Origin of the sequence: Duganella fentianensis, from assembly GCF_009857835.1 — a bacterium.
GTDB classification, from domain to species: domain Bacteria; phylum Pseudomonadota; class Gammaproteobacteria; order Burkholderiales; family Burkholderiaceae_D; genus Rugamonas; species Rugamonas fentianensis.
This window is the reverse complement of record NZ_WWCL01000003.1, coordinates 1-461,373: the sequence shown is the minus strand read 5'-3', so window position 1 is coordinate 461,373 and position 461,373 is coordinate 1. Positions and strand designations below refer to the sequence as shown.

Sequence of the window (461,373 nt, the reverse complement as noted above, 5' to 3'; positions counted from 1 at the left end):
GCACCACATGGGGCTGGCGCATCTGCAGCTCAGCCGCATCCTCGATGGTGACGATGCGCTCGGCGGCCGGAATGAAGCCGGACAGCACATTGAGCATGGTGGTCTTGCCGCTGCCGGTGCCGCCCGAGATCAGGATATTCACCTTGGCCTGCCCCAGTGCCTGCAGCACTTCCATCATGGGCGGCGTCAGGCTACGGTAATCGAGCAGATTCTGCACCGTCAGCGGCTGCACGGCAAAGCGGCGGATCGACAGGATAGGGCCATCGATGGCCAGCGGCGGAATGATGGCATTCACGCGCGAGCCGTCGGGCAGGCGCGCATCCACCATGGGGCTGGATTCGTCCACCCGCCGGCCCACGCGCGAGACGATTTTTTCGATGATCTTCATGAGGTGGGCGTTATCGTTGAAAGTGACATCGGTCAGCTCCAGCCGGCCGCCACGTTCCACATACACCCGGCTGCAGGTGTTGACCAGAATATCGGACACGCCGGGATCGGCCAGCAGCGGTTCGAGCGGGCCGAAGCCCAGCATCTCGTGCTGGATATCGAGCACCAGACTATGCCGCTCATGCTGGTTCAGCACAATGCGCTCGTCTTCGATGATGCGCTGGACCAGCAGCGCCAGCTCGTGCTTGAACTGCTCCGCCGTAAGGCGCTTCAGGCGTTCCAGATCGATGCGGTCGAGTATGGTCTGGTGCATACTCTTCTTCAGCTCCTGATACGCGGCAGCGGCCAGTGCCGGTGCATCCGGCGCCGGCTGGCGCGCCTCCTCCGTCACGCTCAGGCGTTCGCGCAAACTCATACTTCCTCCCTCAGGATAGCGCTACGGTTGCAATACCTATTCCGCCTCGTGGCGGCCGAACAGGCGGTCAAACAGGCCTTTGCTTTCCGGTGCGCGGCGCGCCGTCACCAGCTCTACCAGTTCGCCCAGACTGCGTGCCACCGCACTGCTGCGCGAGAGCTGCAGCACCGGTATGCCCTGGTTGACCGAATCGGTGGCGGACAGATAATCATTGGGCACGGTGTGCATCACGTCGGCGCCCAGCGCCTGTTCCAGATCGGTCAGGCGCAGCTTGCCCCCCTTCTCGTAGCGGTTGACGATCAGGCGTATGCGTTCGGCGGCATAGCCGAGCGAGCGGAAAATATCGAGCAGGCGGCGGCCATCGCGGATATCGGGCAGCGCCAGCTGCAGCACGGGATGGATGGCGTCGGCCTGATCGAGCGCGCGCAACGAGATGGCATCGATCTGGCGGCCCACATCGAGCACGATGTAGTCGTAATGCTGGCATGCCACGCGTAGTATGGTGTCCATATGCTCGGGCTTCATGTCTACCGTATGCTGGGGATCGTCGGCCGCAGCCAGCACACCGAAGTTGGAGGCCACGTGCACCAGACAGGATTCCAGAAACGCCCCGTCCATGCGGCTGATCTGGGCGCAGATATCGGACAGCGTCATGGCCGGCTTCTGGTCCGAGACATACAGGGTGGCATCGCCGAACTGGCCATGCAGATCGATCAGCAGCACTTTTTTATCTGCCAGTGCGGCCAGCGCATACGCGAAGTTGGTGGATAAAAAAGTCGCCCCGCTGCCGCCCTTGCAGGAAATGAAGGCCAGCACCTTGCCGTTGCGTAGCTGACCACAGCCCGCGGCCAGCTCGATGCGTCCCAGCGCTTCATGAAACGCGCTATGCACCAGCGGCAGCTGCAGCACTTCGCGGATGCCGGCACGCATGGCGCGGATCAGCAGCTCGGGCGGCGGCTCGCGCGTCAGCAGCAGCACGCTGGTGGCCGGATATAGCTTGCACAGGCGCTCCACCAGCTCCGCTTCACTGGCAGTGACGGCACTGGCATCGACGATGGCCAGTTCCGGTAGTTCTGCCAGTGGCCGCTCTACCGCTTCGCGCAAGCCCTGCCGCGTGGCCACCAGCTGCAGGCCCGGCATGCGCGCCGAACCCTGTGCCGCCACTTCCGCATGGAGCAGACTATCTGCGCTGACCATCAGTGCTTTCATCGCCTATCCTCACTTGTTGTTGGCACTCTGGCCGGACGCCGCCGGGGCCGCATCAGCCCCGGCTTTCTGATAGCGCTCGTAAGCAGCTCTGGCCTTGCGCCCGTCCATGCCGGCAGCCGTATCACTGCTGGAGGCAGCGGGATAGGCCACCTGCAGGGCCAGCGTGGCCCGTGCGCGGCTGCCGAAATGCTGGTCCCAGTCCGGTGTGCTGGTCGAGAGCTGGGTGCTGCAGCCACAGCACAGGGTTGCCAGCAGCAGTGCTGGTACGGGGAGAGAAAAGACAGCCATGGCAGTTATCCATTCAGCGCGGTGGATTGACGGGGGCCGGCAGCGGCGCGGGTGCAGTGGCCGGCGCAGCTTCCAGCCGCCCCTGCAGGTTGAGCTGCACTCGGTCGGGCGCTTGCAGTCCGTCGGTCGGCAGGGCGTAACTGGCAGGCAGGGGCTTGACCAGATGCGGGGTCACGACAAACAGCAATTCGGTGCGATCCTGCTGGAAGTCGGTGCTGCGGAACAGCGTGCCCAGCACGGGCAGATCGCCCAGCACCGGCATGCCGCGCAGGCCGCTGCTCTGGCTGTCGCGTATCAGGCCGCCGATGGCAAAGCTCTGGCCATCGTACAGCTCCACCGTGGTGGCAGCACGGCGCGTCGTAATCAGTGGCAGCAGCGCATTGCCGCTGATGCCGTTGGCGGAGATACCTATGCCTTCGCGCGACAGCTCCGACACTTCCGGCGCCACCCGCAGATTGATGCGCCCGCCGGCCAGCACGGTAGGCGTGAAGCGCAGCCCCACGCCGAACTCCTTTTCTTCCAGCGTCACCTTGTTGTTGTCCTGCCCGACGGGGATGAAGATCTTGCCGCCCGCCAGAAAGCTGCCTTCCTGCCCACTCAGTGCCATCACCGTAGGTTCGGCCAGTATGCGTACCAGACCGTCCTGCTTTTCTGCCGCCAGCGCCACATGGTTGCCTGCCGCGCCGCCTATGCGCAGCAGCCCGCGCAAGGTTCCGCTGAGAAAACTGGACGACAGGGCCGAACTCCAGCTGCCGCCGCCAAAGTTCAGCGTGCTGCCTGCTTCCAGCTTGTCCAGCAGGGACTTGGAGACTTCGGCGATTTTCACTTCCAGCATCACCTGCTGGGGCGCGCGCACGGACAGCAGGTTGATGATGGCAGCACCGGCGGGCGCCGCAGCCGTCGCCACTGCACGGCTGCTGCTACTGCCGCTGCTGCCGCCTGGGCTCGGGCTGTTACTGCTGGCCGCCGCGGTGGCACTGGCCTTGCTGCCGTCCGCTGCCGGTGGCTGGCGCCGCACGAAGGCTGATGCCACTTCCATCACCCGCTCCACCGTGGGTGCATCATCCACCGTGCCGCTGATGACCAGCGTATCGCCCGCTGCACTCACGTGCAGCTCCTTCTGCTCGGGCAGCAGCGTCGCCAGCGCGTTCTGCACGGCGCCCGCATCCAGCCCCACCACCACTTCGATCAGCGTACACAGGCCGCTGCTCCCTTGCACCATCATATTGCTGCTGCCTATCTCCAGCCCCACCACATACAGCGCATCCGGCGCCACCAGCCTGGCATGCAGCACGGCCGGATTGCCGACACTGCGCGCTTCGACGGTTTCCGGCATCTGCATCAGTTTGGCCTTGCCCAGCGCCAGATTCAGACTGACAGGCGCCGCCACCTGACCATTGCAGTGTAGGCGCGTCTCGGCCTTGCCGGCAGCATGCGCCGCTCCGGCCCCCACAGCCAGCACCAGCACAGCAAGATAGGGCAGCAGTTTCATGGCAGCCTCACAGACATTCCTGCACCTGCTGCGTGCCTGCGATCACGTCTATGCAGTGTCGCCGGGGCTGAGCTGACGCTGTTACCGCCCGGGCCTGCGGCACAGGATCGGCCTGCACGGGAGGCGCTTCGATATGCAGCAAGGTGTTTCTGGTTGCGCCCGTGGTGACACCGGGTAGCGGATCGACCTGATTGCGCAGCACCAGCGACAGGCTACCCACACTGCGCGCCAGATCGATGCTCTCGGCCTGGGCCGGCGTAACTTCCAGCGTCACGGCATTCACCACCTTGGGACGGGTTTCATCACGCCCCACTTCCTGCGCCACGGCCAGCACCAGTATGCGTTCCAGCACGATGCGCGAGATGGCATGCTCGCTGCCGCTGGCACTGGCCTGCATATTCACCAGAATATCGACGAAGTTGCCCGGCAGGGCAAAGCCAGCCACCCCCACCACATCATTCACCCGCACCGTGATGGCGCGCTTGCCCGTCGCAATCAGCGCCGACAGGCCGCCCGTGGTACCGGCAGGCGCCAGCTTGGCTTCGTTCAGCGGTTCGTCGCGCAGCACGCTGGTGCGCAGCACCCGTCCGACCAGCGCGGCGCTATCGTGCACCGCGCCGTGCGGCATGCTCTCTGCCGGCCAGTCCAGCGTCTTCAGCAGCTCCGGCGTGAGGCGCTGGCCCAGGCTGATATCGCTGGCCGCCACGACGATATGGTTGGCCGCAGCCGGCGCAGGCCGCAGCAGCCAGCGCGCCGCCAGCAGCACTGCGGCCAGCCCGAATAGCAGGGCCAGCGCCAGCATGATCAGGGCGCGGCGCTTGTTCATATGGCACGCTGACTATCCGGCGCTGCGCCCGCCGTCGCCGGCAGGGACGGATAGTCAGCGAACATACTGATCCACGCCTGATCGAGCGTGGCCACAGTGACGCGCGGCGCTTCGCCGAGAAAGCCGGCAAAGTCGCGGATGCGGCCGACGATTTCGGCCGGATAGCAGGCCAGCAGAGGCAAGCCGCTGCCGCCGTGCAGCTGGTCGACCAGATAGCGCAGTGCCGCATCGTCGAACACCACGCCGCTGTTCACGCAGCGGTGGCGGAACAGCGTGCGGTAGCTGGCAGCATCGAGCGCATCGATGCCGATCTTGTAGCTGAGCCGGCGCAGCGCGGAAGCATCGAACAGGCTGGCCGGCTGCATGCTGGTGACGAACACCAGCTGCAGGCGGCAGCTCACCGTCACCGCACTGGCAGCGCCCACGCTCATGCTGCTGCGCCCCAGCTCCTGCGCCAGCGTCAGGCGGTTCAGCAAATCGCTGGCCGGCATATGCTGGCGGCCCAGATCATCGACGATCAGCAAACCATTATTGGCCTGTAGCTGGGGCGGCGCGCGATAGCAGCCGGCCTGGGTATCGGCCTGCAGTTCCAGCTGCGCGCTGGTGAGCTCTGCATCCAGCGTGAGCACGGGGCGCTGACACAGCACCCAGCGCGGATCGCAACTACGCCGTTCGCCCAGCTGGCGCAGCTGGTAAGGCTGGGGCGCGCGGTGCAGCAAAGCGTCATACACCTGCACGATATCGCTCCCGATCAGCAGCGCGTGGGGCACTGCCACCACACCTTGCAGCAGGCTGCCGAGGCGGCGCGCCAGGGTGGACTTGCCGCTGCCCGAAGGTCCGTGCAGCAGCACCGTGCGGCCGGCATACAGTGCCGCACCCAGCATGCGCTGCTGGGCCGTGGCGAGAAATACATCGCCCAGTTCATTGGCCAGATCTTCCGCGCTGAGCGACAGCATCTGCGCGGCCTGACGCTCCACCAGCGCCGCATAGGCTGCCAGCGGCACAGGCGCCGGTCCCACGTAGGCGCAGCGTTCCAGCCACGCAGTGGCGCGCTGGCGTCCGCTGGCCGTCAGCTGGTACTGCACGTCGAGGTCGGAATCGCCGCGCCATGCCACTTCCAGCACATGCTCGGCCACCAGCAGGTCCAGCACTTCGCGCAGCACATTGAGCGACAGGTGCAGACGGGTGCTCAGCTGGGAGAGCGGAGTTTTGCCGGATAACAGTATCGCTTTGGCGATCAGCTCGGCAATCAGGGCGGCCGGCAAGCCCGCCTCGCGCACGGAGCGCGGCACCGCCGGCCACAGTTCGGCCAGCGCCAGCGCTGGTTCCGATGTGGTTGCCGTAGCAGCAGACGTAGCCAGCGCAGTCATGGTGCACTCTCCTTGTGATTAGGAAACTCAGTCTAGCGAGCCCTGCTTTGCAGACATTGACGCGGAGCAAAGCCGTGTTGCCCGCGGTGCTGGTGCTACAACACTAGCGCTGTGCCAGCAGCACCGTGCTGGCCGTGGCCAGCGCGATGGCCAGGCCATACGGTATGCCGCCCACGCTGGTCACAGCGGGCAAGGGCACGGCCTGCATGGGTACGCCCAGACAGCGCCAGCACACGGGCGCGCACAGGGTCCACACATTGCGCCAGGCCTGACGCCAGCGCCCCGTCCACAGCAGCATCACCAGCGCCAGCATGCCGCCAAACAGTGTGGCCAGCGCGGCCACCTTGAGCGCGGCCAGCGGCCCCAGAAACGCGCCCACCATGGCCAGCAGCTTCACGTCGCCAGCGGCCATGCCGCGTAGCAGATACAGCGGTAGAAAAACAAAAAGGCCGGTGACAGCACCGGCCAGCCACTGCTGGGCGACTGCGCCATGCTGTCCTGCCAGACTGTGCAGGATCAGCGCCAGCAGCAGGCCGCTCAGAATCAGCACATTGGGAATTTTGCGTAGTGTCAAATCCGTCAACGCAGCTTGCGCCACCAGACAGACCAGTATCATTTCTATGGCTGTGAGCATGATCAATTCTCCCTGACTGACTCTCCGGCCCGGCTGCTGCCGGAGAGTGTTTTACGCCCGGCCGGCGGCTTAGGTGTGAATCTTGCTGGCGATATCAGTGAAGGCGTTGGTCAGTGCCGGCCCCAGCAGCCCGAACACGGTGGCGACCAGGCCGACCATGGTGGCGGCAATCAGGCCGTATTCGATGGCGGTAATGCCGTCATCATCGTGGGCAAAAGCTTTTACTGCGGTGATCAGTGCATGCATGATGTGCTCCCGAGAGTAGTGTAGGAAAACCCCTGATGCAGCGGGCCGGCGGTGCCGTTTTTTCCCTGTGCTGCAGCATTGGATTCACTATACAAAAGCTGCCGAAAAGCAAGTTGACGTGACGCAAGTTTTCCGCACGGAATCTTTTGCCGCGACTGATGAAATATATTCATCAGTGCCCCCGAACGGTGCTGGCTTATGTCAAACTGCGCCCTGATCAGCATGGTTATGCTGCTGGGCAGAGCGGTTGTCGGAAAAAAGTTGCACTCGTTTAGAAGAGATGTTTTTTTTCGCACACATGAATTGCTTTGATTACAAAAAGCTATTATCCTGCCTAGCTGTTCTTTGGAAAGGCTCCCCGTTGCTGCTTCACTGTGCGCCTGACTATCAAAGATATGGACTTGATAGGCGCGAAGCTAGCCTGGCTCAACACAAGGTTGTGTGATTACTCTCCAAAGACGACGATGGATTCCCTACTGAAACACATGGTGGACATGACTGGCCACCGCGATCACACGATGCTCGACATTTCGGTGATCTCGGCGGTGCAGGAGCTGGCCAATGCCAGCCAGACCCGCGTGCTCTCGCTGGTCACCATCCGTGGCAAGACCTTTGTGCGTCCCCGCGCCAGCATACGCGCCGGCGAAGTCGCGCACATGGTCGAGAATAACGATCCGCACCAGCCGGGCGAACCGCTGACCAGTCTGGCCCCGCTGGCCCACTGCATCAGCCACCATGAGTCCAGCGCCGACATCGTCAACGACGTAGGTGGCCATACGCTGTGGCTGCCGATCTGGATGGGCGACAAATGCGATACCTGTCTGGAAATCATCAACCCTACGCCTTACACCAGCGATACCATCCACGTGATCGGCGGCATCGTCAGCGTGTACCGCAATTTCCAGAATCTGCTCGATTACAGCGAACGTGATTCGCTCACGGGCCTGCTCAACCGCAAGACTTTCGACGACCAGCTGGCCAAGATGCTGGCGGCCAGCACGGACAGCCATTCCGTCGCCGTGCTCGGCGAACCGGAACGGCGCAGCCCGCGCGATCAGGAAAAGCAGTGGCTGGCCGTGGTCGACGTCGACCACTTCAAGCTGGTCAACGACCGCTTCGGCCACCTGTATGGCGACGAAGTGCTGATTCTGATCGCCAACCTGCTGACCTCCTCGTTCCGCAGCCAGGACCGCGTGTTCCGTTTCGGCGGCGAAGAATTCGTCGTGCTGCTGCGTTCCACCACGCTGGAAAACGCCAAGAAAATCATCGAGCGCTTCCGCATGAGCGTGGCCGCGCATGATTTCCCCCAGGTGGGCAAGGTTACGGTCAGTGTGGGCTTCGTCAGCATCAGCGCGCTCGATGCGCCCGTGATGATCCTCGGCCATGCCGATCAGGCGCTGTACTACGCCAAAAGCCATGGCCGCAACATGGCCTGCCATTACGACGAGCTGGTGCAGGAAGGCTTGCTACAGGCAGTGGCTTCCAACGATACGGCGGAATTCTTCTAAAAAAACAGCCTCGGACGAGGCTGTTTTTGATTCGGCAGGACGCTTCAGTTCAGACTCAGGAAGCGCATCGGATCCACATTCCACTTGCTCGGCGATTCGTGGCCGACGATCTTGTCGCCGCCGCCGAAGCCCAGCCCGCGCGACAGGTCCACCGTCTCCGGTTTGATGTACAGGTTCTGCTTGGTATTGAAGAACACGTTGACCTTGGGTGCCAGCAGATTGGTTTCATGCGGCTCCACCACCACGCCCAGACGGCCCGATTCCAGCATGACCATGGTACCGACGGGGTAGATCCCCACGCAGCGCATGAATTCCTGGGCGTACTGGGGATTGAAGTGGAATTTGCTCCACTCGTAAATCTTGCGCAGCGCAGCCGCTGCCGACATGCCCTTGTGATAGCAGCGATCCGCCGTAATGGCATCGTACACATCGACAATCGCCGCCATCTGGGCCAGCTCGCTGATGCCATCGCCGCCCAGTTTTTCCGGATAGCCGCTGCCATCGCGCCGTTCGTGGTGATGCAGCGTGATGTCGAGCGGGATGGGACCGATTTCCGGCGACTTCAGCAGAATATCGTAGCCATCTTTCGGATGACGCTTGATGATGGCAAATTCTTCGTCCGTCAGCGGGCCCGGCTTGTTGAGGATTTTGTCCGGCACCAGCGCCTTGCCCGTATCATGCAGCAAACCGCCCAGACCGGCCTGATGGGTACGCTCCGCTTCGAAGTTGCGCGAGCGGCAGAACGCCACCAGCAAGGTACAGACGCTGACAGAATGCAAAAAAGTGTAATCGTCTTTGGTCTTAATCCGCAGCAAGCCCACCAGTGCGCCCGGATTACGCAGGATGGATTCAGTGATATTCTCCACCACCGGCGACACCTGATCGAGTTCCACCGCCTTGCCCAGACGCGCGTCCTGCATCACGGTGCGCACCAGCGTCGACGCCTGATGGCGGATCTGCACGGCGCGCTGCATTTCTTCGCCTAGCGACACACGGGTGACGATGGGAGATTTCGTGGCAATTTCGACAATTTCACGCTCGGTGGCAGCCTGCGCCTCGGCCAGCGTGGGCGCGTCCTGTACGTCCAGCCCTTTATCGTTGTCGATGACAACGTCATGAATACCGGCGTTGATGATCTTGCGGATTTCTTCTTCGCTAGTCAGCAGAAAGCGGTTACGCACAAACGGATGGGTCATCCAGTCGCAACTCAGGTCATGGATGTACATGCCTACTTTAAGTTGAGAAGAATCGACTTTCTTTAACATGCGGGACCTGCTGAGAGTGGGGTCTGGACTGCCGGACGGGACGATTTGAGTATAACAAATAGTTGCTTGTCGGGACTAAATTTCCAGATGCTATCATCTGTTTGTACCCTGGGAGACACTATTATCATGGAACTTCGTCAGCTTCGTTACTTTGTTGCAATTGTTGATCACGGCTCTTTGTCCAAGGCAGCCGTGGTTTTGCATATTGCGCAACCGGCGCTGACCCAGCAATTGCGCCAGCTCGAAGACGAACTCGGTGTGCAGCTGCTGCACCGTAGTGCGCAAGGCGTGCTGAGCACCGATGCCGGCAAGGTTTTCTATGAGCACGCACAAGCCATTCTCAAGCAGGTGGCCGATGCCCGCTCCGCCGTTACCCAGTGCAGCGAGCGTCCCAGCGGGGTGGTCACACTGGGCCTGCCGCACAGTATTTCCGGCGCCCTCGCCCTGCCCCTGCTGACGGCGGCACGGGCCCAGTATCCTGAAATCACCCTGCAGCTGACGGAAGAAATCACGGGCAATCTGAGCGAGCAGCTCAAGTCCGGCCGCATCAATCTGGCCGTGCTGTTCGATGATGGCCAGCTGGGCGGCTTTGCCAGCACGGCGCTGGTGGAAGAAGAACTGCGCTTTATCTGCGCCAGCCCGGCACAGGAAGACGGCGCGGATGGCGATAGTGAGCAGTCACTAACATTGGCCGAGGCGGTACAGCACACACTGATCCTGCCCAGCCCCCTGCAGGGCGTGCGCCCCCGTATCGATAGCGTGGCCCATCAGGCCGGCCTGAGCCTGCAGCACGTCATCGAGATCAATTCCATCGCCATCCTCAAGTCCGCCATACTGGCCCATCTGGGCGCCACCATCCTGCCTGCCGCGCCCGTGCTGGACGAGCTGAAACGAGGCAGCATGCGCTCGCGCCGGATCGAACAGCCGACCATTTCGCGCACCGTGGTGCTGTGCGCCTCGCGCAATATCCCTCTCACCAATGCGGCGGAAGCCATCCGCAAACTGGTGCAGCACGTGAGCCAGCAACTGTGTGCCGAGCAGCTCTGGCCGGGCGCGCGCATGCTGCCATAAGTTTTACTTATACCACCATCGTCAAACGCTATTTCCGTATACGTCAACTAGCGCCCATACTCCGCGCCAGAGTGGATAGTCGCGTCGTGCTGCATGTCTGCAGTTCTGACCTAAACTGATCCCAGCGCCGCTAACCATGCGGCTCATGGCCTGTTCCCGGCGTGCCTACCCGGCACCACCCAGAACAGGCGCGATTCTGATACCAAACCGGAGACACGCCATGCCCGATACCACGGCAAACGGCCCAGCAACGTCGCACGACGGCGCCGCCAGCACCCCTAGCCCTTCCACGCCTTCCCGCCTCAGCACGGTCAGCCTCGACGACAAATATACTGCCACCAGTGGCGATATCTTCCTGTCCGGCATACAGGCGCTGGTGCGCCTGCCGATGATGCAGCGTGTGCGCGATCAGGCCGCCGGCCTGAACACGGCCGGCTTCATTTCCGGCTACCGCGGTTCGCCGCTCGGTGGCCTCGATGAAAATCTGTGGAAGGCCAAAGGCCATCTGGAAGCCCACCACGTGCAATTCGTACCGGGCGTGAACGAGGATCTGGCCGCCACCGCCGTATGGGGTTCGCAGCAGGTCGATCTGATCGGCGAAGCCAAGTACGACGGCGTGTTCGCCATGTGGTACGGCAAAGGCCCCGGTGTAGACCGCTGCGGCGACGTGTTCAAGCACATGAACCATGCCGGTACTTCGGCCAAGGGCGGCGTGCTGCTGGTGGCCGGTGACGACCACGGCGCCTATTCGTCTACGCTGCCGCACCAGTCGGACCACCTGTTCTCGGCCTCCATGATCCCTGTGCTGTACCCGTGCAATGTGCAGGAATATCTGGATCTGGGCATACACGGCTGGGCCATGTCGCGCTTCTCCGGCTGTACCGTGGCCTTCAAGGCGCTGGCCGATACGGTGGAATCGTCGGCTTCGGTGGATGCCAACCCGTTCCGCGTCGAAGTGAAAATCCCGCAGGACTTCGTCATGCCCGAAGGTGGCCTGAACGCCCGCCTGTCCAGCATTCCGCTCGGTCAGCAGGCGCGCAATCAGGAAGCCCTGATGCAGGACTACAAAATCTACGCGGCGCTGGCCTATGCGCGCGAGAACAAACTCAATCACACCACCATCACCAGCCCCAACGCCAAACTGGGCATCATCGCCTCCGGCAAATCCTATCTGGACGTGCTGGAAGCGCTGGAAGAACTGGGCATCGATGAAAAACTGGCGGCCGAACTGGGCCTGCGCCTGTTCAAAGTGGCCATGCCGTGGCCGCTGGAGCCGGACAGCGTGCGCGAGTTCGCACAAGGTCTGGACGAGATACTGGTGGTGGAAGAAAAACGCCAGATCGTCGAATACCAGCTCAAGGAACAGCTGTACAACTGGCGCGACGACGTGCGTCCGCGCGTGATCGGCAAGTTCGATGAAAAAGGCGAATGGGTGGCACCGCGCGGCGAATGGCTGCTCACTTCCAAGGCTGACTTCTCGGTGTCGCAAGTGGCACGCGTGATTGCCAGCCGCGTCTCGCGCCTGATCAGCGATCCCGTCACCTGCGACCACATCAAAGCCCGTCTGAGCTTCCTCGATGCCAAGGATGCGGTCCTGAAGAAGGCCATCAACACGCCATTCCGTCCCGCTTTCTATTGCTCCGGCTGCCCGCACAATACTTCGACCAAAGTACCGGAAGGCAGTCTGGCGCTGGCCGGTATCGGCTGCCACGTGATGGCCACCTCGATCTACCCCGAGTTCAACAAGCTGACTACCCACATGGGCGGCGAAGGCGCGCCGTGGATAGGTCAGGCTGCGTTCTCCAAGATTCCCCACGTGTTCCAGAATCTCGGTGACGGCACCTACTTCCACTCCGGTTATCTGGCGATCCGCGCGGCCGTGGCGGCCAAGGTCAACATCACCTACAAGATTCTGTACAACGACGCCGTCGCCATGACGGGTGGCCAGCCGGTCGATGGCACCACCTCGGTACCGATGATCGCCCAGCAGATGGCGGCCGAAGGCGTGAAGCGCATTGCGCTGGTGACGGAAGACCTGAGCCGCTACACCGACCGCAGCGCCCTGCCGAGCATCGTCAGCCTGCACGACCGCAAGGATATGGATGCGGTACAGCGCGAGCTGCGCGAAATCGGCGGCACTTCGGTGCTGATCTACGACCAGACCTGCGCGGCCGAAAAACGCCGTCGTCGCAAAAAAGGCGAATTCCCTGACCCGGCCAAACGCATGGTCATCAACGAAGCCGTGTGCGAAGGCTGCGGCGATTGCGGCATCCAGTCCAACTGCGTTTCCATCCTGCCTAAGGAAACGGAATTCGGCCGCAAGCGCACCATCGACCAGTCGTCCTGCAACAAGGACTACTCCTGCGTGAAAGGCTTCTGCCCGAGCTTCGTCACGGTGGAAGGCGGCAGCCTGAAAAAATCCAGGGCCGGCGTCAGCAAGGACAATAGCGATGACGGCTTTGGCGCACTGCCGGAACCGGCACTGCCGAACTGCGACCAGCCGTACAACATCCTGATCAACGGTATCGGTGGCACCGGTGTGATTACAGTCGGTGCGCTGATGGGCATGGCCGCTCACCTCGAAGGCAAAGGCGCTTCCGTGCTGGACATGACGGGTATGTCGCAGAAAAACGGTTCGGTGACTTCGCACGTGAAAATCGCCCGCAGCCCGGCCCACCTGCGCGCCCAGCGTATCGCTACCGGCGAAGCCGACGTGATCCTCGGCTGCGACATGCTGACCGCCGGCGCTGCCGATGCGGTCTCGAAAATGCGTCCGGGCCGCACGCTGGCCGTGGTCAATCTGCACCAGCAGCCACCGGGCACCTTTGCCCAGAAGCCGGACTGGCAGTATCCGGTGGAAGAAGTGCGCGCCCTGATCGAAGAATCGGTCGGTGCCGGCGCAGCGGACTTCATCGACGCCACCAAACTGGCCACCGCGCTGATGGGCGATTCGATCGCCGCCAACCTGTTCATGCTCGGTTACGCATGGCAGAAAGGCCGCATCCCGCTGGCCGAAGCCTCGCTGCTGCGCGCGATTGAACTCAATGGCGTAGGCATCGCTTCCAACAAGAAGAGCTTCCTGTGGGGCCGCCGTGCCGCCGTCGATCTGGCCAAGGTACAGCGTGTGGCCGCACCGGCCCAGCCAGTGCTGATGCAGATGCCGCAAAGTCTGGACACCATCATCGCCAAGCGCGTGGAATTCCTCACCGCCTACCAGAACGCCGCCTACGCCGCCAGCTACCAGCAACTGGTGGAACAGGTGCGCGCACGCGAAAGCACTCTGGGTCTGGGCAACAAGCTGTCCACCGCTGTCGCCAAGTACGCCTTCAAGCTGATGGCCTACAAGGATGAATACGAAGTGGCGCGTCTGTACACGGATGGCCGCTTTGTCGAACAGCTGCAGCAGCAGTTCGAAGGCAATTTCTCGCTCAAGTTCAATCTGGCGCCGCCGCTGTTCGCCAAGAAGGATGCCAAAGGCCACTTGGTCAAGGCGGAATTCGGCTCGTGGATGTGGCAGGCCATGAAGCTGATGGCCAAGCTGAAAGGCTTGCGCGGCGGGGCCTTCGACCTGTTCGGCCACACGGCAGAACGCAAGATGGAACGTGCGCTGATCGTGGAATACCGCGAACTGGTGCAGCAGCTGCTGGCCGCGCTGTCGCCGGAAAACCACGCACAAGCGGTGGAACTGGCCAGCCTGCCCGAAAAAGTACGCGGTTTCGGCCACGTCAAAGAGCAGGCTGTGGCCACCTTCCGTAGCGAAAAAGCCCGCTTACTGAGCCAACTGGGCCTGCAACGCGCTGCCTAATGCCGCTAAAGCCCCGAAAAGCCCACTAAACACCACTCAAGGGCCGGATCTCGCCATCCGGCCCGGTGCTTTGTGCCTACCGGTCATCACAATTGACGTTTACGTAAAGGGAAACGTAAACGGCATATAATGGCCGAACGACGCAGATCGCCACCAGCATTCAAGGGACATCATGACTGACCTCTCCACACCGAATATGGCTGCCGTACCAGACCAGCCACGCCTGAATAACAAAATCCGCTTCGTCACGGCGGCCTCGCTGTTCGATGGCCACGACGCTTCCATCAACATCATGCGCCGCATCCTGCAGTCGAACGGCGTGGAAGTGGTACACCTCGGTCACAACCGTTCGGTCGACGAAGTTGTCACCGCAGCGCTGGCCGAAGACGTGCAGGGTATCGCCATCTCCAGCTATCAGGGTGGCCACGTCGAATACTTCAAATACATGATCGATCTGCTGCGCCAGCGCGGCGGCGCCCACATCAAAGTGTTCGGCGGCGGCGGCGGCGTGATCGTGCCCGATGAAATCGCCGACCTGCATGCCTATGGCGTGAGCAAAATCTTCAGCCCCGAAGATGGCCAGCGTATGGGTCTGGTGGGCATGATCCAGTGGATGGTGCAGCAGTGCGACATCGACCTGTCCGACTACTCGCCGACCACGCTGGAACCGCTGCGCGCGGGCAGCATCGAAAGCCGCCACCGTCCGCTGGCGCAGCTGATCACGGCACTGGAAAACGACAAGGCCGCACCGGCCCTGCGCGCCGAACTGCTGGCCGCTGCCGAAGGACTGGCCGTGCCGACGCTGGGTATTACAGGCACAGGCGGCGCCGGTAAATCCTCGCTGACGGATGAACTGATACGCCGTATCCGCCTCGATCAGGGCGACGCGCTGAATATCGCCGTGATCTCGATCGACCCGTCGCGCCGCAAATCGGGCGGCGCCCTGCTGGGCGACCGTATCCGCATGAACGCCATCAATCCGTGGGGCGGTCAGGCGCGCGTGTTCATGCGCTCGCTGGCTACCCGTGAAGCGGGCTCGGAAATTTCGCAGGCGCTGCCGGACGTGATCGCCGCCTGCAAAGTGGCCGGCTTTGATCTGGTGATCGTGGAAACCTCCGGCATCGGTCAGGGCGATGCGGCCATCGTGCAGCACGTCGATGTGTCGATATACGTGATGACGCCGGAATTCGGCGCTGCCTCGCAGCTGGAAAAAATCGACATGCTCGATTTCGCCGACTTCATCGCCATCAACAAGTTCGACCGCAAAGGCGCACAGGATGCGCTGCGCGATGTGGCCAAGCAGTACCAGCGCAACCGTGAACTGTGGAGCAAGCGTCCGGATGAAATGCCCGTATTCGGCACGCAGGCATCGCGCTTCAACGATGATGGCGTAACGGCACTGTATCAGGGCCTGCTGCCCAAGCTGGCCGAATTCGGCCTGCAGGCCAAGGCCGGCAAACTGGCAGCTATCGATGTACGCTATTCGAGCGGCAAAAACGTCATCGTGCCGCCAGCGCGTGCGCGCTATCTGGCCGAAATCGCCGACACCGTGCGCGGCTACCACCGCAACACCAGCAAGCAGGTAGCGCTGGCACGCGAGCGCCAGCAACTGAGCGAAGCCAAGCGCATGCTGGCCGCCGCCCACAAGAATGCCGACTTCGACGAGCTGATCGCCGAGCGTGACAGCAGCATGGATGCCGGTGCCAAGAAATTGCTGGCGCAATGGCCCGATCTGCAGGCTGCCTATGCCGGTGACGACTACGTGGTGAAAATCCGCGACAAGGAAATCCGTACCCGTCTGATCCACCACACCCTGTCCGGCAACAAGATCCGCAAAGTGGCGCTGCCACGTTATGAAGATCACGGTGAAATCCTGCGCTTCCTGATGGCGGAGAACGTGCCGGGCTCGTTCCCGTTCACGGCCGGCGTGTTTGCCTTCAAACGCGAAGGCGAAGACCCGACCCGTATGTTTGCGGGCGAAGGCGATGCCTTCCGTACCAACCGCCGCTTCAAACTGGTCTCCACCGGCATGGACGCCAAGCGCCTGTCCACCGCGTTTGACTCGGTCACCCTGTACGGTGCCGATCCGGCCCTGCGTCCCGACATCTACGGCAAGGTAGGTAACTCGGGCGTGTCGATCGCCACGCTGGACGACATGAAAGTGCTATACGACGGCTTCAATCTGTGCAGCCCGAGCACCTCGGTGTCGATGACCATCAACGGTCCGGCGCCAACCATACTGGCGATGTTCATGAACACCGCCATCGACCAGCAAGTAGAAAAATTCAAGGCCGAGAACCAGCGCGATCCGAGTTCCGACGAAGCGGCCAAGATTAAGGCATGGGTGCTGCAGAATGTGCGCGGCACGGTGCAGGCCGACATCCTCAAGGAAGATCAGGGCCAGAACACCTGCATCTTCTCCACCGAGTTCTCGCTCAAAGTCATGGGCGACATACAGGAATACTTCGTCCACCATCAGGTGCGCAATTTCTACTCGGTGTCGATCTCGGGCTATCACATCGCCGAAGCGGGCGCGAATCCGATTTCGCAGCTGGCCTTCACGCTGTCCAACGGCTTCACGTTTGTCGAAGCCTATCTGGCGCGTGGCATGCACATCGACGACTTCGCACCGAATCTGTCGTTCTTCTTCTCCAACGGCATGGACCCCGAGTACACGGTGCTGGGCCGCGTGGCACGCCGCCTGTGGGCCGTGGCCATGCGCGACAAATACGGCGCCAACGACCGTTCGCAGAAGCTCAAGTACCACATCCAGACTTCGGGCCGCTCGCTGCACGCGCAGGAGATCGACTTCAACGATATCCGCACCACACTGCAGGCACTGATCGCCATCTACGACAACTGCAACTCGCTGCACACCAACGCCTACGATGAAGCCATCACCACGCCGACCGACGAATCGGTACGCCGTGCGCTGGCGATCCAGCTGATCATCAACCGCGAATGGGGTCTGGCCAAGAACGAGAACCCGAATCAGGGTTCCTTCATTCTGGAAGAGCTGACCGATCTGGTGGAAGAAGCCGTACTGCAGGAATTCGAGCGCATCGCCGAACGTGGCGGCGTGCTGGGCGCGATGGAGACCGGCTACCAGCGCGGCAAGATTCAGGAAGAGTCCATGCTGTACGAGCACCAGAAGCATGACGGCACGCTGCCTATCATCGGCGTCAACACCTTCCGCAATCCGAAAGCCGGTAGCGAAGCGCCGCAGACCATCGAGCTGGCCCGTTCCACCGACGACGAGAAGCAATCGCAGCTGACCCGTCTGGAGGACTTCCACGCCCGTAACGCCGCTGCTGCGCCGCAGGCACTGGCAGCGCTGCAGCAGGCCGCCATCGACAACGCCAATGTGTTCGACAAGCTGATGGATGCCGTGCGCGTCTGCTCGCTGGGCCAGATCACCACGGCGCTGTTCGAAGTGGGTGGCCAGTACCGCCGCAATATGTAATCGGCCCCTCTGCCAGTACCCGCAAGGGTACTGGCTAGCCTGCCGCTAGCCTCTCTGCGCTGAGCCCGCTTCTTGCCTTTTTCAGGATTCTGTCCTACTCTTGGATTGATCGTATAGCACGCGATTCTGCGTCCATACGCCTGGAAATATTGCCTAGAGGTTAATCGTGCCTTCCGTCTCTTCCGTCAACGCGCTGCAAGCATCGATTGCACAAGCCGAAAGGCAGGTGCAGCAGGATCAGGTGCGCGTGAATCAGGATGCCAGCCGGCTCGAACAGAGCCGCCAGCAGCTGGCCGACGACAAGCAGACGCTCGACGACACCAAACGCCAGAGCGTACAGGCCAGCAATGCGACGCCCGCACGGCCTGCCGCCGCGCCCAACCTGACGCAGGCTATCGAAAAGCCTAGCCGTGCCGAGCAGATACTGCCGGCCGAACTGAGCGCGCAGCCCAAAGCACAGATCAATGCGCAGGGTCAGACCATCGGCAAACTGATCAACGTCACTGCCTGAGCGGCGGCCACGCCGCGTCGGCCCGCCTGCCTCAAACGGGACTGGCGCGCGTCTCGCTGGCGAGCGTGGCAACCGGTACCCCGGAGCCTAGCCCTTCCTGCTGCTTGACGGCTTCCCACCATGCTTCCCCGCGCGCCGGCTGCGCGATATCAAGCCGCTGGCCTATGGGCGGTGTCGCCAGCGCCACAGCGCGCTCGGCCGCCAGCTCCGTAATGCGGTCAAACGGGTCATGCCATGCGTGCAGGGCCAGATCGAAGGTGCCGTTATGGATGGGCAGCATGACCTTGCCGCGCAAATCCAGATGGGCCTGCAGCGATTCGGCCGGCTGCATGTGCACATCGGGCCACTGGGGATCGTAGGCGCCCGTTTCCACCATGGTCAGATCGAACGGGCCGTATTTCTGGCCGATTTCCTTGAAGCCGGAAAAATAGCCGCTGTCGCCGCTGAAGAAGATGCGCAGTTCGCGCTGCTCGATGACAAACGAGGCCCACAGCGTGCGGTTGCGGTCATTCAGGCCGCGGCCAGAGAAGTGCTGGGCCGGGGTGGCCACCAGCCTGACGCCGTCCACATGGGTGGCTTCCCACCAGTCCAGCTGGCGTACTTTGGCCGCGTCGATGCCCCAGGCAATCAGACGCTCGCCCACGCCCAGCGGCGTAATGAAATGCTCGACCTTGGGTGCCAGCTGCAGCACGGCTGCATGGTCCAGATGGTCGTAATGGTCATGCGACAGGATCACGCCCTTGATGGGCGGCAGCTCGTCTATGCCGAGTGGCGGCGCATGGAAGCGCTGCGGCCCCATCCACTGGAATGGCGAAGCGCGCTCGGAAAACACGGGGTCGGTCAGCCAGAAACTGCCGTCCAGCTTGAGCAGCATGGTGGAGTGGCCGAGGCGGAACAGGCTGCGATCCGGAGCAGCCAGCAATTGCTGCTGCGTGATCGCGTGAACGGGGATGGGCTGGCGCGGCACCGTGTTGCGCGGCTTATCGAACAGAAAGCGCAGCATCAGGCCCAGCGTCTTTTTCAGCCCCATCTTGTGCATGGCGACGGGATTGCGGTAGCGCCCCTGATGGCGGCGCGGCTGGCTGGCCGCCGCCCAGCTATCGAAACTGTTGGCAGTGTCTGCGGCAATAACGGATGGATGATTCATATTCGGCAACCCCGTGGCTAGGCCACAGAGCTGTGGCTACCCTGTGTAGACGGGGCTGGCCGCGCCATATTGCATCGTGCGGAGAAAAAATTTACATGCCGCGCGGCTAGGCAAAACTGACCGCGTACACGGGCGGCAGATGGGCGGCGATGGTCTGCCACTGGCCACCGCCATCTTCGGATAGCCAGACCCCGCCCGTGGTCGAGCCCATCAGCAGCACGCGGCCATCGGCGCTCACATCGAGGCCATGGCGGTACACCAGATCGTAGCAGTGCTGCTGCGGCAGGCCGCCACGCCAGGCGGTGAAACTCTGGCCGCCGTCGCTGGTACAGCTCACGGCCAGCGCAGCCTGCGGCGGGATGCGCTGGCTATCAGTACTGGCCGGCACGAACCATGCCGTTTCGCCATCCTGCGGATGCACGGCGGTGACGAAGCCGAAATTCGATACCTGCTGTGGATGCACTTCCTGCCAGTACGCGCCATTGTCGGTCGAGCGCCAGATGCCGTTATGGTGCTGGCACCACAGCTTGTCCGGTTCGGCGGCACAGCGCACGATGCGGTGCGGGTCCTGCACGGCCTGCACGCCGGCCAGCTCGGGTGGCATATAGCTAGCGCGCATGCCTTCGGCACGCATCTGCCAGCTGGCGCCGCCATCGGTGGTCAGCCAGACACCGCCACAGGAGATGCCGACCAGTACGGCATTGCTGTCGCGCGGATCGACACAGATGCTGTGTATGCCGGGCACGTCATAGCCGCCGCCCATCCACTGGGCCCGTTCCGGCACTTGCCACAAGGCTTCTACCAGCTGCCAGCTCTCGCCATAGTCGCCCGAACGGAACAGGCCACCGGGCAAGGTGCCGGCCCACAGCACGCCGGGCTGATCCGGTCCGCCGGCTGCCAGCGACCAGATCTGCAAGACTTTCCAATCGACGGGATCTTCCGACTCGGCCGGTTTGACAGGAAAGGCCGGTACTGCCACTTCCGTCCACTGCGCGCTACCGGCCTTGCGCCGGTGCAGCTTGGGGCCGAAATGGCCCAGATGCAAGGCCGCGTACAGCGTACCGTCGCGCCGGTCGGCCAGCAGCATGGACACGGGATCACCGAGAAAGTGGCGCTCGCCCAGATGCCAGGCTTCGGCCGTGCGGTGCAGTTCGAATAAACCTTTGCGGGTCGCCAGATAGGCGCGATCGGACATATCAGCCTCCTGATAGGGCTTGCAGAATATACACCTGAGATTCTGGTTGCAGGGCATCGTCGAGCCGCTGGCGCTCGCGCGTGCGCTGGCCATCGATGAAGATCACCACATTGGCGCGCAAATGGCCTTGCTCGTCCAGCACATAGCTGCGCAGGCGCGGCTGCTCCGTGAAGGCCTGTTCCAGCGCCGTGCGCAGGTCGCCTGCGTCGCTGGCCACCTGCGGCACCGGCAGAAAACGCGCCAGCTGCTGGGTAAAGATGAGTTGCGCCATGAATGTCGTAATTCCTGTTGCGATCACCGATAGGGGATTCTATGCCGATTCCACTACAATGAAAACGCCACATTCAAGGGAGCGCACCATGTCGATTACCCCGCAGGAATTGCAACAGCTGATGGTGGAGGTGGAACGCGAAGATCCTATCGATTTTGCCGATCTGCCATTCGAGGAAGACGAATTGCGCGCACTCATCGCCAGCCATCTGTGCGACATGGCCGATGCCATGGAAGGCTTCAGCGAGGCTGACCGTCAGCTAACGCTGCTGGCTGTAGCCGCCAAACTGGTGCTGGAAAACATGGTACTCAACATCCAGCTGCTGCGCCGTCATGGTCTGCCCATGACGGAATCGGCCGCAGCCCTGCTGAGCCGCCTGCGCCAAGGGGGACCGGAAGCATCCTGATACAAATAATTACTTTTATTGCATGCAAAAGAAATAATAATGGAGCTCCCGATAAAAATTCAGGAGACTTGCGTGGCAACCGTTAATATCAATCTGGGCAGCAGCACTATCCAGAACGTATTCAATACCCAGGGCAGCCCGGAATCGCTCAATCTGGCGGATCTGGTCGACCCATTTTTCGGCGCGAACTACTTCTTTACCGCCCAGCATCCGCGCTATTTCGGCCGCGGCTATAGCGCAACCGAAGTCCAGCTCGATTATCTGGACGGGGCCAGCAGCAGTTTCACCGGTGTCACGCTGGCCAACCCGACAGCGAATGAAGGCGATGCCACGCTGACCCAGCTGGTGCACAACCTGCCCAACACCTTCCGTCTGAGTGCTAACGGCAAACTCAACTTCCATTACAACAACGACGCGGGTCTGTTCTACGGCACCTCTGCCACCCTGAACGATGCCGAACTGAAGTTCCTGCTGCCGGAAAGCGCAGCGCAATACAACAAGGTTTCGGGCAATGCCACGCTGGGGCTGCACGGTGCAGTGACGGTGCTGCAGTCGGATAACTTCAGCGGCACACTCAATTCCATCACGCTGAGTACGGAAAAAACCATCGCCAGCGCCGCCATCAACGGCAACTTCACCATAGGCGGCAATAGCACCTCGATTGCCTATGAGCGCAGCACCACGGCAGTCACGGGCCAGCTCGACAACGTACTCATCAACTATCGCGATGGCAGCCAGATCAAGTTCGATCAGCTGAATATGGCCGTCGACAGCCACACCGATATCGAGGAAGGCCTGCTGAGCAACGCTGCCAATTTCGGCGGCAACGATACCTTCAATGTCACGCTGGCCAGCCGCCTGGACCACACTTTGCAACTGGCTACCGGCAGCGGTAACGACCGCGTCGTCCTCAAAGGGGGCGCTGAAACACTGGCCGTGAATGCCGGCAGCGGCAATGATGTCATCACCCTGCTCGATCACTTTCACCTGGTCGATGGCGGTAGCGGCAGCGATACCGTGGTGCTGGCCGGCCCGCGCGACAGCTACCAGATCAGCCGGAACGGCAACAGCCTGCTAGTCCAGTCGAAAGCGTTTGCCGGCGGCACCGATACGCTGACCAATGTGGAGCGGCTGATGTTCGATGACGACGCCGTGGCCTACGATATCGCCGGCACAGGCGGCCAGCTCTACCGTCTGTATCAGGCCGCATTCAACCGTGCGCCCGATAAGGGCGGGCTGGGCTTCTGGATGCACCAGATGGACCAAGGTACGTCGCTCGACACCATCGCCAGCTTCTTCACCAGCAGCCCGGAGTTCCAGTCCATGTATGGCAGTAACCTGAGCAATGCTGCGCTGGTCGACAAGCTGTACCAGAATGTGCTGCACCGCGCCGGCGACGCAGGCGGTATCACGTTCTGGAATGACTATCTCGACCATCGGGGCGGCACCCAGGCCAAGACGCTAGCTTATTTCGGCGAAAGTGCGGAGAATCAGGCGGCGCTGGCCAGCGTCATCGGCAACGGCTTCAGCTACACGCCTTACGGCTGAAGCTGGGCAGCGGGAACCACCAGCGTGAGGTCGGTTTCCGCTTCGGCCACGCAGGGCAGGATGTAGCCGTCGCGCTTTTCCTCCTTGCTCAGGCCGGGCCACTCGACGTGGTAGCGCACCTTGCCGCGCGTGCTCAGACACATGCAGGTGCGGCAGGCACCCGTGCGGCAGGAACTGGGCAGGATCACCCCCGACCATTCCGCTGCCTCCAGTATGGTCTCGCCCGCGCGTGCTTCAAATACCCAGTTCTGTCCCGACAAGGTTACCTGTACCGACCTGCTCATACTGCCACTCCGCTCTATCGTTGGAACCGCATGATAGCGCGTTCACAGGCTGGCCGGTCAGGCCAGCATTTTCACTTTGCGGTTTTCCACTGCCGCGTTCCGGGTCCGGTGTTCATCCGCCGCCGTCTGGGTGGCGACTACCACCGAAGTCCGTGCACCACGCACCTCATTGAGTTTGAACACGGCGATGGCTTGCGACACGCAGCGCGTCTGCATGGCCAGATTGCCCGCTGCGGCGGCCGCTTCCTCCACCAGTGCCGCATTGCGCTGGGTGATGTCATCGATCTGGATCACGGCCAGGTTGACCTGCCCGATACCATCGCTCTGTTCCTGGGTCGCATTGGAAATCTCGTCCATCACCTGCGTCACCCGGCTGACCGCTTCTATCACCTGATGCATGGTGGTGCCTGCATTACTGGTCAGCTGTGTACCAGCCTGCACTTTTTCCATTGAAGCATTGATCAACTCCTTGATCTCCTTGGCTGCCCCTGCCGAGCGCTGCGCCAGCGCGCGCACTTCGCTGGCCACCACGGCAAAGCCGCGTCCTTCTTCGCCGGCACGGGCCGCTTCCACTGCCGCATTCAGCGCCAGAATATTAGTCTGGAAGGCGATGCCGTCTATCATGCCTATGATGTCGAGAATCTTGCTAGACGATGCGTTGATGGCATCCATAGTAGCCACCACCTGCGCCACGATATCGCCGCCCTGCGCCGCCACCTGGGCAGCCCGTTCAGCCAGCTGGTTGGCACTGGCCACATTGCTGGCACTCTGCTGCACAGTGGACGTGAGCTGCTCCATGCTGGCCGCCGTCTGCTGCAGGCTGGACGCCTGCGATTCCGTACGGCCCGACAGATCCATATTGCCGTCGGCGATTTCATCGGTCGCCATGGAAATCTGATCGAAGTTGGCACGTACATCGCCGATGATGCTGCGCAGATTCACATTGGTCTGGCGCAGCGCTGCCAGCAGCTGGGCCATTTCATCTTCGCCCTGCACCTTGATGGTGGATGTCAGGTCACCGCCCGCCATCATGCGGGCTGCATGCGTGGCGCGCTTGAGCGGCATGGCCACCTTGAAGTACAGGCTGCGGCCCAGACACAGCATGCCCAGCGCGGCGATCAGAGCCAGCGAGCCCAGCCAGCCCTGCATGGCTGCCAGCCGGCTGCCATCGACGCCGAACAGCAGCCCCGTCAGCACCAGCATGGCGCCGGCCAGCAAGGTCGTAGCGCTGATCAGCTGTTTATCGAGCGACATGCGCACCGCTTCGCGCGCACGGGTCCACCAGAAACTGCGCAAGGCCCGGCCATGCACGATGCGCAGGCGACGCGGATTGCCTTCGCGAATTTCACGATAGAGTTTTTCCGCCGCCACGATCTGGTCACGCTCGGGTTTGGTGCGCACGGACAGATAGCCTACCGGCTTGCCACTTTCTATCACCGGCGTGACATTCGCCAGCACCCAGTAGAAATCGCCATTCTTGCGACGGTTCTTGACGACGCCCGTCCATGGCGTGCCGCTCTGTATGGTCTGCCACATATCGGCAAACGCTTCCGGCGGCATATCGGGGTGGCGCAGAATGTTCTGCGGCGCCCCTATCAGTTCCTGCTCCGTGTAGCCGCTGACCTGGATGAAGTACTGATTAGCGTAGTTAATATTACCTCGCAAGTCAGTGCTGGAGACGATGGTCTTGCCGTCCTCCATCACATATTCGTGCTGAGTTACAGGATGGTTGACCCGCATATCCACGCCCTTTCCGGAGAAAATAGAAGAACCCTGGATTTCAGATTACTGGAACTACGCTAAAAAAATAATCACCAATTGTCTCAGTTCGGGTTAAGCAAAAAAATTTACCGATTGTTGTTATTCTAAACAACAATGTTTCTGTGCTTCTGCCGCAACAAACTCAGTCCGGCTTAAAGTTTTGCCCCAGAGAAACAGGCTTGTTGAGCAAAATCGTCTGCGGATTGCGGCAGATAATCATCAGCACCACGATGGTGGCCAGATACGGCAGCATGGACAGGAACTCGGCCGGAATTGCCAGCCCCATGCCCTGGCCGTGGAACTGCAGCATCGTTACGCCGCCAAACAGATAGGCACCCACCACCACGCCGCGCGGCTTCCAAGTCGCAAACACCACCTGTGCCAGCGCGATCCAGCCCCGTCCTGCCGTCATGCCTTCCACCCACATGGGTGTCAGTGCCAGCGACAGATAGGCGCCACCGAGACCGGCCAGCGCACCGCCGAACAGCACCGTGCCGTAGCGCAGGCCGATCACGGGATAGCCAATGGCGTGAGCAGCCTGGGGCGACTCGCCGACGGCGCGGATCAGCAGGCCCAGCCGGGTACGCGCCAGCATATACGCCACCAGCAGCACCAGCGCCAGCGAGAAATACACCATGGCGTCGAAACGGAACAGCAACGGTCCCACAAAGGGCAGTTGCGACAGCACGGGAAATTCCAGATGCGGCATGGGCGTCACCGTCTGCCCCGCCAGCCCGCGCCCCAGATAGGCCGACAGGCCGATGCCGAACAGCGTCAGCGCCAGCCCCGTGGCCACCTGATTGGTCTGCAGCGTCAGCACCAGAAAACCGAAGATCAGCGCCATCGCCATACCGGCCAGCATGGCCGCCAGCAGGCCCAGGCTCATCTGGCCCGTGCTCAGGGTGACGCCGAAACCCACCACGGCGCCCACCAGCATCATGCCCTCCATGCCCAGATTGAGCACGCCGGAACGCTCGGTCACCAGCTCGCCCATCGAAGCCACCACCAGCGGCGTGGCCGCGCCGGCCGTGCTGGCGAGGAAGGCGATTAATAATTCGGTAGTCATCAGGCTTGCTCTCCGGAGGTAACAGGCAGGCGGCGCATGCGCGGCTTGAAGCGGTAGTGAATAAACAGGTCGGCGGCCAGCAGATAGAACAGCAGCAGGCCCTGGAACATGCCGGTAATGGCAGATGGCACTTGCAGCTCGATCTGCGCCGTCTCGCCACCGATGTAGAGCAGCGACATCAGCAGCGCCGACAGCACCACGCCGAGCGGATGCAAACGCCCCACGTAGGCCACGATGATGGCGGCAAAGCCGTAGCCGGCCGAAACGGAAGGCTGCATCTGCCCCAGCGGGCCGGCCACTTCGCCCACCCCGGCAATGCCGGACAGGGCGCCGCTGACCATGAAGGCCAGCCAGACATTGCGCGGCTCGCTGAAGCCCGCATACAGGGCGGCAGCCGGCGCCATGCCGCTGACCTGCATGCGGTAGCCGGCAAAGCTATGTTTGCAGAAGAACCACGCTCCCAGCGCGGCCAGCAGCGACAGGATGAAAGCTCCGTTTACGCGCAAGCCTTCCACCAGCAGCGGCAAGGTGGCCGAATCGCTGAACATTTTCGACTGGGGGAAGTTGAAGCCGGCCGGATCGCGCATGGGGCCATGCACCAGATAGCTGAGCAGGTGGTAGGACACATACACCAGCATCAGGCTGACCAGAATCTCGTTGGTATTGAAGCGGGTGCGCAGCAGCGCGGGAATGGCGGCCCACAGCATGCCGCCCAGCGCACCGGCCAGCAGCATCAGCGGCAGCACCCACCAGGCTTGCACTTCATCGAAATACAGCGCCACGGCACCGGCAGCAATCGCACCCACGGTCAGCTGGCCATCGGCGCCGATGTTGTTTACGTTGGCGCGGAAGCCCAGCGCCAGCCCCACGCCACACAAAATCAGCGGAGTGGCCTTGAGCAGCAGCTCGCCCACGCCATACAGCGTGGTCCACGGTTTTATGAAGTACACATAGAAGGCATACAGCGGTTCCTGCCCCATCAGGAAGAACAGCACGGAGCCGCTCAGCAGCATGGCCACGGCGGCCAGCAGCGGTGACGCCAGCATCATGCGGCGTGAAGGTTCGGGGCGGCGTTCAAGCCTGGACATGGTGGACTACTCCTTGCTGGGAACTGAAATCGCCGCTCATCCACACGCCGATCTGGTTGATACTGGTGGACGCCGCCGGCACGGCTTCCGATAAACGGCCATCGGCCAGCACGGCGATGCGATCGCTCAGCATGAACAGTTCGTCCAGCTCTTCCGACAGCACCAGCACGGCCACGCCCTGATCGCGCATATCGATGATGGCCTGACGGATCAGCATGGCCGCACCGATATCCACGCCCCACGTGGGCTGGGCAAACACCATCATTTTCGGCGCCAGCGCGATCTCGCGGCCGACGATGAATTTCTGCAGATTGCCGCCGGACAGACTGGTGGCGGCCGACAGCTCGTCGCCGCATTTCACCTTGAAGCGCTCGATGACCTTGCGCGCAAAGTCGCGCACCACGCCGCGCTGGATCACGCCACGGCGCACCATGCCCGTCTGCGCGACAGGCAGATAGCCGGTCAGCAAGGCATTATCGGCCAGCGACATATCGGGCGCGGCACCGCGCCCGAGCCGCTCTTCCGGCACGAAGCCCAGCCCCGCCTGGCGGCGCTGGGCCGCATCAAGCGCGCCCACATCCTCACCGCTGAAGCGGATGGTGCCTTCATCGTAGGCCAGCAAACGTTCGCCCGAGATCACCTTGAGTAGCTCCTGCTGGCCATTGCCGGAAATGCCCGCGATGCCGACGATCTCGCCGCTGCGCAGCTTCAGGCTGATGTCTTTCAGATGCGTGCCGAAGGGATCGGCGCTGCGCACGTTCAGATACTCGAGCGTCAGCAGCTCGGCGCCCGGCTCGCGCGGCGCATGCACGCACACGGGCAGCTCGCGGCCTATCATCAGTTCCGCCAGCGATTTGGCGCTTTCCTGTTTCGGGTTGGCCGTGCCGGACACGCGACCGGCGCGCAGCACGGTGGCCTTGTCGCACAGCGACTGGATTTCATCGAGCTTGTGGCTGATGTACAAAATGCTCACACCTTGCGCGGCCAGCTGGCGCAGCGAATCAAACAGGCTCAGTACCGCATCGGGCGTGAGCACGGAAGTCGGTTCATCCATGATCAGGAGGCGCGGCGACTGCAGCAGGCAGCGCACGATTTCCACCCGCTGGCGTTCACCTACCGACATGCTGTGCACCAGCCGCGCCGGATCGAGCGGCAGGCCATACTGTTCGGCCACGGCGCGTATGCGCGGCGCCAGTTCGGCCGGCGTGACATGGTCATCCAGCGCCAGCGCGATATTCTCCGCCACTGTCAACGTTTCAAATAAAGCAAAATGCTGGAACACCATGCCTATGCCCAGCTTGCGCGCGGCCTGCGGCGAACTGATGTCCACCTGCCGGCCTTCCCACATGATCTGGCCTTCGTCGGGCCGCGTCACGCCATAAATGATCTTCATCAAGGTGCTCTTGCCGGCGCCGTTTTCGCCCAGCACGGCGTGTATCTCGCCCGGCATCACGCTCAGGTTGACGCCGGCGTTGGCCACCACCGACGGGTAAATCTTGGAAATGCCTAGCAATTGCAGGCGCGGCTCGCTCATCGGCGCTTCCTCTTTCGTATACAAAATGAATATCCTTTCAGAGGCAAGTAATGTGCCACAGCTAGCACAGTGCCGCCCCCTTAAATCACCGCCAGTGTGCACCAAATCTGACACTTCACCTCACCATCAGCGTGCAACACGCCCGAAATGAGGACAAAACCCGGCCCTTTCGTACACAATAGCGGCTACCCGAGCACGCCAACGTGTACACAATCCACCTAGCATGGTTCCTGCTTTATCCAGCGTGAGCACACTCTCACGGAGAATTCCACAATGCCATCCACTGGTTCTGCAGACCGCGCCAAACGCGGCACCACGGCAGTCGACATGCGCATCTATCGTGCCGTGATCAATGCCGTCATGAGCCACCGCCTGCCGCCCGGCACCCATCTGGGTGAAGCCGATTTCTGCGAACTGTATCAGGTCAGCCGCACCACGGTGCGCAAGGCGCTGCTGCGACTGGCGCACGAGCACATTATCGAGCTGCGCCCCAACCGCGGCGCCGTGGTGGCGTCGCCCACGCCGGAGCAGGCGCGCGACATTTTCGCCGCGCGCCGCGCCATCGAACGCGAGATCATACCCTTAGTGATACGTAATGCCACAACTGCATCGATCCGCCAGATCCGCAGCGCGCTCGCCGCGGAAGATCAGGCGCGCCGCAGCGGCGACCGCGCCGCGTGGATACGGTTAGGCGGCGAGTTCCATCTGCTGCTGGCCCAGCTGGCCGGCAATCAGGTACTACAGCGCTACATGGCGGAGCTGGTGTCGCGCTGTTCGCTGATTATTGCGCTCTACGAGCCACCCGGCGCCAGCATGTGCCAGAACGACGAGCACGATGATCTGGCCAGCCTGATCGAACAGGGCAAAGTACAGCAGGCCACCGAGTTGATCGAGCATCACCTGCTGGCCATCGAAGCACGCCTGCGGCTGGAAACACAGGAGAAAAAGATCCGCCTGGCCGATGCACTGGCCGGCTGCTAGCGGCAACTGGCATGCAATCTGCAATTGATCTGCCCGCACAGTCCTGCACTAGTTGGCGTACTACTTGCTTTAGAACAGATTAAAAGTAATCAGCCATACCGTATAAATTGTTTTAATTTTAATTGACCTTGAATGGAGTCACACGATGTCGCAATTCGCTCGCCGTACCGCCCTCGCTCTTCTCGTTTGCAGCACCTGCGCCGCCCAGGCGGCTGACTGGAGTGATACCTCCCTCAGCTACCGCTACGGCACCAAGTACGCCGAACCGTTCAACAATCAGGACATCAGCAAGAATATCTTCAATCTGAGCAGCGTCTCCGGTTACAAATACGGCAAGAACTTCTTCAGCATCGACTTCCTGCTGTCGTCGGAAGCCGATCCTTCGTCGGCCGGTGCCAAGGATGGAGCGCACGAAGCCTATGCCGTGTACCGCCACACGCTCGATCTGGGCAAGATCAGCGGCAGCAATCTGGCCTTCGGCCCCGTGCGCGGCGTGGGTGCTACTGCCGGTTTCGACTACAACACCAAAACCGATGCAGGCTACAACTCGAAAAAACGCATGCTGGTAGCCGGTCCTACCCTGATGCTGGACGTACCGGGCTTCCTCGATGTCAGCCTGCTGGCTCTGCGCGAAAGCAATGCACCGTACAACACCTTCAGCCACGTGCAGACCCCGCGCTACACCTACAAAACCCACGCCATGCTGACGGCAGCCTGGGGTATTCCGTTCGAAGTAGTCGGCGTGCCGCTGTCGTTCGAAGGCTATGCCAACTTTATCGGCACCAAGGGCAAGAACGAATTCGGTGGCGACACCGCGCGCGAAACCAATATCGACATGCAGATCATGTACGACATGAGCGCCGCCGTCAGCGCACCGAAGAACACCTTCAAGGTCGGCGTCGAGTACCAGTACTGGAAAAACAAGTTTGGCAATCCGGACACCAACAACCCCGGTGCAACCGCCAAAACCCCGATGGTGCGTGCCGAGTACCATTTCTAATGGCAGCCTGAATTATCTGGCCCGATACACTGCTTAACTTTAAAGGAAACCGAATAATGAAACGTCGCACTCTGCTCGCCCTGACCGCCTGCGCTGCCGCCATCGGCCTGTCCGCTTCCGCCTTTGCCGCCGAACCGCTAAAAATCGGCTTCGTGTACGTCGGCCCGGTGGGCGACGCTGGCTGGACCTATGCCCACGATCAGGGCCGTCTGGCCATGGAAAAGGAACTGGGCGCCAAAGTCAAAACCACCTTCGTCGAAAGCGTGCCGGAAGGCGCGGACGCGGAACGCGTGATCCGCAAGCTGGTCGCCGAAGGCAACAAGCTGATTTTCACCACCTCGTTCGGCTATATGAACCCGACCGAGAAAGTGGCCAAGTCGGCACCGGGCGTGGTGTTCCTGCATGCCACCGGCTTCAAGTCGGGCAAAAACATGGGCACTTATGAAACCCGCTTGTACGAAGGTGCTTACCTGAACGGCGTAATCGCCGGCAAAATGAGCAAGACCAAGACGCTGGGCTTCATCGCTTCCTTCCCTGTGCCTGAAGTGATCCGCAACATCAACGCCTTCACGCTGGGCGCGCAAAGCGTCAATCCGGCCATCAAAACCAAGGTGATCTGGGTCAATTCGTGGTACGACCCGGCCAAAGAACGCCAGGCTGCCGAAACGCTGGTAGCACAGGGCGCCGACATGATGGCGCAGAACACCGACTCGCCAGCCACGCTGCAGGTGGCACAGGAAAAAGGCGTGTACGCCTTCGGCTGGGACTCGGACATGTCCAAGTTCGCGCCTAAGGCCCACCTGACGGCAGCCACCAATAACTGGGGTCCGTACTACACCGAAGCGGCCAAGGCCGTGCTGGCCGGTACCTGGAAAACCAGCGAAGTGCATGGCGGCATGAAGGAAGGCATGGTCAAGATGTCGGGCCTGAACGCCGCCGTACCAGCCGATGCGGCCAAGATCTTCGAAGAGAAGAAAGCGGCCCTGACGGCCGGTACCCTGAGCCCGTTCACTGGTCCTATCAAGGATCAATCGGGCACCGTGCGCTACGCTGCCGGTGTGGTGGTGCCGCTGAAAGACCTGCTGACGATGAACTTCTACGTGCAAGGCGTGGAAGGCTCGATTCCGAAGTAATCGCCCTGCAGGGTTGCCCGATAAATGGATAAATTGGTCCGGCAACCCTGCAAATACAGCAATTCTGCCGAAATGACAGGGTTTCGGCATTTCGATGCGGCAGAGCAACACTGCCGCATCGCAGCACCGTCTTTCGTTGCTTAATTCCTCTGAACGCTGCAAAGTAGTGGCATCAGCCACGCGCCGGGCTCTGAAAAGCGGCGTTCAAAGGGGATACCATGCAAGCGCTTTTCCACGCCGCAGCCGCCACCGTGCTGGCCTGCAGCGCCACCCTGGCACTGGCCCAGCCCATTGCGCCGGCCACCAATCCGGTCAGCCTGACGGAAGTGCTGCCCTACAAAGGCTCGCCCGATAAGGCACTGCTGCAGTACCGTGCCATGCAGCGTCTGAAAAAACGCTTCGATGAAGCCGATACTGACGGCAGTGGCAGCCTGAGCCGAGAAGAGGCCAGCAGAGCCGGTCTGCGCTTCGTCCAGCATAATTTCGAACACATCGACACGCGCCAGCGCGGCGATATCAGCTTCGACGACCTGAAAGCCTACGTCATACAGCGGCGCGAAGAGGCGCGTTCGCGCTAGCCGGACCTCCTGCGCGCAGGCGCATCAGAAATTTCTAGACGACTGGTCTAATTGTGCTATAGTTCAGTCCATGAAAGCCGAATACACCGACGTCCGCCAGCATATCCTCGATCAGGGCAAAGCCATCATCACGCGCAAAGGGTTCGCGGGGGTAGGCCTGAACGAAATCCTGACGGCCGCCGACGTACCCAAGGGCTCGTTCTACCACTACTTCAAATCCAAGGAGCTGTTCGGCGAAGCCATGCTGGCCGATTACGTGCAGCAGTACCGCATCGAAATGGATAGCCTGCTGGGCCAGAGCAGTAAAACGGCAGCACAGGGGCTGATGGATTACTGGGCGAGCTGGTTCAGCGACAGCAGCGAACACAGCGACGGTTGCCGCTGTCTGGTGGTGAAACTCAGCAGCGAAGTGGCCGATATGTCCGAGCCCATGCGCACGGCCCTGCGCGACGGCACCAGCCGCATCATCGAACGCCTGAGCCGCACCATTGAGCAGGGCATGGCCGATGGTTCGCTGGCCCATGTGGCCGATCCGGCCCGCATGGCGCAGACGCTGTACCAGATGTGGCTGGGCGCCGCCATGCTGACCAAATTGCGGCGCGAACCTAGCGCCCTGCAGTCGGCCTGGCTCAGCACCATGGAATTACTGCAATTGCCGCCAGTGCCAGCGCCGTCGCCCGCGGCCAGCTGAAACATGGCAACAGAATCACGCGACGCGAGTGCGCAGGTACTCGCGTTTTTTTGAATCGCACACTAGACGACTGGTCTAATACAAGAGGAAGCTCACATGAAAAACTTCGAATTCCACAACCCCACCCGCATCGTGTTCGGCGCCGAGACCGTAGGCCGGCTCGATCAGCTGATCCCGGCCCAGGCCCGCGTGCTGATTCTGTACGGCGGCGCCAGTGCCGAAAAAACCGGCACGCTGGCCGAAGTTCGGCAGGCGCTGGGTCAGCGCAGCGTGCAGGAATTCGGTGGCATAGAACCCAACCCCAGCTACGAAACGCTAATGCGCGCGGTCCAGCTGGTGCGGGCGGAACAGCTCGACTTTCTGCTGGCCGTGGGTGGCGGCTCCGTCATCGACGGCACGAAATTCGTCGCCGCCGCCGCGCTGTACGACGGCGAACCATGGGAGATTGCCGAACAGGGCGGCGCCAATATCCGGCAAGCCCTGCCGATCGGCACGGTACTCACCCTGCCCGCCACCGGTTCGGAAATGAATAGCGGCGCCGTGGTCACGCGCAAAGCCACGCAGGCCAAGCTGCCCTTCCGCAATGCGCTGCTGTATCCGCGCTTTTCCGTGCTGGACCCGAGCAAGACTTTCACCCTGCCCGCCAAGCAGATCGCCAACGGACTGGTGGACGCCTATGTGCACACCATCGAGCAATACCTGACCTATCCCGTACAGGCCCATGTACAGGACCGCTTTGCCGAAGGTCTGTTGCAGACCCTGATCGAGATCGCCCCGCCAGCCGTCGCTACGCCGGACGATTACGCCACTCGCGCCAATCTGATGTGGACCGCCACACTGGCCCTCAACGGCCTGATCGGCGCCGGCGTGCCGCAGGACTGGGCCACCCACATGATAGGCCACGAACTGACGGCCCTGTACGACATCGACCACGCGCGCACGCTGGCGCTGGTGCTGCCCGCCCTGCTGGACGTACAGCGCGACAGCAAGCGCGCCAAGCTGCTGCAATACGCCGCACGGGTATGGGATATCCGCAGCGGCAGCGAAGACGAGCGCATCACGGCCGCCATCGCCAGCACCCGTCACTTCTTTGAAGGACTAGGCATCCCTACCCGTCTATCGGCCTATGGTCTGGGACCGGACGCCGTGGAAGCCGTGCTGCGCCAGCTACAGGCGCACGGCATGACCGCACTGGGCGAACACCGCGATATCGACCTCGCGCGTAGCCGCCGCATTCTGCAAGCAGCCCTGTAATTGGCAGGCCGCCCTATCAACCCGCACTACTTGTAAAGGAAACGACATGAACATTCTGATGGTACTCACCTCGCACGACCAACTGGGCAACACGGGCAAGAAAACCGGCTTCTGGCTGGAAGAATTCGCCGCGCCCTACTACGCGCTGAAAGCGGCCGGCGCCCACATCACGCTGGCTTCGCCGCTGGGCGGCCAGCCACCGCTGGACCCGAAGAGCGATGCACCAGAATCGCAGACGGAAGCCACCCGCCGCTTCAAAGAAGACCCGCAGGCTCAGGCGCTGCTGGCCAGCACCGCCAGGCTGGCCGACATGCAGGTGGCTGATTTCGACGCCGTGTTCTATCCGGGCGGCCATGGTCCGTTGTGGGATCTGGCCGAAGACCGCGCATCCATCAAGCTGATCGAAGTCATGCTGGCCGCCGGCAAACCGGTAGGCGCCGTGTGCCATGCCCCGGGCGTGCTGCGCCATGTTAAGGCGGCCGATGGCACGCCGCTGGTGCGCGGCAAGAAAGTCACCGGCTTCACCAACACGGAAGAAGACGCCGTGGGCCTGACCGATGTCGTGCCCTTCCTGGTCGAAGACATGCTCAAGCAGCATGGTGCCGACTACTCGAAAATCGGCGACTGGCAATCCTATGTCGTCACGGACGGCCTGCTGGTCACGGGGCAGAATCCGGCATCGTCGGAAGACGCTGCGGTGGCGCTGCTCAAGCTGCTGGCCTAAACTGAGCCGGCTTCAGCAGCCATTCTGATTTAGGGTCATAATCCGGTTCCACGGTCTGCATAACGCAGACCGGCAGCAGCGATCAGCAGCATGCTGCTGATCGCCCCACTCATAGCCCCGATTCCTATGTCCCAGAACAGCACGCCGGCAGCCAAACATCAGGCCTTCGAAGCTTTAAAAATCCCCAGTTTCCCCATCTTTGTCGCCACCTTTGTATTGACCATGATGGCCGATAACGTCGAGCACGTTATCAGCTACTGGGTGGCCTTCGAAAAATTCCAGTCACCCACACTGGGCGGCTTTGCCGTGATCTCGCACTGGCTGCCCTATCTGCTGTTCTCGGTGGGCGTGGGTGCGCTGAATGACCGCTTCGATTCACGCCGCCTGATACAGATAGGCGGTGCGCTGTTTGCGCTGGTTTCGCTGGGCTGGGGCTATTTCTTCATCACCGATAGCCTGACCATACCGGCGGCCATGGTCCTGCTGGCGCTGCACGGGCTGGCCGGTGTGTTCTGGATGACCTCGAGTCAGGTGCTGCTGTACGACATCGTGGGTGTCGACAAGCTGGCCAGTGCTGTGCGCCTGAATTCGACGGCGCGCTATTTCGGCGTGCTGGTGGGACCGGGCGTAGGCAGCCTGATCATGTCGACGCTGGGGCCCTCCAAAGGCATACTGCTGAATGCCGCCCTGTATCTGCCGCTGCTGATCTGGCTGATGAACGCACCGGCGCCACATCGGGGTAAGCGCCTCGAACAATCGGCCGCACGCCGCGTGAACGGTCTGGCCGATATCTGGCAGACCATCGTCGCCGTGAAAAAAGTCCCCACGCTGGGCGTGATGATCCTGCTGTCCGGCGCCGCCTCCTTCTTTGTCGGCAACAGCTATCAGGCCCAGATGCCGGGCTTTGCCAGCGCGCTGGGCGGCATCTCGCCGGGCGTGGCCTATTCCATGCTACTGGCTGCCGATGCGGCCGGTGCCCTGTTTGCCGGCATTACGCTGGAAGCCGGCTTCCGCTTCACACGCGTCACGCCGACAGCGGCCATGGGCTTCGCCATCGCATGGGCCGTGTCGCTGGGCAGCTTCGCCATGACGCACAACTATGTGGTGGCACTGGTCTGCCTGTTTGCGGCAGGCTTCTGCGAACTCTCCTTCAGCAGCATGAACCAGACTATCGTGCAGATGAAAGCGCCGGACGCGATACGCGGCAAGGTACTGGGTCTGTTCGGCATGTCCTCCTCCGGCCTGCGCCTGTTCAGCGGGATTTTCGTCGGCCTGATCGGCAGCAAGGTCGGCATCCACTGGTCCATGCTGGGCGCTACCGTCGTGTTCGTCTGCGTGACGCTAGGCCTGCTCTACCTGAACCGCGAGAACAAAGTCTGAGGCCGGCTGCCCGGATATCAGGTCTGGCCTCTCCTGCGATTTTTGACGCAAGTCAAAATATTGGCGGCGCAAATTGACGGCGGGGATGGAATCTGGCTGGAAGGCAAATAATTCATTTGTGAGGTATCGAATGCTGCGAAGCAGCATCGTATCTCACGGCTACGGCGACAGAATCGGCTGTCAGCAAGGCGGGAGCAGGCAAATATAACTAGCCTCGCATGGCCGTGCACAAGCTCGCTAGCGATACGCTAAGTATTTGAAATTACGGGAATTTTCTGGTGCGGCTGGCGGGGATCGAACCCACGACCCTTGGCTTCGGAGGCCAATACTCTATCCACTGAGCTACAGCCGCGCTGGAGGGGATTTCTGAAGTGAGCCGTAGGATACCGTTTTATTCGTTCTGCGTCCATGGAAAGTGTCGTTTTGCGCGCTAACTCGTTTCCTAGCAGGCATTTTTGAGTCTATAATCGCCGATCAAGTAGAGCCTTTGCTCGGCTGTTGGTTGATCTTTTCACCCCCATCCGACTCTCAAATCAGTCTGTTAAGGAAATCATGAGCGACGCACATAACGAACACGAATCCGCCATCAAAACGCCTAAGCAGCTGGTCGCTGCTGTTATCGGCTTCTTCGCCGTAGTCATCATCGGTATCGTCCTGCTGGTTCAGTATGTCACCACCGACAAGCTGACCGGCCGTGGTTCGAACAGCCAGGAACCGGATGAAATCGCTGCCCGTCTGGCACCGGTTGCCGACAACGGCTTTACGCTGAAAGATGTGAGCGGTCCTAAAGTGCTGCAAACGGGCGAAGCCATCTACACCTCCACTTGCGCAGCCTGCCATGGCAGCGGCGCAGCCGGTGCACCGAAATTCGGCGACGCAGGCGCATGGGGTGCCCGTATTGCTCAAGGTTTCGATACGCTGGTTAAACACGCTAACGAAGGTCTGCGCGCCATGCCAGCCAAAGGCGGCAATCCTGAACTGGCCGACGTGGAAATCGCCCGCGCCGTAGCCTACATGGGCAACGCTGCAGGCGCCAAGTTCAAAGAACCGGAAGCACCAGCTGCTGCCGAAGCCAAATAAGCGCCTTCACCGCGCAGAAAAAAACCGGCCAGATGGCCGGTTTTTTTTCGTCCCCACCCAGCCTTAGCTGCACAGGCCCGGCGCCTTGCGCTCGACGAAATAGCGGTAGGTAAAAGTGCGCATCGGATACTTGGTCAGCGCGATCTCGAACGCGGGCGGCTGCACGTCGTAGCGCTCGGGCAGTTTTTCCTTCACGCGCAGACGCACGCGCCAGATGGTTTCATCACCCGTCGCACCGGCCACCAGCATGTCCGGCACTTTCGGAATCACATCGACGATTTCGGCGCGCGAATTGGTGGCGCGCTGGTAAAAGCTGACCAGCTCGGCCTTGGCCAGCACGGGGCCATGCGGCGCCGTCACCAGAAATTCGCGGCTCAGGAACATGGCGCGTTCACCGCGCGGCACCAGATACACAAAGGTGAACTCGGTGCTGCCATCGGCCTGCACCTGCGGCGAGGTGGTGGAGATGCTCACGCCACGGGGCAGGTTGTAGCGCGAGCCTTCCTGCCAGTCGCGGCATTCGGGCGTCTTCGCCATGTACAGATCGACGGGCGTAAAACTATCGCCGCAACCGGACAGCAGCACAGCAGTTAAAGCAGGTACGACATAACGCAGACGCATGGTTCAGCAACTTCCTTGATGATCAAGCCGCTAGTGTACCGCACAATAAAAAAGGGCAGCATCGCTGCGGCCCTCTTACTCGGCTAGTACCGGCTTACCACATGATCACGCGGTCTTTCGGTGCCAGATACATCTTGTCGCCCGGCTTCACGTCGAAGGCGTCGTAGAAGCCCGGCTGGTTGCGCATGGTGCCATTGGCGCGGAATTTACCCGGCGAATGCGGATCGGTCTTGATCTGCACGATCTGCTGGGCTTCACGCATTTTCATACGCCATACCTGAGCAAAGCCCATGTAGAAGCGCTGGTCACCCGTCAGGCCGTCGATGACCGGAGCTTTCTTGCCTTTCAACGACAGCTTGTAAGCTTTGTAGGCAATCGCCACGCCGCTGTTGTCGGCGATGTTCTCGCCCAGGGTCAGCTCGCCGTTGACGTTATAGCCGGGCAGCGGGCTGAACTGGTTGTACTGCTCGACCAGCATCTTGGTCTTGGCGGCAAAGTTCTTGTGGTCGGCAGCCGTCCACCAGTCACGCAGATTGCCGTCGCCGTCGTACTGGGCGCCCTGGTCGTCGAAGCCGTGGCTGATTTCGTGGCCGATGACGCCGCCGATGGCGCCGTAGTTAACGGCATCATCCGCATCCGCATTGAAGAACGGTGCCTGCAGTATCGATGCAGGGAACACGATTTCGTTCATTTCCGGATTGTAGTAGGCGTTCACGGTCTGTGGCGTCATGCCCCACTCGTCACGGTCGATCGGTTTGCCCAGCTTGTTCAGTTCCTTGTTGTACTCGAACTGGCGCGAACGCAGCATGTTACCGACCAGATCATCCTTGGCGATCACCAGCTTGGAGTAATCGCGCCAGTGGTTAGGGTAGCCGATCTTGGTGGTGAACTTGGCCAGCTTGGCTTGCGCCTGCTTCTTGGTGGTCGGGCTCATCCAGTCCAGCTTGTCGATGCTGGTCTTGTAGGCGGCCAGCAGGTTTTTCACCAGCACTTCCATGCGGGCTTTACGCTCGGCAGGGAAGTATTTCTCGACATACAGCTTGCCCACGGATTCACCCAGTGCGCCTTCGGTGGTCGAGACGGCGCGCTTCCAGCGTGGACGCATTTCCGTGACGCCGCTCAGCACCGTGCCGTAGAAGGCAAAGTTCTCGTCCACGAAGGCTTTGCTCAGGTAAGGCGCGCCAGCGCGCAGCAACTGCCACTGGAAGTAGGATTTCAGCGTGTCGACCGGGGTTGCGGCCAGCAGCGCGGTCATGCCCTTCAGGTAGCTAGGCTGGCCAACGATCACATAATTGACCTTGCCGGCGATGCCGGCAGCGCTCAGGTAAGCGTTCCAGTCGTAACCGGGTGCCACTTCGGCCAGCTTGGCGATGTCGACCTTGTTGTAGGCTTTGACCGGGTCACGCAGTTCCACCTTAGTCCATTGCAGCTTGGCCAGTTCGGTTTCGAACGCGACGATCTGCTTGGCGGTAGCAGCGCTGTTGGCGTCGCCGGCCAGTGCAAGCATCTTGGCTATGTGCTGTTCGTATTTGGCCAGAGCGTCCGCCAGTTTGGCGTCGTCGGCTTTCAGGTAGTAATCACGGTCCGGCAGGCCCAGACCGTCCTGACCCAGATCGACCACGTATTTGGTGGAATCCTTGTTGTCCTGATGGATGCCGAAGCCGAACGGGGCCGACACGCCGATTTCACCCAGATGGGCGATCAGCGCTGGCAGCTGGCTCTTGTCCGAGAAGGCGGCAATCTTGTCCATCTCGCCTTTCAGTGGGCTCAGACCCAGTTGCTCCAGACGGGCTTCATCCATGAAGCTCGCGTACAGGTCACCGATGCGCTGGGCATCGGCACCGGCCGACGGGTTGGCGGCGGCATTTTCAATAATCGCGCGCAGTTGCGGCTGGATGTCATCGCGCAGTTTGGCGAAGCTGCCCCAGCTCGATTTGTCGGCGGGGATTTCCGTGGTCGCCAGCCATTTGCCGTTCAGGTGGGCAAACAGGTCGTCCTGTACACGGACGGCAGGGTCGATGTATTCGACGGCGATACCGGAAGCCAGGGTTTTAGGAGCAACTTTGGCACTGGCCGGAGCAACACTTTTGGTATTGTCGGCAGCACCTGCGAGACCGGCGATCAGGCTCAGGGTCAGGGCACTTACGAGATGACGTTTCACGTTTTATCCTTCTTGATAGGGAAACAAAGAGGCCGATACACAATGATGGGCCGGACTAATTTATAGCACACGGCCCACCCCGGATAAAGGCTTACCACATATTGACGCGTTCTTTCGGCGCCAAATACATTTTATCGCCCGGTTTTACTTCAAAAGCGTTGTAAAAACCGGCTTGATTACGCAGCGTGCCATTGGCGCGGAAGCGGTCCGGCGAGTGCGGATCGGCCTTCAGATAGACGATTTGCTGGGCGTCGCGGGTCTTGCTGCGCCATACCTGGGCAAAGCCCATGTAGAAACGCTGGTCGCCCGTCAGGCCGTCGATCACGGGCGCGGGCTGGCCCTGCAGTGACAACTGGTAAGCTTTGTAGGCGATGGCGGCGCCGGAATTGTCGGCAATATTCTCGCCCAGCGTCAGCTCGCCATTCACGCGGTAGCCGGGCAGCGGGCTAAACGCGTTGTACTGCTTGACCAGCATCTTGCTGCGCGCCGCGAAGTTCTTGTGGTCGGCCGCCGTCCACCAGTCGCGCAGATTGCCGTCGCCATCATACTGGGCGCCCTGATCGTCGAAGCCGTGGCTGATTTCATGGCCGATCACGGCACCGATGGCACCATAGTTGACGGCATCATCCGCATCCGCGTTGAAGAACGGCGGCTGCAGGATCACGGCCGGGAACACGATTTCATTGAGTTCCGGGTTGTAATAGGCGTTCACCGTCTGCGGCGTCATGCCCCACTCGGCGCGATCGATAGGCTTGCCCAGCTTGTTCACTTCCTTGGCATACTCGAAAGCGTGCGAGCGCTGCACATTGCCCACCAGATCATCGGCCTTGACCGTCAGCGCCGAATAGTCGCGCCACTTGTCGGGATAGCCTATCTTCACCATGAACTTGGACAGCTTGTCCTGCGCCTGCTGCTTGGTGGCCGGCCCCATCCAGTCCAGCGTCGTGATGCTTTGCCTGAAGGCGGCCAGCAGGTTCTGCACCAGCGCTTCCATGCGCGCCTTGCGCTCGGCCGGGAAGTACTGCTGCACATACAGCTTGCCCAGACTTTCGCCGAGCGCGCCATCGGTCGCGTTGACGGCGCGCTTCCAGCGCGGCTGCTGTTCTTTCACATCGCTGAGCACCGTGCCATAGAAGGCAAAGTTCTCGCGCGCAAACGGCTGCGACAGATAGGCCGCATGGGCATGGATCACCTGCCAGCGGAAATACGCCTGCCAGGTGGCCAGCGGCGTGGTTTGCAGCAGCCCGTTCACGCCTTTGATAAAACTGGGCTGGCTCACGATCACGTAATCGACCTTGCCGCCTATGCCAGTATCGGCCAGCCAGGTGGTCCAGTCGAAACCGGGCGCCAGCTTGTTCAGCTGGGCCAGCGGCACTTTGTTATAGGCTTTGACAGGATCGCGCAGCGCCACTTTGTCCCACTGCAGCCTGGCCAGCGCCGTTTCCAGCGCAACGATGGCGCGTGCCTCGGCATCGGGCTGGGTGCTGCCGGCCAGCGCCAGCATGCGGCTCACATGCTGCTGGTACTTGGCCAGCGTGTCGGCCATCGTGCGGTCCGACTTTTTCAGATAGTAGTCGCGGTCCGGCAGGCTCAGGCCATCCTGAGCGAGATCGGCCACGTAGCGGGTGGAATCCTTGTTGTCCTGATGGATCAGGAAGCCGAACGGCGCCGTCACACCTAGCCGGTGGTAATGGGCGAACAGGGCAGGCAGCTGAGCCTTGTCACGCAAGGCGGCCACGCGGTCCAGCTCGGGCTGGATGGGGCTCAGACCCAGTTGCTCCAGCCGCGCTTCATCCATATAGCTGGCGTAGAAATCGCCGATGCGCTGGGCATCGCTGCCGGCCTGCTTGCTGCTGTCATTGGCCGCCGCTTCGATCAGGGCGCGCAGCTGCGGCTTGGTGTCGTCATCGAGCTTTTCGAACGAGCCCCAGCTCGACTTATCGGCTGGGATTTCCGTCTGCGCCAGCCAGCGGCCATTCACGTGATTAAAGAAATCATCCTGCGCACGCACACTGGTATCGGCACCGGCACGATCCACACCAGCCAGTTTGGGCTGGGCCTGTACACCAGCCGTGGCCAGCAGCCCCAGCATCAATGCACTCAACAGATAGGTTTTCAAAGCGGGCTCCCGTGATGGACGTGATAGCAAAGGCAGAACAATAACAAAAAGGCCACGGTATGTGTCATACCTTGGCCTTTTTTATTGCGTGGAAACGATTACCAGATATTTACCCGCTGTTCTGGCGCAACATACATCTTGTCACCGGGCTGCACACCGAACGCTTCATAGAAGCCGGCCTGATTGACCAGCGTGCCATTGGCGCGGAACTGGCCCGGCGAATGCGGATCCGTCTTGATCAGCACGATCTGCTGCTTGTCGCGCACCTTGGCGCGCCACACCTGGGCAAAGCCCATGTAGAAGCGCTGGTCGCCCGTCAGGCCGTCGATCACGGGGGCCGGTTTGCCCCCCAGCGACAGCTTGTAAGCCTTGTAGGCGATAGCCAGACCGGAGTTATCGGCGATGTTCTCGCCCAGCGTCAGGGCACCATTGACGTTATAGCCTTTGACAGGGCTGTAGGCGTCGTACTGCTTGACCAGCGCATCCGTCTTCAGCTTGAAGTTGGCGCGATCCTGCTTGCTCCACCAGTCGCGCAGATTGCCGTCACCATCGGACTGGCTGCCCTTGTCGTCGAAGCCGTGGCTGATTTCGTGGCCGATCACGGCACCGATGGCGCCATAGTTGACGGCGTCGTCAGCGCGCGCATCGAAGAACGGCGGCTGCAGAATGGCGGCCGGGAACACGATCTCGTTTTTCGACGGGTTGTAATAGGCGTTCACCGTCTGCGGCGTCATGCCCCACTCTTCGCGGTCGACCGGCTTGCCCAGTTTCTCCACCATGCGCTGGTAGGAGAAGGTCGCCGCGCGCATGGCGTTACCGATCAGGTCATTCTTCTTGATGGCCAGCGCGCTGTAATCGCGCCACTTGTTCGGGTAGCCAATTTTCGGCGTGAACTTGGCCAGCTTGGCCTGCGCTTCCGTCTTGGTTTCAGGGCTCATCCAGTCCAGCGCATCGATGCTGGTCTTGTAGGACGCCAGCAGATTCTGCACCAGCACTTCCATGCGGGCTTTGCGCTCAGGCGGGAAATGCTGCGCCACGTACAGCTTGCCCAGCACTTCACCAAGGCTGCCCTCCACCAGACTGACGGCCGACTTCCAGCGCGGCGGCTTGACGGCCACGCCCGTCAGCGCGGTGCTGAAGAATGCGAAGTGGGCATCGGCGAAATCATGCGACAGATACGGCGATGCACGGCGCAGCAGGGCCCATTCGAAGTAAGCCTTCCACGTGGCCAGTTCGGTTTTCTCCATTACGCTGTTCAGCGCCGTGAGGTAGCTCGGCTGGTTGACGATCACGTAATCGGTCTTGCCGGCCACGCCGGCTGCGGCCAGTGCGCCCTGCCAGTCATAGCCGGGCGACAGCGTGGCCAGTTCCTGCAAGCCCATCTTGTTGTAGCGTTTGACGGGGTCGCGGTTTTCCACCTTGGTCCACTGCACTTCGGCCAGCGCCGTTTCCAGTGCCACGATGGCTTTCGCGCTAGCTTCCGGCTCGCTATGGCCGGCCAGCTTGAGGATGTGGGCAATGTGGGCCTGATACTTGGCCAGCACGCTGGCCATTTCGGCGTCATCTTTTTTCAAGTAGTAGTCGCGATCCGGCAGACCCAGGCCGCTCTGCGAAATACCCACGGCGTACATGGTGGAGGCACGCGCATCCTGGCTCACATAGATGCCGTAAGGCGTGCCGACGCCGATTTCGCTCAGGTGGGCGATCAGGCGCGGGAAGGCTTTCTTGTCCTTGATGCCGCGGATGTGATTGAGTTCGCCGGCCAGCGGTTTCACGCCCAGCGCATCCAGCTGTTTTTCGTCCATATAGCTGGCGTACAGGTCGCCGATCTTCTGCGCATCGCTGCCGGTCTTGTGCTTCTTGTCGGCGTCGGCCGCTTCGATGATGCTGCGCAGCTGCGGCAGCACATCATCACGCAGCTTGGCAAAGGTGCCCCAGCTGGATTTGTCTTCAGGGATCTCGGTGGTCTTCAGCCACGTACCGTTCAGGTACTGGAAGAAGTCATCCTGCGCGCGTACGCTGCGGTCGATGAACTGGGTATCGATGCCGGAAATCGGCGTCGCATCATGGGCGCTGGCAAAAGCAGCCATCAGGCTCAGGGCTAGCGTGCTCAGTACAAAACGTGTTTTCAATTGAGGTCTCCGTTAGAACTTCAGTTCATATTTAACGCTCCAGGCCACATAGGTCTGGTTGCTGGTGTAGGCCGCTTGTGACAGCCCGTTGGTCGTAACGATATTGCTCCCGAGGGCGCTTTCCGCCATCAGATTGTTAGCCGAGATGCGCAGCTGCTGCAGACTGTCGATTTTCCACAGGCCGTAGACATCGAAGGAACGCTTGCGGCTGGTACCGATTTCCTGCGTCAGGCTGCTCTGCACCAGCGTCGGCGCGGTCCAGTTCATATTCGCGCCCAGCGTCAGCGGCAGCGCCTTCATGCGGTAATCCATGCCCAGATTGGCGGTCTGCCTGGGTTGCGCATCCAGATGGTTGTTCGGGCCGGGAATGTCGTCCACGCTGGACCAGAAGCGGCTGTAGTTGGAGCGCAGATCGATGGCCGGGCCCTGCTGCAGCAATTCCTGCAGCTGGAACTTGGCTTCCAGTTCTATGCCCTTGGTGCGGGCATGGCCGATGTTCTGCGGCGTGGAGACCCAGCGTAGCCCGGTCGAGGTCTGTTCCTGCTGCACGACACGGCGGATCAGATTATCGATGTTACGGACAAAGCCCGTTGCGCTGATGATGCCGCTGCGGCCCACATAATGTTCATAGGCCAGATCGAGGCCGGTGGCCAGTTCCGGTTTCAGATTCGGGTTGCCCGTGCGGTCGGGACGGGTGGCGCTATTCAGGCGTGCGATCGATGGCAGCGCAATCAGGTCCTGCACACTGGCCGCCTTGTAGCTACGGGTCAGACTGGCGCGCAGCTGGTCTTTCTCGCGCCCGGGGATGCGGTACACGGCATGCAGCAAGGGGCTGAACACGCTGCTGCTGTTGTTGATATCGCCCGTAGCGCGGCTGCTGGTAGTGCGTATGCCTTCCCAGCGCAGGCCGCCATAGCCCGACCATTGCGAGGAGATATCCCATTCGTCCTGTGCGTACAGGGCCAGACGGCGGCTATCGGCTGTCAGGTTATCGCCCGATTCGGCAAACTGCGGCACGCCGTTCTGGTCCACCGATACCTTGGTTTCGACGCGGTGGCCCAGCTCCACATCCCAGCCGGCGGCCAGACCGTGGTTGCGGCCCAGCGGCGTGGTGTACTTGCCACCGCTATTGAAACTGTGCTCGCGCACGGACGAGGTATCGGTAAAGCTGTCCTGCAGCTTGCCCGCACCGTCGTACTGGGCGCGCTGGGTATCGTTATCGCTGCTGCCATGGCCGAAGCCGAATTTCACGTCGAGTTTGGACGCGCCTTCCAGCTTGTGGATCCAGTTGCCGAAGCCGCGCATGTAGGTGCCCGAGTAATGGGTCTTGCTCAGCGCCGCCACATATTCGGGCGGCTGCTGCAGGGCCGGCGGCACCAGCCCGGTGTTCTGGCCCAGATCGCTGCGCGCATCGCCATGGCTGCGGAAGCTCATGATGAAAGGCTGGAAGTTGAGCGTATCGCCACCGTCGAATTTATACGACAGGCGCGGCGTGAAGTGCACGCCATAGGCCGTACGGCGGCTCTGCTCGAGCACGTTCTGGTCCTTGAGCACCACGCCATCGGCGCGGGTGTCGCGGTTATAGGTCAGGCTGTTATCGTGCGGCAGATTTTCGAACAGCGAAGCGGACAGCAGATAGGTCAGCTGGCCCACCTTGCCGGGCGCCGTCAGCGATACGTTCGGCGCATGGCGGCCCTGCTCTATCGTGTCGGTCAGCTTGAGCTGCTTGTCGCGCTGCTGGTAGCCATCGCGCAGCACGATGTTGATGGTGCCGGCAATCGCTTGCGCGCTATGTTCAGCCACCGGGCCGCGCATGATCTCCACCCGCTCGACCTGATCGGGCGACAGCGATTCCATGGAAAAACCGGCCGGCGGCCGTTCGCCATTCAGCAGCACCTGGGTATAGCCATTGCCCATGCCGCGCATGCGCACATCGCCACCACGGCCGGGACGGCCACCCAGGGTCACGCCGGGCAGGCGCTTGAGCACATCGCCCAGATTGCTGTCGCCATTGCGGTCCAGCTCTTCGCGGCTAAAAATCTGTTTGCCGGCAACGGAGTTGCGGCGCTCATCGAGATCGCTGGCGCGCCCGCCCGTCACATTCACCTGCTGCACGGGCTTGCCGTCCGGGCCCAGCGAGGGCTTGCCGGCGGAGCCGCCCAGTTCGTTTTGCGCGATCGCATTGGACGCGCCCAGCAGTGCCATACAGGCGTAAGGAATCAGTTTGCTCATAGGGCCGCTATTTTACTGGCAGCCCTCAGGACAAGCGCATACAGTCGCAGAATGTTACTTTACGATACACAGCCGCTGGCAGCGGCCATGCCCGGCTGTTGTTTCTGCTGCCATTTCAGCTGCCACCACCGGGCATGGGCAGGTTCAGGCTGCTGCCACCGGGGCCGCTGATACTGGCCCCGCCACCGCCGCGCCGGCCGCCGCCATGGCGCCCTTCGCCGCCTTCTTCGCGGCGCGGGCCAGCACCACCGGCCCCGCCATGCTCGGGCACACGCTGCAGCTGCTCGGCCACCAGTTGCACCACCGTCTGGCGCTGGCTTTCGCTCAGGGCGTCATTGACCGTCAGCCACCATTCGCGCAGCAGCTTTTCCTCGTTCGCGGCCGAGGCCGCTTCTTTTTCCACGGCCCGGGCCAGATCGCGCAGTTCCACATTCGTGCCCTTCAGGCCATCCTGCAAGGCAGCCTGCATCTGCTCGCGGCGGCTCTGGCGTTCGCGCAGCAGGTTGCGTGTCTTGTTCTCCGTCTGCTGCCACAGGATCAGCTGGTTGCTGTTCAGGTTGAGCGACTTTTTCAGCTCGGCAGCCATGGGCAGATAATCCTCGGCCCGCATCTCCATGGCGGGCAAAGCCCAGGCGGGCACCAGCGCAGCGCCCAGCACCAGCGCCGCCATACTGCGGCGCCAGCCCCTCATCATTCTTGCTTGCATAAACACTCCATCAAAAAGCCCGCGGTGCTCGGCAATCGCAAGCGGGGCAAAAAAAAGCCTGCGCTTGGGGCGCAGGCGAAAAACCACTTCAGGGTAGAGAGAAATACGAGTTCAGTGTAGGCCGCGTTTTCGCAGGCGGAAGGGCTTCTTACATTTGCTTACCGACCTTTACGCGATCTATACAAGCTGCGGGTAATTGCAAACTCATCCATCTGCCCAGGCCCTGCTGGTGCGCTGCTTTTGTCAAGCCACACCGTGGTAAATCCGGGTAAAGGTATAAATCATTTCGTGACGGCTAAAACGCTTTCCGGAAATCAGGTTTATACTGAATCCAGCACGTTGCCGCGAATACTCAAGGGCGGCCGCGGCACTCTGCAACATTAGATAGGTGGCAATATGGGCAAGAAACTCAAGAATACTGGCCTGATCGGCCTCGGTGTCGTGGCCGGCATTGCCGTGTCGCTGCAATTCTCGGCCATGGCACAAAAGCCGGTGGAACAGCCGCTGCCGCTGGAAGAATTGCGCCAGCTGGCCGATGTGTACGGTCTGATCAAATCCGACTACGTGGAAAAAGTCGATGACAAGAAACTGCTGACGGAAGCCATTTCCGGCATGGTGGCGTCGCTCGATCCCCATTCCGCCTACCTCGACAAGCGCGCCTACGCCGAGCTGCGCGAAGGCTCGCAGGGCAAGTTTGTCGGCCTCGGCATCGAGATCGGCGAGAACGAAGATGGCTATATCAAAATCGTCGCGCCCATCGAAGATTCGCCAGCCTGGCGTGCCGGCATCAAGCCGGGCGACCTGATCAGCCGGCTCGACAACAGCCCCGTCAAAGGCATGAGTCTGGAAGACTCGATCAAGAAAATGCGCGGCGAACCCCATAGCAAGGTCAGCCTGACGGTGCTGCGCAAGGGCGAGCCGGAGCCGCTGGTATTCCAGCTCACGCGCGAAGAAATCCAGCAGAAAAGCGTGAAGGGCAAAATCGTCGAACCCGGCTACGCCTGGCTGCGCATCGCCCAGTTCCAGGACCCCACAGTGGACGATCTGGCTGCCAAGATCACCGAACTGTACAAGCAGGACCCCAATCTGAAAGGGCTGGTGCTCGATCTGCGCAACGATCCGGGCGGCGTGCTGCAAGGCGCCATCGGCGTGGCGGCGGCCTTCCTGCCCAAAGACGCAGCCATCGTCTCGACCAATGGCCAGCTGTCCGATTCCAAGCAGATTTTCTACGGCCGCCCCGAATACTATGCCGTGCATAACGAGAGCGATGCACTGGCCAGGCTGCCCGCCGCCATCAAGCAGATTCCGCTGGCCGTGCTGGTCAACAGCGGCTCCGCCTCGGCTTCCGAAATCGTCGCCGGCGCGCTGCAGGATTACAAACGGGCCCAGATCATCGGCAGCCAGACTTTCGGCAAGGGCAGCGTGCAGACCATACGCCAGCTCACGGCCGATACGGCCGTCAAGCTGACCACGGCGCGCTACTACACGCCGAACGGCCGTTCCATCCAGGCCAAGGGCATCGCGCCCGATCTGGCGGTAGACGAGTACGCCGATGGCGACGGCCTCAACGCCCTGCGTCCGCGCGAAGCGGATCTGGACAAGCATCTGGTCAATGACCGCGATCAAGAAGGTGTGCGCGCCCGCCACGAAGAACCGGAAGAGCAGCTGCGTCTGGTAACGCAGGAGAAAAAGCGCAAGCCGCTCGAATACGGCAGCAGCGACGACTTCCAGCTGCAGCAGGCGCTCAACCATCTGAAGGGCTTGCCCGTGCAGATGGCCAGACCGGAAACCCGAGTGGTACAGGTAGGCGCCGCTGCAGCCGGCCGCGGCGGCAGCAAATAGGCCGTCCGACGGTACGGCAGAGATGGCGGCGCCTGCGGGGCGCCGCTTTTAATTTCGCCTATCGTGCAGTCATTGTGTAGAATTTGCGTCATTAATGGTGCAAGCCATTGCCTAATTTGAAAGTTTAACTATGAAACAAGCCGTCATCAGCGGTACCGGTCTCTACACCCCAGCCCAGTCCATCTCGAATGAAGAGCTGGTGCAGTGCTTCAACACGTACGCCGAGCAATTCAATGCCGAGCATGCCGCAGCCATTGCCGACGGCAGTGTGAAGGCGCTGGAGCTGTCCAGCGTGGCCTTCATCGAAAAAGCTTCCGGCATCAAGTCGCGCTACGTGATGGAAAAGAGCGGCATCCTCGATCCGCAACGCATGGTCTCGCGCATCGCCGAACGCAGCGACGACGAACTGTCGCTGCAGGCAGAAATCTGCGTAGCTGCGGCCCGTCAGGCGCTGGAACGTGCCAACCGCACGGCAGCCGATATCGACATGGTGCTGGTGGCCTGCTCGAATATGCAGCGCGCCTATCCGGCCATGGCGGTGGAAGTGCAAGGCGCACTCGGTATCGAAGGCTATGGCTTCGACATGAACGTGGCCTGCTCCTCGGCCACCTTCGGCATCCAGCAAGCCGTTGCTGCCGTGCAGAGCGGCCAGGCCCGTGCCGTGCTGGTACTCAATCCGGAAATCACCAGCGGCCACCTGAACTGGCGCGACCGCGACAGCCACTTCATCTTCGGCGATGCCTGCACTGCCATCGTGATCGAAGCGGCCGACACGGCCACCAGCGCGCAGCGCTGGGAAATCGTCGAGAGCAAGCTGAAAACCAGCTTCTCCAACAACATCCGCAACAACTTCGGCTTCCTCAACCGCTTCGACGAAGCCGGCGTGGGCCAGCCGGACAAACTGTTCCGCCAGCAGGGCCGCAAAGTGTTCAAGGATGTCTGCCCGATGGCGGCCGAAATGATCAAGGACACCATCGCCGGCGCCGGTCTGGAAGTGCCGCAGGTAAGCCGCTACTGGCTGCATCAGGCTAACCTGAACATGAACCTGCTGATCAGCCGCATGGTGCTGGGCCGCGACGCCGAACCGGGCGAAGCACCGGTGATTCTGGACACCTACGCCAACACCTCGTCGGCCGGTTCCGTGATCGCCTTCCACAAGCACTCGGACGATATGCAGCCGGGCCAGCTGGGCGTGATCTGCTCCTTCGGCGCCGGTTACTCTATCGGCTGCGTGGTGGTCAAACGCCTCTGATTCTGCGTCCTGCATACTGGCCGGCGCCATGCCGGCCAGCGTTTTCCTGCCTCAGGCCAGCGCCTTACCGAAGCGCATAGCGCCCGGTAGCAGCCCTTCGCGGAAATAGAAGCGCTGCGCCAGCACATTCCCCAGCCCCGTATCCAGCACCAGCCGGGTGCAGCCGGGTGCATCCGGCCTGCTGCGCCAGCACCGTCAGCTGCGACAGCAACAGCGCGCCCCAGCGGCGGCAGCGGTGGGCCGGTGCCGCCACCAGATCATCCACATACAGGAAGCGGCCGTACACCGTGTTCTCCTGCAGACGGTAGCCCGCCAGCGCCACCACCTCGGCGCCATCCCACTTGGCGAGAATGCGGTAATGCTGCTCGCGCTGGCGCAGCATCTGCTCCACAAACGCCTGCTCCGATGCCAGATGCGGCCGCAACTCTTTCATGACCGGATAGCAGGCACGCAGCTCCTGTTCGGTTTCCACGATCTTCATGTCCACTCCTTGCAAAAACCTTATCGTAGGCGGCCGATGGCATAATCCACAGAGCCATGAAATAACATTTGGAATAGACCATGAAATTTCTCGACCTCGATGCCAGCGCCAGCGAGCCGCTCTACCGCCAGATCTACACGCGCCTGCGCAATGCCATCACGGATGGCCTGCTGCAGGCGGGCGACCGGATTCCTGCAGCCCGTGCGCTGGCGCTGGAACTGGGGCTGGCACGGGGCACGGTGGAATCGGCCTATGCCCTGCTGGTAGCGGAAGGCTATGTCGAGGCCCGTGGGCAGGCCGGCACCGTCGTCACCAGCGCACTGGCCCGCCGCACCGCCGTGACGCCGCCACAGCATCCGCTGCCGGCGCACGATAATCTGGGCCATGCCACCAGCTCTACCCTGCCCTTCCAGATGGGCATACCGGCGCTGGACGCCTTTCCGCGCAAGGTATGGGCGCGGCTGGCCGCGCGTGCCGTGCGCGCCACCGGACCGGACGCCATGATCTACCCGCCCTGGGCCGGCCTGCCCGAACTGCGCATTGCCATTGCGGCCTATCTGCAGCTGTCGCGCGGGATCAACTGCACACCGTCGCAGGTATTCGTCACCAGCGGCTACCGCAACAGCATGGAGCTGGTGGCGCGCGCCCTGCTGCAGCCGGACGATCAGGTCTGGGTAGAAGATCCCGGCTATCCGCCCACGGCCGAACTGCTGCGCGCGGCCCACCTGCAGCCGGTCCCCGTGGCCGTCGATGGCGAAGGCCTGATGGTGGCGCATGGCATCGCCAGCGCGCCGCGCGCGCGTGCCGCCATCGTCACGCCGGCCCATCAGAGCCCGCTGTGCGTTGCACTGTCGCTGCCACGCCGGCTAGCCTTGCTGGACTGGGCCGCGCAAGCCGCTGCCTGGGTAGTGGAAGACGATTACGACGGCGAATACCGCTATCAGGGCCGGCCCCTGCCGGCGTTGCAGAGCCTGGACCGCAATGGCCGCGTGCTGTACTCGGGCACCTTCAGCAAAGTGCTGTTCCCGGCCATACGGCTGGCCTATCTGGTGGTGCCACCGGCGCAGGTGCCGCGCTTCGACGAAATCAGCCGCACCTTTGCGGCCGGCGGCGCCACGCTGATGCAGCAGATCGTGGCCGACTTCATGAACGAAGGCCATTTCGCCCGCCATATCCAGCGCATGCGCCGCCTGTACGGCGAGCGCCGCCAGCTGGCCGCCAACGCACTCACCGCCGTACTGGGCAAGCACATGCTGGTCGATCCCCAGCCAGGCGGCATGCATCTGGTGCTGCGCATGAAAGGCCGCCATACCGACCGCACGCTGGCGGCACGCATGCGCGCGCATGGCATGGCGGCACATGCACTGTCCGAGCGCGGCATGCTGCCACACGGCGCCTCGGCGCTGCTGCTGGCCTTCACCAACATCGATACGCCGGCCCGCGCACGGGCACTGGGCCAGCGCATACTCAAACTTATGGACTAGACTGAATCACACTTCTTGGCTCTACTGCACTAGGCCATCAGCCCGCACAATGGTTCCATCGCAACCACCCTAGGAAGGGAATCATCATGAGCAAACGCCTGGAAGTCTTCAAACTGGCACCACAACCCTACCAGCATCTGCTGGCCATCAAGGACTACGTTTCCGCCGCCCTGCCGGCCGAGCTGCTGGAACTGGTCTATCTGCGCGTGTCGCAAATCAATCACTGCGCCTTCTGCATCGACATGCACACGCGCGATCTGCTGAAGCTGGAAGTGGGCTCGGAGAAGATCGCCCTGCTGCCCGTGTGGGATGAAGCGGCGCCCCTGTTCAGCGCAGCGGAACGTGCTGCGCTGGCCTGGGCCGAGAGCGTCACCCGCGTCGAGCAGACCCGCGTGCCGGACGAGGTGTACCAGCACGCAGTGGAGGTGCTGGGCGAACAGACGCTGGCCGATCTCACCGTCGCCGTCACGCTGATGAACGCTTTCAACCGCTTCAGCGTCAGCATGCGCCGTGCACCGGCCGCGCTGGCTGCACTGGCCTGATCCGGCCAGAACCGGCCCTTGCGCCTTCTGCCATGACGCGCTGAAGGCCAATCCGGCCAGTGCTGCCCCGGCAGTGCTCCAGCTTGTGCTACGCTGCGGCTTTCAGCCCGCCTTTCGCCACAGGAGCCGCGCCCGCATGCATCACAACCTCAGCCTGATCACCACCATCGCCGCAGCACTGGGAACCGGGCTGCTGTTCGGCTATATCGCCACCCGCCTCAAGCTGCCGGCACTGGTCGGCTATCTGGCCGCCGGCATCATCATCGGTCCGGCCACACCGGGCTTCGTGGCAGATACGGTGCTGGCAGGCCAGCTGGCCGAAATCGGCGTGATGCTGATGATGTTCGGGGTCGGCCTGCACTTCTCGCTGGACGACCTGTGGGCCGTACGCAAGATCGCCCTGCCCGGTGCCATTCTGCAGATAGGCTTCGCGACGGCCCTCGGCATGGGGCTGGCCCTGTACTGGGGCTGGAGCGTGGGCGGCGGTCTGGTGTTCGGGCTGGCGCTATCCGTGGCCAGCACCGTGGTACTGCTGCGCGCACTGGAAGAACGCAGCATCCTCGATAGCCTGAACGGGCGCATCGCCGTGGGCTGGCTGGTGGTGGAAGATCTGGTGACGGTGCTGGTACTGGTGCTGCTGCCGGCACTGGCCGTGCCGCTCGGCGGCAGCCTGCCCGCCGCAGCCCAGCATGAAGCAGGCGGCAGCCTGTGGACCACGCTGGCCATCACGCTGGGTCAGGTAGCAGCTTTCATCGCCCTGATGCTGGTGGTAGGCCGCAAGCTGTTCCCGTGGATACTCTGGCAGGTCGCGCGCACCGGCTCGCGCGAGCTGTTCACGCTGTGCGTGATCGCCGCCGCCGTGGGCATCGCCTACGGCTCCACCCACTACTTCGGCGTATCGTTCGCGCTGGGCGCCTTCTTTGCCGGCATGGTGCTGCGCGAATCGGCACTGGCCCACCGCGCGGCGGAAGAATCGCTGCCCCTGCGCGACGCCTTTGCCGTGCTGTTCTTCGTCTCGGTGGGCATGCTGTTCGAACCGGCCATCATCATCCAGCAGCCTTTGAAACTGCTGGCCGTGGTGTTCATCATCGTGTTCGGCAAATCCGTTGTGGCCTTCCTGCTGGTGCTGCTACTGCGCTATCCCGCCAAGAGCGCGCTGCTGATTTCGGCCAGTCTGGCGCAGATCGGCGAGTTCTCCTTCATTCTGGCGGCACTGGGCCTGTCGCTGGGACTGATGCCGGCCGAAGGCCAGAGCCTGATCCTGGCCGGCGCCATCATCTCGATTGCGCTCAACCCGCTGGTGTTCCATACCCTGACGCCGCTGGAGCGCCTGCTAGGCCTGAACAGCAAGCTGGCGGCCCGCTTCGAACGCACCACCGACCCGCTGGCCATGCTGCCCATGTCCGTGCCGCAGGAGCAGCTCTCGGGCCACGTGGTACTGGTGGGCTATGGCCGCGTAGGGCGGCGCATCGCCGATGCGCTGGAAGCACAAGGCATCGCCGTGGTGGTGGCGGAGCAGAACCGCGAACTGGTGGATGCACTGCGCCAGCGCGGCATCCACGCCGTGGCCGGCAATGGCGGCGAAACGTCCGTGCTGATACAGGCCCACGTGGCGCGCGCCGCCATGCTGGTGATCGCCACGCCCGACACTTTCGAAGTGCGCGCCATGATAGAAACGGCGCGCACGCTGAACCCGCACATCCAGACCGTGGTGCGCACCCATAGCGACAGCGAAGCGGAGCTGCTGCGCAGCGAGCGGGCTGGCGAAATCTTTATGGGCGAGCAGGAACTGGCCAAGGGCATGAGCGCCCACGTGCTGGCGCAGTTCGCACAGAAACAGCAACGGCCGCACTGAACCAGCTGCGGCCGTTGCGCTGACAGATAGCCAGTAGCCGGCCCGCAGCAGCAATGCTAGCGGGCGGCTACATTCAGAAGCGCGCGGCCAGTTCGGCGCCTTCGCGGATGGCGCGCTTGGCATCGAGTTCCGCTGCCAGCGCAGCGCCACCGATCTTGTGGAAGCGCGGCCAGCCCGGATGGCCTTTGATTTCCGCTTCGCCCGGCATCAGCTCGTTCAGGCTGTCCTGACCGGCGCACACCACCACGTTATCGACCGACAGCAAGCGCTGTTCGCCGCCGACGGTGATATGCAGGCCCTGATCATCGATGCGGTCGTACTGCACGCCGGACAGCATCACCACGCCATTACGCGCCAGCACGGCACGGTGTACCCAGCCAGAGGTCTTGCCCAGCCCTGCACCCGGCTTGGACGTCTTACGCTGCAGCAGATACAGCTGGCGCACCGGTTCCGGCTGTTCGGCCGGAGTCAGGCCACCGGCCGTGTTGCCCTGCAAATCCACGCCCCATTCGCGCGCCCACACATCAAGCGCCAGCGGCAGCGGATGACGGCTGTCATGCAGCAGGTATTCGCCCATATCGAAACCGATCCCGCCCGCGCCGATGATGGCCACGCGCTTGCCCACCGGCGCCTTGTTCTGCAGCACATCCACATACGACAGCACTTTCGGATGGTCTATGCCCTCGATAGGCGGACGACGCACCTTGATGCCGGTGGCCACCACCACTTCATCGTAGCCATCCTGTATCAGCTGTTCGCGGCTGACGCGCACGCCGAGGCGCAGCTTGACGCCGGTGATTGCCAGCTTGCGTTCGAAGTAGCGTATGGTCTCGCGGAACTCTTCCTTGCCCGGCACCTGCATGGCGATGCGGAACTGGCCACCGATCTGTTCATTGCCATCGAATAGCGTCACGTCATGGCCGCATTCGGCCGCCACCGTGGCCGCCGACAGGCCGGCAGGACCGGCGCCCACCACGGCCACGCGGCGCTTCTTCTGCGCCGGCGCATACACCAGTTCCGTTTCGTGACAGGCACGCGGGTTGACCAGGCAGCTGGCACGCTTGTTGGAGAAAGTGTGATCGAGGCAGGCCTGATTACAGCCGATGCAGGTATTGATTTCGTCGGCGCGGCCTTGCGCGGCCTTGTTGACGAAGTCCGCATCGGCGAGGAAGGGACGGGCCATGGAAATCATGTCGGCATCGCCGCGGCGCAGTATGTCTTCCGCTTCGTTCGGCATATTGATGCGGTTCGAGGCCACCACGGGGATAGTCACTTCGCGCCGCAGGCGGCCGGCCAGACCGGCAAAGGCGCCGCGCGGCACCGAAGTCACGATGGTCGGTACGCGCGCTTCGTGCCAGCCGTAGCCGGAATTGAGTATCGTCACGCCGGCATGCTGCAGCGCTTTGGCTACCGTCACCACGTCTTCCCAGGTATTGCCGCCTTCGACCAGATCGAGCAGCGAATGGCGGTACATGATAATGAAGTCAGGGCCCACTTCGGCGCGTATGCGCTTGACGATTTCCACCGGCAGGCGCATGCGGTTTTCGATGCTGCCACCCCAGCGGTCAGTGCGCAGATTGGTGCGCGCACACAGGAACTGGTTGAGCAGATAGCCTTCGCTGCCCATCACTTCCACGCCGTCGTAGCCGGCATCGCGCGCCAGTTTGGCGCAGCGGGCGTAATCACGGATGGTGGTTTCGATACCGGCTTCCGTCAGTGCGCGCGGCTTGAACGGCGAGATCGGCGATTTTTTTTCCGAGGCCGATACCACCAGCGGCTGATAGCCATAACGGCCTGCGTGCAGAATCTGCATCAGGATCTTGCCGCCTTCCTCGTGCACGGCCCTGGTGACGCGGCGGTGATTCAGCACGTCGCCCTTGAAATTGAGCGTGCCGCCGAACGGCAGCAGCCAGCCGGACCGGTTAGGCGAGATACCGCCCGTGACGATCAGCCCCACACCACCACGCGCCCGTTCGCGGTAGAACGCGGCCAGTTTGCCGTAGTGGTAGAAGCGGTCTTCCAGACCGGTGTGCATCGATCCCATCATCACGCGGTTGCGCAATTTGGTGAAGCCGAGATCGAGGGGGGCCAGCAGATGAGGATAATTTGTCATTGTCGTTGTTATATCAGACCTAGGGATCACGGCATTAAAACCCAAATCTCTAGATCCGGGCTTCTAAAGTCCCCCCGCAAGAGGTGGAATAGCCGTGAGCGTGTGCTCGCGCACTTGTATTCTGCACCCCTTTCCCTTACGCTGACACGATGACGCGATTCTTTCTGTTTCTGTTGTTTTCCGTGAGCTGGGCCCCGCTGGTGCAGGCGCAGACGGCGCGCCCGGAACTGCCCAAGCTGGAAGTCTCGGTCAACCGCATCGAAATCGACGGCCAGAAAATGTATGAAGTCGATGCCACCGGCACCGTCTCGGCGCCGCTGCCGCGCGTGTGGAAAACCCTGACCAACTATGAACGCATGGCCGACTTCGTGCCGGATATGGAGTCGTGCAAAGTCCTGTCGCGCAATGGCAATGAAGTGGTGATCGAACAATTCGGCGTGGCCCGCTTCCTGTTCATGACGCGGGCCATCCATCTGATCGTGCGCGCCACCGAACAGCCCATGTCGTCTATCGACATTGCGCTGGTCTCGGGCGATATGAAGCACTACGAATCCCACTGGGAGCTGATCCCCGTGCCGGAAACGGGCGGCACCAAGGTGGTGTACAGCGGCCGCCTGATGCCGAACTTCTATGTGCCCGGCATCCTCGGGGCCAAGATGGTACGCGGCGATATCGAGCGCATGATGGGCGCCGTGCTGGCCCGGCTGGACCGGCGCGACGACGCCCGCTGATATGCGGGCCAGGCCTGAAAATCAGGCCAGATAGGTATCGCGCTTGCGCAGCTCGGCGAAGTTTTCCAGACTGCCAACCTTGATCAGCACCGGATTGAGGCTCAGATTGGCCTGCATGGCGCGCCATGCAAACTGCCATTCCTGCTCCGGCGCTTCGGCCGCCGTCTTGCTGAAGGCTGCGCCCAGCGCCGCGCGCACACCATATTCCACCGCACCATCGATACCCGCCCAGCTGGGCAGGGCGCGCTGCACGGCGCGGTGTACACGCTCGCCGAATTCTTCCGTGTTATGGATGATCAGGCAGCTGTCGGCAGCAAACAGTTCAAACAGCCTGGGCTCCCACACTTGCGAGAAGCTCAGCGTCAGGCAGCTGGCCGCCGGTGTAAGGATGAACTGGCCCTGCGTCAGCGCCAGCTCCAGATCTTCGTGGATGCCGTAGCGGTACAGGGTGGGGGGACGTTGGTAGTCGTGCATAAAAACTCTTACTGGTGAGGTTATTTGAGCGGGCGGCGCACGTGGCGGTGCGACCGCATGGAAGCCGAGGCGATGAAAATCTCGCGCAGCAGATAGCAGAAGCTACCGATCAGCGCCAGCATGGCCACCACGAACATGCCCGCAATATATTTGTCGAGTGCGATATTGGTGATATCGCCCAGGAATAGCATGGCAATCACCAGACAGATCAGCAGCCCGCAGGCAGTCGACAGGGTGATCGAAGAATTGATCAGGTGCGAACGCTGGTAGAGCACGTCCAGTTCGTTCAGGTAGACGTCGCTATAGCCCACATCGAGGCGGTCTTCCAGCACACGCGAGCGGTCGATAATGCGCGCCAGCCGGTTGGTCAGTACCATCAGATTGGTACATACCCCCGTCAGCAGGAAAACCGGCGCAATCGCTAGCTGGATGATATGGCCTACGTCGCCAACTTGTATATTCATGGAAACAATGAGTAGTGAGGTAACGCTAGTGTAACAGCCCGCCAGCACGGCGGGCGGGGCTTCAGTCGAAGCGGCGCTGCCGTTTGAACTGCTCGGTTGCCTGCACCAGCGCCTGCGAAATGCCGTACTCCATGGCGCCATGGCCGGCATCGGCCACCATTTTCAGCACCGAACCGGGCCAGGCCTGATGCAGCTGCCATGCCGTCACGGGCGGGCAGATCACATCGTAGCGGCCCTGCACGATCACTGCCGGCAGATGGGCAATACGGTCGATCTGGCGCAGCAGCTGTTCCTCCGTGAAGAAGCCCAGATTGGCCATGTAATGGGCTTCCAGCCGGCCCACGCCCAGATCGAGCGCATCGGATGACGCTTCGTCCGGCTGCGGCAGCAGGAACACGCGGCGCCCTTCGAAGCGGCTCCAGGCCCGTACGGCAGGCAGGTGCACGTCCGGATCGGGGTCCATGATGCGGGCCAGATAGGCTTGCAGCAGATCGCCGCGCTCGGCTTCGGGTATGTGGGCAATGAATTCCTCATGGATTTCAGGATGGAACCAGCGCGCGCCATGCAGGAACCAGTCCACTTCGCGCTGGGTGCAGAGGAAAATCCCGCGCAGCACGAAGCCGAGGCAGCGTTGCGGATGCGCTTCGCCGTAGGCCAGCGCCAGCGTCGACCCCCAGGAGCCGCCGAACACCAGCCACTGATCAATGCCGGCCTGCACGCGCAGGCGTTCGATATCTTCGATCAGCAACTGGGTGGTGTTGCGGCGGCATTCGCCCAGCGGCAGCGATTTGCCCGCGCCGCGCTGGTCGAACAGGATCACGCGGTACTGTTGCGGATCGAAAAAGCGCCGGTGCTGGGGCGACAGGCCGGCACCGGGGCCGCCGTGCAGGAAAATCACGGGTATGCCGGCAGGATTCCCCACTTCTTCCCAGTAAATCGTGTGCAGTTCATCCACCGCCAGCATGCCGTGGCGGCTAGGCGTGATAGGTGGAAACAGCGGCGAGTTCAATTCAGACATGGCTATCCTCATGGCGGCGATAGCAGATTGTACGAAAAAAACCGGCCGGAAAAAACTACGGGCGCGATGCCGCCGTAAAAGCCGCCTCGCGCCCGCTGTGCAGGAGGCTTGCGCCCCCGGCCTGTCCGTCTTAGGACATGTGCTGGCCGCCGTTGATGGCGATGTTGGCGCCGGTTACGAACGCCGCTTCATCCGACGACAGGTAAGCCACCAGACCGGCCACTTCTTCCGGCTTGCCCAGACGGGCCATAGGAATTTGCGGAATGATCTTGGAGTCGAGCACTTCCTGCGGGATCTCCATCACCATCTTGGTGCCGATGTAGCCCGGCGAAATGGTGTTGACGGTCACGCCTTTGCGCGCCACTTCCAGCGCCAGCGCCTTGGTGAAACCGTGCATACCGGCCTTGGCCGCCGAGTAGTTGGTCTGGCCGAAAGCACCTTTCTGGCCGTTCACGGAAGAGATGTTGATGATGCGGCCCCAGCCACGCTCGACCATGCCGTCGCAGACGGGCTTGGTCATGTTGAAGACGGAATCCAGATTGGTGGCCATGACGGCGTCCCAGTTCGGTTTATCCATTTTCTTGAAAGTCATGTCGCGCGTGATACCGGCGTTGTTCACCAGTACATCGATCGGGCCGATGTCTTTCTCGATGGCGGCTATGCAGGTCTGGGCGGAATCATAATCCGCCACGTCGCACGGGTAGGCGCGGAAGTTGTAGCCCTGGTCACGGGTAGTGGCCAGCCATTGTTCTGCCTTGGTATTGCCGGGGGAATACGTCGTGACGACGGTATAGCCTAGTGCCGACAGTTTGAAACATACGGCTTCACCCAGACCACCCATGCCACCGGTTACTAATGCAACTCTTGCCATTTCTCGTCCCCTCTTAAATTGACACAAAAAATCAACACAGAAAATCCGGGCTGCGGCGTAGGGGCCGCAACCCGGTGATACCGTCCCTGGCTTACGCGCGTTCGATCGCCAGCGCCACGCCCATGCCGCCGCCTATGCACAGCGAGGCCAGACCTTTTTTGGCGTCACGACGCACCATTTCGTGGATCAACGTGACCAGAATACGGGCGCCCGACGCACCAATCGGGTGACCGATGGCGATGGCGCCGCCGTTCACGTTGATCTTGCTGGTATCCCAGCCCATTTCCTTGTTCACGGCCACAGCCTGGGCAGCGAAGGCTTCGTTAATTTCCATCAGATCCAGATCGTCCGGCGTCCAGCCGGCTTTTTTCAGGCACAGCTTGGCAGCCGTGACAGGGCCCATGCCCATGATGGCGGGGTCGATACCGGACGAAGCATAGGCTTTGACCTTGGCCAGGATCGGCAGGCCCAGTTCTTTGGCTTTGCTTTCGGACATCATGATCACGGCGGCCGCGCCATCGTTGAGGCCGGACGCATTACCAGCCGTAACGCTGCCATCCTTGGCGAAGGCCGGACGCAGGCCGGACAGGGCTTCGATGGTGGAGCCCGGTTTGATGTATTCATCGCTATCGAACACGATGCTGCCCTTCTTCTGGACGATTTCCAGCGGCAGGATTTCATCCTTGAATTTGCCGGCTTTCTGCGCGGCTTCCGCTTTCAGCTGCGACTGCAGGGCGAATTCATCCTGCTCGGCGCGCGAAATATCGTATTTCTTGGCCACATTTTCGGCCGTGGTGCCCATGTGGTACTGGTTGTACACGTCCCACAGACCATCGACAATCATGCTGTCGGTCATCTTGAAGTCGCCCATGCGGAAGCCGTCGCGCGAACCGTTCATGATGTGCGGCGAAGCACTCATGTTTTCCTGACCACCGGCGATGACGATCTCGGCATCACCAGCCTTGATGGCCTGCGCAGCCAGATGGGTGGCCTTCAGGCCGCTACCGCACACATGGTTGATGGTGAAAGCCGGCACCGTGTTCGGCAGGCCAGCCTTGATCACGGCCTGACGGGCCGGATTCTGGCCCACGCCGGCCGTCAGCACCTGGCCCAGTATGGCTTCGCTCACCAGATTGCCGTCCAGACCGGTTTTGGCCAGCAGGCCCTTGATGACGTGTGCGCCGAGTTCGGCAGCCGGAGTCTTGGCCAGCGAGCCACCGAATTTACCTACGCCAGTACGGCCAGCGGCCACGATAACTACATCATTCATTTGATTCTCCAATGTGCCGGCAGCAGCCAGCGAGGTTGAGCAACATCATGAGCAAACAACAAGAGCCAAAAACATGAACTTTTATCATACGCCCCGGCGTCACCATCGTGCAGGGTTTCGATGCTGCGGCGCCGCGAGAAATACCGGAATCTGTCTAGCTCTTCTCTAGCAGCAAGCATGCCAAGATAAGCACGTCGTTCATCGTAAGCGCGGGATTACACGCATTCCTTGAGACGCATCAAGCATTCCTGAAATATTTTGAATAATCGCTAACTTTTTGTCACGATAATAATTTGATACCGTCCAGCGAGCTGGCGCACTGTTCGCGTATCACATGGACGAAATCGCGCACATAGGCCTTGTGCTGCTGGGCGGGGGGAACCGACACGAACAGGTCGCTCCACAGGCCGGCTTCGCCGATGGGGCGGGCGATCACGTAGTCGTAATCGACGTAATTCTTGATGGCCCAGTTAGGCAGCGCCGCGATGCCGCGCCGGCTGGCCACCAGCTGCAGCACGGCCACCGTCAGTTCGGCCGTGCGGCGTTCCACCTGTATGCCGGCCGGTTTCAGCACTTCGCGGATCAGGTCTATGCGCTGTTCGGGCACGGGATAGGTGATCAGGGTTTCGCCTTTGAAATCAGCCGCCTGCAGGCGGCGCTGGGCAGCCAGCCGGTGCTTCTGCGCCATCACCACCAGAATTTCGAAGCGGAACAGGGGGAAGGTGGCAAATTCGGCGCCGTAGTTGGAGCCTATCACCAGATCGGCCGCGCCCGTGCGCAGCAGGTCGGCCGGTTCGCTGTGGAAGCCCGACACCAGATCGATTTCCACATCGGGCCAGCGGCGGCGGAATTCATCCATCACCGGCATCAGCCAGTCGAAACAGGTATGGCATTCCAGTACCACGCGCAGCTGGCCCGTATCGCCCTGGGTCAGGCGGGCCACATCGCGCTCGGCCAGTTCGATTTCCGGCAGCAGCAGATCGGCCAGCTGTAACAGCCGGGCGCCCGTGGCCGTGAAGCTGATCGGTACCGATTTGCGCTCAAACAACGGTCCCTCGTAGCGATCTTCCAGCAACTTGATCTGATGTGACAAAGCAGACTGGGTCAGGTTGAGCAGCTGTGCTGCACGGACCAGGCTGCCAGCCGAACGCAGGGCACTCAGGGTGCGTAAGTGTCGAAGTTCTAGCATGGTCTATTAGAAATATTCATGTTAAGCCGCAAAATCTTTCGTTTTTATTATAGACCGGAATGCCGCACACTTTAGCGCACCAATATGAAATGCTTATGACAACATTATGCAAACTACTTTCAATCCTACTGCCACCACTACCATCCTCAGCCACGTACCCGGCTATCCGCGCATGGGCGCCGCACGCGAACTCAAATTTGCCCTCGAGCGCCACTGGCGCGGCGAGATCGACGAAGCGGCCCTGCAGGCCGTGGGCCGCCAGCTGCGCGCGCGCCACTGGGAAGAACAGCGTCTGGCCGGGCTCGATTTCGTCAGCGTGGGCGATTTCGCCTACTACGATCAGGTGGCCAACCACATCCAGCTGCTCGGCTGCGAACCGGCGCGCTACGGCTTCAGCCCCCAGCAGTCCGAACTGAGCCGCTATTTCCGCATGGCGCGCGGCGCCGCCACGGCTCCGGCGCCAGGCCACAGCAGCGGCTGTGGCCACAGCCAGTGCCAGCATGAAGCGCAGGACGGTGCCCCCGCTGCCGATGCGGCACTGGAAATGAGCAAATGGTTCGACACCAACTACCACTATCTGCTGCCCGAATTCAGCGCCGAGACCAGCTTTGCGCTGGCCAGCCGGCGCCTGTTCGAGGAAGTGGAAGAAGCGCAGGCACTGGGCCATCCCGTCAAGGCTGTGCTGCTGGGGCCGCTCAGCTTCCTGTGGCTGGGCAAAGTCCGTGGCACCCAGCCATTCGAGCGGCTGGAACTGCTGGAGCGCCTGCTGCCCGTGTACGGCGCCCTGCTCAGCCGCCTCAAGCAGCAGGGCGTGAGCTGGGTGCAGATCGACGAACCCATCCTCGGTCTGGACCTGCCGCCGGCCTGGCGCAGCGCCTTCGAAACAGCCTACTGGCAGCTCAATCAGGCTGGCGCCCAGCTGCTGCTGGCCACCTATTTCTCGCCGCTGGAAGAAAACCTCAGTCTGGCCTGCCGCCTGCCCGTGGCCGGCCTGCATGTGGACGGCGTGCGCGCGGCCCACGAACTGACCAGCATAGCCGACTGGCTGCCCGTGCATAAAGTGCTGTCGGTCGGCATTGTCGATGGCCGCAACATCTGGCGCTGCGACCTCGATGCAGCGCTGGCCATGCTGCAGCCGCTGCTGGCCAAACGCCAGGGCAAGCTGTGGCTGTCGACCTCCTGCTCGCTGCTGCACGTGCCCTACACGCTGGCCGCCGAACCGCAACTGGACCCGGAAGTACGGCCATGGCTGGCCTTTGCGCATGAAAAACTGGCGGAACTGGCCGTGCTCAAGCAAGCTCTGCAAGGCGCGGCCGATCCGGCCGCGCTGGCAGCATCGCGCACTGCACTGGCCAGCCGCGCCCACAGCCTGCGCCTGCAGCAGCCTGCCTTGCGCGCCCGTCTGGCCGCCCTGCCGGCCGACGCCGACCAGCGTCCGTCGCCGTTTGCCCTGCGCCAGCCGCAGCAGCAGGCCAGACTGCAGCTGCCCGCCTTCCCCACCACCACCATAGGCTCCTTCCCGCAAACGCCGGCCATCCGCGCCGCCCGCGCTGCCTACAAGCGCGGCGAACTCGACAGCGCAACCTATGCGCAACGCATGCGCGCCGAAATCGCCGACGCCGTGCAGCGGCAGGAAGCGCTGGGGCTGGACGTGCTGGTGCACGGCGAAGCGGAACGCAACGATATGGTGGAATATTTCGGCGAACAGCTGGAAGGCTTCCTGTTCAGCAGCCATGGCTGGGTGCAATCCTACGGTTCGCGCTGCGTCAAACCGCCCATTCTGTTCGGCGATGTGCGCCGCCCGCAAGCCATGACGGTGGACTGGACGGTGTACACCCAGAGCCTCACCGACAAGCCCGTGAAAGGCATGCTGACGGGCCCCGTCACCATCCTGCAATGGTCGTTCGTGCGCGAGGACCAGCCGCGCCGCGATACCGCGCTGCAGCTGGCACTGGCCATCCGCGACGAAGTGGCCGACCTGCAGCAGGCCGGCATCGCCATCATCCAGATCGACGAGCCGGCCGTGCGCGAAGGCTTGCCGCTGCGGCGCAGCCGCTGGGACGCCTATCTGGACTGGGCCACCCGCGCCTTCCGCATTGCCGCCAGCGCCGCGGCCGATGCGACCCAGATCCACACCCATATCTGCTATGCGGAGTTCAATGAAATCCTGCCCCAGATCGCTGCCATGGATGCCGATGTGATCACCATCGAAACCAGCCGTTCCGATGCAGAATTGCTACAGGCGCTGCGCCGCTTCCCCTACCCTAACCAGATCGGCCCCGGGGTGTACGACATTCACAGCCCGCGCGTGCCGGCGCAGGCGGAAATGGTGAGCCTGCTGCAGCGGGCGGCCAGCGTGGTGCCACCGGCCAACCTATGGGTGAATCCCGATTGCGGCCTGAAAACCCGCGGCTGGACCGAGACGGAAAGCGCACTGCGCAATATGGTGGCGGCGGCACGCCAGCTGCGCGCCGAGCTGGCGCCGGCCTGATCCGGCCAAATCCGGCCTGTTCAGGCGGCGGCCGCACGGCACGGCCGCGCAACGCGGCCGTCATTACGCGGCTAGCGCCCCAGCCCGCCCGGATCGCCACGATCCGGGCGGATCGCGCTGAAAGCCGCGCATTTGCTGGCCTTGCCCTCCCCAGCGGCCGTTTTCCACAGTAGAATGCTGGAGCCCACGCGGGCTTAACCTCATCACTGTGTCGCCCATGTCCAAGAGCCAGTTTCAAAAGCCCATAGAAATCAAGATTTCCACTGTCGTCGCCGTGTCCGCCATCCTGGCCACCTCCGACCGTCTGGCGCTCGACGCCGCCATGGCCGAAATGACCGGCGGTAGCACCGACTTTTTCGAAGATGATCTGGCCGTGATCGACGTCGGCGCGCTGCCGGCCGGCGGCGCAGACATCGACTGGGGCGGCCTGATCGCCCTGCTGAAGAAATACCGCCTCAACCCCGTCGCCGTGCGCAATGCTGCGCCGGAAATGGGCGGCGCGATTGCCGCCCACGGCCTCAGCCTGGAAACCGCCGCACCCCAGCGCAGCGAAGCGGAAGCGCCTAAAAAAGCGGCAGCTGCACCGGCGCCAGCGCCAGCACCTGCGCCCGCGCCGGCCGCGAGCGAAGCCATCCCCGGCGGCGCCCGCGTGATGATCATCGACACCCCGGTACGGGCTGGCCAGCGCATCTATGCGCGCGGCTGCGATCTGGTGATTACGGCGGTGGTCAACAATGGCGCGGAAATCATTGCCGACGGCAGTATCCACGTCTACAACACTTTGAACGGTCGCGCGCTGGCCGGCGCTTCGGGCAACCCCGACGCACGTATCTTTGCTATGGGCATGGCGCCGGAGTTAGTCTCCATTGCCGGCGTTTACCGCACATTTGAAGACGGTTTCCCCGCTGAATATGCACGCACCCCTGCGCAAATTCGCCTCAACGGCGACCGAATCGATATACTATCTGTCAATTCAGCAACCCGCGCCTAAGCACGCGCTGGCGTATCCACTCTCTGAAAAGGAATTTTTGTGGCGAGAATTATTGTTGTAACGTCCGGCAAGGGCGGTGTCGGTAAAACGACTTCCAGCGCCAGCTTCTCCACCGGTCTGGCCATGCGCGGCCACAAGACTGCCGTGATCGACTTCGACGTCGGTCTGCGTAACCTCGACCTGATCATGGGCTGCGAGCGCCGTGTGGTGTACGACCTGATCAATGTGATCAATAAAGAGGCAACCCTGACCCAGGCCCTGATCAAGGACAAGCATTGCGACAACCTGTTCATCCTGCCGGCGTCGCAAACGCGCGACAAGGATGCACTGTCGGAAGACGGCGTGGAAGCCGTACTGGCCGAACTGATCACCATGGGCTTCGAGTTCATCATCTGCGATTCGCCGGCCGGTATCGAGCACGGCGCGCTGATGGCGCTGACCTTCGCCGACGAAGCCATCATCGTCACCAATCCGGAAGTATCGTCGGTACGCGATTCGGACCGTATTCTGGGCATCATCCAGGCCAAATCGCGCCGCGCCCAGACTGGCGGCGAACCGGTCAAGGAACACCTGCTGATTACCCGCTACTCGCCGAAACGCGTAGAAGCGGACGAAATGCTGTCCTACGAAGATGTGCAGGAAATACTGCGCATACCGTTGATCGGCATCATTCCTGAATCGGAATCGGTCCTGCACGCTTCGAATCAGGGTAATCCGGCCATCCATTTCAAAGGCACTGATGTAGCGGAAGCTTATGAAGACGTGGTGTCGCGCTTCCTCGGCCAGGAATTGCCGTTGCGCTTCACCACCTATGAAAAGCCCGGCCTGCTTCAGCGTATTTTCGGGAGCAAGTAATCATGGCACTGCTTTCCTTCCTGTTCCCGCAAAAACCGAAAACCGCCACGGCGGCCAAGGAGCGGTTGCAGATCATCATCGCCCGCGAGCGCAATGGCCGCGCCGGTCCGGACTTCCTGCCGGCCCTGCATAAAGAGCTGATCGACGTGATTTCCAAGTACACCAAGGTGAACGCGGACGACATCAAGATTTCGCTCGACCGCCAGGGCAATCTGGAAGTTCTGGACGTCAACGTGGTGCTGCCGGACGCTTAAGTCCGCGTTACGCCCGCTAGGGACGGCCGGCACCGGCCGTCACCAGTTGCTGCGCCACCGCCGCACAGGCTTCCACATGCTGGTTGCCGATGTGGCGGAATACGGCAAAGCCTATCCCCGCCGACGCCAGTTGCCCCGCCAGCGGCACCAGTTTGCCGGCCTGTCGCGCCACCAGTTTCACTCCGCTACGCTGCAGCAGCGGCACCAGCAGTTCCCGCGTAATCAGTTTTCCCACCAGCATGCCGCCCACCCCCACCGCCGCTTCATAGGCCAGCATGCGGTATTCCGGCTGCAAGCCTTCGATCTGGGCCGGGGTCAGGCCGAACGCCTGATTGATATCGTCGATCAGGCGGGTGAACAGGTGCAGGTCCGAAACCACGTCCAGTCCCGGCACGGGGATGGCGGCCACGCCGGCCGATAGCAGGGCACGCCGTTTCACCAGCTGGCGGCATTGCTGGCGCAGCTGCGCCACCTTATCCGGCGTGGCACGCGCGAGCGGCCAGGTTTGCTGTTGCTGTGTTGTCATGCTGACTCCAGAGCGCTCGTTGCAGCATCATTCTGTTTCTGATCTACAACTTTCTCATTGAAAACCATCTTTTTCCAGTGTACCTTGTATTCATCGTGGCCGCGCACGCGCTACGGCGATCACTTTCTATCAAGAAAATAGTAATTCCCTGACGAAAAAAATTCACCCAGTTTGACCAGCTTTTTTGCGTATCCCTGTTATATTCCGAGTGACTTACACTTAATTCATTGCAACAGGCAGCCGGATGAGAATCGCCGTACTCGACAATGACCGCAGCCAGTCCGACCTGATCTGTCAGGTGCTGGGCTCGGTCGGCCACACCTGCCACGGCTACCAGAATGCCAAAGACACCCTGCAGCATCTGCGCAAGGATAGTTACGACATGCTGATACTCGACTGGCAGGTGGTGGATCTGGGCGCGGCCGAAGTGCTGCGCCGGGCGCGCGAAAAACTGCCCGATGCCGCCCCCGTGATGTTCCTCACCACCAGCTCGGGCGAAGACGATATCGTGGCCGGCCTCGATGCCGGCGCCGACGATTACATGATCAAACCGCTGCGCCGTGGCGAACTGGTGGCGCGCGTGCAAGCTTTGCTCAGGCGCGCCTATCCGGCCCAGAACGGCGCCGAACAGCTGCAATTCGGCCAGTATCTGTTCGAAACTCGGCCTGGCCGCCTGCTCATGGAAGGCACCGTGCTGGACGTGACGCAAAAGGAATTCGCGCTCGCGCTGTTATTTTTCCGCAACATCGGCCGGCCCCTGTCGCGCGCGTACATCCATGAAGCCGTGTGGGTCAAGGAAAGCGCCGTGCCTTCGCGCACCATGGACACCCACGTTTCCCGCGTGCGCAATAAACTGGCCCTGAAACCGGAAAATGGCTACCGTCTCGTGCCCGTCTACAGCTATGGCTACCGGCTGGAGAAACTGGGCGGCTAGTGCCGCCGGGGGCGCTATGATCAGCTCCTAGCCACTACACGGTATAATGTCCGGTAAATCAACATTCGGATCTGCAATGCAGCTGCTTGCCGTCGGCCTCAACCACCATACCGCCCCTGTCGCCCTGCGCGAACGGCTGGCGTTCGCACCAGACCAGCTTGGTCCTGCCGTGCGTTCGGCCCGTGCGTGGTTCGAGCGGCTGGACCAGCGCGGCAGCGATGAAGCGGCGATTTTGTCCACCTGCAACCGCACCGAACTGTATGCGGCCAGCCATGCGCCCGATCCGCTCGACGCCGGTGCCCAGTTCCTGGCCGACTTCCACAAAGTTAATTACGGCGAACTGCGCCCCCACCTGTACATGCTGCCCCAGCACGATGCCGTGCGCCACACCTTCCGCGTGGCCTCGGGGCTGGACTCCATGGTGCTGGGCGAAACCCAGATTCTGGGCCAAATCAAGGATGCCATCCGCACGGCCGACGAAGCCGGTGGTCTGGGCACCTATCTGCACCAGCTATTCCAGCGCAGCTTCTCGGTCGCCAAGGAAGTGCGCAGCACCACGGAAATCGGCGCCCACAGCGTGTCCATGGCGGCTGCCGCCGTACGCCTGTCGCAGCGCATCTTCGACAAGATTTCGGAACAGAATGTGCTGTTCATCGGCGCCGGCGAAATGATAGAACTGTGCGCCACCCACTTTGCCGCGCAAAATCCGCGCAGCATCACGGTGGCCAACCGTACGCTGGAACGCGGTGAACAGCTGGCCCACCGCTACGGCGGGCAGGCCATCCGTCTGGCCGAGCTGCAGGACAAGCTGCACCTGTACGACATCGTGATTTCCTGCACGGCTTCCTCGCTGCCCCTGATCGGTCTGGGCATGGTGGAACGTGCCATCAAGGCGCGTCGCCACAAGCCCATCTTCATGGTCGATCTGGCCGTGCCGCGCGATATCGAACCGGAAGTGGGCCGTCTCAACGACGCCTTCCTCTACACGGTGGACGATCTGGGCAAGGTGGTGCAGACGGGGCTGGAAAACCGTCAGGCCGCCGTGGCACAGGCCGAAGCCATCATCGAAACCCGCGTGCAATCGTTCATGCACTGGATTGATGACCGTGCGGTCGTGCCAGTGATCCAGAGCCTGCACGAAAACGGCGAAGCCCTGCGCCAGCTGGAACTCGAGCGCGCCCGTCGCATGCTGGCCAAAGGCGAGGATATCGACGCCGTGCTGGAAGCCCTGTCCAAAGGACTCACGGCCAAGTTCATGCACGGCCCGCAGCAGGCGCTGCACCGCGCGCAAGGCGAAGAGCGCGCCCATCTGGCTGCCCTGCTGCCCCAGCTGTTCCGCGGCCGCCGTTAGCGCACCTGCGCGATCGCTGTATTGCACGGCTGCCCGCTGCGGCGGCGCCGCTACTTCACACTGCTACCCCAACTTACGAATTCGCTATGAAACCCTCCATGCTGGCCAAGCTCGATCAACTGGCAAACCGCCTGACCGAGCTCGATGAATTGCTGATGTCCGAAGGCGCCACCAACAATATGGACGCCTATCGCAAGATGACGCGCGAACACGCGGAACTGGGCCCGCTGGTGGCGCTCTACCACGACTACCAGCAGGCACTGGGCGATATCGCCACGGCGCAGGAGATGCTGTCCGATCCCGACATGAAGGAATTCGCCCAGGACGAGATCGATGCGGCCAAAGCCCGTCTGGCCGAGCTGGAACTGGCGCTGCAGAAAATGCTGCTGCCCAAAGATGCGAATGACGAGCGCAACATCTTCCTCGAAATCCGCGCCGGCACGGGCGGCGACGAATCGGCCCTGTTCGCCGGCGACCTGCTGCGCATGTACACCCGCTTTGCCGAACGCAACCGCTGGCAGGTGGAGGTGGTGTCCGAGTCGCCGTCCGATCTGGGCGGCTACCGCGAAGTCATCGTGCGGCTGGTGGGCAACAGCGTATATTCCAAGCTCAAGTTCGAATCGGGCGGCCACCGCGTGCAGCGCGTGCCGGCCACCGAGACCCAGGGCCGCATCCACACTTCAGCCTGCACGGTGGCGGTGATGCCGGAAGCGGACGAAGTGGAAGACGTCAACATCAATCCGGCCGACCTGCGCATCGATACCTTCCGCGCTTCCGGCGCCGGCGGCCAGCACATCAACAAAACCGATTCGGCCGTACGGATTACCCACCTGCCGACCGGCATCGTGGTGGAGTGCCAGGATGACCGTTCGCAGCACAAGAACAAGGCGCAAGCGCTGAAAGTGTTGGCTGCACGCATCAAAGACGTGCAGCTGCGCGAACAGCAATCGAAGGAAGCGGCCACCCGCAAGAGCCTGATCGGTTCGGGCGACCGCAGCGAACGTATCCGCACCTACAACTACCCGCAAGGCCGCATGACGGACCACCGCATCAATCTGACGCTGTACAAGCTTGATTTCATCATGGATGGCGACCTGACCGAACTGACCAATGCACTGGCCGCCGAACATCAGGCCGAACAGCTGGCCGCCCTGGGCGACTGATCACCCAGCCTGCCTGCCGTCTACCTTCATAAGCAAGAAATAAGGCGGAATTGGCAACTCTGTGCGAGAATCATTCATACTATATTTGAACCCTCAACCGGATTTATTTATGAACCCATCGCGTACACCGTTGCTGCTTATTTCCGCCTTCAGTTTCGCCATGCTGGCCGTCGCGCTGATCCTGCAGCACGTACTGGATATGCTGCCCTGCCCGCTGTGCGTGATCCAGCGCTATCTGTTCCTTGCCATCGGCATCGTCACGCTGGTGGGCGCCTACCGCAAGCCGGTGTTCTACACGGGCCTGGGCCTGCTGGGCGCGCTCGGCGGTCTGGGCACGGCTGGCAAGCATCTGTACGTGCTGGCCCATCCGGGCCTGTCCTGTGGCATCGATCCGATGGAAACCGTGCTGAATAAACTGCCGGCTGCCACCTATCTGCCTTTCCTGTTCCGTGCCGACGGCCTGTGCGAAGACGCCACCGCGCCTTTCCTCGGCCTGTCCATCCCGCAGTGGTCCTTCCTCGGCTTTGCCGCCGTCACGCTGGCACTGGGCTGGGTCTTGCTGCGCCGCCGTCACGCATGATACGCAGTACGGACGAGATACGCGCCGGCCTCAGCCTGGCCGCTGCACAGGTTCAGGCGCTGCTCGATCCGCTCGACAACCGCATACTGCTGTGCCACGCGCTGGATGTCAGCCGGGTCAGCCTGATTACCCAGTCCGAGCGCACGCTGAGCGCCGAGGAAGCGGCGCGCTATGGTGCGCTGGTGCAGCGCCGCCTGCGCGGCGAGCCGGTGGCCTACATCGTCGGCCAGCGCGAATTCTTCGGCCTGCCGTTCGAAGTCAGCAGCGCCGTCCTGATCCCCCGTCCCGATACCGAACTGCTGGTAGAACTGGCGCTGGAACGCCTGCCGCCGCAAGGCCGCGTGCTGGACATGGGCACGGGCAGCGGCGCCATTGCCGTGGCCATCGCCCATAGCCGCAAGGATGCGGCCGTGACAGCGCTGGACGTCAGCGCCGAGGCGCTGGAAGTGGCTGGCCGCAATGCAGCGCACAACCATTGCCACATCAATTTTCTGCGCAGCGACTGGTTTGCCGCCCTGGCGCACCAGCCGCGCTACGATCTGATCGTCTCCAACCCGCCGTATATCGCCAGTGGCGACCGCCATCTGGGCGAGGGCGACCTGCGTTTCGAACCGAGCGGCGCCCTGACCGATTTTGCCGATGGTCTGACGGCACTGCGCACCATCATCGCCGGTGCCGCCCAGCACCTGCATGACGGTTGCTGGCTGCTGCTCGAACACGGCTACGACCAGGCCGAGGCCGTACGCGCCTGCCTGACCCAGCACGGCTATCTCGAGGTGCAGAGCTGGCAGGATCTGGCCGGCATAGCCCGCGTCAGCGGCGGCCGGCTGGCCATGCCCGCCCTTTCTGCCTGAGCCGCGCGCATTTGATACACTAGCCAGCGGATTGCGCACGACCCGCGCACTGCCCTGAAATGGGGCGCTTGCCAACACGATTTCGCGTTTTCGGTTAATCTCGCTGCGCATCGCTGATTTGCGATGCAGCCGTCACCCTGCTGCACAAACGAAAGGAAAACCGAGTGTCTCCAACCTTGACTCGCCGTCTGGCCCTGCTGGCCCAGCCTGAGCACCACGCGCTGCTGGGTGGCCTGCGCGGCATCGAACGCGAAACCCTGCGCGTGGACGACCACGGCCATCTGGCCAGCACGCCCCATCCGCTGGCACTGGGCTCGGCCCTGACGCATCCGCAGATCACCACCGATTACGCCGAGACCCTGCTGGAATTCATCACGCCGGCCGAAGCCGACATCGCTAGCACGCTCGCCAAGCTCGATGGCATACACCGCTATGCCTACAGCAAGCTGGGCCAGGAACTGCTGTGGAGCCAGTCCATGCCGGCCACGCTGCCGGCCGAGCAGGACATCGCCATCGCCTGGTATGGCACTTCGAATATGGGCATGCTCAAGCATGTGTACCGGCGCGGCCTGGCGCTGCGCTACGGCAAAGCCATGCAGTGCATCGCCGGCATCCATTACAACTACTCCCTGGACGAAGGCCTGTGGCGTCTGCTGGCCGCCAGCGAACCGGCGGCCCGTCCGCTCACCACCAAGGCTTACCAGTCGGACGCCTATCTGGCCACCATCCGCAATTTCCGCCGCTATAGCTGGCTGCTGATGTATCTGTTCGGTGCTTCGCCGGCACTGCAGACGGGCTTCCTGCGCGGCCGCCCGCACCAGCTGGAAACCCTGTCGGACGACACGCTCTACCTGCCCTATGCCACCAGTTTGCGCATGAGCGATCTCGGTTATCAGAACGATGCCCAGTCCGGCCTCAGCCCGCACGAAAACTGTCTGGACAGCTATGTGGCAGCCCTGACCAAGGCCGTCAACCAGCCCTATGCACCGTATGCAGCGCTGGGCACCAAACGCGATGGCGAGTGGATACAGCTGAGCACCAATGTGCTACAGATCGAAAACGAGTACTACGCCACCATCCGGCCGAAACGCGTGATCCAGACGGGCGAGCGGCCCATCCAGGCACTGTGCTCGCGCGGCGTGCAGTACATCGAAGTGCGCTGCATGGATGTCGATCCTTTTGAACCGATAGGCATCAGCCTGACGGCGGGCCGCTTCCTCGATACCTTCCTGCTGTTCTGCGCGCTCGAGCACAGCGCCGCCATCACGCCGGAAGAAGGCCTGCGCCACACGGCCAACTTTGCCCGCACCGTCAAGGAAGGCCGCCGTCCCGGCCTGCTGCTGGACCGCGGCGATGCCGAAGTCACGCTGCAGGAATGGGGCCAGCAATTGCTGGCGCAGATGGCGCCCGTAGCGGCCCTGCTCGACGCCCGCCATGGCGACAGCGTGCACAGCGCAGCGCTGGCCGAGCAGGCTGCCAAGCTGGCCGATCCTGCCCTCACGCCTTCGGCCAAAGTACTGGCCGCGCTGCGCGAGCATGGCAATTCGTTTGCCGCTTTCGGGCTGGCGCAGAGCCAGCGCCATGCCGAGTATTTCCGCAGCCATGCACCGAACGCAGACGAGTACGCTTACTTCGACCAGCTGGCCACGGCCTCGCTGGACGAACAGGCCGCCATGGAAGCAGCGCCGCGCATCGCCTTCGACGACTATGTGGCGGCCTACCGTGCCAGCAATCTCTGCCACTCCAGCGGCGAATGCGACTAAACTAGGGGCTTGATCACCGCATCGACTGCGCGAGGCCTCTTTGCTCACCTTCTACAACGAACTGCACGCCCAGCACCGCGGCCGCCACGAATTCTTCCGTGGCGAGCTGAAACCCTGCTTCGAGAAACCGGAGCGGGTCGACAGCGTGCTGGCCGAGCTGGGGCGGCGCGGGCTGGGGCGCATCGTCACACCACAGGGGGTGCCGCTGATGTCGCTCGAGCGCGTCCACACGCCGCGCTATCTGCACTTCCTGCGCCACGCCTGGGCCGACTGGCTGGCGCTCGATCCGGCCAATGCCGACAAGGATGCCTTCCCGGCCGTGTGGCCCGTACGCTCGCTGCGCAGCGATATCGAACCCGATAATTTCTGCGCCAAGCTGGGCCTGTATTCCATGGATAGCGGCACGCCGCTGACGGCCGGCACCTGGACGGCGGCCAAGACAGGCGCCGATTGCGCCGTCAATGCGGCCCATGCGCTGCGCCTGGGCGAACGCAGTGCCTTCGTACTGAGCCGCCCGCCCGGCCACCACGCCGGTGCCGATTTCTACGGCGGCTACTGCTTCCTCAACAATGCCGCGCTGGCAGCCCAGCACATGCTCGACGATGGCGCGCGCCGCGTCGCCATCCTCGATCTGGACTACCATCACGGCAATGGCACTCAGAGCATCTTCTACCACCGCAACGATGTGCTGTTCATCTCCATCCACGCTGATCCGCGCTACGAATACCCCTTCTATCTGGGCCATGCCGATGAAAAAGGTGTAGGGGCGGGCCAGGGATGCAATCTGAATCTGCCGCTGCCGGCCGGCAGCAGCGCAGCCAGCTGGTTCAGCGCGCTGGAAACCGCCTGCATCCGTCTGGGTAGCTTCGCGCCCGATGCGCTGGTGGTGTCGCTGGGTGTCGATACTTTTGCCGGCGATCCGCTGTCGCGCTTCGCGTTGCAGAGTGCCGATTACCTGCGCATAGGCGAGCGCCTGGCCTATCTGAACCTGCCCACTGCCTTCATTTTCGAAGGCGGCTACGCCGTCAAGGAACTGGGCACCAATGTGGTCAATGTGCTGGAAGGCTACGAGACGGCGCTATAGCTTGCCTTATTTGCGCTCCATCAATCAACTAGATGGCAGGCGCGGACTGGCCCCGGCAATCTGGGGCTAAACTGCTAGACTGAATTGATCGCGACGAACGGGGAATGTCCATGCTCACCGTCGAACTTCATGACGCAGAAGTCCATCTCACAGAGCTGGTTGAACTGGCTGTCCAAGGCGAGTCCGTCATCATTACCAAAGCGGGCAGACCGCTGGCCAAGATCATCAATCTGATAGAACCTGCCTACACAGGGAAGCGCCGGCTGGGATTTCTTCAAGGCCAGATCGCAGTCCCCGATGACTTTGATGACATGGGTGGCACCCTCATCTCTACCCTATTCGGTCTGCAAAAATGAGGTTGCTGCTGGATACGCACCTATTGTTATGGATAGCCGGCAATCCCGACCGGCTCAGCAAATCCAGCCGCAGACTCATCACTAATCAGGCCAATCGCCTGTTTTACAGCGCTGCCAGCCTATGGGAAATTGCCATCAAACGCAGTCTGGAACGCCCCGACTTTCAGCTTGAACCAGAGCGGCTAAGACAGGGACTACTGGATCATGATTATCAGGAACTTGCGATTACGGGAGCACACGCTATCGCAGTAGAGCACCTGCCTCCGATACACAAAGATCCTTTTGATCGTATCCTGATCGCACAGGCGACTGTCGAACAGCTCACTCTGATCACTTCGGACGCTACGCTGGCCCGCTACCCCGGCCCGATACAAAAAATCTGATCTGCAAAAAAGTTAATTAAATCGCTTGCTATTTAGTTTTGCGCGATGTATATTGTGTCCATGGACGCGAGAAAACGTCCGGAACTGAAAATCAAGTAGCGCACTATACAATCGCAAGCAATTTACTTTCATCTGAAAAGGAAGCCATCATGTCGATCAAACAAGTTCTGTACCGCGCCAATGCCAAATCCACCGGTGGCCGCGAAGGCCGCGCTATCTCCTCGGACGGCGTACTGGATGTGAAACTGACCACCCCGAAAGAACTGGGCGGTGCCGGTGCCGTGGGCACCAACCCGGAACAGCTGTTCGCAGCCGGCTACTCGGCCTGCTTCATCGGCGCACTGAAATTCGTCGGCGGCCGCGACAAGATCGCCGTACCGGCTGATGTGGCTATCGACGCCACCGTCGGCATCGGCGCCATCGAAACGGGCTTCGGCATCGAAGTGGAACTGAAGATCTCGCTGCCGGGTGTAGAACGCGACGTGGCCGAGAAACTGGTAGCCGCTGCCCACATCGTCTGCCCTTACTCGAACGCGACCCGCGGCAACATCGACGTGACCCTGACCATCGTTTAAGCAGGATGGTGACAGCGCAGCAGCGCCCTGCTGCTGCCGCTTCAATCACGCCAGCCTTTGCCCTACAATCAGGCTTTCCCCTCTACAGGAAGCTGCGATGATTGAATGGCAATGGCTGGCGTTTGACGATATTCCCCGCCTCGACTGGTATCAGGTGCTGCTGCAGCGCCAGCAGGTGTTCATCCTCGAACAGACCTGCCTCTATCCCGACATCGATGGCTGCGATCCGCTCTGCCACCATTTGATGGCCTGGCGCGAGATCGCCGGCGTACGTACGCTGGTAGCCTATCTGCGCTGCGTTCCGCCCGGCGTGAAATACGCAGAAATGTCGCTGGGTCGCGTGCTGACTACCCAGGCCGGCCGTGGCAGCGGCATAGGCCACACCTTGCTGGCCAAAGCGATTCCGCTGGCCGAAGCACTGCACCCCGGCCATGGCTTCCGCATCGGTGCCCAGGCCCATCTGGAAAAATTCTATGGCGGCTACGGCTTCCGCAAAGTCACCGAGCCGTATGACGAAGACGGCATCCTGCACATCGACATGGTGCGCTAAAAAAAAGGCAGCCTAGGCTGCCTTTTTTATCGTCCGCGCGACGGCTTACTTCACCGACACCAGCTGGATATCGAAGATCAGCGTGGAGTTAGGCGGAATATTGCCCTGCTGGGTGGAACCATAAGCGAGGCTAGGCGGAATCGTCAGGGTACGGCTACCACCTGCCAGCATGCCGACCAGACCCTGCTCCCAGCCCTGGATCACTTTACCGTTGCCCAGCACGAAGTCGAAGGTGGCACCGCCCACATTCGATTCAATCTTGTTGCCACGCAGATTAGGCTTGGTGCCGTCATACAGGTACAGGGTGTAGTAGACGCTCAGGGTTTTGCCTGAAGCGGCGGCCGTGCCAGTGCCTGTCACCACATCCACGCTGGTGAGCGTGGTTGGGGGCGGCACGACGACCGGGATAATGCCCTTGGTCACATCCACCAGTTCAAAGTCATACACCAGCGGGCTGTTGGCCGGAATGGCCGGATAGGTGATGCCATTGGCTTTCACTTCCGTGCGCGAGTTGACGCCATAAGCCATATTGGCTGGCAGGATGGCCGTGCGCTTGCCGCCTATCTTCATGCCGATGATGGTCTGGTCCCAGCCCGTCACCACAGTGCCCACGCCCAGCGTGAACGGTGCGGCCGGCTTGCCCGTATCAACCGAACTTTCCACTTTGGCGCCTTTGAAATCGGCTTTGGTGGCGTCATACAGATAGCCCACCAGATTGATGGTGACCAGATCGCCAGCGGCTGCCACGGTACCCGTGCCTACCAGCGTTTCCGTTACTTTGTAGGCAGGCTGCACAATAACTGCTGCCACCGGAGTCTTGTCCGTACCGGCACCGCCACACGCGGTCAGGGCTGCTGCGCATACCGCTGCCGCCACAATTTGAAACGTCGATTTCATGATCACCTTCGAGGAGTATTCGTTATTAGCCGTGCGCCGCTGACGGCGCAGCGGCATTACGGAGCAGAAGTGTAGCAGACGGCGCGGCTTGCGCCCCGGCCACTACATTCAGTTACATCTTTTTAACACGCCAGCGGGCTTAAATTTCCACCTGCGTGCCCAGTTCGATCACCCGGTTGGTCGGAATCTGGTAGTAGTCGGCCGCGCCACGGGCATTGCGCGACATCGCCACGAACAGGTGTTCGCGCCACGTGGCCATGCCCGAACCCGGAGTGGAAATCACCGTCTGGCGGGCGATGAAGAAGGAGGTCTCCATCATGTCGAAGGTCATGCCCAGACGTTCGCACTGGGCCAGCGCCTTCGGAATATCAGGTTCGTCCTTGAAGCCGTAGTGCACATTCAGCTGGTAGCACTGGTGGCCCAGTTCCGTGATCTTCACCTGATCATCGGCCGGCACCCAGGGTTCTTCCACCACGTGTACGGTGAAGAACACCACGCGTTCGTGCAGTACCTTGTTGTGCGACAGATTATGCAGCAGCGCATGCGGTACACCATCGCTCTCGCCGCGCAGGAAGATGGCGGTGCCGTACACGCGGGTAGGCGGTGCCACGAACAGCGAGGACAGGAAATCTTCCAGCGGAATCGCGTGTTTCTGCAGATTCTGGAACACCAGCGCGCGACCCCGTTTCCACGTCAGCATGGTGGTGAACAGCACGGCGCCCAGCAGCAGCGGGAACCAGCCACCGTGGAACAGCTTCAGGGTACTGGCCGAGAACAGCAGCACGTCCATGGTCAGGAAGAAGCCGGTGGCAGCCAGACACAGGGTCAGCGGCAGATTCCAGCGATAACGAGTGACGAAGAAAGTCAGCACAGTGGTGGCCAGCATGGTGGCCGTCACGGCAATACCATAGGCTCCGGCCAGCTTGTCGGACGAACCGAAGCCCACCACGGCCAGCAGCACCACGCTCAGCTGCAGCCAGTTCACGGCTGGGATATAGATCTGGCCGATTTCACTAGCCGAAGTGTGCATGATGCGCATGCGCGGCAGCAGACCCAGCGCAATGGCCTGCTTGGTCATGGAGAAGGTGCCGGAAATCGTCGCCTGCGAAGCGATCACGGTAGCCGCAGTGGACAGTATCACCAGCGGATACACGCTCCATGCGCCCAGCTGCTGGAAGAAGGGATTATCCACCGCAGCCGGATTCAGGATCAGCAAAGCGCCCTGCCCCAGATAATTGAGTGCCAGCGCCGGGAACACGATCAGAAACCATGCCGCGCGGATCGGCGACTTGCCGAAGTGGCCCATGTCGGCATATAGCGCTTCCGCCCCCGTAAACGCCAGTACTACGGCGCCCAGCGCCACGAAGGCGATCATGCGGTTTTCAAACATGAAGCGCAGTGCATGGAAGGGATTCAGCGCAGCCAGAATCTGCGGGGCCGCAATGATATTCACCACGCCCATCACCGCCAGCGCGGCAAACCAGACCACCATGATGGGGCCGAACCAGCGGCCGATACCGGCCGTACCCTGATGCTGCAGCGCGTACAGCGATACCAGCACCACGATGGTCAGCGGCACAATGTACTGCTCCAGCCCCGGCGCGGCCACTTCCAGACCTTCGATCGCACTGAGCACGGAAATCGCGGGAGTAATCACGCTATCGCCATAGAACATGGTGGCGCCGAATACGCCCAGCAGCATCAGCGGGTAATTCCAGCGCGGCGCCGCCTTGCTGACGGAGTTGAGCACCAGCGCCATCAGCGCCATGATCCCGCCTTCGCCGCGGTTATCAGCGCGCAGCACCAGCGTGACATATTTGAGGGAAACGATGAAAGTCAGACCCCAGAAAATCAGGGAGATGATGCCCAGCAGATTGGCTTCGTTAAGCGCCAGTCCATGTTCGGGATCGAAAATGGTCTTCAGGGTGTACAGCGGGCTGGTACCGATGTCGCCGTAGACGATGCCCACGGCCGCCAGCGTGAGCGCGGCGAGACTACTTTTCTTGTGATGCTCGGTCAAGATTGCACCTGTTGTTGTTTTGGTGCATTGCACAATAGGCCAACTATTTGCAAAAGGCAAGGAGATTTTCGCATGACGAATGGTTCGAAATTTCGATATCGACAGTGTACGCCGCTGGCCTGCGAGTAGCGAGTTTTAGCGCGTTTTTAGCGCGCCCATGCGCAGATTCCGGGCCGGCCGGCAGCGCCGATGCAGCATTTCAGCGATAATGGCCGACCCGCCACATCCGCGCCCCCCGTCTGTCATGAACACCGGTATCTTATTCGCAACACTGTCCTTCTTCTGCTGGGGCATGTTCCCGCTGTATTTCCACGCGATAAGCGAAGTGCCGCCCATGGAAATCCTGGCGCACCGCATGCTGTGGTCGCTGCTCTTCCTCGCCATCGTGCTGACCGTACGCCAGCAATGGGGCTGGCTGCCGAAAGTGCTGCGCCAGCCGCGCGTGCTGGCCAGTTTCGTCGCCTCAGCCATCCTGCTGTCGGCCAACTGGTTTGTCTATATCTGGGCCGTCAACAACGGCCACATCATCGATGCCAGCCTGGGCTACTTCATCAATCCCCTGATTAATGTGCTGCTGGGCCAGCTGGTACTCAAAGAACAGCTGCGCCGTGGCCAGTGGCTGGCCATCACTGTGGCAGCAGCAGGTGTGGTCTGGCTGACCTGGCAGGCCGGCCAGCTGCCGTGGATTGCCTTAATTTTAGGCATCACCTTCGGCGGCTACGGCCTGCTGCGCAAAACCGCGGCGCTGGCCGCACTGGAAGGGCTGTCGCTGGAAACCATGCTGCTATTCCCGGCCGCGCTGATCTATGTGCTGTGGCTGACCAGCCATGGCAGCAACACCTTCCTCAACACGCCGGCCGACAGCACGCGCTGGCTGCTGGCCGCAGCGGGCCCCATCACGGCGATTCCCCTGCTGCTGTTCGCTGCCGGTGCACGGCGCATCCCCATGGCCGTGCTGGGCCTGCTGCAATATCTGTCGCCCAGCATGCAGGCCCTGCTGGGTGTATGGGTATTCCACGAAGCGTTCCCGCAGCCGCGCCTGATCGGCTTCCTCATCATCTGGGCCGCTTTGCTGCTGTATGTGGCGGAAGGCCTGTGGCAGAGCAAACGCGCTAAATAGTGGGCGGGCGGCAGGATTTATCGTATCCTGTCGTCCTCTCCCGGATTTCATTGCATCCCTCACACTTTATCGAGATTTGAATGGCAAATTACGTCTATACCATGAACCGCGTGGGCAAAATCGTCCCACCCAAGCGCCAGATTCTGAAAGACATCTCGCTGTCCTTCTTCCCGGGCGCGAAAATCGGCGTGCTGGGCCTGAACGGCTCCGGTAAGTCGACCTTGCTGAAAATTATGGCAGGCCTGGATACCGATATTCAGGGCGAAGCCGTGCCTATGCCGGGCCTGAACATCGGCTACCTGCCGCAGGAACCCCAGCTGGATCCCGAGAAAACCGTGCGTCAGGAAGTGGAATCGGGTCTGGGCGAAGTGTTCGAAGCACAGGCCAAGCTGGAAGCCGTGTACGCCGCCTATGCGGAAGAAGATGCCGATTTCGACGCACTGGCCACCGAACAGGCCCGTCTGGAAGCCATCATCTCCACCGCCGATGGCGGCAATCTGAACCTGCAACTGGAAATGGCCGCCGACGCGCTGCGTCTGCCACCATGGGATGCCAAGATCGGCGTGCTGTCGGGCGGTGAAAAGCGCCGCGTGGCGCTGTGCAAACTGCTGCTGTCCAAGCCGGACATGCTGCTGCTCGACGAACCGACCAACCACCTGGATGCGGAATCGGTGGAATGGCTGGAGCAGTTCCTGCTGCGCTTCCCCGGCACCGTGGTCGGCATTACCCACGATCGCTACTTCCTCGACAATGCGGCCGAATGGATCCTCGAACTGGACCGTGGCCATGGCATTCCATGGAAAGGTAACTACTCCTCGTGGCTGGACCAGAAATCCAACCGCCTGAAGCAGGAAGAAGCCAATGAATCGGCACGCCAGAAAGCGCTGGCCAAAGAGCTGGAGTGGTCGCGCCAGAATCCTAAAGCCCGTCAGGCCAAGTCAAAAGCCCGTCTGGCCCGCTTCAACGAACTAAGCGAATACGAATACCAGAAACGTAACGAAACCCAGGAGATCTTCATTCCTGTGGCCGAACGTCTGGGTAACGACGTGATCGAGTTCAAGAACGTATCGAAAGCCTTCGGCGACCGTCTGCTGATGGAAAACGTTTCGTTCACCATTCCGCCCGGCGCCATCGTCGGTATCATCGGCCCTAACGGCGCCGGTAAATCGACGCTGTTCAAGATGATTGCCGGTCTGGATACGCCGGACAGCGGCGAAGTGGCCATCGGCCAGACCGCCCGCATCTCGCTGGTGGACCAGAGCCGCGACAAACTGAGCGACAGCAAGACCGTGTTCGACGACGTTTCCGGTGGCGCCGACATGCTGACCGTGGGCCGCTTCGACATGCCGTCGCGCGCCTATCTGGGCCGCTTCAACTTCAAGGGTTCCGACCAGCAGAAGATCGTCGGCAATCTGTCCGGTGGTGAGCGTGGCCGTCTGCATCTGGCCAAGACCCTGCTCAAAGGCGGCAACGTCCTGCTGCTGGACGAACCGTCCAACGATCTGGACGTGGAAACCCTGCGTGCTCTGGAAGATGCGCTGCTGGAATTCGCCGGCTCCGTGCTGGTGATTTCGCACGATCGCTGGTTCCTTGACCGTATCGCCACCCACATTCTGGCGTTCGAAGGCAACTCGCAAGTCACCTTCTTCGACGGTAACTATCAGGAATACGAAGCCGACAAGAAGAAACGTCTGGGTGAAGAAGGCGCCAAGCCTAAGCGTATCCGCTACAAGCCGCTGACGACCTAAGCCCGCAAGCCGGAAAGAAAAAAGCGCAGCCCCGGGCTGCGCTTTCTCTTTGTAGCAGGGCCGCCTATCCGTGCAGCTGCAGCAGTATATAGGCCGACAGCAAGGCCCAGACCAGCGCCCCAACGCCAAACACCTGGTAGGCCAGTGCTTGCGCCTCAAACTCCTCAGCCAGTTTCAATACTACATACATGCCGTGATATAGCAGGCTGGCTGCCACCATCAGGCCAGCCACCCCCAGCCCCAGCATGCTCCCCAGGTCTGGCAGCAAAAGACCCAGACTGGACAAGCACATGGGAACGGCAATGATGGCCGCCAATAAGAACGTGTCCCGGAAGCTAGCCGCGATCTTGCGTTCCGCAGCGCAGGCCCTGATCAGCCAGCCCATCAGCGGAACCGTCAGCAGTTCGGCCACAAAAAACACCAGCGCAATCTCGTGCCAGGAGACCGCGGCCGAATTTAGCCGCAGTACTGAGCTCGGCTCATGACTGCCGTACAGCAGGACTAATGGCGGCAGTAGCGAACAAGGCAGCACCAGCAGCAGAAAAGTCTTGATGACGGGATGATGGCCGACCACCACTTCATCCCAGCCGGCATGAAACGAAAAAGGCATCTTGCTCAGATTTACCAGATTCATGGTTATGCTCCCAGATAGATTCGGACGGCTACTCAAGGCTTGGCTTGGCTTGGCTTGCCTGATCCGTTGCCGCGACACTTGTATCATCATATGATACAAAATCAGAAAGGCAAGGCCCGTCTGCCGGGCCGCGAAACAAGCGTCAATGCCCTTTACTGCAGGCAATAGTCAACCGGGGGTGGCATGGCAGGGATATCCATTTCCCCCATCATTTCGCGCGCCGAAATTTCTATGCCATAGCTCAGAGCCGTGAGCGGCAAATCATTGGGCGTCAAACCAAAAGGCTCTTCGATCTCGTCGCCGATAGCATCGAGTCCGAAAAAGGTATATGCCACCACCCCCACCACCACGGGCGTCAGCAAGCCTATCGAGTCGACCAGCCCAAATGGCAGCAAATAGCAGTACACATACACGGTACGGTGCAGCAAAACGGAATACGAAAATGGTATGGGCGTGTTCTTGATGCGCTCGCAGCCGCCCAGCGCTTCACTCATCTGGCTCAGGCTACGGTCTATCTCCTGGGCCAGTGGCGCAGCCAGCCAGCCTCTGGCGAGAGCGCGTCCGATATCGCTGCCGATAGCCTGCAATATGGCGGCCGCCGGATGTTGCAGTCGCTGCCAGTACTGGACGCGCTCGGCCGGCAGCAGGCGGGCGATTTCCTCACCCCAGCGTTCCTCACGTAATTGATGCCGCAGTGCATGCGCAAAGGCAATCGCCGCGTAGGCCATGTTTTTGCGCAACTGCGATAATTGCTCCCGCTCCTGCGGGCACTCGCTGCTCGAAACCTGCGGGAAAGCGTAGACCTGACGTAGCAGATTTCGGCTGGCCGTACCGAGGCTGCCCCACAGCCTGCGGCCTTCCCAATAGCGCTCGTAACTCGCGGAATTACGAAAGCCCAGAAAGATCGCCAGCGCCAGCCCCATCAGCGTAAATGGTATGGTGGTGAGCCTGATCTTGACGTGGTAGAGCGAACCATGCATAAGAGTTACCACGATGGCCATGACGATGGTGACGGCCAGCTTGCGCCAGATATTGGGCAAGATCGATCCGCGCAATAGCAGAAAGTACTCTATACCTTGGGGTCTGGGTCGGATAATCATGATCGGGCAAGGTCGGCTGGCAGCCCTGTCAATAACCGCGGCGGCAAGCTTGCGTGACAAGCAGAAAGAAATTAATTATATCATCTTGTGATATATATTTAGGTAACTACTCATCGGGCCGCGGGCAGAAATTATTACGCCCGGCCGGGGCAATCAGCTATGATCGTCGGCTCATCCAATTCGCCCTACGTCCATGTCCTCACCTGCTCCGCAGCCGCCCCTCAGCAAGCACGAATACGAACGGCTGGCCGATTTCCGCTATCGCTTGCGCAGTTTCCTGCGCTTTAGCGAGGAATTGACTCAGGCCCATGGCATCACCCATCTGCAATACCTGCTCATGTTGCAGATTAAGGGCTTTCCGGGCAGAGAATGGGCCACCATTGCAGAACTGGCTGAACGCCTGCAATCACATCATCACGGCGTGGTCGCGCTGGTTTCGCGCTGCGAAAAAGCCGGGCTGCTCGAGCGGCAACCGGGCCGCGACGACAAACGCTGCGTAGAAGTACATCTGAAGGAAAAAGGCGAGCAACTGCTACAGCAGATCGCTCTGCTGCATAAAAATCAGCGCGTGGAACTACAGCAGATGCTGCAGGCCCTGTTCAGCGCATGAGCGCCGGGTGGTAGCGGGATGGATGACTGGGGCCGGCAGAGCGACCGAGGAGAATGAAAAATGCCGCTCAGCCTGAACTGAACGGCATTCCTCTGGATTTACTACTGCAACAACTTAGAAGTTGTAGCGCAGACCGGCCGTGATGGCGCTGTTTTTGCGGCCTACATCAATGTTGCTCTTGCCGTAGTTTTCCCACTCCAGCGAGACTTTCACGTTTTTGTTGACGGCATATTCGGCACCGACGGAACCGTACAGCGCGCTCTTGTTATCGCCACCGCTGACCGATGCGATACCCGTGGTGGTGACGGCATTGTGGTTGCGTGCCACACCGAGTTTACCGAACAGGGAGATCTGTTCGTTCACAGGGAAGCTGCCTTTACCAGCGACATAGTAGGAATACGCATTGGTCTGGATATGGCCAGCACCCGTGCCTACCGTGTAGTCATAACCTTTCTTGCCAAAGTCGGTATAACCGCCTTCGATCGCCCAGGTCTTGTCGATGTTGTAGCCGGCGTAGATCTTGCCGGTGGCTTTGTCACCGCTACGGTCGCTGCTGGTAGTGGTGTTCGGCACATCGAACTTGTAGTGGCTGCCCACGACGCCCAGACCGATATAGCCGGTGCCGGCGTCGTCAGGTGCGGCAAAAGCGGAAGAAGTGGCAAATACAGCAGCGCTAGCGGCTACGGCAAACAGAATTTTTTTCATGATCGTGATCTTTCAGCAAAAATGATGAGGGACTTGCTTGGGATCGCAGTTCTGCGAAGTGCGATGTAGCCACAATAGCACTGCAGGGAGGCGCTGTGCTCGCCGAATCGGTAAGAAGTGTTACACGATGTAAGCCAAATAAAACTTGGCACTAGATGAGATATTCCAAACTTAAAATAGGCTTAAGGTGCGCGCAGAATATTCCTGAAAGTCAGGTTGATGCGCTCGCCGCAGGGTCGGGTCTGCTTGTTGATGCCATGCTGCCAGTGCTGCTGCAAAGTGCCGGCCATCAGCAGCAAAGCACCGTCGCCGAGGTCGAGTTTGACGGTCTGGCCGTTGTGGCGGTGTTTCAGGATGAAGGTGCGCGCCGCCCCGAAGCTGAGCGAAGCGATGGCCGGTTGCGGCCCCAGTTCCGGCTCATCGTCGGCGTGGAAGCCCATGCTGTCGCGTTCATTACGGTAGTAGTTCAGCAGCACGCTGTTGAACTGACGCCCCGTGGCCTGCTCCACGGCCTGTTTCAGTTGCCGTTGCAAAGGGGTGAAAGGCAGCGGATGGAAAGTCCTGCCGGAATAGCGGTAGCTGGCATCGCCATGCCAGGCCATCAGGCGCGGCTGCAGATGCAGCTTGCCCCAGACCTGTATGTGCTCGGCGCGCCACGCGGTTTCCTCGCGCAGGCGCTGCATGGCCTGCTCGGGCGTGATGGCCAGCGGCAGGCGCGGCGTGAACCACAGTTCACCATCGGCAATGGGAAGCTGGCGCAAGCTGGTATCGTCGGCAAATAGGTCCATGAGCGTGATGATAGCCGTTCAGAGCCCGGGCCGCGCGCGTGCACGCCAGCAGAAAAAAATACGGCGAGCCAGAACGGCTCGCCGTATTCTATGTGAGATGCTGGCGTAACTCAGGCGTAGGCTTCTGCCAGGCTCATCACGCGTGGCGTGATGGTGATGCCGATGCCGCTGAACAGCGCGGTAATGGCCGCCATATTGGCTTCCATTTCTTCCGCTTTCCAGCCCTGGAACAGGTCGGTGCCATCTTTCTGGAAATGCAGATCCAGTACCTTGCCACGATCTTTGTGGGTGTAGCCGCCGCTGTAGGTATTCTTGAAGCCCATGGCTGCCAGCGCTGCCAGCACATCGGCCGGCGGATTGTCGGGGTCAGTTGCCATAAACACGCCGAAGGTCTTGCCCGGTGGTTTGGCAGCGATATCCACGTCATAAATTCCTGGCGCTTTTGTCACGGTGGTACTTTTCAGAAATAACATGATCTAACCCCTATCCTCGGCGCGCCGGCTCAAATATTGATTCTGTAAGAAAACATTCCAAGAGACAAGCTTATTGCTAATTACTGGATTTGTCGACTAATCCGGCCACTTATTTGTGAATTCGTACCAATAAAACTGCAAAGTTGTCAGCTAAACTTGTCCGGGACAGTACAGGTCTCAATCACAAATATACCCGCTCAGTACTGATTTGCAAGAAGATCAGGCTGGCAGTGGTAAGTAGGCATCACTCGCCCCCTGCAGCGGCTTTTTTACGCTGCGCCAACGCACTGGTAGGGGCGATCAAAGCCTGATACAGATCACCACTGGGCCCATCCCAGGCGCTGACCGCCTGGAGTTGACGCTCGACAGTTGCCATATCCCCCCTTGCGATAGGCCCGCTCAGGGCCGTGGCCGCACCGAGCCGTAACACATTCGCCATCGATTCGCTGGCCAGCGGCTGCACCAGCTGGCGCGCCACTGCTTCCGGTATGCCGGCCGCCTGATAGGCGCGCAGCGCTGCATCGAGCACCGTCACCAGATAGTTACTGGCAAACACGGCAGCAGCGTGATACACGGTTTTGGCTGCCGCATCGATGGGCACAGGCTGGGCGCCTATGGCTTGCAGCGCCGGCGTGAGCACAGCCAGCGCTGCGGCATCGCCTTCCATGCCGCAATAAGTACCGGCAAAGGCCTGCGCCACGGCCTGCGGGTCGGCAAAGCTGCGGATCGGGTGGACGCTGGCGACGGCGCCACCGGCCGCGCGCACAGCCTGCAGGCGGTCCGAGGCCAGCGCGCCGCTGCAATGGAATACCACGCTGCCGGCCAGCGGCACGGCCTGCGCCAGCGCTTCACTGGCTGGCACGATCTGGTCGTCGCCCACGGCCAGTATGAACACCTGGGCTGGCGCCAGCGCTGCGTAAGTGTCTATCGCGCTGCCGCTACCGATAAACTCCACCGCCTGTGCGGCCGACGCGGCCGAGCGGGTCAGCACCTGCTGCAACTGCCAGCCAGCCTGCGCTACCAGCAGCCGGCCCAGCACGCGGCCCACATGGCCCGCACCTATCAGAGTAAAGGTCGTCATGGCTGCGCTACGGTACGGCTCTAGTTACGGGCGTGCGACAGCTGGAAGCTATCGATGCCTTCGAATACGGCCAGTTCCGCCGACAGCGTGGCCAGCGGCGCGCCACTACGCTTGCTCAGGGCTATCGCCACAAAGCGCCATTCCTGCGTACCGCTCTCGCCGCTGATCATCAGCGAACCGCCAGCGATTTCATAGCCGCGCTGCAGCGCCATGGCACGCAGGGCTTTCTCCTGCGGCATAAAGCCCTGCTTGAAGCGCATGGTGATGGCAATCGCATGGCGCGACGGCAGCCAGGCTTCCACCTTGGTCAGGAAGATCATGGCGCCGGCGCACAGCATGGCCAGCCCCATGGCACCCAGATAGAAGCCTATGCCCACCATCACACCGATCACGGACGAGGCCCAGATCGATGCGGCCGTGGTCAGGCCGCTGATGTTGAAGCCTTCGCGCATGATCACGCCGGCACCGAGGAAGCCGATGCCGGTGACGATGCCCTGCACGATACGGGTAGGGTCGGACACTGCCAGCGTGGCCGTGCCATGGCCGCCGAACCAGTCGGCCGGATAGCCGCCGATCACGGTCAGCGCGGCCGATGCCATGCACACCAGCCCATAGGTACGCATACCGGCCGCGCGGCCATGGTAGGAGCGCTCGTAGCCGACCAGCAGGCCCAGTAGCAGGGCGCCGATCAGATTCATCAGAATCACCGCATTGGTGGCCAGCTCCTTGTGCGACCAGTAGGCAAACAGTATATCGATGGAGGGCATGGGAACCACCTTTCCGTGCGCTTAAGGCGCTTTTTTGACTAATTGTTTTTCGAAGGCGACGTCGAGTTTGCTGACCCGCTTGGGCGCAGCCGGGGCAATGCCGTTCACGAAGGCGACGAAATCGTCGAGTTCCAGCGGCGCGCACAGCGGCGGTTCGCCCGCGCCCTCGCTGAGGAAGTAGTGGCCGCTGCCGGTGCGCGACATGGAATAGCGGTTATTGCCGCTGCGTTTTTTCAGACGGTCCACGGCAGCCGTGGCGCGGGTGGCGCGGCCGCTCATACGGCCTCCGTGCGCTGTTCCAGCCATGCCAGCGCAGGGCCGGACAGCAGCGGCGCCAGACGGGCACGCACGGTAGCGTGGTAGTTATTCAGCCACGCACGCTCGTACTCGCGCAGCAGCGCCAGTTCCACACAGCGCGTATCGATAGGGCATAGCGTCAGCGTCTCGAATTCGAGGAAGTCGCCGAACTCGGTCTGGCCGGCAGGCCGGTTGTGCACCAGATTCTCTATCCGTATGCCCCACTGGCCGGTGCGGTACAGACCCGGTTCGATGGAAGTAATCATGCCCGCTTCCATGGCCGTATGCGGTTCCGGCATGGCCGATGGCGAAATCGACTGCGGCCCTTCGTGCACGTTAAGGAAATAGCCCACGCCGTGGCCTGTGCCATGGCCGAAGTCCAGACCGGCCGCCCACAGCGGTGCACGGGCGATGGCATCGAGCATGGGCGACTTGCAGCCACGCGGGAAGCGCGTGGCCGACAGTGCCATCATCCCTTTCAGCACCAGCGTGAAATCGCGCTGCTGCTGCGCCGTAATCGCCCCCACCGGCACCACCCGCGTGATGTCGGTAGTCCCGCCCAGATACTGGCCGCCCGAATCGATCAGCAGCAGGCCATCGCCTTCGATCACCGCATGGTGCTCAGGCGTGGCGCGGTAATGCATGCTGGCGCCATTGGCGCGGAAGCCGGCAATGGTAGAAAAACTGGGGCTGATAAAACCGGGACGGCGCGCGCGCGCAGCCGTAATTTCACGGTCGATATCGAGTTCCGTCAGCGGCGCACGAGCGCTATCGGCCAGCGTCTGTTCCAGCCAGCAGAAGAATTCGCACAGGGCGGCGCCATCCTGTTCCATGGCAGCGCGCACATGCACCAGATCCGCTTCGCTCTTGCGCGATTTGGCGAAGATAGCGGGGTTGATGGCATCGATCACGTGCACGCGGACCGGTATCCACTGGCGCGTGCCGTAGCTGATGCGGCGCGGATCGATCAGCAGCGTGCTATCGGCCGGCAGTTGGCCGAGCCGCGCGGCCAGCGTGTCGTAGGCCACCACTCTGACGCCATCGGCCGCCAGCGCAGCATTCAGGGCAGCGTCGATTTTGCCGGCCGTGACAAACAGCGTGGCCTGCTCCTGTTCGATCAGGGCATGGGCAAGGAATACGGGGTTGTACGAGATATCGCTGCCGCGCAGGTTGAACAGATAGGCGATATCGTCGAGCGCCGAAATCAGGTGCAAACGTGCGCCTAACTGCTGCATGGCCGCGCGCACCTGAGCCAGTTTGTCGGCACGGCTTTGCGTGGCATACGGCGGCAGGTGTTCGAACACGGGCGCCAGCGGCATGGCGGGGCGCTCCTGCCACACCTGCTGCAGCAGATCGAGCTCGGTACGCAGCGTCACATCTTTGGCCTGCAGGGCCAGTGCCAGCTGGCGACCGATGGCCAGCCCCAGCACATTGCCATCCACCGCCACCGTCTGGCCGGGCTGCATGGTGGCGGCCAGCCAGTCCACATACTGCACGCTGGCGCCCGAGGTCAGCTTCATCAGGCTGATGCCGGTACCGGCCAGCTGCTGCTCGGCCTGAGTCCAGTAGCGAGCATCGGTCCAGATGCCGGCAAACTGCGGCGTGACGATCAGGGTGCCGACCGAGCCGGTAAAACCGGACAGCCATTCGCGCCCCTGCCAGCGGCTGGGCAGATATTCGGACAGGTGGGGATCGGCAGAAGGAACCATCAGCGCATCGATCTGCTGCTGATGCATGGCCTCGCGCAAGCGCGCGATGCGCTCGACGATGGTAGCGGTATGAGTTGTAGGCATGGGTGTTTCGTTATCCGGTGCGCCGCAGCTGCGGCCTTGCTGTCTGCAATCATACCGCGATTGCCCGCCGCTGCGGCAGCCAGACTGCGGCGGCGCACGCCACGCGCGCCACGCGCGCCCGGGCATGCTGACTAAAACGCTGCTGCGTTAGCGTGTCGCCGCGCTGCTGTCGGCCTGATAGCGGCGCAGCCCTTCCAGATCGAGGATGCAGATGCCGCCGTAATCGAGCCGCAGCAGGCCCTGTTTTTCCAGCAGTTGCAGCGCCTGATTGGCGCGCTGGCGCGACGCGCCCGACAGCAGGCCCAGCTCTTCCTGCGAGATCTGGATCAGCTTATCGGGCCCCGGATCCAGCCCCGGAAACAGATGGGAATTGAACATGGAACCGAGGCAGCGCGCCACCCGCGTATCGGGATCGAGCAGGCGGTCGTTTTCCACCATGCCGATAAATTGACCCAGACGCTCATTCAGCTGCATCAGCAAAAAGCGCGTGAACGGCAAACTTGATTCCAGCAGCCAATGAAAAGTGTCTATGGGCATGCGCAAGATGCGGCTATCGCGCAACGCGATGGCATCGTATTTGAGAATTTCGCGTTTTAACAACGATCCTTCGCCAAACCAGCCGCCGGGCGGCACACCGGAAAAGGTCACGCTTTTGCCATTGGCCGAGAAGTTGGTCATCTTCACCATGCCGTCCATGATGCCCAGCCAGTTCTCCACCATCTCGCCCTTGCGGCACACGTAGCCGCCTTTAGGCACAAAGGTTTCAAAGGTATCCGCTTCCACCCGCGCCATCTGTTCGGGCGTGAGCTGCTGCGCCCAGATGGCACTGCGCAAGGCTTGCTGCATGGATATACGCGGTTCGGTCATTGCTGCTTTGCACCATGAAAAGTCGGCCAATTGTCGTCGAAATGACATCTTCTGGCCCGTCATCAGGCTACTATCATCACACAAAAAGGCTGAGGCACAAAAAAAGGCGGCATGACCGACCTGCCCGTTTGCCATACAAGCACATCGCAACAGGAGACACTGGTGCAAGCACAGAACACGACTTTCCCGCGCTGGCTGCAAACCCATGCGCAAACCCGGCCCACCCGCCCCGCCTTTCGCGAGAAATATCTGGGCATCTGGCAAAGCTGGAACTGGGCGCAGGTGCAGGACGAAGTCCGCGCGCTCGCCTGCGGGCTGGCCGCCATCGGCTTCCAGCGCGGCATGAATCTGGCCATCATCGGCGACAACCGCCCCCGCCTCTACTGGTCCATGCTGGCCGCGCAATGTCTGGGCGGCGTGCCCGTGCCGCTGTATCAGGACGCGCCAGCCGCCGACATGGCCTATGTGCTGGAAAACGCCGAGATCCATTACGCCATCGTGGAAGATCAGGAGCAGGTGGACAAGCTGCTGGAACTGAAAAGCGTGTATCCGCACATCGCCCACATCGCCTACGACGATGAACGCGGCATGCGCCATTACCGCCAGCCGGAGCTGACTTCCTTTGCGGCCTTGCAGGCACTGGGCCGCGAGTGGGACCGCCAGCATCCGGGCGCCTTCGACGCCGCCGTACAGCAAGGCCAAGGCAGCGACAACGCCATCATCCTGTACACCTCGGGCACCACCGGCAAACCCAAAGGCGTATGCCAGACCCACGCTGCCCTGATTGCGGCCGGCACGGGCGGCGTAGGCTTCGAAAAGCTCACCGATCAGGAAGACATCCTGTCCTATCTGCCGATGGCATGGGTGGGCGACTGCCTGTTCTCGTTCGCGCAGGCCATGACGGCCGGCTTTACCGTCAACTGTCCCGAATCGGGCGACACGGTAATGACGGATATGCGCGAAATCGGCCCCACCTACTACTTTGCACCGCCGCGCGTATTCGAAAACATGCTGACCACGGTGATGATACGGATGGAAGACGCCGGTGCCATCAAGCGCCAGCTATTCCACCGCTTCATGGCGGTAGCACGCCACGTGGGTGCCGACATCCTCGACGGCAAACCGGTGGCGTTCGGCGACCGCATGGCGTATGCGCTAGGTCAGGTTCTCGTGTATGGCCCGCTGAAAAACGTGCTGGGACTGTCGCGCGTACGCGTCGCCTACACGGCCGGTGCTGCCATCGGCCCCGACCTGTTCCGCTTCTATCGCTCGATAGGCGTCAACCTCAAGCAGTTCTACGGCTCCACCGAAACCTGCGCCTACATCTGCCTGCAGCCCGATGGCCACATCAAGTTCGACAGCGTGGGCCTGCCCGCGCCGGGTGTGGAAGTGAAACTGGCTGACAACGGCGAAGTGCTGGTCAAATCGCCCACGCTGATGGACTGCTACTTCAAGCGCCCTGACGCAACGGCCGAAGCGATCGACGCCAACGGCTACTTCCATACGGGCGATGCCGGTCTGTTCGACAGCGAAGGGCATCTGAAAATCATCGACCGCGCAGCCGATGTGGGCAAGATGAACAGCGGCGCCATGTTCGCGCCCAACTACATCGAGAACAAGCTCAAGTTCTTCCCCTTCATCAAAGAGGCAGTGGCCTTTGGCGACCAGCGCGATCAGGTCTGCGCCTTCATCAACATCGACATGGAAGCCGTGGGCAACTGGGCCGAGCGGCGCAGCATCGCCTATTCCGGCTACACCGATCTGGCCGCGCACCCGCAGGTATATGGCCTGATCCGCGACTGTATCGAACAGGTCAATGCCGATCTGGCGGCCGAGCCTATGATGGGCGACACCCAGATACACCGCTATCTGGTGCTGCACAAGGAACTCGATCCTGACGACGATGAACTGACCCGCACGCGCAAAGTACGGCGCAAATTCATCGCCGAAAAATATGCCGTGCTGATCGCCGCGCTGTATGAAGGCAAGGCATCGCAATACATCGAGACGCAGGTGAAATTCGAAGACGGCCGCACCGGCATGGTGGCCGCCGATCTAAAGATCGACGCCTGCAAAACCTATCCGGCCGTGCAGGCTGCAGCCTGAGCGCCAGCGCGCATGACCAAGGAAGCCATCATGCTGATGAATGAACCCGACAACCGCTTCGAGGCGGCACTGGCAAACGACAGCGGCGGCCGCAAGATCGGCCCCGTGATCCTCGATATGCAGAATATCTCGCTGTCGTTCGGCGGCGTACGTGCGCTGACCGACATTTCCTTCAATGTGAAGCAGCACGAAATCCGCGCCATCATCGGCCCTAACGGCGCCGGTAAAAGCTCGATGCTGAACGTGATCAACGGCGTGTACCGCCCGCAGCAGGGCGAGATCATCTACCGCGGCCAGCACCGCAAGAATATGGACTGCTACGCGGCCGCCAAATCCGGCATCGCCCGTACCTTCCAGAATATCGCGCTGTTCAAAGGCATGACGGTACTCGACAACATCATGACGGGCCGTAACCTCAAGATGAAGTCGAACTTCCTCATGCAGGCGCTGTACTGGGGCCCGGCACGGCGCGAAGAAATCGAACACCGCGTCAAGGCGGAAGAAATCATCGATTTCCTCGAAATTCAGGCCATCCGCAAAACCCCCGTCGGCCGTCTGCCTTACGGCCTGCAGAAACGCGTGGAACTGGGCCGCGCACTGGCGGCCGAACCGGAAATTCTGCTGCTGGACGAACCCATGGCCGGTATGAACGTCGAAGAGAAGCAGGACATGTGCCGCTTCATCCTCGATGTGAACGACCAGTTCGGCACCACCATCGTGCTGATCGAACATGACATGGGCGTGGTGATGGATATCTCCGACCGCGTGGTGGTGCTCGACTACGGCAAGAAGATCGGTGACGGCACACCGGACGAAGTGCGCACCAATCAGGATGTGATCAATGCTTACCTCGGGGTGGCCGAATGAATCTGAATTTTTTCTTTGAAGTGCTGATCGGCGGCCTGCTGTCCGGCGTGATGTATGCGCTGGTGGCGATAGGCTTCGTGCTGATCTACAAGGCTTCCGGCGTGTTCAACTTCGCCCAGGGCGCCATGGTGTTCTTCGCCGCCCTCACCTGCGTGGGCATGGTCGACCAGTTCGGCTTTTCGCTGTGGCTGGCCGTGCCGCTCACCATCGTCGTGATGATCATCCTCGGCATCGCCATCGAACGGATGGTGCTGCGTCCACTGGTCAACCAGCCGGAAATCACCCTGTTCATGGCCACCATCGGGCTGGCCTTCTTCATCGAAGGTCTGGCCCAGCTGGTGTGGGGCGCGCAGGTACACAAGCTGGAACTGCCGATCGAAGACGTGCCGTCCGAATACCTGATGGAGAAGTTCAACATCCTCGTCTCCCAGTTCGACATCATGGCGGCCGGCGTGTGCGCGCTGCTGGTCACTTCACTGGCCCTGCTGTTTTCCCAGACCAAAGTGGGCCGCGCCCTGCGCGCCGTGGCAGACGACCATCAGGCCGCACTGGCCGTCGGCATTCCGCTGCAGCGCATCTGGGCTGTACTGTGGGCCGTGGCCGGTCTGGTGGCACTGGTGGCCGGCATGCTGTGGGGCGCCCGTAACGGCGTGCAGTTCGCCCTCACCTTTGTGGCACTCAAAGCCCTGCCCGTGCTGATCCTTGGCGGCTTTACCTCCATGCCGGGCGCCATCGTCGGCGGCCTGATTATCGGCGCCACGGAAAAAATGGCCGAGGTGTATATCGGCCCGCTGGTGGGCGGCGGCATCGAGGGCTGGTTCCCGTACGTGCTGGCCCTGCTGTTCCTGCTGGTACGGCCGGAAGGCCTGTTCGGCGAAAAAATCATCCGCAGAATCTGACCGGAACAAGGACATCACCATGCTCTACCGTGAAGCAGGACAATTCAAAACCAGCTATCAGGCCGACAGCCAGATCTTCCCCATCCTGCAGGACCGCATTGCGCTGCTGTCGCTGCTGGTGGTGGCCATCGTGGTGGTGCCGCAGCTGGCTTCCGCCTATACGCTGTCTGCCATCCTGATCCCCTTCCTGATCTTTTCGCTGGCGGCGCTGGGCCTGAACATCCTCACCGGCTATGCCGGCCAGCTGTCGCTGGGCACGGCCGCCTTCATGGCGGTCGGCGCGTTCGCCTCGTATAACTTCATCGCCCGCCTACCCGGCCTGCCCATTCTGCTGGCCTTTGTGCTCGGTGGCCTGAGCGCCGCCATGGTGGGCATCGCCTTCGGCCTGCCTTCGTTGCGTATCCGCGGCTTCTATCTGGCCGCTTCCACGCTGGCCACGCAGTTCTTCGTGGTGTGGTGCCTGACCAAGATTCCCTACCTGACCAACTACAGCAGTTCCGGCGTGATCACGGCGCAGAAAATCGTCATCTTCGGCTACAGCTTCGATACGCCGGCCAGCAAATACCTGCTGGTGCTGGCCGTAGTGGCGCTAATGGCGCTACTGGCCAAGAACATGATCCGCTCCAACGTGGGCCGCTCGTGGATGGCCGTACGCGACATGGACGTGGCAGCGGAAGTGATCGGCTTCCGCCTGATGCGCACCAAGCTGCTGGCCTTTGCCGTCAGCTCGTTCTACTGCGGCGTGGCCGGCGCCCTGTATGCCTACGCCTATCTGGGCACGGTGGAGCCGGAAGCCTATAGCCTCGACCTGTCGTTCCGCATCCTGTTCATGGTGATTATCGGCGGCGTGGGTTCGGTGCTGGGTTCCTTCCTCGGCGCTGCCTTCATCGTGCTGCTGCCCGTGTTCCTCAACATCGTGGCGCACAGCTTCGCCCTGCCCACCAGCGTGGCTTCCAATCTGGAGCTGATGGTATTCGGTGCCCTGATTATCTTTTTCCTGATCGTCGAGCCGCATGGCTTGGCGCGCTTGTGGCAAATCGCAAAAGAGAAACTGCGACTGTGGCCTTTCCCGCACTGATCGCGCATAACTTCAAACCAGAGGAGACATCTATGAAACCGAACATGAAGCACATTGCATCCGTAGTTCTCGGCCTGACCCTGGCAGCAGCTGGTAGCGCCTATGCAGACGACCAGTATGTGGCCCTGCCTTCCTACCGCGTCGGCCCCTACGCCGCCGGTGGCTCCGGCTTCTACGGCGGCATCATCGACTACTTCAATCTGGTCAACCTGTCGGGCGGCGTGAACGGCGTGAAGATCAGCTGGGAAGAATGCGAAACCGAATACAACCCGTCGCGCGGGGTGGAATGCTACGAGCGCCTGAAAACCAAGAACGGCGGCGCCACCATGGTGGAACCGCTGTCCACCGGTGTGGCCTATGGCGTGCTCGATCGTCTGGCCACCGACAAGATCCCCATGACCACTATCGGCTACGGCCGTTCCGATGCGGCCAACGGCAAGGTATTCCCGTATGTATTCCCGCTGATTACCAGCTACTGGAATCAGGCAGCCGCCATGATCAAATATCTGGGCGACAAAAACGGCGGCATGGATAAGCTCAAGGGCAAGAAGATCGTCCACCTGTACCACGACTCGGCCTTCGGCAAGGAACCTATGCCGGTGCTGGACGCCCTGTCCAAGCAGTACGGCTTTGAACTGATCAAGATTCCTGTCACGCCACCGGGCACGGAACAGCAATCGCAATGGCTGCAGATCCGTCAGGCCAACCCGGATCACGTGATCCTGTGGGGCTGGGGCGCCATGAATGCCGTCGCCATCAAGACGGCGCAGCGTAACGGCTTCCCGCGCGAGAAAATGCTGGGCGTATGGTGGGCTGGTTCGGAAGAAGATACCGTGCCAACGGGCGACGCGGCCAAAGGCTATAGCGCCATGACCTTCAATACCCCCGGCAACTACCCGCTGATGGACGACATCCACAAGAAGCTGTACGACGCCGGCAAAGGCAATCTGGCTGACCGCAGCCGCATCGGTTCCGTCTATCACATGCGCGGCGTCAGCGCCGCCATCCTGTGGGTGGAAGCCATGCGTACGGCGCAGGAAAAATTCGGCAAGGGCAAACCTGTCACGGGCGAGCAGATGCGCTGGGGTCTGGAGCACCTGAACGTGGACGAAGCCCGCCAGAAAGCCATCGGCGCGCTGGGCATGCTGCCAGTCGTAAAAACCAGCTGCGACGACCACGAAGGTTCGGGCGCCGTGAAAGTCCAGCAATGGGATGGCAAGAAATGGAACGCCATCACGCCGAACTGGATCATCGGCGACAAGGCGCTGACCCGCAAGCTGCTGGAAGAAAGCTCGGCTGCCTATGCGGCCGAGAAGAAAATTACGCCTGCCTGCGCCAAATGATGAACCACGCTGCCAACACTGCTAACGCCGCCGTTACGGCGGCGGCAGCGGCGCCCTATCTGTCCGTGAATAACGTGGAAGTGATCTACGACCACGTGATTCTGGTACTGAAAGGGGTGTCGTTGCAGGTCCCGCAGGGCAAGATCGTGGCCCTGCTGGGCGCCAATGGCGCCGGCAAATCGACCACCCTGAAAACCATCTCCACCCTGCTGCGCGGCGAGCGCGGCGATGTCACCAAGGGCGAAGTGCAGTTCAAGGGTGAACGCATAGACCAGCTCACGCCGAACGAACTGGTGAAACGGGGCCTGTCGCAAGTGATGGAGGGGCGCCACTGCTTCGGCCACCTGAGCATAGAAGAAAACCTGCTGACGGGTGCCTACACGCGCAACGCTTCCCGCGCAGAACTCAAGGAATCGCTGGAGAAGGTGTACCACTACTTCCCGCGCCTGCGCGAGCGGCGTACCAGCCAGGCTGGCTACACCTCGGGCGGCGAGCAGCAGATGTGCGCCATCGGGCGGGCACTGATGGCCAAGCCTTCCATGATATTGCTCGATGAGCCGTCGATGGGGATAGCGCCGCAAATCGTGGAAGAGATCTTCGGCATCGTCAAAGACCTCAACAGCAAGGAGAACGTGTCCTTCCTGCTGGCCGAGCAGAACACCAGCATCGCCCTGCGCTACGCCGATTTCGGCTACATCCTCGAAAACGGCCGGGTGGTAATGGAAGGCGCGGCGGCCGAGCTGTCGGCCAACGAAGACGTCAAGGAATTCTATCTGGGCGTGTCCGGCGCGGGCCGCAAGAGCTTCCGCGACATGAAGTTCTACCGCCGCCGCAAACGCTGGCTGGCTTAGTTCAAAGGATAGTTAGCATGGCCGATCACCTCGAAACGCTCGATCAACTGGAAACCCGCGCACCGGAGCAGCGCGAGCGCGATCTGCTGGCGCGCCTGCCGCAACTGGTGGCGCGCGCCAAGGCCGCCAGCGGCTGGGCGCGCATACTGGAGCACGTCAATCCGGCCGAGATTAGCAGCCGCGCGGCGCTTGCCACCCTGCCCGTTACCCGCAAATCCGAGCTGCATGGCCTGCAGCAGCAGAGCGCCCCGTTTGGCGGCCTGAATACCACGCCGGTGGGCCAGCTATCGCGCGTGTTCATGTCGCCCGGCCCCATCTTCGATCCGGAAGGGCGCGGTGCCGACTGGTGGCGCTTTGCCCGTCCGCTGTTTGCAACCGGTGTGCGCGCCGGCGGCCTGCTGCAGAACTGCTTTGCCTACCACTTCACCCCGGCCGCCTTCATGGTGGAAGGTGGTGCTGCCAAAATCGGCAGCGCCGTGATACCGGCCGGCAGCGGCCAGACGGAAATGCAGGTGCAGGCCATCAGCAGCCTGCGGCCCGATACCTATGTGGGCACGCCCTCCTTCCTCAAGATCATCATCGAAAAGGCCGAGGAAATGGGGGCCGACATCAGCAGCATCAAGCAGGCCATGGTGGGCGCGGAAGCGCTGCCGGAATCGCTGCGCCAGTGGTTTGTGGCGCATGGCGTGCCGCGCGTGCTGCAGATGTATGCCTCGGCCGATATCGGCAACATCGCCTATGAAACCCGCAGCGGCGCGGAGCGCGATGCCGGCATGGTGCTCGACGAAGACATCATTCTGGAAATCGTCCGTCCCGGCAGCGGCGACCCCGTGGCAGCGGGCGAAATCGGCGAAGTGGTGGTCACCGTGTTCAATCCCGACTATCCGCTGATCCGCTTTGCGACGGGCGATCTGTCGGCCGTCATGCCCGATGCGCCGGCCACGGCCTGCGGCCGCACCAACACCCGCATCCGCGGCTGGCTGGGGCGGGCCGACCAGACCACCAAGGTGCGCGCCATGTTCGTCCATCCCTCGCAAGTGCATGCGATCACGCGCCGGCACCCGGAAATCGTCAAGGCGCGGCTGGTGGTATCGGGACAGATGGCGCAGGATGTGATGACTTTGCAGTGCGAAGTGGCTGATCCGGCCAACGCAGGCAGCGCCGCCGCCATCGTCGAAACCATCCGTGACCTGACCAAGTTACGCGGCGAGGTGGAGTTCGTTGCCATCGGCAGCCTGCCCAACGACGGCAAAGTGATCGCCGATATCCGCGATTACAGCTAAAAAACCGCGCGCTGCCTGTAGCGGCGCGCTGTGGCGCAAATCCAACGCCGATACAGGCTTAGGGCAGATCGCGGATAATAGAGCCCCGATTAGCCGTTTTAAAGAAGCCGGAACCTACCATGCAAGATTTTCACCACAACCGCGCCCGCGCGTTGCTGCAGAACGCCGAAGAACTGTTCACCAAAGAGCAGGTGGACAATGCCGTCAAAGCCATGGCCAGCACGCTGAACCAGCGCTACGACCGGCCTGACGCCGAGGCTTTCCCGCTGGTGCTGGGTGTGATGGGTGGCGCCGTGGTCTTCACGGGTAACCTGCTGCCACAGCTGACCTTCCCGCTCGAATTCGATTACATCCACGTCAGCCGCTACGGTGACGAAGATCAAGGCGGGCAAGTGGTGTGGAAAGTGGTGCCGCGCTCGAATGTGGCTGGCCGTACCGTGATCGTGCTGGACGATATTCTGGACGAAGGCGAAACGCTGGCCCACGTCAAACAGCGCCTGCTGGACATGGGCGCGGCGGAAGTGATCCTCGCCGTGTTTGCCGATAAAGCCATCGGCAAGGCCAAACCCGTCAAGGCCGACATCGTCGGCATCACCATCCCTAACCGCTTCGTGGTGGGCTTCGGCATGGATGCCTATGGCTACTGGCGTAACCTGCCCGGCCTGTGGGCGATCCAGACGGAAGCCTGAACGGCGGCGGGCTAGTCCCGCCCGATACAAAACTGCGCCGACCGGCTCCGGTCCGCGCAGTTTTTTTGCGCTTGACGCGCCAGCTTACAGCGCCAGACGGGCGCGCGCTGCGTCGTACTCGGCCTTCAGACGGGCTACCATCTCTGCGGTGGTCGGCACATCGTCCATCAGACCCACACCCTGACCAGCGCCCCAGATATCGCGCCATGCCTTGGCGCTGCCCGAACCGAAGTTCATCGCCGTCTTGTCAGAAGTCGGCAGTGCATCCGGATCGAGGCCGGCTGCGACGATGGACTTCTTCAGGTAGTTACCGTGCACGCCAGTGAACAGGTTGGAATAGATGATGTCGGCCGCCGTCGATTCGACGATGGCGTTGCGGTAGTCTTCGCTGACATTCGATTCCTTGGTGGCCAGCCAGCGCGAGCCGATGTAGGCAAAGTCGGCGCCCATGGCCTGCGCTGCCAGAATCGCATCGCCGGTGGCGATAGAGCCGGACAGGGCGATCGGACCCTTGAAGAATTTGCGCACTTCGCCCACCAGCGCGAACGGCGACAGATTGCCCGCATGGCCGCCCGCACCGGCCGCCACCAGAATCAGGCCATCGACGCCCGCTTCCAGCGCTTTTTCCGCGTGGCGGATAGAGACCACGTCGTGCATCACGATGCCGCCGTAGCTGTGGATAGCGTCCAGCATTTCTTTCGGTGGCGCGCGCAGCGAGGAAATGATGATAGGCACCTGATGCTTGACGCAGACTTCCACGTCATGGGCCAGGCGGTCATTCGACTGGTGCACAATCTGGTTGACGGCGATCGGGCCAACGCGCTTATCGGGATGAGCGGCCTGATACTCGGCCAGCTCTTTTTTCAGATCCGTCAGCCACACATCCAGCAGTTCGGCCGGACGGGCGTTCAGTGCCGGGAAGGAACCGACGATGCCGGCCTTGCACTGGGCCGCCACCAGCGCCGGACCACTGGCGATGAACATCGGGGAAGCTATGACGGGAAGGGAAAGATTCTGCAACGCTGCTGGCAGGGCCATGGCGAACTCGCTCACAAAAGTTAATCGGGGAACAGCGGTCGATTATAGAGCAGAAAATAGTACGATCGTGCAGAAACTAGGGGTGAACCTCTACATTTCGTGATTAAGTAAGTACTCACCCTCGCGGCGAGCTGCACCGGCACGTAATAGCTGATGTACCACCCACTCGCCTAATTCCTGTGGCGTCTGACGCAGATGGTTACGGTTGGCCGCTTCGAAGACGGGCATGGAGAGCAACAGGATGGGCACATCGCTCAGTGCGATGCGCTGGCGTTCCAGCAGCAGGAACTTGAGCAGCACCTTGAGCGCGTTCTGGGCATTGCGCACCGGATCGGCCGAGAGGTAGTCGAGACGGGTGCGGGCGCGCGCCAGCGCACCGGCCACGTCAGTGAATGGCCGGCCATGGCCGGGCACCACCAGCCGCACATCGAGGCTGGCGATCAGATCCAGCGTGGCGGCCGCTTCGGCAAAGCCCGATTCGCCATCGAGTTCGGGGAAGATCACGCCGAAGCCGTTTTCCCACAGCGCATCGGCCGACAGCAGCAAGCGATGTTGCGGGCAGTAGAAAATCACGGAACTGGGGTCGTGGCCAGGCGCGCCCAGCACCTGCCACTCCATGCCGCCCAGTTGCAGCACTTCGCCGCAAGACAGCGTGCTATCGAAACTGAAACGGTCGCAGCGCTGGCCCGTGGCCTTGAAGCTCAGCGCTTCCACATCCCAGCGCCGCACCTTGTCCGCTTCGGCTACAGGAATGGCCGTGTGACTGGCGTAATGGGCTTGCAGGATGGCATTGCCGCCGCAGTGGTCGGAATGCAGGTGGCTATTCAGGATGCGGTCCAGCGGGCGCTCGCCCAGCGCATGGCGCACCAGCGCCAGCGTCTGCTCGGCATGGCTGATATAGCCGGTATCGAACAGGGCCGTGTCGTCCGGCCCCACCAGCAGCACATTATTCGAGGAAAGCCAGCCGCGCTGGAACACCTTGATGCTGTCTGGTAGCTCGTTCATGCCGCGTCCGCAGGCTGGCTGGCGCGACGTTCCGGCAACTTGGCCCAGACGGCGCGTTTGTAATCATCATCGGCCTTGGACCAGGCGATGATCTCTTCGATGGTGCGCATGCAGCCTAGGCAGTACTGGCGGTCCTGATCCATCTTGCACAGGCTGACGCAGGGCGAAGGCACGGGAGCAGCAAGACCGGAGACTACGGCGTTGCTAGCGGGGGGGATGTTAGCAAATTCACTCATGATGCGTATTTTATCGTGATTGTGAATTCATGCTTGCAGCCCAGCCCGACAGTCGGCTTCCGCCCCATAGGAGCCCTTCGCTCCACGGGATGACCGAGCTCTGCCGGCGGGCAGAAAAAGACAGGCCTGGTTGAAGAAAAATAGTTGCGTAGAACGTAATATTTTAAGCATGCCCTTGTACAATTAGCCTTTTGATAAAACGAGCAAACGCATGCGACCTAACTCTGCCGCGATCTGCGCACTGGCGCTGTTCTCTTCAATTGCCATAGCTGCACCGAGTACACCAGTCGAGCGTGGCGACATGCAGCGGGTGTACATGCAGGGTAAACGCAATGCGGTGCAAGACAGCATTAATGACGCGTCAACTCCAGAGCAGCTGCGCGTTGCCGCGACGCGCTTCGAAAGTTTTATCGCGGAACTGGACCAGCCGGGAATGCGCGACCTCGCGAACGGTTCCACGTTCCTGCGTGCGGAGCGTCTGAACAATCTGATCCCGCTGGCCGAGGTCTACTTTCGCCTTGGCCTAAAGGATAAGGCGTTGGATGCGCTGGAGCAAAGCCAGCTGTCGGCCTGGATTCCGATCGAATTCGACAAGGACCCAGCCTACGCGAGCTTGCGCGACGAACCACGGTTTATCGCAATCAACGCCAGGGCACAACAAGGAAAGAGGATTTTCGATGTGCCAGCCCTGACTACCAGCTACAACGAAACCTTGAGCGTCGCAGAGCGGGTCGCTGGGCTTTCCTTGTTCTGGAATGAGGCGCGCCAGAGTTTTGCGCATTTCGACCATGTCCCCAAGCTGGACTGGGATAAAGTCTACCTTGAATATATTCCCAAGGTCATGGCGGCGACCACGACGCGTGAGTATTACGATGTAATGATGCGGCTGGCCCCATTGCTCGAGGACGGCCATACGAATATTTACCCACCTGACGAATTAAGCAAGTTCTTTGCACGCCCGCCGATCCGTACTGCCTTGGTCGAGGAGAAGGTTATGGTGACTCAAGTCGGCAGTCCAACATTAGACCAGCTCGTTAAGGTCGGCGACGAGATCCTGGCAATCGATGGGATACCTGTGAGGACGTATGCACAGGAACGCATTGCTCCCTTTACCAGCAGCTCAACCGTTCAGGATAAATTGGTACGGATGTACAACTATCAGCTATTGGCGGGCGACGCCTCTATGGCAATTAGACTGACACTGGCCGGGGCTGACGGCAAGCCGCGTAATGTGAGCTTGCGGCGAAGTGGATACTCGGACCTGCGCAAAGCGCCTCAGTTCGAATTCAAGATGCTCAAGGGCGAGGTCGCGTACATATCGCTCGACCATTTTGAAAGCGATGCTGGCCCCAAGGCATTTGAACAAGCCCTGCCCAGTATTTTGAAAGCCAAGGCTTTGGTCATCGACGTGAGGAACAACGGTGGCGGCTCAACCGAATTCGGAACTGCGGTTTTGAGACGCCTCACTAATCAGCCCATCCATGGTTCTGCCGCATATGTACGGCTTTACGATCCCGTTGTTCGGGCACAGTATGGCAATGCCGTGGAGTGGCTGCGGCTCGATAGCAATGATGACGAACGCCCACGCAGCGCGCAGATTTTCACCGGGCCCGTGGTCGTCTTGGCCGGACCGCAAAGCTTCTCCGCTGCTGAGGACTTCCTGGTTGCGTTTGACCAGCTCAAACGTGGGCTGATCGTTGGCGAGGCATCAGCCGGCAGTAGTGGGCAGCCACTGAGTTTCACGCTCCCTGGCGGAGGCACAGCGCGCATCTGCGTCAAGCGCGACATGTACCGTGACGGACGCGCCTTTGTGGGAAAGGGAGTCGTGCCGAACATTGAAGCGCGACCTAGTGTAAAGGGAGTACGTAGCGGTGACGATCCGGTGTTGCAGGCCGCGCTCATGGCCTTGGCGGGAGACGAAGGCGAAAGGCCGTAAATATTTGTGAAGAGTAAGGACCGTTGAGCACGATGCTCCCCGACTCGCCAGGGTCTGCTTCTGGCCGACAACAGAAGCAGTGCTTCATTCATCACGCGCCGATTCCCGGCGCGCAGTTTGAAGCCGCTGTATCTCAGCTTGCAAGTCTCGGATTTGTTTTTGCATTGAGTAGGTGACCATACCTACAAAGAAGAAGCACATCGTGAGCCAAATGGCGACATACTTCCAATTGTCGAGCGATGCCGCTCCATTGCCGACATATAGATACACAATAAGCGCACAAAATGCGGCCGGCACCCAATGACGTACTACTTGCTGAGTAGACATACACGCTCCTATATCGTTTGCACCACATTAGTCTGCCGTCGGCCGAACCCAGCCTTTTGTGCAAAAGAATAGCATCTTGCACAACTGGAAAATTCACGCATTCTCACTGCTGGGGCGGTGCTAAATTGGCCGACAGTCGGCCCTCACGCTACCCGCAACGCAGCTCTAATTCCAGCCAGATCGGGCCTGAGTGCCGCTAAGACCAGATCTTGTTTGCACGCGTGCTCAAAATGGGCGCACATCGATATCGGTAAGTTAAGTGCCGCACTCATGCGCGTTAGTGCTTGCTATGCAGCGTTTCAGTCCTATACTACCATCCATATAGATGGTGATTGGATGGAGATCATGGCCAGACAGGAACTCAAGGAACGCACCGCCGAGGCGGAAAAGATCACCATCAACCTCGGCCCCATCGATCTGGGCCAGATCGACCTGCTGGTGCAGGAGGGGTTTTATGCCAATCGTAGCGATCTGATCCGCACTGCCATCCGCAACCAGCTGGGCCAGCATGCCGACGTGGTGAAACAGACGGTAGCACGGAAAAGTCTGGTGCTCGGTATGCAGCATTACTCAAGGGCCGATCTGGAAGCCCTGCAGGCGGCCGGAGAGCGGCTGCACATTCATGTACTGGGTCTGGCCAGCATCGCCAGCGATGTTTCTGTCGAACTGGCACTGGCCACCATTGAATCCATCTTCGTACTGGGCTCGCTGCATGCGAGTGCAGTCCTCAAAACAGCGCTGGCCCCGCGCATACGCTAAAGGGACGTCATGAAACTACCTCTGTTTTCGCAGCTGCGCTCGAGCGCCCAGAAACTGTTCAACCGCAGTACCCGTCAGGCCGTGGAGCAGGCCATGGACACGCTGCGCCAGCACCAGAGCAGCCTGCCCGTGATCGATCTGAGTTCGCTGCTGCAGCCGGCCCCCGTAGCGCGGGTGCCGCGCGATGCCCGCTTCATCGAAGGCAGCTACAGCAACCATGCGGGCAGCCGCCAGTACAAGCTGTATGTGCCGGCCAGCTACCACGGCCAGCCCATGCCGCTGCTGGTGATGCTGCACGGCTGCACGCAGGACCCTGACGATTTTGCCGCCGGCACCCAGATGAACCAGCTGGCCGAGGAAAACCAGTATTTCGTGCTGTATCCGGCACAGAGTCCGGCCGCCAATCAGGCCAAATGCTGGAACTGGTTCAACGCCATCGACCAGCAGCGCGGTCAGGGCGAACCGTCCATCATCGCCGGTATGACGGAGCAGGTGATGGCGGACTATCCCGTGATCGAGGAACAGGTGTATGTGGCGGGTCTGTCTGCGGGCGGCGCCATGGCCGTCATCGTCGGCACGCTGTATCCCGAACTGTTTGCCGCCGTGGGCGTGCATTCGGGCCTGCCCTACGGTTCGGCGCAGGATCTGCCCTCGGCCTTGTCGGCCATGAAGCGGGGCGCCAGCAGCATGGCCGTGGCGTCCTCACCGGCCAGCCAGCCCATCATCGTGTTCCATGGCGACAGCGATACCACCGTCAATCCCCGCAATGGCGAACAGCTGCTGGCCCAGCGCCAGCTGCCCCAGCATGGCAAGGCTGAAATCCGCAGCGGCGGTGTGCCCAATGGCCACCGCTACACCCGCACAACCCACATGGGCAGCAACGGCAAACCGCTGGGCGAGCACTGGCTGGTGCACGGCGCCGGCCATGCATGGTCGGGCGGCAGTGCCAACGGCAGTTATACGGATGGGCGCGGGCCGAATGCCAGCCGCGAAATGCTGCGCTTCTTCCGTACCGTACGCTAACGCTTGAGTTCAGTCGTGCTGCTGCCGGCGGTGGCCGCGCGCTGCTGGGCGGCGATTTCGGCACGCAGGCAGTCCGGGCACCAGCAGCCGGCGGCACCGGCTAGCGGCACCGGCAGCAGCATGGGCAGTGCAGTACACCAGCAGGGCGCTTCCGCCACAGCGGAACTGCCGTCCTGCACGGGCGCAGCGTCGCTGGCACGCCCTGCGCCGTCAGCCATGGCGCAATGGAACTCGGCGCCGCAGCGCGTGCACAGGCTCATTTTCCGTGCTCGTCTGGGAAGCGGCGCATGGCTGTGCGCAGCAGCGCCATCTGGCCGTTGAAGCGGGTGCAGCCATCGCACACCATCAGGTGCAGGCGCAAGCGGGTACGCTCGACAAACGACAGTTCGCGATCCATGCCCTCCGATACCAGCCGGTGCGCTTCGCGGCAGGTCGGTTTCAATCCGGTTTTATCAGGATTCGTCATATTCGGCTCGATTCATTGAGGACTGCGCTGGCCGAACCAGTTCAGGTCCAGACATTCGCGCAGGCGCAAGCGCGCTCGATACAGCAGCACCCACGCATTAGACGACGTAATCGCCAGTTCCTTACAGATTTCTTCCGTTTCCAGTTCCAGCCATTCGCGCATCATGAACACGCGGGCCGTCTGGGCCGGCAGTTTTTCCAGGCACAGCTCGAGCGTGCGGAAGAAATCCTTCTGCTCGAGTGCCGAGTCAGGGTCGCCCCACGATTGCGGCGGCGCGACCGTATGGCCGTTGGCGGTGAACAGCGCATCGATCAGCTCATCATCACCCTGCCCCTCGTCCGTATCGAACTGGCGTTCGCGCGTGGAAGAGCGCAGACAATCGATGATCTTGAACTTGAGGATGCCCGTCACATAGGTGCGCAGCGAGGATGCCCCGGTAAAGCGCTCGGGCTTTTCCAGCACGGCGATCAGGGCATCCTGTACGGCATCCTCGGCCAGCGCCTGATTCCTAATTTGCAACTGTGCAAATCGGACAAGCTGGGGACGCATCTGTTCCAGTTGGCGGTGCAAAGTGTCGGGAGCGCTCATATGGCGGCCAGCGTAGCGGAGGATCTAAGAAAATACAACCGGATAGCCCTATAATGCGTGGTCTACGGTCGCTACAGGCTGTAAAATTGCACAAAATTTTTTTCCGGACTCGCCATGACCCAACTGACCAACCTGAACTTAGGCATGAATGATGACCTGACTGCGGTTTCGCCGCAGATCAAGGCGCAGATTCTGGCTGAGGCCCTGCCCTACATCCGCAATTTCCATGGCAAGACCATCGTGATCAAATACGGTGGCAATGCCATGACGGACGAGCGCCTGAAACACGGCTTCGCGCGCGATGTCATCCTGCTCAAACTGGTGGGCATGAATCCGGTGGTGGTGCACGGCGGCGGTCCGCAGATCGACAACGCGCTGAAAAAAATCGGCAAGCAGGGCACCTTCGTGCAGGGCATGCGTATCACCGACGAAGAAACCATGGAAGTGGTGGAGTGGGTGCTGGGCGGTGAAGTGCAGCAGGACATCGTGATGCTGATCAATCACTACGGCGGTCAGGCCGTGGGTCTGACGGGTAAGGACGGTGGTCTGATCCGCGCCCGCAAAATGGCCATGCCGGACCGCGAGAATCCGGGCGAGTTCCTCGACATCGGCTTCGTGGGCGAAATCGAGGCGATCAATCCGGCAGTGGTGAAAGCCCTGCAGGACGACGCCTTCATTCCTATCATCTCGCCTATCGGTTTCGGTCAGGATGGCCAGGCCTACAACATCAATGCCGACGTGGTAGCGGGCAAGATCGCGGAAATCCTGAAAGCGGAAAAGCTGATCATGATGACCAACATCGCCGGCGTGCAGGATAAGCAGGGCAATCTGGTGACCGACCTGTCGGCCCGCGAGATCGACGAGATGTTCGCCGACGGGACGATTTCGGGCGGCATGCTGCCTAAAATTTCATCGGCACTGGACGCAGCCAAGTCCGGCGTGAACACGGTTCACATCATCGATGGCCGGATTGAACACTCTTTATTGCTGGAAGTCTTGACCGAACAGGCTTTTGGCACTATGATCCGGTCTCACTAAAAATTTGGCGGTGCTGTTAAGCCTCAGTTTTAGCGTACCGCCACATTCAATGCCCTTGTAGCTCAGTGGTAGAGCACTCCCTTGGTAAGGGAGAGGCCACGTGTTCAATCCACGTCAAGGGCACCATCCTGCTGCACCCTCCCCCGCTCTAGAATTTTTATCCGACTGTCCTGTCAGGCATTGTCACGTCCTGCGCTAGTACAGCCGTTCGACCTTCAGGCCGCGCTTGCGCAGCAGTTCCGGCACGCTGTACTGCCCCACCAGATGCAGGATACCGACTGCGGCTACCGCATTATCGGCCTGCTGCATCAGCCGCTGCATGCCGTCGGCCAGCGCCGGATTGCGCCCTTCCAGCAGCACTTTCTGCACGAAGCGCCCGGAATAGCTGTCATCCTGTTCGGCCTTGCTGGCGAGTTCCTCGAGCGCCGCGGCATCGGCATGGCGCCATGCATCGCCGATGGCGCGCGCCTGGCTGGCCTGCTCGCGCGATTCGATACCGGCAATGGCTTCCTGCAAAAAGATTAACTGCTGCGCCCCGCCCATGCTGTCGAACAGCGCCATCTGGCTTTCGGCCGATTCCAGCTCCAGCACTTTCTGCCCGCGCTTGTGCGCCTGCTGGGACAGATAGGCGTCAACCGCCAGCGCCGTGCTGTAGCCCTGATTGGAAAATTCGGAAATCGTCAGCACGCTGGCCAGTAGCCACGGCTTCATGGCCGCCACACTGTTCGCCTCGATGTGATACTCGCGCAGCAGACGCTCCAGCCGCAAGCGCCACGACGCCGACAGCACGGGCGCATTGCCTCCCCTGCCCTGCATGCCGTAACGCTGTACCACTTTGGCCAGCGCCTGCTGATCGCCCAGCGGGTCGATCTCCAGTGCCAGCACGGGCGCCTGTTCCAGCAACTGCGCCAGTTGCGGCTCAAGCGGATAGAAATCGGCGGCACCCACGTGGATGGTGCCGAACAGGTAGAGCGAGCGGCCGGACTGCTCGATCTTGAACAGCGCGCCATGGCGGGTGCCGCTATTTTCAGCATGGGCTGCAACGGGCGAGAGCAGCAGCGCGAGCAAACTGCAGAACATCACTATAATCTGACGCAGCATGACACCCTTTTTCAGCAAATCCGACGTGAACAATTGAAGTGAGCATTATTACCCGCAAAGACACGGTGTGGCTATTCGATCTCGATAACACCCTGCACAACGCCTCGCATGCCATCTTCCCCGCCATCATGGGGCGGATGAACGACTATATCGCCCGCGTACTGGGCGACGGCACCACGCCCGCCACACCGGAGCAGGTGGAAGCCGCACGCACCGGCTACTGGCGCCGCTACGGCGTAACGATGCTGGGACTGGTGAAGCACCATAACGTGGATGCGGCCCATTTTCTGCACGAGACCCATAATCTGGAGCAGCTGCACAGCATGATCCGCGCCGAAACCGGCTTGCGCCAGCTGCTGCGCCGCCTGCCCGGCCGCAAAATCCTGCTGACCAATGCGCCGCACCGCTATTCCACCAAGGTGGTGCGCCATCTGGGCCTGCAGCGCCAGTTCAGCCACCACGTGGCGGTGGAAGCCATGACGGTGCACGGCAAGATGCGCCCCAAGCCATCGCGCCTGCTGCTGCGTAGCCTGCTGCGGCGCCAGCAGCTGCGCCCCGGCCGCTGCGTGCTGGTGGAAGATACGCTGGCCAATCTGCGCACGGCCCACCAGCTAGGCATACGCACGGCATGGGTCACCCAGTACCTGACACTGGGGGATACGGCCGGCATGGCGCACCAGCAAAAACGCTTAATTCGCCCCGCTTACGTCGATGTCAAAGTAAAATCTGTCCGACAGCTGCCGGCCCGCCTGCACCATTTGCGCTAACACCCTGCTAGCAGCCTTACCGATTCGACCACCACCACTGCGAGATCACATGGCAAGCACACCGCCGGGCCAACGCCGCATGCAGATATTGCAAGCACTGGCCGAAATGCTGGAACAGCCCAAGGGCGACCGGATTACCACCGCTGCGCTGGCGCGCAAGCTAGAGTTCTCCGAGGCGGCGCTGTACCGCCATTTCGCCAGCAAGGCGCAGATGTTCGAGGGGCTGATCGAATTTATCGAATCGACCGTGTTCGGCCTGATCAACCGGATTACCGAGCAACAGAACGACGGCCTGCTGCAGGCGCGTGATATGGTGGGCATGCTGCTGAATTTTTCAGCACAGAACCCCGGCATGACGCGCGTGCTGACGGGCGAGGCGCTGGTCAACGAGGACGAACGGCTGCAACTGCGCATGAACCAGTTCTACGACCGCGTGGAACTGGCGCTGAAACAGGCCCTGCGCATCGCCGCCAGCGAAGGCCAGACGCGCGAGGCCGATGTGCCGGCACGCGCCAGCATGCTGGTCAGCTTCGTGATCGGACGCTGGCACCGTTATGCCAAGAGCGGCTTCAAGAATAACCCCACACAGGACGCACCGCTGCAAATTGCCTTGCTGCTGACTTCAGTTTAACCATGGATGTAGATGTATTCGCGCTGCTGGACGACGCCAGCCCGCACAACGCACCGGCCGCCGCTGGTGCGCCGCACCGCTCACGCCTGTACACCGGCCATCTGGCCACGCTGCGCTGCCAGCACATCGGCCAGTGGCCGCAATTGCTGGAACAGATGCAGACGGCGCTCACGCAAGGCGCTTACGCCGTCACCGTCTGCCAGTACGAACTGGGTGAGCAGCTACTGCAACTGGACGGCATCGATGCCACGCCACCTGCAGAACTGGCGCAGATACTGCTGTTCTCGCGCTGCGACCTGCTGGACAGCGCACAGGTCGGCGCATGGCTGGCCGTCCGTAGCAGCACGCCGGAGAGCGCCAGCGCTGCGACCACGCTGGCCGGCATCGCCAACATCCGCCCGAATATCGACCAGCCGGCGTTTAGCGCCGCGCTGGCGCGCATCCACGACTACATCGCGGCAGGCGACACCTATCAGGTCAACTATACCTACCGGCTACGCTTCGACGCCTATGGCAGCATCTATGCGCTGTACGCGCGCCTGCGCGAACGCCAGCCCGTGCCGTATGGGGCGCTGCTGCAACTGGACGATGGCCGTGCCATCCTGTCGCTGTCGCCGGAGCTGTTCGTGCGCCATCAGGATGGCGTGCTGACGGCACGCCCCATGAAAGGCACGGCCCCCGCCAGTGCCGACGACGCCGAAAACCAGCGCCGCGCACAGGCACTGGCCGCCGACAGCAAGAACCGCGCGGAAAATCTGATGATCGTCGATCTGCTGCGCAATGACGTAGCGCGCATCGCCACCACCGGCAGCGTGCAGGTGCCAGCGCTGTTCGATGTGCAGCGCTACAGCAGCGTGCTGCAGATGACCTCCACCATCACCGCGCAACTGCGCGACGATGCCACGCTGGCTGACATCTTTACAGCGCTCTACCCTTGCGGTTCCATCACGGGCGCGCCCAAGCGCCGCACCATGGAAATCATCCGCGAGCTGGAACCGGACCCGCGCGGCATCTACACGGGCGCCATCGGCTGGTTCGATCCGCGCAGCGATGGCAAGGTAGGGGATTTCTGCATGTCCGTTCCCATCCGCACGCTGGCTTTGCAGGCGCCGGATGCCGCGCTCGGTGTACGTCACGGCGAAATGGGCGTGGGCGCGGGCATCGTGTTCGACAGCGACGCAGCCGAGGAATATGCGGAATGCCAGCTCAAAGCCCGCTTCCTGACAGGGCTGCAAAGCCAGTTCGAGATTTTCGAAACGCTGCAGGCCAGCCATGCTGGGGCCGCGCATCAGGCACGCCATCTGGCGCGGCTGGCTGCTTCGGCGCAGTACTTCGGCTATCCATGGGATGAGGCAGCAGCGGCGGCGGCCATCGCGCAGGCCTGTGCCAGCATGGCCGCACAGCAGACCTACCGCCTGCGGCTGGCACTGTCTGCCAGTGGCGATTTCTCCGTCCAGCAGGCTGCCATCACGCCGCTGGCGACGCCCGTCAAGCTGCTGCTGGCGGCAAATGCCACCAGCGCCAGCGAGCTATTCCTGCGCCACAAAACCAGCATCCGCACACGCTACGACGCGGCATGGCGTGCCGCCGAAGCGGCCGGCGGCTTCGATACGCTGTTCTTCAACGAACGGGGCGAGCTGACGGAAGGTGGGCGCAGCAATGTGCTGGTAAAAATCGATGGCCGCTGGCTCACGCCGCCGCTCTCGTCCGGCCTGCTGCCGGGCGTCATGCGCGCCGTGCTGCTGGACGATCCGCAATGGCAGATCGAACAGGCTGTGATCACGCGCGCCATGCTGCAACAGGCCGAAGCCATCATGGTCTGCAACGCCTTGCGCGGCGTGATGCCTGCCGTGCTGGCCAGCTAGCCTCGCTGTGCTGCGTTCGCGCGGCGCAGCCTACCTTGCGGCCTTACAGATCGATCATCATTTCGAAACCGCCGTAGATCATGCGCTTGCCATCGAAGGGCAGATTTGTCGGGTCCATAAAATGCGCCATGCGGGGATCGTTCATGGCCTTATCGTTGATGGCATCGCGCTCGGCCCGCGAGGCATAGACTATCCACGAAAACACCACCGCTTCGCCATCGCGCAAATCTACGCTGAGCGGGAATGACGTCACCTTACCGGGCGGGATATCGTCGCCCACACATTCACGGAACTCCAGCGCGCCGTATTCTTTCCAGATGGCGCCACACTGGCGCGACATATCGAGATAAGCCTCAAGGTTTTCCTTGGGCAGCGGAATCACAAACCCATCGACATAAGCCATGCTGTTCTCCTTCCCCGTCTAGAGTTCCAGAGTAGCCAGTTTGGCGCGCAACCACAAGCGCCGCACGATACGGCCAGACAAGAGCGCCGCGCCACGAAACTGGCTGCGCTAGGCCGCCGCAAAGCGCTTGCGGTAGGCGCCGGGCGAGGTAGCGGCCAGACGGCGGAAATGGTGGCGTAGCGATTCTTCCGAAGCAAAGCCGGTACGTTCGGCGATCTGCGCCAGCGGCACACCGGGCACTTCCAGCATTTCCTTGACCAGCGCCACGCGCTCGCGGATCAGCCATTCCAGCGGCCCCATGCCGGTAGCCTGCTGGAACTGGCGCTGCAGCGTGCGCGGGCTCATGGCCGCCTGCTCGGCCATGCTGGCCACCGTATGCGGCAGGGCCGGATGGCTGCGCAGCCAGTCCATCAGACGCGACAGCCGCCCTGCTTCGCCATGCGCCATGGGACGCGGCAGAAACTGCGCCTGCCCGCCTTCCCGTTGCGGCGCCACCACCAGCCGCTGCGCCACCTGATTGCCCACTTTGGCGCCATAGTCGCGCCGCACCAGATGCAGCAGCATGTCCAGCCCTGCGGCCGAGCCTGCCGCCGTAATCAGCTGGCCGTTATCCACATACAGATCATCAGGCTGCACCTGTATCTGCGGATAGCGCTGCGCCAGCCTGGCCGCATAGCGCCAGTGGGTGGTGGCAGGCAGACCATCGAGCAGCCCCGCCGCTGCCAGCACGAATACGCCGGAACAGATAGAGCACAGACGCGCGCCGCGCTGATGGGCAGCCCGCAACTGTTCCAGCAAAGCCGCTGGCGGCACTTCGTCGGCATCGCGCCAGCCCGGAATCACGATGGTATCGGCCTGCGCCAGCAGCTCCGGCTGGTAGGGCGCCTGCACCATGATGCCGCCCGCAGCACGGATCGGCCCTGCTTCGATGGCGCAGACGGCAAAGTCGTACCAGTCCACCTCCAGTTCGGGGCGTTCCAGTGCAAACAGTTCCACCGTGCAGCCGAATTCGAAGGTGCACAGACGGTCATAGGCGAGAGCCACCACCAGATGTTTTTTCATGGCGTAATCTTAACGCAGATAGTCTGATACGCCACTACTTTGCCGCGCTGGCCGGCGCCACAATGGCAGCATCAACCACCCCACCAGGAGATCGCATGTCCCCAGCTTCGCGCGTCAGCGCCATACCCGCCGCCAGCAGCAACGCCGCCCTCAGCTATTTCGAAGACCAGTTCCGCTATGAAACGGACTGCTGGGATGTGCACGATGCCCTCAGCAATGGCCCGCACGACTTCGTGCTGCTCGATGTACGCGGTACGGAAAAATATCAGGCCGGCCATGTGGCTGGTGCGCTCGATCTGGCCCATGGCAAGATCATCGCCTCCAAGCTGGCGGCCTACCCGCAGGACACCCTGTTCGTGGTGTATTGCGCCGGCCCCCACTGCAATGGCGCAGCGCGCGCCGCCATACGGCTGGCGCAACTGGGCCGGCCTGTGAAAGTGATGCCAGGCGGGATTACCGGCTGGCTCGATGAAGGATTTACGCTGGTCAGCGGCGCCTAGCCTTGCACCGGCCAGGCCGGCCGGCTTACATGGCCAGCGCTTTTTCTACGGCGCTGACCAGTTGTTTATCGGTCGGGGCGACTTTGCTGCCATAGCTATCCACCACATTGCCCTTACGGTCGATCAGGTATTTGTGGAAGTTCCACGCTGGCGCCTTGCCCGTCGCCTTGATCAGATTGACGTACAGCGAATTCGGTTCCTTGCCCGAGACGATGGACTTGGCAAACATGGGGAACTTCACGCCATAGGTGTTGAAGCAGAAGTCGGCGATTTCCTTGCTGCTGCCCGGTTCCTGCTGGCCGAAGTCGTTGGACGGGAAGCCCAGCACCACCAGACCCTTGGCGCTGTATTTCGCATACATGGCTTCCAGCCCTTCGTACTGGCCGGTGAAACCGCAATAGCTGGCCGTATTCACCACCAGCACCACCTTGCCCGCGTACTGGCACAGATCCTGAGGCGAGTCATCCTGCAGGCGCTTGAAAGTCTGCTTCAGTATCGCCGGGCAGCTGGCAGCGGGCACGCTGGCAGCAGGCGCTGCCGCTGTGGCGGTACGGCTGGCCGCCGGCGTCTGCGCCCATGCCGAAGTACTGAGCAGCATGGTCAGAGAAGAAACCAGGCACAACTGGGCAAAGGTCTTGGACATGATGGCTCGCCAAAATATGAAAAAAAATAATTCTATTCCAAAAGTAAACACTTCGCTTTGCTTACCCTTGTTTACGGCCGGCCACCTGCGCACGATTGAGGCACATTAAACCTCCCCTGGTGCCAAACTACACACTGGGTAGCAGAAGCACGAGGGGAACGACTATGGAATGGTGTGCCACATGGCGAAGCTGGCTAGCTGCCCTGCTAGGGCTACTGCTAGGGCTACTGACCGCTGCAAGTGCACTGGCACAGGTGGAGCTACTGCCGCCCATGGCGGCGGGACAGGTCAGCGTATCGGGGCTATCATCGGGCGGCTACATGGCCGTGCAGTTCCAGGTGGCGTTCTCCGCCACCGTGCGCGGCGCGGGCATCATTGCTGGCGGACCATATTTCTGTGCACAGGGCAGCGTCTACACGGCCACCACCCGCTGCAGCTGCACCAGCGACGTGTTCGCCTGCCGCGTGCATCCGGGCGGCACCCGCATTGCCGACCTGATCGTGCTGACCGACTGGTTTGCCGCCGATGGCGCCATCGATCCACCCGAAGAGCTGGCCAGCCACAAGGTGTGGATGCTGTCGGGCAGCGTGGACAGCATCGTGCCGCAACCTGTGATGACCGACCTGTACAACTACTACCGCCACTACATGGCCGCCAGCCAGATCGTCTACCGCCGCATGCTGCCGGCCGAACATGCGCTGCCCACCGACCAGTACGGCAACCCCTGCGCCCATTTAGGCAGCCCCTACATCAACAACTGCACCTATGACGCGGCCGGCCAGTTGCTGCAATGGATCTACGGTCCCCTACTGCCGCGCAACAGCGGCCCACCCGCCGGCCGCGTGATGGCTTTTGTACAAAGCGAGTTCCTGCCCTTCCCCACGCTGCATGGCATGGCCACCGTAGGCTACCTGTACCTGCCGAAAAGCTGCGAAGACAGTGCCGGCGCGGGCTGCCGTCTGCACGTCGCTTTTCATGGCTGCCTGCAGGATATCGACAGCATAGGCACCACCTTCATCGACCATGCCGGCTACAACGCCTGGGCCGACAGCAACCGCCTGATGATCCTCTACCCGCAAGCGTCCGCCATCGCCCCCAATCCGCAAGCGTGCTGGGACTGGTTTGCCTACGACGATGCACGCTACGCGCTCAAATCCGGCCACCAGATGGCGGCCGTCAAACGTATGGTGGACCGGCTGACAGGGGTGCAGCCAGCCGCCAGCGTGAGTCCGTCTAGATGCCGCCCAGACAGATGTATTTGATGACGAGGTAATCATCGAGGCCGTAATGCGAGCCCTCGCGTCCCAGCCCTGACTGCTTGACGCCGCCGAAGGGCGCTATCTCGTTCGAGATCAGCCCCGTGTTGACGCCCACCATGCCGCTCTCCAGCCCTTCCGCCACACGCCAGATGCGACCGATATCGCGCGAATAGAAATAGCTGGCCAGCCCGAACTCGGTGGCGTTGGCCAGCGCCAGCGCTTCCTCGTCCGTCCGGAAGCGGAACAGCGGCGCCAGCGGGCCAAAGGTTTCTTCCGTTGCTACCAGCATGGAGTTATCCACATCGGCAATCACGGTCGGCTCGAAGAAGCCGTGACCGAGCGCGTGGCGCTGGCCACCCAGTAGCACGCGGCCGCCTTTGGCCGTGGCATCGGCCACATGCTGTTCCACTTTCTGCACGGCTTTCTCGTTGATCAGCGGCCCTTGCGTGACGCCGTCTTCCACGCCATTGCCCACTTTGAGCTTGCCGACGGCCGCTACCAGCTTGTCGGCAAACTGCTGGTACACGCCATCCTGCACATAGATGCGGTTGGCGCACACGCAGGTCTGGCCCGCGTTGCGGTATTTGGAAGCCAGCGCGCCTTCTACGGCTGCATCGAGATCGGCATCGTCGAATACGATGAAGGGCGCATTGCCGCCCAGTTCCAGCGACAGCTTCTTGATGGTGGGCGCGCTCTGCGCCATCAGCAAGCGGCCTACGGCAGTGGAGCCGGTAAAGGTCAGCTTGCGCACAATAGGGCTGGCACTGAGCTCGCCGCCTATGGCCACCGGGTCGCCCGTCACCACGCTGAACACGCCGGCCGGCACACCGGCCCGCTCGGCCAGTTCGGCCAGCGCCAGCGCGCAGAACGGCGTGGCTTCGGCCGGTTTCAGCACCATAGTGCAGCCAGCGGCCAGCGCCGGCCCCACTTTGCGGGTAATCATCGCGATGGGGAAATTCCACGGCGTGATGGCCGCGCACACGCCTATCGGCTCCTTGGTCACCAGCAGGCGCCGGTCCGGCCATGGCGATGCCAGTGTTTCGCCTGCGATGCGTTTGGCTTCCTCGGCAAACCATTCGATAAACGAGGCGCCATACGCCACTTCGCCGCGTGCTTCGGCCAGCGGCTTGCCCTGCTCGGCCGTCATCAGCTGCGCCAGATCTTCGGCATTGGCCAGTATCAGATCGTTCCAGCGACGCAGGATGGCTGCGCGCTCCTTGGCAGTTTTCTTGCGCCATGCCGGCCATGCAGCTTGGGCGGCAGCGATCGCGCTGCGGGTTTCGGCTGCGCCCATCAGCGGTACGCTGCCCAGTTGTGCGCCCGTGGCGGGATTGTGCACGGCCAGCGTGGCGCCATTGTCGGCATCACACCATGCGCCGTTCACATAGGCCTGCTGGCGCAGCAGGCTGGTATCGTTGAGTTGCAGCATAGCCTCTCCTGTCAAAGAACTACTATGCCACAGACTGCGGCGCGCTGTTTTACTCCACCGTGAAGGAAGACAGGTCCGGATGGGGCGGCGGATAATGCAGATCCATATGCTCCAGCGTTTCCAGCAGCAGGCTGGCGATCACCAGATTGCGATGGGTCTTGGAGTTAGCCGGCACCACATACCATGGCGCATGGGGCAGATTGGTTTCGCGGATCGCGTCTTCGTAAGCGCGCTGATAGGCTGCCCATTTTTTACGCTGCTCGATATCGGCCGGATTGAATTTCCACTGCTTGTCCGGATCATCGAGCCGCTCCTGCAGGCGCTGGCGCTGTTCCTCTTTCGAGATATGCAGGAAGACCTTGACGATCACCGTCCCCGTCTCGGACAGCATGCGTTCGAAATCGCGGATCTGGGCATAGCGGCGCTGGCATTCTTCCATCTCTATCATGCCCTGCACGCGGGTAATCAGCACGTCTTCGTAATGGCTGCGGTTGAAAATGGCGATCTCGCCTTTCACCGGCACCTGCTGGTGCACGCGCCACAAATAATCGTGCGCCAGCTCGTTATCGGTGGGCGACTTGAAGGCCACCGCGCGCACGCCCATAGGATTGACGCGGCTGAACATGGCGCGCACCGTGCCATCCTTGCCGGCCGTATCCATGCCCTGCAACACCAGCAGCACTTTCTTGTTGTGCTGGGCGTAGAGCTTGTCCTGCAAGGCCGAAATGCGGTCTATCAGCTCGCCCGTGCGCTTGATGTCGAGCGCCTTGGCTTTGGCCTTGGTCAGCCCGGGATTGGCCGTGCGGCTGGAAAATACCGCCCTGCCTGCGTCAGCTTCACGCAGTTTCAGGCGGGACGAGGCGCGAAAGCGCTGGCGGGCATTATGGGTCATGCAGCTAGCATACCACTGGCAGCGAGCTGTGCCGCACGGCAGCCCCACCATGCCGCCTCCTCGAACACGGAAAAGCCCGACAGATCGGCATGGGCGAACAGGATGCGGCCCTCGTGCTCGCGCAGCGCACGCACACCGGCATTGCTGCGGAAATGCGGCAACGGCGCTGCCATCGCATGGCCACGCAGAGTGATATCGACGCGCTCCACACAGGATACGAACTCGCTGCCGTAGGCCGTATGCAGATCGGCGCTGGCCAGCGCCAGCAGTTCATCGGGCCTGGCTGCCAGCAGCCATTTGCGCGCGCTGACAGGGTCGCGGTCGGACAGCGCCACATAGGCGCTGAACACGGTTTTTTCCGGTGGCCGTACGCGGATATCCTGATGGGTGGACACCACATAACCGAGGCCCGGTTCGCTGTACACCACGTTATCCCAGCACAGCGGCTGGTCCGGCAGTTCGTGCGGGAAGCGCTTGAGCAGAAAGTTCGCCACCAGCCACGGCGCATACGCAGGGCTATGTTTGGCCGGATCGAAACCGTAGGCGGCGATGTTCTCCACCACGCGCGCCGCGACATACAGCGGCATGGCGCAGATGGCTTTGCGCGCCCGCACCAGATAGCTGTGCGGCTGGCCATCCTTGAGCGTAAAGCACAGCGCTTCGATGCCCTTAGCCGTTTCCTTCAGCGATACCACGGTGCCGCCGCGGCGCTGTATGCCGGATGCCCGTTCCAGTCCGCTGGCCAGCGGCTGCAGACCGCCCGGCCACGTCAGCCACGCACCATTGCCTGCATTGGCGGCCTGCCCCCAGCGGCTGCAGTAGTAGTGCAGCCCAGCCCATGCCGACACCTGATCGTAGCGGGTGCCGTAATCATCACGGCAGCAGTAGTTGAGATACCAGTGCAGCGTGGGTGCCGTGTAGCCGTTCTGGGTCAGCCAGTCTTTCAGGGTGATCTGATCGAGCGCCTGCCACTGCGGGTCTTCTGACGACAGCACGGTGGGAAATACGAACACGCGCCGGCCATCATTGCCACGGGTCTGGCGCAGCCGTGCCACCTCGGCGAAAAAGCGCGCGTGCTGCTCACGTTCCCATTGCGGCACGCCTTCGGTAGGAATAAAGCCTTCCTGCCAGTGGCCGTCTTTGAGCAAGCGTTCTTCCGGCGCATGCAGGATGTAGCGCTCGTCGTAAGTGGGCTGCTCGGCATACGCATCCTTCTGGATGATGCCCAGATCGGCCAGTATATCGCGCACATGCACGGACTCCGGTGAAGGCAGCGGCAGATAGTGGGCGCCGGTAGGATAGGCATATTCGCCGAACGCGCCGCCGGCCGCATTGCCATACGGTTGCGGGCCATCGATCATCAGCATGTCGCGCACACCGAGCTTGTTGAGCTTCCACGCCGCCGTCAGGCCGGCCACGCCGGAGCCGAGGATGGCTACGCCCGTCTCTATCACTTCGGATGGCGGCGGCACGGCGCGGCGGTCGCGCAGATAGTGGCCTTCGTCACGTCCCGGATAGTGCACGGTAGGCGTGACTTCGCGCCAGCGCAGAAAACCGGCCACGCTGCCTGCGGCCAGCGCACCGGAAGCGCCAGCCCACAGCAGAAACGAACGACGCAGCATCAGCGTATCACCCTGCGCCAGTCCTGCTCGAATTCATGCACGAGAGACTGGGTGTTCAGGCGATTCGGCGCCATCGGCAGGCGCTGCATATCGGGCGGGAAGCTGAACATTTCGCGCGTCGTGTCGGCATTCAGATAGCGCATCGGCAGGCGGTAGCTGGTGGGCGCCCTGTAGTCGGCCTGCGGCGTGGCGAGGATGAAGCCCCATTCGCCGAACGAGGGCACATAGGCGTGGTAGGGATAGGTTTTCAGCCCCACTTCGCGCAGCGTGGCGTCGATGGTCCAGTAGGCATGCGGCGCAAAGAACGGCGAAGTCGATTGCACCACCATCAGGCCGTTGGCTGCCAGATGCTTTTTCACCATGCCGTAGAACGGCACGGAATACAGCTTGCCCAGTGCGAAGCTGGACGGATCGGGGAAATCGACGATCACGGCATCAAACATATCATCGTGCTGTTCCAGCCAGATCGCCGCATCGGCATTAATCACCCGCACGCGCTGGTCGCTGAACGAGCCGTGATTGAGCTTGACCAGTTCTTCGCGCTTGCTGAAAGCGCCCGTCATGGCCGGATCGAGATCGACCAGCGTCACGTGCTCGATCTGTGGATAACGCAGGATTTCGCGCAACGCGAGGCCGTCGCCGCCACCCAGCACCAGCACCCGTTTGGCCCATGGCAGCGGCTGCAGTACCGGATGCACCAGCGCTTCGTGATAGCGGTATTCATCGCGCGAGGAAAACTGCAGATTGCCGTTGATGTACAGGCGCAGATCATCCTTCCAGTGGGTGATCACCAGCCGCTGGTAGGGCGTGGTGGTGGCATATACGATTTCATCGCCGAACAGGCCATGCTCGCCCCAGTAGGTCAGCTTGTCGGCAAAGGCAAAACCGAACACCAGCACGCACAGCACACTGGCCGCGCGCAGCATACGCCCTGCCACATTCTGCAGCTCTGTGCGGAACACGGTAATTGTCCACAGGGCCACGCCGACATTGAGCATGCCGAACAAGAAACCCGTACGCACCAGCCCCAGATACGGCGCCAGCACCAGCGGGAACAGCAGCGATACGGCCAGCGCACCCAGATAATCGAAAGTCAGCACACGGCTGACCAGTTCATTGAACGCCGTCTGGCGCGCATTCAGCGCACGCATCACCAGCGGCACTTCCATGCCGACGAAAGCGCCGACCAGAAACACCATCACATACAGCAGCGTGCGGAACGGCGCGGCCATCCACGAGAAGGTCAGAAACAGCAGTGCGGCCGACAGGCCACCGACCAGTCCCACCGCCAGTTCGATATCGACGAAGCGGGCCAGCACATCTTCATCGCGCACATATTTGGACAGGTGGGCACCTACACCCATAGCAAACAGATAGCAACCGATGATGGTGGAGAACTGCAGGATAGAATCACCCAGCAGGTAGCTCGACAGCGCGCCGGCGATCAGTTCATAGGCCAGACCACAGGAAGCCACCACAAAAACGGACAGGATCAGAATCTTTTTGTTCATTCGTCGATTTTGCACTATTATCAAGTCAACCACTTTAACTGAAGGTGTGCCGTGCCCGCCATCCTAAATTATCTGATCCACCTGTTACTGGCCGCCGTGCTACTGGCGGTGTTCTTCAAAGCCTACACTTCCTGGACTCCGTTTGACGAAGTACTGCTGATCCGGCAGGGCAATCTGGCGGCAGCCCTGTCACTGGGCGGCGCGCTGATCGGCTTTTCCATCACCATCGGTTCGGCCCTCGTGCACACGGCCGACTACCGCGAATTCGTCATGTGGGCCGCCGGTGCCATGGTGGTCCAGATGCTGGCCTATGCCGTCACCACGCGGCTGCTGAACATGGCCAAAGACCAGATCGAGGGCAACAACGCAGCTTTTGGCGGCCTGCTGGGCGCCATTTCCATTTCCATCGGCGTCATCAACGGCGCCTGCATTTCCTAACAACGCGAGGACCATTATGGGCATCGGTAGCTTTATCAAGAAGCAGTTTATCGACGTAATTCAGTGGAACGAAAGTGCCGACGGCGTACTGGCGTGGCGCTTCCCCATGCAGGATCAGGAAATCCAGAATGGCGGCGTGCTGATCGTGCGCGAATCGCAGATGGCCGTCTTCGTCAACGAAGGCCAGATCGCCGACGTGTTCGGCCCCGGCACCCACAAGCTGAGCACCCAGACCCTGCCCCTGCTGACCAACCTGATGAACTGGGACAAGCTGTTCGAATCGCCGTTCAAATCGGATGTGTACTTCTTCAGCACGCGCGTGCAGACGGCGCGCAAATGGGGCACGCCGCAACCGATCACCATCCGCGACAAGGATTTCGACATGGTGCGCGTGCGCGCCTTCGGCATGTATTCCTACCGCGTGACGGACCCGCGCCTGTTCTTCAAGGAGATCAGCGGTACGCGCGAGCTGTACACGCGCGACGAGGTGGAAGAACAGCTGCGCGGCATCCTGATGGCCAGCATGGCCGGTTCGCTGGGCAGCTCGCAAGTGCCCTTCCTCGACATGGCCGCCAACCAGATGCTGATGGCGCAGCAGATCAAGGGTGATCTGGGCACGGCCTTCGCGCGCTACGGCATCGGCCTCGATGAATTCAACGTGGCCAGCGTGAGCCTGCCGGAAGAACTGCAATCGGCACTGGACGAACGGATTTCGGCCGGTATGAAAGGCGGCATGAGCGCCGACAAGATGACCGGTTATACCCGCTACCAGACCGCCAACGCGATTCCGCTGGCCGCCCAGAACGAAGGTGGCGTGGCTGGCCTCGGCATGGGCCTCGGTGCCGGCGTCTCGCTCGGTCAGGTGATGGGTCAGGCGCTGGGTGGTGCCATCGCGCCGGCAGCAGCAGCGCCGGCCACTGCAGCGGCCGAAGACAGCATCGAAGCGCGGCTGGAAAAACTCAAAGGCCTGCTCGACAAAGGCCTGATTTCGGCGACCGACTACGACAGCAGCAAAGCCGAACTGCTGAAAAAACTCATAGGTTAAGCGGGGCGCCAGCAACTACATGCAAACCGTTTCCTGTCCTAGCTGCGGTGCGGAAGTCCATTTCCGCTCGCATGCTTCGGTCATGGCTGTCTGCGAATACTGCAGCACCAGCGTACTGAAAGATGCCGATGCCGTGCGCGATCTCGGCAAGATGTCGTCCGTACTGGAGGACTACTCGCCTATCCAGATCGGCACCAGCGGCGTGCTGGGCCAGCGCCCGTTCACGGTAGTGGGCCGGCTGCAGCTACGCTACGACGCGGGGTTGTGGAACGAGTGGTATCTGCTGTTCGATGACGGCACCACCTCCTGGCTGGGCGATTCCTCCGGCCTGTACACCATCACCGCCGAGTACCGCGGCACGGCGGCGCTGCCACCGTTTGACGCACTACATCCGGGCTATACCTACGATCTGAATGGCGCGCCCTACACGGCGGCCGAAATCCGCGTGGCCGACTGCGTGGGTGGTCAGGGCGAGCTGCCGTTCAAGGTAGGCGATGGCTATCAGGCACGCGTGGCCGACTTCCGCCGCGGCAGCGAATTCATCACGCTCGATTACTCGGATGGTCCGCAGCCCGTAATCTACACGGGGCTGGCCGTCACGCTCGACAGCCTGCAATGCCAGCTACTGCGCGACGACGAGGCGATCCAGCGCGCAGCGGGACGTTATCGGGGCAAACTCAGTGCGCTCGACTGCCCTGCCTGCGGCACGCAGATCAAATACCTGCCCGGCGTGACCACCACGCTGGTGTGCCAGTCCTGCCACAGCCAGATCGATGCGGCCAGCCCCAAAGCGGCCGTGCTGGCGGCCGGCGAGCGGCTGGCCAGCGTACCGATGAGCATAGAACTGGGTGCCACGGCACGCATCAACAATCAGGATTTCACCATCATCGGCATGATGCGCCGCGCCGACGATGAAGGCACGCAGTGGAACGAGTATCTGCTGTACGGCACGCGCGCCGGTTTCTCGTGGCTGGTCGAAACGGATGAAGGCTGGTCCGGCGCCAATGTGCTGTCCGAATGGCCACTCAGCTACCAGCCCGGTGCACCGGGCGTGGTGGTGGAGCGCACCCAGTACAGCAAGCTGTATGACTACGGCTCGGTGGTCACTTTTGCCGCCGGCGCCTTCAACTGGCGCGTGGCCGTCGGCGACCGTACCCAGGTATCGGAATACAGCGCCGGCCAGCTCAGACTGGCCAGCGAAACCACCGCGCAGGAAATGACGTGGTCACGCTCAGCCCCGGTTGCGACCGACCAGCTGGCGGCCTGGTTTGGCAGCCAGTTCAAAGGCGCACCTCGCCGCGGAACAGCGACAGCGGCGGGCAGCGGGCGCGATGCGCGCTATCACCGCAGGCTGGCCCAGCGCGTCATCTGGGTGATGCTGGCTTTTAATGCGATCCCCTTGCTGATCAATTTTTCTTCCACCTGGTTCCTCAGCCTGATAGGCGCGGCGGCAATCTACCTACCTGCCTGGTTCCTCGATAACGGGGAGTCGTCATGAGCAAATATCTGCTGTATGCCATCGTGGTGGCGTTCGTGACATCGGCCAGCAGCTGGATCAGTTTTGGCAGTGGCAGCAGTGCCGGCCATGGCTATCGCGGTAGCACCTGGAGTTCGCACACAGGCGGCGGGGGCGGCAGCTATGGCGGCGGTTCCGGCGGAGGCGGCCACAAATGAAGCGCGTCGCTTTGCCCGAACTGGCCCCTGCGGCCATCCATCAGCCGGCCGGCCTGCATCTGCTGGCTGACCTGAGCGGCATAGCACCCCAGCGCCTGAGCGATTGCGCTACGCTGGAAAGCCTGCTGCGCCAGGCCGCGCTGGCAGCCGGTGCCCATGTGCTGTTCAGCCATTTCCACGGCTTCGGTACGGGGCTGGGCGTCACGGGTGTGGTGCTGCTGGCCGAGTCCCACATCACCATCCATACCTGGCCGGAAAATGGCTACGCCGCCGCCGATATTTTCATGTGCGGCACGGCGCAACCGGAGCTGGCGCTAGCCGTGATCGAACAGGCGCTGGCACCAGCCAGCCGCCAGATCAGCATCATCGAACGACGCGCCCAGCCGTCCGGTCACTAGCCCGAATACGGCCTAGTGGCGCACGCCCAGCGACACCACCGTGCTGCTCAGATCTATGCCGCGCACTTCCACGCTGCCGAAGCTGCCGCCGCTATTGCCGCGTACGTGGACATTGTTGAAGCTGAGCGCACCGATGGAAGTGGGCATCTGCAAAGTCAGCGAGCCATCGGCCTGAATGGCGGCGCTGGCATTGCGCGCATCGTAGACGACATTACGTACGCTGCTCTCCGCTTCCAGAAAACCCAGCACGGGATTGACCAGCTTGGCCATATCGCCTATGACGGCGACGCCGTTCACGCTGGCCGGCTGGCTGATCTGCGCCACCAGATCGGCGCTCAGGCCCTGCGCGGAACTGCCGCGCATTTCGCTTTCGCTCAGTTGCTGCAAGGCTGCAGCAGGCGCACTGGCCGGCGTTTGCGGCGCGACGGGTGCAGCCAAGGCCGTCAGCGGCGACAGTAAAGCGACAGCCATGGCGGCAGCAGCGCGCATGTTGTGCTGGCTATGCAGCAGCTCGTCGAGATGCTGGTGGGTAATCACATCCCACTCGGTAAAGATTTCACCGAGGCGGCGCCCGGTCTCTTCCTGATGGGCGATGGCCCGGTCCAGCTGTTCCTGCGTAATCAGCCCCCGTTTGACCAGCAACTGGCCAAACCTCGATCGATGATGAAATTCGTGCAGCCATGCCATGCTCGTTCTCCGCTCAATGTCAGCAATATCAGCATCTAAGATAGCATTAAAACAAGGCCGTACTAGCCGTCCAGAGTGGAGGCATTCATCTAGAAACCGGCCTGCTGCGGAGGGGCGCGAGGTGGCGACGGATTGATCTGGCGCACTGGCCGGTGCCGCAAGCGCTGCGGCGGGACGAAAAAAAAGGCAGCCGAGGCTGCCTTTTTGCTGTGCTGCTTGCGTTGCTTAGTGCTTGGCGCGCAGTTTGGCGATGGCGGCCAGTTGGCCGATCGCTGCTGCCAGTTCCGCCTGCGCTTTCGCGTAGTCGATGCCGGCAGTGTTGTTTGCCAGCGATTCTTCGGCACGTTTCTTGGCCGCTGCCGCTTTGGCTTCGTCCAGATCCTTGCCGCGAATCGCGGTATCCGCCAGCACCGTCACGGCGTTCGGTTGCACTTCCAGCAGACCGCCGGCGACGAAGACGAACTCTTCTTCAGCCTGGCCTGGGATCTGGATGCGCACTGCGCCCGGACGGATGCGGGTGATCAGCGGCGTGTGCTTGGGATAAATCCCCAGCTCGCCCTGTTCGCCCGGCAACGCGACGAATTCGGCTTCGCCCGAGTAGATCAACTCCTCGGCGGAAACCACGTCCACGTGTATAGTGTTTGCCATGTCTATCCTGTCGGTTGTGATGCGGTTCCGCGTACGGAACCGCTCAGCAATAGCTCAATGATTAGTTGAGTTTCTTGGCTTTTTCGATGGCTTCATCGATCGTGCCAACCATGTAGAACGCTTGTTCTGGCAGGTGATCGAGTTCGCCCGATGCGATCATCTTGAAGCCTTTGATCGTATCTTTCAGCGAAACGTATTTACCTGGCGAACCGGTAAACACTTCAGCAACGTGGAATGGCTGCGACAGGAAACGCTGCATCTTACGTGCACGCGCTACCAGCAGTTTGTCTTCCGGTGCCAGTTCGTCCATACCCAGAATCGCGATAATGTCGCGCAGTTCTTTGTAGCGCTGCAGGGTACCCTGAACAGCACGGGCGGTGTCGTAGTGTTCCTGACCAACCACCAGCGGATCCAGCTGACGCGAGGTCGAATCCAGTGGGTCCACGGCAGGGTAGATACCCAGCGAGGCGATGTCACGCGACAGAACCACGGTCGAATCCAAGTGACCGAAGGTGGTCGCTGGCGATGGGTCGGTCAAGTCATCCGCTGGAACGTACACGGCCTGGATCGAGGTAATCGAACCGGTTTTGGTCGAGGTAATACGCTCTTGCAGACGGCCCATTTCTTCGGCCAGGGTAGGCTGGTAACCCACTGCGGAAGGCATACGGCCCAGCAGTGCGGATACTTCGGTACCGGCCAGGGTGAAGCGGTAGATGTTGTCCACGAAGAACAGAACGTCTTTACCTTCGTCACGGAACGATTCCGCGATGGTCAGACCGGTCAGCGCAACGCGCAGACGGTTACCAGGTGGTTCATTCATCTGACCGTACACCATCGCTACTTTCGAGTTGGCTGGGTTTTCCAGGTCAACTACTTTAGCGTCGGCCATCTCGTGGTAGAAGTCGTTACCTTCACGGGTACGCTCACCCACACCGGCGAACACGGACAGACCCGAGTGCGCTTTAGCGATGTTGTTGATCAGTTCCATCATGTTCACGGTCTTACCTACACCTGCACCGCCGAACAGACCCACTTTACCGCCTTTAGCGAATGGGCAAACCAGGTCAATAACTTTGATACCGGTTTCCAGCAGATCCTGCGATGGCGACAGTTCGTCGTATGCAGGCGGGGTACGGTGGATCGAAGCGATCTGGTCGTGAGCAACTGGACCGCACTCGTCGATCGGGTTACCCAGCACGTCCATAATACGGCCCAGGGTAGCTTTACCTACTGGAACCATGATTGGTTTGCCGGTGTTCTGGATCTGCATGCCGCGACGCAGACCGTCCGACGAACCCAGAGCAATGGTACGGACCACGCCGTCGCCCAGCTGTTGTTGTACTTCCAGGGTCAGGTCGGAGCCTGCCATTTTCAAGGCATCGAATACCTTGGGCATCGCGTCGCGTGGAAACTCAACGTCCACCACAGCGCCGATACACTGAACGATTTTGCCATCAGCCATGTTCGTTCCTTCTATATTGAATGTTTTGTTTAAACCGCTGCCGCACCGGCGACGATTTCAGAGAGTTCTTTGGTAATCGCAGCTTGACGAGTCTTGTTGTAGATCAGCTTCAGTTCGCCGATCACATTACCGGCGTTATCACTTGCCGCCTTCATCGCCACCATCCGCGCCGATTGTTCCGACGCCAGATTTTCCGCAACCGACTGGTACACCAGCGCTTCTACATAGCGCTCCAGCAGTTCATTGATCACGCTGGCCGCATCAGGCTCGTAGATGTAATCCCAGTTGTGATTACCTGCATCTGCCTGTTTCTTGGCCGCTGGCAGTGGCAGCAATTGCTCCACAACCGGCTCTTGTTTCATCGTGTTAATGAACTTGGTGTAGCACAGATAGACTGCGTCGATTTCGCCGTTCTCGAACTTTTCCAACATGACCTTGACAGGTCCGATCAGTTTGTCCAGATGCGGGGTATCGCCGATCTGCGTTACTTGCGCAACGACAGGAACGCCTACGCGATTCAAAAAACCCAAACCTTTGTTACCGATAGCTACCGCAGCAATCTTGTTGCCAGCCGTTTCCAGCTCACGGGTCTTCGCCGTCACCATACGCAGCACGTTGGTGTTCATACCGCCGCACAGACCTTTATCGGTCGTCACAACGATGAAGCCAACAGCCTTGGCCGATTCCTTCTGCTCTTCAGCCAGGAACGGGTGGGTGAATTCCGGATTTGCGGTGGCCAGATTAGCGGCGATATTCCGAATCTTCTCACTGTAGGGACGGGCGGCGCGCATACGATCCTGCGCTTTGCGCATTTTCGATGCGGCGACCATTTCCATCGCCTTGGTGATCTTCTTCGTATTTTCTACGCTCTTGATCTTGCCTCGTATCTCTTTGCCTACTGCCATGAGTCCTTACTCCTTCTGCGCTGAGGGCGATCCCGCAGGATCGCCTTGCCGCTTAAAATGCGCCGGATTTTTTGAAGTCAGCAATGGCAGCCGACAGCGCAGCTTCGCCGTCTTTGTCCAGTTGCTTGGTTTCTTCAATCTTCGCCAGCAGCGCAGCTTGTTTGGTCTTCAGGTAGCTGTGCAGGCCAGCTTCGAAGGACAGCACTTGTTTCACTGCTACGTCATCGAGGTAACCCTTGTTGACAGCGAACAGCGAAGCAGCCATCAGCGAGATCGACAGTGGCGAGTACTGAGCCTGCTTCAGCAGTTCGGTCACGCGCGCACCACGGTCCAGCTGTTTGCGGGTCGATTCGTCCAGATCGGAAGCGAACTGCGCGAACGCAGCCAGTTCACGGTACTGTGCCAGGTCGGTACGGATACCGCCGGACAGGTTTTTGATAACCTTGGTCTGCGCTGCACCACCCACACGCGATACGGAAATACCGGCGTTAATTGCAGGACGGATACCAGCGTTGAACAGCGAGGTTTCCAGGAAGATCTGACCGTCGGTAATCGAAATCACGTTGGTAGGCACGAAGGCCGACACGTCACCCGCCTGGGTTTCGATGATAGGCAGTGCGGTCAGCGAACCGGTTTTACCTTTGACTGCGCCGCCGGTGAAGGCTTCGACGTAGTCAGCGTTCACGCGAGCAGCACGCTCCAGCAGACGCGAGTGCAGGTAGAACACGTCACCTGGGTAAGCTTCGCGGCCTGGTGGACGACGCAGCAGCAGGGAGATCTGACGGTAAGCCACAGCTTGTTTCGACAGGTCATCGTAGACGATCAGTGCATCTTCGCCACGGTCGCGGAAGTATTCGCCCATGGTGCAGCCCGAGTAGGCCGAGATGTACTGCATAGCAGCCGATTCAGCAGCCGAAGCAGCCACCACAATGGTGTACTCCAGCGCGCCGTGCTGTTCCAGCGAACGCACGATGTTCTTGATGGTCGAAGCTTTCTGACCGATCGCGACGTAGATACAGGTCATGCCCTGACCTTTTTGGTTGATGATGGCATCAACGGCTACGGCGGATTTACCGGTCTGACGGTCACCAATGATCAGCTCACGCTGGCCACGACCGATAGGTACCATCGCATCGATCGATTTCAGGCCGGTCTGCATAGGCTGCGACACGGATTCACGGGCGATAACGCCCGGAGCGATTTTTTCGATCGGCGAGGTCAGTTTGGCATCGACAGCGCCTTTGCCGTCGATAGGCTGGCCCAGAGCGTTGACCACACGGCCACGCAGTTCAGGACCAACTGGCACTTCCAGAATACGGCCGGTGCATTTCACCGTGTCGCCTTCGGAGATGTGCTCGTAAGCACCCAGAATCACGGCGCCGACGGAGTCACGCTCCAGATTCATTGCCAGACCGAAGGTGTTACCTGGGAATTCCAGCATTTCGCCCTGCATTACTTCGGACAGACCGTGAATGCGGACGATACCGTCAGCAACGGAAATCACCGTGCCTTGGTTACGTACTTCAGCGCCACCATCAAGGCCTTGAATACGGCTCTTGATCAGCTCGCTGATTTCAGATGGGTTGAGTTGCATACTAACTCCTAAAAGTGTTTCTCTCAGCTTACGCGAGATGAAGAATCTGTTCTAAGCGACGCTTACGCCACCAGCGCAACACGCATTTGCTGCAGCTTGGCGCGTACCGAAGTGTCCAGCACTTCATCGCCGACGACCACACGCACACCACCGATCAGGGCCGGATCCACGGTAACTACCGGGTTCAGCTTGCGGCTGAATTTCTTTTCCAGCGTGGCGACCAGTTCGGTCACCTGAGCCGAGCTCAGATCGAATGCGCTAGTGATTTCCGCATCAGCTGCACCTTCCACGGCGTTTTTCAGCGCCTGGAACTGGCTGCCGATTTCCGGCAGCAGACTGACGCGGCCGTTTTCGACCAGCATGCTCAGGAAGTTTTTGGCTTCCTGATTCAATGGCGATTTCACCAGTGCCGTAATGGCGGCGCTCACATCGCTAGCCGAAGCTTTCGGATTGCGGGCGAATGCTTGTACCTCGGGGTGGGCACCGATCTGGGCCAGTTCGGCGACCAGTTCGGACCACGCCGCGAGGGTGAACGATTCCTTACCTGCTTGGGCTACGCGGAACAGAGCTTCCGCGTAGGGACGGGCGACGGTTGCGTTTTCTGCCATGATTACAGCTCGACAGACAGGCGCGACAACAGATCAGCGTGAGCCGATGCATTGACTTCGCGCTTGAGGATTTGCTCGGCGCCCTTCACAGCCAGGTCAGCCACCTGAGCGCGCAGCGCTTCACGCGCCTTGGCCAGTTGCTGATCGGCGTCGGCTTTAGCTTGCGCAATGATGCGGTCTGCTTCGGCTTGTGCATTAGCTTTGATTTCTTCTGCGACCAGTTGCGCACGCTTTTCAGCGTCTGCAACGCGTTGCGAAGCTTCTTCGCGCGCACCGGCCAGCGCTTCGCCGGCACGTTTTTCAGCCATGACCATCGCAGCCTGGCCTTGGTCGGCCGCAGCCAGACCATCAGCGATACGCTTGGCACGCTCATCCAACGCTGCATTCAGCGAAGGAAATACGAACTTCATCGAGACCCAGACCAGCACCGCGAAGGTGATCATCTGCCCGAGAAGAGACATATTGATGTCCATACCTTTGCTCCTAACTAAAAGTTTCTCCTAGAAGGGAGCGAATTACTTACCAGCAGCGGCGATGATAGCGGCCAGGAATGGGTTGCTGAAGGTGTACAGCAGAGCAACACCAACGCCGATCATCGAGATCGCGTCCAGCAGACCAGCGATAACGAACAGTTTGGTTTGCAGTTGTGGCATCAGTTCAGGCTGACGTGCCGAAGCTTCCAGGAATTTGCCGCCCAGAATTGCGAAACCGAGAGCGGTACCGATAGCGGCCAGGCCGATGATGATAGCTGCGGCCAGAACGGTCATGCCTTGTACTTGTGCGATCAGAGCTTGCATTTATTTCTCCTAAGATTTTAAAAAAGACTACAGATACTAAGAAAGTGAAAACAGATTTTTAAACTTAATGTTTCTCAACCGCGAGGCTCAGATACACCACAGTCAGCGCCATAAACACAAACGCTTGCAGGGTCACCACCAGGATGTGGAAGATAACCCATGGACCACCGAGCAGCCACTGCGCCCACCATGGCAACAGAGCGATCAGGATGAACAGCAGTTCGCCGGCGTACATATTGCCGAATAACCGCAGCGACAGCGACAGTGGCTTAGCCAGCAACTCGATCATCTGGAAGATGAAGTTGACCGGTGCCAGAACCACAGCCATGAAGCCATGTGCGTGGAATGGTGCGGTGAACAGCTCTTTACCCCAGCCGCCGAGACCTTTGGCTTTGATCGAGAAACCAATAATGCACAGCATGACGCCGAACGACATGCCGAAGGTGTGGTTGACGTCGGCGGTAGGCACAACGCGCAGCTTGTGGACGCCGAAATTGCTCAGCAGCTGAGGCAGCAGGTCGACTGGCAGGAAGTCCATGGCGTTCATCAGCCAGACCCAGCAGAAGATGGTGATGGCCAGCGGGGCGATCACGGCGCTCTTGGCGTGGAATGCGGAATTGACCACTTCATTGACCAGATCCATCACGGCTTCTACGAAGTTCTGCAGCTTGCCCGGTACGCCGGCGGTGGCGCGACGCGCTGCCAGGTAGAACACACCGAGGAAAATAAAGCCCAGAATGGCCGAAACCCAGAACGTGTCCAGGTTGAAAGTACCGTCAGCAGACTTGAGGTGGCTCAGGTGGTGCTGGATGTATTCGATGGAAGTCGGCGCGTGGTGCGCTCCCTCAACAGCATTTTCTGTGGTCATAATAGTATTAGATTTTGGTGATTAAACTGCGAGCAGTGAGAACCAGTATGCCAAGGTTGCCACCGCGAAACCTAAGATCAGCCATAACCATGCGGCCGACTGAAACAACACTAGCGCGACGATGAACAGCACTACTGTTGTAAAAATTTTCATTACTTCGGCCCGTACATGCGACCGGAACACTACTTTGGGATCGTTTGATCCGCGCGTGACGAAAATCGCGTACATCAGACTACCGATGACTGCGACTGCTCCGCCATACGCGGCCGACCATGCTTTGTTGGGTCCGGCCCAGATCCATGCCAATAAGGCAAATGCGGTGACGATCACCAACTGCAGGGCCACAACCTTGAATATCGGTCTGGAATCACTCGTCACATCTCTCAATTTGACTAGCTCCCAAGCCGCCGATAAACCACAAAGACACGGGATTATATGTGTCTTTAATGTAGTGCGTCAAACTTTGCTGCACCGCAGCAGAGCATTTGGTGCACGAAAGCGACGCTTTTAAAACCATTTCGGACCGCTTTGCACCAAGTTGGAACCAGATAGCTTGCAGACCAATTTATGTTCAAAATGACAATAAAGTGGTCCGCAGGAAAAATCAGGCACGCAAGCGGGCCAGCACGCCTTCCAGGATGTCGAGGTCGGCAAAGTCGATGATCATCTGACCACGGCCTTTGCTACCCATCTTGAATACCACCGGCGTGGCCAGCGTATCGGACAGTTCTTCTTCGAGACGGACGATGTCGCCCGACTTTTCTTTCTGGCGTGCCTCGGCCGGTGCGGCCTTCTGCTCTTCCAGCGTCTTGTTAACCAGTTTTTCCGTTTCGCGTACCGACAGTCGCTTGGCGATGACCAGATTGGCCAGCGTGATCTGGGTAGCGCCATCGACGGCCAGCAGTGCACGCGCATGGCCCATATCGATATCGCCGGCCATCAGCATGGTCTGCACGGCCGACGCCAGATTCATCAGACGCAGCAGATTCGATACTGCACTGCGAGAACGGCCCACCGCGTTGGCAGCCTGTTCATGGGTGAAGGCGAAGTCCGTAATCAGACGGTGGATACCTTGCGCCTCTTCCAGCGGATTGAGATCTTCGCGCTGCATGTTTTCGATCAGCGCCATAGCGGCGGCGGCCTGATCGTCCACATCACGTACCAGCACCGGCAGTTCTTCCAGACCTGCTAACTGGGCGGCGCGGAAACGGCGCTCGCCGGCGATGATTTCATATTTGGTATTGCCGCTCTTCTTGTCCGTGCCAACGGGACGTACCAGGATCGGCTGCATGATGCCCTGCGTCTTGATGGACGCAGCCAGTTCCTGCAAACCACCCTCGTCCATGCGGGTACGAGGTTGATATTTACCAGCCTGCATCTGCGCGACGGGCAAGGTGGACGGGGTATTCGCATCCGCCGTGTTCAGATCGCCATTTCCGCCCAACAGGGCGTCCAGGCCGCGACCGAGGCCTTTCATTTTTTTGGTTGCCATGAGATTGCCTTACATTTTCTTGATGCGTTTGACCATCTCGGCGCCGAAAGCGATATAGGCCTGCGCACCTTTCGAGCTCGGGTCGAAAGTCACGCCCGGCACGCCGTAGGACGGCGCTTCAGCCAGACGTACATTACGCGGGATGATGGTTTTGAAAACCTTGTCACCGAAGTGCTGCTCGAGCTGGGCCGAGACTTGCTGCGACAGCGTCATGCGCGGATCGAACATCACGCGCAGCAGACCGATGATCTTCAGGTCGGGGTTGAGATTGGCGTGCACTTTCTTGATGGTGTTGACCAGATCGGACAGCCCTTCCAGTGCATAGTATTCGCACTGCATGGGTATGATCACACCGTGTGCTGCGCACAGGCCGTTCAGGGTCAGCATGGACAGCGCCGGCGGGCAGTCGATCAGCACGAAGTCGTATTCCTTGTCGACCACGGCCAGTGCATCCTTGAGGCGGCGCTCGCGGTTATCCAGTTCCACCATCTCGACTTCGGCACCAGCCAGTTCGCGGTTCGAAGGCAGCACATCGAAGTGGCCCGGCTCGGAACGCTGACGCGCCGTAGCGACATCGGAGGTGCCCAGCATGACTTCATAAGTGGATGCCGACAGGCCGGCCTTGTTAATGCCGGCGCCCATCGTTGCATTGCCTTGCGGGTCCAGATCCACCAGCAGCACGCGCTGGTTCAGCTTGGCCAGGCCGGCGGCCAGATTCACCGTGGTGGTGGTCTTGCCGACGCCGCCCTTTTGATTCGCTACGCAAAAAATTTTCGCCATGTATTTCTTCTTGTTACTCTCGTGGTGTTTTAAAAAATCGCCACTAATTATTTATACTATTAAAACGGTATAAACGATTTATATTATTTATACTTAATAAACTATATAAACCGTTTATACCGTATAGATTGTTTATTCCGCTTCAGCCTGTATGAATACCAGATGGCGCTCTGCGTCCAGCCCCGGTACCGCCAGAGGCTGTAGTTTCTGCACTTTCCATGGCGCTGGCAGTCGCTCGCGCTCGTCCTCCGGTGCCGTGCCTTTCAGGGCGATGAACTGGCCGCCCTCCTGCAGCAGATGGCCCGACCAGTTGACGAAGTCCGACAGGTCGGCAAAGGCACGCGAAGTAATCACATCGAACTTGGTCTTCACTTCCAGCTGCTGCACCTGCTTGGTGTACACCGTGACATTGCTCAGTTCCAGCTCGGCTTTCACCTGATTCAGGAAAGCCGTCTTCTTGTGCACCGTGTCGATCATCGCTACCTTCATATCGGGCCGGCTGATGGCCAGCACCATGCCGGGCAGACCGCCACCGGCACCCACATCGAGCACATTCTGCGCGCCGGCAAACGCCGGCACGGCGGCCAGCGAATCGAGCACGTGCAGCGTTACCATCTGCATGGGATCACGCACCGACGTCAGGTTGTACACCGAATTCCACTTGTTCAGCAGGGCCAGATAATCGAGCAGTTTGGCTACCTGTGCCTCGTCCAGATTCAGCTCCAGCGCGGTAATGCCCTGCTGTAAAACGTCCGCTATTGCAGCGCGGTCAAACACCTTCATTGAACAGCCTCATCCTTCTTTGCATCGGCTTCGGCGATGAAACCGCCATAGCCCGTCTTCTTCAAATGCACCAGCAACAGCGAGATCGCGGCCGGCGTTACGCCGGAAATACGCGATGCCTGACCCAGCGTTTCAGGGCGCTGGGCATGCAGTTTCTGGCGTACTTCCACCGACAGCGCAGTGATGTCCAGATAGCTGAAACCTTCCGGCAGCTTGAGGTTTTCGTAGTGCTCGTGGCGCTCTACTTCGCGCAACTGACGGTCGATATAGCCCGAATATTTGAGCTGGATTTCCACCTGTTCGCGCACGGCTTCATCCGTCACACCGGGGCCGGCCAGTTCGCGGCCATCCACACCGGACAGGCTCATCAGCTTATCGTAGTCCACACCGGGGCGGCGCAGCAGGTCGGCCAGCGAGTATTCACGCTCGATGGCTTGACCAATCACACGTTCCGATTCGGCCGCTGCGAGGATGCGCGGGTTGACCCACGTGGAGCGCAGACGCTCGAGTTCGCGCGCCACGGCTTCGCGTTTTTCCTCGAAAGCCTGCCACTGCACATCGCCCACACAACCGAGTTGGCGGCCGATTTCCGTCAGGCGCATGTCGGCATTGTCTTCGCGCAGACTCAGGCGGTACTCGGCCCGGCTGGTGAACATGCGGTACGGTTCCTGCACACCCTGCGTCACCAGATCGTCGACCAGCACGCCCAGATAGGCTTCAGAACGGGCTGGCGTCCACGCTTCGCGGCCTTGCGTCTGCAGCGCGGCATTGATGCCGGCCAGCATACCCTGCGCTGCCGCTTCTTCGTAACCCGTGGTGCCGTTGATCTGGCCAGCGAAATACAGACCGTTGATGGCCTTGGTTTCTAGCGACGCTTTGAGGCCGCGCGGGTCGAAATAATCGTATTCGATGGCATAGCCGGGACGCAGTATGTGGGCGTTTTCCATGCCCTTCATCGAGCGCACCAGTTCGATCTGCACGTCGAATGGCAGGCTGGTAGAGATGCCGTTCGGGTAGAACTCGTTGGTGGTCAGGCCTTCCGGTTCCAGGAATATCTGGTGCGATTCCTTGGCCGAGAAGCGGTGGATTTTGTCTTCGATGGACGGGCAGTAACGCGGACCCACGCCTTCGATCACGCCCGTGTACATGGGGCTGCGATCGAGACCGGCACGGATGATGTCGTGCGTGCGGGTGTTGGTATGCGTCACCCAGCAAGGCATTTGCTGCGGGTGCATAGCGGCGTTGCCCATCACGGAGAACACTGGCACGGGATCGAGATCACCGGGCTGTTCCGTCATGGCAGCGAAGTCGATGCTGCGGCCATCGATACGCGGCGGCGTACCCGTTTTCAGACGACCTTGGGGCAGCTTGAGTTCCTTCAGACGGGCCGACAGCGAGATGGCTGGCGGGTCGCCGGCACGGCCTGCGGAATAGTTCTGCAGGCCCACGTGAATCTTCCCGTCGAGGAACGTACCAGCCGTCAGCACTACGGCCGGCGCGAGGAATTTCAGACCGATCTGGGTGACGGCGCCGACTACGCGGTCGCCCTCCACCATCAGGTCGTCCACAGCCTGCTGGAACAGCCACAGATTAGGCTGGTTTTCCAGCCGCGAACGGATGGCCTGTTTGTACAGAATACGGTCGGCCTGCGCGCGGGTAGCGCGAACGGCAGGGCCTTTGGAAGAGTTCAGAATACGGAACTGGATGCCCGATTCATCGGTTGCGATGGCCATAGCACCGCCCATGGCGTCGACTTCTTTGACCAGATGGCCCTTGCCGATACCGCCGATGGACGGGTTGCACGACATCTGGCCCAGCGTCTCGATATTGTGCGTGAGCAGCAAAGTCTTCTGTCCCATGCGGGCAGAAGCGAGCGCAGCCTCGGTACCGGCGTGACCACCGCCGACCACGATGACGTCGAATTGAGTAGGAAATAACATGTTGGAATGCTTTAAAGCGTGGGGATCAAGGTCAGATTATAGAGTCTTTTTGCAGCTGCGACTTTTTTAAGCACAAATTTTTCTGCGTTTGTTCCACGTGAAACAATGAAAAAGGGCACAGGATGGTGGTCCTGTGCCCTCACTTTGATACCTATATTGTTTCACGTGGAACAGTCAGGTGTTCCCGCTACCACCTCAGCCAGGCATCGTAGCCCGTTTTCAGGATCAGCAAGCACACTACGATCAGGAACAGTTGCCGGACAAAACCACTGCCATGTTTCATTGCCAGCCGCGAACCGATGAAGGCACCGGCTATCTGGCAGACCGCCATCATCAGACCTAACTGCCAGATCAGATGGCCGCTGTAACCGAACCAGATCAGGGCGGCAAAGTTGCAGGCCACATTGACCACCTTGGCCACGGCCGACGCGCCAAGGAAATCGAAGCCGAAGATGCGTACGAACAGGAACACCAGAAAGCTGCCAGTACCGGGACCGAAGAAGCCATCGTAAAAGCCGATGCCGGAACCGACCAGCAGCGCCAGCGTCTGTTCCTTCGTCCCGCTGTGCACGGGTGCATGGACCGAACCGAAATCCTTGCGGGCGAAGGTATAGGCCGCGACGGCAACCAGCACGATGGGCAGCAGCAGGCGCATGAACTCGGCCGACACCTGCGTCACCGTGTAGGCGCCGAGGAAGGCAAACACCAGCGCTGCGATCGCGGCCGGTGCCGCCACCGACCACGCGATCGCTACCCGCCGTGCATAGCTGACCGCCGCGACGCTGGTACCGAAAATACTGGCCAGCTTGTTGGTCCCGATCAGCGTGGCCGGCGCCATATTGGGGAACACCGAAAACATGGTGGGCAACTGTATTAGCCCGCCGCCACCCACCACTGCATCCACCAGACCGGCACTGAATGCCGCCACGCCCAACAACAGATAATCAACCATAAGAACCTTCAGCTATCCTGCACTACCCCGTCTGGGCGAAGGCTACATTGTACGGAAGAAATTTCACCGCGTTCATGCCGATCACGCATACATGGAGTAAGCTAGAACGGTCTGCCAAAACTCAGCTAAACGAGGAAATCCCATGCCCGAATTCCCCCCGTTTGCCTTCAGCACCGTCGCCCACATCGTTGCCGAACCGGGTGCTGCAGCCAACCTAGGTGCCCATCTACGCCAGCACTTCCCACACGCCCGCCGTGCCCTGTTCATCACGGATGCCGGCTTTCTCCGTACCGGTCTGGTACAAGCGCCCGTGGCCAGCGTCAAGGCAGCAGGTCTGGCCTGCGAGATCTATTCGGAAGTGATCGCCGACCCGCCGGAGCAGACCATCCTCGATGCGCTGGAAGTGGCGCGGGTGGCTGGCAGCGATATCATCATCGGCATAGGCGGCGGCAGTTCCATGGATGTGGCCAAGCTGATCGCCGTGCTGGCCAATAGCGATCAGGCACTCAGTGCCATCTACGGCATAGGCAATGTGGCCGGCCACCGGCTACCGCTGGTGCAGATTCCCACCACGGCCGGCACGGGTTCGGAAGTCACCAACATCGCCATCGTAACGACGGGTGCTACCACAAAAATGGGCATCGTCGCGCCGCAACTCTATGCCGATCTTGCATTGCTCGATGCCGAGCTGACGCTGGGCCTGCCACCCGCCGTGACGGCGGCGACAGGCATCGATGCCATGGTGCACGCCATCGAGGCCTACACCACACGCCATAAAAAAAATCCGCTGTCGGACATGCTGGCGAAACAGGCGCTTAGCCTGCTGTCAGCCAATCTGCTGCATGTCTGCGAACACGGGCGAGATCTGGTGGCCCGTCAGGCCATGCTGCTGGGTGCCATGCTGGCGGGGCAGGCCTTCTCGAATGCACCGGTGGCCGCTGTCCATGCGCTAGCCTATCCCATAGGCGGCAACTTCCATGTGCCGCACGGCCTGTCCAATTCACTCGTGCTACCCCATGTGCTGCGCTTCAATATGCCGGTCGCCATGCCGCTATATGCCGAACTGGCCGAGGTGGTGGTGCCACAGGCCAGCGGCAGTACGGAAGCGCTGGCTGAAGCGCTGGTGGTTGCAATGGAGCAACTAGCGGCTTCTGCCGGCATCGAACGGCGGCTACAGCAGGTAGGCATAACGGAACAGGATCTGGACAAACTGGCCGACGACGCCATGCTGCAGACCAGGCTGCTGGGAAATAATCTGCGCCATGTCGGACATGCCGATGCGCGTGCCATCTACGCCGCAGCACTGTGAGCCTGCACCCAGGCCTGCCGGCAACTGCACGCTAGCTCAATCCGGCACCGTCACGGTATTGCCGCTGACGATGATGGCGTCCATCAGCGGCGGCGCCGTGGCCAGCGCCGGTACATTCAGCAACGTAACGGGCGTCGTGTTATCGCTACGTACCAGCGTGCGCACTACCTGCGAAGGCGGCAGTGCCCGCGCCGGATTACGCAGATGAGCCAGCATGGCATCGAGCGCACGGAACAGATACACGTGCAGCGGCACGATATTGGCAGGCAGCGCATTGCTAAAGGAATCGAAGTGGTTGGCATTGAGTACTTCGACATAGCGTAGCTGGCTGCTCGCCCCTTCCACCGACGCGTTCAACCCCAGATAGGCGCGCGAAGCAAAGTTCACGGGGATCAGCGTATCGCTGCGCCCATGCACGATGATGGCCGGCTTGCCATGCAGGTTGCCGCTCGCCTGCACCTCGGCCATGCCGGCCTTGACCCGTGCGCTCTGTGCGGCCAGTGCAGGGCTGAGCGCCGCACCGCTGACAGGGTCTACCCCCGTCGCCAGTGCGCGCAGACACAGAAAACCATCAAGCGACTGGTCGGCCAGATTGCTGCTGGCCGAAACACCGAACTGATAGGCCCGGGCACCGCCTACAGCATCCTCGTAGACCACATTGCCGACGATGCCGTTCTGGCTGGCGAAACTGCTGGCGCGCTGGGCGGCTGTCAGGGCGGCCGGAATCCCGCTGGCATCGGTCGCCGCGAAGGAAAATCCGCACAGCTTGTCCGTCACGGAAAACTTGCCATAAGCATAAGCGTAAGTGACAGCCACCAGCACATTGGTGCCCGCGTGGGCCGATTGCAGGGGATCGGAATCAGCTAGCCAGCCATAGGCTTTCAGACGTGCTCTGGCATCGGCCTGCTGCGCCGCCAGATCGGCACCGGCCAGCAAGCCTTTCGCTACCAGCGCCGTACACCGTCCGGGCGCCGCCGGCAAGGCGGCTATGCAGGGCTGATACAGCGCCGCATAAGTGGAATAATCAAACAGCGCCTTGCCATAACCGCTCACGGCAGCAGTGCCCTGCCGCACCGTGTAAGTGCCGCTGCTAGCTGGCTGCACTTGCGGCTCGCTGACCGCCACGCCGCTGATCAAGCCCTTGCTATCCTGTTCGGCCGCCCGCAAGGCTGCTCCGCCGCCATTGGATATGCTGGAGGCTATCGTGATGGTGTTGTTCGGAGAAAAGCGCTGCAGGTGGTGCTGGCCATCGCGCGCCAGCATGCCGTACTTTTCGTTGAGCACATAGAAAGCAAATTCCACTGCCTGCAGCGTCATCCTGCCCCAGTCCTTTTCCGGATTCTGCTGCGAGTGAGCATGCTTGAACGCTATGCGCGCAGGGAAAGCCGCAGCGTAGGCAGCACGCCCCGCATCATCGAGCGCCGGTGCAAAACTGGCGGCCTTGCCTGCCGACAGGCGTGTCGCCCGCACCCCGTTCTGCAGGTTCACGCTATCGTCATCGAAGGTGTACAGCCCCGTGCCGCTGCCCTTGTCGCTGTATGCCACGGCACAGCGATTCTTCAGCCCCCACTCGCCTGCGCTGCCGATGGCACCATACACGCCACGCGAACCGCTGGAGGTAGCCGTCACGATGCAGGGCTGGGCCGGATCGAAACTGGCAGGCACTTGCACCATCAGCGTGACGTTCTGCTGGCCACTGCCGTCATCGGCGTAGGCCAGATACTCCGTTCCGGCCACCAGCCCCTGGCCGCTGCCTGCTATCCCGGCCGCATCCACATTCGGGCCGTACAGCGTGCCATAGCCGCTATTGGCGGCGATATCGAGCACGGCACGGTAATTGGCATAGATGGCGTTACGACGCAGCTCAGAGGCCGTAGGACGCGCCGGATCGGCATAGGCAGGGGTAGGCCCTGCCAGCCCACTGGCGCCCAGCCCGGCGGTCAGCAAATCGTCGCTCAGGCCATCGTAGCTGGTGGTGGTGATCGTGCCGAGAAAAGCGGGCGCCAGATTCAGCGTTTCAGGCTCGTCATCATGAAGATGATATGAACCGCAGCCAGCCAGCGCACAGCCGGCCAGCGCCAGCCCCAGTATCCTGATCGACATATCTACCCCGGCAGAAAAAAGGTGGAATGCCAATGTACGCCGGACGAAAAAAAAGCGCCGGACTGTTCGTCCGGCGCCTGTGCTGCATCAAGCCTGAAGCCTTATGCAGCTTTCCTATGCAGCTTTCTTGTTATTGCCATTCGGCAGGCGGGCGATGATTTCGCCCACTATGCCGCGGCGGAACAGCAGCACGCAGGCAATGAAGATCAGGCCCGTCACCATGCTGACCGCTTCACCGAGCGTGTTAAACCATTCGATGCCGCTGCGGCTGGCCAGCGCGATGCCCAGATCGCCCAGCTTGTTTTCCAGCGCGATGATGATGATGGCGCCTAGCACAGGACCGGCCAGCGTGCCCATGCCCCCTACCAGCGTCATCAGAATCACCAGACCCGACATACTCCAGTGCACATCGGTCAGCGTTTCAAAACCCTGCACCAGCATATTCGACGCACCGGCCAGCCCGGCCAGCGCAGCGGACAGCACAAACGCCAGCAGCTTGTAGCGGTCCACGTCATAGCCCAGCGAAATGGCACGCGGCTCGTTTTCCTTGATGGCTTTCAGCACCTGCCCGAACGGCGAATGGATGGTGCGCACGATCAGCATAAACGCGAGTATGCACACGGCCAGCACGAAGAAGTACAGCGCCACATCGTTGCCCAGATCGATAGAGCCGAACAGCTTGCCACGTGGTACGCCCTGCAGCCCATCTTCGCCGCCCGTGAACTCACCGGCGCGCAGTGCACCGAAGTACACCATCTGCGCCAGCGCCAGCGTGATCATGGAGAAGTAGATGCCCTGCCGGCGGATTGCCAGCGCGCCCATCACCAGACCGATCAGCGCGCCAGCGGCGACACCGGCCAGCAAGCCCAGCTCGACGGGCCAGCCCCAGACTTTCATGGCATTGCCCGCCACATAGCCGGCGGCGCCGAAGAAGGCCGCGTGACCAAACGACAGCAAGCCCGTATAGCCGATCAGCAGATTGAAGGCGCAGGCAAACAGCGAGAAGCACAGCAGCTTGGCCAGAAACACGGGATAGCCGATAAACGGCGCCAGCAGCGCCACCAGTAGTGCGAGGGTATAAGCAATTTTCTTATGCATAGTCGGCCTCTTATTTTTCTTTACCGAACAGGCCGGCAGGACGGATCAGCAGCACGATCACCATCACCAGAAATACCACGGTCGAAGAAAACTCGGGATAGAACACTTTGGTCAGGCCTTCGATCACGCCCAGCCCCAGCCCCGTCAGGATGGAGCCGATAATCGAGCCCATGCCGCCGATCACCACCACGGCGAACACCACGATAATCAGGTTCTGCCCCATCAACGGCTGCACCTGGATCACGGGCGCGGCCAGCACGCCGGCGAAACCGGCCAGTGCCACGCCAAAGCCATAGGTCAGGGTGACCATCAGCGGCACATTGATGCCGAACGCTTCCACCAGCTTGGGGTTTTCCGTACCGGCGCGCAGATAGGCGCCCAGCTTGGTTTTTTCGATCACAAACCAGGTACCGAGACAGACGGCCAGCGACGCCAGCACCACCCAGGCGCGGTAATTCGGCAGCATCATGAAGCCGAGGTCGGTCGCTCCCGCCAGTGCTTCCGGCACTTCGAAACGCTGGCCCGAAACGCCGTAGAACGAGCGGAATACGCCTTCCAGCAGCAAGGTAATGCCGAAGGTCAGCAGCAGGCCATACAGGTGGTCAAGCTTGTACAGCCAGCGCAGCATGGTCTTTTCGATGACGACGCCGAACACGCCCACGATCAGCGGTGCCAGCACCAGCATCACCCAGTAATTGAGGCCGAAATACGCCATGCCCATCCACGCCAGAAACGCGCCCATCATGTACAGCGCGCCGTGGGAAAAGTTAATCACGTTCAGCAGGCCGAAAATCACGGCCAGACCGAGCGACAGCATTGCGTAGAACGAGCCATTGACGAGCCCCAGTAGTAACTGGCTCAGCATCGCAGGCAAAGGAACGCCGAAGATTTCCATGAGATCACAATATAAAGATCGCCCGCCCGGACGGGCAGGCGTGAAGCAGGGAAACGGCCGGAGACGCTCCGGCCTGTGCACAACTCAGCTTATTTCCACAGTGAGCATTTGGTTTCCGCCTTGGTGGCGTAAGCCTGATCACCCGGTATGGTGGCCACCACTTTGTAGTAGTCCCATGGGTACTTCGATTCCGACTGCTTCTTCACTTCCATCAGATACATATCGTGCACCATGCGGCCGTCCGGACGGATCACGCCGTTCTTGGCGAACATGTCGTTGATCTTGTTGGCTTTCAGGTAGGCCATGACTTTTTCCGTATCATCCGTGCCGACAGCTTTCACGGCTTTCAGGTAGTTGCTGGCGGCCGAGTAGTCGGCAGCCTGCAGCATCGAAGGCTCTTTCTTCATCTTCTCGAAATAGCGTTTCGACCAGGCGCGGGTTTCGGCATTCGCATCCCAGTACCAGCCGTCAGTCAGATACATGCCCTGGGTCATGTTCAGGCCCAGCGAGTGGATATCGTTGATGAAGATCAGCAGACCGGCCAGCTTCATTTTCTTGGTGATGCCGAATTCGTTGGCGGCCTTGATGGAGTTGATGGCATCGCCACCGGCATTGGCCAGCCCCAGTATCTGCGCGCCCGAGGACTGGGCCTGCAGCAGGAAGGACGAGAAGTCGGAAGCCGACAGCGGGTGCTTGACGGCGCCCAGCACTTTACCGCCCGAGGACTTGACCACCTCCGAAGTATCTTTTTCCAGCGACGCACCGAAGGCATAGTCAGCCGTCAGGAAATACCAGTTCTTGCCGCCCTGCTTCACAATCGCACCGCCCGTACCGCGTGCCAGCGCGATGGTGTCGTAGGCGTAGTGGATGGTGTAAGGCGTGCATTCCTCATTGGTCAGACGGGCCGAACCGGCACCGATGGAAATGAAGACTTTTTTCTTCTCGGCGGCCACTTTGGCCATGGCCAGATTGGCGCCCGAGTTGGTGCCACCAACCAGCATGTCCACGCCCTGCTGGTCGAACCATTCGCGTGCTTTGGAGGCGGCAATATCAGCCTTGTTCTGGTGGTCGGCGGAAATGAACTCGACTTTTTTACCGGCAATGACGACACCTGCATCGGCTATCGCCATCTTGATGGCTTCGGCGCCACCGGCACCGTCGATATCGGCATACAGACCGGACATGTCGGTAATCAGACCGATCTTGATGGTGTCGCCCGATACCTGGGCCTGCGCGGCAAAGGACAGGCCGAAAGTGCAGGCAGCAGTCGCTGCAAGGGTGATGGCTTTGAGTTTCATGGTGTCTCCGTCTCTAAAAAAGGTGTGCTTGCTTATTGTTTTACACAGACCAGAACCTGCTTCACTTACTTAATTTGCTAAATTGACCTAGACGCCCAGTAGCTCGGTCAGTACCGGCATCTTCGCGCTCAATTCCGATGCAACAAAAGTCTCGACTATCTGACCGTGTTCCATCACGTAGAACCGGTCCGCCAGCGGTGCGGCAAACCGGAAATTCTGTTCCACCATGACGATGGTGTAGCCCTTGGCTTTGAGGGTGGTAATCATGCGCGCCAGCCCTTGTACGATGACGGGTGCCAGCCCTTCCGAAATCTCGTCGAGCAGCAGCAAGCGTGCGCCCGTACGCAGGATGCGCGCCACCGCCAGCATCTGCTGTTCGCCACCGGACAGCCGGGTGCCCTGGCTATGTTTGCGCTCGGCCAGATTGGGAAACATGGCGTAGATCTCGTCCACCGACATGCCTTTTTCGCCCGTCGCCAGTTGCGGCGGTAGCAGCAGGTTTTCTTCCGTCGACAGCGAGGAAAAGATGCCCCGTTCCTCGGGGCAGTAGCCCACGCCCAGATGGGCGATCTTGTGGGTAGGCAGGCCCAGCGCCTCTACACCGTTGATCTTGATGGAACCCGTGCGGGCCCCCGTCAGACCCATGATGGCGCGCAGCGTGGTGGTACGGCCGGCGCCATTGCGGCCCAGCAGCGTAACCACTTCACCGGGCTGCACCACCAGATTCACATCGTGCAGAATATGCGATTCGCCATACCAGGTATGAAGCTTGGAAATTTCCAGTGCGGCCGTCATCAGTGCGCTCCTTCCAGCACTGTGGCTTCCGTGCCCATATAGGCTTCCATCACCTGCGCATTGCTTGAGACTTCCGCGTAACTGCCTTCGGCCAGCATGGCGCCCCGCTGCAACACTGAAATTTTGTCGCAGATACCGGACACCACTTTCATATTGTGTTCCACCATCAAAATGGTGCGCCCGGCCGACACCTTCTTGATCAGCTCCGTCACGCGGTGCACATCTTCGTGGCCCATGCCCTGGGTCGGTTCATCGAGCAGCATCAGTTCCGGTTCCATCGCCAGGGTGGTGGCAATTTCGAGTGCACGCTTGCGGCCGTAGGGCATATCCACCGTAATGGTGTCGGCGAACTCGCTCAGATCTACATCGGCCAGCAACTGCATGGCACGGTCGTTGAGCGCATTCAGGGAACGTTCGCTCTGCCAGAAATTGAAACTGTTGCCGAGCTGGCGCTGCAGGCCGATGCGGACATTCTGCAACACCGTCAGGTGGGGGAAAACGGCTGAAATCTGGAAAGAACGGATCACGCCCATGCGGGCGATCTGGGCCGGTTTGGCGGCCGTGATGTCCTTGCCGTTGAAAAGTATCTGGCCCGAAGTGGGTACCAGAAACTTAGTCAGCAGATTGAAGCACGTGGTTTTACCGGCCCCGTTGGGGCCGATCAGCGCGTGGATGTGGCCGCGCTGTACTTTCAGGTTTACATCATTGACCGCAGTGAATCCTTTGAATTCCTTGGTCAGATGCTTGGTCTCCAGAATAAAGCCAGACATCCTGTCTCCTAGTAATTTTTTCTCAAACTACTTATTTTTTTCGATCATACACAGTAACAAATTGGCTAACAATACAGTATAACTACGGTTAACTTTTGATCTAACCCTAGCGTACGCAACGATTCATTTCCGTCCCGAAATGATCAACTCTGCTGCTTTCTCGGCAATCATCACGGTAGGAGAATTGGTATTGCCCGAGGTAATAAAGGGCATGATGGAGGCATCGGCCACCCGCAAATTCTGTACCCCGATTACACGCAAGCTGCTATCGACTACCGCCATCGGGTCATCGCGCCGTCCCATTTTGCAGGTGCCCACCGGATGGAAAATGGTCGTGCCGATGTTACCGGCGGCGTGGGCTAGCTCCTGTTCCGTCTGGTATGCCACCCCGGGTTTGTATTCTTCCGGCGTGTACTGCTGCATGGCGGGTGCGGCCACGATGCGGCGCGTCAGTGCCAGTGCATCGGCCGCCACTTTGCGGTCTTCCGGCGTGCTCAGATACATGGGCGCGATTTTCGGTGCGGCATAGCTATCGGCGCTGGCGATACGCACATGGCCGCGGGCCGTCGGGCGCAGATTGCACACGCTGGCCGTAAAGGCAGGGAAAGCGTGCAGCGGATCGCCGAACTTTTCCAGCGACAAGGGCTGCACGTGGTATTGCAGATTCGGCGTAGCCTGGCCGAGATCGGAACGGGCAAACGCGCCTAGCTGGGAAGGCGCCATCGACATCGGCCCGCTCTGGAACAGCGCATATTCGAGGCCGATGCGGAACTTGCCCCACGCTGTCGCCGCCATGGTGTTGAGCGTGCGGGCCTTGCCACCGAGTTTGAATATCATGCGCAGCTGCAGATGGTCCTGCAGATTTTCGCCGACCCCCGGTAAATCGAGCTGCGGCTTGATCTCCAGCTGACGCAGCATGGCCGCCGCACCGATGCCGGAACACTGGAGTATCTGCGGCGAACCGATGGCGCCGGCCGCCAGCACGGTTTCCTGCGCCGCCTGAGCACTGTAGCGGCTGCCACTCGAGGTAAAGATCACACCGCGGCACACCGCTCCCCTCGCCTCATTTTCTATCTGCAGCCGTTCCACGTGACACCCGGTCATGATGGTCAGATTCGGCCGCTGCATGGCCGGTTTGAGGAAAGCCTTGGCAGTATTCCAGCGTATGCCGCGTCGCTGATTAACCTCGAAATAGCCGCAACCGGCATTGTCGCCGCGATTGAAATCATCAACCTTGGCAATGCCCGTCTGCTCCGCCGCGTCACGGAAAGCATCGAGCACCTGCCACGACAAACGTTGTTTTTCCACTCGCCACAAGCCACCGGCACCGTGCAGTTCGGACGCGCCACCGTGGTAATCCTCGCTCTTCTTGAACAGTTCCAGCACGGACGACCAGCGCCAGCTAGCGTCATCGGCCAGCTCGGCCCAACGCTCATAATCTTCGCGCTGGCCACGCATGTAGATCATGCCGTTGATGGAAGAGCAGCCGCCCAGTACTTTACCGCGCGGATACAGCAAGCTGCGTCCGTTCAGGCCGGCATCAGCTTCCGTACGGTAGCGCCAGTCTGTGCGAGGATTGTCGATACAGTGCAGATAACCGACGGGAATATGAATCCACAGATAATCGTCCTTGCCACCCGCTTCCAGCAACAGCACGCGCTTGCTACTGTCAGCGCTCAGCCGGTTGGCCAGCACACAGCCGGCAGAACCGGCACCGATGATGATGTAATCGTACGTACCTGCAGAATCCAAAGCGTCTCCTTCCAGCATCGTATTTTTTGTATTCCCGTCAGGCGGCAGCGATCTCCGCCAGTAAAGCGCTGATTAATTGTGCAGCGGGCAGGCTACGGATGCGGGCTACCCCAGTGCCGCACCAGAGCGACATCCATTCCGTCTCGCCCCGTCGGGCCGCCTCGGCACGGATCGCGCCCGTCAGCGCATTCTGGATAGGGTAAGGCGGCACCTGCTGTTCATGCGGCGCCATCACCTGCATGAATCGGTTGTCCAGACCGCGCGCATAGCGGCCGGAAAAACTGCGGGTCAAACGGGTAGGATGATCACCTGCATCAAGCAGGCGCTGCTTGTAAATCGCCGGTATGGCCGATTCGCTACAGGCCAGAAACGCCGTACCCATCTGCACCGCCTGGGCGCCGGCCCGCAAGGCCCGCTTAATGTCGGCGCCCGTCATAAAGCCGCCGGCAGCAATCACAGGAATGTTGAGTGCAGCTACCACCTCAGGCAACAACTGGTCTATGCCCTGCCGGGCATCCTCTTGCCGGCCGATGAAAGTGCCGCGATGGCCGCCCGCTTCGATGCCGGAAGCGATCACCGCATCGGCGCCGCGTTCCTGCCAGGCCAGAGCCTCAGCCACATGGGTAATAGTACCTACTACCAATATGCCGGCATCATGCAGCCTTCTGATCTGTTCTTCGCTCAAAATCCCGAAAGTAAAGCTGGCGACAGCAGGCCGCAAAGCCAGCAGAGTTTCGAACTGGGCAGCGAAATCTTCACACCATTTGGCCGGCGCAGGCAGTTCCGTCCAGCCCAGCGCCGACCAGACCGGCCGTAAATATTCAATACCCTGCGCCACCTGCGCTGGATCAGGTTGCGGTGTTTCCAGCACAAAAAAATTCAGACAGAACGGCCTATCCGTCAGTGCACGGATCTGTTCTGTCTGAATACGGATAGCGTCGGGACTCAGTAATGAACAGGCCAGACTGCCCAATGCCCCCGCATTCGACACAGCGGCCACCTGAGCAGGCGTATTACAGCCGCCCGCAGTAGGGCCTTGCACTATGGGATGGGGAAAAACTGTTGCGAGCTTCATCAGATTTCTCACTTTTTAGGCGAAATCTTCTGTGGATAAGTGTTTGGATATCCACAGGCACCGAATGTGAGTAAACAAAACTATTGGGAATAGGCTTTTTCTTATCCCAAAACAGTTCTCTGCTCATACACGGCTTGCTCGCCTGCTTATGCAGCTCGTAAACAGCTGATTTTAATCCGAAATGAAGACTTATCCACAGAATAGTGTCTACGTTAACAACTACTACTATTTTTTATGTATACATCTTTAAAGTAAACCATAACCGCAAAAGCCGCAGGCGACACTACCCAAAAGCGAAAAAATTCCATGACTACGAAATAGGAATTCGGTATAAATAGCGTTAGCCTCATTTCGTAAAGCAACAAAGCCTTTGCCGGAGATGACTTGCCTGAATTGCGCAACAATCAACGGTCGTCCGGCTATTTGAAATTCCGGCGACGCTTGCTGACTGGCCTTTTTTTGATGGCAATACTGGCTATCGCCGTCGTCATTTCCCAATTCCGCACCAGCTACAATGAACGCGAACACGCCGTTCGCAGCCAGACCGAACACTACGCCAAAGCGATGGAAGCCCATGTGCTGTATTCCATCCAGTCGGTCGACCTCTCTTTGCTCAGTTTTTCCAGTGCCATCAAGGTACTGACGCGCCAGCAAAGTCGTTCGAGCGCCACCATGTCGGAATTACTGTCTTCCCATAACGCCAATTTCAGAGGTGACTACACCATTATTTTTCTGGATAACCACGGCAACAGCATCGCTTCATCCGATGGCAGCAAACTGGCGCACATGCAATACCAGGACAAGGACTTTTTCAAAGTCCATCTTGATAGCAATATGCGCGGTCGCCTTTACATTGGTGAACCGATACTGACGCCAGTCAAGAAAATCCCCATGCTGTTCCTTAGCCGGCGAGTGGAAAACGACAAAGGAGAGTTTCTGGGTGTGATAGTCGCTCCCGTGAATATCGAACGCTTTGTGACGGTGTTTGAAAATTCGCGTTTTGATACGGACATCGTGATCGCCCTGATCCACGGCCAAGGCAAAATCATCGTACGCGTACCCAATTTCATCTCGTCCTTCGGACGCAACCTGTCGCCTAGCCGATTGTTCGAATCTTTGCAGCGCAGCAGTACGGGAACCTATCGCGATGTCAGTACCATTGATGGCTTGCAGCGGGTCTATAGTTATCGGGCACTGGACGATATGCCGCTGATTATCGTAGTGGGAAGTAATGACGCGGAAGCTAACCGCATACTGCAACAGAACTATCTGATCGCCGGTGCCGGATTGACGGTTCTTTTGCTGCTGATGATAGGCGCCGGACATTTTTCTCTGCGTACCTACCGCCGGCAGGAAGAACGCGAACAGCGCTACCGCGCACTGTATGTTGCCAGCAGCGAAATGGAGAAAAAACTTCGTGCCAACGAAGAATCCATGCGCCTGGCTGCCCTGCTATTTCAGAACAGCAGCGAAGCCATGATGGTGACGGATGTGGAAGGCAAGATTCTGACAGTAAATCCGGCCTTTTCTCTGTTGTACGGTTATCTGGAAAAAGACCTGATCGACCATCGCGGCTATGAACTGGCTGCTGGCCAGCAAGAACAGAGCGTGTTCGATCGCATGTATGAATCCATACTCGAGCATGGCGAATGGGAAGGCGAAATCTGGCAACAGCATAAGGATGGCGATACTTTCCTTGTTTCCATGCGGGTCAACACTGTGTTTGATGAAGTGGGTAATCCCATCCGGCATGTGGCGTTGTTGAGAGATATCACCAAGAAAAAGGCGTCGGAAGAACTGATCTGGCGCCAGGCCAATTTCGATGCGCTGACTAGCCTGTCGAACCGGCGTATGTTTCATGAGCATTTGCGCCAGGAAATGAAGAAAACCGAGCGCTCGAAATTACCGATGGCGCTGGTATTCCTCGATGTGGACCATTTCAAACAGGTCAATGACACGCTGGGCCACGATCAGGGCGATCTGCTGCTCAAAAAAGTCGCACAGCGTCTGACTGCCTGTGTACGTGGCACCGATATCGTTTCCCGGCTGGGCGGCGATGAATTCACCATTATCCTCAGCGAGTTGCGCAACGCCAGCGATGTAGCGCGGATTGCCCAGGAAATTCTGCGCCAGATGAGCACGCCGTTTGAACTGGATGAACAGACGGCCCATGTTTCCAGCAGCATAGGCATCACGCTTTATCCCGAAGATGGCAAGGATGCTGAAACTTTAATCAAAAATGCCGATCAGGCAATGTATATCGCCAAACAGGAAGGCCGTAACCGCTTCCACTATTTCGCGCCCTATATGCAGGAAGCTACGCAGGTCAGGATGGAACTGATCAGTGAATTGCGCGCAACAGTGGCACGCAACGAACTGCGCCTATTGTTCCAGCCTATCGTCGATCTGCAAACGGGAAAAATCTGCAAAGCGGAAGCGCTGGTGCGTTGGGAACATCCGGAACGGGGCCTGCTCAATCCGGCAGAATTCATCAGCATTGCCGAAAGTAGCGGCATGATCGTCGAAATCGGCGACTGGGTTTTCCAGCAGACGGCCCGCGAGCTGCAGCGCCTGCGCCAGTCAGGCCATGAAAATTTCCAGATCGGCGTCAATAAATCAGCCTGGCAATTCCGTGAAAACGGCAGCAACTACCAGAGCTGGCTGGAGCTCTTGCGTGAACTGGAGGTTCCAGCGGAAAACATCATCATCGAAGTGACGGAAAACCTGCTGCTCGATAGCACCTATCAGGTAGCCCAGCGGCTGGTCGCATTCCAGCAAGCCCATATGCAGATTTCTCTCGATGATTTTGGTACTGGCTATTGCTCGGTAGCCTTCCTTAAACGTTTCAACGTCGATTACATCAAACTGGACCGGACACTGATCACGGATATTAGCCCTGAGCGGTCCGGCCATGCATTGTGGGAAGCCATTATCGTGATGGCGCACAAGCTCGATATCAAAGTCATCGCGGAAGGCATAGAAACACCGGAACAACTGGCGATGTTGCAGCAGGCAGGTTGCGATCTGGGTCAGGGATATCTGTTTTCCCGCCCCATTTCAGGCGCTGAACTGGAAGAAAAGCTAAAAGACGGCTAGGCGTCTGTGAATAACTCGCTGAATATCCACAGGACGAGTTGTGAGTAAGGACAAAGTTTTCCAAACGGCCGCATTTTATACAGAATTGCTCCTGAAATGGTACAGCGCTTATGCAGATCCTTATCTTTCGCGTAAACAAATGATTTGTAAACGTATACAAGACTTATCCACAGCTACTTATACGTTTACTACTACTACTATTTTTATATAAAACTTTTGTAAACTACTAAACCGCGAAAACGCGAACTATGCGTGAAATCTGGAGCCCTGCTTGCTATCTGAATAGCCACTGACGCATAAGAAACGCCTTAAAATGCACCGTTTTAAGCACTCGTCTGTGGAAAAATCGTGATTCATCCACAGACCTCAGGGAAAAAAGTATGCGTTTAGGCATCATCAGTGCGTTGGCGGAAGAACAGCATGGCTTGATAGAAGCCATGGAGAGCTCCTACAAGCGTTTTCACGGCATGCGCGAGTACACAGCCGGAAAACTGTGGGAAATCGACGCTGTGTGCGTTTTATCGCGTATAGGCAAGGTTGCTGCGGCCATGACAGCTGCCATCCTTGTGGAAAAGTTCGAAGTTACCCACATCATCTTTACCGGGGTGGCCGGTAGCGGGGATAAAAACGTCCATGTGGGCGATATCGTCGTGGCGGAAGATCTGATCCAGCATGACTTCGATGCCAGCCCATTGTTTCCCCGTTTTGAAATCCCTCTGACCGGACTGACCCGGTTTGCCAGCGACCGCGCCCTGACGGAGCGATTAGCCGCTGCAGCGGAGAAAACCGGACGGGTGCATCGCGGCCTGATTGCCAGTGGTGATCAATTTATCGGCAAACGTCAGCAGATCGTCGCCTTGAAAGAGGCTATACCCGATATTCTGGCAGTGGAAATGGAAGGCGCCGCTGTGGCCCAGGTATGTTTCGAGCTGGGTATCCCGTTTGCCGTGATCCGCACCATATCCGATAACGCCAATGATGATGCAGCCGTCGATTTCATGCGTTTTGTAAAAACCGTCGCTTCGCGCTACGCCTACGACATCATCGAAAACTTCTGCAAAGCGAAAGCTTAAAAAAAAGGCCGGAATTTCTTCCGGCCTTAAGACAGCAACAGGTAATCGGTATATACAGCGCTAGGCTTATGCGTCCAGCGTCATCAGGCTGGCATTGCCGCCCGCCGCAGTGGTGTTGACGCACAGGGCACGCTCGGCCAGCAGACGCCACAGCGGGATGGCATCGTTGGCATTGGTGTCGATCACGCCTACCAGCGCGCCCTCACGGGCAGCCAGGCGGCTGCGCAGGCTGGCCGTCAGGGCCGATTCCACCAGGGCGATCTGGAACTCGGCATCGAAGTGATCGAGCTGGGCAATCACCTGTATCCGGTCTTTGATAGCCGCAGGCAGATCATTCGGCAGAGCTTGCGCCGTTTCCGTGCTCATCAGCGCGATATTGCCGGTTGCCAGCGTGGCGGCCAGCTGGTTGAGCAGCACAGGCTGGCTGCTAGCGGCACAGGCGATCGCACCACGGGCCACCAGTGCCAGCGTGTTGCGCTCACCCGTAGGCCCCGGCAACAGCGTCAGCTGGCCCAGTTGCGTCTGGCGGCCATAGGCTTCCGCCAGTTGGGCCAGATGGTCGTGGCCATGGGTGCTGGCCCAGGCTTTGAGCGTATCAAGCGCAGGCGAATCACTGACGGCGCTGGCATGGCTGGAAACGGCATCGCGTTGCAGACGTTTCAGGTAGAGCGGGCCGCCGGCTTTCGGGCCCGTGCCCGATTTGCCTTCGCCACCGAAGGGCTGAACACCGACGACGGCGCCTACAATATTACGGTTCACGTAGATATTGCCCACATGCGCGCGGCTGGTAATGTAGTCGATGGTTTCATCGATGCGCGAATGCACGCCCAGCGTCAGGCCGAAGCCGCTGCCGTTGATCTGGTCGACCAGCTTGGGCAGATCGGCGCGCTTGTAGCGGATTACGTGCAGTACGGGACCGAACACTTCCTGCGTGAGTTCTTCCAGCGAGCGGATTTCCAGCACCGTAGGCGGCACGAAGGTACCGGCCGACGTGACGTGGGCAGGCAGATCAAGCGAGAAGTAGTTGAGTGCCGTGGCTTTCAGCTTGTTGATGTGGGAAAGCAGATTCTGCTGGGCTTCCGCATCGATTACCGGGCCAATGTCGGTTACCAGACGATCGGGGCTGCCCACCTTCAGCTCCTGCATAGCGCCTTTCAGCATTTTGATGGTCTTGTCGGCGATATCTTCCTGCAGGAACAGTACACGCAGTGCCGAGCAGCGCTGGCCGGCGCTATCGAAAGCGGACGAAATTGCATCCTGCACCACCTGCTCGGGCAGGGCCGAGGAATCCACGATCATGGCGTTCTGGCCACCTGTTTCAGCGATTAGCGGAATGTCGATGTTTTCGCTGATGGCACGCTTGGCCAGCGTGCGGTTGATCAGCTGGGCCACTTCGGTTGAGCCGGTGAAGATTACGCCTTTGATGCGGCTATCGGCCGTCAGGGCGGCACCGACCACTTCACCGCGGCCGGGCAGGAATTGCAGTGCGGCGCGCGGAACGCCGGCTTCGTGCAGCAGTTCTACGGCACGGTGGGCAATCAGCGGGGTCTGTTCGGCCGGTTTGGCCAGTACCACATTGCCGGCAGCCAGCGAGGCGGCAACCTGACCGGTGAAAATCGCCAGCGGGAAGTTCCACGGGCTGATACAGGTGACGGGGCCGAGCGCCAGCGTATTCGTGCCGCCGCGCACTTCGCTGGCGTAGTAGCGCAGGAAGTCGACTGCTTCGCGCAGTTCGGCAATGGCGTTCGGCAGCGATTTGCCTGCTTCGCGGATGGCCAGTGTCATCAGCTCCATGGCATTGGTTTCGAATAGTTCGGCGGCGCGTTCCAGTGCAGCAGCGCGGATGGCCGGTTCCGTAACCTGCCAGTCCATGGCGAACTGGCTGGCGCTGGCCAGCGCCGTTTCCACATCGGCAGCGCTGGCTTCTACCAGCTGACCCACTACATCGCTGCGCTGGGCCGGGTTGGTCACGTTCTGTACCGGCTGGCCGGCGCTGACACCGCCGGCCAGCAGCGGCGTGGCGTACCAGCTGCGTGGTTCGGCCAGTTCGGCGGCAACACGGCGCAGCACATTCTCATTGGCCAGATCGAAGCCGGACGAGTTTTTACGTTCTGCGCCAAACATATCGAGTGGCAGCGGAATGCCGCGGTGTGGCTGGCCACCCTGCTCGCGTGCCAGCGCAACAGGATCCTTGATCAGCGATTCGACGGGAATTGCTTCATCGACGATCTGGTTGACGAAGGACGAGTTGGCGCCATTTTCCAGCAGGCGGCGTACCAGATAGGCCAGCAGCGTTTCATGGGTGCCGACCGGCGCATAGATGCGGCAGGCTTTATCCAGATTGTCCTTGCCCACCACCTGGTCGTACAGCGATTCTCCCATGCCGTGCAGGCACTGGAATTCGTAGTCGGTCACGCCGTCGCGCTTGGCCCAGGTGTAGATGGTCGACAGGGTCTGCGCATTATGGGTGGCGAACTGCGGATAGATCACGCTGGTCGCGCCCAGCAGTTTTTGTGCGCATACCAGATACGACACGTCGGTGTAGACCTTGCGCGTGTAGACGGGATAGCCGCTCATGCCATCGACCTGGGCACGTTTGATTTCCGCATCCCAGTAAGCGCCTTTGACCAGACGCACCATGAATTTGCGGCCGCTGCGTTTGGCCAGATCGATCAGGTAATCGATCACGAACGGGCAGCGTTTCTGGTAAGCCTGCACCACGAAGCCTATGCCTTCGAAACCGGCCAGTGCCGGATCATGCGCCAGCGCTTCCATCAGGTCGAGCGAGAGTTCCAGACGGTCGGCTTCTTCCGCATCGATGTTCAGACCGATGTTGTACTGTTTGGCCAGCAGCACCAGCGCGCGCACGCGTGGCAGCAGTTCTTCCATGACGCGCTGGCGCTGGGCCCGGCTGTAACGGGGATGCAGCGCCGACAGTTTGACGGAAATGCCGGGGCCGTTCTTGATGCCGCGCCCATTCGAGGCTTTGCCGATGGCGTGGATAGCAGTTTCGTAGGAAGCGTAATAATTTTTCGCGTCCGCTTCCGTCAGCGCCGCTTCACCCAGCATGTCGTAGGAATAGCGGTAGCCGCGTGCTTCATTGGTCTGGCCGTTCTTGATGGCTTCATCGATGGTCTGGCCCGTCACGAACTGGTTGCCCAGCATGCGCATGGCCAGATCTACACCTTTGCGGATCAGCGGTTCGCCGCCCTTGGAAATCAGCTTGGTCAGGGCCGAGCCCAGACCATTTTCACTGCTGGTGCTGACCAGTTTGCCCGTGATCAGCAGACCCCAGGTGGCGGCATTTACGAACAGCGAGGGCGATTCGCCCAGATGCTTGCGCCAGTCACCTTTGCTGATCTTGTCGGCGATCAACCGATCGGCCGTGGCATTGTCGGGAATACGCAACAGTGCTTCGGCCAGACACATCAGTGCCACACCTTCCTCGGAAGACAGAGAAAACTCGTGCATCAGGGCGTCCACACCGGAGGCGCGGGTGCGCTGGGCGCGCACCGAGCTGACCAGTTTATGGGCCAGTTGCTGCGACTGTTTCAGGGTGGCATCGTCATTGTTGCTTATCTGTTCCAGCAGCCATTGCACGGCGCTGACTTCATCGCGCCGGTAGGCGGCGGTTACAGCGGCACGCAGGGGAATCGGATCGCGCAGGATCTCGTCCTGTAGCGCGGAGAACGGGGTAAAACGGGGGCTGATGGCAGCGGACATGGAATAACTTTCAGTAAGAAATTTTGGCGCCGTACATTAGAAAAAACGCTCGACCGGCGGGTGCTGGCGAGCGTGTTTCGAAGTGAACTGCTGATGATTCGATTGTAAAGCGATTTCTTCTGGATTAATTCTGGTAATACAAGGGGCTAGCAATAGATTGTTTTTAGTGAGACAATTTAACCAAATAATATTAATTTTGGAGTCCCCGGAAATGCTAGACAAGATCAGTAAAAAAATCTTGATGGAATTGCAGAGCGATGGCCGCATCAGCAACGTAGAACTGGCTGCGCGGGTGAACTTGTCACCAGCAGCCTGCCTGGAACGTGTGCGCAAACTGCACGAATCCGGCTACATCATGGGTTACACGGCCCAGCTCAATCCCCAGTTACTGGACGTTTCCTTGCTCGTTTTCATAGAGGTAGTGCTCGATCGCACTACGCCCGAAGTCTTCGATGCCTTCAAACATAGCGTTCAGCTGATACCAGAAGTATTAGAATGCCACATGGTTGCTGGCGGTTTCGATTACTTGGTTAAAGCCCGCGTCAAGGACATGGCAGCGTACCGTGAATTCCTTGGTAAAACCCTGCTCCAGAAAGGCGTACGTGAAACCCACACTTACGCCGTTATGGAAGAGGTGAAGAATACCACCAAGTTGCCCATAAAATAGCAGCAGAGAACGAAATTTACTCCGTTCTCCCGCTGCACACCGTAACGGGGGAGATAGATGAAGCTTTTACAGCAGCCTTGGCTGTTCAGGGGACTTGGTCTGGGCGCGGCAACGCTGCTCGGAGTGGTGATTGCTCTTGTTGCGGGCTGGCTTGCAGATAGCCAGCTATCCCTGCTGGCCACAGCAGGGTTGAGCTTCCCTGCTGCACTAGCTGCTGCACTGCTGATTTACTGGCAGGAAACGCGCCGCCGTAGCGAGGACGGGGTGCGCAGCTTTGCCCGCGTGGTGGGCGATGAAATCGACGCCATCATGATAGGCGCAGCGGAAACCTCCTTCTTTGTCGATTCCGTCAAAGCCAAAGTGGCGCTCGATGTTGGCACCAGCGCCGATATCGCCGACCGCGCTACGGAAAATCTCGAAGCGTCCAGCCTGATTGCCGCCAATGCCGAACAAGCAGCCCGCATTGCGGCGCAAGTCAAAGGCGAGACGGTGGCTGGCCGCAATGAAGCTGATCTGGGGCTGCAGCGCATCAAGGCGGCACGCTCGGAAGCCCAGACCGCGGCGGCCATGATGGCCAGCCTGCAGACCAATGCCCGTAAAATCTACAGTTTTACTGAAGCCATCAGCGAAATCTCCGCCCGTACCAATCTGCTGGCGCTGAATGCCGCGATCGAAGCGGCGCGCGCCGGTGAACAGGGCCGGGGATTTGCCGTGGTTGCTAACGAAGTACGCCAGCTGGCTTTCCGGACCAAGGAAGCCACGGATGAAATCAGCGCCATGGTGCGCGAAATTAACCAGCAGGCCGAGCAGGCTGCCGGCGGCATGACTACGCTGGCCCAGAGCGTGAACGTGGCGGCCGGCAATGTGGAAACAGTGCATGGATTGCTGGGCAATATAGAACAGTCGTCCGGTGTCTCGGAGCAGCAGATAGGCCAGATTGCCCATGCTGCGCGCGAGCATGTGGATACCAGTGAAATCATTGCACAAGGCGTTAGCAGCATCCGCGACAGCCTGCACTCGACCGAGCAGCAGCTGCCCCGTGCGGCCGGCTCGGCGCAGGCTCTGGCCGAACGGGCCGAAGTGATTACCCGCGCGCTCAGCAGCTCGGCCATCGAAAGCTCGCATGATCCGATCCGGCTAGCTGCCCAGCAGGCTGCGCGCGATGTGGGGCGCCTGTTCGAATCGGCTATCTCCAGTGGCCAGATCACGCAGGAAGCCCTGTTCGACCGCCACTACACGCCGATACCGAATACCAATCCGCCCAAGCATAAAACCCGTTTCGACGACTTTACCGACCGGGTACTGCCACCTCTGCAGGAGGCCGTGCTGGAAGCCATGCCGCAGCTGGCGTATGCGGGGGCGGTGGATAACAACGGGTATTTCCCCACTCATAACCGCAAATTCTCGCAGCCGCTGACGGGCAATTACGAGATCGATATGGTGAATAACCGTACCAAGCGTATCTTCAGCGACCGTACCGGCAAGCGTTGCGGCAGCAGCACCCAGCCCTTTTTGCTACAGACCTACAAGCGCGATACGGGTGAAGTGATGCACGACCTGTCCGTGCCTATCTATGTGAATGGCCGCCACTGGGGCGGTTTCCGCGTGGGCTACCGTTCCAGCCACAGCTAGCACGCTGTGGCGGCCGGCGCTTAATAAGTATCGCTACGCGGCGCCGAACCGGGCGCCGTACGCTGGGCCACGCTGTTCATGCCTTCCAGATGACGGCGCAGCCATTTGTGGGCCGGACTGCGGGCATCGCGCTCGTGCCACAGCATGTCGAGGTGGACGGCCGGCAGCTGGAACGGCAATTCCTTGGAAATCAGCGCATCCGTCATGCCCGTCGAGGCAATCAGGTGGCGCGGCAGCACGGTAATCAGGTCGGAATTGGCCACCACCCGTCCGGCCGTGAAGAACTGGTTCACCGTCAGCAGAATGCGGCGTTCGCGCTGGATCTGCGCCAGCGCTTCATCCACCAGACCGTGGGCGCGGCCGGAGAAGCTCACCAGCAAATGGTTGGCGGCGCAATAGTTGTCCAGCGTCAGATCGACTTTCGACAGCGGGTGGTCACGCCGCATCACGCACACATAATGGCCTGAATACAGCCGTTCGTGGCGGATAGGCGAACCCGTTTCATACGACAGCTGGGCGGCCACGCCGGGGAAGAAACCCACTGCCAGATCGATGTCGCCGCGCAACAGCATGGGGCGCGGTTCACGCGTGGTCAGCGGCACCATGCGCACATTCACGCCCGGCGCTTCATTTTCGATCGAGCGCATCAGGGCCGGCAGCCAGAAAGCCGCGGTGGCATCGGCCATGGCCATACGGAAGGTGGCGTGGGCAGCCGAAACATCGAAGGTTTCCGGTGCCACTGCCGCTTCCAGACTGGCCAGCGCGCTGCGCACGGATGGCCACAGCGATTCGGCGCGCGGCGTGGGCTTCACGCCATAGGCGGTGCGGATCAGTAATTCGTCGCCCAGACTTTCACGCAGGCGCTTGATGGCGTTGGAGACGGCAGGTTGCGTCATGGCCAGATGGCCGGCCGCGCGGGTCAGGTTTTGCTCGGTCATCACGGCGTCAAAGACGCGTAACAGGTTCAAGTCTAGCGTCAGGAAGCTCATGGCAGCTCAGTCGTGGCTCAGGTCGTGAAATGGTGAAGAAATATCATTTTTTATCAATGATACGGCATTCCATTCACCAAATGAATAATTGTTATCGGGGAAGTAAATTGGATACTTATGTTGCACTGCACTATAGTACCGTCTGATTCTAAATGCCTTGTAACCACATGTCTACCCTGATTTCCGCTGTACAAAATATCTCGCTGGTGAGCGCGGGCGAGCTGGCGCTGGCCAGCGGTGCCGTGTGCGCCCTGCTGCTGCTGTTCAAACCTCTGCTGATGGGGCTGGGCCGTGCCGCCATGTTGCTGGTGCGCCCGAAACTGAGCAAGGAAGAACAGCTGCAGCGCCGCCAGATGCGCGACGCCATGCTGCTCAAGCGTATGCTGAATTCCATCGAAGGTGAACCCAGCCACGTAGCTGAACTGCGCGCGATCGCTTCGCGCGTGTAAGCGGTATCGTTCTATCTCACCGGCCAGAGCGTCCGTTCTGGCCAGCCAAAACAAGTTAGGGTGCGAGCCCCTAAGTAGGTACTTACTTTCCGCCTAACAGTGCTGGCTTCAGGTCGCTATCGACCGGATGTTCACCCAGCCAGATGCGCAGGACGGCGTTGTAGAATGCCACGTCGGGCATCAGTTCACCGATTTTCTTCCCGTTCAGGTAGCACTGGGTGCCCTCGCCCGGAGTCCAGTCCAGCGTCAGCTGGTCGCCTTTTTTCAGGCCCGGAATCTGGGCAAATACTTCGCCGAACTTCATGGTCTGCGGCAGGATGCGGGTGCGCTCGTTCTTGTCGGTGTTGTTGTTCAGACCGTCCATGAACGCTTTGCCGAAATCTTCCGAGCTGACTTCGCGCAGCATGGTGATGGCAACGCGGCGCGGGCCGCTGGTGGCCAGCACGTCGGCGACGCTGCTTTTCTTTTCCGTCAGGTAGAGACCGGCCGCATAGACTTTGAAGATGACTTTGGTGCGCACGCCGGCGCCATTGAGTTTGAGTTCGCTGCCTGCGACTTTGATGCTGTCGTCAAACTTGACGCCCGCCACCTCGACCGCGGCCAGCGCGGGCAGGCAGAAGCTGCCGGCCAGCATGGTGGCGGCAATGAGGCTTTTCAGGATATTTCTGCGTTTCATAAAGGGTCTCCGAAAGGTAGGGGCCGGCGCACAGGACGGGCAGGACTCGATCGGAATATACCACCGCTAGAGTGGCATCACGCAGGGAAAAGTGCGCGCGGCCCTGTTTGGCCGCTGCGGCACGGTGGTCTGGCCTGTCAGGCCTTGGCGGCCTGCAGGCGTTCGAACTTGGCTTGCAGTTCTTCTTTGCTTTCCCGCATGGCAGGGTTGAAGGGGATGCAGCTGACGGGACACACTTGCTGGCACTGGGGCTCGTCGAAGTGACCCACGCATTCGGTGCATTTATCAGGGTGGATCTGGTAAATCTCGGCGCCCATGAAAATCGCATCGTTCGGGCACTCGGGCTCGCAAACGTCGCAATTGATACAGTCGTCGGTAATCATTAAGGCCATGCTAGTACTCGCTGCTTACTGGTCACGGGTGGCGGCAATTTTCTTTTGCAGCCAGCGGTCGACCGAAGGGAAAACAAATTTGGAGACGTCGCCACCGAGCACGGCAATTTCGCGCACGATGGTGCCGGAGATAAATTGATACTGGTCCGACGGGGTCAGGAACATGGTTTCGACATCGGGCAGCAGGTAGCGGTTCATGCCCGCCATCTGGAACTCGTATTCGAAGTCGGACACGGCGCGCAGGCCCCGTACGATCACGCGCGCATCATGTTCGCGCACGAAATCTTTCAGCAGGCCGGAAAAGCCCTGCACTTTCACATTCGGATAATGGCCCAGCACTTCGTTGGCGATGGTCAGGCGTTCTTCCAGCGTAAAGAAGGGCTTTTTGCTCTGGCTATCGGCCACCCCGACCACCAGCGTGTCGAACAGACCCGATGCGCGACGCACCAGATCCTCGTGACCACGGGTCAGCGGATCAAAAGTTCCCGGATAAACAGCTACGACCATGTCGGCTCCTTGCAGTGCACCAATTTAGAACGCGCCATTATGCCTGAAAAATGCCGTCTGCCTACATTTGGGGCAGTTCGGCGGCCGGTTTATGGCGGGCGCCGTCCTTAAACCTTGCGTTTTAGTAAATGGAAATGCACCATGCCCGCTTTATCGGCGCGGATAACTTCCCAGCCGGCCATCCATTCCGGTGTGGCGTCGTCGGCAAATTCCAGCGCTATGCCCGATTCAGCATACACCAGTCCATCCTGTTCCAGCAGTTTGCTGCACAGCGGCAGAGCGCGTTCGATGAAGCTCTGCTGGTAAGGCGGATCTAGGAAAATCAGATCATAGCGCTGGCCGCGGCTGGCGGCCGACTGGGCCACAGCCAGTGCATCGCCCCGCATGATCTGGACATTCTCGGCCTTGAGTTTCTGCTTGATGGCTTCCAGCTGCTGTATCACCGGGACGACGGTATCGACCATGGTGACGCTCTGGGCGCCGCGGCTGGCCGCTTCGAAGCCCAGCGCCCCGCTGCCGGCAAACAGATCGAGTACCTGTGCGTTGCTCCAATTGGCATCGCGCTGGTGGTTGATCCAGTTGAACACGGTTTCGCGCACGCGGTCCGGGGTCGGACGCAGGCCGGAAGCACTGAGTACGGGCAGGGGCGTGCGTTTCCAGCTACCGCCGATGATGCGTACCTGATGGCTATGCTGCGGGCCATGGACGGGGACTTTGGCTGGTTTGGCGGGCTTGCTGGCGGGCTTTCTAGGCATGATGCAGGTGCTTGCGCTGGTGATACGCAGGTGATTGTTTGTCAGGCGCGACTATAACATACGGGGCCTCAGGGACTGCCGCTCTGGCCTTCCTGCGCCAGCAGCCGCAGGTCGTGTATCCAGCCCTGGATCTTGTGGCTGGCATGGGTTTTCTGCGCCGGTGTGGCGAGCTGGATCACGTTGAATACCATTTGCGCCGTGGCTTCTTCGTAATCGTCGAATTCGGGCGCGCGGGCGCCGCTCTCCATGTGCTGGAAGGTGGTATTGATCTGCTGGCGCAGCCATTCCATGGTGGTGTCGCGGTCGGGCTTTTCTTTCTGGACTTTACGGGCCAGCGCCACGATTTCCTGCTGGCGCCGTATGCGGTCTTCCAGTATCAGAGCATTGATCAGCGGACGCTGATCGGAGTAGCGGCGGATTTGTGCTTCCTGGGCCCGGCTGAAGTCGCCAAACCACAGCTCGAACTGGTCCAGCGCCTGCTGGTAGCGCACTTTCTGCTGGGTTTCGGTGTCGCCCTTCATGTACTTCTGCCGGTATTCGGTATTGTTGGCGGCGAATTTTTTCTCCAGCGCCGTGATCTGTTCCGGCCGCAGCGAGCGCAGCAGGTCGGCCAGCTGCGGCACCACATGCAGCATCAGCACGCGGCTGCGCTGGCGCACTTCGCCCCAGCTGGCGCGCAGCCGCGCCGTATCGGTGGGATTATTCAGGTGCTGCTGCTGGCTGCTTTGCAGTAGCAGCGCGTAATCCTGCAACTGGGTACTGCGGTGCCACTGGAATAGCTGATCGATATCCTTTTTGACCCAGCTTTTCTGTTCGCGGTCCAGATCGACGTAGCCATCCAGCCACCAGTAGATCAGGGTATCGCCGTGGTTGTAGGCCAGCCGCAGCGAGCTGCAGGCGCCCAGCGCCAGCAGCAGCAGTAATCCACAGGCGTAACGCCAGAGTGCTCGGGAAGCAGGAAAGGCCATGTTAAACTTTCGTATTGATTAACTCTTCTTGAACTGGCACCTATGAACGTAGTGATACTTGCAGCAGGCATGGGCAAGCGCATGCAGTCCGCTTTGCCGAAAGTTTTGCATCCGCTGGCAGGCAAGCCGCTGTTGTCGCATGTACTCGATACGGCGCGCACCCTCGCGGCCAGCCGATTATGCGTGATTTACGGTCACGGTGGCGCAGCCGTACTGGAAATGCTGGCCAGGCAGCCGGAAAAAGTCGCGACGGCGCTGCAGGAGCCGCAGCTGGGTACAGGCCATGCAGTGATGCAAGCCCTGCCCGAGCTCGATGATCAAGCCCCTACCCTGATCCTGTATGGCGACGTGCCGCTGACCACGGCAGCTTCGCTGCAGCGCCTGATCGATGTGGCTGGCCACGACAAGCTGGGGATACTGACGGTGGTGCAGGACGATCCGTTTGGTCTGGGCCGTATCGTGCGCGAAAACGGCGAAATCAAACGCATCGTCGAGCAGAAAGATGCGACCGAAGCCGAACGTGCCATCAAGGAAATCAACAGCGGCATCATGGTGGTGCCGACGCTCCGCCTCAAGCAATGGCTGGGCGCACTGAAGAATAACAATGCGCAGGGCGAGTACTACCTGACCGATATCGTCGCCATGGCGGTGGCCGATGGCGTACCCGTGGTGGCGGCCCAGCCGTCGGCCCAGTGGGAAGTGGCCGGCGTGAACAGCAAGGTGCAACTGGCCGAGCTCGAGCGCATTCATCAGGGCAATATCGCCCTGCGCTTGCTGGAACAGGGCGTGACGCTGATGGATCCGGCCCGGATCGACGTTCGTGGCGAGCTGGTCTGTGGTCGTGACGTGGTGATCGATGTCGGTTGCGTATTCGAAGGCACGGTGGAACTGGCTGACGGCGTGCAGGTGGGCGCGCACAGCGTGCTGGTCAATGCCCGCATCGAAGCGGGAGCCCAGATCAAGCCTTTCTGTCATATCGAAGAAGCCGTGGTGGGCCCGGTTTCCATCATCGGCCCGTATGCGCGTCTGCGTCCCGGCACGGTGCTGGCGGAAGACGTCCACGTGGGTAACTTCGTCGAAATCAAAAATGGCCAGGTGGCCGCACATAGCAAGGCCAACCATCTGGCCTATATCGGTGATGCCACCGTGGGCTCGCGGGTGAATATCGGCGCCGGCACGATTACCTGCAATTACGATGGCGCCAATAAGTTCCGTACCGTGATCGAGGACGATGCGTTCATCGGCAGCGACAGCCAGCTGATCGCGCCCGTAACGGTGGGTAAAGGCGCTACGCTGGGGGCCGGCACCACCTTGAGCAAGGATGCGCCGGCAGGCAAGCTGACCATTTCCCGTCCACGCCAGGTGACGATAGAGAACTGGAGCCGTCCAGTGAAGAAGCCGAAATAGGCACTCATGTGCGTCTAGCCAGGCCGGGATCAGTCCCGGCCTTTTTTTTTGGGGCGGGCGGATCACGCATTGTGGATAAGCGTGTGGAGAAGCCTGCGTATATCAGGTGATTAGCTGACGGATAAGCACGGGATAAAGTGTGGACAAGTAAAGCGCTTGGAAACTGTAAGGGTTTCCGCAACACGGATTCAGGCGCTTTTCCAGCTTTTGTGGATAAGGCTGTTGAAAACACTGTGAGTTAAACAGGATAAGTTTTTCCTGTGGATAAGGCTGGGTATAAGCCTCTGTATAGCATGCGGATAAGCGGTGGGAAAGATGGGAAAACTCTCCCCGCCTATCGTTGCCTGTGTATAAACCTGTGCGTAAGCACGGGTATAAGCATGGGATAGGCGGGGGATAAACTGTCAGAGCAGAATGCGGGTCTCGAATTTGCTGCGCAGCGTAGAAAAATACGCTTTGACATTGCGTACATTGCGGTGGGCAGTGAACAGGCGATGCGCTAGCGCATGGTAGGCCGGCATATCGCTGACTTGCACGATCAGCACGAAATCCGGCCCCGGGGCCACGCGGTAGCACTGCAGGACTGCGCTTTCATCGGCAACATGGGCTTCGAATTCGCTCATGCGTTCAGCGGCCTGATTATCCAGCGAAATTTCGACGATGGCTGTCAGGCTGGGCCCCACCTTCTCCGGCGCGATGATGGCCACCTGTCGCTGGATCAAGCCGCTTTCCGTCAATTGCTTCACGCGCCGCAAACAGGTCGGGGCAGAAACGTGGACGGCTTGCGCCAGCTCGGCGTTGGTTTGCGACGCGTCAATCTGAAGCGCGTTCAATATGCGACGATCTATCTCATCCATAAATTTTTTCCATCAAAATGAAAGAATATTTCACGTGTATTGCTTGGTGAAATAATATTCCACAATATACATGAAATAGAAAGCATATTTCATAACGGCTGAACTAGCATGACGATTCCTTTTCCTAGTCGAGGTTTTCTATGTGCGGCATCGTCGGCGCAGTTGCGCAACGTAACATCACCCCTATCCTGATCGAAGGCCTGAAGCGCCTGGAATACCGCGGCTATGACTCTTGCGGCGTGGCCCTGCATCTGGATGGCCAGCTGCAGCGTTCGCGCAGCACCTCGCGCGTGGCCGATCTGGAAAAGCAGATCGACGAAGCCGGCATGCACGGCTTCACCGGCATCGCCCACACCCGCTGGGCGACTCATGGTGCGCCAGCCTCGCACAATGCGCACCCGCACTTCTCGCCAAGCACGGAACAGGCCCGCATTGCACTGGTCCACAACGGCATTATCGAAAACCACGATGAACTGCGCGCGGAACTGGTCGCACTGGGCTATGTATTCCAGAGCCAGACCGATACGGAAGTGATTGCCCACCTGGTCGACCACATGTACAACGGCGACCTGTTCGATACCGTGCAGCAAGCCGTCAAGCGTCTGCATGGCGCTTACGCCATTGCCGTGTTTGCCCGCGAAGAACCGCACCGCGTAGTGGCTGCCCGTCAGGGTTCGCCGCTGATCGTCGGTCTGGGCCAAGGCGAGAATTTTGTCGCATCGGATGCCATGGCGCTGGCCGGCACCACCGACCAGATCATCTATCTGGAAGAAGGCGATGTGGTCGACCTGCAGCTGGGCCGCATCTGGGTCGTCGATAGCGCCGGCAAACCGGTCGAGCGCGAAGTGAAAACCGTGCATGCCCATACGGGCGCGGCCGAGCTGGGCCCCTACCGCCACTACATGCAGAAAGAAATCTTCGAGCAGCCGCGCGTGATCGGCGATACGCTGGAGGGCGTAACGGGCATCATGCCCGAGCTGTTTGGCGACGGTGCCTACAATGTCTTCAAACAGATAGACCGCGTGCTGATCCTCGCTTGCGGCACCAGCTATTACTCCGGTCTGACGGCCAAGTACTGGATAGAATCGGTTGCCAAGATACCCGTCAATGTGGAAATCGCCAGCGAATACCGTTACCGCGACAGCGTGCCGCACCCGAATACGCTGGTGGTGACGATTTCGCAAAGTGGCGAAACGGCTGATACCCTGGCCGCGCTGAAACATGCCCGCAGTCTGGGCATGGAACATACTCTGACCATCTGCAACGTGGCCACCAGCGCCATGGTGCGTGAATGCAAACTGGCTTACATTACCCGCGCCGGTGTCGAAGTGGGCGTGGCTTCTACCAAGGCGTTTACCACCCAGCTGGCTGCGCTGTTCCTGCTGACGCTGTCGCTGGCGCAAGTCAATGGCCTGCTCAGCGATGCCGACGAGGCTGCCCACCTGAAAGCCATGCGCCACCTGCCTGTCGCCATTTCCTCGGTGCTGGCGCTGGAGCCGCAGATCATGGCATGGGCAGAAGATTTCGCCCGTAAAGAGAATGCCCTGTTCCTCGGCCGCGGCATGCACTACCCGATCGCGCTGGAAGGTGCGCTCAAGCTGAAAGAGATTTCCTACATCCACGCAGAAGCCTATCCGGCTGGTGAACTGAAGCACGGCCCGCTGGCACTGGTTACGGAAGAAATGCCGGTGGTGACCATTGCGCCTAACGACACCCTGATCGAGAAGCTCAAATCGAATATGCAGGAAGTGCGTGCCCGTGGCGGCCAGCTGTATGTGTTTGCCGACGTGGATTCGCGTATCACTTCGGGTGAGGGCCTGCATGTGATCCGTCTGCCGGAACACTATGGCCTGCTGTCGCCTATCCTGCACGTGGTATCGCTGCAGTTGCTGGCCTACCATGCCGCGCTGGCGCGTGGCACGGACGTGGACAAGCCACGTAATCTGGCCAAATCCGTCACGGTGGAATAAGCCCGTTGCGGATGTGGGGTGCAGCCGCCCTTCGACGGGGCGGCTGATACGCTAGCCATTGCGCATACGCAAGAACGCAAAGTCTTGCCTGCCTAAAATCTCTCCTGATAGCAACTTCGGTAGCGGCGACCGGTACCGGCAAGGGGAGCGGGATATGCGCATAATCGGACCCGGAGCAGGCCCTGGCCTGCACGCTTATCAGCGTGGCGCGGTGGTCGTGCTGTTCGTCGCCGTGCTGATGGTACTGGTGGGAATAGCGGGACTGGCGCTGGAGGCGGGGCAGCTGTTCAACCGGCGTGCCGAGGTCCAGAGCCTGACGGAAGCGCTGGCGCTGGCGGCGGCGCGGCAGCTCAATGGCAGTAGCAGCGGCGTCAGTGCGGCACTGGCGGCGGCCAGTGAAAGGTTGAGCAGTAGCGACGGGGTGCGTTACCAGTATGGCCGCACTCAGGCCAGCTGGAATGCGGCGGCCCTCAGCTTTGCCGCCACCGCCCATGGGCCATGGCTGGATGCGTCCGCGGCCGCCAGTGCCCCTCAGGGCCTGGCTTACGTAAAAGTCGATCCATTCCAGCTTGATACGGCCCTGACCGAGTTTCCTACCGTTTTTCTGCGCGCGCTTTCGGCCACACTGGCACTGGTGCCGGTGGGAGCACCTAGCGTCGCCGGTCCGGCCTCCATCAATGTACTGCCCATGGGCATATGCGCCATGTCGCCCCAGAGCGCGGCAGCACGGGGCACGGAGCTGGTGCAATATGGCTTCCGCCGAGGCATCAGCTATGATCTGATGAAGCTCGATCCGGCCGATACGGACGGCGCCGGAGTGCACTATCTGATCGATCCTATCGCCGCGCCCGGCAGCAATGGTATGCCGGACGACTTTGCACTCGATACCATCAAACCCTTCGTCTGCAGCGGTACGCTGGCCATGGCCCGCGTAACAGGCGGCACGCTGACCGTGCAGGGGCCGTTTCCCCTGGCTGCGCTATATGCCCAGCTCAATTCGCGTTTCGGGCAATATACGGCGCCCTGCAATGCCACGACCGCCCCGCCCGACGCGAACATCAAAGCCTATAGCGTCAGCACATTCTTCAACACTGCGGCGTCATGGATGAACGTCAGCGTCCCGGCCCTCAGCGCGCAGGCAGCGGTGAGCTATCCCGCTACTCCGTCGGGCAGCAGCGAAGCACTGTGGACGTATGCTGATCCCGCCACGCTGCCAGCGAATACGGGGCCGGATAAATATGGCCCGCTGTGGAGCTATGCCCGGGCCGTGCCGTTCAGCGCCTATGTGCCGGGCGAAGCGGAGCCGGCCAGCGGCTATACCCCGTTTACGGCAAGTCAGGCGAACTGGGCGTTGCTGTATCCGGTGAATAGTGGCGGCGGCGCGCCCGGCCTGAAGACGGCGGCCTACCCTTCCGGTACGACGGCAACGCCCTATCAGGCCACCAGCGGCAATTTTTTTGCCCCGCCTTCAGCCAGCTCCACTGGTCTGCGCGGCCGGCGCATACTGAATGTGGCTTTGCTGCGCTGTCCTATACCTGCAACGGGGATTAGCGCCGCAACCGTGCTGGCGGTAGGGAAATTCTTCATGACGGTACCGGCCGATAGCAGCCATTTGTATGCCGAATTTGCCGGCATAGCCGCCGAACAGACGCTGGGCGGCATGCTGGAGATACTGCAATGAGCTGGCGTCGTCCCGCACCTGCTCAGCGTGGTATCGCGACGCTGGAAATGGTCTTGATCCTGCCTCTGATGCTGCTGTTTCTGGCGGGGATGGTGTACTTTGGCCGCTATTTTACGTATTACAGTGCTGCACACAAGGCAGCCCATGATGCCGCACGCTATCTGTCCACCGTGTCGCGGCGAGAAATGCGTATGCAGGTGACGGGCTATGCGCAAGTGCCAGCCCTATTATTGGCACAGAATATAGCCCAGCAGGAGACAGCAGGCTTGCATCCCGGGCCGGCGGTGATAGCGGTGGTAGTTGATTGTCTGCCGTTTAGCTGTACTGGTCTGGCTTTGCCGGACAAGGTCAGGGTCATGGTGCAGATGCGGGTGGCGGATGAGTTGTTTGCCCCGTTTAGCGCGGCATTTCTGGGCGAAGAACCGTTGCTGCTGCAGGCATATGTAACGATGTTGTACGTGGGGCAGTAAATGCGGTACCGGTCACAGAGCCAGCAGTACCAGCACGGCACACTGGCAGTGGAATTTGCGCTGGTGCTGGGCGTATTCCTGCTGCTGCTGTTTGGTTTGCTGGCGGTCGCTCAGGGCCTGTATGCATTCAACACGGTGCAGGAAGTGAGCCGGCGCGCCGCTGCGGCGGCCGCAAAAACGGATTTCAACGACGCCGCCGCGCTCCAGCAAATCCGCCAGAATGCCGTGTTCCGTAGCAGCCCCGGTGTTCTGGGATTTGCTGCGCCGATCAGCGATGCCCATGTACGCATCGATTACCTGAGTATTTCCCGAGCGGCAGACGGCGCGCTCAGCCTGCTGCCCATGGCTTTGCTGCCTGCATCGCCGGCGGCCAATCGCGTGGCCTGCATGGCCGATCCCTACAGTACGCAGTGTGTGCAGTTTGTGCGCGTGCGCCTGTGCGATGTGGCGGATACGGAGTCCTGTCAGCCCGTCGCGCTCGATAGTATTTTTCCGTGGGTGCAGCTGAACATAATGCTGACCACGGCGACCACCATCGTCAAGGCAGACGGACTAGGCTACATGGCTTCGCCACTCTAGGGCGTAGGGCCGGGGCAAATTTTCTCGCGCTGCGCGGGTCGTGCTACATCTTGCTATCATCGTGTCTATCGGGCTCTGCCTAGTCACTCTGAAAGCAGCGGATGGATATCAATAAATTTTCCCCTGAGTTTTTCAATCAACTGGGACAGGCTACGCTGCCCGGTCATCTGGGCATAACCATTACCGGCGTGAGCGAAGGTGTAGTGGTGGGCCAGTTCCAGGTAGCCCAGCAGCATCTGGCGCCCAATGGTTTTCTGCATGCGGGCAGTGTGGTCACGCTGGCCGATACCGTCTGCGGCTATGCCTGCGTGGCGCATTTGCCGGCCGGGGCAGAGAATTTCACCACCATAGAACTCAAGTCCAACCATCTGGGTACGGCGCGTGATGGTGTGGTGGTGGCGACGGCCAAAGTGGTACATCTGGGCCGCACCACGCAGGTGTGGGATGCCACCGTGGTGAATCAGGCGACAGGCAAAACCATGGCGCTGTTCCGCTGCACGCAGATGATACTGTATCCAAAATAAGCCAGAGGCCAGCTATGCGATCACTGTCCCGTTGTAGCGGGCTGAGCCTGCTGCTGGCTAGCGCGCTGACGACTACGCTGGCTCTGGCCCAGCCTGCCGCCGCAGACGATAGCCTGTACCGTGCGCTCGGTGGCCAGCAGGGGATCCGGCAGGTGGTCGACACCTTTTTGCCGCTGGTACTGGCAGATGGCCGCATCAAGGACAACTTCGCGGATTTCGATCTCGACCAGCTGAACCTGCGCCTGCAGGAACAATTCTGCGAACTCAGCGGCGGCCCCTGCCGCTACACGGGCAAATATCGCGACAGAACCATGGACGGGGCGGGCACGGTACGCGATATGAGCAGCGTGCATCAGGATCTGAAAATCAGCGATGCCATGTTCAACGCGCTGGCCGAAGATTTGCTGATCGCCCTGCAGCAGCAAGGTGTGGCGCAAGGTGCAGCGTTTCGTCTGGTGGCCAAGCTGGCGCCCATGCAGCGCGACATCGTCACCGCGCGCGCTGCTTCGGCTACGCCCGACATGGGCAAGCTGCTGGCCACGGGCGGCGTGATACAGGTGGAAGGCGCCGGTGGCGGCGGCATTGTGCCGTGGGCGCTGATCAGCGGCTATGGCACGCGCGATAGCTGGGGCGCCAATGCCCATTACACCTACCTGAGCACGCAGGATTACCAGCTGGCCAGCTACGGCGTGGCCGTGGGCATTGCCGACCGGCTGGAAATTTCGCTGGCCGATCAGCAATTCAAAGGCAGTCTGGCCCCGCTGGATAAGCTCGATATCCGCCAGCAGATAGTCGGTGTCAAAGTGAAGCTGGCTGGTGATGTGGTCTATGATCAGGATAGCGCCATGCCGCAGCTGGCGGCCGGCATCCTGTACAAGCGCCATCAGCGTCTGGACGGGCTAGCTGCGCTCGGCGTAAGCAAGCTGCCGCAGCTGGGCGCCCGCGACGATCATGGCTACGACTACTATCTGGCTGCGACCAGGCTGATGCTGGAGCACAGCCTGCTATTGAATGCCACCCTGCGCGCTACCCGCGCCAACCAGATGGGGCTGCTGGGCTTCGGGGGCGATCAGGGCAACCGCATGCGGCTGATGCCGGAGTTTTCTGTGGCTTATCTGCCCGACCGCAAGCTGGCCATCGGCGCGGAATACCGCCGCAAGCCGCATAACCTCGGCATCGATCATGAAAAAGCGTATTACGATGTGTTTGTGGCCTGGTTCCCCGGCAAAAACCTGTCGCTGACGGCGGCCTATGCCGTGCTGGGGGACATCACCACCTTCAATCCCAAGCGGCAGCGCGGCGCCTATCTGTCGGCGCAAGTCGGTTTCTGAGGTCGGCGCCAGCGCAAAAAAAACGGCCAGCGTAGCGCTGGCCGTGCTGCTCTGCACAGGGCTTAGCCGTGCAGAGATTCTTCCAGCAGCTTGTGCAGGGCAGCGAAATCCGGTTCACCCAGATAGCGCTTGAGGATGGTGCCATCTTTGCCGATCACGAAGGTGGTCGGGGTCATGGCCACGTTGCCGTAGGCGCGGGCGGCCGAGCCATCCGCATCGAGCGCCACCTTGAACGGCAGTGCGCGCGTTTCCGCGTAGTTCAGCACGTAGTTAGGCGGATCGTAGCTCATGGCCACGGCCACGAACTCCAGACCCTGATCCTTGAACTTGTTATAGGTCTCGACCATCTTCGGCATTTCAGCCACGCAGGTGGTGCAGGAAGTGGCCCAGAAATTGACCATCACCACCTTGCCCTTCAGGCTCTCGGGTGCGATCTTCTCGCCCTTGATGCTGACAAAAGCCACCTGCGGTGCGGCAGGACGTTTGTTCAGGCTGACGTAGGTGCCGGCACCGGCCAGCGCCAGTACGACGGCGGCCAGTACGGGCTTGAACCAGCCCTTGGAAGCTAGAGAGGTGGACATGATCAGGAGTTGCTAGCTGGACGAGGCTGGAACGATTTCCATTCTTCTTCGGTGATGTACTCGAAGACTTTCACTACTTTGGCCACGCCGCTCACGCCACGGGCGATATCGGCAGCGATCTGGCCTTCGCGCTGGGTCACACGGCCTTGCAGATACACGTTGCCGCGCTCGGTCACCACCTGGAAGGCGTTGGCCGAAATATCCTTGCGGTCGATCAGGCTGGCTTTGACCTTGGTGGTAATCATGGTGTCGTTCGAGCGCGAGGAGAAGCTCGAGCTGCCGGCCACTTCCAGTTCGTTGATCACCGAAATCACGCCTTCGATGCCGGCCACTTCGCGCTCGGCCTGGGCACGGGTGGCGTCATCGCGCACTTCACCCGTCAGCAGGGCGCGGCGGTTGAAGGAGTTGATGTTGATGTGGCCGGCCGAGCCGATCACGTTACTGAGCTTGATGCCGCCTTTGACTTCGATGGCGCGGTCTTCCGTCTGGGCACCGAAAGTGCGGCGGTCGGTGGCGGCCAGCGTGCCGGAGATGGCACCGCCCGCGACCAGCGCGACGCAACCCGACAGCGAGCTGACCAGACCGGCGCACAGCAGGCTCATGGCCAGCGGCCGGCGTAGGGTTTGCCAGATGGCGGACGACTTACTCATTCACATCTCCTCCGAATAGGGCGACGTCGATGCCGTCGCAAATGCAGTGTATGGTTACCAGATGCACTTCCTGGATGCGTGCCGTACGGTCGGCCGGTACGCAGATGTGCACGTCGGCATCGGTCAGCATTTTGCCGATGGCGCCGCCGCCTTTGCCGGTCAGCGCCACCACGCGCATTTCGCGTTCCAGCGCCGCTTCGATGGCGGCCATCACGTTGGCCGAATTGCCCGAGGTGGACAGTGCCAGCAGGATGTCGCCAGCCTGACCGAAAGCCTGTACCTGCTTCGAGAAGATTTCGCGGTAGCTGTAATCGTTGGCCACCGCCGTCAGGATGGAGGTATCGGTGGTCAGCGCCAGTGCCGGCAGGGGGAAGCGCTCGCGTTCGAAGCGGCCTACCAGTTCGGCAGCGAAGTGCTGGGCATCGGCCGCAGAGCCGCCATTGCCGCAGACGAGAATCTTATTGCCATTCGACAACGCCGAAAACATCAGCTCGATGGCCTGAGCGATATGGGGCGCCAGCACAGTGGCAGACTGGATTTTAATTTCGGCACTTTCGTGGAAGTGCGAGAGGATGCGTTGATTATTCATAGTGTGCTGATTATAGTGCAGGCGTTCAGAACGCCGGACAAGTGCTGAAAAAAATGCTTACATTTCGAGCACGTTTTGCATCCAAGACAAGTTTTCCCCGTCGATAGCGAGCAGATCGAAGCGGCATGGCGGCGGTTCGGCATAGCGTAGCAGAAAGTACTGGGCCGCGCGCAGCAGCCGGCGCTGCTTGGCCGGGGTGACGCTGGCGGCCGCCCCGCCGTAGCGGGCACTGGCGCGCTGGCGTACTTCGACAAATACCAGCGCCGCGCCGTGCTGCATGATCAGATCGAGCTCGCCCAGCTTGCAGCGGAAATTGCGCTCGAGCAGACGCAGCCCCTGCTGCTGCAAGTAGGCCAGCGCCCTGTCCTCGCCTTGCTGGCCCAGCCGCTGTTGCAGGGTGCTGGCCATACGCTGCCTAAGGAATCAGCACCTGCGGCTGGCCGTTGCGGAATTCGGCCGCGGCTTCATGCCGCTCGAAGCGCGCCGGACCATGGCCGAAGTCCACCCTGAGCTGACCCGTCACGCCGTCCAGACGGATCACCCCGTCCGGCTGGCGGCCGATGGCGCGCGCCACGCGGTAGGCGTCGATGCCCAGCGCATACAGCCGCTCCAGATCAGGCCCGATGGCGCTGGCCGGATGGGGATAACTCATCACGGCCGCATGGTCGGGCTGCAGCGACCATGGCAGATCGAGCAGGCGCAGTCCGTTCAGGGCGGGCAGTGCGGTGCCATTATTCAGCGCCGAAGTGCCATACAGGCGTAGCCGTGGCAGCACGGGATCGGCTTGCGCTGCATCGGCATCGGCCAGCACGGCCAGTACGTGGCGGGTCTGTTCGGCGCCCATGGCGGAGAACAGCAGGCCCGGACGTTCGGTCCGCAGGCGGGCATACCATTGCAGGATTTCGGTCTCGCCCAGCTCGCCCTCGGGCGTACCCAGCTCCTCGATATTGGCCACCTTGCCGTCATCCTGCCACTGGTCGGCAAACGCGCTGGCCACGCGGCGCTGCCATGCCGTGGTGGTGCTGACTATGCTGGCGCTGGCCTTCACACCGTCCTGCAGGGCGCGGCGCGCCAGCTGGCGTGCCTCGTCTTCCAGCGACAGGCCCATGGCCAGCATCAGCGGTGGCAGCTGGCTGGCTCTGCTATGCCCTTCCGGATAATTGAGGGCGATGGTGGGTTTGGTCACCAGCACGCTTTCGGCCAGCGTGCCCACCGCCGCGCGCGACAGCGGGCCGATCACCACGTCGTATTGCTGCACGGCGTGGGCATAGCTGTACAACACGTCCTGCGGCACGTCGCTGGTGGCGATGGCGGTGAGGGTGATGTTGTCGGGTTCGCGGTCCCATGCTGCCTGTACGCCATCGCGCACGGCGGCGGCGGCCTGCGCCAGTGCTTCCGTCTGCAGGGGCAGCAGCAGGGCGATGCGCAAGAGCGGGCCTGACTTCGTGCTGGCAGTGGAGGTGCCGCTGTTGTCGGCACTGGTAGCAGCGTCGGCCCACGCGCGCGGTGCCGCATCGTTGCCGGCTGGCGGAGCCGAAATGTAGGATGGATTGGTGCCAGTGCCAGTGCCAGTGCTGGGCGCCGGTGGCGGCAACTGGACGGCGAAGACTTCGGCAGCCTGTGCTTCCGGCTCCGCTTCGGCTGCAGCCGGCGGCGCCGGGATGGCCGCTGGCGCAGGGCTAGCCACCACCGGCGCCGGCACAGCACTTGTATTTGCCTGGCTGGGCGCGCACAATCCACCGGGCGCGTTGCAGAACGGCGTGCTGCAGGCGCTCAGTAGCGCCGCGACGATGCTGAACTGCCACCACTTCATTCTTTTCATCCGACCTCCATGACTGCTCAAGCCACCAGCTCCATTGCCAACCTGCCCGTGATGGGCGAAATGGCACACCAGACCTATCCTAGCGCAACCCTGTACGTGGTGGCGACGCCGATCGGCAATGTGACCGATATTAGTCTGCGCGCGCTACACGTTTTGAGTCTGGTCAATGCTGTGGCCTGCGAAGACACTCGCAACACGGCCCAGCTGATGACGCGCTTCGGCCTGCACCAGCCCTTGATCGCGGCGCACCAGCACAACGAGCGCGAAGTGGCCGAGACGCTGATCGCCCGTCTGCAGGCCGGTGAACGCATCGCGCTGGTGTCCGACGCCGGCACGCCGGCCGTGTCCGATCCCGGTGCGCGCATCGTCGATGCCGTGCGTGCTGCCGGTCTGCGCGTGCTGCCCCTGCCCGGCGCTTCGGCGGCGGTCACGGCGCTGTCGGCCAGTGGTCTGGTGAATGACCAGTTCTATTTTGTCGGCTTTCTGCCCGCCAAAGCCAAGCAGCGCGAGAACTTCCTCACCACGCTGCGTTCCGTCACGGCCACCATGGTGTTCTATGAAGCGCCGCACCGCATCCTTGATTGCGCCAGTGCGCTGGCCGCCGTGTTCGAGCCGGAACGGCAGGTGGTGTTTGCGCGCGAGCTGACCAAGATGTTCGAAGAAATCCACCGCTGTCCGCTGTCCGAGGCCGTCGCGTGGCTGAAGGCGGACGGACATCGCGAAAAAGGCGAGTTCGTCGTGCTGCTGGAAGGCGCGCCTGCGGCGGACGAGGAAAACGATGCCGAGGCCGAGCGCATCCTGAAGATTCTGCTGGCCGAATGTCCCGTCAAGCAGGCGGCCAATCTGGCCGCCCAGATTACGGGGCGCAAAAAAAATGCGCTGTACGAACGCGCCTTGCAACTCAAGGACGAAGCCTGATCAGGCAGGGCTGGTGCTGCATAGCCGGTTCGCGCGGCTATGCCAGCAATACAGATTTTCATAGAGACACTTGACGAGGAGCGCGGTAGCTTGTATTATCTTGCTTCTTCGGAGTGTGGCGCAGCCCGGTAGCGCACCTGGTTTGGGACCAGGGGGTCCAAGGTTCGAATCCTTGTACTCCGACCAAGATTCAAGAAAAAAGACTCAAGAGTTTCGGCTCCTGAGTCTTTTTTTTTATCTGTGCAGTGACTGCGCGGCCCGCAGGCCGCGCGATCTTTCTAGCTGATGCGTTTGGCGGCAATCGCGTTGCCCGCTCGGCTATTGCCTTTACGGCCGAGGAACTGGGCAATGTACTGGCCCGCATCGACCACGATGTCCAGATCGATACCCGTTTCAATACCCAGCCCCTGCATCATGTACAGCACGTCCTCCGTGGCCACGTTGCCGGTGGCGCCCTTGGCGTACGGGCAGCCGCCCAGACCCGTGACGGACGAGTGGAAAATCGCAATGCCCACTTCCAGACTGGCGTAGATGTTGGCCAGCGCCTGACCGTAGGTATCGTGGAAGTGGCCGGACAGGCCATCGATACGGAAGGCGCGGATCGCTGCTTCCATCACCGCCTGCGTCTTGCGCGGCGTAGCCACACCGATGGTGTCGGCAATGTCGATTTCGTCGCAGCCCAGATCGCGCATGCGCCCCACCACATCGGCCACTGCGGACAGCGGCACTTCGCCCTGATACGGGCAGCCGAAAGCGCAGCTGATACTACCGCGTAGGCGCAGACCGTTATCCTTGGCGGCCTTGGCCACGCTTTCGAAACGGGCGATGGATTCGGCGATCGAGCAGTTGATATTTTTTTGCGAGAACGCTTCCGAAGCGGAACCGAAAATCACCACTTCGTCAGCCTTGGCGGCCAGTGCTGCTTCGAAGCCCTGCATGTTCGGCGTCAGCGCGGAATAGATCACGCCGGGGCGGCGTTCGATAGCGGCCATGACTTCGGCGCTGGTGGCCATCTGCGGCACCCACTTGGGCGACACGAAGGACGCCGCTTCGATATTGCGGAAACCGGCGCTGGTGAGGCGGTTGACCAGCTCGATCTTGACGTCGGCCGGTACGTTTTCCTTCTCGTTCTGCAGGCCATCGCGCGGCCCTACTTCGACGATTTTGACCTGCTTGGGCAGGTTGCTATTCGAGTTCATATCAGTACCCCTTGCTACGGTCGACCACACCGGCCACGCTCTGGCCGGCACCGAGTGCGCGTATCTTGTCCGCCATCTGCGCAATGCTTTCGCCTCGCAGCGTCAGCGCGGAAATATGCGGCGTGATGGTAATGCGTGGCTCCTGCCAGAACGGATGCTGCTGCGGCAGCGGTTCGTTGCGGAACACATCCAGCGTGGCAGCGCTGATATGGCCGGACTTGATCAGCGTGAGCAGATCCGGTTCGGCCACGTGAGCACCGCGTGCCACGTTGATCAGGTAGGCGCCAGCGGGCAGCTTGCTCATATTGCTGCGGTCCAGCAGGTTGCTGGTTTCCGGTGTTAGCGGCAGCATGCAGACCAGCACGCGGCTACCGCGCAGGAAGGCGTCCAGACCATCCATGCCGTGGAAGCATTCCACACCATCCATCTGTTTCGGGCCGCGGCTCCAGCCGCGCAGGGGGAAGCCGAAGGTTTTCAGCGCTTCCAGCACGCGGCTACCAAGTACGCCCATGCCCAGCACACCGACGCTGAAATCGGCACGCTCATGCTGCGCCAGCGGCTGCCAGACACCGGCGCGCGACTGCGCTTCGTATTCATCCAGACGGCGGAAGTAGCGCAGCACAGCGTAGCTTACGTATTCGGCCATCTGCGCAGCCATACCCGCGTCTTCCAGCCGGATCACGGGTATGTGGGCAGGGATCTCGTCGTTGTAGCGCATCAGCGCATCGACACCGGCGCCGGTAAGGAAAATCGCCTTGACCTGTGCCAGTTGCGCCAGCATGGCCTGCGGTGGCGACCACACTACGGCGTAGTCGTACGGTCCCTGACTATGTTCCTCGCTCCACACTTCCACCCGTGCTTCCGGCAGATGGCGGGCAAAGTCTTCTATCCATGGCCCCGTGTTGCCGTCCGCGCGATGCAAAAGAATCCGCATACCTACTCCTTAAGCCGTTTTGAATGCCAGCAGCGGTGCGCCGTCGGCTACCTGATCGCCCACACCGTACAGCACTTCTTCCACCACGCCGTCGTGCGGCGCAGCGATGGTGTGTTCCATCTTCATCGCTTCCATGATCACCAGCGCATCGCCCTTCTTCACACTCTGGCCGGCGCTGGCCATTACGGCCACCACCTTGCCCGGCATAGGCGCCGTCAGGCGGCCGCCTTCTGCTTCGCTTTCGCCCGCGTGAGCCATCGGATCATGATAGTGGAGCGGATAGTGGGCGCCGTTGCAGAACACATGCAGCAACTCGCCATCGCGCCGCACGCTGCCATGCACGGCCAGATCACCGAGTTTGATGCTGAAATCGCAGCCCTGCTGCGACATCAGGCTCAGAACTTGCGGCTCGGCCTCGCCCACACCAAACAGCCAGTCGTGCGCGCGGTAGCGCACGCCCACGCAGTAGGGCTGCTCTGCGCTGAATTCGTCGCTGAACGACAGCTTGCGCAGATAAGCCTGATTCATGCGCCAGCCCAGCGCCTGACCCCACGGATCGGCGGCATTGGCGCCCGACTGGGCAGCCGAGACTTCCTTCTCCGCTTCGATCAGCGCCACGGCGGCCAGTGCCAGCACACTGGCTGGTGCTGCTGCCGCAGCAGGGAACAGGCTGGCGTGGTGACGCTCGATCAGCCCCGTATCCAGATCGGCGGTGGAGAAAGCCTGCCCTTCCACCAGACGTTTGAGGAAGGCGATATTGGTAGCCAGACCGACGATCTGGTACTGCGCCAGCGCCTGCGCCATACGGGCCAGCGCCTGTTTGCGGTCGGCACCCCAGACGATCAGCTTGGCGATCATCGGATCGTAGAACGGCGAAATCGCATCGCCGCTACGCACACCGGAATCGACCCGCACAGCAGCCGGCTCGAACGCCGTGCCACCGAGCTCGAAGCTGACGGCGGCTGGGGTCTGCATGTGGCGCAGCGTGCCGATCGACGGCAGGAAGCCCTTCTCGGGATTCTCGGCATAGATACGGGCTTCGATAGCGTGACCGTGGATGGTTAGCTCGTCCTGTTTCTTCGGCAGCGCTTCGCCAGCGGCCACGCGCAACTGCCATTCCACCAGATCGGTGCCGGTGATCATTTCCGTTACCGGATGCTCCACCTGCAGGCGGGTGTTCATTTCCATGAAGTAGAACGAACCATCTTGATTGGCGATGAATTCCACCGTACCAGCGCCCACATAGCCCACTGCCTTGGCGGCTGCCACGGCGGCTTCGCCCATGGCGGCGCGGCGTTCGGCCGTCATGTTCGGCGCTGGCGCTTCTTCTAGTACTTTCTGGTGGCGGCGCTGTACCGAGCAATCGCGCTCGAACAGGTAGATGCAGTTACCGAGCGTGTCGGCAAACACCTGAATTTCGATATGGCGCGGGCGCTGCAGATATTTCTCAGCCAGCACCTTGTCGTCGCCGAAGGAACTGATCGCTTCGCGCTTGCACGAGGCCAGCGCGTCCTTGAACTGCTCCGAGCTTTCGATTACGCGCATGCCTTTGCCGCCGCCGCCAGCGGAAGCTTTCAGCAGCACGGGATAGCCGATGCGGTCAGCCTGCGTGTGCAGGAACTCGGCATCCTGCTGGTCGCCGTGGTAGCCGGGCACCAGCGGCACATTGGCTTTTTCCATCAGCGACTTGGCGGCCGATTTGGAACCCATGGCGCGCATAGCCGAAGCCGGCGGGCCAATGAACACCAGCCCCGCTTCCGCGCAGGCGTCGGCGAATTCCGCGTTCTCGGAGAGGAAACCATAGCCGGGGTGGATGGCCTGGGCACCGGTGGCCCTGGCCACTTCGATGATCTTGTCGGCGCGCAGATAGCTTTCCTTGGCAGCGGCAGGGCCGATCAGCACAGCTTCGTCGCACACGGCGACGTGCTTGGCATTGGCATCCGCTTCGGAATACACGGCGACAGTCTTGATGCCCATGCGGCGCGCAGTAGCGGCCACACGGCAGGCGATTTCACCCCGGTTTGCGATCAGTATTTTTGTGAACATGGTCTCTCTCTTTGCAGCTTATGGCTGGAAGTTTTTTTATTGTGGTGCGATAGACGTCGGTGCGGATAGCGGCTAGCGCTGCTTAGCAGCCGCACTTTTCCTTCGGTGCCGATTCCAGTACCGTGCCGCGGGTTTTCAGGCCCAGTTTGGCCAGCAGCTTGCGGTCGTCGTCGGCTTCCGGATTGTCGGTGGTCAGCAGCTTGTCGCCGTAGAAGATCGAGTTGGCGCCAGCGAGGAAGCACATGGCCTGCACCGCTTCGCCCATCTGGCGGCGGCCTGCGGACAGACGCACGCGCGCTTTCGGCATGGTGATACGGGCTACGGCGATGGTGCGCACGAATTCGAAGGGATCGAGCGGATCGAGGCCGTGCAGCGGCGTGCCTTCGACCTGTACCAGATGGTTGACCGGTACTGATTCCGGATATGGATTCAGGTTGGCCAGCTGGGCGATCAGACCAGCGCGCTGCAAGCGGGTTTCACCCATGCCGACGATGCCGCCACAGCAGACTTTCAGACCGACTTCGCGGATGCGGCCCAGCGTGTCCAGACGGTCCTGATATTCGCGGGTGGAGATGACGTTGTCGTAGAACTCGGGCGCCGTGTCCAGATTGTGGTTGTAGTAATCGAGGCCGGCGTCTTTCAGGCGCTGGGCCTGCTGTTCTTCCAGCATGCCCAGCGTGGCGCAGGTTTCCATGCCCAGCGCTTTCACTTCGCGCACCATTTCTTCGACCTTGTCCATGTCGCGGTCTTTCGGGCTACGCCATGCGGCGCCCATGCAGAAACGGGTGGCACCGTTGTCCTTGGCCTGACGGGCTGCTTCCAGCACGGTGTCGATGTCGAGGATTTTTTTCGCTTCCACGCCCGTGTCGTAGCGCGCCGCCTGCGGGCAGTAGCCGCAATCTTCTTCGCAGCCGCCCGTCTTGATCGACAGCAGGGTAGCCAGTTCCACATCGCCATCGGGGAAGTTGGCACGATGGGTATCCTGAGCGCGCGCCATCAGCTCGGTGAACGGCAGATCGAACAGGGCCATCACTTCGTCCAGTGGCCAGGTGGCTGCTTCCGGCAGCTTGATGGCGGCAGCAGGACGGTGCAGCTCGACGGTCTTAGGTTCTTGCAGGGTGTTCTGGGACATCGTGTTTCCTTCTAGTTTCAGAGTTTGGTGTGAGCTGGCCAGTTGGGCAGCTGCGTAAAATCGAGATGGGCCGCTGCTGCCTGCGCAGTCGGTTCGGCCAGACGGGGCACGCGGCCCAGCAGCGGAGCTTCGATGCGCTGCTGCAGAGCTGCTACGTTTTCATCGGCAAAAGCCATGTCGGCCACGGTTTCATTGGCGACCCAGCCAACCAGCTTGAGCCCGCGCGCGGCGATGGCTTCCACCGTCAGCAGCGCGTGGCTGATGCAGCCTAGGCGCAGACCGACCACCAGTACGACTGGGAGCTCCAGTTGCGCGGCCAGATCGGCTGTATCGAAATCGTCATTCAGCGGCACGCGGAAGCCACCCACGCCTTCCACCACGGTGGCGTCTGAGGCGGCATTGATTTCCACGAATGCGGCCAGGATAGGCACGGCGGTGATGGTCTTGCCTTCCAGCGCGGCGGCGATGTGCGGCGCAGCCGGTTCCTCCAGCAGGAAGGGCGTGGTGATGGACTGCGGTAGGTGCACATTGCCGGCGGCGGCCAGCTGGTCGCAATCGTCGTTATGCCATACGCCGTCGCGCAGTTCCGCACCAGCGGCAATCGGCTTCATGCCGCAGGCGCGCACGCCGCGCTCCACCAGCGCATGCAGCATGGCCGAGGAAATCAGGGTCTTGCCGATTTCCGTATCCGTGCCCGTGACGAAGCAGCTAAAGCGGGGCGGTAGACTAGCAGCAGCGGGCTGGGTCTGGGTTTGCGGTTGGGCGATTAGCGGATCATCGAGACTCATCTCAAGTCCTTTCGAGCGCGTTGAGCGCGACTATCAGTTGTTCTACATCGGCGCTGGTATGGCCTGCACACAGCGTCGCGCGCAGACGCGCCGTACCGGCTGGCACGGTGGGCGGGCGGATCGTGCCCAGCCACAGCCCCTGCTGGTACAGAGCGGCGCCAGCCTGCATGGTTTCAGCATTATCGCCGATCACGATGGGCTGGATGGCGGTGCTGGATGGCATACGCTGCCAGCGCTGCAGTTGCAGGCCGCTATCCAGCTGGGCGATCAGGCTTTGCAGGTGGGCGCGGCGTGCCACGCCTTCATCACCCTCCAGCAGAGCGAGGCTGGTCAGCAGAGCGTGCGCCAGTGCTGGCGGCGTGGCCGTAGTGAAGATGTAGGGACGGGCTTTCTGGATCAGCGTTTCGATCACGGTTTCGTGGGCAGCGACAAAAGCGCCCGAGACGCCGGCAGCTTTGCCCAGCGTGCCCATGTAGACCAGATACGGCGAGCGCAGATCGAAGTGTTCGAGCGCACCGTGGCCGCGCGCACCGAGCGTGCCGAAGCCATGCGCGTCATCCACCACCAGCCATGCGCCGTACTGCTCGCACAGTGCCAGCAATTGCGGCAGCGGAGCCAGATCGCCATCCATGCTGAATACGCTGTCCGTCACCACCACTTTGGTGGCGGCGTTGGAATCAGCCAGCAGTTGCCTGAGCGCGGCCAGATCGGCGTGCGGATAGACTTGCACCCGTTTGCGCGACAGCCGTGCACCGTCGATCAGCGAAGCGTGGTTGAGCGACTCGGAGAAGATGGCAGCGTCGGGATCGGCGACCGTCAGCCCCGTGATGATGGCCAGATTGGCCATGTAGCCGGTGCAGAAAGTCAGCGCGCGTGGCGCTTCCAGATGGTCGCCGACGAAGGCGGCCAGCCGTTCTTCCAGCTGCACATGGGCGCGGCCATGGCCGCTGATCAGATGCGAAGCGCCGCTACCGGCGCCATACAGTTCTACGCCTTCCTGCAAGGCCTGCTTGATGGCCGGATGGTTGGCCAGACTCAGATAGTCGTTGCTGCAGAATGCCAGCAGTTCGCGCCCGTCCACCTGCACGCGCGGGCCGCAGGGCGAGTCCACCGTGCGGCGCTGGCGGATCAGATTATGCTGATCCAGCGTCTGCAGTTGCTGGCTAAGTTGCTGGAGTAGTTGCATGCCTACCCCGCCATGACCTGATTGAACACGGTCAGCGTATTGTTGGCCAGCGTGTCGATTTCTTCGTCGCTCAGTACATACGGCGGCATCATGTAGACGCTGGCGCCGATAGGGCGCATCAGCAGTTCGTGCTCGACGGCGGTGGCAAAGAAGCGGCGCGAGAAATCCGGTGCTGCATCGATGGCATCGAAGGCCCAGATCATGCCGCGCTGGCGGAAGTTACGCACTTTGTCATGCTGGGCCAGTGGCTGCAAGGCCGCGGTCAGGCGCTCCGCCTTGATGCAGTTGGTGCGCAGCACATCGTCTTCTTCGAAAATCTGCAGCGTGGCCAGCGCTGCGCGGCAGGCCAGCGGATTGCCCGTGTACGAGTGCGAATGCAGGAAGCCGCGCGTCACATCGCTGCTGTAGAACGCCTGATAGATTTCGTCGCGCGTGAGTACCAGCGAGAGCGGCAGATAGCCGCCGCTGATGCCTTTTGACAGGCACAGGAAGTCGGGCCAGATGCCTGCCTGCTGGCAGGCGAAGAAAGTGCCGGTGCGGCCGCAGCCAACGGCGATTTCGTCGAGGATCAGGTGCACGGAATAGCGGTCGCACAGTTCGCGCACCAGTTGCAGATACAGCGGATCGTGCATGGCCATGCCGGTCGCGCACTGCACCAGCGGCTCGATGATGATGGCGGCGATGCGATCGCTCTTTTCCATGAACAGGCGCTCCACGTCGGCAGCCGCGCGGCGCGCCACATCGGCAGCCGTTTCGCCTTCTGTGGCCTGACGAGCATCGGGTGACATCACCGTTTGCGAGGCGCGCAGCAGCGGGCCGTAGGCATCCTTGAACAGCGCCACATCGGTGACGGCTAGCGCGCCTATGGTCTCGCCGTGGTAGCTGCCTTTGAGGCAGACGAATTCCTGCTTGGCGCTATGGCCGCGGTTGCGCCACGAATGGAAGCTCATTTTCAGGGCGATTTCCACGGCCGATGCACCATCGCTGGCGTAGAAGCTGTGGCCGAGCACATGGCCAGTCAGCGCCGACAGTTTTTCCGACAGCTCAATCACCGGTTCGTGGGTAAAGCCGGCCAGCATGGCGTGTTCCAGTGTATCGAGCTGCTGCTTGAGCGCCGCGTTGATGCGCGGGTTGGCATGACCAAACAGATTGACCCACCACGAACTGATGGCATCAAGGTAGCGCTTACCCTGATGGTCATACAGCCAGACGCCCTGCCCCCGGCTTACCGGGATCAGGGGAACGGTTTCGTGGTGCTGCATTTGCGTGCAAGGGTGCCATACGCTGCGCAGGCTGCGGGCCACCCAGTCACTCTGTTGATTCAATTCCAAAACGACTCCAGACTCTGTTCTACCGCGTTACAACAGCCACGCGGGTTTGCGCTTCTCGAGGAAGGAGGCCACGCCTTCGCGGCCCTGTTCCGAAGCGCGGATATGGGCAATGCGCTGGGCCGTATCGGCCAGCAGTGCATCGTTGACGGTTTGCCCGCTCACTTCGCGCACCAGCACTTTGGCTTGCTGCACGGCGTGCGGGCTGTTATTCACTAGCGCTTTGACGATCTCGGCTACTTTGTCGTCCAGTGCTTCCACGGCTACCACTTCGTGGGCGAAGCCGAGGCGCAGCGCCTGCGCTGCATCGAAACGCTCGGCCGTGAGGAAGTAGCGGCGTGCCGCCTGTTCGCCCATGGCTTTGATCACATACGGCGCGATGGTGGCAGGGATCAGACCCAGTCGCACTTCGCTCAGGCAGAACTGCACCGGTTCGGCGGCGATGACGATATCGCAGGCCGCTACCAGGCCCATGCCGCCGGCATAGCAGTCGCCCTGCACACGCGCCACTACCGGGTGCGGGCACAGGTAGATAGTGCGCAGCATTTCGGCCAGCTGCAGTGCATCGGCCTGATTTTCGGCGTGCGTATAGCCCGCCATTTTCTTCATCCAGTTCAGGTCTGCACCGGCGCAGAAGGCGGGGCCATTGGCCGCCAGCACGATGGCGCGCAGATCGCTCTGCTCACCCAGTTCGCGGAAAGCGCGGGTAATCTCTGCGATGGTCAGTTCGTTGAACGCGTTGCGCACGTCGGGACGGTCCAGCGTAACGGTGGCAATGTGGCCTGCGCGGCTGATATTGAGGGTGGTGTAAGTCATGGTCAGCCCTCTATTACATCCGGAATACGCCGAATTTGGTATCGGGGATTTCCGCATTCAGTGCTGCGGATAAGCCCAGACCCAGCACCATGCGGGTGTCGGCCGGATCGATCACACCATCATCCCACAGGCGCGCCGTAGCGTAGTAAGGGTGGCCCTGATGTTCGTACTGTTCCTTGATAGGCTGCTTGAAGGCGGCTTCTTCTTCCGCGCTCCAGCTACCGCCTTTGCTCTCGATGCCGTCGCGTTTGACGGTGGCCAGCACGGACGCGGCCTGATCGCCGCCCATGACGGAGATGCGCGCATTCGGCCACATCCACATGAAGCGTGGCGAGAAGGCGCGGCCGCACATGCCGTAGTTACCGGCGCCGAAGCTGCCGCCGATAATCACGGTGAATTTCGGCACAGCGGCAGTGGCCACAGCCGTCACCATCTTGGCGCCATTGCGGGCGATACCTTCGTTTTCGTACTTGCGGCCCACCATGAAGCCGGTGATATTTTGCAGGAACACCAGCGGGATTTTGCGCTGGGCGCATAGTTCGATGAAGTGGGTGCCTTTCAGCGCGGATTCCGAGAACAGAATGCCGTTGTTGGCGATGATGCCGACCTTCATGCCGAAGATGTGGGCAAAGCCGCAGATCAGCGTGGTGCCGTAGCGCGCCTTGAATTCATCGAACTCGCTGCCATCGACGATGCGGGCGATTACTTCGCGCACATCGAAAGGCTTGCGCGTATCGACAGGAATCACGCCATACAGTTCTTCGGTCGGGTATTTTGGCTCTTCGGCCGCACGCAAAGCGCCCTGCTGCGGCTTACTGCGGTTCAGATTCGAGACGATGGTGCGCGCCAGCGACAGCGCATGCAGATCATTCTGCGCCAGATGGTCGGCCACGCCGGACAGACGGGTATGCACATCGCCGCCGCCCAGATCTTCTGCCGTCACCACTTCGCCGGTAGCGGCTTTCACCAGCGGCGGGCCGCCGAGGAAAATCGTGCCCTGCTCCTTGACGATGATGGACTCGTCGCTCATGGCCGGCACGTAAGCGCCACCGGCCGTGCAGGAACCCATCACCACGGCGATCTGCGGTATGCCCTTGGCCGACAGATTGGCCTGATTGTAGAAAATCCGGCCGAAGTGGTCGCGGTCGGGGAACACATCATCCTGATTGGGCAGATTGGCACCGCCCGAATCGACCAGATAGATGCACGGCAGGTTGTTCTGATCGGCGATTTCCTGTGCGCGCAGGTGCTTTTTCACCGTCATCGGGTAGTAGGTGCCGCCTTTGACGGTGGCGTCGTTACAGACGATCACGCATTCCTGCCCCGCCACGCGGCCTATGCCGGTGATGATGCCCGCTGCCGGTGCGGCGTCGTCATACATGCCGTAGGCGGCCATCTGCGACAGTTCGAGGAAGGGCGTGCCGGGATCGAGCAGCATCTGCACGCGGTCGCGCGGCAGCAGCTTGCCGCGTGCCACATGCTTGGCACAGGCTGCGGCACCACCGCCTTCGGCGATGCGCGCCACTTTGGCACGCAAATCGTCCACCACGGCCTGCATGGCGGCGGCGTTGGCCTTGAAGTCCTCACTGCGGGGATTGAGTTTGCTTTCGATCTGCGGCATTGCTTTTCCTTTATGCGCGTGGTCTCCGACGCGTCGTCTGATTTATTCTGGAAAACTACCGTCAACGTAAAACCAGCGCAGTTCGCCTTCAGCCGGCTCGCGCACGAAGTTGCTGATTTCGTGCAGCCGCTGGCCGCGCCCATTCACACGCAAGCGGGCCACAAATTCGACCGTATCGCGGTTTTCATCGTCCTCTGCTTTACGTTGACGTAAACGTAAAGCAGATTTTACCTCAAGTCCCAGCCACTGCAATTTTTCTTCGCTATTGATGATGGGCTCGGTTGGTCGCGTGCTGGCATGCCAGGTTGACAACAGATACGGCTCGTTGCCCTGCACATAGGCCGTATAGCGCGAGCGCATCAGGGTTTCGGCCGTGGGCGGGATGGCGGCGCCGCTCAGATACGGGCCGCAGCAGGTGGCCAGCGTAGAGCCGCCACAGGGGCAGGCAGAGGCGGCGGAGGTCTTTTTGGACATGGCAGCAAGGTCGGGCTGGTGTAACAAGCCAGCATTATCCGTCAAATGGCGGCCCCGCGCCTTGCTGGCTGAACTGGTAGTTGAATAAAAATTGCTAAATTCATGGAGACAGGGTCACACCTTTTCTGTAACGCTATTACACTAGAGGCGTGAGGAGAATTTTTGCATGAGCCAGACCAGTTTCGAATTCAAAGCCGACGCCAACGATAGCTCGCCCCTGTATATGCAGATTGCGCGCAAGTTGAGCGAAGATGTGCACAATGGCCGCTATCAGGTGGATCAGGCGCTGCCGTCCGAGCGCACCCTGTCGGAGTTGCTGAACGTATCGCGCGTGACGGCACGCAAGGCCATCGACCAGCTGGTTGATCAGGGGCTGGTGGTGCGCCGTCGCGGTTCGGGCAACTATATTGCCCCGCGCATCGAGCAGCCGCTGTCCAATCTGACCAGTTTTTCCGAGCAGTTGCAGCAGCGCGGCCACGTGCCGGGCTCGCGCTGGCTCAAGCGTGCCGTGGTCACGCCGACGCCGGAAGAGCAGCTTAGTCTGGGCCTGTCGCCATATTCCAAGGTGGCGCGGCTCGAGCGTCTGCGTCTGGCCGATGATGTGGTGATGGCCTATGAAGTGTCGGTGCTGCCACAGACGGTGCTCAATGATCCGAACGCCGTCGGCGCTTCGCTCTACCAGTATCTGGAAAGCATAGGTCAGGCGCCCGTGCGCGCTTTACAACACATCCGTGCCATGAATGCTTCGGCCGATCTGGCGCGCCAGCTGGGCGTGCCGGAAGGCCAGGCGGTGCTCTACATTACCCGTATCGCCTATCTGGAATCGGGCGAGGCGATGGAGCTGACCCATTCCTACTGTCATAGTGACCACTATGACTTCGTTGCGGAGATGCGCCGCGCCACCTGAGGCCCGGCAGAACGCCACCATGCTCAAGACCGAAACCAACAGCGCCGAACACGCCGAACTCGATCTGTACGGCGTGGACCAGCTGGTGGCGGCTTTGGTGGACGATCATGCGCTGGCCGTGCGGGCCGTGCAGGCAGCGGCGCCGGCTATCAGTGCAGCCGTGAATGCCATGGCACCGCGCATCGCCGCCGGCGGACGCCTGATCTATGTGGGCGCAGGCACTTCCGGCCGGCTCGGCATACTCGATAGCGTTGAACTGTTCCCTACTTTCTCGTGGCCCCATGAAAGGGCTGTGCCCCTGCTGGCCGGCGGACTGGGCGCCATGTTCGATGCGGTCGAAGGGGCGGAAGACAATGACAGCAAAGGCGCTTCCGACCTGCGCCTGATTTATCCCGTGTATAACGATGTGGTGCTGCTGATTGCGGCATCCGGCACCACGCCTTATGTGCTGGGCGCGCTCAGAGCCGCGCGTACGGTAGGCGCGCTGACCATCGGTATCGCGAATAACCCCGATACACCGCTGCTGCGCGATGCCGATGTCGGCATCTGTCTCGATACGGGGCCGGAGGTGATTGCCGGAAGCACGCGGCTGAAAGCGGGTACGGCGCAGAAGATCGTACTGAATACGCTGTCGAGTGCTTTGATGGTGCGCCTGCATAAGGTGTACGGCAATCTGATGGTGGACCTGCATGCCACCAATGCCAAACTGCTAGAGCGGGCGCTGCGCCTGACCATGCGCGTGGCGGGCGCCGACGAGCCTAGTGCGCGGGCCATGCTGGAGCGCAGCCACTATCAGGTAAAGCTAGCCATCGTGGCGCTGCGTAAGGGCGTCGATGTGGAGCAGGCGCAAAGCCTGCTTGAACAGGCCGGTGGCGATATGCGCCGCGCACTGCGCTAGTTCTATTGCATAGCCATCAGGGCGAGATGGCGAATAATTCCAGACGCAGGTCGGTCAGCGTGGCTGGCGCATAGATGGCGATGGCCTGTGCCTTGAGTATGGCGTCATACAGATCACCTCTATGCTCGAGCGAGAAGTAATACGTCTCGGGGCGTACCGGCACTTCCATCGGCACCTGCGGCATGTGCGAGAGCGGCACGCCGGGCAAGGCGCTGCGTACCAGTGCATCGATGTCGTGCGGCGAAGCGATCTTGAGCTGACGCGGTACTTCGGCCACCAGATTCAAGGCGGGCATGCTGGCGTTGACGGCAATGTAGAGCGCGGCCTTGCGCTCGATCAGCGTAGGGTCCAGCGTGGCATGGTGGTAGCGCATGCCCTGATCGCTGATAGAGAGCGGAATGCTGATGTACTTCGACGACACCACAGTGTCGAGCAGATCGCGAATGATGTCGTTGAGCGTGTGGAAGCCGCTGGCTGGTTCCTCGTGGTTGTAGCTGGGCAGATCGGTGATGGTGTATTTGCGCGAGAACGCCATCAGGCCGCCCGCCAAGGCCATCAGGCGTTCGAACAGGCGCTCGGGGTGGCAGTGGCCGCTGCGTGACAGATGCATCAGCGTGGCGCTGGCAGACATGATGGTTTGCAGCATCCAGAATGTTGCCACGTCACTCGAGTGCAGTTCGACCACGTTACCACGCGGCTGGCGCTGCAGGCGTTGCAGCGATTCGCACTTGGCGCTCAGTCTAGCCAGCACGCTGCGCAGCAAATCCTGCATGGCAGCGTCGGCGGCGATGGTGACGCACGGCGGCATGAAGTGTGGATCGAGATCGAAGCTGCCATCAGCACGGCGTTGCAGACGGATCACGGGCAGGCAGTCGTAGCCTTCGCGTACATCGAAATCGGATAGCAGGCGCACGGCCTTGCGCAGATAGCCGATATGGGCCGGCAGGCTGTCAGAAAATAGGTCGGGTGTTTCGCGGCTGTCTAGTGTGTAGCGCGCTTCGTTGCGCGCACTGCCCTCGGTGGCGAGATTGCCACCATGAGCGCGTGTGACGGGCAGCGCAGCGTAGAAGGTAATGCTGTGGGCGTCGGCAGGTAGCTTGCTTAGATCGACGGCTAGCGGTAGCGCATCTGCCAGCGGCGCCTGATAGATTTCGCCGTCTTTGAAGATAAGGCTAAGTGCCTGCGCGTAGAGGGTGTTACTGGTGATGTCGGGTAGCGCCCAGCGCGCGTGCTGCACGCCCCAGTGGTGCGGCTCGATAGTGGCAGCGATGTGCTGCAAGCGCGATTCGTGATAGCGGTCCTGCTGTTGCAGGTGTTGAGCGTCGAGCGTGAGGCCTTCGGTCCACAAAATTTTAAGTGATGCAGGCATGCTAGTCTCCGCGAGGTGGCTGGTACTAGGAATGTTTGTATCCGCGTGGAATACTGTGTCGCATACGCTCATTTGGACAAATGGTGCTTACCAATTTGGTTGACCTTTAAGCGAGCCGGATTTCGGGGTAATGAAGTAGCGCAGTGTCGAAGGCTGGAAGACAGCATTGAGCTCAAGTGGATCATTGCCATATGCCTTCAGCGTTCCTGCAATCACAAAGTCGAGCAGATTTGTTGTACCGCGCTCCACGCGAAGTGCAGTCTTGACATTACTTAGGCGAGGTTCAAAGCGTTTGATGGCTTCTTTCAAGTTGTTGCAGATCACTTTCTGATCTACGTCGCTGGTCAAACACAAGGCGGCAAAATCAGCAAGGCCATAGTTGATGATTGATCTGCGGCTAGCCGGAAACTCTGCGAAATATTCATCAGGCAGAGCGGTTCTGGTATTGAGCAGATCCTCGAGATCGCGGGTGATGGCGGCCTTGTAGGTATCGAGAGAGATTCTGCCATCAGTACGCGCGCTATTTGTTGTAGCCATTAAACGGTCCCACAAACTCGGCGCAAAATTTCGTTCTACCATGCCTGAATTCCGTTAGAAATACCCTCTCAACTGCAGAGTGCTAAGCAAAATTGCTAATGTAAATCAGATCACTCAGGAAGATTGATTATTACCGCCTCAGGTTACAGAGCATTGCGTTACCACAAGCATCAATCAGGCAGAGTTCTAGCCGCTGAATTGACTACTCGCGGATGTGCGGGGTCGGTGATGGGTGGGCTTTGGCCTAACGCCGCGCAGTCAGGAGGACAATGGCGATGCCGCCAAGAATGGCAAGCGAAGCGGCAATCAGACGTAGGGTCAGTACTTCATCTAAAAATAGTATGCCGCCCATAGCAGCAATTACCGGAACGCTCAGTTGCACCGTTGCTGCCGTGCTGGACTTTAAGAACGGCAAGGCGGTGTACCAGATCGCATAGCCAACGCCTGACGCCAGAGCACCCGACAGCACTGCATAGGTATAACCGGCCGGGTCGAATTGGGCATCATTGATGAGCGTCAGGCTCAATGCTAATGCCATGGGGACGGTACGCATAAAATTGCCAGCGCTTACCCTGAGTGGATCTCCGCCACTTTTTCCACGTAACGAATATACGCCCCAGGCGATGCCAGCACCGAGCATTAGCACAGCGCCATACAGGGGCGGCGCTGATAGCCCCGGCAGCAGCAAGCTGATTAAGCCGCCGCCTGCTAAGAATAAGCCAGCCAGTTGAGCTAGCCGAAACTGTTCACCACGCCAGAAAGCATAACCGATCATGGTGGTTTGCACCGCGCCGAACAGTATTAGTGCCCCCGCTGCCGCTGGCAACTGGCGGTAGGAAAATGAGAAGCCAATTGCGTAGGCAAACAGCGCCAGTGCCGAAAGCCAGTTACCTTGGCCTGCTTGCTGGCCATTGCGTAGCCTGACTAGCAGCCACAGCATCAACGCGCCAGAGAGCAGGCGCAGGGTGCTGAAACTGGCGGCATCGATACGGGTATGGGCCAATGCAGCACGGCATAACAGCGAATTGCCGGCAAAGGCGGCCAGGGCCAGCAAGGTCAAAATGACGAGGCGTGCGATTGGCATAGGTGCGGCTCCTAATGAGGCAAGTTAATGAGTATGCGTTGCCGCATGGGATAGCACAATCTTTTTGAGCAGGCCGACCGCCTGCGAGTTAGGTCGCGTGGAATCTTCTTTACATTGTGCAAGGTCAAAATGCCAACGGGCGACAGACAGATAATGTTTAGTCTATGCGCCCCATTTCTTAAAGGCGGCGGAGGAGTGCTGATGGAGGATTTGCTGCCATATTTTGAACGTGAGCTGGTGCAGTTGCGCCAGCTTGGCCGAGAAATGGGTGAGCGCTATCCGGGTATCTGTGGAGGCCTGCAGCTGGGCGGTGATAATTGTCCTGATCCCCATGTCGAGCAGCTCATCCAGTCGGTGGCCCTGCTCTCTGCGCGCATTGCCAAAAAGCTTGATGACAGCTATCCGGAATTTACAGAAGCTTTGTTGCAGATGTTGTTTCCCCATTATTTAAGGCCGTTTCCCTCCTGCTCAATTATTCGTGCCAGCTATCCCGTGCATGGTGCGGCAGGTGCATCCACCGTGCTGACCATTCCGCGTGGTACCGAGATGGACTCTAGTGCAGTTCAAGGCGTGCGTTGCCGCTTCAAGACCGCTTACGAGATTAAGCTCAGCCCTATCAGCCTGAAGGAAGTGCAATTTAATGCACTGGTTCAACCCCCAGCCGGAATGAGCTTACCGCCTGCTTCCAGCGCGTCGCTCAGTATGGTGATTGATGGCAAGTTGCCGGCAGAACTGACGTTGCTGCGGGTGTACATTGATGCGGATCAGTCGCTTAGTGCCAGTCTGCGCGATGCCCTATTCCTGCGTGTGGGGAGTGCGTACATCGAAGTCGACGCCGGACGCTGGATCGCGCTGCCTTCAATACCGCTGGCGCCAGTGGGATTTGCCGACGATGAAGCATTGATGCCCGTCGACGCGCGTTCACAGGTGGCCTACCGCATATTGAGTGAATACTTTGTGTTTCCGGAAAAGTTCAATTTTTTTGATATCGATCTGGCCTCTCTTAAAAGGTATCTGCCAGCTCAAGGCCTGCGCTTCACCTTGCATCTAGTATTGACTGGAATAGTGGCAGACTCACATCAGGCCCGGATGCTGGACACCTTATCTGCGGAGAATCTGCAACCGGGCTGCAGCCCTGTCGTGAATCTCTTCCAGCGGGCTGGACATCCGATCGGGGTGACGCACCATACGGCCGATTATGGCTTGTTAGCCGATGCAACCCGTCCCGAAGCCTTCGAGGTGTATTCCATTGATACCGTTCACATGGTTAGCCGGCGGGATCGCGGCGAGCAGGTAGCCGAACTCCGGCCGTTTTATTCGTTACGGCATGGCGAGAGCGTAAGCGACCATGGACGTTTTTGGGTGCTACGCCATGATGCGACACTGGCGGCGATTAGTCCCGGCCACGAAAAGCGTCTCACTCTAGTGGATGCGGATTTTAATCCGACGGTGGTGGAAAAGACCAGTCTGTCGATTGCTTTAAGTTGCACCAATCGAGACTTACCTAGCCTGCTGCCTGAGCATGGGCGGGATGCGGAACTAACGCCGCTACGTGATGCGACCAGCTATATCGTTCGTCTTTTACGCAAGCCTAGCCGTACCTATAAATTTTCTGCTGGGGATGGTAATCACTGGCGGCTCATTTCACATCTCACCGTCAATCAGCAGGGGCTGGGCAAGGATGGCTTGTCGATCTTGCGTGAAATGCTGGCGCTGCATGACTTGCCACAATCACCGATGTCGCGTCGTCAGATCGCCGGCATTTACGGTCTTGAAAGCGTGGAGACGGTGAACTGGATGCGTACGCAATATGGCGCGTCACTGGTGCACGGTACCGAGGTCCGTATTACGCTGGAGGACGATGCATTTATAGGCACCGGTCTGCTCCTGTTTGTGCAAGTGATCGACCAGTTTCTAGGGCTGTATGCACAGGTGAACAGTTTTATCGAGCTGGTCATTCTGTCCCAGCAAACAGGAAAGGAACTTATCCGATGCAAGCCACGAAGCGGCTATCAAACTTTGGCTTAATCCAAAGCCTGATCAATGAGCCGCAACGCTTCCAGTTCGTGCAGGCATTGCGCATTCTGTTGCGCTGGATGAGACGCCATGGCATATCGCATGAATTAGCATTCGCTGAGATACTGCGTTTTCAAAATAGTCTCTCGCTAAAATTTCCTGCGAGCGAGCTGGCCGCCATTCCTGTTCTACGGATGGCGGCAAAAGCTGATGCCGAGTTATTGGGCATGCTGCAAAGTCGGAATGGTACGCACCTGACGTTGACGCCTACATTTTTTGGCCTGCTCGGCGTGAATGGCACGTTACCTTTGCATAAAACAGAAAGCATCGCCGCAGCAAGACGTTGGGGCGGCGATGCCGTACCACATGCATTCATCGATCTACTATCGCAGCGACTGACGGCACTGTTCTTTCATGCATGCGGAAAATATCGTCTTGAGCATACATTAGACGTCCAAGGTCTAGATGGGCAACTGCCATTGCTGTTGTCGTTGTCCGGCTTGCATTCAGGTGTGGCTAAGGCCGTACCGCGCCCAGCGGATCATGTTGCTGCATATTACACGGCGCTAATACGCACTCGTCCGATATCGTCCAGCACTATATCGCGCATGCTGACGCAGCATTTTGGTGTACCGATCGAGTTGGAACAGTTTGTCGAAGCTTGGGATACGATTCCGCATCACCAACGCAGTAAGCTGGGCAGTAAGGTAAGCAGGCTGGGTTATGGCACTGCGTTAGGTGGAAGATTAATCCGCCAAGACCTTTGTGCGCGGCTGCATATCGGTCCGCTTGGATTGTCGGAGTTCGAACAATTTCTTCCGGGCCGCGCGGCTGCCGTCGCGCTTGGAGGCCTCTTGCAGCTTTTCTACTTACCTAACTTAAAATTCCAGTTACGTTTGCTTTTGCATCCTTCCTGTGTGCAAGCTCTGGCCTTAAACAGCAGGGGCCATGTGGGCCCGCGCTTGGGATGGGATGCATTTCTGCTGGGGCGAAGCGGAAATGTAAGCCGATCATTTATCGATTATTGGCTACCCGATTCTGGTGATGTGATCGCTTGATAGACATCAACGTTGCTGGCGCTGGCACATTTATAGTGCAACATCTGATCTTAAGATATTTGCTTTGATCGCCTAAGTGCGACATCGGCAGCAAACTATACGGCATCAACTAGATCGTAAAATTTCAACAGACATTAACGCCGTTCCGTCAAACCCGTGCCGCTAGTAACAAGTCATTGGGAGGCTGCATGTTGCAAGATATCGTACAGGCGGGTCTGGTGGGGCTGTCAGTATTTGGTGCTGGCTCCCAAAACAATCGCCTTCTAAGGATGGATTTTCCACAAGGCGATGGCCCAGCCAATGGGGTATTGCTGATCAACAAGGTAAAGATGCAGGAAGAGTTATCACGCGATTTCGTGATCGATGTCGAGGTGCTCTCTGACGATGCCCATATCCCGCTTAAAAGAATGATGGGTCGCATGGTGACCATCTCGCTGGTGCGCGAAGATGGTTCGATGCGTTACATGAATGGCTATATTGGTACATTTCGCTTTGTGCGTACCGACGGCGGCTTCGCCTTTTATCAGATGATCCTGCAGCCATGGCTCGCGTTCGCCAAACTGCGTAAAGACAATCTATCCTTCCACCATCGCAGTGTTATCGAGCTCACCGAAGTCACGTTCGCACATTACCATCAGCGGGATTGGCGCACGCACATGAGTCTGGACTACGACGACAGGAAGCTCACTTGTGCCAACCAGCATAACGAGACCGATTACAACCACCTGCACCGACGTTGGGAAGCTGCGGGACTTTACTATTGCTATGAACATAGGTTCGATGGGCATACCCTGATTCTGAGCGATAACTCCACGCAGGCTGAACCGATAGATGCAAGCCAGTTAAGGGGGGCGCCAGATCAGATTTGTTTTCGTGCCGACGCTGGTTCGGACGAGGCAGACGGTATCCGCACATGGCAAGCTATTCGACAGCTCGGTTCTGGCAAAGTCACGCTGGCCAGTTTCAATTACAAAAGCCCCCGAGCACAATGGGTCAGTGGCTATTCCCTCAACCAGCAGGGTGAGGTGGAGGCGTATGAGCTTTACGAAAATACCGGCGCCTATGGCTACCCGAATTTGGATGATGGCGATACATTGGCCCAGCGCCGCATGGAGGAGGCTGATCAAGGTACCCAATATTTCGAAGCCAGTGGCAATGATCGCGCGGCCCAGCCTGGGCGTATTTTTAAGCTTGCCGACCATTTCAGCGCCCACTCGAGGGCACCAGAGCCTGACGGGGATTTCAAACTTGGTATCGGCGAGCGCGACTACCTGATTGTGTCGGTCGAGCATAGTGCGAGCAACAATTATCCCGCTGGCCCAGATGGCAAGTCGGAATACAGCAATAGTTTTGTTTGCATACGTCGCGACATACGCTGGCGGCCTGGGCGTCACTACAATAGTGTCCCTTGCGCGCCTCCCGGTGTGCAGACAGCTATCGTTGTCGGCCCACCCGGCGAAGACATCTATACCGATGCGTTGGGCAGAATTAAATTGCAATTCCACTGGGATCGTTTGGGAGCGTTTGATCAGGCAAGTTCGCCTTGGATACGCGTGATGATGCCGATGGCCGGACCATACTTTGGCCAGATGTGTTTGCCGCGTGTCGGACAGGAGGTGGTGGTTCAGTTCTTGGATGGAAATATCGACCACCCTATTGTTGTTGGCGTCGTTTATAACAGCACCAATATGCCTCCCTGGAACTTGCCTGCACAAGGAGCTTTGGCGGGACTACGCAGCCGCGAACTGTCCAGCGGCGGCAATGGTGGTAGCAATCATCTGATACTTGATGATACTAAGGGAGCGATGCAGGTTCAGCTTAGAAGTGATCATCAGCACAGCCAGCTTTCGCTGGGTAGTATCACCCGTATCGAATCTTCGGAGGGGCGCATGGAAGCCCGTGGTGAAGGGTGGGAGCTAGCCACTAATGCGTGGGGGGTGGCACGTGCCAATCGCGGCATGCTGATTACCACCGAAGCACGGCCTAATGGCGCATCGCATATTAAGGATATGGGTGAGACGCTGCAGAGGCTTAACTCTGCACACAAGCAGCACGACGCGCTGGCCAAGTTGGCGCAGCAATCTGGCGCGCAGGATGGTGCGGGGCAGTCCAGTAGCGTTGCCGCGATCAGATCGCAGAATGACAGTATTCAAGGCGGCACAAGTGCTAAGTCCGACTTCCCTCAACTTGCCATGCCACAGTTGGTGTTGGCTAGTCCGGCGGGCATCGAAACCACGACTCGAGGCAGCACCCATCTTGCCAGTGACCAGCATACTGCGTTGACGACCGGACAAGACTTGTCTATCGCCAATGGCGGTAGTTTGTTTGCAAGTGTCCGGCAGACGTTTCGTCTATTTGTGCACAAGGCTGGTATGCGGTTGGTTGCAGCGGCGGGTGATATTGACCTGAGAGCGTTGTCGAATAGCGTCAACGTACTGGCTAAGCTCAACATCACACAGATGGCTAACCGTATTACCATCAGTGCTAAGGAAGAAGTGGTGATCAATGGTGGCGGTAGTTATGCGAGGTTTAGCGCGCAGGGGATCGAACAGGGCACTAACGGGAATATGGTGATCCATGCGGCCGAGCACGCCTTGCAGGGGCCAAACTGCGCAAGTGTGCCAACACCCGATCCCCGGCTAGTAACCGTGACACCCTTGGAGTCTTTTGATGAACAATTTCGTTTAGTTGCGAATGATGGGAAGACTCCCATTGTCAATCAGCGATATCGAATTTCAGCTTCTGACGGAACTCAATGGGACGGAATTAGCAATGCGGAAGGACTTACCGAGCGAGTTTACACGTCTTCACCAATAGAGATTTCATTAAAATTACTGTCTGATAAGGAGTAATATGGCCGATATAATTATCGCAACAGCTTACACCAACTCAGCACAGGATTCAGAAGTAAAAATATCTATTGGCGACATAATTTGTCATATTGAGATTGAAAAAAATAAATTTTCAGATACTTTACCAGTAATACCTTCTAGTGCTCGAGTGGAGAACGGAAGAATATTATATCATCTAAAGCTAAAGGCTTGCCTGACGAGGATTTCTGATGGAGGAAAAGTAGCAAATTGCTCCCTAAAAATTAGATCTAATAGGAAAGTTGATAATATAATTATTCGTGAAAAAACTAATGGAAATGGAGAATTAAATTTTGTTCTTGAAACGCGTCATTCTGGTGACATTGAACTGGACGTGGATAATCCTGGTGTAACATCAAAAACATTTAAAATTAGTCTAAAAGATGCATGGTACGAAGAGCCATTTTTAATTACTGGCTATAACATTTGTGATGAGAAAGATTTTTCCGGACCTAAAGTTTCAGGCAATGGTCTGGAAGGAAAATATAAAGAAGATTTTCTGTTTGGTGCAAAAGGAGTTCCGATGCAAGGGACGGGAAAATCTGCTGATGGACGTTATATCGCGTTGCTCCAGTTAGTGGGGGGATGGCATCGGAATTCAAGGGGAGCTCCTGATCGTGTTGCATCTCAAGCTAGCACGTCATTTCATTATGTCGATAGTGCTGAAGGGAAGTATGGATCAGTTACGGAAAATCATTCAATTGCGGTTGATATAACAGTAATACCACCCCGCGCTGAAGTGGACATCAGTGGCTTAGGTAGGCGTTTCGCAGATGATACTGGCAGTGCAATTCGCACATATCATCTTGATAATTTTCTTGGGGCGGGAGACGATGTTGTAAAAGCTTGGATGCACGGTGGAGTCAATGGCACTCGGCGTCAAGTAAAATATATAGGTAAAAAAAAATGAAAAAGCTTATGCCTGTCATGCTTATGGTATTTTCATTAAATTGTTTTGCTGACCACGGAAATATTAGAAGAGTTTATATTGATAGATCAAAAAATGTTCATATCATATTTTCGGATGGGTTGGATAGGAAAGTAACTAATAATGGCCATGCTACCGAAGCAACGCTAGCGCCAAATAAGCGCACAGCGGCTTGGCTCGTGCAAAATTCGTGGATCGCTGACGGTGATGTTGCACCGGGTTCTGCCAAAATTGCGATTTATAGAGATGAAAAGCTGCGATATATATCGTGTGAGCCATTCATAAGAGACTATTGGTATTGGATGCAAGGTGAGCAGATAGCAATTGATTGCGGAGGTAGGCATTTTTCCGGAACCCAATCCATATACGATACATCTACTCTATTGATGATTGATTCCTTTGTTCAATCAAATGTTCCAGAAAATCAGCGCCCCATTTGGTCGAAATAGATTTTTATTAAATATGTAGAGGGAAATCACCATTACCACTAATAAAGCAGATCATGCAAAAATTCAAAAATAAAAAAACAGCAGTTATTGATTAAACACTAAAATAATATCGTAATTTTTTGGGAAATAAATTTTTAGAGAAGCTTAATGAAAGGTGTCCAATTAGATCAGATTTCGGATTTAGCAGAGAAAGCCTACCGAATCTGTTGTGACTTTCCCAATTGCCCCAATATTGAATTTATGCTGACGCCCCTGTTCGGGGTTGATGTCTTCGCAATCGCGATATTAATTATTCGATAATATTATTTCTCTGTCAAGAAATAATAAAGGGCAGATACTAATCCGGAATTCCGGCTCTGTACCTGCCCTTTGCACCAGCAGTTCTACGGCGCAGTGGTTTTTATTACTTTTACTGCTTACTCGCTAGCGGCCAGCACATCATGCGCCTGCACGTCGGCGTGGTAGGAGCTGCGCACCATGGCGCCCACGGCGGCGTGCTTGAAGCCCATCTTGTAGGCTTCTGCTTCGAACATCTTGAACACGTCCGGATGCACGTAGCGGCGTACCGGCAGGTGGCTGTTGGATGGTGCCAGATACTGGCCGATGGTCAGCATGTCGATGTTGTGCTCGCGCATGTCGCGCATCACCTGCAGGATTTCATCGTCCGTCTCACCCAGACCGACCATCAGGCCCGATTTGGTTTTCACGTCCGGATAGCGCTCTTTGAACTCCTTCAGCAGCTGCAGCGAGTGCATATAGTCGGAGCCGGGACGAGCTTCCTTGTACAGACGCGGCACGGTTTCCAGATTGTGGTTCATCACGTCCGGCAGGCCGTCGGCGAAGATGGTCAGAGCCTTGTCGAGACGACCGCGGAAGTCCGGTACCAGTACTTCGATCTGGGTTTTCGGCGACAGTTTGCGCGTTTCGCTGATGCAGGAGACGAAGTGGCCGGCACCGCCGTCGCGCAGGTCGTCGCGGTCGACCGAGGTGATCACCACGTAGTTCAGGCGCAGATCGGCAATCGTCTTGGACAGGTTGATAGGCTCGTTCTGGTCCAGCGGATCAGGACGGCCGTGGCCGACGTCGCAGAACGGGCAGCGGCGCGTGCACTTGTCGCCCATGATCATGAAGGTGGCCGTGCCCTTGCCGAAGCATTCGCCGATGTTGGGGCAGCTGGCTTCTTCGCATACGGTCACCAGTTTGTTCTCGCGCAGCACGTCCTTGATTTCGTAGAAGCGCGTCGAGGTGGAGGCCGCTTTGACGCGGATCCAGTCAGGCTTTTTCAGACGCTCGACCTGCTCGACCGGCACGATCTTGATGGGAATGCGCGAAGTTTTGCTTGCGCCTTTTTGCTTTTCGCTCGGGTTATAAGCGGGGGCAACGTTGGTATCGGTCTCAGAGGTCATAAGCTGCGTGCCCTCGCGGGCAAAGTGAAGTTATTCGGTTGCTGCGGGTTGCGTCGGCTGGGCCAGAACGCGGATTAATTCTTCGGCCAGTTGCTGCTGTACATCGGCCAGTTGCGCCGTTACGCCGACGCTGCGCATATCGACCGTTTCCAGTCCGGCATAGCCGCAGGGGTTGATCCAGGAAAACGGAGCCAGGTCCATCGCCACATTCAGCGACAGGCCATGGTAGGTACAGCCGTTGCCACGCACTTTCAGGCCCAGTGCGGCAATTTTGGCGCCTTGTTTCGCGCCATCGGCCATGTAGATGCCGGGCGCGCCTTCAACGCGCATACCGTTGAGATTATACGCCGCCAGCACATTGATGATGGCTTGCTCGATGCGGTAGACAAACTGGCGCGCGTATAGCTTGCCGCCCGGTTTGTTGCGGCGCAGGTCCATCAGCATATAGATCACCACCTGACCGGGGCCATGGTAGGTGACTTCGCCGCCGCGGTCGGTCTGCACCACGGGGATGGCGCTGGCGCCGGCCAGCAGGTGGCCACGGTCGGCGCCCAGCCCCAGCGTAAAGACGGGCGGATGTTCGACGATCCACAGCTCGTCGCGGGTGTCCGGGGTGCGGGCATCCGTGAAGCTGCGCATGGCGGCAAAAGTGCTGTCGTAATCGGCTAGGCCGAGGTGGCGTATCAGTGCCGGCTCGGTGGAAGTTGGAGACGTCATCCCGCCATTATAAATCACGGGGCCATAAAACGCCCCGCAGGGCGCAGCCCGTCTGGCTTTGCGGGCGCTGCCGGCCCATTGCACAAAAAAGCTACAACTTGCGCGAAAAGTGAAAATTATTCACAAGCGTTAACTTGCTGTTTACCTAAGTATACAAGTATATTTTGACGTCTTTTGTTAATTTTATTCACAAAGTTATCCACAGCATGCCAGCCTGATGAGCGACTCCCGCTTGCCCAATTTTTCCGCACTGCGCGCCTTCGAGGCGGCGGCCCGGCACGAGAATTTCTCGCGCGCGGCGGATGAATTGCATCTGACTCATGGCGCCATCAGCCATCAGGTGCGGGCGCTGGAACGGGAACTGGGACTGGCGCTGTTCGAGCGCCATGGCAAGCAGGTGCGGATTACTGCTGCGGGGGCGCAGTACGCGCGCCAGCTGGCCAAGGCCTTTGCCGATATGGCGGCGGCCAGCGCGGCGCTACGCCGCAGCGCCGTACACCAGCGCCTGACCATTGCCGCCGTGCCCGCGTTTGCGGCGCGCTGGCTGGCGCCGCGGCTGGGCGGCTTTATCGAGCGCCATCCGGCCATCAATGTGGTGCTGCAGACAGGCGAGCAATGGCTGGCCGACGGGGTCGATGTGGCGATACGGCGCGCGGACGGCGCCTATTCCGGCTGGCTGGTGGAGCCGTTGATGGTTGAAATGGGAGATCTGGTAGTGAGTCCCCACTACCACGATGGAAGCAAAGGATATCTGATGTTGCTGCCTGCCGTTGCCGAGCAGCGGCCACAGGTGCAGGCGTTCCGTGACTGGTTGCAGGAAGAAGTGACGCTGTCTCAGCGTCTGTCGGCGGCGCAGGCCAGTGACTAGCCCGCGTCCGCCGCAGAATTACATGACGATTTTCACCATAGGGTGGCCGGACAGCTCCGTGTACAGCGCGTCGAGCTGCTCGCGGCTGGTGGCGCGCACCACCACGGTCAGCCCCGTGTAATTGCCTTTGGCCGATGGACGGACTTCCATCTTGCCTTCGTGGAAATCTGCATCGTGCTTCTGTACCACTTGCACGATGGTGGCGGCGAAATCGATATGAGTCGGCCCCATCACCTTGATCGGGAAGTCGCTCGGGTATTCGATGAGGGACTCTGACGGCGGGATCGCTTGCATAGGTATTCCAATCAATAAAAAACTGGCAACACCAACGCGGCGCCGCCAGCCTCTATTGTAGCCAATTCGGCGCCAGCGTCATGGCTGGATCTGATTTCGCTTCTCGCCCCGCTCGCGCCCTTCTTCCTTGCGCCGTTCTTCGCGCTGGTGCTGGCCGCTATCCCTGGGAGCGGCCGCCGGTGCCGGTGCGGGCGGCGGGCTAAATACCGGACGGGCAGGTGCCGCAGCCGGAGCTGGTGCAGGCAGCGGCGCCGGCGCGCTGCGCACCGGCGGCTGCATGGGCGCTGGCTGGGCGCTGCTGGCCGGGCCGGGCTGGACTTGCAGCGAGACCGGGGCATCGCGCCGTTCGTCCGGCTGGCGCGCAGGCCGGCGTCCATCGTCCTGCGGCCGGTTATCACGGTGATAGCTGTCGACGCGGTTGATGCGTTCATTGCGCTGGAAGCTGTCGGCTCTATCGTTGCGCTCGTTGAGGTCCATGCTGCCGCGGTCGTAGCGCCCGCCCCGTTCGCCGGCACTATTCCATGGCTGGGATGGTGCCGGCTGGCTGCCAGGCGGTACGGCTTGTGCGGGCGGTTGTGCGGCGGCTGGCGGGCTGGCCGGCGGGCGTGCCGGGCCCGGTGGCTGGCTGACGCTGGCCGCAGGTACTGGCGTGGCGGCCGGATGGCTGAGGTTGCGGTTGCGGCCATCGTCGCGGTAGTCGGGCCGTTCGCTACGGCCGTCCTGCCCCCGTTCCGGCCAGCGCGTGCGGCCATAGTCGGGGGCGCGGGGGGGCTGGCCTAGCGCCGCTGGGGTGGTCGCCGGGTTGGCGCCGCTGGCCGGTGCAAGGCTGTTGCCGGGCAGGCTGGCGGGCAGCGTCGTTGCGGCGCGCGGTGGCACGGCGTGGGGCTGGTGGCGTTCGAATTGCTCGCGCGGCAGTACGCTCAGGCCGTCCCGGCGCGGAGGCTGGCCGTTGTGCACGGGCAGGGGCGCCAGCGGGCGGCCGTTGTGGTTCCAGCTCAGGCGCTGTTCGCGCTCGGCCGACACGCGGTAGCCGGGCACATAATGGTCGCGCGGCGTCAGCGGATACCAGCCTATGCCGGGCCGGTGTTTGGGGCCGGGGCCGTGGCCATCCACCCAGCCTACCAGTGCCGGCGCCCACACGGGGCGGCCGTGCGGACGGCCCGGCGCCCAGCACCAGCGCCGGTTCACCATGACCCAGCGGCCATAGTGGGACGGCGCATAGCCCCACGGTGCGTTATCGATCCAGGTCCAGCCCCATGCAGTGAGCCAGATCCAGCGGCCGTCACGGTAGGGCGCCCAGTCAGTACTGACATTGCGCGGGGTCCACAGGGGGCCGTATTCCACGCTTTCGCTCCAGCTACCGTTGCGGTCCAGCTCTTCGTAGCCGGTCATGCCGCTCGAGACGAAACGCGTGCTGACGCTGCCCTCGCCGGCCCGTTCGCGCTCCTCGGCCCAGCGGTCGAAGCCGTCCGTCTGCGCCAGCAGGGTGCGCACATCGTTACTATTGATTTCAGCGGCGCGGCCGCTGGCCAGCGTCAGCGTGGCGCCGGCGCCAGTAACGCGGGCGCTGCCGGCCAGCAGGCGGATCTGGCTGGTATCGGCCAGCCGCTCGGCATCGACCCGCAGCAGGCCCGGTTCCAGCAGGGTGATACGGGCCTGCGGCGTAATCAGTTCGAAATTGCGGATCAGCTCGGGATTGCGCAGCCGGATGCTGACGCTGCCGTAATTCAGGCGCAGGCGCAGGATGTCGTCGTCGAGGTCCAGCACTTCCACATCGGAATCGCCATCCACCCGCACAGCGGTGGAACCGGCGCGGATGTCGCTGCGCGCGCCGCTGGCCGTGTGGATATGGTTGCCTGCCGCCACCGGCCAGTTCAGCCCGGCCGGCACGGCTTCATCGTCGCCCGTCAGCGTCACCAGGCCCTGTACGGCAGCGATGCGGCCCACCATGGCGGGCAGATCGTTCTGGGCGAGGACGGGGCCGGCCAGTGCGGCCAGCAGCAAAGTAGTGATGATGCGAGGGGTCATGGCAGCGCTCCTGGGGGATATCGGGATTAAACGCTGCGTCACGAAATCCGCCTACTGCGATTACAAGGCCTTACAAATTGGCACTGGCCTCAGGCGCTGGCGCCACCCCGTTTGACGAAGAACAGCGCCGTGCCGACCGCCATCAGCATGCCGCCGAACACGCGGTTCTGCTTTTTCACGGCATGGGCGTCGCGGAAGAAGCGCTGCATGGACGAGGCCAGAAATGCATAGCTATGCATCACGATCAGGTCGATGCAGCACATGGTCACGGCCAGAATCAGCAGCTGCGGCAGCAGGGGCGCTTCGCGCGTAATGAACTGCGGCAGCACGGCCACCATGAAGATGATGCCCTTGGGGTTGGTGGCATTGGTCAGAAAGCCCGTCAGCAGGCGCTGTTTTACCGAAGGCACGCGCACTTCCGCATGGGCGGCCTCGCCACTGATGCTGACTTTGGCGCGCCACTGGCTCAGGCCCAGATAGATCAGATAGAGCGCGCCCACGGTTTTGACCACATTGAACGCTACTTCCGAGGCCAGCAGCAGCGAGCCGACGCCGGCACCGGCGATGAACAGCACCAGCAGCAGGCCCGCCTGCAGGCCCATGATGGTGACGCTGGCGCGTTTCAGCCCATACGACAGGCCGTGCGACATCGACAGCACGGCGCCCGAGCCGGGCGAGATGGCGATAATCCATGCGGCAACGAAGAAGGTGAACCAGGTAGTGAAACTCATGTCATGTCCGTAGCGTCAGGTGCAGCCGGCGGCCGCGCAGAATAGTCCTATTTTAGCGGGCTGCGCGGGCGCGCGCTTCGGTTAATATGTGGTGACTTGGGCAAGCTTGCATGCTTGACCTCAATTTATTAACGGGATAACAAGGAGCCTCTATGGCCGGAAGCAGTCTGCTGGCGCTGATCGACGATATCGCCAGCATCCTCGACGACGTTGCGCTGATGAGCAAAGTGGCGGCCAAGAAAACCGCCGGGGTGCTGGGCGACGATCTGGCCCTGAACGCGCAGCAGGTGGCGGGCGTGCAGGCCGAGCGCGAATTGCCGGTGGTGTGGGCCGTGGCCGTGGGCTCGCTCAAGAACAAGGCGATTCTGGTGCCGGCCGCGCTGGGCATCAGTGCGCTGGCGCCGTGGGCGATCGGCCCGCTGCTGATGCTGGGCGGCTTGTATCTATGCTTCGAGGGCTGCGAAAAAATTGTGCACTCGCTGCAGCATCCTGCCCATGAAGCACCGGCCGGTACGCTGGCCGCCGTGCTGGCCGAGCCGGAGACGGATCTGGTGGCGCTCGAGCGCGACAAGATCCGCGGCGCCATCCGTACCGATTTCATCCTGTCGGCGGAAATCATCGTGATTGCACTGGGCACGGTGGCCACAGCGCCGTTTGCCCAGCAGGTGACGGTGGTGGTGGGCATTGCGCTGGCCATGACGGTGGGCGTGTACGGCATTGTGGCGGCCATCGTCAAGCTCGATGATGCGGGGCTGTACCTGAGCCGGCGCGCCAGCGCCGTCTGGCAGGCGCTGGGGCGCATGCTGCTGGCCGCAGCGCCCAGGCTGATGAAGCTGCTGTCGGTGCTAGGCACGGTGGCCATGTTCATGGTGGGTGGCGGCATACTGAGCCACGGTATAGCGCCGTTACATCAAGTGATAGAACACACGGCAGCGCAGGCAGCGGCCTGGCCGGTGCCGGCTTCCTGGCTGGCGCCGCTGATACCGGCCAGCCTCGATGCAGTGGCGGGCTTGCTGGCTGGCGCGCTGGCACTGGGGCTGATGACGCTGGTTGGTAAGTTGCGTAAAAGCAACGTAAATTGATTGCCGTCACGTACTCTCAGTTACATTTAGCGGTATAAATTCGCTGTCGCGGCGTTCAGCAGTGTCACTATACTGAAGCCATGCCCCGGCCAGGGGCGGCGGTTTTACTCCCCTTATTTGTCTATGTCAAGAAACAAGCTACTGACGGACGTGGCATACCCGATTATTGTTGGGGCTTAACACAGGCAATCTGGGGAACTTTGATCTAAATCAATCAAAATTCTGGGCAATATCCGTAAACTGACAGGACTATAATTGCGGCAGAGCAATATATCCATCTGGAGAGACAATATGCGCAATAATCAACCGGTAACCAACCGCGAAATAGAAGTACAGGAAGATCAGGCGATCGTATCGAAAACCGATTTGAACGGTAACATCGTCTATGTGAATCCGTATTTCAGCCAGGTGAGCGGTTACAGCGAAGCCGAGTTGATGGGCGCTCCGCAGAATATTGTGCGCCATCCGGACATGCCGGTGGAAGCTTTTGCCGATATGTGGCGCTCCATCCAGTCCGGCACGCCATGGACGGGTATTGTCAAGAACCGCGCCAAGAGCGGCGATTTCTACTGGGTCAAAGCCAACGTCACGCCTATCCGCGAAGCGGGCAAGACCATCGGCTATATGTCGGTGCGCACCAAGGCCGAACGTAGCCAGATCAACCGCGCCGAAGAAGCCTATCGCGCGATCCGTTCGGGCGGCAAACATAATATCCGCATCAAGAACGGCCAGCTGATCCACGGCCGCAGCGGTTCGCCGCTGGCGCGCCTGACCCGTCGCCTGATCCACTCCTCGCTGGCGCTGCGCATCTGGGCGGCCACCAGCCTGGTCAACGTGCTGCTGGCCGGTGTCGGCGCTGCGGCGCTGTTCGGCGGCGGCAGTGGCCATAACTACATCATCTTTGTGGCCACCGTCATCGGCCTGCTGATTAACGTCTTCCTCTGGTACACCCTGCGCGTTTCGGTGCTGCAGCCCTTGGGCCGCGCCGTGCTGGGCGCCCGTGCGATTGCCGCCGGCGACCTGTCGGGCAGCTTCGAAACGGAAGCCACCGATGAAGTGGGCCAGCTGCTGCGTGCCTTGCAGCAGATGAACAGCAACCTGATCGCCACCATCCGTGATGTGCGCACCAACGTGGAAACCATGGCCGTGGCCACGCGCCAGATTGCCGCGGGCAATGCCGACCTGTCGGGCCGTACCGAAGCCCAGGCCGCCAGTCTGGAAGAAACCGCCTCCAGCGTGGAACAGTTCTCCTCGACCGTGAAGCAGAATGCCGACAATTCGGCCCAGGCCAACCAGCTGGCGCTGAACGCCTCCAATGTGGCCGTGCATGGCGGTGAAATCGTCGCCGACGTGATCGCAACCATGGATGAAATCAATACTTCGTCGCACAAAATTGTCGACATCATCGGCCTGATCGAAGGCATCGCCTTCCAGACCAATATCCTGGCACTGAATGCCGCGGTGGAAGCCGCCCGTGCCGGCGAACAGGGCCGCGGCTTTGCCGTGGTGGCCGGTGAGGTGCGCAATCTGGCCCAGCGCAGCGCGACGGCAGCCAAAGACATCAAGAATCTGATCAACGTGTCGGTGGGCAAAGTCAGCGCCGGCATGGAGCAGGTGGGACGTGCTGGCGCCACCATGAAGGAAGTGGTGGCTTCGGTGCAGCAGGTCACTTCGATCATGCAGGAAATCACCGTCGCTTCGCAGGAGCAAAGCATAGGCGTCGATCAGGTGAATGCTGCCATCGCCCACATGGATACTGTCACCCAGCAGAACGCCGCGCTGGTCGAACAGGCTGCTGCCGCTACTGCCAGTCTGGCTATCGAAGCGGGCAACCTGACCCAGGCGGTGAGTCTGTTCAAATTCGGCACTGCGCGCCCATCGCGCGCGGCACTGGCCGTTCATAAACCCCAGCCTATGAAGCGCATAGCAGCCTGATTATGTATAACCACGCAAGTAGCACCGGCTCTGCTTTTCCAGCCGTAGAATTTGATGCCGCCATTATCGGTAAGCTGAGCCAGTCGGGCCCGCGCTATACCTCCTATCCGACGGCGGATCGTTTTCAGAGCGAATTTGGCTATGGCCAGTTCCTCGAAGCCGTGGCCGGCTTGCGCATGCGCCGTAGTACGCGCCCTTTGTCGCTGTACATCCATATTCCGTTCTGCGATACCGTGTGCTACTACTGCGGCTGCAACAAGATCGTTACCAAAGACCATAGCAAGGCTGCCACCTACCTCGATTACCTGAAGCAGGAAATCGATATGCAGGGCCGTTTGTTTGCCGGCATGGGCAAGCTCGAACAGCTGCACTTCGGCGGTGGCACACCAACCTATCTGAGCGACCGCCAGATGGGCGACCTGATGGCCCACCTGCATGCCAGCTTCGAATTCGCCCCGGACCAGCTGGGCGAATATTCGATCGAAATCGATCCCCGCACGGTGAGCGTGGAACGCGTGCATTCGCTGCGCAAACAGGGTTTCAACCGCATCAGTCTGGGCGTGCAGGATTTTGATCCGGACGTGCAGAAAGCCGTCAACCGCATCCAGCCGGAAGCGGAAACCCGCGCCGTGATCGATGCCGCCCGTGACGCCGGCTTCCGTTCCATCAGTATCGACCTGATCTACGGCCTGCCCAAGCAGACCATGACCAGCATGGAGCAGACGCTGGACAAGGTGATCGCTGCCAACCCGGACCGCATCGCCCTGTATAACTACGCCCACCTGCCGCACCTGTTCAAGCCGCAGCGCCGCATCCACGAAGAAGACCTGCCGACCCCGGCCGTCAAGCTCGACCTGCTGGCGCTGTGCATCCGCCGCCTGTGCGCGGCCGGCTATGTCTACATCGGCATGGACCACTTTGCCAAACCGGACGACGAACTGGCGGTAGCCCAGCGTCAGGGCCGGCTGCAGCGCAACTTCCAGGGCTATTCCACGCGTGCCGAATCGGAGCTGATTTCGTGCGGCGTGTCGGCCATCAGCGCCGTCGGCGCTACCTACAGCCAGAATGAAAAGACGCTGGAAGGCTATTACGAAAAACTCGATGAAGGCCGGCTGCCGGTAGTGCGCGGCATCAAGCTGGAAAACGACGACCTGCTGCGCCGCATCCTGATCCAGAAGCTGATGTGCAACTTCGAGCTGTCCATCGCTTCGATCGAGCAATCCTTCCCGATCCGCTTTACCGAGTACTTCGCTACCGAACTGCAGAAGCTCAAAGCCTTCGAGGAAGATGGTCTACTGATCGTGGAACCGGACTGGATCACTGTTACGCCGAAAGGCCGTCTGCTGATCCGTAACATCTGCATGGTGTTCGACCGCTACCTGAGCCAGCCGCGTCTGGGCGAAGCGCAGCCGCTGCGCTACTCCAAGACCATCTGAGCCTGTCATGAACGCATTGCAGCTGCTGCCAGTACTGGTAGTCGGACTGGCCGGCAGCGTGCATTGCATAGGCATGTGCGGCGGCATCGTCGGCGCCCTGTCGGCCTCGGCCGCCAGCCCTGCTAACTCGACCAGCGCGGCCCGCGCCGTGATCCCCATCGCCGTGGCCCAGCCGGCCCGTCCCCTCACCCGCGTACTGGCGTATAACGCTGGCCGCATCAGCAGCTATATGGTGGCGGGCGCCCTCGCGGGCGGTCTGGCCAGCGGGGCGCAAAGCCTGAGCGCGCTGGCCGGTGTGCAGCTGGGCTTCTACTGGCTGGCCAATCTGATGCTGGTGGCCCTGGGCCTGTACCTGATGAACGCGTGGCAGGGGCTGGCGCTGCTGGAACAGGGCGGCCGCGTACTGTGGCAAGCGGCCCAGCCGGTGATAGCTCCTGCAATGAAAGCGCTGATGCCGGCCACCCGCCCCCATCAGGCCTTTATACTGGGCGCCCTGTGGGGCTGGCTGCCTTGTGGTATGGTGTACAGCGTGCTGCTGACGGCCATGCTGAGCGGTTCGGCCAGCAATGGCGCGGCCGTGATGCTGGCGTTCGGGCTGGGGACGCTGCCCATGCTGACGGGGCTGGGGCTGGTGGGGGCGCGCTTGCAGCGCGCTTTGCAGCGCCCGCCCGTGCGGCTGGCCTGCGGCCTGCTGGTGCTGGCTTTCGGCCTGCTGGGCCTGTACCGCGCCGTGGGCGGCTTTACGCCTGACTGGATGACCACCTTATGTCTGACACCTCAACACTGACGCCGCCGCCCGTACTGGGCGCGTCCAGCCCGGCGACCACATCTGCCGCCGCGGCGCAGCCGGCCGGCTGCTATCACTGCGGCCTGCCTATCCCGAGCAATGCCAAAGCCGAATGGAAGGTGCATATCGCCGGTGCCGATCAGGCCATGTGCTGCCCCGGCTGCACGGCCGTGGCCCAGACCATCATGGATCTGGGACAGGAATCGTATTATCTGCAGCGTTCCGAATATGCCGCCACGGCGGAAGGCGCGCAGGTGCTGCCGCCGGAGCTGCAGCTGTACGACAATGCCGACCCGCGCTTCGTCTGCAGCGAGAACCCCGGCGAACGCGAGACCACGCTGGCCGTCGATGGCATCCGTTGCGCCGCCTGCGTCTGGCTGATCGAGCAGCGCCTCAACCAGCTGCCCGGCGTGGCCAGCGCCCAGCTCAATGTGGCCACCGAGCGCCTGTATGTGCGCTGGCGTTCGGACGATTGCCGTCCCGGCGATATTCTGGCGGCCCTGCACACCATAGGCTATGCCGCCTATCCGTATGACGCGGCGCGTCACAGCGAGCAGCAGCAGCAGGCCCAGCGCACGCTGGGACGCCAGCTGTTCGTGGCCGGCCTGTCCATGATGCAGGTGATGATGTATGTAGCACCGGCCTATATGGCGGAAGACGGCACGCTCGATGCCAATATGGAGCAGTTGTTTCGCTGGGCCAGCCTGCTGCTGACGGCGCCGGCGATTTTCTATTCCGCCCTGCCGTTCTGGCGTGGCGCCTGGTCCAGCCTGCGTGCGCGTGCACTGGGCATGGATGTGCCGGTGGCGCTGGGCATCGCGGCAGCCTTCGGCGCCAGCGTGCTGGCCACCTTCCAGGGCGGCGGCGAAGTGTATTACGACTCCGTCACCATGTTCATCTTCCTGCTGCTGTGCAGCCGCTATCTGGAATTGCGCGCACGGCGCAAGGCCGGTGCGGCGCTGGAGCGGCTGCAGCACGGTTTGCCGGCCTCGGCGACAGTGCTGGCCGATTATCCGGCCAGCCAGCAGGGCACGCTGGTCAAGGCGGCCGCGCTGGAAGTCGATCAGGTCATCATGATCAAGCCGGGCGAAGCCGTGGCGGCCGATTGCGTGATTCTGCAAGGCCGTACGGCGCTCGATCTGTCGCTGCTGAGCGGCGAGAGTGCGCCCATCGCCAAACAGGTGGGCGACCAGCTGCCCGGCGGCGCCATCAACGCCAGCAATATGATCATCGCCCGCGTGACCCAGCGGGTGCAGGACAGCACGCTGTCGAATCTGGTCAAGCTGATCGACCGGGCCGGCCGCGACAAGCCGCGCATCGCCCAGTGGGCCGATGATGTGGCCGCATGGTTCGTGCTGGCGCTGCTGCTGTTTGCCGTGGCCACTTTCGGTTTCTGGTTCTGGCTGGATGGCTATAGTGCCACCCGTGCCTGGCCGATCGCCATCGCCGTGCTGGTGGTGTCCTGCCCGTGCGCGCTGTCGCTGGCCACGCCGACGGCACTGGCGGCCGGTACCGACCGCCTGCTGCGTCAGGGTGTGCTGGTCACGGGCGCGCAGACGCTGGAAACCCTGCACCGCGCCAGCCACATCGTCTTCGACAAGACCGGCACCCTGACCTATGGCCGTCCCGTGCTGCAGCAGACCACCACGCTGGGCCTGATGGAGCAAGAGTTCTGCCTGCAGGTAGCGGCCGCGCTCGATGCGGCCAGCGCCCACCCGCTGGCACGCGCCATCGTGCAGGCGGCCAGCGATGCTGGTTCGGATGGGCCGGCTAGCGGTACGCGGGCCGACTGGCACCCGGCGGCCGTGCAGGAAGTGGCGGGACGGGGCGTGGAAGGCGTGCTGCACAACCGCCTGTACCGGCTCGGCAATGCCAGCTTTGTGGCGGAACTGAGCGGCCCCCTGCCCGAGCATGTGGTGGCCGATGGCGCTACCCCCGTGTATCTGGGTGTGCAGGACCAGTGGCTGGCCTGCTTTGCCCTGCATGACGGTATCCGCGCTGAAGCGGCCAGCACCATCGATTACTTCCGCAAAGCCGGCAAGACCGTGGTGCTGCTCAGTGGCGACCATGATGCGCTGGCGCGCAAAGTAGGCGACCAGCTGGGCATCAGCACCACCATAGGCGGCTATCTGCCTGATGAGAAACTGGCATTTGTGAAAAAATTGCAGCAGGGGGGAGCCGTGGTGGCCATGGTGGGCGACGGCATCAATGATGCCGCCGTGCTCAGTGCCGCCGACGTCTCCTTCGCCATGGGCGCCGGCGCGGCGCTGGCGCAAGCCCATGCCGATGCCGTGCTGCTCAGCGGCCGCATCGATTCCGTGGTCGATAGTGCTGTTGTGGCCGGCCGCACCATGGGCGTGATCCGCCAGAACCTGTGGTGGGCTAGCCTGTACAATGGCGTGGCCATCCCTGCAGCCGCGCTGGGCTGGCTCAACCCGTGGCTATCCGGTGTGGGCATGGCGCTCAGCTCGGCCGTGGTGGTAGCGAATGCCTTGCGACTCAGAAAGGGAGCGTGATGGAAGCCTTGTTTCTGCTCATACCGCTGAGCGTACTGCTGGTATTTGTGGCGCTGTGGATCTTCTTCCGCGCCTCGGACAACGGCCAGTTCGAAGATCTGGTCGGTCCCGGCCTGCGCATCTTGCAGGATGATGACAAGCCGCCGCTGGAAGATTCAGCGAAAACTGACTAGTGCAATGCTAGTCTTTGCTGGTGGGCGCTGCCCCCAGCAACGGTCCCGGCCACGCCCGGCGGCCAGCCATGATGGGGACGAAATTCCTCTACACAATGATTCATGAGAGATATTTTGATCTGTATCAAGGTTTTTTAAGTCTCACCTAAGTAACCTTTGACCCACATCATCAAAGCGTTCTTGGGAGAACATCAAGTGGACCTTGCACAGAACTACAACTACAAGATTGTGAAGCAATTCGCAGTCGCCACCGTGGTCTGGGGGATCATCGGCATGCTGGTCGGCGTTATTATCGCCGCCCAATTGGCATGGCCGGCGTTGAACCTGGACATTCCATGGTTAACTTATGGCCGTCTGCGGCCATTGCACACCAACGCGGTGATTTTCGCGTTTGGTATTTGCGGCCTGTTCGCAACTTCGTACTACGTGGTACAGCGTACCTGCCAGGTACGTCTGTTCTCGGACAAGCTGGCTGCCTTCACCTTCTGGGGCTGGCAAGCCGTCATTCTGAGCGCCGTTGTCACTCTGCCACTGGGTCTGACCCGCGGTAAGGAGTACGCCGAGCTGGAATGGCCTATCACCCTGCTGATCGCTGTCGTGTGGATTGCCTACGCGGTCGTGTTCTTCGGCACCATCATTACCCGTAAAGTTAAGCACATCTACGTGGCTAACTGGTTCTTCGCTTCCTTCATTCTGGCAGTGACGATTCTGCACGTGGTCAACGGTGCTTCCATGCCTGCAACCCTGTTCAAGTCCTACTCCGCTTACGCCGGTGTACAGGACGCGATGATCCAGTGGTGGTACGGCCACAATGCGGTGGGCTTCATCCTGACCGCTGGCTACCTGGGTATGGTGTACTACTTCATTCCTAAGCAAGCTGAACGTCCTGTGTACTCGTATCGTCTGTCGATCGTGCACTTCTGGGCGCTGATCTTCACCTACATGTGGGCCGGTCCTCACCACCTGCACTACACCGCACTGCCAGACTGGACCCAGTCGCTCGGTATGGTGTTCTCGCTGATCCTGCTGGCACCATCGTGGGGCGGTATGATCAACGGTATCATGACTCTGTCGGGCGCATGGCACAAACTGCGTACCGATCCTATCCTGAAATTCATGATCGTGTCGCTGTCGTTCTACGGTATCGCCACCTTCGAAGGCCCGATGATGTCGATCAAGACCGTCAACGCGCTGTCGCACTACACCGACTGGAGCATTGCTCACGTTCACGGTGGCGCACTGGGCTGGGTTGGTTTCATCACCATGGGTTCGATCTACTACATCCTGCCACGTATGGCTGGCCAGCAGAAAATGTATAGCACCAAGCTGATCGACCTGCACTTCTGGGTAGCTACCATCGGTATCGTTCTGTACATCGCTGCAATGTGGATTGCCGGTGTGATGCAAGGTCTGATGTGGCGCGCAGTCAATCCAGACGGCACCCTGACCTATACCTTCGTCGAAAGTGTCAAAGCCACCTTCCCGTACTACGTCGTGCGTTTCAGCGGCGGCCTGCTGTACCTGACCGGCATGTGCGTGATGGGCTACAACACCTGGATGACCTTGCGTAACCGCGAGACCGCCGTAGCGCGTATTCCTGCGCTGACCAGCGGCCACGCTTGATATCGGAGCACCTATGAAATTTTCACATGACTGGATTGAAAGAAATCCCTGGCTGCTGATCGCGCTGGTAGTGTTGGTAATCAGCGTTGGCGGCGCCGTAGAAATCTTGCCGCTGTTCTTCCAGAAGTCGACTACCGAACCGGTAGCTGGCCTGAAGCCTTACTCGGCTCTGCGTCTGACCGGCCGCGACATCTATGTACGCGAAGGCTGCTACAACTGCCACTCGCAGATGGTGCGTCCGTTCCGTGCCGAGACCGAGCGTTATGGTCACTATTCGGTAGCTGGCGAGTTCGTCTACGACCGTCCGTTCCAGTGGGGTTCCAAGCGTACCGGTCCTGATCTGGCCCGTGTAGGCGGCCGTTACAGCGATGAATGGCACCGTACCCACCTGAACAACCCACGTGACGTGGTGCCAGAGTCGAACATGCCTAACTACCCATGGCTGGCCAAAACGGCACTGGACCCACAGGGCGTGATTCCGAAAATGCGCGCACTGCAACGTCTGGGCCATCCGTACACCGACGCTGAAATCGCTGCCGGTCCGGAAGAGCTGAAAGACAAAACCGAAGAAGATGCTCTGATCGCCTATCTGCAAGGCCTGGGCACGTTAATTAAGTCGAGGAACTAACATGGCAATCGATTCCCTGTTGGACCGTGCCAGCAGCGTGATGACGGTGATTTCTTTCGTCACGTTTGCCGGAATCCTGTGGTGGGCACTGATCCACAATAAAGAAGCTGATTTCGCTCAAGCGGCACACATGCCGTTCGACGACGAAGATTTGGAGGCGCAACATGGCTGATTTTACTAATAGCTTCTGGGACCTGTACATTGTTGTACTGACCATCCTGGGCATCGTCGGCTGCGCCGTACTGCTGTACTCGCAATCGAAAGTGACTGGCAAGTCCGGTGAAACCACCGGCCACGTCTGGGACGAAGACCTGTCGGAACTGAACACGCCTATGCCGCGCTGGTGGATGTGGATGTTCTACATCACCATCGTGTTCGGTGTCGTGTATCTGGTGCTGTACCCAGGTCTGGGTAGCTTCGCTGGCAAACTGGGCTGGAAATCTTCCGGCCAGTACCAGGCTGAAGTTCAGGCTGCCGACGCTGAGTTCGGCCCACTGTTCGCCCAGTTCCAGAAACAGGACCTGAAGGCCGTGGCAGCGGATCCGAAAGCCCATGCGATCGGTGAGCGTCTGTTCCTGACCTACTGCGCCCAGTGCCACGGTTCGGATGCCCGCGGTAACAAAGGCTTCCCTAACCTGACCGATAAAGACTGGCTGTTCGGCGGTGCGCCGGAAACCATCAAGGAAACCATCCTGCACGGCCGTAATGGCGTGATGCCACCGATGGGTGCTGCAGTGGGTTCCGACAAAGATGTGGAAAATGTCGCACACTACGTGCTGAGCCTGTCCGGTTCGACTGCTGATCCGATCAAAGCCTCGTTCGGCAAAGAGAAGTTCGCCGCCTGTATGGCTTGCCACGGCGCAGACGGCAAGGGTAACCTGGCCATCGGTGCACCAAATCTGACGGATAAAATCTGGCTGTTTGGCGGCAGTGCTGATACCATCATGGAGACCATCCGCAAAGGCCGTAATACCACCATGCCTGCGTTTGCCGAATTCCTTGGCGATGCTAAAGTGCATGTACTGGCAGCCTATGTGTGGAGCCTTTCTAACGACGTTAATCAACCGGCCGCTCCGGCTCAAGAAGTCGCCCCGGCAGCACAATGAATGAACCTGCACCACAAGTAATCAAGATGTACGCGGCTCGCGAGGAAATCTATCCTCGCGAGATCAAGGGTAAATACGTCAGTCTGCGCTGGCTGTTTGTCTGGCTGACGCAGCTGGTGTTCTACTGCACCCCGTGGCTGCAGTGGAATGACCGCCAGGCCGTGCTGTTCGACCTGGGGGCGCGTAAGTTCTACATCTTCGGTATCGTCTTGTGGCCGCAGGACTTCATTTATCTGGCCGCACTGTTAATCATCAGCGCCTACCTGCTATTCCTGGCAACAGCAGTAGCAGGGCGGGTGTGGTGCGGCTTCGCCTGTCCACAGACGGTGTACACCGAAATCTTCCTGTGGATAGAGCGCAAATTCGAAGGCAACCGCAGCGCCCGCATGGCGCTCGACAAGCAACCGCCTTCGTTCAAGAAATTCGCCAAGAAAACCGGCAAGCATCTGACCTGGGCCTTACTGGCGCTGTGGACGGGCTATACCTTTGTTGGCTACTTTACCCCGATTAAAGTACTGGGCAGCGAAGCGTTCACGCTGAGCTTTGGCCCATGGGAATGGTTCTGGGTGGTGTTCTATGCCTTTGCCACCTACGGCAATGCGGGCTGGATGCGCGAGCAGGTGTGCAAATACATGTGCCCTTACGCCCGCTTCCAGAGCTCGATGTTCGACAAGGACACCCTGATCATTTCCTATGATAAGGAGCGTGGCGAACCGCGTGCTCCTATCTCCAAATCGAAACAGCAGACCGGCAACGGTTCCTGCATCGATTGCTCGCTGTGCGTGCAGGTCTGCCCTACCGGCATCGACATCCGCAATGGCCTGCAATATGAATGTATCGGTTGCGCATCCTGTGTGGATGCCTGCAACAGTGTAATGGACAAGATAGGCCAGCCGCGCGGTCTGGTGCGTTACACCACCGAGCATGGTCTGGTGAACAAGTACACTCCGGCCCAGATCCGCGAACGCACCTTCCGTCCGCGCGTGCGCATCTATACGGCAATACTGGGGCTGATCGTCTGTGCTGCGGCCGCTTCGCTGTACCTGCGTACGCCGCTGAAGATGGACGTGATCCGCGACCGTGGTTCGATGGGGCGCGAAGTGGAAGATGGCATGATCGAAAATGTCTACCGTCTGCAGATCATGAATACCTCGGAACGCGGCCATACCTACAAGATCCGCGTCGGCGGGCTGGATACGCTGACCCAGGTAACGGCGGACCAGGTCGTCGTGGCTGCCACCGAAACCAAGGCCTACCCTATCCGTCTGCGCGTGGCGCACGGTGTCGGCAAGCCCGGTTCCAACAAGATCGATGTGGAGCTGACGGCTATCGACGAACCGTCGCTGCATGTGAAAGAACACGCGGTGTTCATCGTCCCGCGCTAAGGAGTTGGTATGACAGTCTCAATGCTGGAGCAGGCGCCGGTGGCGCCCTGGTATAAACACCGCTGGCCATGGTTGCTCATGCTGGGCCCTGCCGTCGCGGTAGTGGTGGGCAGTTATTTCGGCTATCTGGCGTATAGCCAGCAGGATGCGCTGGTGGTGGGCGATTACTACAAAAAAGGTAAGGCCATCAATCAGGACCTGCGGCGCGACCACCGTGCGGCCGAACTGGGGCTGTCGGCCCAGCTGTCGTATGATGCCGCACGCGGCGTACTGGTGGGCCAGCTGACCCGTACCACGGCCCAGACCCAGCCGGAAAAGCTGTTCGTCCATCTGGCCCATGCCACGCTGCCGGAAAAAGACATCAATCTGGTGGTACAGCCCGATGCCAAGGGCGCTTTCGAACTGAATCTGCCCATGCTGGAACAGAGCCGCTGGGTGGTGCTGGTGGAAGGCGAACAGCGCGACTGGCGGCTGGCAGGCAGCTGGAGCTGGCCTAAGCAGCGCGCCGTATCGCTGCAGGCCGATCTGGCCAAGCCGGTCGACGATTGAATTCATGCCGATAAAAAAAAGCGCCCTGCGGGGCGCTTTTTTATTCTGCAGCGAAACGTCTTGCCAGGTGTTTAATTGCAGGAATGGGTACCGGCCGTAATGGCTTTCAGGCGTACCGGATCGAGCAATTCGATTTCACGGTTGCTCACGCGCAGCAGGCCTTCTTTCTTGAACTTGGACAGCAGGCGGCTGATGCTCTCGATGGTCAGGCCCAGATAGTTGCCGATTTCTTCACGCGACATGCGCAGCTGGAAGGTGTGCGGCGAATAGCCACGGGCTTCGTAACGGGATGACAGGTTGACCAGGAAGGCGGCAAAGCGCTGAGTGGCCTGCATATTTCCGAGCAGCAGCATGACGCTCTGTTCACGGGTGATTTCCTGGCTCATCATGCGGTGGAAGTGGCGCAACAGGGCCGGCATATCGGCCAGCAGTTGCTGCAGGCTGCCGAACGGCACTTCGCACACTTCGCTATCTTCCAGCGCCACGGCGGTGCAGTGGTGCAGATCGGTGCTGATGGCATCCATGCCCAGCAGCTCGCCGGCCATCTGGAAACCGGTAATCTGTTCGACGCCGTCGCGGTTGACCTGGTAGGCCTTGAAGTGGCCCAGACGAATCGCGTACAGGTTCTGGAACGGATCGCCGATGCGGAACAGGGTACTGCCGCGCGTGACTTTGCGACGCCGACCGATAATCTGATCCAGACGATCCATATCGTCATTGTCGAGGCCCATAGGCAAGCACAGCTGGTGCATGCTGCACGTCGCGCACTTGGCTTTGAGCACTTCGAGTGGGGTGCCGGTACTAACCAGCGAGTCAAATTCTCGTATCATCCCGCCAGTTTAGACCATTTGTAGTCCTTTTGGGCTATGCCGTAGTTACTATATCGGGTATTCCAGTAAGTATTTTGCTGCAAAAGCCCTTGTGCTGCAGTGCCGCATGGTAAAACTACTGTGGCAGATTCAGCACACTACCGTGTGGCGACGGATTCGTGCTGCGCTGCTCAGAGCGCGGGCCGCTGTATGGTATTGCCAAAAACTAGCTTTAATAGCAAAATTTACCAACCTCCCACGAGGTCCTTCTCAGTTTTCTGCAGGTTCTACGCTCACAGGGAACACATGACCTCATTAGGCATCAAGGCAAAAGTTGCGCTGGCTACCAGCCTGACATCGATCCTGATGGTGGCACTGGTCACGGCGCTGCAGACGCAGCGGCTGCAGGGCGATTTCAGCAAAGTGCTGTTTGCCCAGCAGACGGCGCTGATCAACCGTACTGCCGAAGAGCTGGACGACAAGCTGCTGATGCTGCGCGATATCATTGCCCAGTCGGCCAAGCAGCAACCGCCCGAACTGGCCGGTTCGCCCGAGCGCTTGCGTGCCTACTACCGCGATCGCGCCGTGCTGGCCCTGTTCGACGATATCCTGATCCTCAATCCCGAAGGCCGCATCATTGCCGATCTGCCCGAGCAGGCCGGCCGGGTCGGCATCAATGCTTCCGACCGTGCCTATTTCAAGACCGTGCTGCGCACCCGCATGCCGGTCATTTCCGAGCCCATCATCGGCCGCGCCCAGGGCCAGCCCATCGTGCAGATGGTGGCGCCCGTGCTGAATGCCCGGGGCGAGGTGGTGTGCGTGCTGATCGGCGTGCTGCGCCTGTACAAGGACAATCTGCTAGGGCATCTGCGCAATGCCAAAGTGGGCCGTACCGGTTATTACTTTGCCCTGACGCGTGAAGCCAATCCGCGCTATGTACTGCATCCGGACTCCCGGCGGCTGCTGCAGCCGCGTCAGCCCAATGCCAATCCCGCCACCGCCCGCGCGCTTGAACAGGGCTTCGAAGGCACGCTGGACGGCATCAATAGTAGTGGCCAGCGTACCCTCAACAGCTACAAGGCTTTACGCTCGGTGGACTGGGTGCTGGCCGCTTCATTGCCGGCAGAGGAAGCCTTCGAGCCTTTCCATGGCGCGGTGGAACGTCTGCTGTGGTGGAGCGGGCTGGCGGCCCTGCTGGCGGCATTGCTGATAGGCTGGCTGACCATGCATCTGCTGGCGCCGCTGGTGCGCTTGCGCGATGCCATCGTTGCCCTGCGCGCCGCCCCGGCCGGCTACACCCCGCTACCGGTGGCCGCGGACGATGAAGTGGGCCAGCTCACCAGCGCTTTCAATGCGCTGATGCAGGAGCGGCTGGCGGCCGATGCGCGCCTGCAGAATCTGGTGGAATATGCGCCCAATGCGATTCTGGTAGTCGACGGCAGCGGCCGGATCGAAACCATGAACCGCGAGGCCGAGCGCTGTTTCGTCTACGCCCGTTCGGAAATTCTGGGCCGCCCCCTGACGATGCTGGTGCCGCCACGCCAGCACGAGCTGTTTGACGGCATGCAGCAGCGCTTCTTCAGCCAGGGCGTCAGCGCCGTGCCGGGCAGGATAGGCGGCGAACAGGTGCTGTACGGCTTGCGCCGCGATGGCAGCGAGTTCCCGCTGGAGATCAATCTGAGTGCCGTGCGCACGGATCAGGGCGTGAAGATGCTGGCCATGATCGCCGACATCACCGAGCGCCACCGGCTGCAGCAGGATGTGGAAGCGCGTGCCGTGGAACTCGAGCGCGAGCGCGACCGGGCCGAGGCGGCCAACCGTGCCAAGAGTGATTTCGTGGCCAATATGAGCCATGAAATCCGTACCCCCATGAATGCCGTGCTTGGCATGGTCTACCTGCTCGGCAATACTCCGCTGACGCCGCAGCAGCGCAAGTATCTGAACATGGTGCGCGAGTCGGGCCAGTCGCTGCTGGGCATCCTCAATGATGTGCTGGATTTTTCCAAGATCGAAGCGCGCCATATGGAGCTGTCGCCGGTGGACTTTGCGCTCGACGAAGTGGTGAATGCGCTGGCCACGCTGATGACGCTCAACAGCGGTGCCAAGGCGCTGGAGCTGGCCATCCGCGTCGACCCTGCGATCCCGCGCCAGCTGCATGGCGATGCCCTGCGTCTGCAGCAGATACTGGTGAATCTGGTCGGCAATGCCATCAAGTTCACGGAACAGGGCGAGGTGGCGGTGAATATCGAGCTGATTGCAGCCGATGCGCGCCAGATCCTGCTGCGTTTCGAAGTACGCGATTCCGGCATGGGCATGACGGAAGCCCAGCTGACCCAGCTGTTCAATGCCTTCACCCAGGGCGACCAGAGCATCACGCGGCGCTTCGGTGGCACGGGGCTGGGGCTGGCCATCAGCAAGCGGCTGATCGAACTGATGGGGGGCGAAATTGCCGTGGCCAGCGTGCCGGGTCAGGGTTCGCGCTTCTGGTTCAGTCTGGCGTTCGGTGTGGCCAGCAGTGCGGCCGAAGAGCGCCGCCATCCCGTGCCCGGCCCGTTGTCGGTGCTGGTGGCGGTCGAGCATGACAGCAGCCGCGCCATCGTGCTGGAACTGCTGCGCGGCTATGGCTGGCAAGTGGACGAGGCTGCCACGGATGCGGCGGCCCGCCAGTGCTATGACCGCCGGCTGGGCGTTGGCCAGCACTATGATCTGCTGCTGGTGGACTGGCATCTGCAAGGGGACGACGGGCGCAGCACGGTGCAGGCCTTGCGGGCGCAAGCCGGTGCGGGCGCGCTGCCGCTGGTACTGCTGGCCCATCCTGCGGCCCGGGCCCAGGCCGAGAGTGATGAAAATGCGGTGGTGCTGGTGAAGCCCGTCACGCCGACCAATCTGTACGATGCCGTCCAGCATGCGCTGGCCGCCTATGGCGAACATGGCCAGCGCATTAGCACCGAGGCCAGCATTGCCGGCAGTCTGGCCGGCGTGCACTTCCTGCTGGTGGAAGACAATCTGCTCAACCAGATGGTGGCACGCGGCATCCTCGAACATGCCGGTGCCACGCTGGACGTGGTGGGCGACGGCCGTCAGGCTGTCGAGCGCATGCGGGCTGATGCCGCGACCTACGATATGGTGCTGATGGATATGCAGATGCCGGTGATGGACGGCTATACGGCCACCCGCATCCTGCGCCAGCAACTGGGGCTCAAGCTGCCCATCATCGCCATGACGGCTGGCGTGCTGGGCAACGAGCGCCATCGTGGCGAGGAAGCCGGCATCAGCGATTTCATCCCCAAACCTATCGAAGTGGACGAAATGCTGGCCGTGCTGCAGCGGCATTTGCCGCTGCAGGCCCGGCCTGCCGCCAGCGCAGTGCCGGCGCTACCGGCAGCTGCGGCGGACGATGGTGTGTTCAATATGGATAGCCTGATGCGGGTGATGGGCAAGGATGCGGCCGGACGCGCCATGATGGAGCGCATGGTGCGCGGCGCCATCGATAGCGGCATGGCCCCCGTCGAAGTGGCTGGTGTGGCCCTGCAGGAAGGGCGGCTGCGCGATGCTGCCCATGCCTTCCACGGCCTGCGCGGGGCGGTGGGCGTGCTGGGTGCCAAGCGGCTGGTGCAAGCCACGCTGGATGCGGAGCAGGCCATCAACAGCGATGCCGTCAGCCGCGAAGCGGCCGATCTGGCGCCCTACTTCCAGGCTGTGCGGCAGGAGCTGGCGCAAACCCTGGCCCAGGCCCGCGAGTGGCTGGATGCACAGTCTCAATCGAATTGAGAATAATTCGCATTTACATTTGTATCCTTCCTTGTTACAATCCTGTTACCCCTAGAAATTCACCGGCAGCCAGACGCCTTTAGCACGATTGCAACTCTTGCAGCGCAGCCAGCCACCCACTCCCACGGATGAAGGATGCACATGATTAAGAGTCGTAAGCACGCGCCTGCGCGTTTGGATCAGCGGTTTAACCTCAACTGCACGCTGGCTGCGCTGCTGCTGCCGGCCAGTATGGCGGTGCAGGCCGGTGAAACCACGCCGCCAGCCCAGAAAACGCTGGAAGAAGTCAAAGTCGTGGCCGATGCCATCAACGATTTCAAGGCCGAGCGCGCCAGTTCGCCCAAGTACACGGAAAAGCTGGTCGATACGGCGCAGACGGTTACCGTCATCAAGCGCGAACTGGTGGAGCAGCAAGGCGCGGTGACGCTGACGGAAGCGCTGCGCAATACGCCCGGCGTAGGCGCCTTTTTCCTCGGTGAAAACGGCAGTACCACTACGGGCGATGCCATCTATATGCGCGGCTTCGACGCTTCGGGCAGCATCTTTGTCGATGGCGTGCGCGATGTCGGCTCGATCTCGCGCGACACCTTCAACATCGAACAGATCGACGTGCTGAAAGGCCCGGCCGGTACCGATAGCGGGCGCAGCACGCCGACCGGTTCGGTCAATCTGGTCAGCAAACAGGCGCTGCTGGAAAACGCCAGCAGCGCCGCGCTGACGCTGGGCAGTGGCCAGCAGCGCCGCGCCACGGCTGATCTGAACCGTGTGCTCAATAGCGACACGGGCACGGCCTTCCGCCTGAATCTGCTCGATCAGGATAGCGGCAATCCGGCGCGCGACGTGGTGCGCAACAAGCGCTGGGGTGTGGCGCCGTCGCTGGCCTTCGGCCTGAATGGCCCTACCCGCGTCTACCTCAACTATCTGCACGTACAGCAGGACAATATTCCCGATGGCGGCGTGCTGACCATAGGTCTGCCGGGCTGGACGCCGCCAGCGCCGATAGCCGCCACCGCCACCAAGCCGGCCCAGAGCTTTGCCTTCATGGCCGGTGCCAAGCCGGTTGATCCGTCCAACTTCTACGGTTCCGTGCTGGACTTCGACAAGGTGCGCGCCGACATGCTGACCGCCCGCATCGAGCACGATTTTGCCGGCGGTGCGCGCTTGCAGAACACCACCCGCTATGGCCGCACCAAGCAGGATTATCTGCTGACGTCCTTCATGTCCTCGGGCGCCAATCTGACTGCCAACGTGGCCGGTTCCGATCCGTCCACCTGGGTCATGGCGCGCACCAACCTGACCTATAAGGACCAGCTCAACGAAATCCTCACCAACCAGAGCACGCTCAGCTTCAATCTGGAAGATGGCCTGTTCAAGCATGCGCTGGTGGCAGGGCTGGAGCTGACCAACGAGAAGCAGACCAACTACACCAATGTCAACGGTGCCGTGTCCGTGAACGGTTCCGTGGTGGGCCTGCCGCCGACCAGCATCTACCACCCGAATCCGGACACGCCGATCAGCAAGGCGCAGGTGAATATGGTGCGCAACGGCGCCCGTGGCGATGGTACGACCAACACCCAGGCCGTCTACCTGTTCGATACGGCCAAGCTGGGCGAGCGCTGGATCTTCAATGGCGGCTTGCGGCTGGACCACTACACCACGACCTACAACGGTGTAGCGGTACAGGGCACGGCCACGCCGCAGACCATCCCGGTCGGCACCCTGCTGGCGACCTCGCTCAACAGCAGCGACACTCTGCTCAACGGCAAACTGTCGGCCCTGTACAAGCCGACCGATAACAGCAGCGTGTATGCGCTGGCGGCCACCTCGAAAGCTCCGCCCGGCGGCAATACCTTCACGCTGAGCAGTGCTGCCAGCAGCGCCACGAATCCTAACTACGATCCGCAGGTCACCACCACCTATGAAGTGGGCACCAAGTGGGACCTGCTCAAGCAGAAGCTGTCGCTGTCGGCTGCCGCCTACCGCACCCAGGTACGCAACGAGATCGAAGTCGATCCTACCAATAGCGCGCTGTACTACCAGAGCGGCAAGAAGCGCGTGCAGGGCATAGAGCTGGGTGCGACGGGCGAGCTGATGCGCAACTGGCTGATCAGCGCAGGCTATACCCGCATGGCTTCGGAAGTGGTGTCCGGCAAGGTGGTCACCAATAGCGGCGAGAACCGCCTGAGCTACACGCCCAAGCAAGCCTTCACGGTATGGACCTCCTACACTTTACCGCTAGGCCTGCAGATTGGTGGCGGCGCCCGCTTCGTCGACAAGCTGCTGCGCGGTACCGATGGCGCCGTGGGGACGCCGGCCTATGCCGATGCCTACTGGGTATACGATGCCATGGCCTCCTACCCGCTCAGCAAGAACATCGATCTGCGCCTGAACGTCTACAACCTGGCCGACAAGCAGTATGTGATGGCGATTAACAAGTCGGGCTACCGCTACACTCCGGGCACGCCGCGCTCGGCCAGCCTGACGGCCAACTTCCACTTTTAATTGCAGTCCGGCGTTGCGCTAAGGGCGCAACGCCTTTTTCTTTGCGGAGCAAAATCATGATGTTGCATATCCCCGGTGTACTGAGCCGGGAGCAGGTGGCTTCCATGCGGCGCAGGCTGGATGCCTCCAGCTGGGTGGACGGGCGCACCACCGTGGGCGCGCAGGGGGCGCAGGTGAAGCAGAACCGCCAGCTGGCGGAAGGCTCGCCGCTGGCGCAGGAACTGGGCGCGGAAGTGCTGGCAGCGCTGGCCAATAGTCCGCTGTTCTTTGCCGCGGCGCTGCCGCTGCGTACCTGCCCGCCCCTGTTCAATTGCTATGCCGGTGGCGAGCATTATGGCGACCATGTGGATGGTGCCATGCGCCGCGTGGCCGCCAGCGGCCAGTGGCTGCGTACCGATGTCTCCACTACCCTGTTCCTCAGCGATCCCGATGAATACGATGGCGGCGAACTGACGGTGGTGGATGCCTATGGCGAGCATGAAGTCAAACTGCCGGCCGGTGATCTGATCGTCTACCCGTCCACCAGCATCCACCGCGTGGCGCCCGTCACGCGCGGTGCCCGCATCTGTTCCTTCTTCTGGACCCAGAGCATGGTGCGCGACGATATGCGCCGCTGCATGCTGCTAGAGCTGGACCAGAATATCCAGAGTCTGCGCGCCCGTCTCGGCGACTGCACGGAACTGGTCAACATTACCGGCCACTACCACAACCTGCTGCGCCAGTGGAGCGAGGTCTAAGCGCCGGCGTGATGCGTACGCTGTGTGCGGCGCTCTATCCAGGCGCCGAATGGGCGCAGGCCCAGCATCAGCAGGAATACCAGATTGGCCATGCCGGGCGCCACATAGCTGAGCGGTATGGCCGAGACGGCGATCAGCAGCAGGCCCAGCCCGCGCGCCAGCACGGCCGCATAGCTGGCCGAGGTAAGCTGGTGGCTGCACAGTTCGGGGTGGCGGTAGATGTAGCGCGCCTGCAGCAGCGTGGCCACGCCCAGCAGCACCATCACACCCGAGTACACCAGCTGTCCCGTCAGCGAGGCAAACTGGTTGTTGACGGACGAGGCAAACGGCAGCAGCGAAGCGCCGGACAGGCCCAGCATGGTCAGCCACAGCAAGGGCTGATCGACATGGCGCACAAAGCTGTACAGGCGGTGGTTGGCGATCCAGAAGTTGGCCAGCACAAAGAAGCTGATCACCCACGAAATCATCATGGGCAGCAGCTGCAGCAGCGCGCCGCGCAAGGCTGCTTCACCGGCATGGTGGGCCTGTTCGGGAATGCGCAGTTCGATCACCAGCAATGTCATGGCGACGGCAAAGATGCCATCGACCAGCGCTTCGATGCGGTGCTTGCTCAGTTGCGGCTGGCTGCCGCTGGCTAGTTCGGACATGCTGCTCTTTCAGAGTCGGGGAAGAGCGCACATTCTTGCGGAAAATTACATTAATCGCAATGTTGTGTTGCGTAATATTCCCACTGCCGGCCGACAGCGGGCACCAGCAGGGAAATAACTACGGGACAGCTAGCGTCGCTCAGCAGATTCTGCTGCGTCGCTTGATGTTGCCGGGTTGTTAGTGATGGTCTGGGGCGGATTTTTTTCAAAATGGTCGATTGCTTCGACGGCTTCCTTGAGGCCCAGACCGGTTTGCTGGCGATACAGCCGGAGCGCATCGATGCGTCTGTCCCGCTGAGTAATAAGTGCCGCCACCTCTGGGCTAGGCAGCGGGAAAGCCGGTGCCGTCAAGCCGAAGTGCTGCAGCAGTACATCCAGCTGCTGCTCAAGTTTGCGGCAGCGCTTGTTCATCTCTTGAAGCCGGTGCGACAGGATGAATGCGAACGCGATGGCGAGTACCGCGAGGATGGCGAAGTTAATTTCCATAGCTTTACAGGGTTAGATTGTAGTGAATAAGCAATCATCCATGAGCAGTCGCACACCCGGCGCGTATCAAGCATAGTCTCTTATTGATTCGAGCGCGCAACAAGAACATCGAGCACCTGCATGGTCGCGGCCAGTGCTTCATCACGCTGCAGGTTGGGATTGGCTTGCGCCACCATGCTAGGCTCGGTCACGTACTTGCCGTTGACAACGATGGTCGGTGTGCTGTTCACGCCATATTGTTCCGCCATGCGCGCCAGCGACTTGAGGCGCATGCTCACGCCGAAGGAGTTATAGGCGGAAAGGAACTTCTCCTTGTCGATACCATTGCGCAGCGCCCAGTTGAGGTTTTCTTCATCGCTGCGCAGGCGGCGGTGTTCCTGATGCCACGCCTGCAGCACTTTGCCATACAGCGCATCCTGCAGCTGCAAGGCTTCCAGCGTCGCATACAGGTGCGCTTCGAAATCGCGCATATCGCCACCGGAGAGGTGGATGCGGCGGAAGTTGACCTTGCCCTCATGCTGTTTGGCCCATGCCGTTAGCGGCGCATCCACCGCATAGCAGGCCGGGCAGTGGTACATGAAGAACTCGATGACTTCAACCTTGCCGTCCACCTTCTGGGTAGGCTGCGGCTGGACCAGCGTATGGTATTCCACCCCATTCACGGGGTTGCTCGGCGAGGCAATGGCATGTCCGGCGGCCAGTGCTGCAAGAGTCAGTGTCAGAACGAGACGGCGCATGGGGTCTCCGGTGTTAACAATTGGATATGCAATTTAGCACATCCCGCTATCGGACGACAAACACAGCGCGGCGCGCCAGCTGGCGGGGATAGTGGCACAATAGGCGCGATCTTATCGCGCAGGAGTTTGCCATGTCAGACCGTATCGCCGCGTTTTTTGCCAAAGCCCAGCCATGGCAGCAGGAGTTTGCCCAGTTGCGCAGCCTGCTGGACGAGTGTGGCCTCGAAGAAGGTTTCAAATGGGGCTGGCCCTGCTATATGCAGGACGGTGCCAACATCGTGCTGATGCACGGCTTTAAGGAATACTGCGCGCTGCTGCTGTTCAAGGGCGCACTGCTTGACGATGCCGACGGCCTGCTGGTACAGCAGACGGAAAACGTGCAATCGGCCCGCCAGATCCGCTTCACCAGCGTGGCGCAGATACAGCAGCAGAGCGCGGCGATTGTGCGCTATGTGCGCGCCGCCATGGCGGCGGAAAAAGCCGGCCTGTCCGTGCAACGCAAGTCCACCGCGCAATTTGATATGCCGGAAGAATTCGCCAGCCGTCTGGCGGAACAACCCGAGCTGCAAGCTGCTTTCGAGGCGCTCACGCCGGGGCGCCAGCGCGGCTACCTGCTACACTTCGGCCAGGCCAAGCAGTCGGCCACCCGGGTAGCACGGGTAGAGCGCTGTATCCCCCGCATACTCGAAGGCAAAGGAATGGACGATTGAGCGTCGCACTACGTAATACTCCGGCCTGGGCCTGGGTGCCCACCATCTCGTTCAGCCAGGCCGTGCCCTATGTGGCGGTGATGATGCTGGCCACGGTGATGTACAAGAATCTCGATGTGCCGAATGCGGAACTGGCGTTCTACACGGCATGGCTGTATCTGCCGTGGGTGATCAAGCCGCTGTGGTCGCCGCTGGTGGAATTGTTCGGCACCAAGCGGCGCTGGATAGTCGGGCTGCAGTGGCTGTCCGCCGTGGCACTGGCCAGCGTGGCGTTGAGCCTGCATCTGCCTGATTTCTTCCGCATCAGTCTGGCTTTGCTGTGGCTGCTGGCTTTCAGTTCGGCCACGCACGACATTGCTTCGGACGGCTACTACATGCTGGGCTTGCCCGAGCGCTCGCAGCAGGCCGCGTTCGTCGGCGTGCGCAGTGCCTTCTACAAGCTGGGCATGATCGCCGGTCAGGGCGGGCTGGTGTATCTGGCCGGTGTGCTGATCGAGCGCCACGGCGATGCGGCGCAAGCCTGGGCCGTGGTGTTCGGCCTGCTGGCGCTGCTACTCCTGCTGCTGGGTGCCTATCACCAGTGGGTGCTGCCACGTCCGGCGACTGATCAGCCTTACATGGCCCGCGCCAATGTATGGGCCGGTTTCGTCGAAACCTTCCGCAGCTTTTTCCGCAAGCCCGGCATAGGCGTGACGCTGGGCTTTCTGCTGCTGTACCGGCTAGGCGAAGCGCAGCTGCTGAAAATGGCCGCCCCCTTCCTGCTCGATAGCCGGGCACAGGGCGGGCTGGGTCTGAGCACGGCCACCGTGGGCATCGTCTACGGCACGGTGGGCGTGGCCGCGCTGGTGCTGGGCGGCATCGCTGGCGGGCTGGTGATTGCCCGCTTCGGTCTGAAGCGCAGCCTGTGGCCCATGGTCTGCATTATGCATATTCCCGATCTGGTCTTCGTCTATCTGGCCGTGGCCCAGCCCAGCGATACGCTGCTGATCGCGGCCGGGCTGGCGGTGGAGCAGTTCGGCTACGGTTTCGGCTTTGCCGCCTTCATGCTGTACATGGTGACGGTGGCCGATGGCGAGCATAAAACCGCCCACTATGCGCTGTGCACGGGCTTTATGGCGCTGGGCATGATGTTGCCGGGCATGGTGGCTGGCTGCAGCAGCAGCTCGGCTATCAGCTGTTCTTCCTGTGGGCCTGTATTGCCACTTTGCCTGCCTTCGGTATGACGCTGCTGGTGCGGCGCGCGCTGTAAAACTGGCCGCCGCGCTTCCGCTACAATACGGGGGCTTATTCGATACGGGGAACGGTTTTGGTTTTTAATGCAAAAAAGCGGCTGACTTTATCGGCTGCTGCCGCAGGGGCAATTTCACTGTTGCTGGAGGGCTGTTCCAGCACGCCGGTGGCGCCGTCTGCCGGTCCGGCCGGTGCCAGTGGAGCCCAGCCGCAGCCGCAGTCTCCTGCCGTGTCCGCTGGCGCTGGCCAGCAGTCCGTTGCGCCCGTTGCCGTCGATGCCAGCCAGCCGCCGCCCGCGCCGCGCGAATTCCGTGCCGCATGGGTTTCCACCGTCGCCAATATCGACTGGCCGAGCCGGAATAATCTGGGCATGGCCAGGCAGCAGGCCGAAGCGCTGGCAATACTCGACCGCGCGCAGGCCGTGGGCCTGAATGCCATCGTGCTGCAGGTGCGCCCTAGCGCCGATGCGATCTACCCTTCGCCGCTGGAGCCATGGTCGGAATTCCTCACGGGCCAGCAGGGCCGTGCACCGGCCACGCCGTGGGACCCGCTGCAGTTCTGGATCGAACAGGCCCATGCCCGCGGCATGGAACTGCATGCATGGTTCAACCCCTATCGGGCGCGCCACGCCACGGCCAAGTCGCCGCTGGCTGCCAACCATATCGCCAATACCGATCCGGCCGTGGTGAAATCGTATGGCCGCTATCTGTGGATGGACCCGGGCGAAGCGGCAGCAGCCCAGCGTACGCTGGATGTGGTGCTCGATGTGGTGCGTCGCTACGATGTGGATGGCGTGCATATCGACGATTACTTCTACCCTTATCCGGTCGATGCCAGTGCCAACACGGCGGGGCCGGAAGGCGTGGCGCTCGATGCGGGCGTGGGGGCGAAGCAGGAACTGGAATTCCCCGACCAGCCTTCGTGGCAGCGCTATCTGCTCGACGGCGGCACGCTCGATCGCGCAGGCTGGCGGCGCCAGAATGTGAACCGCCTGATCGAGGCGCTGTATCAGGGCATCCACAAGGAAAAGAGCTGGGTACGATTCGGCATCAGCCCTTTCGGTATCGGCAAGCCTGAACGCCGCCCGCCCGGTATCGCCGGTTTCAGCCAGTACGACAAGCTGTATGCCGACGCGGAACTGTGGCTGGCCAATGGCTGGCTCGATTATCTGGCGCCGCAGCTGTACTGGCCCGTGTCGCAGGCGCCGCAGGCCTTCGATGTGCTGCTCGATTACTGGGTGGCGCAGAATACCCGCGCGCGCCACATCTGGCCCGGTCTGTACACCAGCCGCATAGACCGCAGCAGCAAGGCCTTTGCGCCGGAAGAGATCCTCAAGCAGATCGCCGTCACGCGCAGCCGCGCCAGCGTGGGCGGTCATGTGCATTTCAGCATCGCTGCGCTGATGGAGAACCGCAAAGGCATCAGCGAACAGCTGAAAGCCCAGAGCTACCAGAGTCCTGCGCTGACACCGGCCACGCCGTGGCTGGGGAATACCCTGCCGCCTGCACCGACGGTGGGCACGCGGCGTGAAGCCAACGGGCTGGCGCTGAAGCTGTCGGCTAGCGGTGGCAAGCCGGTGGCGCAATACGCCATCTGGTCGCGCTACGGCAGCGAGTGGCGCTTCAGCGTGGCACCGGCCACGCGCGCACTAGTGCTGCTGGCTGATGATGCAGCGGCTGGTGCGGCGCAGGCGGTGGTGGTCAGCGCGGTGGACCGGCTGGGCAACGAGAGCGAGCGGGTCACCGTTCTGCGCTAAGGCACCCGACCATGCGTGCTTACGGATTAGGCATCGATGCGGGCGGCACGCAGACCCGCTGGGCACTGGCCGCAGCGGATGGGCAGATCGTCGCCGAAGGCGCGGTGGCCGGGCTTTCCGTCAACCAGATGCAGAACGAGGCGGGCCGCAATGCCGTACAGGCTATGCTGCAGCAGCTGGCAGCACAGGTGCTGGACCATGCGCCAGCGCATAGCCGCCCGCAAGGCGTGTGTGCAGGGCTGACCGGCTTCGATGGCGCAGCAGCGCAACCGGCGCAATGGCTGGCCGATGCACTGCAACTACCGCTGGCGGCGGTGCAGCTGCGCAGCGATATCGAAATCGCCTATCTCGATAGTTTTGCTTTGGGCGAGGGCTATCTGGTGTATGCCGGTACCGGCTCCATCGCAGCATGGATAGACCCGCAAGGAGCGCTGCATCGTGCCGGCGGGCGTGGCGTGCTGCTCGACGATGGTGGCGGCGGCTACTGGATCGCACGCGAAGCGCTGCGCCACATCTGGCGGCTGGAAGATGAAGCGCCCGAGAGCTGGCAGCAGTCGGCGCTGGCGCAGGCCATGTTCGAACGCATAGGCGGTAGCGACTGGGCGCTGTCGCGCCAGTTCGTATATGGTCAGGAGCGCGGTGCGCTCGGTGAGCTGGCGCTGGCCGTTGCTGCCAGTGCCGACAGCGATCCCGTTGCGCAGGCCATCCTGCGGCGCGCGGGCGAGGAGCTGGCGCGTATCGGACTGGCGCTGGTGCGCCGCTATGGCGAGCGCCCCATGGTGCTGAGCGGGCGGGCGTCCACCCTGCACCCGCTGATTGCGGCCAGCATGCGCGCGGCGCTGCCGGCCACGCAGGTGCTGCGACAAAAAGCCACACAGGCCCACCACGCAGCAGCCCGCATTGCACTACACTGCCAGAATTGATCGTACGAGAGCAAATATGAGCAAGTTACTTCCGCTGGTGGCGCTGACGGCCGCCGTCTCCCTGCTGTCCGGTTGCGCCACGGTGGCGCCGGCCGGCCCGCGCATCGATAAAAGCCTGACGGCGCGCGGCCAGAGCGAGCGGATCAAGTACATCATCCTGCACTACACGGTGGCCGATCTGCCCCGTTCCATCAAGATCCTTACGCAGCAGGATGTAAGCGCCCACTATCTTCTGACCGACACGGATCAGCCATTCTTCTATGCGCTGGTGGACGAGTCGCGGCAGTCCAACCACGCTGGCCTGAGTAGCTGGAAAATCTACAACCAGCTCAATTCCGCCTCGATAGGCATCGAAATCGTCAATCCCGGTTTTACCGAAACGGCGCAGGGGCGCGTGTACGCACCGTTCAAGCAGGCCCAGATCGACCAGCTGATCCTGCTACTAAAGCAGCTGGTGGCACGCTACAACATCAAGCCGGAGAACATCCTCGGGCACAACGATATTGCGCCCCAGCGCAAGCAGGACCCGGGGCCCATGTTCCCGTGGAAGCAGCTGGCCGATGCGGGATTGCTGGCGTGGCCAGAAGCTAGCCGCGTGGGCGCGCGTCTGCCCCTCTTCACGGAGCAGCTGCCCGATGTGGCGTGGTTCCAGCGCAAACTGGCGCAGGTTGGCTATGCCACGCCGCAGACGGGCGAACTGGATCAGGCCACGCGCAATGTACTGGTGGTGTTCCAGTCCAAGTACCGCCAGTCGCTGTATGACGGCACGCCGGACGCGGAAACGGCCGCACTGCTCGATGTGCTGACCAGCCCTGTGCCGGAACTGCCCGCGCCCGCTGCACCCACGCCAGCACCGGCACCCGTGCCAGCCAGCGCAGCCCTGCCACGCAGCACGTCCAGCCGATAGGGAGCCGCGCCATGACCATCACCAGCGCAAGCACTCTGCCTTGCGAAGCCATCGATGGCCATGCGGCTTTCCGCCACCTCAATAGCATCGAAGGCATTGCGGTCGATCTGCGCTATGCCACGCCGGATAATTTTGTGGGCCGCGACCTGTATAACCCGCTCGATTGCGCCTGGCTGCACAGGGATGCGGCTGCCGCGCTGGAACAGGCGGTGGCATGGCTGGCGCGCCAGCGCCCCGGCTACCGCCTGCTGATACTCGATGCGCTGCGCCCGCAGCGGGTGCAGGAGCAGCTGTGGCAGACCTTGCAGGGTACGGATTTGCTGGGCTATATCGCCGAACCGGTGCGCGGCTCCATCCATTCCTTCGGCATGGCGCTGGACCTAACCATCGTCGATAAGGCAGGACTAGAGCTGGATATGGGCACGGCTTTCGATGATCTGTCCGAGCGCTCGCAGCCAGCGCTGGAGACGGTGATGCTGGAGCGTGGCGAGCTGACGCGCACCCAGTGCAACAACCGCCACCTGCTGCGCAATGCCATGTTGCTGGCCGGTTTTTACGGCATCAACAGCGAGTGGTGGCATTTCGATTGCGGCGACCGCCAGCATGTGCGACGCACCTACACGCGCGTGCTCTAGCGGCTGCGCGGCATCGTCAGAGCACAATCATCAGGGCGCCGAGCGCGCCACCCATTCGATCAGGCCATCGAGGACATTGCGCCCGACGCCACCGGCCACATGCTCGTCATTGAGGAAGGCCACTACCACGCAGGGCTGGTTGGCCGCATCGTAGACATAGCCGGCAATCGCGGTAATGCCGTTCAGCGTGCCCGTCTTGATACGGGCGCGGCGCGTGGCCGGGCTATCCTTGAGGCGTTTGCGCATGGTGCCATCGGTGCCGGCGATGGGCAGCGCAGCAAGGAACTCCGGCATCCATGGGCTGCGTAGGCCGGCCTGCAGCACGGCCGCCATCTGCGCTGGCGTGGCCCGCTCGAGCCGTGACAGGCCGGAACCGTTTTCCAGTACCAGCCCGTCGGCGCTGATGCGCTGCGATTGCAGCCAGCTACGGATGGCCAGATCGGCCCGCATCTGGGTGCTGGCTACGCTGTCGTCGGCCGCTAGCGGCTTGCTGCCCAGCGCTGCATCGGCCTGCAGGCTGCCCAGCATCAGGTAGACGGTGCGGGCGAGGGTATTATCGGAGTGCTTGTTCACATCGCGCAGCATTTCCGGCAGCGAGCGTGACTGGTGTTCGGCCAGCAAACGGCTGTCCGGTGCCAGTCCTGCCGCTTCGGCTTCGCGTACTTCGCCACTCAGGCTGCCGCCCAGCTTGCGCCACTGGGCGCGCAGCAGACGGGCCAGAAAATCGTGGTGGTCGAGCACATCGAGGCTGGTGGAGCGGTTGCAGTTGCGCGGGTAGCGGCCATGCAGAATCACCGTCAGCTGGTCGCCACGGCGGCGTACTTCCGGCGTGCGCCAGTCTTTTTCCCAGCTGGCGCAGGGGGCATCGACCAGTTGCAGATCGGCCTTGACGCTGACCTGCTCCAGCTCCGGCAGCATCACCACCGACAGTTCGCTGGCGCTGGCGCGCAGTTCCACCTGCAGCAGATTGCTGTGGGTGAGTAGCGCATCGGGGATCACGTTGTAGTAGGCCCACGGGAATTCGTCGAACGGCGGCTGGCCCAGATCGGGGCGGGCCGGCTGGAATAGCTGGCGGTCCAGTATCACGTCGCCCTTGATCTTGCGTATGCCCTGATTGCGCAAGGCCTGCAGCAGATGCAGCAGCACGTCTTCATTGAGATCGACATCGGCACCACCGCGCACGATCAGATCGCCTTTGAGTACGCCATGATCGATATCTGCCGTGGTGCGCAGCTCGGTGCGGGCGCGGAAGGCTGGTCCCAGCTGTTCCAGCGCAGCCAGCGTGGTAATCAGCTTCATGGTGGAAGCGGGCTGCATGCTCTGGCTACTGTTATGGTCAATCAGCGTCTGGTTGCCGCGCATGACGACGATGCCTGCCGCCTGCTGCGGAATATTGGCAGTGCTCAGCAAGGTGCTGATAGCGTCGGGCAGGTCGGCTGCCATCGCGCCGCGCGCCAATACGGCAGTGGCAGTGAACAGGGCAGCGAGGATGGTACGGCGTAGCAGCATGGTGCAGGCTCTCTTGCGCTAATCAGTGGAAGAACACATAGGCGACGAAAATCGCCGCGATCACGCCGGCCAGATCGGCGATCAGGCCGCAGGAAATGGCGTAGCGGGTCTTGCGTATGCCCACCGAACCGAAATACAGCGCGACGATGTAGAAGGTGGTATCGGCCGAGCCGTTGAATACGCAGGCCAGCCGGCCGACGAAGGAGTCCACGCCATACTGGCGCATGGTGTCTATCATCATGGCCTTGGCGGCGCTGCCGCTCAGGGGCTTCATCAGCGCGGTCGGCAGGGCCGGCACGAAATCGGCGTTGACGCCTAGCTGGGCGAAGATCCAGCCAAAGCCGTCGATGACGAAGTTGAGCACACCGGCATTGCGGATCACGCTGATCGCCACCAGCATCCCCACCAGATAGGGAATCACGGTGATGGAAGTCTGGATGCCGCCTTTGGCCCCTTCGATGAACGCCTCGTACACATTCACCTTGCGCCGCAAGGCGCCGACGATGAAGCCGACGATCACCAGCAGCAGCACCAGATTGCTGAAGACTTTGGACACCAGTTCGATTTCCTGCTTGCTCAGGTAGTGGGTGAAGTACCACACCACGCCCGCAATGGCGGCCGTCATGCCGCCCAGCCAGCCCATCACCACCGTGTTGAACAGGTTGATGCGCTGGCGGATAGACACCGCGATGATGCCCGTGACGGTGGCCACGTAGGTGGCGATCATGCAGGGGATGAAGATGTCGGACGGATCGGCCGCGCCGAGAATGGAGCGCTGCGCCATGATGGCCAGCGGAATCAACGTCAGGCCCGAGGTATGCAGCACCAGAAACATGATCTGCGCATCGGTCGGTTCGTCCTTGTTGGGGTTGAGCGTTTGCAGGCTTTCCATGGCCTTCAGGCCGAACGGTGTGGCGGCATTGTCGAGGCCTAGCAGATTGGCCGAGAAATTCATCACCATGTGGCCGGTGGCCGGATGCTGCGATGGTACGCCGGGGAAGATGCGCGAGAAGAAAGGCGCAATCAGACGCGCCAGCAGATCGATGGCGCCGGCCTTTTCGCCGATGTTCATAATGCCCAGCCATAGCGTCATCACGCCGGCCAGCGGCAGGGCGATGTCCATCACGCCGGTACGGGCCGAATCGAAGGTGCCGTCAATGATGCGCTTGAAGATTTCCGTGTCGCCGGACAGCAGGAACTGCGCCACGGCGGCTATGAAGCCGATCAGGAAAAAGCCGGACCAGATGTAATTGAGCGACATATCGGCAAAAAAGTGGGAAAGACAGGCCAAGTATAGCGGCTGGGAGTGGATATGCTGGTCAAAAAAGTTATAAGCTGCCGCTTTAGTTCGCGGATGTGGGAAAGCGGGTATGTGGAAACGAGTGGTGGTGGCCGGACTGGCTCTGATAGGCATGCTAGGTGCGCCCGCACAGGCGCAGACACAGGAAAAAGTGCCGGAGAAAGTACTGCATGCGTTTCTCAGCACGGGCGAGACGGGGCTGGACCCGGCCGTGGCGTCCGATATTGCCAGTCTGAGTCTGCTGGAAAACCTGTTCGACCCGCTGCTGCGTTACGACTATCTGGCGCGCCCCGTGCAACTGCAACCGAATACGCTGACGGCCATGCCGGAAGTGACGGATCAGGGGCTGACCTATACCTTCCATCTGCGTCAGGATGTGTATTTCACACCTGATCCTGCCTTCAAGGGGCAGCGGCGGCAGGTGACGGCGCAGGATTATGTGTACAGCCTGAAGCGGCTGTACGATCCCGTGCTGAAGTCGCCGTGGCTGTTTCTGCTCGATGGCAAACTGGCTGGCGATGCAGCGCTCAAGCAGCAGTTCAGCTACGAGCGCGAGATCGCCGGTCTGCAGGCGCTGGACCGCTACACTTTGCGCATCCGCCTGACGGCGCCAGACCCGAATTTCCTGTTCTATCTGGCCACGCCTGCCACGGCGGTGGTGGCGCGCGAAGTGATGCAGGCCTATGGCGCGCAGGCGGGCAATCATCCGGTCGGCACGGGGCCGTTCGTGATGGGGCAGTGGAAGCATAGCGACCGCATTACGCTGCTGGCCAACCGCCAGTTCCGTCCTGTCAGCTATCAGGGCCGGCGCGTGCCGCTGCTGGACCGTATCGAACTACGCATCGTCGAGGAATACCAGTCGCGCGTGCTGGGCTTCCTGAATGGTGAATTCGATTTCCTCGAGCAGCTGCCCGAATCGATGAAGGATATGGTGCTGACGGCCGACGCCCAGCCCACGCTGCAGCCGGCGCTGGCGGCGCGCGGCATCGTGCTGTCGCCCTTCCCCGTGCTGCAGACCTACTACATGTGGATGAACATGGAAGACCCACTGATCGGCGGCTACAGCAAGGACAAGCTGGCGCTGCGGCGTGCCATCGCCATGTCCTACAACAGCGCGGAAGATGTGGCGTTGCTGAAGAAGGGGCTGGCCGTGGCGGCGCAGACGCCGCTGCCGCCGAATGTGCGCGGCTATGATCCGGCCTACCGCAGCCCTGTTCCCTACGATCCGGCGCTGGCGCAGGCGCTGCTGGAACGTTATGGCTACCGCAAGGGCGCGGACGGTTTCCGCAACCAGCCGGACGGCAAGCCGCTGACGCTAGTGATGCATAGCGAAGCATCGACAGTGGGACGGCTGCGTGACGAGTTATGGCGCAAGAATCTGAACGCGATCGGTTTGCGCGTGGTGTTCAAGAGCGACAAGAAAACGGAAATCATCAAGGCTTCGCGGCTCGGGTCCGTGATGATGTTCGAGACTAACTGGGTGGCCGATTTCCCCGATGGCGATAACTTCTACCAGCTGCTGTATGGCGCCAACCGTGGCCGCGCCAACTACGCCCGCTTCGACCTGCCCGCCTACAACCAGCGCTACGAAGAAAGCCGCCAGCTTGGCGATACGCCGCGCCGTACGGCACTGTACCGCGATCTGGCCGACATCCTGCATGCCTATACGCCGTGGGTGCTGCTGACCCATCCCGTCTCGGCCGACCTGCAGCAGCCATGGCTGCTGCACTACCGCCGCCACCCGGTGGAACTGACCAACTGGCGTTATCTGGATATTGCGTCGCATTAGGCCTAGCGAGGATCTGTAGGCTTGGTCGGCTGCTTGTTTGTGATGATGAAGCCTATCGGTCGCTTCGTGGTTTCCTTGGTCGTCATCAGGGCGCGCAAAGTTGTGATGATCGCTTTTAGTTCATCGCGGGTATGGCGCTCGAATGTCTCTTGCCTAAGTGTGAGTAGATCGGCGTAGTTTTCCAGTTCGTTCAGGCGTGCAGCCAGTTCCTTGTGTGAAGTGATGATTTCACGCAAGCGGACAAAGGCACGGACTATGTAAATTCCAACCGCGATGGCTTGTGTGGATGCCAGAACATTTGCGGCCTGCATCGCGCCATGTTCCGTAAAAGCATAGGGCAGTACTTTTGAGAATTTCAAGTGCGCGAGGTGGTCGCAATTTGCGACCACCTCCTGCTTCTCGGTATGGCTAAGCTGCCACATAAAGTCCATCGGAAAACGAGCCCGATTGCGTTTGACCTGTTCGTTAAGGCGTTTGGTTGGCACGCCATAAAGCTTCGCAAGATCAGCATCGAGGATGACTCTTTGCTCCCTGATGATGAGGATGCGATGATCAATATCGGGAACTAGTAACTCCGGTGTGCTCATTTTGTCGGCCTTAAGGGAAAATTTTTCGGTGATGTCCGTCAGGTGTGCATTGCGGGTGATCCTGTCGATATTGATCTGTTCAGGGTGTCGGCTTTTTGAGCTTGAATAAGTGCGAAAGTCTTGGAATTAAAAGAGTAAGCGAGATTTTTTCCAAAAAATAATTTGTGCGGCGCACAAATATTGTGGTATAGTTTGTCTGTGGTTGAGGTTTGCAATGCAGACAGTCCCACGCCCGAGGCTAGCGCCGCGGTTCGCTTGGTGTAAGAGCGCATCGCAGCAAATAGAGAGCGCGGGCTTGTAATTCCGGATACGTTGGTCGATTTACACGCTGGAGGCACCTGGCAGATAGTCCTGGGCGTCCATGCAACCGGTTCACTTTGCAGATAGCACTGGATCCGGCACGATTAAAGCATAGGTAATACATTGGAACGAGCCCGCAGCGATGCGGGCTTTTTTTATTCCGGAATGGTTTTTATCTTCATTTCGATAATATTTGAAATATCGAAATGTAAACGCTATCATGGCGTCATGGATACCAAACAAGCATTGTCGGCGCTCGCTTCGCTGGCGCAGGAACACCGGCTGGCCGTTTTTCGCCTGCTGGTGCAGACGGGGCCGGACGGGCTGGCGGCCAGCAAGATCGGCGAACAGCTGGCGCTGGCGCCCTCGTCGCTCTCCTTCCACCTGAAAGAACTCAGCCATGCTGGCCTGATCGCTGCCCGCCAGCAGGGCCGCTTTCTGATTTACACCGCCGATATCGGTGCCATGAATGGCCTGATCGGCTTCCTCACTGAAAACTGCTGCGGCGGCCAGCCCTGCAGCCCCACTTCTTCCAACTGCCAACCTTGAACGTACTGTTTCTCTGCACGGGTAACTCGTGCCGCTCGCTGATTAGCGAAGCCACTTTCAACCATCTGGCACCGGCCGGCTGGCACGCGATCAGCGCCGGTAGCCAGCCCACCGGCGTGCTTAATGCGCAGGCACTGGCGCTGCTGGCCAGCAAAGGCATTGCGACGGATGGCTATTACAGCAAATCGTGGAACGACCTGCCGTTCACGCCCGATATCGTGATTACCGTGTGTGGCAGCGCTGCCGGCGAAACCTGCCCGGCCTATCTGGGCTCGGTGCTGCGCGCCCACTGGGGCGTGGATGACCCTAGCCATGTGGTGGGCACGCAGGCCGAGATCGATGCCGCGTTCGAGCGCGCCTATCGGCTGCTGCGCGGCCGCATCGAAGCGTTTCTGGCGCTGCCGCTGGATCAGCTAGCGACTGACCGCGCGGCGTTCAAGCAGGCGCTGGACCGTATCGGCCAGCTGGAGGCGCAATAATGCTGGCAGCAAGTCTGATTTTTCTGGTCACGATCACGCTGGTGATCTGGCAGCCGCGCGGGCTGAATATCGGCTGGAGCGCCGTTGCCGGGGCCATCGCGGCACTGCTGGCAGGCGTGATACAGGTCAGCGATATCCCTGTGGTGTGGCACATCATCTGGAACGCCACGGCAACCTTTGTCGCCATCATTATCAGCAGCCTGCTGATGGACAAAGCCGGCTTCTTCGAATGGTCGGCACTGCATGTGGCACGCTGGGGCGGTGGTAGCGTCAAGCGCCTGTTTGTCTTGTTTGTGCTGCTGGGCGCGGCCGTGTCGGCGCTGTTCGCCAATGACGGCGCAGCGCTGATCCTCACGCCCATCGTGATTGCCATGCTGCGCGAGCTGAAATTCTCCGGCAAGGCCACGCTGGCTTTCGTGATGGCCGCCGGCTTCATCGCCGATACAGCCAGCCTGCCGCTGGTGGTATCGAATCTGGTGAATATCGTTTCGGCCGATTATTTCAACGTGAGTTTTGCGCGCTATGCCGCCGTGATGGTGCCGGTGAACTTTGTCGCCATCGCCGCTACGCTGGCTGTGCTGCTGTGGTACTTCGGACGTGATCTGCCCAGCACCTACGATGTGCAGCAGATTAAAGATCCCGCTACAGCCATCCATGACCGCGCCACCTTTGTGACCGGCTGGTGGGTTTCGGTGCTGCTGCTGGTCGGCTTCTTCTGGCTGGAAGACCTGGGTGTGCCGATCAGCCTGACGTCGTCCGTGGGCGCGCTGCTGTTGCTGGTGGTAGCCGGACGCGGACACCGCATTTCTACGCGCGAAGTGCTGCGCCACGCGCCATGGCATATCGTGATCTTCTCGCTGGGTATGTACATGGTGGTGTACGGTCTGCGCAATGCCGGTCTGACGGCCTATCTGACGCAGGCGCTGAATGCCTGTGCTGCGTATGGCGTCTGGGGCGCAGCCATGGGCACGGGCGTGCTGACGGCGCTGCTGTCATCGATCATGAATAATCTGCCGACGGTGCTGATCGGCGCACTGTCGATCGACGCCACCACGGCGCAAGGTGCGGTGCGCGAAGCGATGGTGTACGCAAATGTGATCGGCAGCGATCAGGGGCCGAAGATTACGCCTATCGGCAGTCTGGCCACCTTGCTGTGGCTGCACGTGCTGGCGAATAAGGGTGTGCAGATTTCGTGGGGCTATTACTTCCGCGTGGGGATCTGTCTGACCGTGCCCGTGCTGCTGGTGACGCTTGCCGCGCTGGCGCTACGCCTATCCTGAGAGGACGCTATGGAACTACCGAACATCAATCACGATCTGCTGCCGATACCGACGCTGATGCAACTCGAACCGGTGGGGAATTATGACCATCCACCGCGCTTCCTGCTGTTGTATGGTTCGCTGCGCGAGCGCTCGTTCAGCCGTTTTCTGACGGAAGAAGCGGCGCGCATCCTGCAGCATTTCGGCGGCGAAGTAAAAATCTTTGATCCGACCGAACTGCCTATGGTGGGCAGCGTGGACGAAAGCCATCCCAAGGTGCAGGAGCTGCGTGCGCTGTCACAATGGTCGGAAGGTCAGGTGTGGTGCAGCCCGGAACGGCATGGTGCGATTACGGCCGTGATGAAGAATCAGATCGACTGGATACCGCTGGAACAGGGCGCGCTGCGTCCCACGCAGGGACGCACGCTGGCCGTGATGCAGGTATGCGGTGGTTCGCAGTCGTTCAATGTGGTCAACACCATGCGCCTGCTGGGACGCTGGATGCGCATGTTCACCATCCCTAACCAGTCTTCGGTGCCGATGGCCTACAAGGAGTTCGACGATGCAGGCCGTATGCGCCGCTCGGCCTACTACGAGCGCGTAGTCGATGTGATGGAAGAACTGTTCAAGATGACGCTGCTGATGCGCGGCCGCACCGATTTTCTGACCGACCGCTACAGCGAACGCAACGAGCGGGCGGTCAAGGCCATCAACCGCCAGATCGCTCAGCTCTAGAACGGCGCGCTTACAGGGCGCGCGCGATCAGTAGTTTCTGGATATCGCTGGTGCCCTCATAGATCTGGCACACGCGTACATCGCGGTAGATGCGTTCGACGGGGAAGTCGGACACATAGCCATAGCCGCCATGGATCTGGATCGCATCCGAGCAGACCTTCTCGGCCATCTCGGAAGCGAACAGCTTGGCCATGGCCGCTTCTTTCAGGCAGGGCAGACCCGCATCCTTCATCGAGGCGGCATGCTGGATCAGCTGGCGTGCTGCTTCGATCTGGGTGGCCATATCGGACAGGCGGAACTGCACGGCCTGATGTTCGAAGATAGGCTTGCCGAAGCTTTCGCGCTCGCGCGCATAGCTGAGCGCTGCTTCATAGGCCGCGCGCGCCATGCCCACCGCTTGCGAAGCGATGCCGATACGGCCGCCTTCCAGACCGGACAGGGCGATCTTGTAGCCCTGACCTTCTTCACCAATCAGATTCTCGGCCGGAATGCGGCAGTTCTCGAACAGAATCTGCGCCGTATCGGACGAGTGCTGGCCCATTTTCTGTTCCAGTCCTGCGACGATGTAGCCGGGCGTATTGGTCGGCACCCAGAACGCGCTGATGCCCTTCTTGCCGGCCGCTTTATCCGTGACGGCCATGACGATGGCTACGTCGGCATATTTGCCGCTGGTGATGAACTGCTTGGTACCGTTCAGAACATAGTCATTACCATCGCGCGTAGCAGTGGTGCGCAGCGCGGCAGCATCACTACCCGTATGCGGTTCGGTCAGACAGAAAGCGCCCAGCATGTCGCCCTGCGCCAGTGGCCGCAGCCACTGCTGCTTCTGCTGCTCGTTAGCGTACATCATGGCGATGCTGCACACAGGGCAGTTATTGACGGAGATAATGGTCGAGGTGCCGCCGTCGCCGGCAGCTATCTCTTCCAGCACCAGAGCCAGCGACACATAATCCATCCCCGCACCGCCCAGTGCTTCCGGCACGGCCACACCGAAAGCGCCCAGTGCTGCCAGCTCCTTCAGTTCTTCTTTGGGGAAGTGGTGCTCCTTATCCCAGCGGGCGGCGTTGGGGGCCAGACGTTCCTGCGCAAAGCTGCGCAGGGCGTCACGGATCATTTGATGTTCTTCGCTCAGTATCATGGTGTCTCGTCGTTATTGTATAAATGATTTCGGACTGCTCGGTGTCCTTACCAGCCTATGGTTTTGCCATCGTAGTTAAGGTAGAGCGCACTGGTGGTCGCGGGTAGCGCCGCCAGCGTTGCGCGCATGCCTGCCGCGCTCTGTTGCACCGACAGGTCGGCTTCGGCGCCGCCCATATCCGTGCGTACCCAGCCCGGATGGAAGGCCACGCAAGTGGCGCCCTGCGGGCCGAAAGTGTGCGCCGTGTCGATCAGCACGGAGTTCAGTGCTGCCTTGCTGGCGCGGTATAGCGAACCGCCAGGGTTGTTACGCTCGCTCAGGGAACCCATGCGCGAGGACAGCACGGCCAGCTTGCCCTTTACCGCGCAGACTAGCGGCGCGAGGATGGGCAGCAGCCGCATGGCGGCCAGCACATTGGTGTGCATCACGGCGTCGAAATCCGTCTGCATGGGGAAGCCGTCGTGGCGCGGGCCGTACACGCCCGCGTTGAGGAAAGCGACGTCGAGCTCCTCGCCATCGAGCTTCCAGCCCAGCCCTGCTACTGCTTCCACGTTGTTGACGTCCAGCGTGTGCACTTCCGCCCCCATGGCGTGCAGGGCGTTGGTATCTTCCGGCTTGCGGGCCGTGGCGATCACGCGCCAGCCATCGGCCAGATACTGGCGTACCAGTTCCTGACCGATGCCGCGCGAGGCACCGATGATGAGTGCAGTCGCCATGCCTTAGGCCAGTTCGATGGCGATGGCCGTGGCTTCGCCGCCGCCGATGCACAGTGCTGCCACACCCTTCTTGCCGCCGGTGCGTTTCAGTGCGCCGATCAGGGTGACGATGATACGGGCACCGGAAGCGCCGATAGGGTGGCCCAGAGCGCAGGCGCCGCCGTGGATGTTGACTTTCTCGTGCGGGATGTCGAGGTCGCGCATGGCGGCCATAGGCACGGCAGCAAAGGCTTCGTTAATCTCGAACAGGTCGACGTCCTTGCTGGTCCAGCCGGTTTTTTTGTACAGCTTTTCCATCGCGCCGATCGGTGCGGTGGTGAACCAGTTCGGTTCCTGCGCGAAGGTAGCGTGGCCATGGATGGTGGCCAGCACCGTAGCGCCCAGCTGTCTGGCGGTCGAAGCGCGCATCAGCACCAGTGCGGCAGCGCCGTCGTTGATGGACGAGGACGAAGCAGCGGTGATGGTGCCGTCTTTTTTGAAGGCGGCGCGCAGGGTGGGAATCTTGTCGATCTTGGCTTTGAGCGGGCCTTCATCCTTGTCGATTACCACATCGCCAGCGCGGCTGCTGACGGTCACTGGTGCGATCTCCCAGTTGAAATAGCCTTCCTTGGTGGCGATCTGTGCGCGCTTGACGGATTCGATGGCGAAGTTGTCCTGCGCTTCGCGGGTGAATTCGTACTTGGCCGAGCACTCTTCGGCGAAAGTACCCATGGAGCGGCCTTCGCCGGTCTTTTCATTACGCGAGTAGGCGTCTTCCAGACCGTCGTACATCATGTGGTCGAACAGCATACCGTGGCCGATGCGGTAGCCGCCGCGCGCCTTAGGCACCAGATACGGTGCGTTGGTCATGGATTCCATGCCGCCGGCGATCACCACGTCGGCGCTGCCAGCGACCAGCTGGTCGTGCGCGAAGATGGTGGCTTGCATGGCCGAGCCGCACATTTTCGACAGGGTGACAGCGCCGGTGGACATCGGCAGACCTGCTTTCAGCAGGGCCTGACGGGCCGGTGCCTGACCCTGACCGGCCATCAGGCAGTTACCGAAATACACGTGCTCGACCAGTTTGCCGTCGATGCCGGAACGTTCTACGGCTGCCTGAATGGCGACGGCACCCAGATCGTGTGCGCTCTTGCTGCTGAAATCGCCCTGGAAGGCGCCCATAGGGGTACGGGCGGCGCCGACGATAACGATAGGATCATTCATTTTCTAGAGTCTCCATAAATGGCGGTGGGGTCACCGCCGGGGCTGAGGTGTGCTGATTGCAAAAACGGATGTACTGCGGATACGGGAACACGTCTTCGACGATGCCCTGCTGTATGCGCTGCTTGCGGGCCTGCCACCATTCGGGCGTGAGCAGGTCGGCATGGTGTTTCATGAAGTAGTGGCGGATGCGCGGATTACCGAGCAGGAAAGCGCCAAACTGTTCGGGGAACACGTCGGACTTGCCGATCGGGTACCACGGCTCGGAAGCCATTTCTTCTTCTTCCGTGCGGGCCTGCGGAATCGCGCGGAACTGGCAGTCGGTGATGTACTCGATTTCATCGTAATCGTAGAACACCACGCGCTGGTGACGGGTAACGCCGAAGTTCTTGTACAGCATATCGCCGGGGAAGATGTTGGCGGCCACCAGTTCCTTGATGGCGTTGCCGTATTCGACGATGCCGTGTTCGAGCTGGACTTCGTCGTGTTCCTTCTCGGCGTTGCTGAGCCAGATATTCAGCGGCACCATGCGGCGTTCGATGTACAGGTGCTTGATGATGAGCTGCTCGCCATCTTCTTCGACCAGCGAAGGGGCGAAATGTTTGAGCTCGTCCACCAGATCGTCCGTGAAGCGGTGACGCGGGAAGGCCACGTTGGAGTATTCCAGCGTGTCGGCCATGCGGCCCACGCGGTCGTGGTGTTTCACCAGCAGGTATTTTTCCTTGATCAGCGCGCGCGAAGTTTCCTTAGGCGGCGGGAAGAAATCCTTGATCACCTTGAACACATACGGGAAGGACGGCAGTGCAAATACCAGCATCACCAGACCGCGGATACCGGGCGCAATCTCGAACTGGTCGGACGAATGCTTGAGGTGCTGCAGGTAGTCGCGGTAGAACAGCGTCTTGCCCTGCTTCTGCAGACCAAGAATGGTGTAGATCTCGCTGCGCGGTTTGCGCGGCAGCAGCGAGCGCAGGAACTGCACATAGGCCGATGGCACTTCCATATCGACGAGGAAGTAGGCGCGCGTGAACGAGAACAGGATGGTGATCTGTTCGTGATCGAACAGCACCGTATCGAGCACCAGCTGGCCCTGGCGGTTGTGCAGGATGGGCACCACAAACGGGAACTCGCGGTTGCCGTTAATGCCTTTGCCGACGATATAGGCGCCCTTGTTACGGAAGAACAGGCTCGATAGCACCTGGATCTGGTGATTCGGCTCCAGCCTGGCGTTGCCAAAGATGGATTTCAGGCGCGCTTCCACCAGGTCGATATCGCGATTCAGATCGGCGAATTCGGCATTGAGCTGGAAGTTGGTGACGATGCGCTTGAGCGTGTAGTGCAGCCCGTCCGTGGCGGGATAGTACACACGGTAGGTAGGCGCAATTTCTTCCGTCTCGATGTATTCGGTCGAGACGACGGGTCGGACGAAAATGAATTCGTTGTGGAAGTAGCTGCGGTGCAGGATGTTGCAGCAGACCGAGTTGAAGAAACTCTCGGCCAGCTCCGGCTGCTTGTGGTCGGACAGCATACCGATGAAGTGCAGCTTCAGCTCGCGCCACACTTCATCCGTCAGTTCGGTCTGCTCGTATTCGTCTTCCAGCATCTGCACGCATTCCTGCACGCGCTTGTCGTAGAAGCCGATGCGCTCGCGCGCTGCGGTCTGCGCCTCGCCCCACGCACCCTGCTCGAAATGCAGCTTGGCCTGCTGGCTGGTCTGGCGGAACAGGCGGTAGTGCTTGTCGAAACCGTCGCGGATAGTGCGGGCAATATCGAAAGCGATCTGCGAGCGCAGCAGCTTGGGAAATGCAGCCTGGGTCATAGTGAACCTTTATGTGCGTGTTCTAGTGTGCCGTCCCAGCTCACGCACATATCCTGCTTACTTGGTTTCTGCGAACAGTTCGCGACCAATCAGCATGCGGCGGATTTCGCTGGTGCCGGCGCCGATTTCATACAATTTGGCGTCGCGCCACAGGCGGCCGACCGGATACTCGTTGATGTAGCCGTTGCCGCCCAGCGTCTGGATCGCCTCGCCGGCCATCCAGGTTGCTTTCTCTGCGCTATACAAAATGGCTCCCGCTGCATCTTTACGCAGTTGGCGGACTGCTTCCGGGGTTTTGGCCCGGTCGCAAGCCTGACCGACAGCGTACACATAAGCTTTGCACGCCATCATGGTCGAGTACATATCTGCAATCTTACCCTGCATCAGCTGGAATTCGCCGATAGGCTGACCAAATTGCTGACGATCGTGGATGTATGGCACCACACTATCCATGCAGGCCTGCATGATACCGAGCGGGCCGCCGGACAGCACGGTACGCTCGAAATCGAGGCCGGACATCAGCACGTTGACGCCCTTGCCCACTTCGCCCAGTACGTTTTCCAGTGGTACGACACAATCTTCGAACACCAGTTCGCCCGTGTGCGAACCGCGCATGCCCAGCTTGTCCAGTTTCTGGGCGATCGAGAAGCCTTTATAGCCTTTTTCGATCAGGAAAGCCGTCATGCCGCGCGGGCCGGCCGCCAGATCGGTCTTGGCGTAGACCACCAGCACATCGGCGTCGGGGCCATTGGTGATCCACATTTTCGAGCCGTTCAGCACATAGTGATCGCCCTTCAGGTCGGCACGCAACTTCATCGACACGACGTCGGAACCGGCATTCGGTTCGGACATGGCCAGGGCGCCGATGTATTCGCCCGAAATCAGTTTCGGCAGGTATTTCTGTTTCTGCGCTTCGTTACCGTTGCGCTTGATCTGGTTCACGCACAGATTCGAGTGGGCGCCATACGACAGGCCCACCGAGGCGGAAGCGCGGGAAATTTCTTCCATGGCGATGATGTGGGCCAGATAGCCCATGTTGGCGCCGCCGTATTCTTCGCCGACAGTAATGCCGAGTACGCCCAGATCGCCCATCTTGCGCCACAGGTCCATGGGGAACTGGTCGCTGCGGTCGATTTCGGCAGCACGAGGCGCGATTTCGGCGGCAGCAAACTGCTGCACTGCTTCGCGCAGGGCGGCGATATCTTCGCCGTGGTCAAAGGTCAGGCCGGGCAGATGGAGCATGTCATCCTCATTCTTCTGGTGTATTGGAACGGCACATGATACGCTGATGTGACGTTTACGTAAACGTAACTTGCCTGTTTTCTGTGCAGGTCACTCGGGTTTGGCGGCCTGCGTGCCGACCGCGGCCAGCAGACGTTGGCATTCGTCTTCGTGGGCGGTGATTTCGGCCAGCGACATTTCGATGTCTTCGCGCTGCTGTTCCAGCGTTTCGCGGTGCTGGGCCAGCACGCCGAGGAAGCGGTGCATCTGGGCGGCCGTATCTTTCGGGGTTTCGTACATGTCCACCAGACTCTTGATTTCCGAGAGCGACAGGCCGAGACGTTTGCCGCGCAGCGTCAGTTTCAAACGGGTGCGGTCGCGCGGCGTGTAGACGCGGTTGCGCCCGCCAGCGCCTTCGCGCGAGGGGCTCAGCAAGCCCTGATCTTCGTAGAAGCGGATGGCGCGCGCGGTAATATCGAATTCGCGGGCCAGTTCGGTAATGGTGTAGGTAGGCATTGGTCCTGTGCGCTAGAGTCTGAACTATCCGTCGAGGTCTTGACGGTTGTTTCCGTTTACGTCAACGTCAATCCCATTGTAGCCTGAACTGCGAGTCTAGGAGAAAAATTGAGCACTACTGCCGAACGCGATGCCCTTGCCGCCGCACTGACCTATCCGCAGGGTGACACTTTGCCGGCCAGCGGCGCCGTGCACTGGCTGGCGCCGGGTGTGGGCTGGCTGCGCATGCCGCTGCCGTTTGCGCTCGACCATATCAACCTGTGGCTGCTGCGCGATGGCGAGGGCTGGACCATCGTCGATAGCGGTGTCGCCATCCAGGCCAGCAAGGATGCGTGGGAGCAGATTTTTGCCCATGAACTGCAAGGCTTGCCCGTGCGGCGTGTGCTGGCCACCCATTGCCATCCCGACCATATCGGGCTGGCCGACTGGCTGTGCCAGCGCTGGCAGGTAGCGCTGTGGACCAGTGCCGGCGAATATGCGTTTGCCCGCATGATGTCGGCAGCTTTGCCCGGAGTTGATAATGCGGCTGCCGTGGCGCATTTTCAGCGCCATGGTCTGCGCGATCCCGTGCTGCTCGAGCAGATGAGCGCACGCAAGAACTACTATCCCTCGCTGGTACCGTCCGTTCCGGCCAGTTACACCCGTTTGCAGGACGGCCAGTTACTGACGGTCGGCGAGCGGGTCTGGCAGGTGGTATGCGGCTATGGCCACTCGCCCGAGCATGTGGCCCTATATTGTGAAAAAGATAAATTATTGATTGCCGGCGATATGGTGCTGCCGCGCATTTCCACCAATGTTTCCGTGTTTGCCATCGAACCGGAAGCCAATCCGCTCACGCGCTATCTTGAATCTTTGGATAAATTTGCCAAATGGCCAAATGATGTATTGGTCTTGCCCTCTCATGGAAAGCCATTCCAAGGGTTGCATCAGCGCATTATTCAGCTGCGCGAACACCATCGCGACCGGCTGGCCGAGGTACTGCAGGCCTGCCAGAGCGCGCAGTCGGCAGCCAGCATCGTGCCACTGATGTTCCGCCGTGCGCTGGATGCTCACCAGCTGAGCTTCGCTTTAGGGGAAGCCTTAGCCCACCTGCATGCCTTGTGGTACGACGGGGTGCTGCGGCGCTCCGTTGCAGCGGACGGTAGCGTGCTATTCCAGCGCGTGGATGCCTAGTGTGGCGTAGTCACTAGCAGATGAAAATTCTTAGCGAATAATTTCTGGTTTTAAACTAAAATAGACCAAGAGCCGATGTTTCTGTGGGAAAACATAAACCGAATTTTCTTCAGTTGGAGGATTTGGTGTTGAAGTGGTATTAGATCGGCCAAGTGTGTCGCTTAAATTCGCAGGATGTCACAAATTGGCCGATAGTGCCAGAGACTGACTTTCATGCCGCAACATGAAATAGTGCCGATATGAATTCCTCAAATGAACGCGAAAGCTTTAGCCAGCGCCTCCAGCAGGCGCTGAAAAATGCCCATTACTCCCCCGACAGCCCGACCCGGCTCGCTCGGGAATTCAATATCCGTTTCGATGGCCGCCCCATCACCGTCCACGCCGCCCGTAAATGGCTGGTTGGTGAAGCCATACCGACGCAGGAAAAGTTGCGCATGATCGCCCAGTGGCTGGGCGTGCCGGCCGACTGGCTGCGTTTTGGCGGCGCCGAAAGCGATACTCCGCAGGGAGATAGCGCTAACGGTCTGTCCCGTTTCGAGTCGGCAGACGTCAAATTAATCGCGGATTTACAACGTCTGGATGAACATCATCGCCAGATTGCACGTGAATTTATCCGCATGCTGGTACGGGTTAACTACCAAAAGTAGCAAAAATCCGTAGTAGTACGGAGATAAATTAACCGTTTGTGACTATTGGATGGTTTGTTCTCTGGTGAAACTAGTTTCACTGGTCGACCAGTTTTTGTTCGGAACCGGCGCCCGTATGGGCGCCTTTTTTATTTTGTGAACTTCTGCGCAATGTCATGGTTTCGACATGGTTTTGAGGTACAGTGAGGTGTGCAGTCCGAGCTGCCTATTCAGCAACTGCACGCAACAACTTCGCATCCACCTTATTCCGGGAGTTACGGTTTTGAGCCATCCGATGAATAGCAATTATAGCAATGTTGCGCAGTTGAAGGATCTGATGACCGCTCCGCCCATGACGGCGGCCCAGCATGCGGAAGTGATGCGCAAGCGCATCGCTCATCGACGTATGGTGGAAGAGGCACGCGAGCTGAAACGGCTCAGCGGCCAGTCTTACGACCAGCGCTAGCCGCCTAGCTGGCGTCAGTGCCGGTGCTGCCGGCCTGCATGCCTTGCCAGCGCGGTGCGAGGCCGTGTTCGATCTGGAACAGGTCGAGCACGCGGGCCACTGTGTGGTCCACCATTTCAGCAATACTGGCGGGCTGGTGGTAGAAGCTGGGCAGCGGCGGGAAGATAATCCCGCCCATTTCCGTGACGGCCGTCATATTGCGCAGGTGCGCCAGATTGAACGGCGTTTCGCGCACCATCAGTACCAGTCGGCGACGCTCCTTGAGCACCACATCGGCCGCACGGGCAATCAGGTTATCGGATAAGCCATGGGCCACGGAGGCCAGGGTTTTCATCGAGCAGGGGGCGATGATCATGCCATCGGACTGGAAGGAGCCGCTGGCGACGCTGGCGCCCACGTCGCGCACCTTGTGCACCACATGGGCCAGCGCTTCCACCTCGCGCTTCTGCAGGCCGGTTTCCTGATGCAAAGTCAGGATGGCTGCGTCGGACAGAATCAGGTGGCTTTCGATGCCGGGGGCATCGCGTAAAAACTGCAGCAGACGCAAGCCATACACGGCGCCCGTGGCGCCGGTGATGGCGACGACGATCCGCCGCGGACGATCAGGCATTCAGCAGGGCTTTCAGCTCGCCCGATTCGAACATTTCATTCATGATGTCCGAGCCACCGATGAATTCGCCGTTGATGTACAGCTGAGGAATGGTCGGCCAGTTCGAATAGTCCTTGATGCCCTGACGCACTTCCGGATCGTCCAGCACGTTGACGGTGGCAATGTTTTCAATGCCGCAAGCTTTCAGGATCTGGATGGCACGGCCGGAAAAGCCGCATTGCGGGAACTGGGCAGTGCCCTTCATGAACAGCACCACTTTGGTGTTGGTCACAGTGTCTTTGATCCAGGTTTGTACGTCGTCGCTCATGGCTACCTCAGTGTAAAGATGTATTGAATCTCGATATTTTATAAGAAAATTCCCAAGACCGTATTTTGGGTCAGGAGCGCAGTTTGGCGAAGGCTGCTGCCATGCTGCCACCCAGCGGTTCGGCCTTGGCGCTCTGCTTGCTGTGCTGGCCCATGCTGCGGCGGTCGTTGCGGTCGGCACGCTGCTGCGGATTGCTGCCGGCCACGGGCGCGCTGTCGCTCAAACGCATGGTCAGGGCAATACGCTTGCGCTTGGCATCAACTTCCAGCACTTTCACTTTCACTACCTGTCCTGCCTTGACTACGGTATGCGGGTCTTTGACGTAGGTATTCGACAGGGCCGAGATGTGCACCAGGCCATCCTGATGCACGCCGATATCGACAAACGCGCCAAAGGCCGCTACGTTGGTGACCACGCCTTCGAGGATCATGTCGGGCCGCAGGTCGCTGATTTCTTCCACGCCATCCTTGAACGTGGCCGTGGTGAATTCGGGGCGCGGGTCACGTCCCGGTTTTTCCAGCTCTTTCAGAATATCGCTGATGGTGGGCACACCGAACTGTTCGTCGGCATATTTGGCCGGCTGCAGGGTTTTGATCAGGCTGGTCTCGCCGATCACGGCCTTGATGTCCTTGTTTATGTCGCGCAGGATTTTTTCCACCAGCGGGTAGGATTCCGGGTGCACGGCCGAAGCGTCGAGCGGGTTCTCGCCGCCCATCACGCGCAGGAAGCCGGCCGCCTGTTCGAAAGTCTTGTCGCCCAGCCGCGGTACGGCTTTCAGCGCGGCGCGGTTGGGGAAGGCGCCCTTGCTATCACGGTAGTTGACGATGGCTTGCGCCACCGAAGCGGACAGGCCGGACACGCGCGTCAGCAGCGGCACGGAAGCCGTGTTGACGTCGACGCCGACGGCATTCACGCAGTCTTCCACTACGGCATCGAGGCTGCGTGCCAGCTGGGTTTGCGATACATCATGCTGGTACTGGCCCACGCCGATCGATTTCGGATCGATTTTTACCAGTTCGGCCAGCGGGTCCTGCAGGCGGCGCGCAATCGACACGGAGCCGCGCAGCGACACGTCCATGTCCGGCAGTTCGCGCGAGGCGAATTCCGAAGCCGAGTACACCGAGGCGCCCGCTTCGGACACGACGATCTTGTTCATTTTCGGTTCCGGATACAGCTTGATCAGTTCCTGCGCCAGCTTGTCCGTCTCGCGCGAAGCGGTGCCGTTACCGATGGAAATCAAGGAGACTTTGTGCTTGGTGGCCAGCTGGCCCAGCGTGTGCAGCGCGCCATGCCAGTCGTTCTTGGGCTGGTGCGGGTAGATCACGGCGGTATCCACCACCTTGCCGGTGGCATCGACCACAGCCACTTTGACGCCCGTACGCAGGCCCGGGTCCAGTCCCATGGTGGCACGCTGGCCAGCTGGTGCGGCCAGCAGCAGGGCTTTCAAGTTGGTGGCGAACACATTGATGGCCGACAGTTCGGCCGCTTCGCGCAGCGCGCCCATCAGTTCCGTTTCCAGATGCATGAAGCTCTTCACGCGCCAGGTCCAGCGCGCCGTGTCGCACAGCCATTTGTCGGCCGGACGGCCCGCCTGCCTGATGCCGAAACGGGCTGCGATGCGGCTTTCGCACGGGTTATGCGGGGCATCCCATTTCGGTTTTTCCGGTTCGGAATCGAGTCGCAGGGTGACGTCCAGCATGCCTTCGCGGCGGCCGCGCAGCAAAGCCAGCGCACGGTGGGACGGTATGCTGCTGAGGTTTTCCGTGTAATCGAAGTAGTCGGCGAATTTTTCGCCTTCTTCCTGTTTGCCTTCCACGACTTTGGATTCAACAATGCCGTGTTCCTGCACGTATTCGCGCAAGGATTGCAGCAGGGTGGCGTCTTCGGCAAAGCGTTCCATCAGGATCTGGCGGGCGCCGTCGAGCGCAGCCTTGTTGTCGGCCACGCCGGGGTTGTTGCCATCGGCCGATTCGAACGGGGCGCGCAAATATTTGCCCGCTTCCGTTTCCGGATCCAGTGCGGGATTGCCCAGCAGGCTTTCGGCCAGCGGTGCCAGTCCTGCCTCGATGGCGATCTGGGCTTTGGTGCGGCGTTTCGGCTTGTAAGGCAGGTAAAGGTCTTCCAGCCGGGTCTTGTCTTCGGCGTGCAGGACGGCATCGAGCAGCTCCGGCGTCATCTTGTTCTGCTCGGTAATCGAGGCAATGATGGCGGCGCGGCGCTCTTCCAGCTCGCGCAGATAGCGCAGCCGTTCTTCCAGCAGACGCAGCTGGGTATCGTCCAGCCCGCCCGTCACTTCCTTACGGTAGCGGGCAATAAACGGCACGGTAGCGCCTTCGTCGAGCAGGGTGACGGCGGCGGCAACCTGGGGGGCTTTGCAGTTGAGTTCAGTGGCAAGACGTTGTTCGATGGTAGGCAGCATGGACGGTATTCCTCAGCAATCAAGCTCGGAATGATACGCAATCGGCGCGAATCTGCCAGTCTTGACAGCCCGTGGCGTCTGTGAACCCGTTGCGTGCAGGGTGCATGGGCACACGAAAAACGCGGAAATATGAAGAATCCGCAAACATAAAAGCGTGTATGGCGGATAATATCGCCTGTTGCTGTTTTTGAACCATCTTTGACCAACAATGCGACCCATGGATTTAACCCGCGACGACGCCCCTGCTGCTCCCGCTGCACCTGCGCGCCCTGCGCCGCCTGCGAATCAATTGTCGTACGCTGTCGCCACCTGGCTGCAGCGGGTGGATGCCGCAGCGCATCCCAAGGCCAAGCTGAATGTTCCGCCGCCTGATGCGGACCCTAAACTTTCCGCACACAAGCTGATCTATGTAATGGCGCCCACCAGTGGCGGCCGCCATGTGGCGCTATGCCTGTACAAGGCGCGTCTGAAGCCGAATGGCGATGTAGCCGCCGCTAGCCCTGTCAGCGAAATTTTCTCGTTGCTGTCGGCCCCGCCCAGCTTTTTGTCGGCCGGTGATGAAGACCTGATCCGTTTCTTTGTGGCTATGCGCAGTGGCGCCAGCTCGCAGACGGGTTCGGCCACCGAGCCGCGCGGCAAGATCGGTGCGGCCCTGCTGAGCATGCTGGCCGAGCAGGATAAATTGCTGTGGGCAAATTCGTGGGCCGATGTGGGCAATGGTCTGGTCTATCCCCTCAAAGGCGGGGTGATGCGCGAGGCCCATCTGGCCTGGCGCGAAGAAGGCAAGGGGCTGCGGCTGGGCTGGCAGGTGCAGGCGCCGCTGAATGCGCGCCACAGCGGTGCCGATCAGGTCGACTACATGCTGCCGACCGATCCGCCATGGTATATCGATAATCTGTCCTGTGGCGTGCTGCAGCTCAATCAGGGCGGCGCCCAGATACCGCTGGCCGATCTGCAGGCGCTGGTAGCGCAAGCACCTTTGCTGACCAGTAACGACAAGCTGCGCGTGTCGCAACTGCTGCTGGCCCATGGTCTGCAGCAGCTGATGCCGCTGCCGCAGCCTTTGCCGCAGCGCCTGCGCGACGATGTGCTGCCGCGTCCCGTGCTGACGCTCGATGCCGCCATGCTGGCCGATGGTTCCATCCAGCGCTGGCATGATTTTGCCGTGCTGTCATTTGACTACGATGGTGAGCGGGTGTCGTTCGATCCGTCCCAGCGCGTGGTGCGCCAGAAGGGCGAAGTCACGGAAATTATCCAGCGTAATGAAGCGGCGGAAACGGCCGCGCTGGCGCTGCTACAGGAACGCGCGTTTGCCGCACCGACGACCTTGCCGCTGAGCAGCGTCAAAGGCGGATTGTTGCTGCCGACGCAAGCGGAGTGGATACGTTTTGGCCGTGACGGCATCGCCGACCTGCGTGCGGCCGGCTGGAAGATAGAAAAGACCACCAAATACCGCTATGACCTGACGGAAGTGGGCGAGTGGTTTGCCGAGGTGGAGCAGGATACCAGCGAAGGCGGCCATGCCTGGTTCGAACTCGAACTCGGTATCAACGTCGAGCAGGAACGCATCTCCCTGCTGCCCCTGCTGGTCCAGCTGATCCGCAACGCACCCAACGATTTTGCGCCGAAAGTCATTGCCCAGCATGGTGAAGCTGACCAGATGCTGGCCGTGCTGGCCGACGGCCGCCGGGTGGCGCTGCCATGGGCGCGCGTGCGGCCTATCCTGAATACGCTGGGCGAGCTGTATTTCAGCGACAAGATCAAGCCGACCCTGCGCATGACCAGTCTCGATGCAGCCCGTCTCGACGAGCTGGCCCGTTCGGTCGAAATGGCCTGGACCGGTGGCGAAGAGTTGCGCGAAATGGGCGCCCGCCTGAACCAGTTCGGCTCCATCAAGCGCATCGCCACACCGGCCGGCCTGCAAGCCACCCTGCGTGACTACCAGACCGACGGTCTGTCGTGGATGCAGTTCCTGCGCGAATACGGCTTCGGCGGCATACTGGCCGACGACATGGGTCTGGGCAAGACGGTACAGACGCTGGCCCATATTCTGGTGGAAAAAGAAGCGGGCCGCCTGACGGCGCCGGCACTGGTGATTGCGCCGACTAGCCTGATGGGCAACTGGCAGGAAGAAGCGGCGCGCTTTGCGCCGGGCCTGCGCGTGCTGCTGCTGCAAGGCAAGGAGCGCATGGGCCAGTTCGACCAGATCGCCGAGGCCGATCTAGTACTGACCACCTATGCCCTGCTGCCCCGTGACGAGGAAAAACTGCGCGAGCACGATTTCCATCTGGTCATCCTCGACGAGTCGCACTACATCAAGAACACCCGCAGCAAGGCGGCCCAGAGTGCCGGCCTGCTGAAAGCCCGTCACCGCCTGTGCCTGTCCGGCACGCCGCTGGAAAACCATCTGGGCGAGCTTTGGTCGCAATTCCACTTCCTGCTGCCGGGCCTGCTGGGCGACGAAAAAGGTTTCAACACCGTATTCCGTCATCCGATCGAACGGCAGGACGACCCGCTGCGGCGTGCTCTGCTGAACCGCCGCATCAAGCCTTTCCTGCTGCGCCGGACCAAGGACCACGTGGCCAAGGAACTGCCGCCGAAAACGGAAATGGTACGCAAGGTGGAACTGACGGGCGCCCAGCGCGACCTGTACGAAACCGTGCGCCTGGCCATGGATCAGAAAGTGCGCGAGGAAATCGACCGCAAGGGCGTGGCGCGCAGCCAGATTGTGATTCTGGAAGCGCTGCTCAAGCTGCGGCAGGTGTGCTGCGATCCCCGTCTAGTGAAATCGCTGACCGGCAAGAAAGCCGCCGCACCATCGGCCAAGCTGGTCGATCTGATGCAGATGGTCGAGGATTTGCTGGAAGAAAAACGCAAAATCCTGGTGTTCTCGCAGTTCACCAGCATGCTGGAACTGATACAGGAAGAACTCGACGAGCGCGATATTCCGTATGCGCTGCTGACCGGCGATACCAAGGACCGCAGCGCCCAGGTGGCAGCGTTCCAGCAGGGCGCCGTGCCGATCTTCCTGATCAGCCTGAAAGCGGGCGGCGTGGGTCTGAACCTGACGGCGGCCGATACCGTGATCCACTACGATCCGTGGTGGAATCCGGCGGCGGAAAATCAGGCCACCGACCGCGCCTGGCGTATCGGTCAGGACAAGCCGGTGTTTGTGTATAAGCTGATTGCCAAAGGTACGCTGGAAGAGAAGATACAGGTACTGCAGCAGAAGAAATCCGATCTGGCCCAGTCGATACTGGCTGAGGGCGAATCGCAGAAGATGGCGCTGACGCAGGAAGACCTGCAGCAGATCTTTGCTCCGCTGGTGGAATAATGACCCGCGTCGCCGAACTGGAGGCCGTCCTTGCGGCAGCGCAGGCAGAGATGCAGCGCTGCCGCGAATGGCTGGCCTACAGCGAGGAAGCCAGCTTCACGGCTGACGCGGCAGGGCTGACATGGCTGAGCCCAGCCTGCGAGCGGCAGTTCGGCTACACGCTGGCCGCTGCGCAGGCGCTGGCCGCCCCCCTGCTGGCGCAATTGCCGGCACGGCTGGCGCGCTACTCGGCCGGAGACGCCACGCGCTGGCAGGTGCGGCGCGAACTGGAGCTGGCCCATGCCGACGGCCATGCCGTTTCCGTGGAAATCACCACCACGCTGATGCCCGAAACGGATGGCTCGGTGCGCCGCATCCACGGCATCGTGCGCGACCTGACGCTGGCGCGCGAGCTGGCCCAGCAGCAGAAACAGTTCACTTCCATGCTGTCGCACGAATTCCGTACCCCGCTGGCCGTGATCGATGGTGCTGCCCAGTTGCTGGAAATGACGGGCACTGCCCACGACGAGAGTACGCGCAAGCGCTACCGCAAGATCCAGACGGCGGCAGACCGCCTGCTGGCCTTGCTGGACGAACACCTGACACCCCAGCGCATGGCGGAAATCGGCCGCGTGCGCCAGCCGGATCAGGTAGCGCCGGCCAGTCTGCTGCAAATGGCCGTACAGCAGGCTGCCAGCCGGCGCAGCAGTATAACGCTGGCGCTGGGCAATCTGCCGGCGCAGATGCGCTGCGATCCCGCCGGTATGCGCTTATGCCTTGATGTTTTGCTGGATAATGCGATTAAATACACGCCGGCCGCCAGCACCATCGAGGTGAGTGGCCAGATGGCTGCAGGCGGCGGGCTGGAAATGCTGGTGCGCGACTATGGCACCGGTGTGGCCGAGGACGAACTGGGCCGGATCTTCGAAAAAGCGTATCGCGGAAACAACGCTAGCCAGATAGGCGGTTCCGGGCTGGGCCTGTACATGGCCAGCGCAGTGCTCGAGGTGCATGGCGGTCGCCTGACGGCACGCCATGTTCCGGGTGGCGGCATGGAGTTCCGGATCTGGTTGCCAATTGCTAGCCAGACAGGGAAAGTTCTTGCTTAGTAAGGTTGTAGCAGTGATAATTCCTAAACGCAAGCCATCTTGGCAGGGCGGGGCTGGACACGTGGTCCGGATTTAGAATTCATGGCGCATTAATGACGCAGATACTCATCGTAGAAGACAATCTGGACTATGCCGAGGAAATGGCAGAGTTCCTGGTTGAGCTCAAGCATGATGTGCGCATTACCAATAGCGCCAGCGAAATGTGGTCCGCCCTCAGCCATGGCAATGTGGGCGTGGTGGTGCTTGATCTGGGCCTGCCCGACGAAGACGGCTTCAACGTGATTCCGCGCATGCGCCAGCTGTACCCGCAGATCGGCCTGCTGGTGCTGACGGGACGGGTAGCCTTCGACAACCGTATCCTGGGTCTGCGTCTGGGCGCCGACCATTATCTGACCAAACCCATCAAATTCCCCGAGCTGGCCGCCCATATCGAGGCGCTCAACCGCCGGGTGGGGCCGCAGGAAACCGCACCCGTACTCAGCAAATGGACACTGCGCGTCAGTGCCCGCCAGCTGGAGCTGGAAGGCACCATCATCACGCTGACGGAAAAAGAGTGCAATTTCCTGCATTTGCTGACCATCAATACCCGTCCCGTGCCCCGTCAGGTGATCGTGGCCGGCATAGGCGGCGATGATCCCGATGCCGGACGGCGCGTCGATATGCTGGTCTACCGCCTGCGCAAGAAAGCGCGTACGGGGCTGGGGCAGGACCTGCCCCTGCGCAGCGCCTATGGCGAAGGCTATAGCCTGTCCGCCAGCTTCAATCTTTCCTGAGCCCTTATACCCGTATCGCTGTGCTCTCCCGAAAAATAGGGACAGAGTCGGGCCGATTTTCCGAATTTGAAAATTAATCGGGGACAGAGTGGTGTAGAATCCCTCCCATACCCACTCTGGAGCAGACTTCCATGGCCCGATTACCGCGCCTGATTGTGCCCGGCCAGCCTCACCATGTGATTCAGACCGGCAATAACGACCAGCTGATCTTCCGCGATACCGAGGATTACCAGACTTTTCTGGGCTGGCTGCGCACGGCGGCGAAAAACTACAAGGTGGCCATCCACGCCTATGTACTGATGCCCAACCACCTGCATCTGCTGGCCACGCCGGCCGATGAACTGGGGCTGGGCCAGATGATGCAGTGGATAGGCCGCTATTACGTGCCCTACTTCAACCAGAAATATGGCCGCAGCGGCACGCTGTGGAATGGGCGCTACAAGACTTCGCTGATCGATGCCGAGCAGTATTTCATGGCCACCTGCCGCTATATCGAGTTCAACCCCGTGCGCAACGGCATGGTGGCGCGGGCACAGGATTATCCGTGGTCCAGCTTCGGCCACCACGCGGGTTTGCGCGCCGACGGCCTGATTATCGACCATGCCCGCTTCTGGCAGCTGGGTAATACGCCGTTCGAGCGCGAAGCCGCTTATCTGGCCCTGTCCGAACCGGCCCTGAGCGCGGAAGAGGTGGCGCATATCTCCAAAGCACTGCTGAAAGGCTGGCCGCTGGGCTCGGAACAGTTCCAGCGGACCCTGCAGCAGCGCGTCAAGCGACAGGTGCTGCCGGCGAAACGGGGGCGACCATTCAAGCTTAGCCCGAAGGCGGAAAATCCCGAATAATCCAGAAGCAGGTGCTCCCGGCGCCGGGTAAACCACCACGGAACTCATAATTCCGTGGTTTTTTATTCTCCGGCTTCACTCTGTCCCTAATTAATTTTTTCGGAATCTTTTGAAAAATTAATTCGACTCCGACCCTAATTGTTCTAGTTGAGTTTTCTGCTGCATTGCACTACTCTAGTTTTTCGTTAGTCAAATTGCAGTGGAGAACTCATGAAAGCCCAAGGTCTGTACGATCCGTCCAATGAACATGACGCCTGTGGCGTCGGTTTCGTCGCCCATATCAAGGGCAATAAGAGCCACTCCATTGTGGAACAGGGTCTGCTGATCCTGAAGAACCTCGATCACCGGGGTGCGGTAGGCGCGGACGCGCTGATGGGCGACGGCGCCGGTATCCTGATCCAGATTCCGGACCAGTACTACCGCGACGAAATGGCCAAGCAGGGCGTGGAACTGCCGCCACCGGGCGAATATGGCGTGGGCATGGTATTCCTGCCGAAAGAAAACGCTTCGCGTATCGCCTGCGAACAGGAAATCGAACGCGCCGTGCGTGCTGAAGGTCAAGTTGTGCTGGGCTGGCGTAATGTGCCGGTCGACAGCGAAATGCCGATGTCGCCGACCGTGCGTGCCAAAGAACCGGTGATCCGCCAGATCTTCATCGGCCGTGGCGCCGACATCATGGTGACCGATGCACTCGAACGCAAGCTGTATGTGATCCGTAAATCCTCGGGCCACGCGATTCAGGCACTGAAACTGATCCACGGTAAAGAATTCTTCGTGGCCTCGCTGTCGGCCCGTACCATCGTCTACAAAGGTCTGCTGCTGGCCGATCAGGTAGGCGTGTACTACAAAGACCTGCAGGATGCCCGCTGCATCTCCGCTCTGGCACTGGTGCACCAGCGCTTCTCCACCAACACCTTCCCTGAGTGGCCGCTGGCTCACCCATACCGTCTGCTGGCCCACAACGGCGAGATCAACACGGTAAAAGGTAACTTCAACTGGATGCGCGCCCGTGAAGGCGTGATGAAATCGGCCGTGCTGGGTGACGATCTGTCCAAGCTGTTCCCGCTGATTTACGAAGGCCAGTCCGACACCGCCTGCTTCGATAACGCGCTGGAACTGCTGCTGATGGCAGGCTATCCGATCGCCCAGGCGATGATGATGATGATTCCGGAAGCGTGGGAAAACCACGGCACCATGGATGACAACCGTCGCGCCTTCTACGAATACCACGCTGCCATGATGGAACCATGGGACGGCCCTGCCGCCATGGCCTTCACCGATGGCCGCTACATCGGCGGTACGCTGGACCGGAATGGTCTGCGCCCTGCCCGCTACATCGTCACCGACGACGATCTGGTAGTGATGGCTTCGGAATCGGGCGTGCTGCCGATTCCTGAATCGAAAATCATCCAGAAATGGCGTCTGCAGCCGGGCAAAATGTTCCTGATCGATCTGGAAGCCGGCCGCATCATCGACGACAAGGAACTCAAAGACACCTACGCCAACGCCAAGCCCTACAAGGCATGGATTAACGCCGTCCGGATCAAACTCAATGAAATCAAGCTGAGCGAAAGCCAGCTGGCGGTGAACCGCGTCAAGTACAGCGCTGCGCCGGGCGAAAAAGCTGTGGCTTCCGTGCTGGACCGTCAGCAAGCCTTCGGCTACACCCAGGAAGACCTGAAATTCGTGCTGGCGCCGATGGCGACCAATGCCGAAGAAGCCACCGGCTCGATGGGTAATGACTCGCCGCTGGCCGTCATGTCCAACAAGCTGAAACCGCTGTACAACTACTTCAAGCAGCTGTTCGCGCAGGTGACCAACCCGCCGATCGATCCGATCCGCGAAGCCATGGTGATGTCGCTGGTGTCCTTCATCGGCCCGAAACCGAATCTGCTCGATACCAACAACGTCAACCCGCCTATGCGTCTCGAAGTAGCGCAGCCAGTGCTGGGCTTCGACGATATGGCACGTCTGCGCGGCATCAGCCAGCACACGGGCGGCAAGTTCAAATCGTATGAACTGAATATCTGCTACCCGCTGGCCTGGGGCAAAGAAGGCGTGGAAGCCTGCCTCGCTTCGCTGTGCGCAGAAGCGGTGGATGCCGTCAAATCGGGCCACAACATCCTGATCGTGACGGACCGCTCCATCGGTGCCGATCGCGTGGCGATTCCAGCCCTGCTGGCCACCTCCACCATCCACCAGCATCTGGTCAGCAAAGGCCTGCGTGCTTCCACCGGTCTGGTAGTGGAGACCGGTTCGGCCCGCGAGACGCACCACTTCGCACTGCTGGCCGGCTATGGCGCCGAAGCCATCCACCCGTATCTGGCGATGGAAACCCTGGCCGAAATGGCACCGGGCCTGCCGGGCGACGTGAGCGCCGAACAAGCTGTCTACAACTACACCAAAGCCATCGGCAAAGGCCTGATGAAGGTGATGTCGAAGATGGGCATCTCCACCTATATGTCCTACTGCGGCGCACAGATTTTCGAAGCCGTTGGTCTGAACAAATCGCTGGTCGACAAATACTTCCGTGGCACGGCCTCGAATGTCGAAGGTATCGGTGTGTTCGAAGTGGCAGAAGAAGCGCTGCGTCTGCACCATCTGGCCTTTGGCAACGACCCTGTGCTGGCCGATAAGCTGGACGCCGGCGGCGAATATGCCTTCCGTGTACGCGGTGAAGACCACCTGTGGACGCCGGATGCCATCGCCAAGCTGCAGCACTCGACCCGTAGTAACAACTACAACAGCTACAAGGAATACGCCCAGATCATCAACGATCAGAGCAAGCGCCACCTGACGCTGCGCGGCCTGTTCGAGTTCAAGATCGATCCGACCAAGGCGATCCCGCTGGACGAAGTGGAACCGGCCAAGGAAATCGTCAAGCGTTTCGCGACCGGCGCCATGTCTATGGGTTCCATCTCGACCGAAGCCCACGCGACGCTGGCCGTGGCCATGAACCGTATTGGCGGCAAATCGAACACGGGTGAAGGCGGCGAAGATCCATCGCGCTACACCATGGATCTGAAAGGCATCAAGATCAAGCAGGGCGAAACCATGGCTAGCGTCATGGGCAAAGAGCAGATGGTGGTCGACATTCCGCTGCAGGAAGGCGATTCGCTGCGTTCGCGCATCAAGCAGGTGGCATCGGGCCGCTTCGGTGTGACCGCGGCCTACCTGAACTCCGCTGACCAGATCCAGATCAAAATGGCACAGGGCGCCAAGCCCGGTGAAGGCGGCCAGCTGCCGGGCCACAAAGTGTCGGAATACATCGCGACGCTGCGCTTCTCCGTGCCGGGCGTGGGTCTGATCTCGCCGCCACCGCACCACGACATCTATTCGATCGAAGATCTGGCCCAGCTGATCCACGATCTGAAGAACGCCAATCCGCGCGCTTCGATCTCCGTCAAGCTGGTATCGGAAGTGGGTATCGGTACTGTGGCTGCCGGTGTCACCAAGGCCAAGGCCGATCACGTGGTGGTGGCCGGCCATGATGGCGGTACCGGTGCTTCGCCGCTGTCGTCGGTGAAACACGCTGGTACGCCATGGGAACTGGGTCTGGCTGAAACCCAGCAGACGCTGGTGCTGAACGGTCTGCGTAGCCGTATCCGCGTACAGGCCGACGGCCAGATGCGCACGGGTCGCGACGTGGTCATCGCCGCCATGCTGGGCGCCGACGAAATCGGCTTCGCCACCGCACCGCTGGTGGTGGAAGGCTGCATCATGATGCGCAAGTGCCACCTGAATACCTGCCCGGTCGGCGTTGCGACCCAGGATCCGGTCCTGCGCGCCAAGTTCTCCGGCAAGCCTGAGTACGTGGTCAACTACTTCTTCTTCGTGGCCGAAGAGGCCCGTCAGCTGATGGCGCAACTGGGTATCCGTACCTACGACGAACTGATCGGCCGCGTCGACCTGCTGGACAAATCGAAAGCCATCTCGCACTGGAAAGCGCAAGGTCTGGACTTCAGCGCCATCTTCTACGCACCGCAAGTGCCGAACGGCGATTCGATCTATCACACGATGGAACAGGATCACGGTCTGGACAAGGCGCTCGATCACAAGCTGATCGCGCAGGCCAAGGCAGCGCTGGAAAAAGGCGAGCGCGTATCGTTTATCTCGCCAGTGAAGAACCTGAACCGCACCGTGGGCACCATGCTGTCGGGCGAAGTGGCCAAGCGCTACGGTCACGCCGGTCTGCCGGATGACACCATCCACATCCAGCTGCAAGGTACGGCTGGCCAGTCGGCCTGCGCCTTCCTGGCACACGGCATCACCATCGATCTGGTGGGCGAGGGTAACGACTACGTGGGTAAAGGTCTGTCCGGTGGCCGCATCATCGTGCGTCCGAACACGGAGTTCCGTGGCTGGGCCGTCAACAACATCATCATCGGTAACACCGTGCTGTACGGCGCGATTGCTGGTGAAGCCTTCTTCAACGGCGTGGCCGGCGAGCGTTTCGCCGTGCGTAACTCGGGTGCTACCGCCATCGTCGAAGGTACGGGCGACCACGGTTGCGAATACATGACGGGCGGTACCGTCGTGGTACTGGGCAGCACGGGCCGTAACTTCGCAGCCGGTATGTCCGGTGGCGTGGCCTATGTGTACGATCCGGACGGTGATTTCGCCAGCCGTTGCAACACCTCCATGGTGTCGCTGGAGCCGGTACTGTCGGCCAAGGAGCAGGATGCACATGCCGCCACCTTCCACATCCAGCACAAGGATACGGGTCGTGAAGCGGATGAAGTGATCCTCAAGCGTCTGATCGAGCGTCACTTCAAGCATACCGGCAGCACGCGTGCCCGCCTGTTGCTGGATAACTGGGCCGAAGGCCGCAGCAAGTTCGTCAAGGTCTTCCCTAACGAATACAAACGGGCGCTGGCAGAAATGGTCGAACTGGCCGCCGCGCAACCGATTGCTGCTTAATTAAGCTCGGCACAGACTGCAGACAGAACATATTTAAGGAACTATCGTGGGTAAAATCACCGGCTTTATGGAATTCCAGCGTCAGGACGAAGGCTATCTGCCACCTGCTACGCGCCTGAAAAACTATGCTGAATTTGTCATTCCGCTGACCAAGGAACAGGCCACCATTCAGGGCGCACGCTGCATGGATTGCGGCATCCCGTTCTGCAACAACGGCTGCCCCGTCAACAACATCATCCCTGACTGGAATGATCTGGTGTATCGCGGTAACTACCGCGAAGCGCTGGAAACCCTGCACTCGACTAATAACTTCCCCGAGTTCACGGGCCGTATCTGCCCTGCACCGTGCGAAGCGGCCTGTACGCTGGGTATTCACGAAGCACCGGTGGGCATCAAATCGATCGAGCACAAGATCATCGACGAAGGCTGGGAACACGGCTGGGTGACGCCGCAGGTGGCAGAAGTCAAAACGGGCAAGAAAGTGGCTGTGGTCGGCTCCGGTCCTGCCGGTCTGGCCGCTGCCCAGCAGCTGGCACGTGCCGGTCACGCTGTAACCGTGTTCGAAAAGAGCGACCGCGTCGGTGGTCTGCTGCGTTACGGCATCCCTGACTTCAAGCTGGAAAAATCGCATATCGACCGCCGCGTCGAGCAGATGCAGGCCGAAGGCGTGGTATTCCGCACCAGCGTGCTGGTGGGTAAAGACTTCCCTGCCAATGTCAACAACTGGGCCAAGGAAACCATCTTCCCGGAAGATCTGGAAAAGGACTTCGACGCCGTGGTGCTGGCCGGTGGTGCCGAGCAGCCGCGTGACCTGCCGGTACCGGGCCGCGAACTGAAAGGCGTGCACTTCGCCATGGACTTCCTGCCGCAGCAGAACAAGATCAATGCGGGCGACAAGGTCAAAGACCAGATCAAAGCCACCGGCAAGCACGTGGTGGTGATCGGCGGCGGCGACACGGGTTCCGACTGCGTGGGTACCTCCAACCGTCATGGCGCTGCGTCCGTGACCCAGTTCGAACTGATGCCTATGCCGCCTGAACAGGAAAACAAGCCGCTGGTATGGCCTTACTGGCCAACCAAGCTGCGTACTTCCTCGTCGCATGACGAAGGCTGCTCGCGTGACTGGGCGGTGGCCACCAAGCGCCTGGAAGGCAAGGGCGGCAAGGTCGAGAAACTGATCGCCTGCCGCGTCGAGTGGAAAGACGGCAAGATGACGGAAGTCGAAGGTTCCGAATTCGAAATGAAAGCTGATCTGGTACTGCTGGCCATGGGCTTTGTGTCCCCGGTAGCGAACGTGCTGGAAGCTTTCGGTGTTGATAAAGATGCACGTGGTAATGCCAAAGCCAGCACCGACGGCAATGGCTGCTACCAGACCAATGTGCCTAAAGTATTTGCCGCCGGCGACGTACGCCGCGGCCAGTCGCTGGTGGTGTGGGCGATCCGCGAGGGTCGTCAGTGCGCCCGTGCGGTTGACGAGTTCCTGATGGGTAGTTCGGTACTGCCGCGCTAATTAGCAAAACTTTACCGCTTCGCTCCCACCGGTGGTGCACGGGTGATCCCCGTAGCCACCGGTTTTTTTATCTGACCGTGGTTTTTCCAACAATATTCTGCGCGCTGATACGTCAGCAATGGGCTGGTGACGCAGCGCCCTAGTGCAGTGCAGCAATGTAACATTTGATGTCACATGTAAATTGCTGACTTGAGATTCATTAGTGTTGTATTATCTGCCATTTGGTGGGCCTCGCCAGCCTGTTCAGGGGTGCGTCAGCAGACTTACTCCTTTCTGAACTACAATACGGCATTAAAAACAATGAGTTCTGACGTGTCCAATCTTGTCGAAATCCGTGATTTACACTTTGCATACGGGAAGCGCGCAATCCTTTCGGGCCTGCAGATGGACTTCCCGCGTGGAAAAGTGGTCGCCGTCATGGGCGGCTCCGGTAGCGGCAAGACCACTGTATTGCGCCTGATCGGCGGCCAGCTCCGGCCCCAGCGCGGCCATGTCAAAGTGCACGGTGAGATCGTGCATAAGTTAAATACTGCCGGTCTGTATCTGTTGCGTCGCAAAATGGGCATGCTGTTCCAGCATGGCGCCCTGTTTACCGACCTGACCGTGTTCGAAAACGTGGCCTTCCCCCTGCGCGAGCATACCGATCTGCCGGAAGAACTGATCCGCAATCTGGTGCTGATGAAGCTGCACGCGGTAGGGCTGCGCAATGCGGCCAAACTCAAGCCGGGCGAGATTTCCGGTGGGATGGCGCGCCGGGTGGCGCTGGCCCGTTCCATCGCGCTCGATCCGGAACTGATTATGTATGACGAGCCGTTTGCCGGTCTGGACCCGATCTCGATGGGCGTGACCGCCAATCTGATCCGCAACCTGAATACGGCGCTCGGTTCCACCACGGTGCTGGTGTCGCACGATGTGAAAGAGTGCTTCGCCATTGCTGATTATGTTTATTTCTTATCCCAAGGCAAGATCGTCGCCCACGGTACGCCGCACGAAATGATGGTGTCGACCGATCCGTACGTGAAGCAGTTCGTCAATGCCGAAGCGGATGGTCCGGTGCCCTTCCACTACCCGGGTAAATCGCTGGCTGATGATCTGGGTCTGGGAGCACAGGCATGAGAATACACAACGGTTTATCCAAGCTGGGCGCGACCCTGCGCGACTTCATCGAGAGCATAGGCTACGGCACCCGTACCTTCCTCAACGTGCTGAAAGTGTCGCCGGGCCTGCTCAAGCGGCCTAGCCTGATCGTCGAGCAGCTACACTTCATCGGCAATTATTCGATGCTGATCATTACCCTGTCCGGCCTGTTTGTGGGCATGGTGCTGGGGCTGCAGGGTTATTACACGCTGAATAAATACGGCGCGGAACAGTCGCTGGGCCTGCTGGTGGCACTGGGCCTGAGCCGCGAGCTGGGCCCCGTGATTACGGCGCTGCTGTTTGCCGGCCGGGCCGGTACTTCGCTGACGGCCGAAATCGGCCTGATGAAGGCGGGCGAACAGCTGTCGGCCATGGAAATGATGGCAGTGAACCCTATCCAGCGCGTGCTGGCCCCCCGTTTCTGGGCCGGCGTGATTTCCGTGCCGCTGCTGGCTTCCGTGTTCAGCGCCGTGGGCGTGTTCGGCGGCTATCTGGTCGGCGTGCAGCTGATCGGCGTGGATAACGGCGCGTTCTGGTCGCAGATGCAGGATGGTGTGGATATCTGGAAAGATATCTACAACGGTTTCGCCAAGAGCGTGGTGTTCGGCATCGCCATCACCTTTATCGCCCTGTATCAGGGCTACGAGGCCCAGCCTACGCCGGAAGATGTGGCCCGTGCCACCACCCGTACGGTAGTGATCTCGTCGCTGATGATCTGGTGGCTGGATTTCATGATGACGGCGCTGATGTTCAGCAAATAAGCCGCAAGCAAACAAGATAATGTAACGAAGGAATCACTATGCAACGTAAATCTCTGGATGTCTGGGTCGGTCTGTTCATCGTCGTCGGCGTGGCCGCTCTGATGTTCCTGGCACTGAAAGCCGGCAACATGGGATCCATGTCTTTCGCCAAGGTCTATCCGGTCACGGCCAAGTTCGACAACATCGGCAGCCTGCGTCCGCAAGCGCCGATCAAGGCTGCCGGTGTGGTGGTGGGCCGCGTGGGCGAGATCCGTTTCGACGACAAGAGCTATCAGGCGCTGGTCACGCTGAATATGGAAGAAACTTACAAGTTCCCGAAAGATAGCTCGGCCAAGATCCTGACCTCGGGCCTGCTGGGCGAGCAGTATGTGGGCATCGAAGCAGGTGGCGACATGAACAATCTGGTGGCTGGCGACAAGATCGCCCGTACCCAGTCGGCCGCCGTACTGGAAGACCTGATCAACCAGTTTATTTACAGCAAAGCCGCTGAAGGAAAGGACAGTAAATGAGCCTGACCACTGCCAAACCAGCCCGTGCCGCCGTAGCGCTGGGCCTGACCTTGCTGCTGGCCGGCTGTGCCGGTCCCAACCCGCGCGACCCGTACGAGAACTTCAACCGTGCCATGTTCACTTTCAATGACACGGTCGATACCTATGCGCTGAAACCGGCCGCTACCGCCTATCACACGGTGTTGCCATCGTTCGTGCAGACGGGCGTGAACAATTTCTTCGGCAATCTGGCCGACGCCTGGACTGGTATCAACAACCTGCTGCAAGGCCATGGCGAAGCCGGCATGTCCGATGTGACCCGCTTTGCGCTCAACTCCACGCTGGGTATTGTGGGCCTGTTCGACATTGCTTCCGAAGCGGGCCTGCCCAAGCACAAGGAAGATTTCGGCCAGACGCTGGGTACCTGGGGCGTGCCATCCGGTCCCTACCTGATGCTGCCGCTGCTGGGCCCTTCCACCGTGCGCGACGCAGTGGTACTGCCTATCGACGTGAAAGGCGATATCTGGGGCTACAAGGAACCTGTGTATATCCGCAACAGCGGCACGGCCTTGCGCGCCATCGACCAGCGCGCCGGTCTGCTCGATGCTTCCACTCTGCTCGAAGATGCAGCGCTGGACCGCTACGAGTTTATTCGCGACAGCTTCCTGCAGCGTCGTGAAAGCCTGATCCACCCGGACGACGACAGCGCGCCCAAGCGCAAACGCAAGGATGATGACTCGGCTTACGAGGCAGTACCGGCCAGCGAACCTGTTGCTACTGTGGAAAAAACTGTCCCGGCGTCCGACGCGCTTACGCCAAAAGAGGTAAACTCTGGTGCTCTGGCTGCAACTTCTGTCAGCCCGTGAACCCGAAGAACACTTCATAGGTAAAAAACATGACTTTTATTAAACAACTTATCGCTGCAGCGGGTCTGACTTTCGCGGCGACCATGGCGCAGGCGGCCGTACCGGCTAACGAAGCACCGGATGCACTGGTGAAACGTATCAGCCAGGAAGTGATCGAAATCGCCAAGACCGACAAGGCGATCCAGGCTGGCGACCAGAAAAAGGTCATGGATCTGGTAGAAAACAAGATCCTGCCGTACGTGGACTTCCAGCGCATGACGGCACTGGCAGCGGGCCGCTTCTGGCGCGATGCTTCGCCAGAACAGCAGAAGGCCCTGTCGGACCAGTTCCGCACCCTGCTGATCTTCACCTATTCCGGCGCCCTTTCGCAGATCAAGGATGAAACCATCGAGTTCAAGCCGCTGCGTGCCGATCCGACCGACACCGAAGTGGAAGTGCGTTCGCAAGTGAATGTCGCGCGCGGCGAGCCGATTCCGCTGAACTACCGTGTGGCCAAATCGCCTACCGGCTGGAAAATCTACGATATCAACGTGCTGGGCGCCTGGCTGGTGGAAACCTACAAGGGCACGTTTGCTTCGGAAATCAACAAGGGCGGCATGGATGGCCTGATCAAGGCGCTGACCGAGAAGAACAAGAAGCTGGCCAATAAACCACTGAAACCTGTCGCTAAATAAGACTGTCTGCCATGTCCACTGCTGTTGCCGAAGCTATCGACGATTTCAAATCGCTCACCACTCTGAACGTGCAGAACGCCACGGCGGTGCTGGAGCGCGGTCTGGCCGCCCTCAAGGCCGGCCAGACGGTGTTCGATCTGCGCTACGTGCTGACGGTGGATTCGGCAGCCGTTTCCGTGCTGCTGGCATGGGAAAAGGCGGCACAGGATGCGGGCCTGAAGCTGGAGCTGAAAAACCTGCCGCCAGCCCTGCAAAGTCTGACCAAGCTGTATGGCGTGTGCTCGCTGCTGTTCCCTACCTCGGTCCAGCTGGAGCCGGGCGAAGCTGCGCCCGCCAATCCCCAGCATGAAGAGTTCCACGCCGTGACGGGCCAGCCCGACACCGCCAAGCTGAAAGTGGGCGCCGACCCCGAAGCAGCGCATCACCATCATTGACCCCCGCCTCATCGAATTGGGCCAGAAACTAGCGCTCTGGCTCGGTTCCCGTCAATTTCCCCTATAATTGAAGGTTGCCGCAGCCGGAGTGCCGTGGCTTTCCCAGTAGTCCCCGCCCTCGGGCAGCTCGCGCCGGATTAAAGCCGCCGCACCTTACGAATAAACCAAGCATGACAGCGATCCAAATAACGAATGTCGAGAAGCGCTACAAGTCGCTCCAGGCACTAGGTGGCGTGTCCCTGACGATAGAAGAGGGCGAATTTTTCGGTCTGTTAGGCCCTAACGGTGCCGGTAAAACCACACTGATTTCCATTATTGCCGGTCTGATCCGCCCCGATGCGGGCAAGGTCACCATCCACGGCCACGATGTGACGGGCGACTTCCGTGCCGCGCGCAAGAAGCTGGGCGTGGTGCCGCAGGAACTGGTGTTCGATCCCTTCTTCACGGTGCGCGAAACGCTGCGCCTGCAGTCCGGCTATTTCGGCCTGCCCAATAACGATGCGTGGATCGACGAGGTAATGCACAACCTCGATCTGACCAACAAGGCCGATACCAATATGCGCGCCCTGTCCGGCGGCATGAAGCGCCGCGTGCTGGTGGCGCAGGCGCTGGTGCACAAGCCGCCCGTGATCGTGCTCGACGAGCCGACCGCCGGTGTCGACGTGGAACTGCGCCAGACCCTGTGGCAGTTCATCACGCGGCTGAACCGCGAAGGCCACACGGTGGTGCTGACCACCCACTATCTGGAAGAGGCGCAAGCCATGTGCAAGCGCGTGGCCATGCTCAAACTGGGCAAGGTGGTGGCGCTCGATAGCATGGCAGCACTGATCCGCCGCATCTCCGGTTCGCAGCTGGTGCTCAATCTGCGCGAAGGCGAACTGCCGGCCGATCTGCGCCATCTGGTCAGCCATCCTGACCTGACCGACGAGGGCCGCAAGTACAGCCTGCGTATCAACGATTATGCGGAAGTCGAACCTATCCTTGCGCGCCTGCGCGAGACCGGTGTGCATATCGATGAAATGCAGCTGCAGCAGGCCGATCTGGAAGACATCTTCCTGCAGATTATGGACAAGGGGAGCGTATGAGTTTGATGTCGATCGGGTTCCGCACCCTGGTGTACAAGGAGACCCTGCGTTTCTGGAAGGTGGCCACCCAGACCATCGCCGCGCCTATCCTGACGGCCATGCTGTACCTGCTGATCTTCGGCCATGTGCTGGAAGGCCGCGTGACGGTGTACAGCGACGTCAGTTACACCGCCTTCCTGATTCCGGGGCTGGTGATGATGAGCGTGCTGCAGAACGCGTTTGCCAATGCCTCGTCGTCGCTGATCCAGTCCAAGATCACGGGCAATCTGGTGTTCGTGCTGCTGACGCCTCTGTCGCACTGGGAAATCTTCTCGGCCTATGTGATCGCGGCCATGGTGCGCGGCATCGTGGTCGGTGCCGGCGTGTTCATCGTGACGGCGTGGTTCGCCCACCTGTCGTTCACGGCGCCGCTGTGGATCATCGTGTTTGCCCTGCTCGGTGCTGCCATTCTCGGCACCATGGGCCTGATCGCCGGTATCTGGGCGGAGAAATTCGACCAGCTGGCCGCCTTCCAGAACTTCCTGATCATGCCGCTGACTTTCCTCTCCGGCGTGTTCTATTCCATCCATTCGCTGCCACCGTTCTGGCTCACGGTGTCGCACCTGAATCCGTTCTTCTACATGATAGACGGCTTCCGTTACGGTTTCTTCGGCCAGTCCGACGTGAATCCGCTGATTAGCGTGAGTATCGTCGCGGCCTTCCTCGTGGCGCTGGCTTTGCTGGCGATCCGTTTGCTGCAAAGCGGCTACCGACTGCGCCACTAAGTGCGTCACTAAGCGCGCCCATATGCGATAAGCACCTCATATACAAGGACACCATCATGACTACTACCCCGGAACTGATCCATAGCTACCTGAGCGCCGGTCTCGAATGCACCCATCTGGAAGTGGAAGGCGACGGCCAGCACTTCCAGGCCATCATCGTTTCGCCGGCTTTCGCGGGCAAGCGCATGGTGCAGCGTCACCAGCTGGTATATGCCGCGCTGGGCGACCGCATGCGTGAAGAAATCCACGCACTGTCGATGAAAACCCTGACCCCTGAAGAATACCAAGGATAAGTATGGACAAGCTGCTCATTCAAGGCGGTAACCGCCTGCAAGGCGAGATCACCATTTCCGGCGCCAAGAACGCTGCCCTGCCTATCCTGTGCGCCGGGCTGCTGACTTCCGGTGACGTAGAACTGAGCAACGTGCCGCATCTGCACGACGTGGCCACCATCCTCAAGCTGCTGGGCCAGACGGGCCTGAAAGTGCAGCAGGATGGCGACCGCGTGACGCTGAACGGCAGCGCCATCGACAAGCTGGAAGCACCGTACGAGCTGGTGAAAACCATGCGTGCCTCGATCCTGGTACTGGGCCCGCTGCTGGCCCGTTTCGGTTCGGCCAAGGTCTCGCTGCCGGGCGGCTGCGCCATCGGTTCGCGTCCGGTCGATCAGCACATCAAGGGCCTGCAGGCCATGGGTGCCGAGATCACCATCGAAGGCGGCTACATCTACGCCAAGTGCGCCAAGCTGAAAGGCGCGCGCATCGTCACCGACATGATTACCGTGACGGGTACGGAAAACCTGCTGATGGCTGCCACGCTGGCCGAAGGCGAAACCATTCTGGAAAACGCGGCCTGCGAGCCGGAAGTGACCGACCTCGCCAACCTGCTAGTGGCGATGGGCGCGAAGATCGAAGGCATAGGCAGCAACCGCCTGACCATTCAGGGCGTAAGCGAACTGCATGGCGCCAAGCATGCCGTGATTTCCGACCGTATCGAAGCGGCCACCTTCCTGTGCGCCGTGGCGGCCACGGGTGGCGACATCACCATCCGCAATACCCGCGTCGACATCATGGATGCAGCGCTGGACAAGCTGCGCGAAATCGGCCTGCAACTGACTATCGGCGATAACTGGATCCGTGCGCAGATGGATCAGCGCCCGCACCCTGTCACTTTCCGCACCACCGAATATCCGGGCTTCCCGACCGATATGCAGGCGCAGTTCATGGCGGTAAATACCATCGCCGACGGCGCCAGCCGCGTGACGGAAACCATTTTCGAAAACCGCTTCATGCACGTGCAGGAGATGAACCGCCTGGGCGCGGCCATCGAGACCGACGGCAATACGGCCTTCATCAAGGGCGTGGAGCAGCTGGTGGGCGCGCCCGTGATGGCGACCGACCTGCGTGCTTCCGCTTCGCTGGTGATTGCAGCGCTGGCCGCGCGTGGCGAAACGCTGATCGACCGCATCTATCACCTCGACCGTGGCTACGACCAGATGGAAGTCAAGCTGTCGGCAGTAGGCGCGGATATCAAGCGCATCAAATAAGAACCTATTTAGGAAGAACCATGAGCGGATTTCAGGCCAACTCGCAGCTGATACTGGCGCTGTCGAAGGGACGTATTTTCGAGGACACCCTGCCCTTGCTGGAAGCAGCAGGCATCACCGTGACCGAGAACCCGGAGACTTCGCGCAAGCTGATTCTGTCCACCAATGATCCCGACGTGCGCGTGATCATCGTGCGCGCTACCGATGTGCCGACCTATGTGCAGCATGGCGCGGCCGATTTCGGCGTGGCCGGCAAGGACGTGCTGCTCGAGCATGGTGGTGAGGGCCTGTACCAGCCTATCGATCTGAATATCGCCGCCTGCCGCATGTCGGTGGCCGTGCGCAACGGTTTTGACTACGAGACAGCAGTGCGTCAGGGCGCGCGCCTGCGCGTGGCCACCAAGTTCGTGCAGACGGCGCGCGAGCACTTCGCCAAGAAGGGTGTGCACGTCGATCTGATCAAGCTGTACGGCTCGATGGAACTGGCGCCGCTGGTCGGCCTGTCGGACGCCATCGTCGACGTGGTCAGCACCGGCAATACGCTGCGTGCCAATGACCTCAAGGAAGTGGAAGCCATCATGGACATTTCCTCGCGTCTGATTGTGAATCAGGCGGCCCTCAAGCTCAAGCGCGAGCGTCTGCAACCGATCATCGAAGCTTTCGAGCGCGCCTCTAAAAAATAAAGCGAACCCATCATGTCGATTCAGATTAGCAAGCTAGATTCAAGCCAAGTTGATTTCAAAAAGTCGCTGGATGCCCTGCTGGCATTTGAAGCGAGTACTGATGAAGCCATCGAGCGTGCCGTCGCCGGCATCCTCGCCGATGTGAAAGCGCGCGGCGATGCCGCCGTGCTGGAATACACCAACCGTTTTGACCGCATCCCTGACGGCGGCGCAGCCAGTATGGCTGCCTTCGACATCGGCACGGCCGAACTGCAGGCGGCACTCGCTGCCATTCCTGCTGCCCAGCGCAGCGCACTGGAAACGGCAGCGCAGCGCATCCGCGCCTTCCACGAACGCCAGAAGCAGGAACTGCAAGGCTTCCGTTACACCGAAGCCGATGGCACGGTGCTGGGTCAGGTGATCACGCCGCTGGACCGCGTGGGCATCTACGTGCCGGGCGGTAAAGCTGCCTATCCTTCCTCGGTGCTGATGAATGCGATTCCGGCCCACGTGGCCGGTGTGCAGGAAATCATCATGGTGGTGCCGACGCCGGATGGCGTGAAGAACCAGATGGTGCTGGCCGCTGCGGCGATTGCCGGCGTCACTCGCGTGATTACCATCGGCGGCGCACAGGCTGTCGGTGCACTGGCCTACGGCACGGAGACCATTACCCCGGTCGATAAAATCGTTGGCCCCGGCAATGCCTATGTGGCCGCTGCCAAGCGCCGCGTGTTCGGCATCGTCGGCATCGATATGATTGCCGGTCCTTCCGAAATTCTGATCATCTGCGACGGCACCACCGATCCGGACTGGGTAGCGATGGACCTGTTCTCGCAGGCCGAGCACGACGAACTGGCGCAGTCCATCCTGCTGTGCCCTGACGCCGACTACATCGCCAAGGTGGAAGCGAGCATCAACAAGCTGCTGCCGGCCATGCCACGTGCCGATGTGATCCGCACTTCGCTGACCGATCGCGGTGCGCTGATCAAGGTTGCCGACATGGCCGAAGCCTGCGCCATCGCCAATGCTATCGCGGCAGAACACCTCGAAATCTCGGCCGAAGATCCGCAGCGCTGGGCCGACCAGATCCGCCACGCGGGCGCCATGTTCCTCGGCCGTTATTCGTCCGAGTCGCTGGGCGACTACTGCTGCGGCCCGAATCACGTGCTGCCGACTTCGCGCACGGCGCGCTTCTCGTCGCCACTCGGTGTGTACGACTTCCAGAAGCGTTCCTCGCTGATCCACGTCAGCGAAGTGGGTGCGCAGGCGCTGGGCAAGGTAGCGGCCGAACTGGCCTACGGCGAAGGCCTGCAGGCGCACGCCCGCAGCGCCGAACTGCGTCTGAAATAAGCTGCCCCACCATGACGGCAGCCGGCTGGATCGATCAGGTATTTTGCGAGGATGCGCTAGCAGGGCTGGCGCGCATCCCCGATGGTGCTATCGATCTGATTCTGACCGACCCGCCCTACAATCTGGGCAAGGACTACGGCAACGATTCCGACAGCCAGACGGTGGAAGACTATCTTCGCTGGACCGAGCAGTGGATCGATGCGGCCCTGCCCAAGCTCAAGCCTAACGGCAGCCTGTACATCTTCCTCACGTGGCGTTTCTCGCCCGAGATCTTCGTGCTGCTGAAACAGCGCATGACCATGATGAACGAAATCATCTGGGATAGACGCGTGCCGTCCATGGGCGGCAGCGTGCGCAGCTTCTCGTCGGTGCACGACACGATCGGCTTTTTCGTGCGGCGCAAGGATTACTACTTTGATCTCGATGCCGTGCGTATTCCCTACGATGCCGAGACCAAGAAAGCCCGTTCGCGCTCCATCTTCGTGGGCGCCAAATGGCTGGAAGTGGGCTACAACCCGAAAGACCTGTGGAGCGTGTCGCGCCTGCACCGTGAGCATCCCGAGCGGGCCGACCATCCAACCCAGAAGCCGCTGGAAATCATCGAGCGCATGGTGAAGGCCTCCTGCCCGCCCGAAGGCGTGGTACTCGATCTGTTCATGGGCAGCGGCACCACGGCGATCGCCGCCAAGCGCTGCGGCCGCCACTTCGTCGGCTTTGAACTCAATCCCGATTACTGCGCCATCATCGCCGCCCGGCTGGCACGCGAACAGCAGCTAGCCGATGCCGAACTGGCCGCTAGCACTACCTCTACCGCGCTGCCCGAGCCGGTGGCCGTGCAGGCCGCCGCTGCCAAGAAAAAATCTGCGCCCCGTACGCGCAAACCTGTCGTTAAACGAAGTTCTGCCAACTCATAGCTAAGGAGCCCTTGCAAGATGTCCCCCATCGACACCCTGATCAACACCACTATCCGCTCCGACGTGCGCTCCATCCAGAGCTACCACGTTGCCGATGCCGGTGGCTTTATCAAACTGGATGCGATGGAGAACCCTTACGAGCTCCCTCATGCACTGCGCCAGCAACTGGGCGCGCGGCTGGCCGAAGCCAGCCTGAATCGCTACCCTGTGGCGTCGTATGCCACCCTCAAGCAGCGCGTGCGCGCGACGCTGGGCGTACCGGCCGGCTACGACGTTATGCTGGGTAATGGCTCGGATGAACTGATCTCGATACTGTGCATGGCCTGCGCCCGGCAGGACCGGCGTGCCGTAGTGGTGGCGCCGACGCCATCGTTCGTGATGTACCAGCGCTCGGCCCAGTTTGCCGGCATGGATTATGTGGGCGTGCCGCTCAGGGCCGACCTGACGCTGGACCTGCCCGCCATGCTGGCGGCCATCGCCGAGCACCGCCCTGCGCTGGTGTTCCTGTCCTACCCGAATAACCCGACCGGCAACCTGTTCGGCGCGGATGACATAGTGACCATCATCCGGGCGCTCGATGGTTTCGGTCTGGCCATCGTCGATGAAGCCTACGAGCCGTTCGCCAGCGACACCTTTATGGGCCGCCTGCCGGAATTCGCGAATCTGGTGGTGATGCGCACGGTTTCCAAGCTGGGACTGGCCGGTATCCGCCTCGGCTATATGTCGGCGGCACCGCAACTGCTGGCTGAACTGGACAAAGTGCGGCCTCCTTACAACATCAACGTATTGACCCAGATTGCGGCCGAATTCGCGCTCGAGCATGTGGAGGTGCTGAACCAGCAGGCCAGTGCTTTGCGCGCCGCACGCGCCGATCTGGCAGCCGCTATGGCCGCTCTGCCCGGCGTGGAGGTTTTCCCGTCGGCGGCGAATTTTATCTTGATTCGGGTGCCAAATTCCGATGATGCCTACGCGAAACTGCTGTCTCGCAAGGTATTAATTAAAAATGTGAGTAAAATGCACGGTGTGCTGACCAATTGTTTGCGTATCACGGTCAGTACGCCGGAAGAAAATCGTGCCTTCCTCGATGCCTTTGCTGCATCGCTGTCGGCCTGAAGTTATCGACATCGCTATCGCGAGCCTTTCATGAACCGCACCGCAGAAATTATCCGCAACACCAACGAGACGCAAGTCCGCGTTTCGCTCAATCTTGATGGTACCGGCAAGCAGAAACTGAATACCGGCGTACCCTTCCTCGATCATATGCTGGACCAGATCGCCCGCCACGGCCTGATCGATCTGGAAGTGGAAGCTACCGGCGATATCCATATCGATAATCACCACACGGTGGAAGACGTCGGCATCACGCTGGGCATGGCAGTAGCCAAGGCCATCGGCGACCGCAAGGGCATCGTCCGCTACGGCCATTCCTATGTGCCGCTGGATGAAGCGCTGTCGCGCGTGGTGCTCGATTACTCGGGCCGTCCCGGCATCGAATACCATATTCCGTTCACCCGCGCGATGATCGGCACCTTTGATGTCGATCTGACGCTGGAATTCTTCCGCGGCTTCGTCAATCACGCCGGCGTGACCCTGCACATCGATAATCTGCGTGGCACCAATGCGCACCACCAGTGCGAAACCGTGTTCAAGGCCTTCGGCCGCGCACTGCGCATGGCATCGGAACTCGATCCGCGTGCTGCCGGCACCATCCCATCGACCAAGGGCAGCCTGTAACAGCTCAATCAACATGAATAAAATCGTAGTAGTGGATTACGGCATGGGCAATCTGCGCTCGGTCGCCCAGGCTTTGCGCGCAGTAGCGCCGGAAGCCGATGTGGTGATTTCGGGCGAGGTGGCCGACATTGAAAGTGCCGACCGTATCGTCCTGCCCGGCCAGGGCGCCATGCCGGACTGTATGCGCAGCCTGCGCGAATCCGGTGTGCAGGATGCCTTGCTGGCAGCCTCGCGCAGCAAGCCGCTGATGGGCGTATGCATCGGCGAGCAGATGCTGTTCGAGCGTAGCGAAGAAGGCCATGCTGCCGGTCTGGGCCTGCTGCCCGGCGAGGTGGTACGCTTCCAGCTCGATGGCATGCTGCAGGAAGACGGTTCGCGCTTCAAAGTGCCGCAGATGGGCTGGAATCAGGTGCAGCAGAGCGCCGCCCACCCGATGTGGCAGGAGATTCCCGACAATAGCTATTTCTATTTCGTGCATAGCTATTTTGCCCGTCCCAGTGTGGCCGAACACACCGTGGGCGTGACCGTGTACGGTGCGCCGTTCAGCTGCGCCGTGGCACGTGATAATATTTTTGCGACCCAGTTCCACCCCGAGAAGAGTGCAGCCGCGGGTCTGCAGCTGTACAAGAATTTCGTCCACTGGAATCCCTGATTCCGGCCCAGTGCAAACTTTAACGTTCACCAATTTACAGTTCACTTTACTGATCAAATCATCATGCTGCTCATTCCTGCCATCGACCTGAAAGACGGTCACTGCGTACGCCTGAAACAGGGCGATATGGAACTTGCTACCGTATTCTCCGAAGAACCTGCTGCCATGGCGCTGCACTGGCTCAAGCAGGGTGCACGCCGTTTGCATCTGGTCGATCTGAACGGCGCCTTTGCCGGCAAGCCGAAGAACGAAGCGGCCATCAAGTCCATCCTCAAAGTGGTGCAGGAATACGCCGAAGAGAACGATCTCGACGAAATCCCTGTGCAGCTGGGCGGCGGTATCCGTGATCTGGACACCATCGAACGCTACCTCGATGCCGGCATCAGCTACGTCATCATCGGTACGGCGGCCGTGAAAGAACCGGGCTTCCTGCATGACGCCTGCGGCGCCTTCCCCGGCCATATCATCGTCGGCCTCGATGCCAAGGACGGCAAGGTAGCAACCGATGGCTGGAGCAAAATGTCCGGTCACGAAGTCATCGATCTGGCCAAGAAGTTCGAAGCCTATGGCGTGGAATCTATCATCTACACCGACATCGGCCGTGACGGCATGATGGGCGGCGTGAACATCGAAGCGACCGTCAAGCTGGCCCAGGCGGTGAAGATTCCGGTGATCGCTTCCGGTGGTCTGCATAACATCGCCGACGTGGAAGCCCTGTGCGCGGTGCAGGACGAAGGTATCGAAGGCGTGATCTGCGGCCGTTCGATTTACGAAGGCACCATCGATCTGGCCACGGCCCAGGTGCGTGCCGATGAACTGAGCGGCGATCTGGTCGACGACGAAGCCGAATAAACCTATGCTCGCTAAACGCATCATTCCCTGCCTCGACGTGACCGATGGCCGCGTCGTCAAAGGCGTCAATTTCACCGAGCTGCGCGATGCCGGCGATCCGGTGGAAATCGCCCGCCGTTACGACGAACAGGGCGCCGACGAACTGACCTTCCTCGACATTACCGCCACCAGCGATAACCGTGGCCTGATCCTGCACATCATCGAAGCCGTGGCTTCGCAAGTGTTCATTCCCCTCACCGTGGGTGGCGGGGTGCGCGAAGTGGCCGATGTGCGCCGTCTGCTCAACGCCGGCGCGGACAAGGTCAGCATGAATTCGTCTGCCGTGGCCAATCCGCAGCTGGTGTACGACGCCGCGCACAAGCACGGTTCGCAGTGCATCGTGGTGGCGATCGACGCCAAGCAGGTGGCACCGGGCAAGTGGGAAGTGTTTACCCACGGCGGCCGCAAGGCGACCGGCCTCGATGCCATCGAATGGGCCAAGAAAATGGAACAGCTGGGCGCGGGCGAAATCCTGCTGACCAGTATGGACCGCGACGGTACCAAGTCCGGCTTCGATCTGGGCCTGACGCGCGGTGTATCGGATGCCATCAGCATTCCCGTGATCGCTTCGGGCGGCGTGGGCGGCCTGCAGGATCTGGCCGACGGCATCAAGCTGGGCAAGGCCGATGCCGTGCTGGCTGCCAGTATCTTCCACTATGGCCAGCACACGGTGCAGGAAGCCAAACAGTTCATGGCGCAGCAGGGTATCCCTATGCGTCTGGCATAGGGAATTAAAGGAAACACGATGTCTACGCCTACTGCTAGCAGCCTCGCCAAGGCTAAATGGCTGAAAAAAATCCACTGGGACGAGCATGGTCTGGTGCCCGTGATCGCCCAGGAAGCGGGCAGCAACGATGTGCTGATGTTCGCCTGGATGAATCGCGAAGCACTGGCACGCACGGTGGAACTGGGCGAAGCCGTGTACTGGAGCCGTTCGCGCAAGAAGCTGTGGCACAAGGGCGAAGAGTCCGGCCACGTGCAGAAAGTGCTGGAAATCCGCCTCGACTGCGATGAAGACGTGGTGCTGCTGAAAATCGAGCAGGCCGGCGGCATCGCCTGCCATACGGGCCGCCACTCGTGCTTCTACCAGAAGTTCGAAGGCGATGCGCTGGAAGGCGACTGGCAGACGGCCGAGCCGGTGCTGAAAGATCCGGCAGAAATCTATGCGGCCGAGCAGGCCGCCAAACCGAAAAAGACCACCCCATGAGCACCATACTAGACCGTCTGGCCGAGATTATCGAATCGCGCAAGCCGGCGCAGGGCGGCGACCCCGCTACTTCCTACACGGCCAAACTGCTGGCCAAGGGCGACGACGCCATCCTCAAAAAAATCGGTGAAGAAGCCACCGAAACGGTAATGGCCGCCAAAGATGTGCGCGCTGGCGCCGATAGCGGTAAAGTGCTGTACGAGGTAGCTGATCTGTGGTTCCACACGCTGGTACTGCTGGCCCAGTTCGACCTCAAGCCGCAGCAGGTGCTGGATGAACTGGCGCGGCGCGAAGGCGTGTCCGGTCTGGCGGAAAAAGCGGCACGCAAGGAATAAACCTGTCTAACCGGAGCTGTTGTGGATAACTGCCTGTTTTGCAAAATCGCTGAAAAAAAGATTCCTGCTACCATAGTCTATGAAGATGATGAGTTGCAGGCCTTCAAAGACATCAACCCGGCTGCCCCGGTGCATCTGCTGGTGATTCCGAAGAAGCATTACGCTACCCTCTCGGCCTGTACGGCGGAGGATGCGCCACTGCTGGGCCGCATGCTGGCACTGGCGCCGAAACTGGCGGCGGAGTTCGGTTGCGGCGTGCAGCACGCAGCAGACGGCACGCCTAGCGCCGGCTACAAGACGCTGATTAACAGTGGTCCTGATGGCGGGCAGGAGGTGTACCATCTGCACATGCACATCATCGGCGGGCCGCATCCGTGGCGCGGCCAGCGCTAGGCGCAGAGCGGGCCGGAAGCGCGTCTTTGTTCATAGTTGCTTGTATGAAAACATTACAAATGCATGACATTGGCGCTTCGCTTATACTGTCGCAGGCGTTTTTTGAATCAACGGTTTTTTAGGGCGTGCGCGTCCTGCAAGGGGAATAGAAATGGGTACAGGTAGCTGGTTGCACTGGGCAATTCTGCTGGTGGTCGTAATTCTGATCTTCGGCACCAAGAAGCTCGGTAATGTGGGTTCCGATCTGGGTAAAGCCGTGAAAGGCTTCAAGGACGGTATCAAGGGCGAGGAAGACAAGTCGGCTGCTCCAGCCGCTGCACCCTCTGCCGCTCCGGCGCAGGTGGCCGACAAGAGCACCATCGACGTCGAAGCCAAGGAAAAGAGCAAGCAGTAAGCACCGGCCTGCGGGCTGGCTTCCGGTGTGCCGGAGGCTGGCTCATGGCCTGCTCTGATGCCGGATATTTATGATCGATCTTGGTCTGACCAAACTCGCGGTAATCGGTGTGGTGGCGCTGGTCGTCATCGGACCGGAAAAGCTGCCCAAGGTGGCGCGTATGGCGGGTACGCTGTATGGCCGTGCCCAGCGCTATCTGAGCGAAGTCAAATCGGAAGTCTCGCGCGAAATCGAGATGGAAGAGCTGCGCAATATGCAGAAAGAAGTGCAGACGGCAGCACAGAATATCAAGCAGGACGTGGAAGCCTCGCTGGCGGAAAGCGTGGCCGAAGTACAGAATATGTGGCCGGACTCGGTCGCCGAGACGCGCATCATCAGCGCCACCGACGAGGACCTGAAGCGCAAGGCGCGCGAGTTCCGTCGCAAGAAGCTGGTGCGCAATGCCGCAGTGCCGGGCTGGTACAAGCAGATGCACGGCGGGCGCCAGCATGTGGTGTCCGGCGCGGCGCGGGTGGCACGCTTCCGTCCCCGCAATCACACCCCTACATCGTTTTACTAAATGACTACTTCCAAGCCGGGCGAAGAGACCTTTATCTCTCACCTGATCGAACTGCGCGACCGTCTGGTGCGTGCCACCATCGGTGTGGTGGTGATGTGCGTCGGTCTGCTGATCTGGCCAGGTCCGGCCCGCATTTACGACATTCTGGCCGCGCCCATGATCGCTTCGCTGCCGGTGGGCTCGAAGATGATCGCCACGGGGGTGACCTCGCCGTTTCTGGTGCCGATGAAGGTGACGCTGGTGCTGGCCTTGGTAATGGCCCTGCCGTGGGTGCTGTACCAGATCTGGGCGTTTGTCGCGCCGGGTTTGTATGCGCATGAAAAGCGGCTGGTGGCACCACTGGTGATTTCGTCTTCGGCGCTGTTCATGGCGGGGGTGGCGTTCTGCTACTTCTTCGTGTTTGGCCGCGTATTCAAATTCATTGCCGAGTTCTCGCCGCAGTCGATTGCCGTTACGCCCGATATCGAAAACTATCTCGATTTCGTCATGTCCATGTGTCTGGCGTTTGGCGCGACCTTCGAAGTGCCGGTGGTGGTGGTGATCCTGGTGCGTATGGGACTGGTCAGCGTGGCCAAGCTGAAAGAGATCCGTCCATATGCCATCGTCGGCGCCTTCGCGGTTGCCGCCGTGGTGACGCCGCCGGATGCGGTGAGTATGTTCTCGCTGGCCATTCCGATGTGTCTGCTGTTCGAACTGGGCATACTGGTTGCGCCGTTGTTCGTGCGCATGTCGACGGCGCCGGAAGAGAAAGCCTAAGTTCTCGCTAGCAGAGTCGCAACGCCGCACAAGGTGACGGCGTTGATCAGCAGCGAGCTGCCGACCAGCCAGAAAAGTACCTTGGAATGCTGTTCGAGGCGTTCGGTCCGTGCGCTAAGCACTTCCAGTTGGCCATTGATTTCCTGCCGCAGCGCATGCAGTTGTTCATGCATTTCGTTGCGCAGGGCCTCCATTTCTCTGCGTATCGCATTTACCTCGTTACGCAGGTTATCTATCTGACTACGCAGGTCGGCCACCTCATTGCGCAGGCCATCTACTTCGCCACGCAGACCATTGATCTGACCTTGCAGGTCTTTATGCAGCGCGCCTAGCATCGCCAGCATTTCGCCACGCAAAGTCGCGATCTCCGCCCGCATTTCGGCGCGTAAAGTTGCGATCTCCGCACGCATTTCAGCACGTAACGCGGCGATCTCCGCCTGCATTTCAGCGCGTAACGCGGCGATCTCCGCTTGCATTTCAGCACGTAAGGCTGCAATCTGTGTCTGCATTTCGGTGCGTAGCGCACCAAACTGGGCCAGCATTTCATTGCGCAAGATGTCGATGCGCGCCAGCAGATCGGTTTTGAGCAGGAGCAGGTCGGCGGGCGTGACAGTGGCGTCGTGCAGCACCTCGGCTAGCGCCTGAGCTTGCGCCTCGGCCTGATCGGGCGGCACGCCGGCGTCACCCAGCTTGCGCGCATATTCCAGCGTATTGAAATGGATGGGCATATTCATCACCGCTCCCTGATCGCATGCTAGCAGAACTGGCCATACCGGCTGCCAGTTCCCCATCGTATCGAATCAGGGGCGGTAGTGTTTGCCGGCACGCAAGCGTGCCGCACCCAGCCGCAGGCTTACTGGTTCATCAGCCCTTTGATGACGCGTACGGGCGCGCTGCCGTAGCTGAGGAACTGCTCGTGGAAGTCTTTCAGGTTGAACTTGCTGCCGAGCGCCTGCTTGCGCTGCTCGCGCAGTTCCATGATTTCGCTGTAGCCGCTGAAGTAGCTGGTCAGCTGCACCGACGAGACCTGCACGCGATGCCATTTTTCCACCGCTTCGCTACGGGTCTGGAAAGCCTGACGGGTCAGCAGGTCCAGCGCCTGCTGTTCCGTCATGCCCAGCACGTGCACGCTGTAATCGAGGATGGTGTTGGTCACGCTGCGCAGGTTCCACTTCGAATACATCAGCCACATTTCCGGCGAATTGTCGCCATAGCCCGATTCCAGCATCATGCGCTCGCCGTACACCGCCCAGCCTTCCACCATGGCGCCATTGCCGAAGATGGATTTGACGATGGATGGCGAACGGTTGGCATATACCAGCTGGGCGTAATGGCCGGGGATGGCTTCGTGGATATTCAGGATCTGCAGTATCCAGTAGTTGTACTCGCGCAGGCTGCTTTCGGCCTGTTCTGCCGTGGCGCCGTCCAGCGGAGTGACGTTGTAATAGGTCTTGTCCTGCGGGCGATACGGGCCAGGCGCATCGATGCTGGCACCGGCTACACCGGCCGCATAGGCGGGCGTGGCGCGCACTTCCAGCGGCTTGCTCGGGTCGAGCGTCAGCAGATCATGGCTAATCACCCAGTCCTGCAGCAGCGGCACCTGACGGCGGATTTCCTTCACAAAGTCTTCGCGCGCGACATGGCGCTCGGACAGCTTGTCTATCATCATGCCGATGCGGCCATAGCGGTCAGCCGGACGCGGTGTCGCGCCCAGATAGCGTTCCCACAGTTCATCCGTAATCCGGCTCATATTCGACAGCAGCTCTTCCCGTGCTGCCAGCGCCTTCTGGTAAGTTTCCTCGGCGGTGCTGGCCGACTGGATATCGAAGGCAAACTTCTGTTCGTACAGTTCCTTACCCAGACGGAAGCTGCGGCGACCCGCGTTATCAGACTGCTTATCCAGCTCGGTCAGGAAAGCCACATAGCCATCGATGGCCGTCAGCGCCGCATTGATGCGCTGGGTGTACAGCTGCTTTTCCACCGGCGTGAGGATGGAGGCCTGGGCCGCCTTGTCCACTTCCGTCAGCAGGGTCTGGATGCCGGGCGCCTGTGCGATGGCCAGACGCGTATGCTCGCGTGTGGGGTTGACGATGTTGGCACGCGCCGCTTCGTAATAGGCTGGAATGCTGGCGATACGCTTGAGCAGGGTGCGCAGGCGCTGCGGCTGGGCTGCATATTCCGTGTTGAGGATCAGGTCGATAGGGCCGGCCACGTTGTAGCTGGCCGGATTCCATTCCCATTCCTTGAGGGTGGTGAGGCGGAAGCGGTCGCTCTCGAGCTTGTTCATCAGCAGGGCCAGATCCGTGCGCTGCTTGAGCGCCAGCTTGCTGGCTTCGACGGCGGCGAACTTCATCTTCCATTCATCGATGAAGGCCAGCGCGCGCGCCTGCCCGGCCTTGTCGGGGATGGCCAGCGTTGCGGCCGTATCGTACTTGCCCGCATACACGGCGCTTTCCGAATCCAGACGCCAGAGCGCGTTAAGGAACTGGTTGCTCAGGCTGTTGAAGTTGCGGTCACGGTAGCTTTCCGGCGCCACCAGTTTCAGCGTCGCCGGCGTGGCAACGGCGGCACCTGCTACCAGCGCCTTGCCGGTGCTGGCGTGTTTATCCTTGCCGTGTTTGCTGCTCTTGCTACTTTTGCTGCCGCCGTCCTTGCTGCTCCTGGATTTGCTACTTTTGCTGCCGCTCTTGCTGCTACTTTTGGTGCTGCTTTTTTCGCTGCCTTTGCTGCTATGGCTGCTTTTACCGGAGCTCTTGTGGTGCTTGCCACTGCTGCTGGTTTCTTCCGTATCCTTGTGGTGCTTGCTGGCGCTGGCCGGTGCGACGGCGAGCGTCGTCATCAATACAGCTAGCGCAATCTTGGTTTTAATCATCGTGAACAGCCTTGTCTAAATAGGCCCGGGTGGGTACCGGACCGAAGCGGTGGAGATTATCATTAAATCGCCTGTTTGCGCGCTTCCGTTTGTAACGGCAGCGCTACTTGATTGCTGCGGGTAGATTAGCGGCGCAAGCCTTCCTGCAGCATGGCCAGCATTTCGCTGGCGGACATGCGGCCCGACACATCGGCGCCTTCCAGCAGGCTATCGGCCAGATCGCGCTTATGCTGGTGCAGTTCGACGATGCCTTCCTCGATGGTATGGCGCGCCACCAGCCGGTAAATGGTGACAGGGCGCTGCTGGCCCATGCGGTGGGCACGGTCCGAGGCCTGATCTTCCACGGCCGGATTCCACCACGGGTCCATGTGGATCACGTAGTCGGCCGCCGTCAGGTTGATGCCCACGCCACCCGCCTTTAAGCTGATCAGGAAAACTTCGCCCTGACCCGACTGGAACAGATCGACGCGCTTCTTGCGCTCGGCCATGGGCGTGGCTCCATCCAGATACTGGTAGGCGATGTTCTGCTGGTCCAGATGGGCGCGGATCAGGGCCAGATGGTCGACAAACTGGCTGAACACCAGCACCTTGTGGCGGTTTTCCAGTAAGCCCAGCAGCAGACGCGAGAAGGCGGCCAGCTTGCTGCTGGCCAGCCCCAGTTCCGGTGCCACCAGTTGCGGGTTGCAGCAGGCGCGCCGCAGCTTCATGATTTCGGCCAGTATCTGCATGGATTTCTTCTCGGCCGGTCCTTCTACCTGTTCCAGCTTTTCCAGCGCAGCACGGCGCAGCGATTCGTATAGCGTGGCTTCTTCCGGTGACAGATCGACTTCCAGCGTGATCTCCGTGCGGGCCGGCAGTTCGCTGAGTACCTGCGCCTTGGTCCGGCGCAGCATGAACGGCTGGATCAGACGGCGCAGACGTTTGCGCGCGCCCACTTCGGCGCGGTGGTCCTGCTGGCGTTCGATCGGTCCGGCAAAGCGCAGATTAAACTGGTCCAGATTGCCGAGCAGGCCGGGATTGATGAAGCGGAACAGATTCCACAACTCGCCCAGATGGTTTTCCAGCGGCGTGCCGGTGGCCACCATGCGGAAATCGCCTTTCAATGCCATCACGGCTTGCGAGCGCTTGGTGGCGCCGTTCTTGATGGCCTGCGCTTCATCGAGCACGATGGTGTGCCACTGCACGCCAGTGAAGCGGGCCGCTTCCAGTTGCAGCAGGCCGTAGCTGGTGACCACCACATCGTAGGGCTGTAACTGGCCCAGCATGGCGGCACGGTCACCAATGCCGAACTGGTGGACCTTGAGCGTGGGCGCAAAGCGGGCTGCTTCGCTGATCCAGTTCAGGCAGACGCTGGTTGGCGCGACTACTAATGTCGGCCCCTGCGGCGCGCGTGACAGGATCAGCGCCAGTGCCTGCAGCGTTTTGCCCAAGCCCATATCGTCGGCCAGACAGGCGCCCACGCCCCAGTGGGCCAGCCGCGCCAGCCAGTTGTAGCCTTCCAGCTGGTAGTCGCGCAGTTCTGCCTGCAGGGTGGACGGCAGTTGCGGCTGGAACGCGGCCTGTGCCGCCATCTGTTCCAGATGCTGCTTCCAGCGCTTGTCCGACTTCAGCGTGCCCACTTCGCTGGCCAGTTCTTCCAGCGAGAAGGCGGCCAGCGGGTGCAGGCGTACGCCATCGCCCTGCAGTTCGCCGTAGGCCGCCACTTGCTGCAGGCGGCGGTGCAGCGCATCGGTCAGCGCCAGATAGCGGCCTGCCGACAGTTCGACAAAGCGGCTCTGGCTATTGCGCATCAGTTCCAGCAGGGTTTTCAGATCGATCACCTGATCTTCCGCCACCTGCAGTTCACCGCTGGCAGCAAACCAGTCCTTGTTGCTCTTGATGGCGAGGCGTAGCTGGCGCGTGCTGGCTTGCGCCGTCAACGCGAATGGCTGGCCGTCCGGCCATGCCAGTACCAGTGTGTCGGCCGGTAGTTCCTGCAGTTCAGCCAGCAGTTGCAGACACAGGGCCGGCTGACCAAGCAGCCATTCATCGTGATCCTGCTCGGCTTCACCCAGCACGGGGCAGCGTTCGATCAGCTGGCGCTCGGCTTCCTTTTCATCGGCCAGTGCACGCGTGGCGCGGGCCGGTTTGCCATCGATTTCCGCGATCACATTGGCGGCACCGGCACCGGGCGCGTAGTAGGCGCCATTGGCCAGAGGCCGCACCAGTATCTGCAGCTTGAGGCCGTGCTGGTAGGGCAGCAGGTGCAGGTGCAAGCGGGTGTCGGCTGGCACTTGCAGCATGTCGGGTGCGGCGCCACCGATTTCCGACTGCACCGTGACCATGCTGGACATGGCGCTGATGGCTTCCAGCACCTGCGCCTCGGCGCGTGCCGGCACCACCAGCCCGGTGCCGACGATGGCCGCGATGCGGCGATGTTCGTCGAGGATGCTGATCACGCACAGGCGGTTAGGCGTTTCGCGGCTGATGATGACCAGCGCGCTATCGTCGGGTATCGGCGGCTGCAGCCGCAGCTCCAGGCTGCCAGCCTGCTTGGTGATCAGCAGTTCCGGTGCTCCGGCCAGCAGTTCTACCCGCGTGTCCGGCGCGTCGGCCCAGAACAGCAGCGGGTGGCCCACCAGCAGCGGTGCGGCGCGCTGCGGATCGACTTCGTAACTGAGGCCGCTGGCGTGGTAGTTGCGGTGGGCGACCGAGATGGCTTCCGCTGCGCGCATGTCCTGCGGCGTCAGGTACTCGAACTGTTCGGACTCGAAGCGCAGCCGTTTCAGGCTGACGGCGCGGCCCTTGCTCCATGCACCGCGCGCATCGCGCTTCTGTTCGACGGCGCTGATTTCATGCAGGCCGTAGCGGTTGTCATAGCGCAGCAGCCATGCCAGCCTTGCCGCGCCACTGCCGCTGTCCGCGCTAGCCGGTTGCTGCAGATTGATCAGCGCAGTGAGCTGGCGCTGCCATGCTTCCTGCCGCTCGAACCAGATAGAGAGATCACACAGCCCCAATTGCGCACGCAGCGCCTGCGCCTGCTGTTGACGGGTGCGGTCGCCCAGTGCACCAAGCAGGCTGGCGAGCTGACCGGCCAGCAGCAGATAGCCTGCCGCTTCCGCTGCGGCCAGTGCATCTTCCATTTCGGCGCGCCGTTCGGCCAGTTGCGGTAGCGAGAGCCAGAAATACAGCAGGCACTGGAACACCTGCGTCTGTAGCTGGTTGCCCCATGCCAGCGTGGCGGCCGCTTCTGCCGCTAGCGTGCCAGCGCGGATCTGGCGCAGCAGATCGATCTGCTGGTGTATCGCGCTGTCGTGGTTATGCCCTGCGCGTACGGCCAGTTCCAGATAGGCGCCCGCAGCCTTGCGGTGCTTGGCGTCGTCGCTGCGCAGCAGGGCCAGCATGTACAGATAGCTGCCTATGCCGCTGAACAAACGCGTGCGTTTGCCCGTTTCGCGCCGCAGGATTTTCAGTGCCGCTTCGTAGCCGCTTAGTGCCGCGCTGGTGTCGCCGCGCAGCAGCCGTACGCTGGCCGCCAGATACTGGCTCTCCCAGCCTTCCGTACCGGCCAGATAGCGCTCGGCTTCGTCGCAGCGGCTGCACAGGATGGCGTCTTCGGCCAGCGCCATGCGTAGTTCGGCGCTGATGTCGTCACCTGCGGCCTGCTGATTTTGCTGGTGCTGCTGGCAGTACAGCCGGATAGTGGGTGCGGTAGCGATCGCATACTGGGCGGCCTGCAGCAGCACCACCAGCACATCGTCGCGCAGCAGCGGGTGGACTTGTGCCAGCATCTCCGCTTCGAACGGGCGGCCGAAGATTTCCAGTATGGGGTGTAGCTGCGCCGCTTCGTAGCTGCCCAGACAAAAGGTCAGCAGGGGCTGGATCTGCTGCGGTGTGTGGCCGCGCAGATAGCCCATGCGCAGGCGGGCGATGCCGGCGCGGTAGCTGCGCGGCTCCATGCTGTTCCAGGTCTGGCGCAGCGGTGCCAGCGTTTCGTAGGCGCGGCACAGATCATCCAGCATGTGCTGGGTTATGGCGGCGCGCAGCGCGGGCCAGCGCAGCTTCGGGTTGCAGACAAAGCCGCGTCCCACCACTACGCTGATGAAGGCCAGCCGCTCCAGCCTTTGCATGGCCTGATCCAGACTGGCCACGGTGAGCGGACGGCGCGCCGCATCGAGTACCCGCGCCGAATCCAGCTGGTCGAGCAAGGCAGTGCGGCCTACCGGTTCGCCTATCAGCGCCAGTTGCGCCAGTATCATCTGCTCGTGCGGTGCCAGTGCAGAAAATTCATCCAGCAGCATGGAGTCACTCATGCAGGCTTAGTCCGGCAGGTTATCGATCTGCACGGGCGCGCTGGCCGTGGCATCGTGCAGGCCGAACATGCGCTGGTAGAAGTACAGTTCCGCTTCCAGCGTGCGGATGATGGTATCGGCTTTGCGGAAGCCGTGGCCTTCGCCTTCCAGCGCTACATAGGCCACCGGTACGCCGCGCGCCTTGAGCGCCTGCACCATCATTTCCGACTGCTTGGGTGGCACTACCTTGTCATCCTGCCCCTGGAAGAAAATCATCGGGCAGGACAGCTTATCCGTGTGATGGATGGGCGAGCGCGCCTTGTACAGTTCCGCAGCGGCGGGCTGTGGTGCGATCAGGTATTCGTTGTAGTGCGATTCGAATTTGTGCGAATCCGCATCGAGGCCGGCCAGATCGGACACGCCGTAGTAGCTGGCGCCCAGCTTGAAGGTGTCGTGGAAGGTCAGCGCGCACAGCGTGGTCAGCCCGCCCGCGCTGCTGCCACGGATGATCAGGCGCTGTTCGTCGGCCAGTCCGCGTGCTACCAGCGCCTGGGCACCGGCCACGCAGTCTTCCACATCGATGATGCCCCACTGGCCTTTGAGCAGGTCGCGGTAGGCGCGGCCAAAGCCCGTGCTGCCGCCATAGTTCACATCGAGCACGCCGAAGCCTCGGCTGGTCCAGTACTGGGTGGCCAGCTTCAGGGTATTCACCGTCATGCCGGTGGGGCCGCCGTGGCCGATGACGATCACGGGCGGCTTGCTGCCTGCCGGCGCCTGCACGGCCGGATTGCATGGCGGGTAGAAGAAGGCATGCGCCGTGCGCCCGTTAGCGCTCGGGTAGCTGATGCTGGTGGGGATGGACAGGCAGGCCTCTTCTGGCAAATCGCCGATGGACTGCGCCAGAATTTCCACCCCTTCCTCGGTGAAGTCGATGCGCGCCAGTTCCAGCGGGATGGTGGGGCTGCCGGCCAGCATGGCGATATAGCCCGGTGCCACGCGCAGCTCGCGGATTTCCGCATACGGGTTGGCGATGGCTTCCAGCTTGCCACTGGCAGGCAGCAGGCGCGCCAGATGGCTGACGCCCTGGGCTATATAGGTGCAGATGATTTCGCTGGCCGAGCGGAAGCCATACATGCTGTTACCGAAGGTCCAGTGCGGGGTGGCGAATTCGGCCTCCATCGGGCACAGGCCCTCGGTGCGCTGGCCATCGCGGCACAGGCGGTACAGATTCCACCAGCCGCTGCGGTCGGAGACGAAGTGCAGCAGGCCGTCCGGCGACCACTCGGGCTGGCAGACCGATTCTTCGCGGCTGCCCGCAATCCGGCGCGGCTCACCCAGCGTGCCGTCTGCAGCTATGGCGGCCAGCCACAGGGTGGTGCCCTGCCATGGCATGTCGGGGTGATCCCAGCTTAGCCAGGCCAGCGCGCTGCCGTCAGGCGCCACGCGGGGCGAAGAATAGAAGTCGGCACCCTGCACCAGCACCTGTTCGCTGCCGTCGGGGTTGATGGCGCAGAGAGTGTTCTGTGGCTGGCCGTGGTCGTCGCCATGCAGTTCGCGCACAGCGATCAGGCGGGCGCGCTGACGGTCTATTGCCAGATCGGCAAAGCGCTGGCTGCCGGCGGCCGTAATCACTTGCGGTTCCGGCACATCTGCTGTCAGATCAAGTCGGTATAGGCGGTTATCGGCGAAATGGGAGAAATAGACGGCGTCGCCATCGACGGCATAGGCGCCGCCGCCATATTCGTGCACGCGGCTGCGCACGTTGTAGGGCATGGGCGTGACTTCTTCCTCGTGCACGCCGTGGTAGCGCAGCAGGGCGCTGCGCCCCGCCTGCGCTGCCCGTCCCGCCAGCCAGAAAATATCGCAGCCATCCGCCCCGCCCAGCATCAGTCCCGAGAGCGGCGTCGCCCCTGCCGCCACCTGTGCGGCGCTGATGGTCGATGGCCATGCGCCGAATGGTATGACAGGCGCGACGGGGAGGATAGTGTTGCTCATGGGGGCTCCGGGAGGGGGAATTGCACAGTGCTAGGCATGATAGTGAATCGCGCGACGATCATCCAGCAAAAAAGCCCGCGCGGGATGTCATAATAGCCGTTTCACCGCTTTCGATTGCTACCCATGCCACAATTTGCCCCGCTCCAGAATGACAACTTCTTGCGCGCGTTGTTGCGCCAGCCGACCGATTACACGCCTGTGTGGCTGATGCGTCAGGCGGGGCGCTACCTGCCTGAATACCGCGCCACGCGCCAGAAAGCCGGCTCCTTCATGGGCCTGGCCACCAATTCCGACTACGCCACGGAAGTGACGCTGCAGCCTATCGACCGCTATCCGCTCGATGCTGCCATCCTGTTCTCCGATATTCTGACGGTGCCGGATGCCATGGGTCTGGGCCTGTACTTCGTCGAAGGCGAAGGACCGAAGTTCCAGCGTCCGCTGAAAACCGAAGCCGATGTGATGGCCCTGCGCGAACCGGCCGAAGGCTCGCTCGACTACGTGTTCAAGGCCGTGACCCAGATCCGTACGGAACTCAATGGCCGCGTGCCGCTGATCGGCTTCTCCGGCAGCCCGTGGACGCTGGCTTGCTATATGGTAGAAGGTCAGGGTTCGCGCGAGTTCCACACCATCAAGAAGATGCTGTACAACCGTCCGGAACTGATGCACCACATCCTGCGCATCAACGCCAAGTCGGTGGCCGATTACCTGAATGCCCAGATCGACGCGGGTGCACAGGCCGTGATGATCTTCGATTCGTGGGGCGGTGCGCTGGCCGATGGCGCCTATCAGGAATTCTCGCTGCAGTACATGCAGCAGGTGGTGTCGCAGCTGAAGCGCGAAAAAGACGGCGTGAAGATTCCGGCCATCGTGTTCACCAAGGGCGGCGGCCTGTGGATCGAGCAGATCGCCGACATCGGCGCCGATGCCGTCGGTCTGGACTGGACCGTCAATCTGACCAAGGCACGCCAGCAGGTGGGCGACAAGGTGGCTCTGCAGGGTAATCTGGACCCGGCCATCCTGCTGGCCAGCCCGGAGCAGGTGCAGGCCGAAGTGCGCAAGGTGCTGGATGCCTACGGCAAGCCGTCGGCCGGCCACGGCCACGTATTCAATCTGGGCCACGGCATTTCCCAGTTCACCGCGCCGGAAAATGTGGCGGCCATGGTGGAAACTGTCCACAGCTACAGCAAAGCCCAGCGCGCCTAAGGTAGTTTGCTAACAGAGGGCACGTTTCGTGAGGAAACGTGCCCTTTTTCATTGGTGTATAGAAGAAATCTGTAGCGACTTATACACATTTTTTTCTGCTGTGGAAATATCCAGCACTGTATAACTTTCCACAGCGGCCAGGTTGCTAAGTGACTGATTTTAAATGGATAAATTTATTTGCCGATAATTAACTTTTGGCAAGTCGTAAACCCGGAAACGGAAATTCAACTGGTTTATTTGTTCATTGTCCACAAAGTTATCCACAAAAACTGTGGATAAAAAATAAAAGTACTTAGTAAACCGTGACTTAGCCATAATGTTGTGGTTTTTCCTGAAGTTCATGTTGCATTGCACGATTTTTAGGCAGTGATACGATGACTTTGAGGAAGTTGTGAGAGCACAAACCTTGTCGTTGAGGCATGTGTAGAATTCGCCGGCAACGCGGCCTTATGCTGCTGTGCAGTATTGCCTCACCCTGTGCAAAAAGTGCTTGATTTCGGCAAAAAATTTTTTCTAAATACTGCACTTATGCACAGCAGGGAGGTCACAGCGATGATTTTTTCTCTCCTAGGAAGCATTTTGTAAGTGCTTGATTTTAAATAGGAATAATTGTGAATTTTTAGCCAGTTTACGGGGCATCAAGCTTGTCTGTGCACGTTTCTGGGGATTAAGATTCCTTTGTCCACAAAGTTATCCACAAAAACTGTGGATACATCAAATAGTTGAAGTGGTGTGGGTCTGGCGAGGCTCCCGAACCGCGGCGACGCTACTGTAACGGGAGCTATGTCTGGTCTTTTAAACCATTGCATCTTGCAGATCGTGCTCGATACGCCGCTGCATGCCGTGTTCGATTACCGCTGGCCCTGCGCAGCGGCAGAACGGCCACAGGTCGGACAACTGGCCCTCGTGCCGTTTGGCCGGCGCGAAGTGGCGGGCCTGATCGTGGGCGTGGCAGACAGTAGCGATGTGCCTGAAGACAAGCTCAAGGATGCGCTGGCTGTGCGCAGCCAGCTCAGCCCCCTGTCGCCCCAGTGGCTGGCGCTGGCTGGCTTTGCGGCCGACTATTATCAGCGCCCGCTCGGTGAAGTGGCGCTGCCCGGCCTGCCCAAGAATACCCGTCTGCCCACCACCGTGGCACTTGATCGTGCTCTGAAGAAACTCGCCAAGCTCGATACCGCGCATGACGGCACGCCGCTCAATGTGCCGGCGCTGAATCCGGCCCAGCAGCAGGCGGCCGACGCCATAGGCGGCGCACAGGGTTATTTGCCGACCTTGCTGCACGGGGTCACGGGCAGCGGCAAGACGGAAGTCTATCTGCAAGCCTGCGCCCAAGTGCTGGCACGCGAGCCGGACGGCCAGATTCTGATACTGGTGCCGGAAATTAATCTGACGCCCCAGCTGGAAGGCAATATCCGCGCGCGCTTCCCCGGCGTGATGCTGGCCACCCTGCACAGCAGCCTGTCCGAAGGCGAACGTATGCTGCACTGGCTGGCTGCCCATCAGGGCCGCGCCCGCATCGTGCTGGGTACCCGGCTGGCCATCCTCGCGTCGCTGCCGGCACTCAAGCTGATCGTCATCGACGAAGAGCATGACCCGTCCTACAAGCAGCAGGAAGGCTTGCGTTATTCGGCACGCGATCTGGCCGTGTGGCGCGCGCGCCAGCTCGATATTCCCATCGTGCTCGGTTCCGCCACGCCTTCGCTGGAAAGCTGGCAGCATGCCCAGTCGGGTCGCTACCGTTTGCTGACGCTGCGCGAGCGCGCTGTGCAGAATGCCGTGCTACCCCGCATCAGCCTGCTCGATATGGAGCGCGACAAGCCGCAGGATGGCCTGACCTCGGCGCTGGTGGCGGCGCTGCGCCTGCGCATGGAGCGCGGCGAACAGTCGCTGCTGTTCCTCAACCGGCGCGGCTACGCACCCGTGATCTGCTGCGAAGCCTGCGGCTGGATCAGCAACTGCCACCGCTGCACGGCCTACATGGTGCTGCACCGTCCCGAGCACCGGCTGCGCTGCCACCATTGCAGCCTCGAGATGCGCATTCCCCGCCACTGCCCCGATTGCGGCAATGTCGACCTGCAGCCGCTGGGACGCGGCACCCAGCGGGTAGAAGAAGGCTTGCAGCAACTGTTCCCTGACGCGCGCATTCTGCGCATCGATGCCGATTCGACCCGGCGCAAGGGCAGCGCGCAGGCGGCGTTCGATAGTGTGCACAGAGGCGAAGTGGATATCCTGATCGGTACCCAGATGGTGGCCAAAGGCCATGATTTCAAAAACCTCACGCTGGTCGGCATCCTCAACCCCGACACGGCGCTGTTCTCGCAGGACTATCGCGCCAGCGAACGCCTGTTTGCCCAGCTGATGCAGGTGGCCGGACGGGCCGGACGGGCGGGCCAGAGCGCGGGCGGCAGCGTCAGCGAAGTGCTGATCCAGACCCGTTATCCCCAGCATCCGCTATATGGCTCGGTGGTGCGGCATGACTACGATAATTTCGCCACGGCTCTGCTGGAAGAACGCCAGCAGGCTGCCTTGCCGCCCTTCCTGTATCAGGCGCTGCTGCGCGCGGAGGCGCCGGAGCTGGCCACGGCTGTCGAATTCCTGACGCAGGCGCGCGATCTGCTGGCCCACCCCGACGTCACGCTGCACGACCCCATCCCCATGAGCATGACGCGGGTGCACAATGTCGATCGTGCCCAGCTGCTGCTGGAAGCGGCCTCGCGCCCGCTGCTGCAAGCCTTCCTCAAGGAGTGGCTACACCTGCTGCGCACGGTGAAAACCCGCGTCAAGTGGTCGCTCGAAGTCGATCCGGTGGATATCTGAGCCGGTTTTACTGCAGCAGGTAGCGTCTGGCGGTACTGATGATCTGCTCGCTGAGGGCACGAGTGAACGGCGTATCCAGATTCCAGGCGTGCCATTCCAATGCCACATCGACGGGCTGGCCCGGCGTCAGTTCCACCAGCCGCTCCGCCGCCAGCGCTGCGGACACTTGCAGCAGCGGCATCAGGCCGTAGCCCAGGCTGCCGTACAGGCATTCCGTGCTGGCCGCCGAGGGCGGCATGCTGTGGTGCGGGTAAGCGCCCTGCAGGCCAAGCGTCTGGTGCAGATAGCCGGCCATCAGCTCGGCGTCGCTGACGATGGCAGGCGCCAGCCGCGCCGCTTCGATGGAGTAGCCGTCACCGAACCAGTGGGCGGCAAATGCCGGCGTGGCCACGCAGACATAGCGCAGCTTGCCCAGTGGCGTGATGTCGGCACCGCTGGCCGGCAGCGCGCCGTGGCTGGCGGGCAGGATGGCGCCGAATACGCTGCCTTCCTGTATCAGTTGCAGGGCCTGTTCGCGTGGTGCGCTATGGATCTTCAGCTGGCAGCGCGGCGGCGACAGTAGCGGCTGCAGGCAGAGGGGAAACCATGTGCCCAGGCTGGCGCCATCCACCGCGAGGGCAATTTCCGGCATGCTGGTGCTGTGGCCCAGATCAATGTCGAGCGCTGCTTCCATCAGGCGCACACTGCGGTGGTGCGATACCAGCCGCATGCCCAGCCCTGTGGGTACGGCTGGCTGGCCACGGATGATCAGCAGGCGGCCAGCGGCATCTTCGAGCGCCTTGATGCGTTGCGACACGGCCGACTGACTGATGCCCAGCGCCAGGGCAGCTTTTTCGAAGCTGCCCTGACTGACGACCGCATCGAGTACAGCCAGTGCACGGTAATCGAGAGTTCCCATAAGCTGCACTTATAAATATCCAAAACAATAAGTGATACTAATACTAGTTGCCCTCTGCGTACATGAATTCAGTATCGGCCTGTTGCACTGCGACGCCACAGGCCTGCCCCTCAGCCGGTAATGCGTCGGTGAAAATGCAGTGCAAAAATACAACATTCTCACACATTGTCACTAAAAAACGTCGTATGCTGCGAACTCGGTGGCTTTCTATTAACAGCAATGAATATACGTAAAGTGACGGCGGCCGATCACGAAGATTACAGCGGCCAGAGCAGCGTGCCGGCGTCGGCCGTACGCAAACTCAATGCCGCCGGCCAGCAGCTTGCAGCGCTGCTGCCGCTGATCGAACACGGCGCGGCGCCGCACGATGTGGTGGCACGGCTGGAGATGGTCGCCGGTCTGGTGGCCAAGGCGGTGGCGGTGGATACCGATGTGGCCGTGGCAGCTATCCTGCATAACCAGCAAGGCCTGTCCTACAGCATACGTCACAGCCTGAACAGCGCCATCATCGTCCATCTGCTGGGACAGGCGCGCCAGCTGGCGGCACAGGATGTGCGCAGCCTGACGCTGGCCGCCCTGACCATGAATGTGGGCATGCTGGCCCAGCACCAGCGCCTGCAGGAATGCAGCGAGGAGCTGTGCAGCAGCGACCGCGCCATGGTGCTCAATCATTGCGAGCGCGGCGTGCAATTGCTGCGCGCGGCCGGCATCGACGATGCCCGCTGGCTGGAATGCGTGCTGCACCACCACGAGAATGAAGATGGCAGCGGTTATCCGCTGCGTAAATCGGGCGCCCAGATCCCGCCGCTGGCAAGGCTGCTGGCGCTGGCCGACCGCTATTGCGCGCGCGTCAGCGAGCGCGCCTACCGCAAGACCATGGCACCGAATCTGGCCCTGCGCGATCTGCTGCTCGATGCCAATGTCACCGTGGATGGCAATCTGGCGCCCATGCTGATCCGCGCGCTGGGCATCTACCCGGTAGGCACCTATGTGCGTCTGCTGAACGGTGAAGTGGCGGTGGTGGCAAGGCGCGGCGTGCAATCGACCACGCCGCAGGTGGAAACCATACTGTGCCCGCGCAGCGGGCCGCTGGCGCGCAGCGAACCGCGTGACACCCGCGCCGGCGTGCACGGCATCCGCGATGCGCTCACCACGGCCCAGGCGGCAGCCCTGCAGGCGCCACCGCTGCGTATGGAACAGGTGTGGGGCGGGCGCGCGGCCGCCTGATCAGTTTAGCAGCGAATCCAGCCGGCCCTGCTCGGCCATATCGCGCAGCACGCGGATGGTATCGAGATCGGCCGCATGGTAGGCCGAGCGGCGGTAATCGTCATACATGCTGTTGGCCGCATCGGTGGCGGCATCGTGGCCATCGTCATACTGGAAGCGCACGAACAGCGAACCTTCGGTCGGGCTTTCGATGCTCATGATCAGGCTGGAAGCGCTGATTTCACCCTGCGCCGCGATCAGATAGCGTACTTGCCGCATGGGCTCGAACTCGACCCGGTCTTCCACCACCAGCTCGCCGTAGCGCAAACGGCGGCGCAAGCCTTCCACGCTGCGCTCGTCGATCAGGCATTCATCGAGATGGGGCATGAATAGCTGCGGCGATTCAGCCCGCAGCACCAGACCGCGCCACAGTTGTTCCACGCTCAGGGGATCGAGCAGGGGATTGAGCGGGTCGTTAATTTCTATCAGATGTTCGAATTTCATGATCTTTGTGTTTCAGGTCAGGCGCAAGCACCTCGATCCTGCATGGTAACGCAAGTATCCCTAGCTTGTCCGGACCGTTCCTGCGGGCTGCTACAATGCGATTCTGATTTTCCCCGCAAGAGCCTGATCCGATGTCCAAAGCCCCCATGTTCGGCCTGAATGTTCCGCAAAGCGAGGCCGTGACCTATCTGGACGGCCCCTGTCTGGTGCTGGCCGGCGCCGGCTCGGGCAAGACCCGCGTGATCACGCAGAAAATCGCCCACCTGATCGAAGACCGTGGCTACGACCCCCGTACCATTGCCGCGCTGACCTTTACCAACAAGGCGGCGCTGGAAATGCAGGAGCGTATCGCCAAGCTGCTCAAGCAGCCGCGTCAGGCCAAGCAGCTGACCGTATCCACCTTCCACTCGCTGGGCGTGAAGATCCTGCGGCAGGAAGCCAACGGGGTGGGCCTGAAAGACCGCTTTTCCATCATCGATAGCGATGACTGCGGCTCGCTGATCCAGGATCTGGCCATCACCACGGACAAGCAGATCGTGCGCCGCATCCAGACCGATATCTCGCTGTGGAAGAACGGTCTGATCGATCCCGTGCTGGCGCTGCAGCAGGCCAGGGATGAAGACCAGGCCCAGTCGGCCCGTATCTACGCCAGCTATGTGGCCACGCTGTCGGCCTATCAGGCGGTGGATTTCGATGATCTGATCCGCCTGCCGGTAGAACTGTTCCGCAACAACGAACCTATCCGCGACAAATGGCAGCGCCGCCTGCGCTACCTGCTGATGGACGAGTATCAGGACACCAATACCTGCCAGTACGAGCTGGTCAAGCTGATGGTGACGGGGCTGGGCAAGAAACCCATGTTCACTGCCGTGGGCGATGACGATCAGGCCATCTACGCATGGCGCGGTGCTTCGGTGGAAAACCTGAAAACCCTGCAGACGGATTTCCCCGATCTGGCCGTGATCAAGCTGGAGCAGAACTACCGCTCCACCACGCGCATCCTGCAGGCGGCCAATGCCGTGATCGGCAACAACCCCAAGCTGTTCGAGAAATCGCTGTGGTCCGAGCACGGGCTGGGCGAACCGATCAAGGTGCTGGGCATGGCCAATGACGATCAGGAAGCCGAGCAGGTGGCCATCATGATTTCGGCCGACCATTTCGAGCGCAAGAACAAGTGGTCCGACTACGCCATTCTGTACCGCGGCAACCATCAGGCCCGCGTGATCGAGCAATGCCTGCGCAAGGAGCGCATTCCCTACACCATCTCGGGCGGCCAGAGCTTCTTCGACAAGGCGGAAATCAAGGACATCATCAGCTATCTGCGCCTGCTGGCCAATACCGACGATGATCCGGCCTTCATCCGCGCCGTCACTACGCCACGGCGCGGGGTGGGCCAGTCCACGCTGGAAACGCTGGGCACTTTCTCGGGCCAGTGGCAGTGCTCGCTGTTTGAAGCCGTGTTCAAGGGCGGCATCGAAGCGCTGCTGGCGGAAAAGCAGCTGCGTCCGCTGCGCGAGTTCTGCAACTTCATCAACGATCTGGAAGCGCGCGCCAGCCGGCCCGGCCCCGGCGGCAGTGGCGACAATGCGGCGCAGGTGCTGGATGATCTGCTGGAAGCCATCAATTACGAATCCTATCTGTACGATATGTTCGACGAGCGCGCGGCCCAGAGCAAATGGCAGAACGTGCTGGAATTCACCAACTGGCTCAAGGAACGTGGCCGCGGTGGCAAGGACCGCGATGGCGACGAAAAGAATGTGCTGGAACTGACCCAGATGGTGGCGCTGATGTCCATGCTGGAAGGGCAGGACGAAGACCCCGATGCGGTGCGCATGTCCACCCTGCATGCGTCGAAAGGGCTGGAATATCCCCATGTATTTTTGGTGGGGGTGGAAGAAGGCATCCTGCCGCACAAGGGCGATGCCGACGCGCCGGCCGAGCAGATCGCCGCGCGGGTGCAGGAAGAACGCCGCCTGATGTACGTGGGCATTACCCGGGCCCAGCGCACGCTGCACATCAGCTGGTGCAAGAAACGCAAGCGCGCCGGCGAGCTGGTGCACTGCGATCCTTCCCGCTTCATCAAGGAAATGGCACTCGATGTGGGCACGGCCGTGCCGACCGAATCCGAAGTGCTGACCCCCAAAGAGCGGCTGGCAAGAATGAAGGAATTGCTGGCCACCCCCAAGGCCTGAAGCAATCATGTCGGTTACACCAATAATGCTGATTTAAGTGTTGCGCGGATGTTGTAAAAACGCGCCGCGCCGACACAATTCACGGTGCCCTCTGTGCACGGGTGGAAGAACAGGACTAGTATGAAGTCGTCGTGCAAATGTTAATGCACGTCAACTTTCATCCTGATTCCATTACAAAAAGAGAAATCATGCTAAAGACTACTTCCCTCCGTCTGGCATTGGCTGTGGCTGCTTGCGCGCTGGTGCCGTCTCTCCACGCTGCCGAAGGTGGTGCCACCCGTGCCGATGCCGAAGCCATGGTCAAAAAAGCCGTGGCGCATATCAAGAAAGAAGGAGACGCCAAGGCCTATGGCGACTTCACTGCCAAGGCGCCGCAGTTCATCCTGCATGATCTGTACATCGTCGTGTACCGGCTCGACGGCACGGTGCTGGCGCATGGCAGCAATGCCAAAATGGTAGGCAAGAATCTGATCGATCTGAAGGATATCGACGGCAAAGCCTTTGTGAAAGAGCGGGTCGAACTGGGTAAATCCAAGGGCACGTTCTGGCAGGACTATAAGTTCACCAATCCGGAAAACAAGAAGATCGAGCCCAAGCAGATGTACTGCGAGAAGCTCAACGATACGGTAGTTTGCGGCGGCATTTATCTTTGATTCTTGGTGCCTGCGCGCCGCGCTGCGGCGCGCATCGTTTTTGGATGGATAGACCTTGAAGATCGCACATAAATTGCTGGTCGTGCCAGCAGCGGCATTAGCCTGCCTGATGTTCCTCGGTACCGTGTCTTACTCTTCTATGCAGGATAACGAAGGCCGGATACAGGACTTGAAAGATAGTACCTTCGTGGCGCTACGAACGGCCAGCCAGCAAAGTAATGTGCTAGGTCAAATTCATTCTGCAAGTTACGCAAAAATCGCCATTGCCGGCAGTCTCACGGAAGCAGAGCTGGCCAGCTTCGGCAAACAGACTTCGGGCGAGCTCGATAAGGTCGCCAGCGAGCTTGGCCGGCTCAAGGATATGACGGGTGCCAACGAGGCAGCGCTAGCCCTGCCCATGCTGGCAGCCTACCGCGCCGGTGTCGCACAGGCGCTCGATCTGGCATCGATGGATGCCAACACGGGTGTGGCCGCCATGCAGAGCGCCGACAGCCAGTACCAGAAGATGCGCGCCGTGCTGGAAAAAGTGGTGGGCAATCTGAACAAACAGGCTGACTTGTCGCTGCAGGACGCCAAGACGGCCGATAGCCGCGCCGTATGGATAATTCTGATTGTGATGGGTGTAGGCTCGCTGGTGCTGCTGGCGCTGACCGGCGCCATCACCCGCGCCGTGCTGCATCCTATCGCCGATGCCTGTGCCGCTGCCGAGCGGCTGGCGGCCGGCGATCTGGCCACGCCGGTGGAGATGCGGCGCGACGATGAAATGGGCGCGCTGTCGCGTGCCCTGAGCACGGTGATCGATAACTGGACCCATCTGCTGACGGATATCCGCACGGCCGGCCATACGATCACCCAGGAAGCCAGCGAAATCGCGCAAGGAAATGCCGACCTGTCGGCCCGCACGGAATCGCAGGCCAGCTCGCTGGAAGAAACGGCGGCCTCCATGCACGAGCTGACCGACACCGTGCGCGAGAATGCCGATCACGCCCAGCAGGCCAACCAGCTGGTGGTGTCCGCTTCCGATGTGGCCGTGCAGGGCGGGCAGGTGATGGAGCAGATGGTGGGCACCATGGCCTCCATCAAGGAAAGCTCGGCACGCGTGGTCGACATCATTTCGCTGATCGATTCGATCGCTTTCCAGACCAATATTTTGGCGCTGAATGCGGCGGTAGAAGCGGCCCGTGCCGGCGAGCAGGGCCGCGGCTTTGCCGTGGTGGCGACGGAAGTGCGCGGGCTGGCGCAGCGCTCGGCGCAGGCTGCGCGCGAAATCAAGGACTTGATCGACGACTCGGTGGCCAAGGTGGAAACCGGCAGCAAGCTGGCCGATACGGCGGGCCAGACCATGGGCAATATCGTGACCTCGGTACGCCATGTGACGGAAATCATGAACGACATCAGCGTGGCCAGCCGCCGCCAGACTCAGGGCATCGAGGAGGTCAACAGCGCCATCACGGAAATGGACGACCTGACCCAGCGTAACGCGGCACTGGTGGAACAGGCGGCCGCGGCGGCGCAAAGCATGCGCGAGCAGGCGCATGAACTGCTCAAGGCCGTCAGCAGCTTCCAGCTGCCCGCTTCGGCAGGCGCCAGCAGTGTGCCGGACGCGGTGGCGACAGCTGCCGTGGCCAGCGCGCCTACCCTGTTACAGCGGCGTGGCCCAGCCGGCGCCGGCAAGCGGCTGGCGATTGCCAAGTCCTGAAGCGGCGGAGCCGGTAGAATGCATGCTTTCCAGCCGGGAGCATGCCGTGAGCAACACTGAAGACCGATTTATCGACCTAGAAATCAAACTGGCCCATCAGGAACATCTGGTGGAAGCGCTGAACCAGCGCGTCTACGAACAGCAGCAGCAGATCGACAAGCTCGAGCAGCTATGCAATCTGCTGGTGCAGCATGTGCGCGATCAGGCGCGCAATGCGGGCGCCGCCCCGCTGGCGCACGAACCGCCCCCGCACTACTAGGCCGTACGCCAGACACAAGCCGCGCACCAGCTGGGCGCGCGCCAGCGAGCCGGCGGCTGCCTGCCGTATTAGCGCAGCACGGCTTCCAGCGCCTCCACCAGCAGCGCATGGTCCTCGGCCTGACGCAGGCCGGAAACGGCGGCCGTGCCTATCATGCCCGTGCCGCGCAACAGGATGGGGAAGGCACCACCGAAGGCCGCGTACTCTTCCGCCGGCAGATGCTTCTGCTGGTCGAAGGCCACACCGCGCTGGCGATAGTCGCAGCCCACCGCATACGAGCTGCGGCCAAAGCGCAGCACCACATTGCTCTTGCGCCGTATCCAGTCGGCCTGATCGGCCGTGCAGCCCTGCATGGCATGCTGGAATACCTGCTTGCCGTTCACGCTGATCTGCACCGTGACACTTTTCTGCCGCTGCCGGGCCAGTTCTATCACTTTCAGACCCAGCGCGAGCGCCGTATCGCTGCTGAAAGTGGTAAATTGCAGTGCGTTTTCCTGCTGCGCCAGAGTCGCCAGCAGTTCAGCTTCGTTTTCCATCATGTAGTCCTGTAGCTTTCATCAGGCTGGCAGTGTAGCGTAAAGCTGCTGCGCCGGTCAGGTGGCGCGGGGCAGCCTGATGGCCTTCCACCGTATCCTACTGGAGCAGAACCATGACCCATACTATCAAGCTGCACCGCGTAATGCGCGCCCCGGCCGAGCGTATCTACCGGGCGTTTCTGGATGCCGACGCACTGGCCAAGTGGCTGCCGCCGCATGGCTTTAGCGGCAAGGTGCATGGCCTCGATGCGCGTGTGGGCGGCAGCTACCGCATGTCCTTTACCCATTTTGCCAGTGGCAATACGCACGCCTTCGGCGGCGAGTATCTGGAACTGGTGCCGAACGAAAAACTGATCTACACGGCCAGCTTCGACGATCCCAATCTGCCCGGCCAGATGCAGACCACCATCGCCCTGCGCAGCGTGTTCTGCGGCACGGAGATGGCCGTGGTGCAGCAGGGCGTGCCGGAAGTGATCCCGCCTGAAGCCTGCTATCTGGGCTGGCAGGAATCGCTGGCCCTGCTGGCCCAGCTGGTGGAGCCGGAAATTCCCCAGTAAAGCGCAGCCTCGGGCAATAAGCTAGCCAACAGGCTGGCGCGCAGCGAGAGAGTCGTAAGCTCGCTGCGCGCCAGCCTTTCTTTTGCAATGTTGCACTGTGGTACCGCAAACCACTGAAAAATGTGGTCTCAGGCCAAGCATTGTTCGGAAAAGCACGAAGGTTTCCGAGGAAGTGCAGTGCAGCATTTTTTGCCCGTGACGGCCGACCTGAGCCGCTGCTATGATCGCCTTTGCAACTGCTGCGGCTGCCGGCTTTCCGCCTGCGCGCGTCAGCATCTTCCACCGGCGTTTAATGAAAGAGTTCCCCATGTCCCGTCCTCAAATGCTCATCGTCGCGGCCGCTCTCGGTCTGGCGTTTTCCCAGACTGTGCTAGCGGCACAGACTGAAGCGGCCACCCTGGCCGGCAATCCGCTGGCCACGGCCAGCAAGCTGCCGTTCAACTATCCCGTGTTTGACCAGATCAAGGACGAGCATTTCGTACCGGCGTTTAACGAGGGCATGCGCATCCAGCTGGAAGAAATCGCCGCAATTGCCGGCAACCCGAAACCGGCCACCTTCGAGAACACCATCGTGGCGATGGAAAAATCGGGCGAGCTGCTGAGCCGCACCCAGACCGTGTTCTACAACCTGCAGGGCGCCAATACCAACGACAAGATGGATGCGGTGGACAGCGAAATGTCGGCCAGGCTGGCCGCCCATGGCGACGCGATCTACCTCAACCCCAAGCTGTTCGCCCGTGTGCACAGCCTGTACCAGCAGCGCGCCAAGCTCAAGCTGGACGCCGAAGCGCGCCACCTGCTGGAGCGTTATCACAAGGACTTCGTGCGCGCTGGCGCCCAGCTGTCGGACGCCGACAAGGAAAAGCTGAAAAACCTCAACGCCAGCATCGCCACCCTGCAGACCGCCTTCACCCAGAACGTGCTGAAGGAAGCCAATGCATCGGCGCTGATCGTGGATAGCCGCGCAGAGCTGGCCGGCATGAGCGAGGCCGCCATCGACGCCGCTGCTGCGGCCGCCAAGGCCAAGGGTCAGGATGGCAAATTCCTGGTCGCCATCGTCAACACCAGCGGCCAGCCGGCACTGGCCGAACTGAGCAACCGCGCAGTGCGTGAAAAGCTGATGGCACTGTCGCTGGCACGCGGCAGCCATGGCGGTGAATTCGATAGCCGCGAGACGGTGCTGAAGATTGCCAAGGCCCGCGCCGAAAAAGCCACCCTGCTCGGCTATGCCAACTTCGCTGCCTATGCACTCGATGACCAGACTGCGCACGACACCAAATCGGTCAACCAGCTGCTCGGCGATCTGGCCAAACCGGCCGTGAACAATGCACGCAAGGAAGCGGCCGATCTGCAAGCCATGGTGGTCGCCGAGGGCGGCAGCTTCCAGCTCGGCGCCGCCGACTGGGCCTATTACGCCGACAAGGTGCGCGCCCAGCGCTATGCCTTCGACGAGAAGCAGATCAAGCCATACTTCGAACTGGATAATGTGCTGACCAAGGGCGTGTTCTTCGCTGCCAACAAGCTGTACGGCATCTCCTTCAAGGAGCGCAAAGACCTGCCCGTGTACAACCCGGACGTGCGCGTATTCGATGTCTTCGACGCCAACGGCAAACAGCTGGCCATCTTCATCGCCGACATGTACGCGCGCGGCAACAAGCAGGGCGGCGCATGGATGAACGAATACAGCTCGCAATCGAAGCTGCTCGGTCGTCATCCGGTGGTGGCCAATCACCTCAACATTCCCAAGCCGCCGGCTGGCGAACCGACCCTGCTGACCTACGACGAAGTGTCGACCGCCTTCCACGAATTCGGCCACGCCCTGCACGGCATGTTCTCCAACGTGACCTATCCGCGCTTCTCGGGCACCAGCGTGCCTAGCGACTTCGTGGAATACCCGTCGCAAGCCAATGAAATGTGGGCCGTGTGGCCTGAAGTGCTAGCCAACTACGCCAAGCACTACAAGACGGGCGAGCCTATGCCGAAAGAGCTGCTGGACAAGGTCATCGAGTCGCGCAAATTCAATCGCGGCTTTACTGCTACCGAATATCTGGCTTCCTCGCTGCTGGACCAGCGCTGGCACCAGCTGACCCCGGCCCAGATTCCGACCGATGTACTGGCCTTCGAAGCGGATGCGCTGAAAGATCTGGGCGTGGACTTCGCGCCTGTGCCGCCGCGCTACCGCACCACCTATTTCTCGCATAGCTTCTCGGGTGGTTATGCGGCGGGCTATTACGCCTACCTGTGGTCGGAAAAGCTGACGGCCGATACGGAAGTCTGGTTCAAGCAGAACGGCGGCCTCAAGCGTGCTAGCGGCGACTGGTACCGCAACAAGCTGCTGTCGCGCGGCGGTACGGACGATGCAATGAATCTGTTCCGTAACTTCCGTGGCCGCGATGCCGTCATCGAGCCGCTTCTGGAACGCCGCGGCCTGAAATAAGCCAGCGCCGGTCACAGCTTAACCATACAACTTACAACAGGAAAACCATGAACCGTCATCTGATGATCGCTGCTGCTGTCGCCGTCGTGTGCAGCGCTGCGCAGGCGGCCGAACCGGCTGCTATGCTGGCCGCCAGTAATCCCTTCGCCAAGGCCAGCACGCTGCCTTTCGGCTACCCGATGTTCGACCAGATCAAGAACGAAGACTATGCACCGGCGTTTGCCGAAGGCATGCGCATCAACGCTGCCGAGATCGAAGCCATCGCCAACAATCCCCAGCCTGCCACTTTCGACAACACCATCGTGGCGCTGGAAAAATCGGGCCAGCTGCTGTCGCGCGTGAGCTCGGTGTTCGGCAATCTGTCCGGCGCCAACACCAACGACAGCTTCAAGGCGCTCGAGCGCGAGCTGTCGCCCAAGCTGGCTGCGCACAGCGATGCCATCCGCCTCAACGAGAAGCTGTATGCGCGCATCAAGTCGCTATACGACAAGCGCGACAAGCTGCACCTCGACGCGGAAGCCAAATACCTGCTGCAGCGCTACCATACCGACTTCGTGCGGGCCGGTGCGCGCCTGTCGGCAGCGGACAAGGAAAAGCTGAAGAGCATGAATGGCCAGCTGGCCAATCTGCAGACGGCGTTTGCCCAGAACGTGCAGGAAGAAGCCAATGCCTCGGCACTGGTGGTGGAGTCCCGTGCCGAGCTGGCCGGCATGTCCGACGCCGCCATCGATGCGGCCGCCGCAGCAGCCAAGGCGCGCGGTCTGGATGGCAAATTTGTGATCCCGGTGGTGAACACCACGGGGCAGGCCAATCTGGCCGTGCTGACCAATCGCGCCGTGCGCGAACGCCTGATGGCCGCTTCGCTGGAACGCGGCAGCCACGGCGGCCAGTTCGATAACCGCGAGGTGGTGCTGAAGCTGGTGCGGCTGCGCGCCGAGAAAGCCGCCCTGCTCGGTTATGCCACTTACGCTGATTACGCACTGGAAGACCAGACTGCGCATGATGCCCAGGCCGTCAACCGCATGCTGGCCGAATTCGCCCGCCCTGCCGTGGCCAATGCCAAAAAAGAAGGCGCCGAAATCCAGCAGGTGATAGACCGTGAACAGGGCGGTTTCCAGCTGGCCGCGCAGGACTGGTCGTTCTACAGCGACAAGGTGCGCGCCGAGCGCTTCAACTTCGACCAGAACCAGCTGCGCCCCTACTTCGAACTGAACAATGTGCTGACCAAGGGCGTGTTCTTCGCTGCCAACAAGGTGTACGGCCTGACGTTCAAGGAACGCAAGGATCTGCCCGTCTACCATCCCGATGTGCGCGTATTCGACGTGTACGATGCGAATGGCAAGCAGCTGGCCATCTTCCTGGCCGACTTCTACGCCCGCAGCAACAAGCGCGGCGGTGCATGGATGAACGCCTATGTGTCGCAGTCCAAGCTGATGGGCACCCATCCCGTAGTGGCCAACCACCTCAACATCCCTAAGCCCAAGGATGGCGAAGCCACCCTGCTGACCTACGACGAACTGCGCACCCTGTTCCACGAGTTCGGCCATGCGCTGCACGGCATGTTCTCCGACGTGACCTATCCGCGCTTCTCCGGCACCCGCGTGCCGCGCGATTTCGTCGAGTTCCCGTCGCAGGTCAACGAGATGTGGTCGGTCTGGCCGGAAGTGCTGGCCAACTACGCCACCCATTACCAGACGGGCGCCGCCATGCCCAAGGAATTGCTGGACAAGGTGATCGCTTCGAAGAAATTCAACGAAGGTTTCCGCACCACGGAATATCTGGCGGCATCGATACTGGATCAAAAATGGCACCAGCTCGGTGTGGCGCAGATCCCGAGTGATGTACTCGGGTTTGAAGCGGACGCGCTGAAGTCGGCCGGCATCGATTACGCCCCCGTGCCACCGCGCTACCGCACCACCTACTTCTCGCACACCTTCGCCGGTGGCTACACGGCCGGCTATTACGGCTACCTGTGGTCGGAGAAGCTCGATGCCGATACCGTCAACTGGTTCAACGAGCAAGGCGGCATGCTGCGCAAGAACGGCGACTGGTTCCGCAAGATGCTGCTGTCGCGCGGCGGCACCATGGATGCCATGCAGATGTACCGCAAGTTCCGTGGCCGTGATGCCACCGTCGAACCGCTGCTCGAGCGCCGCGGCCTGACGGAAAAATAAGCCGCCCAGCGCTGCTGCCACGGGTCGCTGTGCCGATTTATGTGAAAATCGGCACAGCGGCCTTTTTTTATGGGTAAGATAAAGTATGAGCAAACAACTGCAAGGCATGACACTGGAAGCGATACTGGTCCGTCTGCACGCGTATTACGGCTGGGAGCAACTGGCCCAGCGCATCGCGATCAACTGTTTTAGCAGCGACCCCAGCATCAAATCCAGCCTGAAATTCCTGCGCAAAACCCCGTGGGCGCGCGAGCGCGTCGAAGCGCTGTATTGCGCCACCCACTTCAACGATTAGGATAGCAACATGGATAGCAAACTCAAGGCCACACTGAATTCCCTGCACAGCCATCTGGCCCAGAGCGGCCCGCTGGACGAGGAATCGCGTACTCTGCTGGCCCAGCTCGATGGCGATATCAAACAGCTGCTGGCCGGTAATGCTGCCGCCTCAGCCGATGCTGCAGAAGAAAGCAGCACCTATGGTCTGGCCGAGCGGGCGCAGGAACTGGGTGCCAAGTTTGCCGTCAAACACCCTCATCTGGAACCGGCCCTGCGTGAACTGGGCAATATCCTCTCCAGCATGGGCATCTGAACCCCGAGCGTCAGGGAAAAGCCAGCGCAGGCGGCTCCATGCCGCCAAAGCTGGCAGCAGGGTGACGTTGGGCCAGCATGGCTTCGATGTCGTCGACCCGGGCAGCCGGCAGATCGAGGATGAGCAGGACCCGGCCCTGTGCCAGTGCGGCGGCAAAGCGGCGCAGCCGGGTATTCGGTACGGCCGCCGCATTCATGGCGCTGGCCCAGCTGCCCAGCAGGGCGCCGCCCAGCATCAGCAGCAAAATGGTGAAGGTGCCTGCAGTCCAGCCCGCGATGGGATAAAAGGCCAGTCCTATGGCGCAGGCCAGACCGATCACGGCGCCTATCGCCGCGCCCAGCTGGGCGCCGTGCACGATGTCGGTACGGGCCAGCAGACCCAGTGTGGGTAGTTCTGCCGCCATGGCCTGACGGGCCAGAAAGTGGATGTGGCGTATGCTGATCCGTGCCAGCAGCAGTTCGTCCAGCACGGCACGGGCGCTGCCCGCATCGGGCAGGGTAAAGTAGAGGCGGCGTTGCATGGCATTCTCCCGCGCGAGGTGATGCCTCCTTTATAGCAAACGGCGGCCCGCATGCAAGGTCATTCTGACATCATTGCCGGATTGTCCAGCTTGCCTGATATGCCCAAGTGTTTGAATACTAAAAGGTTTTCCGTTTGCACGGCAAGCGGGGGCGGCGCATTTCCGGTACAATGCCGTCCGATATGAACTCCCCTGCCAATTTATTTGCGACCGTCCCCAAGCGGTCTGCCCGCGCTGCTGCTGCGCCTTTCCTGCCGATGTCACGCGCCGAGATGGACGCGCTCGGCTGGGACGAGTGCGACGTGATACTGGTCACCGGCGACGCCTACATCGACCACCCCAGCTTCGGCATGGCGCTGGTCGGCCGTCTGCTGGAAGCGCAAGGCTTCCGCGTCGGCATCATCAGCCAGCCGGACTGGACTTCTGCAGAAGCTTTCCGCGTGCTGGGCAAGCCGCGCCTGTATTACGGCATCACGGCGGGCAATATGGACTCCATGGTCAACCGCTACACGGCCGACCGCAAAATCCGCTCGGAAGATGCCTACACGGCCGATGCCGAGCCGAATAAGCGTCCGGACCGCGCCGTCACGGCCTATGCCCAGCGTGCGCGCGAGGCCTATCCCGGCATACCCGTGGTGATCGGTTCTATCGAAGCTTCGCTGCGCCGTATCGCCCATTACGACTACTGGTCGGACAAGGTGCGCCGCTCCGTGCTGGTCGATTCCAAGGCTGACCTGCTGATCTTCGGCAATGCCGAACGGGCGCTGGTGGACCTGACCCACCGCATGCATGCGGGCGAAGAAATCAAGACCATCCGCGACCTGCGCGGTACGGCTTTCCTGGTGCCTAGCGGCTGGCTGCCGACGCCTGAATGGGGCGTGCATAACAGCACCCGCGTCGACACGCCGGGCAAGGTGGACGCCCATCCCGACCCTTATCTGATGGTGCAGCCGAACACGCCTTCGTGCGCCAGCAATGGTGGCGCCGAAGCGTCTGCAGCGGGGACGGAAGGTGCTGCGGCCGCGGCTGCGCCGGTCGCTCCTGCGGTGGTGGAAAAGCCCATCCGCATCATGAGCCGCGCCGAGCGGCAGGCCATGGAGCGCGAAAAACACCAGCGCACGGTGGTGCGTCTGCCTTCGTTCGAAACGGTGAGCACCGATCCGGTGATGTATGCGCACGCTTCGCGCGTGTTCCACCTCGAATCAAATCCCGGCAATGCGCGCGCGCTGGTGCAGGCGCACGGCGAACGCGATGTGTGGCTGAACCCGCCGCCACTGCCGCTGCGCATGGATGAGATGGATGGCGTGTACGACATGAACTATGCCCGTGCACCACACCCTTCCTACGGCAAGGCACGCATTCCTGCGTGGGAAATGATCCGCTTCTCCGTCAACATCATGCGCGGCTGCTTCGGTGGCTGCACTTTCTGCTCGATTACCGAGCACGAAGGCCGCATCATCCAGAGCCGTTCCGAGCCGTCCATCCTGCGCGAGATCGAGCACATCCGCGACAAGACCAAGGGCTTCACGGGCACGATTTCCGATCTGGGCGGCCCGACGGCGAATATGTACCGGCTGTCCTGCAAGGAACCGGAGATCGAGAAAACCTGCCGCCGCCTGTCCTGCGTGTTCCCGTCCATCTGCGTCAATCTGGGCACCGACCACAGCAAGCTGATTGCGCTGTACCGCAAGGCGCGCGCGATTCCGGGCGTGAAGAAGATATTGATTTCTTCGGGCCTGCGCTACGATCTGGCCGTGCGTTCGCCCGAATACGTGAAAGAACTGGTGACCCACCACGTGGGCGGCCTGCTGAAAATCGCCCCCGAGCACACGGAAGAAAACACCCTGAACAAGATGATGAAGCCCGGCATCGGTGCTTACGACGAGTTCAAGGAAATGTTCGACCGCTTCTCGCTGGAAGCGGGCAAGAAGCAGTACCTGATCCCGTATTTCATCGCGGCCCACCCGGGCACGACCGATCTGGACATGCTGAATCTGGCGCTGTGGCTGAAGAAGAATAACTTCAAGCTCGATCAGGTGCAGACCTTCATGCCCACCCCCATGGCCATGGCGACCACCATGTACCACTCGCGCCGCAACCCGCTGCACAAGGTCACGGCCGATTCGGAAGTGGTGGAAACCGCCCGCAGCGGCAAGATTCGCCGTACCCACAAGGCTTTCCTGCGCTATCAGGACCCGGAGAACTGGCCTATCCTGCGCGAAGCGCTGGTGGCCATGGGCCGTGCCGATCTGATCGGCAACGGCGAGCGCCACCTGATTCCTGCATGGTCGGCCGGCGAAGCGACCGGCAATGCCTACAGCGGCGCCGCGCCGGCCAAAGGCAAAGGTGGCGGCAAAGCAGGCGGCTATGGGGCGGCCCCTGCTGCGCCTGCTGCCGCGCCGGCTGGCCGGGCTGGCCGGGCCGCTAAATCCGGCGTGGTGGCTGCGGCCCAGCCACAGGCGCGCGGTGCCCGGGCGAATGCGCTGACAGGTTCGCTGACGGCCCGCAAATCGCTGGAAACCAAGCCGCGTGCCTCGATACTGGACACCATCAAGGTCAAGAAACCGGCCGCCCCCCGTGGCCGCAAATAAGTTCTCACGGCACTTATTTTTGCCTTGATGGCAAGATTGAACACGGATTAAGCCGGCCCCGCTGCGGGCCGGCGTTCTAAGGCGCGAGTTAGCCCCTGTTTTCCGTCCTGCTCGGGCGATGCGGCGGGCCGGTTTGCCGCTAAACTAGTTCGCAAGCTGGCCATCTATGCGCGTGGCCTCACTCCTTGTACGAACTGGAAGATCATGAAAAAATTCTGTAAAACCTATCTGCTGCTGCCGCTGCTGGGCGTGCTGGCAGCCTGCGGCGGCGGTGGCGGTGGTTCCTCCACGCCGGCACCGGCCGTGCTGAAATCGATCGCCGTGACGGCACCGAGCAGCACCATGCCGGTCGGCACCACCATGCAGCTGACGGCGACCGGTACCTATTCCGATAACAGCACCAAGGTGCTGAACACGGCCACCGGTCTGGTCTGGGCCTTCAAGGGCACGGGCGCCGTGGCCAGCATCTTCTCCAGCGGCAGTGTGACGGCCAAGGCCGTGGGTTCCGACACTTTCACGGCGACCCAGGACGGCATCACGGGCAGCATCACCCTGAGTGTGATCGCGCCATGGGCGAATGTGGTGGCCGGCGGCTACCAGACGCTGGCGCGCAAGGCGGACGGCAGCCTGTACGCCTGGGGTTCCAACATCCGTGGCCAGCTGGGCGACAGCACCACCATAGACCGCAATGTGCCGGTCCAGGTGAGTGGTGGCAGCCTGCTGTGGAAGCAGATCGCCGTGGGCGAACAGTTCGTAGTGGCGCTGCGCAGCGACGGCACCATCTGGTCGTGGGGCTTCAACCAGAACGGCCGCCTCGGCGACGGCACGACAGTAGACCACGCGATTCCGACCAAGATCGGCAAGGATACCGACTGGGCCTATGTGGCGGCCGGCAAGGGCCATGCGTTCGCCATCAAGACGACCGGCGTGATGTACGCATGGGGCCGTAACTTCAATGGCCAGCTGGGCGACGGCACCACCATCGACCGTCTGGTGCCTACCAAGATTACTTCGCCGACCACGGGCGGCTGGCTGGCCGTCAGCGCCGGCGACACCCATACCCTGGCCATCACCAAAGATACGCTGAACCTGTACGGCTGGGGCGGCAACGCCAATGGCCAGGTGGGCAATGGCGGCCAGGTCGATGTGAATGCGCCGGCCAAGATCGGTTCCTCGACCTGGGCTTCGGTCTCGGCTGGCGGCAGCCACTCGCTGGCTGTGCGGGCTGATGGTTCCATGTATGGCTGGGGCTACAACCTGAGCGGTCAGGTCGGCAACAATGGTTCGGCCAGCGTGAATGCGCCGGTACAGATTTCCACGGCGACCAACTGGGCCATGGTCTCGGCCGGTGCCGCGCACAGCATGGCAGTGACGCGTGAAGGCCAGCTGTGGGGCTGGGGCAGCAATACCGAAAGCCAGCTGGGCAACGGTGGTCCGGACATTTCCGCACCGGCCCAGATCGGTACGGCCAGCAACTGGATTTCCGTCACGGCCGGTAATGCCCATACCTTCGGCCTGCGTTCCGATAACACCCTGTGGGGCTGGGGCCGGAATGTCGAAGGTCAACTCGGTAAAGGTGATAATACGCAAGCACCAGTGCCGGTGAGCATCCCCTAAGTAGCCCTTAGGCGGTCGCCATACAACGAGCCCGCACGGACGGCCAGCGCAAGCTGGACCGTCCGTTGCTTTTTTTAAGGTCAGCTTGCCGAATGGCATGTGGGCAGGCTGAACCGGCTACAATCTGGTTTCCATTGCTGCCGTTAGGATATCCCGTGCACCCAGCTACACCTGCCTTTTTTGCAAGCCTGGCCGCCCGTCTGCTGCGGCCGGTGCTGCTGGCGTTGCTGCTGGGCGCAGGCGGGCTGGTTCCGGCACAGGCGCTGGAACAGGTGACGCTGCAGCTCAAACACCACCACCAGTTCCAGTTTGCCGGCTATTACGCGGCCGTGGAGCAGGGCTATTACCGCGAAGCGGGGCTGGATGTGCGCATCCTCGAAGGCACGGATGGCAATGAGCCGGAACGCAATGTGGAAGCGGGCAAGGCCCAGTACGGCACAGGCGCCAGCAGCCTGCTGCTGGCCCGTGTGGCCGGCAAGCCGGTGGTGGTGCTGGGGGTGATCTTCCAGCATTCGCCGTATGCGCTGGCCATGCGCCAGACCAGCAGCGAGCCGGACCTGCGCCGCATCATCGGCAAGCGCGCCATGATAGGCACGCTGACGGACGAGCTGGGCAACTCCGATGAGCTGCTGGCCTATCTGGTCAAGGAAGGCATACCGGCCAACAGTTTCCAGCGCGTCGAGCACAGCTACAACGTCAATGACCTGATCAACGGCAAAGTGCAGGCCATGGCGATTTACACCACCAATGAGCCTGATCTGTTCGAGCGGCGCGGCTTCCCCTACGAAATCTACAGTCCCCGTTCGGTCGGCATCGATTTCTACGGCGACAACCTGTTCACCAGCGAAAAGGAAATCGCCGACCATCCGGCCCGCGTACGCGCCTTCCGCGAAGCCAGCATGCGCGGCTGGCAATGGGCCATGAGCCACCCGGAAGAGACGGTGGAACTGATCCTCAAATACTATGCGCGCGGCGGCGACCGCCAGCATCTGCTGTTCGAGGCGCACCAGATGGTGCCGCTGGTGCAGCCCGTGCTGGTGGAAATCGGCTATATGAATCCCGAGCGCTGGCGCCATATCGCCGACGTTTATGCGGGTCTGGGCATGGTGCCCAAACAGGTCAGCCTCGATGGTTTCCTCTACAACGTAGACAGCAGTGCCAGCCGTTTGCGCTGGCTGTACCGTGCGCTGGCCGCTGTGGCCGTGCTGCTGCTGCTGGGGGCATTGATCCACTACAGCATGCTGACGCGCGAACGGCGCCGTACCAATGCGGAAATCCGCGCCGGCGAGCAGCGCTTCCGCACCATGTTCGAAGCCTCGCCACTGGGTATCGCGCTGATCGATTCCGTCACCTATGAATATCGCGACATCAATCCGCGCTATCAGGAAATTCTCGGCCGTTCGCATGAAGTGCTGAGCAATATGCGCTGGCTCGATTCCGGCCATCCGGACGATGTGGCCCAGGTCAAGGCCCAGATGGCGCGCCTGATGGCCCGTGAAATCAGCAATTTCAAAGTGAGCAACCGCATGTTCCGCTCCGATGGCGAATTGGTCTGGATCGCCGTCTCCGTGACGGCCATCGAAACCCCGCCGGACAGCCATGCCCTGCACCTGTGCATGATCGAGGATGTGACGGACAAGAAGCAGACGGAACAGCTGGTCTGGCATCAGGCCAATTTCGATCCGCTGACCCAGCTGCCCAATCGCCGCATGTTCCTCGACCGGCTGGCGCTGGACCTGCTCAAGAGCCAGCGCAGCCGCAGCCGCATCGCCATCCTGTTCATTGACCTCGACCACTTCAAGGAAGTCAACGATACGCTGGGCCACCATCAGGGCGATGTGCTGCTGATCGATGCGGCGCGCCGCATCAGCGACAGTGTGCGCAGATCCGATACCGTGGCACGGCTGGGCGGCGACGAATTTACCGTGATTCTGTCGGAACTCGACAGCACCGAGCGGGTGGAAGCGATCGCCCAGAACATTATCGACCGCATGCGTCAGCCTTTCGCGCTGGGGCAGGAGCAAGCCTTCGTTTCGGCCAGTATCGGCATCACCCTGTATCCCGACGATGCCGACGATATCGACGATCTGCTCAAGCATGCCGATCAGGCCATGTATGCAGCCAAGGGCGCAGGGCGCAACCGCTACAGCTACTTCACGCCGGCGCTGCAGGTGGAAGCGCTGACCCGCATGCGCCTGACCAATGATTTGCGCAATGCCGTCAAAGGGGGCCAGCTGGAGCTGTACTTCCAGCCCATCGTGCACCTGAAGACAGGCCGCATCCACAAGGCCGAAGCACTGATCCGCTGGCGCCATCCTACGCGCGGGCTGGTCAGCCCGATGGACTTTATCCCACTGGCCGAATCGAGCGGGCTGATTTTCGATATCGGCATGTGGGTGTTCAGCGAATCGGCGCGCTGGGTGCAGCGCTGGCGCAGCGAGCACCACCCGGACTTCCAGATCAGCGTCAACCAGTCGCCGCTGGAATTCCAGCGCGACGATGGCAGCTATCTGGAATGGCAGCGCCAGATGCAGGACCTGACCCTGTCCGGCCAGGCGCTGGTGGTGGAAATCACGGAAGGCATGCTGCTCGACGCCAATACCACGGTCAGCAACAAGCTGCTGCAACTGCGCGATGCCGGCATACAGGTGGCGCTGGACGATTTCGGCACCGGCTATTCCTCGCTGTCCTATCTGAAGAAGTTCGACATCGACTATCTGAAAATCGACCGTTCCTTCACGCGCAATCTGGCGCCCGATTCGAGCGATATGGCGCTGTCGGACGCCATCATCGTGATGGCCCACAAGCTGGGCCTGCGGGTCATTGCGGAAGGGGTGGAGACCGAGCAGCAGCGCGCCCTGCTGGCCGAAGCGGGCTGCGACTATGGCCAGGGCTATCTGTTCTCGCGCCCCATCCCGGCGCAGGAATTCGATGCCATGTTGCGTGCCCAGCAGGTCTGAGTCCCAGCGCGGCAGCCGCTGGCGTCATGCGCTGGTCGCTTGAAACAGTGATAATAACTATCCGTCATCACGGGTCGATAGCTAAAACAAATTGATTGTATTGGAACAATCAATTTTCCTAATGGCCGGAAAACCCTTACACTGGCGTCTCAATGATTCACAACCCAAGAGGAAACCACCATGTCTCTGATTAACACCCAAATCAAACCATTCAAAGCTACCGCCTACGTCAACGGCAAATTCATCGACGTTAGCGATGAATCCCTGAAAGGCAAATGGTCGGTTCTGATGTTCTACCCAGCCGACTTCACCTTCGTCTGCCCAACCGAACTGGAAGATCTGGCTGATCACCAGCCTGAATTCGCCAAGCTGGGCGTGGACGTGTACGGCGTATCGACCGACACCCACTTTGCTCACAAAGCCTGGCACGACACCTCGGACGCCATCAAGAAAGTCAACTACCCGCTGATCGGCGACCCGACCGGCACCCTGTCGCGCAACTTCGAAGTGATGATCGAAGAAGAAGGCCTGGCACTGCGCGGTACCTTCGTGATCAATCCGGAAGGCCAGATCAAAGTGATGGAAGTGCACGACAACGGCATCGGCCGCGACGCTTCCGAACTGCTGCGCAAAGTTAAAGCTGCCCTGTACGTGGCTTCCCACCCAGGCGAAGTTTGCCCAGCTAAATGGACCGAAGGCGCTGCCACGCTGACCCCATCGCTGGACCTGGTCGGCAAGATCTAAGTCTTGAAGACAGCAGCACCATTACAGTAATACCGCGATGCCGGTCCGGGCGTCCGGCCCGGCATACGCCTAAATATTTGTAAGGAACAGAATCATGTTGGATGCATCGCTCAAAACCCAGTTGAAAGCCTACCTCGAAAAAGTCGTGCAACCGATCGAACTGGTCGCCGCGCTCGATAGCAGCGCCAAGGCGCAAGAGATGGAAGCACTGCTGCAGGACATCGTCTCGCTGAGCGACAAGATTACGCTGGTCAAGCGTGCCGATCCCGGCGTGCGCCTGCCTTCGTTCAGCATCAACCGTGCTGGCAGCGATATCGGCGTACGTTTCGCTGGCGTGCCCATGGGTCATGAATTCACCTCGCTGGTACTGGCCCTGCTGCAGGTCGGCGGCCATACCATCAAATTTGACGACGCCGTGATCGAGCAGATCCGCAACCTCGACGGCGATTACGAATTCGAAACCTTCATCTCGCTGAGCTGCCACAACTGCCCGGAAGTGGTACAGGCCCTCAACGCGATGGCGGTGATCAATCCACGCATCAAAGTAACGACCATCGATGGCGGCGTATTCCCGCAGGAAGTGGAAGCCCGCCAGATCATGGCCGTGCCCATGATGTTCCTGAACGGCGAGCACTTCGGTCAGGGCCGCAGCAGCGTGGAAGAAATTCTGGCCAAGCTGGACACCAATGCCGGTGCCCGCCAGGCTGCAGAAATGAACCAGAAAGAGGTGTTCGATGTGCTGATCGTCGGCGGTGGTCCTGCCGGTGCCGCCGCGGCCATCTACGCCGCCCGCAAAGGCATACGCACCGGTGTGGTGGCAGAACGCTTCGGCGGTCAGGTGCTCGATACGCTGGCGATCGAAAACTTCATTTCCGTGAAAGAGACGGAAGGTCCCAAGTTTGCCGTGGCGCTGGAGCAGCACGTCAAGGAATATTCGGTCGACATCATGAACACCCAGCGTGCTGCCAAGCTGCTGCCCGGTAAAGTGATCGAAGTGCAGACGGCCAGCGGTGCCACGCTGAAAGCCAAGTCGGTGATTCTGGCGACGGGTGCGCGCTGGCGCGAAATCAATGTGCCGGGCGAGAAGGAATACCGTAACCATGGTGTGGCCTACTGCCCGCACTGCGATGGCCCGCTGTTCAAGGGCAAGCGTGTGGCCGTGATCGGCGGCGGTAACTCGGGCGTGGAAGCGGCCATCGATCTGGCCGGTCTGGTCCAGCACGTGACGCTGATCGAGTTCGGCGCCGAACTGCGCGCTGACGCGGTGCTGCAGCGCAAGCTGCGCAGCCTGCCGAATGTGACGGTAATCGTTTCGGCCCAGACCACGGAAATCCATGGTGACGGCAAGATCGTCAATGGCCTCAGCTACAACGACCGGGTGTCGGGCGAAGCCAGGAAGATCGAACTGGAAGGCGTGTTTGTGCAGATCGGTCTGGTGCCGAATACGGAATGGCTGAAAGGCACGGTCGCCCTGTCGCGTCACGGTGAAATCGAAATCGATAGCCGCGGCCAGACTTCGGTACCGGGCGTGTTTGCTGCCGGCGACGTGACCACCGTGCCGTACAAGCAGATCATCATCGCCACCGGCGAAGGTGCCAAAGCCGCCCTGTCGGCCTTCGATCACCTGATCCGTGCCGACGACGACAGCACCGCCGCACCGGCAGCACAGGCGGTCGCCGCCTGAGGCTAGCAGGCAGTAGCAAGTAAGAGGGGCGCCATGTGCGCCCCTTTTGTCTAGCTGACCAGATCGGCGCTGGCCTGCCGTGTGCGCAGGTGGATGGCGTTGCGGTGGCGTGCGCGCAGGCGCGGGTCGGTGATCAGGCGGCCCAGCGTTTCGCCCACCACCATCACCACGCCCAGCAGGGGCAGCACCAGCATCAGGCCGGCCACGCCGGCCACCGAACCGCCGATGAAGATCATCAGCACTGTGATCAGCGGGTGGATGTGCAGGCTGCGTCCCAGCGTCAGCGGCATGAAGACGAAATCATCGAGCAGGCGCACGGCGATGAACACGCCGATGGCCATGTAGGCCATGGCCGGATCCGTCGGTGCATCGGTCGACGCCACCATCACCACCAGCATGCAGCCGACGATGGAGCCCACATACGGCACCCAGGCCAGCATGGCCGCGATCAGGCCCAGCACCAGCGGCGAGGACACGCCTATGGCCCACAGCCCCACCGCCAGCACGATGGTATCGAGCACGGTCAGCTTGATGAGGCCCTGGAAATAGCGGTGCGCCGTCTGGTCCACTTCATGCAGCAGATACAGCGCCCGTTCGAAGAAGGCATTCGGCACTGCACGCGCCAGAAATTTCTTGAAGCGCGAACCATCGCGCAGGAAGAAGAAGGCGAGGAAGGGCGCCAGCAGCAAGGACGGCAGCCAGCCCGCCACCGATACCAGGATGTCGGTCAGGTGCTGCTGGATAAAGGTGCTGGTAAAGCTGCTCATGCGCGCGTTCACGGTACGCGCCAGTTTCATTTGCTTGAGGATGGGGAACTGGCGTTCCAGTGTCGCCATGGTGTGGCGGATGAAATCCAGCCCGCCGCTCAGGTATTTGCCCAGCATGGCCTGCCAGGATTCCGACGGTCCCGATTCCCAGTAGATGGCCACCATGGCGGCCAGCATCAGCACCAGCAGGAACATGCTGCCCACGATCAGGGTGGCGGCATTGTGGCTGATGCCTAGCCGGATCAGGCGCTGCATCGGTGGTTGCAGGATGTAGTAGAGCACGATGGCCAGCAGGAAGGGGATGGCCAGGAACAGCATCTGCTGCAGCAGGAACAGCAGCACGCAGGTGGCCGCGATGATGCCGCTCCAGACGATGGGGCCGGCGTGCTGCTTGGCAGGCAGGCGGCTCATATGGCTTCGTTCTGCGGTTTGCCGCTCATCCACTCGCGCAAGCGGGTGCCGATGTGGCGCGCCAGCGCCAGCGAGATCTTGTAGCCGATTACGGCATCGGTTTCCATCAGGCCCATGAAGTCGGCGCGGAAGAACACGGCCAGCTCGCAGTTGTCGAGCGCACGGGTCTGGGCATTGCGCGGCGAGTTGTCGAGCAGGGCCAGATCGCCGAAGAAGGCGCCCGGTCCCATCTCGGCCACCACCTCGCGTCCCTGCGGGCGCAGCCGGCTGATGATCACGCGGCCGGACATGATCAGATACAGCGCCTGCCCTTCTTCGCCTTCATCGAAAATGATTTCATCGGCCAGATAGCGGCGCTCGTGCAGCAAGTCGTCGACGATTTTCAGCTCGAGCGGGGTGAGCGTGGAAAACAGTGACGACGCCTTGAGCCGCTGCAGGCGCGGTGACAGTTCGGGCGATTTCAGGAAGCCGAATAACAAGGGAACTCCGGGCGAGGAAAAATATTGAAAGATGGATAAGAGGATGATAGCGCAAACTGCTGTGTATGCCTGTATTGGCGTTGTCCCGGCGATACTTTTTCCCACTGCCCTCTCCATCTTCACTGCGCCGGATTGCTCCACGTATCGCATTCGGTGCAGGCATGGGCGGGCGGCAGGCTGGCCTCGCCACGGGCCCACGCAATCGCTTCGCGCAGGCGCTGCAGGGCGTCGCGGCTGGCCGGCAGGTGCTGGCCATAGCTATGGAATTCATGATTCATGTCAGGCCAGACATCGAGCCGCACGGTCCCGCCCTGCGCCGCCACGCTGTGGGCGAAATTGCGGATCATATCCAGCAGAATTTCACGTCCGCCCGCCTGCAGATAGATCGGGCTGCAGCCGCGATAGTCCTGCCCCATGGGCGAGAGCGCTGCATCGTCGAGTGCCTGCCCGCCCTTGAGCCATGCGGCGAACAGCAGCGTCATATAGCCCTGCACCATGTCATAGGCATCGTTGCCGAACTGGCTGGCACCGCGCCGGCCGATGTCGGTCCACGGACTGATACCCATGGTCAGCAGCGGCTGCGGCAGGCCGGCGGCAGCAAGCTGCGCCAGCGTCATCAGCGCCAGATGGCCGCCGGCCGAATCGCCGCACAGTACGATGCGCTGCGGGGCGATGCCGCGCACCAGCAGATGGCGGTAGGCCGCCAGACCATCATCCAGCTGGGCCGGATGGGCATGTTCGGGCGTGAGCCGGTAGTCGGGCGCGAACACGGGGGCGCCCAGATAGTGGGCCAGCATGCGGGCAAAGTGGCGCGATACGGCGGCATGGAAGGCATAGCCGCCGCCGTGGAAATGCAGCACGGTGACATCGCTGTGCAGGGTGTGCGGCAGATACCAGTGGCCGCGCGGTTCGTCGGCGGCGCTGGGCCGTACGGTGACATCGGCATAGTCGTCGAACACGCTATACAGGCTGTCGAAATAGGCGCGGCAGGCGTCCATGTCGTGCTGCAGGCGGAGGGCATGATTAAACTGGGCGCGCCAGAACAGCGTGCCGTATTCGAATAGCAGCGGCCAGGCCGGCAGCGTGCGGCGGCCCAGCAGATGGCGCAGGCTCACCTGGGCGGCGATGCGGGCCGAAGTGTAAAGGCTGCGCAGGCGGTGCGACAGACGGCCTTGAACGATGGTGCGGCTCATAATTTCTCCTGTGATCAGACTTGGTGTAGTGTCATGCTTCCCTGTCTGCACAGCTAGAACCGAAACGACATCCATGCCCCGCCCAACCGCCCAGTTTCACCTGCCCAGCCATGCGCTCGGTGCCTGCATCATGGCCAGCGTCGAACGCGATACGCGCAACTGCCGGCTGGAGCCGCAGCAGCGGCTGAACTTCTATCCGGCCACGCCGCTGGTGACGATTTCCTGGATCTTCGAGGGCCAGCTGCATCTGATGCTGGATCCCTTGCAGGCTTCGGCCGGCGACAATCTGGGGCCCGCTTTGCCACCGCTGCTGTTCTCGGGGCCGCAGCGCCAGCCCACGGCCAGCTGGTCGCCCGGCCCTGTGCATGCGCTGATGGTGTCGTTCTATCCGGAAGCGATGGCCCGTCTGCTGGGCCAGCCGGTAGGGTGCTGGCTGGACCAGACGGTGCCACTGGAACAGGTGGCACCGGCGGCCGTATTGCAGGCCTGCGCTACCGTGCTGCGGCAGCCGCAGCATGCATATGCGGTAGTCGAGCAGCAGTTCGGCCAGTTATGGACGCAGGCACCGCAGCCCAGCCCTGCGCCTTTGCTGGGCGACTGGATACGCAGTCTGGCCACCCGTGCCAGCCATTCCGCTTCGGGCCGCAGCCTGCGCCAGTGGCAGCGCCGCGTGCGTACGTGGACGGGGCAGAGCCAGCGCGAACTGCAGCGCTTTGTCCGTACCGAACAGGCACTGCTGCAGCAACTGGCGCGGCGCGGTGCGCAGGAACAGGGCTTGGCGCTGCTGGCGCAGGATGCCGGCTTTGCCGACCAGTCGCACATGGGGCGGGAAATCAAACGGGTGACCGGCATGGCCACGGGCGATTTCAACCAGCGGCTGGAGCAGGACGAGGCTTTATGGTTGTATAGGCTGATAGCGGCAGAACTGGCGCAGCGCGGCTAGTCGCGGAAAGGGAAAGAATCGGCGCGGAAATGAAAAAAGCCTTTTCTTGTACAGAGCGCGATCTTGATCGCGTTCTGACTGAAAAGGCTTTTTTCGGAATTTGGCGGAGCGGACGGGACTCGAACCCGCGACCCCCGGCGTGACAGGCCGGTATTCTAACCAACTGAACTACCGCTCCAAATTCGTTCGTCTATGTTTTACTGGTGGGTGCTGAGAGGGTCGAACTCCCGACCTACGCCTTGTAAGGGCGCCGCTCTACCAACTGAGCTAAGCACCCAGAAAACATATCAGCTTGTCGCTACTACTTTGCTACAACTGCTGAACGAGGCCGTATTCTACAGGGGGCTTCCTGCAATCCGCAAGGGTTTTTCCAAAATATTTTGAAAATAGTTGGTGAGCATGATGAGCAGCCAGTTCTGGCGACCGCCTGTCTGCTTCGTCCCGTCTGCCCAGCGCTTGGTTATTTGGTTTTATAGGTGCCGCAGCCGATTACCATATCGCCCAACTTCTCGATATAGCTAGTCTTATGCTCGATCAGATTATTGCCGGGATTAGGCCAGCGGTAGTCGATCCAGCCGCTGCCCTTGGTATTGGCGATCTCAATTATCTGTTTGATCAGATAGACACCATCGACATCTTTCATCTCGATCAGGTTCTTGCCATTCATTTTTTCGGCATTGCCATTGCCGATAGCCAGATTAGTACCTTTCAGATCGTAGACGAAAATGTATAGGTTGCGGTCGACGAATGCCCCCTTGGGGTCATTGAAGGCGGCCAGCGCTTTGTCCTTGCCATTGGCCTTGGTAAATGCAACTGCCTTCTTGACCATCGCGACGGCTTCTTCCGGAGTTCCGCCTTCGGCGGCAAGGGCATTGCCGTGCATGGTGCAAGCGAACATAAGTGAGCTAAACCAGGCTAATAGTGTTTTCATGATGTCTCTTCCATTAAATTAAGGATCGAAGGGCGAGGCCAATTGCGACCAGCCTGGACAGGCTCTGTTTGCAGCCATTTTCACATCTCGGTGCTGCCTATCCGGTAAATCCGCACGTTTTGTTCGACTAGACTGATAGCGTAAGGTGGCTTAGTCAAGTCAGAGAGGCTTGCAGAGCAACAAATTTCGTACGATACTGTATGAATTCACAGTAATCCTGTTTCGCCATGTCCGAAGCTCCGCGCCGCATAGCCCACCTCGATATGGATGCGTTCTACGCCTCCGTCGAGCTGCTGCGCTATCCCGAGCTGCGCGGCTTGCCCGTGGTGATAGGCGGCGGGCGCGATGCCCACCCGGTGCGCCAGCCCGATGGCAGCTACCGCTTTGCCCGGCTGCGCGATTATGTGGGGCGCGGCGTGATCACCACGGCTACCTATGAAGCACGCGCACTGGGCGTGGGCTCGGCCATGGGCATGATGAAAGCGGCCAAGCTGGCGCCCGATGCCATTCTGCTGCCGGTGAACTTCGATGCTTACCGGCAGATTTCGCGCCAGTTCAAGGCCGCCGTGGCCAGCATCGCGCCCGATTACGAAGACCGCGGCATCGACGAAATCTATATCGACCTCACGCATGTGGCCGGCGAAACGCGCGAACTGGCGCTGCGCATCAAGCAGGCCGTGCATGCAGCCACGGGGCTGACCTGTTCGATCGGGGTGACGCCCAACAAGCTGCTGTCGAAAATCTGCTCGGATCTGGAAAAGCCCAATGGCCTGACCATACTGGACTATGCGGATATACCGGCCCGCATCTGGCCGCTGGGCGTGCGCAAGATCAATGGCATAGGCCCCAAGGCCACCGACAAGCTGGCCGCGCTGGGCATAGACACCATAGGCCAGCTGGCGGCGGCCGATGCCGGCCTGCTGCAGGACCATTTCGGCGGCCATTACGCGGCCTGGCTGGCGGCGGCCGCACGCGGCATCGACCAGCGCGCCGTGGCCACGCGCACGGAAAGCAAGTCGATCAGCCGCGAAACCACGTTCGAGCGCGATCTGCATGCCCGCCAGGACCGCGCCGTGCTGTCCGGTGTGCTGACCAGCCTGTGCGAGCGGCTGGCGGAAGATCTGAAACGCAAGGGCTATGTCAGCCGCACCATCAGCGTCAAACTGCGCTACGACGATTTCCAGATCGTCAGCCGCAACCTGACCCTGCCCCAGCCCGTGGTGGATGGCGCTGCCATTCTGCATGCGGCACGCGAATGTCTGAAACGGGTGCCGCTACAGCGCCGGCTGCGCCTGCTGGGAGTGCGCGCCAGCACGCTGGAGCCGCCCGGCGCAGCGACGTTGTTGCGCGTTCCCACCCAGGGCGAATTGTTCGCCTAGATAGCTGCGTTGCTGCTGTCACCGTGTAAAATGGCGCTCCCCCAGCATTACTGAAACAAGGCTCAACACATGTGGTTCAAGAATCTACAGATCTATCGTCTGCCGGCCCCTTGGGCCTTTACTCCGGAACAACTGGAAGAGGCGCTGGCGCCCCATTCCTTCACGCCTGCCAGCAGTAACGAACTGCTGCGCCAGGGCTGGGACCGTCCCCGTCCGAATGGCGGTCTGGTCCACGTAGTCAACAAGCAGATGCTGATTCTGCTGGGCACGGAAAAGAAACTGCTGCCGAACACCGTGATCAATCAGGTGGCCAAGGCCCGTGCGGCCGAGCTGGAAGAAGCCCAGGGCTTCGCTCCGGGCAAGAAAGCCATGAAGGAACTCAAGGAACGCGTGGCCGACGAGCTGCTGCCGCGTGCCTTCTCCATCCGCAGCAATGTCTGGACCTGGATCGATCCCGTCAACGGCTGGCTGGTGGTCGATGCGGCCAGCCCGGCCAAAGCCGACGAAGTGATCAAGCTGCTGCTCAAGGCTGTCGATAAATTGCCGTTAGAGAGTTTACGAGTGCAGCGCTCGCCTGTGGGCGTGATGACGGAATGGCTGCAGGCTGACGATGCGCCGGCCGGCTTCACGGTCGACATGGATACCGAACTGCGCGCTACCGGCGAGAGCAAGGCTGCTGTGCGTTATGTACGCCATACGCTGGAGCCGGAAGAAATCCGCCGCCACATCGCGGCAGGCAAGCAGTGCACGCGTCTGGCCATGACCTGGGACAGCAAGATTTCCTTCGTGCTGACCGAGTCGCTGGCCATCAAGGCGGTGAAAGCGCTGGACGTGATCAGCGAAAAAGAATCGAGCACCAAGAACGATGAAGAGCGCTTCGATGGCGACTTCATGCTGATGACGGGTGAACTGGCCAAGCTGATGGCCGACGTGGTGGAAGCACTGGGCGGCGAAGCCAAAGCCTGAGTCCGTACCGCCCCGCCGGGCAGTTCAGGCCGGCTTGAATAGTTTGACAAGAATGCCGCAAAATCATTGATTTTGCGGCATTTTTACGCTGGATTTCGACGAAAATATCGCAGTTTCCGTAAGGAAACTAGGATATTTTCTGCTATATTTAGAGACCTTGCCAGATTAGGAAGTAGCATGCCCTCGTCCGTCCCCTCCCTCACTACCTTGCAGATCGTCGGCCTGACGACGGCGCAGGTAGCGGCGTGGACAACGGAAGACATTCGCGCGCTCAGCACGCTGCAGACGCAGGCTCTGCGCAGCAACCAGATGGCAGCGCTGAGTACGCTGCAACTGAGCTACCTCGACCCGCTCAACGTGGCGGCGATTAGCACCCAGGATATCGCCGCGATCGCGCCCGCCCGGCTGGATGCCGTGGGTGCGGCCAACAGCGATTTTCTCGCCGCCCTGAGCAGCCGCCAGATCGTGGCCCTGACCACGGCCCAGAGTGCCGCACTGGGCAGCGCTGCCTTCAGCACGCTGGCCACGCAAGCCATTGCCGCATTTGAAACGGCGGATCTGGCCGCGCTCGGTACTGCCAGCATCGCCAGCCTGTCCACTGCGCAGCTAGCCCTGCTGGCCACGGGGCAGCTGGCCGCCCTGACGACGCGCCAGCTGACAGCCCTGACGGCTGGTGCGCTGGCCGCCATCGGCACACGCGGCATGACGGCGCTGAACACGGCCGATATCGGCGCGCTGAGTACGGCGCAAGTGGCGGAATTAGGCAGTGCGCAGGTGGCCGCCCTGTCCACTCTGCAGGCTGCACAGCTGGGCAGCAGCCAGCTGGCCGCGCTTTCCACCAACCAGCTGGCGGGGCTGGAAACGGCCGATCTGGCCGTGCTGCGCACGGCCAGCCTGAGTGCGCTGAACAGCCAGCAAATCGGTGCTTTAGCCAGCCACCAGCTGCAAGCTCTTACCACGACGCAGTTCGCCAATTTACGCAGCGCGCAATTGCTGGCTTTGAATACGGCTTATCTGGCGCTGCTGCCGACCCAGGATATTGCCGCGCTCAGCGGTGCTACCCTGAACGCCGTCGGTGCCAGCCAGAGCAGCTTCATGGCAGCGCTGGGCAGCCAGCAGATCGCCGCGCTGAGTACGGCGCAAGTGGCGGCGCTGGGCAGCGATGCCTACACGGCGCTCGGTTCGGCCGCTCTCACGCGCTTGAACACGGCCCAGTTTGCAGCACTCGGCACGCAGAATATCGCCGTGCTTTCTACCGACCAGGCCGCACTGCTCAGCACTGCGCAACTACAGGCGCTGGCTACCCGCCAGCTGGCCGTGCTGGCCAGCGGCGCACTGGCGGCCATAGGCAGCCGCGGCATAGGCGCCCTGAGCACGCAGGACATCGCAGCACTGAGCACTACCCAGATAGGCGAACTGACCAGTGCGCAGATCACGGCACTGACTACACTGCAAGCGGCCCAGCTGGGCAGCCAGCAGCTCAACGCGCTCAGCTCCAGCCAGCTGGGCGGGCTGGAAGCCGTCGATCTGGCGGTATTGCGTACGGCCAGCCTCAGTGCACTCGATACGCGCCAGATTGCCGCGCTCAGCAGCGCTCAGCTGGCAGCCCTGACCACGGCCCAGTTCAGCGCCCTGCGCAGCAGCCAGTTGCTGGCCTTGAATACGGCCATGGTGCCGGCCCTGAGCACGCAGGATCTGGCGGCACTGGCGGCGAACGTGCTCAATGCCGTGGGCGTGGCCCAGACCGGTTTCATGGCAGCCCTGAGCAGCAACCAGATCGCCGCGTTGAGCACTGCCCAGATTGCCGGCCTGGCGACCGAGGCCTGGCTGGCCTTGCGTAGCAATGGCGTGACGGCGCTGGGTACGGCCAGCGTGGCGGCACTGGGCACGGCCCAGCTGCTGACGCTGTCGACCGACCAGCTGGCGCTGCTCAGCAATGCCCAGCTGGCCGCACTGGGTACGCGCCAGCTGCTGGCTTTGCCCAGCGACGATTTGCTGGCCATCGGTACGCGCGGCATCGCCGCCCTCAGCACGCAGGGCATAGCCGCGCTCAGCTCGGCCCAGCTGACGGCACTCAGCACGGCCCAGCTGGTCGCCCTGACGACGGCGCAGGCGGCAGCGCTGGGCAGCGCCCAGCTGAATGTGCTGACGCTGGAGCAGCTGGCCGCCATGGAGAATCAGGATCTGGCGGTATTGCGCTCGAATGCCGTGGCCGGACTGAATACCGACCAGATGGCGGCGCTCACCACCAGCCAGATCCGCGCTTTCAGCACGGCGGCCTTCGTTGCCCTGAGCAGCCGCCAGCTCAATGCACTGACCAGCGACACGCTGGCCGCCGTACCGCTGGCCGATCTGGCCGCCGTGAATAGCGCTTCCGTGGCCCAGCTGGTACCGGCCGTGCTGGCGCTGCTGGGCAGTGCCCAGCTGGCTGCCCTGAACAGCGCGGCGCTGGGCGGCTTGAGCAGTGCCCAGATGGCGGCACTCGGTACGGCACAGCTGCAGGGCTGGGGCGCCAGCCAGTTCGGTGTGCTGGGCAGCCGCCAGCTGAGCGGCCTGAGCACCGATGAATTTGCCGTGCTGGGCAATGCTGCCTTGCAGGCACTGGGCACGGCTGCACTGATGGCGCTGAGTTCGGCGCAGCTGGCTGCGATAGGCAATAGCCAGTTCGGCCAGCTCGGCACGGCGCAGATCGCCGCCCTGCGGCCCGCCACCTTGGCCGGCCTGAGCAGCGATCAGATGGCGGCGCTGTCCACGCTACAGGCCGCGGCGCTGGGCACGGCACAACTGGCGGTGCTCAATTCCGATCAGCTGCAGGCCCTGAGCGGGGCCGATCTGGCCGCCCTGCGCAGCAATGTGCTGGCCGCGCTGAGCACCCAGCAGGCGCACGCGCTGGGTAGCGCCCAGCTGGCGGCGCTGGGTTCCGCCCAGCTCGGCATCCTCAGTAGTGCCCAGCTCAATGCGCTGGCCACCGATGCACTGGCCGGCCTGTCCAGCAGTGCCTGGCCGGCCCTGAATACGGCCAGTCTGGCCCAGCTGAATACGGCCAGCATGGCGGCTCTGTCGCTGAGCCAGCTGGCCGGCTTTGGCACGCGCCAGATGGCTGCGCTGAATACGGCCCAGCTCAACGCCCTGAGCAGCGACCAGTTCGGCAGCCTGAATGCCGTGCAGATCGGCAGCCTCAGCTCGCAGCAGCTGGCGGGCCTGTCGCTGGCCGAAGTGGCGGCGCTGGCTTCGGGCACGCTGTCGGCGCTGCGCACGGCGGCGCTGGCGGCGCTCAGTTCGGCCCAGCTGGCAGTGCTGGGCGCGTATAGCGGCAGCAACGCCATTCAGCAGCTGAGCACCGCCCAGATTGCCGTGCTGCGCAGTGCCACGCTGGCCGGCCTGACGCCGGACGAAGCCAGCGCGCTGACGGCCACCCAGACTTCGGCGCTCGGTAGCAGCCAGCTGCGGGCGCTGAGCACGCAGGCCATTGCGGCCATCGATCCGCTGGATATTTCGGCGCTGCGGACAGCGGCGGTGGTGGGTCTGAGTACGGGCCAGCTGGCCGCGTTCACGCCTGCCCAGCTGGCCGCCCTGACCATGGCCCAGTATTTGTCGCTGAGCACGGCGCAATTGCAGGCCTTGCCGGCCGATGTGATTGCGGCCTTTACCACGGCGAATATGGCGGCGTTCGGCACGGCCTATATCGCGGCCTTGACGACGGATGCCTTGCGCGCCATGCCGGCCGCCCAGCTGTCGAGTTTCAGCTCGCGCCAGTTTGCCGTGCTCAGTAGCGACCAGCTGGCTGCCCTGCGCAGCGAACAGGTGGCCGGTCTGGGCGCGACCCAGCTGCTGGGCCTGAGTTCGCGCAATGTGGTCGGTCTGACGCCGGCAGATGTGGGCGCCATCAATGCGCTGGGCTTGCGCGCACTCGGTACTTCGGCGCTGGCAGCACTGAGTTCGGACCAGCTGGCGGCGCTGGGCAGCGACCCCACCGGCAACCAGATTGGCGTGCTCAGCACCGGCCAGTTTGCCGTGCTGTCGACGGCGGCGCTGACGGGGCTGACGGTAGAACAGACGATTGCCCTGAGTACGGCGCAGGCGGCCATGCTCGGCAGCAGCCAGCTGGCCGTGCTCAGCGTGGACGATATCGCAGCCATGGAAACGGCGGATCTGGCCGCCCTGACCACGCGCGGCATGAGCGGCCTGAGCAGCGCGCAAATGGCTGCACTGAATAATGCTCAGGTGGCAGCGCTGGGCAGCGGGCAGGTGGCGGCGCTGACGAGTGACCAGTTCCTCGCCCTCAGCGCGAGCGCGCTGGCCGGACTGGAAACGGCCGATGTGGGGGCCCTGTCCAGCGCCGTGGTGGCGGCCCTGCCGACCGCCATGCTGGCGCAGCTGAGCGGCGCGCAGATAGCGGCGCTGAGCACACGGCAGCTGGCCACCCTGAGCAATGAGCAGCTGAATAGTCTGGACGATAGCCAGCTGGCGCAACTGGGTTCGGCCCAGCTGGGCGGCTTCGGTTCGCGCCAGATCACGGCACTCACGGTGGCGCATCTGGCGGCGCTGAATGTGGCGGCGCTGGTGGGCTTGAAAACCACGGCGATTGCGGCACTCAGTTCGGACCAGCTGGCAGTGCTGGCGACCGACCCCAACGGCGCCAGCCGCATGGACTTGCTGAGTACCCAGCAGATCGCATCGCTGAGTACGGCGGCGCTGGCCGGGCTGGGCGCGCAACAGGTGGTGGCTCTGACTACGGCGCAGGCGGGCGCGCTGGGCAGCGCGCAGCTGGCCGTGTTCAGCACGGCCGATATCGCCGCGCTGGAACTGGCCGACCTCGCTGCCATCCGCACGCAGGCGCTGCGCGGCCTGAACGAAGCGCAGATGCGCGCCCTGAGCGCGCAGCAGCTGGCCGTGCTGGGCACCCAGCAGATGGCGGCCCTCAGCAGTACCCAGCTCGGCGCCCTGTCGGACGAGGCGCAGGCCGGGCTGGCAACGGCGCAGCTGGCGGCACTGAGCACGGCGGCGCTGCTGGCGTTCGCGCCGGCCGCACTGGCTGCACTGACCCTGAGCCAGCTGGCTGCTCTGAATACGCGCCAGCTAGCGGTCCTCAATAGCGACCAGTTCGGCGCTTTGCTGCCGCAACAGGTGGCCAGCTTCAGTTCGCAGCAACTGGGGGCGCTGGGCACACGCCAGATGGTGGGGCTGAGCCCTGCGGCAATTGCGGCCTTGGGCAGTGCCAGCCTGGCGGGACTGACGCCGCTGGCGATGGCAGCGCTGAGCGCGGAACAACTGGCCGCACTGGGCGGCGATCTGGCCGCAGGCCAGCTGGCGACACTACGCACGGCGCAGCTGGCTGCACTGGGAACGGCGGCGCTGCCGGGCCTGTCCATCGCCCAGCTGAATGCGCTGAGCACGGCGCAGGTGACGGCGTTCAGCAGCCGCCAGCTGATGATGCTGGACCCATCCCTGATCGGGGCGATGGAAACGGCTGATCTGGCGGCATTGCGCACGGCCGCCGTGATCGGCCTGACGACAGACCAGATCGGCGCGCTCGATGGCGCCCATATGGCAGCGCTCAGCACCGCGCAAGTGAGTATTCTGAATACGGCCCAGATGGCGGTGCTGGCCAACTATCAGGTGGCGGCACTGAGCACGGCGCAGGCCGCAGCCCTGAATTCGCAGCAGCTGGCGCGCATCGCCACGGAAGCGCTGATTGCGCTCAGCGATGCCGACGTGGCGGCACTCAAAACGACGGCGCTGGCCGGCTGGTCTACCGATCAGGTCAGCGTATTGCGCAGCAACCAGCTGGTGGCCTTGCGCACGGCACAGCTGGCAGTGCTGCGCAGCCAGCAGCTGGCTGCGCTCGGTACGGATGTGCTGGCGGCGCTGGGCAGCAACAGTATTGCCGCGCTGAATACGGCGGCACTGGCGGGCCTGACGGGCAGCGTGCTGGCCAGCCTGAGCACGGCCCAGCTGGCCGGACTGGGTAGCAACCAGATGGCGACGCTGCGCAGCGGCCAGCTGGCGGCGCTGGCCACCAGCCAGATCGCTGCGCTGACGGCGCGGCAAGTAGGGGCACTGACGTCGGCGCAGATGGCCTTCCTGCCGGCCAGCGATATCGCAGCACTCAATACCGCCGCGATGGTCGCCCTCAGTTCGGGCGCGCTGGCAGGCCTGAGTTCGGCCCAGCTGGCACAGCTGGGGGCTGATCCGCTCGGAAGTGGCGGGCAGAGTTTCGGCCTGCTGTCGACCGATCAGGTAGCCGTGCTGCGCACGGCAGCCATGCAGGGCCTGACGACGGCGCAGCTGGTGGCGCTGACTACGGCGCAGGCGGCCGCACTCGGTAGCGGGCAGGTGCAGTCGCTGCAGACGGCCCAGCTGGCGGCGCTGGAAACGGCCGATCTGGCAGCATTGAAAACGGCGGCCATCGCGGTGCTGAAAACGGCCCAGCTGGCAGCCCTGAATGCGGCGCAGGTGGCGGCGCTGAGCGGCCAGCAGGTGGCAGGCATGAACAGCACCCAGCTCACTGCCCTGTCCAGTACCCAGGTGGCCGCCTTGCGTACGGCCGCCGTGGCGGCCATCAACCCGCTCATGCTGAATGCATCGGGCCGTGATGGCAGCCTGCTCTCGGCCATGAGCAGCGAGCAGTTGCGGGCGCTAACGGGCAGCCAGTTTGCGGTGCTGGGTTCGGCCGCCATGGGGCAGATCCAGACCGATATGATACGGGGCATCGATGCGGCCGATATCGCCCAGCTACGTAGCGAAACTTTCCGTGCCCTGCGCAGTGACCAGCTGCTGGCGCTGAATACGGCGCAGGTGGCGGCCATCACGCTGGCGCAGATCAGCGTGATGCAGCCGAATGGCAGCGGTGGCAGCCAGTTCACTACCGAGCAGGTGGTGGCGCTGTCGTCCGGCCAGTTGCGCGCGCTCAGTACCGGCATGATTGCGGCGCTCAGTGCACGCGATATGGGCGCCATCGAAACGCGCGATATCGGCGGCCTGACTACGCGCCAGATTACCGTGCTGTCCACCACCCAGCTGGCAGGCTTGCAGACCGACCAGCTGGCAGCGCTCACCACGGGGCAGATGCGGGCGCTGTCCGTCACCCAGTACAACGAACTGAGTGCGGCGCAGAAGGCCGCCTTCAGCCCGGCCCAGATTGCCGCGCTGACTTTCATCACGCCGCTGGCGCTGGATCTGGATGGCCACGGCGTGCAGACGCTGGCCGCGAGTGCCGGCGTGCAGTTCGATCTGGCGGCCAGCGGCCAGCGTCAGGCCACGGGCTGGATCGCTGCGGGCGATGGCTTGCTGGCGCTGGACCGCAACCACGATGGCGTGATCGGCGATGGCAGTGAGCTGTTCGGCATGGCCACGCCGCAGGCCGGCGGCAGCCGCGCGGCCGACGGTTATGCGGCGCTGGGTGCGCTCGATAGCAACCACGATGGCCAGATCGATGCGCAGGATAGTGCCTTCGCCGACTTGCGCGTGTGGGTGGATAAAAACAGCGATGGCCGCAGCGAGGCGGGTGAACTGTACACGCTGGGGCAATTGCAGATCCGCAGCCTGTCGCTGGCAGCGCAGATTAGCGCCACGCTGGATCAGGGCAATCTGATCGCCGCCAGCAGCAGTTACACGGGCACAGATGGCAGCAGCCACGTGCTGGCTGATGTCTGGCTGCGGCAAGGTAATGACGGGCTGGTAGCGGCAACGCCGGATGGCGCGGCGCTTGCCGCAAATCGCTCCGGCGCAGCGCAGGCCGCAGGGCCGGAGGCATCGCTGCATCTGCAGGCTAGCCGGATGGCAGAGGCCTTGCAGCAGTTTGCTGCGGCTGGCGGGCTGGCTGCGGGCAGTATGGCCATGGCCAGTGCTGCCGGTCCGGCGCAGCAGGCATGGCCGCAACTGGCTAGCCCGGCATTGCTGGCAGTACCGCGCCGCTAGGGCAGGCGCGGCTTAGATCGCGCCGGATTTACAGCGGCTGGAATACGCCGGCAGCTTTGTTCTTCTGCACGTTATCCCAGGCGAAGATTTTGCCGTTCATGGCCACGTACACGCCCGCTGGCAGCGTCTGCGCCACGGCGCTGGCGAAGCCCAGATTGAACATGGCATCCGAATTGGCGATCTCGTAAGGAATCATGGCGCCTGTCAGCACGATGGTTTTGCCCAGCTGGGCCGGGCCCAGTACGGCAGCCGTCTGCGGCATGGTGTCGGTGCCATGGATGATGACGATGGCGTTTTCCGCTGCGGCCGTGCAGCTGGCCAGGATGCGGGCGCGGTCGGCGTCCACCATGTCCAGCGAATCCATCAGCGGCAGCTGTTCCAGTGCCACTTCCACGGTCAGGCGGCAGCGTGCCAGCAGGGCCGGCAGATGGCTCTCGCCGAAGCTCAGCTTGCCGTTGATTTCGTCATAGTGTTTATCGAAAGTGCCGCCGGTGGCGAGGATGCGCAAAGTCATGGTGAGTGCTCGGAGTCGGTAAAATGATGTGCATCATAACCTAAACCGTCAGGGCGCCGTAGCCTCGCCAGCACACTGGAAATGTGCCCCGACTATGTCTACACTGGTTTCTTTGTCTGCGCGCCGCCCATGACCATACTCGCTCCCGGTACTGTGATTTTCCACCGCCATCGCGGCTATGGCGTGATCACGGCCGTCAATCTGCTGACGGGCTGGATCGCCGCCCGTTTCGGCAGCGAGTCGCGCACGCTGGACCTGAACCTGTCCACCGACGAAGTGCAGACGGCGGACGGCGTGCCCATCCTGTTCCGCCGCGCTCCGCCCGACCGCATGCCGCAGGCGCGCCTGATGGCCATGGTGCGTGCCCTGCATAGCGCCGGCTACCAGCGGCTGTATCTGTATGTGTGGCCGAAAGCGTCCGGCCTGCACTGGCGCTGGCATTTGTTCACGGGACGGCGCGACTGGATGCAGCGCTCGTGGCGCGAAGGCTGGTATGGTTCGGGCGCCGATTACAACGTCAACCCCGTCATGGGCTGGGGCGACAAGCCGGGCGCCAGTACCGAAGAACTGATCGAAGCGCTGGCCCGTTTCGACCCGCACGGGCTGGCGCAGGCACTGGGCCGCGACGAAGACCATACGGCGTGGTTTGCCGCCATCTGCGACGCCCTGCTGCCCGGCTATATGTACAGTCTGGATATGGCCCGCCCTGCCCATGGTTTGCTGACGGAAATGCCGCCGCTGCCCGTGGTGCCCGTGCGCGCCTCGCTGCCGGCGTATGCAGGGCCGGCTTTGCCATGGCCGCCGGGCTGGCAGGGTTTGTGGAGCAAGGTGCATGCACTGCCTGCTCCGCGGCTCGAGCTGGGGCCGCTGGCCACGCCGCTGCTGCCCACTGCCGGCACGCAGTCCGACCCCGATGAGGAGCCGGACGCCGAGCAGGCGCCGGCTGCCGAATAAGCCGGTGCGTCATGCGCCGGCCCGCAGCAGCACCGTGCACGGGCGCAGCGAGCGCGATGCCGCGGCCGTTTAGCTTAGCTTAGCGGCCGCGCCTGCGCGCTGTAGTCGGGGTTATGGATGGCCGCACACTGGCCGGCGGCAAAATCGACGATGTTCTGGAACGCGTGGCGGAAGTACAGCTCGTAGCTGTCGCGCTCCACATAGCCCAGATGGGGCGTGGCCAGTACGGTGGGGATGCGCAGCAGCGGGCTATCCGTGCCTAGCGGTTCGGCAGTGTAGACATCCAGCGCTGCATAGCCGGGCCGGCCCCGCCCCAGCGCCTGCTCCAGCGCATCGGGCTGTACCAGTTCGGCGCGGCTGGTGTTGACGAACAGGGCTTCCGGCTTCATGCGCGCCAGATCCTCGGCCGTGACGATGCCGCGCGTGTCCGGATGCAAACGCAGGTGCATGCTCAGCACATCGGCCTGTTCGAACAGTGCCGCGCGCGAGGCGGCTGCCTGATAGCCGTCGGCGACGGCCTTGGCGCGGCTGCTTGCGCTACCCCACACCAGCACCTGCATGCCGAACGCCCGGCCATAGCCGGCCACCAGCTGGCCGATCTTGCCATAGCCCCAGATGCCCAGCGTGCGGCCTTTGAGCACCATGCCCAGCCCGTTGAGCTGGGGGTTGACGGAGGCCGTCTGCCACAGCCCGTCCTTCAGGTTGGTGGCATACGACACGATCTTGCGTGCTGCCGCCATGATCAGCGTCCAGGTCAGTTCGGCCGGTGCCGTGGGCGAGCCTACGCCTTCGGCAATGGCGATGCCGAGTTCGGTTGCGGCGGCTACATCCACATGGCCGGCCAGCCTGCCTGTCTGGGAAATGATTTTGAGATTCGGCAACTTGGCCAGCAGCGCGCGGTTGAGCGCCGTGCGTTCGCGGATCAGCACCAGCGCATCGTAGGGCGCCAGCCGGATGGCCAGCTGGCCCAGTCCGCGCGTCGTGTTGTTGAACACTTTTACCTCGTGATCGCGCAACAGAGCGTAGCAGGCGAGGCTAGGAGTTGCGTTCTGGTAATCATCAAGAATTGCGATTTTCATGGTAGATGCACGAATTTAATAGATATTGCGTAGGGAAATAACGGTCTGTGCAGAAAGCTGAATAGCCTACTACATTAGTCAACCAATTCTCCTACATTTTTGTCGGAAATGGGGATAGTCAGGTGTACAATCGCCGGACAAAAATAAAACGGCCCCCCATCATACAGGGCTGCCCACCCGTGCGTACGGGTGCTTTCCGACAAGACCGCCGTACCCGCCGACCCATACCGTATGGGCTTCCGAGCGCAAGCCACAAGCTGACGACGATCCTGCCGCGCAGGGACACAGAATTCTTACATTGTCATTGGAGGTCTTATGAATCAACCCGTCATGGGTGGCGTTGCAGCATTGAACGTCCCGACTTACGTCAAGCAGCAGAAACTGATCAACTGGGTAGCCGAAATCGCCGCCCTGACCAAGCCGGCCCGCATCTACTGGTGCGACGGTACGCAGGAAGAGTACGACCGCCTGTGCGGCGAAATGGTCGCCGCCGGCACCATGAAAAAGCTGAATCAGGAACTGCGTCCTAACTCCTACCTGGCCTGCTCCGACCCTAGCGACGTGGCGCGCGTGGAAGATCGTACCTTCATCTGCTCGAAAACCAAGGAAGAAGCCGGCCCGACCAATAACTGGATGGCGCCTGCCGAAATGCGCGCTACCCTGAACCCGCTGTTCGACGGCTGCATGGCTGGCCGTACCCTGTACGTGGTACCGTTCTCGATGGGCCCGCTGGGTTCGCCGATCGCCCACATCGGCGTGGAACTGTCCGATTCGCCTTACGTGGCCGTCAACATGCGCATCATGACCCGCATGGGCAAAGCCGTGTACGACGTGCTGGGCACCGATGGCGAGTTCGTGCCATGCGTGCACACCGTGGGCGCACCGCTGGCCGCTGGCCAGAAAGATGTGGCATGGCCTTGCAACGCCACCAAATACATCGTGCACTTCCCTGATACCCGTGAAATCTGGTCCTACGGTTCCGGCTACGGCGGCAATGCGCTGCTGGGCAAAAAGTGCTTCGCGCTGCGTATCGCTTCCAACATGGGCCATCAGGAAGCCCAGAACGGCGGCATGGGCTGGCTGGCAGAACACATGCTGATTCTGGGCGTGGAATCGCCAGAAGGCAAAAAACACTATGTGGCAGCGGCCTTCCCTTCGGCCTGCGGCAAAACCAACTTCGCCATGCTGATCCCGCCAGCGACCTTCAAGGGCTGGAAAATCACCACCATCGGCGACGATATCGCCTGGATCAAACCGGGTGCCGATGGCCGCCTGTATGCGATCAATCCGGAAGCCGGCTACTTCGGCGTGGCACCGGGCACCAACACCCGCACCAACTCGAACTGCATGGCTTCGCTGGGTTCGGACACCATCTTCACCAACGTGGCGCTGACCGACGAAGGCGACATCTGGTGGGAAGGCCTGACCAAGGAAGCACCAGCCCACCTGATCGACTGGCAGGGCAAGGACTGGACGCCAGCTTCGGGCACCAAAGCAGCGCACCCGAATGCGCGCTTCACCGTGGCCGCTACCCAGAACCCTGTGATCGACCCGGCATGGGATGATCCGGCTGGCGTGCCGATTTCGGCCTTCATCTTCGGCGGCCGCCGTTCCACCACCGTACCGCTGGTGACCGAAGCCCGTAACTGGATCGAAGGCGTCTACATGGCTGCCACCATGGGTTCGGAAACCACCGCTGCTGCCGCCGGCCAGATGGGCGTGGTACGCCGTGATCCGTTCGCCATGCTGCCGTTCATGGGCTACAACATGAGCGACTACTTCCAGCACTGGCTGAACATGGGCGAGAAACTGGGCAAGATCAACGCAGCGACCCTGCCGAAAATCTTCTGCGTCAACTGGTTCCGCACCGACGAGCAGGGCCACTTCGTCTGGCCTGGCTTCGGCGACAATATGCGCGTGCTGAAGTGGATGCTGGAGCGTATCGAAGGCACGGCTGGCGGTATCGAAAACATCTTCGGCACCACCCCGCGCTTCGGCGATCTGAAGTGGGATGGCATTCCGTTCTCGCCTGAGGAATTCGAAACCATCACCTCGATCGACAAGGATGCATGGCGCGAAGAACTGGTGCTGCACGAAGAGCTGTTCACCAAACTGGCCTACCATCTGCCGCAGGAACTGCGCGATGTGAAAGCCGAACTGGAAAAGCGTCTGGCACGCTAATCCGCAGAACGGGGCCGCTGGCCCCGTTTTTTATTGCGGGGCAGGGAATCTGCAGCTCATACCGCGAAATTTACATTTCGTCACATATTCGCAGCGTGCGCCAGCCGGCTCGCATACAGTAGAGGCTCACCACTTTACCGATAGGTTCCACTATGACGAATGTAACTACCCGCATCGGCGTTGCCAGTGCTCTGCTGTTTTCTCTGATGCTGGGCGTGGCCCACGCCGAAGCGCCGGATCTGGGCGCACGCCGCGACGCGCTCAATCAGCTGATCAAGGAGCAGTGGGAATATTCGATGAAGAATAGCCCGGAGTGGGCCTCGCTGCTGGGTGATAAGCGCTACAACGATAAATGGTCGGACTTCTCGCAGGCCGGCATCGAGGCGGACCTGAAGCAATCGGCCGACTTCCTCAAGCGCTTCGAAGCTATCGACACCACCGGCTTCCCCCTGCAGGAACAGCTGAACCGCGAACTGATGCTGCGTCAGCTGCGCGAGAGTGTGACCGGTGCCCGCTTCAAGGACTGGGAGATGCCGCTGGCGCAGAACTCCGGCATCCACATCGATCTGCCGCAGATCGTTTCCGCGCTGCCGTTCGAAACGGTGAAAGACTACGAAGACTACATCACCCGCCTGCATGCCCTGCCCAAGCTGTTCGAGCAGACCCGCGTGCAGATGGAAAAAGGCGTGCAGGACAAGCTGATGCCGCCGAAATTCCTGATTCCGAAAATCGTCAAGCAGTGCGAAGACGTAGCGGCCATGAAGCCGGCCGATTCGCCGTTCGCCCAGCCTATCAAGAATTTCCCGAAAGAGTTCTCCGAGGCTGACAAAGCCCGTCTGAGCAAGGCGATTCTGGGCGCAATCCAGAAAGACGTAACGCCGTCCTACAAGAAACTGGCGCAGTACACCAAGACCCGCTACCTGCCGCACGGCCGCACGGAAGTGGGCATGTGGTCGCTGCCCGATGGCGCTGCGCGCTATACCTTCAAGGCCAACTCCTCGACCACCACCACCATGACGCCGGAACAGATTCACCAGCTGGGGCTGGCCGAAGTGGCGCGTATCGAAGGGCAGATGCTGGCCACGGCACAAAAGCTGGGCTACAAGGATCTGAAGACCTTCAACAAGGCAGTGGAAGAGAATCCCGAGCTGCATCCGAAATCGCGTCAGGAAATCATCGACCTGTACCAGAAATATACCGACCAGATGTACACCCAGCTGCCGCAGCAGTTCGGCATTCTGCCTAAAGGTAAAGTGGAAATTCGTCCGGTCGAAGAGTTCCGCGAGAAGGGCGCTTCCGGCGCTGCCTACATGGCCGGTTCGCCGGATGGCAAACGTGCTGGCCGCGTGATGGTGAATACGGGTGACTTCGAGAAGCGCTCCACCATCAGTATCGAAACCACGGCGTTGCACGAAGGCGTGCCGGGCCACCACATGCAGCTGACCATTGCGCAGGAAATCGACGGCCTGCCTAACTTCCGCCAGCAGGGCAACTACACGGCCTATGCAGAAGGCTGGGCGCTGTACTCGGAACGTCTGGGCGAAGAGCTGGGCTTCTTCAGCAACCCGTACAGCTACTACGGCCACCTGCAGGATGAAATGCTGCGCGCCATCCGTCTGGTGGTCGATACGGGCCTGCACTACAAGAAGTGGAACCGCCAGCAGGTGGTGGACTTCTTCCATGACCACTCCGGCATCGAGGAAGTGGAAGTGCAGAGCGAGACGGACCGCTACATCGTCTGGCCCGGTCAGGCGCTGGGCTACAAGATCGGCCAGCTGAAGATCCTCGAACTGCGCGACTACGCCCGCAAGGAACTGGGCAAGGACTTCGATATCCGCCAGTTCCACGATCAGGTGCTGGGCGCCGGTGCGCTGCCGATGGATGTGCTGGAAACCCATATCAAAGGCTGGGTCAGCACCGAGAAGGCCAAGCAGAACCGCGTCAGCATGCAATAAGCTGACAGCGGAATAGAAAACGCCCGCACTGCAGTCTGCAGGGCGGGCGTTTTTATTGGATGTACGCGCTTATTTCAGCAGCGGCACCAGATACTTGCCCGTCACGCTGGCCGGATTGGCAGCCACCTGCTCCGGCGAACCGCTGGCGATGATCTGGCCACCGCCGGCACCACCTTCCGGCCCCAGATCGACGATCCAGTCGGCCGTCTTGATCACGTCCAGATTGTGCTCGATGATGACCAGCGTATTGCCCTGATCGCGCAGGCGGTGGATCACCTTCAGCAGCAGGTCGATATCGTGGAAGTGCAGGCCGGTAGTCGGCTCGTCGAGGATGTACAGCGTCCGGCCCGTATCGCGCTTGGACAGTTCCAGCGACAGCTTGACGCGCTGCGCTTCGCCACCGGACAGCGTGGTCGCGCTCTGTCCCAGCTTGATATAACCGAGGCCCACATCGAGCAGGGTGTGCAGCTTGCGCGCGATCAGCGGCACGGGTTTGAAGAACTCGTGTGCGTCTTCCACCGTCATGTCCAGAATCTCGGTGATGTTCTTGCCCTTGTAGTGCACTTCCAGCGTTTCGCGGTTATAGCGCTTGCCGTGGCAGACGTCGCAGGGCACGTACACGTCCGGCAGGAAGTGCATCTCGACCTTGATCACGCCATCGCCCTGACAGGCTTCGCAGCGGCCGCCCTTGACGTTGAACGAGAAACGGCCCGCGCTGTAGCCGCGTTCCTTGGCCGTCGGCACGGTGGCGAACAGTTCGCGGATAGGCGTGAACAGGCCCGTGTAGGTGGCCGGATTGGAGCGCGGCGTACGGCCGATAGGCGCCTGATCGACGGCAATGACTTTATCGAAGTGTTCGAGGCCGCTGATGCTGTCGTGCGGCGCCGGCTCCGTCTGCGAGCCATACAGGTGGCGCGACAGCGCCGGATACAGCGTATCGTTGATCAGCGTCGATTTGCCGGAACCGGAAACGCCCGTCACGCAGGTCATCAGGCCGACCGGCAGCTTCAGATCGACTTTCTTCAGGTTGTTGCCGGTTGCGCCAGTGATGATCAGCTGACGGTCAGGATCGGCCTGATGGCGCTTGGCCGGCACGGCGATCTTCAGCGTGCCGTTCAGGTACTGTGCCGTCAGCGACTGTTTGTTCTTGAGGATTTCTTTCAGTGTGCCTTGCGCGATCACATCGCCGCCATGCACACCGGCGCCCTTGCCCATGTCGACGATGAAGTCGGCGGTGCGGATGGCGTCTTCGTCGTGCTCCACCACCAGCACGCTGTTGCCGATATCGCGCAGATGCTTGAGGGTGTCGATCAGGCGGTCGTTGTCGCGCTGGTGCAGGCCGATGGAAGGTTCATCGAGCACATACATCACGCCCGTCAGGCCGGAGCCGATCTGCGAGGCCAGACGGATACGCTGGGCTTCGCCGCCGGACAGCGTATCGGCGCTGCGGTCCAGCGACAGATAATCGAGGCCGACGTTGTTGAGGAACTGCAGGCGCGAGATGATTTCCTTCACCACGCGATCGGCGATTTCCTTTTTCGCGCCTTTCAGTTTGAGCTGCTGGAAGAAGGACAGCGTATCGCGCAGCGGTTTCTGGGCGATCTCGTAGATGGCTTTCTCCTGCTTGCCGCTGCCGACCTTGACGTAGCGCGCTTCCTGCCGCAGACGGGCACCGTGGCAGGACGGGCACTGTTTCTCGTTGATGAACTTGGCCAGTTCCTCTTTGACGGCCATCGAGTCCGTTTCGCGGTAACGCCGTGCCAGATTGGTCACCACGCCTTCGAAGGCATGTTCCTTGATCACGGTGCGGCCACGCTCGTTCACGTAGGTGAACGGGATCATGGTCTTGCCCGAGCCGTGCAGGATCACTTCCTGCGCCGTCTTCGGTAACTGCTCGAATGGCAGATCGAGATCGAACTCGTAGAACGCGGCCAGATTCGACAGCATCTGGAAGTAGAACTGGTTGCGTCTATCCCAGCCCTTGACGGCGCCCGAGGCCAGCGACAGGTTGGGGAAGGCGACGATACGTTTCGGATCGAAGAACTCGATATGACCGAGGCCATCGCACTCAGGGCAGGCGCCCATCGGGTTATTGAAGGAGAACAGGCGCGGCTCCAGCTCCTGCAGCGAGTAACCACAGGTATTGCAGGCGAATTTGTTGGAGAAGACGTGCTCCGTACCATGATCCATTTCCAGCGCGACGGCGCGGCCATCGGCCAGACGCAGCGCCGTTTCGAAGCTCTCGGCCAGACGCTGCTTGATCTCGCTGTTGACCTTGACGCGGTCGATCACCACATCGATGGTGTGCTTCTCGGTCTTCTTCAGCTTGGGCAGTTCGTCCACTTCGTAGATTTTGGCAGCGTGGGTGCCGCTCTGTACGCGGAAGCGCACAAAGCCCTGCGCCTGCATCTGCTCGAACAGATCGCTGTGCTCACCCTTGCGGTTGGCCACCACGGGTGCGAGGATCATCAGCTTGGTGCCTTCCGGCATAGCCAGCACGGCATCGACCATCTGCGACACGGTTTGCGCAGCCAGCGCCTGATCGGGGTGGTTGACGCAGTAAGGCGTGCCCACGCGCGCATACAGCAGACGCAGATAGTCGTGAATTTCGGTGACCGTGCCGACGGTAGAACGGGGATTGTGCGAAGTGGCTTTCTGCTCGATGGAGATGGCGGGCGACAGGCCCTCGATCAGATCGACATCGGGCTTCTCCATCAGCTGCAGGAACTGGCGCGCATAGGCCGAGAGCGACTCGACATAGCGGCGCTGGCCTTCCGCATACAGCGTATCGAACGCCAGCGAGGATTTGCCGGAACCGGACAGGCCGGTAATCACGATCAGCTGGTTGCGCGGCAAATCGAGATTGATGTTTTTGAGATTATGCGTGCGTGCGCCGCGGATACGGATTTGTTCCATGTTCTGCCTTTCGGGGTCAACCCGATACTATAGCTGGGTTTGATTATCTGCGCCGACCTTGCGCCAGATCGACAAAGGGGATACTTATACTGTATATAATACCAGTATTTCCTTGCGTTGTTTCAATTCCTCCCGCGCCTGGCGAGGCGGATACGGGGCGGTGCGATATATCCGCCGCTGGCCGCAGCGGTGTTCTATAATCGTCGTTTAGCTAAAATTTGCCCAAAAGTCAGGGCGGTCGAACTTCAGGAGTTTTATACATGGCATCTGTCAACAAAGTGATCATCGTCGGCAATCTCGGTCGCGATCCGGAAATTCGCTACATGCCTAGCGGCGATGCGATTGCGAACATCGCAGTGGCAACCTCGTATCGTTCGAAAGACCGCAACACGGGTGAACAGAAAGAGTTGACGGAATGGCACCGTATTTCCTTCTTCGGCCGTCTGGCCGAGATCGTTGGCCAGTACCTGAAAAAAGGTTCCTCGGTGTACGTGGAAGGCCGTCTGCAAACCCGTAAATACACGGACAAGGACGGTGTTGAACGCTACGCGACCGACATCATCGCCGAACAGATGCAGATGCTGGGCGGCCGTCAGGGCATGGGCGGTGGCGACAGCATGGACGACGGTGGCTACGAGGCGCCGCCACAGCGTCAGGCACCGGCACCACGTCCGCAGATGGCGCCACCGGCACCGGCTGCGCCACGTCCGGCCCCGCGCCCAGCGCCGAACTTCTCGGACATGGATGACGACATTCCGTTCTAAAAATAGCGCTGCAGAACAAATTTTAAGAAGAAGCCCCGTAACTCTTTGAGGTTGCGGGGCTTTTTAGTTTTTAACGGATTAATTTGTCAGAAATTATGATGGTTTTTTCTGACGGAATATGTCAGAAAAATATGCTACTATTTCTGACATGTCACTATCAGCCAGCACCGTCAAGAAGCCTCACTCTATTCCTCGCAAGGGAGGTGTTGACGCGTCGATACGTCAACTGATAGAGAAATCAGACCCCGGAAAGGTGTTCACTCCGGCTGATTTTCTGCAGCTAGGCAGCCGGGCGGCGGTAGATCAGGCTTTATCACGTCTTGCCCGAAGCGGAGCACTAAGGCGGCTGCGTCGCGGTTTCTACGATAAACCGCGGGAACATGCGACTTTCGGCAGGCTGCTCCCAGACACTACCAGTATCGCCCAAGCTGTTGCTGAGAAATTGCAGTTGCGCATACAGCCTTCGGGGGCCTACGCAGCTAATTTACTTGGCTTAAGCGAGCAAGTCCCTTTGAAATTGACATTCCTGACCGACGGGCCATCGAGAACAGTCACGGTGGGTAGGCAAACGGTAATGTTGAAGCACACCACACCGAAAAACATGGCCACAGCAGGCCGTATCAGCGGTCTATTGATTCAGGCATTGCGGCACATGAAACAAGCGCAGATGGATGTAAAAGCGATTGCAAAACTCCATCAAACCTTGAGTGATACTGACAAGAACATTTTGCGTCAGGATGCGCATCTGGCGCCCGCGTGGATAGGAAAGATCATGCAAGAGCTGAGCAGTGCAGCGAGGATAGAATGACTCATTTCTGGCTTCTGGATGATGAACAGCGTCGCACAGCCTTTGAGCAAGCTGGTGCCCTAAAAGGATGGCTGGCATCCAGTGTCGAAAAAGACTATTGGGTGTACTACACACTGCGACACCTGTTTAACATGCCTGAACTAGCAGGCCACCTGACGTTCAAAGGCGGCACATCGTTATCGAAGGCGTGGAGGCTGATCGAGCGGTTTTCGGAAGACATAGACCTCACCATTGGGCGCGAGCTGCTGGGCTACGTTGGTGACAAAGCGCCGGAGCAGGCCAAGACATCCAGCCAACAGGGCAAGCTGCTAAAGGCATTACGCAAAGCCGCAGGTGAATATGTCCGCAATACTGTATTCCCCAGCCTCGCGGAACGGATTAAGGGAGAGCTTGGAACGCAGGCGTGGAAGCTGTCGCTTGATGCCGAAGACCCTGATCAACAAACCATCCTGTTCGAATATCCTACTGTTTTTGAAAATAGCGTAAGTCGATATCTTCGGCCCCGAGTGAAAATCGAGTTCGGTGCACGTGCTGACCCCTGGCCCGCTTCGACGCGTGCAATTACTCCGGTTGTCGGAGAGATAATCGACCAGCTTTCGATCCCTTCGGTAGAGGTAAAGGCGCTTGCCGCCGAACGTACCTTTTGGGAAAAGGCCATGCTCTTGCATGAAGAGCGATTTCGTCCTCCGGAAAAAGTGCGGGGGGCGCGTATGGCACGGCACTACTATGATGTCTATTGCCTGATTCAGAAGGGCGTGGCCGCCGCCGCTACTGCCGATCTGACTTTGTTCAGCCAGGTGTCCGCACATCGGCAGGTGTTTTTCGAGCAAAGCTGGGTTGATTACACAACGCTAAAACCTGATTCTCTGGAAATCATGCCGACGACCGATCAGTACAAAGCGTGGGAGCAGGACTATGTCGCAATGCAGGCGGAAATGTTCAGCGAATCTCCGCCAGCCTTTGATGTCATCCTATCCGCCGTTCAGCAATTCCAGTCCAAGTTTCGCGACCAGATTGATCGTCAGGCCCCGCTTTGATCCCTCGAATTTCTCTTGAAAATATAGCGCCCAAATTTCTATGCATACATTCATGTTCAAAACGCTGACGCGTATGGCACTCGCTGTGGCTAGCTGCTGCACGCTGGCCGCTACGGCACAGGCGCAATCGGTGGCTTTCACTTTCGACGATGGCCCCAGACTGGAGCAGACGCCCTTGCTCAGTCCACAGCAACGCAACGATGCGCTGCTGGCGGCGCTGGCCAAGCATCAGGTCAAGGCGGCCCTGTTCGTCACCGCCGGCAATGGTGCCGACCGGCCCGAGGGCTATGCGCTGGCACAGGCCTGGGGCGCGGCAGGCCATGCGGTGGGCAATCACACCATGACCCACCCTGACCTGCACAGCAGCCAACTCAGTCTGGCCCAGTACCAGCAGGAAGTGCTCGATTGCGACCGCATCATCGCCACGCTACCCGGTTACCAGAAGTGGTTCCGCTACACCTATCTGCGCGAAGGCAATACGCCGGAAAAGCGCGACGGCATGCGCGCCTTCCTGCAGGCACAAGCTTATCGCAATGCCTATGTCAGTCTGGATACCAGCGACTGGCGCCTCGACGAAAAACTGATCGAGGTTTTGCACGCCAATCCCAAGGCCGACCTGACGGCGCTTAAGCAGGCCTATCTTGCGCACCTGCGCCAGCGCGCGCTGGCTTATCGGGCATTGGCGCAGCAGTTGCAGGGGCGCGATATTCCGCAAGTGATCCTGCTGCACCATAACCTGATCAATGCGCTCTGGCTGGATGATGCCATCGCCCAGTTCGAGAGCATGGGCTGGAAGATCACTACGCCGGCCGCCGCCTTTGCCGATCCCGTTTATCAGCTGATGCCGGAACGTCCGGTGGCGGGGCAAAGCCTGCTGCTGTCGATGGCGCGCTCGCTAGGCGTGGGCAAGTTCGCGGGCTGGGAGCGGCTGGTGGACGATGGCGATTTCGAAATCGCTGCGCTCAAGGCGCAGGGCCTGTAACGCCAGGGCCTGAACGGCTGCCCCGGCAGCATTAGCTGACGGGGCAGCCGGACTTTGGCAGCGTCAGCAGATAAAAGAAGCATCTGATATACTGCTTTATCTCATCACTTCAGAAAGTCTGTCATTCCCATGCTGAGCAAAGAACACAAAGCCATCATTAGCGCCACCGTGCCGATTCTGGAACAGGGCGGCGAAGCCCTGACGCGGCATTTTTACCAGACCATGTTCCGCGATTACCCGCAGGTGCAGCCGCTGTTCAATCTGTCCAATCAGGCGGAAGGCAAGCAGCAGCGCGCGCTGGCCAGCGCCGTGCTGATGTATGCGAAAAACATCGAGCGGCTGGAGCAACTGGGCCCGCTGGTATCGACCATCATCAATAAACACGTGTCGCTGCAGATCCTGCCCGAGCACTATCCCATCGTGGGCGCTTCGCTGCTGAAGGCGATCCGCGAAGTGCTGGGCGCGGAAGTGGCGACCGATGACGTGCTGGCCGCATGGGGCGCAGCGTATGGCCAGCTGGCCGATATCCTGATCGGCGCGGAAGAGCAGATCTACCAGCAGAACGCGGCCGCAGAAGGCGGCTGGCGCGGTGCACGCCAGTTCAAGGTGGCGCAGAAGACGGTGGAAAGCGAAGAAATCACTTCCTTCGTGCTGGTGCCGGCCGATGGCGGCAAGGTAGTGCGGCATCTGCCGGGCCAGTACATCGGCATCGAAGTGGCGGTGGCAGGCAGCCCGCTGCGCCGCCAGTATTCGCTGTCGGCCGAAGCCAATGGCAGCGATTACCGCATCAGCGTCAAGCGCGAGGCGGGCGGTGTGGTGTCCAACTATCTGCATGACCAGCTGGAAGTAGGCGCCAGCCTGCAGGTATTCCCGCCAGCAGGCGACTTTGTGCTGACGCAGAGCGACAAGCCGCTGGTGCTGATTAGCGGTGGCGTAGGCATCACGCCCACGCTGGCCATGCTGACCACGGCGCTACGCAGCAAACGGCCCGTGCATTTCATCCACGCGGCGCGCCACGCAGGTGTGCATGCCTTCCGTGCACAGGTCGATGCGCTGGCGGCACAGCATCCGCAGCTACAGCGCTTCTATTGCTACGAAACGGCAGCGGCGGACGGTGCCCATGCTACCGGCTACCTGACGGCACAGCAGCTGTCGCAGTGGCTGCCGGAGACGCGCGATGTGGATGCCTACTTCCTTGGTCCCAAGCCTTTCATGAAGGCCATCAAGCAGCAGCTGGCCGAACTGGGCGTGCCTGATGCGCAGGCCCGTTACGAGTTCTTCGGTCCGGCCGAGGAACTGGCCTGAGGCATGGCTAAGTAGTGGTCAAGCTGCGGCGCTGCCAGCAAACGGCGTCGCAGTTCCAGCGCCGGGCGTTCGACCAGCCAGTAGAGCAAGACGGCGCCGAGCAGCGCAGCGGCGACATAGCCTGCGGCTGCAACGACGGTGCTCTGCTCGGCCAGCTGTGGCAGCAAGGTATCAAGCCAGTGATAGATCTGCCGGTGTGTCAGGTACAGACTGTAGGCCAGCAGGGCCAGTGTCTGCGCGCCGGGCAGGCGCTGGCGGGCCAGATAGCTGGCGGGACTGGTAACGCTGAGCAGTAGCGCGCCGCAGCCCAGCGCTAGCAGCGGAAATAGCAGGGTGGCACCGGCCAGACTCATTAGCGGTATCTGTGAGCACAGATAGAAGATGGCAGCAGCACATAACAGCAGTGCCTTGTTATGCGCTTGCAGGCCTTGCCACCAGTGTGGCCGGAAGGCCCTGAGCATGGCCAGCACGACACCGAGCAGCAGGCCATCCAGTCGTGCGTAGGTCGGATTGTAGATCAGGGGGACGAAGTGCTGCATGGCCTGCCCCACATCGCCGGCATCCATAGAGGCCGCTACCTGCGTCTGCCACAGGTAGCCGCGCAGTAGCAGCGCGCCACCGAACAGGCCCGCCAGCAGCAGGCTGATTTTGCGGGCGCTGGGGCGCCGTGCCAGCAGCCATACCAGCGCCGGGAACAGCAGATAGAAGTGCTCTTCCACACACAGCGACCATGCATGGGAATAGGCCAGCCCCTGTTCCCAGCGGGGGCAGAGGTTGACGGTAAAGCTGAGGAATTTCCACAGCGGCTGTAGCGTGCCTCCTTCGCGCTGATCTCCCAGAACGACATAGAGCACCAGCACAGCATAGTAGGCAGGCAGGATGCGCAGTGCCCGGCCCAGAAAGAAGCGGCGCCAGCGCGGCGTGCCGCTTTCCGCGTAGCAGCCTAGCAGCTGCCAGCCTATCAGGTAGCCGCTCAGGACGAAAAACAGATCAACCCCCATCCAGCCCAGTTCCACCATGGGTGGCAGGGCCACACCGTGGCTGCTCAGGTGATACAGCATCACGCTGACGATGGCCAGCGCACGCAGCAGATCGATGCCGGCTGCGCGGCCGCTGCCGCCGTCCGGCAGCACCCTGCTATTTGAGGTTGACGGCGACCAGTGCATCCGGGCTCTGGATGTACAGCAGGCCGCTGGCGCTGATGGCCAGATAGCCGGGTGCCGGATAACTCCACACCACTTTACGGGTTTTCAGATCCAGCGCGTAGGTGTTGACGTTGGTGCTGATGAACAGCAGGTTCTTGGTCACCACGGGCGATGCGTGGAAGCTGACTTCACCACCCAGCGGTGGCACCCACGACCACAGCAGCTTGCCATCGGCTTCCGATCGCGCTTCCAGGCGGTAGGGGTTGAAGTTCGGTGCATACAGCACGCCGTCGGCATAGGCCGGGGTGACGCGGTAGACGCCGGGCACGCGCCAGTCGAGGAAGCCTTTGGCCGTATCGAAGCGTATCAGCTGGTTGCCGATGCTGCCGTCATTCAGATAGCCGTTGGCATAGGCTGCCGCGTACACGCCGCCGTTGGCGCCCACCACGGCCGCGCCGCCAAGCTGATACACGTAGTTGGTGAAGCTGCTGTCGCGAATAGTGGATAGCACTGTGCCGGTTTTGGGCTGCACGATAGTCAGCGCATCGCCCGTGTAGGCAAAGATGCTGCGACCATCGGTTGCGGGCGACCACATCGACGTCTGCGACAGGCCCTGGAAGAACAGCCGCTCGCCAGTGCTGGCAAAGGCGTACATGCCGCCATAACTGCCGGAGTTGGTGTAGATGGCGCCGTCCTGCACGATAGGCGACAGATAGCGTTCCCACTGCGAACTCATGGCGGACTTCATGCGGGCACTGCCATCGACGGCATCGAGCGCGATCATGTAGGTAGTGTTCTGCTGGCCGGCGGCGAAATACACCACACCGTTGTCGACCGCGGGCGGGTTGGCGCCGGGGTTGCTCAGGCCGCTAGTGTCATAGGACCACAGCGCCTTGCCATCGTTCTCCTGATAGGCCGTGAGCTTCTTGTCGCCGCTCGCATAGAAACGGCCATTTGCGGTCACCAGCGGCGAGATGCTGGCATTGTAGCCGCTAGTGCTATTGTTGACGGCGCCGCGCTTCCAGCGCAGCTGCATCTGGTCGGCCTTGATCTCGACGGGCACATAGCCGGTGTGGGCGTTATTGCCCTGGAAGGTGGCCCAGTCCGGCACGCCGTTCCATGGCGCGAGTGGCGTCAACTGGTCGCCCGGCCACGCGCTGTTGGGGCTGTGGACGGTGATATCGTAGGGCACGCTGATCGATGGCACAGCCTGCGCCGTGTTACAGGCGGCGTCGCTGCATAGCTTGATGGTCAGCTTGCCGCTATAGTGGCCGCTCTCTTTGCTGGCCTGGGTATCGAGCGCAAAGGTGTAACTGCCGTTGCTGTTGCTGCTCACCGTGACGGGGGCCTGCATCAGGCTGTCGCCATCGCTGGCGCTGGCATACAGCGTGCCGCTAGGGGAGAAATTGGCCGCTTGCGCCGTCACCTCGATGCGCAAACTGGTATTCATGGCTTGTACGCGGTTGATATTGCCGGAAGTGACGGCGACGCTAGGCGATGGCGGAATAGGCGGAACCGGAGGAAGCGGCGGCGTCTGCGGGCTGCTACCACCACCGCAGGCACTGAGCACTATGCTAGTCAACACCAGCCCCGTCCGATATATCCCCTTCATGCTCCGCTCCGAACTTGTCTAAAAGTTACATTGTACGGAGGCCGGGATGATGATAGCAAGTTGAAAATATTTTTCTAATTGCAATTTGAAACTGACTACCCGTCCGCTCGGCTGCCTAATGGCGTTCGAAGCGCCGGTCAGGGATAAACCACAGCATGGCCACGCCCACGTAAATGGCAAAACCGGCCCATGGCTGGACAAACGACAGGGCCACACCAACTGCGTACAGCAGGGTAGAGAGCTTGCCTTTGCGGTCTTTGCCCAGCGCCTGCTTGAGTTCGGCGTTGTGGCTGGCGAGGCAGCTGGCGAGGATGAAATAGGCCACGCTGCACATAAACAGTACCAGCCCGTAGCAGGCCAGTGGTAGTGCGGCGAAATGGTTCTCGCCCACCCAGCCGGTGACAAACGGTAGTAGTGACAGCCAGAACAGCAGATGCAGATTGCCCCACAGCGCACCGCCGGTAACGTGGCTGACCGTGTGGATCAGATGGTGGTGATTGTTCCAGTAGATGCCCACGTAGATGAAGCTCAGCACGTAGCTGAAGAATACGGGCCAGAGCGGCTCCAGCGCGGCCAGATTCGTGCCATGCGGTACCTTCAGTTCCAGCACCATGATGGTAATGATGATGGCAATCACGCCATCGCTGAATGCTTCCAGTCTGCTTTTACCCATAGCGAGTTTGCCTTTAGTTGGTGTTGGAGTGGTTGAGGTGCTGGCCGGCCGCGCTGCTATTGAATACGGCACTATGCCTTGGCGCGGATGAGCGTCTGTATGCGTTCGTGGCTGCGCGCGTCGGCTGGGGTATAGACCAGCAGCGAGAGGTCGGAGCGGCCATCGACGGCGAAGGTCGAGTATTCGAGCGCCAGCGTGCCGGCCAGTGCGTGGTTGAGCTGTTTCTGCCCCTGGCCGAATTCCAGCACGTCGTTGGAGTTCCAGATGGCGGCAAACTCGCTGCTCTCGCGACACAGTTCTTCCACCAGTGCGCGGGTGGTTTCGGTGGCACCGGCGCGGGCTATGTCGGCGCGGAAGACCGGCACCACATAGCGCGCCACGGCGCCCCAGTCCGGCTGCGCTGCACGCACGGCAGGATTCAGGAAGAACAGCCGCAGCATATTGCGCTGCGCCGGTTCCAGCGTGGCATAGTCGACAAACACGGCGCTGGCAGCATGGTTCCACGCCAGCACATCCCACCTTGCGTTGCGGATCAGGGCCGGGCTGGATGCCAGTGCATCGAGCACTTTCTGCAGGCGCGGAGTAATGCCATCCTGCGGCTGGTAGCGGATTTCCGGCGTATGGCCGAAAGCCAGCAGGAACAGATGTTCGCGTTCCACTTCGGTCAGCAGCAGGGCTGCCGCCAGCCGTTCCAGCACGGCGCGCGACGGCGCTCCGCCCCGGCCCTGTTCCAGCCAGGTGTACCAGGTCGCGCTGATGTGGGCGCGCTGGGCCACTTCTTCACGCCGCAATCCGGCCGTACGGCGCCGGCTGCAGCCATAGCCGAGCGCAACGGCGTCCAGCCGCTGGCGCCGGTCTTTGAGATAGGTTCCTAGCGTGAGCTGTTCGGTAGACATGCTGAGCCTGTTAATGATTATACCTGTATAAGATTCCTTATTTACCAGCATAAGGATGCCAGCGATAGTACACCCTTCAAGCTCTTGAAGGGAAACATCATGCAGGTACTGGTAACAGGTGCGAGCGGCTGGGTAGGTTCGGCCGTGGTGCGCGAACTGCTGCACGGCGGACATCAGGTGACGGGGCTGGTACGCAGCAGCAGCGGCGCCGCTGCGCTGGCCGCCATCGGTGCTGGCAGCGTGATCGGCACGCTCGACGATCTGGCCCTGTTGCAGCAGCAGGCGGCGCAGGCCGATGCCGTCATCCACACGGCGTTCAACCACGATTTCACCCGCTTTGCGGAAAGCTGTGCGCAGGACCAGCGCGCCATAGCCGCGCTGGGCGCCGGGCTGGCCGGCAGCGACAAAATGCTGCTGGTGACGTCGGGCGTGGCCATGCTGGCGCAGGGCCGGCCCGCCACCGAGGCTGATATCCCGGCTGATCTGCCCAGCTACCCGCGCCGCTCCGAAGCGGCAGCCCGCCAGCTGGCCCAGCAAGGCCTGCGCGCGGCCACGGTGCGGCTGGCGCCCAGCGTGCACGGGATCGGCGATCAGGGTTTTATGCGGATACTGATTAATCTGGCGCGCCAGACCGGTGTCTCGGCCTATCTGGGCGAGGGGCAGAACTGCTGGCCCGCCGTGCACCGCGAGGATGCGGCGCTGCTGTACCGGCTGGCGCTGGAAAGCGGCGTGCAGCAGCCGGTCTACCATGCCATCGATGAAGTGGGCATACCGTTCCGCCAGATCGCCGCTGCCATCGGGCAGGGTCTGGGTCTGCCCGTGGCCGAACGCGGTCCCGAGCATTTCGGCTGGTTTGCCGGCTTTGCCGGCATGCATATGCCGACCAGCAGTGCCCAGACCAGCGCGCTGCTGGGCTGGACGGCGGCCGCACCGGGCTTGCTCGATGATCTGGCCATGCCGGCCTATTTTCGGCCCTGAGCCCGGGCTATGCCAGCCGGCTGCGCAGTGGCCGTGCCGGACTACTCGGCGTATTTGGCGGCGATAGACTGGGCGATCTTGCCGGCAACCAGACCGTAGGCATCCAGCAGGTAGGGGTATTCGGCGGTCTTGCCGAAGTGATCTGGCAGGCCCAGCGTCAACTGCGGCGGGGCGTTGCGCAGGCCGCTCTTGTACTCGGCCACGGCGCTGCCCAGACCACCGATGACGCTGTGTTCTTCCACCGTCACGATCAGCTTGGACGAGGCCACGGCTTTATCGATCACGCTGGTATCGAGCGGCTTAATGGTGTGCATATTCACCACCGTGGCGGAAATGCCCTGGGCTTCCAGCAGCTTGGCCGCTTCCAGTGACTGGTACACCATGGTGCCGTTGGCGATGATGGTGATGTCGCTACCTTCGCGCAGGGTGATGGCCTTGCCGATGACGAACTCGTATTCTTCCGTGTAGACCATGGGGTTGTTGGGGCCACCCGTCAGACGGATGTACATGGGGCCGTCGAAATCGGCGGCGGCGTACACGCATTTGACGATCTCGGCGCAGTCGGCCGGCGACACCACGGTGATGTTGGGAATCGCCCGCATGATGGCCGCATCTTCGATGCCGTAGTGCGAGTTGCCCAGATAGGCCATGGAGACGCCGCTGCCGATCGCCACGGCTTTGACGTTAAAGCCCATATAGCCCATGTTCATGCGGATCTGCTCGCTGGCGCGCATGGCGATGAAGGGCGCGAACGAGGTGGCGAACACGGTGTAGTTCTCCTTGGCCAGACCGGCCGCCACACCTATCATGTTCTGCTCGGCGATGCCGACATTGACGAACTGGTCGGGATAGCTCTGCTTGAAGCGGCCCAGACCGGACGAGTTGCCCAGATCGGCCGACAGCACCATCAGGTCGGGACGGTTTTCCGCCAGCGCCAGGATGGCCTGACCGAACACGCCGCGCGAACCCAGACGCGACCAGTTGCGCGCATTGCTTGAGGTGATTTCCAACATTTAATTTCCTTCCAGTTCAAGCAGGGCCTGTTCATAGAACGGCTTGGTCAGGCGGTTGTGGTGCCAGTCGTTATTGTTTTCCATGAATTTTACGCCCTTGCCCTTGATGGTATGGGCCACCAGCACTTTCGGCTTGTCAGCCACCGTGCATTCGGTGAAAGCGTGATGGATGGCAGGAATATCGTGGCCGTCCAGCGAGCAGACATTCCAGCCGAAGCTGCGCCATTTTTCTTCGAAATGGATGTAGTCGATGATGTCGGCACCGGCACCATCGCTTTGCAGGCGGTTGTAATCGACGATGGCGGTCAGGTTGTCGAGCTTGAACTGGGCGGCCGACATGGCCGCTTCCCATACCGAGCCTTCGTTGCATTCGCCGTCGCCCAGCAGCACGTAGATGTGGTGTTTCTGGCCCCGTTTCTTGGCGGCCAGCGCCATGCCCACGGCCAGCGACAGACCCTGGCCCAGACTGCCGTTGGACGATTCGATGCCGAGCGCCAGATTCATCACGGGGTGGGCAATCAGATCGCTCTCGTTGGTCTGGAAGGTGTTGAACACTTCTTCCGAAATCACGCCGTTGACTACCAGTGCGCTGAAGTAGCCCAGCACGCCGTGGCCTTTGCTGAGCACGAAGCGGTCGCGCCCTTCCCAGCTCGGGTTGCTCCTATCGTAGTTCATCACGTCGCCATACAGGGTGGCGGTCAGGTCGACCATCGACAGCCCGCCGCCCAGGTGGGCGCTCATATTGCAGGTGTGACTGATGTCGAGAATTTTGCGGCGCATCTGTTTGGCGATAGCGCGCAGATGTTGTTCGTTCATGGCCCTGCTCCTCAATTAAATATGTCCGCCGTCCACCCGCAGCACCTGCCCCGAAACATAGGAGGCCATAGGCGAAGCGAGGAACAGGACGGCGTTGGCAACTTCGCGTGGCTCGGCCGCTCGTTTCAGTGCACAGGAAGCGATCAGCTTGTTGCGTGCCTGTTCTTCCATCTGGTCGAACATGGCCGTACGGGTGATGCTGGGCGCCACCGCATTGACGCGGATATTGTGCTCGCCCAGTTCGGTCGCCAGAGTTTTGGTGGCGAACATCAGCGCGGCCTTGCTGGAACCGTAGCTGGTCATGCCGGCGTCGCCGATCAGCCCGGCCGTGGACGCGATATTCACGATGGCGCCGCTCTTGGCGCGCATCATGTAACGGGCGATGCTCTGGGTGAACAGCAACTGGTTAAAGAAGTTGATCTCGAAAACGTTCTTCATGTCGCTGATCGAGGTCATCTGGAAAAATGCACCGCTGGCTACGCCCGCGTTGTTGACCAGAATATCGACTTTGCGCTTGCTGCCGATGATGCTGCGCGCCCCCGCCTTGACGGCTTCCGCATCGGCCAGATCGAAGTAGACAGGGGTGATGCTGCGGCCCGTACGGGCGCTCAGTTCGGCCATGAAGGCGGTAAATTCGGCGGTTTCCTGCCGTACGCAGGCAAAGATGTCGGCGCCGTTTTCGGCCAGCAGTGTCAGCACTTCCTTGCCGATGCCGCGGTTGCAGCCGGTGATGATAGCGGTCTGGTCTTGTAATAGCATGGTGCTGGTTTCCTGCGCCATCGCGGTTAAGCGCGGCGTCTAGTCGGTACTGCGGTAAATCGGTCCCCGTTCATATACGGCTTCCAGCAGGGACAGGTCGCCATCGTGCACGACATACCCTTGCGGGAAGGGCGGGCGGGCTTCCTGCCCGATCGCCTCCAGCACAGCATCGTGCTGGTAATAGCATTGCATCAGCAGGCCGCTCAGTTCGCCGAAGAAGCGGAACTGCTTGCGCCGTGCCGCCGTGATCAGCTCCTGCTGCGGGGCCGGTGCCAGTGCGGCCAGCGCCATGCCATGCTGTTGCACGGCCAGCGCATCGACACTGTCCAGCCCTTCCGCCAGCCATGTCTGCATGCCGGCTTGCACGGCAAACGCAGCAAAGCCCACGGCATTGCCGGCCGGCTTGCGGCCACTGGCCGGTATCGCCGAGGCTAGCAGCAGGTCGAGCACGGCCAGCTGGGCGGTACTGTAAGCGGCATTGGCTGCCGAGTCTGCATCGCTATTATCGCGCGCTATCATGGGTTCTGTAATCCAAGGGTAGGCAGGTTTTTCTTGATCTGATCAGCGATATACAGGGCCACGGCTTGCAGCGTGGAAGCCGGGTTGACTCCGCCCGAGGTAACAAACACGCTGCTATCGACGATGAACAGATTGGCCACATCGTGGCACTGGCCCCAGTGGTTGACCACGGAACTGGCCGGATCGCTGCCCATGCGGGCCGTGCCCATCAGGTGCCAGCCCGTGTTGCGCACGGGGCCGAAGGCCAGATTCTTGACGGAACCGGCCGCCGTCATCACTTGCTTGCCCCGTTCCAGCCCGTGCGCCAGCATTTTTTTGCTGTTCTCGCTCAGGGTGTAGCTGATTTTTGGTGCCGGTATGCCGTGGCTATCCTTGAGTTCGGAGTCCAGCGTGACCGTGTTGTGCAGTTCCGGCAAGTCTTCCACGATGATGCCCATACCTATGCTGTGGCCGAAGCGGGCGTCGAAGGCGGCATGGTGGCCTTCGCCCCATGGAATATCGCGCCGCGTCACCCCGGCCAGCGCCGTGTCGACGGGGCCGGCACCGCGCAGGATCTGCATGGTGTAGCCGCGCACGAAGTCGTTGGCCGGATCGGTTTCGTAGAACTGCTGGCTGAAAATGCTGCAGCCCTGCGGCCCCAGATGGCTGTCCAGCGGCGCTTCGAACTGGCCTTCCACATAGCCGAGCGGGTGCAGCATGAGGTTTTTGCCCACCATGCCGGAACTGTTGGCCAGCCCGTCGGGGAAGGCGCTCGAGCGCGAATTGAGCAGCAGGCGCGGGGTGCCGACGCCGTTGCAGGCGACGATCACGAGACGGGCTGGCTGGAAGCATGCGGCCCCGCTGGCGTCGTAATAGATGGCGCCGCTGGCGCGGCCGCTGCCATCGACGCTGATTTCGCGCACGCGGCAGTGGGTGCGCAGTTCCACCCCGTTGCGTACGGCCGTGGGCCAGTAGCTGACATCCACGCTGGATTTGGCGCCCTGCGCGCAGCCGCTATTGCAGGGCCCCAGATTGATGCACTGGCCGCGCCCTTTGAACGGGCGGGTAACGATGGCCGCATAGGCCGGCCACCAGTGCCAGCCCAGCTGGTTGAAGCCGTGCGCCATCTGTTCGCCCATGCGCCCCATGGGCACGGGCGGCAGCAGATTGTCGATGGGGGGATAAGCCGGATCGCCGCCCAGACCGGACACGCCCATCATCTTGTCGTTGAGGGCGAAGAACGGTTCCAGCTGCTGGTAGTCGATCGGCCAGTCGTCGGCCACGCCGTCGAGCGAGCGGACTTTGAAATCGGATGGGTGGAAGCGGGGGAAATGGCCCGAATACAGGATGGTGCTGCCGCCCACGGCGTTGAAGTTGGCAATCGCGATGGGCGAATCCTGATCGTTGACGGGATAGTCGCTGGCCAGTTTGCGCACATTCGGCAGCGGGCTGTAGCGGCCATGGCGCAGCGCTTCCCAGTTGCGTCCCGTGCTAGGATAGCTGGCCGGGTCCATATGGCCGCCCTGCTCCAGACAGACGATGCGCAGGCCGCTTTCGCTCAGACTCCATGCCACGGCGGCGCCCGCAGCACCGGCACCGATGATTAATACGTCTACACTTTCCATGGCAGTTGGCGCTCTCCTCTACAGCGCAGGATTTTCCGGCTTTTCAAGCTGGCGGGCAACCATTATCTGCCCTCCGGCTAGCCAGCTCAGTGCTCAGGCTTGCGGTTTTTTCGGCAGGTATTGCTCGAGGATGTCGGGGATGGTGATCAGCATGTCCGCTTCGCACGCCACTTCGCCATTGGTATAGGCCACGCCGCGGCCTTTGCAGATGCCGCGCTTCCACGACAGCACTTCCGTTTCGATGACGAATTTATCACCGGGCAGCACTTCTTTGCGGAAACGTACCAGATGCTGCAAGGCATGGGTGACTTTGCCTTTCATGCCGGGCAGGGTGGTAATGGCCACCGTCAGCATCTGCGCCAGCGCTTCCAGCTGCAGGGCACCGGGCATGTTAGGCGCACCGGGGAAGTGCTGGGGGAAATACCATTCGTTCAGGGTCAGGTTTTTGTAGCCTTTGGCGCTCTTGCCCGGCACCACCCAGTCGACGTGGTCTATCATCAGGAAGGGATAGCGGTTGGGTTGGTAGTCTTGCAGCTGGACGCAGTTCAGGCTAAAGCCTTCTTGTTCGGTAGTCATGCCGTTTCCTTACGGTTTTTATGATTTGAAATCGACGATGCGCGACAGCGTGCGCACCATGTCGTAGCCATCCCAGATGATGCCGATATCGAGCGCCGTACCGATAGGCACGATGCGGTCTATGCCGGCCAGCCGGTTATCCAGCACGAAGCCGGTGGCCTGCTCGCGGCTCAGGCCGAAATGGGTCAGCGTCTGGTATTTGTTGTTGACGATATGGGCCACCTGATGCAGGTCGTCCGTCTCGTATTCGTACACCATGCCGTATTTGCCGCGCAGCTGGTCCATGCTGTCCGGCAGGCTGGACAGCGCGACCCGGTAGACGGCATTGCCCTCATGCTCGAAACCGCTGATGTTATCGAGTTCGATGGCGTTCTGGCACAGCAGCGTGTACTTGTCGACCGCGTGCACCTGCTGCAATTCCAGCTGGGCCGCCGTGCTCGCATACACGGCCTGCCAGAAGCGCTGCTTGGCCGCTGCACGGGCCTCGGGCTGGCCCAGCCACACCACCAGATGGGGCGAGGAGCAGGCATTCTGGTCCATCAGGAACACATCGTTGTAGAAGCCGGCACCAAGCGCCTGCAGGCGCGCCTCGCTGGCGGCCAGAATGCTGGCCGCATCGATGGCGCAGAAGGAATAGCGGTCGGCAAACGCCACTTCCACGCTGCGCGGCGGGATCGGCAGCTGGCGGATGGCGCTGATGGCGGCATTGCCGCCCCAGATGATGCGGGCCTGACACAGGGCGGAAAACGCTGCCGTGATGGCATCGTTCTGGGCGTACTGCACTACTGCCAGCATGGCGGCGATGTCCGCATGTTCAGGCCGGCTGGCTACCGTGCGCAGCGCGCGGCAGATGATCTGCACCTGCGCAAACGGTTTGCTCGGTGCGCGTACCACGCTGGCATTACCGGCCAGCATGGCGAACACCAGCGAGAAGGCGAAGTTGACGGGCACATTGGCGGGCGCGATGTGGTACACCATACCCAGCCCCAGCCGTGCATGGCTTTCCTGATAGTCCTGCTGCAGCCGCGCCAGATGGGCTTTGCGGCACCAGTAGGCAAACGCGATCACATCGGGGAAGGTTTTGGCTTCCGCATCCGTCATCAGCAGGCTGGAAACCTGCTGCAGGAACTCCAGTGCCGCCGTGTGGTAGGGCGTTAGCGGGCGCGTGCACAGCTGGCCATCGGCCGGTGCCAGCAGATATTGCAGATGGGCGTCAGGCGCCGGCAGCATAGGCATCGCTGCACCCCCTGACTTCGGCGCTCTTGATGCGGCCGTGTAGCATGAAATATTTCCCTTTCCGGCCGCAGGCACAATCGTCCTCGCCGATGATCTGGCCCAGATCTTCCGACAGCAGCGAATGGCCGGGGTAGCTGGATGGCAGCAGCGACAGCAGTTGCACTAGCCCCGGCTGGCCATGCGGCAGCGGGCTGAAATCGCGGTGGTCGCGGATGATGATGTCGGAGAAGATCGAAGCGTGCAGGTGGCCCGCTTCGCATTCCATGAAGATGGAACCGGTCTGCTCCACCATGCCGTAATAGTTGTAGACGCGGGTGATGCCGCACACTTCCTGCAGGCGCTGCTTGAAGGTGGTGCTATCGACCGCGCTATCGATCAGTTTCTTCCAGCCGCCACCGTGGATCATGATGCCCTGCTCGAGCGGCAGGCGCACGCCGCTGGACTGCAGCGCGCTGTAGAAATGCTGCCAGATCATGAAGGTGAAGCCGAACAGCAGGATGGGGCTGCCCTGATGCTTCTCCAGAAACGCCTGCACAGTGGGCAGATCGAGCTGCATCTGCTCGTCCAGCGCATAGGTCACGTCCTGACCGAACATGGAAAAGCCGAGGATGCCGGCGCCCCGTGCGGAGAACAGATTGCGGTCCTTGATCACGGCGCGCGAGTCGATCACCAGCATGGGCAGACGCTTCTTGCCGATGAAGTCGGCCACGATCTTGGTCAGCACCTTGGTCTGGTTGGTCGAGGTGTCGCGGTCGAGGAAGATTTTGGAGACGCGCTGGCCGCTGGTGCCCGACGAGGTCATGGTTTTCACCACCGCTTCGCGCGGCACGCTGAGCAGATCGTATTCCTTGAATAGACGCACCGGCAGGAACGGTATGTCTTCCACTGCGTGCGGCTGCTGCACGTCGTAGTGCAGCACGTCGAGCAGGCGGCGATACGGCTCGCAGGCCGCATAGTGCTGCGCCGTCAGCTGGCCCAGTGCGTCGCGGTAGAGCGCTGCCTTGTGCGCGCGATCTAGCGAGAACGGTGGTGTATCGAGGATGTCGTTAAGCGCGAACACGCAAGTCCTGCCTTTCCCGTTGACTGAGGGGCGCGCTGCTCATGGCAGCGCCGCGTACAGAATTTTGCCCGCGGCATTGCGCGGGATGGCGTCGATCTGGCGTACTTCGAAAGCCGAGCCGTGCAGGCCTGTGCGCTCGACCAGAAACGCTTTGATGGCCGCATGTTCGGCCGCATCGGTGCTGGTGCTGTAGAAGCGCAGATGGTCATCCACGCCGTGGCAGACACCCTCGTGGCCGGCGGCGTGCAGCAGCTGCTCCACTTCTTCCAGATTGACGCGGTTGCCGAACAGTTTCAGGAAGCGCTTCATGCGCCCGACGATGGTGTAGAAGCCGTCCGTATCGCGCTTGGCCATATCGCCCGTGTGCAGCACGCCGTGGTTATCGTCGCCGCGCGCCAGATCGGCGGCGCAACTGGCATAGCCGAGTGTGACGTTGGGGCCGCGATACACCAGTTCGCCCACGGTCTCGGCGGCGGTGATGGTGGCGCCGTGTTCGTCTTCGAGCGTAAAGCTGCCGCCCGGTATGGCGATGCCTATGCTGCCGGCCTTGCTCTGGGCGTATTCCCACGGCAGATAGGCCATGCGCGCGGTAGCTTCCGTCTGGCCGTACATGACGATGAAACGCCAGCCTTTGTCCGCGCACAGGGCAGCGAATTCGGCCGACAGTTCCGGCCCTAGCCGGCCACCGGCCTGCGTCAGCGTCTTCAGGCTGGGCAGGTCCATGCGGCCCAGCCGCAGGCGCTTGAGCATTTCGTACACATACGGTACGCCGCCGAAAGTGGTAGCCTGTTCGCGCTTGAGCAGGGCCCAGAATTCCTTGTCCATCAGGCTGCGCGTAGTGAGGATGATGGCGCAGCCCTGCAGCAGATGGCTGTTGAGGATGGACAGGCCGTAGCTATAGCTGAGCGGCAGGGTGGTGATGGGACGGTCGTCGCTGCTGATGGCCAGATAGTCGGCGATGGCTGCCGCATTGCTCTGGATATTGCCGTGTGACTGGCGTACCAGCATGGGGCTGCCCGTACTGCCCGAGGTGGTCAGCAGCTGGGCCAGTGGCGGCGCCAGCGCTGGCGCGGTAGCCGCATCGGCGTAGGCGGTGGCCAGCAGGCTGTAGTCGCCGCACTGGTGCACGCTGCGGCCGGCCACGCTGGCCGCCTGTGCCTGCGGCAGATACACATAGGCAGGCTGGTAAGTCTGCAGCAGATTGTCCAGCAGCTGCGGGTGGATGCTGCTATTAACCAGCAGCGGGACGCAGCGCCGCCGTAGCAGGCCCAGATAGCCGGCCACGGATTCCAGATTGTTGTCGCACAGGCAGAGCACCAGACTGTGCGGCGGCAGCGCAGCGCCGAGCGCATCGGCAGTCTGCGCCAGCTGTCCGTAGCTGGTGTGACCGTGCTGCTCGGTGATCAGTGCCGTACGGTCACTGTAGCGCTCGAGCTCATCATAGAAATTCATGGAGGCCATCTGCTGGGCCGGCATGGCGCCGGTTTAGAACTCGATGTTGTACTTGCCCAGGGTTTTCATACCCGTGGTGAAGGAGCCGAAATCGATGATGTCATCGGTTTCCATCATGATGTCGAACGCATCTTCCAGTGCCGAGATCAGGCCCATGTGACCGACCGAATCCCAGGCGGGAATGCACTGGTAGACGAACTGGTCGTTCAGCTGGTCTTTGCTCACGGAGAAGGTGTCCATGAAAACCTGGGTGTATTTCTCGATATTGCTCATCGCTCTCTATCCTTGCTGTGAATGGTTGTTTGCTGCTTTAGTTTAGTTCTTTTTGAACACTATTTTATCGACATTTGGCCGCATGGGACGGGCCGGATTGCCCAGCGCGATCATGGCGTCGGGAATATCGTTGTGCACCACCGAACCCATGCCGATGATGACTTCGCTGCCTATGGTGAGCTTTTCCTTGATCAGCGCGCCCATGCCGATGTAAAAGCCGTCGCCCACCACGCAGGCACCGCCCACATTGGCCATGGACGAAGCGACGCCATGGGCGCCAAGGCGGATGTCGTGGCCGATGATGGCGCGTGCATTCAGCGCCACGTTCAGGCCGACGACGGCATCGCTGGCCACCAGACAGAAAGGCGTGACCACCACGCCCGGTGCCAGTGTAGCCGTATCGGAAATCACCGCGCTGGGGTCGATCACCCGGCCCAGACGGATGCCGTGGGCGTGGATTTTTTCGTAGATTTTCTTGCGGTACAGCGGCTCGCCATTGGCGATCACCACTTCGATTTCGTTCAGGTCGAAGCCGGCCAGCACGCCATCCAGCGTGTACACCGTGGTGCCATAGTAGGTGCTGCCCGACTCCATGGTGTCATCGATGAAATAGATGGCATCCCATTGCGGCCTGGCCTGATTGGCACGCTTGGCCGTATCGTAGATTTCCTTGCCAAAGCCGCCGGCACAGTAGACGAACAGCTTCATACGGCAACTTCCTTGTACTTATTCATGCTGGTTTAGCTCCGGCCGTATTCGGCGCAGATGGCGATCACGCGCTGCACATCGGCTTCCGTCAGGTTGGGGTAGATCGGCAAACACAGCACCTTGGCTGCCGCTTCCGTCGCCACCGGCAGATTCTCCGCCGTGGCCGACGGCAGGCCGCGGTACATGGGGAAATCGGTAATGAGCGGATAGAAATAGCGGCGCGCGTAGATCTCGTGTTCCTTGAGCTTGTCGTACAGGCCGTCGCGGCTCAGGCCGTAGTCGGCTTCGATCAGCACGGGGAAATAGGAATAGTTGGCGGCCGCCTCGCCCAGATAGCCGGGTACGCTGATGCCCCGGATGCCGGCCAGGCCTTCGCGGTAGGCGCGGTCGATGGCGCGGCGGCGCTCTATCATCTGATCGACGTGTTGTAATTGCAACAAGCCGAAGGCTGCATTGATTTCGCTCATTTTGCCGTTGATGCCGGGCGCGACCACGGTGGTCTCGTTGACGAAGCCGAAGTTTTTCAGGCGGTCGATACGGGTCTTGGTGGTGGCATCCTTGCAGATGATGGCACCGCCTTCGAAGGTATTGAAGACTTTGGTGGCATGGAAGCTCAGCACGGACAGGTCGCCCGCGTTGAGGATGCTGCCTTGCTCGGTGCGCACGCCGAAAGCATGGGCGGCGTCGTAAATGACCTTCAGATTGTAGTTGTCGGCAATCTTCTGGATCGCTTCGACATCGCAGGGGCGGCCATAGCAGTGCACCGGCATGATGGCCGTGGTCTGCGGGGTGATGGCTGCTTCGATGCGCGCCGGGTCAAGATTGAAGGTGTGCGGATCGATGTCGGCAAACACAGGCTTGATGCCATTCCACAACATCGAGTGGCTCGTGGCAACAAACGAATACGGCGTGGTGATGACTTCGCCCGTGATGCGCAGGGCTTGCAAAGCGGTCAGCAGAGCCAGCGTGCCGTTCGAAAACAGCGCCAGATGTTCCACGCCCAGGTATTTGCACAGTTCCTGCTCCAGTTGCTGGTGGAACGGACCGCCATTGGTGAGGACCTTGTTATTCCAGATCTGTTCCAGATAGGGCAGGAATTCCGCCAGCGGCGGCAGGGCCGGCTGGGTGACATAGATCGGATCCGCTTTTTTCATGCTTTCCATATGTACCTGAGAGATCGGTGGGCGCTCGGCGCTGGCCGGAGCGGGAATTTTACGTCATCGCCTCTACGGCCGGTGGAACTTTCACAGACAGCATGCGACGTCTACTTACTATAACTCGTCAGCCGGGTTTCCTATGAGCAGAACAGGTGAGGAAAAGCGCGGCAATTGCCTGCTTGCGAATTATCAAATTGATAATCAGAGGGATAAACCTCCCTCAGTTCCGTCATTCAGACGTCATCTGCTGTGGGCAGAATACAGTCGGGGCGAGTTTTGTTGCCTTATTGAAAATTTACCCGTATTGCCGGGAGGGGAGAATTTTGCCTGCGGAAAGGAATAGGAATTGTTGCGGCGAAGGAAATGCAGACATTTTGTAAAGAATACTCATTATTTTTCAATACCTTAGAGCGATTTCCGATAGCGAAAATGTTTTCGCGCAAGATAGCAACAGGAGTACAATTGACTCTTGGAAAGTAATATTTCTTTCCATCAATCTAAGGATTCCTCACGGCAAAGAAATTTCGCTTAGGGGCAAAAGTTTACTTAATGAAATTCAAAACGGCGCCGTTATACGGAAGACGACAGGTGATTTTGCCCTGTAAAACAGTTGGATTTCTTTGTGGCAAGTAGTAAAAGTTGGCTGTCTGGTGCAGGAGTGGCCTCACGAAGGGGTATCCCGCCACCGGCGAACAAGTGGTAAGTGATTGAAAACAAAAAAATTTCAGGATTCGGGTAAGAGGCCGTTCCTGTAACCCGAATTGCTCAGTGAGCAGAATGCAGTAGTACCCTTCAGGAGAAATAGAATGCCTAGCCCATTTATCGCTTTCAGTACGGCGCAAATTGCAACGTTGGACACCAGCCAGATTGCAACCATTGCCACCGCAGACCTGATCGCTCTGAGTACCGATCAGATTCGGGCATTCTCGACCGGTTCGATCTCCGTGATGAGTACGGCTCAGTTGGCCTATGGGCTGAGTTCGACCCAGGCAGCGGCGCTCACGACGGCACAAGCCTCGGTGCTGTCGTCGCGCCAGCTGGGCGCACTGACTACGCTGAATTTTTCCAGTCTGTCCACGGCTGATATCGCCGCCCTGCAAACCAGTGCACTGGTGGGCGCGACGACTAATCAGATCAAGGCCCTGACCACCAATCAGGTGGTGGCACTGAGCAGCAGCGAAACTGCGGCGCTGACCACGGCCCAGGTTGCGGCCCTGAGCACCAATGCGATTGCAGCGCTGGAAACGGTGGACATGAATACCATCGCCACTGCCGGTATCGCGGTATTGAGCACTGCGCAAGTGGCCGCACTGGGCACCGGCCAGGTCAATTCGCTGGCCACCGGCTCGCTGGCAGCCTTGAGCACGAGTACCGTGGCTAGCCTGAGCACCAATCAGGTCGTGGCCCTGACTTCGAACCAGATCAGCAGCATGGGTACGGCACAGATTGCCGCGCTGAGCAGCAACGCTGTGGGCGCCATCGAAACCGCCGATCTGGGTGGCCTGAGCACGCAGGACGTTGCAGCACTGCGCACTGCGCAACTGACGGGGCTGAGCACGAACCAGGTTGCCAATCTGTCGACCACGCAAGTCGGTGCGCTGGGCACCGCCGCTTTCAGCTCGCTGAGCACCAACCAGATTGTCGCGCTGACCACGGCGCAAGCTTCTTCGCTGGGTACGGCGCAAGTGGCATCGCTGGGCACCAATGCACTGGTCGCAATCGAAACGGTGGATCTGGCAGCCATGAGCACCGCAGCGATTGCGGCGCTGACCACCAATCAGGTGAAATCGCTGAGCACCAATCAGGTCGTCGCGCTGACCAGCACGCAGGCCGCCGCGCTGACCACGGCACAGGTTGCAGCCCTGAGCACCAATGGCATTGCTGCGCTGGAAACCGTCGATCTGAACGCCATCGCCACGGCTGGCATCGCTGCCCTGAGCACCGGCCAGGTCGCTGCACTGGGTACCGGTCAGGTGAATTCGCTGGCGACTGCCTCGCTGGCCGCCCTGAGCACCAATGGTGTGGCCAGCCTGAGCACCAATCAAGTGGTGGCCCTGACCTCGAACCAGCTCAGCAGCATGAGTACCGCACAGATCGCTGCCCTGAGCAGCAACGCTGTGGGCGCCATCGAAACGGCCGATCTGGGTGGCCTGAGCACCAACGATGTGGCGGCCCTGCGCACCGCACAAGTCGTCGGTCTGACCACGGCACAAGTGGCCAACCTCGACACCAACCAGATCAACGCGCTGAGCACTGCCGCCTTTGCTTCGCTGAGCACTAATCAGGTGGTGGCCCTGACCACGGCACAAGCTTCCTCGCTGCGTACGGCACAAGTGGTTGCCCTGAGCACGGGCGCCATCGCTGCCATGGAAACGGCCGACTTCGCCGCTCTGAGCACGGGCGCCGTTGCCTCGCTGACCACCAATCAGGTGAAATCGCTGACCACCAATCAGGTGGTGGCACTGAGCACCGGCGAAGCTGCTGCTCTGACTACCGCGCAAGTGTCGGCCCTGAGCACCAACGCGATTGCCGCACTGGAAACCGTCGATCTGAACGCCATCGCCACGGCCGGCATCGCTGCCCTGAGCACCGGTCAGGTCGCTGCACTGGGTACCGGTCAGGTGAATTCGCTGGCGACTGCCTCGCTGGCCGCCCTGAGCACCAACGCTGTCGCTAGCCTGAGCACCAATCAAGTGGTGGCCCTGACCTCGAACCAGCTCAGCAGCATGAGCACTGCACAGATCGCTGCTTTGAGCAGCAACGCTGTGGGCGCCATCGAAACGGCCGATCTGGGTGGCCTGAGCACCAATGACGTCGCAGCCCTGCGCACCGCACAAGTCGTCGGCCTGACCACGGCACAAGTGGCCAACCTCGACACCAACCAGATCAACGCGCTGAGCACTGCCGCCTTTGCTTCGCTGAGCACCAATCAGGTCGTGGCCCTGACCACGGCACAAGCCTCCTCGCTGCGTACAGCACAAGTGGTGGCCCTGAGCACGGGCGCCATCGCTGCCATGGAAACGGCCGACTTCGCCGCTCTGAGCACGGGCGCCGTTGCTTCGCTGACCACCAATCAGGTGAAATCGCTGACCACCAATCAGGTGGTGGCACTGAGCACCGGCGAAGCTGCTGCTCTGACTACCGCGCAAGTGTCGGCCCTGAGCACCAACGCGATTGCCGCACTGGAAACCGTCGATCTGAACGCCATCGCCACGGCTGGCATCGCTGCCCTGAGCACCGGCCAGGTCGCTGCACTGGGTACCGGTCAGGTGAATTCGCTGGCGACTGCCTCGCTGGCCGCTCTGAGCACCAACGCTGTCGCTAGCCTGAGCACCAATCAAGTGGTCGCCCTGACCTCGAACCAGCTCAGCAGCATGAGTACCGCACAGATCGCTGCCCTGAGCAGCAACGCTGTCGGCGCCATCGAAACGGCCGATCTGGGTGGCTTGAGCACCAACGACGTCGCAGCCCTGCGCACCGCACAAGTCGTCGGCCTGACCACGGCACAAGTGGCCAACCTCGACACCAACCAGATCAACGCGCTGAGCACCGCTGCCTTCGCTTCGCTGAGCACCAACCAGGTGGTGGCGCTGACCACGGCACAGGCCTCGTCGCTGCGTACGGCACAAGTGGTGGCCCTGAGCACGGGCGCTATCAATGCGATGGAGACGGCGGACTTCGCCGCCCTGAGCACCGCCGCTGTCGCTGCGCTGACCACTAATCAGGTGAAATCGCTGAGCACCAATCAGGTGGTGGCACTGAGCAGTGGTGAAGCTGCTGCCCTGACCACGGCGCAAGTGTCGGCTCTGAGCACCAACGCCATTGCCGCGCTGGAAACCGTCGATCTGAACGCCATCGCCACGGCCGGTATCGCTGCCCTGAGCACCGGTCAGGTCGCTGCACTGGGTACCGGTCAGGTGAATTCGCTGGCCACGGCCTCGCTGGCCGCTCTGAGCACCAACGCTGTTGCCAGCCTGAGCACCAATCAAGTGGTCGCCCTGACCTCGAACCAGCTCAGCAGCATGAGCACTGCACAGATCGCTGCTTTGAGCAGCAACGCTGTGGGCGCCATCGAAACGGCTGATCTGGGTGGCCTGAGCACCAATGATGTCGCTGCTCTGCGCACCGCCCAGGTGGTCGGTCTGACCACGGCACAAGTCGCCAATCTGGATACCAATCAGGTTTCGGCGCTGAGCACCGCCGCCTTCGCCTCGCTGAGTACCAACCAGGTGGTGGCACTGACCACGGCACAAGCCTCGTCGCTGCGCACGGCGCAAGTCGTCGCCCTGAGCACGGGCGCGATTGCTGCCATGGAAACGGCCGACTTCGCTGCCCTGAGCACGGGTGCTGTTGCTGCGCTGACCACCAATCAGGTGAAATCGCTGACCACCAACCAGGTAGTGGCACTGAGCAGTGGCGAAGCTGCTGCTCTGACCACGGCGCAAGTGTCGTCTCTGAGCACCAACGCGATTGCCGCATTGGAAACCGTCGATCTGAACGCGATCGCCACGGCCGGCATCGCTGCCCTGAGCACCGGTCAGGTCGCTGCACTGGGTACCGGCCAGGTCAACTCGCTGGCGACGGCATCGCTGGCCGCTCTGAGCACCAACGCCATCGCCAGCCTGAGCACCAATCAGGCTGTGGCCCTGACCTCGAACCAGCTCAGCAGCATGAGCACTGCACAGATCGCTGCCCTGAGCAGCAACGCTGTCGGCGCCATCGAAACGGCTGATCTGGGTGGCCTGAGCACCAATGACATCGCAGCCCTGCGCACCGCACAGGTGGTCGGTCTGACCACGGCACAAGTAGCGAATCTGGATACCAACCAGATCACCGCGCTGAGCACCGCCGCCTTCGCTTCGCTGAGCACCAATCAGGTCGTGGCACTGACCACGGCACAAGCCTCGTCGCTGCGTACGGCACAAGTCGTCGCCCTGAGCACGGGCGCCATCGCTGCCATGGAAACGGCCGACTTCGCCGCCCTGAGCACGGGTGCTGTTGCCTCGCTGACCACCAATCAGGTGAAATCGCTGACGACTAACCAGGTGGTGGCACTGAGCAGTGGCGAAGCCGCTGCCCTGACCACGGCGCAAGTGTCGTCTCTGAGCACCAACGCGATTGCTGCGCTGGAAACCGTCGATCTGAACGCGATCGCCACAGCCGGCATCGCTGCCCTGAGCACCGGTCAGGTCGCTGCACTGGGCACCGGTCAGGTGAACTCGCTCGCGACGGCTTCGCTGGCCGCCCTGAGCACCAACGCCATCGCCAGCCTGAGCACCAACCAGGCTGTGGCCCTGACCTCGAACCAGCTCAGCAGCATGAGTACCGCACAGATTGCTGCCCTGAGCAGCAACGCTGTCGGCGCCATCGAAACGGCCGATCTGGGTGGCCTGAGCACCAATGATGTCGCAGCCCTGCGTACCGCACAGGTGGTCGGTCTGACCACGGCACAAGTGGCCAACCTCGACACCAACCAGATCAACGCGCTGAGCACCGCTGCCTTCGCTTCGCTGAGCACCAATCAGGTGGTGGCACTGACCACGGCACAAGCGTCCTCGCTGCGTACGGCACAAGTGGTGGCCCTGAGCACGGGCGCTATCAATGCGATGGAGACGGCGGACTTCGCCGCCCTGAGCACGGCCGCTGTCGCTGCGCTGACCACCAATCAGGTGAAATCGCTGAGCACCAACCAGGTGGTGGCACTGAGCACCGGCGAAGCTGCTGCCCTGACCACGGCGCAAATATCGGCCCTGAGCACCAACGCCATTGCCGCACTGGAAACCGTCGATCTGAACGCCATCGCCACGGCCGGCATCGCTGCCCTGAGCACCGGCCAGGTCGCTGCACTGGGTACCGGTCAGGTGACTTCGCTGGCGACTGCCTCGCTGGCCGCTCTGAGCACCAACGCCATCGCCAGCCTGAGCACCAACCAGGCTGTGGCTCTGACCTCGAACCAGCTCAGCAGCATGAGTACCGCACAGATCGCTGCCCTGAGCAGCAACGCTGTCGGCGCCATCGAAACGGCTGATCTGGGTGGCCTGAGCACCAACGACGTCGCAGCCCTGCGCACCGCACAAGTCGTCGGCCTGACCACCGCACAAGTCGCCAATCTGGATACCAACCAGATCACCGCGCTGAGCACTGCTGCCTTCGCTTCGCTGACCACCAATCAGGTGGTGGCGCTGACCACGGCACAGGCCTCGTCGCTGCGTACGGCACAAGTGGTGGCCCTGAGCACCGGCGCTATCAATGCGATGGAAACGGCGGACTTCGCCGCCCTGAGCACCGCCGCTGTCGCTGCGCTGACCACCAATCAGGTGAAATCGCTGAGCACCAATCAGGTGGTGGCACTGAGCAGTGGTGAAGCTGCTGCCCTGACTACCGCGCAAGTGTCGGCTCTGAGCACCAACGCCATTGCCGCGCTGGAAACCGTCGATCTGAACGCCATCGCCACGGCCGGTATCGCTGCCCTGAGCACCGGTCAGGTCGCTGCACTGGGTACCGGTCAGGTGAACTCGCTGGCCACGGCATCGCTGGCCGCCCTGAGCACCAACGCTGTCGCCAGCCTGAGCACCAACCAGGCTGTGGCCCTGACCTCGAACCAGCTCAGCAGCATGAGCACCGCACAGATCGCTGCCCTGAGCAGCAACGCTGTCGGCGCCATCGAAACGGCTGATCTGGGTGGCCTGAGCACCAATGATGTCGCTGCCCTGCGCACCGCACAGGTGGTTGGTCTGACCACGGCACAAGTCGCGAATCTGGACACCAACCAGATCACCGCGCTGAGCACTGCTGCCTTCGCTTCGCTGAGCACCAACCAGGTGGTGGCGCTGACCACGGCACAAGCCTCCTCGCTGCGTACGGCACAAGTGGTGGCCCTGAGCACGGGCGCGATTGCTGCGATGGAAACGGCCGACTTCGCCGCCCTGAGCACCGGTGCTGTCGCTGCGCTGACCACCAATCAGGTGAAATCGCTGACCACCAACCAGGTGGTGGCACTGAGCACCGGCGAAGCTGCTGCCCTGACTACCGCGCAAGTGTCGGCCCTGAACACCAATGCGATCGCCGCACTGGAAACTGTCGATCTGAACGCGATCGCCACGGCCGGTATCGCTGCCCTGAGCACCGCTCAAGTCGCTGCACTGGGCACCGGTCAGGTCAACTCGCTGGCCACGGCATCGCTGGCCGCTCTGAGCACCAACGCCATCGCCAGCCTGAGCACCAATCAGGCTGTGGCCCTGACCTCGAACCAGCTCAGCAGCATGAGCACCGCACAGATCGCTGCCCTGAGCAGCAACGCTGTGGGCGCCATCGAAACGGCCGATCTGGGTGGCCTGAGCACCAATGATGTGGCTGCCCTGCGCACCGCACAGGTGGTCGGTCTGACCACGGCACAAGTCGCCAACCTGGATACTAGCCAGGTCTCCGCGCTGAGCACCGCCGCCTTCGCTTCGCTGAGCACCAACCAGGTGGTGGCGCTGACGACGGCACAAGCCTCGTCGCTGCGTACGGCACAAGTCGTCGCCCTGAGCACGGGCGCCATCGCTGCCATGGAAACGGCCGACTTCGCCGCCATGAGCACCGGTGCGGTGGCTACGCTGACCACCAATCAGGTGAAATCGCTGAGCACCAATCAGGTGGTGGCTCTGAGCAGCAATCAGGCGGCAGTACTGGGTTCGGCGCAAATTACTGCGTTCACTAGCCAGGCCGTCGCGGCACTGGAAACGGTGGATCTGAATGCCATCGCTACCGCTGCCATCGCTGCCCTGAGCACGGCACAGGTGTCGGCACTGGGTACTGGTCAGGTGAACTCGCTGGCGACCGCATCGCTGGTAGCCCTGAGCACCAACGCCATCGCCAGCCTGAGCACCAACCAGGTGGTTGCCCTGACCTCGAACCAGATCAGCAGCATGAGCACCGCACAGATCGCTGCTCTGAGCAGCAACGCGGTGGGCGCCATCGAAACGGCCGATCTGGGTGGCCTGAGCACCAACGATGTGGCTGCTCTGCGTACTGTGCAGCTGACGGGCCTGAGCACTGCCCAGGTGGAAAATCTGTCGACTGCACAGGTCGCCGCACTGGGTGGCAATATCAACGTGCTGTCGACCAACCAGCTGGTTGCTCTGACTACGGCGCAAGCGGCTTCGCTGGCAACGGTACAGTTGGCTGCACTCAGCACCCGCAGTCTGGCAGCGCTGGAAACGGCTGATCTGGCCGCCGTATCGACGGCCGGCTTTGCTGCCCTGACCAGCGCCCAGCTGACCGGCCTGAGCACGCAGCAGGCTGCCGGCATCACCACCGCGCAGGTTGCCGCGCTGAGCAGCCGCCAGTTCATCGGCATCAGCACCGCGGCTGTGGCTGCCCTGACCACGGGTGACGTGGCAGCGCTGTCGACCAGCGTGATTGCCGGTCTGAGCACCAACCAGTTGCGTGCCCTGACCACCAATGACATCACGGCCCTGAGCACCAACCAGGTACATGCGATGACGGAAGCCCAGCTGACTGCACTGCGCACCGATCAGGTACAGGCCATGAGCACTGACCAGATTCGCGCCTGGGCCAGCCTGACCCCGATCACGCTGGATCTGAATGGCAACGGCATCCAGACCCTGAGCATCAAGCAGGGCGTGCAGTTCGATCTGGCTGCGGACGGCAACAAAGTCAGCACGGGCTGGATCGGTGGCGGCGACGGTCTGCTGGTGATGGATCGCAATGGCGATGGCGTGATCAACGACGGTAGCGAGCTGTTCGGTTCCGGCACCACGCTGGCGAATGGCCAGAAAGCCACCACCGGCTACGATGCGCTGGCTGAGCTCGATAGCAACCAGGATGGTACGGTCGATGCCAAGGACGCCAGCTTCGCCAGCCTGAAAGTCTGGGTCGATGGCAATGCCGATGGCGTCAGCCAGGCCAATGAACTGCAATCGCTGGATCAGCTGGGCATCACCAAGCTGAACCTCGATGTCAGCCGCAACGTTTCTCTCAACAACGGCAACGTAGTGGGCCTGACCTCGAGCTACGAAACCAGCGACGGTGCGACCCATACGGCAGCTGATGTATGGTTCGCGACGGCGCCGGCTACCAGCCTGAGCAGCAGCGTCAGTGGTCTGACCCAGGCGCTGTCCAGCTTTGCCGCAGCACCAGCCGCTGCGGCGACGGGCCAGCTCGATCTGCCGGGCGGTGCACTGGCTGCCAGCGCAGCCCAGCTGGCGGACGCCATGCAGCACTTCGTCGCAGCCGGTCAGGGTAGTGTTGCAATGACGGCCAGCGATGACAGTCTGCGCCTGAAAGCCTTGCAGTCTGCACAAGGCTTCCTGGCAGCGCCGCACAAATAAGCGGTAACTGCCGGTCACTGTGTATGCAGTGACCGGCAGTTAGCTTTTCCCATTTCTGCTGATGCTGATTCCACCTGAGCCGTGGAAGAGGCAGGAGCCGTCGCCGGGATTTGCAGTGGAGTACTAAAGTTGCTTGCGGAATTGACGTTAAGAACTAAACCGGGAGAGCCGCGCCGTCTTTAAAGTGCGGTGGCGACCAGCAGTAACAAGCAGTGACACTAGAAATTACTAAATAATTCGGGAGCCGACGCCCAAAATTCCTCGGCTCCCTTTCCCGTCCGTACCGTTACGGCAGGATCCCAAGGAGAATGGCAATGTCTATCGTAACCAGCATGTCCACGGACCAAATCGCCGCACTGTCGACGGACGCGATTTCGCTGTTAGCTACCGCCGATGTGGCAGCGCTGAGTTCAGCGCAGTTTGGTGCGTTTACGACCGACCAGATAGGCGCGCTCACTACCTCGCACATGGCCGTACTGACCACGCGCGAACTGGGCCTGGGCCTGACCACCAACCAGGTGGTTGCCTTCTCCACTGCGCAAATTGCCATTCTGAGCTCGGCCCAGGTGGCGGCCATGAGCACGGATAGCCTGGTAGCGCTGGAAACCGATGATTTCGCCGCACTCAAAACGTCGACGGTAGCGGGCCTGACCACGCTGCAGATGGGTGCACTGACCACCAACCAGATCGTGGCGCTGACCAACGGTCAGGCTGCCGCCTTGTCCAGCCGCCAGATCGTGGCGATGTCGACCGATGGCGTGGCCGCACTGGAAACGGCGGATCTGGCTGCGATCAAGACGGGCGTGATCAATGCCCTGAATACCCAGCAGATGGCAGCGCTGACCACGGATCAGGTCAGCAATCTGACCACGGCACAGGTTGCAGCGCTGAGCACGCGTTCGCTCGCCTCGGGCCTGTCGACGGATCAGGTCGTGGCCATGAGCTCGACCCAGCTGGCAACGCTGAGCTCGACCCAGTTTGCCGCCCTCGGCAGCGATACCGTGGCCGCCATCGAGACGGTGGATCTGGCTGCGCTGAAGACGGGCATCATCGCCTCGCTGAAAACTGTGCAGCTGGCCGCACTGACTACCAATCAATTCTCCAATCTGACCACGGCCCAGATAGCCGCGCTGAGCACTGCCAGCATGGGCGCAATGACCAGCGACCAGGTGGTGGCCATGTCGACCGCACAGGCCGCCGTCCTGAGCTCCAGCCAGGCTGTGGCAATCAGCACGGACAATCTCGCCGTGATGGAAACCGACGATATCGCGGCCCTCAAGACTTCGACCATCGCCGGTCTGTCGACCAAGCAGGCTGCCGCGCTGACCACCAACCAGGTGGTGGCACTGAGCAGCAACCAGATTGCTGCGCTGAGCAGCGCACAAGTGGTAGCGCTGGGCAGTGATTCCGTCATCGCCATCGAGACCGATGACATCGGCGCCCTGAAAACGGCCGCCATTAACGCCATGACGTCGGCTGAAATCAATGCCATGACGACGCAACAGATCAGTGCACTGAAAACCGGTCAGGTTGCCGCACTGAGCACGGCAAATATTTCCCAGGCGCTCACGACCAATCAGGTCGTCGCACTGAGCTCCAACCAGTTCGGCGCCTTCAGCACCGTGCAGTTCGCGGCACTGGGTACGGACAATGTGGCAGCCATCGAAACGGAAGACCTGTCCAGCCTGCGCACCAGCATTATCGCGGCGCTCAAAACGGCCCAGCTGGCCGCGCTGACCACCAACCAGGTTTCCAACCTGACCAATAACCAGATTCTGGCCATCACCACCACCAATATGGGTGCGCTGACCAGCGATCAGGTCGTGGCACTGAGCACCAGCCAGGCGGCAACCCTGACCTCGGCCCAGATCGTCGCGCTGAGCACCGACAATCTGGCGGCCATGGAAACCGACGATATCGCTGCGCTCAAGACGTCGACCATTGCCGGCCTGTCGACCAAGCAGGCGGTGGCACTGACCACCAACCAGGTGGTGGCACTGGGCAGCAACCAGGTGGCTGCACTGAGCAGCGCGCAAGTAGTCGCCATGGGTAGCGACTCGATCATCGCAATTGAAACCGATGATATCGGCGCCCTGAAAACGGCTGCCTTCACGGCCATGACCTCGGCCGAAGTCGCCGCCCTGACGACCAACCAGATCGGCGCCCTGAAAACCGGCCAGATCGGTGCATTGACCACGGCAAATATTTCGCAAGCGCTCACCACGAATCAGATCGTGGCGATGAGCTCGAACCAGTTCGGCGCCTTCAGCACTGCCCAGTTCGCAGCGCTGTCCACCGATTCCATCGCTGCCATCGAAACGGCCGATATCGTCGGTCTGCGCACGGCTATCATCGCTTCGCTGAAAACCGCCCAGCTGGCCGCGCTGACCACCAACCAGCTGTCTAACCTGACCACTGGCCAGGTACTGGCGATCACGACGGCCAATATGGCCGCGCTGACCAGCGACCAGGTGGTGGCCCTGTCGACCGATCAGGTTGCCGTACTGACGTCTAACCAGGCCGTTGCCCTGACCACGGACAACATCGTAGCGATGGAAACGGACGATATCGCCGTGCTGAAAACGGCCACCATCGCCGGCCTCTCCACCAAACAGACGCTGGCACTGACCACCAAGCAGGTCGTCGCCCTGAGCAGCGCCCAGATCGGCGCGCTGAGCAGCGCACAAGTGGTGGCCATGGGTAGCGACAACATTGTTGCTATCGAAACGGACGACATCGGCTCGCTCAAAACCAGCGCAATTACGGCCCTGACCTCGGCCGAAGCCACGGCCCTGACCACCGACCAGATCACTGCGCTGAAAACCAGCCAGATCGCAGCGCTGAGCACGGCGAACATCGCCAATGCGCTCACCACCAACCAGATCGTGGCGATGAGCTCGAACCAGTTCGGCGCCATGAGCACCGCACAGTTTGCAGCACTGGCCACCGACTCCATCGCCGCCATCGAGACGGCCGATATCGTCGGTCTGCGCACGGCCATCATCGCTTCGCTGAAAACCGCCCAGCTGGCTGCCCTGACCACCAACCAGCTGTCCAACCTGACCACCGGCCAGGTGCTGGCACTGACCACCGTGAATCTGGCCGCGCTGACCAGCGATCAGGTCGTGGCCCTGACCACCGACCAGGCTGCCGTGCTGACTTCCGGCCAGTTCGTCGCCCTGAGCACGGATAATGTGGTGGCGCTGGAAACGGACGATATCGCCGTCCTGAAAACCGCCACCATCGCCGGTATGTCGACCAAACAGGCGGCCGCCCTGACCACCAAACAGGTCGTCGCCCTGAGCAGCGCCCAGATCGGCGCCCTGAGCAGCGCACAAGTGGTAGCACTGGGCAGCGATTCCGTCGTGGCCATCGAAACCGACGACATCGGTGCCCTGAAAACCAGTGCGGTTGCAGCGCTGACCTCGGCCGAAGCCACGGCCCTGACCACCGACCAGATCACCGCGCTGAAAACCAATCAGGTTGCAGCGCTGAGCACGGCGAATATCGCCAATGCCCTGACCACCAACCAGATCGTGGCGATGAGCTCGAACCAGTTCGGCGCCTTCAGCACGCTGCAGTTCGCTGCACTGGCGACCGACTCCATCGCCGCCATCGAAACGGCCGATATCGTCGGTCTGCGCACGGCCATCATCGCTTCGCTGAAATCGGCCCAGCTGGCTGCCCTGACCACCAACCAGCTGTCGAATCTGACCACCGGCCAGATTCTGGCGATCACTACGGCCAATATGGCTTCGCTGACCAGCGACCAGGTGGTCGCCCTGTCGACCGATCAGGCCGCTGTACTGACTTCCAGCCAGGCCGTTGCCCTCAGCACGGACAACATCGTGGCGCTGGAAACGGACGATATCGCTGTCCTGAAAACCGCCACCATTGCCGGTCTGTCGACCAAGCAGGCGGCCGCCCTGACCACCAAACAGGTGGTGGCACTGAGCAGCGCCCAGATCGGCGCCCTGAGCAGCGCACAAGTGGTGGCCCTGGGCAGCGATTCCATCGTCGCCATCGAGACGGACGACATCGGTTCGCTGAAAACGGCCGCCATCAGCGCGCTGACTTCGGCCGAAGCCACGGCTCTGACCACCGACCAGATCACTGCGCTGAAAACCAATCAGGTTGCCGCGCTGAGCACGGCGAACATTGCCAATGCGCTGACTACCAACCAGATCGTGGCGATGAGCTCGAACCAGTTCGGTGCCTTCAGCACCCAGCAGTTCGCCGCGCTGGCCACCGATTCCATCGCTGCCATCGAAACGGCCGATGTGGTGGGTCTGCGTACGGCCATCATCGCTTCGCTGAAATCGGCCCAGCTGGCCGCACTGACGACCAACCAGCTGTCCAACCTGACCACCGGCCAGGTGCTGGCAATCAGCACCGCCAATATGGCTTCGCTGACCAGCGATCAGGTGGTGGCGCTGTCGACCGACCAGGCCGCTGTGCTGACTTCCAGCCAGGTGGTGGCACTGAGCACCGACAACATCGTGGCACTGGAAACGGACGATATCGCTGTCCTGAAAACGGCGACCATTGCCGGCCTGTCCACCAAACAGGCGGTGGCCCTGACCACCAAGCAGGTAGTGGCCCTGAGCAGCAACCAGGTGGCTGCGCTGAATAGCGCGCAAGTGGTGGCGCTGGGTAGCGACTCCATCGTCGCCATCGAGACGGACGACATCGGTGCGCTGAAAACGGCGGCCATCGGTGCACTGACCTCGGCCGAAGCTACGGCCCTGACCACCGAGCAGATCACCGCGCTGAAAACCAGCCAGGTGGCGGCACTGAGCACGGCCAATATCGCCAATGCCCTGACTACCAACCAGATCGTGGCCATGAGCTCGAACCAGTTCGGTGCTTTCAGCACGCTGCAGTTCGCTGCGCTGGCGACCGATTCCATCGCTGCCATCGAAACGGCCGACATCGTCGGTCTGCGCACGGCCATCATCGCTTCGCTGAAATCGGCCCAGCTGGCTGCACTGACCACCAACCAGCTGTCCAACCTGACCACTGGCCAGGTGCTGGCGATCACCACCGCCAATATGGCGTCGCTGACCAGCGACCAGGTGGTGGCCCTGTCGACCGATCAGGCTGCCGTGCTGACTTCCAGCCAGGCTGTGGCGCTGAGCACCGACAACATCGTGGCACTGGAAACCGATGATATCGCCGTGATGAAGACGGCCACCATCGCCGGTCTGTCCACCAAGCAGGCGGTGGCGCTGACCACCAAACAGGTTGTGGCACTGAGCAGCAACCAGATCGCCGCGCTGAGCAGCGCGCAAGTGGTGGCGCTGGGCAGTGATTCCATCGTGGCCATCGAAACGGATGATATTGGCGCCCTGAAAACGGCAGCCATCGGTGCACTGACCTCGGCCGAAGCCACGGCCCTGACCACCGACCAGATCACCGCACTGAAAACGGGTCAGGTCGCAGCGCTGAGCACGGCCAACATCGCCAACGCGCTGACCACTAACCAGATCGTGGCACTGAGCTCCAGCCAGCTGGGCGTACTGACCACGCTGCAGTTCTCGGCCCTGTCCTCGGACAATGTGGCAGCGATCGAGACGGCTGATCTGGCTGCGCTGAAAACCAATGTGATCGCCGCACTGAAAACCGTGCAGCTGGCCGCACTGACCACCAACCAGCTGTCCAACCTGACCACTGGCCAGACCGCTGCACTGAGCACGGCCAGCGTGAGTGCGCTGACCAGCGACCAGACGGTGGCCCTGACGACGGCCCAGGCGGCCGTACTGAGCTCGACCCAGTTCGCTGCCCTGAGCACCGACAATGTGGCCGCGCTGGTAACGGACGATATCGTGGCGCTGAAAACTTCGGTGATCGCCGCACTGGCCACCAAGCAGGCCGTGGCGCTGACCACCAACCAGATCGTTGCCCTGAGCACCACCCAGGCCGCCGCGCTGACCAGCGCCCAGCTCAATGCGCTGGGTACGGACTCGGTGGTGGCACTGGAAACGGCCGATCTGGCTGCGCTGAAAACCACGGCCCTGAATGGTCTGCGCTCGGCCCAGCTGAACGCGCTGAGCACGGACCAGATCACCGCCCTGACCACTGCCCAGGTTTCGGCACTGAGCACGGCCAATCTGGCCGATGGCCTGACCACGGCACAGATGGTGGCACTGTCGTCCAGCCAGCTGTATGTGCTGAGCACCGGCCAGTTCGGCGTACTGTCCACCGACAATGTGGCAGCCATCGAAACGGCAGATCTGAGCTCGCTGAAAACCAGCACCATCGCCGCGCTCAAATCGGCCCAGCTGACGGCACTCACCACCGACCAGCTGAGCAACCTGAGCACCGGCCAGATCGTTGCCCTGAGCACGGCCAACCTGGCCAATGCCCTGAGCACCCATCAGGCCGCCGCGATTACCACCATCCAGGCAGCTGCGCTGACCTCGGGCCAGGTCGCCGCCCTGTCGACCGATGCGCTGGCTGCACTGGGTACGGATCAGGTAGCAGTACTGAAAACGGCGGCCATCGCTTCGCTGAAAACCACCCAGGTATCGGCCCTGACGACCAACCAGATCGTCAGCCTGTCGAGCGGCCAGGTGGCAGCGCTGACCAGCGCCCAGGTCAAAGTACTGACCACCGATCAGCTGGTGGCGCTGGAAACCCAGGATCTGGTGGCACTGCGTACCGGCGCCATGGCGGGCCTGAGCACCGACCAGATCAGCAAGCTGAGCACCGATCAGATCCATGCGCTGACCAGCGCCCAGGTGTGCGCCATCAACAGCGCCCAGGTACCGGGCCTGACTACGGCACAGATCGCTGCCCTGGCTTCGCCGCTGGGTACGCCTATCGTGCTGGATCTGGACGGCAACGGCGTGAGCACGCTGAATCTGGCCGCCGGCGTACAGTTCGACCTGCTGGCCACCGGTAACAAGGCTGCTACGGGCTGGGTAGGCGGTAACGACGGCCTGCTGGCGCTGGACCGCAACGGTGACGGTGTGATCAACGATGGTAGCGAGCTGTTCGGCTCGGCCACCACGCTGGCCAACGGTCAGAAAGCCCAGACCGGCTACGAAGCACTGGCCGCGCTCGATAGCAACCAGGACGGTGTGGTGGATGCCAAGGACAGCGCCTTTGCCCAGCTTAAAGTCTGGGTGGATGGCAACGCCGACGGTGTCAGCCAGGCGGGCGAGCTGAAATCGCTGGATCAGCTGGGCATCACCAAGCTGAACCTGAACGCCAAGCAGGAGGTGTCCTACAACAACGGCAACATCGTCGGTCTGACCTCGACCTTCGAAACCAGCGACGGCAGCAGCCATGCGGCAGCCGACGTGTGGTTCCAGATGAGTGCGGTCGCTCCGGGTGCCAGCCTGAGTGCAGCAGTCAGCAACCTGAGCCAGGCACTGTCGAGCTTCGACAATGCGGCCACGGCGGCAGGCAGCACGGCCAAGCTGGAAGTGCCGGGTTCGGGTGTGGCGTCCGGTGCGGCAGCACTGGCCGGTGCCCTGAAGGACTACTCGGCAGCCCAGCTGACGGCCAGCACGGCAGTCAGCACCAGCGACGAAACGCTGCGTCTGAAAGCGCTGCAAAGCACGGCCAGCCACGGCATATTGGTTGCCAAGTAAGACCAGCGACTAGTCCGGCTTCAGCCGGACTAAGATAGAACGGCAAGACTGCGGTCTTGCCGTTTTTTTTTGTCTGCCGTCCGGTACAGCTGGTGCAGCTGGTGCTGCCGGCCCGCCAGGCCGCATGAAACCGGACTTGTGCTCATAGGCAAGGCCGGAATAGGGCGGCCTTTCTGCCTCTGTTCCAGTGCTGCAAAGCATGATTTAACGCGCCTGCCGAGGGCGGGCTGGGTTAGAATCCCTGAGCCAGCTTGCGTCTCGGCTTGATGCCGGCTAACCGAATTCGGACCATAACAAGGGATGGGTACGCACCAGCGGCCCGCTCGCTAGAATATGCACGATAAATATCCACATACCGCGATCCAGTGCCTGACGGCGATAGCCCAGCACCATGGCTTGCAGATCAACCCCGAACGGCTGATCGACGACTACGCGTTGCGGGCCGAAGAGCCCGGCGACGGCGTGCTGCTGCGCATCGCTTCCGACATCGGCCTGAAAGCCAAGACGGATAGTCTGAGCTGGTCGCGCCTGATGGCGCAGAACGGCGTCTTCCCCCTGATGGCACGGCTGCGCAATGGCCATATGGTGATTGTGGTGGGCGCCAAGCCCGGTGAAAACGGTGCGGAAGATCAGGTGGCCGTGCTCAATCCCGTGGCCCCGAATGCGGCCGTGGTGCTGACCAGCCGCTCCGATTTCAGCGCCCAGTGGGATGGTGTCGTGCTGTTCATCAAGCGCCACCACAAGCTGAGCGACCCTAACCAGCCCTTCGGCCTGCGCTGGTTCATCCCCGAGATACTCCAGCAGCGCTCGGCGTTCCGCGACATTTTCATCGCCGCCGTGGCCATGCAGTTTCTGGCCATGGCCTCGCCCATCTTCTTCCAGCTGGTGATCGACAAGGTGCTGACGCACCAGAGCATTACCACCCTGTCCGTGCTGGCAGTGGGCATCGTGATGGCGCTGCTGTTCGATGCCGCTTTCGGCTTCCTGCGCCAGACCCTGACGCTGGCCGCCAGTAACAAGATCGATATGCGGCTGACCCGGCGCACCTTCAGCCACCTGCTGTCGCTGCCGATCGACTTCTTCGAAACCACCAGTGCCGGCGTGGTGACACGCCACATGCAGCAGCTGGAAAAGATCCGCAGCTTCCTCACGGGCCGGCTGTTCTTCACCGCGCTCGACCTGATTTCGCTGCTGGTGTTCATCCCCATCCTGTTTGCCTATTCCTTCAAACTGGCCCTGATCGTGCTGGCGTTTGCGATGCTGATTGCCGGCGTGGTGATGGCCATGGTGCCGACCTTCCAGCGCCGCCTGAATGCCCTGTACGCGGCCGAAGGCCAGCGTCAGGCCATGCTGGTGGAAACCATCCACGGCATGCGCACGGTGAAAGCGCTGGCAATCGAACCGGGCCAGCGCCGCATCTGGGACCAGCGCTCGGCTGAAGCCATCAATATGCACTTCCGCGTCGGCCGCATTTCCATCGCCGGGAATGCCGTCACCGATTTCCTCGGCAAGCTGATGCCTGTTACCCTGATCGTGCTCGGTGCGCAGGACGTGTTCGACCAGACCCTGTCGGTCGGTGCGCTGATCGCTTTCCAGATGCTGTCCGGCCGTGTTACGGGCCCCCTGATTTCCATCGTCGGGCTGGTCAACGAGTATCAGGAAACGGCGCTGTCGGTGCGCATGCTGGGCGAAGTGATGAACCGTGCGCCGGAAGGCCGCGCCGGTGCCAACGGCCTGCGTCCCGTGCTGCAGGGCGATATCCGTTTCGACGACGTGACTTTCCGCTATCCGGGCGCACAGGCCATGGCGCTCAACAAAGCCAGCTTCAGCATCGATAAGGGCACGGTGGTGGGCATCGTCGGCCGTTCCGGCTCCGGCAAAACCACCCTGACCAAACTGATACAGGGCCTGTACAACGTGCAGGAAGGCATAGTCCGCTTCGATGGCATCGATGCGCGTGAAATCGAGCTGTCGCACCTGCGCCGCCAGATCGGCGTGGTGTTGCAGGAGAACTTCCTGTTCCGCGGCACGGTGCGCGAGAATCTGTCTGCGGCCAAGCCCGACGCCAGCTTCGAAGAACTGGTGGCTGCGGCCGAAGCGGCCGGCGCCAGCGAATTCATCGAACGCATGCCCATGGGTTACGACACCCTGCTGGAAGAGAATGCTTCCAATCTGTCCGGTGGCCAGAAGCAGCGCCTGTCGATCGCCCGTACGCTGGTGGCCAAGCCGCGCATCCTGATTCTCGACGAAGCAGCCAGCGCGCTCGACCCCGAGAGCGAAGCCATCTTCATCCATAACCTGAGCCGGATTGCGGTGGGCCGTACCGTGATCATGATTTCCCACCGTCTGTCGACGCTGGTGAATGCCGACAAGATCATGGTCATGCATCAGGGCCGCCTGATGGACAGTGGCCGCCATGCCGAACTGCTTACACGTAGCGAAACTTACCAGCACCTATGGAACCAGCAAACCAGTCACCTGTAAAAGGCTCGCGCCGTCACAAGGACGAAACCGAGATCGAATTCCTGCCCGATGCCGACGCCATCGAACGGGGACCGCTGCCCCGTTCCGTGCGCCTGACGCTGCATGTGCTGCTGGCCGCGTTCGGCTGCTTCATCCTGTGGGCCTGTCTGTCCCATGTGCCGAAAGTGGTCACGGCCAAAGGCAAGCTGGTCAACCCGCTGCCGAATATCGTGGTGCAGCCGCTCGATACTTCCATCATCCAGCGCATCGATGTGCGTGTAGGACAGGTGGTGCGCAAGGGCGAAGTGCTGGCCATGCTGGACCCGACTTTTACTCAGGCCGACGAAGCGCAGCTGCGCAGCCGCTTGCAGAGTCTGGACACCCAGGCCGACAGCCTGCGCGCCGAACTGGCCGGCAAGGCCGGACCCGGTACCGGTGCGGACAGCAGTGCCGACAGCCTGCTGCAGGCCCAGCTGGCTAACGAGCGCAAGGCCAATTTCGCTGCGCAGAAAAGCAAGATGGAGCAGAACATTGCGCGTCTGCAGGCCAGCCTGGAAACCAATCAGCGCGACCAGCAGATTCTGGCACAGCGGGTAAAATCGCTGCGCGAAGTGGAAGCCATGCAGGAACAGCTGGTGTCGGAACAGTTCGGCGCCAAGATGCATTTGCTGGAAGCGCGTGACCGCCGTCTCGAAGTCGAGCGCGACATGATGCTGCAGAAAAACCGTTCGCTGGAAATGCAGCGCGAACTGGCAGCGGCCCAGTCCGAGCTGGCCGCCTTCGACAAGAGCTGGCGCCAGAAAGCCATGGAAGACCTGCTCAACGCCAGCCGCGACCGCGACGGCATCAACGAGCAGCTGACCAAGGCCGACAAGCGCCGCCGCATGGTGCAGATCGTGGCGCCGGCCGATGGCATCGTGCTGGAAATCGCCAAGCTGTCGGTCGGCTCCATCATCCGCGAAGCCGAACCGCTGTTCACGCTGGTGCCGCTGGGCGCGGAAATGGAAGCGGAAGTGCAGATCGATTCGCTCGACATCGGCTATATCAAGCCGGGCGACAAGGTGCAGCTGAAGGTCGATGCCTACAACTTCCAGGAGCATGGCATGCTCGATGGCACGGTACGCACCATCAGCTCGGATTCCTTCAAGCGCGATCAGGCGGCCGCCGGACAGGGACTCGATGCCTATTATCTGGCGCGCATCCCTTACGGCAAATCCGCGTTACGCAAGATGACGCCCGGCTCGCGCCTGCTGCCCGGCATGACGCTGACGGCCGAAATACTGGTGGGTGAGCGCACGGTGATGTCTTACCTGCTGTGGCCGCTGACCAAGGCGCTGGACGAATCGATGCGCGAACCCTGACCACGGAGTACCCGACGTGCTATTTACCATCATCATCGCCACCCATGACCGGCCGCTGCTGCTGAAACGCACGCTGCAATCGCTGATAGCCCAGACCTGTCAGGACTTCCGCGTGGTGGTGGTATCGGATTCGGCGTCCTACCTGCCGCCCTATCCGGAACTGGCGGCGCTGGATGGCCGCTTTGTGTTCATGATCCGCAGTGGCCAGCCCGGCCCGGCAGTGAGCCGCGACATGGGCATGGCCGTGGCCGATGGCGACTACCTCATCTTCCTCGATGATGACGATACTTTCCGCCCCGACCATCTGGCCGCGCTCAAGCAGCGTTTGCAGCAGGACAGACCGGAACTGCTGTTCTGCGATTTCCAGGTGCAGCAGGAAGACCGCACGGTCTCGCCGCCCCGGCCGCTGCACTGCCAGTCGCTGTCGATCGCCGATGTGACCTTCGATAGCGTGTATGTGCGCAACCGCATACCGAATAGCTGCGTGGCTTACCGGCGCGATGTGCTGGCCGGCCTGCACAACGACACTGAACTGATCATCTACGAAGACTGGGATTTCCTGCTGGCCGCCATGGCGGGGCGCAGTCTGGTGCATGTGGCCACGGATACCGTGGTGATCCACAAGAGCGAAGCGACGGCGCCGGAAAATATGCGGCGCGGTAATTCGCGTAACGAGAATGTGCTGCCTGTGATGTTACTGCTCTACCGTCGCCATGCGGCGCCGAATATGCAGACCCGTTTGGCACGACAGGCTTTGCTGGCTTCGGCCGGCGTGGTGCTCGACCTCAGCCATTTCTAGATCAGTCGGGGAAGAAGGCGTCCGTCTCGCGCAGCATGCCTTCCATCGACAGCCGTGATTCTTCCTGTTTGGCCTGCATGAAGGGCAGCAGCAGGTGCGCCGTGGCGCGCGCCTTGGGCAGCTTGTCGAAACCGTAGGCGATGCCGCTGCGGGTCTCCACTTCCGGCCGCCACTGTTCTTCCGTCACACCGTCTTCCGGTATCACCACCGATTCGCAGCCGCACAGCACGGCCAGTTCCGAATACAGGGTGCGCGAGTCGTAGCAGATAAAGGTTTTGATGCGCTTGAAGATTTCTGCCACCTGCGCATGCGACAGGTCGCGCGTCAGGCGGATGGAATCGGTCAGATCGTGCACGATGGGGCGCTCGCGGCCATCGCGGAACATATACGCCGTACCATGCCGCTCGCTGGCCACATGCTCCATGTTATACAGCTCGAACGGGAAGTAACCGAGATGCAGCAGGTGCGGCGACATGCGCGAACCCGTCATGTGGAATTCCTTGGTGGCGGCCGAATGGCGGAAATACAGTTCGCCCGGCGAGTAGGCCACATGGCCCGTGTGATAGCCGGGATCGTGCAGGAACCAGCGCACCACATTCCTGGCGCCCAGGGGATTGCCGGAAATGATTTCCGGATAGATCACGATGTAATCGTTATTGCCGCGCAGTGCGTGCAGATTGTCGCGGTACACGGGCGTATTGAAATGCGGGTTGGTGGGGAAGCTGGCGCGCAGCAGGTTCTGGGTTTCCATCTGGATGCGCGCCGCCACTTCGCCGATATTCAGGATGGTGGCTTCGTGGCTGTAGAACAGCGGCATCAGATAGGCTTCCCGCCCCGCTTCATTGAGCAGGTGGCACAGCCGGTGCGTGACGATGGCGCCGCCCGACTTTTCATTGTAGGCGGCGGAAAAGATGATGAATTTTTTCATGGCAGGGCTGGCTACTCAGGCGCTCAGGATCTGGCGGATCGCGGTGGCCACTGCGCTGGCTTGTTCCAGCGTCATGGTAGGGCCGATCGGCAGGCTCAGCACTTCGCGGTGGATGGCTTCGGCCAGCGGGAAATCGCCCTGCTTGTAACCGAGTTCCGCATAGGCGGGCTGCAGGTGCGGCGCGACCGGATAGTGCACGATGGTGCCTATGCCCCGTTCCGCCAGCGCCTTGGCCAGCATATCGCGCTGGGCATGGCGCACCACGTACAGGTGCCAGACCGGCTCGGCCCAGTCCGGCACTTGCGGCAGCGTCAGGCCGGGGATGCCGGCCAGTTCGCGGTGGTACACGGCGGCGATGGCACGGCGCTGGGCATTGTCGCCATCGAGCTGCGGCAGCTTGACGGCCAGCAGGGCCGATTGCAGTTCGTCGAGGCGCGAGTTATAGCCCGGCACATCGTTGTAGTACTTGACCTTGGAACCGTAGTTGCGGAAGGTGCGTATGCGTTCGGCCAGTGCGGCGTCGCTGGTGGTGACGGCACCGCCGTCGCCGAGGGCGCCGAGGTTTTTACCGGGATAGAAGCTGAAGGCGGCAGCGTGGCCCAGCTGGCCCGTACGGCGGCCGTGGTAGCGCGCACCATGCGCCTGCGCGGCGTCTTCCACTACCAGCAGTTTGTGCTGGGCGGCCAGCGCCATGATGGGGTCCATATCGGCCGGCTGGCCATACAGGTGCACCGGCACAATGGCCTTGGTGCGCGGCGTGATGGCAGCAGCAATGCGGGCCGGATCGAGGTTGTAGGTGGCTTCCACCGGTTCCACCGGCACCGGCGTGGCGCCGCAGTGGCTGACTGCCAGCCAGGTGGCGATGAACGTATTCGACGGGACGATGACTTCATCGCCGGGGCCTATGCCGGCCGCTTTCAGGGCGAGGAAGATGGCATCCAGACCGTTGGCCACGCCTATGGTCTGGCCGGCGCCGCAGTAGCTGGCGAAGGCTGCTTCGAATTGCGCGGTCTCGTTGCCGAGGATGTACCAGCCGGAATCGAGCACGCGTTTGAAGGCGGCTTCCAGTTCGGCCGCGTGGGCCTGATTGACGGCTTTCAGATCGAGGAAAGGTATGCTCATGACAACGGCTTTCAGGTGGCGGACTGGTGACGGTGGGCGGCGGCCTTGAACTCGTCGTAGTCGTGGAAATAGTCCTGTTTATCGTACAGGGTCGAGGCCAGTACCACGCACACGGCGCCGGAAGAGAAGTTCTCCACTTCGCGCCACATCATGCGCGGCACGTACAGGCCGTAATAGGAACGGTTGAGCTGGAATTTCTTGCGCTCGTAGCCGTCATCGACGATCACGTCGAAGCTGCCCGACATGGCAATGAACAGCTGCTGCAGTTCGATGTGGCCGTGGCCGGCGCGGGCCGAGCCACCGGGCACGTCATACAGGTAATACACCCGCCTGATATCGAACGGGATGTGGATGCCCCCTTCGACTACGGACAGGTTGCCGCGCACATCGTGGTGCGGTGGCAGTTCGATCAAACGGCATTGCTCCATCTGGCTCATGGCTGGCTATCCTCAGGCAGCACCGGCCGGCAGGGCGGCGATGTAATCGAGGTAGCGCTGGCGCGAACGGGCCATCTGCGGGAACACATTGCCCAGCTGGACGGTGATCACGGCCACCTGCTGGTCCATGGACAGCAGTTCTGCGCGGCTGATGATGCCTTCTTCGTGCGACACCACCAGCAGATCGATGTAGTCGGAGAAGCAGTTGCCGAAATTGGGGTTGGCATTCGGATTCGAGTTCGACTGCAGGCGCTGGTCGTGGCGGAAGTAGCTGAGTTCTTCGTCGATGTAGAAGGCATTGCCGCCGCGTGCCAGATTGATGTAGGCGGCCAGATCGGCCAGACCCTTGGTGAAATCGTGGCTGCCGATGCGGAACAGCTGGTTCGGCGCGATCTTCCACAGCGTCTCGCGGCGGAACATGATGCTGGTGAATTCGCCGACGAAGTTGCGCATGCCCAGCGCCATCGAGCGGTGCATATCGCGCGCAGCGATGTTGCCGCTGGCTTCATATGGCCGGCGCGTTTCCGTGCGTTCGTTATCCGAGTTGATCACCTGGGTGGCGGAGAAGGCCAGCTGGTGGCGTTCGTCCATCTGCAGCGCGGCCACCATGCGTTCGACGCAGAACGGGTGCAGGATGTCGTCGTCGAACAGGGGTTTGATGTACACCCCTTTGCCCGAGTACAGCGAGGACAGCACATTGTCTTCGCGGATCACGGAATTGCGCTGGTAGATCACGCCGGGGAAGCGCGCGCAGATGTCGCGGATATCGTCCGTCGGGCAGTTGTCGCTGACCAGAATTTCCGTGTTCAGATAGGTCTGGCCTATGGCCGAACGCAGACAGGCTTCGAAGTGGATCGCCTTGTAGGACGGGATGACGATGCTGACTTTAGGATGGCTCATGGTAGTCGGGAGTTCTGGGACTGCTCAGGTTTCAATTAGCGGCGCCGCTCAGGCGCACGCGGGCCGCATCGCCATACACCACGGCGTCATCGGGTACGTCGCGGGTGACTACGGCACCGGCACCTATCATGGCGCGCCGGCCTATGGTCAGGCCGGGCAGGATTACGGCGCCGGCACCGATCGAGGCACCGGCCCGGATGGTGGTGGACAGGAACTGCTCGGGATAGACTTTGGAACGGGGCTGCTTGTCGTTGGTGAAGGTGACGTTGGGGCCGATGAAGACATCGTCTTCCACCCGCAGACCATCCCACAGATACACGCCGCATTTGACGGTGACGTTATCGCCCACCACCACATCGTTCTCGATGAAGCAGTGGCTGTTGATATTGCAGTTGCGGCCGATCTGGGCGCGTGCCAGCACCACCGTGAACTGCCACACCCGGCTACCGGCGCCGATCTGCGTGCTCTGGCAGTCGGCCAGCGGGTGGACAAAAGCAGCTTGTTCTTGCATGGGCGCTCCTGCAGCCTAGACCGCGACGGCGGTAATGATGTACATCAGCGGCAGCGCGTCTTCCACCGCCGCCGTCGGATCGATGCCGCTGGCTTCGGCCATCATGCGGATCGCCGGCAGATATTTGTCGCGTGCCGGCTCGTCCGGTATGCGTGCGCTGCCGCCGCTGACCTGGAAGCCGGTTTCCTGCAGCAGCGCCAGCGTCGAGCCGCGCGAGAACCAGTGCAGCTGCGAACGGGGCAGCTGGCCGGTTTTTTCGTAGCGCACATCGCCCGCATTCAGGCGTGCCTGCAAGCTCCAGTGCTGGCTGTTGCGCACCGCGATCACCAGGCTGCCGCCGGGTGCCATATTGGCGCGGATCTTGGCCAGCACGCTCCACGGATCGCGCAGCTGTTCCAGCGCTTCGCCCAGTATCCAGCAATCGGCGCCGGCCACGTGCGACCACAGTTGTGGCGTGGCCAGTTCGATATCCTGATCGAACACGAAATCGCAGTGCGGACGGGCCGCGCGCGCCGGTGCCAGCGCTTTTTCGATACCCGTGTAGTTGCAGATCGGGTTGCGCTGGCGGTAGGTCTTGGCAAACGTACCATCGTGGCAGCCCAGTTCCACCAGTTTCTGCGCATTCGGCGGTACGAAGGCCAGCAGGTCGGTATTGATGCTCTGGCTGGCGCTCGGCAGGTCGTAGTGGTAGCCGCCCGTGCGGATCACCGTGCCCTGCCAGTCGTGCTTGATGAAGATGCGCTGCGGGTTCTTGCTGAAATCGTTCTTGACCCAGTCGATATTGCCGATCAGATGGGCGGCAGCCTCGCCGGCGCGGTGCAGGGCCAGCATGGTCTGGATCAGCGGCGCGCCGTGCTTGATCGGCAGCGGCCACTGGCGCACCACTTCGATATTGGTCAGCATGCAGGCCGGATGCAGATAGCGCACCGGGCCATCGTCCGGGCGGTCGTAACCCTGCTCGTTGACCAGCTGTATGCCGCCCACGCCGAACATGCCCGGCTTGAGATAGCTCTGCATCGATTCGAGGAAGCCGGCGTTGATGATTTCCACGTCCGAGTCGAGGAACAGCACCTGACCGTGCAGATCGAGGTTGTTGATGGCCCACGACAGGCCGGGACCGTGGTGGATGTTGTAGCCGAACGGGATGAATTCCACATTGCTATGGCTGGCCGTGATGGCGCGGATTTTTTCCGCCACATCGGGATTCGAGCCGTCGATCACGTAGACGCGGTTCTGGTAATGGTTGCGCAGGGTGCGCAGCAGCGCCTCGATCAGGTCGGGCGAGTTGTACGATACCGTGACGATAGGCACCGTCTCCACCGGTTGCGCTGCGCTAGGCGCCACTTTCACCACCGGCGCGGCCAGCCGCGGGGCGGCCGGTTTGGCGACCTGCTGCAGCGCGGCTTCCAGATTGCGCACGAAGCGCGGGCTGTCGAACAGGGCGCAGGTCAGGCGGTTGGTCATCAGCTGGTGTTTCATGGCCGCGATGCCGGCGCGGTCGCCCGCCAGCTGCACGGCGCGTTCTTCGTAGTCGGCGAAGTTAAAGGTGATCAGCTGCGGCAGATCGACCGCGCGCAGCAGGCTGCCGGCCATGCGCGAAGAGAAGGTCTGGCCGGCGCAGGTCAGCAGCGGCAGACCGGCCCACAGCGCATCGCTGGCGGTGGTGCCGGCGTTGAACGGGAAGGTATCGAGGAACAGGTCGGCCAGCTGGTAGCGCGCCAGATATTCGGCCGGTACGGCGCGGCTGGCGAAGATGATGCGGGCGCGCGCGATGCCGGCCTGCTCGGCGTAGTGCCACAGGTTTTCGCGCACTTCGGGATAGTCGGCCACCAGCCACAGCACGCTGTCCGGCACGCGGCGCAGGATGTTCATCCAGACGCTGAACAGCTCCGGCGTGAACTTGAAATTGTTGTTGAACGAGCAGAACACGAAAGCGTCTTCCGGCAGGTTGACGCTGGCGCGGGTCGGCTTGTTGCCGATCAGGCGCTGGCGGTCATTGATCTGGAAGGTGTCCGGCAGGTAGAGCGGTTTTTCCGTGAAGTGCGCGCTCATTTCCGGCGTGATCAGGAATTCGTCGGCGATCACGTAATCCACGCCGGGCAGGCCGGTGCTGCCGGGGAAGCCCAGATAGGTCAACTGCACGGGGGCCGGGCGGTAGGCCAGAATATTCGGGCGGGCACCCAGCGTCAGGCCGTGCAGGTCTACCAGCAGATCGATTTCGTGGGCGCGGATGGTGCGCGCAGCCTGTTCGTCACTCATGCCGTCGATGCGGATGTAGTGGTCCATGGCTTTCACCACGCGGGCGCGGATGGGCGAACCGTCTTCGCGGCTCCAGCTGAAGGCATACACTTCGAACTTGCTGCGGTCGTGCAGTTCGTACAGTTCGGCGGTGAGGATGGAGACGGCGTGCGAGCAGAAATCCGACGACAGATAGCCGATGCGCAGGCGGCTGTGGCCATAGCCATACGCACCGGTCAGCGGCGCCACGGCGGCATTGACTTTCTCGTGCACGAAGCGGCGTGCGGCCGCCAGCTGCTGGGCCGGATCGGCCGAGGCGCTCAGCATGGCCAGCGCCGAAGTGCCATCCATCATGGTGGCTTGCGAAATATGTTCCAGCCCGCTGTAGACGGGCCATTTGCACTGCTTCTGGCGCAAGTGTACCCAGTGCGTCATCACATTGCTCTGCTGCGCATCGACGCGCAGGCTTTGTGCCAGCATGGCTTCCGCTTCCGGATAGCGCTTGCGGATTTCCAGCAAACGGCCCAGATTGTTCAGGGTCTGCACATACAGGGCGGGATTGGTCTTGATGTCCGGCTTGACCTCGCTCAGGATGCTGTTCCACATGGCCAGCGCATCGTCGGGACGGTTGATGCGTTCGAGCAGGGTGCCCAGATTCAGGCGGCCTTCGACGAAGTCGGGATTCTGGGCGATGGCCTGGCGCAGTTCCGATTCTGCGTCCACATCGTTGCCATGGTTGGACAGCACCACCGCCAGATTGAAGCGCGCTGCATAGGTCAGCGGCGACGGCGTGTGGGCGATCCAGGCGCGGTACAGGGCGATGGCGGCCGGTACCTGGCCGCTATCGGTGAGCACGGCGGCGGCGCCGAACAGGTCGCTGATGGTCAGCGCGCCCTGTACTGCCAGAGCCATAACAGTGCCCAGCGGGCTGGTATCGGTAGGAGCCGGAGCGGCGGAGACAGGAGCGTTCATAGCGGTGAGCATAAGCCAGAATGGAGTGGGTCTATGATACCGCCTTGTGGCATGGTGATGGGCAACTTTTGGCCTTTGAGCAAGCGTGGAAAAACCGCTCTGCTCTTTAGATGAGCAGCTGCCCGAGGCCGCAGCAGCACTGGCTGCCCGCCCCGCGACGGGGGCGGCAGCCAGCCGGTGTTAGCGTGCGGGTACGCCGAACCAGTTGCTGTTGTTGCTACGCAGCACATCTTCGTGCTGGCTGCCCTGCAGGCTGGTGCTGGCCGACAGGGGCTGGCTGCGCTGGTAGTCCTGCATGGCGTTGCTGAGCGTGCTGGCCAGTGCGCCTGCTGCGGGCTGGGCTGCAGCCTGCGCTGCAGGCTGATCCAGCGGGCTGGCTGGCCGCACTGGCGTGCTGCCGGCCTGTTGCGCGTAGTCGCTCAGGGCCTGGCCCAGTGCGCCCACTTGCTGGGCCAGCGGGCTGGCCGTGCGGAACCAGACGTCGGCCGTGGCGTGGCTGCTGCCATCGGTGCCCGTATAGCTGGCACTGAGACCGATCACGTTGCCGTTCTGCTCGCTGCGGACAGCCTGTGCCTGCGTGCTGATGGCGGCTATGCCCAGTTGCTGCAGGCTGTGCAGCTCGTCGCTCTGGCTGATCCCGTCGCTATTGCTATCGACCCAGACGCGCAGCGCGCCGTAGATCTGGTCATGGCCATCGATCTGGCCATCGCCATTGCTGTCGTAGCGGGCCAGCGCGGCATAGCCGTCGGCTGCGCGGCTGCCATCGGCCAGCGTGCTGGCGTTGCCGAACAGCTCGCTGCCATCGTTGATCAGACCATCGCCATTGCGGTCCAGTGCCAGCAGGCCATCATGGCGTTCGGCCCAGCCGGTGGCACTGCGCTGGCCCTGGGCGCGCAGGTCGAACTGCACGCCGGCGTCCAGCCCCAGCGTCTGCACGCCGTTGCCGTCGAGGTCCAGTACCAGCGGGGTCGCGTAGTTGCTGGACGAGATATTGAACGACATGGTCTGGCTGACCGTCATGGCGCTGGTCTGGGTGCTGCTGAAGGCATTGGCCTGGCTCAGGCTGAAGGCGGCCAGTGCGGCATTGGTCAGCGATGGTACCTGGCTGATGGTGAACGCGGCGATCTGGTCGGTGCTGAGTATGGTCACCTGGGTGGCTTTCAGTGCTGCCACCTGTGGCCCTGTCAGGGCGGCCATCTGGCTGGTGCTGAAGGCGGCCAGCTGGCTGGTTTTCAGGCCACCGATCAGGGTGGTGCTGAGGCCGGCGATCTGGGTGGTGCTCAGATAGCTGATCTGCAGCGTGCTGAGTACGCCAAACTGGGTGGTGCTCCAGGCATTGAGCTGGCTGGCATCGAAGCCGTCGAACTGGTCCTGCGTCAGGGCCGCGATCTGGGCGTTCTTGAAGGCGGCCAGCTGGGTCACCGTGAAGGCGCTGGTCTGGCTGCTGCTCATCACGCCCAGCTGGCTGGCCGTCAATGCCTGTATCTGCTGGGTGCCCATGGCTTGCAGCTGGTCGCTGCCGAAGGCCACGAACTGGTCGATGGTGAAGGCCGGAATCTGGCTCAGTTTCAGGCTGGCGATCTGCGCCGTGGTCAGGGCCTGCACCTGCGGATTCGACAGATTGGCCAGCTGGGTGGTGCCGAGGTAGCCGATCTGGGTGGTGCGCAGGGCCTGGATCTGGCCCGTGCCGATGTACAGCAGCTGGTCGCTGGTGATGGCGCCGAGCTGGGCGCTGGTCAGGGCCTGCACCTGATCCGTGTTCAGATTGCTCAGCTGGGTGGTATCCAGATTGGCAATCTGCAGCGTGCCCAGTGCAGCGAAGCTGGCCGTGCTCAGGGCGTTGAGCTGGGCGCTGGAGAATGCCATCACGGCCGTCACGCTGAGCGCGACGGACTGGCTGGCGCTGAGGGCGCCGAGCTGGTCGGTGCTGAGGGCGGCCAGCTGCGGCAGATCGAGTGCGGCAATCTGGCTGGTTTTCAGGCCGCGGATCTGGCCGGTGGTCAGGGCCAGCGTTTGCGCCGTGCTCAGGCCGGTGAACTGGCTGGCGCTCAGTGCCGCCACATCCTGGGTGTCGAGCGCCGCGACTTGTGCCGTGCTGAACGCGGCCAGCTGCTCGGCGCTCAGTGCCGGCATCTGGCTGGTGCTGAAGCCGCTGACCTGATCGCTGCCGAGCGCGGCGATCTGGCGGGTGCTGAAGTTGCTGACCTGATCGGTGCTGAGGGCCGCCAGCTGGGCCGTGCGCAGGGCGCGGATCTGGTCGCTGCTCAGGCTTTGCAGGTTGGCGATGCTCACGCCCAGTGTCAGCTGGGCCGTGCTGAGCGCGCTGATATGGTCGGTATCGAGGGCAGCGATCTGCTCCGTCTGCAGGCCGTCGGCCAGCACGCGGGTGGCAAAGGCGGCGAACTGGCTGGTGCCCAGCGCATTGAGCTGGTCGCTGCCGAGAGCGCCGAACTGGGCCGAGGTGATGGCAGCGATCTGGCGCGTGCTCAGGACCACCAGATCGGCGCTGGACAGTATGGCCAGCTGGTCGCTGAGCAGGGCAGCCACTTGCTGGGTGCTCAGGGCCGCCGTCTGCTGGGTGCTCAGGGTCAGGATCTGGTCGCTGCGCAGGGCTTGAATCTGCGCGCTGCCCAGCACCATGGTCTGGGCCGTGCGCAGGGCGGCAAACTGGCCGGTGGTGAGGGCCGCGATGGCATCGCTGTTCAGACCGTAGGCGATCTGGGCCGTGCCGAGTGCGCTGATGTGGCTGGTGTCCAGCGCGGCCAGCTGGGCCGTGCTCAGGCCGAGGCTGATCTGGCTGGTGCTGAGGGCGGCCAGCGCGGCCGTGCCCAGCGCGTTGAGCTGGTCGCTGCCCAGCACGCCGAGCTGATCGCTGTTCAGCGCCTGGGCCTGGCGTGAACTGAGCACTGCCACGTCGGCCGTTTCCAGTGCGGTGATCTGGTCGGTATCGAGCGCGGCCAGCTGGCGCGTGGCCAGAGTGGCGGCCTGCGCAGTGGTGAGGGCCGCGATCTGGTCGGTGTTCAGGCCGCTGGCGATCTGGCTGGTGCTCAGCGTGCTGAGCTGCTGGGTCGAAAGCGAGGCGAACTGGTCAGTCTGCAAGGCTTGCAGCTGGTCGCTGCCCAGCGTTGCCAGCTGGGCCGTGGTGAGCACGGACAGGTCTATGGTTTCCAGTGCCGCGACCTGATCGCTGTCCAGTGCGGCCAGCTGCATGCTGTTCAGGGCGCGCATCTGGGCCGTGCTCAGGGCCACGATCTGGCTGGTGCCGAGCGTGCTGAACTGGGCCGATTGCAGGCGGCTGATGCTGGCCGTAGCGAGTACGGCGAACTGGTCGGTATTGAGTGCCAGCAGCTGGAGCGTGCTCAGCGCCGGCAGCTGGAGCGAGCTCAGAGCAGCAATCTGCGCCGTGCTCAGCATGGCCACTTGCTGGCTGGTCAAAGCGCCCAGCATTTGCGTGGTCAGGCCCGTGATGGCGCCGGTGGAGAGGGCATTGAGCTGGTCGCTGGTCAGGGCGGCAAACTGCTGCGAGCTGAGCGCTGCCAGCTGGTTGCTGCGCAGGGCCACGAAGTCGGCCGTGCTGAGCGCGGCCAGCTGGGCGGTGCCCAGTGCGCTCACTTGCAGGGTGCTCAGCGCACCTACCTGGGCGGTGCCGAGGGCGGCAATGTGCGCCGTGCCGAATGCGCTGATCTGGTCGCTGGATAGGCCGGGAATCTGGGCCGTACCCAGCGTCTGTACCAGCGTGGTGCTCAGGGCGGCAATATTGGCCGTGGTGATGGCGGCGATCTGCTGCGACTTCAGGGTGGCGAAGTCCAGAGTTTCGAGGGCGTCGAGCTGGTCGCTGCTGAGCGCTGCCACTTGCGCCGTGCCCAGGCCCGTGATCTGCAGGGTGCTGAACGCTACCATCTGGTCGGTGCTGAGGGCACCGAACTGGCTGGCATTCAGGGCGGCGATCTGGGTGCTGTTGAGCGTGGCGAAGGCATCGGTGCTGATGGCCACGATCTGGCTGCTGCTGAAGGCATTGAGCTGGCGCGTGGCCAGATTATCCATTTGCAGCGTGGTCAGCGCAGCGATCTGGCTGGTCGCCAGTGCGGCAGCCTGGGCCGAAGTGAGGGCGTCGAGCTGGGCTGTCGTGAGGTTTTGCCATTGGTCCAGCGTCAGCGCGTTGAGCTGGTCGCTGCGCAGCGCCTGCATTTGCAGCGTGCCCAGCGCTTGCAGATCGGCGGTGCTGAAAGCTTGCCACTGATCGGTGCTGAAGGCGCGCAACTGGTTGCTGGTGAGAGCGGCCACCTGCTGGGTGGCCAGCGAGGCCAGCTGATCGCTGCTCAGGCTTTGCAGCTGGGCCGTGCCGAGTGCGGCAACCTGCAGGCTTTGCAGGGCGGCCAGGTCTTCCGTTTCCAGCACTGCCAGCTGGTCGGTGGACAGCAGCGACACTTGCAGGGTGCTGAGCTGGCTGGCCTGACGGCTGCTGAGCGCAATGATCTGGTCGCTGCTGAGGGCACGCAGCTGGCTGCTGCTGAGGGCGACCAGCTGGGCGCTGCCCAGGCTCTGCCACTGGTCCAGCTGCAGGCTGTTGAGCTGGTCGCTGCTCAGCACGCCGATCTGGGCCGTACGCAAGGCGTTCAGCTCATTGGTGCTAAATGCCTGCATCTGGCTGGTAGTGAAGGCTAGCAGCTGGTCGCTGCCCAGTGCCTGTACCTGGGCCGTGCCCAGTGCCGCGATACGGTCGGCATCGAGGGCTTGCAGCTGCTGGGTGCCGAGGGCGGCGATCTGGGCCGTTTTGAGGGCTGCCAGATCGTCGGTTTCCAGCACGCTCACTTGCAGGCTGCTGAGCGCAGCGATCTGGGCGGTGCGCAGTTGCTGGAACTGGCGCGTGGTCAGGGCAATGATCTGGTCGCTGCCCAGGGCCAGCATCTGCGCCGTGCCTAATGCGTTGAGCTGGGCCGTGCTCAGGCTCTGCACCTGCTCGTCGCTGAGGGCGGCAAGCTGGTCGCTGCCCAGCAGGGGAATCTGGCTGGCTTTCAGGGCGGCCAGTTCATCGCTGCTGAACACGCGGATCTGGTCGCTGGTGAGGGCGCCCAGCTGGGCGCTGCTCAGGCTAGCGATCTGCAGCGTGCTCAGGTGGGGAATCTGGTCGGTGCTCAGCTGCTGGATCTGGGCCGTACCCAGTGCATAGAACTGGGCCGTTTTGAGGGCGGCCAGATCTTCCGTTTCCATGGCGCGCAGCTGGTCGCTGCTCAGGACGGCAATGGCTTGCGTGCTCAGGCCGCCCATCTGGCGTGTGCTGAGGGCGATGATCTGGTCGGTACTGAGGGCCACGATCTGGTCGGTGGACAGGCCGCCGATCTGGGCTGGCGTAAGGGCGCGCAGCTGGTCCGTGGTCAGATGGCTGAGCATGCCGAGCGCGGTCAGCTGGGCGGCACTGAGCAGGGCGAAATCGGCCGTGGCCAGCGCGCTGATCTGGTCGGACGAGAAGGCTGCCAGCTGGGCCGTGCTCATGGCGGCCACCTGCGCGCTGTTCAGAGTGGCGATCTGATCGGTGCTGAGCAGGGCCACCTGGGCGCTGCGCAGGGCGGCGATCTGGGTGATTTTCAGGGCGCCGATTTCATCGGAATTGAGAACGGCGAGCTGGTCGGACGACAGGCTGGCGATCTGCGCCGTAACCAGGCCGCCGATCTGCAGCGTGGTCAGGGTGCTGATCTGGGCCGTCAGCAAGCCTTGCAGCTGGGCCGTGCTGAGCGAGGCCAGCTGGGCTGGCGTCATGGCGCGCAGCAGGTCGGTGCCGAGGGCATCGAGCTGGTCGGTGCTCAGGTATTGCAGCTGGGCCGTGCGCAGGGCGGCCAGATCTTGCGTTTCCAGTGCACCCAGCTGGCGCGTGGTCAGTGCCTGCAAGTGCTGGCTGCTCAGACCGCTCGCCTGTGTGACGCTGAGGCCGGCGATCTGGTCGCTGGTGAGCAGAATGAACTGGTCGGTGCTGAACGCGGCCAGCTGCTGGGTTTTGAAACTGGCCAGATCGGCCGTTTCCAGCGCGGCGATCTGGTCCGAGCCCATGGCGCGGATCTGGATCGTGGTCAGGTTGCTCGCTTGCAGGGTGCTGAGCGCCACGATCTGCTGGCTGGTCAGGGCCTGGAACTGGGCGCTGCCCAGTGCCGCCAGCTGGCTGATGCTGATGGCGCGCAGCTGCCCGGTGCTGAGGGCGGCCAGCTGGTCGCTGCTGAGGGCGGCGATCAGGGCTGTGCGCAGGGCGGCGATGTCGGCGCTGGCGAAGACTTGCAGCTGGGCCGTGCCCAGTGCCGCGAACTGGCGCGTGCTCAGGCTGGCCACCTGGTTGCTGGTCAGGGCAGCAGCCTGGGTGGTGCTCAGGCTGGCAATGATGTCGCTGCCGAGCACGGCCAGCTGGGTCACTTTGAGGGCCGCCAGATCCTGGGTTTCCATGGCGTTGATCTGGTCGCTGCCCAGGGCGGCCACTTGCTGGGTGGCCAGATTGGACACTTGCAGTGTGCTCAGGGCGATGATCTGTTCGCTGTTCAGGGCGGCAATCTGGGCGGTGCGTATGGCCACCAACTGGGCGGGTTTCAGTACCGCCAGCATGCGCGTGCCGAGGGCCTGCAGCTGATCGCTGCTCAGGGTGGCGATCTGGGCGCTGGTCAGGTTGCTGACCTGGGCGCTGCTCAGGCTGGCCAGCTGGGCCGTGGCCAGACTCTGCAGCTGGGCGGTATCGAGGGCGCTGGTCTGGAGCGTGCTCAGGGCTTGCAGTTGCTGGCTGCTCAGGGCATTCAGCTGGTCGCTGGCCAGCTTGGCGATCTGGGCCGTTTTGAGGGCGGCCAGATCGCGCGTTTCCATCACGGCGATCTGCTGCGTCCCCAGGGCCAGCAGCTGGCGCGTCGTGAGGCTGGCGGCCTGGGCTGTGCTGAGGGCGATGATCTGGGCGCTGCTCAGCAGGCTGATCTGGTCCGTGGTCAGGGCGATCAGCTGCTGGGTTTTCAGGGCTGCCAGATCATCGGTTTCCAGTGCTGCCAGCTGGTCGCTGAGCAGTACGGCCAGCTGCTGCGTGGCCAGACTGCTGGCCTGGGCCGTGCTGAGGGCGACGATCTGGTCGCTGCCCAGCGCGACGATCTGGCGCGTGGCCAGTGCGGCGATCTGGGCCGTTTTCAGGCTCTGCAGCTGGGCCGTGCCCAGTGCGGCAATGGCGTCGGAAGCGAAGATGGCCAGCTGCTGGGTTTTCAGGGCTTGCAGATCGTTGCTGCCCAGTGCTTGCACCTGATCAGTCGACAGCCAGCCCAGTTGTGCCGTGCCGAGGCCGCTGGTTTGCAGCGTCGTCAGCGCGCTGATCTGGGCGGTGGTGATGGCCGCGATCTGGCTGGAATTGAGCACATTGAGCTGGCTGGTTTTCAGCGCTGCCCAGTTGCCGGTGCCGAGCACGGCGAGCTGGTCGGTCAGCAAGGCCATCATCTGGTTGCTGGTCAGCACGGAAACCTGCTGGGTATTGAAGGCGCCCAGCTGGGCCGAATTCAGAACCTGTATCTGGCTGGAGCTGAGCTGGACGATCTGGGCGGTTTTCAGCGCAGCGACCTGGCCCAGCGTCAGCGTGGCCACGGCCTTGGTGCCCAGACCCAGCATCTGGCTGGTCTGCAGGGCGACCAGATCCTGGGTTTCCATCACGTTCAGCTGGTCGCTGGACAGTGCGTTGAGCTGGCCAGACGTCAGGGCGCTGGCCTGTGCCGTGCTGAGCGCGATGATCAGATCGGTGGACAGGGCGGCGATCTGCTGGGTGCTGAGAGCGATGATCTGGGCCGTTTTGAGGGCCGCGAAATCGCGCGTTTCCAGCGCGTTGATCTGGTCGGTCGAGAGTGCTGCCAGATCGCGCGTGCTGAGCATGCCGGCCTGTGCCGTGCTGAGGGCGATGATCTGGTCGGTGGTGAAAGCGCTGGCCTGGGCGGTGGTGAAATTGCCCAGCTGTACGCTGTTGAGCGCGGCAAACTGGCTGGTTTGCAGGGCCGCGACGGCATTGGTGCTCAGGGCGGCGGCTTGCTGCGAACGCAGGGCGGCCAGATTGGCCGTGCTGAGGGCGATGATCTGGTCGGTGCTGAACACGGCCATCTGCGCCGTGCCCAGGGCTGCGGCCTGCTGGGTGCCCAGTGCCGCAATCTGGTCGGTGCCCAGAGCACTCCATTGCTGGGTGTTGAGCGCCGTCAGCTGGATGGTTTTCAGGCTGGACAGGTCGAGCGTGGACAGGGCCGCCACTTGCGTGCTGCTCAGGTTAGCCATCTGCAAGGTGGTGAGGGCGATGGCTTGTGCCGTGCCCAGCAGGCCGATCTGGTCGGTCGACAGGGCACGCAGCTGGCTGGTGCTCAGCGCCGCCATTTGTGCCGTGCTGAGGGCGCGCAGCTGGTCGGACGCCAGGTTGAGCAGATTGCTGGTGCTCAGGCCTATCAGCTGCTGGGTGCGCAGGGCAGCCAGGGCCTGGCTGCTCAGAGTGTTGAGCTGGTCGCTAGACAGGACCGCCAGCTGCTGCGAGCTGAGGGCCCAGGCCTGGGCGGTTTTCAGGGAGGCGATCTGGTCGCTGCCCAGGGCGGCGATGTGCTGGCTGTTGAGTGCGCCGATCTGCAGGGTGCGCAGGGCAGCGATATTGCCCGTGCCCAGAGTGCTCAGCTGCAGGGTGGACAGGCCCGCCACCTGCTGGGTGCCCATGGCGTTGACCTGGGCCGTGGACAGTACGCTGATCTGGTCGCTGCCCAGCGCCACCAGCTGGGCCGTACGCAAGGCGGCGAACTGCTGCGAGGTGAAGGCGCTGATCTGCTCGGTGCCCAGGGCGGCAATGCCATTGCTGCTCAGGGCGGCGACCTGCAGCGTGCGCAGGGCGGCCAGATCCTGCGTGCTGAGGGCCGTGATCAGGCTGGTGCTGAGGCCGGCCAGCTGGGCAGTGGCCAGGGCGGCGGCTTGTGCTGTGCTGAGTATGCTGATCTGGCTGCTCGCCAGCGCGTTCAGCTGGGCGCTGCTGAAAGCGCTGATCTGGCTGGTTTTCAGGGCGGCCAGGTCGCGCGTTTCCAGCGCGGCCATCTGGTCGCTGCCCAGTGCGGCCAGCTGGGCGCTCAGCAGTACGCTCATCTGCAAGGTGGTGAGGGCCACGATCTGGTCCGTGCTCAAAGCGTACAGCTGGGCGCTGCGCAGGGCCACGATCTGGGCCGTGGTCAGGGCCGCGATCTGGTCGGTGGACAGGGTGGCCGTGGCAGCGCTGCCGAGGGCGTTCAGTTGCTGGCTCTTGAGAGCGGCGAAATCCTGGGTTTCCAGTGCGGCCAGCTGGCTGCTGGACAGCAGGCTCAGTTGCAGCGTGGTGAGGGCCGCGGCCTGTGCCGTGGTCAGTGCCACGATCTGGTCGGTGCTGAGGTTGCTGAGCTGACGCGTGCTGAGGGCCGCAATCTGGGCCGTGCGCAAGGTGGCGAAACCGCTGGTGCCGAAGGCGGCCAGCTGGTCGGTGCCCAGGGCGGCGATCTGGGCCGTGGTCAGGCTGCTGCTCTGGGCGGTACGGAGCATGCCGAGCTGGTCGGTGGAGAGCGCCGTCAGTACATTGGCGCTGATGGCGCTGAGCTGGGCCGTGCCCAGTGCGGCCACGTCTTCCGTGTCCAGCGCGGCCAGCTGGCTGCTGGTCAGGGCGGCGATCTGGCGGGTTTGCAGGGCAGCGCTCTGGTCGCTACCGAGGGCGGCGATCTGGCTGGTGGACAGGGCGCGCAACTGGCTGGTGGCGAAACCGGCCAGCTGGCGCGTCTGCAGCGCGGCGAAGTCATCGGTGCCGAGCAGGCTGAGCTGGCTGTTGCCCAGCGCTGCCAGCTGGGCCGAACCGAGCGAGGAGAAATGCGCGGTGGTCAGGCCGTTGACCAGCTGGCTGGTGGTCAGGTTCTGCAACTGGGTATTACTGAGCGCAGCGATCTGGCGCGTGCTCAGGCCGTAGGCCAGTTGATCCGTGCTCAGCGCTTGCAGATTCTTGGTGGACAGTGCCCGTACCTGGTTGGTGCCGAGGTAGCCCAGTTGCTCGGTACGCCATGCAGTCATCTGCAAAGTGTTGAACAATGCCATATCGGCCACGGTGAGGGCGGCGATCTGTGCGGTGGGCAGGTTGGCGACTTGGTCGGTGGTTAAACCGGGTACGAGTGATGGCATGTTTAATTTCTCCTTGCGCCAATATATAGTACTGCCGTGCCTGCTCAAGGCTAGAGTAAGATGGGAAAAACCGTTCAAATCTTGGTCTGAAAACAAGCACTTAGCGGCGTATTCTGGCGCCAGTGCCGGGATGAAAAGTGGGCAGGAAGGAAAGACTGTAAGATCCTGTTTTTGCCCTTAATCCGAGGTCCCTCTGATGCTGCAGACGCCAGACACATTTCAGCCCCTGATCCGGCCACCCGAGCATGCTATTCCTGCAACCTTGCTAGTTTGTCGAGGTCAGTTGCTATTGCGCAACAATGATCATGCTTTGCCAGAGGCAGAAGTGATTGAAAAACTGAAAGTTCCGGCCGAGCGCCTGCATCCGCTGGGCCTATGGCAGGGCTGCTATTACCAGATGGGCTGGGTGGACGAGCCCGAGGCAGCCGTGCCCGGTTACGGCTTTGCCGGCCTGCGCAGCCTGTTCGGCGTGATCGATGACGGGCTGGCCGCGCTGGCCGCACGCGCCGTGCAACTGGCCGAATGGGCCCGCACCCACCAGTACTGCGGGGTGTGCGCGACCCCCATGCAGCGTCTGGAAGGCGAGCGTTGCTATGCATGTCCGGCCTGCGATATGCGTGCCTATCCGCGTATTTCGCCGGCCATGATGGTGCTGGTGCGCAAGGGCGATGCCGTGCTGCTGGCCCAGCATGCACGCCCCGGCGCGCCCCGCTACACGGCGCTGGCCGGTTTTCTCGAAGCGGGCGAATCGATAGAGGACGCCGTGCACCGCGAAGTCTACGAAGAGGTGGGCTTGCGCGTACACAATCTGCGCTATTTCGGCAGCCAGTCCTGGCCCTTCCCTCATTCGCTGATGATTGCCTACACGGCCGACTATCTGAGTGGCGAGATCCGCATCGATGCCAGCGAAATCACTGATGCGCGCTGGTTCGGGCCGGACGATGCGTGGCCGGAACTGCCCACCGCCACCTCGATCGCGGCCGAACTGCTGCAGGCCAACCGGCCACAGCGCTAGCCGGTGCGGCCGGCCTGAAACCGGTATACTGTCGCCCATTCGTTCAGCTTAGTTCAGCTTAGTTAAGGTAAGGTAGTACAAAGATGTCGCAAAACACATTCAATGAAGACGACTGGCGTCGTCTGATCGCCAGCTTCGGCGAAGACCCTAGCCGTCCGGGCCTGCTGGAAACGCCAGCCCGCGTGAGCAAGGCCTGGCAGCACTGGACTTCCGGCTATGCGCAGGACCCGGTGGAATTGCTGAAGGCGTTCGAAGATGGCGCCGAGCAGTACAACGAACTGATCGTGGTACGCAACATCCCCGTGTACAGCCATTGCGAGCACCATCTGGCGCCGTTCTTCGGCAAGGCCACGGTGGGCTATGTCCCGAACGGCAAGATCGTCGGCCTGTCCAAGCTGACCCGTCTGGTGGACTGTTTCGCCAAGCGTCTGCAGGTGCAGGAACGCATGACCATGCAGATCGCCAATGCCCTGATGGAAGTGCTGGAACCAAAAGCCGTCGGCGTGGTCGTGCGCTGCCGCCACCTGTGCATGGAGAGCCGCGGCATCCGCACGCCGGGCGAAGAAACCGTGACCTCGGCCATGCTGGGCGAGCTGCAGCCGAATCTGGCCATGCGCACGGAATTCCTGGCACTGGCGCGCGAAGACTAACGGGGGGCCAGCAACCTGCGGGCCCAACACACAGACTGACAGCAGCAAAGGTAGATCGATGACGGCAATCACATGGTGGCAAGGCACGCCGGCGGCAGCGCTGGCTCAGGCGGCAGCACAACAGCAGCCTTTGTTTCTGTACTGGGGTGCACAGTGGTGCCCGCCGTGCAACCGGGTGAAATCGGAAATCTTTGCGCACAGCGCAGTGCAGGCGCTCAGCCGCCAGCTGCTGTGCTACCAGCTCGATGGCGACAGCGCCGGGGCGCAGCAACTGGCCGGGCAGCTGCGCTTGCGCAGCTATCCTACGCTGGTGCTGTTTGCGCCCGATGGCCGGGAAATCACCCGCCTGCCCTGCGAGTTCGATGGCGAACGATTCGCCGCCGCGCTGGCGCAGGCGCTGGCCGTGCACGCCGCCGGTTCCAGTGCGGCCACGGCGCTGCAGGCGGCACTGACTGCCAGCCGTGCACTCAGCGCAGCCGAGTGGAATTTGCTGGCCGATTATTCCTGGGATACGGATGAAGGTGCTTTGCTCGGCGAACGGGCGCTGGCGCCCACGCTGCTGGCGCTGCTGAACGCTGGCACCGCTGCGGCCACGGCGCTCACTGCGCTGCCTAGGCTGCAGCTGCACGCGCTGCTGGCGCAGGCCAGTGCGCCGGAAGCCGGTGCAGCCCTGCTGCTGGCCGTCTGCGCGGACGAGGCTGTGGCCCGCGCGAATATGGATTTGCTGAATAACTACGGCATCGAACTGGTCAAGCTGTGCGCCCGGCGCGAAACCGTGGCGGCAGCCCTGCGTGATCGTGCGGCCCTGTGGGCCGACGATTTCTGGCTGGCGGCGCCCGATAAACTGGCAGCGGCCCGTCTGCAATTGCGCATGGCCCGTCTGCTGGCACCGAGCGCCGCCCTGCACGAGCTGGCGCACCGGCAGGTGGCGGCAGCGCTCGATGCGGCCAGCGATGCCTACCAGCTGCACACGCTGGTCAACACGGCCGTGAGCCTGCTCAATGAAGCGGGGCTGGGCACGGATGCCGAGCATTTGCTGCAATCCCATCTGCCTGAATCGCATACGCCGTTCTACTTCATGCTCAGTCTGGCGGGCATCGCCAAACGGCGCGGCGATACGGCCGCGGTGCTGGACTGGTACCAGCATGCTTACGAAACGGCGGTCGGTCCGGCCACCCGCATCCAGTGGGGTGTGACCTATCTGAGTAATCTGCTGGAACTGGCGGCCACGGAGACGGCCCGCATCGAGCAGGCGCGGCAGGCATTGCTGGAGGATGTAGCGATGGCCGGCGAGGATGCGCGGCATCAGCGCAATGCCGGCCAGTTGCAGAAACTGGCGCGCTGGCCACAACTGGCACTGCCAGCCTGACGCGGCCGGCAGCCGTCACGATTATTTGTGGGCGGGCGCCGTGTCGGGCACGGTTTCCAGCACGGCTGCTTCGAACACCAGTTTTTTCTCGTCGACGCGGAACACGCCTATCAGTTCGCCGCCATCGCCTTTGACATCGGGATACTGGCTGCAGGTCTGCGATTCTACCTGCCATACTTCTTCGCCGGCGCGCAGAGTCCAGACGTTGTCGCCGCCGGACAGCAGTTCTACTTCCACATCGTCGGCCGGCATAGCCGTCAGCGGGATGCGGCGCAGGCAATCGGGCAGATGCTGGATGATGATTTCCACATCACTGTCCTTGCTCCAGAAATGCTTCTGCACGCGATGCAGGGTCAGCACATGGCCGCCATTCTCGCCATCCACATGGTAGGAGGCGCTATCGTCGACGCAGGCAGTGAGCAGCAGGGAAGTCAGAATAATCAGCAACTTGCGCATGGGGCGGGTTTCCGTTCAGGTTACGCTTAATGTAGCAACATTATAGCGATCTTGCAGCAGTGCTCTATAAAACAACAATGCCCGTGCAAGCACGGGCATCAGATCAGTTCGCGGTGCAGCAATCTGTCCCCGCTGGAGGACAGATCATTGCCAGCAGACTTGCTTAGAAGCGGTAGCCTACGCCTACGCCAACCAGCAGTGGGTCTACTTTAACAGCGCTAGCTTTGGCGCCGCCGATGAACACATCGCTACGGATCTGTACTTTTTTCACGTCGATGTTCAGCGACCATTTCTTATCGATGGCGTAGTCCACACCAGCTTGCAGAGCGAAGCCGAAGCTGTCGTGTTCCAGACCGGCTTTACCAGCCAGCAGGTCAACTTTCGACATGGTGGTGTAGTTCACACCAGCGCCGATGTATGGCTTGATCGGAGCATCCAGTACGAAGTGGTACTGAGCCAGCAGGGTTGGTGGCAGGTGCTTGAAGGTACCGATTTTGCCGCCGTCCAGGAACACGTCGTGTTTCTGTGGGTAGGTCAGGATCAGTTCAGCAGCCAGGTTCGGCGTGAAGAAATACGATACGTCGAATTCCGGGATGGTTTTGCTGCTGACGGTCAGACGGTCCGATGCACCGGCGCCGCCAACTGGATCCGACTTGTCAGCTGGGTCGATATGCACTGCGCGAACGCGCACCAGCCATGGGGTTTCTTGTGCCACTGCGGCGGTCGATGCTGCCAGGCTCAGGGTTGCCAACACTGCTGCTGCTAAAGACTTGTTCATTTTACTTCCTCTTCTGTCGTCGTTAAGTAACGGATAGAAGTGTATTGATGCGAAGCACAAAAAACTTTGATCCAAGTCAAAAGACAAACTCTTTTTTCGGCACGTCTAAATTTTGCCTCAGGTTCGTGCTGTAAGCCTTCAGGAGCGCTTTTTAGGCGCTGGTGGCGGAGGGGGTAGCCATTTATGGTGGCGCTGACGCCAGGGGTGTCAGGGGCGGCGCAGGCGGTGGCTACGATGTTAGCGGTAACGTGCGAGGATCTGGTCTACGACGCCATCGTGCAGCAGTCCATCGATGGCGCGGCTGGCTTCGGCAAACGGCAGCGAGGCTTTGCGCGAGAAGGCGCACTGGGCTTTGTAGGAAAAAAATACCAGCTCGGCGCGCAGCTTGAGCTGCGGGTGCATGCGCTGCATGTAGTTGAGGATGTTTTCGCTGGCCATGGTGTAGGCCGTCTTCGCCGTCAGCATATTCTGCAGATTGGCCTGCATATTCGGCGCATCGACCCGGGCGAAGCGCCGGCCCAGCACTTGCTCGATGCGCGGATAGCGGTAGCCGGCAACGGTGCCGGTGGGTTGGTCGCGCAAATCCTTGAGCGAATTCAGATGCGGCGCATTGGCTTGTGCCACCACCATTTCAGCGTCCGGCAGCATCGGCACGCTCCAGTCGTAATCGCCATCGATCCAGCTCGGTGAGACATAGCACATGGCATCGGCTTTGCCGCTGGTGAGCGCTGGGGTAACGCCGTACACATCCACGCTGAGGTAGACGGCGCGCCGGCCCAGCCGCTGCGCCAGTGCATCGCCCAGATCCTTGACGATGCCGCCTGCCAGCACGCCGTTCTGGAAGCGCACCACGGGCATGGTCTGGTCTAGCGGCGCCAGCATCACCAGCTCGCCGGGCGCAGCCTGCACGGCCTGCAAAGACAGGGCAGCGAACAGAGCCAGCAGCAGTGACGGGAGGCGACGTTGCATGAGCGTGGTGTGGGGTGGCGACCGGAGCATTATAGACCGAGTGCGCAGGCGGGGGAGAAACCGCCTGCGGCGCCAGATACGGTATGGCCGCGTCAGTCCAGCGTGCGGCGATAGCGCAGCATGGCCACCGTGCTGGCGGCGATGAGGAACAGGCACATGGGCCAGAGCTCGGGCCAGAGCTGGCTGAAGGTATTCCCTTTGAGCAGGATGCCGCGCACGATGCGCAGGAAGTGGGTCAGCGGCAGCACTTCGCCGATATATTGGGCCCACACGGGCATGCCGCGGAAGGGGAACATAAAGCCCGATAGCAGCATCGACGGCAGGAAGAAGAAGAACGTCATCTGCATGGCCTGCAGCTGGTTTCTGGCGATGGTCGAGAAGGTGAAACCGACGCCCAGATTGGCGACAATGAATACGCCTATCATCGCCAGCAGCAGGGCCGGGCTGCCTTCCATCGGCACCGCGAACAGGATGAATGCCGCACCCAGTATCACGGCGAGCTGGACGTAGCCCATCACCACATACGGCAGTATCTTGCCCACCATGACTTCGCTGGGACGTACCGGTGTGGCCAGCAGGTTTTCCATGGTGCCCCGCTCGCGCTCGCGCGTCATCGCGAGCGAAGTCAGCATCACCATCGTCATGGTCAGTATGGTGCCGACTAGGCCGGGCACAATGTTGTAGCGCGATAGCCCTTCCGGATTGTAGCGCCGGTGTATGCGGATTTCGAAGGCGGGCGCGGTGCTGTTCAGGCTGCGCAGCGGGCCGGTCAGATCATGGCTCAGCGCTTGCTGGCCCAGCGCTACCAGTGCGGCAACGGCGTTGCCGGACGCGCTAGGATCTGTCGCATCGGCCGAGACCAGCAAGGCGGGCTTCTCGCCGCGTACCAGACGGCGCGTAAAGTCGCTCGGAATAATGATGACGAATTGAATCGCGCCTTGTTCTATCAGGGTTTCTGCTTCGCGCTCGCTGGTCAGTACGCACTCGACGCGGAAGTAACCCGTGTTCTGGATGGCCGCCAGTACGCTGCGCCCCATGGGGCCGCTGTCGGTACTGACGATGGCCGTTGGCAGCCCCTTGGGGTCCGTGTTGATGGCGTAGCCGAACAGCACCAGCTGAAGGATGGGCACGCCCACCGCCATGGCAAAGGTGAGACGGTCGCGCATCATCTGCTGGAACTCTTTGATGAACACCGCAATCATGCGGGCCCAGCTAAAGCGAGTGTGGCGGTGGCGATTCATGCGAAGTTATCCTCTGCCTGACCCACCAGCTTGACGAAGGCATCTTCCAGATTGCGTGCACCAGCATCGGCGACGATGGCGGCCGCCGTGCCCTGCGCCAGAATTTTGCCGTAAGCGATATACACCAGACTGTCGCAGCGCTCCGCTTCATCCATGTAGTGGGTGGAGACCAGTACCGTAATGCCTTGCTGCGCCAGTTGATGAATCTGGTCCCAGAAATCGCGCCGTGCCTTGGGGTCGACGCCGGCCGTGGGTTCATCCAGCAGTAGCAGGCGCGGCTGGTGGATCAGGCAGGCGGCCAGTGCCAGCCGCTGTTTCCAGCCACCCGAGAGCGAACCGGCCAGTTGTTCCTGTCGGGCCGTCAGGCCGAGGCGTTGCAGTGCTTCGTCTACCGTCTGCTGGCGTTGCGGCAGTTCGAACAGGCGCGCGACAAAGTCGAGATTTTCGCGGATGGAGAGATCTTCATACAGACCGAATTTCTGCGTCATATAGCCCACTTCGCGCTTGATGGCGATGGCGTCGGCCATGATGTCGAGACCGAGGCAGCTACCTTGTCCCGCATCCGGTGTGAGCAGGCCGCAGATCATGCGGATGGTGGTGGTTTTGCCGCTGCCGTTGGGGCCGAGAAAACCGACGATGCGCCCCGTTTCCACCTGCAGCGAAATAGCGTCGACCACGTTGCGGCCGCCATAGCGTTTGGTCAGCCCATGCACATCGATGGCGAGGGAAGTGGACGTCTGCATGCTAGTTGCCCTGAACGCTAGCCGTTGCCGCCAGACGCACATCCAGTGGCTGTCCCGGTTTAAGACGGGTTGCATCCTTGAGCTGCGGGCGCGCTTCCACCATGAAGACCAGCTTGCTGCGCTGGCCGTTGGAATAAATCACTGGCGGCGTGAACTCGGGCTGGGTGGCGATGCGGCTGATCTGGGCAGGAATGGGCGTGCCGCAGCCATCGCAGGAAATCGTGACGGCCTGACCGGCGCGCAAAGTGCCCACGTCCTGCTCGGGCACGAAGAAGCGCGCCTTGATATTGGCCGGCGGGAGCAGCGACAGCACGGGCTGTCCGGGCTGCACATACTCGCCCACGCGGTAGTACACCTCGGCCACCAGCGCTGCCTGCATGGCACTCTGCTGCTTCTGGCGCGTGCGCCACTGGCTTTGCTTGAGAACTTCCTGTGCCGCCTGTGCTGCTGCACGTTGCGCGGTTCTTTCATCCTGCCGGCCGGGCAACTGGGCCGCCTGCACGGCTGCGGCAAGTTCTGCCACGCGGGCGCGGCTCTGGGACAGCGTCGTGGCCGCATCTTCGGCGCGCGCCTTCGAAACAAAGCCTTGCGCGGCCAACTGTTGCTGGCGCTGCAGATCATGGCTGGCCAGTGCTTCGGCCGCCCGTGCCTGTGCCAGCTGGGCCTGCGTGACGGCCAGTTCATCGCGCCGCTTGCCGGTATCGAGATTGCTGGCCTGTGCCTGCGCGCTATTCAGCCGCGCGGCCGCTTCCTGTTGCGCGATCTGCTCGCTTTCGGCGTCGATGCTGAAAAGTGGCGCATCCTTGGCCACGGTCTGACCTGCCAGCACGGCCACGGCCTCTACCCGTCCGGCCAGCGGGGAGGACACATACACATACTCGCCTTCGGCATAGCCTGACCAGTAGGCGGGGGCCTGCTGCGTGCAGCCCGTGAGCAGGCCCGTGCAGAGTCCGGTCAGCAGCAGCGCGGCCAACGCGGGATGCAGGGAGGTGGCAGGCAGTGATTTCATGGGCTGTCTCATGTTGAAGGGTGGTGGCTGGCAGCGAGTGGTGTCGCGGGTAGCGCCAGGGCATTGAGGGCGCGGTTCACGCGGTCGGCAATCGCGGCATCGCTGAACACATCGGCTTCGACGCTGGCCGCTAGCTGGACGGGCAGAAGCTGGAATTGCATTGCGGCAGGCAGCAAGATCATGGGCGTGAGTACGGAGCCCATTAGAAAACCGAAGCGCTGCATAGGCGCAGCGGGTGGCAGTTCACCGGCCTCAGTGGCTTCTTCCAGCAGGGCCATCAACAAGCCCACGTGGCGTGGTGCATTGTGTTGCAGGAATAGACGTGCCACCTCCTCGCCCAGCCCCGCATCGGTCCAGACCCGGCTGATCCAGTTGCCATGCTGGCGTATCAGCCGGCCCAGCAGGCAGAGTGCGGCACGCAACCGTTCCAGCGCAGAACCCTGCTGGGCAGCCTGCGCTGCCAGCTGCTCAAACACTTCGTCATACAGCCCTTGCAGCAATACGCCGACGTAGTTGTTCTTGCTCTGGAAGTGGTAGTGAAACATGCCGACATTGGCGCCCGCATGTTCACAGATCTGGCGCACGGACAGGCCTGCAAAGCCGTGTTGCGGGTAAAGCTCACGCCCGCTGGCGAGCAGAGTCTGGTCGATATTTTGCGAGGGTCGGGCCATGGAACTGGTTATTGGTCATGTGACTAATAACTAGTCTCCGCCGAATGACGGGCCCTGTCAAGCAGTGCTCGGGCCCGCGTCATCAGTCAGGGCGATCAGCTGGCTGAGCCACGCTGGCGCCGTTGTGCGATTCCACACCAGCCAGACGGATTCATTGCAGACGAAGGGGCAATCGAGCGTGCGTATGCGCACCAGACCCGGTTCGGTGAGCGCCGCTTCGGGCAGGTAGGCCAGCGCTTCGCCACGCCGCACAAAACCCAGCAGCAACTGCAGATCGTCGGCCAGATACGCGATCTGGCGCGGTAGCACATCATCGCGCCAGCCATCGGAGCGCTGGCCCCGATCCTGTCCGCAGAACAGCGAGCGGGTGGGGCAGGCAAACGCATGCGCCAGCACCTGCGCTACCGGAAGCTGTATCGTGCCGTCGGCATCAGGCTGGTGCTGCGCCAGCAGAGGATGGCTGGTGCCGGCCACCAGTTGCAGGGCGGTGCTGCCCAGTGCCTGTCGATCCCAGTCGGCCGACCAGCTGGCGCCGGCACCGTCGATCACCGCGCCCGTAACGATGGCGACATGCAGGTCGCCGCGTGCCAGTGCGCGCAAGGCTGCTTCTTCGTACAGGGCTTGCAGGCGCACCGTGCCATTGCCACTGGTGCGCAACTGCTGGGCAAGGCGGGGACCTTCGCGCCACAGCAGGATGGCCGGTCCACCGATGTTCAGTTCGACACTGGCGCGGGCCCCCTGCAAGTCCGCTGCGGTCTGCGCGGCCAGCGCGATCAGATGCTGGCCACGCTCGCGCAATAGCTTGCCCGCCGAATTGAGCACCAGCTGGCGTGTGCTGCGGTCAAACAGTTCGCTCGACAGGCTTTGTTCCAGACGGCGCAGCGCCTTGGACACGGCGGACGGCGTCAGGTGCAGCTGTTCCGCTGCGGCCAGTAGGGAACTGTGGCGGGCCACGGCCAGAAAAACGCGCAGGTCAGACAGGTTCATTTTCCAATTGGGACATTAAAGTTGAAAATCATTTGCTTTACGTTCATGTATTGCGCTCGCTAATATGCCTACTTTTTCATCAACAGGCAAGCAGGCATGACTATTCTGAATCGCCAGTGGATCTACCAGCAGGCGCCGGTGGATCTGGTCGGCCCCGAACACTACCGCTATGAGGAACAGCCGCTCGATACCGCGCTGGGGCGCGACGAATTGCTGATCGCAGCGCGCTACATCAGCGTCGATCCTTACATGCGTATCGGTCAGTCGGGCAAGCCTACCTATGATCCGCACCCGCATCCGGTCGGCATCGTGCAGCAGGCCGGCGTGGTGGCGCAGGTGCTGGCCTCGAACGCGGCGGGTTTCCAGCCCGGCGACTGGGTGCGCACCTACAGCGGCTGGCAGACCCATGCCGTGCTGCATGCTTCCGCTGTGAACCGGATCGATCCGCAACTGGCGCCCGTCAGCACGGCGCTCGGTGTGCTCGGCATGCCGGGGCGCACGGCGTGGTTCGGTCTGACCGAGGCAGGCAAGCCGCGTGCCGGTGAAGTGGTGGTGGTGTCCGGCGCGGCCGGTGCCGTGGGTTCGCTGGTGGTGCAGTTCGCCAAGAAGCATGGCGCGCGCGTGCTGGCGATAGCCGGTGGCGCGGAGAAATGCCGCTGGCTGCAGGAACAACTGGGCGCAGACTGGGTGCTCGATTACCGCGCCTATCACGATCACGCCGCGCTGGCGGCACAGATCCGCCAGCTGACCGGTGGCGTCGATGTGTACTTCGACAATGTGGGCGGCATGGTCACCGATGCCGTGGTTGGCGAAATCAAGCGGCGCGCGCGCATCGTGATCTGCGGGCAGATCAGCCAGTACAACGGCCATCTCGACGCGCCCACGCTGGGGCCGCGCTTCCTGCACCATGTGCTGTACCAGCGCGCCACCATACAGGGCATCCTCGCGCGCGACTATCTGCACCGCATGGATGAAATGCTGGCCATCGTCGGGCCGTGGGTACAGCGCGGCGAAATCGTGTTCGAGCAGCATGTGCTGCACGGTTTCGAGCAATTGCCGCAGGCGCTCAACGCCCTGTTCACGGGCGAGCATCGCGGCAAGCTGCTGGTGGAGGTCTGATGCGCACGCGCTGCTTCGCCCTGCTGGCGCTGCTAATGCCTATGCTGGGCTGGGCGGCGGATGCCAGCTACGGCCTGCATGGCATGGCACTGTTCGGGGATAAGGATGGGCTGTACGCATCGCATCTGCCGATGTTCCATGCGCCGCACGATACGCAGGTGGTCCTGCGCGTGCATTTTGCGAATGCCGAACTCGATGTTGCCGTGCGTACGGAAGTTCAGGCGGGGACAGGCTTGTGGACGCTGGAGCCGGAGCAGTTCGAACTGTCGCGGCTGGGCCCGGATGCAGCGATGCCCCTGCGTCAGTTCACGGCGCATGCCTATCAGGGGCACTTTGAGCAGGACGGAAAGCTGCGCTATCCCGATGCAGCGTTAATCGTGGATGAGGTACTGCTATTCCGTCCCTTGCAGCATCAGGCACAAGTGCAGCAGCAAGCGCGCTATATTCCTGTAGGCAGCTTTCTGATCAAGCTGATCGATAGCCGGCCAGACTTTGACCACATCGTTCGCCTGCGCCAGCCTGTCGCGCAGGCGGTGCAGCTTGAAAAGAACGGTGTGGAAGCGAATACAGCAGCGCTGGCGCGGCTTGTTCCTATAATCGGAACGGTCTACTACTGCAGTGCCGATCTGCGTTAAGCGCGCAGACTTGCCTTGTGGCGGCGCGCAAAGCCGATCAGGCCCAGACCAGCAAGCAGCATGGCGTAGGTTTCCGGCTCTGGTACTGGCAGTGGCGCGGTGAACTCGAGCTTAATATTATCGACCACTTGCTGGGCACCATAGTTCTTGCTGACCACATGCAGGCGTACAGCATCGATATTGCTCCAATTGAAGTGCACGAGAACCGGGGTGGTTGCAGAAGTATTGACTGACAGGGTTTTCTTGAGCTGGCCGTTGTCGTAGCCGTAGAACTCCACCGTGCTATCACGCCATGCTGCGGTAAGCAGCAGATCGTATAGCGTGAAATTCTTGTCGCTTCCGCTGGAGAAACTTGCATCGTCACCTCTTGAATTAAAGGCAGCGTACTTGCCGGAAACCGTGCCCCACACATAGCCGGAGTTGGGAATCGAGTTACCTTCGATGACGCCAAAATTGGACCAGTCCAAGCCAGCATAGCGGGTATCGATAATGTATCCAGAATATACTGAGGCGCCGTAGTCATCGAAATCGATGGTGATTTTGCCGGCGTGCGCGTTGAGCGATAAGGCCAGCAGGCCGAGAGAGAGCGAGGTCTTGAGGAAGGATGGCATGGTTACTCCGTGTATCAGCAAAGATGCAGATGTATGATTGGATAATTGTGTTAGCACAATATCATCTAAAAAATCACCACTCCATAGTCTGAATGGATTGAATTGCAACTTTTTGATTAGGAGTAAGGGTCCGGGAAGCAATGTGATCAGGGGGGGAACATGCTGTACTGGCGACTGACGGGATTAAGCCTGGAGGGGCTTACAGGTGCGCAAGTAAGCGCATAGCCGCTACTTCCAGTTCTGCGATCTCTTTGCAAATGATAGAGGCTTCCCGTAATGGTTCCACCTTCCTCTCCTCCCCAGCAACTTGTATGAGTTCCGCTACTTTTGCCCAGTTGTGCGCGGAAGCGCCGAACTGTTCCGCAGCCCTGTCAACCAGCTCCTTGCCTTGATCAAGGTGGCCTAGCGATTCAATCAAAAAGTCGCGATAGAAGTTACGAAATAACGATCCTCCTGTGCCTGCTTTCTCCATGAGCAGCGCGGTCTGTGCGAGGTCCTGATCAGGGGCACGACTGATCTGCAGCCATTTCGGCAAAGAGGTCGAGAGCTTGCGAATCCCGAGGTGGGAAGCGCCCTTAAATGCAGGCGTCAAGTACGCCGCCGCATTCGAACGTATCGCTTTACGAATGGCAGCTGGCAAGTCCATCATCTGGTCAGAGCGGGTGATGGTCCAGGACCTGGCTCGTGCAGCCATGGGGCCCCTTGCGAAGCGAGCTTCTTCAATTCTCCGGCGCGCGACCTGATGGGTTGTTCCCTGTTGAGTTGTGTCTACGACCCAGACGCTATCAGAGTCGATGCCATAGACAGCGACAAAGTGCCCTGCGAAGTGAAAGGGATTTGAAAAGTAGTCGAGGTAGTAGGCGTCAAGCTGAAGGCCGACCGGCACCCTGCCGTGTATGGTCTTTTCCAGGTTGATCCAGGCCTTGGTTCTAGAGCTAGTTTCAGTGGCGTGGCAGACGACTCCGAGGTTTTGACAAAGCGCCGTCGTGAGATCGAAAGGCTGCACGCGGCCGCCGATGAAGGGAAGAGGTAGTGTGGCCAGATTGAGGAATACAAAACTTAGTCCTTCACCTAGCCCAAAGAGCATAGGCTCCGACAGGTCAATGCCGATGGCCTTGAGAAGCGACCCAGTCGCGACTGTTTCGCAGTGTGCACCTTTGTAAGGTTGGAAGTCTGGGATCAACATCGATGTCATGAGCACTCTCCAGTAATCAACTGCGCAAAGTTCCGTGCCATCTGCACCTCATGAGCCACACCTTGCATGACGTATTCGAACAAGAGTGAAGCAGATCGTGACTCAGCAGTATTCGGTTGCGCCATTTTTGCTGCCTCAATGTCCGCCAGACGACTGCGCAGTTTGCTTTCGCGGCTGGAAAACAGAGTCGCGAGACGTTTCGCGGGAACACAACCGCTGAACGCCAAAGCCAGTTTGAACGAGGTCGACTGCTCACGTGCGTCCACGATGGACTGTTCAACCAGATTCCGCAGTACCAAGTGCCCATGCGCGCTGCTTGAGTAGAGCAATCCCGACGGGCCGCGACCGCGCTTTTCCACATCGTGGATCGTGTCGATCAAATCTGTCCCTCGCAGTGCCTTGAGGTGCTTGTAAACATTTGAAGCGCTCAGGTTCGCCCAATGCGACATTCCTCGCGTTGCGGCCAGCATCATCAGGCCATAGCCTGAAATTGACCCGGTTTCACTTATCAGTCCGAGCAGCGCGAACTCAGCGTCTGAGAGAGTATTTTGGTCCATAATTGGAATATTACACCACGAGAGTATTTTGAGATAAAAAAGGGACCAACAGGATAGCCCCTGCTGGCCCTTCAGTTTGCTCCGCCTCCGGAAATTTTCATCAACTGAGTGAATGAATTTTTACCAAGCGGTCGAGTTTTTCATTTTGTGTATTGCCCGACAAGCTTACACGTCGATATTACCGGCGCGCAGAGCGTTGTTTTCGATGAAGGCACGGCGTGGTTCCACATCGTCGCCCATCAGGGTGGTGAAGATTTGGTCGGCAGCAATCGCGTCTTCGATCTGTACCTTGAGCAGACGACGCACTTGCGGGTCCATGGTGGTTTCCCACAGCTGATCCGGATTCATCTCGCCCAGACCTTTGTAGCGCTGTTTCGATACCACGCGCTCGGCTTCGTCACGCAGCCATTCCATGGCGTGGTGGAAGTCGGTCACGCTGGATTCCTTGGTGCGCTCGCCTTCGCCGCGACGCACGTAGGCGCCTTCGCCGATCAGGCCCGTGAAGGTGGCCGAAGCAGCTGCCAGTACGGCGTAATCGGCACCGCGTACGAAGTCAGGATCGATCGCGCTGACTTTGACGTTACCGTGATGCATACGCTCGATCCACAGCAGGTGCTTGCCGGTCAGCTCGTCCGAGCGTACCGAAACTTTGACGTTGCTGTCGTTGATGTTGGCGTTCAGCGCGCTGGCCGAAGCTTCCGCCAGTTCGGCCGTATCGAGGTTCAGCGTGACGCCCGTCATGATGGCGGTCAGCGCAGCGCGGTCGATCACGCGGGTCAGACGGGTCATGATGACGTTGGCCAGATTGAACTGGCGTACCAGTTCGGCCAGCGCTTCGCCGACGATAGGATCGGCGCCTTCGCGCGGGGTCAGGGCGGCCGTGTTGAGCGCTACATTCATCATGTAGGTGGCTTCTTCGGCGTCGTCCTTCAGATAGCGCTCGTCGCGGCCGGCTTTGACTTTGTACAGCGGCGGCTGGGCGATGTAGACGTGGCCACGCTCGACCAGTTCCGGCATCTGGCGGTAGAACAGGGTCAGCAGCAGGGTACGGATGTGGGCGCCGTCGACGTCCGCATCGGTCATGATGATGATGCGGTGGTAGCGCAGTTTTTCGACGTTGAATTCGTCCGGTCCGATCGAGGTGCCCAGCGTGGCGATCAGGGTGGTGATCTGTTCCGACGACAGCATCTTCTCGAAGCGCGCCTTCTCCACGTTCAGCACCTTACCGCGCAGCGGCAGAATCGCCTGGAACTTACGGTCGCGGCCCTGTTTGGCCGAGCCGCCTGCGGAGTCACCCTCGACGATGTACAGTTCGCACAGGGCCGGATCTTTTTCCTGACAGTCGGCCAGCTTGGCCGACAGGCCCAGACCATCCATTACGCCTTTACGGCGGGTCAGGTCGCGTGCCTTGCGGGCGGCTTCACGGGCGCGCGCTGCTTCGACGATTTTGCCGCAGATGATCTTGGCGTCGTTGGGTTTTTCCTGCAGGTAGTCGGCCAGCGTTTTTGCCACGATCTCTTCGACCGGGCCACGCACTTCCGACGATACCAGCTTGTCCTTGGTCTGCGACGAGAACTTAGGCTCCGGTACTTTTACGGACAGCACGCAGGTCAGGCCTTCGCGCATGTCGTCGCCCGAGATCTCGACCTTGGCTTTCTTGGCCAGTTCCTGCTCTTCGATGTATTTGTTGATCACGCGGGTCATGGCCGCGCGCAGACCGGTCAGGTGGGTACCACCGTCACGCTGGGGAATGTTATTGGTGAAGCACAGTACCTGTTCATTGTAGGCATCGTTCCACTGCATGGACACGTCCACCGAGATATTCGTGCCCTGATCGGACAGACGCTCGCCGGTAGCCTGGAACACGGTCGGGTGCAGCACCGTCTTGGCCTTGTTGATGTATTCGACGAAGCCGCGCGTGCCGCCTTCGAAAGCAAACACTTCTTCCTTGCCGGTGCGCTGGTCGGTCAGCTTGATGTTGACGCCATTGTTCAGGAAGGACAGTTCGCGGATACGCTTGGCCAGAATTTCGTAATGGAATTCGACCACGCCGAAGATGGTTTCGTCAGCCCAGAAGTGCACGTCGGTACCGCGCTTGTCGGTCTCGCCGATGACTTTGATAGGGGAGACAGCCACGCCATCCTGCATGCTCATTTCGCGGTTCACGGGCACGCCACGGGCGAACTCCATGAAGTGCACTTTGCCGTCGCGGCGGATGGTCAGCTTCAGGGTTTTCGACAGTGCGTTCACGCACGACACACCCACGCCGTGCAGACCGCCCGAGACTTTATAGGCGTTCTGGTCGAATTTACCGCCTGCGTGCAGCTCGGTCATCACGATCTCGGCAGCGGAGCGCTTAGGATCGTGCTTGTCGTCCATCTTCAGGCCGGTCGGTACACCGCGGCCATTGTCGGTAATCGAAATCGAATTGTCCGCATGGATGGTGACGACGATTTCCGTGCAATGGCCAGCCAGCGCTTCGTCAATCGAGTTATCCAGCACTTCGAACACCAGATGGTGCAAACCGGTGCCGTCCGAGGTGTCACCGATGTACATACCGGGACGTTTGCGCACCGCTTCCAGACCCTCGAGGATCTGGATAGACGCGGCGCCGTATTCTTCGGTCTTGGCCGGAGCGCTTGCTGCTTGTTCTGCTGGAATGGCGGACATGTGCTGCTTTCTTTTATATCTGGACAGTAAAAAACGCGGTACAACGAACTATGCTAATCACTAGAGCTGGATCAGATCCGCATCGGCATGACGACATATTTAAAGTCGGCATTGTCGGGGATGGAAATCAGCGCGGACGAATTGGAATCGCCCAGTGCCACATTGACCTGATCGCATTTCAGATTGTTCAGTACGTCGAGCAGATAGCTGACGTTGAAACCGATATCGACGCTGTCGCCGCCGTAATCGATTTCCAGTTCTTCCACGGCCTCTTCCTGATCGGCATTGGTCGAGCTGATTTTCATGCTGCCCGGGGTGATGATGCAGCGCACGCCTTTGAATTTATCGCTGGTCATGATGGCGGCACGTTGCAGCGAACGCAGCAGCTCATCGCGGCCGATAGTGAATTCGTTCTGATAGCCTTTGGGAATCACGCGGGTGTAGTCAGGGAACTTGCCTTCCACCAGTTTCGAAATCAGTTCGATGTCGGCGAAGCGCAGCTTGACCTGATTGGCGGCGATGTCCAGTTGCACGGTCTCGTCGTTTTCTTCCAGCAGGCGCTGCAGTTCGATGATGGTCTTGCGCGGGATGATGACTTCCTGACGGGCAAAGGTCTGCTCCGTTTCCACCTGGCAGAAAGCCAGACGGTGGCCGTCGGTCGCCACGGCGATCACGTTGTTACCATCGAGCACCAGCAGCAGGCCGTTCAGGTAGTAGCGGATGTCCTGCTGGGCCATGGAGAAGTGCACCATGTTGAACAGGTGCTTCAGGGTTTTTTGCGGCAGGGTCACGCTGGCGCTGTAGCTGTCGGCTTGCTGCACGGTAGGGAATTCTTCCGCGGCCAGCGTTTGCAGGGCGAAGCGCGATTTGCCCGACTGTACGGTCAGGCGCTTGTTCAGCAGCGTCATGGTGACGTCGCCCGATTCCGGCAGTGCGCGCAGAATGTCGAGCAGCTTGCGGGCGGCCACGGTGGTGCCCGTCACTTCCGCGCCGGAACCGATGTCGGCGTGGGTGGTGATCTGTACTTCGGTGTCAGTGGACAGGAAGGAGACGCTCTCGCCCTCTTTGCTGATGAGGATATTGGCCAGAATCGGCATAGTGTGCCGACGCTCGACAATACCGCTCACGATCTGCAGTGGCCGGAGAAGAGTATCTCGGGTGGTTTTGACCAATTGCATAGCTTATCCTCAGGTTTAAAGATTGAATCGTAAATTTTTAACAACTTTGCCTTGTGGGCAGATTGCCTAAATCATAAAGGCAAAGCACGGCTCTTGCCAGCCTCCGGCATCAGCCTTTGAGGGTTTGCTCGAGCACGTGCAGCTCGTGGTTGCATTCCGGATTTTTGGTGCGGTCCAGCGCGATCTTGCGCACGGCGTGCAGCACGGTGGTATGGTCACGGCCACCGAACAGTTCACCGATTTCCGGCAGACTCTTCTGCGTCAACTCCTTGGCCAGATACATGGCGATCTGGCGCGGACGGGCGATATTCGCCGGCCGGCGCTTGGAATACATATCGGCCACTTTGATGTTGAAGAAGTCGGCCACGGTTTTCTGGATGTTTTCCACCGAAATCTGGCGGTTCTGCACCGACAGCAGATCTTTCAGCGCTTCCTTGACGATGTCGATGGTGATGTCTTTGCCGTGGAAGCGCGAGTAGGCCAGAATCTTGCGCAGCGCGCCTTCCAGCTCACGCACGTTGGAGCGCAGGTGCTTGGCCACGAAGAAGGCCACGTCGTCCGAGAAGGTGACGCCTTCCTGCTTGGCTTTCTTGAGCAGAATCGCCACGCGCATTTCCAGTTCCGGCGGTTCGATGGCCACCGTCAGACCCGAGTCGAAACGCGAGATCAGGCGGTCGTCCATGCCCGTGATTTCCTTCGGATAGGTATCCGAAGTGATGATGATCTGCTTCTTGGCGGCGATCAGCGCTTCGAACGCATAGAAGAATTCTTCCTGCGTACGGCTCTTGCCGCCGAAGAATTGAATATCGTCGATCAGCAGCATGTCCAGCGAGTGGTAGTAATGCTTGAAGTCGTCGAAACCCTTGCGCTGGTAAGCCGTCACCACGTCACGCACATACTGCTCGGCGTGGATGTAGCGGATCTTGGCGCCGGGCTGGTCGGCCATCACCTGATTGCCGATCGCGTGGATCAGGTGGGTCTTACCGAGGCCCACGCCGCCGTAGAAGAACAGCGGGTTGTAGGACACACCGGGATTATTCGCTACCTGGATTGCCGCTGCGCGGGCCAGCTGGTTGGCCTTACCCGTGACGAAGCTGTCGAAAGTGAGGTCGGTATTGATGCGGCTCTGCTCGCGGCGCGGTGCGGCCGAAGCGGGCAGTTCCGGCACCGATGGCACGGGGTCGGCCATGCGCGCGTTGCCGCTAGGCGCACCGCCATTGATATCAGGAACCGGCGCAACAGTGCTGGCCTTTTTCGGCGCGGACAGGCGCGGATCGAGCACGAACTGCACTTCCGTCGGGGCGTCCCAGTACTGGCAGGCCAGCGCCGTGATGCGGCTGGCAAACTGGGTCTTCACCCAGTCCAGTTTGAAGCGGTTAGGGGCGGCCATGCGCAGCTTGCCCGCCTCGTAATCGAGGGGGATGAGCGGCTTAATCCACGCGCTGAATTGTTGCGGCGTCAGCTCCAGCTCCAGCTGGGCGGAGCACGTCTGCCAGAAATTTTCCATGAATCTTATATCTATTCTTAACGACTTCGGTACTACTGATCAGGGTGGGATCGAACCCGGGGTTCGTCACACGTAACGCGCTATTCTACTCTCGCCGGGCGAAGTTATCCACAGGCGCGACGCTTATTTTTCGCATCGCCGGCTGGTCTCCGGCGTCATCAGTTGTTGACAAGGGGGGGCAAAATGCTGATAATTCAGGGTTCCCCGCCCGTATTCCGTGTTTATTCACTGTGACGTCAATATGGAGTAAGCGTGGATTTAGCGGGCGATGAGATGGACCCAGCTTGTGCCGGTATCGGTGGCATAGGTGCGCGAAGTGTCATTGGCACCAAAAACTGACGGGGCCACAACCCGATTTTGCATTTTTTTCTGCTTTAAGCGAGACCAACATGAAACGTACTTACCAACCTTCCGTCGTGCGCCGCAAGCGTACCCACGGCTTCCGCGCTCGTATGGCTACCCGTGGTGGCCGTGATGTGCTCAACGCACGTCGCGCAAAAGGCCGCAAGCGTCTGGCTGTATAAGCCACCGCTTGTTCGCTGATCGCATGGACAGCTGTTTGCAAAACGGCTCGACAGGCGAAGGTTCACACGACTTCGCGCGCGTTCGGCGCATCGTTAAAACGGATGAATTTTCATCCGTTTTTCGTTTGCGCCCTACGCAAAAAAGCGCCCACTTTGTGCTCTACACCCGTCCCAGTGCGCTGCCCCATGCGCGCCTCGGGGTGGTGGTGGCCAAACGGTTTGCGCCGCGCGCAGTAACGCGTAACACCATCAAACGGGTCACGCGCGAACTGTTCCGTCAGACTGGCCTGCCGGCGATCGATTGTCTGGTGCGTTTATCCAGACCGGTCAACAGCAAGGACGGTCCAGCCACCTCGGCGACGTTAAAAGCGGCGCTGCGGGTGGAATTGTCACGTCTGTTCGCTCAGGCCAGAACGGCAGCGGCGCGTGCGCCCAAGCCGGCCTTGTCTTCGGCGCCACCGCCTCCATCTGCCGCATCATGAAAAAATTGCTACGTTTTCTGGTGCGCGGCTACCAGCTGGCGATCAGCCCGCTGCTGCCGCCTGCGTGCCGCTTCTATCCGAGCTGCTCGAACTACGCACTGGAAGCGCTGCAAGAGCATGGCGCTGCGCGGGGTAGCTGGCTAGCCGCCAGGCGCATCTGCCGTTGCCATCCGTGGAATCCCGGTGGCCACGATCCGGTGCCGCCGGCCGAGAGTAAAAAATCGAATTCTTCAACGACCGCTTGCGGTTGCAACCACTCCTGATAAATACCGTAATGGATATCAATAAACGTACCATCCTGTGGATCGTGTTTGCCGTGTCGATGATTGTTCTGTGGAACAATTGGCAAGTATCGAACGGCCATCCATCGATGTTTGCACCGCCACCGCCGCAAACGGCCAAGGCGCCGGAAGCGAAGAAAGCCGAATTGCCGGCCTCGGCGGCTGCCACTGCACCGGCCGCTAGCGCTGCCGCTGCAACGGCCGGCGCGGCTGCGCCAGCCGAACCGTTCAAGAGCGAACGCGTGACCATTACTACCGACCTGTTCCGCGTTGACGTGGATACCCTGGGCGGTACCATCCGCCGTCTGGAACTGCTGAAGTTCAAAGACGGTATCGATGAAAGCAAAAATCAGGTGCTGTTCGATGTGGACGGTGCGACCGGCAAGACCTATCTGGCTGAAACCGGCCTGATCGGCGCGCCCGGCCTGCCGACGCATCAGACCGGCTTCGTGGCCAAGCCTGGTCCGCGCATGCTGAATGACGCTAACCAGATCCAGCTGGTGCTGGAAGCGGAAGCCGGCGGCGTCAAGCTGACCAAAACCTTCACCTTCAAGCGCGGCGACTACGTGATCGATGTGCGTCATGACATTACCAACGTGGGCACGGCGGCAATCAAGCCTGAACTGTATCTGCAACTGGTACACGACGGTAACAAACCGGCTGGCGACTCGTATTTCAACAGTAGCTACACCGGTCCTACCCTGTACACGGAAGCGGACAAATACCACAAGCTGAAGTTCGAATCGCTGGAAAAAGCTGCGGCTGAAGCGGCCAAGACGGGCAAGGACGTGGTGCAGGATCACCCGACCAAGGCCGACAATGGCTGGTTCGCGATTTCCCAGCACTTCTTCGTCTCGGCTTTCGTACCGCAGGACAAGCTGGCACGCACCATCTTCACCCGCAAAGTGACGACCAACCAGTACGCCATCGGCGTGACCCAGCCGCTGGGTACGCTGGCGCCGGGCGCCACCATCAGCAACGACGCGCGTCTGTACTCGGGCCCGCAAGTTGAAAAACTGCTGGAGCAAGTTACCCCGGGTCTGGAACTGGTGAAAGACTATGGCTGGCTGACCATTATCGCCAAGCCTATCTTCTGGGTCATGGACCAGCTGCACAAAGCACTGGGCAACTGGGGCTGGACCATTATCGCCTTCACCATCCTGATCAAGCTGGCCTTCTTCCCGCTGTCGGCTGCCGGCTACCGCAGCATGGCCAAGATGAAAGTGCTGACGCCTAAGATGCAGGCCATCCGCGAGCGCCACAAAGGCGATCCGGCCAAGATGAATCAGGCCACCATGGAACTGTACAAGGCCGAGAAGATCAACCCGCTGGGCGGCTGTCTGCCTATCCTCGTGCAGATGCCGGTGTTCATCGCGCTGTACTGGGTGCTGCAGGCTTCGGTGGAAATCCGTGGCGCCGCATGGCTGGGCTGGATCACCAACCTGGCTGCACCGGATCCGTTCTATGTGCTGCCAGTGCTGTACGCGATCACCATGTACATCACCACCAAGCTGAACCCTGCGCCGGCTGATCCGATGCAGGCCAAGATGATGCTGTTCATGCCGCTGGCCTTCTCGGTGATGTTCTTCTTCTTCCCGTCCGGTCTGGTACTGTACTGGGTGGTCAACAACATCCTGTCGATCGCTCAGCAGTACGTGATCACGAAGAAATTCGCTGCACCGGAAGCGGCTAACAGCTAAACCGCACCGAAGTTTGTTGCACAAAAGCCCGTGTTGATCGCGGGCTTTTTTTTACTTGGTTACAATCCCATCATGAATATCGATACTTCCCCTATCGCCGCGATTGCCACCGCCCCCGGACGCGGCGGCATCGGTGTGGTGCGCGCTTCCGGCAAAAACCTGCAAGGGCTGGTGACAGCGCTGTTCGGCACTACCCAACTGCAGCCGCGCCACGCCAGCTATCTGCCCTTCCGTCAGGCCGATGGCAGCATCATCGATCAGGGCATCGCCATCTTCTTCCCCGGACCGCATTCCTACACGGGCGAGGATGTGCTGGAACTGCAGGGCCACGGTGGCCCCATCGTGCTGCAGCTGCTGCTGGCACGGGTGCTGGAAGCGGGCGCCGAGCTGGGCTTGCGGCTGGCCGAGCCGGGCGAATTCACCCGCCGCGCCTACCTCAACGACAAGCTCGATCTGGCCCAGGCCGAAGCGGTGGCCGATCTGATCGATGCGTCGACGGAAGCGGCGGCCAAGTCGGCTTCGCAGTCGCTGTCCGGTGCCTTCTCGAAGACCGTGAATGCGCTGGTGGATGGCGTGACGGGCTTGCGCATGCTGGTGGAAGCCACGCTGGACTTCCCCGAAGAAGAAATCGATTTTCTGGAAAAATCCGATGCGCGCGGCCAGCTCAAGGCCATCGTGGAGTCGCTCGATCAAGTGTTCCGTCAGGCCGCGCAAGGCGCGCTGCTGCGCGAGGGCCTGAACGTGGTGCTGGTGGGCCAGCCCAACGTGGGCAAGTCTTCGCTGCTCAATGCACTGGCCGGCAATGATGTGGCGATTGTCACGCCGATCGCCGGGACTACCCGCGACAAGGTCACGGAAACCATACAGATCGAAGGCATCCCCCTCAACATCATCGATACGGCCGGTATCCGCACGGTGGATGACAGCATCGACGTGGTGGAACGCATCGGCATCGAACGCACCTGGGCCGAAGTGGGCAAGGCCGATGTGATCCTGCATCTGCTCGATGCCGATCAGGGCCCGACCCGGGCCGATGAAAACATCATGGCGGCTTTCCCGCCCGAGGTGCCCGTGCTGCGCGTGTGGAACAAGATCGACCTGTCTGGCCACAAGCCTTCCGTTGATGAGATGGCCGATGCCGTGCACGTCTATCTGTCGGCCCATGAAAATCTTGGTATCGACCTGCTGCGCGCGGAACTGCTGCGCATCGCCGGCTGGCAGCAGACGGGCGAATCGCTGTATCTGGCGCGCGAACGTCATCTGATCGCGCTGAAAAATGCCGGTGCCCATCTGGCGCGCGCCGGTGAACACGCGGCCCAGAACGACCAGTCGCTCGACCTGTTCGCGGAAGAACTGCGGCTGGCCCAGGCCCAGCTGTCCAGCATTACGGGCGAATTCTCGTCCGACGATCTGCTGGGCGTGATCTTCAGCCGCTTCTGCATCGGTAAATAAGGCTACCCGCTGGCGCCGTTCGTCCGGCGCCAGCGCCGTTCATCACGGCTGTCTGCCGTTCGTCCGCTGACGCGCCTACGCGCAGCCCTGCGGCGCTACCCTCGCGACTTGTCCATATCCCGAGGAAGAAGCCGATGCTGTCCCTGCGCAACCTGCATAAAACCTATGCCAATGGCGTACACGCCACCCGCGATATATCGCTGGAGATACCTACCGGACTATTTGGCCTGCTAGGGCCGAATGGCGCCGGCAAATCGTCGCTGATGCGTACCATCGCCACCCTGCAGCGCCCCGATAGCGGCAGCATCCATCTGGATGGCATCGATGTGCTGGCACAGCCGCAGGTGTTGCGCCGCCAGCTGGGTTATCTGCCGCAGGACTTCGGCGTCTATCCCAAGGTATCGGCACTGGAACTGCTGAACCACTTCGCCGTGCTGAAAGGGATTACGGCCCGTGGCGAGCGGCGCGAGATGGTGGAAGCCCTGTTGCAGCAGACCAATCTGTGGGAGGCGCGGCGGCGTGCCGTGCACACGTATTCGGGCGGCATGCGGCAGCGCTTCGGCATAGCGCAGGCGCTGCTGGGCGCGCCGCGGCTGGTGATCGTCGACGAACCGACGGCGGGGCTGGATCCCGATGAACGCAACCGCTTCCTCAATCTGCTGGCGCGCATAGGCGAGCAGGTGGTGGTGATACTGTCCACCCATATCGTGGCCGACGTTACCGATCTGTGTGCGCGCATGGCCATCATCGCGGCCGGCCGGGTGGTGGCCAGCGGCGCCCCGCAGGATGCCATCGCCACCTTGCAGGCATCGATCTGGCAGCGCAGCGTCAGCGCCACTATGCTGGACGCTTACCAGCAGCGCTATACGGTGCTGTCCACCCGCTTGCAGGGCGGCCAGCCGCTGATCCGCGTACATGCGGCCGAAGCGCCCGGCGATGGCTTTGTCCCCAGTGCGCCCAGTCTGGAAGATATGTACTTCCTGACGCTGCGCAGCGCTGCCTGAGGAGAGCGTCATGTGGAGTGAATTTTTCCGTTTCGATGTGCGCTACCAGTTGCGCCAGCCTTTGCTGTGGATGGTGACGCTGGCCCTGATGCTGCTGGGCTGGTTCTCTGCCAGCAGCGATGCCATCCGCATAGGCGGTTCGGCCGGCAATGCCTATCTGAATGCCCCCGTCATCATCGCCAACCAGCTGGCCATCCTCAGCGTGCTGGCGCTGTTCCTCGTCACCATGCTGATCGCCGGCAGCGTGCTGCGTGATACGGAGAGCGGCATGGCCGACCTGCTGTACACCACCCCTATGCGCAAGAGCGCCTATCTGCTGGGGCGCTTTCTGGCCGGCTGGCTGTGCTGCCTGCTGGTGTTCGTGCTGGTGACCCTGAGCATGCTGGCTGCCAGTGCGCTGGGCGGCGCTGATCCGGAGCGGCTGGGGCCGCTGACGCTGTGGCCGTATGCGTGGAGTCTGGGCGTGCTGCTGCTGCCCAATCTGCTGTTCGTGACCGCCTTGCTGATGCTGCTCGCCACCCTGACCCGTTCGCTGCTGATGGTGTATGTGGGTGTGCTGGCCTTTATGGTCCTGTGGTCGGCGGCCGGCCTGCTGGCCCAGCGCCAGGATGGCCTGCTGCTGAGCGCCTTGCTGGACCCGTTTGCCCTGCGCGCGCTGGCGCAGGCGACGCGCTACTACACCAGCACGGAAATCAATCAGCGCCTGCCGCAGCTGACGGGCGCCTTGCTGGCCAACCGCGTGCTGTGGACGCTGGCAGCGCTGGCCATGCTGGCGCTCACCGTCTGGCGCTTCCAGCCGCTACGCGCCGGCACTGCGCGGCAGCGCTGGAGCGGCCGTCTGGCCAGCCGGCTGCGCCGCCAGCCCGCCGCTGCGCCGGTCCCCGCCTCGCCTGCTCCTGCACCCTGGCTGCGCCGGGCGCCGCGGCTGGCAGCGGCCACGCCGTGGCTGCAATGCTGGAACATGCTGGCCTTCGATGTGCGCGCCATGGTGCGCAGCCTGCCTTTCCTGATCATGCTGCTGCTGGGACTAGTCAACTTCCTGGTCAACTATCTGGTGGGCGGCACGCGCCTAGACAGCACGCCCTATCCGCTGACGCGCTTGATGCTGCAGGAACTCGATGGAGGCCTGAATTTTGTGCTGGGGCTGGTGCTGCTGTTCTATAGCGGCGAGCTGGTGTACAAGGATAGGCAGGCCCGTATCGATGGTCTGACCGATGCCATGCCGGTGGCAGACTGGGTGCCTATGCTGGCCAGGTGCGGCGCCCTGCTGGCGCTGGTGGTGCTGTTCACGGCGGCCGGCGTGCCCGTCGCCATGCTGATCCAGCTGGTGCAGGGCGGGGTGGACTACCAGCCGGGCCTGTACTTGCAGGGCAGCTTGCTGGCTGCGAGCTGGTATGGCCTGATGGCGCTGGCCCTGCTGGCCTTGCAGGTGCTGGCCGGGCATAAATATCTGGGCTATGCGCTGGGTGTGGTGCTGCTGCTGTCCGAGCGCCTGCTGCAGGGGCTGGGTATGGACAACCATCTGTACAGCTATGCCGCCTTGCCCACGCTGCTGTATTCGGACATGAATGGCTATGGCCATTACCTCAAAGGCTGGGCCTGGTTTGCCCTGTACTGGACGCTGTTTGCGGGTGCCCTGCTGATGCTGGCCCAGGCGTTCTGGCCGCGTGGCCAGATGCCGCGCTGGCATCAGCGCTGGCGGCTGGCGCTGGCACCGGCCGGCGCTTTGCGCGGTGGTCGCGGCGCGGCGCTGCTGCTCAGTCTGGGAGCCTGGGCGGCTTGCGGCGGCTGGATCTATTACAACACCAGTGTGCTCAATCTTTATCTGACTCCGGCCCAGCGGCTGGACTTGCGCGCCGATTATGAAAAGACCTGGCGCAGCACGCTGGCGGTTTCCCAGCCGCGGCTAGTCAGCGTGCAAGCCCAGGTGGACTTGTACCCGCAGCAGCAGCGGGCCGAGATCCGCGGCCATTACCTGTTGCAGAACAAGGGCAGCACGGCGCTGGACAGCTTGCAGCTACAACGCAGCAGCGGGGCCGAAGGCGGTACGGTGTCGCGCGTGCGCACCGAGTTCCTCAACCTGCCACCCCATACGGTGCTGCGCGACGATCAACGCCACGGGGTCTTGCTGCTGCGTCTGGCCCAGCCGCTGGCGCCGGGCGCCCAGCTGGCTCTGGACTTCAGGCTCAGCATCGAGCATCCCGGCTTCAGCAACAGCGGCCGGCCTGTGCCCATCAATGACAATGGCACGCTGTTCACGTTCGACGAGTTCTTCCCCCAGCTGGGCTATCAGACTGCGCGCGAACTCGACGACCGCAATGCGCGGCGTGCGCGCGGGCTGGGCGAGCCGCACCGCAATCCGGCCCGCAGCGAGCTCGCGGCCGTGCAGGAGAATTATCTGAAGCCGCTCGGCATACAGGCTGATCTGGTCGCATTCGACGCCATCGTGTCCACAGCGGGCGACCAGACTGCCATGGCACCGGGCAGCTTGAAGCGCCAGTGGCAGCAGCAGGGGCGTAACTACTTCCATTACCAGCTGTCGCGTCCTACGCTGCCCTTCCTGTCGTTCCAGTCGGCGCGCTGGCAGGTCCGTTCCGCCGACTGGCAGGGCATACCGATACGGGTGTATTACCACCCCCGGCATGCCTACAATGTGGACCGCATGCTGGCCGGTGCGCGCGCGGCGCTGGACTATAACAGCCGTCACTTCGGGCCGTATCCCTATGACGAACTGCGTATTCTGGAAACCCCGCTGTATCAGAGCTATGCACGCAGCTTCCCCATGACGATTCCGTTCTCGGAATCGCTGGGCTTCATCAATGATGTACGCGATCCGGCCAAAGTCGATCATGTGTTCTATGTGACGGCGCATGAAGTGGCGCACCACTGGTGGGGCGAGCAGGTCATCGCCGCGCACATGCAGGGCGGGCCGCTGATCACGGAATCGCTGGCCGAATATGCCGCCCTGATGACGACCGAGCAGCAATATGGCAAGGCTGCCGTGCAGCGCCTGCTGCGCTGGGATCTGGACGAGTATCTGCGCGGCCGCAGCGCCGATCGTATCGGCGAGCTACCGCTGGCCCAGGTCGATGAGCAAGTCTATCTGCAGTACCGCAAAGGCAGTCTGGCGTTTTACCGGCTGCGCGCCGCACTGGGCGAGGCCGCCGTCAATCAGGCTTTGCGCAGTCTGCTGACGGCACACCGCTATCAGCCGGCACCATATGTCACCAGTGCCGACCTGCTGGCGCAGTTGCGGGCGCAGACGCCAGCGGCCCAGCAGCCATTGCTGACCGATCTGTTCGAGCGCATCGTGCTGTACGATAACCGCGTGCTGGCCGCCAGCACGCGCCAGCGCCCCGACGGGCGCTGGGAAGTGACGCTCAAGCTGCGGCTCGATAAGCTGGTGGCCGATGGCGCCGGACGCGAAGTGGCGCAAGCCTATGACGAGCCGCTGGAACTGGCCGTGTACGGTGCGGCGGGGCAGTCGCTATACCGTGGCTGGCAGCATCTGCCGGCCGGTGTCTCCAGTGTCACGCTGCTGCTTGACGGTGCGCGCGACCGGCCGGCGCGGGTGGTGCTCGATCCCGAGCAATTGCTGATAGACCGTAATCTGGCCGACAACAGCCGCCAGTTTGGTCCTTAAGCCAGCCCATAAGCCAGCCCATAAGCCAGTCCGTGCCGTCCTAGAGCCGGTGGCCTTGCTTGAACGCGCTGCTGCGGCGGCGCGACATCTGCACCCGCATCTGGTTGTGCAGTACCAGCGTGAGGCCGCCGGACGGCGCTGCCGTGATCTGTGCCACGCAGCGCAGGTTGACGATCTGGCTGCGGCTGGTGCGGATGAACTGGGCCGGATCGAGGCGGGCCTCGAGCTGGCTCAGGGAGCGCAGCATCAATGGCCGCTGCTGGTCGAAATACACCCGCGTGTAATTGCCTTCCGATTCGAACAGCATGATCTGCTCCAGCGCGACGAACCAGCAGCGCTCTCCATCCTGTAGAAAGACTTTGTCCTGACTGGCGGTGATGCCGGCCGCCGGCGTTGCCGGTGCGGCTTTTTGTAGCGCCTGTTCTAGCCGCTCCGGTTCGATGGGCTTGAGCAGATAATCGAGCGCATTGACGGCAAAGGCACGCAGGGCATAGTGGTCGTAGGCGCTGGTGAAGATCACGGCGGGCACGCGCTCGAGTGCGGCCAGCAGATCGAAGCCGCTGCCATCGGGTAGCTGAATATCGAGCAGGACCAGATCGGGCGCATGGCTGGCGATGGCTTGCACACCCTGCGCGACACTGGCCGCTTCCGCCACGATGTGGCAGGCGATCCGGCTGCGCCCCAGCAGACGCCGCATTTCGTCGCGCGCCAGCCTTTCATCATCGATCAGTACGACTCTCAGCATGCTGCTTGCTCCGGCAGAACGATGGTGGCATAGACCCAGCCGTCAGCCGCCGTCAGCGTGCAGCTGGCACCGGGGCCGCATTGCAGTGCCAGCCGCTGGCGCGCATTGGCCAGCCCCAGCCGGGTTGACGGGCTGTGCTCGGCCAGCTGGCCCTGATTGGCAACGCAGATTTCCACGGTCCCGGCACGGCGCTGTGCCTGCAGCGTGATCTGGCAGGGGCCGCTGCTGCGTTCGACGCCATAACGGATGGCGTTTTCCACCAGCGTCTGCAAGACCAGTGGCGGCAGGCGCGTGCTGCCCACGCCGTCTTCGATCTGCACGCTGAAGACCAGCCTTTCGTCAAAGCGCAACTGCTCCATGGCCAGATACGCCTGGACCGCCTGCAGTTCCTCGGCCAGCGGCACCAGCGCCGTATGGTGGGTTTGCAGATTGTGGCGCATCATGCTGGCCAGAGCGTTGATGGCACGCGCGCAGGCGTCGGCATCCTGATAGGCCAGCGCCCGTATGCTGTTGAGGCAATTGAAGAAAAAATGGGGATTGATCTGGGCTTGCAGGGCACGCAATTCCGCGTCCTTGACGCTGACGCCCAGCTGCAGCTTTTCCAGTTCGAAGCGGCTGGCGCGCCGGCGTGCCAGCGCCACCGCATAGCACAAGGTCCAGATGGAAAACAGTACGAACCACAGCAGCAGCAAGATGAACAGATTGAAGGCGATATCGGCGCGGCTATCCTGAAAGATGGCGCCGTGATTGAAGACCAGGTCGGTGCACAGCAGCAGCGCCGTCTGCACCAGCGTCAGCACGGCCACGCCGGCCATCAGCGAGGCCAGCGGCAGGCGCTGGCGGCGTTCCAGCCAGCCCTGCCGCTGCAGGTGGCGGCGCCACAGATGGGACAGGCCCAGCCCGGCTACGATGCAGATCAGTTTGGCCGCGCTCATGCGCACGGTGCTTTGCCAGTCGCCCAGCGAAGAGGACAGGATGCTGAACAGACCCAGTACGCCCCAGCCTGTAAGCTGGCAGAACCAGTAGTCGCGCTCGGGACTGGCAGAACGGGCGTTCACGCGGGGGTGTGCAGAGTTGGCATTTCGACATGGTAGCAGCGTCCGGCCCGGCCGTGCGCAATTTTATGCTGCCGGTGTCAGACTGTGCAGTTCCACGCGGTCGCGGCCATTGCGTTTGGCCTGATACAGACAGCTGTCGGCGGCTGCCAGCAGGCTGGCCGCATCGCTCAGATGCTCGCGGTGAAAGCTGGCCACGCCTATGCTGAGGGTGACGTAGGGGCGGGTGGCGGCCGGTGCATGCGGCAGCTGCAGGCTGGCCACGCGGGCACGGATGGCTTCCGCGTGCTGGGCCGCCTGCTCGGCACTGGTATCGGGCAGCACGGCGGCAAATTCTTCGCCACCGTAACGGGCGGCCAGATCGGCCGGGCGCTGCAGCATGCCGGCAAAGGCCTCCGCCACGGCCGTCAGGCAGGCATCGCCCTGCTGGTGGCCGAAGTGGTCGTTATAGGCTTTGAAGGAATCGATATCCATCAGCAGCAGCGAGAGCTGGCCGCTGTTGCGCTGGGCGCGGCGCAGTTCGCGGTCCAGCGCCACGTCGAAGTGGCGCCGGTTGGCGATGCCCGTCAGCCCGTCCACATAGGATTGCGCGCGCAAGGCTTCGGCCTGTCCGCGCAACTGCTTTTCCTTGTCCACCGTGATGCTGATATCGGCCACTTCGATCAGGCAGTAGTGCTGCTTGCCTTCCGTGAAAGGCGTGACGGCCACCGCCTGTTCGATGCGCTCGCCGCCCCAGGTGCCGCTGGCATACAGGGGGAAGGGGGCGCGCTGGCTGGCCGGCGACAGCCGTTGCGGCAGCTTGCTCTGCATGGCGCTCTGTACCAGCTGTTCCAGCCGCTGGCCGGCCAGTTCCGGGAAGACTTCAAACAGCGGCCGGCCCAGCACCCGGCTGGCCGACAGGCCGGCGTGGCTGGCCAGCCACTGGTTCCATACGACGACACGCAGCTCGTGATCGAGCACCATCAGCCCCATGCTGGCCAGCGCCAGGATGCGGGTAGACAAATGGGCGTGGCCGCTGGCGGCGGCCGGTGTCGCGATGGTGCTGTCGGTCATGCGGGTCTTCCTGGCTGAGCATGGATGGTGCACCGATTATAAGCGCTCGCCAGCTCCGGCAGGGAGATAGGCCAGCCGCGCATCCTGACGCATCAGCTGGGTCATCATGTCGGCCGGTATCGGCCGGCTGAAGTAATAGCCCTGGATCAGATCGCAGCCATGTTCGCCCAGATAGGCCAGCTGATCGGCCGATTCCACCCCTTCCGCCACCACCTTGAGTTTCAGACTGTGCGCCATGGCGATGATGGCGCGCACCACGGCGGCATCGTCGGCATTGTTGGGCAGTTCGCGGATGAAGGCGATATCGATTTTCAGCGTATCGACGGGGAAGCGGCGCAGATAGGCCAGACTGGAATAGCCGGTGCCGAAATCGTCGATGGCGATGCGCACGCCCATCGACCACAGTGTGGACAGGGTGGCGGCCGTGCGTGCCAGATCTTCCATCAGTGCCGTTTCCGTCACTTCCAGCGAAAGCAGGGCCGGATCGATCTGGTGGCGCTGCAGCGCTGCTGCCACCGTGTCGACCAGTGTGCTGTCGCTGAACTGCGGGCTGGCCACATTCACGGCCACCGGCAGGGGGCCGGCTTCATCCTGGGCCCAGCGGGCGATCTGGCGGCAAGCCTGCTCGATCACCCAGGCGCCTACTTCGCGGATCATGCCGGTCTGCTCCAGCAGGGGGATGAATTCGGCCGGCGAGACCACGCCGTGGCCGGGGCGGTTCCAGCGCAGCAGCGCTTCCGTGCCCACCATGCGCCCCGTGCGCAGATGGACTTTGGGCTGGTAGTACAGCTCGAATTCGTCGCTGGCGCAGGCCTGGCGCAAGGCTTGCTCCAGCTGGTAGCGGTGTTGGGCTTGTTCGTTCATGGCATAGGTGAAATAGCTGCACTGATTGCTGCCGCCCTGCTTGGCCTGATGCAGAGCGATGTTGGCGTAGCGGATCAGGGTGGCGGCATCGACGGCATCGTCCGGATAGAGCGCGACGCCCATGCTGACGCTGAGGGCGCGGCGGCCGTCCGGCAGGGGGAAGGGTTCGTGCAGGGCAGCCTGGATCAGGGCCACGGTGCGGGCACTGTCGCTGCTGTGCTCCAGCGCGGGCAGCAGCAGGGCGAATTCGTCATTGCCGAAGCGTGCCAGACTGGCACTGGGCGGCGCCAGCCGGTTCAGGCGCTGGGCCAGCAGGCGCAGCACGCCATCGCCGGCCGGATAGCCCTGGGTATCGTTAAGGGTGGTGAAACCATCGAGATCGATCAGCAGCAGCGCGCTGGGGTGAGGCTGGGCGGCCGCCAGCTGGGTGGCCAGCGATTGCGAGAATAGCTGGCGGTTGGGCAGGCCCGTCAGACTATCGTAGCTGGCCATGCGCAGGCCATAGGCGCGCGTGTCGTTGTACAGCAGGCGCACTTCCAGCAGGTTGCGCACACGGCTCAGCAGTTCGCCCGGATCATAGGGCTTGGCAAGGAAATCCTTGGCACCGGCTTCCAGGGCGGCCAGCTTGCTGTCGTGCTGGGCCGACAGCACCAGCACGGGCAGGTACTGGCCCGCTTCGATCTGGTACAGCGCTTCCAGTACCTGGAAGCCATCCATGACCGGCATGTGCAGGTCCAGCACGATCAGGTCGTAGGCATGGCGGCGGTGCAGTTCGGCCACGCCGGCAGCGTCGCAGGTGGCGGTCACATCGGTATAGCCTGCGCTGGCGAGCAACTGGCTCAGCACGTGATTGCTAAGTTCCTGATCATCTACCAGCAGGATGCGGGCGCGGTGGAGTAGGGCAGCGGCGATCATGACAACAAACCTTGGGGATAGACCTGGGCGATGGCGTCCAGCAGCAACTGGTCATTGACGGGCTTTTGCAGATAGGCCAGCGGTAATTGATGCAGGGCACGGAACTGCTCCTGCGGTTTGGGGTGGCCGCTGATCAGTATCACGCCCATTTCCGGCGCCAGCGTGGCCAGCCGGGCCTGCACGTCGAGCCCGGTCAGCTCCGGCATGTGCACGTCGAGGATCACGCAGCAGGGATGCTGCTCGCTGATGGCTTGCAGGAAGGCTGCACCGCCGGGAAATGCCCGCGCACTGAGGCCGGCCGAGCGCAACAGCCGCACCAGCGCGCGGCAGATGGCGGCATCGTCATCCACGACGGCTATCCAGGGTGATTTCGTTTCCATGAGGCCACATTAGCGCCGTGCTGCCGGGCTGCCTATGGGACTTTGGGCTTATGCCTGTGGCGGGCTAGTGATGGCGTACCCGGTCCACCATGCGCACCAGCGCGGCCAGCGAGCGCACTTCCATCTTGGCCATTACGCGGGCGCGGTGCACCTTGATGGTTTTTTCGGCCGCACCCAGGGTGGCGGCCACCTGCTTGTTCAGCAAGCCTTCGATGATCAGGTCCAGCACTTCCGTTTCGCGCGGCGTCAGCGTGGCCAGGCGCTGGCGGATGAGGCCCAGTTCCTGATCAGCGTCGCGCGCACGGCGGTTGCTGGCGCAGGCATGGGCCACGGCGGACAGCAGGCGCTCGGCATCGACCGGCTTGGTGAGGAAATCGGCGGCACCGAGCTTCATGGCGCGCACGCCCGATTCGATATCGCCATGGCCGGTGAGGAAGATCACCGGCAGCAGGCTGGCCCGCTCGCTCAGGGCTTGCTGCAGTGCCAGCCCGCTCATTTCCGGCATGGCCAGATCGAGGATCAAACAGCCTTCGGCCTGGGCATCTACGCTGCTCAGAAATGCGCTGGCGCTGGCAAAGCCCTGCACGGCATAGCCGGCCGAGTTGAGCAGCCGGCTCAGCGCCTTGAGGATGGCCGGCTGGTCATCTACCAGATAGATCTGCAGACCCGTGTTCATGGCTGGCTGACCTCGGCCAGCGGCAGGCGCAGGTGGAAGGTGGCGCCGCCGTGGCCATTGTTTTCCGCCCACAGCCGGCCGCCATGGGCATCCACGATGCTGCGGCAGATCGACAGCCCCAGCCCCATGCCGCGCGCCTTGGTGGTGTAGAACGGCGTGAAGATCTGGTCCAGCGCGGCAGGGGGAATGCCGCCGCCGCTGTCGCTGATGCTCAGTTGTAGCGTGTGGCCCACATGGGTGCTACGCAGCTCGATGACATTGCTGTGCTCCAGCTGCTGGCTCTGGGCATCGCAGGCATTCATCAGCAGATTGAGCAGCACCTGCTGCAGCTGGACGGGATCGGCTTCCAGGGTCAGCGTTTCGGCGCACAGTGCGGTGCGCAGGGTCAGGCGCTGGTGGATCAGGTCGTTGCTGATCAGGTGCAGCACGCTATCGATCAGGCTTTGCGCGCTGATGCGCTGGCGCTGCGCATCGTGTTTGCCGAACAGGGCGCGCAGACGCGCGATGATGGCGCCGGCCCGCTGGTCTTCCGTGACGATGTCGTTGAGAATTTCCTGCACTTCCGGCAGATCCGGTGCCGGCTGGCTAAGGAAGCGCTGGGCTGCCTGGGCATTGCTGAGGATGGCCGTGAGCGGCTGGTTCAGTTCGTGGGCCAGCGCGCCGGACAGCTCGCCCAGCATGGCTACCCGCGCCAGATGGGTTACTTCCTTCTGCTTCTGCTGCAGATCGAGTTCGGCCTGCTTGCGGCTGGTGATGTCGAGCGAGACGCCGCGTACCAGCGTGGGGCGCTGGTGGCGGTCGAATTCCACGCTGCCGTGCGAACTGATCCAGCGCTGGCAGCCGCTGGGTAACTCGATGCGGAATTCCATGTCATAGCGGGTGGCGCCGAACAGCGTGCTGTCCAGTGTGCGCTGGACGTGCTGGCGGTCGGCCGGATGCACGCGTGCCAGCAGATCCTCCAGCGTGAGCGGCGCGCTGTCACTAAAGCCGAACAGTTCGCGCCAGGCTTGCGACACCCAGATGTGCTGCTGGCGCAGGTCGCGGGTCCAGATACCCAGATGGGCCGCGCGTGCGGCCAGCGCCAGCCGCTGCTCGCTTTCGGAACTTTCGGCGCGGGCCCGTTGCAGGTCGCGCGCGGCGATCTGCAGGGCCTGCGCCAGTTCGCGCGCTTCGCGGAAATACAGCCGTGGCAGCGGCAGCGGCACGGCCTGCCCCACGGCCAGCGCGGGTGCGATCAGGGCATGGATGGAGCGGGTGACGCGGCGCGCCAGCCAGAGTGCACAGCTAATGCCCAGTGCCAGCGTGATCACGCTCAGCGTAATCAGCCAGAACAGGCTGCGCCGCAGCGGCGCCGTCAGTTCGTCGTGGGGAATACAGAGTATCGAGGTCCAGCCAGTCTGCTCCGAGCGCTGGTACACGAACAGCGAGCGGCGGCCTTCCAGCGTGTAGGACTCGAACATGGATTCGTTCACGCGCGACAGGGGCTGGCGCAGTTCGGCCGGCAATTGCTGGCCGGCCAGCTTGGCCATGTCGTGGCTGCGGGTGATGATGCGGTATTGCTGGTCGACGATGCCGGCGCGCCAGCTATCGGGCGTTTTCTGCTCGAACAGCAGCGGCTGCAGGGTGGCCGGGGTCACCGTGGCATTCAGACTCATGACTACTTTGCCATGCTCGATGACGGGCACGGCGATGGTGATGATGGGCTGGCGCGTCAGCGGCCCCGTGAAGATGCCGGACACGCCGGGCTGGCCGCTGTTGCGCGTCTGCTGCAGCAGTGGCGTGTCGCTGAGCTGGGCCAGCGGGCTGCCGTAAGGGCGCAGGGAGGACAGCAGGATGCGTCCGTCCAGATCGATGAGCAAAATGCTATCAACATGCAATTTATCAACCACGGCGCCGATGCGCGCATGAAAGGCGCGCAGGTCGCGATCTTGCAGCAGGTGGGAGCCGGCCAGTACCTGCAGGGCCAGCTGGGTGCTGCGTACTTCGCGGTCGGCTGCGGTGCTGATATGGCGTGCATGACTGAGCGTATTGTCGATCAGCCGGGCTTCTTCCTTGCGGTAGAAATTGATCATTAACACAGCCAGCACCAGCACGATGGGCACGATGCAGGCAGCCACCAGCAGCGTCAGTACGCGGCGTACACTAGGCGGAGTGGAAGGCTGGGCAGGGCGGTCGGTCATCGGGCGCGCGGAGGGGAAGCAGGCGCTGATGATTGTATTGAAGATTATCGTGGGTCACAACTTAACGTATGCAAGCGTGGTGTAGGCGCCGCACTATCGATTCTGGTTTTTTGATAAAAAAATATTTCTTCATTCGGACGGGGCTGTTTCATCTGCGCAAATGCCCGATTCTGCAACGGCGCTGTCACAGACGGCAGGTATGAACCTGCTATCATGGCTCGCTTGAGAATTCTCATGCACGTGTTATTCCGCTGAAGTAATCTTGCAACGTTGACCTGAGCACGGCCCTGGAAAGGAGGCGATCGTGGATCCGATACAAGAGAGCGTACAGGATGACAACACCGGCGTGCCGCCTGCTGCGGCCACGTCGCCTGCGCCGTTGCGCCCGCGTCAGTCGCTGCCGCCCAAAGGGGCGTGCTGGTACTGCGACAAACCGCTGGATAATGTGCGCCGCTTCTGCGACAAGGAGTGCGCCGACGCCTTCGACGAGGAAAAGGAATATACCCGCTAGGGCAGTAACGCATCGGCTGGCAGCAGCGCCAGCGCGGCTTCGTACTCGAACTGCAGCACCTGTTCCCGCAGCGCCTGATAGCAGGCCGCACCGAGCGTGTGGCTGAGTGCATCGGCGGACTGTTCCACCACATCGACGGCGGCGCCGTCACCGATATCGAGCAGGCTGGCCAGATGCTGTACCAGCGCCATCGAGGTCGGCATATGGCTGGCCGCATAAGGCGCGGGCGGAGCGGGCTGAACGTCCTGCTGCAGCACCGCTTCTATCTGCACCAGCAAGGCTTGCAGCGCCGCTTCCAGCGCGCCCAGCAGGCTGTCGTTGCCGGCGCTTTCCAGCGCATGGGCCAGACGGGCGACCTGGCGGGCGCCTATCATGCCGGCAGCCCCCTTGAGCGTGTGGGCGATGCGCGTCGCCACGACCGTATCACCGGCCGCATGGGCGGCGCGGGCTTCGGCGGGGGCATCCTGATAGCGCTGGCGGAAACGCCGCAGGATCTGCTGGTAGAGTACACGGTCGCCCATCAGCTGCTGCAGGCCGGTGCCGGTATCGAGGATGTCGGTGTCGGGTGTGGTCATGGCAGGGTAAGTGCTTGCGCGGGCGCGGTGGGTTGATTGCCATTTTATGCCAGATTTCAAGTTGATAGCGGACTGGTGTGTGCCCCGGCTCAGGGTAGAATGGCGCTTGCCCGGGCGATGCCCGGTTTTTACTGGATAGACTGCTTTGAAACCACACCACCACGCGCGTGTACAGCGCGCCAAATTTGCCCTGCCCAGCATGGTGACGCTGATGTCGATCGCCTGCGGCTTCGGCAGCATCGTGATTTCCGTCGACAATGCCCGCATAGGCGCGGCGCAGGACTACCGTCTGGCAGCCATATTGCTGGTGCTGGCCGGTGTGTTCGATGCGCTCGACGGTCTGGTGGCGCGCGCGACCAACACCACGTCCGAATTCGGCATGCAGCTCGATTCGATCGCCGACGTGATGAACTTTGGCTGCGCGCCCGGCCTGCTGCTGTACTGCTACGGCTTTGTGCAACTGGGGGCGGAGCAGCCCACGCTGCTGCGGCTGGGCGGCATCGCCAGCTTCTTCTTTGTCGCCTGCGGCGCCCTGCGGCTGGCCCGCTTCAATGTCAATGTGGGGCGCACCGATCCGCGCTATTTCGTCGGCATGCCGATCACGGCCGGTGCGGCCTGTGTGGCGGCGGTGGTGGTGGCCTGGCCGCAGCCGCCGGTGACGCCGCTGCATGGCGGCCTGATCGTGGCGCTGCTGTTTGCCGTGGGCAGCCTGATGGTGTCCACCGTACGCTTCCCTAGCTCCAAGCAGAAAAAGAGTCCGCTGGCGCTGGTGCTACTGGTGCTGAATCTGGGCTTGCTGGCGTGGTTGCAGGCGCTGTACTTCGCCCTGTTCTTCGCCGTCTACATCGTCCTCACGCTGGCGCTGAATCTGGCGTGGCAGCAGGGCTGGCGCGGCATCGCGCCGCCCCAGACTTTCCACGACTGATCAGGCGACTTCGTGGCCCCGGGCCGCGCGCAGGATGGTGAACCACTGGCTGCGGCTCAGGCTGAATTGGGTGGCCTGCACGGCTTCTGCGATGGCGCTGATGCGGCCCGTGCCCGTCAGCGGAATGGGGCGTGACGGCAGCTGCAAAATCCAGGCAAACACCACGCTGGCGAATGGCTGCTGCAGTTCGGCTGCCACCTGTTCGATGGCGGCGCGCACGCGCTGGCCCGCTGCATCATTGTTGCTGAACAGACGGCCGCCAGCCAGCGGCGACCAGATCATCGGTGCCACGCCCAGATCCTGCAGACCGTCGAAGGTTGAGTCGAACATCGGGTCGACGTGCAGGGGGGAAAATTCCACCTGATTGGTGCTCAGCGCGATGCGCCGGTTCAGGCACTCGAACTGGTGGCGGCTGAAGTTGGAGACGCCGAAGTGGCGCACCTTGCCCGCCTGGCGCAGCGCTTGGAAGGTGTCGGCGATGACGTCGAAATCCATCAGCGGATCAGGACGGTGGATCAGTAATAGATCAAGATGGTCGGTGCCCAGATTGCGCAGCGATTGCTCGACTGATGCGTTTATGTGGCTGGCGCTGGTGTCGTAATGCTGGATGGTGTGGGCCGGGCGGGCCGCATTCACCAGCCTGATGCCGCATTTGCTGACCAGCTGCATGCGCTGGCGCAGGCCCGGCTGCAAGGCCAGCGCTTCGCCAAACAGCGCTTCCACACCATAATCACCGTAGATGTCGGCGTGGTCGAAGCTGCTCACGCCCAGTTCCAGGCACTGTTCGATCAGGCGCAGGCGCTGCTGCGGGGTGAGCTGCCATTCCTGCATGCGCCACATGCCGGCGACGATGCGGGACAGCGTCAGGCCATCGCGGCGGGTCAGGCTGGCGGGGCAGGACAGTGAATGTGGCTGGGCAGAGGACATGGCAGACCTGGTTAGAAATTGTCAGACGGCCATTATACCGAGTGGCTGTAACTTTATTACATCGCGCATCAGAAAGTGCGGCTGACGGCCGGGCAGTAGCGGTTTGCCTGTATGATCGGGTGTTAGGCGATGGTTGAGGAGGGAGTGCGCGTAGTGGGGATAATGTCGTTGTTCAAGCGCTGGCTGGGTGCGGCGCCGCAGCCTGCCGCGCCGGTTGCGCCGGCAGTGCCAGTGCCACCGCGGCCGCTGGATGCCATCCCTGTGGTGGTGCGGGCCGAGATCATCGACCAGCGCCATCGTCTGTGCGGCTATCGCTTCCATGCCGTAGCGCGCCAGCACGGCACACCGCTGGCGGAAAACGCCATGATGGCAGCACTGCAGGAAGCCCGGGTACCGGAGTTCGCGGCCCAGCGGCTAGCCCTGATCCCCCTCTCGCTCGATGCCGTGACCTTTGGCCGCCACTTGCCCTTGCTGGCGCCGCACACCCTGTTCCTGCTGGACCGGCGCCATAGCGAGCTGCCGGTCGAGCAGCTGGCTGGGCGCATGGCGGCGCTGCGCGACTCGGGCGCCCAGCTGGCCTTGCGCGGGGTCTCGCTGGCGCCGGAAGAAGCGCCTTTGCTGGCGCTGTGCGACATGGTGCTGCTGTACCTGAATGACCATAGCCTGCCGGCCTTCCAGGCACTGATCAAGCAGCTGCGCCAGCGTTATCCGGCCCTCAAACTGTGTGTGGACGGACTGGAATCGTGGAACGAGCAGCGCATGTGCCTGTCGTGGGGCTGCGACTATTTCATGGGGCCTTTCCTGACCACGCGCGACGAGGCCGATAGCAGCGCCAAAGTCGACCAGAGCCGCATGACCTCGATCGAGCTGCTCAACCTGCTGCGCACGGAAGCGCAACTGCCGGCCCTGCTCGATGTGGTCAAGCGCGATCCCGGCATGACTTACCAGCTGCTGCAATGGGCTAATGCTCCGGCCAACGGGCTGGGCACGCAGGTGACCAGTCTGCAGCAGGCCTTTCTGGTGCTGGGGCGTAATCAGCTCTACCGCGCACTGACGGTGTCGATGTTCCGCCTCGGTGCTGGCAGCCATCAGGAGCGCGATGAATCGCTGCTGGAAGTGGCGCTGACGCGCGCCCGTTTCCTGGAAACCTGCAGCCATCTGCCGGCAGCCCAGCGCGATGAATTATTCCTGGTGGGGATGCTGTCGCTATTCGATGTGCTGCTCGGCGTGCCTATGGCCCAGCTGGTGGGGAGTATGCAGCTGTCGCCCGAAGTGCGCGAGGTGCTGCTGGAGAATCGCGGACCTTACGGACCGTATCTGATGCTGGCGCTGCTGTTCGAGCGCGACAAGGTGGAGCGCGCGCTGGAACTGGCCGGCCGCATGGGGCTGGATGTGGACCGGCTCACGCAGGCCGGTCCGGCCGCCTTCCTGTGGGCACAGGAAGCGCTGCATTCCACAGCTGCGGCCAACTAGGTCAGGCAGGTACTACTTCATCCACAGACGCAGCGAATCCCAGGCGCGGCCGAAGATGGAAGCCTGATCCACGGTTTCCAGTGCCACCACAGGCAGTTCCAGCAGCGGCTTGCCGTCTACCATCATCTTCAGCGTGCCGACGCGGCTGTTTTCGGCCAGCGGGGCCACCAGCGGGTCCTTGCGTTCCAGCAGCGGTTTCATTTTGGCGGCCACGCCTTTCGGTACCGTCACCAGCACGTCATTGGTGAAGCCTATCTTCACGCTGCTATGCGAACCCTTCCAGATTTCCGGCGTCGCAATGGCCTGACCCTTGGAGTACAGCTTGACCGTATCGAAGTTCTGGAAGCCCCAGTTCAGCAGCTTCTGGCTTTCCTGGGTACGCGACTGGTCGGACGAAGTGCCCAGCACGACCGAGATCAGGCGGCGTTCGTTGGCGCCGTTGGGACGGTGGGCCGAAGCGATCATGCAGTAGCCGGCCGCTTCCGTGTGGCCCGTCTTCATGCCGTCCACGGTAGGGTCCAGCCACAGCAGGCGGTTGCGGTTAGGCTGGGTGATCTTGTTGTAGGTGAAGCTCTTTACCGAGTCGATCTTGTAGAACTCGGGGAAGTCCTGAATCACGCGCTTGGCCAGCACCGACAGATCCTGCGCGGTGGAATAGTTTTCCGGGCTAGGCAGGCCGTGCGGATTGGCGAAGTGGGTGTTGGTCAGGCCCATGCGCTGGGCTTCCTTGTTCATCAGCACCACGAAAGCGCTTTCATCGCCGGCGACGGCTTCGGCCAGTGCGACAGCCGCATCATTACCGGACTGCACCATCAGGCCGTACAGCAGGTCGTTGATGCTGACCGGGGTGGCCGGATCGATGAACATCTTCGAGCTGGAAGAATCCACTTTCCATGCCTTGGTCGAAACGTTGACCATCTGCTTGAGGTCTATCTTCTTGTCGCGCAGGGCGCCGAAGGTGACGTAGGCCGTCATGATCTTGGTCAGCGAGGCCGGTTCGATGCGGGCGTTGGGGTCTTGCGAAGCGATGATCTGGCCGCTGGTGGCGTCCAGCAGCAGCCACGAACGGGCGGCGATGGTCGGTGGCGGCAGGGTTTGCGCAACGGCGTTGGTCAGCATCAGGACACTGGTGGCGAGTGCCGCAATAATTTTCTTCATGGATGTCGGTCAGCTTATACGGTTAAAGGCGCCTACCCGCAGCGGGTAGTGCGCCGGTCAGACGGGAGCAGGAATTATAGAGCTTCAATCGGCGCTTGCGGCGTCCGTTTCAGCTGCGTCTGGCAGATTCGGGCGGTGCCACAGTTGCGTGACCCAGCTCTTGATGTGCTGCAGCTTGCGGTGGAAGAAGTGGTCGGCACCGGGAATTACGATCACGGGGATGTCCTGCGGGCGCAGCCAGTCCAGCACATCGATCAGGGGAATGGTGTCGTCGTTCTCGCCGTGGATCAGGATGGTGTCGGCCGGCACGCTGGCCATTTCCCATTTGCCCGCTGCGCTGCCCACCAGTACCAGCCGCTCGGCCGGCGTGCCTTGCGCCGCCAGCTGGTGGGCCAGATGCGATTGCACGAAAGTGCCGAAGGAGAAGCCGGACAGGGCGACGGGCAGGCCCGGATAGCGTTCGGTCATCCATTTATGCAGGATGGCCATATCTTCCATCTCGCCTTTGCCGTGGTCGTGCACGCCTTCGGAAGCGCCGACGCCGCGGAAGTTGATGCGTGCCGCCACATAGCCCAGATTGACGAAGGTGCGCGCCAGCGTGACGGCCACTTTATTGTCCATGGTGCCGCCATACAGCGGGTGCGGGTGGGCCACCAGCGCGATGCCGCGCGGCGTGTCTTTCGGGAAGTCCAGTATGCCTTCCATCTGGCCGGCGCCGCCGGTCAGGGTAAATTTTTCGATCTTGATCATGGGTGTTTACAGTTTGAGACGCTCGACAACCTTGCCTTGTACCAGATGGCTGTCGATGATTTCATCGATATCGCTGTTATCGACATAGGTGTACCAGGTGCCTTCGGGGTAGACCACCAGCACCGGGCCCTGTTCGCAGCGGTCCAGGCAACCGGCCTGATTGATGCGCACCTTGCCGGCACCGTTCAGGTTGAGTTCCTTGCAGCGCTGTTTGGCGTGCTTCTGGGCAGCCGCCGCGCCGTGTTCGCCGCAACTGGCGCGGCCATCGTCGCGCTGGTTCATGCAGAAGAACACATGGTGTTTGAAGTACGGAGTGTCGCTCATGGCGGTATCGGATCCGGAAAACTAAGGTGGCGCTATGATACCTCAGGGGCCGCCCGACGGTGCACGGGTAGCCACAGGAACCACAGCGCGGCCAGCGGCCACAGCAGGGTGAGGAACTGGGCCGCACCATTAAAGTTGAGGAATTTGCCCTGCACCCAGGATTGCAGGGTGACGACGAAATACGGGTTGGACGGCGTGGTGTTGATGATCACCAGACTCAATAGCAGGGTGGTCAGGGCCAGGCGGCGCTGTGCCAGATGGGGGGCAAAGGTCAGGCCAGCCAGCATGATGGTGCCGATCAGAAAGCCGCCTTCGGCGCCGGGCGTGACCCAGACAAACGCGTTTTCGGGCGAGAACAGCAGCGCCGTCGCCAGCGCCTTGACGATCACGGCGCTGGCGATCAGGCCGCCTACGAGCAGGCCGCGCGGGGCCGGTTTGCGCAGCAGGCATAGCAGCGTGAGCGCGGCGCCTACCATGCCGCAGGCCGTGATGATGGTTTCCGACAGCCAGTACTGTTCCACCGTCAGCACGCTGTCGGGGCGCAGATACTGGGCCAGATCGATGTCCGTATCGAGCAGTTGCGACAGCCATTCCGACAGGATGGGCAGCAGCTGGCCCAGCCCGAACAGAAAGCTTTGCGGATAGATCTGCGCCAGTGGCCACAAGGCCAGCAGCACCAGCCCGTGGCTGGCATGGGGCGCGAACCAGCTCTTGCGCAGCCGCTGCAGCTCGCTCTGGTCGAGCAGGCGGCGCACCGTCAGCACGCCGACTATGGCGCCCAGCATACAGCCCACGCTATTGGTATAGAAATCCAGATTCGAAGAGACCCGGCTGGGCAGATAGGTCTGCACGCCTTCCATCAGGCCGGACAGCAGCAGCCCGCTGGCGCTGGCCAGCAGCAGGGCTAGCCAGCCTTGCAGGCGTGGATAGAGCGCATACACGATCAGGGTACCGAGCGGCATGTAGCCAACCACGTTGATGATGGCATCGAACTTGGTCCAGTAGCGCGGCATGTCCGTGTGTTCGAGGAAGATCAGCGGCGACAGGCCCTGATTGTGCCAGCCCGTGAACGGGAACCAGCTGGCGTAGACGATCAGCAGCACGTAGACCAGGAGCGCGCCGCGGGTGAACGGCGAGGTCTTGCTGACGGTGCTGTGCTGTTCCACGCGGCGACCCCTGGCCTTACGGTTGCGGCACGCTGGCCAGCCAGGCCAGCAGATCGGCGGCCAGCGCGTCACTGGCTTCGGCCAGTGCCTGGGCGCCGCCGGCGGCATCCGGCGTAGGCGCGGCCACGCTGCGCTGGAAGGTACGCTGGTCGAGCAGGCGGTGATTGCGGAACAGCGAAGCGCGCACATTGAGGATGCCCTGGCTGCTCTTGGCCGTGTCGAAGCTCTGGGTGAATTCGTTGACTTCCATGCGCAGCACGGTAGGGCTGGTGATGGCGTCGGTGGTGGACAGCACTTTCACGCCCGCCTGGGCGAAATTGGCACGCAGGCGCTGGCCCAGCAGCTGGAACGGCGTCGCGGCCCACTGGTTGTAGGCATACGGGCGGGCCTGACGTGCATCGGCATACAGCAGGCGGTACTGCATGTGTTCCGTATCGAGCGCCGTCGGGCCGGTAATGTCGGCCACGATCAGGGTGCCGATCTGGCTGCTGGTGCTGGGTGCCGGCAGCGGACCGAAGTCATAGCGCGCCGTGGCCGGCGGATTGCTGGCACAGCCGCCCAGCAGCAGGGCGCAGGTGGCAAGGGCAAACAGGTGGCGGAGCTGGACGGTCATCGCGGTCTTCCTCATTTGGCACTGGCAGAGAAGCCGGCTTCACCGGGGCCGGGCGGGGTGCCGGGCGCGCCGAAGATCAGGCTTTGCGGGCGGTCGTTAATCTTGTTCATGGTCTTGCGCAGGGCGCGCATGGAAGCGCGCGTGTCGTCGGACAGCGAGTTTACCTGCGGTAGCGTATCGAGTTCCAGCCCGCCGGCCACCGCTTCTACCGAACCGGCGATGCGCTCGGTGCTATCGGTCAGACGGGCGATGGGGCCATTCGGTGCCTGCAGTTGCTGCACCATCTGGTCGGCATCGCCAGCCAGCCGGTGGAAGCTTTTCAGTGTTTGCTGGGTCTGATCCGCCAGCTGTGGCAGGCGTTCCAGCGTCGGCTGCAGCTGTTCCGGCAGGGCGCGATAGGCTTGCGCGGTGGCGCTGATTTCGCTGAAGGTGTTGAGGATGGCGCGCTGATTCTGTTCGCTGAGCAGATTGTTCAGGCGCTGGGTGGCGATTTCGGTCTGATCAAGGATGGCCTTGCCGCGTTTTTCCAGCACATCGAACAGGCCGGGGCGCAGCGGCACGCGGGCTGGCGTATCGGCATTGGTGGCCAGCCGCGGCGAGCCCACGCTGTCGTCATCGAGCTGGATGAAAGCGATGCCCGTCACGCCCTGATAGCCTAGCGTGGCGAAGGTGGTGCTGGTAATCGGTGCATCCTTGTTGATGTTGAGCGTGACGAGTATCTGGCCCGTGACATTCGGATCGAAGCTGATGCTGGCGACCTTGCCCACCTGCAGACCGCGGTAGCGCACCGGGGCTTGCGGATTCAGGCCCGGTATCGGGCGGGTGGTGGCCAGTACGTAGGGCGCGCGCTCGACGCGGTCGCGGTTGAACCAGAGGCCGAACAGGATGGCTGCAATCAGCAGCGTAATCGTGAAGAAGCCGGTAGTGAGGGCATGGGATCGGTTTTCCATCATTGCTCCTGAGGGTTTTTCTCGTTCAGTGCTTCCAGTGCGCGGCGGCCGCGATCTCCGAGGAAGAATTCATGAACGAAGGGGTGATCGACCTGCAGCACTTCTTCGAGAGTGCCGAGGGCAATCACATGTTTTTCCGCCAGCACGGCAATGCGGGTGGAGAGGGCGAACAGGGTATCGAGATCGTGCGTCACCATTACGACGGTGAGGCCGAGTTCGCGGTGCAGCGATTTGATCAGGCTGACAAAGGCTTCCGACAGGTCGGGGTCCAGACCGGCGGTGGGTTCGTCGAGGAATAGCAGCTTGGGTTCCAGCGCCAGTGCACGCGCCAGCGCTACCCGCTTGACCATGCCGCCGGACAGGTCGGACGGCATCTTGTTGGCGTGCTCGGGACCCAGCCCCACCATATTCATCTTCAGCAGCACGGCATCGACGATCAGGTCTTCGGGCAGGGCATGCAGCTCGCGCATGGGCTGGGCGATGTTTTCCAGTACCGTCAGGGCCGAGTACAGTGCGCCCTGCTGGAACAGCATGCCCCAGTGGTTGCGCAACTGCTGCAACTGGGTGGCGTCGATTTCGCTGATGTCTTCACCGAATACCCGCACGCAGCCGCGCGCTGGCGTTTCCAGTCCCAGCATCTGGCGCAGCAGGGTAGTCTTGCCTGTACCGGAGCCGCCCACGATGGAGAGGATTTCGCCCTGCCGGATTTCCAGATTCAGATCCTGATGCACCACGGTGCGGCCGTACTTGGTCCACAGCCCGGTGATTTCCACGATAGGCACGCTGCCGTCCAGCGTCAGCTCGCCATCGCCACGGCTACCGCCGCAACTGCGTTCGGGGACCAGTGCCGGATTTGCCATCAGAAGAACCCCACGCCGCTAAACACGATGGCGAATACGGCATCGGCCAGTATCACCACGGTAATCGCTGTCACCACCGAAGTGGTGGTGCCGCGTCCCAGACTTTCCGTATTCGGTTTGATGCGCAGGCCGAAGTGGCAGGACACCAGCGCGATCAGCATGCCGAATACAGCGCCTTTGCCCAGACCTATCATGTAGTTCGCCAGCGGCACGGCATCGGGCAGCTTGGTGATGAAGTATTCGGGCGACAGATTCAGTTCCACCCGTGCCGACACCATGCCGCCTATGAGGGCCATGGTATCGGTCCAGATCACCAGCAAGGGCATGGAAACCGCCAGTGCCAGCACTTTCGGCAGCACCAGCCGGAAGCCGTGCGAAATGCCCATCACCAGCATGGCATCCAGTTCTTCCGTCACCCGCATGACCCCCAGCTGCGCGGTAATCGAGGAGCCGGAGCGGCCCGCCACCAGAATCGCAGCCAGCAGCGGGCCCAGTTCGCGGATCACGCTCATGCCGAGCAGGTTGACCAGATAGATATCGCCGCCAAAGGCGCGCAGCTGCTGGGCGGACAGGTAGGACAGCACCACGCCGATCAGGAAGCCTACCAGCGCGGTAATGCCCAGCGCCTGAAAGCCGGCATGGAAGATATTCGCCGAAATTTCCTTCCACGGTCCCCGCATCGGGGCACGGGCAAAGCGTGCGCCATCGATGACCACCTGTCCCACCAGCCGCATGAAGCTGATCAGGTGGGTGACGAACTCCATCATCATGAAGCCCAGCTTCATGATCCATGTCAGTCGTTGCGGACGGGTGGCGGGTAGTTCCAGCTTGCCGGTGGCTTCCAGCCGGGTGAAGAACTCTTCCTGTGCGGGAGCCAGCTGCAACTGGGCGGGGCGGGCCTTGCCCCAGGCGTTCCAGAACAGCTGGGCGCCGATGTGGTCCATGCTCTCGATGGCGCGCAGATCCCACTGCGGGCTTTTGTCTTTGAGTGCGAGTAGCTGCTGCTTGATGGTGGCCATGGCCTTGCCCTGCGCCAGAGCGTGCACTTGCCACGTACCGCCCGCCGTGACCGTGGGGTCGGCGGCAGTCGCTTGTGAGAGTGTCAGGATAGGCTCTTTAGCAATGGGCATAATGTCAGTTTAAGGGACTTTCGCCTTGGCCGCCACCTATCCATGCTCGGCGTTGCAGGACAGTACCTAGGCGGCCAGATGGCGCGCCTGCCGTGATGGTGCCGCGGTTTCGCCCCCGGCGGCGCCCCCTTTGAGGCGCGAGCCGGATTCGTTACGACCCGCGTAGTCGCTGGCCAGCAGGGCATCGGCCTCGGTTTTATCCATGCCGCGCGTCTGCAGCCAGCGCGATACCATGGCGGCCAGACGGTCAAGTGCAATCCGGTGGGTGGCGTCGGTACTCGCATACAGCCAGTCGGAGAAGGCCATGAACTGGCCGAAAGCATCGTCGCCCAGCAGCACCGGCAGGGTATTACCGAAGCGGCCCGAGTTGGCCACCAGATCCCAGTAGCGGGCAAAGCGCACCAGCCGCTGCATGGTGGCGAAGTCGATATCGCGGTTGGCCAGAATGGTGTAGGGCGCATACGGTTCGAAGGTCAGCCCGTATTCCTGCGTGTGGCGGATGATGGGGGTGCCGCGCAGGCGTTTCAGGATGCCGAACTGGATTTCGTGGGGATTCAGCGCCCACAGCTTGTTAAAACCTTCGGCAAAGCTGTCCACAGTTTCGCCGGGCAGGCCGGCAATCAGGTCGACGTGCATGTGCGCGTGGGAGTGCTGCGTCAGCCAGCGGATGTTATCGGCGGCTTTGTGGTTATCCTGCTTGCGGCTGACCAGCGTCTGTACGGCAGGATTGAAGCTCTGGATGCCGATCTCGAATTGCAGTGCGCCCGCCGGGAATTTGCTGATGCCCTCTTTTAGTGCGTCGGGCAGGTGATCGGGTACCAGCTCGAAGTGGGCGTACACAGGATCGTCCGGATGCGCTTCCAGCTTATCGAGGAAGAACTGCATGATCTTCAGGCTGGTCTTGATGTTCAGATTGAAGGTGCGGTCGACGAATTTGAACAGCCTTGCGCCGCGCGCGTAGAGCGACTCCATCTCGGCGAGAAAATCATCGAGCGGGAAAGGCCATGCCGTCTTGTCCAGCGCGGATAGACAGAACTCGCATTTGAACGGGCAGCCACGTGAAGCCTCTACATAAATAGTGCGGTTCTTGATGTCGCTATCGCTATAGAGAGAGTAGGGCAGCTTGATCTGATCCATGGGAGGCTGTACGCCCGCATGGATTTTCATCAGCGGCTTGGGGCCGTGCAGAATCTCGCCGCACAGCTTGGGGAAGGTAACGTCGCCCCAGCCGGTAATGACATAGTCCGCCAGCTTGACGATCTCCTGCTCGTTCGACTCGTGCGAGACTTCCGGCCCGCCCAGCACTACCACCACGTCCGGCGCCACCCGCTTGAGCATGGCGACCACGCGGGTAGTCTCTTCCACGTTCCATATATAGATGCCGAAGCCGACGATGCGGGGTGCGTGCGCCAGTATGCGTTCGACAATCTCGGTCGTTTTAGCGCCAATCACGAATTCCTGTAACCTGGTCTGCTCCCGTAGCTCGCCCATATTGGCGAGCAGATAGCGCAATCCCAGCGATGCGTGGGTATAGCGAGCATTCAGAGTGGTGAGCAGGATAGTCATGGTGCGGCAAAGTGAACGGACAAAGGCGGTATTTTACTCTTGTCAGGCAAGGGTTCCCTTGCTATAGTTCGCCCCCTCGCAAAACACGGCGCCAGTCGCTGAGTTGAGTGAGAAAAGGAAAGACTTGACGGAATGTTGGAAACGCCTCATAATCTTGCCTCTTCGCTGATGAACACAACGCTTCTCAGCAAGCAGTACCAAAGACAAGTTCTTTAAAAATTCACAGTCGATAAGTGTGGACGTTTGATGAAAGTGCACACGAAGCTAGTCTTCGTGATACTTAAAAAATATCAAATGTTCACAAGAAATAAATGAAATAGGACGCTTCGTAAAAGAAGCGAACTGTCAGTATTTTGAGTGAGCGACCC

The 461,373-nt window shown here is 61.3% G+C and carries 391 protein-coding genes, 5 tRNA genes and 1 pseudogene (1 of these 397 only partly in view); 195 read left to right on the top strand and 202 right to left on the bottom strand.

The annotated features are described in order from the left end of the window. The 8 genes from GTP23_RS15160 to GTP23_RS15125 all read right to left on the bottom strand — a co-directional run. A protein-coding gene (locus GTP23_RS15160) for a TadA family conjugal transfer-associated ATPase (RefSeq protein WP_161035928.1) crosses the window boundary here: on the bottom strand, positions 1 to 802 show its 5' portion. 545 nt of this gene lie to the left of the window's left edge; only the first 802 of its 1,347 coding nucleotides appear in the window; its start codon is at positions 800 to 802; its stop codon lies off the left edge, out of view. Positions 803 to 838: 36 nt separating this feature from the next. Continuing rightward, positions 839 to 2,011: a CpaE/TadZ family protein gene (locus tag GTP23_RS15155; RefSeq protein WP_161035927.1), complete on the bottom strand. Its 1,173-nt coding sequence runs from the start codon at positions 2,009 to 2,011 to the stop codon at positions 839 to 841. A gap of 9 nt (positions 2,012 to 2,020) precedes the next feature. After that, a complete protein-coding gene (locus GTP23_RS15150) occupies positions 2,021 to 2,299 on the bottom strand; it encodes a hypothetical protein (protein ID WP_161035926.1) in 279 nt (92 codons plus the stop codon). Between the two features lie 13 nt (positions 2,300 to 2,312). Further along, complete coding sequence (locus tag GTP23_RS15145; RefSeq protein WP_161035925.1) at positions 2,313 to 3,791, bottom strand: type II and III secretion system protein family protein; 1,479 nt, start codon at positions 3,789 to 3,791, stop codon at positions 2,313 to 2,315. Positions 3,792 to 3,798: 7 nt separating this feature from the next. Continuing rightward, a complete protein-coding gene (cpaB, locus tag GTP23_RS15140) occupies positions 3,799 to 4,617 on the bottom strand; it encodes a Flp pilus assembly protein CpaB (protein ID WP_161035924.1) in 819 nt (272 codons plus the stop codon). Further along, positions 4,614 to 5,987 (bottom strand): DUF8689 domain-containing protein, encoded by a 1,374-nt coding sequence (locus GTP23_RS15135; protein WP_161035923.1) that lies wholly within the window; start codon positions 5,985 to 5,987, stop codon positions 4,614 to 4,616. The genes cpaB and GTP23_RS15135 overlap by 4 nt, the downstream gene beginning before the upstream one ends. Positions 5,988 to 6,090: 103 nt before the next feature. After that, positions 6,091 to 6,621 (bottom strand): A24 family peptidase, encoded by a 531-nt coding sequence (locus GTP23_RS15130; protein WP_161035922.1) that lies wholly within the window; start codon positions 6,619 to 6,621, stop codon positions 6,091 to 6,093. 69 nt (positions 6,622 to 6,690) lie between these two features. Continuing rightward, a complete protein-coding gene (locus GTP23_RS15125) occupies positions 6,691 to 6,867 on the bottom strand; it encodes a Flp family type IVb pilin (RefSeq protein WP_161035921.1) in 177 nt (58 codons plus the stop codon). 464 nt (positions 6,868 to 7,331) lie between these two features. On the opposite strand from GTP23_RS15125, the gene GTP23_RS15120 reads away from it, so the two are divergent. Beyond that, positions 7,332 to 8,375 carry a GGDEF domain-containing protein gene (locus tag GTP23_RS15120; protein WP_161035920.1) on the top strand — a complete coding sequence of 348 codons (1,044 nt, stop codon included), beginning with the start codon at positions 7,332 to 7,334 and terminating at the stop codon, positions 8,373 to 8,375. 44 nt (positions 8,376 to 8,419) lie between these two features. On the opposite strand, the gene GTP23_RS15115 is transcribed toward GTP23_RS15120, so the two are convergent. Continuing rightward, positions 8,420 to 9,640 (bottom strand): HD-GYP domain-containing protein, encoded by a 1,221-nt coding sequence (locus tag GTP23_RS15115; RefSeq protein WP_161035919.1) that lies wholly within the window; start codon positions 9,638 to 9,640, stop codon positions 8,420 to 8,422. A gap of 126 nt (positions 9,641 to 9,766) precedes the next feature. Here GTP23_RS15115 and GTP23_RS15110 point away from each other — a divergent pair, with 126 nt between their 5' ends. The 4 genes from GTP23_RS15110 to GTP23_RS15095 all read left to right on the top strand — a co-directional run bounded on the left by GTP23_RS15110 (position 9,767) and on the right by GTP23_RS15095 (position 18,490). Next, complete coding sequence (locus GTP23_RS15110; RefSeq protein ID WP_161035918.1) at positions 9,767 to 10,711, top strand: LysR substrate-binding domain-containing protein; 945 nt, start codon at positions 9,767 to 9,769, stop codon at positions 10,709 to 10,711. 220 nt (positions 10,712 to 10,931) lie between these two features. Continuing rightward, complete coding sequence (locus GTP23_RS15105; protein WP_161035917.1) at positions 10,932 to 14,516, top strand: indolepyruvate ferredoxin oxidoreductase family protein; 3,585 nt, start codon at positions 10,932 to 10,934, stop codon at positions 14,514 to 14,516. Between the two features lie 172 nt (positions 14,517 to 14,688). Beyond that, positions 14,689 to 17,979, top strand: a complete 3,291-nt coding sequence (gene icmF / locus GTP23_RS15100; RefSeq protein ID WP_161035916.1) for a fused isobutyryl-CoA mutase/GTPase IcmF — start codon at positions 14,689 to 14,691, stop codon at positions 17,977 to 17,979. Positions 17,980 to 18,145: 166 nt separating this feature from the next. Beyond that, entirely contained in the window at positions 18,146 to 18,490 is a 345-nt protein-coding gene (locus GTP23_RS15095) for a hypothetical protein (RefSeq protein WP_161035915.1), read from the top strand. A gap of 31 nt (positions 18,491 to 18,521) precedes the next feature. Here the strand turns inward: GTP23_RS15095 and GTP23_RS15090 are convergent, their stop codons facing one another. The 3 genes from GTP23_RS15090 to GTP23_RS15080 all read right to left on the bottom strand — a co-directional run bounded on the left by GTP23_RS15090 (position 18,522) and on the right by GTP23_RS15080 (position 21,103). Then, complete coding sequence (locus GTP23_RS15090; RefSeq protein ID WP_161035914.1) at positions 18,522 to 19,637, bottom strand: MBL fold metallo-hydrolase; 1,116 nt, start codon at positions 19,635 to 19,637, stop codon at positions 18,522 to 18,524. A 106-nt stretch (positions 19,638 to 19,743) separates the two neighbouring features. Next, on the bottom strand, positions 19,744 to 20,832 hold the full coding sequence (locus GTP23_RS15085) for a WD40/YVTN/BNR-like repeat-containing protein (RefSeq protein WP_161035913.1): 1,089 nt from the start codon (positions 20,830 to 20,832) through the stop codon (positions 19,744 to 19,746). A gap of 1 nt (position 20,833) precedes the next feature. Continuing rightward, a complete protein-coding gene (locus GTP23_RS15080) occupies positions 20,834 to 21,103 on the bottom strand; it encodes a MoaD/ThiS family protein (RefSeq protein WP_161035912.1) in 270 nt (89 codons plus the stop codon). 88 nt (positions 21,104 to 21,191) lie between these two features. On the opposite strand from GTP23_RS15080, the gene GTP23_RS15075 reads away from it, so the two are divergent. Beyond that, positions 21,192 to 21,509 carry a hypothetical protein gene (locus GTP23_RS15075; RefSeq protein WP_161035911.1) on the top strand — a complete coding sequence of 106 codons (318 nt, stop codon included), beginning with the start codon at positions 21,192 to 21,194 and terminating at the stop codon, positions 21,507 to 21,509. Between the two features lie 72 nt (positions 21,510 to 21,581). After that, positions 21,582 to 23,057, top strand: coding sequence for a DUF4214 domain-containing protein (locus GTP23_RS23035; RefSeq protein ID WP_161035910.1), 1,476 nt, complete (start codon positions 21,582 to 21,584; stop codon positions 23,055 to 23,057). On the opposite strand, the gene GTP23_RS15065 is transcribed toward GTP23_RS23035, so the two are convergent. The 5 genes from GTP23_RS15065 to GTP23_RS15045 form a co-directional block, all read right to left on the bottom strand. Then, positions 23,048 to 23,341, bottom strand: a complete 294-nt coding sequence (locus GTP23_RS15065) for a 2Fe-2S iron-sulfur cluster-binding protein (protein WP_155435487.1) — start codon at positions 23,339 to 23,341, stop codon at positions 23,048 to 23,050. The two genes, GTP23_RS23035 and GTP23_RS15065, sit on opposite strands and share 10 nt — an antisense overlap. A gap of 57 nt (positions 23,342 to 23,398) precedes the next feature. Further along, positions 23,399 to 25,081: a methyl-accepting chemotaxis protein gene (locus GTP23_RS15060; protein WP_161036230.1), complete on the bottom strand. Its 1,683-nt coding sequence runs from the start codon at positions 25,079 to 25,081 to the stop codon at positions 23,399 to 23,401. Between the two features lie 163 nt (positions 25,082 to 25,244). Further along, entirely contained in the window at positions 25,245 to 26,168 is a 924-nt protein-coding gene (locus GTP23_RS15055; RefSeq protein ID WP_202412212.1) for an ABC transporter permease, read from the bottom strand. Further along, complete coding sequence (locus GTP23_RS15050; RefSeq protein ID WP_155435490.1) at positions 26,168 to 27,256, bottom strand: ABC transporter permease; 1,089 nt, start codon at positions 27,254 to 27,256, stop codon at positions 26,168 to 26,170. Before GTP23_RS15050 ends, GTP23_RS15055 begins: the two co-directional genes overlap by 1 nt. Beyond that, positions 27,243 to 28,790: an ABC transporter ATP-binding protein gene (locus GTP23_RS15045; protein ID WP_161035909.1), complete on the bottom strand. Its 1,548-nt coding sequence runs from the start codon at positions 28,788 to 28,790 to the stop codon at positions 27,243 to 27,245. Before GTP23_RS15045 ends, GTP23_RS15050 begins: the two co-directional genes overlap by 14 nt. 273 nt (positions 28,791 to 29,063) lie before the next feature. Here GTP23_RS15045 and GTP23_RS15040 point away from each other — a divergent pair, with 273 nt between their 5' ends. From GTP23_RS15040 to GTP23_RS15005, 8 genes are all read left to right on the top strand, one after another. After that, positions 29,064 to 29,771 carry a GntR family transcriptional regulator gene (locus tag GTP23_RS15040; protein ID WP_161035908.1) on the top strand — a complete coding sequence of 236 codons (708 nt, stop codon included), beginning with the start codon at positions 29,064 to 29,066 and terminating at the stop codon, positions 29,769 to 29,771. A 145-nt stretch (positions 29,772 to 29,916) separates the two neighbouring features. Next, positions 29,917 to 30,771, top strand: coding sequence for an outer envelope protein (locus GTP23_RS15035; protein ID WP_161035907.1), 855 nt, complete (start codon positions 29,917 to 29,919; stop codon positions 30,769 to 30,771). 56 nt (positions 30,772 to 30,827) lie between these two features. Further along, positions 30,828 to 31,904, top strand: coding sequence for a BMP family ABC transporter substrate-binding protein (locus GTP23_RS15030; protein WP_202412211.1), 1,077 nt, complete (start codon positions 30,828 to 30,830; stop codon positions 31,902 to 31,904). Positions 31,905 to 32,122: 218 nt separating this feature from the next. Then, a complete protein-coding gene (locus GTP23_RS15025; protein ID WP_161035906.1) occupies positions 32,123 to 32,482 on the top strand; it encodes an EF-hand domain-containing protein in 360 nt (119 codons plus the stop codon). 70 nt (positions 32,483 to 32,552) lie between these two features. Continuing rightward, a complete protein-coding gene (locus GTP23_RS15020) occupies positions 32,553 to 33,173 on the top strand; it encodes a TetR/AcrR family transcriptional regulator (protein ID WP_161035905.1) in 621 nt (206 codons plus the stop codon). 96 nt (positions 33,174 to 33,269) lie between these two features. Continuing rightward, positions 33,270 to 34,427: an iron-containing alcohol dehydrogenase gene (locus GTP23_RS15015; protein ID WP_161035904.1), complete on the top strand. Its 1,158-nt coding sequence runs from the start codon at positions 33,270 to 33,272 to the stop codon at positions 34,425 to 34,427. 46 nt (positions 34,428 to 34,473) lie between these two features. Beyond that, positions 34,474 to 35,151: a type 1 glutamine amidotransferase domain-containing protein gene (locus GTP23_RS15010; RefSeq protein WP_161035903.1), complete on the top strand. Its 678-nt coding sequence runs from the start codon at positions 34,474 to 34,476 to the stop codon at positions 35,149 to 35,151. A 126-nt stretch (positions 35,152 to 35,277) separates the two neighbouring features. After that, positions 35,278 to 36,531: an MFS transporter gene (locus GTP23_RS15005; protein WP_161035902.1), complete on the top strand. Its 1,254-nt coding sequence runs from the start codon at positions 35,278 to 35,280 to the stop codon at positions 36,529 to 36,531. 276 nt (positions 36,532 to 36,807) lie between these two features. On the opposite strand, the gene GTP23_RS15000 is transcribed toward GTP23_RS15005, so the two are convergent. Further along, positions 36,808 to 36,883, bottom strand: a tRNA-Arg gene (locus tag GTP23_RS15000). A 200-nt stretch (positions 36,884 to 37,083) separates the two neighbouring features. Between GTP23_RS15000 and GTP23_RS14995 the strand changes: the two genes are divergently transcribed. Further along, on the top strand, positions 37,084 to 37,611 hold the full coding sequence (locus GTP23_RS14995; RefSeq protein WP_161035901.1) for a c-type cytochrome: 528 nt from the start codon (positions 37,084 to 37,086) through the stop codon (positions 37,609 to 37,611). A gap of 63 nt (positions 37,612 to 37,674) precedes the next feature. On the opposite strand, the gene GTP23_RS14990 is transcribed toward GTP23_RS14995, so the two are convergent. From GTP23_RS14990 to GTP23_RS14965, 6 genes are all read right to left on the bottom strand, one after another. Beyond that, on the bottom strand, positions 37,675 to 38,232 hold the full coding sequence (locus tag GTP23_RS14990) for a hypothetical protein (protein ID WP_161035900.1): 558 nt from the start codon (positions 38,230 to 38,232) through the stop codon (positions 37,675 to 37,677). 94 nt (positions 38,233 to 38,326) lie between these two features. Continuing rightward, on the bottom strand, positions 38,327 to 40,393 hold the full coding sequence (locus GTP23_RS14985; protein WP_161035899.1) for a M13 family metallopeptidase: 2,067 nt from the start codon (positions 40,391 to 40,393) through the stop codon (positions 38,327 to 38,329). Positions 40,394 to 40,484: 91 nt separating this feature from the next. Beyond that, positions 40,485 to 42,485 (bottom strand): M13 family metallopeptidase, encoded by a 2,001-nt coding sequence (locus tag GTP23_RS14980; RefSeq protein ID WP_202412233.1) that lies wholly within the window; start codon positions 42,483 to 42,485, stop codon positions 40,485 to 40,487. A 125-nt stretch (positions 42,486 to 42,610) separates the two neighbouring features. After that, positions 42,611 to 44,602, bottom strand: a complete 1,992-nt coding sequence (locus GTP23_RS14975; RefSeq protein ID WP_161036227.1) for a M13 family metallopeptidase — start codon at positions 44,600 to 44,602, stop codon at positions 42,611 to 42,613. 54 nt (positions 44,603 to 44,656) lie between these two features. Beyond that, entirely contained in the window at positions 44,657 to 46,876 is a 2,220-nt protein-coding gene (locus GTP23_RS14970; protein WP_161035897.1) for a TonB-dependent receptor plug domain-containing protein, read from the bottom strand. Positions 46,877 to 46,991: 115 nt separating this feature from the next. Then, positions 46,992 to 47,582, bottom strand: coding sequence for a hypothetical protein (locus tag GTP23_RS14965; RefSeq protein ID WP_161035896.1), 591 nt, complete (start codon positions 47,580 to 47,582; stop codon positions 46,992 to 46,994). Between the two features lie 396 nt (positions 47,583 to 47,978). On the opposite strand from GTP23_RS14965, the gene GTP23_RS14960 reads away from it, so the two are divergent. Continuing rightward, positions 47,979 to 49,424, top strand: coding sequence for a S41 family peptidase (locus GTP23_RS14960; protein ID WP_161035895.1), 1,446 nt, complete (start codon positions 47,979 to 47,981; stop codon positions 49,422 to 49,424). Between the two features lie 130 nt (positions 49,425 to 49,554). Beyond that, positions 49,555 to 50,676, top strand: coding sequence for a beta-ketoacyl-ACP synthase III (locus GTP23_RS14955; RefSeq protein ID WP_161035894.1), 1,122 nt, complete (start codon positions 49,555 to 49,557; stop codon positions 50,674 to 50,676). A gap of 64 nt (positions 50,677 to 50,740) precedes the next feature. On the opposite strand, the gene GTP23_RS14950 is transcribed toward GTP23_RS14955, so the two are convergent. Next, positions 50,741 to 51,157 (bottom strand): GNAT family N-acetyltransferase, encoded by a 417-nt coding sequence (locus GTP23_RS14950; protein ID WP_308494807.1) that lies wholly within the window; start codon positions 51,155 to 51,157, stop codon positions 50,741 to 50,743. Positions 51,158 to 51,237: 80 nt separating this feature from the next. Here GTP23_RS14950 and pdxR point away from each other — a divergent pair, with 80 nt between their 5' ends. From pdxR to GTP23_RS14935, 3 genes are all read left to right on the top strand, one after another. Continuing rightward, the gene (gene pdxR, locus GTP23_RS14945) at positions 51,238 to 52,641 is read left to right on the top strand and encodes a MocR-like pyridoxine biosynthesis transcription factor PdxR (RefSeq protein WP_161035893.1); all 1,404 of its coding nucleotides are present in this window, start codon (positions 51,238 to 51,240) and stop codon (positions 52,639 to 52,641) included. Between the two features lie 86 nt (positions 52,642 to 52,727). Beyond that, positions 52,728 to 53,183 carry a carboxymuconolactone decarboxylase family protein gene (locus GTP23_RS14940; RefSeq protein ID WP_161035892.1) on the top strand — a complete coding sequence of 152 codons (456 nt, stop codon included), beginning with the start codon at positions 52,728 to 52,730 and terminating at the stop codon, positions 53,181 to 53,183. A gap of 136 nt (positions 53,184 to 53,319) precedes the next feature. Further along, entirely contained in the window at positions 53,320 to 55,038 is a 1,719-nt protein-coding gene (locus GTP23_RS14935; RefSeq protein WP_161035891.1) for a cation:proton antiporter domain-containing protein, read from the top strand. Between the two features lie 73 nt (positions 55,039 to 55,111). Here GTP23_RS14935 and GTP23_RS14930 read toward each other — a convergent pair whose 3' ends face one another. Then, entirely contained in the window at positions 55,112 to 57,151 is a 2,040-nt protein-coding gene (locus GTP23_RS14930) for an NADPH-dependent 2,4-dienoyl-CoA reductase (protein WP_161035890.1), read from the bottom strand. Positions 57,152 to 57,300: 149 nt separating this feature from the next. Between GTP23_RS14930 and GTP23_RS14925 the strand changes: the two genes are divergently transcribed. Further along, positions 57,301 to 57,882 (top strand): SRPBCC family protein, encoded by a 582-nt coding sequence (locus tag GTP23_RS14925; RefSeq protein ID WP_161035889.1) that lies wholly within the window; start codon positions 57,301 to 57,303, stop codon positions 57,880 to 57,882. Positions 57,883 to 57,903: 21 nt separating this feature from the next. On the opposite strand, the gene GTP23_RS14920 is transcribed toward GTP23_RS14925, so the two are convergent. The 6 genes from GTP23_RS14920 to GTP23_RS14895 form a co-directional block, all read right to left on the bottom strand. Continuing rightward, on the bottom strand, positions 57,904 to 58,356 hold the full coding sequence (locus tag GTP23_RS14920; protein ID WP_161035888.1) for a hypothetical protein: 453 nt from the start codon (positions 58,354 to 58,356) through the stop codon (positions 57,904 to 57,906). Between the two features lie 20 nt (positions 58,357 to 58,376). After that, positions 58,377 to 58,820 (bottom strand): DUF2721 domain-containing protein, encoded by a 444-nt coding sequence (locus GTP23_RS14915; protein ID WP_161035887.1) that lies wholly within the window; start codon positions 58,818 to 58,820, stop codon positions 58,377 to 58,379. A 61-nt stretch (positions 58,821 to 58,881) separates the two neighbouring features. After that, entirely contained in the window at positions 58,882 to 59,838 is a 957-nt protein-coding gene (gene pip, locus GTP23_RS14910; RefSeq protein WP_161035886.1) for a prolyl aminopeptidase, read from the bottom strand. Positions 59,839 to 59,968: 130 nt separating this feature from the next. Continuing rightward, on the bottom strand, positions 59,969 to 60,709 hold the full coding sequence (gene phbB / locus GTP23_RS14905) for an acetoacetyl-CoA reductase (protein ID WP_161035885.1): 741 nt from the start codon (positions 60,707 to 60,709) through the stop codon (positions 59,969 to 59,971). Positions 60,710 to 60,800: 91 nt separating this feature from the next. Further along, on the bottom strand, positions 60,801 to 61,979 hold the full coding sequence (locus GTP23_RS14900) for an acetyl-CoA C-acetyltransferase (protein WP_161035884.1): 1,179 nt from the start codon (positions 61,977 to 61,979) through the stop codon (positions 60,801 to 60,803). A 280-nt stretch (positions 61,980 to 62,259) separates the two neighbouring features. Continuing rightward, entirely contained in the window at positions 62,260 to 63,168 is a 909-nt protein-coding gene (locus tag GTP23_RS14895; protein ID WP_161035883.1) for a LysR family transcriptional regulator, read from the bottom strand. Positions 63,169 to 63,274: 106 nt separating this feature from the next. Here GTP23_RS14895 and metE point away from each other — a divergent pair, with 106 nt between their 5' ends. The 4 genes from metE to minE all read left to right on the top strand — a co-directional run bounded on the left by metE (position 63,275) and on the right by minE (position 67,759). Then, positions 63,275 to 65,659 (top strand): 5-methyltetrahydropteroyltriglutamate--homocysteine S-methyltransferase, encoded by a 2,385-nt coding sequence (gene metE / locus GTP23_RS14890; RefSeq protein WP_161035882.1) that lies wholly within the window; start codon positions 63,275 to 63,277, stop codon positions 65,657 to 65,659. A 217-nt stretch (positions 65,660 to 65,876) separates the two neighbouring features. Then, positions 65,877 to 66,650, top strand: a complete 774-nt coding sequence (gene minC, locus GTP23_RS14885) for a septum site-determining protein MinC (RefSeq protein ID WP_161035881.1) — start codon at positions 65,877 to 65,879, stop codon at positions 66,648 to 66,650. Between the two features lie 39 nt (positions 66,651 to 66,689). Continuing rightward, positions 66,690 to 67,505, top strand: coding sequence for a septum site-determining protein MinD (gene minD, locus GTP23_RS14880; RefSeq protein ID WP_161035880.1), 816 nt, complete (start codon positions 66,690 to 66,692; stop codon positions 67,503 to 67,505). 2 nt (positions 67,506 to 67,507) lie between these two features. Beyond that, positions 67,508 to 67,759 carry a cell division topological specificity factor MinE gene (gene minE, locus GTP23_RS14875; RefSeq protein ID WP_155435525.1) on the top strand — a complete coding sequence of 84 codons (252 nt, stop codon included), beginning with the start codon at positions 67,508 to 67,510 and terminating at the stop codon, positions 67,757 to 67,759. A gap of 16 nt (positions 67,760 to 67,775) precedes the next feature. Here the strand turns inward: minE and GTP23_RS14870 are convergent, their stop codons facing one another. Beyond that, a complete protein-coding gene (locus GTP23_RS14870) occupies positions 67,776 to 68,285 on the bottom strand; it encodes a hypothetical protein (RefSeq protein ID WP_161035879.1) in 510 nt (169 codons plus the stop codon). Positions 68,286 to 68,529: 244 nt separating this feature from the next. On the opposite strand from GTP23_RS14870, the gene GTP23_RS14865 reads away from it, so the two are divergent. From GTP23_RS14865 to GTP23_RS14815, 11 genes are all read left to right on the top strand, one after another. Beyond that, positions 68,530 to 69,219: a response regulator transcription factor gene (locus GTP23_RS14865; RefSeq protein WP_161035878.1), complete on the top strand. Its 690-nt coding sequence runs from the start codon at positions 68,530 to 68,532 to the stop codon at positions 69,217 to 69,219. A 76-nt stretch (positions 69,220 to 69,295) separates the two neighbouring features. Then, the gene (gene hemA, locus GTP23_RS14860; protein ID WP_161035877.1) at positions 69,296 to 70,570 is read left to right on the top strand and encodes a glutamyl-tRNA reductase; all 1,275 of its coding nucleotides are present in this window, start codon (positions 69,296 to 69,298) and stop codon (positions 70,568 to 70,570) included. A gap of 86 nt (positions 70,571 to 70,656) precedes the next feature. After that, the gene (gene prfA, locus GTP23_RS14855) at positions 70,657 to 71,733 is read left to right on the top strand and encodes a peptide chain release factor 1 (RefSeq protein WP_161035876.1); all 1,077 of its coding nucleotides are present in this window, start codon (positions 70,657 to 70,659) and stop codon (positions 71,731 to 71,733) included. Positions 71,734 to 71,842: 109 nt separating this feature from the next. Next, positions 71,843 to 72,313, top strand: a complete 471-nt coding sequence (locus tag GTP23_RS14850; RefSeq protein ID WP_161035875.1) for a disulfide bond formation protein B — start codon at positions 71,843 to 71,845, stop codon at positions 72,311 to 72,313. Next, entirely contained in the window at positions 72,310 to 73,167 is an 858-nt protein-coding gene (gene prmC / locus GTP23_RS14845) for a peptide chain release factor N(5)-glutamine methyltransferase (RefSeq protein WP_161035874.1), read from the top strand. Before GTP23_RS14850 ends, prmC begins: the two co-directional genes overlap by 4 nt. A 164-nt stretch (positions 73,168 to 73,331) precedes the next feature. Then, entirely contained in the window at positions 73,332 to 74,930 is a 1,599-nt protein-coding gene (gshA, locus tag GTP23_RS14840; protein WP_161035873.1) for a glutamate--cysteine ligase, read from the top strand. Between the two features lie 40 nt (positions 74,931 to 74,970). Next, the gene (locus GTP23_RS14835; RefSeq protein ID WP_161035872.1) at positions 74,971 to 76,014 is read left to right on the top strand and encodes a histone deacetylase family protein; all 1,044 of its coding nucleotides are present in this window, start codon (positions 74,971 to 74,973) and stop codon (positions 76,012 to 76,014) included. A 110-nt stretch (positions 76,015 to 76,124) separates the two neighbouring features. Continuing rightward, positions 76,125 to 76,370 carry a type II toxin-antitoxin system Phd/YefM family antitoxin gene (locus GTP23_RS14830; RefSeq protein ID WP_161035871.1) on the top strand — a complete coding sequence of 82 codons (246 nt, stop codon included), beginning with the start codon at positions 76,125 to 76,127 and terminating at the stop codon, positions 76,368 to 76,370. After that, positions 76,367 to 76,753, top strand: coding sequence for a type II toxin-antitoxin system VapC family toxin (locus tag GTP23_RS14825; protein WP_161035870.1), 387 nt, complete (start codon positions 76,367 to 76,369; stop codon positions 76,751 to 76,753). The genes GTP23_RS14830 and GTP23_RS14825 overlap by 4 nt, the downstream gene beginning before the upstream one ends. A 149-nt stretch (positions 76,754 to 76,902) precedes the next feature. Further along, the gene (locus GTP23_RS14820; protein WP_161035869.1) at positions 76,903 to 77,328 is read left to right on the top strand and encodes an organic hydroperoxide resistance protein; all 426 of its coding nucleotides are present in this window, start codon (positions 76,903 to 76,905) and stop codon (positions 77,326 to 77,328) included. 97 nt (positions 77,329 to 77,425) lie between these two features. Next, positions 77,426 to 77,878, top strand: coding sequence for a GNAT family N-acetyltransferase (locus GTP23_RS14815; RefSeq protein ID WP_161035868.1), 453 nt, complete (start codon positions 77,426 to 77,428; stop codon positions 77,876 to 77,878). 45 nt (positions 77,879 to 77,923) lie between these two features. Here the strand turns inward: GTP23_RS14815 and GTP23_RS23030 are convergent, their stop codons facing one another. Beyond that, on the bottom strand, positions 77,924 to 78,775 hold the full coding sequence (locus GTP23_RS23030) for an FKBP-type peptidyl-prolyl cis-trans isomerase (protein ID WP_161035867.1): 852 nt from the start codon (positions 78,773 to 78,775) through the stop codon (positions 77,924 to 77,926). A gap of 139 nt (positions 78,776 to 78,914) precedes the next feature. Beyond that, a complete protein-coding gene (locus tag GTP23_RS14805) occupies positions 78,915 to 80,795 on the bottom strand; it encodes a potassium transporter Kup (RefSeq protein ID WP_161035866.1) in 1,881 nt (626 codons plus the stop codon). 244 nt (positions 80,796 to 81,039) lie between these two features. On the opposite strand from GTP23_RS14805, the gene rarD reads away from it, so the two are divergent. Together rarD and ettA are read left to right on the top strand one after the other, a co-directional pair. Beyond that, the gene (gene rarD / locus GTP23_RS14800) at positions 81,040 to 81,915 is read left to right on the top strand and encodes an EamA family transporter RarD (protein WP_161035865.1); all 876 of its coding nucleotides are present in this window, start codon (positions 81,040 to 81,042) and stop codon (positions 81,913 to 81,915) included. 80 nt (positions 81,916 to 81,995) lie between these two features. Continuing rightward, complete coding sequence (ettA, locus tag GTP23_RS14795; protein WP_155435538.1) at positions 81,996 to 83,663, top strand: energy-dependent translational throttle protein EttA; 1,668 nt, start codon at positions 81,996 to 81,998, stop codon at positions 83,661 to 83,663. A 64-nt stretch (positions 83,664 to 83,727) separates the two neighbouring features. On the opposite strand, the gene GTP23_RS14790 is transcribed toward ettA, so the two are convergent. After that, complete coding sequence (locus GTP23_RS14790; protein ID WP_161035864.1) at positions 83,728 to 84,297, bottom strand: YIP1 family protein; 570 nt, start codon at positions 84,295 to 84,297, stop codon at positions 83,728 to 83,730. A 152-nt stretch (positions 84,298 to 84,449) separates the two neighbouring features. Beyond that, on the bottom strand, positions 84,450 to 85,337 hold the full coding sequence (locus GTP23_RS14785; protein ID WP_371866932.1) for a bestrophin family protein: 888 nt from the start codon (positions 85,335 to 85,337) through the stop codon (positions 84,450 to 84,452). A 253-nt stretch (positions 85,338 to 85,590) separates the two neighbouring features. On the opposite strand from GTP23_RS14785, the gene GTP23_RS14780 reads away from it, so the two are divergent. After that, complete coding sequence (locus GTP23_RS14780; RefSeq protein WP_161035863.1) at positions 85,591 to 86,007, top strand: MarR family transcriptional regulator; 417 nt, start codon at positions 85,591 to 85,593, stop codon at positions 86,005 to 86,007. Between the two features lie 114 nt (positions 86,008 to 86,121). On the opposite strand, the gene GTP23_RS14775 is transcribed toward GTP23_RS14780, so the two are convergent. The 8 genes from GTP23_RS14775 to GTP23_RS14740 form a co-directional block, all read right to left on the bottom strand. Next, entirely contained in the window at positions 86,122 to 86,712 is a 591-nt protein-coding gene (locus tag GTP23_RS14775) for an outer membrane beta-barrel protein (protein ID WP_161035862.1), read from the bottom strand. 182 nt (positions 86,713 to 86,894) lie between these two features. Beyond that, entirely contained in the window at positions 86,895 to 87,500 is a 606-nt protein-coding gene (locus GTP23_RS14770) for an alpha-ketoglutarate-dependent dioxygenase AlkB family protein (RefSeq protein WP_161035861.1), read from the bottom strand. Between the two features lie 110 nt (positions 87,501 to 87,610). Next, on the bottom strand, positions 87,611 to 87,922 hold the full coding sequence (locus GTP23_RS14765; RefSeq protein ID WP_371866931.1) for a hypothetical protein: 312 nt from the start codon (positions 87,920 to 87,922) through the stop codon (positions 87,611 to 87,613). 295 nt (positions 87,923 to 88,217) lie between these two features. Further along, positions 88,218 to 89,054 (bottom strand): Rossmann-like and DUF2520 domain-containing protein, encoded by an 837-nt coding sequence (locus GTP23_RS14760; protein ID WP_161035859.1) that lies wholly within the window; start codon positions 89,052 to 89,054, stop codon positions 88,218 to 88,220. A 20-nt stretch (positions 89,055 to 89,074) separates the two neighbouring features. Continuing rightward, a complete protein-coding gene (locus tag GTP23_RS14755) occupies positions 89,075 to 89,821 on the bottom strand; it encodes an MgtC/SapB family protein (RefSeq protein WP_161035858.1) in 747 nt (248 codons plus the stop codon). 21 nt (positions 89,822 to 89,842) lie between these two features. Then, the gene (locus GTP23_RS14750; RefSeq protein ID WP_155435547.1) at positions 89,843 to 90,100 is read right to left on the bottom strand and encodes a hypothetical protein; all 258 of its coding nucleotides are present in this window, start codon (positions 90,098 to 90,100) and stop codon (positions 89,843 to 89,845) included. Further along, entirely contained in the window at positions 90,097 to 91,911 is a 1,815-nt protein-coding gene (locus GTP23_RS14745) for an aminopeptidase P family protein (RefSeq protein WP_161035857.1), read from the bottom strand. The genes GTP23_RS14750 and GTP23_RS14745 overlap by 4 nt, the downstream gene beginning before the upstream one ends. Positions 91,912 to 92,058: 147 nt before the next feature. Continuing rightward, positions 92,059 to 92,778 carry a Crp/Fnr family transcriptional regulator gene (locus GTP23_RS14740; RefSeq protein ID WP_371866930.1) on the bottom strand — a complete coding sequence of 240 codons (720 nt, stop codon included), beginning with the start codon at positions 92,776 to 92,778 and terminating at the stop codon, positions 92,059 to 92,061. Between the two features lie 111 nt (positions 92,779 to 92,889). On the opposite strand from GTP23_RS14740, the gene GTP23_RS14735 reads away from it, so the two are divergent. From GTP23_RS14735 to GTP23_RS14700, 8 genes are all read left to right on the top strand, one after another. Then, on the top strand, positions 92,890 to 94,884 hold the full coding sequence (locus GTP23_RS14735; RefSeq protein ID WP_202412210.1) for an AMP-dependent synthetase/ligase: 1,995 nt from the start codon (positions 92,890 to 92,892) through the stop codon (positions 94,882 to 94,884). Between the two features lie 30 nt (positions 94,885 to 94,914). Further along, entirely contained in the window at positions 94,915 to 95,751 is an 837-nt protein-coding gene (locus GTP23_RS14730) for an ABC transporter ATP-binding protein (RefSeq protein WP_161035855.1), read from the top strand. A gap of 2 nt (positions 95,752 to 95,753) precedes the next feature. Continuing rightward, entirely contained in the window at positions 95,754 to 96,650 is an 897-nt protein-coding gene (locus tag GTP23_RS14725) for a branched-chain amino acid ABC transporter permease (protein ID WP_202412231.1), read from the top strand. Positions 96,651 to 96,669: 19 nt separating this feature from the next. Further along, complete coding sequence (locus GTP23_RS14720) at positions 96,670 to 97,728, top strand: branched-chain amino acid ABC transporter permease (RefSeq protein ID WP_161035853.1); 1,059 nt, start codon at positions 96,670 to 96,672, stop codon at positions 97,726 to 97,728. A gap of 44 nt (positions 97,729 to 97,772) precedes the next feature. After that, entirely contained in the window at positions 97,773 to 99,071 is a 1,299-nt protein-coding gene (locus tag GTP23_RS14715; RefSeq protein WP_161036224.1) for an ABC transporter substrate-binding protein, read from the top strand. Then, positions 99,071 to 99,922, top strand: coding sequence for an ABC transporter ATP-binding protein (locus tag GTP23_RS14710; protein WP_161036223.1), 852 nt, complete (start codon positions 99,071 to 99,073; stop codon positions 99,920 to 99,922). The genes GTP23_RS14715 and GTP23_RS14710 overlap by 1 nt, the downstream gene beginning before the upstream one ends. Positions 99,923 to 99,939: 17 nt before the next feature. Then, on the top strand, positions 99,940 to 101,205 hold the full coding sequence (locus GTP23_RS14705) for a phenylacetate--CoA ligase family protein (RefSeq protein ID WP_161035852.1): 1,266 nt from the start codon (positions 99,940 to 99,942) through the stop codon (positions 101,203 to 101,205). 119 nt (positions 101,206 to 101,324) lie between these two features. Beyond that, entirely contained in the window at positions 101,325 to 101,894 is a 570-nt protein-coding gene (locus GTP23_RS14700; RefSeq protein ID WP_155435554.1) for a hypoxanthine-guanine phosphoribosyltransferase, read from the top strand. Between the two features lie 84 nt (positions 101,895 to 101,978). Here the strand turns inward: GTP23_RS14700 and GTP23_RS14695 are convergent, their stop codons facing one another. The 3 genes from GTP23_RS14695 to GTP23_RS14685 all read right to left on the bottom strand — a co-directional run bounded on the left by GTP23_RS14695 (position 101,979) and on the right by GTP23_RS14685 (position 104,173). Then, entirely contained in the window at positions 101,979 to 102,932 is a 954-nt protein-coding gene (locus GTP23_RS14695) for an NAD(P)H-dependent flavin oxidoreductase (RefSeq protein ID WP_155435555.1), read from the bottom strand. 90 nt (positions 102,933 to 103,022) lie between these two features. Beyond that, entirely contained in the window at positions 103,023 to 103,937 is a 915-nt protein-coding gene (locus GTP23_RS14690) for an MBL fold metallo-hydrolase (RefSeq protein ID WP_161035851.1), read from the bottom strand. Continuing rightward, positions 103,934 to 104,173, bottom strand: a complete 240-nt coding sequence (locus GTP23_RS14685; protein WP_161035850.1) for a DUF1289 domain-containing protein — start codon at positions 104,171 to 104,173, stop codon at positions 103,934 to 103,936. The genes GTP23_RS14690 and GTP23_RS14685 overlap by 4 nt, the downstream gene beginning before the upstream one ends. A gap of 211 nt (positions 104,174 to 104,384) precedes the next feature. Here GTP23_RS14685 and GTP23_RS14680 point away from each other — a divergent pair, with 211 nt between their 5' ends. Continuing rightward, positions 104,385 to 106,109 (top strand): S41 family peptidase, encoded by a 1,725-nt coding sequence (locus tag GTP23_RS14680; protein ID WP_161035849.1) that lies wholly within the window; start codon positions 104,385 to 104,387, stop codon positions 106,107 to 106,109. Positions 106,110 to 106,193: 84 nt separating this feature from the next. On the opposite strand, the gene GTP23_RS14675 is transcribed toward GTP23_RS14680, so the two are convergent. Further along, positions 106,194 to 106,436 carry a hypothetical protein gene (locus GTP23_RS14675; RefSeq protein WP_161035848.1) on the bottom strand — a complete coding sequence of 81 codons (243 nt, stop codon included), beginning with the start codon at positions 106,434 to 106,436 and terminating at the stop codon, positions 106,194 to 106,196. Positions 106,437 to 106,781: 345 nt separating this feature from the next. Between GTP23_RS14675 and GTP23_RS14670 the strand changes: the two genes are divergently transcribed. Both GTP23_RS14670 and GTP23_RS14665 read left to right on the top strand, forming a co-directional pair. Next, positions 106,782 to 107,195 (top strand): ribbon-helix-helix domain-containing protein, encoded by a 414-nt coding sequence (locus tag GTP23_RS14670; RefSeq protein WP_155435562.1) that lies wholly within the window; start codon positions 106,782 to 106,784, stop codon positions 107,193 to 107,195. A gap of 9 nt (positions 107,196 to 107,204) precedes the next feature. Continuing rightward, on the top strand, positions 107,205 to 108,218 hold the full coding sequence (locus GTP23_RS14665; protein WP_161035847.1) for an extracellular catalytic domain type 1 short-chain-length polyhydroxyalkanoate depolymerase: 1,014 nt from the start codon (positions 107,205 to 107,207) through the stop codon (positions 108,216 to 108,218). Here GTP23_RS14665 and GTP23_RS14660 read toward each other — a convergent pair. From GTP23_RS14660 to GTP23_RS14650, 3 genes are read right to left on the bottom strand one after another with little or no spacing between them, the layout of a single operon-like run. After that, complete coding sequence (locus GTP23_RS14660; protein WP_161035846.1) at positions 108,215 to 108,478, bottom strand: hypothetical protein; 264 nt, start codon at positions 108,476 to 108,478, stop codon at positions 108,215 to 108,217. The genes GTP23_RS14665 and GTP23_RS14660 overlap by 4 nt on opposite strands. Next, on the bottom strand, positions 108,475 to 108,684 hold the full coding sequence (locus GTP23_RS14655) for a zf-HC2 domain-containing protein (protein WP_161035845.1): 210 nt from the start codon (positions 108,682 to 108,684) through the stop codon (positions 108,475 to 108,477). Before GTP23_RS14655 ends, GTP23_RS14660 begins: the two co-directional genes overlap by 4 nt. A gap of 12 nt (positions 108,685 to 108,696) precedes the next feature. Then, entirely contained in the window at positions 108,697 to 109,272 is a 576-nt protein-coding gene (locus GTP23_RS14650) for a sigma-70 family RNA polymerase sigma factor (protein WP_161035844.1), read from the bottom strand. Between the two features lie 144 nt (positions 109,273 to 109,416). Between GTP23_RS14650 and argB the strand changes: the two genes are divergently transcribed. Together argB and GTP23_RS14640 are read left to right on the top strand one after the other, a co-directional pair. After that, a complete protein-coding gene (argB, locus tag GTP23_RS14645) occupies positions 109,417 to 110,310 on the top strand; it encodes an acetylglutamate kinase (protein WP_155435808.1) in 894 nt (297 codons plus the stop codon). 51 nt (positions 110,311 to 110,361) lie between these two features. Beyond that, a tRNA-Thr gene (locus tag GTP23_RS14640) sits at positions 110,362 to 110,436 on the top strand. Between the two features lie 69 nt (positions 110,437 to 110,505). On the opposite strand, the gene GTP23_RS14635 is transcribed toward GTP23_RS14640, so the two are convergent. Further along, entirely contained in the window at positions 110,506 to 111,411 is a 906-nt protein-coding gene (locus GTP23_RS14635; RefSeq protein WP_229256112.1) for a TraB/GumN family protein, read from the bottom strand. A gap of 38 nt (positions 111,412 to 111,449) precedes the next feature. Here GTP23_RS14635 and GTP23_RS14630 point away from each other — a divergent pair, with 38 nt between their 5' ends. From GTP23_RS14630 to pabB, 3 genes are read left to right on the top strand one after another with little or no spacing between them, the layout of a single operon-like run. After that, positions 111,450 to 112,178, top strand: coding sequence for an HAD-IA family hydrolase (locus GTP23_RS14630; protein WP_371866929.1), 729 nt, complete (start codon positions 111,450 to 111,452; stop codon positions 112,176 to 112,178). Between the two features lie 49 nt (positions 112,179 to 112,227). Further along, positions 112,228 to 112,809 carry a nucleoid occlusion factor SlmA gene (gene slmA, locus GTP23_RS14625; protein ID WP_155435567.1) on the top strand — a complete coding sequence of 194 codons (582 nt, stop codon included), beginning with the start codon at positions 112,228 to 112,230 and terminating at the stop codon, positions 112,807 to 112,809. A gap of 2 nt (positions 112,810 to 112,811) precedes the next feature. Then, positions 112,812 to 114,674, top strand: a complete 1,863-nt coding sequence (pabB, locus tag GTP23_RS14620; protein WP_161035843.1) for an aminodeoxychorismate synthase component I — start codon at positions 112,812 to 112,814, stop codon at positions 114,672 to 114,674. 43 nt (positions 114,675 to 114,717) lie between these two features. On the opposite strand, the gene GTP23_RS14615 is transcribed toward pabB, so the two are convergent. Continuing rightward, positions 114,718 to 115,077 carry a DUF1428 domain-containing protein gene (locus tag GTP23_RS14615; RefSeq protein WP_161035842.1) on the bottom strand — a complete coding sequence of 120 codons (360 nt, stop codon included), beginning with the start codon at positions 115,075 to 115,077 and terminating at the stop codon, positions 114,718 to 114,720. 108 nt (positions 115,078 to 115,185) lie between these two features. Further along, on the bottom strand, positions 115,186 to 116,139 hold the full coding sequence (ftrA, locus tag GTP23_RS14610; protein ID WP_161035841.1) for a transcriptional regulator FtrA: 954 nt from the start codon (positions 116,137 to 116,139) through the stop codon (positions 115,186 to 115,188). Positions 116,140 to 116,234: 95 nt separating this feature from the next. Between ftrA and GTP23_RS14605 the strand changes: the two genes are divergently transcribed. Next, complete coding sequence (locus tag GTP23_RS14605) at positions 116,235 to 116,639, top strand: rhodanese-like domain-containing protein (RefSeq protein WP_161035840.1); 405 nt, start codon at positions 116,235 to 116,237, stop codon at positions 116,637 to 116,639. A 25-nt stretch (positions 116,640 to 116,664) separates the two neighbouring features. Here the strand turns inward: GTP23_RS14605 and GTP23_RS14600 are convergent, their stop codons facing one another. Then, positions 116,665 to 117,282 (bottom strand): glutathione peroxidase, encoded by a 618-nt coding sequence (locus GTP23_RS14600; RefSeq protein ID WP_161035839.1) that lies wholly within the window; start codon positions 117,280 to 117,282, stop codon positions 116,665 to 116,667. A gap of 164 nt (positions 117,283 to 117,446) precedes the next feature. On the opposite strand from GTP23_RS14600, the gene GTP23_RS14595 reads away from it, so the two are divergent. Then, positions 117,447 to 118,544, top strand: a complete 1,098-nt coding sequence (locus tag GTP23_RS14595; protein ID WP_229256111.1) for an extracellular catalytic domain type 2 short-chain-length polyhydroxyalkanoate depolymerase — start codon at positions 117,447 to 117,449, stop codon at positions 118,542 to 118,544. On the opposite strand, the gene GTP23_RS14590 is transcribed toward GTP23_RS14595, so the two are convergent. The 4 genes from GTP23_RS14590 to GTP23_RS14575 are packed head-to-tail and all read right to left on the bottom strand — an operon-like array spanning position 118,516 to position 123,995. Next, positions 118,516 to 119,970: an NAD-dependent succinate-semialdehyde dehydrogenase gene (locus tag GTP23_RS14590; RefSeq protein ID WP_161035838.1), complete on the bottom strand. Its 1,455-nt coding sequence runs from the start codon at positions 119,968 to 119,970 to the stop codon at positions 118,516 to 118,518. The genes GTP23_RS14595 and GTP23_RS14590 overlap by 29 nt on opposite strands. A 49-nt stretch (positions 119,971 to 120,019) precedes the next feature. Next, complete coding sequence (locus tag GTP23_RS14585; RefSeq protein ID WP_161035837.1) at positions 120,020 to 120,862, bottom strand: polyphosphate kinase 2 family protein; 843 nt, start codon at positions 120,860 to 120,862, stop codon at positions 120,020 to 120,022. Continuing rightward, positions 120,859 to 122,484 carry an NAD(P)-binding protein gene (locus tag GTP23_RS14580; protein WP_161035836.1) on the bottom strand — a complete coding sequence of 542 codons (1,626 nt, stop codon included), beginning with the start codon at positions 122,482 to 122,484 and terminating at the stop codon, positions 120,859 to 120,861. The genes GTP23_RS14585 and GTP23_RS14580 overlap by 4 nt, the downstream gene beginning before the upstream one ends. After that, the gene (locus tag GTP23_RS14575; RefSeq protein WP_161035835.1) at positions 122,484 to 123,995 is read right to left on the bottom strand and encodes a polyamine aminopropyltransferase; all 1,512 of its coding nucleotides are present in this window, start codon (positions 123,993 to 123,995) and stop codon (positions 122,484 to 122,486) included. The genes GTP23_RS14580 and GTP23_RS14575 overlap by 1 nt, the downstream gene beginning before the upstream one ends. Positions 123,996 to 124,046: 51 nt before the next feature. Between GTP23_RS14575 and GTP23_RS14570 the strand changes: the two genes are divergently transcribed. From GTP23_RS14570 to speD, 5 genes are read left to right on the top strand one after another with little or no spacing between them, the layout of a single operon-like run. Next, positions 124,047 to 124,433: a DUF350 domain-containing protein gene (locus GTP23_RS14570; protein ID WP_161035834.1), complete on the top strand. Its 387-nt coding sequence runs from the start codon at positions 124,047 to 124,049 to the stop codon at positions 124,431 to 124,433. 16 nt (positions 124,434 to 124,449) lie between these two features. Beyond that, a complete protein-coding gene (locus GTP23_RS14565; protein ID WP_161035833.1) occupies positions 124,450 to 125,478 on the top strand; it encodes an SPFH domain-containing protein in 1,029 nt (342 codons plus the stop codon). A 19-nt stretch (positions 125,479 to 125,497) separates the two neighbouring features. Continuing rightward, a complete protein-coding gene (locus GTP23_RS14560; RefSeq protein WP_161035832.1) occupies positions 125,498 to 126,976 on the top strand; it encodes a DUF4178 domain-containing protein in 1,479 nt (492 codons plus the stop codon). After that, the gene (locus tag GTP23_RS14555) at positions 126,973 to 127,152 is read left to right on the top strand and encodes a hypothetical protein (protein ID WP_161035831.1); all 180 of its coding nucleotides are present in this window, start codon (positions 126,973 to 126,975) and stop codon (positions 127,150 to 127,152) included. Before GTP23_RS14560 ends, GTP23_RS14555 begins: the two co-directional genes overlap by 4 nt. Beyond that, positions 127,149 to 127,550, top strand: a complete 402-nt coding sequence (speD, locus tag GTP23_RS14550; protein WP_161035830.1) for an adenosylmethionine decarboxylase — start codon at positions 127,149 to 127,151, stop codon at positions 127,548 to 127,550. The genes GTP23_RS14555 and speD overlap by 4 nt, the downstream gene beginning before the upstream one ends. A 12-nt stretch (positions 127,551 to 127,562) precedes the next feature. Here speD and GTP23_RS14545 read toward each other — a convergent pair whose 3' ends face one another. From GTP23_RS14545 to GTP23_RS14475, 15 genes are all read right to left on the bottom strand, one after another. After that, on the bottom strand, positions 127,563 to 128,237 hold the full coding sequence (locus tag GTP23_RS14545) for a cyclic di-GMP-binding domain-containing protein, MshE-related (RefSeq protein ID WP_161035829.1): 675 nt from the start codon (positions 128,235 to 128,237) through the stop codon (positions 127,563 to 127,565). Positions 128,238 to 128,462: 225 nt separating this feature from the next. Beyond that, entirely contained in the window at positions 128,463 to 128,885 is a 423-nt protein-coding gene (locus GTP23_RS14540) for a F0F1 ATP synthase subunit epsilon (RefSeq protein WP_155435582.1), read from the bottom strand. 61 nt (positions 128,886 to 128,946) lie between these two features. After that, positions 128,947 to 130,347: a F0F1 ATP synthase subunit beta gene (gene atpD, locus GTP23_RS14535; protein WP_155435583.1), complete on the bottom strand. Its 1,401-nt coding sequence runs from the start codon at positions 130,345 to 130,347 to the stop codon at positions 128,947 to 128,949. A gap of 29 nt (positions 130,348 to 130,376) precedes the next feature. Continuing rightward, complete coding sequence (gene atpG / locus GTP23_RS14530) at positions 130,377 to 131,252, bottom strand: F0F1 ATP synthase subunit gamma (RefSeq protein ID WP_155435584.1); 876 nt, start codon at positions 131,250 to 131,252, stop codon at positions 130,377 to 130,379. A gap of 52 nt (positions 131,253 to 131,304) precedes the next feature. Continuing rightward, a complete protein-coding gene (gene atpA, locus GTP23_RS14525) occupies positions 131,305 to 132,846 on the bottom strand; it encodes a F0F1 ATP synthase subunit alpha (RefSeq protein WP_155435585.1) in 1,542 nt (513 codons plus the stop codon). Positions 132,847 to 132,908: 62 nt separating this feature from the next. Continuing rightward, complete coding sequence (locus GTP23_RS14520; RefSeq protein WP_161035828.1) at positions 132,909 to 133,454, bottom strand: F0F1 ATP synthase subunit delta; 546 nt, start codon at positions 133,452 to 133,454, stop codon at positions 132,909 to 132,911. 2 nt (positions 133,455 to 133,456) lie between these two features. After that, complete coding sequence (locus GTP23_RS14515; RefSeq protein WP_155435587.1) at positions 133,457 to 133,927, bottom strand: F0F1 ATP synthase subunit B; 471 nt, start codon at positions 133,925 to 133,927, stop codon at positions 133,457 to 133,459. Positions 133,928 to 133,969: 42 nt separating this feature from the next. Further along, positions 133,970 to 134,251 (bottom strand): F0F1 ATP synthase subunit C, encoded by a 282-nt coding sequence (gene atpE / locus GTP23_RS14510; RefSeq protein WP_155435588.1) that lies wholly within the window; start codon positions 134,249 to 134,251, stop codon positions 133,970 to 133,972. A gap of 64 nt (positions 134,252 to 134,315) precedes the next feature. Continuing rightward, positions 134,316 to 135,119, bottom strand: coding sequence for a F0F1 ATP synthase subunit A (atpB, locus tag GTP23_RS14505; protein ID WP_155435589.1), 804 nt, complete (start codon positions 135,117 to 135,119; stop codon positions 134,316 to 134,318). A 21-nt stretch (positions 135,120 to 135,140) separates the two neighbouring features. Further along, positions 135,141 to 135,497: an ATP synthase subunit I gene (locus GTP23_RS14500; RefSeq protein WP_371866844.1), complete on the bottom strand. Its 357-nt coding sequence runs from the start codon at positions 135,495 to 135,497 to the stop codon at positions 135,141 to 135,143. Between the two features lie 226 nt (positions 135,498 to 135,723). After that, a complete protein-coding gene (locus GTP23_RS14495) occupies positions 135,724 to 136,611 on the bottom strand; it encodes a ParB/RepB/Spo0J family partition protein (RefSeq protein ID WP_161035827.1) in 888 nt (295 codons plus the stop codon). A 9-nt stretch (positions 136,612 to 136,620) separates the two neighbouring features. Beyond that, entirely contained in the window at positions 136,621 to 137,391 is a 771-nt protein-coding gene (locus GTP23_RS14490) for a ParA family protein (RefSeq protein ID WP_155435592.1), read from the bottom strand. 132 nt (positions 137,392 to 137,523) lie between these two features. Further along, positions 137,524 to 138,174, bottom strand: a complete 651-nt coding sequence (rsmG, locus tag GTP23_RS14485) for a 16S rRNA (guanine(527)-N(7))-methyltransferase RsmG (protein WP_161035826.1) — start codon at positions 138,172 to 138,174, stop codon at positions 137,524 to 137,526. Then, entirely contained in the window at positions 138,171 to 140,114 is a 1,944-nt protein-coding gene (mnmG, locus tag GTP23_RS14480; RefSeq protein WP_161035825.1) for a tRNA uridine-5-carboxymethylaminomethyl(34) synthesis enzyme MnmG, read from the bottom strand. The genes rsmG and mnmG overlap by 4 nt, the downstream gene beginning before the upstream one ends. Positions 140,115 to 140,301: 187 nt before the next feature. Further along, positions 140,302 to 141,066 carry a sulfite exporter TauE/SafE family protein gene (locus tag GTP23_RS14475; RefSeq protein WP_161035824.1) on the bottom strand — a complete coding sequence of 255 codons (765 nt, stop codon included), beginning with the start codon at positions 141,064 to 141,066 and terminating at the stop codon, positions 140,302 to 140,304. Positions 141,067 to 141,208: 142 nt separating this feature from the next. On the opposite strand from GTP23_RS14475, the gene GTP23_RS14470 reads away from it, so the two are divergent. Next, entirely contained in the window at positions 141,209 to 142,375 is a 1,167-nt protein-coding gene (locus GTP23_RS14470) for an iron-containing alcohol dehydrogenase (protein WP_161035823.1), read from the top strand. A 36-nt stretch (positions 142,376 to 142,411) separates the two neighbouring features. Here the strand turns inward: GTP23_RS14470 and GTP23_RS14465 are convergent, their stop codons facing one another. From GTP23_RS14465 to GTP23_RS14430, 8 genes are all read right to left on the bottom strand, one after another. Then, positions 142,412 to 144,478 (bottom strand): 3-hydroxybutyrate oligomer hydrolase family protein, encoded by a 2,067-nt coding sequence (locus GTP23_RS14465; RefSeq protein ID WP_161035822.1) that lies wholly within the window; start codon positions 144,476 to 144,478, stop codon positions 142,412 to 142,414. Between the two features lie 114 nt (positions 144,479 to 144,592). Continuing rightward, entirely contained in the window at positions 144,593 to 145,576 is a 984-nt protein-coding gene (locus GTP23_RS14460) for a branched-chain amino acid ABC transporter permease (RefSeq protein WP_161035821.1), read from the bottom strand. 10 nt (positions 145,577 to 145,586) lie between these two features. Next, positions 145,587 to 146,471 carry a branched-chain amino acid ABC transporter permease gene (locus tag GTP23_RS14455; RefSeq protein WP_161035820.1) on the bottom strand — a complete coding sequence of 295 codons (885 nt, stop codon included), beginning with the start codon at positions 146,469 to 146,471 and terminating at the stop codon, positions 145,587 to 145,589. A gap of 89 nt (positions 146,472 to 146,560) precedes the next feature. Next, positions 146,561 to 147,769, bottom strand: a complete 1,209-nt coding sequence (locus GTP23_RS14450; protein ID WP_161035819.1) for an ABC transporter substrate-binding protein — start codon at positions 147,767 to 147,769, stop codon at positions 146,561 to 146,563. An 87-nt stretch (positions 147,770 to 147,856) separates the two neighbouring features. After that, positions 147,857 to 148,564 carry an ABC transporter ATP-binding protein gene (locus tag GTP23_RS14445; RefSeq protein ID WP_155435601.1) on the bottom strand — a complete coding sequence of 236 codons (708 nt, stop codon included), beginning with the start codon at positions 148,562 to 148,564 and terminating at the stop codon, positions 147,857 to 147,859. Continuing rightward, entirely contained in the window at positions 148,564 to 149,334 is a 771-nt protein-coding gene (locus GTP23_RS14440) for an ABC transporter ATP-binding protein (RefSeq protein WP_155435602.1), read from the bottom strand. The genes GTP23_RS14445 and GTP23_RS14440 overlap by 1 nt, the downstream gene beginning before the upstream one ends. Positions 149,335 to 149,457: 123 nt before the next feature. Beyond that, the gene (locus GTP23_RS14435; RefSeq protein ID WP_161035818.1) at positions 149,458 to 151,086 is read right to left on the bottom strand and encodes a GMC family oxidoreductase; all 1,629 of its coding nucleotides are present in this window, start codon (positions 151,084 to 151,086) and stop codon (positions 149,458 to 149,460) included. Positions 151,087 to 151,123: 37 nt separating this feature from the next. Beyond that, on the bottom strand, positions 151,124 to 152,161 hold the full coding sequence (locus GTP23_RS14430) for an NAD(P)H-dependent flavin oxidoreductase (RefSeq protein ID WP_161035817.1): 1,038 nt from the start codon (positions 152,159 to 152,161) through the stop codon (positions 151,124 to 151,126). 462 nt (positions 152,162 to 152,623) lie between these two features. On the opposite strand from GTP23_RS14430, the gene GTP23_RS14425 reads away from it, so the two are divergent. Together GTP23_RS14425 and GTP23_RS14420 are read left to right on the top strand one after the other, a co-directional pair. Then, positions 152,624 to 155,257 (top strand): bifunctional diguanylate cyclase/phosphodiesterase, encoded by a 2,634-nt coding sequence (locus GTP23_RS14425; protein WP_161035816.1) that lies wholly within the window; start codon positions 152,624 to 152,626, stop codon positions 155,255 to 155,257. 380 nt (positions 155,258 to 155,637) lie between these two features. Then, positions 155,638 to 156,330 (top strand): 5'-methylthioadenosine/adenosylhomocysteine nucleosidase, encoded by a 693-nt coding sequence (locus tag GTP23_RS14420; RefSeq protein ID WP_161035815.1) that lies wholly within the window; start codon positions 155,638 to 155,640, stop codon positions 156,328 to 156,330. A gap of 66 nt (positions 156,331 to 156,396) precedes the next feature. On the opposite strand, the gene putA is transcribed toward GTP23_RS14420, so the two are convergent. After that, the gene (putA, locus tag GTP23_RS14415) at positions 156,397 to 160,053 is read right to left on the bottom strand and encodes a trifunctional transcriptional regulator/proline dehydrogenase/L-glutamate gamma-semialdehyde dehydrogenase (RefSeq protein ID WP_161035814.1); all 3,657 of its coding nucleotides are present in this window, start codon (positions 160,051 to 160,053) and stop codon (positions 156,397 to 156,399) included. A gap of 211 nt (positions 160,054 to 160,264) precedes the next feature. Between putA and GTP23_RS14410 the strand changes: the two genes are divergently transcribed. Continuing rightward, positions 160,265 to 160,720 carry an Lrp/AsnC ligand binding domain-containing protein gene (locus GTP23_RS14410; RefSeq protein ID WP_155435608.1) on the top strand — a complete coding sequence of 152 codons (456 nt, stop codon included), beginning with the start codon at positions 160,265 to 160,267 and terminating at the stop codon, positions 160,718 to 160,720. Positions 160,721 to 160,777: 57 nt separating this feature from the next. Continuing rightward, the gene (locus tag GTP23_RS14405; RefSeq protein WP_161035813.1) at positions 160,778 to 162,352 is read left to right on the top strand and encodes a methyl-accepting chemotaxis protein; all 1,575 of its coding nucleotides are present in this window, start codon (positions 160,778 to 160,780) and stop codon (positions 162,350 to 162,352) included. Positions 162,353 to 162,372: 20 nt separating this feature from the next. Here the strand turns inward: GTP23_RS14405 and GTP23_RS14400 are convergent, their stop codons facing one another. Next, positions 162,373 to 163,341 (bottom strand): LysR family transcriptional regulator, encoded by a 969-nt coding sequence (locus GTP23_RS14400; RefSeq protein WP_161035812.1) that lies wholly within the window; start codon positions 163,339 to 163,341, stop codon positions 162,373 to 162,375. A gap of 167 nt (positions 163,342 to 163,508) precedes the next feature. Between GTP23_RS14400 and GTP23_RS14395 the strand changes: the two genes are divergently transcribed. Next, entirely contained in the window at positions 163,509 to 163,790 is a 282-nt protein-coding gene (locus GTP23_RS14395) for a hypothetical protein (RefSeq protein WP_229256110.1), read from the top strand. Between the two features lie 82 nt (positions 163,791 to 163,872). Here the strand turns inward: GTP23_RS14395 and GTP23_RS14390 are convergent, their stop codons facing one another. From GTP23_RS14390 to GTP23_RS14370, 5 genes are all read right to left on the bottom strand, one after another. Then, positions 163,873 to 164,466 (bottom strand): chalcone isomerase family protein, encoded by a 594-nt coding sequence (locus GTP23_RS14390; RefSeq protein WP_161035810.1) that lies wholly within the window; start codon positions 164,464 to 164,466, stop codon positions 163,873 to 163,875. Positions 164,467 to 164,603: 137 nt separating this feature from the next. Beyond that, positions 164,604 to 164,858 (bottom strand): YfhL family 4Fe-4S dicluster ferredoxin, encoded by a 255-nt coding sequence (locus tag GTP23_RS14385; protein ID WP_155435613.1) that lies wholly within the window; start codon positions 164,856 to 164,858, stop codon positions 164,604 to 164,606. A 15-nt stretch (positions 164,859 to 164,873) separates the two neighbouring features. After that, positions 164,874 to 165,365: a pantetheine-phosphate adenylyltransferase gene (gene coaD, locus GTP23_RS14380; protein ID WP_155435614.1), complete on the bottom strand. Its 492-nt coding sequence runs from the start codon at positions 165,363 to 165,365 to the stop codon at positions 164,874 to 164,876. A gap of 107 nt (positions 165,366 to 165,472) precedes the next feature. Next, the gene (gene rsmD / locus GTP23_RS14375; RefSeq protein WP_161035809.1) at positions 165,473 to 166,120 is read right to left on the bottom strand and encodes a 16S rRNA (guanine(966)-N(2))-methyltransferase RsmD; all 648 of its coding nucleotides are present in this window, start codon (positions 166,118 to 166,120) and stop codon (positions 165,473 to 165,475) included. A gap of 68 nt (positions 166,121 to 166,188) precedes the next feature. Beyond that, positions 166,189 to 167,088: a DUF6279 family lipoprotein gene (locus GTP23_RS14370; RefSeq protein WP_161035808.1), complete on the bottom strand. Its 900-nt coding sequence runs from the start codon at positions 167,086 to 167,088 to the stop codon at positions 166,189 to 166,191. Between the two features lie 42 nt (positions 167,089 to 167,130). Between GTP23_RS14370 and glmU the strand changes: the two genes are divergently transcribed. Continuing rightward, entirely contained in the window at positions 167,131 to 168,495 is a 1,365-nt protein-coding gene (gene glmU, locus GTP23_RS14365; RefSeq protein WP_161035807.1) for a bifunctional UDP-N-acetylglucosamine diphosphorylase/glucosamine-1-phosphate N-acetyltransferase GlmU, read from the top strand. Positions 168,496 to 168,899: 404 nt separating this feature from the next. Here the strand turns inward: glmU and GTP23_RS14360 are convergent, their stop codons facing one another. Then, positions 168,900 to 169,352 (bottom strand): Lrp/AsnC family transcriptional regulator, encoded by a 453-nt coding sequence (locus tag GTP23_RS14360; RefSeq protein ID WP_155435618.1) that lies wholly within the window; start codon positions 169,350 to 169,352, stop codon positions 168,900 to 168,902. A gap of 140 nt (positions 169,353 to 169,492) precedes the next feature. Here GTP23_RS14360 and glmS point away from each other — a divergent pair, with 140 nt between their 5' ends. The 6 genes from glmS to GTP23_RS14330 all read left to right on the top strand — a co-directional run bounded on the left by glmS (position 169,493) and on the right by GTP23_RS14330 (position 175,907). Continuing rightward, on the top strand, positions 169,493 to 171,322 hold the full coding sequence (glmS, locus tag GTP23_RS14355; protein ID WP_161035806.1) for a glutamine--fructose-6-phosphate transaminase (isomerizing): 1,830 nt from the start codon (positions 169,493 to 169,495) through the stop codon (positions 171,320 to 171,322). 154 nt (positions 171,323 to 171,476) lie between these two features. Then, positions 171,477 to 173,003, top strand: a complete 1,527-nt coding sequence (locus tag GTP23_RS14350; RefSeq protein WP_161035805.1) for a pilus assembly protein TadG-related protein — start codon at positions 171,477 to 171,479, stop codon at positions 173,001 to 173,003. Continuing rightward, the gene (locus tag GTP23_RS14345; RefSeq protein ID WP_161035804.1) at positions 173,000 to 173,473 is read left to right on the top strand and encodes a TadE/TadG family type IV pilus assembly protein; all 474 of its coding nucleotides are present in this window, start codon (positions 173,000 to 173,002) and stop codon (positions 173,471 to 173,473) included. The genes GTP23_RS14350 and GTP23_RS14345 overlap by 4 nt, the downstream gene beginning before the upstream one ends. Continuing rightward, positions 173,474 to 174,052 carry a TadE/TadG family type IV pilus assembly protein gene (locus GTP23_RS14340; protein ID WP_161035803.1) on the top strand — a complete coding sequence of 193 codons (579 nt, stop codon included), beginning with the start codon at positions 173,474 to 173,476 and terminating at the stop codon, positions 174,050 to 174,052. It begins immediately after the preceding gene. Between the two features lie 101 nt (positions 174,053 to 174,153). Next, a complete protein-coding gene (locus GTP23_RS14335) occupies positions 174,154 to 174,576 on the top strand; it encodes a PaaI family thioesterase (RefSeq protein WP_161035802.1) in 423 nt (140 codons plus the stop codon). A gap of 14 nt (positions 174,577 to 174,590) precedes the next feature. After that, entirely contained in the window at positions 174,591 to 175,907 is a 1,317-nt protein-coding gene (locus tag GTP23_RS14330) for a DUF3034 family protein (protein ID WP_371866927.1), read from the top strand. 62 nt (positions 175,908 to 175,969) lie between these two features. Here the strand turns inward: GTP23_RS14330 and GTP23_RS14325 are convergent, their stop codons facing one another. Genes GTP23_RS14325 through GTP23_RS14305 form a run of 5 tightly spaced genes read right to left on the bottom strand, consistent with a single transcriptional unit; the run spans position 175,970 to position 179,549 of the window. Then, positions 175,970 to 176,488, bottom strand: coding sequence for a TlpA disulfide reductase family protein (locus GTP23_RS14325; protein ID WP_161035801.1), 519 nt, complete (start codon positions 176,486 to 176,488; stop codon positions 175,970 to 175,972). A 2-nt stretch (positions 176,489 to 176,490) separates the two neighbouring features. Then, positions 176,491 to 177,138 carry a BON domain-containing protein gene (locus GTP23_RS14320; protein WP_202412208.1) on the bottom strand — a complete coding sequence of 216 codons (648 nt, stop codon included), beginning with the start codon at positions 177,136 to 177,138 and terminating at the stop codon, positions 176,491 to 176,493. Further along, on the bottom strand, positions 177,131 to 177,727 hold the full coding sequence (locus tag GTP23_RS14315; RefSeq protein ID WP_155435650.1) for a phosphoheptose isomerase: 597 nt from the start codon (positions 177,725 to 177,727) through the stop codon (positions 177,131 to 177,133). Before GTP23_RS14315 ends, GTP23_RS14320 begins: the two co-directional genes overlap by 8 nt. Positions 177,728 to 177,784: 57 nt before the next feature. After that, the gene (locus GTP23_RS14310) at positions 177,785 to 178,135 is read right to left on the bottom strand and encodes a YraN family protein (RefSeq protein WP_161035800.1); all 351 of its coding nucleotides are present in this window, start codon (positions 178,133 to 178,135) and stop codon (positions 177,785 to 177,787) included. A gap of 7 nt (positions 178,136 to 178,142) precedes the next feature. Next, positions 178,143 to 179,549, bottom strand: a complete 1,407-nt coding sequence (locus tag GTP23_RS14305; protein WP_161035799.1) for a penicillin-binding protein activator — start codon at positions 179,547 to 179,549, stop codon at positions 178,143 to 178,145. Between the two features lie 9 nt (positions 179,550 to 179,558). On the opposite strand from GTP23_RS14305, the gene rsmI reads away from it, so the two are divergent. Together rsmI and GTP23_RS14295 are read left to right on the top strand one after the other, a co-directional pair. Then, on the top strand, positions 179,559 to 180,467 hold the full coding sequence (gene rsmI, locus GTP23_RS14300) for a 16S rRNA (cytidine(1402)-2'-O)-methyltransferase (RefSeq protein ID WP_161035798.1): 909 nt from the start codon (positions 179,559 to 179,561) through the stop codon (positions 180,465 to 180,467). A 109-nt stretch (positions 180,468 to 180,576) separates the two neighbouring features. Next, positions 180,577 to 180,653: transfer RNA gene (locus GTP23_RS14295), tRNA-Pro, on the top strand. Positions 180,654 to 180,745: 92 nt separating this feature from the next. On the opposite strand, the gene GTP23_RS14290 is transcribed toward GTP23_RS14295, so the two are convergent. The 10 genes from GTP23_RS14290 to GTP23_RS14245 all read right to left on the bottom strand — a co-directional run bounded on the left by GTP23_RS14290 (position 180,746) and on the right by GTP23_RS14245 (position 191,991). Further along, positions 180,746 to 181,666, bottom strand: coding sequence for a hydroxymethylglutaryl-CoA lyase (locus tag GTP23_RS14290; protein ID WP_161035797.1), 921 nt, complete (start codon positions 181,664 to 181,666; stop codon positions 180,746 to 180,748). A gap of 1 nt (position 181,667) precedes the next feature. Further along, on the bottom strand, positions 181,668 to 182,600 hold the full coding sequence (locus GTP23_RS14285; RefSeq protein WP_161035796.1) for a 2-hydroxyacid dehydrogenase: 933 nt from the start codon (positions 182,598 to 182,600) through the stop codon (positions 181,668 to 181,670). 9 nt (positions 182,601 to 182,609) lie between these two features. Beyond that, positions 182,610 to 184,646, bottom strand: a complete 2,037-nt coding sequence (locus GTP23_RS14280; protein ID WP_161035795.1) for an acetyl/propionyl/methylcrotonyl-CoA carboxylase subunit alpha — start codon at positions 184,644 to 184,646, stop codon at positions 182,610 to 182,612. Positions 184,647 to 184,728: 82 nt separating this feature from the next. Then, on the bottom strand, positions 184,729 to 185,778 hold the full coding sequence (bioB, locus tag GTP23_RS14275; protein WP_161035794.1) for a biotin synthase BioB: 1,050 nt from the start codon (positions 185,776 to 185,778) through the stop codon (positions 184,729 to 184,731). A gap of 17 nt (positions 185,779 to 185,795) precedes the next feature. Further along, positions 185,796 to 186,566 (bottom strand): dethiobiotin synthase, encoded by a 771-nt coding sequence (gene bioD / locus GTP23_RS14270; RefSeq protein ID WP_161035793.1) that lies wholly within the window; start codon positions 186,564 to 186,566, stop codon positions 185,796 to 185,798. A 1-nt stretch (position 186,567) separates the two neighbouring features. Continuing rightward, a complete protein-coding gene (gene bioF, locus GTP23_RS14265) occupies positions 186,568 to 187,752 on the bottom strand; it encodes an 8-amino-7-oxononanoate synthase (protein WP_161035792.1) in 1,185 nt (394 codons plus the stop codon). Between the two features lie 2 nt (positions 187,753 to 187,754). After that, on the bottom strand, positions 187,755 to 189,083 hold the full coding sequence (gene bioA, locus GTP23_RS14260) for an adenosylmethionine--8-amino-7-oxononanoate transaminase (RefSeq protein WP_161035791.1): 1,329 nt from the start codon (positions 189,081 to 189,083) through the stop codon (positions 187,755 to 187,757). 27 nt (positions 189,084 to 189,110) lie between these two features. Beyond that, a complete protein-coding gene (locus GTP23_RS14255; RefSeq protein ID WP_161035790.1) occupies positions 189,111 to 189,896 on the bottom strand; it encodes an enoyl-CoA hydratase/isomerase family protein in 786 nt (261 codons plus the stop codon). A 13-nt stretch (positions 189,897 to 189,909) separates the two neighbouring features. Then, a complete protein-coding gene (locus GTP23_RS14250) occupies positions 189,910 to 191,517 on the bottom strand; it encodes a carboxyl transferase domain-containing protein (protein ID WP_161035789.1) in 1,608 nt (535 codons plus the stop codon). A 42-nt stretch (positions 191,518 to 191,559) separates the two neighbouring features. Next, a complete protein-coding gene (locus tag GTP23_RS14245; RefSeq protein WP_161035788.1) occupies positions 191,560 to 191,991 on the bottom strand; it encodes a YchJ family protein in 432 nt (143 codons plus the stop codon). A gap of 166 nt (positions 191,992 to 192,157) precedes the next feature. Between GTP23_RS14245 and GTP23_RS14240 the strand changes: the two genes are divergently transcribed. Continuing rightward, positions 192,158 to 192,898 carry a GntR family transcriptional regulator gene (locus GTP23_RS14240; RefSeq protein WP_155435664.1) on the top strand — a complete coding sequence of 247 codons (741 nt, stop codon included), beginning with the start codon at positions 192,158 to 192,160 and terminating at the stop codon, positions 192,896 to 192,898. A gap of 19 nt (positions 192,899 to 192,917) precedes the next feature. Continuing rightward, complete coding sequence (gene murQ / locus GTP23_RS14235; RefSeq protein ID WP_155435665.1) at positions 192,918 to 193,796, top strand: N-acetylmuramic acid 6-phosphate etherase; 879 nt, start codon at positions 192,918 to 192,920, stop codon at positions 193,794 to 193,796. A gap of 16 nt (positions 193,797 to 193,812) precedes the next feature. Here murQ and tssK read toward each other — a convergent pair whose 3' ends face one another. From tssK to GTP23_RS14220, 3 genes are all read right to left on the bottom strand, one after another. After that, on the bottom strand, positions 193,813 to 195,165 hold the full coding sequence (tssK, locus tag GTP23_RS14230) for a type VI secretion system baseplate subunit TssK (RefSeq protein WP_161035787.1): 1,353 nt from the start codon (positions 195,163 to 195,165) through the stop codon (positions 193,813 to 193,815). An 87-nt stretch (positions 195,166 to 195,252) separates the two neighbouring features. Next, positions 195,253 to 195,744: a type VI secretion system baseplate subunit TssE gene (gene tssE / locus GTP23_RS14225; RefSeq protein ID WP_161035786.1), complete on the bottom strand. Its 492-nt coding sequence runs from the start codon at positions 195,742 to 195,744 to the stop codon at positions 195,253 to 195,255. Between the two features lie 202 nt (positions 195,745 to 195,946). Continuing rightward, on the bottom strand, positions 195,947 to 196,786 hold the full coding sequence (locus GTP23_RS14220; RefSeq protein ID WP_161035785.1) for a DMT family transporter: 840 nt from the start codon (positions 196,784 to 196,786) through the stop codon (positions 195,947 to 195,949). Positions 196,787 to 196,987: 201 nt separating this feature from the next. On the opposite strand from GTP23_RS14220, the gene tssF reads away from it, so the two are divergent. The 5 genes from tssF to GTP23_RS14195 all read left to right on the top strand — a co-directional run bounded on the left by tssF (position 196,988) and on the right by GTP23_RS14195 (position 204,107). Beyond that, the gene (gene tssF, locus GTP23_RS14215) at positions 196,988 to 198,814 is read left to right on the top strand and encodes a type VI secretion system baseplate subunit TssF (protein WP_161035784.1); all 1,827 of its coding nucleotides are present in this window, start codon (positions 196,988 to 196,990) and stop codon (positions 198,812 to 198,814) included. Further along, positions 198,778 to 199,860 (top strand): type VI secretion system baseplate subunit TssG, encoded by a 1,083-nt coding sequence (gene tssG, locus GTP23_RS14210; protein WP_161035783.1) that lies wholly within the window; start codon positions 198,778 to 198,780, stop codon positions 199,858 to 199,860. The genes tssF and tssG overlap by 37 nt, the downstream gene beginning before the upstream one ends. Before the next feature lie 188 nt (positions 199,861 to 200,048). Then, on the top strand, positions 200,049 to 202,712 hold the full coding sequence (locus tag GTP23_RS14205; RefSeq protein WP_161035782.1) for a type VI secretion system Vgr family protein: 2,664 nt from the start codon (positions 200,049 to 200,051) through the stop codon (positions 202,710 to 202,712). Position 202,713: 1 nt separating this feature from the next. Further along, a complete protein-coding gene (locus GTP23_RS14200) occupies positions 202,714 to 203,640 on the top strand; it encodes a 3D domain-containing protein (RefSeq protein WP_161035781.1) in 927 nt (308 codons plus the stop codon). Further along, complete coding sequence (locus GTP23_RS14195) at positions 203,637 to 204,107, top strand: hypothetical protein (RefSeq protein ID WP_161035780.1); 471 nt, start codon at positions 203,637 to 203,639, stop codon at positions 204,105 to 204,107. The genes GTP23_RS14200 and GTP23_RS14195 overlap by 4 nt, the downstream gene beginning before the upstream one ends. Before the next feature lie 416 nt (positions 204,108 to 204,523). Here the strand turns inward: GTP23_RS14195 and lipA are convergent, their stop codons facing one another. Both lipA and lipB read right to left on the bottom strand, forming a co-directional pair. Next, complete coding sequence (gene lipA, locus GTP23_RS14190) at positions 204,524 to 205,513, bottom strand: lipoyl synthase (protein WP_161035779.1); 990 nt, start codon at positions 205,511 to 205,513, stop codon at positions 204,524 to 204,526. Positions 205,514 to 205,543: 30 nt separating this feature from the next. Beyond that, complete coding sequence (gene lipB, locus GTP23_RS14185; RefSeq protein ID WP_161035778.1) at positions 205,544 to 206,230, bottom strand: lipoyl(octanoyl) transferase LipB; 687 nt, start codon at positions 206,228 to 206,230, stop codon at positions 205,544 to 205,546. Between the two features lie 217 nt (positions 206,231 to 206,447). On the opposite strand from lipB, the gene GTP23_RS14180 reads away from it, so the two are divergent. Continuing rightward, the gene (locus GTP23_RS14180) at positions 206,448 to 207,098 is read left to right on the top strand and encodes a LysR family transcriptional regulator (RefSeq protein ID WP_202412207.1); all 651 of its coding nucleotides are present in this window, start codon (positions 206,448 to 206,450) and stop codon (positions 207,096 to 207,098) included. A gap of 18 nt (positions 207,099 to 207,116) precedes the next feature. On the opposite strand, the gene GTP23_RS14175 is transcribed toward GTP23_RS14180, so the two are convergent. The 3 genes from GTP23_RS14175 to GTP23_RS14165 form a co-directional block, all read right to left on the bottom strand. Continuing rightward, complete coding sequence (locus GTP23_RS14175; protein ID WP_161035777.1) at positions 207,117 to 207,392, bottom strand: DUF493 family protein; 276 nt, start codon at positions 207,390 to 207,392, stop codon at positions 207,117 to 207,119. A 78-nt stretch (positions 207,393 to 207,470) separates the two neighbouring features. Continuing rightward, positions 207,471 to 209,420, bottom strand: coding sequence for a DUF6600 domain-containing protein (locus GTP23_RS14170; protein ID WP_161035776.1), 1,950 nt, complete (start codon positions 209,418 to 209,420; stop codon positions 207,471 to 207,473). 89 nt (positions 209,421 to 209,509) lie between these two features. After that, on the bottom strand, positions 209,510 to 210,151 hold the full coding sequence (locus GTP23_RS14165; RefSeq protein ID WP_161035775.1) for a LysE family transporter: 642 nt from the start codon (positions 210,149 to 210,151) through the stop codon (positions 209,510 to 209,512). Positions 210,152 to 210,303: 152 nt separating this feature from the next. Here GTP23_RS14165 and GTP23_RS14160 point away from each other — a divergent pair, with 152 nt between their 5' ends. The 12 genes from GTP23_RS14160 to GTP23_RS14105 all read left to right on the top strand — a co-directional run bounded on the left by GTP23_RS14160 (position 210,304) and on the right by GTP23_RS14105 (position 223,371). Beyond that, entirely contained in the window at positions 210,304 to 211,233 is a 930-nt protein-coding gene (locus tag GTP23_RS14160; RefSeq protein WP_161035774.1) for a DUF808 domain-containing protein, read from the top strand. 291 nt (positions 211,234 to 211,524) lie between these two features. Next, positions 211,525 to 213,168: a methyl-accepting chemotaxis protein gene (locus GTP23_RS14155; RefSeq protein WP_161035773.1), complete on the top strand. Its 1,644-nt coding sequence runs from the start codon at positions 211,525 to 211,527 to the stop codon at positions 213,166 to 213,168. A 2-nt stretch (positions 213,169 to 213,170) separates the two neighbouring features. Beyond that, positions 213,171 to 214,604 (top strand): oxygen-independent coproporphyrinogen III oxidase, encoded by a 1,434-nt coding sequence (gene hemN / locus GTP23_RS14150; protein ID WP_161035772.1) that lies wholly within the window; start codon positions 213,171 to 213,173, stop codon positions 214,602 to 214,604. Between the two features lie 7 nt (positions 214,605 to 214,611). Next, a complete protein-coding gene (locus GTP23_RS14145) occupies positions 214,612 to 215,391 on the top strand; it encodes a sulfite exporter TauE/SafE family protein (protein WP_161035771.1) in 780 nt (259 codons plus the stop codon). After that, positions 215,370 to 217,907: a heavy metal translocating P-type ATPase gene (locus GTP23_RS14140; protein ID WP_161035770.1), complete on the top strand. Its 2,538-nt coding sequence runs from the start codon at positions 215,370 to 215,372 to the stop codon at positions 217,905 to 217,907. Before GTP23_RS14145 ends, GTP23_RS14140 begins: the two co-directional genes overlap by 22 nt. Further along, positions 217,907 to 218,080, top strand: a complete 174-nt coding sequence (ccoS, locus tag GTP23_RS14135) for a cbb3-type cytochrome oxidase assembly protein CcoS (RefSeq protein WP_155435689.1) — start codon at positions 217,907 to 217,909, stop codon at positions 218,078 to 218,080. Before GTP23_RS14140 ends, ccoS begins: the two co-directional genes overlap by 1 nt. Before the next feature lie 195 nt (positions 218,081 to 218,275). Continuing rightward, positions 218,276 to 219,703: a cytochrome-c oxidase, cbb3-type subunit I gene (gene ccoN, locus GTP23_RS14130; RefSeq protein ID WP_161035769.1), complete on the top strand. Its 1,428-nt coding sequence runs from the start codon at positions 218,276 to 218,278 to the stop codon at positions 219,701 to 219,703. Between the two features lie 13 nt (positions 219,704 to 219,716). Next, positions 219,717 to 220,331, top strand: a complete 615-nt coding sequence (ccoO, locus tag GTP23_RS14125) for a cytochrome-c oxidase, cbb3-type subunit II (RefSeq protein ID WP_155435690.1) — start codon at positions 219,717 to 219,719, stop codon at positions 220,329 to 220,331. A gap of 1 nt (position 220,332) precedes the next feature. Then, complete coding sequence (locus tag GTP23_RS14120) at positions 220,333 to 220,503, top strand: cbb3-type cytochrome oxidase subunit 3 (RefSeq protein WP_155435691.1); 171 nt, start codon at positions 220,333 to 220,335, stop codon at positions 220,501 to 220,503. Continuing rightward, positions 220,496 to 221,437: a cytochrome-c oxidase, cbb3-type subunit III gene (ccoP, locus tag GTP23_RS14115; protein WP_155435692.1), complete on the top strand. Its 942-nt coding sequence runs from the start codon at positions 220,496 to 220,498 to the stop codon at positions 221,435 to 221,437. The genes GTP23_RS14120 and ccoP overlap by 8 nt, the downstream gene beginning before the upstream one ends. Further along, positions 221,434 to 222,822 (top strand): cytochrome c oxidase accessory protein CcoG, encoded by a 1,389-nt coding sequence (gene ccoG, locus GTP23_RS14110; RefSeq protein WP_161035768.1) that lies wholly within the window; start codon positions 221,434 to 221,436, stop codon positions 222,820 to 222,822. The genes ccoP and ccoG overlap by 4 nt, the downstream gene beginning before the upstream one ends. A gap of 9 nt (positions 222,823 to 222,831) precedes the next feature. After that, a complete protein-coding gene (locus GTP23_RS14105; RefSeq protein WP_161035767.1) occupies positions 222,832 to 223,371 on the top strand; it encodes a FixH family protein in 540 nt (179 codons plus the stop codon). A 71-nt stretch (positions 223,372 to 223,442) separates the two neighbouring features. Here the strand turns inward: GTP23_RS14105 and fnr are convergent, their stop codons facing one another. After that, positions 223,443 to 224,201 carry a fumarate/nitrate reduction transcriptional regulator Fnr gene (fnr, locus tag GTP23_RS14100; protein WP_161035766.1) on the bottom strand — a complete coding sequence of 253 codons (759 nt, stop codon included), beginning with the start codon at positions 224,199 to 224,201 and terminating at the stop codon, positions 223,443 to 223,445. Between the two features lie 285 nt (positions 224,202 to 224,486). Here fnr and GTP23_RS14095 point away from each other — a divergent pair, with 285 nt between their 5' ends. The 3 genes from GTP23_RS14095 (at position 224,487) to GTP23_RS14085 (ending at position 231,190) form a co-directional block, all read left to right on the top strand. Next, positions 224,487 to 227,951 carry a response regulator gene (locus GTP23_RS14095; protein ID WP_161035765.1) on the top strand — a complete coding sequence of 1,155 codons (3,465 nt, stop codon included), beginning with the start codon at positions 224,487 to 224,489 and terminating at the stop codon, positions 227,949 to 227,951. A 135-nt stretch (positions 227,952 to 228,086) separates the two neighbouring features. Further along, positions 228,087 to 230,453, top strand: a complete 2,367-nt coding sequence (locus tag GTP23_RS14090; RefSeq protein WP_202412206.1) for a catecholate siderophore receptor Fiu — start codon at positions 228,087 to 228,089, stop codon at positions 230,451 to 230,453. Between the two features lie 56 nt (positions 230,454 to 230,509). After that, complete coding sequence (locus GTP23_RS14085; RefSeq protein ID WP_161035763.1) at positions 230,510 to 231,190, top strand: Fe2+-dependent dioxygenase; 681 nt, start codon at positions 230,510 to 230,512, stop codon at positions 231,188 to 231,190. Here GTP23_RS14085 and GTP23_RS14080 read toward each other — a convergent pair. From GTP23_RS14080 to GTP23_RS14070, 3 genes are all read right to left on the bottom strand, one after another. Then, positions 231,187 to 231,837, bottom strand: coding sequence for a TMEM175 family protein (locus tag GTP23_RS14080; protein ID WP_161035762.1), 651 nt, complete (start codon positions 231,835 to 231,837; stop codon positions 231,187 to 231,189). The two genes, GTP23_RS14085 and GTP23_RS14080, sit on opposite strands and share 4 nt — an antisense overlap. A gap of 129 nt (positions 231,838 to 231,966) precedes the next feature. Beyond that, positions 231,967 to 232,323, bottom strand: coding sequence for a hypothetical protein (locus GTP23_RS14075; RefSeq protein ID WP_161035761.1), 357 nt, complete (start codon positions 232,321 to 232,323; stop codon positions 231,967 to 231,969). Positions 232,324 to 232,403: 80 nt separating this feature from the next. Continuing rightward, positions 232,404 to 233,060, bottom strand: coding sequence for a thiol:disulfide interchange protein DsbA/DsbL (locus tag GTP23_RS14070; RefSeq protein ID WP_161035760.1), 657 nt, complete (start codon positions 233,058 to 233,060; stop codon positions 232,404 to 232,406). 131 nt (positions 233,061 to 233,191) lie between these two features. On the opposite strand from GTP23_RS14070, the gene GTP23_RS14065 reads away from it, so the two are divergent. From GTP23_RS14065 to GTP23_RS14040, 6 genes are all read left to right on the top strand, one after another. Beyond that, on the top strand, positions 233,192 to 233,770 hold the full coding sequence (locus tag GTP23_RS14065; RefSeq protein ID WP_161035759.1) for a YdeI/OmpD-associated family protein: 579 nt from the start codon (positions 233,192 to 233,194) through the stop codon (positions 233,768 to 233,770). Further along, entirely contained in the window at positions 233,767 to 234,993 is a 1,227-nt protein-coding gene (locus GTP23_RS14060) for an MFS transporter (protein WP_229256109.1), read from the top strand. The genes GTP23_RS14065 and GTP23_RS14060 overlap by 4 nt, the downstream gene beginning before the upstream one ends. Before the next feature lie 83 nt (positions 234,994 to 235,076). After that, entirely contained in the window at positions 235,077 to 236,756 is a 1,680-nt protein-coding gene (locus tag GTP23_RS14055; RefSeq protein WP_202412205.1) for a glycoside hydrolase family 10-like protein, read from the top strand. 11 nt (positions 236,757 to 236,767) lie between these two features. Beyond that, a complete protein-coding gene (locus GTP23_RS14050) occupies positions 236,768 to 237,679 on the top strand; it encodes an N-acetylglucosamine kinase (RefSeq protein WP_161035758.1) in 912 nt (303 codons plus the stop codon). A 16-nt stretch (positions 237,680 to 237,695) separates the two neighbouring features. Then, on the top strand, positions 237,696 to 238,586 hold the full coding sequence (locus GTP23_RS14045) for an N-acetylmuramoyl-L-alanine amidase (RefSeq protein ID WP_161035757.1): 891 nt from the start codon (positions 237,696 to 237,698) through the stop codon (positions 238,584 to 238,586). Between the two features lie 11 nt (positions 238,587 to 238,597). Then, the gene (locus tag GTP23_RS14040) at positions 238,598 to 239,221 is read left to right on the top strand and encodes a M15 family metallopeptidase (protein WP_161035756.1); all 624 of its coding nucleotides are present in this window, start codon (positions 238,598 to 238,600) and stop codon (positions 239,219 to 239,221) included. Positions 239,222 to 239,251: 30 nt separating this feature from the next. Here GTP23_RS14040 and dacB read toward each other — a convergent pair whose 3' ends face one another. Both dacB and GTP23_RS14030 read right to left on the bottom strand, forming a co-directional pair. Beyond that, entirely contained in the window at positions 239,252 to 240,730 is a 1,479-nt protein-coding gene (gene dacB, locus GTP23_RS14035) for a D-alanyl-D-alanine carboxypeptidase/D-alanyl-D-alanine endopeptidase (RefSeq protein WP_202412204.1), read from the bottom strand. Positions 240,731 to 240,752: 22 nt separating this feature from the next. Beyond that, complete coding sequence (locus GTP23_RS14030) at positions 240,753 to 241,991, bottom strand: spore maturation protein (RefSeq protein ID WP_161036213.1); 1,239 nt, start codon at positions 241,989 to 241,991, stop codon at positions 240,753 to 240,755. Between the two features lie 109 nt (positions 241,992 to 242,100). Here GTP23_RS14030 and GTP23_RS14025 point away from each other — a divergent pair, with 109 nt between their 5' ends. After that, on the top strand, positions 242,101 to 243,819 hold the full coding sequence (locus GTP23_RS14025; RefSeq protein WP_161035755.1) for an ABC transporter substrate-binding protein: 1,719 nt from the start codon (positions 242,101 to 242,103) through the stop codon (positions 243,817 to 243,819). A gap of 2 nt (positions 243,820 to 243,821) precedes the next feature. Here the strand turns inward: GTP23_RS14025 and GTP23_RS14020 are convergent, their stop codons facing one another. After that, complete coding sequence (locus GTP23_RS14020) at positions 243,822 to 244,406, bottom strand: ORF6N domain-containing protein (RefSeq protein WP_161035754.1); 585 nt, start codon at positions 244,404 to 244,406, stop codon at positions 243,822 to 243,824. 528 nt (positions 244,407 to 244,934) lie between these two features. Here GTP23_RS14020 and GTP23_RS14015 point away from each other — a divergent pair. Genes GTP23_RS14015 through arsH form a run of 4 tightly spaced genes read left to right on the top strand, consistent with a single transcriptional unit; the run spans position 244,935 to position 247,728 of the window. Then, the gene (locus GTP23_RS14015; protein ID WP_161035753.1) at positions 244,935 to 245,255 is read left to right on the top strand and encodes an ArsR/SmtB family transcription factor; all 321 of its coding nucleotides are present in this window, start codon (positions 244,935 to 244,937) and stop codon (positions 245,253 to 245,255) included. Beyond that, positions 245,252 to 245,734, top strand: a complete 483-nt coding sequence (locus GTP23_RS14010) for an arsenate reductase ArsC (protein ID WP_161035752.1) — start codon at positions 245,252 to 245,254, stop codon at positions 245,732 to 245,734. The genes GTP23_RS14015 and GTP23_RS14010 overlap by 4 nt, the downstream gene beginning before the upstream one ends. Continuing rightward, positions 245,734 to 247,014 (top strand): arsenic transporter, encoded by a 1,281-nt coding sequence (locus tag GTP23_RS14005; RefSeq protein WP_161035751.1) that lies wholly within the window; start codon positions 245,734 to 245,736, stop codon positions 247,012 to 247,014. Before GTP23_RS14010 ends, GTP23_RS14005 begins: the two co-directional genes overlap by 1 nt. 9 nt (positions 247,015 to 247,023) lie before the next feature. Next, positions 247,024 to 247,728, top strand: a complete 705-nt coding sequence (arsH, locus tag GTP23_RS14000) for an arsenical resistance protein ArsH (RefSeq protein ID WP_161035750.1) — start codon at positions 247,024 to 247,026, stop codon at positions 247,726 to 247,728. Between the two features lie 10 nt (positions 247,729 to 247,738). Here arsH and GTP23_RS13995 read toward each other — a convergent pair whose 3' ends face one another. The 6 genes from GTP23_RS13995 to GTP23_RS13970 all read right to left on the bottom strand — a co-directional run bounded on the left by GTP23_RS13995 (position 247,739) and on the right by GTP23_RS13970 (position 254,338). Next, positions 247,739 to 248,866: an acyl-CoA dehydrogenase family protein gene (locus GTP23_RS13995; protein WP_161035749.1), complete on the bottom strand. Its 1,128-nt coding sequence runs from the start codon at positions 248,864 to 248,866 to the stop codon at positions 247,739 to 247,741. Between the two features lie 47 nt (positions 248,867 to 248,913). Then, on the bottom strand, positions 248,914 to 249,582 hold the full coding sequence (locus GTP23_RS13990; protein WP_161035748.1) for an SDR family oxidoreductase: 669 nt from the start codon (positions 249,580 to 249,582) through the stop codon (positions 248,914 to 248,916). 3 nt (positions 249,583 to 249,585) lie between these two features. Beyond that, positions 249,586 to 250,785: an acetyl-CoA C-acyltransferase gene (locus GTP23_RS13985; RefSeq protein WP_161035747.1), complete on the bottom strand. Its 1,200-nt coding sequence runs from the start codon at positions 250,783 to 250,785 to the stop codon at positions 249,586 to 249,588. Next, entirely contained in the window at positions 250,778 to 252,601 is a 1,824-nt protein-coding gene (aceK, locus tag GTP23_RS13980; RefSeq protein ID WP_161035746.1) for a bifunctional isocitrate dehydrogenase kinase/phosphatase, read from the bottom strand. The genes GTP23_RS13985 and aceK overlap by 8 nt, the downstream gene beginning before the upstream one ends. Positions 252,602 to 252,658: 57 nt before the next feature. Further along, the gene (locus GTP23_RS13975) at positions 252,659 to 253,843 is read right to left on the bottom strand and encodes an isovaleryl-CoA dehydrogenase (protein WP_161035745.1); all 1,185 of its coding nucleotides are present in this window, start codon (positions 253,841 to 253,843) and stop codon (positions 252,659 to 252,661) included. Between the two features lie 90 nt (positions 253,844 to 253,933). Beyond that, complete coding sequence (locus GTP23_RS13970; RefSeq protein WP_161035744.1) at positions 253,934 to 254,338, bottom strand: MerR family transcriptional regulator; 405 nt, start codon at positions 254,336 to 254,338, stop codon at positions 253,934 to 253,936. A gap of 108 nt (positions 254,339 to 254,446) precedes the next feature. Here GTP23_RS13970 and GTP23_RS13965 point away from each other — a divergent pair, with 108 nt between their 5' ends. The 3 genes from GTP23_RS13965 to GTP23_RS22610 all read left to right on the top strand — a co-directional run bounded on the left by GTP23_RS13965 (position 254,447) and on the right by GTP23_RS22610 (position 256,603). Continuing rightward, a complete protein-coding gene (locus tag GTP23_RS13965; protein WP_161035743.1) occupies positions 254,447 to 255,511 on the top strand; it encodes an MBL fold metallo-hydrolase in 1,065 nt (354 codons plus the stop codon). Positions 255,512 to 255,750: 239 nt separating this feature from the next. Further along, positions 255,751 to 256,158: a hypothetical protein gene (locus tag GTP23_RS13960; protein ID WP_161035742.1), complete on the top strand. Its 408-nt coding sequence runs from the start codon at positions 255,751 to 255,753 to the stop codon at positions 256,156 to 256,158. Between the two features lie 274 nt (positions 256,159 to 256,432). Continuing rightward, on the top strand, positions 256,433 to 256,603 hold the full coding sequence (locus GTP23_RS22610; protein WP_196308786.1) for a hypothetical protein: 171 nt from the start codon (positions 256,433 to 256,435) through the stop codon (positions 256,601 to 256,603). Between the two features lie 4 nt (positions 256,604 to 256,607). Here GTP23_RS22610 and GTP23_RS13955 read toward each other — a convergent pair whose 3' ends face one another. From GTP23_RS13955 to GTP23_RS13945, 3 genes are all read right to left on the bottom strand, one after another. After that, positions 256,608 to 257,213, bottom strand: coding sequence for a UbiX family flavin prenyltransferase (locus GTP23_RS13955; RefSeq protein ID WP_161035741.1), 606 nt, complete (start codon positions 257,211 to 257,213; stop codon positions 256,608 to 256,610). Further along, on the bottom strand, positions 257,206 to 257,520 hold the full coding sequence (gene grxD, locus GTP23_RS13950; protein WP_155435723.1) for a Grx4 family monothiol glutaredoxin: 315 nt from the start codon (positions 257,518 to 257,520) through the stop codon (positions 257,206 to 257,208). Before grxD ends, GTP23_RS13955 begins: the two co-directional genes overlap by 8 nt. Positions 257,521 to 257,590: 70 nt before the next feature. Continuing rightward, the gene (locus GTP23_RS13945) at positions 257,591 to 259,939 is read right to left on the bottom strand and encodes a Tex family protein (RefSeq protein WP_161035740.1); all 2,349 of its coding nucleotides are present in this window, start codon (positions 259,937 to 259,939) and stop codon (positions 257,591 to 257,593) included. Between the two features lie 217 nt (positions 259,940 to 260,156). On the opposite strand from GTP23_RS13945, the gene GTP23_RS13940 reads away from it, so the two are divergent. The 30 genes from GTP23_RS13940 to tatC all read left to right on the top strand — a co-directional run bounded on the left by GTP23_RS13940 (position 260,157) and on the right by tatC (position 290,008). Continuing rightward, complete coding sequence (locus GTP23_RS13940; protein WP_161035739.1) at positions 260,157 to 263,273, top strand: DEAD/DEAH box helicase; 3,117 nt, start codon at positions 260,157 to 260,159, stop codon at positions 263,271 to 263,273. Continuing rightward, positions 263,273 to 264,361 (top strand): PAS domain-containing sensor histidine kinase, encoded by a 1,089-nt coding sequence (locus GTP23_RS13935; protein WP_161035738.1) that lies wholly within the window; start codon positions 263,273 to 263,275, stop codon positions 264,359 to 264,361. Before GTP23_RS13940 ends, GTP23_RS13935 begins: the two co-directional genes overlap by 1 nt. 92 nt (positions 264,362 to 264,453) lie before the next feature. Further along, positions 264,454 to 265,134: a response regulator transcription factor gene (locus GTP23_RS13930; RefSeq protein WP_161035737.1), complete on the top strand. Its 681-nt coding sequence runs from the start codon at positions 264,454 to 264,456 to the stop codon at positions 265,132 to 265,134. A 131-nt stretch (positions 265,135 to 265,265) separates the two neighbouring features. Continuing rightward, positions 265,266 to 265,976 carry an REP-associated tyrosine transposase gene (locus GTP23_RS13925; protein WP_161035736.1) on the top strand — a complete coding sequence of 237 codons (711 nt, stop codon included), beginning with the start codon at positions 265,266 to 265,268 and terminating at the stop codon, positions 265,974 to 265,976. A 210-nt stretch (positions 265,977 to 266,186) separates the two neighbouring features. Continuing rightward, entirely contained in the window at positions 266,187 to 270,896 is a 4,710-nt protein-coding gene (locus tag GTP23_RS13920; protein WP_161035735.1) for a glutamate synthase-related protein, read from the top strand. A 46-nt stretch (positions 270,897 to 270,942) separates the two neighbouring features. Further along, a complete protein-coding gene (locus GTP23_RS13915) occupies positions 270,943 to 272,406 on the top strand; it encodes a glutamate synthase subunit beta (RefSeq protein WP_161035734.1) in 1,464 nt (487 codons plus the stop codon). Between the two features lie 312 nt (positions 272,407 to 272,718). After that, positions 272,719 to 273,522 carry an ABC transporter ATP-binding protein gene (locus GTP23_RS13910; protein WP_161035733.1) on the top strand — a complete coding sequence of 268 codons (804 nt, stop codon included), beginning with the start codon at positions 272,719 to 272,721 and terminating at the stop codon, positions 273,520 to 273,522. Next, positions 273,519 to 274,304, top strand: a complete 786-nt coding sequence (gene mlaE / locus GTP23_RS13905; RefSeq protein WP_161035732.1) for a lipid asymmetry maintenance ABC transporter permease subunit MlaE — start codon at positions 273,519 to 273,521, stop codon at positions 274,302 to 274,304. The genes GTP23_RS13910 and mlaE overlap by 4 nt, the downstream gene beginning before the upstream one ends. Positions 274,305 to 274,342: 38 nt before the next feature. After that, a complete protein-coding gene (mlaD, locus tag GTP23_RS13900; RefSeq protein ID WP_155435732.1) occupies positions 274,343 to 274,813 on the top strand; it encodes an outer membrane lipid asymmetry maintenance protein MlaD in 471 nt (156 codons plus the stop codon). Next, positions 274,810 to 275,658, top strand: coding sequence for an MlaA family lipoprotein (locus GTP23_RS13895; protein WP_161035731.1), 849 nt, complete (start codon positions 274,810 to 274,812; stop codon positions 275,656 to 275,658). Before mlaD ends, GTP23_RS13895 begins: the two co-directional genes overlap by 4 nt. 29 nt (positions 275,659 to 275,687) lie before the next feature. Next, positions 275,688 to 276,332, top strand: coding sequence for an MlaC/ttg2D family ABC transporter substrate-binding protein (locus GTP23_RS13890; protein WP_161035730.1), 645 nt, complete (start codon positions 275,688 to 275,690; stop codon positions 276,330 to 276,332). Positions 276,333 to 276,343: 11 nt separating this feature from the next. After that, complete coding sequence (locus GTP23_RS13885; RefSeq protein WP_161035729.1) at positions 276,344 to 276,766, top strand: STAS domain-containing protein; 423 nt, start codon at positions 276,344 to 276,346, stop codon at positions 276,764 to 276,766. Between the two features lie 170 nt (positions 276,767 to 276,936). Beyond that, positions 276,937 to 277,851 carry an ABC transporter ATP-binding protein gene (locus GTP23_RS13880; protein WP_161035728.1) on the top strand — a complete coding sequence of 305 codons (915 nt, stop codon included), beginning with the start codon at positions 276,937 to 276,939 and terminating at the stop codon, positions 277,849 to 277,851. Continuing rightward, positions 277,848 to 278,615 (top strand): ABC transporter permease, encoded by a 768-nt coding sequence (locus tag GTP23_RS13875; protein WP_161035727.1) that lies wholly within the window; start codon positions 277,848 to 277,850, stop codon positions 278,613 to 278,615. The genes GTP23_RS13880 and GTP23_RS13875 overlap by 4 nt, the downstream gene beginning before the upstream one ends. Before the next feature lie 56 nt (positions 278,616 to 278,671). Continuing rightward, positions 278,672 to 278,908 carry a BolA family protein gene (locus GTP23_RS13870; protein WP_161035726.1) on the top strand — a complete coding sequence of 79 codons (237 nt, stop codon included), beginning with the start codon at positions 278,672 to 278,674 and terminating at the stop codon, positions 278,906 to 278,908. Positions 278,909 to 278,910: 2 nt separating this feature from the next. After that, positions 278,911 to 280,161: a UDP-N-acetylglucosamine 1-carboxyvinyltransferase gene (murA, locus tag GTP23_RS13865; RefSeq protein ID WP_161035725.1), complete on the top strand. Its 1,251-nt coding sequence runs from the start codon at positions 278,911 to 278,913 to the stop codon at positions 280,159 to 280,161. A 20-nt stretch (positions 280,162 to 280,181) separates the two neighbouring features. Next, a complete protein-coding gene (gene hisG / locus GTP23_RS13860) occupies positions 280,182 to 280,844 on the top strand; it encodes an ATP phosphoribosyltransferase (RefSeq protein ID WP_155435740.1) in 663 nt (220 codons plus the stop codon). A 12-nt stretch (positions 280,845 to 280,856) separates the two neighbouring features. Beyond that, entirely contained in the window at positions 280,857 to 282,173 is a 1,317-nt protein-coding gene (gene hisD / locus GTP23_RS13855) for a histidinol dehydrogenase (protein ID WP_161035724.1), read from the top strand. Between the two features lie 11 nt (positions 282,174 to 282,184). Beyond that, positions 282,185 to 283,087: a DNA-methyltransferase gene (locus GTP23_RS13850; RefSeq protein WP_229256107.1), complete on the top strand. Its 903-nt coding sequence runs from the start codon at positions 282,185 to 282,187 to the stop codon at positions 283,085 to 283,087. Between the two features lie 18 nt (positions 283,088 to 283,105). Continuing rightward, positions 283,106 to 284,200, top strand: coding sequence for a histidinol-phosphate transaminase (gene hisC / locus GTP23_RS13845; RefSeq protein ID WP_161035723.1), 1,095 nt, complete (start codon positions 283,106 to 283,108; stop codon positions 284,198 to 284,200). A gap of 30 nt (positions 284,201 to 284,230) precedes the next feature. Then, positions 284,231 to 284,821, top strand: a complete 591-nt coding sequence (gene hisB / locus GTP23_RS13840) for an imidazoleglycerol-phosphate dehydratase HisB (protein ID WP_161035722.1) — start codon at positions 284,231 to 284,233, stop codon at positions 284,819 to 284,821. Between the two features lie 13 nt (positions 284,822 to 284,834). Further along, positions 284,835 to 285,473, top strand: a complete 639-nt coding sequence (hisH, locus tag GTP23_RS13835; protein WP_161035721.1) for an imidazole glycerol phosphate synthase subunit HisH — start codon at positions 284,835 to 284,837, stop codon at positions 285,471 to 285,473. 63 nt (positions 285,474 to 285,536) lie between these two features. Next, positions 285,537 to 286,325 (top strand): 1-(5-phosphoribosyl)-5-[(5-phosphoribosylamino)methylideneamino]imidazole-4-carboxamide isomerase, encoded by a 789-nt coding sequence (hisA, locus tag GTP23_RS13830; RefSeq protein WP_155435745.1) that lies wholly within the window; start codon positions 285,537 to 285,539, stop codon positions 286,323 to 286,325. A 4-nt stretch (positions 286,326 to 286,329) separates the two neighbouring features. Next, positions 286,330 to 287,091: an imidazole glycerol phosphate synthase subunit HisF gene (hisF, locus tag GTP23_RS13825; RefSeq protein ID WP_155435746.1), complete on the top strand. Its 762-nt coding sequence runs from the start codon at positions 286,330 to 286,332 to the stop codon at positions 287,089 to 287,091. A gap of 18 nt (positions 287,092 to 287,109) precedes the next feature. After that, positions 287,110 to 287,571, top strand: a complete 462-nt coding sequence (hisI, locus tag GTP23_RS13820) for a phosphoribosyl-AMP cyclohydrolase (protein WP_161035720.1) — start codon at positions 287,110 to 287,112, stop codon at positions 287,569 to 287,571. Further along, positions 287,568 to 287,906 (top strand): phosphoribosyl-ATP diphosphatase, encoded by a 339-nt coding sequence (locus tag GTP23_RS13815; RefSeq protein ID WP_155435748.1) that lies wholly within the window; start codon positions 287,568 to 287,570, stop codon positions 287,904 to 287,906. The genes hisI and GTP23_RS13815 overlap by 4 nt, the downstream gene beginning before the upstream one ends. A 21-nt stretch (positions 287,907 to 287,927) precedes the next feature. Beyond that, positions 287,928 to 288,299, top strand: coding sequence for a histidine triad nucleotide-binding protein (locus tag GTP23_RS13810; protein WP_161035719.1), 372 nt, complete (start codon positions 287,928 to 287,930; stop codon positions 288,297 to 288,299). Positions 288,300 to 288,450: 151 nt separating this feature from the next. After that, positions 288,451 to 288,693, top strand: coding sequence for a Sec-independent protein translocase subunit TatA (tatA, locus tag GTP23_RS13805; protein WP_161035718.1), 243 nt, complete (start codon positions 288,451 to 288,453; stop codon positions 288,691 to 288,693). 70 nt (positions 288,694 to 288,763) lie between these two features. Further along, positions 288,764 to 289,252, top strand: coding sequence for a Sec-independent protein translocase protein TatB (tatB, locus tag GTP23_RS13800; protein ID WP_155435750.1), 489 nt, complete (start codon positions 288,764 to 288,766; stop codon positions 289,250 to 289,252). Further along, complete coding sequence (tatC, locus tag GTP23_RS13795) at positions 289,253 to 290,008, top strand: twin-arginine translocase subunit TatC (protein WP_155435751.1); 756 nt, start codon at positions 289,253 to 289,255, stop codon at positions 290,006 to 290,008. On the opposite strand, the gene GTP23_RS13790 is transcribed toward tatC, so the two are convergent. The 4 genes from GTP23_RS13790 to GTP23_RS13775 all read right to left on the bottom strand — a co-directional run bounded on the left by GTP23_RS13790 (position 290,005) and on the right by GTP23_RS13775 (position 299,146). Next, positions 290,005 to 290,742, bottom strand: coding sequence for a coiled-coil domain-containing protein (locus GTP23_RS13790; protein WP_161035717.1), 738 nt, complete (start codon positions 290,740 to 290,742; stop codon positions 290,005 to 290,007). The two genes, tatC and GTP23_RS13790, sit on opposite strands and share 4 nt — an antisense overlap. A gap of 119 nt (positions 290,743 to 290,861) precedes the next feature. Continuing rightward, positions 290,862 to 292,847 carry a DUF885 domain-containing protein gene (locus GTP23_RS13785; RefSeq protein WP_229256106.1) on the bottom strand — a complete coding sequence of 662 codons (1,986 nt, stop codon included), beginning with the start codon at positions 292,845 to 292,847 and terminating at the stop codon, positions 290,862 to 290,864. A gap of 158 nt (positions 292,848 to 293,005) precedes the next feature. After that, complete coding sequence (locus tag GTP23_RS13780) at positions 293,006 to 297,172, bottom strand: DEAD/DEAH box helicase (RefSeq protein WP_161035715.1); 4,167 nt, start codon at positions 297,170 to 297,172, stop codon at positions 293,006 to 293,008. Positions 297,173 to 297,178: 6 nt separating this feature from the next. Continuing rightward, positions 297,179 to 299,146, bottom strand: coding sequence for a S9 family peptidase (locus GTP23_RS13775; RefSeq protein WP_161035714.1), 1,968 nt, complete (start codon positions 299,144 to 299,146; stop codon positions 297,179 to 297,181). 123 nt (positions 299,147 to 299,269) lie between these two features. Here GTP23_RS13775 and hemE point away from each other — a divergent pair, with 123 nt between their 5' ends. Together hemE and GTP23_RS13765 are read left to right on the top strand one after the other, a co-directional pair. Further along, a complete protein-coding gene (hemE, locus tag GTP23_RS13770) occupies positions 299,270 to 300,349 on the top strand; it encodes a uroporphyrinogen decarboxylase (protein ID WP_155435755.1) in 1,080 nt (359 codons plus the stop codon). Positions 300,350 to 301,132: 783 nt separating this feature from the next. Further along, entirely contained in the window at positions 301,133 to 303,166 is a 2,034-nt protein-coding gene (locus GTP23_RS13765) for a primosomal protein N' (protein WP_161035713.1), read from the top strand. A 7-nt stretch (positions 303,167 to 303,173) separates the two neighbouring features. Here the strand turns inward: GTP23_RS13765 and GTP23_RS13760 are convergent, their stop codons facing one another. Continuing rightward, positions 303,174 to 304,064 carry an ArgP/LysG family DNA-binding transcriptional regulator gene (locus GTP23_RS13760; protein WP_161035712.1) on the bottom strand — a complete coding sequence of 297 codons (891 nt, stop codon included), beginning with the start codon at positions 304,062 to 304,064 and terminating at the stop codon, positions 303,174 to 303,176. Positions 304,065 to 304,283: 219 nt separating this feature from the next. Between GTP23_RS13760 and GTP23_RS13755 the strand changes: the two genes are divergently transcribed. Continuing rightward, positions 304,284 to 305,291 (top strand): HD-GYP domain-containing protein, encoded by a 1,008-nt coding sequence (locus GTP23_RS13755; protein WP_161035711.1) that lies wholly within the window; start codon positions 304,284 to 304,286, stop codon positions 305,289 to 305,291. Here the strand turns inward: GTP23_RS13755 and GTP23_RS13750 are convergent, their stop codons facing one another. Next, the gene (locus GTP23_RS13750) at positions 305,292 to 305,774 is read right to left on the bottom strand and encodes an SRPBCC family protein (RefSeq protein ID WP_161035710.1); all 483 of its coding nucleotides are present in this window, start codon (positions 305,772 to 305,774) and stop codon (positions 305,292 to 305,294) included. It lies immediately after the preceding gene. A 131-nt stretch (positions 305,775 to 305,905) separates the two neighbouring features. On the opposite strand from GTP23_RS13750, the gene GTP23_RS13745 reads away from it, so the two are divergent. From GTP23_RS13745 to GTP23_RS13730, 4 genes are all read left to right on the top strand, one after another. Next, positions 305,906 to 307,966, top strand: coding sequence for a UvrD-helicase domain-containing protein (locus tag GTP23_RS13745; protein WP_161035709.1), 2,061 nt, complete (start codon positions 305,906 to 305,908; stop codon positions 307,964 to 307,966). Positions 307,967 to 308,154: 188 nt separating this feature from the next. Continuing rightward, positions 308,155 to 308,619: a cache domain-containing protein gene (locus GTP23_RS13740; protein ID WP_161035708.1), complete on the top strand. Its 465-nt coding sequence runs from the start codon at positions 308,155 to 308,157 to the stop codon at positions 308,617 to 308,619. A 55-nt stretch (positions 308,620 to 308,674) separates the two neighbouring features. After that, positions 308,675 to 310,318: a methyl-accepting chemotaxis protein gene (locus GTP23_RS23025; protein WP_308494806.1), complete on the top strand. Its 1,644-nt coding sequence runs from the start codon at positions 308,675 to 308,677 to the stop codon at positions 310,316 to 310,318. A 46-nt stretch (positions 310,319 to 310,364) separates the two neighbouring features. Beyond that, entirely contained in the window at positions 310,365 to 310,577 is a 213-nt protein-coding gene (locus GTP23_RS13730; RefSeq protein ID WP_161035707.1) for a SlyX family protein, read from the top strand. Positions 310,578 to 310,645: 68 nt separating this feature from the next. Here GTP23_RS13730 and GTP23_RS13725 read toward each other — a convergent pair whose 3' ends face one another. Next, the gene (locus GTP23_RS13725; protein ID WP_161035706.1) at positions 310,646 to 311,113 is read right to left on the bottom strand and encodes a heme-degrading domain-containing protein; all 468 of its coding nucleotides are present in this window, start codon (positions 311,111 to 311,113) and stop codon (positions 310,646 to 310,648) included. 113 nt (positions 311,114 to 311,226) lie between these two features. Between GTP23_RS13725 and GTP23_RS13720 the strand changes: the two genes are divergently transcribed. From GTP23_RS13720 to GTP23_RS13700, 5 genes are all read left to right on the top strand, one after another. After that, positions 311,227 to 311,670 (top strand): SRPBCC family protein, encoded by a 444-nt coding sequence (locus tag GTP23_RS13720; protein ID WP_155435763.1) that lies wholly within the window; start codon positions 311,227 to 311,229, stop codon positions 311,668 to 311,670. Between the two features lie 307 nt (positions 311,671 to 311,977). Further along, on the top strand, positions 311,978 to 314,107 hold the full coding sequence (locus tag GTP23_RS13715) for a M3 family metallopeptidase (protein WP_229256105.1): 2,130 nt from the start codon (positions 311,978 to 311,980) through the stop codon (positions 314,105 to 314,107). 47 nt (positions 314,108 to 314,154) lie between these two features. Then, positions 314,155 to 316,281 (top strand): M3 family metallopeptidase, encoded by a 2,127-nt coding sequence (locus GTP23_RS13710; protein WP_161035705.1) that lies wholly within the window; start codon positions 314,155 to 314,157, stop codon positions 316,279 to 316,281. 85 nt (positions 316,282 to 316,366) lie between these two features. Further along, entirely contained in the window at positions 316,367 to 316,576 is a 210-nt protein-coding gene (locus GTP23_RS13705) for a VF530 family protein (RefSeq protein ID WP_161035704.1), read from the top strand. A gap of 9 nt (positions 316,577 to 316,585) precedes the next feature. Beyond that, the gene (locus GTP23_RS13700) at positions 316,586 to 316,870 is read left to right on the top strand and encodes a DUF4404 family protein (protein WP_161035703.1); all 285 of its coding nucleotides are present in this window, start codon (positions 316,586 to 316,588) and stop codon (positions 316,868 to 316,870) included. A 10-nt stretch (positions 316,871 to 316,880) separates the two neighbouring features. Here the strand turns inward: GTP23_RS13700 and GTP23_RS13695 are convergent, their stop codons facing one another. Next, on the bottom strand, positions 316,881 to 317,390 hold the full coding sequence (locus GTP23_RS13695; protein WP_161035702.1) for a DUF1269 domain-containing protein: 510 nt from the start codon (positions 317,388 to 317,390) through the stop codon (positions 316,881 to 316,883). A gap of 182 nt (positions 317,391 to 317,572) precedes the next feature. On the opposite strand from GTP23_RS13695, the gene GTP23_RS13690 reads away from it, so the two are divergent. From GTP23_RS13690 to ahpF, 5 genes are all read left to right on the top strand, one after another. Next, entirely contained in the window at positions 317,573 to 319,981 is a 2,409-nt protein-coding gene (locus tag GTP23_RS13690) for a YgiQ family radical SAM protein (protein WP_161035701.1), read from the top strand. Positions 319,982 to 320,185: 204 nt separating this feature from the next. Beyond that, a complete protein-coding gene (locus GTP23_RS13685) occupies positions 320,186 to 321,598 on the top strand; it encodes an RCC1 domain-containing protein (protein ID WP_161035700.1) in 1,413 nt (470 codons plus the stop codon). 155 nt (positions 321,599 to 321,753) lie between these two features. Continuing rightward, positions 321,754 to 324,558, top strand: coding sequence for an EAL domain-containing protein (locus tag GTP23_RS13680; RefSeq protein WP_371866923.1), 2,805 nt, complete (start codon positions 321,754 to 321,756; stop codon positions 324,556 to 324,558). 180 nt (positions 324,559 to 324,738) lie between these two features. After that, positions 324,739 to 325,302 (top strand): alkyl hydroperoxide reductase subunit C, encoded by a 564-nt coding sequence (ahpC, locus tag GTP23_RS13675; RefSeq protein ID WP_155435771.1) that lies wholly within the window; start codon positions 324,739 to 324,741, stop codon positions 325,300 to 325,302. A gap of 94 nt (positions 325,303 to 325,396) precedes the next feature. Further along, positions 325,397 to 326,986, top strand: a complete 1,590-nt coding sequence (ahpF, locus tag GTP23_RS13670; protein ID WP_161035698.1) for an alkyl hydroperoxide reductase subunit F — start codon at positions 325,397 to 325,399, stop codon at positions 326,984 to 326,986. A gap of 50 nt (positions 326,987 to 327,036) precedes the next feature. Here ahpF and GTP23_RS13665 read toward each other — a convergent pair whose 3' ends face one another. The 3 genes from GTP23_RS13665 to GTP23_RS13655 all read right to left on the bottom strand — a co-directional run bounded on the left by GTP23_RS13665 (position 327,037) and on the right by GTP23_RS13655 (position 329,836). Then, positions 327,037 to 328,164 carry an AI-2E family transporter gene (locus GTP23_RS13665; protein ID WP_161035697.1) on the bottom strand — a complete coding sequence of 376 codons (1,128 nt, stop codon included), beginning with the start codon at positions 328,162 to 328,164 and terminating at the stop codon, positions 327,037 to 327,039. After that, the gene (locus GTP23_RS13660; RefSeq protein WP_161035696.1) at positions 328,161 to 328,643 is read right to left on the bottom strand and encodes a cyclic nucleotide-binding domain-containing protein; all 483 of its coding nucleotides are present in this window, start codon (positions 328,641 to 328,643) and stop codon (positions 328,161 to 328,163) included. The genes GTP23_RS13665 and GTP23_RS13660 overlap by 4 nt, the downstream gene beginning before the upstream one ends. 119 nt (positions 328,644 to 328,762) lie before the next feature. Next, positions 328,763 to 329,836 (bottom strand): alpha/beta hydrolase, encoded by a 1,074-nt coding sequence (locus tag GTP23_RS13655; protein WP_161035695.1) that lies wholly within the window; start codon positions 329,834 to 329,836, stop codon positions 328,763 to 328,765. A gap of 73 nt (positions 329,837 to 329,909) precedes the next feature. On the opposite strand from GTP23_RS13655, the gene GTP23_RS13650 reads away from it, so the two are divergent. Further along, the gene (locus tag GTP23_RS13650; RefSeq protein WP_161035694.1) at positions 329,910 to 330,779 is read left to right on the top strand and encodes an AraC family transcriptional regulator; all 870 of its coding nucleotides are present in this window, start codon (positions 329,910 to 329,912) and stop codon (positions 330,777 to 330,779) included. A gap of 101 nt (positions 330,780 to 330,880) precedes the next feature. Here the strand turns inward: GTP23_RS13650 and GTP23_RS13645 are convergent. From GTP23_RS13645 to GTP23_RS13635, 3 genes are all read right to left on the bottom strand, one after another. Then, a tRNA-Asp gene (locus GTP23_RS13645) sits at positions 330,881 to 330,957 on the bottom strand. A 23-nt stretch (positions 330,958 to 330,980) separates the two neighbouring features. Continuing rightward, positions 330,981 to 331,056 (bottom strand) — tRNA-Val (locus tag GTP23_RS13640). A gap of 183 nt (positions 331,057 to 331,239) precedes the next feature. Then, entirely contained in the window at positions 331,240 to 331,710 is a 471-nt protein-coding gene (locus GTP23_RS13635; protein ID WP_161035693.1) for a cache domain-containing protein, read from the bottom strand. A gap of 227 nt (positions 331,711 to 331,937) precedes the next feature. Between GTP23_RS13635 and dinB the strand changes: the two genes are divergently transcribed. The 3 genes from dinB to GTP23_RS13620 all read left to right on the top strand — a co-directional run bounded on the left by dinB (position 331,938) and on the right by GTP23_RS13620 (position 341,975). Next, positions 331,938 to 333,089: a DNA polymerase IV gene (gene dinB / locus GTP23_RS13630; RefSeq protein ID WP_161035692.1), complete on the top strand. Its 1,152-nt coding sequence runs from the start codon at positions 331,938 to 331,940 to the stop codon at positions 333,087 to 333,089. Positions 333,090 to 333,158: 69 nt separating this feature from the next. Then, the gene (locus GTP23_RS13625; RefSeq protein ID WP_161035691.1) at positions 333,159 to 334,055 is read left to right on the top strand and encodes a recombination-associated protein RdgC; all 897 of its coding nucleotides are present in this window, start codon (positions 333,159 to 333,161) and stop codon (positions 334,053 to 334,055) included. Between the two features lie 177 nt (positions 334,056 to 334,232). Continuing rightward, on the top strand, positions 334,233 to 341,975 hold the full coding sequence (locus GTP23_RS13620; protein WP_161035690.1) for a beta strand repeat-containing protein: 7,743 nt from the start codon (positions 334,233 to 334,235) through the stop codon (positions 341,973 to 341,975). A 28-nt stretch (positions 341,976 to 342,003) separates the two neighbouring features. On the opposite strand, the gene GTP23_RS13615 is transcribed toward GTP23_RS13620, so the two are convergent. Beyond that, the gene (locus GTP23_RS13615; RefSeq protein ID WP_161035689.1) at positions 342,004 to 342,489 is read right to left on the bottom strand and encodes an asparaginase domain-containing protein; all 486 of its coding nucleotides are present in this window, start codon (positions 342,487 to 342,489) and stop codon (positions 342,004 to 342,006) included. Between the two features lie 129 nt (positions 342,490 to 342,618). Here GTP23_RS13615 and GTP23_RS13610 point away from each other — a divergent pair, with 129 nt between their 5' ends. Continuing rightward, the gene (locus GTP23_RS13610) at positions 342,619 to 343,443 is read left to right on the top strand and encodes an L-asparaginase (protein WP_229256104.1); all 825 of its coding nucleotides are present in this window, start codon (positions 342,619 to 342,621) and stop codon (positions 343,441 to 343,443) included. A 74-nt stretch (positions 343,444 to 343,517) separates the two neighbouring features. Here the strand turns inward: GTP23_RS13610 and GTP23_RS13605 are convergent, their stop codons facing one another. Next, the gene (locus GTP23_RS13605) at positions 343,518 to 344,522 is read right to left on the bottom strand and encodes a D-2-hydroxyacid dehydrogenase family protein (protein WP_161035688.1); all 1,005 of its coding nucleotides are present in this window, start codon (positions 344,520 to 344,522) and stop codon (positions 343,518 to 343,520) included. 315 nt (positions 344,523 to 344,837) lie between these two features. On the opposite strand from GTP23_RS13605, the gene GTP23_RS13600 reads away from it, so the two are divergent. After that, complete coding sequence (locus GTP23_RS13600; protein ID WP_161035687.1) at positions 344,838 to 346,703, top strand: phosphoenolpyruvate carboxykinase (GTP); 1,866 nt, start codon at positions 344,838 to 344,840, stop codon at positions 346,701 to 346,703. 152 nt (positions 346,704 to 346,855) lie between these two features. Then, the gene (locus tag GTP23_RS13595) at positions 346,856 to 348,658 is read left to right on the top strand and encodes a DUF885 domain-containing protein (RefSeq protein WP_161035686.1); all 1,803 of its coding nucleotides are present in this window, start codon (positions 346,856 to 346,858) and stop codon (positions 348,656 to 348,658) included. Between the two features lie 69 nt (positions 348,659 to 348,727). Here the strand turns inward: GTP23_RS13595 and uvrA are convergent, their stop codons facing one another. Then, the gene (gene uvrA, locus GTP23_RS13590; RefSeq protein WP_161035685.1) at positions 348,728 to 351,574 is read right to left on the bottom strand and encodes an excinuclease ABC subunit UvrA; all 2,847 of its coding nucleotides are present in this window, start codon (positions 351,572 to 351,574) and stop codon (positions 348,728 to 348,730) included. 260 nt (positions 351,575 to 351,834) lie between these two features. Between uvrA and ssb the strand changes: the two genes are divergently transcribed. The 5 genes from ssb to hmpA all read left to right on the top strand — a co-directional run bounded on the left by ssb (position 351,835) and on the right by hmpA (position 356,470). After that, entirely contained in the window at positions 351,835 to 352,338 is a 504-nt protein-coding gene (gene ssb / locus GTP23_RS13585; RefSeq protein WP_155435788.1) for a single-stranded DNA-binding protein, read from the top strand. 118 nt (positions 352,339 to 352,456) lie between these two features. Then, the gene (locus GTP23_RS13580) at positions 352,457 to 353,146 is read left to right on the top strand and encodes a DUF6088 family protein (RefSeq protein WP_202412202.1); all 690 of its coding nucleotides are present in this window, start codon (positions 352,457 to 352,459) and stop codon (positions 353,144 to 353,146) included. Beyond that, positions 353,143 to 354,183 (top strand): nucleotidyl transferase AbiEii/AbiGii toxin family protein, encoded by a 1,041-nt coding sequence (locus GTP23_RS13575; RefSeq protein ID WP_161035684.1) that lies wholly within the window; start codon positions 353,143 to 353,145, stop codon positions 354,181 to 354,183. The genes GTP23_RS13580 and GTP23_RS13575 overlap by 4 nt, the downstream gene beginning before the upstream one ends. Before the next feature lie 52 nt (positions 354,184 to 354,235). Then, positions 354,236 to 355,165, top strand: a complete 930-nt coding sequence (locus GTP23_RS13570) for a polysaccharide deacetylase family protein (RefSeq protein ID WP_229256103.1) — start codon at positions 354,236 to 354,238, stop codon at positions 355,163 to 355,165. Between the two features lie 129 nt (positions 355,166 to 355,294). Then, positions 355,295 to 356,470 carry an NO-inducible flavohemoprotein gene (hmpA, locus tag GTP23_RS13565; RefSeq protein ID WP_161035683.1) on the top strand — a complete coding sequence of 392 codons (1,176 nt, stop codon included), beginning with the start codon at positions 355,295 to 355,297 and terminating at the stop codon, positions 356,468 to 356,470. On the opposite strand, the gene GTP23_RS13560 is transcribed toward hmpA, so the two are convergent. From GTP23_RS13560 to GTP23_RS13545, 4 genes are all read right to left on the bottom strand, one after another. Next, positions 356,434 to 357,603 (bottom strand): acyltransferase family protein, encoded by a 1,170-nt coding sequence (locus GTP23_RS13560; RefSeq protein WP_161035682.1) that lies wholly within the window; start codon positions 357,601 to 357,603, stop codon positions 356,434 to 356,436. The genes hmpA and GTP23_RS13560 overlap by 37 nt on opposite strands. 4 nt (positions 357,604 to 357,607) lie before the next feature. After that, positions 357,608 to 359,227, bottom strand: a complete 1,620-nt coding sequence (locus GTP23_RS13555) for an outer membrane protein assembly factor BamB family protein (RefSeq protein ID WP_161035681.1) — start codon at positions 359,225 to 359,227, stop codon at positions 357,608 to 357,610. A gap of 115 nt (positions 359,228 to 359,342) precedes the next feature. Then, on the bottom strand, positions 359,343 to 359,900 hold the full coding sequence (locus tag GTP23_RS13550; protein WP_161035680.1) for a TMEM175 family protein: 558 nt from the start codon (positions 359,898 to 359,900) through the stop codon (positions 359,343 to 359,345). A gap of 71 nt (positions 359,901 to 359,971) precedes the next feature. Beyond that, positions 359,972 to 360,796, bottom strand: a complete 825-nt coding sequence (locus GTP23_RS13545; RefSeq protein WP_161035679.1) for a helix-turn-helix transcriptional regulator — start codon at positions 360,794 to 360,796, stop codon at positions 359,972 to 359,974. Between the two features lie 99 nt (positions 360,797 to 360,895). Between GTP23_RS13545 and GTP23_RS13540 the strand changes: the two genes are divergently transcribed. Next, positions 360,896 to 361,774 (top strand): NAD-dependent epimerase/dehydratase family protein, encoded by an 879-nt coding sequence (locus GTP23_RS13540; protein ID WP_161035678.1) that lies wholly within the window; start codon positions 360,896 to 360,898, stop codon positions 361,772 to 361,774. 41 nt (positions 361,775 to 361,815) lie between these two features. Here GTP23_RS13540 and GTP23_RS13535 read toward each other — a convergent pair whose 3' ends face one another. The 12 genes from GTP23_RS13535 to GTP23_RS13480 all read right to left on the bottom strand — a co-directional run bounded on the left by GTP23_RS13535 (position 361,816) and on the right by GTP23_RS13480 (position 372,944). Continuing rightward, the gene (locus GTP23_RS13535; RefSeq protein ID WP_161035677.1) at positions 361,816 to 362,787 is read right to left on the bottom strand and encodes a transketolase family protein; all 972 of its coding nucleotides are present in this window, start codon (positions 362,785 to 362,787) and stop codon (positions 361,816 to 361,818) included. Then, positions 362,788 to 363,603: a transketolase gene (locus tag GTP23_RS13530; RefSeq protein WP_161035676.1), complete on the bottom strand. Its 816-nt coding sequence runs from the start codon at positions 363,601 to 363,603 to the stop codon at positions 362,788 to 362,790. It lies immediately after the preceding gene. A gap of 15 nt (positions 363,604 to 363,618) precedes the next feature. After that, complete coding sequence (locus GTP23_RS13525) at positions 363,619 to 364,362, bottom strand: SDR family NAD(P)-dependent oxidoreductase (protein ID WP_161035675.1); 744 nt, start codon at positions 364,360 to 364,362, stop codon at positions 363,619 to 363,621. A gap of 39 nt (positions 364,363 to 364,401) precedes the next feature. Beyond that, positions 364,402 to 364,881, bottom strand: coding sequence for a gluconate 2-dehydrogenase subunit 3 family protein (locus GTP23_RS13520; protein ID WP_161035674.1), 480 nt, complete (start codon positions 364,879 to 364,881; stop codon positions 364,402 to 364,404). Then, a complete protein-coding gene (locus GTP23_RS13515; RefSeq protein WP_161035673.1) occupies positions 364,878 to 366,485 on the bottom strand; it encodes a GMC family oxidoreductase in 1,608 nt (535 codons plus the stop codon). The genes GTP23_RS13520 and GTP23_RS13515 overlap by 4 nt, the downstream gene beginning before the upstream one ends. Before the next feature lie 93 nt (positions 366,486 to 366,578). Then, positions 366,579 to 367,061, bottom strand: a complete 483-nt coding sequence (gene fabZ, locus GTP23_RS13510) for a 3-hydroxyacyl-ACP dehydratase FabZ (RefSeq protein ID WP_161035672.1) — start codon at positions 367,059 to 367,061, stop codon at positions 366,579 to 366,581. 18 nt (positions 367,062 to 367,079) lie between these two features. Next, positions 367,080 to 368,297: an acyl-CoA reductase gene (locus tag GTP23_RS13505; protein WP_161035671.1), complete on the bottom strand. Its 1,218-nt coding sequence runs from the start codon at positions 368,295 to 368,297 to the stop codon at positions 367,080 to 367,082. Beyond that, entirely contained in the window at positions 368,275 to 369,357 is a 1,083-nt protein-coding gene (locus tag GTP23_RS13500) for a LuxE/PaaK family acyltransferase (protein ID WP_161035670.1), read from the bottom strand. Before GTP23_RS13500 ends, GTP23_RS13505 begins: the two co-directional genes overlap by 23 nt. A gap of 39 nt (positions 369,358 to 369,396) precedes the next feature. Further along, positions 369,397 to 370,809 carry an AMP-binding protein gene (locus GTP23_RS13495; protein WP_161035669.1) on the bottom strand — a complete coding sequence of 471 codons (1,413 nt, stop codon included), beginning with the start codon at positions 370,807 to 370,809 and terminating at the stop codon, positions 369,397 to 369,399. A 33-nt stretch (positions 370,810 to 370,842) separates the two neighbouring features. Next, positions 370,843 to 371,082: an acyl carrier protein gene (locus GTP23_RS13490; protein WP_161035668.1), complete on the bottom strand. Its 240-nt coding sequence runs from the start codon at positions 371,080 to 371,082 to the stop codon at positions 370,843 to 370,845. A 42-nt stretch (positions 371,083 to 371,124) separates the two neighbouring features. After that, positions 371,125 to 371,790: a NeuD/PglB/VioB family sugar acetyltransferase gene (locus GTP23_RS13485; protein ID WP_161035667.1), complete on the bottom strand. Its 666-nt coding sequence runs from the start codon at positions 371,788 to 371,790 to the stop codon at positions 371,125 to 371,127. Between the two features lie 32 nt (positions 371,791 to 371,822). Beyond that, a complete protein-coding gene (locus GTP23_RS13480; RefSeq protein ID WP_202412201.1) occupies positions 371,823 to 372,944 on the bottom strand; it encodes a DegT/DnrJ/EryC1/StrS family aminotransferase in 1,122 nt (373 codons plus the stop codon). Between the two features lie 809 nt (positions 372,945 to 373,753). Between GTP23_RS13480 and GTP23_RS13475 the strand changes: the two genes are divergently transcribed. From GTP23_RS13475 to GTP23_RS13455, 5 genes are all read left to right on the top strand, one after another. Then, a complete protein-coding gene (locus GTP23_RS13475; RefSeq protein WP_161035666.1) occupies positions 373,754 to 382,282 on the top strand; it encodes an SPM autocatalytic domain-containing protein in 8,529 nt (2,842 codons plus the stop codon). 314 nt (positions 382,283 to 382,596) lie between these two features. Further along, positions 382,597 to 389,880, top strand: a complete 7,284-nt coding sequence (locus tag GTP23_RS22605) for an SPM autocatalytic domain-containing protein (RefSeq protein ID WP_229256102.1) — start codon at positions 382,597 to 382,599, stop codon at positions 389,878 to 389,880. A 333-nt stretch (positions 389,881 to 390,213) separates the two neighbouring features. Then, the gene (locus GTP23_RS13465) at positions 390,214 to 392,364 is read left to right on the top strand and encodes a peptidase domain-containing ABC transporter (RefSeq protein ID WP_161035665.1); all 2,151 of its coding nucleotides are present in this window, start codon (positions 390,214 to 390,216) and stop codon (positions 392,362 to 392,364) included. After that, complete coding sequence (locus tag GTP23_RS13460; RefSeq protein WP_161035664.1) at positions 392,337 to 393,704, top strand: HlyD family type I secretion periplasmic adaptor subunit; 1,368 nt, start codon at positions 392,337 to 392,339, stop codon at positions 393,702 to 393,704. Before GTP23_RS13465 ends, GTP23_RS13460 begins: the two co-directional genes overlap by 28 nt. Positions 393,705 to 393,720: 16 nt before the next feature. Continuing rightward, complete coding sequence (locus GTP23_RS13455; protein ID WP_161035663.1) at positions 393,721 to 394,503, top strand: glycosyltransferase family 2 protein; 783 nt, start codon at positions 393,721 to 393,723, stop codon at positions 394,501 to 394,503. 1 nt (position 394,504) lies between these two features. Here GTP23_RS13455 and GTP23_RS13450 read toward each other — a convergent pair whose 3' ends face one another. The 7 genes from GTP23_RS13450 to GTP23_RS13420 all read right to left on the bottom strand — a co-directional run bounded on the left by GTP23_RS13450 (position 394,505) and on the right by GTP23_RS13420 (position 411,763). Continuing rightward, the gene (locus tag GTP23_RS13450; protein ID WP_161035662.1) at positions 394,505 to 395,431 is read right to left on the bottom strand and encodes a WavQ; all 927 of its coding nucleotides are present in this window, start codon (positions 395,429 to 395,431) and stop codon (positions 394,505 to 394,507) included. A gap of 15 nt (positions 395,432 to 395,446) precedes the next feature. Further along, positions 395,447 to 396,553 carry a DegT/DnrJ/EryC1/StrS family aminotransferase gene (locus tag GTP23_RS13445; protein ID WP_161035661.1) on the bottom strand — a complete coding sequence of 369 codons (1,107 nt, stop codon included), beginning with the start codon at positions 396,551 to 396,553 and terminating at the stop codon, positions 395,447 to 395,449. An 11-nt stretch (positions 396,554 to 396,564) separates the two neighbouring features. Then, positions 396,565 to 396,981 carry a sugar 3,4-ketoisomerase gene (locus GTP23_RS13440; protein WP_371866937.1) on the bottom strand — a complete coding sequence of 139 codons (417 nt, stop codon included), beginning with the start codon at positions 396,979 to 396,981 and terminating at the stop codon, positions 396,565 to 396,567. Between the two features lie 21 nt (positions 396,982 to 397,002). Beyond that, positions 397,003 to 397,890: a glycosyltransferase family 2 protein gene (locus tag GTP23_RS13435; RefSeq protein WP_161035659.1), complete on the bottom strand. Its 888-nt coding sequence runs from the start codon at positions 397,888 to 397,890 to the stop codon at positions 397,003 to 397,005. A 31-nt stretch (positions 397,891 to 397,921) separates the two neighbouring features. Then, positions 397,922 to 398,401, bottom strand: coding sequence for an acyltransferase (locus GTP23_RS22965; RefSeq protein WP_161035658.1), 480 nt, complete (start codon positions 398,399 to 398,401; stop codon positions 397,922 to 397,924). A gap of 15 nt (positions 398,402 to 398,416) precedes the next feature. After that, a complete protein-coding gene (locus GTP23_RS13425) occupies positions 398,417 to 401,611 on the bottom strand; it encodes an O-linked N-acetylglucosamine transferase family protein (protein WP_161035657.1) in 3,195 nt (1,064 codons plus the stop codon). Positions 401,612 to 401,791: 180 nt separating this feature from the next. After that, a complete protein-coding gene (locus GTP23_RS13420; protein ID WP_161035656.1) occupies positions 401,792 to 411,763 on the bottom strand; it encodes an SPM autocatalytic domain-containing protein in 9,972 nt (3,323 codons plus the stop codon). A gap of 196 nt (positions 411,764 to 411,959) precedes the next feature. Between GTP23_RS13420 and nudC the strand changes: the two genes are divergently transcribed. The 3 genes from nudC (at position 411,960) to GTP23_RS13405 (ending at position 414,797) form a co-directional block, all read left to right on the top strand. Next, on the top strand, positions 411,960 to 412,778 hold the full coding sequence (gene nudC / locus GTP23_RS13415) for an NAD(+) diphosphatase (protein ID WP_161035655.1): 819 nt from the start codon (positions 411,960 to 411,962) through the stop codon (positions 412,776 to 412,778). Between the two features lie 83 nt (positions 412,779 to 412,861). After that, entirely contained in the window at positions 412,862 to 413,428 is a 567-nt protein-coding gene (gene folE, locus GTP23_RS13410; protein ID WP_161035654.1) for a GTP cyclohydrolase I FolE, read from the top strand. Between the two features lie 58 nt (positions 413,429 to 413,486). Beyond that, on the top strand, positions 413,487 to 414,797 hold the full coding sequence (locus GTP23_RS13405) for a thioredoxin family protein (RefSeq protein ID WP_161035653.1): 1,311 nt from the start codon (positions 413,487 to 413,489) through the stop codon (positions 414,795 to 414,797). Between the two features lie 21 nt (positions 414,798 to 414,818). Here the strand turns inward: GTP23_RS13405 and GTP23_RS13400 are convergent, their stop codons facing one another. From GTP23_RS13400 to GTP23_RS13365, 8 genes and pseudogenes are all read right to left on the bottom strand, one after another. Further along, complete coding sequence (locus GTP23_RS13400; RefSeq protein ID WP_161035652.1) at positions 414,819 to 415,253, bottom strand: hypothetical protein; 435 nt, start codon at positions 415,251 to 415,253, stop codon at positions 414,819 to 414,821. Positions 415,254 to 415,416: 163 nt separating this feature from the next. Then, the gene (locus GTP23_RS13395) at positions 415,417 to 416,031 is read right to left on the bottom strand and encodes an OmpW/AlkL family protein (RefSeq protein WP_161035651.1); all 615 of its coding nucleotides are present in this window, start codon (positions 416,029 to 416,031) and stop codon (positions 415,417 to 415,419) included. Between the two features lie 237 nt (positions 416,032 to 416,268). Further along, entirely contained in the window at positions 416,269 to 417,000 is a 732-nt protein-coding gene (locus GTP23_RS13390) for a substrate-binding periplasmic protein (protein WP_161035650.1), read from the bottom strand. Between the two features lie 92 nt (positions 417,001 to 417,092). Beyond that, the gene (locus GTP23_RS13385) at positions 417,093 to 418,241 is read right to left on the bottom strand and encodes an ABC transporter permease (protein ID WP_161035649.1); all 1,149 of its coding nucleotides are present in this window, start codon (positions 418,239 to 418,241) and stop codon (positions 417,093 to 417,095) included. 68 nt (positions 418,242 to 418,309) lie between these two features. Next, positions 418,310 to 418,984 (bottom strand): annotated as a pseudogene (gene ccmA, locus GTP23_RS13380) (heme ABC exporter ATP-binding protein CcmA); the annotation flags it as partial. A gap of 1 nt (position 418,985) precedes the next feature. Next, positions 418,986 to 419,993: an HlyD family secretion protein gene (locus tag GTP23_RS13375; RefSeq protein ID WP_229256101.1), complete on the bottom strand. Its 1,008-nt coding sequence runs from the start codon at positions 419,991 to 419,993 to the stop codon at positions 418,986 to 418,988. A gap of 8 nt (positions 419,994 to 420,001) precedes the next feature. Then, positions 420,002 to 420,664 (bottom strand): TetR/AcrR family transcriptional regulator, encoded by a 663-nt coding sequence (locus GTP23_RS13370; protein WP_161035646.1) that lies wholly within the window; start codon positions 420,662 to 420,664, stop codon positions 420,002 to 420,004. 57 nt (positions 420,665 to 420,721) lie between these two features. Next, entirely contained in the window at positions 420,722 to 421,651 is a 930-nt protein-coding gene (locus GTP23_RS13365) for a LysR family transcriptional regulator (protein ID WP_161035645.1), read from the bottom strand. A gap of 96 nt (positions 421,652 to 421,747) precedes the next feature. Between GTP23_RS13365 and GTP23_RS13360 the strand changes: the two genes are divergently transcribed. Both GTP23_RS13360 and GTP23_RS13355 read left to right on the top strand, forming a co-directional pair. Beyond that, positions 421,748 to 422,770, top strand: coding sequence for an NADP-dependent oxidoreductase (locus GTP23_RS13360; RefSeq protein ID WP_161035644.1), 1,023 nt, complete (start codon positions 421,748 to 421,750; stop codon positions 422,768 to 422,770). Then, positions 422,770 to 423,405, top strand: a complete 636-nt coding sequence (locus GTP23_RS13355) for a hypothetical protein (RefSeq protein WP_161035643.1) — start codon at positions 422,770 to 422,772, stop codon at positions 423,403 to 423,405. The genes GTP23_RS13360 and GTP23_RS13355 overlap by 1 nt, the downstream gene beginning before the upstream one ends. Here GTP23_RS13355 and GTP23_RS22770 read toward each other — a convergent pair. The 6 genes from GTP23_RS22770 to dnaA all read right to left on the bottom strand — a co-directional run bounded on the left by GTP23_RS22770 (position 423,402) and on the right by dnaA (position 431,123). Beyond that, positions 423,402 to 424,016 (bottom strand): PEP-CTERM sorting domain-containing protein, encoded by a 615-nt coding sequence (locus GTP23_RS22770; protein WP_229256100.1) that lies wholly within the window; start codon positions 424,014 to 424,016, stop codon positions 423,402 to 423,404. The genes GTP23_RS13355 and GTP23_RS22770 overlap by 4 nt on opposite strands. A 199-nt stretch (positions 424,017 to 424,215) precedes the next feature. Next, positions 424,216 to 425,211 (bottom strand): BtrH N-terminal domain-containing protein, encoded by a 996-nt coding sequence (locus tag GTP23_RS13345; protein ID WP_161035642.1) that lies wholly within the window; start codon positions 425,209 to 425,211, stop codon positions 424,216 to 424,218. Next, complete coding sequence (locus GTP23_RS13340; protein ID WP_161035641.1) at positions 425,208 to 425,768, bottom strand: hypothetical protein; 561 nt, start codon at positions 425,766 to 425,768, stop codon at positions 425,208 to 425,210. The genes GTP23_RS13345 and GTP23_RS13340 overlap by 4 nt, the downstream gene beginning before the upstream one ends. 165 nt (positions 425,769 to 425,933) lie before the next feature. After that, positions 425,934 to 428,438 carry a DNA topoisomerase (ATP-hydrolyzing) subunit B gene (gene gyrB / locus GTP23_RS13335; RefSeq protein WP_161035640.1) on the bottom strand — a complete coding sequence of 835 codons (2,505 nt, stop codon included), beginning with the start codon at positions 428,436 to 428,438 and terminating at the stop codon, positions 425,934 to 425,936. A 71-nt stretch (positions 428,439 to 428,509) separates the two neighbouring features. Beyond that, on the bottom strand, positions 428,510 to 429,616 hold the full coding sequence (dnaN, locus tag GTP23_RS13330; RefSeq protein ID WP_155436461.1) for a DNA polymerase III subunit beta: 1,107 nt from the start codon (positions 429,614 to 429,616) through the stop codon (positions 428,510 to 428,512). Positions 429,617 to 429,725: 109 nt separating this feature from the next. Then, positions 429,726 to 431,123 carry a chromosomal replication initiator protein DnaA gene (gene dnaA / locus GTP23_RS13325; protein WP_155436462.1) on the bottom strand — a complete coding sequence of 466 codons (1,398 nt, stop codon included), beginning with the start codon at positions 431,121 to 431,123 and terminating at the stop codon, positions 429,726 to 429,728. A 389-nt stretch (positions 431,124 to 431,512) separates the two neighbouring features. Here dnaA and rpmH point away from each other — a divergent pair, with 389 nt between their 5' ends. From rpmH to GTP23_RS13290, 7 genes are all read left to right on the top strand, one after another. Further along, the gene (rpmH, locus tag GTP23_RS13320) at positions 431,513 to 431,647 is read left to right on the top strand and encodes a 50S ribosomal protein L34 (RefSeq protein ID WP_010401996.1); all 135 of its coding nucleotides are present in this window, start codon (positions 431,513 to 431,515) and stop codon (positions 431,645 to 431,647) included. A 23-nt stretch (positions 431,648 to 431,670) separates the two neighbouring features. After that, positions 431,671 to 432,129: a ribonuclease P protein component gene (gene rnpA / locus GTP23_RS13315; RefSeq protein ID WP_161036206.1), complete on the top strand. Its 459-nt coding sequence runs from the start codon at positions 431,671 to 431,673 to the stop codon at positions 432,127 to 432,129. Continuing rightward, positions 432,126 to 432,392, top strand: coding sequence for a membrane protein insertion efficiency factor YidD (gene yidD / locus GTP23_RS13310; RefSeq protein ID WP_161035639.1), 267 nt, complete (start codon positions 432,126 to 432,128; stop codon positions 432,390 to 432,392). The genes rnpA and yidD overlap by 4 nt, the downstream gene beginning before the upstream one ends. Positions 432,393 to 432,403: 11 nt before the next feature. After that, positions 432,404 to 434,110, top strand: a complete 1,707-nt coding sequence (gene yidC / locus GTP23_RS13305; RefSeq protein WP_161035638.1) for a membrane protein insertase YidC — start codon at positions 432,404 to 432,406, stop codon at positions 434,108 to 434,110. A 72-nt stretch (positions 434,111 to 434,182) separates the two neighbouring features. Beyond that, positions 434,183 to 435,562, top strand: a complete 1,380-nt coding sequence (gene mnmE, locus GTP23_RS13300; protein ID WP_161035637.1) for a tRNA uridine-5-carboxymethylaminomethyl(34) synthesis GTPase MnmE — start codon at positions 434,183 to 434,185, stop codon at positions 435,560 to 435,562. Between the two features lie 134 nt (positions 435,563 to 435,696). After that, positions 435,697 to 436,566 carry an ABC transporter ATP-binding protein gene (locus GTP23_RS13295; RefSeq protein WP_161035636.1) on the top strand — a complete coding sequence of 290 codons (870 nt, stop codon included), beginning with the start codon at positions 435,697 to 435,699 and terminating at the stop codon, positions 436,564 to 436,566. 10 nt (positions 436,567 to 436,576) lie between these two features. Continuing rightward, positions 436,577 to 440,209: an ABC transporter permease/M1 family aminopeptidase gene (locus GTP23_RS13290; RefSeq protein ID WP_161035635.1), complete on the top strand. Its 3,633-nt coding sequence runs from the start codon at positions 436,577 to 436,579 to the stop codon at positions 440,207 to 440,209. Positions 440,210 to 440,249: 40 nt separating this feature from the next. On the opposite strand, the gene GTP23_RS13285 is transcribed toward GTP23_RS13290, so the two are convergent. The 7 genes from GTP23_RS13285 to GTP23_RS13255 form a co-directional block, all read right to left on the bottom strand. After that, positions 440,250 to 440,954, bottom strand: coding sequence for a LytR/AlgR family response regulator transcription factor (locus GTP23_RS13285; RefSeq protein ID WP_229256099.1), 705 nt, complete (start codon positions 440,952 to 440,954; stop codon positions 440,250 to 440,252). Further along, positions 440,948 to 442,012, bottom strand: coding sequence for a sensor histidine kinase (locus tag GTP23_RS13280; RefSeq protein ID WP_161035634.1), 1,065 nt, complete (start codon positions 442,010 to 442,012; stop codon positions 440,948 to 440,950). The genes GTP23_RS13285 and GTP23_RS13280 overlap by 7 nt, the downstream gene beginning before the upstream one ends. Before the next feature lie 63 nt (positions 442,013 to 442,075). Further along, positions 442,076 to 443,062 (bottom strand): sensor domain-containing diguanylate cyclase, encoded by a 987-nt coding sequence (locus GTP23_RS13275; protein WP_161035633.1) that lies wholly within the window; start codon positions 443,060 to 443,062, stop codon positions 442,076 to 442,078. A gap of 36 nt (positions 443,063 to 443,098) precedes the next feature. Beyond that, complete coding sequence (locus tag GTP23_RS13270) at positions 443,099 to 444,841, bottom strand: putative bifunctional diguanylate cyclase/phosphodiesterase (RefSeq protein WP_161035632.1); 1,743 nt, start codon at positions 444,839 to 444,841, stop codon at positions 443,099 to 443,101. Beyond that, a complete protein-coding gene (locus GTP23_RS13265; protein WP_161035631.1) occupies positions 444,838 to 445,221 on the bottom strand; it encodes a response regulator transcription factor in 384 nt (127 codons plus the stop codon). The genes GTP23_RS13270 and GTP23_RS13265 overlap by 4 nt, the downstream gene beginning before the upstream one ends. Positions 445,222 to 445,285: 64 nt before the next feature. Next, positions 445,286 to 445,897: a response regulator transcription factor gene (locus GTP23_RS13260; protein ID WP_161035630.1), complete on the bottom strand. Its 612-nt coding sequence runs from the start codon at positions 445,895 to 445,897 to the stop codon at positions 445,286 to 445,288. After that, on the bottom strand, positions 445,894 to 448,077 hold the full coding sequence (locus tag GTP23_RS13255) for a sensor histidine kinase (RefSeq protein ID WP_161035629.1): 2,184 nt from the start codon (positions 448,075 to 448,077) through the stop codon (positions 445,894 to 445,896). Before GTP23_RS13255 ends, GTP23_RS13260 begins: the two co-directional genes overlap by 4 nt. 304 nt (positions 448,078 to 448,381) lie before the next feature. Here GTP23_RS13255 and GTP23_RS13250 point away from each other — a divergent pair, with 304 nt between their 5' ends. Further along, entirely contained in the window at positions 448,382 to 448,588 is a 207-nt protein-coding gene (locus GTP23_RS13250) for a hypothetical protein (RefSeq protein ID WP_161035628.1), read from the top strand. Here the strand turns inward: GTP23_RS13250 and GTP23_RS13245 are convergent. Continuing rightward, positions 448,585 to 449,163, bottom strand: a complete 579-nt coding sequence (locus GTP23_RS13245; protein WP_161035627.1) for an Hpt domain-containing protein — start codon at positions 449,161 to 449,163, stop codon at positions 448,585 to 448,587. The genes GTP23_RS13250 and GTP23_RS13245 overlap by 4 nt on opposite strands. Before the next feature lie 145 nt (positions 449,164 to 449,308). Here GTP23_RS13245 and pssA point away from each other — a divergent pair, with 145 nt between their 5' ends. Further along, a complete protein-coding gene (gene pssA / locus GTP23_RS13240) occupies positions 449,309 to 450,088 on the top strand; it encodes a CDP-diacylglycerol--serine O-phosphatidyltransferase (RefSeq protein ID WP_371866919.1) in 780 nt (259 codons plus the stop codon). On the opposite strand, the gene GTP23_RS13235 is transcribed toward pssA, so the two are convergent. Further along, the gene (locus tag GTP23_RS13235) at positions 450,089 to 451,015 is read right to left on the bottom strand and encodes an aldo/keto reductase (protein WP_161035626.1); all 927 of its coding nucleotides are present in this window, start codon (positions 451,013 to 451,015) and stop codon (positions 450,089 to 450,091) included. A 162-nt stretch (positions 451,016 to 451,177) separates the two neighbouring features. On the opposite strand from GTP23_RS13235, the gene GTP23_RS13230 reads away from it, so the two are divergent. Next, positions 451,178 to 452,488, top strand: a complete 1,311-nt coding sequence (locus GTP23_RS13230; protein WP_229256098.1) for an EAL and HDOD domain-containing protein — start codon at positions 451,178 to 451,180, stop codon at positions 452,486 to 452,488. Between the two features lie 12 nt (positions 452,489 to 452,500). On the opposite strand, the gene GTP23_RS13225 is transcribed toward GTP23_RS13230, so the two are convergent. The 9 genes from GTP23_RS13225 to GTP23_RS13185 form a co-directional block, all read right to left on the bottom strand. Beyond that, a complete protein-coding gene (locus tag GTP23_RS13225; protein ID WP_155436476.1) occupies positions 452,501 to 453,646 on the bottom strand; it encodes a D-alanyl-D-alanine carboxypeptidase family protein in 1,146 nt (381 codons plus the stop codon). A gap of 84 nt (positions 453,647 to 453,730) precedes the next feature. After that, the gene (locus GTP23_RS13220; RefSeq protein ID WP_155436477.1) at positions 453,731 to 454,396 is read right to left on the bottom strand and encodes an alpha/beta hydrolase; all 666 of its coding nucleotides are present in this window, start codon (positions 454,394 to 454,396) and stop codon (positions 453,731 to 453,733) included. A 6-nt stretch (positions 454,397 to 454,402) separates the two neighbouring features. Next, entirely contained in the window at positions 454,403 to 454,720 is a 318-nt protein-coding gene (locus GTP23_RS13215) for a (2Fe-2S) ferredoxin domain-containing protein (RefSeq protein ID WP_155436478.1), read from the bottom strand. A gap of 32 nt (positions 454,721 to 454,752) precedes the next feature. Beyond that, positions 454,753 to 455,886, bottom strand: a complete 1,134-nt coding sequence (locus tag GTP23_RS13210; protein WP_371866917.1) for a VanZ family protein — start codon at positions 455,884 to 455,886, stop codon at positions 454,753 to 454,755. 16 nt (positions 455,887 to 455,902) lie between these two features. Continuing rightward, positions 455,903 to 456,499, bottom strand: coding sequence for an ABC-type transport auxiliary lipoprotein family protein (locus GTP23_RS13205; RefSeq protein ID WP_161035623.1), 597 nt, complete (start codon positions 456,497 to 456,499; stop codon positions 455,903 to 455,905). Positions 456,500 to 456,510: 11 nt separating this feature from the next. Next, positions 456,511 to 457,449, bottom strand: coding sequence for an MlaD family protein (locus tag GTP23_RS13200; protein WP_161035622.1), 939 nt, complete (start codon positions 457,447 to 457,449; stop codon positions 456,511 to 456,513). Beyond that, the gene (locus GTP23_RS13195; protein ID WP_161035621.1) at positions 457,449 to 458,309 is read right to left on the bottom strand and encodes an ABC transporter ATP-binding protein; all 861 of its coding nucleotides are present in this window, start codon (positions 458,307 to 458,309) and stop codon (positions 457,449 to 457,451) included. Before GTP23_RS13195 ends, GTP23_RS13200 begins: the two co-directional genes overlap by 1 nt. Further along, positions 458,309 to 459,439, bottom strand: coding sequence for an MlaE family ABC transporter permease (locus GTP23_RS13190; RefSeq protein WP_161035620.1), 1,131 nt, complete (start codon positions 459,437 to 459,439; stop codon positions 458,309 to 458,311). The genes GTP23_RS13195 and GTP23_RS13190 overlap by 1 nt, the downstream gene beginning before the upstream one ends. Positions 459,440 to 459,505: 66 nt before the next feature. Next, positions 459,506 to 461,005 carry a B12-binding domain-containing radical SAM protein gene (locus GTP23_RS13185; protein WP_161035619.1) on the bottom strand — a complete coding sequence of 500 codons (1,500 nt, stop codon included), beginning with the start codon at positions 461,003 to 461,005 and terminating at the stop codon, positions 459,506 to 459,508. Between the last annotated feature and the right edge of the window lie 368 nt (positions 461,006 to 461,373).

Excerpts from the sequence above, each read along its gene's own strand:
- GTP23_RS15155 (WP_161035927.1), bottom strand. The coding sequence starts at position 2,011 with ATGAAAGCACTGATGGTCAGCGCAGATAGTCTGCTCCATGCGGAAGTG.
- GTP23_RS15150 (WP_161035926.1), bottom strand. The coding sequence starts at position 2,299 with ATGGCTGTCTTTTCTCTCCCCGTACCAGCACTGCTGCTGGCAACCCTG.
- GTP23_RS15145 (WP_161035925.1), bottom strand. The coding sequence starts at position 3,791 with ATGAAACTGCTGCCCTATCTTGCTGTGCTGGTGCTGGCTGTGGGGGCC.
- cpaB (WP_161035924.1), bottom strand. The coding sequence starts at position 4,617 with ATGAACAAGCGCCGCGCCCTGATCATGCTGGCGCTGGCCCTGCTATTC.
- GTP23_RS15135 (WP_161035923.1), bottom strand. The coding sequence starts at position 5,987 with ATGACTGCGCTGGCTACGTCTGCTGCTACGGCAACCACATCGGAACCA.
- GTP23_RS15130 (WP_161035922.1), bottom strand. The coding sequence starts at position 6,621 with ATGCTCACAGCCATAGAAATGATACTGGTCTGTCTGGTGGCGCAAGCT.
- GTP23_RS15125 (WP_161035921.1), bottom strand. The coding sequence starts at position 6,867 with ATGCATGCACTGATCACCGCAGTAAAAGCTTTTGCCCACGATGATGAC.
- GTP23_RS15120 (WP_161035920.1), top strand. The coding sequence starts at position 7,332 with ATGGATTCCCTACTGAAACACATGGTGGACATGACTGGCCACCGCGAT.
- GTP23_RS15115 (WP_161035919.1), bottom strand. The coding sequence starts at position 9,640 with ATGTTAAAGAAAGTCGATTCTTCTCAACTTAAAGTAGGCATGTACATC.
- GTP23_RS15110 (WP_161035918.1), top strand. The coding sequence starts at position 9,767 with ATGGAACTTCGTCAGCTTCGTTACTTTGTTGCAATTGTTGATCACGGC.
- GTP23_RS15105 (WP_161035917.1), top strand. The coding sequence starts at position 10,932 with ATGCCCGATACCACGGCAAACGGCCCAGCAACGTCGCACGACGGCGCC.
- icmF (WP_161035916.1), top strand. The coding sequence starts at position 14,689 with ATGACTGACCTCTCCACACCGAATATGGCTGCCGTACCAGACCAGCCA.
- GTP23_RS15090 (WP_161035914.1), bottom strand. The coding sequence starts at position 19,637 with ATGAATCATCCATCCGTTATTGCCGCAGACACTGCCAACAGTTTCGAT.
- GTP23_RS15085 (WP_161035913.1), bottom strand. The coding sequence starts at position 20,832 with ATGTCCGATCGCGCCTATCTGGCGACCCGCAAAGGTTTATTCGAACTG.
- GTP23_RS15080 (WP_161035912.1), bottom strand. The coding sequence starts at position 21,103 with ATGGCGCAACTCATCTTTACCCAGCAGCTGGCGCGTTTTCTGCCGGTG.
- GTP23_RS15075 (WP_161035911.1), top strand. The coding sequence starts at position 21,192 with ATGTCGATTACCCCGCAGGAATTGCAACAGCTGATGGTGGAGGTGGAA.
- GTP23_RS15065 (WP_155435487.1), bottom strand. The coding sequence starts at position 23,341 with ATGAGCAGGTCGGTACAGGTAACCTTGTCGGGACAGAACTGGGTATTT.
- GTP23_RS15060 (WP_161036230.1), bottom strand. The coding sequence starts at position 25,081 with ATGCGGGTCAACCATCCTGTAACTCAGCACGAATATGTGATGGAGGAC.
- GTP23_RS15055 (WP_202412212.1), bottom strand. The coding sequence starts at position 26,168 with ATGACTACCGAATTATTAATCGCCTTCCTCGCCAGCACGGCCGGCGCG.
- GTP23_RS15050 (WP_155435490.1), bottom strand. The coding sequence starts at position 27,256 with ATGTCCAGGCTTGAACGCCGCCCCGAACCTTCACGCCGCATGATGCTG.
- GTP23_RS15045 (WP_161035909.1), bottom strand. The coding sequence starts at position 28,790 with ATGAGCGAGCCGCGCCTGCAATTGCTAGGCATTTCCAAGATTTACCCG.
- GTP23_RS15040 (WP_161035908.1), top strand. The coding sequence starts at position 29,064 with ATGCCATCCACTGGTTCTGCAGACCGCGCCAAACGCGGCACCACGGCA.
- GTP23_RS15035 (WP_161035907.1), top strand. The coding sequence starts at position 29,917 with ATGTCGCAATTCGCTCGCCGTACCGCCCTCGCTCTTCTCGTTTGCAGC.
- GTP23_RS15030 (WP_202412211.1), top strand. The coding sequence starts at position 30,828 with ATGAAACGTCGCACTCTGCTCGCCCTGACCGCCTGCGCTGCCGCCATC.
- GTP23_RS15025 (WP_161035906.1), top strand. The coding sequence starts at position 32,123 with ATGCAAGCGCTTTTCCACGCCGCAGCCGCCACCGTGCTGGCCTGCAGC.
- GTP23_RS15020 (WP_161035905.1), top strand. The coding sequence starts at position 32,553 with ATGAAAGCCGAATACACCGACGTCCGCCAGCATATCCTCGATCAGGGC.
- GTP23_RS15015 (WP_161035904.1), top strand. The coding sequence starts at position 33,270 with ATGAAAAACTTCGAATTCCACAACCCCACCCGCATCGTGTTCGGCGCC.
- GTP23_RS15010 (WP_161035903.1), top strand. The coding sequence starts at position 34,474 with ATGAACATTCTGATGGTACTCACCTCGCACGACCAACTGGGCAACACG.
- GTP23_RS15005 (WP_161035902.1), top strand. The coding sequence starts at position 35,278 with ATGTCCCAGAACAGCACGCCGGCAGCCAAACATCAGGCCTTCGAAGCT.
- GTP23_RS14995 (WP_161035901.1), top strand. The coding sequence starts at position 37,084 with ATGAGCGACGCACATAACGAACACGAATCCGCCATCAAAACGCCTAAG.
- GTP23_RS14990 (WP_161035900.1), bottom strand. The coding sequence starts at position 38,232 with ATGCGTCTGCGTTATGTCGTACCTGCTTTAACTGCTGTGCTGCTGTCC.
- GTP23_RS14980 (WP_202412233.1), bottom strand. The coding sequence starts at position 42,485 with ATGCTGGGGCTGCTGGCCACGGCTGGTGTACAGGCCCAGCCCAAACTG.
- GTP23_RS14975 (WP_161036227.1), bottom strand. The coding sequence starts at position 44,602 with ATGGCTGCTTTTGCCAGCGCCCATGATGCGACGCCGATTTCCGGCATC.
- GTP23_RS14970 (WP_161035897.1), bottom strand. The coding sequence starts at position 46,876 with ATGAGCAAACTGATTCCTTACGCCTGTATGGCACTGCTGGGCGCGTCC.
- GTP23_RS14965 (WP_161035896.1), bottom strand. The coding sequence starts at position 47,582 with ATGCAAGCAAGAATGATGAGGGGCTGGCGCCGCAGTATGGCGGCGCTG.
- GTP23_RS14960 (WP_161035895.1), top strand. The coding sequence starts at position 47,979 with ATGGGCAAGAAACTCAAGAATACTGGCCTGATCGGCCTCGGTGTCGTG.
- GTP23_RS14955 (WP_161035894.1), top strand. The coding sequence starts at position 49,555 with ATGAAACAAGCCGTCATCAGCGGTACCGGTCTCTACACCCCAGCCCAG.
- GTP23_RS14950 (WP_308494807.1), bottom strand. The coding sequence starts at position 51,157 with ATGAAGATCGTGGAAACCGAACAGGAGCTGCGTGCCTGCTATCCGGTC.
- pdxR (WP_161035893.1), top strand. The coding sequence starts at position 51,238 with ATGAAATTTCTCGACCTCGATGCCAGCGCCAGCGAGCCGCTCTACCGC.
- GTP23_RS14940 (WP_161035892.1), top strand. The coding sequence starts at position 52,728 with ATGAGCAAACGCCTGGAAGTCTTCAAACTGGCACCACAACCCTACCAG.
- GTP23_RS14935 (WP_161035891.1), top strand. The coding sequence starts at position 53,320 with ATGCATCACAACCTCAGCCTGATCACCACCATCGCCGCAGCACTGGGA.
- GTP23_RS14930 (WP_161035890.1), bottom strand. The coding sequence starts at position 57,151 with ATGACAAATTATCCTCATCTGCTGGCCCCCCTCGATCTCGGCTTCACC.
- GTP23_RS14925 (WP_161035889.1), top strand. The coding sequence starts at position 57,301 with ATGACGCGATTCTTTCTGTTTCTGTTGTTTTCCGTGAGCTGGGCCCCG.
- GTP23_RS14920 (WP_161035888.1), bottom strand. The coding sequence starts at position 58,356 with ATGCACGACTACCAACGTCCCCCCACCCTGTACCGCTACGGCATCCAC.
- GTP23_RS14915 (WP_161035887.1), bottom strand. The coding sequence starts at position 58,820 with ATGAATATACAAGTTGGCGACGTAGGCCATATCATCCAGCTAGCGATT.
- pip (WP_161035886.1), bottom strand. The coding sequence starts at position 59,838 with ATGTCTGAATTGAACTCGCCGCTGTTTCCACCTATCACGCCTAGCCGC.
- phbB (WP_161035885.1), bottom strand. The coding sequence starts at position 60,709 with ATGGCAAGAGTTGCATTAGTAACCGGTGGCATGGGTGGTCTGGGTGAA.
- GTP23_RS14900 (WP_161035884.1), bottom strand. The coding sequence starts at position 61,979 with ATGAATGATGTAGTTATCGTGGCCGCTGGCCGTACTGGCGTAGGTAAA.
- GTP23_RS14895 (WP_161035883.1), bottom strand. The coding sequence starts at position 63,168 with ATGCTAGAACTTCGACACTTACGCACCCTGAGTGCCCTGCGTTCGGCT.
- metE (WP_161035882.1), top strand. The coding sequence starts at position 63,275 with ATGCAAACTACTTTCAATCCTACTGCCACCACTACCATCCTCAGCCAC.
- minC (WP_161035881.1), top strand. The coding sequence starts at position 65,877 with ATGTCCAAGAGCCAGTTTCAAAAGCCCATAGAAATCAAGATTTCCACT.
- minE (WP_155435525.1), top strand. The coding sequence starts at position 67,508 with ATGGCACTGCTTTCCTTCCTGTTCCCGCAAAAACCGAAAACCGCCACG.
- GTP23_RS14870 (WP_161035879.1), bottom strand. The coding sequence starts at position 68,285 with ATGACAACACAGCAACAGCAAACCTGGCCGCTCGCGCGTGCCACGCCG.
- GTP23_RS14865 (WP_161035878.1), top strand. The coding sequence starts at position 68,530 with ATGAGAATCGCCGTACTCGACAATGACCGCAGCCAGTCCGACCTGATC.
- hemA (WP_161035877.1), top strand. The coding sequence starts at position 69,296 with ATGCAGCTGCTTGCCGTCGGCCTCAACCACCATACCGCCCCTGTCGCC.
- prfA (WP_161035876.1), top strand. The coding sequence starts at position 70,657 with ATGAAACCCTCCATGCTGGCCAAGCTCGATCAACTGGCAAACCGCCTG.
- GTP23_RS14850 (WP_161035875.1), top strand. The coding sequence starts at position 71,843 with ATGAACCCATCGCGTACACCGTTGCTGCTTATTTCCGCCTTCAGTTTC.
- prmC (WP_161035874.1), top strand. The coding sequence starts at position 72,310 with ATGATACGCAGTACGGACGAGATACGCGCCGGCCTCAGCCTGGCCGCT.
- GTP23_RS14830 (WP_161035871.1), top strand. The coding sequence starts at position 76,125 with ATGCTCACCGTCGAACTTCATGACGCAGAAGTCCATCTCACAGAGCTG.
- GTP23_RS14825 (WP_161035870.1), top strand. The coding sequence starts at position 76,367 with ATGAGGTTGCTGCTGGATACGCACCTATTGTTATGGATAGCCGGCAAT.
- GTP23_RS14820 (WP_161035869.1), top strand. The coding sequence starts at position 76,903 with ATGTCGATCAAACAAGTTCTGTACCGCGCCAATGCCAAATCCACCGGT.
- GTP23_RS14815 (WP_161035868.1), top strand. The coding sequence starts at position 77,426 with ATGATTGAATGGCAATGGCTGGCGTTTGACGATATTCCCCGCCTCGAC.
- GTP23_RS23030 (WP_161035867.1), bottom strand. The coding sequence starts at position 78,775 with ATGAAATCGACGTTTCAAATTGTGGCGGCAGCGGTATGCGCAGCAGCC.
- rarD (WP_161035865.1), top strand. The coding sequence starts at position 81,040 with ATGAACACCGGTATCTTATTCGCAACACTGTCCTTCTTCTGCTGGGGC.
- ettA (WP_155435538.1), top strand. The coding sequence starts at position 81,996 with ATGGCAAATTACGTCTATACCATGAACCGCGTGGGCAAAATCGTCCCA.
- GTP23_RS14790 (WP_161035864.1), bottom strand. The coding sequence starts at position 84,297 with ATGAATCTGGTAAATCTGAGCAAGATGCCTTTTTCGTTTCATGCCGGC.
- GTP23_RS14780 (WP_161035863.1), top strand. The coding sequence starts at position 85,591 with ATGTCCTCACCTGCTCCGCAGCCGCCCCTCAGCAAGCACGAATACGAA.
- GTP23_RS14775 (WP_161035862.1), bottom strand. The coding sequence starts at position 86,712 with ATGAAAAAAATTCTGTTTGCCGTAGCCGCTAGCGCTGCTGTATTTGCC.
- GTP23_RS14770 (WP_161035861.1), bottom strand. The coding sequence starts at position 87,500 with ATGGACCTATTTGCCGACGATACCAGCTTGCGCCAGCTTCCCATTGCC.
- GTP23_RS14760 (WP_161035859.1), bottom strand. The coding sequence starts at position 89,054 with ATGACGACCTTTACTCTGATAGGTGCGGGCCATGTGGGCCGCGTGCTG.
- GTP23_RS14755 (WP_161035858.1), bottom strand. The coding sequence starts at position 89,821 with ATGCCCTCCATCGATATACTGTTTGCCTACTGGTCGCACAAGGAGCTG.
- GTP23_RS14750 (WP_155435547.1), bottom strand. The coding sequence starts at position 90,100 with ATGAGCGGCCGCGCCACCCGCGCCACGGCTGCCGTGGACCGTCTGAAA.
- GTP23_RS14745 (WP_161035857.1), bottom strand. The coding sequence starts at position 91,911 with ATGCCTACAACTCATACCGCTACCATCGTCGAGCGCATCGCGCGCTTG.
- GTP23_RS14740 (WP_371866930.1), bottom strand. The coding sequence starts at position 92,778 with ATGACCGAACCGCGTATATCCATGCAGCAAGCCTTGCGCAGTGCCATC.
- GTP23_RS14735 (WP_202412210.1), top strand. The coding sequence starts at position 92,890 with ATGACCGACCTGCCCGTTTGCCATACAAGCACATCGCAACAGGAGACA.
- GTP23_RS14730 (WP_161035855.1), top strand. The coding sequence starts at position 94,915 with ATGCTGATGAATGAACCCGACAACCGCTTCGAGGCGGCACTGGCAAAC.
- GTP23_RS14720 (WP_161035853.1), top strand. The coding sequence starts at position 96,670 with ATGCTCTACCGTGAAGCAGGACAATTCAAAACCAGCTATCAGGCCGAC.
- GTP23_RS14715 (WP_161036224.1), top strand. The coding sequence starts at position 97,773 with ATGAAGCACATTGCATCCGTAGTTCTCGGCCTGACCCTGGCAGCAGCT.
- GTP23_RS14710 (WP_161036223.1), top strand. The coding sequence starts at position 99,071 with ATGAACCACGCTGCCAACACTGCTAACGCCGCCGTTACGGCGGCGGCA.
- GTP23_RS14705 (WP_161035852.1), top strand. The coding sequence starts at position 99,940 with ATGGCCGATCACCTCGAAACGCTCGATCAACTGGAAACCCGCGCACCG.
- GTP23_RS14700 (WP_155435554.1), top strand. The coding sequence starts at position 101,325 with ATGCAAGATTTTCACCACAACCGCGCCCGCGCGTTGCTGCAGAACGCC.
- GTP23_RS14695 (WP_155435555.1), bottom strand. The coding sequence starts at position 102,932 with ATGGCCCTGCCAGCAGCGTTGCAGAATCTTTCCCTTCCCGTCATAGCT.
- GTP23_RS14690 (WP_161035851.1), bottom strand. The coding sequence starts at position 103,937 with ATGAACGAGCTACCAGACAGCATCAAGGTGTTCCAGCGCGGCTGGCTT.
- GTP23_RS14685 (WP_161035850.1), bottom strand. The coding sequence starts at position 104,173 with ATGAGTGAATTTGCTAACATCCCCCCCGCTAGCAACGCCGTAGTCTCC.
- GTP23_RS14680 (WP_161035849.1), top strand. The coding sequence starts at position 104,385 with ATGCGACCTAACTCTGCCGCGATCTGCGCACTGGCGCTGTTCTCTTCA.
- GTP23_RS14675 (WP_161035848.1), bottom strand. The coding sequence starts at position 106,436 with ATGTCTACTCAGCAAGTAGTACGTCATTGGGTGCCGGCCGCATTTTGT.
- GTP23_RS14670 (WP_155435562.1), top strand. The coding sequence starts at position 106,782 with ATGGCCAGACAGGAACTCAAGGAACGCACCGCCGAGGCGGAAAAGATC.
- GTP23_RS14665 (WP_161035847.1), top strand. The coding sequence starts at position 107,205 with ATGAAACTACCTCTGTTTTCGCAGCTGCGCTCGAGCGCCCAGAAACTG.
- GTP23_RS14660 (WP_161035846.1), bottom strand. The coding sequence starts at position 108,478 with ATGAGCCTGTGCACGCGCTGCGGCGCCGAGTTCCATTGCGCCATGGCT.
- GTP23_RS14655 (WP_161035845.1), bottom strand. The coding sequence starts at position 108,684 with ATGACGAATCCTGATAAAACCGGATTGAAACCGACCTGCCGCGAAGCG.
- GTP23_RS14650 (WP_161035844.1), bottom strand. The coding sequence starts at position 109,272 with ATGAGCGCTCCCGACACTTTGCACCGCCAACTGGAACAGATGCGTCCC.
- argB (WP_155435808.1), top strand. The coding sequence starts at position 109,417 with ATGAATGATGACCTGACTGCGGTTTCGCCGCAGATCAAGGCGCAGATT.
- GTP23_RS14635 (WP_229256112.1), bottom strand. The coding sequence starts at position 111,411 with ATGCTGCGTCAGATTATAGTGATGTTCTGCAGTTTGCTCGCGCTGCTG.
- slmA (WP_155435567.1), top strand. The coding sequence starts at position 112,228 with ATGGCAAGCACACCGCCGGGCCAACGCCGCATGCAGATATTGCAAGCA.
- pabB (WP_161035843.1), top strand. The coding sequence starts at position 112,812 with ATGGATGTAGATGTATTCGCGCTGCTGGACGACGCCAGCCCGCACAAC.
- GTP23_RS14615 (WP_161035842.1), bottom strand. The coding sequence starts at position 115,077 with ATGGCTTATGTCGATGGGTTTGTGATTCCGCTGCCCAAGGAAAACCTT.
- ftrA (WP_161035841.1), bottom strand. The coding sequence starts at position 116,139 with ATGAAAAAACATCTGGTGGTGGCTCTCGCCTATGACCGTCTGTGCACC.
- GTP23_RS14605 (WP_161035840.1), top strand. The coding sequence starts at position 116,235 with ATGTCCCCAGCTTCGCGCGTCAGCGCCATACCCGCCGCCAGCAGCAAC.
- GTP23_RS14600 (WP_161035839.1), bottom strand. The coding sequence starts at position 117,282 with ATGTCCAAGACCTTTGCCCAGTTGTGCCTGGTTTCTTCTCTGACCATG.
- GTP23_RS14595 (WP_229256111.1), top strand. The coding sequence starts at position 117,447 with ATGGAATGGTGTGCCACATGGCGAAGCTGGCTAGCTGCCCTGCTAGGG.
- GTP23_RS14590 (WP_161035838.1), bottom strand. The coding sequence starts at position 119,970 with ATGCTGCAACTCAACGATACCAGCCTGCTGCGCCAGCAGGCCTATGTG.
- GTP23_RS14585 (WP_161035837.1), bottom strand. The coding sequence starts at position 120,862 with ATGACCCATAATGCCCGCCAGCGCTTTCGCGCCTCGTCCCGCCTGAAA.
- GTP23_RS14580 (WP_161035836.1), bottom strand. The coding sequence starts at position 122,484 with ATGCTGCGTCGTTCGTTTCTGCTGTGGGCTGGCGCTTCCGGTGCGCTG.
- GTP23_RS14575 (WP_161035835.1), bottom strand. The coding sequence starts at position 123,995 with ATGAACAAAAAGATTCTGATCCTGTCCGTTTTTGTGGTGGCTTCCTGT.
- GTP23_RS14565 (WP_161035833.1), top strand. The coding sequence starts at position 124,450 with ATGGGCATCGGTAGCTTTATCAAGAAGCAGTTTATCGACGTAATTCAG.
- GTP23_RS14560 (WP_161035832.1), top strand. The coding sequence starts at position 125,498 with ATGCAAACCGTTTCCTGTCCTAGCTGCGGTGCGGAAGTCCATTTCCGC.
- GTP23_RS14555 (WP_161035831.1), top strand. The coding sequence starts at position 126,973 with ATGAGCAAATATCTGCTGTATGCCATCGTGGTGGCGTTCGTGACATCG.
- speD (WP_161035830.1), top strand. The coding sequence starts at position 127,149 with ATGAAGCGCGTCGCTTTGCCCGAACTGGCCCCTGCGGCCATCCATCAG.
- GTP23_RS14545 (WP_161035829.1), bottom strand. The coding sequence starts at position 128,237 with ATGGCATGGCTGCACGAATTTCATCATCGATCGAGGTTTGGCCAGTTG.
- GTP23_RS14540 (WP_155435582.1), bottom strand. The coding sequence starts at position 128,885 with ATGGCAAACACTATACACGTGGACGTGGTTTCCGCCGAGGAGTTGATC.
- atpD (WP_155435583.1), bottom strand. The coding sequence starts at position 130,347 with ATGGCTGATGGCAAAATCGTTCAGTGTATCGGCGCTGTGGTGGACGTT.
- atpG (WP_155435584.1), bottom strand. The coding sequence starts at position 131,252 with ATGGCAGTAGGCAAAGAGATACGAGGCAAGATCAAGAGCGTAGAAAAT.
- atpA (WP_155435585.1), bottom strand. The coding sequence starts at position 132,846 with ATGCAACTCAACCCATCTGAAATCAGCGAGCTGATCAAGAGCCGTATT.
- GTP23_RS14520 (WP_161035828.1), bottom strand. The coding sequence starts at position 133,454 with ATGGCAGAAAACGCAACCGTCGCCCGTCCCTACGCGGAAGCTCTGTTC.
- GTP23_RS14515 (WP_155435587.1), bottom strand. The coding sequence starts at position 133,927 with ATGGACATCAATATGTCTCTTCTCGGGCAGATGATCACCTTCGCGGTG.
- atpE (WP_155435588.1), bottom strand. The coding sequence starts at position 134,251 with ATGCAAGCTCTGATCGCACAAGTACAAGGCATGACCGTTCTGGCCGCA.
- atpB (WP_155435589.1), bottom strand. The coding sequence starts at position 135,119 with ATGACCACAGAAAATGCTGTTGAGGGAGCGCACCACGCGCCGACTTCC.
- GTP23_RS14495 (WP_161035827.1), bottom strand. The coding sequence starts at position 136,611 with ATGGCAACCAAAAAAATGAAAGGCCTCGGTCGCGGCCTGGACGCCCTG.
- GTP23_RS14490 (WP_155435592.1), bottom strand. The coding sequence starts at position 137,391 with ATGGCGAAAATTTTTTGCGTAGCGAATCAAAAGGGCGGCGTCGGCAAG.
- rsmG (WP_161035826.1), bottom strand. The coding sequence starts at position 138,174 with ATGAAGGTGTTTGACCGCGCTGCAATAGCGGACGTTTTACAGCAGGGC.
- mnmG (WP_161035825.1), bottom strand. The coding sequence starts at position 140,114 with ATGTTATTTCCTACTCAATTCGACGTCATCGTGGTCGGCGGTGGTCAC.
- GTP23_RS14475 (WP_161035824.1), bottom strand. The coding sequence starts at position 141,066 with ATGGTTGATTATCTGTTGTTGGGCGTGGCGGCATTCAGTGCCGGTCTG.
- GTP23_RS14470 (WP_161035823.1), top strand. The coding sequence starts at position 141,209 with ATGCCCGAATTCCCCCCGTTTGCCTTCAGCACCGTCGCCCACATCGTT.
- GTP23_RS14465 (WP_161035822.1), bottom strand. The coding sequence starts at position 144,478 with ATGTCGATCAGGATACTGGGGCTGGCGCTGGCCGGCTGTGCGCTGGCT.
- GTP23_RS14460 (WP_161035821.1), bottom strand. The coding sequence starts at position 145,576 with ATGCATAAGAAAATTGCTTATACCCTCGCACTACTGGTGGCGCTGCTG.
- GTP23_RS14455 (WP_161035820.1), bottom strand. The coding sequence starts at position 146,471 with ATGGAAATCTTCGGCGTTCCTTTGCCTGCGATGCTGAGCCAGTTACTA.
- GTP23_RS14450 (WP_161035819.1), bottom strand. The coding sequence starts at position 147,769 with ATGAAACTCAAAGCCATCACCCTTGCAGCGACTGCTGCCTGCACTTTC.
- GTP23_RS14445 (WP_155435601.1), bottom strand. The coding sequence starts at position 148,564 with ATGACGGCCGCACTGGAAATTTCCAAGCTTCATACCTGGTATGGCGAA.
- GTP23_RS14440 (WP_155435602.1), bottom strand. The coding sequence starts at position 149,334 with ATGTCTGGCTTTATTCTGGAGACCAAGCATCTGACCAAGGAATTCAAA.
- GTP23_RS14430 (WP_161035817.1), bottom strand. The coding sequence starts at position 152,161 with ATGAAGCTCGCAACAGTTTTTCCCCATCCCATAGTGCAAGGCCCTACT.
- GTP23_RS14425 (WP_161035816.1), top strand. The coding sequence starts at position 152,624 with ATGGCAATACTGGCTATCGCCGTCGTCATTTCCCAATTCCGCACCAGC.
- GTP23_RS14420 (WP_161035815.1), top strand. The coding sequence starts at position 155,638 with ATGCGTTTAGGCATCATCAGTGCGTTGGCGGAAGAACAGCATGGCTTG.
- putA (WP_161035814.1), bottom strand. The coding sequence starts at position 160,053 with ATGTCCGCTGCCATCAGCCCCCGTTTTACCCCGTTCTCCGCGCTACAG.
- GTP23_RS14410 (WP_155435608.1), top strand. The coding sequence starts at position 160,265 with ATGCTAGACAAGATCAGTAAAAAAATCTTGATGGAATTGCAGAGCGAT.
- GTP23_RS14405 (WP_161035813.1), top strand. The coding sequence starts at position 160,778 with ATGAAGCTTTTACAGCAGCCTTGGCTGTTCAGGGGACTTGGTCTGGGC.
- GTP23_RS14400 (WP_161035812.1), bottom strand. The coding sequence starts at position 163,341 with ATGAGCTTCCTGACGCTAGACTTGAACCTGTTACGCGTCTTTGACGCC.
- GTP23_RS14395 (WP_229256110.1), top strand. The coding sequence starts at position 163,509 with ATGTCTACCCTGATTTCCGCTGTACAAAATATCTCGCTGGTGAGCGCG.
- GTP23_RS14390 (WP_161035810.1), bottom strand. The coding sequence starts at position 164,466 with ATGAAACGCAGAAATATCCTGAAAAGCCTCATTGCCGCCACCATGCTG.
- GTP23_RS14385 (WP_155435613.1), bottom strand. The coding sequence starts at position 164,858 with ATGGCCTTAATGATTACCGACGACTGTATCAATTGCGACGTTTGCGAG.
- coaD (WP_155435614.1), bottom strand. The coding sequence starts at position 165,365 with ATGGTCGTAGCTGTTTATCCGGGAACTTTTGATCCGCTGACCCGTGGT.
- rsmD (WP_161035809.1), bottom strand. The coding sequence starts at position 166,120 with ATGCCTAGAAAGCCCGCCAGCAAGCCCGCCAAACCAGCCAAAGTCCCC.
- GTP23_RS14370 (WP_161035808.1), bottom strand. The coding sequence starts at position 167,088 with ATGGCCTTTCCTGCTTCCCGAGCACTCTGGCGTTACGCCTGTGGATTA.
- glmU (WP_161035807.1), top strand. The coding sequence starts at position 167,131 with ATGAACGTAGTGATACTTGCAGCAGGCATGGGCAAGCGCATGCAGTCC.
- GTP23_RS14360 (WP_155435618.1), bottom strand. The coding sequence starts at position 169,352 with ATGGATGAGATAGATCGTCGCATATTGAACGCGCTTCAGATTGACGCG.
- glmS (WP_161035806.1), top strand. The coding sequence starts at position 169,493 with ATGTGCGGCATCGTCGGCGCAGTTGCGCAACGTAACATCACCCCTATC.
- GTP23_RS14350 (WP_161035805.1), top strand. The coding sequence starts at position 171,477 with ATGCGCATAATCGGACCCGGAGCAGGCCCTGGCCTGCACGCTTATCAG.
- GTP23_RS14345 (WP_161035804.1), top strand. The coding sequence starts at position 173,000 with ATGAGCTGGCGTCGTCCCGCACCTGCTCAGCGTGGTATCGCGACGCTG.
- GTP23_RS14340 (WP_161035803.1), top strand. The coding sequence starts at position 173,474 with ATGCGGTACCGGTCACAGAGCCAGCAGTACCAGCACGGCACACTGGCA.
- GTP23_RS14335 (WP_161035802.1), top strand. The coding sequence starts at position 174,154 with ATGGATATCAATAAATTTTCCCCTGAGTTTTTCAATCAACTGGGACAG.
- GTP23_RS14330 (WP_371866927.1), top strand. The coding sequence starts at position 174,591 with ATGCGATCACTGTCCCGTTGTAGCGGGCTGAGCCTGCTGCTGGCTAGC.
- GTP23_RS14325 (WP_161035801.1), bottom strand. The coding sequence starts at position 176,488 with ATGTCCACCTCTCTAGCTTCCAAGGGCTGGTTCAAGCCCGTACTGGCC.
- GTP23_RS14320 (WP_202412208.1), bottom strand. The coding sequence starts at position 177,138 with ATGAGTAAGTCGTCCGCCATCTGGCAAACCCTACGCCGGCCGCTGGCC.
- GTP23_RS14315 (WP_155435650.1), bottom strand. The coding sequence starts at position 177,727 with ATGAATAATCAACGCATCCTCTCGCACTTCCACGAAAGTGCCGAAATT.
- GTP23_RS14310 (WP_161035800.1), bottom strand. The coding sequence starts at position 178,135 with ATGGCCAGCACCCTGCAACAGCGGCTGGGCCAGCAAGGCGAGGACAGG.
- GTP23_RS14305 (WP_161035799.1), bottom strand. The coding sequence starts at position 179,549 with ATGAAAAGAATGAAGTGGTGGCAGTTCAGCATCGTCGCGGCGCTACTG.
- rsmI (WP_161035798.1), top strand. The coding sequence starts at position 179,559 with ATGACTGCTCAAGCCACCAGCTCCATTGCCAACCTGCCCGTGATGGGC.
- GTP23_RS14290 (WP_161035797.1), bottom strand. The coding sequence starts at position 181,666 with ATGAACTCGAATAGCAACCTGCCCAAGCAGGTCAAAATCGTCGAAGTA.
- GTP23_RS14285 (WP_161035796.1), bottom strand. The coding sequence starts at position 182,600 with ATGCGGATTCTTTTGCATCGCGCGGACGGCAACACGGGGCCATGGATA.
- GTP23_RS14280 (WP_161035795.1), bottom strand. The coding sequence starts at position 184,646 with ATGTTCACAAAAATACTGATCGCAAACCGGGGTGAAATCGCCTGCCGT.
- bioB (WP_161035794.1), bottom strand. The coding sequence starts at position 185,778 with ATGTCCCAGAACACCCTGCAAGAACCTAAGACCGTCGAGCTGCACCGT.
- bioD (WP_161035793.1), bottom strand. The coding sequence starts at position 186,566 with ATGAGTCTCGATGATCCGCTAATCGCCCAACCGCAAACCCAGACCCAG.
- bioF (WP_161035792.1), bottom strand. The coding sequence starts at position 187,752 with ATGCAACTACTCCAGCAACTTAGCCAGCAACTGCAGACGCTGGATCAG.
- GTP23_RS14255 (WP_161035790.1), bottom strand. The coding sequence starts at position 189,896 with ATGACTTACACCACCCTCAATATCAGCCGCGCAGGCCACATTGCCACC.
- GTP23_RS14250 (WP_161035789.1), bottom strand. The coding sequence starts at position 191,517 with ATGCCGCAGATCGAAAGCAAACTCAATCCCCGCAGTGAGGACTTCAAG.
- GTP23_RS14245 (WP_161035788.1), bottom strand. The coding sequence starts at position 191,991 with ATGTCCAAAAAGACCTCCGCCGCCTCTGCCTGCCCCTGTGGCGGCTCT.
- GTP23_RS14240 (WP_155435664.1), top strand. The coding sequence starts at position 192,158 with ATGAGCCAGACCAGTTTCGAATTCAAAGCCGACGCCAACGATAGCTCG.
- murQ (WP_155435665.1), top strand. The coding sequence starts at position 192,918 with ATGCTCAAGACCGAAACCAACAGCGCCGAACACGCCGAACTCGATCTG.
- tssK (WP_161035787.1), bottom strand. The coding sequence starts at position 195,165 with ATGCCTGCATCACTTAAAATTTTGTGGACCGAAGGCCTCACGCTCGAC.
- tssE (WP_161035786.1), bottom strand. The coding sequence starts at position 195,744 with ATGGTAGAACGAAATTTTGCGCCGAGTTTGTGGGACCGTTTAATGGCT.
- GTP23_RS14220 (WP_161035785.1), bottom strand. The coding sequence starts at position 196,786 with ATGCCAATCGCACGCCTCGTCATTTTGACCTTGCTGGCCCTGGCCGCC.
- tssF (WP_161035784.1), top strand. The coding sequence starts at position 196,988 with ATGGAGGATTTGCTGCCATATTTTGAACGTGAGCTGGTGCAGTTGCGC.
- tssG (WP_161035783.1), top strand. The coding sequence starts at position 198,778 with ATGCAAGCCACGAAGCGGCTATCAAACTTTGGCTTAATCCAAAGCCTG.
- GTP23_RS14205 (WP_161035782.1), top strand. The coding sequence starts at position 200,049 with ATGTTGCAAGATATCGTACAGGCGGGTCTGGTGGGGCTGTCAGTATTT.
- GTP23_RS14200 (WP_161035781.1), top strand. The coding sequence starts at position 202,714 with ATGGCCGATATAATTATCGCAACAGCTTACACCAACTCAGCACAGGAT.
- GTP23_RS14195 (WP_161035780.1), top strand. The coding sequence starts at position 203,637 with ATGAAAAAGCTTATGCCTGTCATGCTTATGGTATTTTCATTAAATTGT.
- lipA (WP_161035779.1), bottom strand. The coding sequence starts at position 205,513 with ATGACCTCTGAGACCGATACCAACGTTGCCCCCGCTTATAACCCGAGC.
- lipB (WP_161035778.1), bottom strand. The coding sequence starts at position 206,230 with ATGACGTCTCCAACTTCCACCGAGCCGGCACTGATACGCCACCTCGGC.
- GTP23_RS14180 (WP_202412207.1), top strand. The coding sequence starts at position 206,448 with ATGAGCGACTCCCGCTTGCCCAATTTTTCCGCACTGCGCGCCTTCGAG.
- GTP23_RS14175 (WP_161035777.1), bottom strand. The coding sequence starts at position 207,392 with ATGCAAGCGATCCCGCCGTCAGAGTCCCTCATCGAATACCCGAGCGAC.
- GTP23_RS14170 (WP_161035776.1), bottom strand. The coding sequence starts at position 209,420 with ATGACCCCTCGCATCATCACTACTTTGCTGCTGGCCGCACTGGCCGGC.
- GTP23_RS14165 (WP_161035775.1), bottom strand. The coding sequence starts at position 210,151 with ATGAGTTTCACTACCTGGTTCACCTTCTTCGTTGCCGCATGGATTATC.
- GTP23_RS14160 (WP_161035774.1), top strand. The coding sequence starts at position 210,304 with ATGGCCGGAAGCAGTCTGCTGGCGCTGATCGACGATATCGCCAGCATC.
- GTP23_RS14155 (WP_161035773.1), top strand. The coding sequence starts at position 211,525 with ATGCGCAATAATCAACCGGTAACCAACCGCGAAATAGAAGTACAGGAA.
- hemN (WP_161035772.1), top strand. The coding sequence starts at position 213,171 with ATGTATAACCACGCAAGTAGCACCGGCTCTGCTTTTCCAGCCGTAGAA.
- GTP23_RS14145 (WP_161035771.1), top strand. The coding sequence starts at position 214,612 with ATGAACGCATTGCAGCTGCTGCCAGTACTGGTAGTCGGACTGGCCGGC.
- GTP23_RS14140 (WP_161035770.1), top strand. The coding sequence starts at position 215,370 with ATGTCTGACACCTCAACACTGACGCCGCCGCCCGTACTGGGCGCGTCC.
- ccoS (WP_155435689.1), top strand. The coding sequence starts at position 217,907 with ATGGAAGCCTTGTTTCTGCTCATACCGCTGAGCGTACTGCTGGTATTT.
- ccoO (WP_155435690.1), top strand. The coding sequence starts at position 219,717 with ATGAAATTTTCACATGACTGGATTGAAAGAAATCCCTGGCTGCTGATC.
- GTP23_RS14120 (WP_155435691.1), top strand. The coding sequence starts at position 220,333 with ATGGCAATCGATTCCCTGTTGGACCGTGCCAGCAGCGTGATGACGGTG.
- ccoP (WP_155435692.1), top strand. The coding sequence starts at position 220,496 with ATGGCTGATTTTACTAATAGCTTCTGGGACCTGTACATTGTTGTACTG.
- ccoG (WP_161035768.1), top strand. The coding sequence starts at position 221,434 with ATGAATGAACCTGCACCACAAGTAATCAAGATGTACGCGGCTCGCGAG.
- GTP23_RS14105 (WP_161035767.1), top strand. The coding sequence starts at position 222,832 with ATGACAGTCTCAATGCTGGAGCAGGCGCCGGTGGCGCCCTGGTATAAA.
- fnr (WP_161035766.1), bottom strand. The coding sequence starts at position 224,201 with ATGATACGAGAATTTGACTCGCTGGTTAGTACCGGCACCCCACTCGAA.
- GTP23_RS14095 (WP_161035765.1), top strand. The coding sequence starts at position 224,487 with ATGACCTCATTAGGCATCAAGGCAAAAGTTGCGCTGGCTACCAGCCTG.
- GTP23_RS14090 (WP_202412206.1), top strand. The coding sequence starts at position 228,087 with ATGCACATGATTAAGAGTCGTAAGCACGCGCCTGCGCGTTTGGATCAG.
- GTP23_RS14085 (WP_161035763.1), top strand. The coding sequence starts at position 230,510 with ATGATGTTGCATATCCCCGGTGTACTGAGCCGGGAGCAGGTGGCTTCC.
- GTP23_RS14080 (WP_161035762.1), bottom strand. The coding sequence starts at position 231,837 with ATGTCCGAACTAGCCAGCGGCAGCCAGCCGCAACTGAGCAAGCACCGC.
- GTP23_RS14075 (WP_161035761.1), bottom strand. The coding sequence starts at position 232,323 with ATGGAAATTAACTTCGCCATCCTCGCGGTACTCGCCATCGCGTTCGCA.
- GTP23_RS14070 (WP_161035760.1), bottom strand. The coding sequence starts at position 233,060 with ATGCGCCGTCTCGTTCTGACACTGACTCTTGCAGCACTGGCCGCCGGA.
- GTP23_RS14065 (WP_161035759.1), top strand. The coding sequence starts at position 233,192 with ATGTCAGACCGTATCGCCGCGTTTTTTGCCAAAGCCCAGCCATGGCAG.
- GTP23_RS14050 (WP_161035758.1), top strand. The coding sequence starts at position 236,768 with ATGCGTGCTTACGGATTAGGCATCGATGCGGGCGGCACGCAGACCCGC.
- GTP23_RS14045 (WP_161035757.1), top strand. The coding sequence starts at position 237,696 with ATGAGCAAGTTACTTCCGCTGGTGGCGCTGACGGCCGCCGTCTCCCTG.
- GTP23_RS14040 (WP_161035756.1), top strand. The coding sequence starts at position 238,598 with ATGACCATCACCAGCGCAAGCACTCTGCCTTGCGAAGCCATCGATGGC.
- dacB (WP_202412204.1), bottom strand. The coding sequence starts at position 240,730 with ATGCTGCTACGCCGTACCATCCTCGCTGCCCTGTTCACTGCCACTGCC.
- GTP23_RS14030 (WP_161036213.1), bottom strand. The coding sequence starts at position 241,991 with ATGTCGCTCAATTACATCTGGTCCGGCTTTTTCCTGATCGGCTTCATA.
- GTP23_RS14025 (WP_161035755.1), top strand. The coding sequence starts at position 242,101 with ATGTGGAAACGAGTGGTGGTGGCCGGACTGGCTCTGATAGGCATGCTA.
- GTP23_RS14020 (WP_161035754.1), bottom strand. The coding sequence starts at position 244,406 with ATGAGCACACCGGAGTTACTAGTTCCCGATATTGATCATCGCATCCTC.
- GTP23_RS14015 (WP_161035753.1), top strand. The coding sequence starts at position 244,935 with ATGGATACCAAACAAGCATTGTCGGCGCTCGCTTCGCTGGCGCAGGAA.
- GTP23_RS14005 (WP_161035751.1), top strand. The coding sequence starts at position 245,734 with ATGCTGGCAGCAAGTCTGATTTTTCTGGTCACGATCACGCTGGTGATC.
- arsH (WP_161035750.1), top strand. The coding sequence starts at position 247,024 with ATGGAACTACCGAACATCAATCACGATCTGCTGCCGATACCGACGCTG.
- GTP23_RS13995 (WP_161035749.1), bottom strand. The coding sequence starts at position 248,866 with ATGATACTGAGCGAAGAACATCAAATGATCCGTGACGCCCTGCGCAGC.
- GTP23_RS13990 (WP_161035748.1), bottom strand. The coding sequence starts at position 249,582 with ATGGCGACTGCACTCATCATCGGTGCCTCGCGCGGCATCGGTCAGGAA.
- GTP23_RS13985 (WP_161035747.1), bottom strand. The coding sequence starts at position 250,785 with ATGAATGATCCTATCGTTATCGTCGGCGCCGCCCGTACCCCTATGGGC.
- aceK (WP_161035746.1), bottom strand. The coding sequence starts at position 252,601 with ATGACCCAGGCTGCATTTCCCAAGCTGCTGCGCTCGCAGATCGCTTTC.
- GTP23_RS13975 (WP_161035745.1), bottom strand. The coding sequence starts at position 253,843 with ATGCTCCATCTGCCCGGCCTGACCTTTGACCACGGCGAAGATATCGCC.
- GTP23_RS13970 (WP_161035744.1), bottom strand. The coding sequence starts at position 254,338 with ATGCCTACCTACACCATTACCGAACTGGCCCGCGAATTCGATATTACC.
- GTP23_RS13960 (WP_161035742.1), top strand. The coding sequence starts at position 255,751 with ATGAATTCCTCAAATGAACGCGAAAGCTTTAGCCAGCGCCTCCAGCAG.
- GTP23_RS22610 (WP_196308786.1), top strand. The coding sequence starts at position 256,433 with ATGAATAGCAATTATAGCAATGTTGCGCAGTTGAAGGATCTGATGACC.
- GTP23_RS13955 (WP_161035741.1), bottom strand. The coding sequence starts at position 257,213 with ATGCCTGATCGTCCGCGGCGGATCGTCGTCGCCATCACCGGCGCCACG.
- grxD (WP_155435723.1), bottom strand. The coding sequence starts at position 257,520 with ATGAGCGACGACGTACAAACCTGGATCAAAGACACTGTGACCAACACC.
- GTP23_RS13945 (WP_161035740.1), bottom strand. The coding sequence starts at position 259,939 with ATGCTGCCTACCATCGAACAACGTCTTGCCACTGAACTCAACTGCAAA.
- GTP23_RS13940 (WP_161035739.1), top strand. The coding sequence starts at position 260,157 with ATGGATTTAACCCGCGACGACGCCCCTGCTGCTCCCGCTGCACCTGCG.
- GTP23_RS13935 (WP_161035738.1), top strand. The coding sequence starts at position 263,273 with ATGACCCGCGTCGCCGAACTGGAGGCCGTCCTTGCGGCAGCGCAGGCA.
- GTP23_RS13930 (WP_161035737.1), top strand. The coding sequence starts at position 264,454 with ATGACGCAGATACTCATCGTAGAAGACAATCTGGACTATGCCGAGGAA.
- GTP23_RS13925 (WP_161035736.1), top strand. The coding sequence starts at position 265,266 with ATGGCCCGATTACCGCGCCTGATTGTGCCCGGCCAGCCTCACCATGTG.
- GTP23_RS13920 (WP_161035735.1), top strand. The coding sequence starts at position 266,187 with ATGAAAGCCCAAGGTCTGTACGATCCGTCCAATGAACATGACGCCTGT.
- mlaE (WP_161035732.1), top strand. The coding sequence starts at position 273,519 with ATGAGAATACACAACGGTTTATCCAAGCTGGGCGCGACCCTGCGCGAC.
- mlaD (WP_155435732.1), top strand. The coding sequence starts at position 274,343 with ATGCAACGTAAATCTCTGGATGTCTGGGTCGGTCTGTTCATCGTCGTC.
- GTP23_RS13895 (WP_161035731.1), top strand. The coding sequence starts at position 274,810 with ATGAGCCTGACCACTGCCAAACCAGCCCGTGCCGCCGTAGCGCTGGGC.
- GTP23_RS13890 (WP_161035730.1), top strand. The coding sequence starts at position 275,688 with ATGACTTTTATTAAACAACTTATCGCTGCAGCGGGTCTGACTTTCGCG.
- GTP23_RS13885 (WP_161035729.1), top strand. The coding sequence starts at position 276,344 with ATGTCCACTGCTGTTGCCGAAGCTATCGACGATTTCAAATCGCTCACC.
- GTP23_RS13880 (WP_161035728.1), top strand. The coding sequence starts at position 276,937 with ATGACAGCGATCCAAATAACGAATGTCGAGAAGCGCTACAAGTCGCTC.
- GTP23_RS13875 (WP_161035727.1), top strand. The coding sequence starts at position 277,848 with ATGAGTTTGATGTCGATCGGGTTCCGCACCCTGGTGTACAAGGAGACC.
- GTP23_RS13870 (WP_161035726.1), top strand. The coding sequence starts at position 278,672 with ATGACTACTACCCCGGAACTGATCCATAGCTACCTGAGCGCCGGTCTC.
- murA (WP_161035725.1), top strand. The coding sequence starts at position 278,911 with ATGGACAAGCTGCTCATTCAAGGCGGTAACCGCCTGCAAGGCGAGATC.
- hisG (WP_155435740.1), top strand. The coding sequence starts at position 280,182 with ATGAGCGGATTTCAGGCCAACTCGCAGCTGATACTGGCGCTGTCGAAG.
- hisD (WP_161035724.1), top strand. The coding sequence starts at position 280,857 with ATGTCGATTCAGATTAGCAAGCTAGATTCAAGCCAAGTTGATTTCAAA.
- GTP23_RS13850 (WP_229256107.1), top strand. The coding sequence starts at position 282,185 with ATGACGGCAGCCGGCTGGATCGATCAGGTATTTTGCGAGGATGCGCTA.
- hisC (WP_161035723.1), top strand. The coding sequence starts at position 283,106 with ATGTCCCCCATCGACACCCTGATCAACACCACTATCCGCTCCGACGTG.
- hisB (WP_161035722.1), top strand. The coding sequence starts at position 284,231 with ATGAACCGCACCGCAGAAATTATCCGCAACACCAACGAGACGCAAGTC.
- hisH (WP_161035721.1), top strand. The coding sequence starts at position 284,835 with ATGAATAAAATCGTAGTAGTGGATTACGGCATGGGCAATCTGCGCTCG.
- hisA (WP_155435745.1), top strand. The coding sequence starts at position 285,537 with ATGCTGCTCATTCCTGCCATCGACCTGAAAGACGGTCACTGCGTACGC.
- hisF (WP_155435746.1), top strand. The coding sequence starts at position 286,330 with ATGCTCGCTAAACGCATCATTCCCTGCCTCGACGTGACCGATGGCCGC.
- hisI (WP_161035720.1), top strand. The coding sequence starts at position 287,110 with ATGTCTACGCCTACTGCTAGCAGCCTCGCCAAGGCTAAATGGCTGAAA.
- GTP23_RS13815 (WP_155435748.1), top strand. The coding sequence starts at position 287,568 with ATGAGCACCATACTAGACCGTCTGGCCGAGATTATCGAATCGCGCAAG.
- tatA (WP_161035718.1), top strand. The coding sequence starts at position 288,451 with ATGGGTACAGGTAGCTGGTTGCACTGGGCAATTCTGCTGGTGGTCGTA.
- tatB (WP_155435750.1), top strand. The coding sequence starts at position 288,764 with ATGATCGATCTTGGTCTGACCAAACTCGCGGTAATCGGTGTGGTGGCG.
- tatC (WP_155435751.1), top strand. The coding sequence starts at position 289,253 with ATGACTACTTCCAAGCCGGGCGAAGAGACCTTTATCTCTCACCTGATC.
- GTP23_RS13790 (WP_161035717.1), bottom strand. The coding sequence starts at position 290,742 with ATGAATATGCCCATCCATTTCAATACGCTGGAATATGCGCGCAAGCTG.
- GTP23_RS13785 (WP_229256106.1), bottom strand. The coding sequence starts at position 292,847 with ATGACGACGCTCGCCGTCGCACCGGCCAGCGCCAGCAAGCACCACAAG.
- GTP23_RS13780 (WP_161035715.1), bottom strand. The coding sequence starts at position 297,172 with ATGAGTGACTCCATGCTGCTGGATGAATTTTCTGCACTGGCACCGCAC.
- GTP23_RS13775 (WP_161035714.1), bottom strand. The coding sequence starts at position 299,146 with ATGAGCAACACTATCCTCCCCGTCGCGCCTGTCATACCATTCGGCGCA.
- hemE (WP_155435755.1), top strand. The coding sequence starts at position 299,270 with ATGCCACAATTTGCCCCGCTCCAGAATGACAACTTCTTGCGCGCGTTG.
- GTP23_RS13765 (WP_161035713.1), top strand. The coding sequence starts at position 301,133 with ATGTCTGGTCTTTTAAACCATTGCATCTTGCAGATCGTGCTCGATACG.
- GTP23_RS13760 (WP_161035712.1), bottom strand. The coding sequence starts at position 304,064 with ATGGGAACTCTCGATTACCGTGCACTGGCTGTACTCGATGCGGTCGTC.
- GTP23_RS13755 (WP_161035711.1), top strand. The coding sequence starts at position 304,284 with ATGAATATACGTAAAGTGACGGCGGCCGATCACGAAGATTACAGCGGC.
- GTP23_RS13750 (WP_161035710.1), bottom strand. The coding sequence starts at position 305,774 with ATGAAATTCGAACATCTGATAGAAATTAACGACCCGCTCAATCCCCTG.
- GTP23_RS13745 (WP_161035709.1), top strand. The coding sequence starts at position 305,906 with ATGTCCAAAGCCCCCATGTTCGGCCTGAATGTTCCGCAAAGCGAGGCC.
- GTP23_RS13740 (WP_161035708.1), top strand. The coding sequence starts at position 308,155 with ATGCTAAAGACTACTTCCCTCCGTCTGGCATTGGCTGTGGCTGCTTGC.
- GTP23_RS13725 (WP_161035706.1), bottom strand. The coding sequence starts at position 311,113 with ATGGAAAACGAAGCTGAACTGCTGGCGACTCTGGCGCAGCAGGAAAAC.
- GTP23_RS13720 (WP_155435763.1), top strand. The coding sequence starts at position 311,227 with ATGACCCATACTATCAAGCTGCACCGCGTAATGCGCGCCCCGGCCGAG.
- GTP23_RS13715 (WP_229256105.1), top strand. The coding sequence starts at position 311,978 with ATGTCCCGTCCTCAAATGCTCATCGTCGCGGCCGCTCTCGGTCTGGCG.
- GTP23_RS13710 (WP_161035705.1), top strand. The coding sequence starts at position 314,155 with ATGAACCGTCATCTGATGATCGCTGCTGCTGTCGCCGTCGTGTGCAGC.
- GTP23_RS13705 (WP_161035704.1), top strand. The coding sequence starts at position 316,367 with ATGAGCAAACAACTGCAAGGCATGACACTGGAAGCGATACTGGTCCGT.
- GTP23_RS13700 (WP_161035703.1), top strand. The coding sequence starts at position 316,586 with ATGGATAGCAAACTCAAGGCCACACTGAATTCCCTGCACAGCCATCTG.
- GTP23_RS13695 (WP_161035702.1), bottom strand. The coding sequence starts at position 317,390 with ATGCAACGCCGCCTCTACTTTACCCTGCCCGATGCGGGCAGCGCCCGT.
- GTP23_RS13690 (WP_161035701.1), top strand. The coding sequence starts at position 317,573 with ATGAACTCCCCTGCCAATTTATTTGCGACCGTCCCCAAGCGGTCTGCC.
- GTP23_RS13685 (WP_161035700.1), top strand. The coding sequence starts at position 320,186 with ATGAAAAAATTCTGTAAAACCTATCTGCTGCTGCCGCTGCTGGGCGTG.
- ahpC (WP_155435771.1), top strand. The coding sequence starts at position 324,739 with ATGTCTCTGATTAACACCCAAATCAAACCATTCAAAGCTACCGCCTAC.
- ahpF (WP_161035698.1), top strand. The coding sequence starts at position 325,397 with ATGTTGGATGCATCGCTCAAAACCCAGTTGAAAGCCTACCTCGAAAAA.
- GTP23_RS13665 (WP_161035697.1), bottom strand. The coding sequence starts at position 328,164 with ATGAGCCGCCTGCCTGCCAAGCAGCACGCCGGCCCCATCGTCTGGAGC.
- GTP23_RS13655 (WP_161035695.1), bottom strand. The coding sequence starts at position 329,836 with ATGAGCCGCACCATCGTTCAAGGCCGTCTGTCGCACCGCCTGCGCAGC.
- GTP23_RS13650 (WP_161035694.1), top strand. The coding sequence starts at position 329,910 with ATGCCCCGCCCAACCGCCCAGTTTCACCTGCCCAGCCATGCGCTCGGT.
- GTP23_RS13635 (WP_161035693.1), bottom strand. The coding sequence starts at position 331,710 with ATGAAAACACTATTAGCCTGGTTTAGCTCACTTATGTTCGCTTGCACC.
- dinB (WP_161035692.1), top strand. The coding sequence starts at position 331,938 with ATGTCCGAAGCTCCGCGCCGCATAGCCCACCTCGATATGGATGCGTTC.
- GTP23_RS13625 (WP_161035691.1), top strand. The coding sequence starts at position 333,159 with ATGTGGTTCAAGAATCTACAGATCTATCGTCTGCCGGCCCCTTGGGCC.
- GTP23_RS13620 (WP_161035690.1), top strand. The coding sequence starts at position 334,233 with ATGCCCTCGTCCGTCCCCTCCCTCACTACCTTGCAGATCGTCGGCCTG.
- GTP23_RS13615 (WP_161035689.1), bottom strand. The coding sequence starts at position 342,489 with ATGACTTTGCGCATCCTCGCCACCGGCGGCACTTTCGATAAACACTAT.
- GTP23_RS13610 (WP_229256104.1), top strand. The coding sequence starts at position 342,619 with ATGACCATACTCGCTCCCGGTACTGTGATTTTCCACCGCCATCGCGGC.
- GTP23_RS13605 (WP_161035688.1), bottom strand. The coding sequence starts at position 344,522 with ATGAAAATCGCAATTCTTGATGATTACCAGAACGCAACTCCTAGCCTC.
- GTP23_RS13600 (WP_161035687.1), top strand. The coding sequence starts at position 344,838 with ATGAATCAACCCGTCATGGGTGGCGTTGCAGCATTGAACGTCCCGACT.
- GTP23_RS13595 (WP_161035686.1), top strand. The coding sequence starts at position 346,856 with ATGACGAATGTAACTACCCGCATCGGCGTTGCCAGTGCTCTGCTGTTT.
- uvrA (WP_161035685.1), bottom strand. The coding sequence starts at position 351,574 with ATGGAACAAATCCGTATCCGCGGCGCACGCACGCATAATCTCAAAAAC.
- ssb (WP_155435788.1), top strand. The coding sequence starts at position 351,835 with ATGGCATCTGTCAACAAAGTGATCATCGTCGGCAATCTCGGTCGCGAT.
- GTP23_RS13580 (WP_202412202.1), top strand. The coding sequence starts at position 352,457 with ATGTCAGAAAAATATGCTACTATTTCTGACATGTCACTATCAGCCAGC.
- GTP23_RS13575 (WP_161035684.1), top strand. The coding sequence starts at position 353,143 with ATGACTCATTTCTGGCTTCTGGATGATGAACAGCGTCGCACAGCCTTT.
- GTP23_RS13570 (WP_229256103.1), top strand. The coding sequence starts at position 354,236 with ATGTTCAAAACGCTGACGCGTATGGCACTCGCTGTGGCTAGCTGCTGC.
- hmpA (WP_161035683.1), top strand. The coding sequence starts at position 355,295 with ATGCTGAGCAAAGAACACAAAGCCATCATTAGCGCCACCGTGCCGATT.
- GTP23_RS13555 (WP_161035681.1), bottom strand. The coding sequence starts at position 359,227 with ATGAAGGGGATATATCGGACGGGGCTGGTGTTGACTAGCATAGTGCTC.
- GTP23_RS13550 (WP_161035680.1), bottom strand. The coding sequence starts at position 359,900 with ATGGGTAAAAGCAGACTGGAAGCATTCAGCGATGGCGTGATTGCCATC.
- GTP23_RS13545 (WP_161035679.1), bottom strand. The coding sequence starts at position 360,796 with ATGTCTACCGAACAGCTCACGCTAGGAACCTATCTCAAAGACCGGCGC.
- GTP23_RS13540 (WP_161035678.1), top strand. The coding sequence starts at position 360,896 with ATGCAGGTACTGGTAACAGGTGCGAGCGGCTGGGTAGGTTCGGCCGTG.
- GTP23_RS13535 (WP_161035677.1), bottom strand. The coding sequence starts at position 362,787 with ATGTTGGAAATCACCTCAAGCAATGCGCGCAACTGGTCGCGTCTGGGT.
- GTP23_RS13530 (WP_161035676.1), bottom strand. The coding sequence starts at position 363,603 with ATGAACGAACAACATCTGCGCGCTATCGCCAAACAGATGCGCCGCAAA.
- GTP23_RS13525 (WP_161035675.1), bottom strand. The coding sequence starts at position 364,362 with ATGCTATTACAAGACCAGACCGCTATCATCACCGGCTGCAACCGCGGC.
- GTP23_RS13520 (WP_161035674.1), bottom strand. The coding sequence starts at position 364,881 with ATGATAGCGCGCGATAATAGCGATGCAGACTCGGCAGCCAATGCCGCT.
- GTP23_RS13515 (WP_161035673.1), bottom strand. The coding sequence starts at position 366,485 with ATGGAAAGTGTAGACGTATTAATCATCGGTGCCGGTGCTGCGGGCGCC.
- fabZ (WP_161035672.1), bottom strand. The coding sequence starts at position 367,061 with ATGACTACCGAACAAGAAGGCTTTAGCCTGAACTGCGTCCAGCTGCAA.
- GTP23_RS13505 (WP_161035671.1), bottom strand. The coding sequence starts at position 368,297 with ATGCCTATGCTGCCGGCGCCTGACGCCCATCTGCAATATCTGCTGGCA.
- GTP23_RS13495 (WP_161035669.1), bottom strand. The coding sequence starts at position 370,809 with ATGAATTTCTATGATGAGCTCGAGCGCTACAGTGACCGTACGGCACTG.
- GTP23_RS13490 (WP_161035668.1), bottom strand. The coding sequence starts at position 371,082 with ATGAGCAATATCGAGAAATACACCCAGGTTTTCATGGACACCTTCTCC.
- GTP23_RS13485 (WP_161035667.1), bottom strand. The coding sequence starts at position 371,790 with ATGAAGCTGTTCGTCTACTGTGCCGGCGGCTTTGGCAAGGAAATCTAC.
- GTP23_RS13480 (WP_202412201.1), bottom strand. The coding sequence starts at position 372,944 with ATGAAAAAAGCGGATCCGATCTATGTCACCCAGCCGGCCCTGCCGCCG.
- GTP23_RS13475 (WP_161035666.1), top strand. The coding sequence starts at position 373,754 with ATGCCTAGCCCATTTATCGCTTTCAGTACGGCGCAAATTGCAACGTTG.
- GTP23_RS22605 (WP_229256102.1), top strand. The coding sequence starts at position 382,597 with ATGTCTATCGTAACCAGCATGTCCACGGACCAAATCGCCGCACTGTCG.
- GTP23_RS13465 (WP_161035665.1), top strand. The coding sequence starts at position 390,214 with ATGCACGATAAATATCCACATACCGCGATCCAGTGCCTGACGGCGATA.
- GTP23_RS13460 (WP_161035664.1), top strand. The coding sequence starts at position 392,337 with ATGGAACCAGCAAACCAGTCACCTGTAAAAGGCTCGCGCCGTCACAAG.
- GTP23_RS13450 (WP_161035662.1), bottom strand. The coding sequence starts at position 395,431 with ATGAAAAAATTCATCATCTTTTCCGCCGCCTACAATGAAAAGTCGGGC.
- GTP23_RS13445 (WP_161035661.1), bottom strand. The coding sequence starts at position 396,553 with ATGAGCATACCTTTCCTCGATCTGAAAGCCGTCAATCAGGCCCACGCG.
- GTP23_RS13440 (WP_371866937.1), bottom strand. The coding sequence starts at position 396,981 with ATGGAGCAATGCCGTTTGATCGAACTGCCACCGCACCACGATGTGCGC.
- GTP23_RS13435 (WP_161035659.1), bottom strand. The coding sequence starts at position 397,890 with ATGAGCCATCCTAAAGTCAGCATCGTCATCCCGTCCTACAAGGCGATC.
- GTP23_RS22965 (WP_161035658.1), bottom strand. The coding sequence starts at position 398,401 with ATGCAAGAACAAGCTGCTTTTGTCCACCCGCTGGCCGACTGCCAGAGC.
- GTP23_RS13425 (WP_161035657.1), bottom strand. The coding sequence starts at position 401,611 with ATGAACGCTCCTGTCTCCGCCGCTCCGGCTCCTACCGATACCAGCCCG.
- GTP23_RS13420 (WP_161035656.1), bottom strand. The coding sequence starts at position 411,763 with ATGCCATCACTCGTACCCGGTTTAACCACCGACCAAGTCGCCAACCTG.
- nudC (WP_161035655.1), top strand. The coding sequence starts at position 411,960 with ATGCTGCAGACGCCAGACACATTTCAGCCCCTGATCCGGCCACCCGAG.
- folE (WP_161035654.1), top strand. The coding sequence starts at position 412,862 with ATGTCGCAAAACACATTCAATGAAGACGACTGGCGTCGTCTGATCGCC.
- GTP23_RS13405 (WP_161035653.1), top strand. The coding sequence starts at position 413,487 with ATGACGGCAATCACATGGTGGCAAGGCACGCCGGCGGCAGCGCTGGCT.
- GTP23_RS13400 (WP_161035652.1), bottom strand. The coding sequence starts at position 415,253 with ATGCGCAAGTTGCTGATTATTCTGACTTCCCTGCTGCTCACTGCCTGC.
- GTP23_RS13395 (WP_161035651.1), bottom strand. The coding sequence starts at position 416,031 with ATGAACAAGTCTTTAGCAGCAGCAGTGTTGGCAACCCTGAGCCTGGCA.
- GTP23_RS13390 (WP_161035650.1), bottom strand. The coding sequence starts at position 417,000 with ATGCAACGTCGCCTCCCGTCACTGCTGCTGGCTCTGTTCGCTGCCCTG.
- GTP23_RS13385 (WP_161035649.1), bottom strand. The coding sequence starts at position 418,241 with ATGAATCGCCACCGCCACACTCGCTTTAGCTGGGCCCGCATGATTGCG.
- GTP23_RS13375 (WP_229256101.1), bottom strand. The coding sequence starts at position 419,993 with ATGAAATCACTGCCTGCCACCTCCCTGCATCCCGCGTTGGCCGCGCTG.
- GTP23_RS13370 (WP_161035646.1), bottom strand. The coding sequence starts at position 420,664 with ATGGCCCGACCCTCGCAAAATATCGACCAGACTCTGCTCGCCAGCGGG.
- GTP23_RS13365 (WP_161035645.1), bottom strand. The coding sequence starts at position 421,651 with ATGAACCTGTCTGACCTGCGCGTTTTTCTGGCCGTGGCCCGCCACAGT.
- GTP23_RS13360 (WP_161035644.1), top strand. The coding sequence starts at position 421,748 with ATGACTATTCTGAATCGCCAGTGGATCTACCAGCAGGCGCCGGTGGAT.
- GTP23_RS13355 (WP_161035643.1), top strand. The coding sequence starts at position 422,770 with ATGCGCACGCGCTGCTTCGCCCTGCTGGCGCTGCTAATGCCTATGCTG.
- GTP23_RS22770 (WP_229256100.1), bottom strand. The coding sequence starts at position 424,016 with ATGCCATCCTTCCTCAAGACCTCGCTCTCTCTCGGCCTGCTGGCCTTA.
- GTP23_RS13345 (WP_161035642.1), bottom strand. The coding sequence starts at position 425,211 with ATGACATCGATGTTGATCCCAGACTTCCAACCTTACAAAGGTGCACAC.
- GTP23_RS13340 (WP_161035641.1), bottom strand. The coding sequence starts at position 425,768 with ATGGACCAAAATACTCTCTCAGACGCTGAGTTCGCGCTGCTCGGACTG.
- gyrB (WP_161035640.1), bottom strand. The coding sequence starts at position 428,438 with ATGTCCGCCATTCCAGCAGAACAAGCAGCAAGCGCTCCGGCCAAGACC.
- dnaN (WP_155436461.1), bottom strand. The coding sequence starts at position 429,616 with ATGCAATTGGTCAAAACCACCCGAGATACTCTTCTCCGGCCACTGCAG.
- dnaA (WP_155436462.1), bottom strand. The coding sequence starts at position 431,123 with ATGGAAAATTTCTGGCAGACGTGCTCCGCCCAGCTGGAGCTGGAGCTG.
- rpmH (WP_010401996.1), top strand. The coding sequence starts at position 431,513 with ATGAAACGTACTTACCAACCTTCCGTCGTGCGCCGCAAGCGTACCCAC.
- rnpA (WP_161036206.1), top strand. The coding sequence starts at position 431,671 with ATGGACAGCTGTTTGCAAAACGGCTCGACAGGCGAAGGTTCACACGAC.
- yidD (WP_161035639.1), top strand. The coding sequence starts at position 432,126 with ATGAAAAAATTGCTACGTTTTCTGGTGCGCGGCTACCAGCTGGCGATC.
- yidC (WP_161035638.1), top strand. The coding sequence starts at position 432,404 with ATGGATATCAATAAACGTACCATCCTGTGGATCGTGTTTGCCGTGTCG.
- mnmE (WP_161035637.1), top strand. The coding sequence starts at position 434,183 with ATGAATATCGATACTTCCCCTATCGCCGCGATTGCCACCGCCCCCGGA.
- GTP23_RS13295 (WP_161035636.1), top strand. The coding sequence starts at position 435,697 with ATGCTGTCCCTGCGCAACCTGCATAAAACCTATGCCAATGGCGTACAC.
- GTP23_RS13290 (WP_161035635.1), top strand. The coding sequence starts at position 436,577 with ATGTGGAGTGAATTTTTCCGTTTCGATGTGCGCTACCAGTTGCGCCAG.
- GTP23_RS13285 (WP_229256099.1), bottom strand. The coding sequence starts at position 440,954 with ATGCTGAGAGTCGTACTGATCGATGATGAAAGGCTGGCGCGCGACGAA.
- GTP23_RS13275 (WP_161035633.1), bottom strand. The coding sequence starts at position 443,062 with ATGACCGACAGCACCATCGCGACACCGGCCGCCGCCAGCGGCCACGCC.
- GTP23_RS13270 (WP_161035632.1), bottom strand. The coding sequence starts at position 444,841 with ATGATCGCCGCTGCCCTACTCCACCGCGCCCGCATCCTGCTGGTAGAT.
- GTP23_RS13265 (WP_161035631.1), bottom strand. The coding sequence starts at position 445,221 with ATGGAAACGAAATCACCCTGGATAGCCGTCGTGGATGACGATGCCGCC.
- GTP23_RS13260 (WP_161035630.1), bottom strand. The coding sequence starts at position 445,897 with ATGAACACGGGTCTGCAGATCTATCTGGTAGATGACCAGCCGGCCATC.
- GTP23_RS13255 (WP_161035629.1), bottom strand. The coding sequence starts at position 448,077 with ATGACCGACCGCCCTGCCCAGCCTTCCACTCCGCCTAGTGTACGCCGC.
- GTP23_RS13245 (WP_161035627.1), bottom strand. The coding sequence starts at position 449,163 with ATGACCACACCCGACACCGACATCCTCGATACCGGCACCGGCCTGCAG.
- GTP23_RS13235 (WP_161035626.1), bottom strand. The coding sequence starts at position 451,015 with ATGTCCTCTGCCCAGCCACATTCACTGTCCTGCCCCGCCAGCCTGACC.
- GTP23_RS13230 (WP_229256098.1), top strand. The coding sequence starts at position 451,178 with ATGTCGTTGTTCAAGCGCTGGCTGGGTGCGGCGCCGCAGCCTGCCGCG.
- GTP23_RS13225 (WP_155436476.1), bottom strand. The coding sequence starts at position 453,646 with ATGAAGAAAATTATTGCGGCACTCGCCACCAGTGTCCTGATGCTGACC.
- GTP23_RS13220 (WP_155436477.1), bottom strand. The coding sequence starts at position 454,396 with ATGATCAAGATCGAAAAATTTACCCTGACCGGCGGCGCCGGCCAGATG.
- GTP23_RS13215 (WP_155436478.1), bottom strand. The coding sequence starts at position 454,720 with ATGAGCGACACTCCGTACTTCAAACACCATGTGTTCTTCTGCATGAAC.
- GTP23_RS13205 (WP_161035623.1), bottom strand. The coding sequence starts at position 456,499 with ATGACCGTCCAGCTCCGCCACCTGTTTGCCCTTGCCACCTGCGCCCTG.
- GTP23_RS13200 (WP_161035622.1), bottom strand. The coding sequence starts at position 457,449 with ATGGAAAACCGATCCCATGCCCTCACTACCGGCTTCTTCACGATTACG.
- GTP23_RS13195 (WP_161035621.1), bottom strand. The coding sequence starts at position 458,309 with ATGGCAAATCCGGCACTGGTCCCCGAACGCAGTTGCGGCGGTAGCCGT.
- GTP23_RS13190 (WP_161035620.1), bottom strand. The coding sequence starts at position 459,439 with ATGCCCATTGCTAAAGAGCCTATCCTGACACTCTCACAAGCGACTGCC.
- GTP23_RS13185 (WP_161035619.1), bottom strand. The coding sequence starts at position 461,005 with ATGACTATCCTGCTCACCACTCTGAATGCTCGCTATACCCACGCATCG.